Origin of the sequence: Neobacillus sp. PS2-9, assembly GCF_030915525.1 — a bacterium.
Classification (GTDB): domain Bacteria; phylum Bacillota; class Bacilli; order Bacillales; family Cytobacillaceae; genus Neobacillus.
The window spans coordinates 4230172-4691544 of record NZ_CP133269.1 but is presented as its reverse complement, the minus strand read 5'-3'; the positions used below and the strand labels follow the sequence as shown (position 1 = coordinate 4691544).

Below are 461373 nucleotides of genomic sequence, written 5' to 3'. Positions count from 1 at the left end.
ACTCTGCTAACCAACACCTCGCCCAGGTTTAAGAAGAACTAGCAAAAATTAATAAACAGGCTATGTTAAAGATAATTGTTGATTTTGAAACTATGTTGATTGGAGCGGAAGGCGCGAGACTCCTGCAGGAGAAGCGTGTCACGGGAGACCCCGCAGGAGCGTAGCGACGAGGAGGCTCTCCCGGGCCGACCGCGGAAAGCGAAGCGCCTGGAGAGAAAATAAACAGGCAAATTTAACAGAGCTAATAAAAATGAAAAGGAATGAAAAGAAATGAAAAAAACCTGGTGGAAAGAATCGGTGGTTTATCAGGTATATTGGAGAAGTTTTTACGATACGGATGGGGACGGTTATGGGGACTTAGAAGGTGTGATCCAGAAGCTAGATTATATTCAACATTTGGGTGTAGACGTGATTTGGCTAAATCCTTGTTATGATTCCCCGGATGTTGATAACGGGTATGATATATCTGATTATCAGTCTGTCATGCCGAAAGCTGGATCGATGGATACCTTTGATCGACTTCTTCAGGAAGTGCATAACAGAGGGATGAAACTAATCATGGATCTAGTCGTGAATCATACTTCAGATCAACATCCATGGTTTAAAGAATCACGGTCGTCCATAGATAATCCAAAAAGAGATTACTATATTTGGCGAAAGGAACCAAATAATTGGCGTTCTTACTTTACCCCGTCAACATGGGAATTAGACGAAAAGACGGGAGAGTATTATTTTCACTCTTTTGCTGTTCAGCAGCCAGATTTGAATTGGGAGAACCCAATGGTTCGTAAAGAAGTGTATTCATTCATGAAGTTTTGGCTGGATAAAGGTATTGATGGATTCCGAATGGATGTTATTAACCTTCTTGCCAAACAAACAGGATTCCCTAATGCGGAAAACCCGGAGGATATTTCTTACTTAGGCAATAACCCTGGCATTCATGAATATCTTAAGGAAATGCATGAGGTGTTATTGCAACATTATGATATTTTTACGGTTGGTGAAATCCCTTTTGTTACACCTGAGGATGGTCTTTTGTATGTAGGCGAAGATCGACGGGAACTTCACACCTTATTCCATTTTGAAGTCTGCGATTATATGTCTCATTGGGATATGCAGCGGTTTAAAGAAATCCAAAGACGTTGGTATATGGGAATGTGGGGCAAAGGATGGAACTCACAATTTTTAAATAATCATGACCACACACGCTTAGTAACACGGTTTGGTAATGACAATATCTATAGAGTAGAGTCAGCTAAGTGTTTTGCTGTCCTGTTACACATGCTGCCGGGAATGCCCTACATTTACCAGGGAGAAGAAATTGGTATGACTGGGGTCCGATTTAACTCCATAGAAGATTATCATGACATTGCCATGAAGAATAAATATAAAGAAGAAGTGGGGAAAGGGCGGGACCCGGAGGAAGTGTTTGAGAGTTTGCTTCATCTCTCACGTGATAATTCGCGTACACCTGTCCAATGGGATGATTCAGTAAATGGCGGTTTTACTGAAGGTACACCATGGATAAAAGTAAATCCGAATTATAAGGAAATAAACGTAGCTCAAGCACTTGCTGACCCTGATTCTGTTTTTTATTTTTACAAAAAGCTGATCCAGCTTAGAAAAGAAAATGAAGTAATAGTATATGGTAATTTTCAAGAAATCGTAGAGGACCACGAGCAAATCTATTCTTTCATTCGTGAATGGGATAATGAGAGATGGCTGGTAGTATTAAATATCTCGGAACAGCAAGTAGAAGTGAAACTGCCGGAATTCGTTTCTGTCTTAGAAAAGAAAATTATTATCACCAATTATAAGGATCAATCAGATTCTTCTGAAGAACTGATTATGAGACCATATCAGGCAATAGTATATAAAATTTTATAATTGAGTCAATTTACCGTGTACAAGATAACTTGAGACTGGGATTCTTGAGCAGTGTTAGTTCGTATAAGTTAAAAGTCCACCAAAAGGTTATTTTAGGTGGACTTTTTCACATTTCTCTCTAAAATTACAGCTATAACATCTTTTTGTTTGGTGCATCTCAAACTGCTCTATATCAAGCGGTTTATTCTTCACAGGATCCTCTAAGTAGTTCAACATATGATAGATGCTATCATTCATCAGTTGTTGCTCCGAGTCGATTTCGAACGGAGTCAGTTGATACTCCTGGCTCTTACCCGATAACAAATATTCATTACGCAATACAATATCTTCGATTGGTATGTTGTGTTCCCTAGAAAGAAAGAGTGCATAAAACGCAAGCTGTTTCCGGTCATCTTCTGACTCTTTCCCGGTTTTCCAATCGACCACAATCCATTTCTCCTGACTCACATCTTTGTACACAAAGTCCAACACCACGAATACATCCACACCATTAACTTCAAACGTTTGAAAATCCTCGGAATGTAATACGTGCATTTCTACCTTTGTCAGGATATCCTGATAGGTTTTACTTGTGAAAAAATTTTCCAAGCACAACTCTAGCTTGATTTTTGCAGCACTAACTTCCTCTGAGCTAAGCCCATCCCCGTAATAGATTTCATGCAGCATTTGATGCCTCTTTGGCTTTTGAAACCAATGCTGACGAAACTTAGTGGAATCAAGATAGGCTTTATTAAGATTCTGCGTAACCAACCCCATCATCTCGTTTGCACTCAATAAACTTTTACCATTAAGGAAATTCTTGAGCTGCCTGTCTATGACTTTATGGATTTCATCCCCCAAGAGGATCGGGATATTTTTAATATTTTTCAAACGGTACGCTGCCTTGTTTTCTTCTGGGGACTCATACAGCCAGCCATTATGAGATTCATAGTATTGATGATAATACTTTCGCGCACATTCTAAAAAGGTCTTATGCCTTGAATTCGACCACGAAAAATCGGGGTAATCACGGTGAACGTACATGGAATGCTCCTCTCAATACAAATATATCTGAATAGAGTCAGATAAAGGGTTGAATAATATGGTAAAAAAGGACACGAATAAATGCAGAATAAGTTAAGATTTATATCCATTGTATACGTTATTTTACTTTCTGTGGGCCTTTTTGCACATGTTGAAATTATTCCCTTTCTTTTATCCACAGCAAAAAGAGGCTCTTGGATCACCATTTTATTAACAATCGTCATTCTTTTGGAAAGTCTTTATTGGAACATCGATTAGATAAGACGCTTAAATCGTTAGATACAAATTTTAATATACGCCAAACGGGTTTGGTCTATGGTACGGAGGAAGAGGTGGAAGAGATTTTCACCACGAAGGTTCCGTTTAATTATGCTTACTCAAATTCCAGGATAAATCAGCCGGAGTACATGCAACAGCAAGATTCGACCGTTCCTGCTATTTCACTGCAAGAACTGATTTATCAATTCAATGAAAAAACAAAAACAATATTGCTTCCAAGCATATCTATTAAAGATGAAGTTGTGAAGCAGAATCTAGAAAAATTGCCTGTCACCATGGTTAATGGTGCATATATCATGAAGGATGAAAAAATGAAGGGATTCTTAACGCAAAACGATCTTGAAGGTTTTATTCGTGTGAATAACAAGGCAGTTCGCTCTCCTGTTATTGTAAGCGAGGAGAAAGATGGGAAAAAGGATCTCGTTCAAATAGAAATATTGAAACCAAGGGTAAAAAGGGTTATTGATAAAGACCAAAATGAAATGAGGATCGGATTAGATATTAAAATATCAGCCATTATCAGAGAATCTTCACAAAAGGTGGTTCTCTCTCCGAGAATTAAAAGAAGATTAAAGAAAAAAATAAGAAACGAAGTGTACGCAGCCTATTTAAAAAGTCATCAAATCGGTGGAGATATTTATCAATTCGAGGATTTTATGTATCGATTCATGTACGAGGACTGGAAGACAACTAAGAAAAAAGATGATTTTCCTGTTCTAAAAAAAGAAAATATCCATGTAAAAGTAAGACCATTAAAAAGCATCAATAAAATCAATTCAGGGATTAAATTGCCTTTAGAATAGCGAAACTAAGGCACCTACCCTAAAAAGGGAAGGTGCCTTAGTCTTGTCGTTGAGAGCTATCTGCTAAATCGATAAATTTTCGTATACCATGGCGAATTTGTTGTTCGTTTGCATAAGAAAAGCTTAAGCGCACCCATGAGGATGGCTGATTTAATGGATCACAAACACGACCAGGAACAAACGAAATGGATTGTTGAAGGCACTTAACTAATAGTTCATCTGTCGAAAAGTGATGAGGGAGCCGTACCCATAGGTTCAAGCCCCCACCAGGGCTGGTCCAGTGCCAATCCGTTCCAGCTAGTTCTTCCTCCATGATTTCCTTTCTTATTTGTAAAGCAATTCGTAGTTTTTCCACGTGTTGCTGCAGCCTTGGTGACGAAAAATAATGAAGGAATATCTTTTGATTCAATAGTGGCGATCCGTTATCCGCTAATGATTTTGCACCAACAAGTACATTCATAAGCGGTGATTGTGCAAAGACCACTGCAATTCGTAGGCCAGGTGAAATATATTTGCAAAAACTCCTAACATAAATCACGATTCCAGTTGTGTCATACGTGTAAAAGGGAGGAGGCGGCTCCTGGTCAAAATAAATATCGTGATAGGCGTTATCTTCGATTAAGAGACATCGATATTGTTCGGCTAATTGAACTAATTGCTTCCTTTGTGCAGCTGAGACTGTGTATCCAGTTGGATTATGAAAGGTTGGATTCAAATAAAAGAGACGAGGCTTGTATGTTTTCATTAACAATTCTACCTGCTCTAAATCATACCCATCTGGATGGATGTCAACTGGTACAATATTTGCTCCTCGTGCTCTAAACGTATCAATGGCTGCACTATAGCTCGGCTTTTCGATTAATATGGTATCTCTTGGTTTAACAAAGGCTTGAGCAATGAGATAAATCGCTTGTTGAGACCCTGTGGTGATTAACAGGTTATCCGCTGTAATAAACGTTTTATACTGCTCAATAAAGTAGGCGCAGAGTGCTTCGCGCAGTTCCTGATCTCCTTGAACGGTTGAGTAGGTTGCTAGCACTTTGGGGTAGAGATCAAACACCCGTTTCACATAATCGGATAAAAAGAGATTAGGCAAAAGGTTGGGGTCGATTAACGCCTGGGAAAAATTATAGGAAACCGGAACTTTATGAATCTCAGCTAATTGATTTTTTTGTAAGTTTGCTGAAAAAAGAGGGGAATCTGGGTTATCGAGTTTTTCTCGGCCACTTAATTGAACATAATAACCCGATTTATCTTTGACATATACTTTATTTTGTTTCTTAAGTAACTGATAGGCTTTTAATACAGTTAAGCGATGAACCTTCATTTCGTCAGCTAATTTTCTTACTGAGGGAAGCTTTTCATCTTCCTGCCACTCATTGCTTTCTATCCTATTTAATACATAATCATAAACTTGTTTAAAGAGATATTCCCCATTTGCCATGCCGGTCCCCCTTTTCTCTCCTTGATTGTATCACGATTTCTTTTGAATCTGTTCTAGTGATATTCATCTGTTCTATTCTCCTCCTCCTATAATGGATAAAAAAGGAGGAATTATTTATGGTGATATTTGGATATTTGGTCATGTGTTTGATTTTTGGTACGACCTTTTTAGCAATAAAAATAGGGATTGATGCAGGAATTCCCCCCTTTTTCTCGGCTGGAATTCGATTCTTTATTGCTGGTTTGATTCTTTTTGGGCTCATGGTCTTACGTAGAAAAACCACGATTGGTTTGTTGTTTCGTAAGGAAATGCTGATTACAGGGATTGGCTTAACCTTTGGTACATTTGCAACTTTATATTGGGCAGAGCAATATGTGACGTCAGGTGCAGCGGCTGTATTGTCCGCCACTGGTCCGATGATGATTTTATTAATTCAAACTCTTATCTTAAAGAAAAAAGTAAGCCGAATTTCCTTTATAGGATGCCTTGTAGGTATAGTAGGTGTGGCTCTACTCATTCTACCAAGCTTTACTCTTCAGGGAGGAAGGTTCTGGTTGATGGGTTGTCTCTTAATTGTCATTGGGGAGGTATTCTATGCTTCAGGGGCCATTTATTCGAAACATGTCATTGAAAAATTTGAAACAACTTCTCCCATCGCATTAAATGCAGCTCAAATGATGCACGGGGGAATTTTACTCATTCTTTTGTCTCTATTTACTGAGAATATACAGTTTACGAGCATGACTAGTACAGCCTCCATTGGTTCGTTTCTCTACTTAATCATTTTTGGTTCTATGATAGGCCATACTCTCTTTTACTGGCTAGTATCGAAAACTAATCCTGTTTTTCCTGCTACGTGGCTTTTCATTTCTCCTCTCATTGCGCTGGTACTAGGAGTGGTGTTTTATCATGAATATCTTTCCTGGGAAGCTGGTATAGGTGCTTTAACGGTTACTTTGGGGACTGTTCTTGTGCAGAGTGGCAACCGTCATCGACCGGTGCCTGTCACCGCACATGAGTATGTCGAGGTGAATAGAGATTGAAAAAAGATTCATAGTTTTGTAGGATTTTTTAAATTAAATGGAGAACTAGTCATATAGAAATACACAAGTACTGGTGATGAGACAATGAGAATTGGTCAGTTCGGAAAAGTGAATGAAATAAGTCATGATACCATTAGACACTATATGGATTTGGGGTTGATCGTGCCTGAAAAGCAAGGCGGACATTATTTTTTTGATACGAGCTGTCAAAAAGATTTAGAGCTTATTCTAGAGTTAAAAGGAATGGGCTTTCATTTAAATGAAATTAAGATGATTTTTCACTATAAGAACCTTGGACAATTGACCGAATATGAAAGAGATGCCTTTTATCAATCCCTGTTCTTGGATAAATATGAAAAGCTAGAACAGGAAATAACGAATTTAATAGAAATGAAAGACAGGCTTAAACGAAAAGTAGACCAGCTATCAACTTCATCTTCTGGCTCAAGTAATACGTTAGGTATTGATTTAAGCGTACTAGATATTCTCAAATGTAATAAATGTGCTGAATCTCTCACTCTTCAAGACGGAATAATCAAGAAAAATCAAATTGTTGAAGGCAAATTGACCTGTCACTGTGACCAAGTGTACCTTATTGAATCAGGCATACTAAAAGTAGGCGGCGCAATGCGGCCAGACAGTCAAATTTTTCTTTTAAATAATATTCCAGAGTATATTCAGGAAACGGATCCGCTTTATTTGGAAAATATGAACAAAGGGCTGCACTGGTCAAAAAGGAAACTGGGTCAAATTGATTTGCACAAAAAAGTAATCCTCGAATTAGGGTCTGGAGTCGGTTTTTTTCTACGGAATATGTATCAAGATTTACCGGATGATTGCCTGTACATTGCAGTTGATCATAATCTAGAGAGACATCAGTTTCTAAAAAGCCTACTTGAGAGAACCGGTTCTAAGCGAAACATACTTTTTATTTGTGCAGACTTTCTAGACATACCAATATCCAAACAAACGGTTGATTTAGTGATTGATCATTCAGGCACTAGCAATTATAGCTTTGAACATGAAACGTTTTTACTCCGAGAAGTGGATTCTCTAATTAAATTAGATGGATATTTATTGGGGTCCTATTTAGCTTTTAAAAATTTCAGCCATAAAGGCAAAATCGAAGTCAAATATCGAGATAATTTTACAGTCAGTAAAATTAAGAAAAACATTAGGGAGTTAAAGTATATTACCCTCGAGGAACGGGTTTCTGAATCAATCGATAAAGGCGGAAAGTACGAAGATTTTTTTGTTCAGGGAGAAGAAATATTTAGTTATTTATTTTTTGGCAAAAGGTAGGGTTAACCCTACCTTTTTATGTTTTTTCATTAAAAATCATTTCATTAATGCCATTGATATAGGGTTCACTCAACCACTTACACTTTAATTATTAAAGTGAAGTGGAGTGGATGATTTATGACTACATTACAAGTGAGTGTTAATGAAGGGAAAAACAGAACTGAAATAAAAAACTTATTTCTCTTTTCAACTGGGAAGACGGTTTCTATATTTGGTACAGCGATTTATCAATTTGCGTTAGGTCTGTACGTTTTAAAGTTGACGGGATCGGCGATAAGCTTTGCTGCTACCCTTATATTAGGGATCATTCCGATGATTGTGATCAATCCGTTTGCGGGAGTCATTGCCGATAAATTCAACAAGAAGAGATTAATCGTTTCAATGGATTTGTTAAACGGAGTGCTGTTAGTTGCGGTTTATGTGCTAAGTAATATTATAGGATTTAAGCTTTGGATTATTTATGTTACGACCATCCTAATGACAGTGTTTAGCACCTTTTTTGGAGTAGCGCTGGAATCAGCAAAGCCAAACATCGTCTCTAAGACCATGTTAATGAACATCAATTCCATTAGTAAAATTATTGATTCAATTTCCTCCATTATGGGACCGATGCTAGGAGGGATTGTTTTTGCGATCTTTGACATTAGAACGTTTATTATGATTAACGGAATCTCCTTCATCTTTTCAGGTATTTCAATGATGTTAATTAATTTCAAACAGTTCCAGCAACAATCCAATGAAGAACTGCCAAAAGAGAAAATTCATTTTCTTAGAGACATCAAGGACGGTTTTCATTATATAACGGCAAGAAAGAAAATACTGAATTTGTTTATCCTATTGATTTCATTAAATTTCTTTCTTGGCTTTACTGTGACGGTTCCAATCCCCTATATCATGAATACGGTCCTGGGGCTTGGTTCAAAGAACTTTGGTATTATTCAGGGCTCGTTTCCAGTAGGAATGATTATGGGAGCGCTAATGGTAAAAAAACTTACAAAGAAGATTCCTTATTCCTCTTTTTTACGATATTTAAGTGTTTCATTATCCACTTTAATGATTATTACTGGTCTACCAGTCCTTCTTGAAAAATATCAGTTCGCTCCAGTCTTTTACGTCATTTTTTACAGTATAGTCATGTTTCTTATTGGTGCGATTGTTGCTCTAATTGACATCCCTTTATCATATATCATGCAAAATGAGATTCCAGAAGAATTTAGAGGACGGGTTTTAAGCATTGGTATAAGTATTGGAAAGGCCATGCTCCCATTGGCTCTGGTGACCTCAGGGATTCTATTAACTCTTATACCATCGTATATGATTCAAATGATAGGTGGGGGATTGTTTCTTCTTTTTATTTTACAATCTACAACAAAAATGAAGGTGGAACTAAAAACCGTATCAATAGATACGTAAAATTCAGGATACTTTGCTATTTAACCAACCTCTATCCTAAATATTTACTCAGATTTTGGAAAACATATCATAGAACGGAGAGTGGATGGGATGATAAGTCAAAAGATTACGGTCTTGCAGTTATTTTTCATTATTATGATTAGCACCGGACTAATGAATCATGTGATGGTCATCCCGGTTCTCCTAGATAAGTCTGGGCGGGATGCTTGGATTACAGTTCTTGTAGCAGGAGCCCCCTTTCTAGCCTGGTCTGCAATCATCTTTTACATATACAAAAAATTAGCTGGTAAACACCTATTCCTATGGTTGAAAGAAAGAGTGGGGACCCTATTTGCCTATGTCCTGATTGTACCTTTATGTATTTACGTATTTGTACTAGCCGTCGTTACTTTACTTGATACGTTTAGTTTTATTAATACATTCTACTTAGAATTAACACCGAAAATCGTGGTCATCACAACCATCTTATTAGTCTGCTTTTATAACAGCTACAAAGGGATAAGATCAATAGGATTAATATCAGGCATTTTATTGCCGGCCATTGTAATCTTCGGCTTTTTTGTTATGACTGCAAATATGGAAAACAAGGATTATTCCCTGTTAAAGCCCTACTTAGAAAATGGATATACCCCCATCTGGAAAGGGGTGGTCAGCGTTCTTGCAGGGTTAACAGAAATAGTCACCATTCTGTTCGTACAGCAACATTTAAATCAGAAGCTACGCTTTAAATACTTACTTATTTTATGCATTGCATTAATGGGACTAATTATTGGTCCATTAACAGGAGCCATTGCAGAATTCGGTCCGTTTAATTCGAAGAGTCAACGGTTTCCTGCCTTTGAAGAATGGCGCTTAGTTTCCTTAGGGGTATATATTGAACATTTGGACTTTCTTGCCTTTTATCAATGGTTATCTGGCGCCTACATACGGATTTCTTTTTTCATTTTCTTAGTTCCTAATCTCTTAAATGTTGAAAAGGAAAAAAGGAGAGTCTTTTTTCTAATTGGTCTATATGCAGTCCTTGCACTTATTGTACTTATGCCAATAAGTGATATTGTCTACTTTCAATTACTTAAGGATTGGGTTTTGCCAGTATCATTCTGGTTAATTTTTGGAGTTTCAATTTTTCTTTTCACCATCTCCTTATTTAAACGAAAAAGAGGTGAAATGGTCATTGATGAAGCGTAAGAAATTAGTATTAAAACCAAAAAATCACTCTAGTTCAATTGAAAGGAAGGATCCGCCTGATAAGACGATGGATACCCTTCGTAAGCTGTTTGAACAGTGCAGCGACGTTCACATTCTCAAGAAACATATTGTGGGGGAAAATGATTTTCATTTAAACATCATCTATTGCGAGGAATTATGTAATTATCAAAAAGCAGTGGAAACCATTATTCCTCACATAACATTTGTTTTAAAGAATAATCCAGTCACTTCGGATTCATTAGAAGAGGTATTAGAATTTCCGATTAAAAAAATGGATTCTACCAATATTGAAAGCAGTATTATGTTTGAGGTTTTTAGTGGGAACCTTATTTTCTTCATTAAAGAATTAGACGCATTTTATCTTTTTAATTTTTGTAACATACCAAAAAGGTCTATTGAAGAGCCAAATACGGAGGTATCCATTAAAGGGCCAAAAGAAGGGTTCATCGAGACATTATCTATAAATATTGCATTGATTAGAAAACGATTGAAGTCAAACACCTTTAAATATGAGCAGATTGTGGTCGGAGAACGCTCGAATACAAGAATAGGTATACTCTATATATCGGATATTGCTGACCCCAATTTAATATCGAACATTAAAGAGAAAATCAAGAAGATAAATTACGATGGGATCATTTCAACAGATCAACTAACTGAACTGATAAATGGAAATAAAAAATTGTTTCCGATGTTTATGTATACGGGAAGACCAGACTTTGTTGTAGACGCGCTGTTACATGGAAGATTTACCGTTCTCATTGATGGCTTACCCACTGCGATTATTGGACCAACCACCTTGTCGTTTTTATTAAAATCACCAGAGGATGCCCACAGTCCATTCCTTTTAGGTTCGTTCGGTCTAGCTATCCGATATTTATCTTTAATTATCTCATTATTCTTGCCAGGATTCTGGTTAGCGCTCATGTCCTATCATACTGATCAATTACCCTATAGTTTATTGGCAACCATCCTGCTTAGTCGTCAAGGTGTTCCCTTACCTGTTCCAGTAGAAGTGATGATCATGGCGTTACTCTTTGAACTTTTTAAAGAAGCGGGTCTACGAATGCCTACCCCATTTGGACAAACCTTATCAGTAGTCGGGGGATTAATCATTGGTCAAGCAGCAATCAGTGCAGGATTAACTGCACCCACCGTATTAGTGGTAATTGCAATATCAATGGTAGCCACCTATACCATTGGTAATCAGGAGTTAAACGGGATTATATCCATCATACGAATATTCATTATATTAACCTCATCGATTCTGGGTTTATTAGGCTATTTGCTTTCCGTGTTTTTCTTTTTAACGTATCTGGTTAATTTAAATTCCTTTGGAGTTCCCTATCTAACACCATTTTCTCCTATTCGATTTAAGGAAGTATTGTCAGGATTTATTCAATTACCTTGGAATTTCATTAAAAGAAGACCGGGTTCTCTCAATCCGACTGATCCAACAAGGCAAGGAGATTCCTAAATGAGATATGTATGTTTAATCATCTTTACGGTTGTAATCCTTTCAGGCTGTTGGGATATAAAAGAAGTGGAACAACAGCTTTATATCCATGCGCTTGCTGTTGATTATAAAAGTGGGAAATTCGTGTTATATGGACAGGTGATTAGTTTTAATAACCTTGCGAAACAAGAGGGGGGGGCTAACAGACAGCCACAAACGATTGCAACAGTGAAAGGTACAGGTGAAACCATCAATGACGCAGCTTTTGATTTATATACTACTGCACAACAGCGCTTCTCATGGGAACATATAACCGCAATCGTTTATACCGAAAACACTTTGAAGAGTGGAAAAATCCTTCATGTGAATGATTTTTTACAGCGATATTATCAAATTAGAAATATCATTTGGACCTTTGGAACGAAAGAGCCGGTTGAAGAAGTTTTTGCTGCTAAACCGATTCTGAATATTACCGTTTTATATTCACAACTTAGTAATCCGGATGACATTTATAAACAAAGCTCTAGTATTAAACCAATTCAACTTTTTGAATTAAATAGAAAGTTGTCCGAGCCAGCCTATACAACTCATATCCCATACTTAAGCACTTCTAAAAATACGTGGAAAGAAAATAAGAAAGAACATCTGGTTGCATACATTGGTGGGAGTGAATATTTAAGAGGAAAAAGATTTGTAGGGTATGTAGCGCGTGATCATTTATTGGGAGATAGATGGCTGACAAGGGAAGTAGATAGAACGAAGTTAAGTATTAAAGAGGACAATAAAACGATTGTGGTAGGACCAACGATCAATATTAAATCTAAAATTACTCCCGTCATGCTGAATAACAAAGTAAAGTTCACGATTGATGTTAAAGCGGATTTTAAAACAACGGAAATTTTGAAATTTAAAACGCATAAAGAATTAAAGGAATTGGCTGAAAATGAAATACGAAAGCAAATAGAAGAAACCTATAAAAAAGGACTAAATAATAAAATCGATATATATGAGCTATCTGATGTCCTCTACAAACAGAAGAATAAAGAGTGGAAAAAAATAGCGCAAAATGGAGTAATCCCACTCGAACCGGATACAATTAATAAAATCAATGTGAATGTAACGATATTGAATACGGAGCAGTTAAAAAATAGATAGCAAATTACATTTTCACATTAAACTATACTTTTAATAAACCAAAAATGCCCTGCTTTTTCTGTTCAGGGCATTTTGTTATGTTATGCAAATAAATTATTGTAAACCTGACGTGATTAGGAGTCTAGCAAATGTACTATTAGTGAAGCTCTATTATATCTGGGTCTTCCTACAGGAGAAAAAGTATCAGCCATGTATATTCCAACTTGATCGCCTACGTTTAGGAAGGCTTGGACGGTTTTTCCTGTCATTGTGCTCATGTTGATGGCATCAAAATAGGAACCTGTCAGTGGAAGAGACCCATTTTCACAGAGGTTAATATTGAACAAAACAGATTGTCCATCATCTAATAAAACGGATACATCTGCCGTAATTTGATAAACGCCGGATTTGAATACATTAATTCGATTCGTAGCCACATCGGGTCTTGTATTTTGGAACGGTCCTGCAATATCAAAATCCACAAGGTCTCCGGAAACAACAGGAAAAATGACCCCATCCTGTTTATATAATGATCCATAAGCATATCGTTTTACGTTTCTAGTTCTCATACCTCATCCACCTTGATAAATATATTGAATGGACAAGTCCATTACTGTTTCAATCCAAATACAGAACTTCTTTCTTAAAGATTGTATGCAAGACCGAGTTCTTATTGGTGTTTATGACTGCCTTACTTTTTCCTGTTAACATGGCGTAAGGGAAGTAGGCCATTTCCTTTAGCTGAGATGGTAACGTTTGGTGCGGTACTTCCACGCGATTTCCTGACCAAGTGAGGGGTTTGGGCGATCCAATATGAAATCCCCAATCTCCAAAAGACGGGACAATTGTGTGATAACTGAGTGTCCGGAATCCCGCAGCTTCAATTGTTTTTCCTATACTCCAATAAACAATAGGGGTATCCTCGGGCGAGTTGGACTGACAAACGAACACTCCATCAGTAGTTAAAGAACGTTTTACCGTCGAATAGAATTCAGCGGTGTAAAGATTGCTGATGATTTGGTCTGTTGGATCAGGAAAATCGACAATAATAATATTGTAGGGTGTTTGGTTGTCAGCTAGAAACTTAACAGCGTCCATCGGGTGAAGCTTTACACGTGGGTCGTGGAGAGAAGACTCGTTAATAGCTACTAAACTTGAATTATGTTTGGCAGCCTTAAGGACCTCAGGATCTAAATCCACAAGATCAATATGTTTGACATCCTTATATTTTAGAACTTCCCTTACTGCTAGCCCATCACCGCCGCCTACAATAAGGACGCGTTTCCTCGAACGAGTAAGACTAAAGACCGGATGAACCAATGCTTCATGGTAAATTCGTTCATCTAATGTGCTGAATTGCAACTGATTGTTTAAATACATTCTAATATCACGGGCTTCGACAATTTGAATGTCTTGAAAGTCACTTTTTACCTTTAATAGATTTTTGTGTTTCCCTTGTTGTAACGTTTTTAATGCAATGTGGTCCCATAAATCAGCAATTTCATTTGAAGTATCTTTCTGTTGTTGTTGTTGTTGCTGGATGGGCCTGTTTGTGTGGGTAAATGCTGGAGATAACCAGGCGTTAGTCGGTCGATACATTCTTGTTCTCTCCTTTGGAATTATCAGTAGTAGTGATTTCATTACAGTAGATTAATTGAGGTTGAGTCACGCCCCGGTCAATGGAGTAGACCATGGCTTTTTGGGCAGACAATTCTTTTAAAAGTAAATTGACAGGGGCAGTAAGGTCAGAATCTCCACAGGTATAAAAATCAAGTGACGCATACCTCTCTTCAGGCCAGGTATGAACGGATAAATGAGAAGTGGATAAAACAAGTACACCAGTTACCCCTTGTGGCTGAAATTGATGAAAATAAGAGTACAAAATCTCCATTCCAGCATCTAACGCTGCCTTTTTGCAGAGGTTTTCTAAAAAGGCAATGTTATTCAAATGTAAAGAATCACACTCAAATCCATCAATGATTATGTGCTTTCCTTCAATGGTCAAAGCTAATCATTCCCTCCATGTTCCTTTCATTATGGTATGGGATTTTGAATGAAAATCCTGTGTGCTTGTCTTAGTTTTTAGGAATTTGGACAAATTTAAGCCTTGTGCGGAAGGGTGGAATCAAGGTGGAGGTGTCAATGCTCATTGGTTCTTTGGGGTTATTTGATTGGAAAATAATTTCCGGTTTTTGTAGAATACCTCGCTCGAATATTGGCAAAAAAAATATATCTTTCCAAGTAGTGGAAGACAATAGTTAAAATAACTACGGCTGGGCTTATAATATTGATACAAAGAAGCTTTCCCGAATTATTTCGGCAGCGGACCCAGGAGAAGTAACAGGTATACAGATGGTTGAAAATCTCAACAGATTTAGCTACCTTATGGCCGGTTCACAAAATCCAGGCAACTCTGGCTATCTATCAGGTCTGCCTTTTGTAGGGGATCGTCATAAAAAATAACCTAATAAACATGTAAACTGGTTTGATGCTCTATAAGAGTGTTAAACCTTTTTTTGTATTGAATTCCGTACGTTGCAAAATGAAACTTTTTCCATTTTTTAACGTAAATGATACAAAAACAAATTTGGGGGAATTCTCGTGTTCACAGAGATAAATGCAAAGTTAGTTGCGATCCAAGGGGAATTACGGAAGAAGGAGAAATATGAAGGGCAGCTTGCGGATTATGAGAGAGAAATAGAAACGATCGAGGAGAAGCTGAATCTGCTTCAATATCAGTTTTATACAGAGCAGGAGGATGTGGAGAGGCTAGAACGCTTCGGTTTAACGAAGTTAATAGCCACTTTATCTGGTAAAAAGGAAGAAAAACTATCAAAGGAAAAGCAAGAAATGATCGCGGCACAGCACAAGCTCGAAGAAGCAATAAAGACAAAAAAGGAAATCGATCAAGCGATGCGTGTGCTTGAGAACAATCTAAAAAACTTGGGCCCTGTTGAGGTGGAGTATCAACAACTTCTTTTGCAAAAAGAAGATATGATCAAGGTAAGTAGCTCACCTTTCGCAGCAAAAGTGTTTGAGTTGAGTGAGCAGGAAGGGGTGCTGAAAGCGTATTTAATGGAACTAGAAGAAGCGAAGCAGGCCGGATTTCGGGTTGAGGATGCACTAAGTGATGCTGTGAGTTTGCTTGATAAAGCGGAAGGATGGGGGACATGGGATTTGTTTGGTGGTGGAACGATTGCAGGTATGATCAAACATCAAAAGATTGATGAGGCGGAAGCACATCTTCATCGAGCACAAAGATGTATGCGCGAGTTCCAAAAAGAATTATTGGATGTTCAAGATACAGTATTTGTTGATATCAATATCTCCGGAATGTTAAAGTTTGCTGATTTCTTCTTTGATGGGTTCATCGCGGATTATATGGTCCAGGGAAAAATTAAACGCTCGTTGGAACAAGCTAGAGGTCACTTAGCGAAAGTGAGGGATATTTTGACGCGGTTAGATTCACAAATTGAGGAGAAGAAAGTAGAGTTAGCTGAAATTCAGAAAGAAAAGCAGGGGATTGTGGAGAGATTATAGGAACACATACTATAGAAGTGAATGTCTGTCACGTACGGACTTAGTTTGTGGGTGGGCAAGAGCAAAAGTTTGCCTGAATCCGGGGGTCATTTGGACAGAGATGGTGATAAGAGCAAAGGCATGTCCAAATCAGAGGGTCATTCGGACAAAGTTGGTGGGAAAAAGCAAGGGCGTGTCCGAATCGGAGCGTCATTCGGACAGAGTGGATGTGAAAGAGAAAAGGCGTGTCCGAATGGGAGCGTCATTCGGACAGAGTGGATGTGAAAGAGAAAGGCGTGTCCGAATCGGAGCGTCATTCGGACAGAGTGGATGTGAAAGAGAAAGGCGTGTCCGAATCGGAGCGTCATTCGGACTGAGTAGATGTGAAAGAGAAAGGCGTGTCCGAATCGGAGCGTCATTCGGACAGAGTGGATGGGAAAGAGCAACGGCGTGTCCAAATCGGAGCGTCATTCGGACAGAGTGGATGGAAAAAAGCAAGGGCGTGTCCGAATCCGAGCGTCATTCGGTCAGAGTGGATGGAAAAAGCAAGGGCGTGTCCGAATCGGAGCGTCATTCGGACAGAGTGGATGGGAAAGAGCAAAGGCGTGTCCGAATCGGAGCGTCATTCGGACAGAGTGGATGGGAAAAAAGCAAGAGCGTGTCCGAATCGGAGCGTCATTCGGACAAGATAAGCTAAAAAAATCAAAGTCCAGTCTGAATCCAAAGTACATTCAGACAGGACAAGGAGAAAAAAAAAGCTGTCTGTATGCAGTCTTATTCAAACAGCAAAAGGTGATAAAGGCATATGCCTCAAACAAAGAGGTGCACATCAATCCTTAACTACCCAAATAAATATTATATATAATAAGTATTCTTTGTATTACCAAATGTGGTATAGTGTCTCTTTAAAATTCTGCAAAGTGTCCTCTTACTTAAACCCGGATTGCACCACTCAAAGATGGCTATGGTAGTAATCTTTCGGTCAGGAAATAGTAGCTTGAATTCCTCCACATGACGAGCAATTGCTAGTTCAACCTTCTCATGTTCCCCACAGTCTCTGCATACAAGTTCATGATTTTCCACAGAAACCTGAAAGGAATTACAATATTTACAATAAGGTCCCTTTGACAGTTGATCATAATTGTACTCTGGTATTACCGAAAAAGTATTCTTAGTTTGATGTAACGAGAGTAATTGCTGGGCTAGTTTCTTGTGCCCATCATTCAACTTTGACGGTGTGTTATCTAGAATTTATCCACTTGGGTTGGAAAGATAGCAGGCAGGTCCATGGGAGCTTGGTATAAGGTGAATTCAGGGTTGATGAAGATAACGAGAGGTTCAACAAGGTAGTTTAGCTTGAGGTTTTGAAGCAGTTGGCGGAATAGAAGCGAACTCCTTTTTAATTGGTCGAAAGGATTCTTCCATTCTCGATCAGTTTTTACTGCAATAAATTTATTATCATTTATGTAAAAATCCCCTTGAAAATTTTTAATATCTAATAGATGGATACCTCCTTGTGAAATAATCAATTTATCAAGTTGAAAATGGGAGTTATTTACTTTAAGAAGCAAGCTATTGATAATATATCTTTCTTCTTTAAGGAGTTCTGTCATTTGGTCAAACTTTTTTTCCCCTTCAAAACCTTTTTCAAGGTTTAAATAGCGTAACTTGTCTTGATTAGTTAACTCCATTCGCGTGTTTAAGGACCGCATAGCCAATAATTCATCCGATTCATATAGATTTTTAAGTATCATATGACACTTCCTTTCATATTCTCAATAATAATTTTACAAAAAATTATAGAGATACGATTTAAGAAACATGAATATTCTGTTAACATTTTAACAAGTTAGATAAATAGAGGAGGAATATATGAAACTATATCTAATTATCAGCCAAATCCTATTTGCACTTTCTCTGATTCCTTGGTTTATCATATGGGGATTGTCATTTATGAGTTTTGACAGTGGAGTGAATTTGGCTAATGGTTCTTTTGTTATAGCCATTACTTTATATCCTGTTGCTGTGATCACCTGTTCCATCTTAGCCTGGGTATTCCGTGTGAAAAGGAAAAAATTTTCAACCATCATTAATTTACTTCCAATGCTATGGATCGTTGCTTTCATCGGTTTCATGGGATTAAACAATTAAAATTACGCCAAAAATCAACCTGTCTCTCAATTAAGAGACGGGTTATTTGTATGAGTGTAGTGATTACTATTAATATGAATAAAGGTGCAGTATTATATAATATGATTCATAGATTAGCAGGAAAGGATAATGAAATGAAAGCTTATAAGAAACTAGTTGCATGTGCCTTGGTAGAAATGGCCATGCTAATGTATGGAAAAGCTCCTGTAAAGGCATCAACCGTATTAGGAACCGATGTAACCAATTATATTTCTTCAAGAAGTGGCACCGTTTCTGTTGGCGTTTACGATGCAAACACAGGAAAAACATATACATACAATCCGTCAATAACCTACTATACTCAAAGTGTTGTGAAAATTTCAATTATGGCTGACGTACTGTATAAAAAAATCCCTATTACTAGTAATGTAAATTCATTATTAACTAGAATGATAGAAAATAGTGATAACAGTGCGGCAAGTACGCTGTGGCGACAGCTGGGCAGCGAAACAAATGTACAGACCTTTTTTCAAAAAGTAGGGATGACAAGTACCAGTGCAGGTACTGGCGGTTGGTGGGGGCGTACCACTACAACTGTTTCGGACCAACTTACCATAATGAAATATTTTGCCTATCCCAATGCCTTATTAGCGGATTCCCAAAGAACATATGGTCTAAATCTTATGCGGAACGTAGTGTCAGACCAACGCTGGGGGACAAGCTATGGAATTCCATTAGGGGTTAGTGTGGCGTTAAAAAATGGCTGGGTCACTACTGGAAAAAATGTAAATAGTGTTGGATATATTAATGGGCAAGGGAAGAATTATGTTATTGCTGTTCTGACAGCGAATAATCCATCCCTATCCTATGGAATCGATACTATTAGTAAAATATCAAGTATGGTTTGGAATGAATTTCAACCACAGGGTTGGGTATTAGCGAATGGAAAATGGTTTTATTACACAACAAATGGAAAAGTTACTGGCTGGGTTCCATATAAGGGGCAATGGTATTACCTTGATTCAGCAGGTGTAATGAAAACGGGCTGGTTAAAGACAGGGAACACATGGTACTACTTAAATAAAGATGGCTCCATGAAGACTGGCTGGCTATATAATGGCAAGGCCTGGTATTTCCTTGATCAATCCGGAGCGATGAAAACCGGCTGGCTCCAAACGAATAATAAAAGGTATTACCTTCAATCAACAGGTGAAATGAAGACTGGCTGGTTGCTATCAGGCGGTGAGTGGTATTACCACCAGTCTAACGGTGAAATGCGTACAGGTTGGGCTTTAATTAATAATAAATGGTATTACTTTAACAATTCTGGAGTAATGGAAACAGGCTGGCTCGAAGCATCAGGGAAAAAGTATTACCTTTCAGAAAGTGGAGCGATGGTGACCAGCTGGAAGGAAATCGAAGGAAAATGGTATTACTTCCAGCAAGCGGGTCAAATGGCTGTCGATACAGTCATCCATGGCTATAAACTAGGTTCAGATGGGGCCTGGATTCAAATCAATTATCTTGCTTTAGGGGATTCGTTAGCAGCAGGAATGACTCCACAAGGGCAAGACAGACCTGTGGTAAATGGAGTAGACCCAGACTGGGGTTATCCAAATTACATTGCCAAGGATTTTACAAAATCATATCAACTGCTCAAATTTGTAAACCTAGGTGTTTCCGGATATAAAACGGATAATATCATAACAGATTTAGAGAAGGATGCTGTTCAACAAGAAATTAAAAGCGCCACTCATCTTACCATTGATATTGGGGCAAATGATTTGCTTCCGGTGATACAAAAGGATCCACTGGCAGCACTAAATGAAATTCCGGTCATTGCTGGAAAAATCAGCACCATTCTAGGAACCATTGATCAACTTAATCCCAATGTAAAGGTATATGTTATGGGCTATTACAACCCATTCCCATATATAACTGACCCACAACAAAAAGAGCTGGTAAATCAATTAGTTCAGGGTTTTAATGCTCAAATTCAAGCCCAGGCGGTTCAACATGGGGATGCATTTATTCCAACCGTTCAAGCGATAAATGGTAGTCATTTTGCAGATTATATTCCAAATCCGCAAAACATCCATCTAAGCTTACCAGGTTATGAGGTAGTAGCCGGGGAATTTTGGAAGGTCATGCAGTAACAGAGGTAGTTTTTACTAAAATGAATATTAATTAATGAAAAAACAGCGGTGCTTTAAAAGGCACCGCTGTCTTTTTTCATCAAACTCTTTAAGCCAGTTTCTTCTGCTGTTGGTCCAAGCGATGACTGAGGAAAGTGAGCAAACTCGCAAAAATCGCAACCACCCCTCCGACTAGTGTCACATTGATTAAAGTTCCTTCATGGTAGACAATTCCGCCTAATGCCGAACCCAAAGCAATACCAACATTGCTTGCGACAGGCATTAATGAAGCAGCAAGTCCTGTTGCATTTGGTTGATAAATACCTGCAAGGTCGATTAAATAAAGCTGCGTAGATGTGGTTAAAAGAATGGCCATTAATGACATCAAGCCGATGTTTACCAAACCAAAGATAAAGTTATCGGTCGTCCAGTATAGAGCAATCAGGACAAATGCTTGTACGAGAAAAACAAACCGCAGGCGTCCGATCGGATTGTGGCTGGCGATTTTTCCAGCAAGGATGTTGCTAAAAATAGAGATAAATCCGTAGCCAAACAGAATTAAACTGATGGAACTACTTGGTGCATCCATCTGCTTTAGAATCGGAACAAGATACGTAAATACCGCGTACGTTCCTCCGAACCCAAGAGATGGGATAAAGAAAGCCATTAAGATTCGTGGGTGTGTCAACAAAGAGAATTGATCCCGCATGGAACAACGGTATTGGCTGAGTTTACTTGGTAAGTTGAAGAAGGAGGCCACAAATGCCACCCCACCGAGAACTGTTGTTAATATAAAAGTGGCATGCCAGGTATACCATTCAGCTATGACCGTACCAATTGGAACTCCAACCACATTTGCTAGTGTAAACCCACCGAAAACGAAGGAGATAGCAATGCCCCGTTTTGCAACTGGGATGGTTTCACTGGCAACAATCATGGCAAGTGAGATTAATACCCCTGTTACAATCGCTGTCACCATCCGAATGGCAAGGAGCATAAGGTAACTTGTCGAAATGATGCTCAAAGCATTTAAGACTATAAATGTTCCGATTAAAAACAACATCCATTTCCGCTTTGGAACATGGCTTGTTGCTGACATCACGATGGGAGTAGCAATGGCAAACGTTATGGCAAACGCAGAAACAAGTGTGCCTGCCTTTGCATTTGTTATATGAAGGTTCGAGGAAATATCCGTTAAGATCCCAACGATCACAAACTCGCTTGTCCCGAGAACAAATGTTAATAAGGTAAGTGTGAAAATAAGAAACCAATGTTGCTTAGATAATGCTGTGACTTGCATAAATACCTCTTTTCTTGATGAATGAAAATGTAATAGGATAGGTAAACAATTTACTCATCATACCATAAAACAATTTTACGAAGGAACCCTTGTATTTAAAATAAATGCTTGAATTATATGGGAGAAAAAGCGGTTTTTGGGTGTACTTAGGATACTGTGGGATGATTTCTCACTTTTTTACTAAGTTTAAATAGTTTATAATTATTAGATAATAGTAGATAATTGAATCTATAAATAATTATAATAGACTAATGAGTGTTTATTAATGAGTCAGATAAGGTGTGTTCTTAGATGGCACCCTTATTTTTATGAAATCTAAGCTAGAACGACTACTTTTTTTGCAAATATACGGAGTAAGGATGGTTGTCATGAGCAACGTACAGAAAACAGCAGACGTTATCTTAATTGGTGCCGGGGTCATGAGCGCAACTTTGGGTTCATTACTGAAAGAGTTAGCACCTGAATGGGAAATCAAAGTGTTCGAGAAACTTGAAAATGCTGGAGAAGAAAGCTCAAACGAATGGAATAATGCGGGGACGGGTCATGCTGCACTGTGTGAGCTTAACTATACTTCCGAAAAACCGGACGGATCTATAGATATTAGCAAAGCAATAAATATTAATGAACAGTTTCAGCTTTCTAGACAGTTTTGGTCTTATCTTGTAAACAAAGATCTCATTCGTGATCCACAGGATTTTATTATGCCAATACCTCATATGAGTTTAGTGCTAGGGGAACAAAATATATCGTTTTTGAAGAAAAGATTTAAAGCGCTATCAAACAATCCTCTGTTTCAAGGGATGGAATTTTCCGATGACCCTGAAAAACTGAAAGAATGGATTCCGCTTATCATGGAAGGCCGTACATCGAATGAACCAATAGCGGCTACAAAAATCGACTCTGGAACAGACGTTAACTTTGGTGCGTTAACACGCATGTTGTTTGACCACTTAAAGACTCAAAACGTTGAAATCAAATACAATCATCAAGTGGACGATATTAAACGGACTAGTGACGGCTTATGGGAATTGAAAGTGTGGAATATGGCTACCGGTAACATCGAACGCCATACAGCCAAATTCATCTTTATCGGAGGTGGGGGTGGAAGTCTGCCTCTATTACAAAAAACCGGTATTCCTGAGTCAAAGCATATCGGAGGGTTCCCTGTAAGCGGACTATTTATGGTATGTAACAATCCGGATGTTGTGGAGCAACATCATGCAAAAGTATACGGTAAAGCCAAGGTTGGCGCTCCTCCAATGTCAGTTCCACATTTAGATACAAGATTTATCGATAACAAAAAATCATTACTGTTTGGACCGTTTGCCGGTTTCTCACCAAAGTTCTTAAAAACTGGTTCGAATTTGGATTTGTTAGGTTCTGTCAAACCAGATAATCTTCTCACAATGTTAGCAGCAGGTGCAAAAGAGATGTCTCTGACAAAATATCTGATCCAGCAAGTTTTGTTATCGAATGAAAAGCGTATGGAAGAATTACGCGAGTTTATTCCGAATGCCAAAATGGAGGATTGGGATATAGTGGTTGCGGGCCAACGTGTGCAGGTAATCAAGGATACTGAGGCTGGTAAAGGAACACTTCAATTTGGTACAGAAGTTATTAGTGCCGCTGATGGATCGGTTGCTGCTTTGCTCGGCGCTTCTCCGGGTGCATCTACTGCCGTTCACGTAATGCTTGAGGTATTAGAAAAATGCTTTCCACAACATTTTGAACAGTGGGAATCAAAAATAGTAGAAATGATCCCTTCTTATGGCATGTCACTAATGGACAATCCAGAGATGTTCAAAAAAATTGATACATCCACAGCGCAGACGTTGGGTCTGAGCGTGAAAGAAATGGTTCATAGTTAATTCTTTAGATGTATCATTCAAAATAAAACATAGAATCCTTAATCTAGCTGTAGATTGAAGGTACTTAATGGGTTATTACAAAGAACAAAAAAATCAGGAAATCATTAACGATTTCCTGATTTTTTTATTGAGATTGAGATTTCTTAATAGATAACAACCGGCTCGTAGGTACTGAGGTTTTCATACACGATTTTCATGACATTTGGCGGTGTATTGACGCAGCCATGCGATCCTGCATTTAGATAGGCACTGCTTGACCAGTTTGATCGCCAGCTGGCATCGTGGAACCCTTGTCCGTCGTTTGTAAAAGGAGCCCAATAATTAACTTTTACAGAATAACTTTCATCTCCACCCAGCTCTCTGCCTGTTAGTGTGGAAGGTGATCGTTTATAGAGGACATACCACACGCCTTTTGATGTATCATTACCAGTGTTGTGTTTGCCGGTCACAACATTTGTTGTGACTACTAATTTACCTTTTTTGTAAATCCAAATCCGCTGTTCAGCAATGGACACTTCAGCATATGTATCGCCAATGCCACCGTTCGTAGTCGTTTCATAGCCGTAACCTTCATTTTTCCAACCATGCCCGATAATATTAGAAGCAGCAATGGATTTATCTCCGTTTTCAAACGCTGCCTGAATCTGTGCAGTTTCTTTTTCCACATCTAATGCCCAGCCATATCCTTGTCCTTTTACCGGGACAACTGAACCTGAATGGGTTTTAAAACTGAAATTTTTATTTAAAGTGGATTGAGTATGATTAATTTCAGCAATCTTATTCTTAATATCACCCGCGTCAATCGTTACCTTCATGTCTTTTGAAACAGAGGCATTTTTAATTAATTCGCTGGCATTTAGTGAATAAACTTTATCCTGTACCTTATAATCTACAGTTTGCTGAAGGAGTTCCTGCAGCTTTTTCTCTTCATTTTTTACAATTTCACTGTCTTCCTTAATTGGTTGTATGAAAGCAAAATTCAGACGGATTTCACTTGTATATTTATGATTCTCATAGTCTTTTAATAGATTAGCCACATCATATTGTTCTCCGCTAATGCTTTTAGAGACGGCAATTTTACCTTGTTCTAAAGTAACCGCTGCATCTTTAGGCACTTTTAATTTCTTATTAAGGGCGACCAACTTTTCTTCCAATTGTTTTTTCAGAGTCTGGCTTCGATACTGATCCGTTTGGTCAGGCTGTATTGAAAAGTTCTTTGCTTTTGATGATGGGAAAAATGTCCGTTGGTTGCTTAATAGTTTTTTTACAGCAGGCAAATCTTTATCTGAAAATACCATCTTCGTATCTTGTCCATCTAAGATTTGTTGATCACCGACATAAACAATGTTTTTTAAATCAGATGTTTTTAATTTTTTCAAAGCTTGATCAGCAGTTAGGCCCTTAACTTTTATACCATTTATCTTGATCTGAGCATTAAAGTGGGTTGCCTGATAATAGCTGATTGCACCCAATATGACTGCAATAATAATGATTATGCTGGTTGTGATAACCTTCCAGTTCGAAAACCGCTTAGCAGATTGTCTCCGTGTTATATTACTTTCTTCCGTATTTAATGAACTTTCCATATAAAATTCCCCCCGCAAAATGGTGGACTTGTTTCAATGTTCACCAACTTTAAACTGCATCCTAAGATTACAATTATATTACATTATTATAACTTTTGATTACTATTGTACAAGATGTTTTAGTCGAAGTTTGTCATTATTTGTTTGGTTGGAAAAATTTAATATTTATTTGTTATTAATTCATTCCTATTAGCAAAAGATTCGGAGATTTATAACACGTATTTAAGTTGTTCATTTTCAATTCATATCTTAGGCAATTCCAGTATTTTTTTACTATTTAAAGGTTGAAAGTTTGTATGGGAAAATAATGAAATTTTCCTATTAAAACGTAAACCGGGATACCTGTTCATCGTGGATAATTAAACCGTCTATCTCTTGGAAACCTGCTTTTTCATATACGCGTTTTGCGTGTTCATTAGTCGGGACATAAGATAGCGTGATGGTTTGATGGCGATCCTCTTTTATATTCCGAATATCGTCTATCACGAGTTTAATCGCCTTAATACCATAGCCTTTGCCTTGATGCTTTTGATCAATCATCATGCGATAAATCCAGTACTCATGGTCGTCTTCGTCCATTCCATAAAGTGTGAAGCCAATCATTTCCTCGCCATGATAGATTCCTTTTGCATAGAAATTTTCGAGAAAATTTAACTGGGCAAGGGATACCGCATTGGATGCCACAAACTTTACTTGATCCTCCCGAACGCGTAGTGAAATTGCCTTCCACCAATTGTCTTTTGTAATCGTCTTTAAATGCAGCATACTTTTCTTTCCTTTCTAAAATAAAAATTTCAAATGAAAAGGAGCCTGGCTAGGTACAAACATGCCACGGCTCCTTTTTAAGTCATTCTTATTCTTCTTTATAAAAGCGCTCTCCGGTCTCCGCGTTGAAGTATACTACTAATCTTTTATTTGTAGTTGGATCGATGGATACCTCATTTGTTCGGACGAAGCCTTTAGGAACTTGTTGACCCTGCTTTGATTTGAAGCGGCGGTCCCAAATGAGCCACGATCCGATGATTAGAATAATCAGAACTAACAGTTGGATACCGTAAAAGCTAATAACCCATTTCATTGGTTAAGCCTTTTCCGCAATAACAGCTGTTCCATAAGCTACAATTTCACTCATATTCTGGCCAATTTCACCAGAGTCAAAGCGCATCATAATGATCGCGTTTGCCCCCATTGACGCAGCGTTTTTTACCATACGGTCGATTGCTTGTTTTCTAGCATCTTCAAGCATTTCTGTATACTGACTGATTTCTCCGCCAATCAGTCCCTTAAAAGAAGCAACGATATCTTTGCCAATTCCTCTTGCCCTAACGGTTAATCCGAATACTGGACCTAACACTTCTGTGACTTTATGATTAGCAATATTTTCAGTTGTTACAATAATCATATGAATCCGCCCCCTAACAAAAATAAATACTACACATTTATTTTACTTGTCTTTGGATATAAATACCATTATTTATTATATCAACACTTAGTTAAGCCTAAATTATGGTATCTTTAAAGATTCTTTTAGAGTTACTTGGTCTTTTCCATTCAACAAAAAGAAGATTTAAAGCAATAGCAAGGTAAACGGCTATCGGAAAACTGATGGATGCATCCCAAAAAAGGGAAAAAGGGATGACAATAATTCGAAAGGAAACAAAAACCCATGTGATGGCATAACTTCTGAGAATCCACGTTTTATGTGAGGTTATTCTTTTTTGGAATCCTCGAAGGACGCCCATAGCTGTTGTTCCAAGCCAAAAGGCATTCAACACGAGGAAGGCAATCATAGTTGACCGGCCACCTGTAGAAAAGAGAGAAATGTAAGGAACCAATAATACATTAATAAAAATGGTAAACCCATAAATTTTCCCTAAATTCCGATGTAGCTTTGGGTTTTTACTGCTCATTTTTGTTAATTGAAATGGACCGATGGCCAGTGCAATCGTACCGAGAATAATATGAGGATAGAAAAAGGCTTCCCAAATGGGCAAATTAAAGTTTGCGTCTTCCATTTTTCCTTTTACCATTGGTGCGTTTTCGGTCCCAATTATAAAAAACATCACGATTATATAAGCGCTGAATAGTAGAACAGTAAAATAAAGTCCCATTACTGCCAGATTTAACTTTTTGCTTTTTTTCACAAACATATCCTCCAATTAATATATGATTTTTTCAAAACATAAGTACGGTACTTTTCTTAATGGAAACCGGACAGACCCTCTTATTTCATAACCAGCTCTTTCATACATCCCAATGGCAGCTGGGTTTTGGGAGTACACATCCATACGAATGCTGGAATGTCCTTTTTCCAAGGCGTATTCTTCAGCGAAGTTTAGTAGTTTTTTTCCTATACCCTTACCTTGATAGAAGGGATGGACAGCTAATCGATGAATGATTAATGGCCTGCCTGTTTGATCTTCCCACTGAAGTTTCAAATACTGTTTACTTTCGTTTGTATCGAGAACAATGGCACCAATAAGGTGATTTTCCTCTTTGATTCCAAAGAGGGTTCCCTTTTTCAAATCGTTTTTGATAACAAACCGGTTCGGATAAAAACGGTCCCATTGATCGATACCCTTTTTTCTTAAATCAGAAGTGATTGCAGCGTAAAACTGCTTCACTTCGGGTAATTCTTGTAATTCTATTGTTACGAATTCCATGCTAATCACCTCTGGCTCCGAATAGTAAACCGACGGCCGGTATGTTTTTGGGGGTGGGAGAATCCTTATACGGATTTGCCCAAAATAGTTCTTCCTTTTAATAGAATACTCTACGACAATGTCTGAATGAGTAATTTAAAAATATCACTAGTTGCTACTTGTTCCTCTTCTGAAGAGGAAAGGATTTGCGTTACCCTAAGGCCATATGAAAAAGTCATAAATAAGGTGGCCATTTTCTCAGCATCGATAGTTGGGGGGATCACACCATTTTGTTGCCCCAGCTCAATCCATTGAACACCAGTTGCCTTACTATATTGGTATACACTTTTTAAAATACTTTTAACCTTTTCATCATCCTGGCTTAACAGATAAACAAATATTAGATTCCCTACATCATTTGGAGTTTGTCTACTATGGAAAAATTGAGTGGCCATCCCAAACCGTCCAGCGTCAGGGGCAGCCCCCATCGAATGGCTGATCAACTGATTAAATTTTTCATTCACTTGTTCTATTTTGGTTTTTAAAATAAGCCCAAACAATTCATCTTTGCTAGCAACGTAATGATAAATGGCCCCTTTAGAAAGCCCTGTTCTTTCAATAATGTCTTTGAGTGTCGTATTCCTGCAGCCTTTTTCCAAAATAAGTTCCTCTGTTGCTAATAAGATATTCTGAAAGCTTGGGTTATCATGAGAAGTTGGATTAGACATTTTTTGTACCTTCCTTATACAATTTCTGGATGCATCATTTTACATTCATTATTAAATCTAAGCGAGTTTTTGCGTATCGGCGATAGATGACCGTCCATAAAATCGTTATCCCGAGCACACTGTAGAAGATGATTTGTGAAACAGCTAAGAAAGCAGAAATCGAGAGTTCATACACAAGAATTGTCTTGATAACTGCTTCTGCTAAGAGGGCAATGCCCCACACAGCAGTCATTAATCGGATGACAAAGCGGAAATAGGAGTACTCCCAGTTGTTCGCAAATTTGCCCTTCTGTTCTGACTCATCATTTGAACTGAATCTAATGGCAAAATGATAAATGAGCGGTTTTGAATAGAAGAGGGAACCTATAAAGATTAGTCCTAATATTCCCGTTACTAGTGATTCTCTCATTAAAATCAATTTCTCATTACCGCCTAGTAGAAACGCCAATAAGCTAAGAACGAAAGCTGTCAGCATAAACAGTCCAAATGCATCAGCTTTCCTATGTTTCATAATGTGATAAAGATTATCCAGCAATGGAACCATCGTTGCAAGTAGCAATGAAACAAAACTTGAGAAATGATCCAAGAGTAAATTATATACGACAACAGGTACGAGTCCATTAATTAAGATACTGACGATAACAGATTGAATAACCTTCCTTTTAGAGCTTATGTTCATTTTATCTCTCCTTACTTTCCTGTATTTATATTCCAATTATACAAACCGACCGTCGGTTTGTCAAATTATTTTTTATAAAAATTACATAAGGTGATTCTTGTGGCACCTTAATGAAATCTGTAAAGAGAGGGATGGTCTATTGAAACGAACGGCAGAAACTCTTGTTTATTTTTAAACAAGAGCACCGTTCCTCCAGAACAGCCATCAGGAGTGGAAACCAATTATGTTGATTCTGGAGCAAATGCTGTAGATTATCGGATTATGAAGTTAGCAGAAACAGGAGATATTATTGTTACGCAAGATTATGGTCTTGCTTTGCTAGGATTAGCAAAAGGAAATATAGTCCTCCACCATAAAGGGTTTAGTTACAAATGAAAACATTGACCAATTATTACAAACACGTTATTTAAGTGCAATGGCTCGAAAAAGCGGAAAGTGAACAAAGGACCCAAGGCTTTTACAGCAGAAGAGAAGATCGGGAGCAATTTAGGAGGTTTTTTAAACAAGTTATTTCTCGTTATGAATAACCAAGGTTTAGTCTCCTTATTTAAATGTTTTAAGGGACACTAGGACGGGGGATTATAACTAGCTATTAGATTACATACCTTACTTTGAAAATGAGGTTTGGAGGATTTTTATAAAAATTACTTATGATTCGGATCAGTTAAAAGGGCCTGTGATTATTGTTTAAAGTACATCCATTATTACCAGCCGGCAATTTCTAAGCAATAGAACCGTCCCTTTGTTTTAAAGATTTTTTAAAATAAAGTTTATTAATGCTATACTTGGGGAACGGATTGGGTTTTGAAAGGAGATAAATATTTTGAAGTATTTGAAATCGCAAATGCAACAGCTAATCAAGGATAATAAAGAATTGCATGCACGCTTTAAAGAGATGAAGGCAGAACACGGCCTTGAAAAAAACAATGCCCTCAAGGCTTTGTACCATTCAGAAGTTGCTGACGGAGGAAAGTACCAGTTAGCCTACCAAGAACTTGACCACCCCAAAAAGTAGACTCAATTATTTATTAATAGTTGTTATAGTGATTCTTATTTTACCCACTGGCTTTTAGTCAGTGGGTTTGTCATCAATCTGATCTTCACAAAAGTGAAGGTCGTTTACTTATACTATCATTTATTAACAGTAGTCACATAATACTAATCTTTGCTCCCTTTGTTTTTGTTGGAAAATAAAATTCAATACATAGAATATCTAAGTATATAATATTTTTAACTACATAGAATTTTGCTGAAACGCCAATTCTTAATGAACGGGCCTGCATGCTATTTTTCGTTAATGTTTTTCCAGTCTCAACTTATACTTAGGGTGAGATCTGCACTCCTAAATTGCATGAAATTATCCAATATATTTTTTAGAATAGCCCCTTCCTCTCGGTTGGGGCATTTAAAATGTTCATATGATTGTAACAGTGGATTAGAGTAGCTATAGAACAATTCCTATATAATAGAAAAGTAAGAAAAGAAAGCGTTTTCATCTTTTGATTACGTTGGCTGGGTAGGCTTCTCTATTTTAAAAAAGTAGTATTAAGAATGATTAAAGGAGGAATGTATATGTCAAACACAAACATAACCAAAAAGTTAACTTTAATCTCCCTAGTATTAATGATTTTTACGTCTGTTTATGGATTCAACAACATTCCAAGATCGTTTTATAAGATGGGATATGCCGCTATTCCATGGTACATATTTGCTGCTATAACCTTTTTTGTTCCTTTTGCATTAATGGTGGCTGAATTTGGTGCCGCCTTTAAAGAGGAAAAGGGTGGAATCTACTCATGGATGGAAAAATCCATAGGTCCCAAATTTGCCTTTATAGGAACTTTCATGTGGTATTTTTCTTATGTAACTTGGATGGTTAATGTCGCATCCGGTATGTGGGTTCCGGTGTCAAATGCTATCTTTGGAGAAGATACAACACAAAGCTGGACTTTATTTAATCTTCAAGGTCCTCAGGTACTGGGGGTTTTAGGAATTCTATGGATTCTTATCGTAACCTATATATCAACAAAGGGTCTGGATAAGATTAAGAAAGTAACTTCAGTAGGTGGGACTGCAGTCTTGTTAGTGAATGTATTTCTTTGGATTGGTGCAATTGCGGTCTTTATAGGAAATCATGGACAATTAGCACAGCCGATTACAGGATGGGAATCATTCACTCAAACACCAAATCCTATATATGCAGGAGATATTATCGCTTCGCTAGCATTTGTTGTCTATGCCATCTTCGCTTATGGCGGGCTTGAAGCAGTAGGCGGTTTAGTGGATGTAACAGAAAAACCAGAAAAAACGTTTCCAAAAGGAATTCTTATATCTGCAATCATTATCTCAGTAGGATATTCTTTAGGAATCCTATTAATTGGAATATTCACAAACTGGTCATCTGTAATGGGTATTGAGAATGTGAACCTTGGAAATGCAAGTTATATCGTTATGTCCAATTTAGGCTACTCACTAGGTACCGCTTTTGGAGCAAGCCATGCTACAGCTACGGCTTTAGGATTATGGGTTGCAAGATACATTGGACTTTCCATGTTCCTAGCACTGTCGGGTGCGTTCTTTACCTTGATGTTTTCACCTTTAAAGCAGATGATTGAAGGAACGCCTAAGATATTATGGCCGGGAAAAATCGGAGAAACGAAAAATGGGCTACCTGTTAATGCTATGTGGATTCAAGCTGCTATAGTTTGTGTCATGATCGCACTTATCGCGTTCGGTGGAAGCACAATGGCCGCATTCTTTAACATTCTCGTTTCAATGACAAACGTCGCTATGACATTACCCTATGTATTTATAGCACTTGCATTCCCGTACTTTAAGAAAAAAGTGGAAATCAATAAGCCTTTTATCGTTTATAAATCCCAATGGAGTGCAAATATATGGGCTTGGATTGTTATTTTGACAGTTGGACTAGCAAATTTCTTTAGTATCATACAGCCAGCTATAGAAGGAGATATTCAAACAACTATCTGGAGTGTAGCTGGACCTGTTATTTTCTCAGTTATTGCATGGTTAATGTATAGAAAATATGAAAAATTAGAGGGTACTGAAAAGCAGAAACTAAAGAAAATTAGTTAGTTATAAATTAAAGTGGAGCATATTAATACGGCTTCACTTTTTTCTTGTCTAAAGCACCTCATTTAGATCTGTTATGGTGAACCACACCACAATAAAAAGCATGCAACTGGCACAATTTATGCGCTAGTCTGCATGCTTCGCTTGATGATTAGGAAATTATAAAAAGGTCCGATTGTGGATAACAAAAATAGTAGTCTGAATCTAGCTCCAGCGCCTAGCCCCTCGGGTCAAATAACCTTCGGCAAGAAAAGTCAAAAGGCGGACTTTTCCCGCCGAAGAACATTTGCCTGTCGGGGCTGGACGAGGCGCTTCCACCTTTTGTTCATGATGCCAACACTATTAACTTATTTATCTACCAAGCCATCCACCATCGACAGCTAATAAATGCCCATGTACATAATTCGATGCATCTGACGCAAGGTATACAACAGTCCCTTTAAAATCTTCAGGATTTCCCCAACGGCCAGAGGGGATTCGCTCGAGAATTTGTCGATTACGTGTGTCATCATTTATAAGTGCCGTATTCATGTCTGTGGCAATATATCCAGGGACAATCGCATTGACATTCACATTATACTTGGCCCATTCATTCGATAAGGCTTTCGTTAACTGAGCCACTCCACCTTTGGCTGCAGCATAAGCAGGAACCGTCAATCCGCCTTGATAGGAAAGTAAGGATGCCATATTTATGATTTTCCCTTTTCCATTAGGAACCATATAGCGGCCGGCCTGCTGACAAAGGAGCCAGACTGTCTTTAAATTAACATTAATCACATCATCCCAGTCTTGTTCTGAGAAATCTACTGAAGGTGAACGGCGTTGGATACCTGCATTATTGACTAAAATATCAATTTTGCCAAAATGTGAAACCACATTAGGAATGGCTGCCTTTACTTGATCGATATCTTCCAAATCACAAGGAACAATCAAGCATTTTCTACCTAATGATTCAATTTCTTCCTTAACGTCAGATTGTTCAGGTGAACGTTGAAGAAGGGCAATATCAGCTCCCGCTTCCGCTAAAGAGAGAGCAATTGAACGTCCAATTCCTCTAGTAGCACCCGTTACTGCTGCAACTTTTCCATCTAATTTAAATAATTCGAGTACCATCTTTGCTCCCCCTCAATCATTTAGGTTGAAATAATATTTTTAAAGAAACATCAGGATTTTCCATTAACTTAAACCCTTCCGCAATTTGCTCTAGCGGTAACTCATGCGAAATAAATGGAGAAACATCAATCTTTCCACTTGCCATTAGTTCAATAGCTGTTTTAAAATCACTTCCACTGTAGCATCTTGTAGTTGCCATCGATATTTCTTTAAAGTGCATTCCTGCTAAATTTACAGCTGGTGCTTGTTTGTATACGCTAACGACCATGATTTGTCCTTGTATTCTGCAGACTTCCACCATTTGCTGAGCCGTAATTTGTGTACCGGCCACTTCAAAAACAATATCTGCCCCAATTCCATTTGTTAGCGATAAAACTTCTTTCGTTACATCTACTTCTTTAGCATCTAATGCGGTAAAACCAAGTTCTCTAGCTTTTTCCAATCGGTAAGGACTAATATCGGAAACGATGATTTGATTCGCCCCCGCCTGTCTTGCCATTAGGCCAATGAGCAAACCAATTGGTCCTGCACCTAAAATGACTACATTATCGCCTACCTTAAGATTGGAGCGTCTTACAGTATGAACAGCCACTGCCACTGGTTCTGCCAAAGCCGCATGGGCATCGGATAATCCCTCGGGAATCACATGAAGTCGATGGAGGGGAACTGCCGCGTATTCTGCAAATCCCCCATGCATATCGATCCCAATGAGCTTTAATGTTTTACAAACATGAGATTGTCCAGACCTACAGGCTTCACACGTTCCGCAGCTAAGAGTGGGTTCAATAACTACTCGGTCTCCAACGGAAAAAGTGGACTCCCCGTTTAGTTCTTCAATGACGCCGCTAAACTCATGCCCCATTGCTAGAGGTGCTTTTGCACGAGGGTGTTTTCCTGAATAAATCATCATATCGGTTCCACAAATTCCAGCATAGGATACTCGAACAAGAGCTTCTCCTTGTTTTAATGTTGGTTTATCAAGTTCACCAACCATTACCTTTTTTTCGGAAATATACAAACCCGCCTTCATAACTTCCATTTTCATAACCTCCAATTATTTATGTTGTCTACTTGTCGACAAGTTAATTAATAAAGAAACATCTCTTTTTTAAAAAAGGCTTTGTTAAACATGTCTGTTGATTTGCGCTCCAGACGCGAGCGGTTCGTGGGTGTTTCGGCGAGCCTCCTCGGCGCTAGCGCCTGCGGGGTCTCCCCTGAACCATACTCCCACAGGAGTCTTCGCGTCTTCCGCTCCAATCAACAGGGTATAAAAATTAACAATGTTCTTTAACACAGCCTTATTAAAAAAAGATGTTAACTTCTTTGTCTACTTGTCGACAAGTTAATTAATAAAAGAAACATCTCATTATTAAAAAAAGATGTTAACCTTCAATTAATCCTGGTTCATTTTTAACAGGGTTTCACTAACAGTTTTACGAGTATCTTTAAAATGTTCTTGAATAATTTCTTCAATCAGATGAAAATCTTTTGAAACTAGAGCATTCACGATTGATCGGTGTTTTTCAATAAGAGGTTCTATTTCATCCGTTTTTCCTACAAATCGTTTTCCAGTTGCCACTAGAAGGGCGGTTAGGACGATTTCCCGAATACTATTCCATAAATGCGAAATCCTTGTATGGTTAATCCCCAAAATCATTTCTTCATGGAAACATAGGTCCTGATAGGAAAATTCAATAAAGTCTTGGTGCTTTCCTGCCAATTCCATCTTGTCGATGATTTTATTAAGGGTCTCCACTAATGCCTCATGGTCAATCTGAGAAAGACGTTGCAATACAAAGCTTTCAATCATAAAACGAACATCATTTAGTTCATCGATATCCTTTGACGTCAAGCCTAATACCACAGCACCCATCCTTTCTAAACGGATTAACCCTTCCACAGAAAGCGTTCTCAAAGCCTCTCTAACTGGTGAGCGACTCGTCCCAAATTCAGTTGCAATCTGATTTTCAGATAATAATGAGCCTGGATGAATACTGCCGCTAATAATTCGTAATCTTAATTCACTTACGATCTTTTCCCCAAGTGAAGCCCTTTGTAGCCATGATGATGGATACTGCATACTTTTCAACTCTCCCTATAAGTCTTCGCGAAAAGATTTCTTTCTTATAAGGTAAATATAGAGGAAAAAATCCAGAATGGAAATAAAACCTCAAAACACATAAGAATAGGGCATTTCGCCGTGTACTTGTATACAAGGTAAAGTTTACGGAATATTGATAATCCTGTCAACAAAAAATGTAAGCGTTCTTATTTCACCATAAGCAGACGGGAGGTAAAATCCAAATAAAATAAAAGCGCTTGCATTTTGAAAAATCTGTTTTATAATACTTGTATACATGTATAACTGTTCAACAAGGAGGTGAGATCTTGAACGAAACGAAGGAATTTCTATATCCCACAAAATGGCTTTCAAAAGCTTCCACTGGTGAGCGTGTAACATGTGAGCTTAGAATGCAAATTATTTCTGGTTTAATTGAAAGCGGTACCATCCTATCGGAAAATAAATTAGCAGAAGAATATAATGTAAGTCGTTCACCCATTCGTGAAGCTTTAAAAATGCTAGCCTCTGAAAATATGATCCGATTAGAAAGAATGGGCGCAGTTGTCATTGGTTTAACAAGGAAAGAGATAGAAGAAATCTATGATGTACGTATCCTAATAGAAACGTTTGTTTTTGAACGGCTTGTAAAAATAGATACGAATGGCTTAGTGAGAGAACTTAGTAAAATACTTGAAATGATGAAAATTGCCATAAAATACAAAGATGCCGATGAGTTTTCATTTCAAGATGTCTTATTTCATGAAACGATTATTCGTTCAATTGGTCATTCATACATTTTGCTGATATGGAATAATGCAAAACCTGTTATGGAAAGTTTAATTCTATTATCGATGCGAGCGCGTCTCGAAGAAAAATATGATGATTTTGAACGGATTGTGGAAAATCATCAGCTTTATATCGATGCCATAAATACAAAAAATAGAGATCTTATGATTAAGTCATTACATCAAAACTTTGATGATGTTCAAGGTAAAGTTGAAGACCTTTGGATGTCACAACAAATGCATTCTAGTGAGCAAAAAAACTAAGAAATAGTTGTATCAATGATCAAAGAGGTTTAACTAATAAAAATATATAAATATATATGGGGGAAATAGCATGCCATTAGTAATAGTAGCAATAGGGATTTTAGCTTTACTTGTATTAATCATGGGTTTAAAATTAAACACCTTCGTTTCACTTATCGTGGTCTCATTCGGTGTGGCCATCGCACTTGGAATGAAATTAGATGAAATCATCGCAACAATTGAGGCCGGATTAGGCGGAACTCTTGGACATATAGCACTAATCTTCGGACTAGGTGCCATGCTGGGTAAATTAATTGCAGATTCAGGAGGCGCGCAGCGAATTGCGATGACTCTCGTTAATAAATTTGGCGAAAAAAATATTCAATGGGCTGTAGTGGCTGCTTCATTCATTATCGGTATTGCTTTATTCTTTGAAGTAGGATTAGTTTTATTGATTCCAATCGTATTTGCCATTTCAAAACAATTGAAAGTTTCTATTCTATACCTTGGTATTCCAATGGGAGCAGCTTTATCTGTCACACACGGATTTTTACCTCCGCATCCAGGACCAACCACCATTGCAGGTGAATTTGGTGCCGATCTTGGCCAAGTATTACTTTACGGTTTTATTATTGCTGTTCCAACTGTCATTATCGCTGGTCCTTTATTTACAAAGCTAGCTAAAAAATTGGTTCCTGCATCATTTACAAAAACGGGTGATATCGCCTCTTTAGGTGAACTAAAAACATTTAAACTTGAAGAAACACCTGGATTTGGTATCAGTGTATTTACCGCAATGCTTCCTGTTATTTTAATGTCGATTGCTACTATTATTACGTTACTTCAAAAAACAATGGGATTTGCAGATAATAGTTTACTAGCCATTATCCGTTTTGTTGGCGGTGCATCTCCTGCCATGGTGATCTCTTTATTAGTAGCTATTTACACAATGGGATTAGCGAGAAAGATACCGATTAAAAACGTAATGGATTCTTGTACAGAGGCGATTTCACACATTGGCATGATGCTCTTAATCATTGGGGGCGGCGGTGCTTTCAAACAAGTATTAATTAATGGTCATGTAGGTGACTATGTAGCTGAATTATTTAAAGGAACTAATATTTCACCGATTCTACTGGCTTGGATTATTGCAGCAATCTTACGTATTTCATTAGGTTCTGCTACAGTGGCAGCCTTAACCACAGCTGGGTTAGTTATTCCAATGCTTGGTCAAACCGATGTAAACCTAGCTTTAGTTGTTCTTGCAACTGGTGCTGGAAGCCTTATCGCTTCACACGTGAACGACGCTGGTTTCTGGATGTTCAAAGAGTATTTTGGTTTAAGTATGAAGGAAACATTTGCAACATGGACACTACTTGAGACCATTATCTCTGTGTGTGGATTAGGATTTGTTCTACTACTAAGTTTATTTGTATAAATTTAAACTTGAAGCCTTTACGGTCAAAAACCCTCACTTCGTTTGAAGTGGGGGGTTTTTCTTTTATATGAGTTTATTAACCTCTATTTTCCAACTAATGTGTTTGGGGTAGAATAGAAGTGTGAAAGGATTTCGAAAGGTAGGAACAAGTAACATGCCAGAAAATAATCAGTCTCGTATAGAGCGAAAAAAAATACAACAAAGAAATTCAAATCAGAAAAAAAGCAAGAAGACACAAAAAAGATCGTGGAGAAAATTTCTCTATATTTGTCTCACGCTAGGAGTAGTTATGCTTCTAGCTGGAGTAGGCGCTTTCTTATGGATCATCAAGGATGCTCCTAAATTCGACGAAACACTATTAAAAGACCCTTTATCATCCCAACTATATGCTAGTGATGAGAAAACCGTCATTGCTGAGGTGGGTAAAGAAAAACGGGATGACATTCAAATTAATCAAATACCGGATGTCCTAAAAAATGCTGTTTTAGCAACAGAGGATGCTCGTTTTTATCAGCATCATGGAATTGATGTTAAACGTACACTTGTTGCCATTTGGACGAATATCACGACAGGTTCTTCGCAAGGTGGTAGTACAATCACACAGCAAATTGTGAAAAATTCCTTCCTGACCATCGATAAGACGCCAAAAAGGAAGATTCAAGAATGGTATTTAGCTATTCAATTTGAAAGAAAGTATAGTAAAGATCAAATTCTAGAAATGTATTTTAATAAAAATTTATATGGCAGTGACGTCTATGGAGTAGCAAAAGCAGCGGAACGATTCTTCGGATTAGGACCAGATGAGTTAGATAAATTAACACTTGAACAAGCTGCATTACTTGCAGGTATACCACAAAGTCCAAATAACTATATTCCTACTGTTGAAGAGAATCTTCAGGCTGCAGAAAAACGCAGAAATATGGTTCTTTACTATATGAATAGACATGACTATATTTCTAAAACGGATATGGAAAGAGCACAAAAGACACCCATAGAAGAAACTTTACATATTCAACAAAAATCAACAAATAAATACCAGGCATTTGTTGATACTGTGATAAAAGAAGTTCAAGCAAAAACAAATAGGAATATTTTCGAAGATGGACTGAAAATCTATACTACCCTTGATCCAGAGATTCAACAAATAACAGAGGATGTCCTTTCAACAAATAACTATATTGACTATCCAAATAATAATAAATTGCAGTCAGCGGTTGTCATTTTAGATACACAAACGGGTGCCATCAAAGCCATTGGCGGCGGAAGAAATTATCAAACGGGTGGATATAACTATGCAACATCAATTAAACGCCATCCGGGTTCTACGATTAAACCAATACTTGACTATGGTCCAGCTATTGAAAAATTCAAATGGTCTACAGGTCATATTTTAAAAGACGAAAAGTATCAATACTCAAATGGCACCGCCATTCGAAATGCAAACCGTTCCTATGCAGGGAATAAAACCATAAGAGAGCACCTGGCTTGGTCACGAAATATACCAGCATTAAAAGCCTATCAAGAAGTTGGGGCAGATTATGCGACAGATTTTGCTAATAGCCTGGGGTTTCCTATTACAGATACACAAAAAGCCAATGAATCCAATGCGATTGGGGCCATTGATGCTGCGTCGCCACTGATTATGGCGGGCGCATATGCGGCATTTGGAAATGGCGGTTATTATACTGAACCCTATACTGTCACAAAGATAGTATCTTCTGATGGAATAGAAAAAGAATTAGCTTCTAGTAAAAAGAAAGTAATGGAGGATTACACGGCGTTTTTAATCACAGATATGTTACGTACTGTGGTGGACTCAGGAACAGGTGTCAAGGCTAATCTATCGAACATTGATTTAGCTGGAAAAACAGGAACAACAAGCTTTGATCAGTCTGCCATCAAGAAATATGGCCTGCCGGAAAATGCGACAAGAGATGCTTGGTTTGTAGGCTATACACCGCAATATACGGGGGCGGTTTGGACAGGTTACCCGGAAACTAAATCGTCAGATGACTATTTAGGAAGTAAAAGTGCGGATATTTCTAAGTTAGTGTTTAAAGCCATCTTGTCACGATCAGCTACAAGCACTGAGAAATTTAAACAACCAAGCAGTGTTGCAAAATCGGGCAAGGAATACTATGTGAAAAGTGGGGAAAAGCCAACACCACCTAAGCCTAATAGCCCGACCAATGTTCAAGCAAACTATGATGAAGCTTCAGATAGTATTCAATTATCATGGGACTATTCTAACGAAAGTAGTTCAGAAACCACATTCGAAGTTTCATATACAGTAGATGGGAAAACAACTAATTTACCAGCTGCGACTGACATGCAAGCCATTCTTCAAAGCCCTGAGAAAGGGAAAGCTTATACATTTACTATCGTTGCGATCACGGATGGGGCTAAAAGTGATGCAGCTACTACTTCAATAACCGTTAAGGAAACAAAAGAGATGCCAAGCAGTCCAAGTGATTTAAAAGCTCGATATGATAAAAAATCTAATAGCATTGAGATTAGTTGGAAAAAATCCAAGAGTCAAAATGTTAATTATACAATCACATATACGGTGAATGGTAGTACACAAACACTAACAACCCTATCTGAATCAAAGGCCACGTTGAGCAACCCTCAACCAGGTCAAACCTATGTCATTACTGTAGTCGCATTTAACGAAGTGGGTAGTAGCGAACCAGCATCAGTTTCTGTTACGGTTGATACTGCTGACCCTGGTGACGACAATCGGGATGACCATGATGGAGCAAAGGATACGAATAAAGGAAAACCTTAGGTTGTGAGTATTGATAATAATATATTAAGTTGATTTACTTTAAGCAGTCTTTATGGCTGCTTTTTTGTGTTCAAATTGGAACATAAAACAATACGAAAACTCAATCAGGAGTGACTGCCACATCCGTTTTTAAACAAGTAAATGAGGTTTCGGATGCTAAAAAAGTCAATATGTCTCTTTAGGATTGAAATGGCCAATACCCTTTAATTCATAGTCAAAAAATTTAAGAATAAGGTCATTTTCCGTTTCAATACAGTAATATGGATCAATGTTAGCTTTTCCACCTTGCAGCATATTTGCGAGAATAGGTGAGAAAAGCGGTAAATCGGTCAGGCTTAAATGTTTCGCACCTTTAAAATGAGTAGTATAAGCGTCTTTGAATTGTTCATTGTTGAGTTGGTTCGCTACATAAATCGGCGTGCTATCAAGCTGCCCCCACACATCATCAGAATATATGTTAAAAATCGGGGTTGTGTAAGCTTTGCTATTTGCTACAAAACTATCGTTTTCTTTTTTATAAACCAGCTCACTAAAGAATGGAGCATCAATATTAACGACTGCATCTATATCATCACGTTCTCTGCCCAGCCACACACTTGCGGCGCCGCCCATGGAGTGCCCGAACACACCAATTTTGTCTGAATTGATACGTTGGTAAACGGGGGTAGTATCACTTTTTTCTTTTTCAAGGATTGTATCAATAACAAAATTCATATCGTCTGTTCGTAGCTTCATCCATTTTTGGATAAGTTCATTGAGTTCTTCATTCGTATATACGCCTTCAGTGTTGAGATTGGTGATTTCACGGTTATAGTCCGAATTAATTGTCGCTACTGTTCCATCATCTGATTTCGTATAAAAAGAGTGGTACGGATGGTCGATCGAAACCACTACGTATCCGTGGCTTGCAAGCTCTGTATAGGTAGAAGCATTACTTACTTTAATGCCAGATGCCCCATGTGAAAACACCAATAGAGGGTATTTTTCATCAGCATTCTTGGGATACCAAAATTCCACATTCACAAAACGGTTGTCTCCTTTGTCAGAAAATTCCTCTACGCGATTTTTATCAACGTAAGTGTAAGTAGCGGTCGCGACACTATATTTGCCTGTCACTTTTGGTGAAGGATGCTGCGGAAAAACACTGGCAGGTACAAAGGCAATGACTGTTGCGACGACCATAAAAATGGTTTTCCAGACGACTTTAGAAGTTTTGTATTTTTTAGGAGTTGTATTTTTACGGATCAGAGAAACCGTTCCCTTTACTGCTAAAAGGAAAAGTAGGATAGCGGGTAAGACCCAGCGTAAGCTCCACACAATCACCGATGAAAGCGTGAGAATGACAAAGCCCAAAAATATAGCAATCCTAATCCCATTCTTTAGTTTTTTATGGTTTTGTTTCGTTACGATCGAGTAGATGGCAAAAGAAAATTCAAACATCAATGCAATCAATAAAAATAAAGTTCCCATAGTGGTAACCCCTCCACTTTCTAATAATTTTCATGAACTCATCATAAAAAAATCCTGAAAGGAAGTATATAGAAAAACAGTAAGTTGTATCCACAGGCCAATAAGATGCAAAAAAGCGGTAAGCTTTTTTGCTTACCGCATAATTATGTGTTGCAGATTTGATTATTGAGGAACGTCTTTCTTCCATGCGTTTAGTTTTTCGTTGATTTTTTGTGCCTCTTTTTGATCCTTTTTCCAGGACAGGAAACGAACGATGAAATAGATGACGGAAATTTGCACGGCCAAAATGATTCCATCTGATGGACTTTCCACAATTCCAAAAACACTGCTAAGGGCAATCAATAGAACCTCCAACGTGAAAAAATGAAGGATCATTCTAATACGCATATTTTTTTCGCTTAAGTCATTAGGAGAATACAAGATAAATCCTATTAATGCACTTAAAAAGGCAAAGGCCATAATGATATAAATGGACTGCAAATCGAAGGCTTCATCAGGGTAATACATTTGTCGCAAAATAGTAATGATAATAATGATGAGTGCGAAGATAAGTAAGAAATCCTTAATGATCTTTTTTACAAATTCGGACAGCTTCATATGTATCCCTCCGTTATAATCCAAGCATCTTTTTAAGGACGGGCACATATTGTCTTGATACAACCGCGCGCTCCCCGTTATCAAGCACCGCTTCGAGACGGCCGCTAATGGACGGATGGATAGAAGAGATTTTAGCTATGTTCAGAATCGTCGATTTGGATGCACGAAAGCAGTTCCTACCGTTGCATAGTTCCTCTAATTCATAAAGCTTTTGTTTGACCTCATAAACGTTGTCCTTGCAGTAGCTAAAAACCTTTCCGTCAACAGCTTCGAAATAATAAATCTCACTCAGCTTAATACGGTGAACTTTATCATTGTGGTATCCGAGTAGGTTGAAATCTTCCGTCTTCAGCTTGTTTACAATTTCATAGACTTCGTCATCCACCTCATGGCACCTAATGAGGATTTCTTCTGCCAGTTCTTTGTTTATTTCTTCGATTGAAATTTTCATATTTTCACCCACAAAAATTCAAATTGTTCGTGCTTCTACTAGCACAATTTGATTTGGATATTTTTACATCTTTCAGACAATTCCATTATAACACATCCATATACAATCCTTTTTGCAGTACTCAACCTTTAAAAAAATTACACTTGATACATAGAAAAACTATGTATATAATATTTGTAACTACATAGAATTATGATGTATATAAATATAGGTGGATGGGTGAGACCAAAATGTTAATGACAGAACGATGTGAGTTAATGGCTGTTTCTGAAAAGGACTATGAATCGATATTGATGTTGTATATGGATGAAGATGTACGCAGGTACCTGGATGGAACAGTTGATGAGATATCGTTTGCTATAAGATTTCAAATGATGTTGGAATCCAATCATTATTGGACAGTTAGACTGAAAGAAACAAATGAATTCATTGGGTTAGTGTGCTTGGATACAGGGCATGACAGAATCAACACAGAGATTGGCTATCAGTTTTTACCTGTTTTCTGGGGAAAGGGGTATGCGAAAGAAGTCATCGAGAAGGTAATTGAATATGGCTTTCATTCCCTAGAGTTAACAACCATCATCGCTGAAACCCCAACTCTAAATGAACGGGCCTGCAGGCTGTTAAAAAGAGTGGGGATGAAATTTGAAAAAACAATGAAGAGGTTTGGCAGTGATCAGTCTATGTTTAGTATTCAGAAGGGGGCTTGGCACCGGGTGAACAGACTTGTATATAAGTAATATTACTTTTCGGATCAATCGGAGTGAACCGTATCATAAGTAAATGAGGTTTTTATTCTATACAAAGAAATAAATGACACCTAGACTGCACTATGTCTAGGTGTCATTTATTTTGTCATGAGATGTATCCGAGGTCTAAAGAAACGGTGTTAGGAAATTTTGTCCTGGCAAAGAGCTTCACTCAAGTTAGTTTCATTGTTTTGGTCACTTGATTCGGATTTATAAAAATCTTGTTTATCCAAGAATACAGTGGCCAAGGTACCCCCAACTAGACCCCAGAATGGAGCTCCGATATGGAGAATAGAGATCCCAGAGATTGTGATTATAAATGAAAAGAGGGCGCCTGATTTGAATGGACCAGAGAAACTCATTTTCAAAGAGTCAACCAGTACACTAATCATGGCGACGCCACCTAGTAATTGAATTAATGAGGCAGGAATGACATGTGGAATTTGCGAAGCTATTGGAGAGAATAGAGCTAATAGACAGGATAATACTCCTAATACAATAGCAGCGACATACCTATGTTCATGTTTGCCTGATTCTTTATTAACAAGTAAGCCGGTCATGGGACCTGCAATACAGGCTGGGTGGCCCCCAAAAAAAGCATTTATAATGGTACCGATTCCGCTCCAATTGGTCATGGCATTGATCGGTGGACGATAGCCATGGGTCTCTAACATAGCAATCCCTTGGGCATTTTGAATGGCAATAACCGTTAAGACTAATGGAATGACAAGTTCCCCTACAACGGAAAAACTAAATGATGGGATGATAAAATGGGGAATGCCCATTGTTATATGGAGAGGCTGTACAGAAACGTTCGGCAAAAATTTAAGACAAAGAATTGCTGCAATGATCGCCCCTAATATAGGCGGAAACTTTTTTGAAAATCGTAAGAAAAAAGAAAGAGCAAGAAAGACAAGTAACGGGATTCCGTTGAGTAAAGGGTTTTTTACAACCGAGCCGATCATTTCAGTTCCGAAAGGGAGTAAGACGCCTGACACCATCCCCATCATAACTGGCATAGGCAAAACCTTCATCAATTTTGTAACAAGGCCAGATAATCCTAAAAGAAAAATAAGGATCCCGGTTATAATATAGGCACCAACCACTTGGTTGAAAGAATAATGGGTTAAGCTTGAGCCGACAAGAATGGCTCCAGGTATTGAAAAGGCATAGCCTATGGGTTGCCCATAATATAAGGAAACGATGAGCGTTAGGAGTCCCCCCATTCCATAAATGGCGAAAATCCATGAGCTGGTTATGCTACCAGACAAATGACCTTTTGCAGCAGCTTGTAAAACAATTAATAATGGTCCTGCTGAACCAAAAAGCCAGGCCACAAATCCATTCGATATATTCCCAACCGATAAAAGCTTTGGAAATTGTATGGTATTTTTTTTGAACAACAAAGTCACTCTCCTTCAACTTATGAATTACACTACATCTTAGTGTATACTTAATTTATCGATACTTAAAATATCTGTTTTATCTTTTTACTATATCTTTTGGGTATGATGGGGGTTTCATCTTGGATATTCGACAGTTAAAATACTTTGTCACTATAGCAGAAGAAGGTAAGATCACGACCGCTGCAAAGAAATTAAATATTGCTCAACCCCCTTTGAGCAGACAACTCAAACAAATGGAAGAAGAGCTAGGCGTCACTTTATTTGATCGAGATAACAAAAGTCTTAATTTAACCTTGGAGGGGGAAAGATTACTTCTTCGAGCAAAAGAACTTTTAAATAAACTTGATGAAACAATGGTTGAAGTTCAAGAATTGAGGAAAGACGCCAGTGGGATTTTATCTGTTGGATCCAATCTTTATTGTGCATCTTTAATTCTTTCTAAGGTGGTAGATATTCGTGAGAAAAATCCTGGTCTTACTTTCAAAGTATGGGAAGGTGAAACGATTCATCTCATAAAAATGTTATCTAAACGTCAGATTGAGATTGCGATAACAAATAGTCCAATAACAGAAAATAGTATCTCACAAATAACATTGGAAAGTGACCCATATGTGCTTGTTTTGCCTGAAAAATGGACGTGGAGTGGATCAGAACAATGCAGGTTAGAGGAAATCATCAATTTGCCATTGATTCTTCTGCGACCAAACTATGGTTTAGGTGCGTATGGACAAATTGTCAATGAATTTCAACGGTTAGATTTAGAACCAAATATACTGTGCGAATGTCAGGATTTAATTATGTTACTTGGTCTCGTTTCATCGGGGTTTGGTGCAACGATCTTACCGCTCTCGTTATTATCCCTCCATTCATTGGGAGGATTGAGAGTCATTCAGCTAAAGGATCAGACCTTAATATCTGAACCCAAAGTAATTTGGAGGAAGAATAGTTACTTATCAAAAGCAGCAAAAGAATTTTTAAAACTTTTTTAGACACAAAAAATTATTTACTCAAAAGTAAAAAACTTAAACGTTGAAAAATGGAAAATAAAATGAAACAGGTATTAGTTTTGACTGTGTTAAAGTAGATCTTTAAATGGAAAATAAAATATATTCATGGTTTTATAACCTCATTTAGATTCGTTACGGAGAGCCTTATCATAAATAGAGGTAGTTTTTGGAAAGTAGTGCCTGCCTCCACCATTTTTTTGTCGATAACTTCGACATTATTTGGGGGTGACCGGCACTGTTTTTTTATTTTGCGTGCTAAGGTTTCAAGAACTAATACCAAATATCATCCTTAGAAACAGCTTCTTACTATACAAAAATTATAAATGATGTAAGCCTGCTTTAAATTCCGGTTCACTGGTATTTGGTAGAAACCAAAGTGTTTTCATTTCAATATCTTTTTCTAAAAACATATCCTTCAGTTCTTCAATAAAGATCCCGCGTGTCGGGTCACATGATGGGCTGCTTTGAATGCCAAGCAATCCAACAATTTCATAGCCGTTTTTGAGATATTCTTCCGCTTGCTGTAAAACGGGCCGTAAAATTACCCGGCAATGTTTCCGATATTCGGGGGTATTATATTCCTCATAGGTCATCGAAGGACGATTTAATCCATGAAATGTAAATTCTGGGCATGGCAATTGTAAAAAACCATAGCCTTCCCTCATGGCCCAATCCACAGCGGAAAGGACAGCACCCGCTGCCCTTGCCTCATCATCTATAACCGTATTTTGATTTAAAATACAATGGGAAACTAGTAAAATCTTTTTACTACGCTGCATGGTTTTTTTCCCTCTTAATAATCCTTGATAAGAATGGCATACGACCAATCATAAACAGGACAAGGAAGCAGGTAATAATTTTATCCACCAAGTTTCCTGTTATGCGTGATATGAATGTCGACGCAAATACACTTTCACCTGAAGATCTTAACCATAAAACAACTAAATCCATCCCGCTGCCGTTTAAACCACCATAAACGGCAACGGCAATCGGAGTACCGATTAACGGCGCAACAATTGAAATAATGAGTCCTGTGATTAGGGCAACATACCATTTGGTAAAATCGAACTTCCTTGCGATGAAACCTGCAACCAAAGCAATGGCAATATTGACAAGTCCAAAGAATATGGCCGAAGCACCCGTCGTCGCACCGAGGACAACATTTGTAAGTCCTCCTGTCAAAACACCCCACCATGGGCCAAACAATACTGAAATTAATACTGTTCCAATCGTATCAAGGAACAAAAGGGGAATTTTCATTGTCGATACAACAGTACCCAAAACCACATTTAGAGCAATCCCCATTGCAGAATAAGTTAATATCATTGTTTTGCCTGTTTTCATTTTTTCTCCTCCGACCTTAAAGATAAATAATGTCTAAACTAACATTACAACCGTCCCCATGGTTCCCAATCAAGGTAATGTAATTACTTCATATTTTGCAGCTAATTCAATAAAACGGGCCATCCCGCTAATTTTTCCCGCTGCAAGCTTATCGTTTAGCTCATAAAAGTCTACGCATGTTTTACAAGCAAGAACGTCAACACCCTTTTCTTCCAATTCCCTTAATTGGAGAGAAACAAGCGAGCTTTCCGTTAGTGCGAACACACCACGGTTCAGGCAAAAAACAGCCGCAGGCAGTTCTTCCTTTTGCTTAAGAATAGTAAAAAAAGTTTCCAAAATGCCTTCACCCAGTTCTGTTTCTCCTTTTCCAAGCTGATCTGAAGCAAGTAAAATTACCTTGTTTTTCAATTTCTCCACCTCACTGAATTAATAATACTAACAAATGCCCGGAGAGACCCAGGGAATCTATGGACTGTATTTATTCACTAATATAATGGTTAATTTATCCATAATGCAATTCTAATTATCGATTAGATAGATTAATATGAATCGTAATATTGGATGCGTGGACGCGTGTTACATAATAGTATTTTTTCATATTCAATACTCAATATAGAGGATATTTGATAGAATAAGTATTTTCATATAAAAATATTCAATTGAGGTGAATTGCTTGAATAAATTAACCAGTAAAGAAATCCTGTTTATTGGCTTAATGTTATTTTCAATGTTATTCGGTGCAGGAAATTTAATTTTTCCAGCCTATTTGGGACAGGCTGCTGGAGAAAATGTATGGCATGCAGTTATTGGGTTTATTATTTCTGATGTGGGTCTTACAGTATTAGCTTTTATAGCGATTGCAAAATCAGGAACATTCGTTGCGTTAACTAATAGAGTTCATCCTATTTTTGCTTTACTATTCCCCATGGCGATTTATTTATCAATAGGACCTGGACTTGCCATTCCGCGTGCAGGCAGTCTTGCCTATGAAATGGGAGTGAAACCCTTTTTACCAAATGCAATCGAGTCTTCACCGATCGCACTTTTGGTTTATACTACTGTATTTTTTAGTATTGTCTTTTGGTTTGCAAAATCGCCATCTAAATTAGTAGACAGATTTGGAAAGATTTTAACACCTTCTTTATTAGTTTTAATCATGATCGTTTTTATCAAGGCTTTATTTACTGATTTATCCAGCTTTAAAGAAGCAACATTATCTTATAAAGAGAATCCCATCTCTCAAGGATTTTTAGATGGATATCAAACCATGGATGCCATTGGTGCGTTAATTTACGGAATTATATTTACCAATATTTTTAAAAGTAGAAAAATAACCAAGCAATCATTACAAGTAAAATATTTAGCGATATTTGGACTTATTTGCGGCCTGCTTTTATCTATTTGTTATTTTATTATTGGATACTTAGGAGCTTCCGCTTCAATACCAGGAAAAGTTGATAATGGAGCGATTGTTTTAAGTACGGTATTACAGCAATTGTTCGGACAGAGTGGAACAATTGTTTTAGGATTAATTTTTACACTTGCTTGTTTATGTGTTTGTATAGGATTAATCACATCATGTGCTCAATACTTTTCAAATATTTTTCCTAAATTATCTTATATAAAATGGGCAATCTTTTTATGTGTGATTAGTGGTTTTGTAGCAAATCTTGGTCTCTCTCAAATATTAAAAGTATCTGTCCCAGTGCTCGGCTTAGTGTATCCAATGGCAATTACACTAATCATTTTAGGTCTATTACATGAGAGATTACCTTTTAATAATCGCCCCGTATATTTCATGACAATCGGCCTTGTTGGTCTATTTAGCTTAATTGAAATCATCAATTCGACATTTTTAAATGGTTCATTTTCAGATTTATTATCAAATGTCCCTTTGCAGATTGAGGGCTACGGCTGGGTGATTCCTGGTTTACTGGGTTTAATAATAGGAAGCATTTTTGAAAAATTAATGGATAATGAGGAACCCACTGTTAAGAAAGCAGCATAAATACGAAATAAATAAAAGCTAGGTTAGTCTAGAGACCTACCTAGCTTTTTAAACAAATCTACTTTCACTATTTCTCTCTATAAGAACCTACCAGTAGCTTCCTATGGTTAATTCGTAGGACCACTGTCAACATTGGCTTCGATGGTACTTTGAATGTTTGTTGATACCGAGGAAAGGAAGTTATAACCAGTCAAAGACTCAATCGTATCCACACTTACTCTATAGTAGCCCCAAGGTTGACTGGAAACTGTTTGGTCATTCGGCAACAACACAGCTATTACTCTAGTAGAAGTTGTTACACGGCTAACATCATTATTCCCATTAGGCAATACGACGATCACCTTCCATGTTTTAGCTGGCACGACAACTCCATTCCCAACAGTCGTCATATATCCATTTGACCCGGTACCCCCACTTCCGTAACCTCCGGAAATAGTATATAATTCGTTTCCGGCTGAAACCAGTTTACGGGAATAGGATTCTAGACTTGCCCAAGTTACCTCGTTATTTTTTGGAGCTTGAGGAATCATATTGGTCATCAGAAATGTTGCGGAATTGTCATCAACAGAAGCTGTTCGATCTTCTGATGGACACATGTGTCCCCTGTCGAATCCGCTGCCTGAAAATTCAGTGGATGTAACCCGATACCATCCTGTCGGAAGTAATGTATCCGCACGAAAATTATCTTGACGCGGTGTGCTTCCAAGATCAGATGAACCTAAATGCCAGCTTACCCAGTTGGGCTCGTGTTTGCTATTATTGTAAGAAAGAGTATATTGTAGCTTGGTCATTAAATAATTATTGGAATTGGATACATCAGCTGTAGCCCCACTTGGATTCCCTAATCCCAAATTATCATTATCAACGCCTAATGCTGGTTCAGCAGGAGAAGATGAATTTTGAGGGTCCAAGCTGCTTGTGATCACCAAGTCGTTAGCATTATTGTTTGTGTCCCAACCATTCCCTTGACCTTGTACTGTGCCGCTGTTATTGTCTTTACGTTCTGCACTTGTCGTATTGGAAAGAGTCCCAACTGGAGTAGTTTCTGAATCATTGGCAGAACCAAAGCCTACAAAATCCACAACATTTGAATCAGTTGAACCTGAAACCGAGGTAGTGACCTTAGCCAAAGCAACTTTTCCACTACTTGCACTTAAGTTGATGGTACCTGTTACATCAGCAGTAGGTAAATCAACCGTTCCTCCACCGCCGCTTGCTTCTTTAATTAAATAGTACTGATGTGCACCAATGCTTCCTGTTAAATTTGTAATGCTACTGAATGTACTCGTTCCAGAGGCATATTGGACCGTCCACCCGGTTAAGGTAACACTGGAATTAGTAGGGTTGTAGAGTTCAATATAATCATTTTTGTAGGAAGCACCACTATTTCCGCCTCCACCATAAATTTCACTGATGACAATATTCGTTCCTACAGCTGCTTGTGAATGTGGAATAAATACATTCCCTATAGCAGCTACAAACACCAAGCACATACTTACAAGGTAGGCTAACTTTCTCTTTCCTCTTTTAGTTAAAATGGCTTTTTGTACCGATTCACTTTCAAACATATAGCAATAACCTCCTACTGAATTTTAGGAAACATATTGGTAGAAAAATTTGTAAGTCAAGACATGGATAATAAAATAATCGTGATACTCAGAAGAGAAATCTTGCTGAAAAGGTATATTGCACAAGGTAAGAGTAAAAAGATAATAGCCAGTGTACATTTTATGAATATGAGCAAAAAAAATATAATTACATTCATTTAAAATAAAATGGATTTACACGAAGGTTTTCAACTAGAGGTCTATCTTAAGTGTAAAAAGCCTTACAAGAATTCTGAGCACCTCCTACAATTATTTTTAAATTTGAATCCGTTCGCTGAAAGAACATAAACCATCCTCTCGACAATACGAAGGAGTCCAAAGGTCATTCAATCAGCTATTACCCTTCCCTTTTTTCACGCCACACTCCACATGGTTTGGATACGAGCCACAGGTATGTATTGTGTTCACCTTGCTTAATTTGACAATAGCATAAATTGCGTCTAAATAGATTTAATTTTTAGCAAATTAAATCTATTTCTAATAGTAAATGTAAAACTATGTAATAATTGTGAGATTCTAATTCTGCAATTGCATGACATATTTCTTTTTTATTCATATAGAAAAGCATAAAAAGCAAAGAGACACTTCGTAAAAAAGAATGAAGTGTCTCTTTGCTTTATATTTAATCAAAATAATGAGTTACTGTTAAAGTTGGCATTTAATGAATGGTAAAATTTTATTAATCAAAAAGGTTCTTTTTGGAGTGAAATGGCCAATGCCCTTTCATTCATAGTTAATACACATCACGTTGATAACGTCCTTGCTTCTGCATATCTTTAAGATACGCTTCGGCTGCTTCACGATCCATTGTACCTTCCTGTTCAATAATGGTAATAAGCGTGTCGTTGACGTCTTTCGCCATATGTTCCTTATCCCCACAAACGTAGAATATAGCTCCTTTTTCAATCCATGCAAATAATTCTTTGCTATGTTCGATCAATTTATGCTGGACATAAACTTTTTGAACCGCATCGCGGGAAAATGCCGTATCAAGTCTTGTTAATACCCCATCTTGTTGGTATTGTTCCAACTCGTTTTGATAAAGAAAATCCGAGGCAGCATGCTGATCCCCAAAAAACAGCCATGAACGGCCGGTTGCTTTATTAACTGCACGTTCCTGGATAAAAGAACGGAATGGTGCAATGCCCGTCCCAGGACCAACCATGATAATATCTGTATCTTGGGAATCTGGCAAATTGAAGTGTTTATTAGCTTGAACAAAGACTGGAAGCGTATCCCCTTCCTGAAGACGTTCAGCACATAAAACAGAACAAACGCCTTTTCGGTCACGTCCATGCGCCGTGTAGCGTACTGCACCTATCGTTAGATGAACTTCATCAGGATTTGCTGTAAGGCTGCTTGCAATTGAATAGAGACGCGGCGTCATTTTTCTTAATATAGAAACAATGTCCTGGGCAGAAGCCTTCCATGGACCAAAATCACGTAACATATCAAGCAAATCACGCCCATAGCAATATTCCTTTAGTTGGGTTGAATTCTCAACTAACACAAGGTTTTGAAGCAATTCATTTTCAGTAAATGCTGCTGCTTGTTGTAAGATTTTCTTAGTCAGAAGTGTAATTTCAAAGTAAGAAGTCAGTGCTTCCTTTAACGGGAGGGTCTCACCTAGCTTACTAACAGTTACAACCGATTCTTCATCCCAGCCCATTACCTCAAGAAGAGAAGCGACAAGTTCCGGATCATTTGCCGGCACAACGCCAAGTGCATCACCCGGGTTGTAAGAAAGACCTGAATCTTTTAATGATAACTCAATGTGTCTGGTTTCCTTGCTAGAGCCAGTTCCATTTAAATTACTATTTTTTAGAACTTTTGCTCGAAATGGATTAGTCCGTGAAAATGGTTTTTCACTTTTGGTGCTTTTCGGATTTTCCAATGTAAGTTGCATATCATAACCTCCAAAAGTAGTCTATAACTAGAATACCACAGAGTTGGGAAATCAGATGTGGAGTTTGACACACAATGGACAATCATTTTTAATCCGGCTTTAAATAATAGGCTCTGTTAAATTTGCCTGTTGATTTCCGCTCCAGGCACTTCGCTTTCCGTGGGTGTTTCGGCGAGCCTCCTCGGCGCTTGCGCCTGCGGGGTCTCCCCTGAACCATACTCCCACAGGAGTCTTCGTGCCTTCCGCTCCAATCAACAGGGTGTATAAATCAACACTGTTCTTTAACACAGCCAAATAATAAGAATCATTAGGGTGCCTGGCACGGGGTGAACAGTATCGTATATAGGTAATGGTTTACCAAATGCTTTTTTGTAAATAATAGGATGGTTAAACAATAAATAAAGGAGGCCTTGTATGCCACAGGATCGAAAAGAAGAAGTTCAAAACGATGCATACGAAGGAAAAGGGGGCATGCCAGATAAGCAACAATGTCTACCGCGTCATGTGCAAAGGGAGCTGCCTCACGAATTTTCTGTTAATCCTCTGTTTGCCCGTGAAGGCGAATTAGCCGTTCCGCGCTTTAACATGCCTGATGAAGGCATGTTACCCGAAACAGCGTATCAAATCGTCCACGATGAAATTGCTCTTGATGGCAATGCACGCCTGAATCTGGCAACATTCGTTAGCACATGGATGGAGCCTGCTGCAAAAGACTTATATGCCAAATCATTCGACAAGAACATGATTGACAAGGACGAATATCCGCAGACAGCCGCAATAGAGGAGCGCTGTGTCCGAATTCTCGCCAACCTCTGGCATTCGCCCAACCCCCTTACGACGATGGGCGTTTCAACCACTGGTTCTTCAGAGGCATGTATGCTCGGGGGGCTTGCGTTAAAGAGACGATGGCAAAATGCACGAAAAAGAGAAGGGAAGCCGGCGGATCGGCCCAATATCGTATTCAGTTCCGCTGTTCAAGTTGTTTGGGAAAAATTCGCCAACTATTGGGAGGTCGAACCACGGTATGTGAAGATTAGCCCAGAGCATCCACATTTGGATCCCCAGGGGGTCCTAGCTGCAGTGGATGAAAATACGATAGGTGTGGTACCGATTCTTGGTGAGACTTATACCGGGCTTTATGAACCGGTTGCCACGATTGCGAAAGCGTTGGATGATTTACAGGAGAGGACGGGCCTCGACATTCCTATGCATGTGGATGCGGCTTCGGGAGGATTTATAGCACCGTTTCTTCAACCAGACTTGGTCTGGGATTTTCAATTACCCAGGGTGAAGTCCATCAATGTATCTGGACATAAATATGGACTAGTGTATCCTGGGTTGGGATGGATTATTTGGCGGGAAGCGGAAGATCTTCCTGATGACCTCATCTTCCGCGTCTCCTATTTGGGCGGGAATATGCCGACTATTGCCCTGAATTTCTCTCGTCCTGGGGCGCAAGTGCTCCTGCAATATTACAATTACCTGCGTTTAGGAAAAAGTGGGTACCATGATGTGCAAAGGGCATCTCAGAAAGTCGCTCTTTTTCTTAGCAAGGCTATTCAGGAGATGGCACCGTTCGAACTTTTGTCTGATGGTTCGGATATTCCGGTTTTCGCTTGGCGAATGAAAGAAGGGTACACATTAAACTGGAATCTTTATGATTTGTCTCGGCAATTGCGTGTGTTCGGTTGGCAAGTGCCTGCCTATCCATTACCGCCAGATATGGAAGAGGTGACGATTATGCGCGTGGTGGTTCGAAATGGATTTTCCATGGACCTCGCGCATTTGTTTTTGATGAACCTCAAACAGGCCGTCGCCTTTCTGGATTCCCTGGACGGGCCAATGCCACATGATACGAAATGTGATAACGGGTTTCATCACTAAGTGGAGCAAAAGAGGAGGTCTCAGTAGAGGCTTCCTTTCATTTATTGACCACCGTATAATGTGTTGGTGGGTGAATCGTAACATAAGGAACCACCTCCAATTGTTAGTTTTGTGTCTAACGATTGAAGTGCATTTCAAAAGTAAATGAGGTTTTTGTAAAAGTTTAGATAAAAAGTGATTTATAGATCAGAGATGGGTTTTGTAAATAATACTCCCGATGTGTAGGTTTTCCTAAAAAAGCGGCTCTGTTATAACTAATGTTGATTCACTGTGTTTGAAAAATAAGAGGTAAAATTCCGCTTAAATTGGGAAATACCCATATTTCCTTAAAAATAAAGGAAGTTTTTCCGTTTATATTATTTAAATCTTAGGATTTTGACTTATTTAAAGCAGTTAATCGGAATTTTTCCGCTTATATCTGCTTCTTAAGCTTTCTTTTTAAACATTAGCCGGAAATTCTCCGCCTATGAATTAGCAAACACATAAATAAAAATCAATAATGAATAATAACAGAGCCTAAAAATTAATAGAATTTTGATTCATACAATGATTCCTAAACTGAATTATTAATTAAATAAGAAACAGATCGTATATCAGTTCGCTGACTTCCAAGAATACTTTACCACCTATTACAATCTTCAAATGGGCATTTCTTTCTAAACAGGATTGGTAATAGAAATGGCAATTATAGAAAATTTCTTGTTTTTAACTAAATCCTATAAGTTCGTGTGTCGTAAAAAAACAGTAGATTTAATTACCTTTTATAAAAAAGTGGCCAAGTTATTGTCGAAATATAAAGAAAATAAATTGACAAAATTAAGAATTCTATTAAACTAAAAATAGTTCTATCCTCAAATTTTCTTTTTATGTTAGCTACTCTGCAAGTCTTTATTTGCCTTTAAATTTCTCCAATATAAGACACATTAAACTTCTTTTTTCACTCGCATTATTACTCATTAATTTTAAAAAACTTTCCGAAGTTCAAGTAAATAAATAATGGAGATGATTCATTCGTTGCATCGAGAATATGTATGCATTAAATGCCCATGTTGTGGATCTTGGTTTCCAAATTAGTTAAGCCATTTAGGCTAACTGTATAATTTTTGTAGTTTGTCCACTATATTTGTTTAAATGATTTATTGGCAATAGTTTTATTAAGGGTTCTGTAAAAGAGATGACCATTGGATAGGAGGAGGGATTCTATGGGATTTGAAGAAGAATACAAGGCCTTTTTGAACACTCACTTGCAGGCAAGAACCGGTGAACGGTTGCGGCGTTTACGAGAAGGTCACAACCAGGCCGAAATGTTGTTTTTGAAGCAAGTGTGGTGGCCCTTATTTCACCATTTTCGGCATTTGCATCCAGAATATGAAGTCAATGATTTCAAGGATGGCAAAAGGTATTTGGATTTTGCTTATATTCGTCCCGCCATCCGGATTTGTCTTGAGATCGACGGGTACGGTCCTCACTTAAAGAACATAAGCAGATGGAAATTTGCTGACAGCCTGGAACGCCAAAACCAGTTGGTGATTGACGGATGGACCGTGATCCGATTTTCTTATGATCAAGTTAAAGAGAAGCCTCGTCGCTGCCAACAAATTGTTCAGCAAGTGATTGGCCAATGGCTGGGGGATGAACTGGATCAGACCACTCTGTCCTTAGTCGAAAAGGAAGTGCTTCGGCTAGCGATCCGAAAAGGAGAAGCCATATCCCCTATAGAAGTCGAGAAGTATTTGAAGCTAAGTGACAAGACGGTAAAAAAAGTACTTTCTCAACTAGTCGATAAAAAGATGCTTATTCCCGCTTCTGGGATCGTGAGGGTCCGCTCGTATCGGTTGGGGGATCAGGTTAAGCACCCAATCTGATAAATAGACGGAGAAATTTCTCTTAATTAGTAAATAGGATTAATAATAGCTTAAATAGACGGAGAGATTACGCCTATTGACTCTAAAAACGTGAAAATGGGTAATTTTGCTTTGCATAATCGGAAAACCTCCCCTTATATACCCCGAAACGAGCTCTATTTTGCATCTAACCGAAAAATCTCCGCTTATTCTACTATCGCTGTTTATTCAATTAAGGATAAGACTTCTTATTTAAAAGAAGTGAGATGAGACGTGTTTTTTAATAAAGGGTGATTTGATTAAACTTTTTTTTGTTATTTTAAAAAAATACAAGAGAGCCTCATTAGATGCGTTACGGAGAACCTTATCATAATAGAGGCGGTTTTATAGTAGCTATAAATTGAGGTGATACAAATTTTTGTATCACCTTTTAGGTTGATTAATTTCGAAGGAGAAAAAAATGTATGCCAGGAGACTCTTTCTAATTTAGTGATACATGAATTGTTTGAATAAATTAACCAGTAAAGAAATCCTGTTTATTGGCTTAATGTTATTTTCAATGTTATTCGGTGCAGGGAATTTAATTTTTCCAGCCTATTTGGGACAGGCTGCTGGAGAGAATGTATGGCAAGCAGTTATTGGGTTTATTATTTCTGATGTGGGTCTTACAGTATTAGCTTTTATAGCGATTGCAAAATCAGGAACATTCGATGCGTTAACTAATAGAGTTCATCCTATTTTTGCTTCCTATTCCCCATGGCAATTTAAAGAAAAAGTAGCGTTTAGAAAATAGAAAAATTAAACGTTACACAAAAACCTTCCAGATTAATGACACAATCAGGAAGGTTTTTTAATAAACACTATTAATGTTGTGTGCTTCTTTTATTGCCTCTATGTAATTCAGCTTCATTTTTTAAGCCTGTTAGCAATGAGTAGCACATGGCGAGCATGATAATGGCAAATGGGAGTGCGGCGGCAATGGAAGCGGTCTGCAATACCTCCAAACCACCGGCGATCAGCAGAACAGCCGATAAAGCAGATTGGATGACACCCCATGTCATTTTTATTTTGTTAGAAGGATTAAGCGTTCCGCCTTCACTTAGCATCCCTAATACAAAGGTTGCGGTATCGGCGACAGTTATATAATAAATAGCGACCACGGCAAAACCTAAAATGCTTAATAGGGTGCTTAATGGAAGGTGGTCAAAGAAAATAAATATAGACAAGTTTATATTTTCGGCGATCTGTTTTGCCAAATCGCGGTTTCCGGGATCTTGAACAAGTTCAAGTGCTGAACCTCCAAATACGGACATCCAAAGACAGGTTCCAAGTGTGGGAACAATCAATACACCAACCACAAACTCCTTAATTGTCCTCCCTCTTGAAACCCGGGCAATGAACATGCCGACGAATGGCGCCCATGCAATCCACCAAGCCCAGTAAAATAAGGTCCAGGAAGCAATCCATTTCTCACCCTTTCCAAAAGGGCTTAACCGTAAACTCATTTGTAAAAAGTCACTTAGATACAGTCCTGTTGTATTGAAAAACACTTTAATAACGGTTAATGCTGGACCGACAATCATAATCAGTACAAGGATTGCCACTGAAAAGATGATAGCTGCGTTGGATAAGTACTTTATTCCTCTTTCCAAGCCTGTATTAATGGAAATAATAAAAAGAACTGTTGTGACCACAATGACAATAAGTTGGATAAATAACGTATTAGGAATGCCGAATATGTCATGCATACCTGCCGTGACCTGCATGGCCCCAAGCCCTAAAGAGGTGGCAATACCGAAAACTGTTGCAAAGATGGACAAGATATCGATTGTTTTGCCAATCGGCCCGTAAATCCTGTCGCCCAAAATGGGATGGAACGCTGAGCTGATAGCTGCAGGAAGCCGTTTATTATACTGAAAAAAAGCAAGGGCTAACCCTATTACAGTGTAGATTGCCCAAGGGTGCAAGCCCCAATGGAAAAATGTGTATTTCATTGCGGTGTTAGCTGCGTCAACAGTATAACCTTTCCCGTACGGAGGGGCTGTATAATGGGTTACTGGTTCGGCGACGCTCCAATATACAATCCCGACACCCATACCAGCACCAAACAGCATTGCCAGCCAGGAAGCGGTAGAGAAATCAGGTTTATCATTTCTCCTGCCGAGTCGGATATTACCGTACTTTGAGAATAACAAGTAGATAGAAAAAATAACGAAGAATAGAGTAGTACCGAGATAAACCCAACCAAGGTAATCAATTGAGCCATTATAAATGGCGTTGGTGACCTTGGTAAGATTATCTGTAAAAAAAACTCCCCAGAGAATAAAAATGAGGGTCAGCAGTAATGAGATAATAAAAACACTATTTTCTTTAAACTTATCCATAGAATCCTCCTGGCACTTAAAGAATACTTAAAATTACGATTTATTACTGTCAGTTATTAAAGGGATTGTATTGAAATTCCCACTTATCCGTATCCATTAACTCTTCATGGGGTACCTCTATACCGCCTCCAAGATAAATCGTTTGCCCTTTAATCGCAACCACCATAGCTTCGATTAACATATCACTATCCTTCTTTTTATATATGTCTCCCAACTGTGTGGATAGCTCGCCGTATGGATGAGTAATTTGTGGGCCAGCGTCATCGAAGTTTTCTTCAATATTTACCATATCTTTATAATCGATAGGATGACTGTCAGTAGCACGGCCAGGTACCATTAATAAATATTCGGTATGCTTGATCCCATCCAAATCGCTTGTAATGACCCCTTTGTTATCAACCGTTTCAACCACTTCAATTTCATTTAAGGAATAGTGATCCAGAGTATCAGGGGCCGGATTGTTAATTAAAATCAAATCCTCCGCTACAGGCTTTTGATTATTCCTAAGCGTATATACCTTATGATTATAAATAAAGCTGTCATTTTCCCTTGGAATGTATCTTTCCACACTTGCAGCATTGGTAATATGCTGTGTTAAATCCCTCAGCTTAATAAGATGAACGGATAGTTTATACATTGGTTTTACTCCATATACCTTGTGTAACTCATTGTTATAGTAAACAAATTGCCCTTTTCTTACTTGATACAGTTTCACGACTAAATCTCCCTTCAATCCATAGGTGGAGTAAATTTCAAAACAACATGGTATCTGGATGAATCGCATTCTTCTTTAGGATGCCTTTTTTCTAGAAAAACATGAAATTTGGTTATTAATAGTATTAAAGCTTTATTTCTTTGCGAAAAAAAAAACAGCACCCTCTAATTGATGGAGAGTTGCTGCTTGTTATTTCCTTGACGATTATTGGGGTGTTTTAAGATGTCGAGTGTTTTCTGAGATTTTCTATTTGTCAAAGAATTAATTCAACTGCTTAGGTCATGTAATGATCAATATAATAGTAAAAAAATTTCATTTTCTGTATTATAATAATCACTAGATAGTAAGACACAAACACTATTCACAAAAAAGACAATTGCAAAATGACTTCGGATTAGCGGTGAATGTTTTAGATAACATTTTGACTTCTATAAAGTCTAAATTTGAATGGAATGATTTTTAAATGAAAGTTAATATTGATGTGTTTATAAGTTATAGTTCAAGTGAATTTAATAATGTAAATGCGATAAAAAATATATTAGAAAAAAACAATATTAGCTGTTGGATGGCACCGCATAGTATTCCTGTCGGTTGCAGTTATGCCAATGAAATTCCTGCAGCAATAAGGAATTGTGGGATGTTTTTATTAATGTTGTCAAGCAGTTCCCAAAAATCTCAATGGGTTCAAAAAGAAGTAAGTTTGGCTCTCAGTTACGGCAAAACAGTATTACCTTTTATGTTGGAAAATTGCGAGTTGACTGAAAGTTTTAACTTCTACTTAACTGATGTACAACGTTATAATGCTTATGAATCTCAATCAGAAGTACTTAAGGAGTTAATAGCCAGAATTTCGAGGCAACCTACTCAACGAATAGATGTCAAGAATGATTCTATTGTTATCGGAAATCAACAGACCGTTACTAAGGCTGATGATATTTTGCTGAATAATGAAGACCGTGATATAAATGCATTGGGAGCATGGTTGTCAAAAAAAGAGCCTTTTGATGTAGATAGAATTTTAGCAGGCATTCTTACTAAAATTAGACGTGAGTATCAAAACAACCCGAATGCCCAATTTATCAAAAGCTGGTTGGAACAGCATTACGTGGACTCATTTAAGCTCGAAACCTTCTTATACACGTTATTTAAGATAGGCATCTATTCTAACAATGCAGCTGAAATTGATATACAAGTAGCTGTCATTTATATTCACTCCGGTGAGCGAGTATACACTAAACAGGCAAGAAAATACTTAGAACGTGCAGTTGCTATTTTATCCAAATCTCCATCATATGATGATTTAAAATTCAAGAAAATAGTATATGCAAAATGGCTTTTAGCCGTTACTTATAAACAAGAGAGAAACTATGGTTATGCAAGTGATATCTGCGAAGAACTGATTAACTTCATTAATGATGAGAATAAAATATTTGAAGTTCCCTTTGTGGATGCTCTTCTATTACCGCAGCGTGAACTTGCAGTTATAAATAAGGAAAGGGTTCTGTTTGATTATTTAATGGTACAGACTGATGAAATTCGTTATAATGTTAAAGAATTATTTCATACTCAACGTCGGATGTTGGAATTTTATATTCTCAACAACGACTTTGAGAAAGCCCAAAAACTTCTACCTAATCTACTTGATTCATTTTCAAAATGCGGAAATCATATTGACGCTATATATCAGATTGCTTTATATCAGAACCTTTTTGAATACTACATTTATATTGGCGAGAAAGAAAAATCCCAGCATTATTATAAATTGGCTTATGACAGTGCAAAAAGGAACTTTTGGAAGGGCAAACAACAAAAATTGGATGATATCAAGACTATTTATGAATAGTCACCTAATTTAATTTATTGAAATATTAGGGGGAGAATTGATATGTATGATTTTAACGCTGATGCAAAACTGTTGTGGGAATATCACCACTTAAATAATAAACTGAGTAAAAAAGATTGCATTTTGGCATTTGGGAGTCACGATACGCATGTTGCAGAAAGAGCAGCTGATTTATATAATCAAGGCTTTGCCCAATTTGTAATTTTTACAGGTGGTTTAGGTAAAATAACCAAAAACATATGGAAACAAACCGAAGCTGAGAAGTTTTCAGAAATTGCTATTTCACTAGGTGTTCCAAGAGATAAGATATTTATTGAAACAGAATCAACAAATACCGGACAAAATATTGACTTCTCTAAGAAATTAATAGAAAAAGAAAAGCTTATGTTTTCAGATTATATTGTGGTGGATAAACCATTTAAAGAGAGAAGAATATATGCGACCTTAAAAATGCAGTGGCCTACTCTTAATTTCATCGTAACCTCACCTCAATATTCTTATGAATCGTATTGCAGTTACTATAATGAATCTGTTGAATTGGATATTTCAGATTTCATAAATATTATGGTTGGTGACCTTCAAAGAATTGATTTATATGGAAAAAACGGCTTTCAGATTCCACAGGATATTCCTGAAAATGTTATGGAAGCTTATAAACGATTAGTTGGTAATGGGTTTGATAGACAACTTATTAAGGCATAATCATTTTAAATGACTTGCTAAATTATCTTGAAATCAAATTTACCGCGTGTAATATACCGCGTTTTTTTCGAAAAAAATTGCCTTCACCCCCGTCACGGTGAACATCTCATAAGTAAATGATCCTTTTGAAAAACAACAGCACCCTCAAATTTGCTAGAGAGGTGCTGTTTTGCTTACGTTAATATTCTCCTTTAATGACAAAATACGAGCCCCGAATGGTTCCAGCTAGTTTAGACTTCTGCCTAGCAAACTTAAACTTCGCTTCTAACTCCTTAGGTACTTCCATCCCTTCAGAAAGCTTAAAACCAACGGCCCGCTTCGGCTTAGGACCATCAATCGTATACAAGACGTTGACTGATAGACCATCCTCATAAAAGACGTAGGTCCAATTGATATTTTCTACTTGAAAACGCGAGGTTTCTAAAGGTTTAGCAGCAAACTCAATATCACGTTCTTCTTTCAAAATTCGGTTCACATAATCAAGTGTCTCCTGACTTTCGCTAGCTGGAACAACCGTAAATTCATGCTTGTATTTGTTCATAAAGTAACGGGCTTCATTCGCACGTAGACCAGCAATCGCTTCTGCTACAGGTGAAGGCTCTAAACCAACCGTAGACACATTTTTAAAATCAACGATATAGGACAATTCCATCGCTCCTTTTATTTCCTAACAACAGGAATCCACATTTCACCAAATACTAAGCCGTTTCGTTGCCCCATTATAACTGCTGTATTTGGCCCGCCAACATAGGCAAAATTCTTTGCTTCCGGCAGGACTTGACCAAAGGCAATGCCAGTAACCATATTGCTCAAATCTTCGGCTGTCGCTGCCTCTCCTTTTACAACCAGGTATTCTCCCTTTGGAAACTGGATCATTCTAGTTGCTTCTGGTATTGATTCTTCTGTCATGACGCCAGCATAATGCATCATCTTGTTATTCACCGCTTCATTTACGACAAAAATGTAATCATTTGTGGCTAAGGCTTTTAACTTATCAAGCGTACCATCTTCATTGACGGCCGACCAAAAGTCTGCCTTTTCCTTGTTTATGCCAGCATAGTCTGTGTAGTGGCTCTTCAGCTCTGTTCCAATACCTAAAACGGTGAAGCTATCTTTTTCTTCTAGGGTATAATCTGCCATATTCAAAACCTTCCTTTTTTTTAAATGAATCAAATGATTGTTTTTTCATCTGATGAGATTATAATAGTCTTTAATCATGTCAAAAAATGATACTGTTTAGGAGTTCCCAATGAAAAAAGTTGAACGAATTAATACTATTATGCGGTATATCAACAACCGCGCCAACTTTACCATTTCTGAAATCATGCGAGAATTTAACATCTCTCGTTCAACTGCTATTCGAGATATCAGAGAAATTGAAAGCATGGGGATGCCACTTGTCACTGAAGTTGGAAGGGATGGGGGTTATTTTGTCATGAACAACTCTGTCCTGCCCACTGTCCGCTTTACCGATAATGAGATTAAAGCTCTTTTTATTGCCTTTATGGCCACAAGAAATCAACAACTTCCTTATCTAAAGAGTCGTCAGTCTTTAGCTGAAAAATTACTAGGTCTCATATCAGAAAATCAGCAAGAGGACCTTGTTCATTTAAACCAAATCTTGCTTTTTGAAGGGACTAACCCCAATAATCCCGACCTACTTGAACTTTCAGACCTGCCCCAACCTATGTTAGAAAAACTCATTCAAATCCTTCTTCTAGACAGCTTTTTATTGATCACCATCAAAGAAGAGGAGAGAATAAAGTCTTATCCCATTTATCTCTTGCACCTTTATCATGACAAAGGCATTTGGATGATTGACGGCTTTGACTTAAAGGATGATAAGAGGAGAATTGTCCCTGTCGACAATCTCACCGATGTCAAATCATACTCTACGAAAAATAGATTAAGTAAGAAAAAGATTTTAGAAAAACTAAGTAAGCAAGAAGAAGAGATTAATCTTGTCCTTGAACTTGGTCCAAAGGCAATTGCCCAGTTCAAAAAATACCATCCTTTGAAAGTTGCAATTTCCTATACGAATCCATACCAAACCACAGCCATTCTAAAGACTTTTATCAATGTTACTAATCCCGAAGAATTAAACGAAATAACAAATTGGCTACTTTTCCTAGGTGGGGATATCAAAGTCAAGGAAGTGCCCGTAGAACTTTTAGATTGTTTACAAGAGAGATTATCCTTATTCTTCCCATAGGAAGTGCTAGTTAAAACACCTTGAGTATCTTGTAACAATCTTGGCTTGATAAAGCGATGATTGTTACAGTTTGGGTCAAATAACATTCGGCAATAATAGTCAAAAGGCGGAATTTTCTTGCCGAAGAACAATTGCCTGTCTGGGCTGTTCAAGACCCTTGCGGTTTAAAAGTTAGGAAAGTATATAATCTTACCTACCACAGTCTCTGATATTGAGGCATTTTATGTCTCAATCCTAATGAAAAGATGCGTGACCGGTAAATAGAGGGAAGGTTCTAATGCCCGAGGTAAAGGAAAAAGTACCCGACTGGTAAATAGGGGAAGGTTCTAATGCCCGAGGTAAGAGAAAAAGTAAGTGACCGGTAAATAGGGGAAGGTTCTAATGCCCGTGGTAAGTGTTAAAGTGCCCGACCAGTAAATAGGGGAAGGTTCTAATGCCCGTGGTAAGTGTTAAAGTGCCGGACCGGTAAAGAGGGAAAGGTTCTAATGCCCGGGGAAAGAGAAAAAGTGCGTGACCGGTAAATAGAGGAAGGTTCTAATGCCCGAGGAAAGAGAAAAAGTGCGTGACCGGTAAATAGAGGAAGGTTCTAATGCCCGAGGAAAGAGAAAAAGTGCGTGACCGGTAAATAGAGGAGGGTTCTAATGCCCGAGGAAAGAGAAAAAGTGCGTGACCGGTAAATGGGGAAGGTTCTAATGCCCGAGGAAAGAGAAAAAGTGCGTGACCAGTAAATAGAAGAAGGTTTTAATGCCCGTGGAAAGTTCGACTGACTACTATAGGATACGCTATGTACGACTAGGTCTCTGTCGGCAATCCGCAAGCAACTTTCGGATGTACTCTAAACAAAAAAGGATCGGGCGTGTTTTGCTCGGTTCTTTTTATTGGGCATGAGCTACAATGTCCCCCTACTAAAATTAAAAATTATAAAAGTTTAAATAGTCTGAAATGTGATTAAACTGTTAGAGAAAATGAATTTATTTTTGAGGTGGTATTTTGAAAAGATTAGTTAGTTTTAGTGTCCTGGGGGTTGTTTTGGTAGCGGGACTTGGTTTGGCTGTGTTTTGGGAGAAGCAAGATAAGGGGAATGATGGTGGGAACAAACAGGATTCCTTTCAGCAGGATGCAAATGAGGTAATGAAAAAGGCGGTAGAGGTAACACTCTCGGATGATGGCAGTGTGAATGCAAGTCATTTGTCTATTCCGTGGACTATTAACAAGAGCAACAGTCTGTTTTTCCTGAGTCAGCGGGAAGGCTCCGTTATTCAAATTGACGGTAATCTTGGTTTAGTAGAAGTGCAGAAAGTAAAGGTTTCACAGGATATTGTCAATGAAGGTGAAGGTGGTTTTCTTGGATTTACTTTAGCACCTGATTTTACTACGACAAAGAAAGCATTTGCTTATCACACCTATCAGAAAGATGGAAAGACCCTAAACCGAATTATTTCACTCAAACTTGAAGATAACACGTGGAAGGAAGATAAAGTACTTTTAGATAAGATACCTGGAGGAACGGTAAGTAACGGCGGCCGGTTAAAAATTGGGCCGGATGGGATGTTATATGCCACTACAGGTGATGTCGGCGTAAAGGAAAACGCTCAGAATCTTGATAGTTTAGCGGGTAAAATTTTAAGAATGAAGCTAAGCGGCGATATTCCGACTGATAATCCATTTAAAAATTCGTATATTTATTCCTATGGACATCGGAATCCTCAGGGATTAGCCTGGGATGGGGACGGCAACCTCTATAGCTCAGAGCATGGGGAGTCAGGCCATGATGAAATTAATCTGATTCAAGCAGGGAAAAACTATGGCTGGCCTGTGGTTCAAGGAGATGAAGGTGCAAAAGGCATGATGAAGCCAATTCTTCAATCCGGTGATAAAACCTGGGCGCCGTCAGGTATGGCTTTTAAGGATGGAAAACTTTTTGTTGCTTCTTTAGCTGGGAAGCAAATCTTTACCTATGACCTAGCCAGTAAGAACTTTCAGGAGTTTTTCGGAAATGCAGGCAGATTAAGGGATGTATTAGTCGATAATAATGAGTTGTACACAATTACCAGTAACCGTGATAACCGTGGAAATCCGACAGACAAGGATGATCAGTTAATTCATCTTTCTTTAACAGAAAAGGCTTCTACTAACTAAAAGGCTCTGTTATCATTCATTGTTGATTTTCGTGTAGGTATGAGAATTCATAAGCGGAGAATTTCCGGCTATTGTATATATTGGGCGCTTAAGAAGCAGAAATAAACGGAGATATTCCGGTTAACTGCTCTAAATAAGATAAAATCCAACGATTTGGATTAAATAAACGGAAAAAATACCCTTATTTTTAAGGAAATAATGGTATTTCCCAATTTAAGCGGAATTTTTCCGTTTATTTTTCAAACACGGTGAAATCAACATTCAGTTAATACAGAGCCAACTAAAAAGGTAATCGTCCGATTAATAGGACGATTACCTTTTCTTTTTCAAGCTCGTTATTAACCGCCGCCAAGACTCTTTACATAATCTGCAACGGCCTGTATTTCTTCCTTAGATAACGTATCTTTAAATGGAGGCATTTGGCCTTTTCCATTTTCCACCTGTTTGATGATGGCAGCCCGGTCCATTTTCGTGTTTGTTAAGTTTGGACCATTATGCCCACCTGCACCACCTGCACCGTGGCAGGCCATGCAATTGTTTTTATATACTGTTTCGCCTGCTTCCGTGCTGGTTTTTTCTTTTTTGGTTTTATTATTGGTTTCCTGCTTCTTTTCTTCTGCTGCACCTTGTTTTACAGGAGATGTATTGATTTTATCCTTAGGTATATCCTTTACAGATCCATATTTACCCTCTAAAGAGAAGGTGTAGATTTTATCCCCATGTTTTGTTCCAGCCAGTGTATTTCCGGCGGCGAAGATAGAGATATACTGCTTTCCATCGATTTCATAAGTGATAGGCGGGGCATTTGCACCTGCATCCATTTTGAAATCCCATAATTGATTTCCGTTGGTTGCATCGTAGGAAATGATCCTTCCATCATTATGACCGGTAAAAACCAGGTTTCCTTTTGTTGTTAAGAGGCCGCTGTAGGCGATGGCATCCCATTTCTTTTGCCAAACGATTTTATTCGTTTTAATATCGAGTGCGGTAACGGTGCCGCGGCTAGGGGAGTTTTCCACCGGCTGCCATACACTGCCGATATACTCTTTCCCTTGTTCAAACCTCGCCTTTTCTTCTTCCCCGTAATGCGCATAGGCAAAATAATTGTCATTTCCTAATACGTAAAAATACTCTGTGTTTGGGTTGTAAGCCGAGGGCGGCCAGTTTGCTCCACCTTGAGGTGATGGTTTAAGGGTAACCGGCTTATCCCAAAAAGGTGTAAATATACTTCCAATTGTCCCCTTAAAATCTTTTGGTAAATCTCGTTTAACATCTTCCTCGGTAACCTTTTGTGGTACAAATGCATCTCCAATAGGAACGGGCTGTGTTGGAGAAGTTTTTTGGTTTGTATTTTGTGGTACTGGCTTTTCCTCAATGCCAATGAGCGGCTTGCCGTTTGTTCGATCCAAAAGATAAAGCCATCCTGTTTTCCCAGCTTGGGCAATTCCTTTTCTCATTTGGCCATTCATTTTCACATCATATAGAACGACAGGATTGGCCGGATCCAAATCCCAAATATCATGATGTACTTCTTGGAAGTGCCATTTGTATTCTCCTGTATTGGCATCAAGTGCAAGAATTGAGTTGGCGAATAAATTATCTCCTTCCCTCTTGCTGCCATCCAGGTCTGGCGATGTATTCCCGGTTGAGAAATAAATGAATCCAAGTTCTGGGTCAATGGCCGGAGTCTGCCAAACTGGCGCTCCGCCTGTAAGCCAATTTCTGCTGCCCTTTGGCCAGGTTTCACTTCCTTTAGCACCTGGTGCTGGCAGTGTATAGGTTCTCCAAATTTGTCTGCCAAGTTCAGAGTCATAAGCGGCTACATATCCTCTAATACCATACTCGCCGCCGGCAATTCCTGTGTAGACTTTTCCATCATAATAGAGTGGGGCACTGGTAATGGTAAAACCTTTTTCCCAATTATCCACTCTGGTTTCCCATACTACCTTACCGGTTTTTTGATCTAAAGCAACTAGCCTGGCATCTAATAATCCGACAAAGACTTTCCCGTCTCCTAACGCTACACCACGACTTGTCCACCCGCAGCAGACGGTATTCAGCCCATTCATGAGATTGGGTCTATATTCCCAAATCATTTTACCAGTTTTTGCATCGAGGGCCTGGACTTGATTCGCCCCCGTGATGGTGAACATGACTCCATCATAGACAAGTGGGGTCGCCTCACCAGAATATTTAAACTCAAAACCTGAACCTAGGCTGGTAACCCATTCTACTTTTAAGTTCTTAACATTTGAGGCAGTGATTTGGTTAAGGGGTGAGTACATGCTATTATGGATATCTCCGCCATGCGTTGCCCAATTTCCTGCAGGGGGCTTGGCCAACTCATTAGGTGCAAACCTCGGTGCAATCTTCCTTTTATAATCCAAATGCTGATAGGAATGATAGTTAGTGTTAGACAATTGCTCCTTCGTTTTATTTTCAGTGGCGCCTTGCTTACTGTCCTCGCCCTTGTCTGCTTTTTTTACTTCAGACTTTGCCTCATCGTTTCTATTTTTCTCAGCCTTGTGTGTAGTGGTACAACCTGCAGTTAGCAAAAGGAATAATAAAATAATAATCCAACCAGACTTCTTCATCTTTTCACACACTCCTTTCAATCTTTTTACAGTAATTTGCCCGTATATAAGAAGTTTTTATTCATTTAGATTCGCTGCAGGGAAGTTTTTAGATAGGGTGCTTAATAACTTCTAAAGAACTTTCTTATTGAAAGAATTTTTATCCTTTTTGAAGAGGTAATAAAGTTAGCATAAAAGTGAAAAGTAAATAAGTGTTAGTTAATGAGCTATGTTTGGAAATTGGAATCCACACTTCTTTGGTAAAACAAGAAGCATTCATATACATTTGTAGTGGATGACAAGCGACCAATTTAAAAAGTGACTGTCATCAAAACCCAAAAGGGTACCTGTAACCGGCTGAATATGTTTCAGGGTAATATAAAGGGGAGGTTCTCATCTATTATGAGGACCTCTCCTTTGTTTTATTTCTAATAGAAGTATTGGCAATATTCAGAGGGAAACCGGAGTTATATAACAATGGCATAGTTTTTATAAAAGAACTGATGCTCAGTAAAATTCCGGTAAATCACAACCATTTCTTTTCCAAATCTATAAATTTGATATACTAATATTAAGTAATTTATACGAAACGGAGTCTTCTAACATGAATGTGGTTATTACGGAACCTTCTGCAGCACCAGTGATTCAAGCGTTAAGATCAATAGGTTACAATACTAACACCGCAATTGCTGATTTAGTAGACAATAGCCTTGATGCGAAAGCATCCGTTATTAAAATTAACTTTGATTATGATGAATCAAATGCAATGATCACAATTTCTGACAATGGAACTGGTATGAATGAAGAAATGCTTCAGATTGCAATGAATATCGGTTCCAAAGACCCTAGGGCGAAAAGAGAGACGAGTGAACTAGGGCGATTTGGTATGGGCTTAAAAACAGCTTCTTTCTCATTAGGTAAGCGGTTAAGCGTACTTACAAAAAGGGACGGAATTTATTATGAAAGATGCTGGGACTTAGACCATGTTTCGGAATGTAATGAGTGGCAGTTATTTACATCTATTCCAGATGAGGTAAAATCAAAGATAGGTTTAATTGAAGGTGAGAGTGGCACTATTGTCTGCATAGATAAACTTGATCGGTTTATGGGATATGGAGGCAAACGGACTTTAAAGGAAACAAGTTTTTTCAATAAGGTTTCCCGTGTTAACAAACATTTGGAGTTTGTTTTTCATTCCATTATAGAAAATAATGATATTTCTATGATTATTAACGGAAAGGTAATTGTTCCCTGGGATCCCTTCATGAGATATCACGAGCATACAATCGAAGGGGAAATGCAAGTACTCAGAATTAACGATAATAGAATAAGGGTTCAATATTTCATTCTTCCCCATGCCTCCCACTTAACTGAACCGGAATATAATAAAGCTGGTGGCTATAAAGGATGGAGAGACCATCAGGGATTATATATATATAGGGAAAACAGGTTACTATACTTTGGAGATTGGATGGGGTTATTTCCAAAAGACGCAGCCTCCCAGCTTGCTAGAGTTAGAATTGATCTTCCGAATGCAGCGGATTCTGATTGGCAAGTCGATATTAAAAAGTCAGGAATTAATTTACCTGAAGATGCCAAAAGAAGACTAGAAGCAATTTCAGGTATAGCTAGGAAAGTATCCAAGGAGATATTTTACTTTAGGACGCAATCTCATAACCCTGGACAAACTTTTAAAGGAAGTCTAAATACTTGGGAACAGTCAGGTAGAGAAGATGGACCGCAGTTTATTTTAAATAGAAATCATCCAATTTTGGGAGAACTGTTAAATAAAATTGATGATGATTCAGCCAAGCTATTAAATTTGTATTTGAGATTGGTTCAACTTGGTTCCCCAAGTAACATTATAGATTCACCGAAAGTTCCTGAAGAAGAGATTCAAGATGTATCGAAGGCTCAAAAGGAATTAGTTATTCAACTTGCATCAACCATGTTAAGTCTAAATGTTGCTAATGACACAGAACAACTACTTAATTTATTGATTACCCAGCCTGCTGTTGATGGCTTAAATAGAGTTACCATTAAAAAGATAGTAACGGAGGCAGATTTAATTGACTGAAATGGATAAAAAAGGTCTATTTGAACAATCGTTTTCTACTAACTACTATATGTTTAAACCAATTTCTAAAAATCAGCAAGAGGCAGCTGAAAAAGCGCTAATTATGGCAAAAATGGCTGTTTCCGGCTTCTTTAACATAGATGATAAGACATTTAAAAAGTGGTCCCTAGAGATGTTCATGAAATATAAAATTGGAGTAGATATACCTAAACCTCCAAGTGTAATCGGTATTGAAAATGAAGATAAATGGTTCAAACCTCAGCTGGTCTCTGGAACCTTCTTTTGGACAAGATACCGCCAATATTTATCAAATATAAAAAACTGGCCATCAGAGTCAGTTGAAGCAATTGATGATACCACGAATGAAATACTTAAGGCATTAGGAAATCCAAAATCTATTACGCCATTTGATAAGCGCGGTCTAGTATTGGGTTACGTTCAATCTGGTAAAACAGCCAATTTTACTGGTTTAATAAATAAAGCTTTCGACGTAGGTTATAAATTAATTATTGTATTATCAGGTATTCATAATGACTTAAGAGCTCAAACTCAAATCAGGTTAAATGAAGAGGTTATAGGGAACCGCACTGATAAAGAAGGAAAGGCAATGGGTGTGGCACAGGTCTATGCTAACACTCCGGATCATATTATTTCATCTTGGACAACTGAAGAAAGAGATATAAGCTCAGGGCACGGCGGTACAAGTAATCTAAATTCGCCAACACTAATGGTCGTAAAGAAAAATAAAACGGTTTTGGAATCACTTCGTGACCAGTTAATTAATCATCGGGATCTATATCATCTGGATATTCCAGTTCTAATTGTTGATGATGAGGCAGATCAGGCATCTGTCGATACATCAGATCCCAATAAAAGTGAAGATCCTAAAACGATTAATAAATTGATTCGACAAATACTTGAGGTATTTAATAGAAAAGCCTATGTAGGGTATACGGCAACTCCTTTTGCAAACCTTTTAATAAGTAAGGAAGCAAAAACAGACGATGAAGGACAGGACTTGTATCCAAAGGATTTTTTAGTGGGATTGCCTAAGCCGAAGGATTATTGCGGTCCAGAGGAATTTTTTAATGTAGATGAAGATCCTGAAGATATGAGACCAAGCTTAATCAGACCTTTAAAAGAGGAAGACACTGAAGTATTTACTACAATTAAGAAAAAGACCGATGCAGATAAATTTGAGGAAGTCCCCCCTCAAATGAGAGAAGCGATATTGGCATTTATGCTGACAATTGCCATTAGAAATTTAAGGGAACAACGGAACAAGCATAATTCAATGCTTATTCATACTTCTCGTTTCAAGGATGTTCAATCCAATGTAAAAGATGAGGTAGCAAGAACATTTGAAATGATCTCACAGCAGCTTCAATATAATGTAAAAAGCAATGTAATATTAGAGGCAAAAGCACTCTATGAATTGGATTTTCTTCCTACTACAAAGGAATGGCCTGAAGATCTTCCAGATATTAGCTGGGAAGCAGTTTATGAGGAATTGAAGATTATTGCTGATAAAATCAGGGTTTTTGAAATCAATGGAAACAGTAAGGATGCTTTAGATTATCATCAATATAAAGAAGATGGGCTAAATGTAATAGCCGTTGGTGGAGATAAACTATCTAGGGGTCTAACTTTAGAAGGCTTGAGTATCACCTATTATTTCAGAAATACTCTAATGTACGATACATTAATGCAAATGGGCCGATGGTTTGGCTATAGAAAAGGATATATGGATTTATGCAGAATTTATACTTCTGAGGACATTGCTTCGAATTTTGAACATCTTGCTATAGCGATGATTGAACTACGGAAGGAATTCGACAGACTTGCGAAATTGGGTAAAACACCATCTGAGTATGCTGTAAAAATGCTAAGCCATCCCTCTATGACATTAACTAGCCCGTTAAAAATGAGGAATGCTGTTTCGTCTACTGTCATTTACGGGGGAACTTTACAACAGACAAGAATGTTGGATACAGATGAACAGTTTTATAAAAATAATATGGCTGCAACTGAAAAACTGGTTGGTAAACTTCCATTGGTTAAAAGGAATTTTGGTAAAGGAAAAACTAATTACTATGTTTCAGATAACGTTGATTCCACACTTGTGAAGGAATATTTAGCGGAATATAAGACAAGTTCTAGAGTAGAAAAAGTCGACTCTCTTAAAATCTTGAATTATATTGACCTTGTGAATAAACAAGGTGAGCTGACAAGTTGGACTGTTGCGTTTGTAGAAGGAGATCCAGCTGATAGGACTGGTGTGGGTCAATACCCTGTTAATATAGGTGAACTATCCCTAAATTCTGCTGTAGTCCGTGGTGTTAGGGTACCATCTCCAACTAGTAACGCAACCACACTTGATATAAAAGCAATTGTTGCACCTAACCAGGAGTATATTGATATAGATCCTGAAAAGATAAAGGACATAAAAGACAGAGACGAGAAACGCAGAGTGCGACCTAAGGAAAAGGGGTTATTATTAATTTATCCGTTAAATCCCAATGTTACTGTCTTTAATAGTTTGCCTGTACAATTTTCTGATAGACTTGTTCCAATTGGTATTGCTTTCTCCTTCCCTGAAACTACAATTGATGAGACAGTAATCTATCAGACCAACAAAACGGTTTAGTAACTTTATTTAAAGGAGAAAAAGATGTGATAAACCTAAAAATAGAGTTTGAAGAGATGATTAGTGAGCTTAAACAGCAATCTGACGACGAGTTTTATAAGCTTAAAGTTTTAAATTATGAAGATCCTGTTTTGTTTGCCGGGATAGATGCAGGAAATTATCATAGGCAGCTGTATATAGACTTAGGAGAAAACCCATGGGAGGAGGAACAATTATTGTCCCTCCCCAAATGGCGGGGACTATCTATTAAGCAAGAGTTTTTCAAAAAACTTTTCTTGCTGGATGGTCATTATTTTCTTGTTATTAAACAGGAAGATGAGCAGAGTAATGAAATTTTTGAGGCTGTTCTACAAAATCTTGTAGATCATTTAATAATAAACCAAAAAGATTCCATATTTTCAACAACATATAGTGTGCTTGATAGATGGAGGGCTTTTTTTCAGCGGGGCGGCTTTAGAAACTTGTCAGAGGAACAGCAAAGAGGCTTATTTGGCGAACTATGGTTTATTAACGAATGGCTGGATAAGTTCCCTGGTCAGCCACCACTTGTTGTGGAACAGTGGGAAGGCCCTACCAAAGGAAGGATAGATTTTAAAGGCAGTAAATGCGGTTTAGAGATAAAAACAGTAAATGAAAAATTAACTAAATCTATTAAGATATCTAATGAGAACCAATTGAAATTAAGTGAAGCTGTTTCTTCTATTTACTTGTATGTATGTTATTTAGAGCAAAGTAAAACCCACGGGACTTCTCTTCAAGATTTAGTAGTAAAAGTGAGAGAAAAGATAGCTTCCAGGTCCGAGAGAATAGCTCTTATTTTTAATGATCTATTAACGGATCTAGGATTTAGGGAAGAGGAATATGCTGATACTTATTATTTTGTTGAAAAGGTAGAGGTCTATGAAGCAGGTGAGAACTTCCCGAGATTAATAAAAGAGAATTTACCAAAAGGGATTTCACATGTTACTTATAATATAGACCTTACACATTGTTCGGATTTTGAAAGAGATTCAGAGGAAATATATCAATATTTTAGAGTGGATGGGAATCATGATTGAAACAAAACAAAGAAAAGAATTTCTTGTAGATTTCATTGAAGAATTGGAAGAAAAGGCGATTAAAACAGGTAGTTATCAAATTTCGTTTTTAGAGAAAATGCTGTCTTTTATGGATCGTCCAGATGAACCAGAAATACTTATTCCGCCATATTTAGATACAGGTAAAAATATTCAAGTTAATGCCTATTCTTTTGATGAAGATAATAATGCATTAGATTTATACGTCGTAGACTATAATTTTGAGCAAAATGAAGAAGATCTGCTCAATATTAGCATGACTGCGGTTACCGATATTGCGAATAAAGTGAAAAGGTTTATTACAAATGCTCAGGCGTTGCTTCAAACAATTGACCATTCATTACAATCCTATGATCTAGCTAAATTAATTTCTGAAAGTATGGACTCAATTAGTGAGGTCAATATTTTTGTTATAACAAATATGTACTACACGTCAAATAAACCTATTGATGTATCAATTCCAGGAGTGGAGACAGTCAATATTCAAGTTTGGGATATTGATCGGGTTCAACAACTTATTACTGCAGAGCAAGGTATTGAAACAGATTACATCAATTTAGAAAAAGATTATAATGAAACATTTGATATGATGCTTGTCCCAGATCCTTTAAATGGCGTAAAAAACTTTGACTGCTATGTAGGTTATATTTCAGCAGAGCTGCTCGCAAAGGCCTATGATGAATGGGGTCAAAAGCTTGTTGAACGAAATGTTAGATCCTTTCTGCAAGCTAGAGGCGGAACAAACAAAGGTATACGTGATACATTAAAAGATCCTTTTCAACGTAAAATGTTTGTAGCCTATAATAACGGGATTTCAACCGTTGCACGTGCTGCAGAGATTGAAAAAGTAGAGGATAAAGCTAACCTGTATAGATTTAAAGGACTGAGCGGGTGGCAAATTGTTAACGGTGGACAGACTACTGCATCAATCCATCAGGCATATAAGGAAGGAATAAGCTTGAAGGATGTCTATGTACAAGCAAAGCTGACTATTCTTCAGGTAAATGAATTTACAACAACTGATCAGCATTTACTAGAAGATGAAATGGTATCTCGTATCTCACAATATGCTAATACGCAAAATAAGATTAATAAGTCTGATTTACTTGCAAATACGAGATTTATGTCTGATTTAGAGAAATTCTCCCGTAATATTTGGATTCCAGTTTTTGATGGACGCAAACCTGAAAGCAAATGGTATTTTGAGCGTGCACGTGGTCAATACATGGTGGATATTAATAGGAGAAAAAGAGGTAAAGAACAGACCGAGTTTAAAAAGCAGTATCCAAAAGATAAAGTGTTAGCGAAAATAGATATTGCCAAGCATTTTATGTCTTGGGAAGGATATCCGCATGTTTCCAGTAAGGGTGGCGAGGAAGCTTTTAATAAGTTTATGGATTTAAACAAGAGCTTTTGGAAAACAGAAGGAAACAGTCAAGAAAAGCTGACATTGTCTGTTTACCAAAAATTGATAGCAAGATCTATAATAAATAAACGCGTTAAGGAATTAGTAGATGAGATGAAATTAAAAGGTTATAAAGCCAACGTTAATTACTATACAGTTGCCATGCTTAACCACTTATATGGGAATAAAATAGATTTAGTAGGGATTTGGGAAGCTCAAGCTTTATCTGATAAATGGGACGAAGTCATCCGAATCATTGCTGATAAAGCACTAGCATTCCTTAAGGATTCTGCTGGTGAAAGAAACGTAACTCAGTGGGCAAAGCAAGAGGCGTGTTGGGTACAATTTAAGGAAAGCTGCTCGAAGGAATTGAGTAATCTTATTTAGTGAATTTAACAATACCCTTGGTCTTGGTTCTTGAGACTGAGGGTGTTTCCATTTATATTGTGTTAAAAAATGTAGTATTACCTCTATGAAATTTTGATGATATAATTGATAGGTTATTGGCTTTAAATTTGAACAGAACATACGTTTGTATTAAAATAGGAATTGAAGAATCCTTTTTGATTTCTGAAAGGTTTTTTAATAAATTCAAGAAGACATCTTCTTGTAGGGGTGAAGGTATTGAAAGATGGAAAACTACAAGTAATGGATCTTTTTGCAGGTGCCGGTGGTCTCAGCAATGGATTTGAACAAACAAATCAATTTCAAGTTAAAATTGCAGTGGAGATTAATGAGAATGCTAGAAAAACATATTTAGAAAACCATCCGTATTTAAATGAGGAATTATTCCATAAAGATATTACAAAATTAGTCTATAAAGATGAAGACAGTATTCTAAAAGATGAATATCAAGACATAGATGTTATCATTGGCGGACCGCCCTGCCAGGGTTTTTCAAATGCAAATAGACAAAAGAATACACTTATATCTTCAAATAACCAGCTTGTAAAAGAGTATCTTCGAGCAATAGAGGAAATAAAACCAAAAGCGTTTATAATGGAAAATGTAAGAACGTTGGAATCGGAAAAGCATAAATTTTTTATAAGTAAAGATGATGAAAAAGAACTAGCTGAATTAGGATTAGAGCCGGATGGCGAAATCATTAAGATTGGTAATGTGACAAATAATTTTGAAAGCCTTAGATGCTTTTTAATGAATAAATATAATAACGGCGATAGCTTATCTAAATATATAATAGATAAGGATGTATTCTCGAAACTGAATTCTCTGTTAAGGCATGCAAAGAATCAGACAGTGAGTGAATTGAAAAACTTCTTAAATAAACAAAATAATAAGAAGTATTTTTCAAAAATTGTAAACAGTAAATGGAAGGGAATCCATGATAAGTTTTGGGAGGAATCTTATAAAACTTCTTGGAATCTCTTAGGAGAAAACTTAAAAAAAATACTTGAAGATGAAGAAATTTGTGTTAAAGAATTCTCAGATATACTTGAGGAAATTATAGAAACACAAAAAGTAATCAACAAAATTTCTGAAATAATTCAGAACAAAATTAAATTGTTTACCGATATCGATATTAGTGGAGACAGTTTTGTAATCCATATTAAATCATATAATGTTTTTAGCTATATAAAGGCTAAAATCTCTAGTTTGGGTTATAAATTTAATGAAGAAAATTATATCTTTAATTCTGCCATGTTCGGTGTCCCCCAGGAGAGAAGAAGGCTTATCTTAATTGGAGTTTTAGAAGAAATTCGAGAAGGCGAGCCAGTAAAAATACCGGAAGCAATCTTTAAGAATAACAAAAGAAAAGAATATTATAAAATTCACGATGCAATTAAGGATCTTGAAAAGTTGCTACCAAGTACAGATGTAAAGGATGATGAAATATATAGGGGAGACACCAAGCCTCTTAGTGATAGCCCATTAAATATGTACTTGAATAATAATGAAAATAATCTAATCTATAATCATGTAAGAACAGACTCAAGAGAAATTGCACAACAAAGATTTGAAGCTTTAACAGCTGGCCAAAACTTTCATAATTTAAAGGACTCTTTAAAGACAACATATAGTGATCACAGTAGAACACAGAATACTATTTATAAGAGACTTGATTATAATGAACCTTCAGATACAGTTCTCAATGTTAGAAAGTCAATGTGGATCCACCCTACTATTGATAGGGCTATCAGTATAAGAGAAGCAGCAAGATTACAATCGTTCCAAGATAATTATAAATTCTTAGGTCCAAAGGATTCTCAGTATCAGCAGGTAGGTAATGCAGTACCTCCATTAATGGCAAGATTTGTGGCTGAAAGTTTGCTAGAGTCACTTGGGATAGTAGTAGAAAATAAAATTATTGATATAATACAACCTGCAAAAAAAATCTTAAACTAGTCCGGTTATTTAAACATAATTATAAAGTAAGGAGAGAGAGTCCAAATTATTTTTTGGACTCTTTTTTTTTATAGTTAAATACCTTATAATTACAACTTTTTTAATTTAACTAATAGGTTTAATCATTATAAACCACTGAGAAGTTTATCTGTTAACGCGATTTATTGTGACTTGTTTTAACTATATATCAAATATATATAAATATTTTAAAAATATTTATATATTATTGTATTTTTTGTAAATAATTGTTAGATTGGAATTAACAAGAAAAAGGAGTTTGATAGCATGACTGAAAATCAAGAGAAACTTTTAAAATTTGAAAGAATTGCTGAGAAAAGAGTAAGTGATACATTAAAGAAAATTCAATTGATTGGTAACTTAGCAAATAAAAATAATTATGATTACACTGATAAGCATGTGAAACAAATCATTGATTCTCTGGAATATGAGCTAAAGGTACTTAAAAACAAATTTGCTGAAGAGAGTACAGAAAGAAATCTAGAATTTAAATTTAAAAAGTAAGGAGATATGACAATGGACCAAATTGGGTGGGAATTTCCTTCAACCAATGGAGGAAAAGAAGATGGTTTAAATGATTCTGGAATTTCCTATTTTCAAGCAAATCCTATTAAGTCCTTAACAAGAGAAGTTATTCAGGATTCGTTAGATGCTAGGGTGAGTGTGGAGAAGCCTGCAATAGTTAAGTTCGTCAACAAACACTTATATAAGCAAGAAATACCAGGAATTGATGGATTGAATAAAATTTTTGAATTAGCTACTAAATCCTATGAAGGAGTCTCGAATGAAACATATGACTTTTTTAAAAAGGGATATAAAGCTCTTCAAAAAGAGACAATTTCAGTATTAGCAATTCGTGATTATAATACTACAGGTTTAACTAAAGTAGGTAAAACCAAAAATAGCCATTTTCATAGACTTACAAAAACTACAGGCGATACTGCTAAAACAGGAACATCTAATGGATCTTATGGTATTGGAAAACATGCTCCTTTTGCAGCATCCATTTTTCGTACAATGTTATATGCGACTCTTAATAGCGAAAGTGAAAATAATAAAGGTTTTCAAGGAGTTATTAAAATTGCAAGCTTTGATCGCGGGGAGGAGTACCCTACACAAGGAACTGGTTTTTATGGCATTAAAGGTGGATTTCGTCCGTTAACTGACCTCTCTGGGTTACATCCTTTTTTTACAAGAGAGAGTGGTGATTATGGTACTGATAAATTTATTCTTGGGTTTGAAGGTAATAATAACTGGATGAATACTGTTATAGAGGAAACTGTTTCCAACTATATGTGGGCAATTATTAATGGTTCTCTTGAGGTACTTGTTGAAAAAACTATTATCAATAAAGAAACTCTGGAGAAAGTAGTGGAACAAATTAAAGAGTTTAATCCAAAGAGTAGTTGTTTAGAGTTTTATTTAACATTAACTTCTCAAGAAGCCACAATTAAGCTTTTTGATTATCCTACGGAAGACGGTCAGATTGAAACTATGAAACTATTTTTGTTATCCGGGGGAGATTTTAATAACCGGGTCTCTTTTATTAGAGGCACAGGGATGAAAATTTATGAGAAAGGCCATTTTAGAACACCAATTACTTTTGCAGGATCGTTAATAGTGGAGGGGAAGAATCTTAATGAAGTAGTTCGAAAAATGGAGCCACCTACACATGATGATTGGGAACCTGGTCTATATAAAAAGAATCCGAAATATGCTAAAGATTTAAAGAAATCATTATATAAATGGTTAAATGAAAAAGTTAGAGAAATTACACCTAAAGTCGAACAAGATTCATTAGAAATACCTGGTTTAGCAAATATTTTACCGAGTTTGAATCAAGAAGAAGAACCTACTCAGGAGATTGATACTAATTTTAATGATGAAAAGATTGAGTCAATAGTCATTGTAACCAACTCAATGATTAAGAGAGAACGAAAGCAACGACCGAAACTTTTAAGAGAGCCACGTCCGACACGTCCACCCAATCCTAAACCAGAGCCAAAGGACAAAACTACTAAGGCGAAAATTAGCACATTGCGTGCATTTTGTTTAGATGGAGAACAAGGGCAATATAGGTTAGTTATTAATCCTGTAAGATCAGGTGAGGCATTAATTGAGGTAAATTTAGTAGGAGAAAGTGTTACGGAGAACGCAAAAATATACGGAGCCATTCTAGATCAAACGGGAGAGTATATTGGCGTAAACGGAAATGTCCTAGGTCCTGTAAACTTATCTAGTGATGTAAAAACGACAATCACACTTACTTTAGACAATGTGACGCGTTATTCTTTGGAGGTGGTTTCAATATGAAACTAAAAGCAAGGAATTTTCCACATCCAGTTTTGAATCCTGTGAGTGATGATTTTCGAAAAGGGTTTTTTAAGGGTAAGATAGTGTCTCAAAGTGAAGAAAATGGGCTATTAGTATTTATTGTGGAATTTATTTTAGAGAATTCTAAGTTAAAAGAGTTAGTTGAAACGGGAAAAGCTATTTACAATGTTCATTTTGAATGTGTTTCTACAATGCAACGTAGAACATTTTCCCTTTCTAATCCTACAAATAAAATTAGTATACCTAAAAATCTTATGAATAAAAAAATAGATGTTAATTTTTTTGTCTTGGCAAAAGAGGAAATAAGAAATTATTCTAATGTTGATGCTCACATAGATTTCATGGGGGTAAATTTCAATATCCAAAAAGGTGATATCTTAGCATTTTGTGATTCACAAACTATTCACATTGAAAAAAAACCTATGTCTAATACTAATAGTATATTTAAAGTAAGTAAAGATACTTCTCCACAAGCACCTGCTATTAAAATTGCATTTAATGATCACCAGATAAATATCGCCCTTCCTGAGGTTTCTTTTGACAAAGTTAGTCATTTGAAAGCTTTTGGTGATGATTGTAATAAGATTTTAGTTTCTTTGTTATATTTGCCTGCTTTAATTGAAACGTTATTTAGCATTCAATCTATTGCACAGGATGAGTATTCATTGGAAGAAATAGAAAACTTAGATTGGTATCGTACATTGGAAAAGAAATTACAAACTATGGGCTATAACATAATAGATTTAAAACTAGAAGATATCACAGGTATTTCTTATGAACTGCTTAACTCTTCTAAAGAAGCAGCTTTGGTATCATTAGAGAACATTGTCTACTTAGAGGGAGCTGATAATGAATGAATGCTTATAAATTAATGAAAGAGGCAACGTTAATTGATTTGAAAGAGAATATTTCAAAAAACATGCCATTTTATGAATTAAATAGTAATGATGAATTTTTAAAAATATTACAGATTCCTAATATAGACCAGAATTTAATCTTAGAGGTGAGTGATCCTTCTAATAGAAGTAAGGAAGATTTGATAAATGCAATTAATTTATATGAATACTATAATGAACTTCCATTGACCTTAGCTTCAGATGAGAGGTTTTGGTCATATTTAACGCATACTTCTTTCTGGGCCTATATGTGTAAAAGATGGCCTGTTCAAGCAGCAGAGGGAGACGAAGTTGAATTTATCAAAACACGCTACTTTTTCAGTTCGAAAAGTAAGACATTTTATCGTAATGGACTCTCAAGATTATGGTGGTATGTGAATATGACATATGACAAGACAAAGGATGATCCTTACTTCTATACCCGTATAATTCTAGGTTACCAAGATGTAGCAAATTTATTAATAGAAACTACTAATTTATCTCGAAATAATGTTGCATTAAAGGCTATTTTAGAAATAATTTCAAACATTGATGAACTTGAAAAAAGTGGAGATATCCAAAAAATTAAGAACAAGAGGCAGTTAGTAAGAGACTTAATTAAGTATATTAATCTTGTTGGGGGAGTTACAATTTGGGACATGCTTAATGAAAAAGAAGCATATGACAAAGCTTGGCGTTTTATAGAAGGTCAGGTTAAATATACTAAAGTTGAACAGTTAACTTGAATACATATCTATAGTAAGAGCTTTAAGTGCCCATTTACAAAGGTGAGTGGATAAAATATTAATGCCAAACTTCAAGGGGAAATTTGAGAGAAAAACAATTTTGTCAGAATATGAAATACATACTGTTCCGCAAAATAAAAGTATAAAGTTGGTTTTTTGTCGTTATTAAGGATAAACACCTCCTAGTAAAAGGTTATAACTAATTCACCTATTTTAAAAATTTCTACGGATAGAATGATAACATATAAGAATTTCAAATTTATTTACCAGTTTTATCACCGATGGTCACAGGAAGATACTTGTAGTTGCAATGAAGCTGATAAGACAAAATACTGCCTACATTTTCGCTTTAAATGCTGAAGCCTTTAAGGAAGAATGGAGTCTATCAGCGCTATAACAATCTATTAAAAGGATTGTTGTGACTAAACGGCAAGGAATTCTTAATGGATTTTAAAAAATATTTAAGGCCAACTGATACTCATGATATAAGGGTGGTGCATATATGAACCAAAATGAAGCTATCATTTGGGCTTTGATTGATTTAGGTGGCGAGGGAACTATACAAGAGGTTCGGGAATGGCTAGATGAAAAGTATCCAAATATGTGGAAAGATGTTGGAACGGCTTTAGCCGATATGGTTCCTGAACAATTGGGTGGTAATTCTTCGTCTACTGTAAGTGATGAATTCCGGGTTCTTGAGAGAGTGGCGCGGGGTAAATATCGGTTATTATCAAGCACTCTTGTACATAAAAAATAATTTAAAAACTTTTCGGGCAGTGGAAGCAAGATCCACTGTTTTTTCTTTGAAATCAACCTGTCCAGTTTCCTCAATTCTCTTTATATAAACAGTGAAGGTGCAATGACCTTATGGAAGGACCATACTAGCTTGTTGGACGAATCGAGTACCTTTAAAAAAATTGAATGAAATCGGAGGCGTGGGTAAGATAAGTAAATTGTTAGTCAATGAGATTCCGGTGATGGTGATTCCGTCTGTAGCGATGAAGCTAGGTTTGAATCAGGCTGTGGTTTTGCAGCAGATTCATTATTGGGTTGAGGCAAGTTTGTATGTGGTTGAGGGGAGGAAGTGGGTTTACAAAACCTATAAGGAGTGGCAAAGGCACCTGCCGTTTTGGTCGGAGAGTACAATTAAGCGGGCGATTCGGTCATTAGAGAGTCAAGGTTATTTACTTTCTGCGAATTGGAATAGGTTGAAGTTGGATAAGACGAAGTGGTATACGATTGATTACGAGCGGCTGATAGAATTGGAGAATGAGGAGGAAGTGTTTTTCCAGGGTCGGTTTGAGCAGTTGGAGTGGAAGGTTGAGGATGGTTGTTTGATAGAGGTAATCCCAGAGATACATAAGGTTAAAAATGAAGTCCCTTTTTCGGATATCGACAGCTAAATAAACTAATCAAACGTTTGATTAAAATGCTGGAATCCTTGGTACGTAAGGGCTGGCGAAACTAATCAAACGTTTGATTAAAAATTGGAACCCCAGGTGCATAGGACCGAAAAAACTAATCAAACGTTTGATTAAAACGCTGAACCCTTGGTACGCAAGGGCTGGCGATACTAATCAAACGTTTAATTAAAAATTGGAACCCCAGGTACATAGGTCCGAAAAAACTAATCAAACGTTTAATTAAAACGCTGGAACCCTTGGAACGTAAGAGGCGGCGAAACTAATCAAACGTTTGATTAAAGGCTAAAACCCTTGGTGCGTAAGAGCATTAAGAGCAGAAAAAGTTTCTTATCTGTGAATAGTTATAGCGAGCTTTCTGACTACGTCCGCTTTTCCATGTATACCCTGAGACGCTATTTTGTCTAATCTCTGTCGGAAAAAACCAAATGTCTCTTCCAAAAGGACTTTGGAATCTTAGTCCCCATAGGCTCCTTCTTCCTAAACACTGACACATAGTTGAGCGGATTTGATTAGGCTGTAAAAGGGAAGAAAAGAAGGTCTGAGGAACTTGTTGCATAAACTGTTGAGGCGGAGGAAAGGTTGGACCTTGTCTGGTATACCCTTATTGAACATTACAATAAATAAAAATCACCTTTAACAAGGGGTTTTCATGAAAAAGTAGATAGACGGAATTTGGTGATTGGACGACTTCTTTAAAAAGAAACTTTTACTATGATTATTTCTAATAGTAGCTTTATTAAAGAACTTTATTCAAAGTAAACATCTTTTTTGTAGTAAAGATTTTTTTTTTCTGTGGAACAGAAGGTGTCATAACTTAGCGTCATGAATGATGACAAATATCCTTTTAAATCTTTATAAACATAAAAATAACCTTAGGATAGCAAGGATCACCCTAAGGTTATTTTTAATTATTGGATTATTTTAAATGAGAAACCTCATTATAAATTAACGCTGCTCATATCCGGATAACGTTCTCCTGCTGCCACACCTTTTGGAGCTACTTCATTAATGCGGCGAAGGTCTTCTTTGGATAATTGAATTTTAAGGGCTCCAATATTTTCTTCTAGATATTGAATTCGTTTTGTTCCTGGAATCGGGACAATATCATCACCTTGAGACAGAATCCAAGCAAGTGCCAGCTGTGAAGGCTGACAATCTTTTTCTCTTGCTAATTCTTTAATTTGATTCACAAGATCAAAATTTTTTGTAAAGTTTTCTCCTTGAAAGCGAGGAGAAAAGCGGCGATAATCATCTTTTGCCAAGTCTTCAAATGTTTGAATTTGCCCTGTTAAAAAGCCTCTTCCTAAAGGACTGTAAGCTACAAATCCAATTCCAAGCTCACGGATAACAGGTAAAATTTCGTCTTCGACATCTCGGCTCCATAGTGAATATTCCGTCTGAATGGCTGTTATTTCATGTACCGTATGAGCACGGCGGATCGTTTGAGGAGCTGCCTCCGACATGCCAAGGTAGCGTACTTTTCCCTCTTGAACTAATTCAGACATCGCACCAATTGTTTCTTCAATTGGAACATTAGGATCTACTCTATGCTGATAATAAAGATCAATATAATCTACACCTAAGCGGGATAAACTTGCATCACAAGCTTGTTTTACATAGTCTGGATGTCCATTAACTCCTAAAAATGATCCATCTTCCCCTCTTACATTTCCAAACTTTGTTGCAACAATAACTTGATCACGTCGACCTTTAATAGCTTGACCAACTAATTTTTCATTTTGGCCAACGCCGTACATATCTGCTGTATCAAGGAAATTGATGCCCAGTTCGATGGCACGATGAATGGTTTTTACTGATTGATCATCATTTCGTCCGCTGTAAAAATCAGACATGCACATACAGCCTAAACCAAGAGATGAAACCTCTAAGCCAGATTTTCCAAGCGTTCTTTTCTTCATATTAAACATCCTCTCTGCTTAAATTAAGGTATAAAATAGTTAATTTTTCTAAATATCACCTTGCTGTAATATTTTTTAATTATTTTTTATCATTTCATGTTCTAATCTTGCAATTTTTTGTTGAATTTTTTTTAGATTTTCTTCAGTATCACGAATTTGTTGTAAAACAGTGATTTCGTGTTGTTTCATCATTTTTAGTCGTTGTGGGAGGGTATCACTCCCATTCATTGACCTTTCAATAAATTGTTTAATCTCTTTTATTGGCATTCCAGTATTTTTTAAACATAAGATCATTTCTAGAAATTTAAGTGCATCCTCGTCAAAAACTCGATTTCCATTTTCAGTTCTTTTGAGAAAAGGTAACAGTCCTTGATTATCATAGTAACGTAATTGAGAAATGGATAAATGATTCATTTTTGCAACTTGTCCAATAGTATAGTTCATAGTATTTTAGATTACCAAGGAATAATCCCGTTTTTATCAAGGATTTTACCATTATAGTTTGTATCGCTTAAAGCATATTTAACAATGATTTGTGCACCTTCAGCAGTTGTTTTACCACCTGGAGCATTATTATTAAGATCCGTAGTTGTAAAACCAGGTGTAACACCTAAAATTTCAGGTCCATCCGTACCAAATTCTGTACCAAATGCTAATGTTAATGAATTAACGGCCGTTTTTGATGAATTATAGCCCAATATATTGAGTTGAGGAATTTCGCCATTCGCGAACATTGTTTGTGAAGCCATATCTGTCGTTAAGTTAACAATCTTCCCACCCTGAGATTTTTTCACTAAAGGTGAGAAGGCTTGAATCATTTGGAATGTTCCAAAAAAGTTAACATCAAATTCTTGCCGTAGTGTTTCTAGTTTTAATTCACTGGGTAAAACACCAAAATCAAGTGCAATTCCAGCGTTATTAATCAATAAATCTAAATGGTCCGTTACTTCAAGGATTTTATTTTTGGAATTTTGAATGGATTGTGTGTCTGAAATATCAACTGGAACAAACGAAACATTTGACATGCCCAAGGATTGCACGGCTTTTTGTCCAAGTTCAGCATTGCGTGCTCCTAAAAATACATGATAATTTTTTTCAGCTAATTTACGCACAATTTTATATCCAATACCTTTATTAGCACCTGTTACAAAAGCAAATTTTGTCATATTGTGTTCCTCCAAATTTTATATAAACAAGATACAATTAAAAGGATACGGCCTAAACCTAAGTTGAGGTCAAGGTTTTTTTAAAATTATTATAGGAAACTGATTTTTACATAATATTAAATATTATCGTTTATAAATCAATATTATTATCTTGCCATGCCGGTAATTTATTCGCTAGTGTTGAGTGGTCAGTATTTGTGTGTTCAACTTGGATATGCTTATCCTTAATGAAGCCTGTGAAGAAACATAATGGCTGGAAACTTGTTTCTGAAATCTAGTAACCCCAATACCGTTGATATGGGGTAGCGGGAGTACTTGGCTGGTATGGAAGAATAGTAGGAATCTGGTGTTGGTTCTGTTGATAGCGAGGTGGGATTTCTGTTGCTTTATGGCAGTCCTTGGAGGGAACTATATACGTTGTTGGCTGAACTGATGCAATGGTTTGTTCCCACTGATTTGCATCAAGACAATAGGTATGTGCCATAATCGGAGCAGGAGTAAATTTTAAAATGTCAGATCCTAAAATCACTTCTGGGGTTGAGGCATTAAAAATGGCTAAAAGATGAGAATGATCGACAGTATATAAAAGAATTCGATTTAGTGCCGAAAAATAAGCAACCTTAAATTAGCCAATCATTAAGGCTGTTTAAGGTTGCTTTTATTAATCATTCGTACGGTTTGGGCTGATAGAAATAGTTGGGTTTTACAATCTCATTATTATAGTGACCATGGAAAATATGGGTGGCAGCAGGTGCTAATGGTGGGATGAGCCAAGTCCAATCCCCGGTAACTGGCCGACCGTTTTCCATTTCCTTTTCTTCGAATAGTTTAAACTGCTGTGCAGCGGTATGATGGTCAACGATGCTAACCCCATCCTCCTTAAAGGAATGTAATACGGCAGTATTCAACTCTAATAGTGCCCGGTCCTTCCATAATGAGATATTGCTTTTAATATCTAGTCCCATTAACGACCCGATCTGAGGCAGCAGGTTATACCGGAATTCATCCGCTAAGTTTCGTGCACCTATCTCCGTGCCCATGTACCATCCGTTAAAAGGAGCAGCGGTATATATGATGCCGCCGATTTCAAGGCACATCTCAGAAATCATAGGGACGGCATACCATTTTATTTGTAAGTCCTCGAACCACTCGTATTGCGGATGACGAATCGGAACTTCTAGTAGTAGGTGTTCGGGTATTTCAAATAGTTGTGGAGTGTCATCGTTCACTTGAATGACTAAGGGTAGGACATCAAATTTTCCATATTTCGGTTCCCACCCTAGGTTCAGACAAGTCTCTGTAAAGTCTATGGAAACCGGGTCACCAATAACTCCTTGTTCGGTCTTATAACCTGCGTATCGAATTAATTGGTGATTCCAGATCCGAATCTTTTTATTTGGGAGTGCTTGTGGAAAGATTGTAATGGTTGGTCGAATACGACCTTCATTCGTTGCGTATTCCATATGTTCAAATAGGGCATCCCGTATTTCTACTTCTGTATGTAAATTTCTCTTATCGATGACGGTTAACTGATTCCAAAATAATCTACCTATACAACGGTTACTATTGCGCCAAGCCACTTTTGCACCGTATTCTAGTTCTTCTGTAGTGTGTTCATAAAATCCATGGCCTTGTATCTGTTGAGAGATTTCAATTAGCCGATCTTCTAAGTCCTGGGCTGATTTATTTGTTTCTTTATAAAAAGAACAAATAAATTCCTTTGCTTCCGTAAGTAAATCCTTGTTCAACGTGAATCCTCCTAAGATGATAATTTCCTAATCCTATCATAATGTCTTTCCGTAGTTGCGAACAGTTACTATTTGAAAAAACTAATCAAACGTTTGATTAAAAACACTGGAGCCCTTGGTACATAAGGGCTGAAAAAGTTAATCAAACGTTTAATTAAAAATTGGATCCCTGATACGTAGGATTGAAAAAACTAATCAAACGTTTGATTAAAAACACTGGAGCCCTTGGTACATAAGGGCTGAAAAAACTAATCAAACGTTTGATTAAAAACACTGGAGCCCTTGGTACATAAGGGCTGAAAAAACTAATCAAACGTTTAATTAAAATATTGGGCCCTCTGGTACGTAAGGTAAAAAACTAATCAAACGTTTGATTAAAAACATTGAAACCCTTGGTACGTAAGGCCTGAAGAAACTAATCAAACGTTTAGTTGGTTAAATTTATGTAAAAGTTTATGAATCTTCCAAATTGTGATGTAATAGTCCGTAGGTAATGGTATAATTTTCCTAGTTTTACAAATTAGTAATTTGGAGGTTAATTATGACATGGTTTACCAAATGGGCATTGAGGAATAGAGCGGCTCTCGTTTTTTCCGTCATTGCCTCCATTATCTTCGGTATTTTCAATTATACCAATATCCCAATGGAACTCATGCCGGCTGCAGACCAGCCATATGTTACGATTTCGGTAGTAGGTAACGGCATGGACGCGGTCAGTATGGACGAACAGGTCACACAGCCCATTGAAAAGGCATTAACCGGCATCAAAGGGAAACGAAATGTAGTGGCTGAAACAGGCAATAACTTTTCTCAGATGACGGTGACGTTTGAATCCGACACAAATCTGAAGGAAGCCAAGCAGCAGATTCAAGAAAACATCTCCATGGTCAATTTACCAAATGGAGTCATGAAACCGTATGTGGTGCTCCTTAATACATCGCAGATTCCAGTTGTCTACTTAGGGCTAACATTCGATAAAGAAATCGGAAATAAAGAACTGAACCTCGTCGACAATGACATCCTTCCTCTTTTTAAAGACATTAAAGGGGTCGGAAACGTCATGACCTACGGCGGAAAAAATCAGCAGGTTTCGATCAAGGTGGACCCAGCTAAACTTGCTGCTGCCCAATTTCCTCTTGAAAAGCTATATACGATCCTAAGAGGAAAGAATGCATCCGTTGCGGTAGGCGAACAAACCCTTAATAACCAAGAAACCAGCATCATCGTGACAGGGAAATTAGAAAGTCTTGAAGACATTCAGAACCTTCAATTAAACAGTAGCACCAAATTGAAAGATGTTGCTGACGTGGCGATGGAGAAGAATACCGCCAGTATTACGCATATGAATGGAAAGAATTTTATTGAAATTGTAGTACAGAAAGATTCAACGAGCAATGCTGTCACCCTCGGTAAGCAAGTGGCAGAGTTAGCAAAGAAAATTAACGATGACTATAAAGGAACGTTAACTGCAACCGTATTTATTAACTTAGCCGATACAGTTCTCGATTCCATTAATTCCATGACAAGAGAAGTGCTGACAGGAGCCTTATTTGCCACCTTGATTATCTGGCTGTTCCTGAAAAGCTTCCGCATGACCTTAATTACAATCGTCAGCATTCCGCTTTCTCTTTGTATTACCATGATTCTATTATCCTTCTTTGGAGTTACGCTAAACATTCTGACACTCGGCGGGATTGCCGTATCCGTCGGACGACTCGTGGATGACAGTATCGTGGTGGTGGAAAACATTTTCCGAAGAAAACAAGGAAATGAACTGACACCGTCCTTTATCGTGGAATCGGTAAGAGAAGTGGCGGCAGCCATTACGTCATCTACCCTTACGACGGTAGCGGTGTTTCTTCCGATGCTACTTGCTTCTGGTAGTTTAAAAGATTTAATCGCGCCGTTTGCGATTACCATTACTTGTTCGCTGATGTCGTCACTTCTTGTGGCATTAACCGTCGTACCTGCACTCAGTGGACGATTAATGAAAAATGTAAAAACTAAAGACCACAAACCAGGAACCTTTTATCCTTCCATACTTCGTTGGTCTTTGAACCATAAATGGCTTCCGATTGTCTTATCGGTTGTCGTGGTGATCGGAGCGGTCGGATTATTCACCATGATTCCGAAGGGCTCGGTAGACCAAAAGGATAGTGCCTATCTTTCCGTTCTATTAAAGTACGAAAACGGGGCGAAATTTGATGATATTCAAAATGGTCTTTCCAAGATGGAAACCCTTCTTTCTAATCAAAAAGGTGTGAAAAATAACATTGTTCAGGTCGGCAACAATGCCGATGCGGCGCAGTTTGGGGAACTTCAGGACGCCAATCAAGTCCAGTTCATGGTGTTTTTGAAGGAAGGGGCCGATTCCGCTAAAATTGTACAAGAATTGCGGAAAGCAAAAGATCAGTTCCCTAAGGCAGAGTTAACAGCGAATACAGCGGGGCTAATGGGTGAAAACAAAACCACTGTTTCCGTGGATGTGTTAGGTAAAGACGATTCTGATATTAAAAAAGCAGCTGATATCATCACCAAAAAATTAAACACCATTAAAGGTGTTCAAAAAGTGGCAACCAATGATGATAACAAAAAACCAACGGTGAAAATTACGGTGGATGCGAAAATCGCTAACGCTGAGGAGATTTCCGGATCACTTCAAGCGATGCTGCAACCGGCTGTTATCGGAAGCATGAAGATCGACGGCCGTACCACTACGGTGAAACTCGGTGCCATGAAGGAAATCAGCACAGCGAAAGACTTGGAAAACGTAGAAATCATGTCACATGAAGGTCCGGTATTGTTATCAAAAGTGGCCAAGGTAGAACAAATCCAACAACCGGGCACGCTTTATTCCAAAGACGGACATCACTATCTTCAGGTGAGCGCAACAATCGATCCAAAGAAAATGGTCGACGTTACTGGAGAAATCAATAAACAATTAGTAGCCTGGGAAAAAGATAAGGCTTTTGGTGATGGAACAAGCGCAGAAATCACAGGGTCTTCCATGCAGTCATCTGATGATTTGATGGAACTAGCAAAACTAGCCGTGTTCTCGATAGGAATAGTATTCATGATTCTTTTGGTCACCCTTAAATCATTCCGTGCAAGCTTTGCCATCTTGCTTTCCCTTCCGCTTGCTGCGATCGGTTCATTATTAGGACTAGTCGTATCAAAATCAAGCATCGACATCTCGTCTGGAATTGGCATGCTGATGCTAGTGGGTATCGTTGTGACGAACGCGATCGTCTTAGTGGACCGAATCCGTCATAACGAAAAAAGCATGACCATTCGGGAAGCCATTATGGAAGCAGGAAGCGTCCGTCTTCGTCCTATCTTAATGACGGCTCTCGCCACTGTATTTGCCATGGTTCCGCTATTATTTGGACACGAATCTGCTATGAGCATGAATCTTGTTTCCAAAGGGCTTGCTGTCGTGGTTATTTTCGGACTGATTGTGTCTACTTTACTGACACTGATTGTCATCCCAACGTTCTATGAACTGTTCCATTTCCGAAAGGCAAAGAAACAAAGACTAGATGGGATAAAGAAAAGGACCGCAGAAAATCTTGACGGGTTCACGATTTAAAGGAAAATCAATATTTAAATAACAAGAAAAAACAGCAAATCCTGGTTTGCTGTTTTTTTGTGTTTTATAATCGTTTACATTTTGTTAAGTTGCTGAAACCCTTGGTACATAAGGGATGGGGGAAACTAATTAAACGTTTGATTAAAAAATGTCGCCCCCGGTAGATGCAGATTGGAAAAAAATGTGTGTTTGTGTATTGAATTATACAGTTGAACTGTATAAAATAAAACTATATAGTTCGACTGTATAAAGAAGAACTGAATAACACACACAGGAGGAAGTTATGAAAAGGAATAAACATTTGCCATTAACTGAAACCGTTTATTATATTCTTTTATCTTTGATGGAGCCGGCCCATGGTTATCTGATTTTGCAAAAGGTGGAAGAACTTAGTGACGGTCAAGTAAAGATGGCTGCAGGAACACTTTATGGAGCAATTGAAAATTTACTAAAGTTAAAATTCATTCAACCGGTGGGTAGCCAAGACGGTAGACGGAAAGTGTACTTGATTACAGACTTGGGAAAAGAAATGTTGCGAATTGATTTAGTAAGAATGCAGCACATGATGAAAGTTACCGAAGGGATTTTAAAGAATGGGGGGGGATACAATGAGAAAGTTTAAGTTCTTTTTAGATTTTGAAAAAGAAGAGAAATGGCTAAATGATATGGCAACTGAAGGGTATGAACTCGTAGGAAGGTCCATGGGTTATCGCTTTCGTTCAGTGAGACCGGAGAAAGTGAATATTAAAATCGATTATCGGACATTTAAAAAACAAACAGATTTCGCCGATTACGAAGCATTATTTGAAGATTGTGGTTGGAAGCATCTTGCTGGGACCAAAAGTTCCGGAGTTCAGTATTTTAAAATGGTAAGAGAAGATGCAAGTGAAGATATCTTTTCAGATGGTGATTCTAAGGCAGGAAGATATAAAAGATTTTCTGAGCTGTATTTATCGTTGGCTACACTATATTTACCAATTTTTACGGTATTAATCGCGACGGATTCGATTGATATAGACAGTTTATTTAATCCGAAATTGCTGTATTATACACCAGGGTTATGGGGAAAAACAGGTGCTGCTTTTTGGGAAGCATTTCTCTTTGAAACCCCCTTTGCCTTTATGAGAGGTATATCATGGTCGATCCTACCGGTAATGATATCTATTTTTCTAATCTTTTCTATTAGAGCCAATTGGCACTATCATAAGGTGAAAAAGTAAGCGAATGTGAAGGACGCCCCTTTTAATATGTAAGAAGTGATCAACTATTTACGAGTTGCAGGGCAGCCATTTAGGATGTTGGCTGCCCTGTTTCATCTATTCAGTCCTCTAATGCCAAAAGTAACGTCGAACGGCATTCATCTACCAAGTCTTGATCCTGCAAATCTTCCCCATATAAAAGAAGCACAAGGATCGAGTAAATGGCTTTAAACCGTGCCACCTTTTTTACTTCGTGTGGAACGTCACCATATAAGGTGAAAAATTGCTCCCTGCCTTCAGCAGGTAAAAAACTATAAGCAATCGATAAATCTACAGCTGGATGTCCAATATGGGTATCGCCCCAATCAATCACCGCAGAGATCCGACCGTCCTCATCCACCAGCATATTGCGGATATGTAAATCACCATGAACGAGTGTCTTCGTGTCGTCCTCTAATGGCTTTCCAATGGTTGAAAGAAAGGATTTCAACAAATCCAAAGCGTTTTGTTCTATTAGTCCTTTTAGCTTTGCCTTTTCAATATTGGAGGTAAGCATGGGCATTCTTTTTATAATATTCATTCTTTCAAGCTGGTCATAAGGAACCTGTAACTCTTGCGCCTCGGTTACAGGAAAATCATGAAGCATTCGCAAAAAAAGAGCTAATGGTCCAACTGACTGCAAACGCTGTTCCTTTGTCAGCCTGGCAGGTGTTTTACCAGGTAAGATTTCGTAACCTCCAAATGGCCAGGGGTAAACTTCCACTGGTATCCCTTGAAACTTAGGGTTTGGAATGGCGATGGGCAGCAATGGCTCAATTACAGGAAGAAGACGATTCTCGGTTTGAATCAAGTTGGCCGCGATTTCTCTTCGAGGAAAGCGAAACACGTATTGATTGTTCACGAGAAACACGGAATTATCGAAGCCCTCTCCTAATACCTTCACATGAGCTGGTTGAAGCTGCGGGAACTGTTTTTCAATCATCGGACCAGCTTTTTTTTCAGAAATGACCCGCTCAGGTGCCCACGGTTGACTCATTTAACTCAACTCCAGTATGTACATTTTTATTCATTATACAGTAGTGGTACACGGCCACAAAAAGAAAAATTGAACTATTAAAATTATAGTTGATAATGAATGGATAGAATATTGTTAAGATACATAATAACTTTTGAAGGTGTGGAATCAATGGATTTTCCAACTATACATACAAATTTTTGGGATGCTGTCATTGCAGTTCCCTTAGTTATGTTGCTCACTCAACTAATTAAACTATTTCTAAAGGTACCTAGAAAATTTATTCCAACGGCAGCTCAACTATTAGGATTAGGTATCTCCATATTTATTAGTCACCGACATCACTTATTTGCAGGCATTTTTATGGGCTGGTTTTATGGAGCTGCTGCAATTGGTTCCTATGCTTCATTAAAAACAACCATTATGGCAATCAGAGGAAAAACTAACCAGGAGTAATTTTTAAAGAATGATTAAACCAGGCAATAAGAATGGGATTGCAACTTGTGCAATCCCAAACCAATCGTTCACCCAATTGAGGATGTCAAGCTTCTTGATAGGCAGACGACTCTTTTAATAGCTCTTCCCAATGTTCATAAAGGTCAATGGCAGTTTGATAGTCATCCTGGTCCGCATTATTATCTGATTGTAATTTCACTGTTAATTGACGGCAGGAATTTTCCCATTCCTCTAAGCTTTCGAGATCAAAGAGTTTTGAAAACCGTGGTTTCATATTTTCCCAATTTGCATAAAGGTTCATGCACCAATTTAACAGTTCATCACGGTAGCGGTGTGGCTCCTCAATATCCATTTCATGATAGGATTCGAATTCCATCTCCTCTGGAAAAGCACTTGTTTCCATAAAGTCCTTATGGGAGTGTGGTTCCTCTGATTCAACCTCCATCATTTCATGGAATGCCGGTGCCTCAAGGTCCATATGGGTTTCAGGCTCCACTTCAATCATCTCAAGAATAGGATCTGATTCGTAAAGTTCTTCACGTTGGTCCAACTCCATAGGAAAATCCATATCGACTTCCATCTCTTGGCGTGCATCCGTTTCACTTAGCAGCATTTCCCACTGTTCATATAAACGTAACGCAGTTTGATATTCACTGTAGTCCGATAGTGAATCCACCTGTAATTTCTCTGTTAGTTGAAGGCAGGAACCTTCCCACTGTTCTAGGCTTTCCATGTCAAAGATTTGAGAAAACCTCGGTTTCATTAGATTCCAATTCGCATACATGTTATGACACCAATCCAACAAATCTTCGCGGTACTGTCTTTGCTCTTCTGTCATTCGAAACATTCTCCTTACCCATCTTAGTTGAATTTTTTTTAAAAAGCATCTTCATATTCACATTTATAACGAACACAATTTCATACTATGTACCATGATTGTCCTAGGATTAGACATTTACCTAGATGCCCTTTACAAAAATGAGAAAGAAAAGGAGTTACGGTTGATGACCGGCAAAAAAAGAAGTGGTTAGACCCACTGTAGTAATGGCCAGGCACGAGTAGAAGAAGCTGTCTAATGAAAGTACAGTAAAACCTGCTAAAACAATAAGTCCATCAATAACGATAATGACAAGTGCAATGTTCATGGAAAAGGTACCTGAAATGATTTTCGCGAGTAAGTCGGTTCCTCCAGTGCTCGTCTCATATCGGAGCATTAAACCCACTCCCGTTCCGATAATCACGCCCCCTATTAATGCACCTGCAAGGTGGGAAACAGAGAATTGGTGTCGAAGGGGAGCGAGTATATCAATGAACAAAGAAGAGAGTAACAGTCCTTGTAAACTGCTAAAAAAATATCCTCTTTCATTCATTGATGCAAAAATACAGATTGGAAGGCTTAAAGCTACCATTGTAATGCCTGTCTGAAAATCAAAGAAGTAATGAAGGATTAATGCGATTCCAAGGATTCCTCCATCAATTAAATAATTAGGAACGAGAAATCCATTTACCCCAATTCCTACTAACAAACTGCCAATAATAGTAGCCATTAATTTCTGAAGAATAACAATCACCTTGTCCTATCTTTTTACTCTATAAATATGTCGCATCCTTGAAAATAAGAAGTATGTACAAATGCCTAAATAAACATAATGCTTTTCATATCGGAAATAATAAGGGGTGGCAGAAAGAAAGTAACAGGAATAGAGGGCAGAAAAATGGAAAGAAACTATGCGATCGACTTCATTAAATTTTTTGCGATAGTGGCAGTTGTCATCATCCATACATTCCCTAGCGATGACAAGATAGGATTCTTTTTACTGGATAACTTTTCAAGGTTTGCTGTACCCTTTTTCTTTGTTGCTTCAGGGTACTTGTTCGGTCTCAAAGTGATAAATATTTCTCGATTTGCAAGCTATTTTAAAAGATATGTAATAAAAATACTAAAAATATATGTTTGCTGGCTTTTATTTTATATCGGTTATGATGTGTTACGGATTTCTTTAAGTGGAGGGAATATTAAGCACGAGTTATCTAAGTATTTGGAGGTATTGACCCCTTTAAATCTCTTTTATTATGGGCATGGAACAAGTGGTTATCAATTATGGTTTGTGATTTCTCTGGCATGGAGCATTTCTGTTGTCTATCTATTCTTTAGGTTGAAGAATATAACGCTCCTATTAATCCTTAGCCTATGTTTAAATATAGCCGGTCTTTTTGGGCAGTCGTATTCTATCTTCTATGAAGTATCTCTAGTCACACGAGATGCCTTATTCATTGGGTTATTTTATACTACCTTAGGATTCTGGTTTGCCAGCAGGTTGCCTTTCATACAGTCCTTTAGAATTGAAAAAGGGACGTATTTATCTCTGATAGGTTTCTTCTTAATTCTACAGGCTACGGAAGGTTATTTGCTGACAAAGGTGTTATCTGCTAAGCATGGAGAATACTTTTTATCGACTATATTGCTTACTGTCAGTTTGTTTTTCTTTACTTGTAATAATCCGCAACTTGGAAAGGGAGTATGGATCACAAAAATAGGCGGCAATGCTTTGGGGATCTATGCTGTCCATGTTTTATTGATTGATATGGTAGATATTTTGTTCAAATCTTTCGGTTTAGGGCATTTTTCTCATCATTTAATATGGAACCTGCTGGATGCAACGCTTGTTTTTACTTTATCGTATATAATTTATTACTTGCTGCAAAAAATAAAGCCCCGCCAGCCTTTTTGGAGGTGAATGGGGGACGGTCTTTGTTTGTTTTTAAAAGAATTCTACACAAATTTAATGGAATTCTACACGAAATGGAAGGAATCTACACAAATTCAATGGAATTCTACACAAAATGGAAGGAATTCTACACAAATTTAAAAGAATTCTACATAAAATCAAAGGAATTCTACAAAATCTCAAGTTATTCTACAAAATCGAAGAACAATTCTACAAGTGTTGTAATTTATTTTCCATATCCAACTTCTAAAAAGGCTAACGGACACGTCCCGCAGCCTTTTTACTATATTATTGATTATGGCGAAGTAGTAGGAGTCTGACTATTTTTCGCGAATTTTACCTCTAGCCTTTCACTTACAAAAGTAGAGCCAAGGATCAGAACGCCACCAAGCATTTGCACCCAGTTCATGCTTTCGCCTAAGAAAATCGCTGCGATAATGAAGGCGGAAATCGGATCAATATAGCTGAGAACGGCAATAGTCTGTCCTTTTAATTCCTGAAGAGACGTAAAGTATAAGAAATAAGCTAAGCCGGTATGCACAATCCCGAGGATCAGGATAAAAATGAGCGACGTTGAATCTAAACTAGAAAAATTAAGGTCTCCCTGCCACAGGATATAGGGAAACAAGACCACTGCCCCAGCCATTAATTGAACTAATGTGAGTTCAAACCCAGATAGATTTTTAATAAATTTGTTCATTAAAATGACGCTGGCATATAACGCTGCCGCCAGTAGGCCATACAAAATACCAACCGCATGATTCTGAGAGCCGCTTGTGCCACCAGCCCCCGTATAAACCACTAAAAATAGCCCAATCATCGCTGTTACGATGCAAGCAACCTTGATACTTGTCAGTTTTTCCTTCAAGATCCATGGAGCCAAAATCATAACAAAGATTGGCGCGAAGTAATAGCTGATGGTCGCATTGGAAACGGTCGTATACCGATAGGATTCAAATAGAAAGATCCAATTCAGGCCAATCGCTGCCCCTGAAAGCAGGAGTAGAAGGGCATTTTGTTTTAACGCTTTAAGCGATGGTTTATGCTTGAATAGAAAACTAACAATAAGTAGGAATAGACTCCCGATGATTCCTCTTAAAAAGGCAATTTCGCTTGAAGCTAGATGATCAATCTTTTTGACAAATACCCCGATGCTTCCAAAAATGAGCATGGTGATGATGAGTCTCATTTTTCCGTTCATGTAGAACCCCTCCTAATTATTCTTAATCGAATCACAAATTGAGGCATTTTTCAAACTATTTTTATTAAGAGAGGAGGATCGAATAAATAGTAGTGATAATTTTTTCGGAATATTATAAAATTGTTAGTAATGTGTAGGAAAAAAGGGGAGTGTGTGATGAAGAAGGTATATCAGGATTTCTTTTTGCATTTTGACATTTTAACGATGTTCTTGTTGGTCCTATCTGGAGTGATTTATGTGGTTAGTGTGGGAGTAGAAACTGCATTTGTTTTTTATTTCTTACTCGGTCTATTGACCTTTGCCTTCAGTGAATATTTGACACACCGCTTTTTATTTCATTTAAAAACCCCTAAGAATCCGCACTTTTTGAAATTTCTCAAGAGAATTCATTACGACCACCATATCTATCCCGATGATTTAAAGCTTTTGTTTCTACCGTTATGGTACAGCCTGCCAAACTTCCTGGTTATATGTTCGATTTTCTATTTCAGCACGGGTGATTTTACAGGAACAGTCACGTTTGGAATAGGGTTGATGACGATGTTGTTAACCTATGAATGGAAGCATTACGTAGCCCACCGTCCGTTGAAGCCGAAAACGAAATTCGGTAGATGGGTGAAGAAAGTTCATATTCTTCATCACTATAAAAATGAAAATTACTGGTACGGTGTGAGTACTCCTTTTGCCGATTACTTATTTGGTACGTTTAGAGAGGAAAAAGAGGTTGAAACGAGCAAGACGGCTAGGAATTTGGAGATGAGATAGTTTTACAAGGAAAATTAAAATCAGATTAAATTTGACATACCTTCACATTGTAGAAGGTATTTTTTTATCGATATGAAATATATAAAGTAACACAGCCTTAGAAATTTTCATCCTTCAAACCATTCAAGTAAAGGGAGAGCGATTCGTATGTTCATCGATAGTATTTGTCCGAAATGTGGGGAGATCAATCAAGTAGAACATAAAGGGGAAAAAATTCTTCTAGTCACGTGCAAGAATAAGCATATGTATGACCATGTAGTGATCCCGTATTCACGAAACCAAGCGATTAAGGATGAAAAACGGGCGAAGTTAGAGGAAATGATTGTAGAGAAAAAATTTCATCGAATGAGTGATAAATCCACTATTTGTCTATTAATATTTAATAATGGATACGAAATAGAAGGACGTTCGACGGTTCGAGATGTCGCAGATTTTCGTAACATCATTGGCAAGGATAAGGCCTATGAACAAGCATTGAAGAAGGCTATGGTGGCGTTAGGGGCATTTCTAGTATAAATAAATGAGACGATCCTTTGTTATGGGGATCGTCTCATTTATTTATCTAGTATGAAACTTTTTCCAATTTGAATACGTAGTACACTATTATGAGGAAGGATGGTGATTCATTTGGTAATTGGAGTTGTAACGGGGGCACTTGTGCTAGCTGGAGTGGTGACAGGAGTAGTGGTGTTAGCGACAAAGGATCGAGCTAAATTAGCGAAAGAAAATATTCCTGAGCATTTGGGTGTGCTGACCGATGTTCCAGTGACACCATTGCTTGAAAAATTAGATTCCTCTTTGAATGCCGATTATATGGAACAAGTAAAATATCGTTTTCTTCAGGAACATCCGAAACGGACCGAAGATGAATTCGAATGGCGTCTTTTTGAATTAAAGCGGTATTTCTTGCTTTCAAATATGTTAAAGGAAACGCCTATGTTTAGTGCAGAAGTGGATGAAGTCTGGCATACGATGCTACTTTTTACGCAAAAATATCACACTTTCTCCGATCGATTTGTTGGAAAAATGCTGCATCACACTCCTAATACAAGTCCAACGCCTGCACCGCAAGAACGAGCGTTTTTCGATTGGGTGTTCTCGCATTTGTTTACGATTACCGAGTATAGCTGGAAGTCCTGGGGCAGCTTTTTTAGATACCCTTTAGATAAAAAGATTTTACAAGAGTTCAAGGAAGAAAGTAATGAATGGTTGATTAATAGATATTTTAAAGTGAATGAGGCTAACAGGGGGACGGTTGAATACCTTGTTATGCAGATGAAGCAGCAAGTCATTCATGCGGAAGAAACGTATCATGTGGATTCAAAAGGTCAATTTACGAAGCAGCGACATTATGGTGAAATGACGAACCTGTCTCTTGCTATGGTATTTTTCTCTAGTTTTTACTTTGATGATTATTGGAAGTATGCGAGTGAGTATACGTATGCGAAAGCGGCGAATTATACAAGCGGCTGCTCCACGGCGATTTTCTGCGGGACGGCTTCTCATGGGCAAGGTCATCAGGACGGTGGGCATGGCGACGGTCACGGTGGTGGGGGTCATGACGGCGGTGGCTCAAGCTGCTCAAGTTGCTCCGGCGGCTCCAGTTGTTCAAGCTGTGGAAGTGGATGTTCCTCTTAGCGGAGGAACTGTTTTTTTTGGTAAAAAACTAATCAAACGTTTGATTAGTTTTAAGGAATTAGGAAGTGGAGCCAATAGAACCTCATCTTATAGCATTACAGTAATCTCTTACTAATGTGGAACAAGGGCTTTGTACACCATTCAGAATTCCTATACAAGCTCATTTACGGGGCAGACGGGCACAGTGGGCAGGTGACAGTGCCCAAGCAAGCTCTTTTTTAAGGTGCAAGGTCCTTGTGAACCATTCACAATTCCCATACAAGTTCATTTACGGGGCAGACGGGTACTGTGGGCAGGTGACAGTGCCCAAGCAAGCTCTTTTTTAAGGTGTTAGGTCCTTGTGAACCATTCACAATTCCCATACAAGTTCATTTACGGGGCAGACGGGCACTGTGGGCAGGTGACAGTGCCCAAGCAACCTCTTTTTTAAGGTGCAGGGTCCTTGTGAACCATTCACAATTCCCATCCAAGTTCATTTTCGAAGCAGACGGGCACTATGGGAAAAGGTAACAGTGACAGGTAAGGAATTTTTTTAAGGACAACGGGCATCGTGGATCTCACAGAGTTTACTATTAATTGTGGAAGATTTTGGTTGATGCATAACTGAAAAAACCTTATGATTAATCTAACTAATTATCGGGAGGATGAGGCTATTGCGTACGATTAACAGGTTTTATAAGGGTAAAGAGGTGAAAAATACAATATATTAAGGAGATTAAAATGACCATTATTAATTCTAAACTTTTTTACGGTGATCGGGTAAAGCTATCTGCAGCAAGGGAAGAAGATGTGGACATCATGATGAAGTGGGGCGAGGACGATGAATATCTACGCAATGTGGATACAGACATAGCCCTTCCTAAAACAAAAGAACAATGGAGCGAAGAGGGGAGCTCAGGACATAATAGTTCTTACTTCCGACTTAGAACCATTGAACATGATGAACTGATTGGCTTTGCTGTTATTCATAGCATCGAGTGGAATAATCGCGCGGGAATGTTGGCTATTGGGATTGGCCAGGCCGCACATCGTAACAAAGGTTATGGGTCAGATGCCTTAAAGCTGATTCTTCGCTATGCCTTCCATGAACTAAATCTAGACCGAGTTGGTTTAGAAGTAATTGAATATAACAGAGGTGGAATCAGGGCATACGAAAAGGTTGGTTTTCAATTAGAAGGCCGCAAGCGCTCGATGGTCTATCGGGACGGAAAACGATATGACGTTCTTGTGATGGGCGTTTTACGGCATGAATGGGAAAACCTTCAAACAGTATAAGAAGGAAAAAGGAAAGAGCTGCGCCGTTGCAGCTCTTTTTAATGTAAATCTAAGAAATCACAGACTTTCCTTACATGTTCATTTTTCGGATAGGTTTGGTACAAAGTACTAGAGAGCCGTATCGGATCTCCAAAAAAGTATCTTTCATAGTGTGTTTGTCTCGTTCCAAATGAGCTCATGGTCAAATCCCAAGCTAAACGAAATATTTTCACGCGCTCCTCAGCCGTCTTACTCGCCCCTTGAAGATATTGGTCAAGTTCCGTGCGAATTTCAGATTCAAATGCCTTTTCAGTCGGTAATGATACCATTCCACTTGCACCAATTAATTGAATAATTTCGCTGAAACGAGGATAAATTCGTGGAAAGACGTTTGTGGCAACTTGGAGGGGAAGAAGGCTAGGGCGCATGTATCCCCATTTATCAAGCTGTGCATCATGTTCAGACTTTTCCACAAGTGCTTTCATAGTTTCAAGACCGATGATGATTTCAGATAGTTTTTCCTCAATATGCTGGTATTCACCCACATTAATCGTCTCTACTAAGAGTTCAGCAATACCTAAGACAAACTCGGTTTTTACAATTTGCCTCGTAACCGCTTGATGCGTGGCAAAATGGTGGAAAGAGCTGTGAAGCATGAAATCATAAGCTGCATCGACATTGTCATAAAAGAATACTCGGTCCCACGGAACTAACACGTTATCAAAAACGACGATGGAATCCATCTCTTCATAACGAGAGCTTAAGGGGTGATTAATGGGGGATTCACCACCTACAAATGATTCCCTACAAATAAATTTTAAGCCTTTTGTATCAGAAGGAATGGAGAAAGCAAATGCTTCAGCAGGGTCCATGAATCTCTTTGGAGCTGTATAGACTAATACTTCATCCGTTAATCCACCTTGTGTAGCAAGGAGCCGAGCACCTTTAATGATGATTCCTTTTTCGTTTCGATCAATTACTTTTGCGGAAATGGGGTCCTTAGGACAGTCAAAATTGTATTGGGAACGATTGATTTGAGGAGTAATGAATGTATGTGTAAAGCAAAGGTCGTTTTCTTTTGCATTTTCAAAGACTGCTAGAATGTTTTCAGGAAAGCAGTTTTCTTTTCCCTTCAAGAGGGCAGCCGAAGAGGAGGCAAAGCTCATCACGATTGTGTTCATATAATCTGGACTTCTGCCCATCAATCCATGAGTGTGCTTTGCCCAGATTTCGAACATTTCTCGTTTTTTCTTTAAATCTTCTTTTGTTTTCGGCTGTAGGAAGGAAAGTCCTATTAAGCTATTAGTTTGTGGTGATAGGTAAGTCATTTTCTTGATATACTCACTATCACACTGCAAATCATAAAGCGATGCTTTTGTTTGCAGGATGCCTTTAAAGGCAGGATGTTCAGAAAGCATTCCCTTTATTTTTTCACCGTCATACCAAATTTCAGTTTTCATGTTATTTAATCGGTCTAAAAAATGATTCCCCGTAATGATTCCCATATGCACACTCCCAATTTTTGTACATGTTAGCTAGTTCTATTTTATTGGATAACCTGTTGGCATGTTCCAATAGGATAAGCCTTGTTTTAAATTGGGAAGAGTAAGGGTACGTTTTATGAAATAAAGGGAATGTTTTCTTTTCTAAATCAGTACTGGCTCCGCCTTCGCCATATACCATGATAGCCACACGCGCTATCCCCACTATTCCATACTATACCCACAATTTATTAATAAACTATGTCATTTTTGTTAGGAACATATTAATCATTTGTTACAACGACAACTTAACACCGAAAAGTAGGAATTCTTAGGGTGTTTCTAGAAAAAGTAAAGTAATGCTAAAGAAGCAACCTTTAATGGCTGCTTCTTTAGTCGTTTTGGGGCTGTTTTTTTGTGGACGGTTCGATGAACTCAGCCAATTCTTCTTTCATCTGGTCGAGATTTTCCTCTGTTTTGGTATCCCAAATACTGTATTTTATTTCGTTAGGTTGATTTTCCTTTTTTATCATGTTGGGGATTCACCTCAATTATTAGCGTATCTATTAATAGTAGAACTATACGTTTTTGTTTATACTAGATGCTTAAGAATTATGGACGAAAGGGTGGCAATGATGGCAAGAGAGATTGTTTTATTTATAGCAGCAAGTTTAGATGGATTCATCGCGAAAGAAGGGGACGATTTAGATTGGTTACACGAAACCGAGGGTGAGGGGGATAATGGTTTTTCTGAAATGTATGAATCGATTGATACCATCATTATGGGGAAGAAAACATACGATTACGTAGTAAGAGTAACTGATTCGTTTCCGCACTCCGATCGGAAGTGTTATGTGTTCTCGAGGTCTGAGCAGGGGTCGGATGGGGACGTGGAATTTGTAAATGAAGATGTTATTGAGTTTACTAAGAAATTGAAGCAACGTGAGGGTTCTAAAATCTGGATGGTTGGTGGGGCCCATCTGCTCGATGCGTTTATGAAAGAGAAGCTGATCGATGAAATCATTATAACGATTACGCCTCATATACTAGGTTCAGGTATTCCGTTATTTAAAGCTCCAAATCCGGAGTTATCGTTAACGCTGCTTGAGGTAAAGCGCTATAACCAATTTGCGCAGATGCATTATAAAGTGAAACATTAGACCTTTTCATTTTTTTGAGAAGGTCTTTTTTATTGGGGTGATTTTGAGAGTGATTTTCAGATTCGCTGATAAATCTCGGAAATTCGCTGATAAATTTTGATATTCGCTGATAAAATTCTAGATTCGCTGATAAATGCTAATAATTCGCTGATAAGATTCCTGTTTTTCTTAATTTAAGTGTAATATTACACTTTACTTAACCTTCTACGAGCCCGAAAGCTCGATTCAGAGGTTGATTAGGTCGCGTAGACTGCTTCTACGAGCCTGAAAGCTCGATTCAGAGGTTGATTAGGTCGCGTAGACTGCTTCTACGAGCCCGAAAGCTCGATTCAGCGGTTGATTAGGTAGGGAGACTGCTTCTACGAGCCCGAAAGCTCGATTTAGAAGTTGATTAGGTCGCGTAGACTGCTTCTACGAGCCCGAAAGCTCGATTCAGAGGTTGATTAGGTCGCGTAGACTGCTTCTACGAGCCCGAAAGCTCGATTCAGAGGTTGATTAGGTCGCGTAGACTGCTTCTACGAGCCCGAAAGCTCGATTCAGAGATTAAGTCCATATAATTGTGTAAAAAGAAAATGAGTCAAATTAATTCCTCATGGCTACAATGTTATCAGCGACGAAAACAATGTGGAGGAATTAATTATGACTCAAATACAGTTTAACCTAAATATTGATGATTTAAAAGATTCTGTTATGAACTCTGATATAGACGCTGTCATCAAAGCTTCTATTGTCCTTGTATTAAACTCTGTTATGGAAAAAGAACGCGATGAGTTCTTACAAGCCGGTTCTTACGAACGTTCAAGCTTACGTCGTGACTACCGCAATGGATATTATGATCGTGATTTATTATTTAGCATTGGAAAAATTACGCTTAGAGTACCTCGTACTCGTAGTGGAGAGTTTTCAACTACAGTGTTTGAACAATATGCCCGGTGTGACCAATCATTTGTATTAGCTATGCTTGAAATGGTGGTGAATGGGGTTTCCACAAGAAAGGTTTCCAATATTGTGGAACAACTCTGTGGGAATAAGGTCTCTAAATCATTTGTATCCACTCTTACAGAAAAGCTAGATCCTGTAGTGAATCAATGGGCAAGTCGGCCCCTGAACACAATGTACTACCCATATATCTTTGCAGATGCCATGTATATCAAAGTAAGAGAACATAACCGTGTCGTATCTAAAGCTGTTTATATCGCAACGGCTGTTGACGAGAACAATAGGCGTGAAATTCTTGGTTTGAGAGTAGATCATAAAGAGAGTACTGAAGCTTGGCAGCGTTTCTTCCAATACTTACAGTCTAGAGGTCTACAATCACCTAAGCTAATCATTTCTGATGCACACAAAGGGTTAAAAGCTGCCATCGGAACGGAGTTTGTAGGATCTGCCTGGCAAAGATGTACGGTACACTTCAAAAAGAATATCATAACCCATATGCCTAAAAAGGGTATGGATGAAGTCAAAATCGGGTTAAAGAGAATATTTGAAGTAGCGACCGTAGAGGAAGCCAGAAAATATAAGAAAGAGTTCATTGAGCAATTTAGTGGCAATTCAAAATTAGACAAGGCCATAGAAATATTAGAGGAAGGCTTCGAAGATGCCATTCAATACTTGAATGAGAAACCGAAATATCATAAGCATATTCGAAGTACAAACTCGTTAGAAAGAATCAATGAGGAAGTCCGGAGAAGAGAGAGGGTAATTAGAATATTTCCTAATACACAGTCAGCTTTCAGATTAATTGGAGCGGTCTTAATGGACTATGCCGAGGAAGTAGGAAGAAGAATAATTCAGGACAAAGAAGAGAAAAAATAGCGACCCGAAGCGCGAATTTTTGGTGTACTGGAAGGGGGTACCCCCTTCCAGTACACCAAAAATAAATCATCTGCTTAACATTGCTTTTCATGAGGAATGAATTTACACATAATAATGGGCTTGACTGATTCAGAAGTTGATTAGGTCGCGTAGACTGCTTCTACGAGCCCGAAAGCTCGATTCAGAGGTTGATTAGGTCGCGTAGACTGCTTCTACGAGCCCGAATCCTCCATCTAGCAGTCAATTGGGTCACATAAACCGCCTCTATGTGACCGAACCCATCAACTAGAACCCAATGAATCACATAAACTTCTTTCTTTTTAAAAAATACAAATCCTTTCACAAAAATAAATTACCTTTTTTTACAATTAGGACATATGTCCTTCCCTAGACACCTCAAAATACATTTTAATTAAGATAAATCAACGATGGAGAGTGAACACGATGAAAGGAATCTTTTTTGCTTTTTTAGCCGGGGCGTTTATTACCCTGCAAGGAGTCGCAAACACTGAAATTAGTAATGATATAGGCACGTGGCAAGCTGCAACCATTACGCAGTTAACAGGATTTATAGTTGCTTTTCTTATACTCATGCTCACCCGTGAAAAAAAATTCCAAGGCTTCACGCAGGTCAAACCGTTATATTTAGTCGGCGGTACCTTCGGCGCGGTTGTCGTGTTTAGCAACGTCACCGCGATTCAGCATATAGGTGTTACCTTTACAGTTGCTGTTATCCTGATTGCTCAGCTTTGTCTAACCTTTATAATAGACAGTAACGGTTGGTTCGGCCTAACAAAGCAAAAAATGAAGTTGCCACAGTTTATTGGTATTGGAATGATGATTGCTGGGGTATTGATTCTTAGGTTCTAAACCTAGTGGGTGGAAGGTGGATCTTAGCAAATGAAAGAGATAAAAGATCGGTCGCAATTACAATCATATATAGATACTTTTCAGCTGGACCCCATATTTAATCAACAGCTGCATCCGTATTTGTCTCTGTACAGCTTTGAAGAAGGGGAACTTATCTGTTCCCAGGGAGAACCTTCCGAATATTTGTACGTCCTTGTGAAGGGAAAGGTTAAAATCTATACCAACTCGGCGGAAGGGAAAACGCTCATCTTATCGTTTAAGACACCGCTTGAAGTAATAGGGGATCTGGAATACGTGCAGGGGATAGATTTTGTTAATACAGTGGAGGCTGTTTCGTCAGTTAGTATGATCGGTATTCATCATCGCTGGTTGAAAAAATATGCAAAAGATCATGCACCGTTCCTCCAATTTTTATTAGAAATTATCACGAAAAAATTCCATGTCAAATCAAAATCTATGAGTCTTACCATCATGTATCCTGTCGAGGTGCGGTTGGCCAGTTATCTCATGTCGGTCTCGTTGGATGAATCGGTCTCACTGAATAAAAGCCAAATAAGCATTAGTATCAGGGATACGGCCAATTTGATTGGAACAAGTTATCGGCATTTAAATCGAGTAATCGGCCAATTGTGTGAAGATGGTTTAATCGAGCGGAAAAAGGGAGTCATCCTCATCAAAGATCGGGAAGCATTGAGGATGTTGGCTGGAGATAATATTTACGAATAGATTTGAAATTGAACAAACAGGGGGAGAAGTATGATTCTAGGTCTATTATTCTCATTGATCGCTGGGGCGTTACTCAGCGTGCAAAATATATTCAACAGTAAGGTAAACGAACGAGCGGGATCCTGGGCCACGACCACATTAGTATTAGGTCTAGGATTCCTTGCTTCCATGATTTTTGGGTTGATGTTTGAAGGAAAAGAATTATTTCATCTACAAAATATGAAGCTTTGGTATTGGTTCAGTGGCTTACTTGGGATAGGAGTGGTCACATTTATCGTTCAGGGCATGAAACACCTTGGACCAAGCTATGCTATTTCGATCGTCTTTGCCTCACAGCTTGCATTTGCTTTATTGTGGGACTCTCTCGGGTTATTAGGTTTAGAAAAAGTTCCATTTACTTTTAAGCAGTTAATTGGTGTGCTGGTTATCGTCGGTGGGGTTGTTGTTTTTAAATTTGGGGGTAGACGAGAAAGCCAAGTACATGCTAAAAAAATGGTAGAGTTAACGAATGAAGTTTGAATCCAAGTACCTTCCCTTCACAAGTGCATAGGATAATTTTATAAACTGTGAAGGGATTGAGAAAAATGTACAATGTACCCTATCCTTATCAATATCCTTATTATGCTAATGTTCCAATGTATAACTATGGAAGACAGTATGTTTATTCAACTTATCCTAATGGGGTAGTGCACGCTAACAGATTTGATTCATTGCGATCTTCCAACGGTAATGGAAGTGTTCTTTTAACAGATTATGGACCAAACCCATTTGTCGTTAACATCAATGAAGCATCGAAGCAAAACAATACGTATCGGACAGCCTTATGGACAGGGGCACATTATCAAGTTACTTTGATGAGCCTCAATGTTGGTGAAGATATCGGTTTGGAAATCCATCCAAATGTTGATCAATTCTTACGGATTGAACAAGGCCAGGGTATTGTTCAAATGGGCAAGAGTAAAGAGAATTTAAACTTTGAAAGACATGTCTCTGATGATTCGGCGATAATGATACCTGCTGGAACATGGCATAATCTAACCAATACAGGTAATACTCCGTTAAAACTTTATTCGATATATGCTCCTCCTAACCATCCATTTGGTACTGTGCATGCTACCAAAGCAGCTGCAATGGCTGCGGAAGAAGGCAACGGTCATGGTAATGGAAATACAGCAGTTTTTGGAAAAACTCCAGATGAATGGATACAGCACACGGAATTTTTGGTAAAAGAAGGGTTAGAGGATGTTAAAAGAGGAATAAATGCTACACATATTCTTCAAGAATTTATTCTAATGGGCGTTCTTGTAGGGAAAGGGTATTCTCCTGAAAAAGCATATGAAACAGTAGAAGAATGGGAACGCTCAGGAAAATCCAAACTTCTTGTGCAAAGCAAAAATATGTAGTAGTAAAGTAAAACCATATTCGAAGTGAAAATTAAAATTGCAAATAATGTTAAGCAATTGGTACCTCAAAAAAAGAACGGCTTACTAATTGGTAAGCCGTTCTCTTTTGAGGTACCCGCACATATAAAAGCAACTATAATAGCAGAGCAATTCGCATATGAATTTGCTCCCCCTTTTATTTCATTTAATATGGTTTATTAAGGAAATTAGGGTTAAAATCGCACCTTAAATCACATACCCATTAGCATACACCATAATAAAAATTATGGTCTTGCGTTTTCCTGTGCGATTTCATACGCCAATAGCATTTACATCAAAATCAAAAAATTAGGGAACTTCAAATGAAGTTCCCACTTTTATGTCACTTTGCTCTTCTGCTAAAGCCCCCATTAGTTTAAGTGAATTTTTTCACAAAATACTTCATTTAAATATCAGTGTTAATATGAGTAAATAAACCAAATGATGATTGCAATAACTGGGATGGCAAAACTAATTTTGAAGCTAATCCAATAAATTTTATTAAGTTTATTATATTTCTCCGTGTATTTCGAATATGCTGCTTTAACCTTTTCATAAACTTCTGCTTCCGTATCATCATAACTATTCTCTTGGCTATCATTAATAAACTGCTCAAGTTTGGGAAAGAGCACTTTGTTTATCTTTCGAGAGTTAGAAAATTGCCAAATTCCTTTGTAGAGCCCAAATCCAACATTCCACGCGAAGAACAAATTGATTAAAGCACCAATAAAATCCGAATATAGTTGTCTTCCGAAACCGTTAACCGCACTAATAATTATGATAAAAGTGAATGCGGTTAAAATTAAAATTATTACAGGTTTTTTTATCTCTTCTAATATTTCTTTTTTACTCCTCGTCATTTCTGCAACATCCAGCTTCATCAAAAATCACACCCAGTATATTTTATACCTAATAATTCTATAGTTGTCTTTAATTATCCTTCTTCAATTAAACTGCCCGTTACTTCAATAAGAAAGGGCATTACCGTTCTTTCAGTAATGCCCCTGTTACTTTAAGTACATTATTCCTCGTACTGGTTATTACTTCTTTGGTCGTTTTTTCATTAATTTAAATAGATATCGTATCAAGTAGGTACCCAATAAAGCAATCCCTAACGCATAGGAATGGCTTTTCGTTCCTTCTTGAAACCAATCGCTATGGAATAAACGAGGAACGTAAAAAAGACTGAGTAATAGAACTAAACCAAAGCTAAGTTCAATTAAGAATTGTTGGAACTTCTTCAAAATCAAAACCCCTTAATCGTAATAAGTCTTACATTTTTTACAAAAAGAGATGAAAAACAACAATGTTTGCAAAACAGCCTTTTATTTTGATTCGAAACATAGTCTACAAACTGTGTTCAAACTCATAATGGAAACAAATCCAGTACATATTTTCAAATACATCATATCTATAACTATTAATTTTTATAGTCAGTTAACAGCGAACACCAGTAGGATATGTCATTATGTAGCAGCCTTCTTCCATTGAGCTTTTACCAGCATATTCATTAAATAACTAATTCTATTACTCCCTAATATTTTCCTTCTTCAACTAACCTGCCACATAAGTAAAAAGAACCGTAGCTATACTAAACCGTTCTCTTTTGAAGTACCCGCAACTTTAATAACAATGAAAGTCAGATATGAATTCGTATTGCTACTTAAATATGAAAACAAGGTTTCGGTAAATTGGAAGTATAAACAGCATGTAAACTCCCATAATGATTTTCCATTTAACAATTTTATTGACTTTGGATAAATCTATAGAAAAAAAGAATAACTAGTTGGACAATCGATATTACAGCAAATGCCGCCATGCTCATACCAAGGATACCAATAAAGGCAAGTCCATCCTCAAGCGACAAAAGAAGCCAGTAACTCATCCCTACTATGACTACAAGACTTAGGTACCCCGAATATACAAACGAATCGAATATCTTTTTTTTCCTCGAATAAATAATAAACTCTATTATCAAACCTACCACTAACAAAAGGGGCATGGTCGTAACATAAATTAATTCCCTAGATTTTTTTGCTTCAAAGAACGAATGAGCAAATCCTTCTAATATCGCTCTTCCATCAAAAGCAGAAATGCCGAAAATTGAAAACCAAATTGATAGTAGCAGAAGTCCTTTAAATACTGTAGAGACGGATCCCTTCATGAGACACCTCCTAAAAAGGGTGTAATTTTACACTAATTATACCATATTTTAACTTTTGTTAATAAAGAATTTAAGTATATTTCAGGAAATGTAGGTGAATGTAGTCAACTACATTTCTTATAAAAATGCTAAAAGCAGTGTTATTTCATTTACGAAATTCCACTGCTTTTATACTTGTTTTTATATTTATGTTTTTTCCTATGTGGGTACTCCAAAAGAGCACGACAAAAGCTATTATAATCCTTCTTAAAATTTTGCCCCTGTTAGCTGAAAAAGGTTAAATCAAATAATGCGTTTCTTGAACAGAAATCACTTCAACTTCCGTACAGTAAAAATGGATTGTGCCATTTTCATAATCTGTTACTTCATAATTCTTATTTTCCCAACCTAAATCTCTAATATCGTATATATCAAGGTGAATTTGGTGAAATTGACCACCACTCTCAAAGTCTATACTCTCAGGATAATAAAAGCGAAATCTCGTAATATATTATTTTTCCGCAGCCTCAATAATAAAATCAATATCCAGTGAAGAAGTACCTTCTAATAATTCACTTTTAAAACTTAAAAAGAATCCAACAATAAACTTTATATTTTGAAGCGTAAATTCTTGGGCTACTTCCGTTATTAGTTCAATATTTTTAATCAATTTAACCACCTCAAACAACCAATTACTTTATACTTCCATGAAAAAAATCCGTTTTCTTTCTTCTACTAACCTGCCCCGTTAGTGCAATAAGTTTCTTTACTAATTTTACAATACATCACCTCTTACTAATGCTAAAAGAAGTGCGAATTCGGGTGTGAAATCCACTGCTTTTATACTTGTTATTATATATACTTTTTCCTATGTGGGTACTCCAAAAGAGAACGGCTTAACTAATTGGTAAGCCGCTTTTTCTTTAAGCGGGTGTCTTTGCCCAAGGAAGGTAATTTATTGGTCAGTAAGTAAAAATATAGAATGATTCCCATCCCAGAAGGGAAAAGTAAGCTGAAAAGGGGGAAATGTGTTTATGCCTATGATCATTAGGATTCTTCAGCTTACGTTACCGTGGATTTCCATTATATTTCTCCCAAAGAGGTCATTTAAACACTATTTACCCGTTTCTATTTTCGCTTCGGTCCTTGTGTGCGGAATGTGTTTATTGGCGGGTCCATTAAAATGGTGGAATAGTTCGGGTGGTTGGAAAGCAAGACTGCTAAACGATTGCAGTTTTATTTTTGGGCCTTTTTTTGTAGGAACGTTATGGATTTTTCACTTTACCTTCGGGAATTTAAAACGATATTTTCTCGCTAATCTACTAATGGATTCACTTTTTTCCTTTCCATTAACGTATCTTTATCAAAAGGGAAAACTGTTTAAATTAATTAAATTTAAGCCATTACACATATTTCTAACCTTCATTAGCTATTCTTTCATTATTTATGGATTTCAGATATTGATACAGAAGAAAGTGGGAAAATGGAGATGACGCTACCTGTTCAGGTGGCGTTTTTTATTTGTCGAAACTATTAAGTGAAAAGATCGTCTATTTTTATAGAAAACAGAAGGAGTTGGTAAGGTTGAAGGAGAATAAATGTCTGAAGTGTAATAGTGAAGAGGTAGCAGAAGGCACGGATTTTATGCCAGTAAAACCGTTAAATAAGAAATTTTCAATGGGTTCAAATAAGATTTATACTTTTTGTTTGAATTGCGGAGAGGTACTTTCGATACGAATTGAAAACCCTATGAAGTTTAAAGAGTAGATTTTGAACTTAGGGATAACAAGAAAGTGGGTTGGAGTTAGTGAAGGTCATAACGTTATGCGGTTCTACTAAATTTAAAGAGCAATTTGAAAAAGCAAATGCCTATCTGACACTGAAAGGGAACGTTGTGATTAGTCTAGGCTTCTTTGAGCAGAGTGAAGGCATAGAAATAACAAAGGAACAAGAAGAACTATTTGCTACAATTCATTTTCGAAAAATTGATTTGGCGGATGAAATTTTTATTATTGATGTTAATGGTTATATTGGAAGTAGTACCAGGAAAGAAATTGAATATGCGAATCATGCAGGCAAACCTGTTCGTTATTATTCTCAAAGTGAGTTGGTATCAGAAAGCCAGAAAAACTAATCAAACGTTTGATTAAAATCCTGGAGCCCCTGATATGTAAGGGTTCGCGAAACTAATCAAACGTTTGATTGGAAAATAAACCCCCTTGATCTATCTGATCAAAGGGTTTTTTTTAGCTGGTTAAGAACCAATGGAATAAAATCAGCATAGCTGTCTATATGAAAATCAGCTTCAATATCTTGGTTTTGAAAGGCTACGGTTTTAATGTTTAACTTTCTAGCCGGAATCAAATCTAAGTCACGGTCGCCCACAACTAAATCGATACGGTGACTTTTTAGTACATACTCATATGAAGCACTATGGGGTTTTCTCGTAAATCCTTGCTCTTCAACCGAAACCACTTCTGTAAAATACTTTTTCAAATTGTATTTTTCAAGAAGAAAGATCGTCGACTCCTTATCCCGATGAGTAACAATAATATTATTTTCAACAGATGAAAGGACCTCTTCTAATTGCTCAAAGGGTGTGCTTTCATTTTTTGAATAATAGTTATGTAATCGTGTGTATTCCTCTCGTTGGCTCTCATCGATTCCATAATGTTTAAATGCCGTTTTGGAGTCTTTTTTTAGCCATTTCAACACTTCTGTGCGGTCTAAATCTTGTTTACTTAAGCTGATGAAACCCTCCACCAATGCTGGATAGGTATCAAAAAGAGTCCCGTCGAAATCCCAAAGTATGTTCATAAATATCCCTCTTTGTAAAAATGTTTTGTTTTTTAAAGACAGTAACATAGAATGAAAGAAAAAGGAATTATTTAGTGTGCTGAAAAACAAGGGGTGGATTGCGATGAAAGCGAGAAATACCTTTCCATACATCTATTTTTTCGAAGAGCCGAATGTTGTGTATGTTTATAAAATTCAAGGAGATGACTATATAACTACTGCGGAGTTGTCTCACCAAGGAGAATGGGAAACATACGAAATTACAGATAGTTTTGAGGGATTTAATCATGAAGAAAATAGTCCTCTTGAAGGTCGGGGATATTTTATAAGCCAAAGTCACGTTAACTTCATGGTAGGAAAAATAAATGAACTCATTCGTAAACAAAGAAAAGGTGCCTATTCCCTTGAGAAAGATGGCCCGGTACATCTGGTTTCTTCCGCATCCACTGCGGGGGCTTTAAAGGTGGGGCTAGAGCGGCCAAAAACGGTGATACCATTTCAAGATTATTTTTCAATCGGACCGGTATGGAAGCTGGATAAAAAGAGTGGACAAGCTTATCGCCATGAATGGATGAATGACAATATTAACTTAGAACAGGATGAGTATGAACTAGAAAATAATTTTACTAAGGCGCTGCTAGAAATAGAGGATATACCCGAGGGTGTTCCTATTTACATTTGGACAGCCAACAATGGAAACGAACAAACAGGCCTCCGTTTTTTCCTTCATTTAATGAGAAACAAAACCAATCAGGTCTTTGTTCTAAATACAACAGAACTTTTTGAACAATGGATGGGCGCCAAAGATGAGAGGTTATATTCGAGTATACTAAACCCAAATGTGTTAAGATTCTTATTTGAAAAGACTCAAGCCGCCAACCCATTAATTCGGGAGGAACGGATGATTTTAAAGAAAGAATGGGAAATACTTGTGCAAACAAAAGAAGTACTTCGTCTATGGAAAAATGGGAAGGTAACTAGCGTGCCAGATGACTACTTTGATGCACTCATCATAGAAGTAATTAATGAATTACATAAAAAGCAAAAAAAGAAAGATTTTATTCGTACGGGGAGAGTAATAGGTGAAGCACTTCACCGGATGGAAGAAATCGTGGGTGACTTTTATTTAGAATATAGAATTAGACATCTAATCTATAATGGAGTTCTTGAAATAAAAGGGGTACCAAGATCCATGAGGCATTATAGCGTGAAATTACCAGATTGAGTGAAAATAGAGGTCAAAGGCGGGAGCGCGGATGAAAAAAGAGGGGAAATTTAAAGGTGCCAACGGAGCGGAATTATTTTATCAAGTTCTGTATCCAAAGGTTGCAGCTCCAAAAGCGGCTGTTATTTTAGTACATGGTCATGGGGATCATAGTGGCGGTTTGCAAAACCTTAGTAACAGCCTAGCGAGTCAGGATTATTTAGTGTATGGATTTGATTTGCGTGGACATGGGAAAAGTACGGGTAAAAGGGGATATATTAAAGAGTGGGCGGAATATAGGAATGATTTACATGAATTTCGAAAGCTGGTAGCCCCTGAGATGCCTGCCCTGCCACTATTCATTGTGGGGCATAGCATTGGTGGAGTGATTGTCCTTGATTATACATTGGATTATGGTGAAGGACTGGCAGGAATGGTTGCCATTTCTCCAGCTATTTCGTATGAGGTTACGCCTTCAGAGAGAATTCTTATAACGTTAATGGGGAAACTTAAACCGGATTATAGTATCGTCAAGACGGGTAACCCGCAAATATTAACGAAGGATCCTGAGGAACTTGATAGACTAGCCGCGGATGAGTTACGCCATGATGTGGTCACACCTGGGTTGGGGCGTGGTCTAATGCGAACAGTGGCTCGGTTAGCGAATGAGGCAAAATCTATTAAACTGCCTATTTTATTACAGTTTGGACTGGAAGATGAGCTAACGCCTCCTGAGAAGCTTCACCATTTCTTTGATACCGTTTCTTCTCCAAACAAACAGAAATATGAATACCCTCATATGAGGCACCGGCCGTTTGATGATTTAGAGCGGGAACATTTTTTTGAGGATATGATTCATTGGTTAGATAAGCAGGTTGAAAATCTATAACGAGTGGTTGACACAAACTTTTGTAAAAATATAGCCTATAATTTTCATATTTTCACAGGTATAGTGACAGTATTGAAACTGTAAGGAGTGGGCTAAGATGTTTTTTAAACTAACAAAAGAGCAGCAACAGGTAATGATCTCTGACATTCAATCTTTCTTTTCTGATGAGAGGGACGAAGAACTTTCTGAATTTGCAGCAGAAAGAGTGTTAGATTTTGTGAAGGAGACACTTGCGCCACATTTTTATAATGCGGCAGTTTTTGATGTGAAACGTGTGGTAGAGGAGCGATATGCGTCTCTTGAGGATGAGATTTTAACACTGGAGAGACCATTAAAGAGATAATATTGTTTATCTAAGCAGGGCGTGTAGCTCTGCTTTTTATTTTTATAGGTGATTTTCAATAGATTGGAAGGTGATTTCCATCTTTTGTAGAATTCCCTCTTGAATTTGTAGAATAAGTTGAAATTTTGTAGAATTCGCTCTCGACTTTGTAGAATAACTCTGGGAATCAGTCATTTTGAGGTGAAATTGGGAATTGATTTCCAAACTTTGTAGAATCCAACCCCGATTTTGTAGAATAAATTAAAATTTTGTAGAATTCCTCCCCAATTTTGTAGAATTTTCTCTCAATATATTAAATTTCCTTCTACATCTTACTCTAAAATAAAAAAACTGTCCTCTATTACTCTCTATTTGTGGGAGAACTACTTTTTTCCAAAACGAATAGATGAAGTCTACCCTTGATATGGATACCCATTGGCACTTTTTTATATATTTTTTCAAAAAGATGCAACCTAAATGGCGTCACGGTCGCCTAAAAGGTAATAACAATGAAATAAAGAAGGAGGTGCTTCTATCATGGATCAGAAAAAGCTGATCGATCGGATCCAAAATGGAGAGGACTCAGCGTTTGCTGAACTCATTCATCCGTTGATTGAAAAAGGATATCGTACCAGTTATTCGATTCTGCGCTCGAAGGAACAGGCGGAAGAAGTCGTACAAAACGCAATGATTGAAGCCTACCGAAACATTATGAGCGGGAAGGAAATCACTTATTTTACCACATGGTTTTACAAGCTGGTCTCACACCGGTCGATTGATGTTTTGAGGAAGAATGGAAGATTGAGAGAAGCTTCGCTTGAAATAGAATACCTGAGGGATGAGCAGGGTGTGGTGGATAGCGTGATAAAAGAGGAAACGGAAAATGAGATTAAAAAGGGCATATCGTCTCTAGAGAACAGGGATTACCGAAATGTTCTTCTTCTTTATTATTATCAAGAACTTACCATTCAGGAAGTGTCTGATCTACTTGGAATCAATAGTTCCACAGTAAAATCCCAACTGCGAAGGGCACGGAACGCCTTGAAAAAAAGATTACTAGAAAATCAGATGATAGGGGTGAATTCATAATGATGGATGAGTTATTGAAGAAAGAAATTGAGGAAGATATGGAAAAAATTCAGGTTCCTTCTTCCCTTTATGATTTTGCTAAGAATATCAAGGAGGAATCGAAGGTGACAAACGTTCAAGAAATCCCAGTTGTGAAAAAAAGGCGCAATAGGAAATTCCATTTTGCTGCAGCAGCAGTCGTGGGTCTAGGTATCTTGACAGGTTCTGCCTTCCTAAATCCATCGATAGCGGAAATGGCTTCGAAGATTCCGTATTTGGGGCAGGTGTTCCAAACAAAACCGGCTTACGAGCTCATCCATGATGCTTTGGAGAAGGAGGGATATAAGAATCTATCTCTTGGCATGACCCCGGGTGAAAAGGTATTGTTTGAGATTCGGTTGGAAGGTTCCGAAAAGGATGCGGATCGGGAAAGGGGAAAAATCACAGGGATTGTTGAGGATATTCTGAAAAGTAAAGGATACGATTCGTACGAAATAAATGTGACTTCGTTTATTCCAGGAGTTGTAAAAGAGACGGAAGAAGAGAAACAAATGACGCAGCTTGGATCGAAGATTGAAGAAGGGCTGAGAGCTTCTGGTTATGACATTATCAGTGTAAATCCGTATAACCCGAAAATTGAAGTGAGTATTCCTTTGACAGAGAAGCGTGTTGATGAAATCCAGAAGGCCACGATTGAACTTGCAAAAGTGAATGGTTCAGATAAAGAGGTTCAAATGGATGTGGTAGATGTAGAGAACAACAAGCGTGAGGGTATGTGGATGGAATATTTGAGAAGCATCCACGAAGGGCTTGCCTTGAAGAAGGAGTACAAAGTCTCTGGATATGCTTATTCGTATAAGCCTGAAAAGGTAAAGATTGTAATTAAAACTAGTATGACTGCTTCGGATGAAGGGGCGAAAGAGACGGTTGGGAAAATTCGTTACGAGATAAAGGCGTTTCTCGACAGTGAAGACGTGAAGGCAAAGGTAGGAAAACAGCCGTATGTGGTCATTGTCCGCGATAAGAGTGGGAAGGATTTTCCGTACTAGGGTGTAAATTTTTCTGTTATACAGTAGAACCCCCTTCCAACTGAAGGGGGCTGTTTAGTCTCTTAGAGAAAGTCTAGTTAACCACTCTTTATCCCACTGAAAATACAATTCAGCATTCCCTGCTTGTGAAAATAAATGCTTTGGGTAAGGCAGGGCCAGTTCAGGCATATCGTCTGGGTGAAAATAGCGGAGTTCAGCTGTTTCGTTATCGATTGGATTTAGCTCCCCACTCTGAATCTCACATTCAAACATAAAGATGTTATATTCGACCTGATGACCGTTAGGATATTGATAACGGTATTCTTTTCCGCCAAAAACGCCTAGTAGTTTTCTCGGGACAACAAGTAATCCTGTCTCTTCCCATACTTCACGGACTACCGCTTCAGCTGGTGCTTCTCCAAGCTCAATGGCCCCTGCAGGAAGACTCCATTTTTCGCCATTCCCTTTATTCTGTAACAGAATTTCTCCAACCGTATTCCGAACGATTCCGGCAATACTTGGCATAAAAATTAACTCATTCCCTACTTTTTCACGTAGTTTTTGATAATACTCAGACATCCCCATAAACCGAACCACCTTGCAAAATTATGATATCGTCTTATATTCTTTATGGATAAGAAAGAAACCTGCATGAAAAAACTAATCAAACGTTTGATTAAATTCATTTTGTGTTTCAAAATAAGCCTTATGACAGTAATGATGGCTTATCTGACAGTAATTTGGGTATATCCGCCAGTAAAACATGATCATACGACAGTAAAACATAATCAAGCGACAGTAAATCATGTTCACACGACAGTATCACGTTCCACTCTTCAAGAAATAAGTCATCTGCAGTTACTCCTAGTCTATTTTTCTTAGAATATAGCAGGTGCCATCTTCAGTAAAATATAAATATTCACCCTGGTCGATATTAAAATCTACTTTCTTTTTGTCATAAATCAATTGGGCGACTTTTTCATATTGTTCCATAAGTTCGTGGGGAGGATTAAAAATAATAGCCTGACTATTATTTGTGGTAACAAAGCCTTTGGGGTTATATTTTCTCTCAGGTTTCAATTCAGCTTTCCACTGGCCATCCAGAAGTAAGGAACTCGCTATAGTCTTAGTCTTTCGGTTTTGAATCGACCAAACCTTTCTGCAATTACACCGATGTATTTTGTACTTCATTGGCAGATACCTACTTTCATAGTTCATTAGATAAAATAAGGGTCATAGGCATTTTATTCAATGATTGAAAGAATTATTTATGGACAACCAACAGAATCGCCCCATTCACACGGTAACCTAAAACTTATAAATTTTGGCTTTTTTGAAAAAAATTGAATAAAAACGCGGCAAATGTTCGTCTAAATAATCAGGACAGTAAGTATAGAAACGGGGGGACCCAATGAAGATAAATAAACCGAAGCAGCCCGCTCCTATTGATGTATCGAGCATTAATAACGAAGCCATGCTGGAGGAACTAGTGGAAACATTGGGAAGCAAGATCCTAAAGCTTGCGTTTACATATGTTAAGGATCAAAAAATAGCAGAGGACCTCACACAGGAAGCATTTTTAAAGTGCTTTAAAAACTGGGATCATTTTCGAGGAGAATCCTCATTAAAAACATGGGTGTATTCCATAACCATCAACCTTTGTAAGGATTATTTGAAGAGCTGGTCCTTTAGGAACTTGCTTTATTTAGATTTTGCTCCTAAGCAAACAACGGTGAAGGACAGTGTGTTAGATCAAGTTTTAGAAAGATCGCAAAAAAAGGAATTAGCTGCAGCTGTGCTCAATTTGCCAGTTAAGTACAGGGAAGTTATCATTCTCTTTTATTATGAAAATTATCGGGTAGATGAAATCTCCTCTCTATTACAATTAAATGAAAACACAATCCGGACACGCTTAAGAAGGGCAAAAGAGCTTTTACAAAAGAAGGTTCGAACAGAAGCGAGGGATGAAGATGGAAGATGAGCTTCGTTCATTAAAGGAATGTCTCGATGATACCTATTTTAACGATCTAGAGCTTTCCAAGAGCATAAAAAAGAAAATAATTAAGGAATCTAAAAAATCTTCCCGAGCATCTCAACACATCCAAAGATTTAAATATGCAGTTAGTTTGGTCCTAGCGGTGGGCTGCCTTTTACTTCTTGTACAAAGTTTTGTTCAAGTACCAAAAAACAAGCAAGCCAGCATTTCGACTGTTAGGCAACAGCAGGTAGCATTAATCCATTTTCAAAATGATATTATCAAGCTCGTTAGTAAACAGAAGCAATCTGAAACGGCCTTTATAACAGCGATAGCGGAAGGAAAATCCAAAGAAGAAATTGAACCGAATCGGGTGGAAAGTATGAAGCAAGGGGAGGAGATTGTTGCAGGTCTTAAAAGTATGGTAATCCCTTCGGAGCTTTCTCCCTATCAAGAAATCATTAGAAAAAGCCTGCAGGAGTTAGAAACAGGGTATGAACTGAAGAATGCATATTTTAAAGACTTGACCCATGATACCTACCAAGGATTTTCGGTGGATTATGAGTATGTGGATAAATTATTTCAGTTTGACCAGATGATGATACCCGTATACAAAGCAGTAGAATTTAGACCAGTAACCTATGTTGGTTATTTTAACTTAAGAGATTACAGAGAAGAGTAGTGATAAGGGGACAGTCCCCCGGCGCTTTAGCGCAGCGGGGGACTGTCCCCTTATCTTGTTTGTTTGTGTTACAATCGTACTATTGAATCTGAACCTCATGAGGAGGGGAAAGCACGTGAATATACCTTTAAATCATAAACTCATCAAGGAAATGTGTGGCACTGTCTCCTTCAAACGAGGGGATTATTTTTATCGTACGGACAAAGTGACCTTTGAGGTCTATGAACCTGAACGTTGCCAAGCGACGGTAATGGCTGATGAAGCTTTTCATGTGGTAATTGAAACGGGGACGGACGGGAAGCTAAAGACGGAATGCAGTTGCCCAAAGCTTGCGTCTTTTAATAAGGATTGCCAGCATATTGCCGCTGTTTTATTGGCGATTTCCGAGCATCAGCGTCAAGGAACGAACCCGAATATAAATAGCACAAACGGTCTAACAGAAGGCTTATTCACCCTTTTCTCAGATCGACCTGTGCGCTCAAGTGGTCACCAGAACCATTTTGAAACGAGAGAGGTTGTTGAGGTGGAGTTTACCTGCCTGCCAGTCGATCTTGGTGGTGGGCAATACCTCTTTGGAATCGAATTGGGGGTCGAGTTGACTAGCGTTATGGATATTCGTGCCTTTCTAGAACAAGTAGGAACAGGCAGATCAGCCTCCCTTTCTCATCACTTTACGTATGACCCTAGTCAGCATTGTTTTTCAAAAGAATCCGATGCCGTCATTCAGCAACTCATACAAGTACATCGTGATGAAAAGATTTATACGAACAGGGTGCCTGACACCAGCGAGAAACGAATATTACCAATCCCTTCTTCGTCTTGGGAACAGTTGCTGCCGTTACTTTTAAAGGTACCTCAGGTAAAGCTTGTGCATGGCGGGCAGACCTTTGAAGGACTTCATGTAACGCATGAATTGCCGCCATTGCAGTTTCAGTTTACAGAAACAAATGCAAATGGATTTCAATTATATGTTAAAGGCTTTGAGCAGGTACTTGTCTTAGATGCCTATCATTCCGTTTTATATGAAGGGAAAATCAAACAGTTAGAAATGCAAGACTGCAAGCGTCTCTCCGAGCTAAAACAAATGCTTGGTACCACAGGAATGGAGCAAATTCCTATTCCGCAAGGCAAGATTTCGTTTTTCCTTGAAAAGGTAGCCCCAGGCCTAAAAAAGCTAGGACAAGTGACAATCGCTGAGTCGATTAGGAAGCAGGTCATGAGTACCCCATTGGTGGCTAAACTCTACTTGGACCGAGTAAGTAATCGCCTTCTTGCAGGCCTTGAGTTTCATTATGATCATATGATGATTAACCCATTGGAAAAGAGAGAGCTGCCAGCTGACAACCTGATCGTAAGAGAGGTAGAGATGGAAGAAGAGATTCTGCAGCTCATGAGAGATAGTGAATTCGCTACGACGGATGGGGGTTACTTTTTGCATAATGAGGAGCTGGAGTATGAGTTTCTTGTTCATATGCTTCCAAAACTTCAAAAGCTGGTTCGAATTTATGCAACGACAGCTGTTAGAAATCGGATTTTCAGAGGGGCAACCCATCCGCAAATAAGGGTGAAGGTCAAAAAAGAACGGACGAACTGGCTGGAATTCAAATTTGAAATGGACGGTGTATCCGAACATCAAATTCGCGAGGTGTTAGCCGCGCTGGAGGAAAAACGGAAATATTACCGTTTGCCGAATGGATCTCTTTTTTCATTAGAATCAAGAGAAATGAATGAGATCCAACGATTTATTCAGTCCCCTCAAATGAAGGATAAAGACTTGGCTGCAGGATTGGAGTTACCGGTCGAGCAGAGTCTTCAGCTTCTTGATGTGGTGGAGGTTAGTGATGCGTTTAAGCTGGAAAAATCCTTCCGCCAGTTCCTTGACCACCTCATGAACCCGGGACAGCTTGAGTTTGAAGTACCAACCAGTTTAGCGCACATTTTGAAAGAGTATCAAAAGCTTGGATATAAATGGATGAAAACACTGGCGCACTATGGCTTCGGTGGGATTTTAGCAGATGATATGGGACTTGGAAAAACCATTCAAAGTTTGGCGTATATTGTGTCCGAGCTGCCTGAGATTCGTAAGAGCAAGGAACCTGTTCTGATTGTCTGTCCTGCATCCTTAACCTATAACTGGTTGAGCGAGATCCGAAAATTTGCTCCCAAGTTAATGGCGATTGTCATTGATGGTGATAAAACGGAAAGGGCAAAACGGCTAAAAAAAGTGACGGAAGTGGATGTGATGATCATCTCCTACCCGTTATTGCGCCGTGAGATTAGCTGGTTAGAGAAACAGACTTTTCACGCCTTATTTTTTGATGAGGCTCAGGCCTTTAAAAATCCATTAACACAAACAGCCCGAGCAGCTAAGAAGCTGATGTCACGTCATCGCTTTGCACTAACAGGTACTCCGGTTGAAAACTCACTTGAAGAGCTGTGGTCCATTTTCCATGTGGTTTTTCCAGAACTGTTCCTAGGATTAAAGGAATATAGTAAGCTTTCTAGAAAAATGATCGCCCGAAGAATCCGGCCATTTCTCTTGAGGCGCTTGAAGGAGGATGTTCTTGCAGAGCTTCCTGAAAAAATGGAGTCGCGGGAATCTGTGGAGTTGTATCCTGAACAAAAGAGGCTGTATGCTGCTTATCTAGCGAAATTAAGGCACGATACGTTGAAGCATCTCGATAGGGACACGATTAGGAAAAATCGTATTAAAATATTGGCCGGTTTAACTCGACTTCGACAGCTATGTTGTCATCCTGGACTGTTTGTAGATGGCTATAAAGGTGGGGCGGCAAAGCTGGATCAGCTGATGCGGATTGTGGACGAGTCCAAGTTGTCTGGTAGAAGGGTGCTCATCTTTTCGCAGTTTACCAAAATGCTTGATCTGATTGGCAGAAGGTTGCAAGCGAAGGGAATGCCGTTCTTTTATCTGGACGGTCAAACGCCGCCGGAGGAACGTGTAGAAATCTGCGACCGATTTAATCAGGGGGAGCGGGATTTATTTTTGATTTCCTTGAAGGCTGGAGGGACAGGCCTTAACCTTATGAGTGCCGATACGGTGATTCTATATGACACATGGTGGAATCCTGCTGTCGAGGAGCAAGCGGCGGACCGTGCCCATCGGATGGGCCAGAAAAATGTCGTCCAGGTTATTAAACTCGTGGCACGAGGCACCATCGAGGAAAAAATGAACGAGCTGCAGGATAAGAAAAGAGACTTAATTGATGAAGTGATTGATTCGGATGAAAAAGTGATGGCCACGCTTACGGAAGAGGACATTAGGGAGATCTTGATGATATAAAATATGGGTAACTGTCGGATAGGTACCGATAACTGTCGGATAACAGGGGTTTTCTGTCGGATAGGTGAAGATAACTGTCGGATAAGAGGGATTTACTGTCGTATAAGTTGGTTACTGTCAGATAAGTGAAGTTTACTGTCGTATGAGCAAACTGCACCGCCCGCAGGCACCCCCATATCAATCAGCCCCACAAAAAAGAACCTTGCCCCCAAGGTTCTTTTTTTCTAAGCATGTTTCCTAAGCGACTCTTCTAAAAACGAAGTTAAATAGTCAACGCTTGTAATTTTCTTATTACATTCAATGCTGTCCAGGCAGATATAGTTCCCAATAGCTTTGTAGTAGTCGGGATTATTAGACTTTTTAGCTTTAGTGATGGTGGAAATAAAGGCCACTTTCCCAAAGCGATTACAGAACGAGCAGATATTGTCCTTATTTAAAATCGAGTATTTACATTCAATCCCCAGTAATTTCTCATCGTGCTCATAGATAATAAACTTTTTGTTGGTGCTGATATCCGTCCAGCTAAGGTAGGTAATTTTCTCGAAATCGATTGCCGATAAATTGGGTACCTTTAATTTCTTCGCTTTTGGAAACATCTTTTTGACTTGCTGCTCGGTCAGATTCGGAAATGGGATTAAATAGTTTGCTAGCTCTTTAACGTATTGGTCAAATTCAGCATCCGTTTTCAAGCTCGAAAGATCCAGTCTTTCTAATTGTTCCGTTGTAGCTAGTGGAACAAATTCAAGAATTTGAGCATTTGCCAGTTCCCTGACTGCCTTAATAACACTTGGGTCAGAGTTCTTCCTGTAACTATCCTTGATCAAAGTTACTTGACGTTTAATAAAATTATATTGGTTATTCTTTATGAATTTTTCTTTCATTGTTTGTCACCTCATTCAACTTTATTTTATAAAAAATATTTCATAAATAAAATGTAGAAGATGAATTAGAAACAAACTATACATACGAAAAACACTGATGGAGCAAGCCATCAGTGTTTTTTATTGGAATAAACTATTTTTTTAATCGTTTCAACGGATAAGAAATACTCATCCGCTAACTGATCAATGCTTTTTCCATTGGTAAAAGCATGTTTAATTGAGGCATTCCGTTCATCAATGGACTTTCTTGCCCCAGAACAACTTCCCCATTTCCGGTAGCTTTTCTCCGGTTTGGGTATATAAAGGGTTTCCCCTTGAACGTATTTTTGAATTTCTGCAATCAGCTTTTCAGGTAAAATGTTGCTTGCGTTTACATATTTCAACGGTGCCAGCCCCTTATTTGTTTTAGAGAAATAAGGTGCAAAGCCGTATATTAAAAAGTTACCTGGGCGATTTGTTAAATAAATGTTCGCCCCATGCAAAGTATCGCCTTTCCAATACTTGGCTTTGCATGAGTTGTTGGAGTCCCTGGTAATCTATAGTGATTTCCCAAGACTCATCACCTCCTAAAACATATAAGGTTTTGCTCCCTACCTTATTTTGGTAAGGGAATACATATTATTATAAATGAATTTTAACCTATGTGACTAGGTTGAATTCTTACCAGAGCAAATTTTTGTGATAGTTACCATTATAATCGAGTCCCTTACAGCAAATACTATCCTCGTTTGTATGATTTTTGCAAGGGAGGCTTCTTGATTGGTTAAAACAATTAACATCTTTCTAGTTTCAATGCTTGTCATCATTGGACAGTTGCTGCCAAATCGTGCTTTTGCGCAAAAGCCAGACAGTACTGTTCAGCTGCGCTTGCTTGGAACGACCGATCTTCATGTTTTTTTAGCTAATTATGATTATTATCAGACAAAGCAAGACGACAAAGTAGGTTTGGTGAAAACCGCTACTCTCATCAAACAGGCACGAAATGAAGTGAAGAATTCGATGCTGTTTGATAATGGGGACGAGATTCAAGGAAATCCCTTAGGCGATTATGTGGCAAAAGTAAAAGGGTTAAAGAAGGGGGAGGTGCATCCAGTTTATCGGTTGTTTAACCTTTTAGGCTACGATGCTACAACAGTAGGCAACCATGAATTTAATTATGGTTTGGACTACCTCAATGAAACCCTGAACGATGCTAAAATGTCGCTTGTAAACGCCAATGTGGTGAAGGCAGGCACGAATGAACCCTATTTTGAACCATACGTTATTATTAATAAAACGCTTGTAGATGAAAAAGGGAAAAAGCAAACAATAAAGGTAGGGGTAATTGGATTTGTTCCACCACAGATTATGGAATGGGATAAAGCTAATTTAGAAGGAAAAGTCGAGGTAAAATCCATTGTGGAAACTGCGAAGAAATATGTTCCGATGATGAAAAAGAAGGGTGCAGACGTTATTGTCGCTCTTGCTCATACGGGAATAAGCGGTGAGCCATATCAGGCAGGCATGGAGAACGCAGCTTACTATTTAACCGACATCAAGGACATTGATGTGATTTTTACCGGACATCAGCATAATGTTTTCCCCGGACCTCTGTATAAGGATCTTCAGAATGTGAATTTGGAAAAAGGAACGATCAATAGGAAGCCGGTTGTGATGCCTGGGGCTTTCGGCAGTCATCTTGGGGTGATTGACCTCCAACTGGAAAAGAGTCGGGGCAAGTGGAACGTGGTTGACAGTAAAGCTAGTGTGAGGCCGATTGTGGATGCAACGGGTAAATCGATTGTTGAAACAGACGAGGAGTTAATGAAGGCAATTTTACCTGAACACGAGGGCACGATTAAGTATGTGAATCAGCCTGTTGGAGAAACAACCGCTCCGATTTATAGTTATTTTGCACTGGTCCAGGATGATCCTTCTGTACAAATCGTGAATAATGCACAAACAGAATATTTGACAGAAAAACTAAAAGATCCAGCGTATAGTAAGTATGCGGGTATACCTGTTCTTTCTGCGGCAGCGCCGTTTAAAGCAGGCGGACGTAACGGCCCGCAATATTACACAGATATTCCTGCGGGTACATTGGCCATAAAAAATGTCGCTGATTTGTATTTGTATCCGAATACGCTTCAAGCGAAATTAGTAACTGGCTCTCAGCTCAAAGAATGGTTGGAAATGAGTGCAGGTCAATTTAACCAGATTGACCCTTCAAAGACCGGTGAGCAGCCATTGATTAATCCGAATTTCCAATCCTTCAATTTTAATGTAATTGATGGTGTGCAGTATCAAATTGATGTGACCAAGCCGGCTAAATATGACCCTAATGGGAATGTCGTTAATCCGGGTATAGGCCGAGTGGTTAATCTAGCCTATCTAGGGAAGCCTGTTGCAGCAGACCAGAAGTTTATTGTTGCAACGAATAACTACCGGGCATCCAGCGCGACCTTCCCTGGAGCCAGTCAGGGGGAGATTGTGTTAAAAGCGCCTGATGAAAATCGTCAAATTATCACGAACTATATTCAAGAAAAGAAAACCATAAATCCAACGGCAGACCAAAACTGGTCCTTTGCTAAGTTCAAAGGTACAGTGGTTCCGGTGTTTGATTCTTCACCAAATGCACAAAAATACCTTGGCCAGTTCCCGACGATTAAGTATATCGGACCATCGGCTGGTGGATTTGCGATGTATTCTATAGATTTAACTGAATAAGTGGGGTCTGTTGGCCTCGTAAGGAAAGCTGTCCCAAGAAGATTGGGCAGCTTTTTTTGTTTGGGGTTCGATGAAGGACAAAATACAAGGAGGAGGGCCAGTTTTTGTCCTTCATAGCTTGGATGAAGGACAAAAAGCAAGAGGCAGTGCTAGTTTTTGTCCTTCATAGCTTGGATGAAGGACAAAAAGCAAGAGGCAGTGCTAGTTTTTGTCCTTCATAGCTTGGATGAAGGACAAAAAGCAAGAGGCAGTGCTAGTTTTTGTCCTTCATAGCTTGGATGAAGGACAAAAAGCAAGAAGGAGGGCTAGGATTTGTCCTTCATAGCTTGGATGAAGGACAAAAAGCAAGAGGCAGTGCCAGGTTTTGTCCTTCATAGCTTGGATGAAGGACAAAAAGCAAGAAGGAGGGCTAGGTTTTGTCCTTCATAGCTTGGATGAAGGACAAAAGGCAAGGAGGAGAGCCAGGATTTGTCCTTCATAGCTTGGATGAAGGACAAAAAGCAAGAGGCAGTGCTAGGATTTGTCCTTCATAGCTTGGATGAAGGACAAAAGGCAAGGAGGAGAGATAGGATTTGTCCTTCATAGATTGGATGAAGGACAAAAAGCAAGAGGCAGTGCTAGGTTTTGTCCTTCATAGCTTGGATGAAGGACAAAAAGCAAGAGGCAGTGCTAGGTTTTGTCCTTCATAGCTTGGATGAAGGACAAAAAGCAAGAGGCAGTGCTAGGTTTTGTCCTTCACTTAGGCAGGGATTCGCCTTGCATATGTCGAACTTCAGATAAAATTGGATAGATTTAGAAAAGGGGTACAAAGAATGCGTAATCTCGTGCTTTTGAGCAATATTTCAGATGATATGAATCTACATTTAGAGGAAAGAATTAAAGGGTCGATAGGCGAAGGCCAGTTTAAACTAGCATACATTCCCTCCCAATCGGACCCACAAAGAAGATACTTCAATTATATTAAAGAATATTTCCAGTCCTTAGGTGTTAGCGACTTTTTATATTTTGACGCTGATCAAGAATATGATGAGACAATTATAGAAGAATTGAAAGCCTGTGATGGCGTCTTCTTTTCAGGGGGAAACACCTTCTATTTTTTGAAAAATCTCCAGGAAAGAAATCTAATCCCGACAATCCAAGCCATGGTGGAAAAAGGCAAACTACTTATCGGCCTTAGTGCCGGAAGCATCATGATGTCTAAAACCATTAAGATTGCAGACTACATAGACGAAAATATTGTTGATTTGCAGACTGTAGATGCGTTGGACCTTATAGACTTTGAGTTTATGCCACATTGGGATGTACAGCAGCCTCGTCTAGAGGAACTATTAGAGTATTCTTTCATCAACCAAAACACGATTTACACCTGTTACGACGGAGATGGCATTGTTATCCAAGGGGATTCTATCGAATTTTTTGGAAAGGTAAATGAAATCCGTAATGGTAAATTGATAGAAATGAATTGGAGTGGGGAAAATGAGTAATTGGGAAAAGGCATTATCACCAATCTGTGAGATCATTTTTCAAAAAGAAAGATCACTAGAGTGGATCTTGGTTGGCTCAGCTGGTTCTGTGCTTCAAGGCTGTGAAATGACTCCTGGTGACATTGATATCTATGTAAAAGACCAAGAGAGTGTAGGTCAATTTGCCGATATGTTACAATCATATTCCCTCCCGTCAAAAGTTGGAGATAAACATGATGAAAATTGGCTTTCATCCGTTGAAGAACCAACATTTACCCACACCTTTCCGTCCGGTTTTACCTGGACAAAAGGCCGGTGGAAAATAGAAGGCGTGGACGTTGAAGTCGTGAATATCTCCAATTCAGCAGGCATTCCCGATTCGCAAACAGGGGATGGCATTTGGGAAGGCGGAAAATACATTTGGGACTTATATAAAAATGTATCATATGGACCATACACTATCCGCACCGTCCCATTGGAAATACAGTTAGAATCCAATTATAGAAGACAAAGGAAAGAAAGAATTGATGCCATCATAAAGGCGATGCAAACCTATGGTTATAATGAAGAACTATTGAAGAAAGCTCTTTCTAGCAAAAATCTTCTAGAGTTTTACACAGTGATGGGTGTTGAGAGTCCTATTTCGTGAAAAGAGGTGTGAAAGGCTATGAGTAAAAAAGCTTTATGGCTGGGTTTAATCACGATCGTGTTTGTTCTTTTATCGGCTTGTCAAAGAGAAGAGCAAACTACTTCTAAACCTCATAAACCAACTGCTAATGAAGTGGTAGAAGTCCATGGAAGACTTGAAAATATTAAAAGATTAGACCTTTATGTTAAAAATATGAACAGTGGGAAGAAGGATAAAGTTCGACTCATCCGTTATACAATAGAAGGTGATCCAATTTATTATGATTTAGCGTATGACGGCTCCAAATTCACGATTAAAAGAGATACTACAGAAGACAAGTACGGAGGCGGAGAAGTAATTACTTACAGCTGCAAAAGTATTCAAACGCTAGAATCTAATACTAGCACGAAATATATGGTGGAAGAATGTCCTGACTTTGGAGAGGAATTACTGACCATTTCACATGATGTCGACCAAGAGGACCAGTTTGATTTTGAGTTAAAATATGGTGTTGATTTGAAAAATAAAATAAACACAAAAGACCAAGAGTTGATCAAGGATTTGCAAAATGGGGAAACAGTTGGTGTTAGTGATTTCCAGTTTTCAAAGGATGAATTGAACCAAATCTATAAACTCATGATTTTTTCAAACTATCTTGAGGATAAAAAGCTATCGACTAAATGCAATAAGAAGCCATTTGTCGTTTATGAGCTAAATGTTTGGATTAATGATGCTAAAAGAAATTTTGCCTGGTCAGAATGTGATAAAAGTAAGGATGGGCTACAAATGTCGGCACTAGTTTCTGATATTCTAGCCATCTTAAAAAACAACCCTGTCTACCAATCGCTCCCAGAGGTAAAAGGAGCCTATGAATAATCAAAAGGTGGTTCAACTGGAAAATGATAGATGAGCAAGGAGTTATTTCGATTATACAAAATGATCCATGGATGATTGAGATACTAAAATCAGTAAAATCACTGAACTTACCTGATTGGTGGATTTGTGCGGGCTTTGTTCGTTCGAAAATATGGGATCACCTTCACTATTTTAGTGAAAGGACACCTATTCCAGATATTGATGTTATTTATTTCGACCCAACGTCAATTGATGAGTTAGAGGAAAAGAAGCTTGAAAGAAAACTGGAATCTCTTATGCCAGACATTCCATGGTCGGTGAAAAATGAAGCAAGAATGCATATTCGAAATAATATGCCACCTTATACCTCCTCAGAGGATGCAATATTGAAATTCCCAGAAACCGCGACAGCTTTAGGAGTTAAAGTAGATGAATTTAACAATGTCATTTTGACTGCTCCTTGGGGGATAAGCGATGTAATCCAATTCGAGGTTAGGCCAACTCCATTTTTTACAGAAACTGAAGAGCGGATGAAATTGTATGAAGAACGTGTTGCAAAAAAGAATTGGAAGGATACTTGGAACAAGATAATAGTTTATAGTATTTGTGCCTTGTAATATATTTACGAAGACTTCTTGCCTCTATTTTAAAAAGAAGGTAAGCTGTAGAAAAACAGAAAAGAGTGATTTATATGCCATTTGATACATCAACTTTAGGGTTACCATATTACAGTCTGGATGCGGCAGCAGTCGATAAAAGTCCAAGTGAGATGGTTATTACAGATAATAACGGAGAAACCTATTACATAGTAACCAGAGATGTATATGAGGACGGTCCGCAACAAGAGGGGTACCAAATTGTCGTAAACGAAGGAGAGTAAGAATGCTCTCCTTTTATTAATGCTTCATAACTAAACTTTGTACAGGAGTCATTGAAATGAAAAAGCTAATAGCCTTCATTCTACGAGTTCTAGGATTTATTGGTATCATCGTATTATCTATAGGGATTTTTGTTTTCCTCGCATTCATTCAAGAGGCATTATATGTACCGAAAGAATATATCATCTGGATGTTCCGATCACCTTATTCACGGTTGGTCTTTATCTTTGAGGTCTATCTTTTTGTGGGGTATTTTTATCTTTTTAATAAAGAATTTAGAGACGCATGGCGATATGGTGAATTTTTTAAAAAGTATAAAAAGATCATTCTGACTGCTGTCGCAGCAGTTACTATTGTAATGCTATATACAGTTATAACCCCCGTCACTGTAGTTAAGGCTGATAAGATTATCAATTATTCTTTTTTCTCTCCTCAAGGAAAGGAATATAGCTACAATGATATTGTGAAAATCCAAACTGGAGTGTATGGGAAGGGTCGGTCTTCTCTGTTCGGACACTCAAAGGGCGACTTCTTTTACATTATTGAACTAAATGACGGGACACGGATTGATTTAGCCGAGGTAGGTGGAACTAAGAAGGATGAAGATGAGCGGTTTGTCATAGAAAGGCTCGATAGGAAATTTGTAGATATGGATATTCCGAAAGAAGCCAGTATGAAAAACTTTGAGTTCACAAAAAAGAGCTTAGCTAAAATTTATACCGATAAGATTCGGAAGATTTTAGAAAATACGAAATAGGTAACGTAGAAAGGATCTACGTGCCCGGAACGGGTAGAAAAACCTAAACGGGTAACGTAGAAAGGATCTACGTGCCCGAAACCGGTAGAAAAAACCTAAACGGGTAACGTAGAAAGGATCTACGTGCCCGAAACCAGTAGAAAAACCTGAAACGGGTAACGTAGAAGGGATCTACGTGCCCGAAACCAGTAGAAAAACCTGAAACGGGTAACGTAGAAAGGATCTACGTGCCCGGAACCAGTAGAAAAACCTAAACGGGTAACGTAGAAAGGATCTACGTGCCCGGAACCGGTAGAAAAACCTAAACAGGTAACGTAGAAAGGATCTACGTGCCCGGAACGGGTTGAGCAAAGCGAAAAACGGTCGCGTAGAACTATTACGCGACCAAATACCACATTATCTTCAAACTCCCTTGAAAGCTAACATAACTCAGGCTGGTACTCTTATCTTCATAATACCAAAACCCGATACAAATAACTAAAACGGATAAACCAAATAAGTTAAATACCCCACAATAATCCCAGTAATAGCACCGAAAAACACTTCCGCCGGCTGGTGGCCGAGCAATTCCTTTAGCTTATCGCGGGACTCTGTTTTCTTTAGACTTGGATTCTTTAAGGTCTCGATGAGAAGATTGAAATCAGCTAATAATGTATTTAACACTTCTGCGTGGTAGCCAGCATGTCTTCTAACACCCATCGCATCGTGCATCACAATAAGAGAGACGATTACAGCTATGGCGAACTCATTTGACTGCACCCCAGAGGTGATTCCAATCGCTGTAGTCAAAGAAATAATGGTTGCTGTATGGGAGCTTGGCATTCCACCTGTACTAAACATCAGGCTCCATTTTAGTTCTCTTGAGGTTAAAAAGTGTATCGGGATTTTTACAAATTGAGCAATTAACATTCCTAAAAGGGCAGCGCAAATGGGAAAGGATAAGAACATGTGGATCCTCCTAAATTTTGGCTTCGATTATGCTTATTATTATCTTATCAGAAAAAGAATTCAAAGTAATATCTTGGAGACTTTGGCCGTAGGAATGAATAGATTTAATATGGGGTAATTCATAAATAGGTCTCCCACTGGGAGATTTTTTCCTAAATAGGAGGGTATCCATTGAAATTCTCAAGTCAAAATAGAAATACAATATTGAAGGAAATGGCTTTGGAAGAGCTTGATGTCCTCGTCATTGGTGGCGGAATTACAGGCAGTGGGATTGCGTTGGATTCTGTCACAAGGGGCTTGACTACCGCTTTGGTGGAAATGCAGGATTTTGCTGCCGGCACATCCAGCCGTTCTACTAAACTCGTCCATGGCGGCTTGCGCTATTTAAAGCAATTTGAGGTAAAAATGGTTGCGGAAGTAGGGAAGGAACGCGCCATTGTGTACGAGAATGGCCCGCACGTGACCACGCCAGAGTGGATGCTTTTACCGATTCACAAAGGCGGAACGTTTGGCAGATTTAGTACCTCAATTGGTCTTCGAGTCTATGATTTTTTAGCAGGTGTAAAAAAGGCAGAATGGCGATCGATGCTGTCAATTGAACAAACTATTGAGAAAGAACCGCTTATCAAACGAGATGCTTTAAAAGGCGGAGGGCTTTACGTAGAGTACCGTACTGATGATGCCCGTTTGACGATTGAAGTGTTGAAGGAAGCGGTGGCTAGAGGTGTGAAGGCAGTTAACTACACAAAAGCAAACGAGCTGCTTTACCGGGACGGAAAAGCAGTAGGTGTGAGAGTGATTAATCAGGTAAATGGCGATGCGTATGATATTTTTGCGAAGAAAATCATTAACGCCACCGGGCCTTGGGTAGATACACTTCGCACAAAGGACCATTCCATGTCCGGGAAAAAACTGAGGCTGACAAAAGGGGTTCATTTAGTCATTGATCAGTCCAAGTTTCCTCTGAAACAGGCAGTCTATTTTGATACGTCTGATGGCAGAATGGTGTTTGCCATTCCTAGGGATGGAAAAACGTATGTAGGTACGACAGATACCTTTTTCGATAAGGAACTGACCCATCCAAAAATGACATCGGAAGATCGGACCTATCTGATTGAGACCATTCATTACATGTTTCCAACCGTTCATATTAAAGAAGAGGATATTGAATCCAGCTGGGCTGGGGTAAGGCCGTTAATTTACGAGGAAGGCAAAGATCCTTCGGAAATTTCCCGTAAGGATGAAATCTGGATATCTGATTCAGGTTTGATCACGATTGCAGGTGGGAAACTGACCGGTTACCGAAAAATGGCGGAAACAGTGGTTGATTTGTTGGTGAATCAGTTGGAGGAGGAAAAGGGGCTCTCGCTTAAAGCATGCCAAACAAAGCATATGCCTATTTCCGGCGGTCATTTTGGAGGATCAAGTAAGTTTCATGCCTTTATTGAAAAAAATTTAGAGGACGCAATTGCGGTAGGGTTTACGAAGGAACAGTACTTACAGCTGGTCCTTCGATATGGCTCCAATATTCATCGATTTTTTGAAATTGCCAAGGATTACGATTCCAATAACAAATTCGGTTTACCATTGGATATATTTGTGCAGCTAAGATACAGCATGGAAGAAGAGATGGCGGTAACCCCTGTGGATTTTTTCATCCGCCGAACTGGGGCATTATATTTTAATATTCAGTGGGTAAAGCAGTGGAAACAAGCGGTAATGGACATGATGGCGGAGTATCTCGAATGGACAGGAGAAGAAAAAGCAAATTATCAGAATAAGTTAGAAATCCAGTTGAACGATGCGGTGAATCCGATAGGAACTATATAAATGTGCCGTTTTTTTAAAATAAAATGGGAGTTCGGGTAGATGGCCCTATTAAGGGTAAAATAATTCATTCTCAGTGTGATTTACAAAAGGTCTATGAGCGAATTTTGGGTCTATATGAGCGAATTTCAAAATTTTATGAGCGAATCTAACTAGCTAATGAGCGGATTTCAAATTATATAAGCGAATACAAAAGAATAGTGATCTAAAAGAACGCTACAAAAAAACGGCAGCCAAAAAAGGGTGCCGTTCACTCCATTTATTTCAAAGGAATCCAAATCTCAGAGTCCCCACATATCGCCGTCAAAATATACCTCTAACTCTGGTGTACCTGCATGCCCATATTAACTGGACAGAAACCATATTTCTGCTTTCATATAGCAGGTTTTATCTATACTTATATTCCTTTTTAAATTCCTTCCATGTCTATATAAAAAAAGCCCATTTTCGTTACATGTTACTTCTTCCATTTCCAACCATACAACAGTTAAAATGAGGATAACTCATATACTTAAAATGAAGGGGTGAATAAAATGTCACTTAACGAAAGGAACGAGAATCAGGAGATATCGTCAGATGGCGCATTTAAACGCCAGAAGAATAGGTTTACGACGTCATTTGGAAAGAAGGATGGCGAACTTCCAGTTGAGGCAGGAAGGTACCGGCTGTTATGGTCTGCCGTTTGTCCTTGGGCACATCGGTCAGTAATTGTCCGAAGAATACTTGGATTAGAAGAAGCTATTAGTCTAGGGACGGCAAGCCCAATGCGGCCTAAGCTCCCCCATGTGGACTGGGAATTCTCATTAGATCCAGACGGGGTGGACCCTGTATTAGGTGTGCGCTATATGAGTGAATTGTACCTTAAGACAGCTCCTGACTACCAAGGACGTCCCACAGTTCCAGTCATGGTCGATATTAAGGAACAGAAGGTAGTTAATAATGATTATTTTAAACTAACAAACTATCTAGAAACGGTTTGGGAGCCGTTTCATAAGGAAAATGCCCCTGATTTATACCCAGAGCATTTACGGGATGAAATTGATTCATTGAATGATGTAATCTTTCATGAGGTAAACAACGGGGTATATAAGTGTGGTTTTGCTCAGTCACAAGAAACTTATGAAGAGGCCTATGACAAATTGTTTCATAGATTAGATGAATTGGAACAGCAACTTTCTGAAAAGCGGTTCTTATTTGGAGATTATATTACGGATGCTGATGTACGGCTATATGCCACGTTAGTCCGATTTGATGTAGCTTATTATTCTGCATTTAAAACTAATCGGAATCGGATTGTTGATTTTCCTAATTTATGGGGATATTTAAGAGATCTCTATCAAACCCCTGGGTTTGGTGATACAACCGATTTTGATGCCATTAAAAGGCATTATCATTTATCTCACCATATTGCCAGTAATGATCAGAAAGGGCAAAATATCCTTCCGAAGGGTCCGGATCTTTCGGGTCTCCACTCGGGGCATGGTCGAGAGTTATTAAATAATAAAATGGAAAAATTTCTCATTTACTGAAGGCTAAACAAGATGGAAGCAGGTGGAACAATGAAGATCCGGGATGCGAAACAGGATGAAGGTGGATTCATCCGAGAACAAAGAGTTAACTCTTATAAAGAACATGCTGAGCATATTCCCGAAGGGCACTGGGAAGCACTTAAGCAATCGATATCTTCAGAAGCTGATATGAGCCCAGGAGTTGAAAGAATCGTAGCTGAATTAGATGGGGAAATCTTAGGTAGTGTGGCTCTGTTCCCAGCTAAAACGGATGCATACAACGGGTATATAGATGCTCTAGACTATCCTGAAATTCGTATGCTCGCTGTTACACCGGAAGCAAGAGGAAAAGGTGTGGCAACCGTGTTAATTTCAGAATGCATTCGTAGGACTAAGGAGAAAGGATATGCATCTATTGGGTTACATACCGGAGAATTTATGGATAGTGCTCAGAGACTATATGAAAGACTTGGTTTTGAGCGTTTACCACAATTCGACTTTGAACCTGCAGGCGACGGAATTATTGTGAAGGCTTATCGGCTTACATTCAAATAATTTCAAAGACCCTTTTAAAGACCCCAGTTAACAGATCCTCTTTAAGATATTTTAGGTAAAATTTATATTATTTTACAGAAAATCTCTTTTATTGTATGATGTCTATCGGACTACCGAATGTACTATGCAACGGGGTAAGTGAAAGGGGATTGTCTATGAGAAAAATAACTTTATCTAACGGAAACACAGTAGAGGTGGAATGCTTGAGCTGTGCCTTAACGAGCGGAATGATTGAGCCTGATGGGGGAGTCGTTGTGGAAACGGAACATTTCCATGCACATCAGGATGTCGCTTACCCGATCAAAGGCCTAATTATACTAGCGTCTAAGCGGCATATCAAATGTTTTGATGAATTAACGGAAGAAGAAAAGCTTGATTACATAAACCTCCTTACAAAAATTAGAAAAGCACAGCGAGAAGTGTTAGGCATCGAATATGTTTACTATTTTTATAATGAGGATACTACCCACCATTTCCACACATGGATGGTCCCCCGCTATGAATGGATGTATGAGTTTGGTCGCTCCGTAGAATCGGTTCGCCCCGTCCTGCTTCATGCTAGAAATAACATGAATGATGAAGAAAATGTAAAAAGTGTAATGGAAACTATTAAACTGCTAACCGTAGAGTTGAATAAATAGATGCAAACTGAGGCCGCTAATCGTATAGATTCGCGGCCTGGTTTTTGGAGAAAACAGGAGATTTTTGGTCTAAAGCAGAATACTAGTAATGATAAATAGGGGGAGTTCCAGTGTGAAAAAATTACTATTGCTGTCATTGCTGCTAGTAAGTGTGTTTTTTACATTATTAGGTTGTAATGGGGACCACGCGGTGAAAGGAAAGGTCGATCTAAAGGGTGTCATTACAGAAGTGGATTATGATAATAAGAGGATTTTAATGGCAGACAAAAAAGTGGGACTCGTCTGGGTCACATTGCATGAAAATGGAGATATTTCTAAATATGAGAAAGGACAAGAGATCGTCGTTTGGATTAAGGGCGGAACCAAAGAATCCTCGCCAGCTCAAGCAGATGCACGAAATATTGAGTTTACAGCACCAAAAAATGAATAGAGAGAAGGAAAACGTGTGGATGTTATTGAAATAGCACTAAAAACGGCTGCAAAGGCACATGAAAAACAGTATAGGAAAGGCACCGACATTCCTTATATCACTCATCCAGTAGCAGTAGGAATGATTCTAATGAAGGCGGGCTATAGTGAAGAGTTGGTTGCAGCAGGAATCTTACATGATACCGTTGAGGACACCGAGCTTTCCTTACAAGATATCGAACCATTATTTGGCAGGAATATTGCTCAAATGGTAGAGGGATGTTCAGAGCCTGATAAATCTCTTTCTTGGGAGGAACGAAAGAAGCATACGATTGAGTACCTAGGGGCCGCTCCCGAAGAAATACGTGTCGTTGCCTGTGCGGATAAATTGCATAATATCAGATCAATTGCCAGCGATCTAGAACAATTCGGTGAACAGGTTTGGGGGAGATTTAAACGGGGGAAAGAGCAGCAAGAGTGGTACTATACCCGTGTAATAGAAAGCCTTGGCCTACAGTCTAATTTTCAATTGCTTGATGAATTAAAAATCGAGGTAGAACGGCTTTTTAAGAGATAGTAAAGAAACCTAATTAGCCTAATCTCGTCTAGTCTATTATATGAACTCCATATAGAGGTGAACCGAAATGAAAATTGAAGAACTAACGTTAATTGAAGAACATCTTGATGAGCTTTCAGAGCTTTTAATAAAAGTAGTAGATGATGGAGCCTCAATAGGCTTTCTGCCACCAATGAGGAAACAAGATGCAGCAATCTATTGGAAAACCGTCCTTAGCCCGGATGTAATTTTGTTTGTAGCTAAATTAAACAATCATATTGTTGGAAGTATTCAGTTACACCTATCGACGAAACAGAATGGAAGCCATAGGGCAGAAATTGCGAAATTAATGACACACCCTGAATACCGTCGTAACGGTATCGGTCGTTTACTGATGCAAAAGGCCGAAGAAACTGCAAAACAAATGGAGCGATCATTAATTGTTCTCGATACAAGAGAAGGGGATCCTTCGAATAAACTCTATAGTTCGTTAGGATATATTCAAGCGGGGCGAATTCCGAACTATGCGAAATCAGCTAATGGTGAATTAGCTGCAACGATCTTTTACTATAAAAATTGTTAATCAAGAAATAGGCGGAATTACAGAGTAAGAATTCAGAGATGGGGAGGAAGAGTTGATGGAAGCAAACTTTCCAATTGGAAAATTTCGGTTTGAAGGTCAGATAACGAAGAGCATCATAGAAAATTGGATTAATGATATTGAAAAGTTACCAGAGATACTGCGCGATGCAGTAATTGATTTAAACGTTGGTCAGCTAGATACACCTTATCGATTGGGAGGCTGGACTGTCCGTCAAGTAGTCCATCATGTGGCGGACAGTCATCTGAATGCATATGGACGCTTTAAATTAGCTCTCACAGAGGACCAACCGATTATCAAACCTTATGACCAAGAGAGATGGGCAGAGCTTCCTGATTCTGAATTGCCGGTTACTATTTCATTATCGTTGCTCGATGCTCTGCATAAACGCTGGGTGACCCTCCTTCGAACCTTAACCCCTAGTGATTTTGAAAAAACATTCATTCATCCAGAATCAGGAGAAGTGTCTGTGGGGAAAAATATTGGCATTTACGCTTGGCATGGGCAACATCATCTTGCACATATTACTTCGTTACGGAGTAGAAAAGGCTGGTAAGTATTAGACTGGGTGGCTATTGTTTAAAATTAGCCAATCCAATCGTGGGTTTCAGGATTATTCAAATCCATATGACGTGGAATTGTACCTTCGGGGACCTCGCCATATTGGTCAAGATAGTAGTGTCTGATTGGATGCAAATCGTCGTCTAACTCATAGATAAGAGGAATGCTATTTGGAATATTGAGACTCACGACCCCATCGTTGGGAATGTTGTCGAGATATTTTACTAGGGCCCTTAATGTATTTCCATGTGCAGAAATAATGACTCGTTGATTGTTTTGCAAATTTGGAACAATGTTACTATGCCAATACACTAAGGTTCGTTCTTCTGTATCTAGAAGACTTTCTGTGAGAGGAATATTTTCTGGATTAATTTGCGCAAATTTAGGATCTTTTTGATCTAAAGCATGACCCTCAGGTGTTATGAGTGGAGGCCGGATGCTGGCTGAACGTCTCCATTCATTGACTTGTGTTTCCCCATAATGCGCGATAACTTCATCTTTATTCATCCCCTGTAAAGCGCCATAATGTCTTTCGTTTAATCTCCAGGATTTATACACAGGAATCCACATGAGATCCATCTCATGAAGTAGAATCCATAACGTTCTAATGGCTCTTTTTAAAACGGAAGTATGAGCTACGTCAAAGATAAATCCATGTTTCTTTAAAATAGCTCCAGCTTCTCTCGCCTCGCTGTAGCCATTATCAGTAAGGTCAACGTCTGTCCAGCCAGTAAAGCGGTTTTCTAGATTATAAAGACTTTGCCCATGTCTTATAAAAACGATTTGTTTCAATGCTTTCACCTCTAAGTCAAACTAGCTTCCTGTAGTTTGTCCATTTCTAACATAATTTGTGCAGGAATGTTGAATACCATTAGGGAATTTATATGTTTTAGGTTTATTTTTCGAGGAGATCATAGCGAGGTGCTTTTATGAACATAAGAAAAGCTGTTATGTCCGATGCAAAGGGAATAGCGAAAGTGCATGTGGATTCATGGCGGACTACGTATGCAAATATTATTGCTGAGGACTTTTTAAAGCAGTTGTCCTATGAAAGTCGTGAGCAATTGTGGATTAGCGCCATTCCAAACGGAGGAGTTTATGTGGCGGAAAACGATGAAGGTACAATCGTTGGTTTTTCATCTGGAGGAAATGAAAGATCAGGAGAATACCCTGGTTTTTCGGGTGAATTATATGCGATTTATATTTTAAAAGAGTATCAGGGCAGAGGGTTGGGTAAAGCGTTAGTAAAACCAATTATCAAAGAACTTCAAGACCAACAGATTAATTCCATGCTTGTATGTGTGCTCGAAGATAATAACTCCCGGCTTTTCTATGAGGCTCTAGGGGGCAAAAGGATAGATTCCATCAAGATAGAAATGGGTGGCGAGGAGTTTAATGAACTTATTTATGGGTGGGAACAGATTGGTAGTCTACATTCCTGATGAAAGGAGCAGTCATGGATATTGAAGGTATCATTGGAGATTTAATTAGTAAAAATATCATTCCCACAAATATTTTTAATTGTGAACCGCTAAAGGGCGGGACGGTTAGCCAACTGTACTTGATTAGTAACAGTAATGGAGAAAGAATTGTAGTTAAAGGTAATGAACCCCGAATTCTTCAAGCAGAGGCCAGCTTTCTAGATTTCTATAAAAAAGAAAATCTGTTGCCTAAACTTTTGTATGTTGAAGATTCCTATCAATACATCGTCTATGAATTTATATCAGGTTTTACCAATTACAATATAAATAATAAAAAGAAGCTACTTATATCACTCGTAAAACTACTGTTGAATCATTATAAGCGGGTTCCTAATCCGATTGGTTGGGGATGGGCAGATGAACCAACTGAATCATGGCAGATGTTTCTTTTTGAGAGAGTAAAGGAAGCCACGAATATAGTAGGTTCATATTTAGAAAAAGAGGACATAAATCTGGTGGTTAAATTAGTAAATAGTCCAAACAGAAAGAGTGTAACAAGTTCTCCTTTCTTATTGCATGGTGATTTAGGTGTACATAATTTTGTGTGGGATGGAGAACAATTGACGGGTGTTATTGACCCAGCTCCTGTATATGGTGAGCCTCTCTATGATTTAATTTATGCCTACTGTTCCTCACCGGAAGACTTAACCGCTGAGGTTATTGAATCAGCAGTGAGTCATTTAAGTAATAAAGAGAAGATATCCACTCATATTTTATATGAAGAGGTCCTTATAGGCTTATACCTCAGGATAGCTTCATGTGTAAAACATCATCCACAAGATATAGATGGCTATTTAAATGCATGGAACTATTGGAAAAATTTAATAGAATAACAACTTTCCAGCAGTATTCTATTAGGTTCGAGTTTTTTTCTTTTTGATTAGGATTTTTAGAAAGGGGTTAAAAATGCAAACACTATTCCGATACAATTGGCAGGTTAGAGAAGAGTGGTTTTCTTGGTGTGAAGAGGTTCCGTTGGAGGAATTGCTTCGAGTGCGTACTGGAGGAATAGGGGGCATCTTGCACACTCTTTTTCACATTGTTGATGTGGAGTGGAGCTGGATTCGCTTATTACAGGGACAGCCAGATTTCCAGGAAAGCTTTGAAGAGTATCAAAGCCTAGAACAGGTCCGCAAACTGGATGCATTATTTCGGGCCGAAGTGGAGAAATTTGTACTCTCGTGGGATGAGAGTATGGAGGATTTGATTTTATATGATCCCCAACCGGATGGAAGTATTGCCATCGACACCTGGGGAGAGGTTATGCGTCATATTATAGCCCATGAAATCCACCATGTTGGACAATTATCGATTTGGGCGAGAGAAATTGGGAAAAAACCTGTTTCGGCAAACCTCATTGGACGAGGACTTGCGCAAAAGGATTAAGGATAAACTTGTTACTATTGCTTGACCTTTCAATATCCATATTTTACTATTAATTTAATATACAAAAGCGTGGATGAAGAAGAGTAGACCTTATAAACGTTTCAGAGAGCTGATGGTTGGTGGAAATCAGTACAGGACTATGGTTGAATGGGCTTCGGAGCTTCTAGATTGAATGAGCAGTAGGTCTAGCGGAGGGTCTTACCGTTAAAATTGACTAAGTATCGAAACGACTTTACTGTTTCTGTACGGATTAAGTGCGTTTACATATGTAAACGAATAAAGGTGGCACCACGGGTTACTCGTCCTTTTTTGGATGGGTAGCCCTTTTTGTGTTTTCAAAAATGGGAGGAAATATCGTGAAAAAAATGATTGTAACTGGAATTAAACCGACAGGACAAATACATTTAGGAAATTATATTGGCGCGATTAAGCCAGCTCTAGAACTGGCAAAGATATCTGGCTACCAATCTGCTTACTTTGTGGCAGATTTCCATGGATTAACCAAAATCCATCATGCTGAAGAATTTAGACAACTATCCTATGGAATTGCAGCCACATGGTTAGCATTAGGAATTGATCCTGATCAAGTCATTTTTTACAGGCAATCCGATGTCCCTGAGATTTTTGAGTTAAACTGGATCTTATCTTGTTTTGCATCAAAAGGATTACTGAACCGCGCTCATGCGTATAAAGCGATGGTTGAAACAAATAAGGAATTCAATAGAGATGTAGATTTTGGCGTGAACATGGGAATTTTCACGTATCCAATCCTAATGGCAGCAGACATTTTGTTGTTTAAAGCCAATACAGTACCGGTAGGAAAAGACCAAACACAACATGTAGAAATCGCAAGGGACATTGCGGAGAGTTTTAACCATGTCTATGGTGATACATTTTTACTCCCTGATTATAAAGTTCAAGAAGGAACAGCTGTATTACCAGGTTTAGATGGCAGGAAGATGAGTAAAAGTTATAACAATACGATTCCCCTATTTGAAGAGCCTAAGAAATTACAAAAACTTATTAATCGGATTAAAACCGATTCCTTACCACCAGAAGCACCAAAAGATCCTAAAACCTCTATTTTATTTACCTTATATAAAGAATTTGCTTCTCCAATTGAAGTAGAACGGATGCACGAGCAATATTTACGTGGAATTGGGTGGGGGGAAGCGAAAAAAGAGTTGTTCCATGTGATGAACCGGTATTTAGAAGAACCCCGTGAGAAGTACAATGAATTAATGGCGTCTCCCGAAAAGTTAGATAAGATTTTACTAAAAGGAGCAGAAAAAGCAAGAGCATTGAGTATTCCATTTTTAAAAGAAGTGAAACGTAAGATTGGGTTTAATGTATAGCATCAGCGGACAAAGGGTGTAGGAACATGATAAAGAATGACGAATTACTTATTAGAGTGATGACTCATGACGACCTTGGTATGATGGTTTCATGGTTAAATGATCCGATGGTAGTAGAATTTTATGAGGAGCGCCTGTTAAACCAAGATGAAGTTTTAAAAAAATATGTGCCTAGAATTGAAGGAAAACATTATGTTAGTCCTTGTATTATAGAATACAACAACAGATCAATAGGATATATCCAATACTACGAAGTTCAAGAAGCAGAATTGAAGACATACGGGTACCCTTTAAATCAACATATCTTTGGAATAGATCAATTTATTGCTGAGACGGAGTTATGGGGGAAAGGGCTGGGTACTTCAATGATTTTATTGATGTTAAGATATCTTAGTAAAACTAAAGGTGTCTCTAGGGTTGTGCTAGAGGTTAAGTCTAATAATAGTCGAGCAATCTCTTGCTATGAGAAGTGTGGTTTTAGAAAAATAAAAGAGCTTAATGATGGACTAGACTTAATGGAGTGGATAAAGGAGAAATTATGGGGTTAATTTATCGAGTGAAGGAATTTATTGATAGTTAGTATAGCAAGCCTCGAGGGCTAATTGGATCCTATTTCGGTGAAAAAATGGTGCGGCAGCATAAACCTGAGACTCTATGTACACTTGAATTATTAAAAGTTGCCCAGAGGGAATGCGTATTAGAACTAGGCTGTGGTGCAGGTTATGCAATGAAATTGATTCTCGAACAAACATTAGCTGCCCAAGTAGTGGGATTGGATCTTTCATCCACGGTCATTCGGTCTGCTACCATTAGAAACAAAAAAGCTATAAATGAAGAAAGAGCTAAATTGGTTCAAGCTAATGTAAAGAAACTACCTTTTCCAAATGAACACTTTGACAAGGTGTTTAGCATACATACTATTTACTTTTGGGACGAGATCGCTGAGACGATATCAAAAATATACCGTGTATTAAAACCAGGAAGATTTTTGTTCTTACCCTATGTGATGGCAAAGATGGTGAGGTATGGGATGGGGTAAAAAATATGATTGAAGACCAATTAATTCCTAGTGCAAACAAAAGGATTTCAAGAGGTAACTTTAATAGAGGGGCCAAATTCTAGCGTACAGTTGCAGTTATAGGGCATAAGAAATTCTAAAATGAAGTAAAATAGGTAGTTGTTTTTATTGTCTACAAATATTTAGTCCCACTGAAATTAATGATTGGCTTGATAATGAATACACAGCGATGTGTCCGTATTGTAATAGGAGGGAACTCTGGATTTCCTATTACCAAACATTTTTTACAAGGAATGCACAAAGCTTGGTATTAACCTCCCTACAATGGCAAAAATGGTAGGGAGGTGATTTTAAATGAAATTCATATTAATTTTGGGAAGTGTGCTGACACCCTTATTCTTGGCTTTTCTGCAAAAAGTCCAGCCTAAATTACGTTTACTATTTAATATAGTTGCCATCGTATCTTCCCTTGTTTTCGGTAATATTTCTTCTATTGCTATTTACGAAATCATAAAGGATAACACGGTATTCATGACTAATATCCATAGCATATTTCTTAATCCACTTTTCCTACTAACTGGAGCCTATTTAGGTACCTATATTATTTACCGAATCTTACTCTTGACATTGGAGGAAATTGAATAACAATTAATTCACTAAATCAATATGAGATGATTTTCCTCTTTTTGTAGGATAAATTTCAAAGGATTCAGGTATGATCTGTGTCGAGTGGTAAAGCAATTCAGATACCGTTACACATTTATATCCATTCTTAGCTAAAAAGTCCAAAATAGTATTTAATGCAGGAACTGTTTGACATGATTTAGTGAATTCACTCCCGTGCCAGTCGTGAAATATAATGATATTCCCTGGTTTTACTCCCCTTATTACATAGCTGCAAATTTGACTTACAGGAGGATTTGCCCAGTCACGAGTATCTTGATTCCACGACCACAGCACGACTTCTTTTCCTTTTTTTATAGCTGTATTGATAATTAAGTCATTATAATGACCTCCAACAGGACGGTAGAGTGATGGTTTAACACCAGTGACCTTCTGAATAATTTGATCAGTCATGTCTAATTCTGATGATAGTTTTTCGGATGAAATATTTCCATAGATATGATGATAAGTATGATTTGCAATTTCGTGGCCTTCTTTAACTTCTCTTTTTAAAAGTTCAGGAAATCTGATCACTTTATTACCAGCTACAAAGAAGGTAGCTTTAGCGTCATATTTAGCTAAGATATCAAGTATTTTTGGGGTGAATATAGGATGTGGTCCATCATCAAATGTAATCGCGACTAATTTTTCCTTTGTGTTTACATCCCATATAACATGCCCTGTTTTTTCATATTCCTCACGACTTTTAGTGGATGCAGATACATTTAGTTGCTCAGTAAATAAAGCAATTATTAAAAGGAAGGTAAATAAAAAAGTTTTTTTCAATAGAAAAACACCCCTAAACTATACAATCAATTAGATATAGTTTACCGAGTGTTTCATAAAAATATTTAATGTGAAAAAATTAAGTGAGTTTTTCTTGTGAGATATGAAGGATCGTATAAATGACCCCACTCATTTCTTTTAAGTTGCCTAAATCGTTGGTAAAGTAAAACACATCATACTGCCATTTTTCAGGATTGTAAATCAAAATATATTCTGTATCATCAATTGTCGGAATTTGTTCTGCTATTTTATCCTTTAAGTTATTTAGCCTTTCTTGTGGCTGGATTTCTCGTGTGATTTGGAAAAGATATTTAGTCTCGTTGATTTTAGAAGTTGTGGTATCAATAAGTGGAATTCCGACATTTATGCGTTGCCATCCAAATGAATTTAATATGTTGTCATAAAATCCATTAAATAAAAACTTATTTAGACCGTTGTGCCCTTTCCAAAGATATAGAGGGCAATAACTATTTTGTAGATTATTATTGATTCCTTTTTCAGTGACTAAATATAATTTGAATTTTAGATCATCAAATCTGTCTGTTTTATGACCGTTATTTCTTACTCTCTCTTTGATAATATTCATATCATAATCACTTGGTAACGTAATCTTGTATTGTGTGGCAATCATTTCATTTCATCCCCCTTATGAAAAATTAATGTTATTTGTTGGTACCGCCAAAAGCAAGACAATAGTTATCAGGGTCAACGATGGCGAATTCTTTCCACGGTCCTGCTTGAGGGTCAACCCAGGGCTCAATAACCACTTTAGCTCCTTTTGTTTTAAACTCCTCATATAGTTCATCTAAGGCTGACCAATCCTCTATATAACAATAAATATCGGCTACGGGTAGTTGGTCTCCCTTTGCCGGCCTGTTAGGGTGGACATCTTCAGGCCCATTTGCTTGAAGTAATTTTAGCCCTAATCCTGTAAAACCATCGCGTATAGCCCACCAATCTGTGACCTCACAGCCTATGACATCTGCGTAAAATTTCTTAGATTTTTCCAAATCTGAAACTAGTAATACCTTTAACGAACTATGTATTAGTTTTTTCATAGGTTCCCTTCTTTCATTGGTCTGTTTTTTCTTCTATTATACATAAATGCTAAAATATACCTTGATATTAAGGTGTCATTCTAGATAAATCTAATAACTTTTAGTTATGAACCTATTACTTTCATGTATTACCAATCCATCTCTTTCTCCAATATGCTTAAATAAAATAATGTTGGGGGAGTGTTGAGTGAAGAATAATTATTCTTTGTTTAAAAATAAATCCTTTCTTTTCTTTTTCTTTGCTGCTTTGTTTGGGGTGTTGGGGGAAGGGATCTATGGATTAACCGCTATCGTTATGGTACTTGAAAAGACGGAATCGATTGTTGAGATTGGAAAACTGCTTGTACTGACTTTATTGCCTTCTGTAGTCCTTGCACCAATTCTAGGCGTGTTCATCGACCGTTTTAATAAAATTAAACTGGCACTCCTATGTAATTTTTTGCGGTTTGCTGCCATTGCCATTATCCCGGCTAGCGTTGCTTTCGGGTTTTTTTATGTCACTATTTTCTATGTTTCCATTCTTTTAAGCTATATGATCTGGTTCGTTATAGAACCTCTCAAAGAAAGTATCTTGAAGGAAATCCTGAGTCCAGAAGAATACAAACAAGGAATTTCCCTTGTACAGGGAGCTTGGCAGTTGGGGCTGTTGGCATCTGCTATCATTGCTGGGATGTTAATGGATAGACTAGGCACGACCGAAGCAATATTTGCAGCTAGTTTAGTTTATATTTTGGCAGGATTTTTATTTTTTGGGATCAACATCAAGGTGAATAAAGAGGCAAGGAAACATAAGGGGAAATCTACCCTCAAGCAATATAGAGGAGAACTGGTACAGGGCTGGATCTATTTTTTTCAAAACAAAACAGTCCTATATTTTGCCTTGGCCACCAGCATGGTGTTGCCATTCTTCTATTCTATTAATACACTGATTGCTCCTTTTAATTATCAAACCCTCAAAGGTGATGGAATTTCACTGGGAATCATTGATGGTGGAGCCGGAATTGGTAGTCTTATATCTGCAATTCTATGTACTCTTTGGGTAAGAAATCATGCCATTTTACGGGTGGTCCTAGTAGCTATTTCCTTATCAGCTTTATCAACCGTTCTATTTAGTTTAACAACCAGTGTGCCCTTTGCCTTCATCATGTATCTGATAATGGGAATGTTCATTGGGATGGTAAAGGTACTCACAAGACTATTGCTGTTTGAACAGGTTGAAGAGAAGTTGATCGGCAGGGTGATGACATCTGTTTCGTTTGTTAGTTTAACTGTATCGATTATGATGTCACTTTTGATTGCCTTTATTGGTGAAGTGGGCCTTACTTACGGCTATCTTGCTATCAGTATGGGGTTGATCATTCCCTTTGTTCTTACTTGGAAAGGGTCTAAATCCAGGAGTTTAACAAACTTTTTTGTAAAAAAGGAGAAATGTTCTGACAAGGAGGAGGGGGTTTATGATGCGAACTAATCTCAATTTACAGGATATCAAAGAGGCTCGCGAACGCATTCACCCCTACATCCGTCATACCCCATTGGAATACAATTGGGAATTAAGCAGGCTATTTGCTACGAACATTTTTTTGAAGTTAGAAAATCGGCAGGTAACTGGAAGCTTTAAGGCTCGTGGATCTTTTAATAAGCTATTAACCTTAAATCAAGAGCAACGTGAACGGGGAGTGATTGCTCCTTCTGCCGGAAATCATGGGATTGGTTTGGCCTATGCGGCTCATCAACTAAACATTCACGCACTAGTGTATTTACCAAAGGACGCAGATTCTAGTAAAGTAAAGGCATTGGAACAATTTGGTGCCTTAATTACATTTTTTGATACGATTGAAGAGGCGAGGCTGGCAGCATTAGAGGCTTCGGAGAACAAGGACTATACTTTTCTTTCTGCTTATAATAATTCATCCATGATAGCAGCCGGGGGGACAATTGGATTAGAAATTTTAGAAGATCTAACTGATGTAGATATCGTAATCAGTTGTTTAGGTGGCGGAGGACTAACAGCTGGTTTGTGTTTGGCACTAAAAGCAATTAATCCGAGAATAGAGGTTTGGGGAGTCCAAACAGAAAATAGTCCGACATTTGCGATTTGGAATGAAGCGGGCAAGGCTATTTCGGTGGATTTAGAGCCGTCGATCGCAGAAGGGCTGAGTGGACCAATTGAGCCAGAGACAATCACGTTTCCAATTATTCATAGACATATTGATCGTATTCTAACAGTCTCTGAGAAAGAACTCATTGCTGCCATGAAATTGATGCTCAACTCCCAGTACATGGTTGAACCCTCTGGAGCAGCAGGAGTCGCGTGTTTACCACAAGTAGGAAGTGAATTAAAGGGCCGAAAGGTGGCAATCATCATCACCGGACGGAATATATCTTGGTCGAGGTTTAGGTCGTTGGTAAGTGAGACGGAACCTGTTATTGATTTTTGATAAAAGGATACTAAAAAAAGTCTATTAGCCATAAAAGGTTATGGGACGGAGAAGAAGGTCGCATAGGAGCAGTCTACGAGCCCAAACTGAATACGAGAAGGAGAAGAAGGTCGCATAGGAGCAGTCTACGAGCCCAAACTGAATACGAGAAGGAGAAGAAGGTCGCGTAGAAGGAGTCTACGAGCCCAAACAGGCAGAAAGAAAGAGAAGAAGGTCGCGTAGAAGGAGTCTACGAGCCCAAACAGGCAGAAAGAAAGAGAAGAAGGTCGCGTAGAAGGAGTCTACGAGCCCAAACAGGTAGAAAGAAAGAGAAGAAGATCGCATAGAAGGAGTCTACGAGCCCAAACTGGCTGTGAGAAGGAAAAAACGGTCGTATAGGAGAATTTACAATGAAAATAAGCAAACACAATGCGGAGCATTACACATGGGGGAGTCAGTGTGATGGCTGGCATCTGGTCAATCAGCAGGAACTCAGTGTTATCCATGAACGGATGCCGAGCCAAACAGCAGAAGTAAGACATTATCATCAGCAATCACGACAATTTTTCTTTGTTTTATCAGGAAATCCTACGTTAGAGGTGGATGGGGAACGTTTCACCCTAACACCACAGGAGGGGATCGAAGTACCCCCACACATCCCACACCAAATGTTTAATCAATCCAGCAGCGACGTGGAATTCTTAGTCATATCCCAGCCGACTAGTAAAGGTGATCGAATTTTAGCTGAATGAGGTGCAAAAATGTATATTCCTAAACATTTCAAAATAGACGATCTTGAATCCATCTATAAAATTATTGAAAAAAATAGCTTTGCCACACTTTTTTCACAGCATAATGGCAGGCCGTATGCGACACATTTACCATTATTGTTAGAAAAAGAAGAAGGAGTCTTATATGGGCATTTCGCTCGTCCAAATGAACAATGGAAGGACATCGAAAATCAGAAAGTACTCGTTACGTTTCAGGGGCCACACGCATATATTTCCCCTAGTTGGTACGAATCCACCCAAGCCGTTCCAACGTGGAATTATGCAGCGGTTCATGTCTATGGACAAGTGGAGATTTTAAACGATGACCAAGAAATCCATGATGCCCTTTCTAGCATGGTAGATAAGTACGAAAAGCCAGGTAGCTCTTATCGTTTCAAAGAGATTGATAGAAACTTTATTGCTGGGATGAGTAAAGGAATTGTAGCTTTTAGAATCAAGATTACTGAAATAGAAGGAAAAGCAAAATTAAGTCAAAACCATTCGGTCGAACGACAGGATTTGGTGATTAAGCAGCTAGAGCTTTCTCAAGAATCCGACCAGCTGCAAATTGCAAAGTTGATGAAGAAAAATCATTAAAGGAGTGATAAAGATGGCTTTGGAAATGAGAAAAATATGTGAGAAATGTAATAACCCCCTACAAAAGGATGGGGAGGCCTATATTTGTGTATATGAATGCACTTTCTGTCATGACTGTACGGAAGAGATGGACGCTGTTTGCCCTAATTGTGGGGGAGAACTCGTCAAAAGACCACGTCCGACGAAAAAGTGATATTTTAGGAGAAAGTGAATGAGATAAGAAGTTGAAGTTAAAATGAATGAAGGCATCCTAGCAAAGGATGCCTTCCGGTTTTATATACTTGTTGCTTGGGAGTTTAATTCTGAAGCCGTGTTTACAATTTGTTCAAACGCTTTATTGAATGCTTCCATCTTTATTGCTTGTTCATGAGAGTCTGAAGAAATTTGTTGAATGTTGGTGATGATTTTTTCTAGATTAGCTACCATCCCTTTTAATTGTGGCTCTACACCTTCAACGGTTTCTCTATTATTTTCAGCCATTTTCTCTATTTCTTTAGCTACCACTGCAAAGCCCTTTCCATGTTCTCCGGAACGGACAGCTTCTATAGATGCATTTAGACCCAAAATCCGGGATCTAGCTGCTGTTTTCTTTAAAATACCCAAAATTTCCTCTATCTTTTTAATCTCATCTCTTAGAAAAGTAGTTTCTTCATCAAGTTCTTTTAGCTCAGTTGCGATCTGTTCAGTTACTTTAGTTACCTCTTCTGATGTTGTAGCCAATTCACCACTAACACCAGTTAGTTTTTGTGCTCCTTTTCGCAATACATCCACTTTATTGTTTGAAACAATAGTAGAAATAACGCCTATTATTTCATTGTTTTCTATAATAGGTGTTGCTGTTGAAATATAGGCAACACCAAAAATTCCCGAATCTCGTTCTTCCTTTTGTGGTTCACCAGTGATTAAAGCATTGTGAGTCACAGTCCCTTTAAAATTATCAGCAGAAGCGCCAATAGGAACCTTAAGATCAATCTTTTTGCCAGGAATATATCCTATGACCTTTTCTGTGTCAGCTAAAACGATACACGCATCTTCTGCATGTGTGGATTGAATAATTTCCAAATTATTTAGCAATTGTTGTAACCGCTCCAAAGTAATTCCTCCGATAGAAAAAGTGGTATTAGTATAATAAATATAACATTATTTACATAAGATAACAGACTAGTTAAAAAATATATTTTATTTAATAGACTAATATAAAGGCATGATTATGGATGCGATTTATTAAACGATAAGCTATTTATATTTTTGAGTAATTTTCCAGATGTTATTGAAATTGGAAAAAAATTCTGTATAATAAAAATGACAGTGATGTCAGTGTTATTTTAACCAAATGGAGGAACCTACCTTGTCACCTAAAATTTCTGACAGTGAAAAAGAAAAACGTAAAATGCATATTATCCAATCAGCTACGGAAGTGTTTAAACGCAAAGGATATGTAAACTCCACCATGCAGGACATCGTAGACGAAACAGAGATGAGCCGTGGCTGGGTGTATCTATATTTTTCAAACAAAGAAGACATTATGCTAGCAATCCTTGCAGAAAATGATCAACAAACAGAAGCACAGATCAATAATCTTTTAACGAGCGGACTTTCCGTGTGGCAAGGACTGAGCGGAATAATTGACATGATGGACCAGCAATTAAACCATGCATCTGACGATCTGCCAATCGTGATATATGAATATTTCATTAGCGGGTGGAAGCAGCCAGAACGACGTGAATACCTGGAAGCCCACTACAAAAAGCAGCATGACTATCTAATGATTTACTTGCAGAGGGGAATAGCAAAAGGAGAGTTTAAGCCAAGTGTTGACTTGGAAGTCATCATAAAAATGATTACCTCCTATTTTGAAGGTCTTTTACTTCACTCAAAAGCAGCTGGCAGCAGCAACGTTCGAGTAAGCGAGCAGCTAAACCTCTTCAAGTCCATGTTAAAGTCAGCCTTACAAGTCGATGATCAGAATGGTGGTTTGTCATGACAATTTTTAAAAATAAGGTCTTCACCAAATTATTTTTAGCGGCATTTGCTTCCCAGCTTGGAACGACGATTGGTAATGTTGCGTTTGCCTTTTATTTATTAGATCACTTTAGCAAACAGCCATTTTATGCAACCATTGCTGAATTAATGTACTCATTGCCTATATTGCTTGTTTTCTTCTTAGTGGGGGTGGCTGCAGACAGATTCGACCGAAAGAAAATTGCGGTTAACTCCGACTGGATTCGGGCCATCTTAACAGGATTTTTATTAGTAGCGATTTATTTCAACATCCTTTGGTTAGTATTTGTGATTCTGTTTATTCGGAGTGGCGTTGCAAAGTTTTTTGCTCCAGCAGAAATGAGTATCTTACAGGGCGTACTTAATAAAGAGCAATATATGCAAGCCTCTGGATTAAATCAAACCGTTCTTGGGTTATTTATGTTGTTTGGTATGGGAATGGGAGCTATTTCCTATCACTATATTGGGCTGACGGGGACTGTAATGATTGACGGAGTCAGCTTTATTATTTCAGGGATTCTCATCAGCACGTGTTCTATTCCTTTAGAGGCACGGCTGCCTAATGGTAAAACACATATGAAGGATATTAATCTTACGACCGTTCTTACTGACTTCAAAGAGGGCTTAAAATATATCCTTCATTTTAGACTGCTAAAATCTATTGTATCTGGTTTTCTAGTGTTTGGTCTCATTAATGGAGCGTTTGCTGTGCTTCCACTTTTTACAATGAAATACAAACTAGCACCAGAGCAATTTACGCAGTATGCTTCTATGTTTTCCATCTTTTTAGGAATCGGTTTTGTGCTTGGCAGCGGAATTGGTAGTCCACTCATTAAGTTGTTAAAAGTTCATCGAGTTATCATAGGTGGAGTCATATTAAGTGGTGTGTTCACATTAATTATGGGGGCAGTGGAAAATGTTTGGCTCTATCTTTCCATTGTATTTGTTATGGGCGTAATCATCGCACCAGTAAATGTGGCATTGTCTGGTTGGATGACGGAGCTTGTGGCTCCCAAATTTATGGGGAGAGTGTCCGGCTGGGTGGATCCATTAATGATGCTGGCTCATTCTATATCATTGGGAATCATCGCAGTTGTCTTCCCGGCATTCGTAAAAGTAGACACCATTTATTGGGCGGTGGGTATTCTATTAATGGTTGTGGGGTGCTATTATCTATTGGTGTTGCCAAAGTTGGTTACAAAAGAAGTGAAAGTAGCAGACATCCAGTCGGTTCCTACTTCAGCAGAATAAACAGGAAGCTTTTGCGAAAAAGTTTCATAAAAGTGAAACTATTTTACATGGAGCATCGACTAACTTAATAACCCCCCCTAGGGTTGTGTGTATAGGGCTCGGCACGAATGCCGGGCTTAATTTATTTTATAAGAGTACTTTCTAGAACCTTGCTGTTTTTTTAGCAGGGTTCTTTTGCATTTTTAAGGGGATATCCTCCTTTTTTACCTTTAAAAATTCATGTTATTTAGTGAGACGAAATGGGTATTACATTGAATAATTATAAAAACACTTATATCTATAGAGAGAAAGCAGGTGCACGGTTGGTAACTAGAAAAAATGGGTTAATTATTGCTGGGTTTACAGGAATGTTTGTCATTGTCGTCCTCTTTTACTTTTTTCTAACCTCTGTTGGGGAAAAGGAGCAGGTTGATGGAAAGCATGCAGATAGCGAAAAGCCACCTGCAGCAAAAGTGGAAGTAAAGGACCCTGCTCCTCCAGCGTTTACAAGCAAGCAACTGACATCGTTGCCAAAGAACAACTGGATTACTAATGGAGGGAGTACATCTAATCAACGTTACTCTACCCTGGATAAAATTAATACATCCAATATTAAAAAATTAAAAGGGAAATGGGTTACGCATCTGGGGTCAGGAAAAGAGTTTAAATATTCTGGCGAGGCGTCACCCGTCGTTTATAACGGTGTAATGTATATCATTACCGGTGCAGACCAAGTATCTGCTATTGATGTGAAAAAAGGTGAGACTTTATGGACTTTTAAACCGAACATAAGCGAATTAACAACCGTTTGTTGCGGTTGGACAAGTCGTGGTGTCGCAATTGGTGATGGACTAGTATATGTTGGTCTGCTAGATGCCAGATTAGTTGCTCTCGACCAAAAAACGGGTAAAGAGGTATGGTCCACAACGGTCGATGATTGGAAAAAGGGCTATACGATTACAAGCGCACCGCTTTACTATAACGGAAAAATTTATACAGGTATTTCTGGTGGTGAATATGGAATTCGAGGCAGGGTTACAGCCTTTAATGCAAAAAATGGGAAGGAGCTTTGGCGCTTCTACACCATTCCAGGCCCTGGAGAAAGTGGTCACGAAACCTGGCCAAGTGACAATGATTCATGGAAACGAGGCGGTGCACCGGTTTGGCAAACACCTGCTGTTGATCCTGAATTAGGGTTACTCTATTTTTCAACCGGTAATGCAGCTCCGGATTTAGACGGAAGTGTAAGAAAAGGGAATAACTTATTTTCTTCTTCCATAGTAGCAATTGATGCTGAAACAGGAAAATATAAGTGGCACTTTCAAGAAGTTCATCACGATATTTGGGATTTAGACGCACCGAATCCAGTTGTACTATTTGATGTTAAAAAGGATGGAAAAAAGCGAAAAGCACTAGCCCAAGCTGGTAAAACAGGATGGCTTTATATCCTAGACCGAACGAACGGGAAGCCGTTGGTAGGTATTGAAGAGCAGCCAGTGCCGCAGGAGAATCGTCAAAAAGCATCGCCTACCCAGCCGATTCCAAAGGGGGATGCTTTTGTTCCACAGGTTGTCACTAAAGAGGATTTCAAGAAAGATGTGAAAGGGTATAAAGGACATATAGGTAAGATTTTCGATCCATACTGGGAAGAACCAATGCTTGTGAAACCATCGACGTTCGGAGGAGCTAACTGGCCACCTTCAGCATATAACCCGGACACAGAATATTTTTATGTATTAGGAACGGATCAGTATTCTACTTTTACAAGAAGTGAAGAAGAGTATAAGGAAGGTAGTATCTATTTAGGTAGTATTATCCAACCCGTACAGGATGCACCTGTAAGAGGAACCATCACGGCTATTGATGTAAAAACAAATAAAATAGCCTGGCAGCAAAAGTGGGATGCCAGTGCGTATAGCGGTGTATTAACCACAAAAGGCGGCCTCGTCTTTGTAGGACATAATGATGGAAGGCTGATTGCTTTTGATGCTAAAACTGGTGATCAGGTATGGGAATTTAAGACAGATGCAGGTGTTAATGCGGCGCCTATTGCCTATGAAGTGGATGGAAAGGAATATATTTCTGTTTTAGCAGCAGGTAACGCATTAGCTGGTTCGAAGCACGGCGACTCTTTATGGACCTTCTCCTTAGATGGGACCATTGAATCAGGTACCGCTCCTGAAAGCACTAATAAACCCGAAGACAGGGAGAATGGAGATACTACGGCAAATGTGAACGATGGTCAAAAGGTTTTTGAAGGAAATTGCTTGGCTTGCCATGGAAGAGAAGGAACAGGCGGACATAATGGACCAGACCTGCAACTTAGTCAGGTAGCGAAAGACCCGGAAAAAGTAATGGGAAGGGTCAAAAAAGGCGGGAATACCATGCCAGCCTTTGGTGAACTTTTAACTGAAAAGCAAATTAGAGATGTAACAAAATATATTACTGAGATTGTGGCCAAAAAACAAGAATAAGGAAATAGAGGGCTGACCAGTGCCATTCTGGTTAGCCTTTTTTTAGAGGGAATAAAATCATGGTCGAAAGTTCCTATTTATCTTTTTTAACAGACATGTTATGCTAAAAAAATGAGTATACTAACAAAGAGTTTAATTAATCAGACAATAAGTGCTGGTAATTAACGGTTTCTTTAGCAGGGTTGTTGATAACTTTATTCTATAAAGTTATTCTAATTACTGTGGTTTTTAATTTAATAAAAAAGGGAATTAAAGTAGTTGATTATGGTAAGTAATCAACTTTTTATATATATAAAAGGGGAGATGAAGATGAAAAAGATTAGCTTAGCATGGCAAATCTTTATTGGACTAGCTTTAGGTATTATTTTGGGTGCTATTTTTTATGGTAACCCGCATGTGGAAACGTACTTACAGCCAATTGGTACAATATTTATTCGATTAATCAAAATGATTGTCGTTCCAATTGTTGTTGCTAGTCTTATTGTTGGTGTTGCAGGCGTTGGTGATATGAAGTCACTGGGTAAACTTGGTGGAAAAACCCTATTATATTTTGAAATCATTACAACTATTGCTATCTTTGTAGGACTACTTGCAGCAAACGTGTTTCAACCTGGAGCTGGTGTGGACCGAACACACTTAACGAAAACAGATATTAACTCCTATGTGGATACAGCTGCACAAACCGAGTCACACTCTATGGCTGATACGTTTATTAATATCGTACCTACCAATATCATACAGTCATTAGCAAATGGCGATATGTTAGCAATTATCTTCTTTTCTGTCATGTTTGGACTTGGTGTAGCAGCGATTGGTGAAAAAGGCCAACCGATTATTAACTTCTTTAGAGGCACGGCGGATGCCATGTTCTATGTAACCAACCAAATCATGAAATTGGCTCCACTTGGTGTATTTGCTCTAATCGGTGTAACGGTATCAAAATTTGGAATTACGTCATTAATCCCATTAGGAAAATTAGTTTTAGTCGTTTACGGATCAATGATTTTCTTCATTTTAGTCGTTCTTGGATTAACAGCAAAGATTGCAGGGGTTAATATCTTTAATTTATTAAGATATTTGAAAGATGAATTAATTCTAGGTTATACAACGGCAAGTTCGGAAACAGTTCTTCCGAAGTTAATGGAAAAGATGGAGAAGATCGGATGTCCGAAGGCTATTACTTCATTTGTTATACCAACAGGATATTCATTTAACCTTGATGGTTCAACCTTGTATCAAGCGATTGCAGCACTGTTCATCGCACAAATGTATGGAATTCATATGAGTATTACACATCAAATTACCTTAGTTCTTGTATTGATGCTTACCTCTAAAGGGATTGCCGGTGTTCCAGGCGTATCGTTTGTCGTGTTGCTTGCGACGCTAGGAAGTGTAGGGATCCCAGTTGAAGGACTTGCATTTATCGCTGGTATTGACCGTATTCTAGATATGGCGCGTACATGTGTAAATATTGTTGGTAACTCATTAGCTGCCATTGTCATTACAAAGTGGGAAGGCCACAAGCTTGATGAGGATGCAGTAGAAAAAGCAGCTTAAATTATCTGAATATAGACCAAAAAAGGCATCGACTAAGCTCGATGCCTTTTATTCGTTCTTATTGGATATTACCAGGTCCATCCCCACCGCCAGTAATAAAAATATACTCGCTCATAGCTAAGTTCGTGTCCGCCCGATATTTTTCAATGTCTACTTTGGGATCACTTGCCCCTTTTTTTGAATCGAAATACATTGCTATGGGAGCTAGTATAATGATTGGAGACAGAATAAATAACCAAATCATATAATACCCTCCTTTTAAGAAAGTCTATATTTATTAGACTATGTACAATTAGAGGGAAAGGTTCAAGAAATACATAATAAGCCCCATCATAAAATAGTAAGAAGGATGTTAAGTAAATTTGGCGAATTTATCTAGGATACTTTTATCGATGAGATGAGGAGGCTCGATGTATGTTTATTAGACTTGAAACGAATGATGAGTTATTGGGGGATGGAGGTTCTTTTCTCACTGATGAAGTACAATATAATCTGATACATCGAATCACTGAGGTTAGTGATGCTTTAAGCATAAAGACGACAGATAATAGGATGGTCTTTGCACAAACGCAGGGACAAAAGGCATGGTTGTGGGTATCCAAGGAGACACAATTAGAGGAACAGAAGGAAATATTTCAAAATCTAGTAAGCTATTTAAACAGTAATCAGCTTCCTGGGGTATCAGGGGATCCTCAGACTGCAGAAATGTTTGCGGAGGTTTTTTCAAAAAAGAGGGGAATTGGCTATGAAACGGTAATGACCATGGAATCTTATCATTGTCCAAAGGTGATAAAGCCAGTCAATGTACCAGGGGAGATTCGAAAAGCCGCTTTAGAAGACATAGATACTGTGGCTACCTATCTTGCAGGTTTTGTAGAGGATGCATTTGGTACGTCAGTGGAAGCTAGTACTCAGCGATCTAAGGCACAAACAATGATAGAGGCTGGAAACTTGTACCTTTGGCTTGTGGATGAAAAGCCGGTGTCCATGGCGAATATTTCACATCGTTCACCTAGACATGCCCGGATTAATGCGGTTTATACTCCTGTCATGCATCGGAAGAATGGCTATGCAAGTGCGCTAGTAGCGGAATTATGTGTAATTATTCATGCGGAGGGACTTGTACCAATGTTGTATGCGGATATCAGTAACCCCGATTCCAATAAGGTATATCAAAATATCGGTTTTATTGAAAGTGGTAAAATAGCTGAAATCAAATTTGTAGGATAGATACTTAATCTTTTTACAATAGGAGGAAGTCCCTAAATGAATTCAGCAGAAAACAAAGCAAATTTCAGACAAATGCATTGGATTGGTCTGGACGATCCGTGCATCAACCAAATTAAATTTGATACATGTCATCACATGGTCTTAGGGCGATATGGTGGAAATCAACAAGCAGGAGCTAATAAAAATGAAGATGGGGCCCTGGTTATGGCGGGGCTAGACTGGGAATTTGCCATGGTATTGGATGGACACAACAGTGCAGAAAGTGTGGAATTAGTTATCCATACTATTTTACAAGAATCGGAAAAGCTAGGTTCCATTTTAGGAGAGTCTTTGGAAACGGTCTTCGTATCATTGGAAAAGCATATTCTAACCATTTTCCAATCCGAGTATTTTCTAGAAGCTTGTAAACAAGTTCAGGGTGAAACGGCATGCCTGTTGTGTGTAAGAAAAGATAAATATATATGGTGGTTTTCCGTCGGAGATTGTGTCCTCTATCTCCTGCATGAGGACTTACATAGGTTAGGACAATATGGACTTAATCAACGACAATTTTATGAATGGATAGGCCAAGTAAATACCTTTGCCCAACCTGTTCCGTGTTATTCTTCCGGGGTCAGGGAACTCAGAACAGGCTATAATCGAATGGTTTTGGTGACAGATGGGGTTTTGGAATGTGGTAATCGATACTATGAGACTCCTAAGAATCTTTACCAAGATTTCTATGGGCAGCCCTCTCCTCCTAATATAGAAAACAGTGTAAAACATGTTTTAGAACATGTTAATGAAAGTTATGGACGCGATAGTGCGACCATTATTTGCTGGGATTACCATCATGTTCTTCCCACCACCTATCCTAGTAATCAACCAAAGAGGTGAATGAAATGTACCAATTTTTCGAAAATGAAGTAGTTAGAAATGAATATTCTACTATACCGTATACATGGATACGTAGTGAAAAGCGAAATATAAGTATTTGTATTATGCTCCCAGGACTGGGTTATACCACTCAGCGACCGTTGTTTCATTATGCGACGGGCGTGTGTTTGAATAACAACATTGATGTTCTTCATATCAATTATAACTTTGTGAAAAATGAACAGTTTAGAAAGCTTACTAATCCGGAACAGGACCAGTGGATGTTTGATGATGTGAAGGCTGTGGTCGATGCGGTGTTAAAAGAATCTTCCTATGAGCAGTGCTTGTTAGTAAGTAAATCAATTGGAACGGTACCAATGGCGATGGAGTGGACTCAAAGAGACTTCCTTCGAAATACAGTAGGAATCTGGTTAACTCCTCTAATAAAAGAAGATCGGGTTTACGAGGCACTGTTGAAAACGGACCTGCCTTCTCTTTGTGTCATTGGAGATGAGGACCATCATTTTATTGAAGAGAGGTTAGAAGCCTTTAAGAACAATCATTTAGTGAGTACGGTTGTTATACCTAAGGCTGATCATAGCTTAGAAATTAGCAAGGATACCTTGGCATCCATTGAGGCAATGAAAGAAATAATGGAACAAGTTGAAGTGTTTATTAAGAAGAATAAAGTAGGATAGGGCTGCTATTGCTGGCAGTCTTTTTTAACAGTGTTTATATTGGTAATAGGAATAGAAAATACTATTACTTAAAAGTTTATAGGATGTGGTTGTTATTATTAAAGCTATGGTTTTATTTATTCTTGCCGGACTAGCGGAAATAGGTGGAGGGTATCTGATTTGGTTATGGCTAAGAGAAGGAAAACCTCTTTCTTTGGGGATTTTTGGAGGAATTACTCTTGTTTTGTACGGGATTATAGCCACTTTTCAGGCATTTCCTTCGTTTGGTAGAGTTTATGCTGCCTATGGAGGAGTCTTTATCGTTCTGTCGGTGTTATGGGGATGGTTAGTCGATAAAAAAACTCCAGACATGTACGATTGGCTTGGAGCGGTGATTTGCTTACTCGGTGCATCGATTATCCTTTGGGCTCCACGACATTAAATAGGATATATATCATTATTAGGAAGAGGGATTTCTATGTTTGTTAGAGAAGTAGAAGAATCCGATGCAGAAAATCTGGTTGCGCTTATAAAGCAGGTTGAGAAAGAATCTGATTTTATGCTGATGGAACCGGGTGAACGACAAATTACACCTGAACAACAACAGCAAAGAATCCACTCGATTCAAAAAAGCGAGAACTCCACCATTTTTGTAGCGGAAAACGAAGAACAATTGGTTGGCTACATGTTTGCAATGGGCGGTACGGCAAAAAGAAATCAGCACTCTGTATATGTAGTTATTGGTATTTTAAAAGATTATAGAGGGCAGGGCATTGGAACCACGATATTTGAGAAACTGGAAGAATGGGCAGTTGATAGAAAAGTCCGCCGTCTCGAACTAACGACCGTCACGCAAAATGTTGCAGGTGTCGCTTTGTATAAGAAAATGGGATTTGAAGTGGAAGGAACCAAAAAGGATTCCCTATTAATAGACGGTGAGTTTGTGGATGAATACTATATGGCGAAGCTTGTATGAAGGGAGATCTAGTATGAACATTAGACTATTGACTCCTGCTGATGCAGAAAAGTATTGGGAATTGAGACTAGAAGCATTAAAGGAAAATCCAGAAGCTTTTTTAACGAGTTATGAAGAGGCCGTCAAACGGGAGAATCCCGTTGAACAGGTAGCTCGTAATTTCACCGCAGAAGGAAACTATACCTTCGGAGCGTTCGATGGGGAAGAACTTATTGGCGTTGTCACGTTACTTTTGGAAAAAGCAGAAAAGATTCAGCACAGGGCCAATATCTTCGCGATGTATGTCACGCCAAGAAAACAAGGTTCTGGAATCGGGGAGGCCCTGCTTACAGCGGCAGTTAATAAAGCGAAAACAATCGATGTTATTGAAAAAATAAACCTATCTGTCACTGCAAGTAATGAAAAAGCGAAAAAACTCTATTCTAAATTAGGGTTTCAGACGTTTGGTCTAGAGGAAAAAGCTTTGAGAATAAATGGTGTATATTACAACGATGAACATATGGTGCTGCATATAAAATAGTCAGTGGGAGGAGTGATTCAATAACATGTTCAAGAGTGAATCGATTTATATAAGACCGTTTAATCCCAATGATGCTGCCGCATTGCTCGAACTACAGCTTGAAAATTGTGATTTTTTTCAACAATTTTCTATGGAGCGAAGTGAAGACTTCTATACATTGAAAACACAGCTTTATAGAATAAAGCTCTATCAAGAGGATAGTCAAAACGATCAGTCTTATAATTTTGGCATTTTTACATATGATGATAATTTAATAGGAACAATTAATCTATTCCATGTCATGAGGGGCTCGCTCCAAAGCGCATTTATTGGTTATTTTTTAGATAAAAAGCATAATGGCAAAGGGTACACAACAGAAGCGGCTAAGCTAATGGTTGAATATGCTTTCAATGAATTGAATTTACATAGGATTGAAGCAGGGGTTATGCCGCACAATTTTGGATCAATTCGCGTGTTAGAGAAGGCTGGCTTTCATAAGGAAGGTATTGCTGTGAAAAATGTAAGGATCAACGGTAAATGGGAAGACCATCAAGTGTTGGCGATAGTCAACCCGCGTGATTAACATACTTTTCTACATTATTGTTTCATCTCCCCTGATTTAGGGTAAACAGAGATAAGTCGACAATGAGTTCGATTAAAAAGGAATCAGGGAGAGGAGCAGAAGGATGAAGGCTAAAGCACTTGTTTCTGAAGAAATGCCGTTTACTGAAATCCATTCAATCATGACAGAGCAAGGTTTTTCAATGATGGGTATAGGTGAATCGGTAAAATATAGAGTAGCATTGCGGGATTCTTCTACTGAATCCATCTATTGGTTAGAGATTCCGGTTGAACGAAATTTAGAAGATCCTGATCAGGCGAAACTAGGAAAGCCATTCTTGTATGGGGAAGAAAGGATTCCCATTCCAGTTAGAGATGCCGCAGATAGTAAATTAAATGAGATGGCTGATTACTTGAAAAACAATGTAGTAAATATAGATGATTACCGCTCTATCCAGCCTCAGCCAAATGGTTCAATGGCAGCCGATGAGGATGAGGTGAAACAACTTGGGAAGGAAATGGAATCATTAAAAACCAATAAAGAATTATCGGAGGAAGGCGAGGTTCCAGACCCCGTACAATTTGAGTCGGAACAAAATAATCGCTAACTACCACATGCAAACTGAATAAACTTCAAACCGGCAAACCAATTATGGTCTTGCCGGTTTTTCTCATGTGAGAGATAACCCCTGAATTCAATCATTAACCACTTTAAAATGTGATAAATCGTTGACAACTCCAAGTAAAAACTATGCCAAATCGTAATATATAAGATTGAAGAAGAGTAGTTTATGGTAAAATGGGAGCATGCAGGAAATGGGAGGTTGAGCACCAGTGGTTTCTCTATACAAAGTAATTGTGTTCATTCATATTTTTTCAGCTATTTTGGGAATGGGACCTGGGTTTATTTTAACAACTGTTGTTAAATCGGGCAAAAACATGACCGAATTAAGGCATTCATATAAGATTAGGCATAAACTTCATATATTTGTTATGGTAGGAGGAACCCTTTTACTGATTACTGGAATAGCGATGGGACTCTTAAATCCAAGCTTGTTCAAGATGGGATGGTATGTTATAAGCCTTACTCTCTTCTTAGCAGCTCTTGCGATTGGCCCGCTTGTTCTGTCTCCAAGGTCAAAACCAGTCAAAGCTTTACTCGAATCGCATAATGGCGAAGAAATTCCTGAAGAATATTGGCGGCTAGCTAAAGTTCTTTTCCGATATGAACACCTAGAAAATCTAATCTTTTTAATTATTATTGCTCTAATGATCTTAAAACCATTTTAAAAAGAACTGTGTGGCGAATCAAAAGCCATACCGTTCTTTTGTGTCACAAGTATCTGATTATAAATCTGAAAATAAATAAGAAAGGATAGTAGGAATTCTTTTTCTAAAGAAAGTATAACTATGCTGTGCATCTTCGATTAATTGAAAGCTGATGTCCTCCACCTTATCTTTTAAAATCTCATATACACTATTGGTAAGATCAAGGAAAACTCGATTCATTTCTGCATCATCGCCCACTTCTTTTTTCCCTAAGTCCATGTAGAATCTCTCGATGGCTGACAAGTCTGATTTCCTTAACAAATTTTCAATTTCCTCCTGGTTTCGATAAAAGCCAGGGGATATGGCAGCTATTCTTTTAAAAATATGTGGGTACTTGCAGGCTGCATAAGTGGATAGGATAGCTCCTAACGAAATCCCCGCCATCGAAGTATGGTCCACTAGTGTTCGGTAATTACTGTCTATCAAGGGCTTAAGTTCCTTGACGATGAAATCAAGATAGTCGTCCCCTCTACCGCCGGATGGATCAGCATAACCTAATATTTTTCTGCTTGTTTCACCATTCACCCATGGGCAGTACTCGTTAATCCGTCCTTTTACTTCGGTATTTAAGTCAATTCCTACAACGATAATCTGTAATCCACTTGCATCTAAGTAATCCTTCATTCCTAAGGATACCCCTTTAATAGCACTTTCATCTTCAAAAACATACTGACCATCGTGCATGTATAACACAGGATACTGTTTAGTTTCTGTTTCATAGTTTTTCGGAAGGTATACTCTAACCATTCTTTCTTGCTGAAACGCTGACATGTGAACAAGGAATTTTTCTAACATGTTTGTCACCAACCATTTCTTTAAATCTTATAAACTTAAATTTACCATAAATTTCAATTCCTGCATTATTTTTATATGATTAATTGTATTTAAGCTGTATAATATTTTTGGGATATAATGGATATGTCAGAGTAAATTAGTTTAATAACCCTTGGAGGGGTCAAGATGTTTACACGAAAAACGAAAAAAATTGTTAGTGATTTTGAATCCATTGCAGAAATAGAGGAAGTTGTGATTGGCGGAGTCAAGCAAACGATTTTGCTAAGAGGAGAAAATATTGCCAATCCTATTATGCTTTTTTTACATGGAGGACCAGGATCGGCCCAAATTGGTTTTGCCCCTAAGTTTCAACGGGAGCTTGAAAAAGAATTTATTGTCGTCAACTGGGATCAACGAGGCTCGGGATTATCGTTTTCTTCTGATACAAAAAAAGAAGAGTTGACTGTTGAGAATATCCTCAATGATACGATTGAGCTAATGGAGTATTTATTAAATCGCTTCCAGCAATCGAAGTTATTTTTAGTTGGGCATTCATGGGGCTCGGTCTTGGGGACATTAGCTGCGCAAAAAAAACCGGACTATATTCATAGTTACATAGGAATTGGGCAGGTAGTGGATTTCCAAGAGGGTGAAAAGCTCTCATATGAGTTTACATTGAAAAAGGCTATTGAACAGAGAAAAACAAAGGCGCTAAAGGATTTAGAAGGAATTGCGTTTAATCCTGCTGATATGAAATTTCTCGATGTAAAAGGGAAATGGCTGTCGGCATTCGGAGGTTCGATAGTGGGTGTGGGTCTGTATAATCTTGTTTATTCCAATATGTTATTTGGAACAGAGTATACACTTAAAGATTGGTTTACCTACATGAAAGCAGGAAAATTATCCTTAGAAACCATTTGGCCTCAATTGCTGAAGATTGATTTTCGAACATCGGTCCCTAGCTTAGAAGTACCTGTTTTTATCTTTGCGGGCAAACATGATTATCAAGTGCCTTCTTCATTGGCAAAGCAATATTTTGAGCTGTTGGAAGCACCGTATAAAGAATTTATTTGGTTTGAAAACTCTGCGCACCTTTTGAATTTTGAAGAGCCTGATAAATTTTTCAAAGAGTGTTTAAAAATAAAAGAAAAAGATGCATAATTCTTGACTGGCCCATAAAGAGTCAGCCTTATTTTTGTTAAAAATGGCAAGGGTTATTCGAACGATAATAATATCTCTTTATCTGACAAAATGGACAAAAATACTACAATCATAGGTCAATAAAGCTATATAATAATGACTAATAATCGTATAGAATAGTTGTATAGAATGAGCATTTTTCGAAAAAATTCTCCGTTTTTTTGCGAGTTATGGCTGGACTAATCAAAAGGATTAGTTGGGGAGATGAAATCCGATGTCAAAACAATATGAATCACTTGGTGATCTTAAGAGAAGTGTATATCTGTGGGTGATCCCATGTATTCTGATTGCCCTCATATTGAATACTATTATTCAAAATGTCGATGCATCGGACAAACTTAGTTTTATTATCAATAACACAATGACTATATGGTTTGCAGTCAGCTGGGTCTTAGTGTATAAAAAAAGGTTTGTGCGATTTAGCGAGTTATCTAATTTAGCGTTAGTAAGTGTCTATCATGTAACAACTTTTTTTGATACCATTTACAATTACATGTTGAAAATTAATGGTTCTTTAGGCGATTTTATTGTCTGGATGCCTATTATTATCATGTTTATTTTTTTAACACTAGGGATTAGAAGAGGACTGTACTACTCTATAGGGATTTTCCTGATTACCTTATTGGGTGGAGTGGTGGTAATAAACAAACTTTCCGCAGAATCCATTGATTCATTAATGCAATTCTATTTTGCTAATGTGGTCTATATTATTGTCCTTTTTTACGCACAACATATGTTTAGGGCCTATGCAAAAATGGAATTGTTTAAAAAACATGCCTATTTAGACTCATTAACTGGAATTGCTAACCGTCATCAGATTGATGAATGGCTGGAGCAAAAATTGAGTGATTCTAGGGAAATGCACATGAGTTTTTCTATTATTTTCTTTGATATTGACTATTTTAAGAAGGTCAATGATCTGTTTGGTCATAAAATTGGTGACTCTGTTTTAGTTGAGTTAGCTGAACTGATAAAAGAAAATCTTTCCCCACGTGACCTTTTGGGTCGTTGGGGAGGAGAAGAATTTATTGTGATCTCCGATGTTTTAGGACATAATGCTGTAGCCCTTGCAGACTACTTAAGAGAAAAAGTGGAAGAGCACGAGTTTCAAGGTGTCGGCCGGTTAACTGCAAGCTTTGGGGTGGCCGAGTCAGAGCTTGAGGATAACATCGATTCGTTATTAAACAGAGCAGATGAAGGTTTGTATCAATCTAAGAATACTGGTAAAAATAAAGTAAGTATATGTAACTATGTATAGAAGCCTCTATTCAAAAAAATAGGGGCTTTTCATTTTATATGGATTTATTATTGATGGAGAGTCTTTGGTACGGGCTTTTGCTAGCTCACTTTTTTTTAATACCCCCATATACTATTTGTATATTGATATAGTTTTAGTTGGATAAACACATGAAGTGTTTGGGGGTGAGTGTTTTGCAAAATAGAAGAAGTAGTGGACCGTTTTCATTTTGTCTATTTAAGGAATATAGATGGTGTGGGCCCGGATGTAGTGGACCAGGTGAACCGATAAATGATGTTGATGCGTGTTGCATGCGCCATGATCGCTGCCTTAGTAGGGGAAGAGACAGCTGTCAATGTGATCGTGAATTTATGGATTGTCTTTATGATAAAAGAAATAGACAGACGGATAAGGGAAGAAAAGCAGCACTTATGTACGACTTTATGAAGGTTAGGAGCTCCTTTACGTGCGGTCCGCAGCGTAGAAACTGGATATAGTTGTAAAAGGTGAACAGCTGTCATAGATAGCTGTTTTTTTACATTTATTTTTTGTAGAATCATAAATTTTCCATCTATTGTGGATACTAATGGAAAATGAAACTGAGGGTATTAACATGGAAGATAAAACTAGGATACATTTGACGGCTGCGGAAATGTCTGGACTGTGGGCGCAATATTTAAACGATACGATTACTGTCTGCATAAATAAATATTTTTTAGAAAAAGTCGAAGATGAAGAAGTCCGTCCAATTATTGAATTTGTCCTGAACTCAGCGGAAGGAAATATTGCTATTATGGAGGGTATCTTTATTAAAGAGTCTTTCCCTATCCCCGTTGGTTTTACAGATCAAGATGTCGATCCCAAAGCGCCAAGGCTCTTTTCAGATACCTTTGTGTTAATGTTTTTAAGACATATGTCTATACTTGCAATGGCAGCAAGCAGTGCAGCGTTGGGTGTTGCAACACGTCCGGATATGGTTGAGCTGCATAAAAGGGTCCTAAAGATTGGAGTCAAGCTTCAGGACCTTACAAGAGACTTAATGCTTAAACAAGGTACCTATATAAGACCACCATACATATCAGTTCCCGATAGAGTGGACTTTATAAAAAAACAGCATTTTTTAGCAGGATTTTTGGGTCATAAGAGACCCTTAACGTCTGTGGAAATTACTCATTTATTTATAAATGTCCAAACGAATGCTATTGGGAAAACACTAATAACAGGGTATGCACAGATTGCACAAAGAAAAGAAGTAAAGCAATATTTAATGAGGGGAATGGAGGTTGCCCAAAAGCATGTCGACATCTTTAGTGATTTTTTAAGAAAAGAGGATTTGCCGATTCCAATGAGTTGGGATTCGGCTTTAACAGATTCGACTATTCCTGCCTTTTCGGATAAATTGATCATGTTTAATGTCGCTGGAATGATTGCTGCTGGGGTAGGAAATTACGGGATGGCCATGGCCGCAAGTCCAAGACGAGATGTTGGTATGAAATATGCCTCCTTAATTCCTGAAATAGCTTTATATGCAGAAGATGGGGCAAATATTTTGATAAAACATGGCTGGATGGAGGAACCTCCACAGGCAGATGACCGAGGGAAAATAATAAAGGGGAAGTAGGCAGATAAAGGACAATTTTCTTGTATACAACTAAATTTTGTCCTTCATAACCCGGATGGGTGCAAATATGCCAATCGAATTAAATTCAATAAAAATTGACTTGAGATAAGCGCAAAATACATGTTTCAAACATACTTTGGTATGGGTGGATCATGTTTAGATCAGGGGCTGTCATTTTGACAGTCCTTTGTTAATGGAGTTGCGGGTGACTAGTGCCCGTTGAACTGAATTTTCGGTGGTTACGGGGCTTAGATACGCGGATAATTAGCAAAATGGTAAATACTAGTAATATAATGTTATAATAAGTGAAACGAAACGTACGCCTACCTTAAAGTAAAAGGAGTGTTGGACAATGAACAACTCTTCCAATGATCTATCTAAAAATGAATCCCGCCAATGTGAAAAAAATGAGGCCAAGCAGGTTTTACTAGATGAAAGAGCCCCTTTTAATGATGCAATCAAACATGGCGATATTGTCCAAGGTTTCCAATCTCCTAAACAAATCACACAATTGCCAAAATGGTACCGGAAGCCTAAAAGAATCTTTGCATCCATCTCTGTGCTTGTTATCATCGGGCTGTTAATCTACCAGATTATCCAATTTATTCTTAATATTGTAGCCTAGTAACTCTCTTTTTTCAGGGCCTTTCCACCTATTTTTAACGGGGTGAGTAATAGACTTCAAAAATATAAACATAATTTTTCCCAATGCCATAAATGAAACAGGTGTTGGGATTTTTACTGTGTAGATGTAATTAACTATTGGTGCCTGACACCGAATCCGCCGCTTTTTTCCCAATTTTGCATTCGTTTTCTCCGTGATATGATAATTTTGAAAATTCTAAACAAATAAAATTATTAGGAGGCTGGGATTATGAAGAAACGTACATCACTTGTTTTGGCATTGGGATTAACTATGGGGACTGTGGTACCTATTACTGCCGCAGCGCAGTCGGTTCCGTACAATGTTACAGTAACGAAGGATGCAAGCCAATTTGGTAAAGATGCTAAAGTAAACTGGAAAAAGGGACAAGCTGTTCCATCCTTCGTTCATGGAAAATTATCTACTAAAGCGTATAAAGACAAAGCTGCAGTAAAGCAATTTTTAAAAGAAAATAAAAGTTTATATAAATTAGATTCCGATAAAGATTTGACATTACTAGATGTTCAGAAGGACGAGCTGGGCAGCACGCATTACAATTTTGTTCAATCAGTACAAGGAGTTCCGGTTGACGGGGCAAAGTTTAAAGTGCATACAGATAAAAATGGAATTGTAACTGCGGTGAATGGAGACGTGTTCCCGGAGGCTTCTTCCTATTTCAAGGGTGCACTGAAAGCTCAGCTTTCTAAGGACGCAGCACTTAACCAGGCTTGGAAATCTATTAAGTTAACTAAAGAAGATACACTAACAAACGCAGAAGCAGGTCCAATGGGTAAGAAATTTGAAGATACAGTTGAAAAAACGGAATTAGTTGTTTATAAAAAAGCAAATGACTTTTATCTTGCCTATAAAACCAATCTTCAATTCATTCAGCCTTACCCTGCAAACTGGGTAGTTTATGTAGATGCTGTGAATGGAAATGTACTAGATTCCTATAATGCTGTTAATGATGCAGGTACAGGGGTTGGCGTTCTTGGTGATACAAAAACACTGAATACCTATTATTCTAGTGGTACTTACTATTTATACGATGTAACTAAACCAATGTCAGGTGTCATTGAAACATATACTGCGAAGAATTTAACACGTTTACCTGGTAGTTATTCTGTTGATGCAGATAATAATTTTAACGCAACATCACAACGTGCAGACGTGGATGCGCACTATTATGCAGGTGTTGTTTACGATTATTATAAAAATACGTTTAATCGTAACAGCTTTGATAACAATGGGGCAACCATTCGTTCAAGTGTTCACTACAGCAGAAATTATAATAATGCCTTCTGGAATGGAGCACAAATGGTTTATGGTGACGGTGATGGGACAACCTTTAGATCATTGTCAGGTGCACTAGATGTCGTAGGACATGAGTTAACACATGCGGTAACAGAAAGAACCGCAGGTCTAGAATATCAATATCAATCTGGAGCATTGAATGAGTCCATTTCCGATACATTTGGAGTATTCATGGACAAAGGTGATTATTTAATCGGTGAGGATGTATACACACCAAATAAAGCAGGCGATGCCCTTCGAAGCCTATCGAATCCTAGCCTTTATGGACAGCCTGAGAATATGAGCGGTTACGTTAACACTACTTCTGATAACGGAGGAGTTCATACAAACAGTGGTATTCCAAACAAAGCGGCTTACTTAACAATTTCAAGCCTTGGTACTTCTGTTGCAGAAAAAATTTATTACCGCGCACTTACTGTGTATCTCACTCCAACGAGTAACTTTAGCAGTGCCCGTGCTGCACTTCTTGCAGCAGCAGCAGATTTATATGGTACAGGCAGTTCACAATATAATGCCGTTGCCTCTGCTTGGTCACAAGTAGGCGTTTACTAGAAATATATTTTAATAGGAGGCTGACTTGCTCGTTGTAGTCAGCCTCCTATTTTTTGCAAAAAAATAGATTGGTGTCAGGCACCAATCCAAAATGGGAAGTTTTAAGAAATGAGTTTCTCGAACTTATTTCCTAATTAAGTTACTTTTATCATAAAGAAAACTTGTGTAGAACTTAGGGGGAAGTTATGTGGAAGTTGTGGAGATTTCTACCGGAAAACGTAAGGCCAACTGATTAAATCTTAGCGAGAGGTTTTTTGCAAAAAAAATAGATTGGTGTCAGGCACCAATCAAATTATGGGAAGTTTTAAGAAATGAGCTCTTCGAACCATTTCCTAATTAAGATACTCTTATCATAAAGAAAACTTGTGTAGAACTTATAGTAAAGTTATGTGGATGTTGTGAAGATTTCAGGAAGGGATTTTACCCTTCAAAACGATTTCCGCCATAAAGGGGGAGTGGGTCTTCAGGATTTGGGATGATTCTTCTGCTAATACTCCGCCAAGGTAATGATGTAATCGTTTCTTAATGTATGTGCTTGAGTCAATAAATTGAGCCATCTCCATATATTTATCCTCTACTGCAAAAACAACGTTACGGATATTTACAAGCACTATAGTGGATAAACACATGATACAAGGTTCCACGGTTGTATATAAAATACATTCACGGGCATGTTTTCGTAAATAGGAAGCACATGCATTCATGGCATTAATTTCTGCATGCTCTAGCTCACTATCCTTGGTATTAATTCTATTTGATCCTCTAGAAATGATAGTGCCATTGTGAACAATAACGGCGCCAATGGGCCGATCTCCGCGTTTCCCCGCTTCTTCTGCTTCCTTTAGGGCTTCCTGCATAAAAAAATGATGGTCGTATTCATGGAAATTAGTAATCAATTAGCTCCCCTGCCTTATTTTATTTCTATAGTTCTAAAATACCAAATACTGAGAAAAAAGTAGAGAGAATTTGAAGGATGTATATAAATTGGATTATTGTGGAACCTAAGTGGAATATATCGTCTAAGGTTGGAGGTACAGCACGTGGATTACAAGCAGCATTGGGAGCGAATAGTTGAAAAAAAGGTGGAGTTACATTCAGCGTATTCTTCTTACTGGAATCAATATTCCGACTTTGGAAACTGGCAGTTCTGGCTGGTACTTGTTTTACTTCTCTTTCCCTTAATCCTGCTGGTATTTACAGTTGATAGGAAGAGGATATTTGAAATATTTTTCTTTGGATACACCGTACATATCCTATGGGCGTATGCGGATATTGCACTTGGACATAGTGGGTTCTTTGTTCATAAATATTTTTTACTTCCAGCTTTACCGAATGCGACAAATGTGACTGCATCAGTATTACCTGTTGGCTTCTTGTTACTTTATCAGTATTGTAACAATCATAAGAAAAACTTCTTTTTTTATACAATTTTATTAAGTGCAGTGTTTGCTTTTGGCTTTGCATCCCTTGAGAGATATCTTGGGTTAGTGGAATTTAAAAAGGGAATGAACCAATTTTATCTTTTCCTCATAGACCTTGTGATCGTGTTTATTGCTTTCTGGGTTACAAAGCTATTGTTAAAAGTAAGGGACCAGGCTAGATTGTAAAAAGAACAGGGTACATGCGGGATTATGGTTTAGCTTTTCCAAAATAAATATGGATAAAAAGGGCAAGCATCTAAGCCTCTCTGTCATTGGAGACATACAATATTCCAATGACAAGCAAGGAGGCGTTCAAAAATGGAAAGACAATATCCACAACAAGGTTACCAGCATGGCCAAGGCGGTTATAATCCAGGCCAAGGCAATCATCATGGCCATGGCACCTATTATCCAGGACAGGGTTATCACCATGGGCACGGTGGATACTATCCAGGACAAGGCTATCATCATGGGCACGGTGGTTACTATCCAGGACATGGCTATCACCATGGGCACGGCACTTACATTCCAGGGCATGGTTATCACCATGGGCATAGCGGCTACTATCCTGGCCACAGAAAATCTTAGAACAAGAATTCTAATCATCAATTGCGGCTCGCCATTTGGCGAGTTTTTTTATGGATTCTTAGTGGATTGGAAGAGGATTTCCAATTTTTGTAGAATTCTCTCCTGAATTTGTAGAATAAGTTGAAATTTTGTAGAATTACTCCTTGATTTTGTAGAATTAATTAAAATTTTGTAGAATTACTTCCCTCTTTTGTAGAATTCCACTCCTTTTTCACTTTTTTTACTAAAATAAAAACTTTTTTCCTCCTCCTTAGTCTAATATTTAAATGTATCAGAACGTGAGGGGGCAAGAGCTTGAGTGCAGATGAACAATTAGTTAAGGCTGCTATTAAAGGGGATGATACAGCTTTTTTAAAGCTGATTCAGACTTATAAGATAGATTTATATAAAACGGCACTTTCATTCTTAAAAAATGAAGATGAGGCGCTAGAGGCCATTCAGGAAGTTACATATCGAGCCTATAAAAGCATGAGCTCAGTCAGAGATATAGCTTATTTCAAAACATGGCTTATTCGGATTATGATTAACTATTGTAATGATCAGGTAAAAAAGAACAAACGGGTAATTTTAGGGGATGATGCATTTATCCATCAAGGGAAAACAGAGAGCCATACTGGAATGGAATTAAAGGATGCCATGTTGGATTTAGATGAGCGTTCTCGAGAAGTACTGACACTAAAATATTTTAATGACATGAAAATAAAGGACATAGCCCATACCATGAAATGTCCAGAAGGAACGGTTAAGACCTGGCTTAATAAAGCCTTAAAGGCACTTCGCAATAAATTAGAAGACAAGGGCGGTGATTTGCATGTATGAAAAGGAAGAAAGCCAACTGACAAACTATAAAAATTCATACGACAATATTGAATCTCCATTGGAGTTGTTAGATGAAGCCATCCTAAATGGATTTATGAAAGCGAAGGCTGAGAAACATAGGAAACCGCTCAAGAAAAGATGGGTCTTTAGCATGGGTTTGGCTGCTATTATTCTCTTAGTTTTTTTCTCCTCTATTCGCCTATCGCCTGCTTTCGCCAATTATATTACTGTGATCCCCGGGATGGAAAAATTGGTCGAGTTGATCCGTAATGACAAAGGGAAGATGCTGGCAGTTGAAAATGACTATTATGAAAAATTAGGCGTTTCGAAAGAAATAAATGGATTAACGGTTACAATTGATGGAGCTATTACAGATGAAAATGGTCTGTTATTATTTTATTCCATAGAATCCGATAACGACACGGAGTTCTACATGGAGGGACCACGGTTACACTATGGAGACGGGAAATCAGTGGATTGGGGTTCAATATCAAGCTCTGCAGGAGAGATCCATACTGATGGTAACGGTAAATCGATTTCTACTGGTACCTTTGAAATTGATTTGAAGCACCCCCTTGAGTCCAAAGAGCTGGTACTAGCAGTGAAAATAAAAAAGGATTCAAAGACTAAAGAGTTTATTCTTCCTTTTCAGCTAAAAAAAGAAATAAAAGAGAAGATAACCTATCAGCTAAACAAAACAGTTACCGTTGAGGGACAAAAAATTACTTTCTTAGATGCAACCATTTATCCACTAAGGGTAGCCGTTCACATCAAAATGGATCCTTCCAACACAAAAAAGATATTAAATTTTGATGATTTACGGTTGGTTGATGAAAATGGGGAAGTATGGAATAAAATTGCCAATGGAGTGTCAGCGAGTAAAATTTCTGATGATGAATCCATCATTTACTTGCAGAGTAATTACTTCCGAGAGCCAAAAGAATTGTATCTAGCTTTGAATAAAATTCAGGCAGTTAATAAAGAAGAGGCCATGGTTGTGATTGATACGCAGACGAAACAAATTCTCAAACAGCCAAAAGAGAATATTTTCAGCGATTTAATAGTAGATGGCGACCAAGTCGTGATAACTATGCAAACAAAGAATGAGTTTCACTATACTCCGTTCGGTGAAGCAAAAGACAGGAAGGGAAATGTAGTCGAGGTCCCTGAAACATCGATGTCATCTAGAGGAGGAGATGAACGAGTAATCGAGTTTGGGCTCCGAATTCCTGAGTTACAAAAAGTTATAAATCCAATCTCCCTTGAACTTAGCTTCTTCCCTTCATGGATTAAGGGAGAATCGAAAATACAAATAAAATAGGCTTCAACACAAAAAGAGCATATACGCTCTTTTTTTTGCTGAAAGGAAAAAGGAATATTATGTTAATACAAGAAGAGCGATCGACTGAATAAAAAGGGGTGTCATCATGTTCCAGGAGAGTGTAACACTAAGTAATGAATAGTTAGAAAGAATGGATGACAGGCCCAAGAGTCTTACTAGTAATGGAAGGAATTACTGGACTCGTTCTATTAGGACTTGCTATAAACCTTACATTTGCTACACATTGAAACTTTTTTTAATTTTTTACGTTTAACACTAGAGAGGTGATTGCTAATGAAAGCAGTAGTATTTGATTTTGATGGATTGATTGTTGATACGGAGACAGTTTGGTACGAGACTTTTAAAGAGGTTTTAAATAACCATGGGTTAGAATTATCGGTCGAACAGTTTGCAAGAGTGATAGGAACCGATGATGCGGACTTATATTCTTATATTGAGAAAAACCTTCCTTCACCAGTAGAATCCGTTGTCATAAAAGATGAAGCCCATGAGCTTTTTACTGTAAAAATGGGTGAGCCTGCTTTGAGGGACGGAGTAGTGGATTATTTAATGGAGGCCAAGGAATTAGGTTTGAAAATTGGCTTAGCATCAAGCTCGAGCCGAGAGTGGGTTGAGAGCTACTTAAAAAAGCTGACTATTTTTCCGTATTTTGATGTGATTCGAACGAGGGATGATGTGTCTAGGGTTAAACCGGATCCTGAATTATATGTAAAAGCGGTTGAAGCATTAGGTGTTGCTGTGACGGATGCGTTTGCTTTTGAAGATTCTTTAAATGGACTAAAAGCGGCTAGAGCGGCTGGATTAAACTGCGTAGTTGTCCCTAATTCTGTTACAGCCCATTTAGAGTTCACAGGTTATTGCCTAAAATTATCTTCAATGGGAGACTTACGCTTAAAGCACGTATTGAATCTGATTAATCAAAAAGAAGTAGAAAAGGGGGATGCACTTGAACGAATATCAAATTAGACCTGGCGTAAAAGAAGATGAAGAATTCCTTTGGGAAATGTTATACCAAGCCATTTTTATTCCCGAAGGAGAACCTCGACCTTCGAGAGATATTTTGAGGGAACCACATATCGCTCAAGCCATGGAAGGCTGGGGACGTGAGGGGGACTCCGCATTGATTGCGATGGATTCCGACCATACTCCCATTGGTGCAGTATGGGTTCGCTTATTTAATGACACGAATAAGACCTATGGCTATGTGGATGAAAAAACTCCTTTATTAGGAATGGCCCTTCTTCCTGAGCACAGAGGAAAAGGAATCGGCAAAGCGCTTCTCGGAGAGATGCTAAAAGTAACTAGAGAATCAGGATTTAGCGCGGTCTCTTTAAGCGTAGACCCCAACAATCCGGCTCTTCACCTCTATCAAAAGTTTGGCTTTAAACAGATAGGTGTAGACGGAACATCATGGGATATGGTAGTAAAGTTTTAAAATAATCGGTGTCAGGAACCATGTGAAATTTTCACATGGTTCCTGACACCTTTTTATTTTTATATTGGGCTTTTGAATGTTAGAAATATGCAATATAATGGGAGTAAGGATGTTCACGGAATTGTCAAAAATACATAGTGGTTTGTATTCCAATAGAGGAAAACTAATTTTAAGGAGGAAACAAATGTGATTAGAGCGGCAGTAGCGGGAGTAATTGGTTTTGTTTTAATTTTTATTGAGTCGATGATCGTGATGAAGTTAAAAGGGTATGAAACCATTGAATTTGGCGGCTTAGCCCCTTTTATTAACGTTTGGGCAATGAATTTCTTTTTTGTCTTTGCTATCCTTACACAAGTAACGAACTGGTACGAGAACAAAGTAAATGTTGAAAGTGAAGAACAGCAATATTAATACAAAAAGCGTCTCATTCAGGAATATCGTGAACGAGGCGCTTTTATTTTTTTTTAGCTGTTTCAAATAATTAATTTAATAGTTTCTGAGCTTTCAATTTTACCTATTCCCTTTTATGGTCCATTTTTATTAAAATGAAAATAAAGAATTTTCAGTAAAGGGATGGTTTTATGAAGCAGAGTGATGGTTTGGATTCATTTCCATATCCATTTAAAGAAGATGTATATCGCTATTCTAATAACTCAGTACCAATGAATCATCCGATTAGTATTGAGATTACCCAAAGTTATCCAGAGGAAATCGAGCTTAAGCGTGAACTTCTTACAGCCCACCCTGAACGTTGTTTTCAATCCCTGCGGCATACGATAAAAGGTCAGTGGGAAATCCTAGATTTAGTGATGGAGCATCTAGGAACCCATTATCCAGACAAATTTGGATTAGATAAAAAAGGTGATAACTGGACGTTTACTAATCACCTTTTACAAGAAAAGCAAAGCTTCATTTTTGGAGATGAGTCCACTTTACCATGTGAGCCGCTTAACTATATTGGCAGACATGTCCAAGAAGACTTGATCTTTATGATGCAGCGAGATAACGATTTATTTCTAGATGCTGGCCAGCTCTGTTTCCCTGCCAATTGGTCTTTGGCCTTCGATTTGGGAATGAACTTTAAAGAGATTCATCAGCCGATCCCGGGCTTTAAAGACGAAGAACTTGATGAACGGATTCTTCAATTCTTACTGAAGCTGGAACCAGGGAATCCATGGTGGCGTAAAAACTGGTCCTTAATGGCTGGGAACCGACTAGATACCTCCCTTGAAACCTTTGATGTTTGGGGAAAGGGGAGAAAACAAGTTACAAAGGAAAATGCAGGGGAGTTTGTTCATCTCCGTGTGGAGGTCCAGAAATTATTCCGTTTGCCTCGAACAGGAGGAATTCTTTTTACCATCCATACCCACCTACTTCCTTTGGAAAAATTAGAAGCTAAACCTGAATGGCTAAATCAGTTCTATCAAATCCTTCAGGAATTGCCGCCTTATATAGTCGAGTATAAAGGGCTCTCCCTATTCAGGGGTGCAGTCCTAGAGTATTTAAGAGAACAGGTGGAAAGTAGGAAAGCTTTGTGAGCGGGAATATAACACTTGTACCTGGAAAGCGCCACTATTTATTTTGTGCGGATGAAGAGGGCATAAAGTTGTTACAGCCATTGATAGATGTTGTTAAAGATGGAAATATAAGCTACGAGATTCAGATAGTTAAAGATAATTGGAATCCCATCCTTTCTTCAGAATGGCTCAGAGTGCAGAAAATGGGGAGCTTCCTCTATGCCACAGCAGAGTGGAATGTTTTAAAAAAATTGAAACAGCTGGCTGAGGATGCGGGATTTTCGGAAGAGGAGGCACAGTATATAGGCTATGGAAAAGAGCAGATTAAGGTTTTTTGCTGCAGGTGTCATGGAATCTCTGTTTTGGAAAAGGGCCAGCCTGAACGAAACTGTGATCATTGTGGGTTATTACTGGAGGTTTCTGATCATTACTCTCAACTTCGCGATGCCTTTCTTGGGTATGTCGCGAAACTATGAAAGAAGAGGCTGTTATGCTTAAAGAAAAAACAATTCCTGTCTATGTGAAATCCATCATTCAAGAAACCCCACAGGTGAAACGTTTTACACTGGCCCCAGTGGAAGAGACTTCGTTACCAGCCTTTAGTGCAGGTTCACATATAACTACATATATCGATGGAAAGGAAAGAAATTATTCGTTAACAAATCATCCAGATACAATGGACAGCTATCAGATTGCCATCCGCTTAAGTGAAACCTCCACTGGAGGCTCACTTTATTGGCATCACGAGGTAAAAGTAGGGGATACGGTTAGGGTCAGTTATCCTAGGAACCATTTTCCATTAAGCTTTAAGGCAAAGCATCATGTGTTTTATGCAGCAGGAATTGGTGTAACGCCCTTTATTTCTATGATGCTGGAGCTAAAGGATCAAGGGTCTTCGTTTGAACTGCACTATGCAGCAAGATCAAAAGAGCTTTGCGCCTTTTATGATTTTTTACAGGCTAATTTCCCACATCAATCTCATTTTTATTTTTCAAAAGGAAATGAGGCGAAGCGACTGCAGGAAACCACACTTTTGGAGCATCGAATTGGAACACATGTCTATTTCTGTGGGCCGGATTCATTTATGACAGACTTAACAGAAGCAGCGGTTCGATTTGATTATCCGAGGTCGAGCATCCATCATGAACGGTTTGCACCACCCCGACCTAAGAATGCCGCATCCTTTCAAGCTCAACTCACTCGTGGAGAAGTGATTCATGTTGAAAAAGACCAGACATTTTTGGATGCCTTGTTAGAAGCAGGAATTCAAGCACCCTTTTCTTGTCGGGTGGGACGCTGCGGAACCTGCGAATTGAAAGTTTTTGATGGTATAGTCGATCATTATGATTCTTTTTTAAGTGAAGAACAAAAGAGTGCCCAAAATGTGATATTGACCTGTGTATCAAGAGCTAAATCAGGAAAATTAGTGATAGATTTTTAAATGAAGACTGTGTAAAAGAAGAGTGTAGATTTTTACACCCTGTTGATTGGAGCGGAAGGCACGAAGACTCCTGTGGGAGTATGGTTCAGGGGAGACCCCGCAGGCGCAAGCGCCGAGGAGGCTCGCCGAAACACCCACGGAAAGCGAAGTGCCTGGAGCGGAAATCAACAGGCAATTTTAACAAAGCCTAAATGGAAATACACAAAAAGGACACTTTCGTTCATAGTGTCCTTTTTGTGTATTTAGAAATATAATTTGTTAAACCGTTGCTTTAACAGTTTTATTACCTTTAAAAACAGTTTTGCGAATAAATGGAATTACCCAGCGGTCAAGACCGATGCGGCCTGCATTGTAACCAGAAAATAAGATGATCGCTCCAATGAAAAGGTCTGTTGGAATATGAGATACAGTTCCAGCTAAGAAGAAAGAGAAATTCATCACAAGACCAAAGAACATAGCAGCAGTTGTTAAGCATCCAAGAAGAAGTCCAAGACCTATTAAAAATTCACCGAGTGGAACAATTGTATTAAAGATATCAACGTTTGGAAGAGCAAAATGTTTTAAGAAGTCCACATACCATCCATAAACCAAAGCGCCATCTGGTCCTTTTACCGGATTAGCAATCGCTCCCTTTAAATAACCAGAAGCATCAAAACCGTCGGCTAACTTGTGGAAACCAGCTGTTATCCAAGAGTAACCGATATATAAGCGAAGAACTGTCAAAATTCCTGCAGCAACTTTGTTTTCTCTTAACCAATTTACTAGCATGTGAAACACTCCTTGTTAATAAGTTTTATATATTAAGTACATTGTTAATATATCATATTTGTTTCGAATTAAGGGTAATTTGTTCAGTCTTTCACATATTTGTAATAAAGTTTTGAACACTTTTTTAACAACTTTATAGATGAAATATTTTTTCCAAAAAAATGAAAAACCTATTGATAAAACTAATAATATTAGTTAAAATAAAACTAATGATATTAGTTAAAAGGGGATGGCGAAATGAGAATTATTAAAAACGGATACCTGTATCAAGTTACGTTTATGGCCAATTTTTTTCCAGTCAATTGCTATTTAGTGGAGGAAGAGGAAGGATTAACGTTGATTGATGCGGCACTTGGTTTCTGTGCAAAGGGGATTCTTCAGGCTGCTGAGAAAATCGGGAAACCCATTACAAAGATTATATTGACGCATGCACATGAGGACCATGTCGGAGCATTGGATGCAATTAAAGAAAGGCTGGCTGAGGTACCGGTTTATATCTCCATACGCGATCATCGATTAATGAATGGCGACCGCACGCTTGATTCACACGAAGAAGCCACACCGATAAAAGGTGGAGTTCCAAAGAAGTTGAAGACAAGAGCAAATGTATTATTGAAGGAAGGGGACCTGATTGGGTCACTTACAGCAATCGAAACTCCAGGCCATACACCGGGATCTTTATCTTTTTTAGACTTACGGACTAAGGCAGTAATTGCAGGGGATGCTTTCCAAACAAGAGGTGGAGTGGCAGTGGCAGGAGATATAAAACCATTGTTCCCATTCCCTGCCTTTGGTACATGGAGTAAGCGGACGGCACTTGCCAGTGCAAAGAAATTAGTGAGTTACGAACCAACTCTTCTTGCAGTTGGGCACGGAGAAATGGTAGAAAATCCTGTACCAGTTATGGAACGGGCCATTCAACATTTAGAGCAGAAGATCGGATAGGAGAGCAGATACGATGTCACCAAGACCAAAAGTAGCACTGGACTTAACAACGATACTTGAAGCAGCAGGGAAGCTGGCGGATCAACAGGGAATGCAAGAGGTTACACTTGCAAACCTGGCTAAAAAGCTAAATATCCGCCCTCCTTCCTTATATAATCACTTTGAGGGTTTACCGGGCCTTAGGAAGCAATTAGCCATTTATGGCATTGACCGGCTGTATGCGGAAATGGCTCATGCGGCGATTGGGGTGTCAGGCACCGAAGCGGTACTAGCCATGAGCCAGGCATATGTAAATTTTGCGCGGATGCACCCTGGCGTTTATGAGGCAACCCTACTCGCACCTGATCCAGAAGATGTGGAGGTGCAGCAAGCAGGAGCAAAAATAGTGGAGCTTTCAGTAAGGGTATTAAGTGCCTATCGTTTAGAGGAAGATCGGGCTTTGCATGCCGTAAGAGGATTGCGCAGTATTTTACATGGTTTTTCTTCCCTAGAGCAAAAAGGTGGATTTAAACTTTCTTTGGATTTGGATGAAAGCTTGTTAATGATTATTCAAGCATTTCTTGCCGGAATGGAAAAAGGTTCCTAAATGGATAGTGATAGGACAGCCCAGTATCCTCTGTTATAATAGGATTAACATTAGAATGGAAAAAGGATGATCATTTTGCATAGTTTAGAAAAGCTTGGGTTGCTTGTGGACGTTGAAACAACAGGTTTAGGTCCTACCAAGGATGAGGTTATTGAATTAGCCTTGAAGCTGTTTTCTTATCGAACGGATTCAGGGGAGATTATCGATATTATTGAAGAGGACTCTTTTTTACGTGAACCGCTTTCTCGTTCTGCAAGGAATAATTATGATACTGCGTATCGTGTTCACGGAATTCCTTATGAGTTAGTAAAAGGAAAAACCTTTCTTGATGGGAAAATAAAAACGTACTTTCATCGTGCAGACTCTGTATTTGCCCATAATGCTTCTTTTGACCGGAGCTTTCTTTATCATATGTATCCAGAGGTTAATGATCTGAAGTGGTATTGTACGATGAGAGGGGTACCATGGAAAAATTATGGTTTTTCAAACGGCAAACTTCTGACTTTATTGCAAGCACATGACATTACAGAGTATCAAACACATAGGGCACTAGATGATATTACATACTTGATGGATTTGCTAAAGAAAACAAGTCCGAAAGGGAACCTCTATCTCCAAGAAGTGCTTGAAAAGGGACCGATGAAAAAATATCAACCAGCTGCTACACGAACTAAATTAGGCTAAAAAAACTAATCAAACGTTTGATTAGTTTTTTTGTAGCCTATTTGTCATAGATTAACTTGAAACTCCCGGGTATTAGTGTAAAATTACACTAAAAAGTAAAGTGGTGAATTAAATTACGGGAGGTTGTTGGTTTATGAAACGCTTTGCAATGGGTATCATTCTTGTCTGTATATATGGTTTTCCTTATGCATTTTTCTCGATGTATCAAGATTACACCAAGGGATCAATGGTTGGATAAGGTTTCATGATAATAATGATTCTTTTGTTAGGTTTTTGTGCAAGGTTTTCTAATCGACCTGCTGTCCTTATTGCTGGGAATCTCCTATCATTTGCCGTTTCCTATTATTATACTAAAACCCTAATCGGAACCGGAGAGGGATACTTCAAGCCGCTTTCGCCAGACACCCTGCTACTCATAGTAAGTATTTTAAACCTTATTCCTCAAGGAATCGGACTGAGACTCTTTCGGAATCATACAAAAGAGTGAAAAACGGTTGGAAGATTTCCAGTCTATTTTATTTGAGTGCTCCGACATAGTTTGATTGAGGGCGGTAGATAGTATTGTTTTCTGCCTGTTCTAGGATATGAGCTGTCCATCCCACCATTCTGCTTGCGGTAAAGGTTGGGGTGAAAAGCTCTGCTTCCATGTTTATGGCTTTCATGATGGCGGCAGCGTAAAACTCCACGTTTGTATAAACGGAACGCCCCGGTTTGATTTCAGCCAATACCTTCACCGCGGTTTCTTCTACCTTCATCGCTAGGTCCAACCAGTCATCTTTACCAACAAGCTCTAAGAGTTTACTCTTTAAGGAAATAGCTCGCGGATCATGAGTTTTATAAACTCTGTGTCCGAACCCCATCAATTTTTCTCCTTTAGTTAACTTCTCCTTTAACACACTTTCAGGATCACCAACTAAAGCTATTTCATTTAGAAGCTCAATGACTCCTGACGGGGCACCACCATGAAGCGGTCCTTTCATCGTACCTATTGCAGAAGTGACGGCTGATACGATATCTGATTCCGTTGAAGCTGTCACTCTCGCTGAAAAAGTAGAAGCATTCATACCATGTTCAAGAGTTAAAATCATATAGGTCTCAAGAGATTCCACATGTGCAGCTAGTGGAAGGTGTCCAGAAAGCATATAAAGATAATTTTCCACATGATCTAAATCCATCCGCGGAGGAACAAACGTGTTACCTTCGAGCTTTCGTTTCCGGTAGGCAATAATTGTCGGAACAAGAGAGGTTAATCTTATTGCCTGTGGTAGAGTGGGCTTCCAGGTATAATCAGAATTACCGCCTTCTGCTGAAATTGCCGTCCGAATGACACTCATCATATCCATGGAAGGTGGCAGCAGATCAATTATTTGCCTAATATTGTCTTGGAGAACCCGTTCATTTCTCATCCTATCTTTCAAAATTCCTAGCTGTTCGGCATTGGGGAATTCCCCGTACCAAAGGAGGTAGGCCGTTTCCTCGAAGGAGTATTTTTGTGTAAGACTCCTGATTTCATATCCCCTATAAATGAGTTGACCATTTTCTCCATCTATATGACTAATGGCTGTATCCGCAGCAACAATTCCTTTCAAACCTTTGTGCAACATCCAATCACTCCTTCTTCCCTTTGATTACTATATTCTATAAAATAAACATAATTAAGAATATTGAATAATTTTAAAGTAATTGATTACTATTTTTAATAAGGAGCAGTGGGTATGGAGTTTCAGTGGCTTAATACATTTGTTACGGCAGCAGATTGTGGGAATTTTAGAAGAACGGCAGAACTATTATTCATTTCACAACCTTCTGTAACGGTTCATATAAAACAGCTGGAAAAAGAGCTGGGTATTCTTTTATTTCATCGAGAGGGAAGAAAAATTAAACTGACCGAGGAAGGTAAACGATATTTGATTCACGCGAAGAGATTGCTGGAGGTTTATCAGCATGGTCTCGAGGATTTGAATACCTTTACTCAAGGATACACAAGGAAGTTAACACTTGGTATATCACCTCTAATCGCTGATACGATTTTACCTTACGTATTAAAAAGCTATACAAAGCAGTATCCAGAAGTGGAGATTTCTGTCAAAATTATTGAATCTGTTGAAATTGAACAGGCTGTCTTAAAGGAAGAAGTAGATTTGGGGCTGTCTTGTTTGAACAGTACAAATCAGAGTTTGATTTGTAAGCTTTTAGCTAAAGATAACGTAATATTAGTTGCCCCACACGATGGGAGAGACTCAGAATCAGCACCTCCCTTAGATGAAGAAGAAGTGTTAACAACCAATTATCTGTTAACTCACAATCATCCAGGTTATTGGGATCTTCTTTCAAGAGTGGTAAAAAGTAAGTATCCAAGTGTTCGAATGATGAAGGTGTCACAGGTGCACATTACCAAAAGGTTTATTATTGAGGGGTTAGGAGTGTCCTTCCTGCCAACCTCTACTGTGAGAAGAGAGTTATTAGAAGGCAGATTGATTGAAGTACATTGTGAATCTATCAAATTGCCTGAAGCTAACACCCACGCGATTATGAAATATGAACATTCAAAACAAATAGAGTTTCTCAAGTTTATTTCCAACTTTAGATGGTAGTGATAAAATATTTTAAAAAAACATCGAGGTAATACATAAATGAGACTTTTAACTTTAAATTGCCATTCATGGCATGAGGAAAATCAATTAGAAAAGATAAAATACTTGGCACAAACCATTAAGGAAAAATCATATGATGTCATTGCATTGCAAGAGGTAAGTCAAGGACTTGAAGCGGAGTATGTGGACGGGAAAGTTAAGAAAAACAATTATGTATATGTTTTGTTACAAGAGTTAGAAAAGCTGGATGTCGCTGAATATTTCTTAGTGTGGGATGTATCCCACTATATTAAAAATGGCACCTATGAGGAAGGCGTTGCCATTCTAACGAAGCATCCAATCGTTAAGGAGCACTCATTCTTCGTTTCCGACAGTGTAGATTACGCTACTAACTGGAAAACACGTAGAATTGTTGGAGCAACCATTTCCTACAATAACAAATTACTAACCTTTTATTCCTGTCATATGGGGTGGTGGCACGATGAAGAGGAACCCTTTAAAGGGCAAGTGGACAAGCTGCTGCAGCAAATAAATTTGGATCAGACCGTTTATCTCATGGGTGATTTTAATAACGATGCTTCTCTAAAGGAAGAGGGTTATGAGTATTTGATCAACCATTGTCTTTATGATACATACCAAATGACGGATGATAAAGATGAAGGAATTACCGTCAAAGGGAAAATTGCAGGTTGGAGCAACAACAAGCAAGATTTACGAATTGATTTAATTTTAGCTAATAAGCCTGTTCAGGTAGACTATTCAAAGGTAATCTTTAATAATGTCAATAGAATGGTTGTATCTGACCATTTTGGTGTAGAAGTTAACTTATCCGAAGAATTCTAAACAAACAAATGAAAAAAAGGCAGTTTTCGCGAAGTTTGGCGTTATTAATATTAGAATTCATCAACCCTGTCAGAAGTTGGCTCATGTTCTGACAGAGTTGACCAAAAATTTATCAACCTTGTCAGAAGTTACTTTTAAATTAGGAACAAAAATTGACAGAGAGCAACAACGTATAAGAAAAGAGCTAAAAAAAAGACTCCAACTGTATCTTATCGATGCAAGTTGAGTCTTTTTTTGTTAAAGCATAAAAAGATCTAATGTCTGCCTTCAGTGAAAATTTGGAAGGTAACACCGAACTTGTCTGTTACAATCCCGTAGGCTGGGCTGAAGAAGGTTTCTTGTAATGGCATACCCACTTGACCATCTTCCGTCAATGCTTCAAAAAACTTCTTGGCTTTTTCTGCATCGTTCGTGCTAATGCAGATAGTGACTTGTGTTCCAATTTGATGGGGCTGACCTGGGAACGTATCAGACAGCATTACTTCCGTTTCCCCTACTTTGATCGTTGCATGGCTAATACGATCCTTTGCTTCAGAAGGCAGAGGGAATTCAGGATTTTCAGGCATTTCACCGAAACTTTGACTAAAAAGAACCTGTGCATCTAAAGCCTTTTCGTAAAACTGAATGGCTTCTTTCGCATTTCCGTCCATGACTAAATAGGGAATTAATCTTACTGTCATTTAACACCAGCTCCTTGGGTTATTATGTATGGTCAAATATATAAACATAGCTTCTATTATTGCCCATAATTAAATTACAAGACAAAGAACATTTGTTCGCAAATGAAAATTTCAAATATATTATTATTTATCTTGCCTCCTATACGCCCCGGGAGCTATTCCATACCTTTTTTGAAATACTCTATGAAAATATGGGTAGGATCCGAAACCGCAATCCTCGGCAATTTGCTCAAGTGTCATCGTGGTGTATTTCATTCGCTCCATCGCAGCAGACAAACGGACTTCGAGGGCGTACTCAATCATTGTTTTTCCAACACTGCTTTTAAACAAATGAACTGAGCGAGAAACGCTAAGACCAGCGTGCTTCGCCACTTCTTCTACTTTAAAGGAGGTTGTTGCATGCTCTTCAATAAAGCGCATCATTCGTGTAACTGTATAGGGCCTATTAAAGGAGGGAGCCGTTTCATTAACTGCTCGTTCTAAGGATAAACAAAGTGCTCTGAGTAGGTATTCAGAAAGCTCCTTATTTTCCTCAGATGACGGCCGGCGTTCCTCCACACTTAGATGACGCCAGAGAGCCATTGTTTTTTCGTCCAAATCTATTTTAGAGATCGTAAGCTTTGCCGAACGTTCCCACCATTCATCCACCCAGTCCCCTTTGCATGATAAATGGTAATCCGCGCTGCTTTGGCCGGCCTCAACTAATAACTCATAATAATCACCTGGTTGAATAATCAAAAGGTCACCCTTTTCAAGAGTCCTTCGTTTTCCTTTTACGACTACTTCACAGAAACCTTCCGTTTGTAGTCGAAAAAGGTATCCAGGAAATCCCGATTTATGCTGAGAATAATACCCTTGTGTATGGTAGGAATATCCGCAGAAATAGATCTTCAAGCTCATCGTTCCACTCCTTAAAAAAACAAATAGCAAAATAGTAGATGTTTTGATTATATCGTTAATGTTTATTTTAAGGTACATCATATATGATGGTATCAAATAAGTAATATAATAGCTGGCAGAAATGAGGGATAAGATTGACAATAACTATACCAATTGCTGTCCAAATGTACACCTTAAGGGAAGAATCTGAAGTGGATTTTGTTGGTACTTTAAGGAAAGTGGCAGAGCTTGGATTCAACGGGGTGGAATTTGCTGGATACGGTGGATTACCAGTTCGAGAAGTAAAAAAGGTCTTGGATGAATTGGGGCTTCAAGCTGCAGCAAGCCATGTGCCTCTTGAGGACTTAGAGTCGAATTTGGAACAAGTAATAGAAGACCAAAAACTACTAGGTAGCAAATATGTTGTCTGTCCTTACCTCCTACCCGAACGTCGGACAGAAAAAGATTATCATGCATTAATTCTTCTTTTAGAGCAAGCGGGTGAAAAGTGTCGTCAAGAAGGCATTACTCTTTGCTATCATAACCACGATTTTGAATTAGAACGACTCTCTGACGGAAGGACAGCGTTAGAATCCATATTTGAAGATACTAATGCCGCAAACGTGAAGGCAGAACTAGATGTTTATTGGCTGACCAAAGCTGGTGAAAAGCCAGTGGCGTGGATGAACCGATACAGAAATCGTACTCCTCTCATCCATTTAAAAGATATGACAACAGATGAGGAACAATATTTTTCTGAACTTGGAACAGGTGGGGTTGATATTGAAAGCGCACTCAATTTAGGAGTGGACGCTGGTGTAGACTGGTGGATCATCGAGCAGGATTTCAGCCGCCGGACCCCGTTTGAAAGCATTGAAATAAGTCTAAATTACTTAAAAGAAAAGCTGACGTCTAAATAATTTATTTTTATAAAAGTAAAAAGGAGTCGTTATAGATGTTAAACGTAACAGTATGGAATGAAAACCGACATGAACAGAAAAACCCTGTGGTTAGAGATATTTACCCAAATGGAATTCACGGTGCAATTGCCGCATTTCTTGAAGCGGAAGGTTTCAACACTAGAACAGCTACATTAGATGAACCTGAGCATGGCTTAACAGATGAAGTACTGGCAAATACAGATGTGTTAGTTTGGTGGGGACATCTCGCACACGGCGAAGTAAAAGATGAAATTGTGCAAAAGGTGCAGCATCGCGTCCTTGATGGCATGGGACTCATTGTTCTCCACTCTGGCCATTTTTCAAAAATCTTTAAAACATTAATGGGAACAAGCTGCGATCTGAAATGGAGGGAAGCAGATGAAAAGGAACGGCTCTGGGTTGTAAGTCCAAGCCATCCTATCACAGAAGGAATCTCAGAATATATCGAACTTGAAAAAGAAGAAATGTACGGAGAGCACTTTGATATCCCGCAGCCAGATGAGCTGATTTTTACCAGTTGGTTTGAAGGTGGAGAAGTATTCCGCAGCGGCTGTACGTATAAGCGCGGAAACGGTAAGGTTTTCTACTTCCGTCCAGGACATGAAACCTATCCGACTTATCATAACAAAGAAATTCAGCGTGTCATTAGCAATGCGGTTAAATGGGCTAAGCCAGTGAAACGCGAACGTCCAGTTTACGGAAATGCCAAGCCATTAGAAGTGATTAAAGGAGGAAAATAATCATGGGAAAATTACGTGTAGCTGTCATCGGATGCGGCAGTATTGCCCAGCATCGTCATTTACCTGAATATAAAGCAAATAAAAACGTAGAACTTGTTGCGGTATGTGATATCAATGAAGAGCGTGCGATAGAAGTGGCGGAGAAATTTGGAGCTAAAGCTTATACGAGTTATGAAGAGTTATTGAATGCCGGCGGAGTAGACGCTGTTAGTGTTTGTACACCAAACTACCTTCATGCGTCAATCTCCATTGCTGCTTTAAAGGCCGGGGTTCATGTCCTTTGTGAAAAGCCTATGGCTACTTCAAAACAAGAAGCAGAAGCTATGATTGCCGCTGCTAAGGAAAGCGGCAATAAGCTAATGATTGCTCATAATCAACGCTTTGTACCGTCACATCAAAAAGCACGTAAGCTCATTGAAAGTGGAGAAATCGGGCGTATTTATAGCTTCCGTACAGCATTTGGACACGGTGGTCCTGAAGGTTGGAGTGTGGACGGAAAAGAAAGCTGGTTTTTCCAAAAGGAAAAAGCATTTGTTGGAGCGATGGGCGATCTAGGTGTGCATAAAACGGATTTACTGCGTTATCTACTAGGGGAAGAGATTATTGAAGTGGGTTCTTTCGTAGAAACAAGTGCGAAGGAATTTGCGGATGTGGATGACAATGCGGTTTGTATTTTAAAAACGGAAAGCGGGATCATCGGAACGCTTGCTGCCAGTTGGGCTTATGTAAGCAAAGAAGATAATTCGACGATTATTTATGGTGAAAAAGCGATTCTTCGTTTAGAGGATGACCCGGTTAACTCGCTAGTTGTTCAATATAAGAATGGTGAGGTGGTCAATTACCAGTTGGGTAGGATCCAGTCAAATGAAGATGGCGGTCAAAACAACTCGCGTGTAATTGATCTATTTGTTAATGCTGTTGTGAACAATCAAGAGCCTCCTGTACCTGGTGAGGAAGGCATGAAGTCTTTAAATGTCATCTTGGCTGCGCTCGAGTCAAATGAAACGAAACAGATTGTAAGAGTGAGAGAACGATGAAAAAACTACGAATTGGCATTATAGGGGTTGGCGGTATAGCACAGGGCCGTCATATCCCTGCTTTTTTACAGCTTAGTGACGTATGTGAAATAACAGCTCTCAGTGATGTAAATGTGGACCGTGCAAAAGAAACCGCTGAAAAACATCAATTTCCTCATGTGTGTGAGAACTATCAGGACCTTTTTTCAGAAGTAGATGCCGTTTGTATTTGTACACCAAATAAATTTCATGCGGAGATTTCCATTGCTGCATTCGAAGCAGGTGTTCATGTTCTATGTGAAAAGCCGATGGCACTAAGTGCGGAGGAATGTGAAGCAATGAATTCTGCTTCAAAAAAAGCGGATAAGGTTCTAGCGATCGCTTATCATTATCGTTTCATGAAGGAAGCTCAGGCAGCAAAGAAGGCCATGCTAGAGGTAGGTACACCACTTGTAGTCAGAGTTCAGGCTTTAAGACGCAGGAAAGTGCCGGGCTGGGGTGTGTTTACGAATAAAGATCTTCAAGGAGGCGGAAGTCTGATTGACTATGGCTGTCACCTCCTCGATCTCGCTTTATGGCTAATGGGAAATCCCAAACAAACAATGGTGTCAGGCACCACATATAACACGTTAAGTAAAATGCCGAATCAAGTGAATCAATGGGGCGAGTTTAATCATGAAACGTTTGATGTCGATGACCATGTCACAGCGTATGCTCAGTTTGAAAATGGTGCTTCGATGCTATTTGAAACTTCATGGGCGGCAAACATCAATGACGACAAGGAACATCTAAGCATCTCTGGAGTGGATGGCGGATTAAGTGTGTTTCCATTTGAGCTTTATACCACTAAAAATGGCATGCTGCTAAATAGCCAAGCTGCTTGGATTCCAGGTGAAGAGAATCTTGGACTGCCACAGGCAAAAAACTTTATCCAAGCATGTCTGGGATTGGAAGAATTGGTTGTCAAGCCAGAGGAGGCGCTTCAAGTTTCTCAAATTATTGATCGAATCTATGAAAGTAGTGAATCTTTTAGAGAGGGGATTTCCCAATGAAACTAGGTGTATTTACCGTATTATTTGCTGAAAAATCGTTCGAGGATATGCTTGATACCGTAAAAAAGGCAGGCCTTCATGCCGTTGAAATAGGAACTGGGTGCTACCCAGGAAACAGCCATTGCGATTTAGACCCGTTATTAGAAAGTGAAGAAGCACGGAAGGCATATATCGGAAAAGTCGAAGAGCGAGGGTTAACGATAAGTGCCTTTAGCTGTCACGGAAACCCTATCTCTCCTGAGAAAGAATTCGCGAAGCAGTCTCACGAGACACTTTTAAAAACAATTAAACTAGCATCCTTGTTAGGAGTTCCAGTGGTAAACTGTTTCTCTGGTACTGCAGGCGACCATGAAGAAGCCAAGTTTCCTAATTGGCCGGTGACTCCTTGGCCTAACGAATATGGAGACGTGTTAAAGTGGCAATGGGAAGAAAAGTTGATTCCATACTGGAAGGAAGTAGGCCAGTATGCGAAGGAACATCAGGTGAAAATTGGCCTCGAGCTTCATGGCGGCTTTTTAGTTCATACTCCATACACGCTGTTGAAGTTGCGCGAAGAAACCTGTGATGCGATTGGGGCCAACTTGGATCCAAGTCATTTATGGTGGCAGGGAATCGATCCTGTGGCTGCGATTAAAATTTTAGCAAAAGAAAATGCCATCCATCATTTCCATGCGAAAGATACGTATATTGACCAAGAAAATGTAAATATGTATGGTTTAACAGATATGCAGCCATATGGGGAAGTGCGTTCACGTGCATGGAGTTTTCGTTCCGTAGGATGTGGCCATAGTTTGAAGGAATGGTCTGACATGATGAGTGCACTCCGCACCTATGGCTACGATTATGTGGTCAGCATTGAACATGAGGATCCTATCATGTCCATTGAAGAAGGCTTTAAGCGAGCAGTTGTGAATTTAAAATCTGTTCTAATTGAAGAGCCTGTTTCACAAATGTGGTGGGTATAAGTATATGAGTAATAGAAAAAGCAGTCGGGCAATACTCCGACTGCTTATTTCATGTTACCTATTTTTTTGATGTAAGGTATCTCTCGTTAATAATTTTTTTATGATGAATGGCATGACCTGCAATTATGTAGCCGATGGCACGGGTAGTCACTTCCGTATTGTTGGCATTGCCTTTGTTGCCCCAGGCTTCAGCAGGCATGTTTTTAATTAAAGTAATCGTAGCCTTGCGTGTCGCTATAAAATCCTCAAGTATATCTTTGATAGATTGCTTGTTAATTTGAGAGCCTTCTACAAAATCATTTTCATTAAACCCCGCTAAAGCCGTTTGGTCACCGCGGCCAATACGAAGCAGGCGATAACTCATAATTCTTTCGGTATCTGTCATATGGCCGAGAACTTCTTTGATACTCCATTTAGTTGGGGCATAACGAAAATGCCCATCTTCATCCGAAATACCGTCAAAAAGTTCAATCGTACTTTTTAGATCCTCACTTAAAATCGCTAATAGGTCTCCTTCGGGAACCAGATTCACATAGGGTACATAATATTCAGGATACTCACTAGTTAAAGGACGTTGTAACATTTTTATCTCTCCCTCCAAATTGCGATCATCTACTACTACTTTATGCCTTTTTGCAAAGAAATACCAAATAAAAGCAACTCGAATTGGATTATTTTAGAAAATAAACACTTGTGCATAGAACTACTATGTATTATGATTTAAATATACATAGAGTTTCTATGCTTCTGAGGGGGAATAATTGTGAGTAAGAGTATAGTAATAATTATTGTGTTTATCCTTTTTATAAGTTCAATATTTTTATTGTCAAAACCACATTTTCCTCGTTCCTTTCATCATCAGTTTACGGAACATACCGACCTACATAATGAGAATATTAATGGATTCTATCTATTTGATGATATTCATTCAGATCGGTTTATTAGTTTTTATGGAGAACAGAAGCATAAAAGTAGAGACACAGAGACTTTTAGATATTACAAAATTCAGGATGGACTAGAGATTGCTACGAATGAACAGGGCGGTATTTTTCGCTTTATCGTAGAAAGCTCAGGGATACCTACCGCAAAAGGAATTGAAGTTGGGGATTCAATATCAAAAGCGAAAAAGGCTTATGGAGAGAATTTTTATGAACGTACTGAGCAAGGGGCAGATATACTAGGTTACGTAGATCAGAAGAACCATCAATCGATTGAATTTTGGTACGGGCAGAATGGTATTCTTTTTTACAGATTAGATGATAATTCTATGAATTAATTCAAAAAAGAGTCACTGCGTTTGCAGCAACTCTTTTTTTGTTTAGACGATTTTATCAAATCGAACACGCTTATTAATTACATACATCACTGGCATACCCACAGCCATAACCACAAATTCACCAACTGCGGTTGTTAACCAAGTGAACATAAATGGTAGGTCAAATGCTAAATGCAGCTCAAGAGCAATCAAAAACATCGTTAACGTGAAGACAAGTGTATTCACGATCATACGTGTCCATAAGCCTTTGATATATTTTGCAGAGGCAATCGTGATTAACAAGGCAATTACGGATTGACCGACACCGAAAATAAGGTCATAGGCCTTCATCGGTGAAAAGAACAAATTTGTTAAAAACACACCAAGAACAATTCCATAGATATATTTTTTGTTAAAAACAACTAGATGATTGAACATCTCGGAAACACGAAACTGAACTTGGGTAAATCCAAACGGCTGGATTAAAGCAGAGACTGCAATGTACAATGCTGCTACAATACCGTTTACGACAATTGTATTAATTTTCATATATAATTAGCTCCTTAGTTTTTTTGTGTGGGAGGTTCTCGAACCACATAACTTACAGGCAAATTAATATATTAATATAAATTGAATTACTCGTCAATTCCACGTGAAGTCCAAGGCTAATCTGTACATAAATTAAAAGGCCCATTTTTTGTGCCACGCTATTCAAAAATAATTACAGGAAATTTTTACATAAATATTAAAAATCCGTGCATGATAAAAAGAAAAAAAGGAATGGCGTATTATTATGAAACAAAATAAAATGTTTTTACTTGCAATGATGCTAATACCCTGGTTATCACTGCCACTCCTAGGAAAGCGGTCCTTCAAGAGATTTTACCCGGGTGCTTTGTTTATCTTCGTTTGGGTCATTTTTGAGAGTTATTTTTCGAAAAAGCGGCTATGGTGGAGATTTTATGAAAAACTCATTCCAAAAACAATGGGCGAACTTCCCTTTATGATAGGGCCATTTTTTGTGGGATCATTATGGATATTAAAATTCACATTCGGAAACTTTTTCCGATACTTACTATTGAACCTTATTCTTGACACCCTTTTTGCCTTTCCGGGGATGATTGCGTTAAGAAGAATGGGGATTGTTTCACTTGTTAGCATGAAGCACTATCAAATGGGGCTTTTATTTTTCATTAAATCAGTCATCATGTATGGATTCCAAAGTATAATTGAAAAATTGAGAAAGAAACCAAAATCGCTTATTCAGAAAATATTCACTAAATAAGCTGACTATTAAGTCGGCTTTTTCTGTGTTCGCAAATAAACTGGCTTTTTTCGCAAATAAACTGCTACTTTAAGAAAATAAACCATTCGTTATCGCAAATAAACTCATCAAAATCGCAAATAATAAATGATAAAATAATAGAATAAATGTTTTTCTACAGTAAGAGGCCCTAAAATATCAGAAAATAAAGGGGGAAAACATCATTCTGCACCATTTAGAGATCTATGTTTCGAATCTATCAAAAACAACTGAATTTTGGGGATGGTTTTTAACTGAATTAGGATATGAAAAGTATCAGAAATGGGATTCAGGTATTAGTTGGAAATACGGAGATACCTATCTTGTATTTGTGCAAGTGGAAAAGAGATTCATGGATGTCCCTTACCACCGTTCAAGGGTTGGTTTAAATCATCTTGCATTTCATGCAGAATCCAAAGAGCAAGTAGACTGGATGACTGATCAATTGAAGGAAAAAGGTATACCTATTTTGTATCAGGATCGACACCCGTTCGCAGGGGGAGATTCACATTATGCAGTATTCTTTGAAGACCCTGATCGAATAAAAGTGGAATTAGTTGCGCCTAAAGTGGACAAAGACTCTTCTGGAAATTGATGTAATTTTATCTATTCCGTGATGTAAATCACAAAATACCATTCAAGAAAGCTTTATAATTATCTGAAATAGGGGAAAAATAAAGGATGGATGGTGAAGGAATTGGATTATAACTTTAAATCTCTATATAGTGAAATTGGTGGACAAGAGACCATTGACAAACTAGTTAATGCCTTTTATCCACGAGTATATGCAGACCCGGAATTAAGACCTTTATTTGAAGGGGACATGGAAGAAATTAAGCGAAAGCAGAGAATGTTTCTTCCACAATTTTTAGGAGGTCCTGCTTTATACAGCCAGGAATTTGGACCACCTGCCATGAGAGAACGGCATTTACCATTTGAAGTAACCCCAAGAAGAGCAGTCTGTTGGCTACGCTGTATGAGAGAAGCCTTTCAGGAAATTGGACTCGATCAAAACCCAGCAGGACTAGCCTTTTATGATCGTTTAACGCAGGTTGCTGGCATAATGGTAAACAGTCCTGACCGCGACTAATTAATTTGCGAATTAACAAAAATCCTTACCTGTACTTAACCAGGGTGAGGATTTTTTATATTATTGGCTATGTTAAAGAACATTGTTGATTTTTACACCCTGTTGATTGGAGCGGAAGGCACGAAGACTCCTATGGGAGTATGGTTCAGGGGAGACCCCGCAGGCGCTTGCGCCGAAACACCCACGAACCGCTCGTGCCTGGAGCGGAAATTAACAGGCAAGTTCAATGAAGAGTAATAGTAAAAATTAACCCCTTTCATTTTTTATGGTATAGTGTGGTTGTTTATAGTGAGGAGGATTCCAATTGAAAACAAATGACCAATGGTGGAAGAAAAGCGTTGTTTATCAAATATACCCAAGAAGCTTTATGGATTCGAATGGAGATGGAATCGGCGACATCCAAGGGATTATTCAAAAACTGGATTACTTGAAGTTGCTTGGTGTGGATGTCATCTGGTTAAGCCCTGTGTACGATTCACCGAATGATGATAATGGCTATGATATCCGTGATTATCAAAAAATCATGGAAGAGTTCGGCACCATGGCCGATTTTGACCAGATGCTTGAAGAAGTACATAAACGTGACATGAAATTAGTCATGGACCTCGTTGTTAACCACACATCTGATGAGCATGAATGGTTTGTTCAATCGAAACAATCGAAAGACAATCCATACCGCGACTATTATATCTGGCGTGAGGGTAAAGACGGGAAAGAACCGAACAATTGGGGATCATTTTTCAGCGGTCCTGCATGGGATTATGATGAAGCCACCAAGGAATATTACTTGCATTTATTTGCGAAAAAACAACCTGATCTTAACTGGGAACATCCAGCCTTACGTGAGGAAGTTTACCGCATGATGAGATTTTGGCTTGATAAAGGAATCGATGGCTTCCGAATGGACGTAATCAATATGATTTCAAAACAGCCAGGTTTACCTGATGGTGTGCAAGGGGAAGGTCAATTCTATGGTGATGGCAGCCCTTTTTACATGAATGGTCCTAGAATTCATGAATTTCTAAAGGAAATGAATCAGGAAGTTTTAACGCATTATCCGATTATGACGGTGGGGGAAATGCCTGGAACCACACCAGAAGATGCCATTCTTTATACCAATCCTGAACGAAATGAAGTTAATATGATCTTTACGTTCGAGCATATGGATTTAGATAGTGCCCCCGGTGGTAAGTGGAACTTAAAACCGCTCAATCTCGTGGACTTAAAGGAAAACTTAGCAAAGTGGCAAGTAGGACTTCATAACAAAGGTTGGAACAGTTTATATTGGAATAACCATGATCAGCCAAGGATTGTCTCTCGTTTTGGTAATGACCAGGAATACCGCGTGGAGTCAGCAAAAATGTTAGCAGCCTGTCTTCATTTCATGCAAGGGACCCCATATATTTATCAAGGTGAAGAAATCGGTATGACGAATGTGAAGTTTGATTCCTTAGATGATTACCGTGATATTGAGACCCTAAATATGTACAAGGAACGTTCAGCTTTAGGCTATACGCATGATGATATTATGACTTCCATCTACGCGAAAGGAAGAGACAATGCAAGAACACCTGTACAATGGGATGCATCAGAGCACGGAGGGTTTACAACAGGAACGCCATGGATTAAATCCAATCCAAGATACAAAGAAATCAATGTGAAAAGTACGATAGAAGATCCAAAGTCTATCTTCTATTTTTATCAAAAGCTTATTTCCCTTCGTAAGGAAATGGATATTATCGTAGAAGGCGATTTTCAATTGTTACTCAAAGATCACCCATCAATCTTTGCATATGAAAGAAACTTGAATGATGAACGCCTCTTGGTTTTAAGTAATTTTAGTGGGGAAGAGGTAGAGATTAACGAGGAAAAGTTAGTCAATAGCATAACAAATTCCCAAATGATTCTCTCCAACTATGAAGCGGGAACATCAGATACACTTCGTCCATATGAGGTAAGAGTTCTAACAAATTAAAGGGACAGTCCCCCGCTGCTTTAAAGCGGCGGGGGACTGTCCCCATAAAAAAAATTAAAAAATGATTGCGCATACATTTTAAAAGTGCTACTATGAATCTATCGATTAGTGCAAACGTTTTCGCTAACGATATACAAAATGTATAGGGGGTATTAGTAGATATTAACTGTAAAGTAAGTAGAATTTTTATTGAGGAATAACGATTTTTTTACAGTTTTTCTGCTATAATGTGCAAACGTTTTCTTAGATAGCAAAGTTTTACTACATTTCGAATGCTAACTTAGATACTTAAACCAACATACTAAAATAGTTTTTTATTTAAAAGTAAGTGCAAACGATTGCACGCTTAAACTATTACTAGTATGATATCAAATATATTTAAGTCATCTAGAATAGAATGTTCGAAATAGAACAAAATACATGCATCTATGTTTTCTTACTTTGCACAGAAACAACACGCTTTACAAAATTTTTCAGTATGGGGGTAAATCATGAATAAGAAAAAATTATTTTCTGGAATTGGAGCTGGGCTTCTTTCATTAAGTCTCCTTTTAACAGGCTGTGGTAACGCTGATAAAGATGGCGGAGCTAAAGAAGAGTCAAAAGGTGGAAATGTAACACTTGATGTATTCCAATTTAAAGTAGAATTCAAAAAGCAATTTGAAGATGCTGCAAAGAAATATGAAGCAGCACACAAAGGAGTAAATATCAACATCACAACTGTTGGTGGCGGTGAAGATTATGGTGCTGCTTTAAAATCTAAATTTGCTTCAGGTAAAGAGCCGGCAATCTACAACATCGGTGGACCACAAGATGTGGAAGATTGGCAAAAGAAATTAGCTGACCTTTCTGATACAGAAGCTTCTAAAAAGGCATTAAAAGGAACCCTTGATGGGGTAACTAAAGATGGCAAAGTTTTAGGATTACCATACAACCAAGAAGGTTACGGCTTCATCTATAACAAAGCAATATTTGAAAAGGCTGGCATTGATCCAACATCAATCAAGAGCTATGCAGACCTTGAAAAGGCTGTAAAAACTTTAGATTCTAAAAAGGGTGACCTTGGTCTAAAAGCAGTATTTGCCCTTCCTGGTAAAGAAACTTGGGTAACTGGCTTACACTTATCCAATGCATTCTTAGCTCCAGAATTTGATAACAACGTTCTAAATGCATTCAGTGCAAAGAAAGTTGACTTCAAATATGGTGATGCGTTCAAGAAGGTCCTTGATCTTCAAAACAACTACTCTGTTCAACCAACTGTAAGCCTTGACTATGCTCAACAAGTTGAAGAATTATTCTCTCTTCAAAAAGTAGCCATGATTCAACAAGGTAACTGGGCATATGGTTCAATCGCTGGTATCGACAAAGATTTCGCTGATAAGAACATTGGTTTATTACCAATCCCTGTTGAAGGCTACAAAGAAGATGCCATTCCTGTTGGTATCCCAATGTACTGGGGCGTAAACAGCAACAAAGACAAAGCTACACAAGCTGAAGCTAAGAAATTTTTAGACTGGTTATATACATCTGACGAAGGTAAAGAAATCGTTATCAACGACTTCAAATTTATCCCTGCTTATGATGGCTTTGATGCATCAAAAATCAGTGATCCACTTTCAAAAGAAATTTATCAATATGCTCAAGATGGCAAGACAATCGGCTGGACATTCATGGGCTACCCAACTGGCTGGGGACAAGATACACTTGGTGTTCAAATCCAAAAATATTTGAGCAAAGAAGCTAAATGGGATGACGTAGTGAAAACTTCAAAAGAAGCTTGGGAAAAAGCACGTAATAAATAATCCCTTATGAACAAAGATAATGGGTCCTACTTGATAAAAGCAGGACCCATTATAAATTAGCAGAGAGACAAGCGGCTGGTTCATAAGGGGTAACTTTAGTAGTTAGGCTTTACTTATCGATCAGCCCCTTTTCTTTCAATCATTACTAACTTAGAAAAAATACAAAACACATTGGAGGTTTTTTTACCATGATGCGTACGCGGGAATTATCATATTGGTTATTTTTAGCCCCAGTTCTATTAGCATTATCTATGGTTGTTATCATTCCATTGCTCTTTGGAGTCTACTATTCATTTACAGACTGGAATGGTATTGAAGTGGGCGGCTTTATAGGCTTCGAGAATTATATTAATGTCTTTAAAGACAAGGAATTCTTAGATTCATTATGGTTTACAGTAAAGTTTACTGTCGTTTCCATTATTTTAATTAACTTCTTTGGTTTAGCCTTAGCACTTATCGTGACATCAAAAATTAAAACAAGTAAGTTCCTACGTACAATCTTCTTCATGCCAAACCTAATTGGTGGTCTGATTCTAGGTTTTATCTGGCAGTTTATTTTTATTAAGGTATTTGCCGGTGTTGGAGAATTGTTTGGAATCGAAAACTTACAAGGATGGCTTTCTACTACAAACACTGGTTTTTGGGGCTTAGTGATCCTAATGAGCTGGCAGATGGCCGGATATATCATGGTAATCTATATTTCTTACTTAGAAGGTGTACCGACAGAGCTGATTGAAGCTGCTGAAATAGATGGCGCTAGTTCACTCCAGCGTCTACGCTTTATCGTATTCCCGTTAGTTGCTCCTGCATTTACAGTTAGTTTGTTCTTAACATTATCGAATACTTTCAAGCTTTACGACCAAAACTTATCATTAACAGGCGGTGGGCCTTACAATTCCACGCAAATGGTCGCAATGGAGATTTTTAAAACGGCATTTGGTGAAAGTGAAATGGCTTATGCTCAGGCAAAAGCAGTTATCTTCTTTATCATCGTTGCTGCTATTTCCTTAACACAAGTGTACATCAACAAGAAAAGGGAGGTAGAAATGTAATGGGAAGAAAATATAAATTGCCGCTCGAAATCCTTGGTTTGTTATTAGGTCTGTTATGGCTTTCTCCTTTTTACTTAATGATTGTCAACTCCTTTAAAACAAAGAGGGAGATCTTCTCAGACACATTAAAATTACCAGAAGTATTTACTTTTGATAACTATGTTGAAGCATTTAATGAACTTACCTTCCTAAAAACATTTATGAATTCACTGATTATTACGGTAGTTAGTGTAGGTATCATCATTATTTTCTCGTCTATGGCTGCCTACGCTCTTTCAAGAAATAAAAGCAAAATAAGTACCATTATATTCTTCATGTTTGTTGCAGCGATGTTAATTCCTTTCCAATCCGTTATGATTCCATTAGTGACGATTTTTGGAAAAATAGAACTGCTTAATCGTTCTGGAATTATCTTTATGTATTTAGGCTTTGGTGCGAGTCTTTCCATCTTCCTGTACCATGGTACATTGAGCGGAATCCCAAAATCCTTGGATGAAGCTGCAACCATTGATGGGGCTAATCGTTTCCAAATTTTTTGGCACATTATTTTCCCTATGTTAAAGCCAATTACTGTTACAGTTGCCATATTGAATACCATTTGGATTTGGAATGACTACTTACTTCCATCTCTTGTTATTAACCAAGAAGGAATGGAAACTATTCCATTGAAAATGTTCTTCTTCTTCGGTGAGTATACAAAGCAATGGCATTTAGCACTTGCTGGATTAACGATTGCTATTATTCCAGTAATTATTGCGTACTTCTTTGCACAAAGGGAAATTATCAAAGGTATTTCTGAAGGCGCGGTTAAATAATTTCTACCTTATAATATAGTAGAGAAACGAGCAATTTATTGGTATTAGGGGGAAGTAATGGTGGTTACAATTAAGGATGTGGCAAGGGAAGCAAATGTGGCGCCTTCGACGGTTTCAAGGGTAATTGCCAATAACCCGCGAATAAGCGAACAAACAAAGAGACGTGTAAAAGAAGTGATGGAACAATTAGGGTACTATCCTAATTTGCAAGCGCGTAGCTTGGTTGCTAAAAGCACTCAAACCATTGGCGTCATAATGCCGAATTCGGCCTACCATGCCTTTCGAAACCCATTCTTCCCTGAAGTATTAAGAGGAATCAGTATGCATGCCCATGAAAGTAAATACGGTATTTATCTTTCAACGGGGTCCACTGAGGAAGAAATTCACGAAGAAGTCCTGTCCATGGTTATGGGTAGACGTGTCGATGGAATCCTTCTGTTATACTCTCGTGTCAATGACCGGACCATGAACTACCTGGAGGAAATCGGCTTTCCTTTTGCGGTAGTGGGTCGGCCAAGCGTGAATGAAGAGAGAATTACGTATGTTGATAATGACAATATTTTTATTAGCAAACAGGTAACCAACTACTTAATTGAACACGGTCATACGAATATTGCTTACGTTGGAATAAATCCGGATTTTGTGGTTACTATTGACCGGATTAATGGATATAAGTTGGCTCTTAAGGAAGCTGGACTTACAGTAAATGAGGCTTATCTCGTTAATGAAGAGTTAGTCAATGAACAAGGAATAGATGCCATTTGTTCTTTGATGAAGCTTGATGCTCCTCCTACAGCATTGGTAACACAGGATGATTTAATGGCGTATGAAATCATCAGTCATTTAGAAAAATTAAACATCAGAGTGCCTGAAGATATTTCAATCGTAGGCTTTAATAATCTCTCGCTATCTGAACATTCTAAGCCTCCACTAACTTCGGTGGATATTGGCACATTTCAATTAGGTCATTTGGCAACAGAATGTTTAATAGAAAAAATCGAGAATCCTGATACGTTGCCAAAGAGAATCACGATTCCAACAAAGCTAATTGAACGTAAGTCGTGCGCGGTGAAAAAATAGCTTTGGATTGAATGTGAAATGACAAACATAAAAAGAGTCAGTGAGGATTTTACATGAATAAATTATGGTGGAAAGAAGCTGTTGCCTATCAGATTTATCCTCGAAGCTTCATGGATTCCAATGGAGACGGGATTGGGGATATCAAGGGCATCATCTCTAAATTAGATTATTTAAAAGAACTAGGGATTGATGTGATCTGGGTTAGTCCAATGTATCAATCGCCTAATGACGATAATGGTTACGATATCAGTGACTACCAAGAGATTATGGAAGAGTTTGGAACGATGGCTGATTTTAATCTTCTTTTAGAGGAAACACATCGCCGTGGGATGAAACTTATCCTTGATCTAGTCATTAACCATACGAGTGATGAACATCCTTGGTTTATCGAATCCCGTGCGTCTGAAGAAAATCCAAAGCGTGATTGGTATATCTGGCGTGATGGAAAAGGCGGGAAAGAACCGAATAACTGGGAAAGCATTTTTGGTGGTTCAGCCTGGAAATATGATGAACAAACTGATCAGTATTTCATGCATATTTTTTCAAAAAAGCAGCCAGACCTTAACTGGGAAAATGAAGAGGTACGGAAGGCGCTGTATGAAATGGTAAACTGGTGGCTCGATAAGGGAATCGATGGTTTCCGTGTCGATGCGATTAGCCACATTAAAAAGGAAGAGGGCCTAGAGGATATGCCAAATCCTGAAGGGCTCCAATATGTCTCTTGCTTCGATAAAATGATGAATGTGGACGGAATTCATACGTTTTTGGAGGAATTAAAGGAAGAGACGTTTGCTAAATATGACATTATGACTGTCGGTGAGGCGAACGGAGTAACGGTTGATGACGTGGAAGATGTGGAGCGTTGGGTTGGTGAAAAGACAGGGAAGTTCAATATGGTATTCCAATTTGAGCATCTAGCATTATGGGATGCCGAAGCGAAAAAACAGTTGGATATTGTAGAGCTTAAGGATGTATTGTCTCGATGGCAAAAAGGATTAGAAAATAAAGGATGGAACGCTTTGTTCATCGAGAACCACGACAAGCCGCGTGTAGTCTCGACTTGGGGAAATGATAAGGAATATTGGCGTGAGAGTGCAACAGCGTTCGGAGCCATGTATTTTCTCATGCAGGGTACTCCGTTCATCTATCAGGGGCAAGAGATTGGCATGACTAATGTCCAATTTGATTCCATAGAGGATTATGACGATGTGTCGGCAAAGAATATGTACCGTATCAAGCGGGCAGAGGGTGTTCCGCACGAGGAGATCATGGAGATTATTTGGGCCTCTGGCCGTGATAACTCACGAACTCCGATGCAATGGTCAACGGCAGAGAATGCTGGTTTCAGCACAGGGAATCCATGGTTGAAGGTTAATCCGAATTTTAAAGACATCAATGTCGTGTCGCAACAAAACGACGAACATTCTGTTTTAAACTTCTATAAGAAGATGATTGATCTAAAGAAAGCCAACGAAGTATTTACCTATGGTACGTATGAATTGCTTTTGAAGGATGATCCTCAAATTTTTGCTTATACAAGGACGTTAAATGAGGAAAAGATTATAGTTATAACTAATCTTTCTACACAGCCTGCAGAGATGCAGGGCGTTTCCCTCGACTACCATAACTTGCTGCTAAACAATTATGAAGTATCACCACATGAACCACATCAAAAATTTACATTAAAGCCTTATGAGGCAAGAGTGTACCGAATGAAATAAAACGATGTAAAAAAGACGATTCGAATACCGAATCGTCTTTTTTATTCAGTTAGACTGTAGCTTTTGATTTTTCAGTAGCGGCTGTTTTGTTACTCATTTTTCTAAAGAAAGGTACAACCCAACGGTCTAAACCGATTTTACCAGCGTTGTAGCCAGCTGTTAAGATAATGAAGCCAAGGAAGATGTCTCTAGGGTTGTGAGATACAGTGCCAGCTAAGAAGAAGCTGAAGTTCATGACGAGACCAAAGAACATAGCGGCAGTTGTTAAGCATCCAAGGATTAAGCCTAAACCAATTAATGTTTCGCCCCAAGGAACAAGAACGTTGAAGACATCGACGTTTGGAAGAGCAAAGTGTTTCAAGAAGTCAACGTACCAGCCAAAAACGACTGCGCCATCTGGACCTTTTACCGGGTTAGCAATGGCTCCTTTTAAGAATCCAGCAGCGTCAAATCCGCCAGTTAATTTATGGAATCCTGCAGTAAACCAAGAGTAACCGAGGTATAAACGTAAGACTGTTAAGATAACAGATGCAATTTTGTTTTCTCTTAAAAATTTGTTAAACATAAATGATTCCTTCTTTCATTTTTTGTTTTGTTCTTTATAGTTACAATATATTACATTTTTATTTAAATAACATGGCTATAGTGATAAGTTCACAGTTTGTTAGAAATGTTATGACAAACAGTTGAACAGCCCTAACCAGCAAGTTTAAGAGGAAATATTTCCATATCGAGCTTTTTTTATATACAAAAAATGTAAACGCTTCCAGTTTTATTTGATATTTCATTGTTAAATAAGTCGATTTTTGTTATTTTATAGATAAAGGCTAAATTTATTGTCATGTGGCTCCGACCCATCGCATGGTATAAGGGAGAGAACAAACTTGGGGACAAGGAAATTAAATGATCCAACTTATTGGAAACTCATTTTTAGTTTGATCGTTTTTTCAGAGCTGCTTGACATTGCAGTTTCTTTTTTCTATCCATCTATTAAATTCCTAAAGATTATTTCTATTATTATCCTCATCGGAGCACTGCCGATTTTTCTCCTTTCATTAAAAGGAATAGAGAAAAAGGACGAAGAGCTTCGACAAAATAAACTTAAATTAAAAAATATCTTTGATACACTTGATGTTGCTATTTGGTCGCATGATTTAAAATCAGACACGCTACTAATCACTCCAGGTATTGAAAAATTGTATGGATATTCATATATTGATTTTTATAAAGATTTAAATCTGTGGAGAAAGGTCATTTATCCCGAAGATTTAGAGGTAATTGAAGACAGAGGAAAGAAACTGGCCTTAGGAGAAACGGTTACAAGTGTGTATCGGATTATTCGCCCAGATGGAGAAGTCCGCTGGATTCAGGACAGAGGGTTTCCGACAATGGATAGTAAAGGTGAGTTTGTTGACTTTACGAGTGTTTTATTTGATATAACAGATCGAAAAGAAAGTGAAGACCGTTATCGTAGTTTAGTTGAAATGTCTCCAGATATTATTGCTGTCGTTAACCATGAAAAAATTGAATATATTAATGAAGCGGGTTGGAAGTTAGTGGGTGCCCAGCATCCTGAGGATTTAGTTGGTCATTCCCCATTAAAGTTTGTCCCTCCACAAATTGTGGAAGCTTTTAAAGTACGAGGCAATCCACACGAACAGCAAAAGGTTAGACTCGAGTTTAAAGTAAAAAAACTGAATGGAGAGACCATTGATGTAGAAATGGCGTCGACTCCGATTTCCTATGAAGGTAGGTTTGCTGTTCAAGTAGTTGGTAGAGATATTACGGAGCGTAAGAGAGCGGAGGCAACGATCCAAAATATGGCCTTTTATGATACGCTAACAGGGCTGCCAAATCGAAATAGGTTTAGACATCATCTTAACGATGCATTAAACAAGCAGGAAGAAAATAAGATGCTAGCCGTTTTGTTTTTAGATTTAGATCGATTTAAGATTATTAATGACACAAAGGGACATAACACCGGAGATATTGTGCTGCAAAGAGTAGCGGACCGGTTAGAGATGACGGTTAAACAAGAAGGAATGGTCTCTAGGCAAGGTGGAGATGAATTTATTATCCTACTTGAAGATATTGATAAAGAGCGGGCTGCACTAGTGGCGCAACGGATTCTTTATGAGTTTTCTAAGCCTATCGAGGTAAATAACCAGGAGTTTTTTGTTACTCCTAGTATCGGAATCAGTCTTTACCCTTCCGATGGTTTAGATGAGGAAACATTAATTAAAAATGCCGATACAGCCATGTATCAAGCAAAAGAACGTGGAAAAAATAATTTCCGTTTCTATTCCTCCAATTTGAATGGGAATTCCATTCGAAAAATGGAGTTAGAAAATGGGTTACGAAAAGCTTTGGAGAAGAACCAATTAACACTTCATTATCAACCGCAAGTGTCTTTAGCAACTGGAGAAATTGTAGGGATTGAAGCATTAGTACGTTGGAATCATCCTGAGCATGGATTTATTGCGCCTTCAGAATTTATTCCATTAGCAGAGGAAACTGGGTTGATTGTTCCAATTGGAAAGTGGGTATTATGGGAGGCCTGTAAACAAAGGAAAGCCTGGGAAAATGCGGGCTTTAAAGAATTCCCTATTGCGGTAAATGTTTCCGTCCGACAGTTTGAGGATGACCATTTTATTGAATACATCTCAACAATCCTAGTAGAAGTGGGACTTCAAGCGAACCATTTAGAATTAGAAATCACCGAAAGTATCATGCAAAATTTAGAGAACTCTACGATTATTTTAAATCAATTAAAAGAGCTAGGGGTTCTTTTATCGATGGATGACTTTGGAACAGGTTATTCGTCACTAAGTTATTTAAAGCATCTTCCAATCGATAAGATTAAAATCGATAAATCGTTTGTCGATGACATCATTTATCATTCAAATCAAGGAATGATGGTAAAAACGATTATTGATATGGGAATGAATTTAAATTTTATCGTCATTGCTGAGGGCATTGAAACGGAAGAACAGCTTTCGTTTTTAAAGAACAATGCATGTGAAATTGGACAAGGATATTTATTCAGCAGGCCGGTACCAGCTGACAATTTGGAGCAATATTTAATCATAGGCAATAAAAAAAGTGGCATCACGATTTAATCGGATGCCACTTTTTTAGCTTTGAACAGGAACTCTTCTCATTAGCTTATGCTCCCACGGTTTCATGAGCCATCGCCTTAAAGCAAAACAACCGCGCAGCCATTCGTCTGTTCCTTGAGCAAGCCAAATGCCTAAGAGACCTAAACCATAATGAACTCCAAACAGGTAGCTAAGTGAAACGGCAATTCCCCACATAGAAAGCATTCCGATGATGACAGGAAATCGGACATCCCCAGCAGATTTTAATGAACTCATCAAGACTATATTCATCGCTCTTCCTGGTTCAACAAACACAATGGCCCATAAAACAGGCAGACCTACCGCTATGATGCTTGAATCTTTTGTAAAAGACTCTAATATAGGGGATCCAATTAAGGCAATTACTAATGATGTAACGAGTGAGGCGACCATGGCAATTTTTAATGTCCGAATGCCGCGCTGGAGTGCACGGTTAAACTGCTTACCGCCAATGTAGCGTGCCACTAGAAGCTGTGTGCCTTGAGCAATCGCTAACGTAAATAAAAAACAAACCATATTAATATTTAAAATATAGACACGTGCGGCCAAAGAGGAAGTTCCCATTGAAACTACAAAACTAGTAATGATCAGCTGGGATAATTGATAGGACAAGTTCTCACCAGCTGAGGGAATACCAATGGATAGGAGTCCTTTTATGTCCTCTTTTTTCGCATGAAAAATATCTCGTATTTCTAGCTTTAAAGAAAGTCGGTTATAGACAAGATATATCAGTGCACAAACAGCATAAAATCTTGCTGCAACGATGGCCCAAGACACACCGGTTACACCCGTGATTGGTAAACCGAAAATCCCCGAAAGGGCCGCAATATTCCCCCCGATACTTATCAGATCCATGGCGACAGTGACAAACATGGATTCTTTTGTATAGCCGTGACTACGTAAAACGGCACTTAATGCGAGTGAAATAGATTCAAAAAAGAGGGAGATCCCGCAAATCCGAACAAAAGTATGACCATAATCGAAAACTTTCCCGTGAATATCGAATAAGAGTAAAAGATGTTCTCCAAAAAGAAAGACGATGATAGAAATGGTAATCCCAAACCAAAAATTGAGTCCAAATACAGAACGAGATAATTGTCTTGCATTCTTAAGCCGGCCTGCACCGAGGTTCTGACTGATTAAGACGGTAGCTCCAATGGAGGTCACGGTAAAGACTAGGATAAAGATGTTTAATAGTTGGTTCGCTACTCCTACCCCTGCCGCCGCTGTATCCGAATAGTGGCTTAACATAAATGTTGCGATAATTCCCATACCCATATGAAGAGCCAGCTCAATAAAAAGTGGCCACGAAATACTAAACAGTGATTGTTCCTGAAACTTATTTGTGTGTTCTTTCAATGGTGCAATACTCCTTTATCCTATTAACTTAATAAAATATAATCTCCATTGTACACCTATTTGAGATTGAAGCCTAGGATAAATTCCATCTTATGTAATTGTGGGTGAAATTAGAATACCTACCGAATATTTAAACGGTTTACTTGAAAGTGCAAATAAGGAAATCGTGAATATAAACGCATTAACCTAGATGAAAAATGTGTAAATGTGGGTTATGAAGAACAAACTTGGTTGTGCATCAAGATAAATGCCCTTCATCTGGGGGTTATGAAGGACTACGGTCGCATAGATAGACTCTATGAGCCCGAATTACTTGAAGTAGAAGGATTACGGTCGCATAGACAGACTCTATGAGCCCTAATTACTTGAAGTAGAAGGATTACGGTCGCATAGAAGGGTTCTATGAGCCCGAATTGCTTGATGTAGAAGGATTAAGGTCGCATAGAAGGGTTCTTTGAGCCCGAATTGCTTGATGTAGAAGGGTTACGGTCGCATAGAAGGGTTCTACGAGCCAAACTGCCTAATGGAGGAACAAAAACACCTTTCTTGCCCTCCACCTCTAGGCAATTATGTGAGCCTCTCAATGTAAACTCAAAATAAATGTAATTCACCTTACTTAATTTTTTTATTAGTCGAAACCATTGTTGACACTTTTACACAATTAAATGGACTTGATTGTTATGAAGGACAAAATTCAGTTGGATAACAAGGAAAATGTCCTTCATCCGGGTTATGAAGGACAAAATTCAGTTAGATAACAAGGAAAATGTCCTTCATTCAGGTTATGAAGGACAAAATTCAGTTAGATAACAAGGAAAATGTCCTTCATCCAGGTTATAAAGGACAAATCCTAATGTGGTTTTTCCTATGAATTAATTGACGAGAAAGTTTGTAAGTAAACCTATTACGATTATTTGCGGTAGGTATCATTTGTAGTGGCTGTATTACATAACACCTAAATATGCTACCTTCCCCATTTCATAGCTACCGATAATGTACAGCAACTCATTGGGTTATTTTGATCTGCTTGGGTAGTGAGGATGAAGTTAATTCCTGACGGTGTAAACTTCGTGATGACAGGAACTTTTAATCCGATAGACTTAATCATCGCGTCCACTTCACTATGTTTCCCTTGTTGGGCGGCACTCATTATTTTATGGGCAAAGCCTGGATCGCTCAATCTATCTAGTAAAATACTTCCTTGTTCCATTAGTAAACGGAACGATTTGACGGACTTGACAAATATTTTTGTATCTACTGGTGGATAGCTCCGAGGATATGAAGAATTCACTGAATAGGTGTAATAAGCAGGAATGGGAGGATAAACAGGATAATGAAAAGGGTTGTAATACATCTTAATTCTCCTTCCATGAGTAAAAACACAAGGCAATAGTACCCTATGATAAATTGTTGGATTTGGTTACCCACTATTTTTAGGTTTTCGTGATACATATCACCGAAAGGCTTGTATAATTCTGTTAAATTATTAATTGATTCAAAATATTCATAAAAAATCAAGGGGGTTGAATGGTGAGGAATAAACACTTGGCACTTGTTGGAGTATTACTGACCTATTTTTTAATTGTTTTTGGGGGATATGTAGCCTCCTCTAATTCTGGCATGGGGTGTGGACCTGAATGGCCAATGTGTAACGGTGAAGTTATTCCCACGTTAAAGGGGGCTACATTAATTGAATATCTGCATCGAGTCATTGGAGCAACCCTTGGTTTACTCTCTGCCGTGTTATTTTTTACTCTTATGAGGAAGAGAAATGGGCGTAAAGTACATCAGGTGGCATTTGCCATGTTAGTCCTCCTAGTGATTCAAGTCCTCCTTGGGGCAGTTGTTGTTGTCCTTGATTTGCCTTCTATTGTGATTTCCGTCCATTTAATCATCGCCATGCTCTTTCTTTTCTGTTTGATTTGGATTTGGAGACATCTGGAGGTTGAGGATAGAAAATACAAAGCATATTTAACGAAAGGGAATCAAAGGTCGGTCATTCGCCATTTAAATATGGTACTCATTCTCCTCTTGTGTACAATGGCTTTTGGTGCATATATTAAGCATCAGATTTATGGATTGGCTTGTGGATGGTTAGGGTGTAGACAAACCTTCTATCCAACGACTATTCCAGAACTTCTCCAAACCATTCATCGTGGACTTGCCGTTGTTTCTACTCTGTATATTCTCATACTTACGCTCTGGTCTTTTACAAAAGGATGGGGTAGGAGCATTCAAAGGAGACTTGTCCTATGTATGTTGGCAGTTCTTTTTCAATTAATTATTGGGGCCGTGGTAGTCATGACATTCCTGGATCTTTCATCGGCGGTTTTTCACCTGGCTATCGGAACCGGATTATTCGCTTTGGTTAGCGAAACAAGAGTATATACGGGGAATGCCTTGATGAAATCTAATAAGAGTGTTGCTCCAAGCCGAAGCTGGCATAGTGGTCGAAGAAGTCTGGAGAAATAAACAACGAAAGCGGCTGTCTAATCAAATGACAGCCGCTTTTTGCTTTAATGAATTCTTATATTTCCACTAGAGACATCAAGGTTGATAGGGAATTTCCCTGACCCATGCTTCCCTTGGATACTGTGTTTACTTTGGTCTTTGGAAGTCAAAGGGAAGGTACTAGAAATATTCCCGCTGCTTACATCACCATCAATCGAAAAATCAGCATTATCAGGTAAATCAAGGCTGACATCACCAGAACTAACATCAATAGTAATCGCATCTAACAGTTGATCGACTTGAATGCTGAGTCTTCCGGATGATACATCTGCCTCGATTGGTCCTGTATAGTGCTTAATTTCCAGGTTACCAGAACTAATATCAAAGGAACCTGTTTCCGCCTTTAGTGAATCTATATTCACGTTCCCTGAAGAAACGTCCTGGACAAAATGTTTGACTACCAGATTAGTAAGGTTTAGGTTTCCAGAGCCAATATCAACGGTTAACTCATCTAATTTCAAAGGCTTATTTTTGGATATGCCGGAGAAGTGTAAATTACCTGAGCCTAAATCGATACTCATATTGCGGTCATAATTTTCTGGTATATAGATTTTCAGTTCCTTCTTTTTGGAGAAAGGTGCCCAGTTAAACCAATCAAACCATTTGTTTTTAATCGAAACTTCAACCTTATCCCCTGAGTCGTTCACCGTTAGTTTTTCTTTTCCATTATAAACGGCTTCTAAATCGTCCCGATCTTCCGGAATAATAGTGGTACTTACACTAGAAACATTGATTTCAATTAAGTCTGTATCACTTGTTATGGTGGCTTGAGTATTCTTGGTTTCTGCTTGAGACCAATCCATTTGTAACCCTTGATTGAAGATAATATATAATCCAGTAATAACTAATAGTAGAATTAAAATTCTTTTCATTTTTTTCCATCCCCTTTTTTCATAACTTCTATATAAAGCATAATAATTCCTCTAGTTTTCTTCAATGAACTTGGGATTTATTTCTATCTAAGACCTAAGACGTAATTATTTTTTTCGTTTACCGAAGGATTTTTTTCATCCAGGAAAAGAATTTATGGTATTCTTTGTAAAGGAGGTGCACACAATGACAATCAAAAAATTGACACCGAAAGAACTGCATGAAAAGCTGCTTGGAGAGGACAAGACAGTCGTTCTCGATGTACGTGCAGAAGAAAAATACAATGAATTTCATATAGAGGAAAGCCGGAATATCCCAAAGACGATTATTTTTGGTATGGAAGAAAAGGAAGGAAATCCGCCATTATCATTACCACGAGACAGAGAAGTCATCGTAACCTGTACCACGGGGAATTCCGCAGCTAAATGTGCGAAGATTCTTGATGCTCACAATTACAACGTAGCAGTTTTAGATGGTGGGCTTACAGCCTGGAAGGCCTATTTACATTCGCTGGAAGACAAATAGGAGAGAGTTATGCTGCATAAATTAAATAGACAACTAGAAAAAATTATGCCCTTAATTACTCCTGTGGGCGTTGTAACTGGGGTGATTTTTAGTGTCCATCTAACGGACTTTTCCTATCTGATTCCTTGGATCTTTGCCTTTATGACCTTCGCAGGAAGTTTAAGCTCTAATTTTCGTTCATTAAAAGAGGTAATGGCTCATCCCTTTCCCATTTTTATGGCGATGTTGATATTACATGTTCTCATGCCAGCTTGGGCATGGGGAGTAGGCCATGTCGCCTTTTCTGGTGATGTATACACCATTACTGGTCTCATTTTAGGTATGGTCATCCCAACAGGAGTGACGAGTTTTATTTGGGTTTCAATCTACAAAGGGAACATTCCCTTGGTTTTATCTCTTATCTTAATAGATACCTTGCTTTCCCCCATTATTGTTCCGCTTTCACTTTCCTTATTTATCGGTCAAAAAGTGGAAATGGACTTCTTGAATATAATGAAAGGGCTCCTAGGGATGGTTGTCATTCCATCCTTAATCGGAATGTTCCTGAATCAAGTAACAAAGGGTAAAATTAAAGAAAAATTAGGTTCACGTCTTGCTCCATTTTCAAAAATATGCATCGGCATTGTGGTGATGCTAAACGGGGCAATTGTTGCTCCTTATTTAAAAGACATTAATTTTAAGCTTGTAGGTATAACAGTAACTGTCTTTTGCATTGCCTTCTCTGGATATTTATTTTCCTTCCTTTTGGGTAGATTGATGAAGAGGGATCGGAATACTGTTATTACTCTCACATTTACCGGTGGAATGAGGAATATCAGTGCTGGCGCAGTATTAGCTGTTTCCTTTTTCCCAGCTGCGGTGGCAGTTCCTGTAGTTGTTGGGATGCTTTTCCAACAAGTTCTAGCTTCAACCAATGGTTATTTTCTCGACCGGTATTATACTAGAAAGGTCGATAAACAAGAGTCATTAGTTTTATAAATGAGTAGGTGTTTCTAAAAGATGAACGACATATTGAAAAAAGAAAGCAGTCTTTTATCAGGAGTGCAAGGCATCCAGTGGGCTGTCTTTATGTTAACGAATATCATTGCTGTTCCTGTTGTAGTAGGTGCAGCCTTTCACATGTCCCCTGCAGAAATTTCCACTTTCATGCAAAGGATGCTATTGGTTTCGGGGGCAGCAACATTGATCCAAGTGTTTATTGGGCACCGCCTTCCTGTAGTTGAAGGAGCTGCTGGAATGTGGTGGGCAATCTTTATTTTGCTGGGGACCATGAGTGCGCCTGGAGGCCAGGGGCTTTTACTACAACAGCTTGAAATGGGTCTTATTATTGCTGGTTTATTTTTAGCAATCGTAAGCTTCTTGCCTATTATTGAAAAAATACGGTTATTATTCACTCCAATCGTCACAGGGGTTTATTTAATTCTTCTTGTAAGCCAGTTGAGTGGTTCGTTTTTTAAAAGTATCCTTGGAATGACAGCGACCGGTCAACTTAATGGAAAAATCACACTGATTTGTTTAATTGAAATTATCATTATCCTTCTGTTTTCATTAAAAGCAAAAGGGATTTGGAAAAGCATGGGGCCGCTCGTTGGGATTATGGTCGGTTGGAGCCTCTTTCATTTCTTTGGTTTACTCCATACTGGTCAAGTCTATGAACCTAGTAGCTGGTTTGCTTTGCCGCAAGTATTCAGCTGGGGAGCTCCAAAGTTTGATGTAGGGATCGTACTAACATCCGTGATTACTTCGATTGTGTTAATCTCGAATGTGATTGCCAGTATTTTAGTAGTAGGAATAGCTCTTGAAAAAGAGATCCAGCCTAAGCAGTATCAAAAGGGAATCTTCGGTAATGGAGTAAACTTGCTTGTTTCGGGAATATTTTCAGTTGTTGGAGTGGTACCTTTGTCTGTTTCAGCTGGGTTTATTACTACAACAGGGATTAAAGCAAAACGCCCGCTGGTGATTGGGGCATTAGTTATTATGGGTATTGGATTTTTCCCCTATATTGGCGAATTTTTATCTACTCTACCGTTAGAGGTTGCTTACGCTTCCTTGTTCATTCCATTCTCTCAGATGATGGGGTTTGGAATCCGTGACTTAATGGGTCAGAAGCCATCTTCACGAAATTTATTAGTGATTGGACTTTCCTTGATGGTTGGAATTGGGATGATGTTCATGCCGCCTGCTGCCTTCGAAAGTGTAGCGCCATGGCTTCGAAACATCATCGCGAACGGTTTGCTCGTTGGATTGATATTTTGTTTATTGCTTGAACATGTAGTATTTCGGGAGAAGAAGGTTCATAACCTCAATGAAAAAGCCAGTCGATAAGACTGGCTTTTTACATGGATGCATCGATGGGAATATGCTTAAAAGTAGAAACCTGAAACAACCCTTGGTCTGTCATTTTGAGTTCAGGTATGACGGGAAGAGCCAGGAAAGATAGAGTCAAAAATGGATTAAATTCACCGCATGCCCCTAATTTTTTAAGCGCAAGATTGATCTCATTTAGGTTAGAATAAACCTCCTGATAGGGACGATCAGACATTAACCCAGCGATTGGAAGCTCCAAAAAGGCAAGAACTTCCCCTTGATTAACAACAATCATACCGCCTTGCATTTCCTTAAGAGTATTAGCTGCGACAACCATATCAAGATTATTGGTACCTGCGATAATAAGATTGTGCGAATCATGGGCGATGGTTGTAGCGATTGCCCCGTCCTTTAGGCCTAATCCTTTCACGATACCTAAGCCAATCTCTTTGGTCAGATTATGACGTTCAATCACAGCTAATTTTAAGTGGTCATTAGGAATAGAAGTTTGGAAAGTGCCTCGTTCGCAGGTTTCCACTTCCTCAATTACATGTCTTGTTACGAGACTATTGGGGATAATCTCAATAACATGGGCTTTTTTGCTTAATAAAGGGATATCAAAGCTTTTTTCAGTAATGTCATGAAAACGGACTGAATTCCTTAGCAGCTCCGTTCCTGTTCCACTCTTATTTTCTGCCTTATTTAAAAATACTCCATTTTCAATGACTGGATTCCCATCCTTATATACATCAACAATCTTAATTTTCTCAAGGTCATCCATAAGAATAAAATCTGCTTTGTATCCGGGAGCAATGGCCCCTTTTTCAGCAAGCCCAAAGCACTCGGCGGCATTGATCGTCGCCATTTGAATAGCGGTAATGGGGGAGAGACCTGAGGAAATGGCCAGACGCACATTGTGATCAATACTGCCCTCACAAATCAAGTCATCTAAATGCTTATCATCTGTCACAAATAAACAGCGACGAGCATTCCGTTCATTCACGACGGGAATCAACTGCTGTAAATCCTTCGCCACGGTGCCTTCCCGAATCATTAGGTACATTCCTCTTGTTAGACGCTCTTTTGCTTCCGCCGCGGTAGTGCTCTCGTGATCTGTACGTATGCCAGCAGACATATACACATTCAGATCATTAGCCGTTAATCCGGCAGCATGACCGTCGATTTTTTTCCCGACTTGCTTACTATCACAGATTTTTGTAAGCATGTCAGGATCTGCATGTAATACGGCGGGGAAATTCATTACTTCTGCTAAACCGAGCACACGGGGATGATGATAAAAAGGTTTTAAATCGTCCGCTTTTAAAATGGCTCCTGCATGCTCGAATGCAGTGGCTGGCACACACGAAGGCAGCATAAAGTAAAAATCAAAAGGGAGGTTTTCGGAGGAATCTAGCATATATTGTATTCCTGCTGCACCGCACACATTGGCGATTTCATGAGGGTCGGCAATTACGGTGGTTACCCCGTGCTGAAGGAGAACTTTGGCAAATTCACTGGCAGTTACCATAGATGACTCTATATGAACATGGCCTTCGATGAAAGCAGGTGAAATATAACAGTCTTTAGCATCGATTGTATGGTTCCCTTCGTATTGTCCGATCCCTGCAAAATAGCCATCTACAATGGCGATATCTGCTTGGATAATTTCACCATTGAAAACATCTATTATTTTCCCATTTTTAATGACCGTATCTGCAGGCTCTTTCCCAGATGCAACAGAGATTCTCCTTGCTAACTGATTTCTCTCCATCATCAACATCCTTTTTTGAAAATAGGTTTTTGTTTGAAGTATAATAGGAATAATGAACGATTATGCCTATTTTGAGGAGGATTCTTATGAGCAAGCTTTTCGTCGATAAAGCGATTGAAATAACTACCCCTGCAGCAAAAGTATGGGAAGTCCTAACGATCAGTGATAAAAATGCTGAGTGGGCGAAAGAATTCTCAAGTGGCGGCCCAGAGTTTCACCTTGAATCGACTTGGGAACTGGGTAGTCCGGTCCTTTGGAAAGGCCAAGATGGGACTGTTATTGTGGAAGGTAATGTAACAGCTTTGGAGCCAAACAAGCTGCTCCGCTTTACGGTATTTGACGTTCGAAGTCCTGAGCGGCCTGCAGTGACAGAGGAAAACGGGATTACTTTTCGACTGATGGAGGAGGCAGGTAAGACAACCCTTCATATTTTACAAGGGGATTTCTCTGTGATGACGGATGGGGAAAAATATCGAGATTTAAGTGCGGATATTTGGGACAAGGTACTGCCAAAGGTAAAAGAGATGGCGGAGCAAACTAACTAAGCTCCTATTAAAAATTAAAATTTATTTGAGCTAGGACATTTTCCACCTAGCTCTTTTTGATATGATAAAATCTTAGTAAAAGCACGTACGAGGAGACTATTCTAAATGAATATTATAGATTTACACTGTGACGCATTAATGAAACTTCAAGAAGCCAAAGGGGCCCTTCGATTTGCAGATGCACCGGAATTACAAACCAATAAAGCCCGATTACAGCAAGGACAAATAAAGGTTCAGTGCTTTGCTATTTTTATAGAACCCGAAATTAAAGGAGACCAGAAATTTCAGGTGGCACTTGAACAAATTGATTATTTTTACAAAGAAGTGCTGGGAAGAAACCCGGACATGGTACATATCAAGGAATGGTCTGATTTTGACCGCTTAAAAATTGGCCAAATTGGAGCCATGCTGACACTCGAAGGGGTAGACGCCATTGGCAACGATTTAGCCAAACTGCATATTCTTTACAGGTTAGGGGTCCGGTCAGTAGGGCTGACCTGGAATCAGGCAAACCTAGCAGCAGATGGAGCAGGAGAACCGCGCGGAGCGGGACTGACTCTTTTTGGAAAAGAAATCGTTGAGTTTAATAACGAGCATCAGATCCTTACAGATGTTTCCCATTTAAGTGATAAGGGGATATGGGAGGTCATTGAGCTGGCCAAGTATCCAATTGCGAGCCATTCTAATGCAAGAGCACTTTGCCATCACCCACGTAACTTAACAGATGAACAGGCGAAAGCGATGTTTACCAAGGGCGGACTAATCCATGTTGTGTACCATCCACCGTTTGTAAAAGAATCTGGTGAGGTAAAAATAACTGACCTAGTAAAGCATATTGATCATTTTTGCTCGTTGGGCGGGGTGAAACAGATTGGTTTAGGCTCCGATTTTGATGGAATCTCTACGTTTATTACCAACCTAGAAGATGCCTCTAAGAGCCAAAATCTGATTAATGAACTATTAAAGCATTATACAGAGGACGAAGTGAAAGGCTTTGCTTATGAAAACTTCCTTAACCACCGCCCAGGGATTAAGTGATGAAGGTAAGGGAGGCTGGCATGACTGTTGGGAAACTGCCAACGGGTGTAAAAAACTGCATTACTGATGTAGAAGGAGTCCTAGTTGGTCATGTGACGTTGGATTACCCGCTTGAAGAGAGTGGAGCCGAATATGCCTGTACGGGAGTAACAGCTATTTTACCGCATAACGGAAATTTGTTTAAGGAAAAGGTAACGGCAGCAAGTTACGTCATTAATGGTTTTGGGAAAACGACTGGACTTGTGCAGGTGAATGAATTAGGTGTCCTCGAATCGCCCATTATGTTAACGAATACCTTTTCAGTACCTGCTGTAACGCAGGGAGTGCTGGAGTACATGCTTAGTGAGAATCCTGAAATTGGCGACACCACAGGGACCATAAACATTGTGGTTGGTGAATGCAATGATAGCTACCTGAATTCTATAAGGCGTTTTCCAGTGAAACCGGAGCATGCGGTCAATGCCATCAAGAATGCAACTATCAATCAGGCAGTAGAAGGAGCAGTTGGAGCAGGGAAGGGCATGGTGTGCTTTGGCTACAAAGGAGGAATTGGTTCGTCCTCCCGTATCGTTGAAGAGTACACGGTCGGATGCCTTGTTTTAAGTAACTTTGGAAAAAAAGAAGAGCTACAGAGTTATCGCTATGCTGGCGGAGAAGGAGTATCTGAAACTTCGGATGGTTCCATTATCATTATATTGGCCACAGATGCTCCGCTAAGTGACCGGCAATTACAACGGCTAGCCAAACGCTGCGGGATTGGTCTTGGTCGTACAGGCAGTCATTTTAGTCATGGCAGTGGTGATATTGTCATTGCTTTTTCAACGGCTCAAAAAATAGCTCACTTTTCAGAGAATGTTCTTGAAACCCGAGTCCAGCTTCGTGAGGAACATCCGATTATGAATCAACTATTTATGGCTGTTGCCGAGGCTGCAGAGGAAGCCATTCTAAATTCACTGTCTCAAGCTGTCACTACAAAAGGGAGATTGGGACGAATGGTCAATCAGGTTAATTTTTCAATAGAGGAGTAGTAACTTTGTATCTTACTATAAAGGAAACAGCAGAATATCTAGAGATGCCAGAGGCCAACGTTAAAGGTCTCATTCAACAAAAGAAAATACGTGCCGTTTTTGATGGGGAGCAGTACCTGATCAACAAAGACCAGTTCAGCACCCATCTAAAACAATTGGAAAAATACAGGGAGCTAATCGAAGAAATCCTAAACGAACCCATCCCAGAAAGCATCGACGTCAAAGACGAGGATTAGGTGTCAGGCACCATCCATGGACACTGTCCGTCTTGAGAGGACAATTTTGTTATTAATGAGGTGGTAGGTTGAGTAATATTTTTCTTAAGAGAGTTTATGAACCGTATGATGATATGGATGGCTGTCGGATATTAATTGACCGGTTGTGGCCTAGGGGGATATCTAAAGAGAGTGCGAGATTGTCGTTTTGGTTTAAGGATATCGCTCCAAGCAATGAGCTGCGGAAATGGTTCTGTCATAAGCCAGAACTGTTTGATGAGTTTCGAAAGCAATACCTAAATGAACTGCGTAGCGATGAACAAAAGCTGCAGATGATTGAGCAAATCATTGATTTGAGTACGAAAGATAGGGTTACACTTCTGTATGGTGCAAAGGATCCTGTTTATAATCATGGAGTAGTTTTGTACGAAGAATTAATGAGGATTGCAGACCAGAAAAATTGAAAGAATAAACCAAATGGAGCTGACACATATAAAATGGTCAGCCCTTTTAATTTTTTATTATATGACGTACAAAAACACAGAGAAGAAATGTGCCAGGCTTCCTAGTAAAATGAAAATATGAAAGATCTCATGAAATCCTAGGTATTTTGTTTCTAAGAACTTCGGTTTTGCCCCGTATATGACCCCACCGATTGTATAAAAAATCCCCCCGAGAATTAGTAATAATAACCCCATTGGGTTTAAGCTACCTGTTAGCGGAGAAAAAACAAAAACAATCATCCAGCCCATGGCAATATACAATGCAGTAGAAATCCAGCGCGGGCAAGTAAACCACACCATTTTAAAAACAACCCCACTAATCGCAACACTCGAGATAATCGAAAATAGAATGGCGCCAGTTTTTCCGTTCAAACTGATAAAACAGAAAGGGGTATATGTTCCAGCAATCAGTACAAATATCATTGAGTGGTCGAGCCGTCTCAAAAAAGCAATTACTTTGTCATGAGCAATAACCATATGATAGGTGGCCGAAGCGGAATAAAGCAGGATCATGCTAACCCCAAAGATAATGACTGCTGTAATAGCCAGTGGGGAGGGATTCGTCATTGCGGTTTTGATGACCATTGCGAGGAGCCCAACAAAGGCTAAAACTGCTCCAGCTAAGTGAGTCAGTCCATTAATGGGTTCACGAATATAATTGTTCATATATTAATTCCTCCTAACATAACATGTAGTTTTAATAACTACTTATAATGATACTTATGTAACTACACCTAGTCAACAACTATTTGTTTATGTATAATGAAAATATAATGAAGATGAGCGGGGTTTTTGGAATGGAACATATTAACCAAATTATTAACCAACTTGGCTTAGAGACGAACTTAACTTTGGATGAGATTCCAAAGATTGATTTATATATGGACCAGGTCATTCAATTATTTGAAAGTAAATTTAACGAAACAAAACGGAATGAGGACGAAAAGGTTCTCACCAAAACAATGATCAATAACTATGCAAAAGGGAAGTTAATTTTTCCAATTCAAAATAAGAAATATTCCAAAGAGCATCTGATTCTAATTAGTTTGATTTACCAGTTAAAAGGGGCACTTTCAATCAATGATATTAAGGTAACCCTTGACGGGATTAATAAGATGATTGTAAAAGAAGAGTTGGATGTTGAATCTTTTTATACAAGCTATCTTCATTTAACCAGCCAGAACGCAGTTGATTTTAAAGAGGACATCGAGCAAAGGGTAATGGAAGTAAAAGGAGAAATTACGTCGTTACAGAGTGAGGATTCTCCTTATCTGGAACAAGTGTTGATGATTTCTTCGCTAGTTCACATGAGTAATTTATACCGGAGAGTGGCAGAAAAGCTTGTCGATGAATTAGAGGTTGAAAAAAGGCATAAGAAATGACGTGTACAATGGGTACACGTCATTTTATTTATTTAATCTCTTTCACTCATAAATAGATTATTCCTTGTTATTGGTCATAGTACTTTCACCATTAACTGGGTGCGGCTGGCCGTAGCCTTCAACATTACCCGCATGCTCTCTGTGATATTCTGATCCGGAGCCTTGACGATTATTTTTAGCCTGTTGCTTCTCATTTGCATTCGATTGATGTGACAAAATTTTCACCTCCTAAACACATCTTAGAATGCTTATTATTTGTTTATTTATTCAAAGGCTGTAAAACTTTGATATTTTCCAGCTTGATAGAATTAGCAGGATTCTCGCCACCATAAACTTTTATATTTGATCCAGCATGAGTAAAATCCTTAAACGAAATGTTATTTAGAAGCACATTTCGAGCACGGTATTGAACAGCTATTACCGGATTTCCTTGATAGTCGTAATTAGCTTCTCCGATTAAAGTAAAATGGTTAATCACCACATTTTTATAAGCAGAAATCACCATGCCGCGGGGTGTGGAATCTTCGTATAACGTTGAAAAAACAGGTGCAATGGCAGCAAGATTCAATGCCAAAATGTTAAAAGCAGTCAGTGATTCAGCATCGGAAGCTTTATGGTGACCGATATGACGGAAGTTAAAGGAACGGTTATCATTGACAGAGATATGACCCGCGATTACCACATTTGAGGCTGCTGAGGAATTTTGATGGGCTTTAATTTCTACACCGCCAAAGCATCTAGCAGATGAATTATTCACTAACAGCACATTTCTTGATCCGTCATCCACTTCAATTCCATTTGAATTGGAATAGCCTTTTTGGTGGGCTCGTCCACTCGGGTCGCACATATGCGAATGAGAAATCCAAATATAATCACTATGATGAGTGGTGATTCCGTCATCACCAAAGCCATAGCCAGTAACATTGTCTAGCCAAACGTACTTACTGCCGCCACGTGCACGGTATCCATCACCGGCGTAATTGTAAAGGGTGGAGGAGATATCAAAGCAATGAAGTCCAGGATTGATTCCTTCTACATCCTTTACCCAACCATAGGTCACATTTGCGTATGTTAAGCAGCTCGAATGGTTCCCCCATGTACTTGTTTTTGTTGCTTCCCCGAGCCTTTCAACATTCCAGTCTAAGCTTAAGCCCTTAATGAAAAGATGATGGTTGCCCCGCCAATGGTTAGCGTTGGTTACTAGTCTTGTACCTTTTGAAGCCTGTTGATTGAGCTTAATCGTAGTAACTCCTTTACCGGAACCCTCAAGCCATGTCCATGAGGGCAGTTTGAGCCCTTTTGTCAGAAAAACTCCAGGTGGGACAATGACTTTTACCCGTCCATTACCAATTGCTTTTTGAAAAGCAGCACTGCAATCTGTGATACCGTCCCCAACTGCACCAAAATCCATGACATTTACTTCACGGGTTATCTGCTTTTTCAATCGCATGTATTCTGTATCAAGCGTATCCTTCCAATCTGGGAATACCATTCCTTCATCATCAACTAAGATTCTCGTTGGTTTTAAAAGACGTGAAGGTTTTGCTAGTAGACGAAATAAGCCTTCTGTTACATTTTTAAAAAAGGGTGACGGTTGGAAAGGTTTCTTAGTAGCTATAGGGGCAACCGCTTCGTTTAAAAGCTGATCAAATAATTCTTCTGTTTCGCTGACCGCCTGCTTAATATCCAGTTGTATTCCTGTGATTTGTGCAAGCATCTCACCATTATTTCGAGGGTCGTGCGATTTGTCTAGGGAAATCATTCCTCTCACTCCTAAAGAAATCCATATTCATTAGTATACCCTCTGAGAAAAAAATCAAATGTATATATTGTTCTTCAGGTCAAAGAGAGAATCTGAATTTTTTGTGAACTAGGGGGTTCGGCATAGGGAAATCACGCTAATTGGTTTAGGATGGGTATTGAGGAGAATCATCTTCTTGAGAAGAGAAAGGAGGTCTCAAAATGAAAAAGCGTGAAATGATATATCATCGCCCCATTAGCATTCTGGTCCTCATTATCATCATTTTTTCAATTATAGCAACATCTTACGCAATCTTTTCAAGTCAAGGCCCTGGTACGTACGAATACAAGTCCATATTTGGAGAAACTATCAATATTTATGGAAAGGGACTATATCAGCATGATTCCGCGGCCATGGCAATTCAAGCGATTGCACAGGACATCGTTACCTTGATTGTAGGGGTTCCTTTATTGTTCATTTCCATTTTCTTGGCTTGGAAAGGGCTCTTTAGAGGCAAATTACTCCTGTCAGGAACCCTAGGGTATTTTTTATACACCTATGCTTCCTATTCCTTTCTATCCATGTATAACTCGATGTTTCTCATTTATGTGATGATTATGTCAGCAAGTTTTTTTGCCTTTATCCTATCGTTGATGTCGTTTGACATTTTAACCGTCCCTCTATATTTTCATGATAAACTTCCAGTAAAATTTATTGGTAGCATCTTGATTGCTATTGCTTGTATGTTTGGGTTTATGTGGGTCGGAAAAATAGTTCCACCACTATTCAGCCAGACTCCTCCAAAAGGAATTGACCAATATACAACTCTTGTCATTCAGGCATTAGACTTAGGATTAGTTGTTCCAACAGGCATATTGGCGGGCGTTCTATTAATCAAACGAAAACCGTTTGGCTACCTATTAGCTTCTATCATAACAATCAAGGAACTTACCCTACTTACAGCTCTTTCAGCAATGATCATCCTACAAAGGTACAACGGAATAGAAGTCAGCCCAGTGGAGTTGGAACTGATTCTACTACTCAATATCATCATCATCTATATCATGTTTCTCATTTTGAAAAATGTTAAAGAGGTGTCAGGTACCAATCGTGGACAAATGTCCGTCTAAAGTGGACGTTAATTTTAATTGAAAGCCCTTCCATTTTTGATTATGGAGGGCTTTTGTTTTTGAAATTATGGTGGCTTAAATTTTTTGTTCAATCATTCACAAAATTATTCACTTCAGATGATCAGTCCAGCGACTAGTAGAGAAATCGGAAACAAACTGACGAATACGATCCGTGCGAAACTTACTTTGCCGTATAAAACGACTGTACCTATCTGATTGTCCCATGTGGACCTTCCATTTTTTCTAAGATCGAAATAGGAAAAATAAAAGCAAATGAAATTTATTAAGGGGATTCCAAACCCCATTCCGGCTGCTGTTACAAAGATACTTCGCTTAAGAGCCGTAAAAAAGTCAATATGTTCGCCATTGACCATTCGCAGCCTTGCATGAAGTATGGTCTTACCTAAGGTATTTCCAAAAATAGAGAGAATGGAGGCCTCTACTAAAATATAGAGAACCAGACTGAACATAAAAATGGCGATGCCTGAAGATTCAACGATAAATCTTGGAGAAAAGACGGATACCAATGTAATGAGAAACAATGAAAACAAGGAAAGATCAAAAAATCGTGCCAGGTAACGGACAATCGGTCTTCCATTGGGATACGTGTCTTTTTTGACTTCCTCCCAGTCACCGGCTAAGGTACTACGTGGAGTTTCTTCCTTCATTCTTGAATTCACCATAGAGTCAGGAAATAGGTTAAGGCTTTTCACCATTTGCCAACCTTCTAATTCCTTTGTCCATATAAACGATTCTGCTGTTAAAATACCTTGTTCCAACAATTTTTTTAATTCAAATGTACCTACAGGTCCCTGTTGTTGATGATCTCGAATGTAAAACCATGCATTTCCTTCTGACGGTTCCATTTTATCACCTCAATTAGGTAAATTATACCACGTGAGGTTTGAGGTGGAATTTATTAGGGGAATACAAGTATGAACAGTTTTTGACAATTTCAGGTCGAGGGATAATTTTTTATAAAGGAAAAATACTAACAAATGTTCGGAGGTGGAATCAATGGAACAACAGGATTTTGAAAAGATTTATCAAGAATATAAGCAGCAAAGTGAACAAGAAGCCATGCTCGAGGCAAATCTGAGTAATTCTGATGGTAAGGAAGCGTTTGTTGCCGTTAGAAAAAATGAGGATGGAGATATTATTGCTTTTAAAACAAATACTGGTCGAGAATTGGACTATGTAACAGCCTTGGATGAAGCGAAGGCTGGAAAAGTGGCGCACGTTGATGTCTTTCATAAATATGGTAGAGATATTATCCGAAGTGAACCTGATGGTATCAAGGAAAACAATCTCGATCAGTTACCTGAATTTTAGAGTAAGTGAAAGAATGAAAGGGGAATCCCATGCATTGGTATGAAAAGTTGAATCAATATTTTCCTCTCGAAGAGATGAAATCACGAGAGCACATGGAGACCCTGCTGAAAGAACGTTCCGAAATCTATCATAAAGATGAAGGGCCTAATCATGTCTTGATGTATGTTGAACTAGATAATTTTATTTTTATCGATTATTTATTTGTATCCAAAAATGCCCGCGGTGAGGGACTAGGACATAAACTATTGGAAAAGTTGAAACAGAAAAGAAAGCCAATCATCCTTGAAGTAGAACCAGTTAATTATGGGGATACCGATACTGAAAAAAGGCTCCATTTTTATAAGCGGGAAAAATTCGAGCATGCTGTGTCGATTGGTTATGAGAGAAGGTCTTTGGCAACAAATGAAATTAACAGGATGGAAATCCTGTACTGGGCACCAAATGATGAGTCAGAAGAAATGATTTTTGAAGCGATGAAAAAAACATATGACATGATCCACACCTATAAGGATAAGCATTTCTATGGTGAGTCGTACCAGCCGGTGGAGGATGTACTTTCCTTTGATGAGGAATCGGATAATAAAAATATTTTAGATAAGCTTTGAGATTAGTGCTTTGCTCCAGAATGGAGTGAAGCTTTTTTTAAATGTAATAAAAGATAAAATTTTGCAGCCATAGTCCTGTGTAGTTTGGTATTTTATGTCTCGATCCAATGGAAAGAAGCCTGACCGGTAAATAGAAGAAGGTTCTAATGCCCGAGCTAAGAAAAAAAGAGCGCGACCGGTAAATAGGGGAAGGTTCTAATGCCCGAGCAAAGGGAAAAAGAGCACGATCGGTAAATAGGGGAAGGTTCTAATGCCCGAGCTAAGAAAAAAAGTGCGCTAGCGGTAAATTGAAGGAGTTTCTAATGCCCGTGGTAAAGGAAAAAGAGCGCGACAGGTAAATAGGGGAAGTTTCTAATGCCCGTGGTAAAGGAAAGGAGCGCGATCGGTAAATAGAAGAAGTTTCTAATGCCCGTGGTAAAGGAAAAGAGAGCGACCGGTAAATAGAAGGAGTTTCTAATGCCCGTGGTAAAGGAAAAGAGAGCGACCGGTAAATAGAAGAAGGTTCTAATGCCCGTGGTAAAGGAAAAAGAGAGCGACTGGTAAATAGGGGAAGGTTCTTATGCCCATGGTAGTGGAAAAAGCTCTCGACCGGTAAATAGAAGGAGTTTCTAATGCCCGAGCAAAGAGAAAAAGAGCACGACCAGTAAATGGAGTCAGATTAATGCCCATTACAAGGTTGACTGGCTACTAAAGGATAAGGACTTTTGTACTCTTAAGTGCGACAAGGTCTTTCTATGCTCCGCTAAATCAACCCGTCTTTTTAATTGGATGACCAAGGAGCTTGTGCTTTTCTTAGTGGAGTAAAGAAAAATGAGCTTGTTTTCCAAGCTCATTTCAACTTATCTTTCTAATTCATATTGCTTGATTTTATCCTCATAGGTTAAAGTAACCCCAATCTCATCCCAACCGTTAAGAAGCATTTGTTTAGGATACGGAGCGATATCAAAAGTCATCTCGAATCCCGAGTTGTCAAACACTCTTTGTTCCTCAAGATTGACTGTTAGCTTGTAGCCCTCGGCTTCAGCGTTTTTCATAATGGTTTGTACCTGTGATTCACTTGCTTGAACGGCTAGAATTCCATTTTTTACACAGTTATTTTTAAAAATATCGGCGTAGCTTGGTGCGATGATTACCTTAAAGCCAAAATCCTGCACGGCCCATGGTGCATGCTCACGGGATGAGCCGCAACCGAAGTTCTCACCAGCAACCAAGATGGAGGCACCCTGATATTTTGGCAGATTCAAAGGGAAATCAGGCCGTAAATTGCCCGCATCATCAAAGCGCCAATGATAAAAGAGGTATTGACCAAAGCCACTGCGTTCAATTCGCTTCAAAAATTGCTTCGGAATAATTTGATCTGTATCTACATTAGGCCTGTTTAATGGGCAAACAAGTCCTTGGTGAATGCGTAGTGGTTCCATATGCTACATAACCTCCTGAGCAGTGAATTGACGGACATCAACAAAATGACCTGCAACTGCAGCAGCTGCAGCCATTTCTGGACTGACCAAATGGGTCCGTGCGCCATTTCCTTGTCGCCCTTCAAAGTTTCGGTTAGAAGTGGAGGCACAGCGCTCGCCTGCCGGAACGATATCATCATTCATTGCTAAACACATACTGCAGCCGGCCTCTCGCCATTCAAAGCCTGCCTCTTTAAAGATGACATCCAAGCCTTCCTTCTCTGCAGCCAGTTTTATACTAAACGAACCGGGTACCACGATAGCGGTAACAGAAGGGCTAACCTTTCTGCCGCGCAAGACTTCAGCTGCTTTTCGTAAGTCGCTTAACCTGGAGTTTGTACACGAACCAATGAAAACATGGTCAATTTTAACGTTGGAGATAGGTTCTCCAGCCGTAAGTCCCATATATTCAAGAGCCCGGTTAATTTCGTCCTGCTCGCTTGGTCTATCAACATCATCTGGGCTTGGAACGTTAGCTGTAACAGGAATGCACATGCCAGGGTTTGTTCCCCACGTCACCTGTGGCTCGACTTCCGCTGCATCAATTTCAACCACAGCATCATAAGCTGCGCCTTCGTCTGTCGCAAGTGATTGCCACTTAGCAACAGCTTCTTCAAATGCTTCTCCTTGTGGCACATGGCGGCGTCCGCGTAAATACTCAAACGTAGTTTCATCAGGAGTGATCAGACCCGCTCTCGCACCAGCCTCAATTGACATATTGCAGACAGTCATTCGCTCTTCCATGGATAAGGAGCGAATCGCTTCACCTGTGTATTCCATCACATAACCCGTTCCAAATTGGACGCCGAACTTGCCGATGATGGCTAGAATGAGGTCCTTTGCTGTTACACCAATCCCAAGTTTGCCGTTTACTTTTACATTAAGAGTTTTTGGCGGTGCCTGCCAAAGCGTTTGAGTGGCAAGTACATGTTCTACTTCACTTGTACCAATTCCAAAGGCAAGGGCTCCAAATGCACCATGTGTAGAGGTGTGACTATCCCCGCAAACAATCGTTTTTCCAGGCTGGGTGAGGCCAAGCTCAGGACCAATGACATGGACAATACCATTATCGGGATGATGAATATCAGCAAGTGTAATACCGAATTCCTGACAGTTTTCCTGTAAGGTATCGATTTGCTTTTTAGAGATTGGGTCATTAATGACAAGACGTTGTCGGGTAGGAACATTATGGTCCATCGTTGCGTAAGTAAGATCCGGACGGCGGACTTTACGTCCATTTATTCGTAAGCCCTCAAATGCTTGAGGAGAGGTCACTTCATGTACGAGGTGTAAATCGATATATAATAAATCCGGTTTTCCTTCCTCTTGATGGACTACATGCTGTTCCCAAATTTTTTGGATAATATTTTTTGGTGTTTGCATAGCTTCCTTCCTCACGTTCATAGATTTTTGCTATTGAAAAATTTGCAGGAAATCCGCCAGGCAATTGTTAAAGAACAAGCCTGACGGATTCTGATTCACCTATTAAAAATAACAGCTGGCGATACACTTGGATGCGTTTTGCGATTTAATGTAATCTACAATCAGTTTTGTCATTTCTACTGTTCCTACAAGGCGCCCATCTGTCACTTGGAGATCCCCCGTATGGAAGCCAGCATCAAGTACAGACTGAACCGCGTCTTCAATGACCTTCGCTTCATCATCCAATTGGAAGGAATAACGTAGCATGAGAGCAGCTGATAAAATCATCGCAACTGGATTAGCCACTCCTTTTCCAGCGATATCAGGTGCGGAGCCATGAACAGGTTCATAAAGGCCCACCCCATCTTCACGTAAGCTGGCAGATGGAAGCATGCCGAGCGAACCGGTTAGGACGGATGCTTCATCACTTAAGATGTCTCCGAATAGATTCTCAGTAACGATGACGTCAAAGTGAGTCGGGCTTGTAATCAATTTCATTGCAGCTGCATCAACTAACACATGTTCAACTGCAACATCCGGATATTGAGCCTTTTTCTCCTCGACCACTTCGCGCCATAACTTACTTGATTCAAGGACATTTGCCTTGTCAACAGAAGTTAAGTGACCGCGCCGCTGCTGGGCAGCTTGGAAGCCTTTATCTACAATTCTTTCAATCTCTTTACGTGTGTAAGCAAGTGTGTCTACTACTGCGTTTCCGTTGTCACGGCGTTCACTTGGTGTCCCGAAGTAAAGGCCGCCAGTTAATTCACGTACAATAAGGAGGTCGCTGCCAGATACTACTTCTTCCTTTAATGGTGATGCATGGAGGAGATTTTTAAATCCCTTGATTGGCCGTAAGTTTGCATATAAATCAAGGGCCTTTCGAATGCCAAGCAAGCCACGTTCTGGTCGTAGATGGGAAGGGTTCTGATCCCATTTAGGCCCACCTACTGCTCCAAGTAGTACAGCATCTGCCTGTTTACAGGCATCAACAGTTGATTCTGGAAGGGGAGTGCCGTAAAGATCAATGGCTGCTCCTCCGATTTCATGAGTCTCAAAGCTGAATGAATGATTATATTCTTCTGCTAAGGCACTTAATACTTCTCTTGCTGAATGAATGACTTCCTTACCGATTCCATCACCAGGAAGTAAGACAATATGTTTTTTCATTAGAGCAACCTCCTCAATTTTTGTAAGATAAGGGCATTGAAATACACCCTAGCTTTTAAGAAAAAGCTTTGTTAAAATGGCCTGTTGATTTCCGCTCCAGGCACTTCGCTTTCCGTGGGTGTTTCGGCGAGCCTCCTCGGCGCTTGCGCCTGCGGGGTCTCCCCTGAACCATACTCCCACAGGAGTCTTCGTGCCTTCCACTCCTATCAACAGGGTTTAAAAGTCAACATTGTTCCTTAACATAGCTTAAGAAATAGCTGTTTCTTTCACTAATGCTTTGTGGGTATAAAATACACGGTTGACTGCGTTTAAGAATGACTTGGCTGATGCTTCTAAGACGTCCTGTGCTGAGCCGCGGCCGCTGACTTTGGTACCGTTAACGGTCATTTTCACGTGAACTTCTGCTAGGGCATCGCGGCCTTGGCCAACTGAACTCAATCTAAAATCAGTAAGATGAATTTCTTCTTTAATGAGGGCTTCTAATGTGTTCATTAGCGCCTCAACACTTCCTGACCCTGTACGCGCGGTTTCTACACGGATTCCTTCTGGAGTAGTTAACGCTACCGTCGCAGTAGGGAGATTGGCTGAACCGTATTGTACTTGGAAAGCAACAAGCTCGTATTTTTTCACATCTACTGATGTTGTTTGGATATCAGTTAAAATTGTAAATAAATCCTCGTCCGTTACTTCTTTTTTTCGGTCGGTTAATTGTTTAAAAGCAGTGAAGGCTTCACCTAGTTTTTCAGGAGAAAGGGTATAGCCCATTTGCTCAATTTTGTCTTTAAATGCATGTCTGCCGGAGTGTTTTCCAAGGACTAAATCATTGGATTTAACCCCAACTAATTCAGGTGTAATAATTTCATAGGTTAAGGTGTTTTTTAACACGCCATCCTGGTGAATTCCTGACTCATGGGCGAAGGCATTTTTTCCAACAACCGCTTTGTTAGGAGGAACCAACATGCCTGTAAAGCGGCTGACAAGATCGCTCGTACGTTTGATTTCTTTTAATACTAGATTCGTTGTGTAAGGATACTTATCTTTTCGGATGTTTAAGGCTACAGCAATCTCCTCTAGAGAAGCGTTACCAGCCCGTTCACCAATTCCGTTAATCGTGCCCTCTACTTGGGTCACTCCATTCTCTATGGCAGCAAGGCTATTAGCTACCGCCATACCTAGGTCATCGTGACAGTGACAGGATAGGGCTACTTTATGAATATTAGGTACGTTTTCTCTAATGTAGCGGAACATGCGACCATATTCTTCCGGTGTGGTATAACCAACTGTATCTGGAAGGTTGATGACGGTTGCTCCTGCATCGATAACCTTAGTAATAATCTGAACGAGAAAATCAAGGTCAGAGCGGGAAGCATCCTCTGCAGACCATTCTATCTGCGGGAATCTTTGGCGTGCATATGCGACCATATCGACCGCCGTTTGTGTCACTTGTTCCGGTGTCTTCATTAATTTATATTTCATATGGATAGGGGAGGTAGCAAGAAACACATGCAATCTTGGCTCAGCTGCATCTTTTAAGGCATCCCACGCAATGTCAATGTCTGATTTTGTCGCGCGTGCCAAGCCTGTGACGGATGCGTTTTTAATTGTTTGGGCAATCGCTCGTACTGCTTCAAAATCTCCTTGTGAGGAAGCCGGGAAGCCGGCCTCCATAATATCTACACCAAATCGTTCAAGCTGTCTCGCAATTTCTAACTTTTCGAGCTGGTTTAAATTCACACCTGGGGACTGCTCACCATCGCGTAAGGTTGTATCAAAGATGTTAACGTGAACCATTTACCACCACTTCTTTCTTTGCATTTACTGGCTTTTTAATGAAAGGCATTAATGCACGAAGCTCTCTGCCAACAGTCTCGATTTGGTGATTGTTTTCAGCGCGGTTGATGGCGTTGAATTGTGGGCGATTTGCTTGGTTTTCAAGGATCCAGCCTTTTGCAAACACACCAGTTTGGATATCTTTTAATACTTCCTTCATACGGGCTTTTGTATCTTCATTTACCACACGTGGTCCTGAAACGAAATCTCCCCATTGTGCTGTGTCAGAAATCGAGTAACGCATGTTTTCAAATCCACCTTCGTATAAAAGGTCCACGATTAATTTCAATTCATGTAAACACTCGAAGTACGCAACTTCAGGCTGGTATCCAGCTTCTACTAGAGTTTCAAAGCCTGCTTTAATTAGGGCAGTTGTACCACCGCAAAGGACAGCCTGTTCTCCGAATAAATCTGTTTCTGTTTCTTCTTGGAAAGTCGTTTCTAACACGCCTGCACGAGCAGAACCAATTCCTTTGGCGTAAGCAAGAGCTACTTCACGCGCTTGACCAGTGTAGTCTTGGTAAACCGCATAAAGGGCAGGAACACCAGCGCCTTCTGTATATGTGCGTCGTACTAAATGTCCTGGACCTTTAGGTGCTACTAGGAATACGTCCACATCTTCTGGAGGAACGATTTGGCTAAAGTGAACGTTAAAGCCGTGGGCAAAAACAAGAGCGTTTCCTGCTTCTAGATTTGGTTTGATACTTTCTTCGTACACTTTAGGTTGCATTTCGTCTGGAAGAAGAACCATGACCACATCTGCAACAGCTGTTGCCTCTGCAACTGAACGAACATCAACTCCATCTTCAACTGCCTTATCCCATGATTTACCGCCTCTTAGACCAACCACTACATCAAAGCCGCTTTCTTTTAAGTTCAGGGCATGTGCATGACCTTGTGAACCATATCCGATTACTGCAATCTTTTTCCCTTGTAAAACTGCCTCTTGAATATCTCCGTTATAAAGTACTTTTACCATTATGAATCATCCTTTCAGGAATAGTTTTTATTTTAATAGTGAGTAAGTAGCTAGTTCGTTTACTTGTGGCTGATGACCTCGTTGGAGGGCGGTCAGTCCAGTTCTAGCAATTTCTTTAATGCCGTATGGACGGAGCAGCTCTATCAAGGCATCGATTTTATCAGGACGGCCAGTGATCTGGACGGCTAGACTATCTTTGCTAACATCAATAATTAAGGCACGGAACGGATCAATAATTCCGTTGATCTCGCTGCGGAGCTGACTGCTGCTGGCTACTTTAATGAGAGCGAGCTCTCTAGCAACAATCGCTTTTTCCGTAATATCAGAGACTTTCAATACATCAATTTGCTTGTTTAATTGTTTCGTCACTTGTTCAAGACGTTGGTCGTCTTCGACTTCGACAACTAAGGTCATTTTGGAGACGCCTTCTGTTTCAGTCGGCCCAACAGAGATGCTTGAAATATTGAATTGACGTCTTTGAAGGAGGCCAGTGACCCGGTTTAGTACACCGCTTCGGTCTTGAACAGTGGCTGTTATGATCCGTTTCATGGTTTCACCCCAATCATTTCATGGATTCCTTTGCCTGGTGCAATCATTGGAAACACTTTTTCCTGTTGAAGCACGCGGCAATCAACAAGAACTGGGCCATTGTGTGCAAAAACTTCTGGTAAGACAGTAATGAGTTCTTCCTGAGTGTTCACCTTAACACCGCGAATCGAGTAGCTTTCAGCCAGCTTGACGAAATCAGGCTGGGTATGAAGGATAGATTCAGAAATACGGTTTCCATGGAGTAGTTCTTGCCATTGGCGAACCATTCCGAGTGCCCCGTTATTAACGATGATGATTTTTACAGGAAGGTTTCTTTCATAAATGACCGATAATTCCTGAAGGGTCATTTGGAAACCGCCGTCTCCTACAATTGCAACAACTGTACTTTCTGGTGAGGCAATTTGTGCTCCAATGGCTGCAGGGAAGCCAAATCCCATGGTTCCAAGTCCACCTGATGTAATCCAGCGATGCGGTTGCTTAAAGGTGTAATACTGTGCAGCCCACATTTGATGCTGACCTACGTCGGTTGCAACAATGGCGTTTCCATTTGTTACCTTATGCACGGCTTCAATGACCCACTGTGGACACATTCCGTTTGGATCATGCTTATACCAAAGCGGATATTCCTGTTTATACTGTTGGAGGGTTGCAAGCCATGATTGGTGTTCCGGTTGTTCGACTTCATGCTGTGCTAATTCCATTAACGCCTCGCGTGTATCAGAAACAATTGGAATTTGAGTTGGTATGTTTTTTCCAATTTCGGCAGGATCAATGTCGATATGAGCTACCTTTGCATGTGGTGCAAAGTGTTTCAGATTGCCTGTTAAGCGATCATCAAACCGTGCGCCAAAATTGATAAGTAAATCACAATCATGCAAAGCCATGTTTGCCGCATACGTTCCGTGCATTCCACCCATTCCTAAAGAGAGAGGGCTGTCAGCAGGGAAGGCACCTAATCCTAGTAGTGTGGTGACCACCGGAAGATCGTATTTTTCAGCAAATGCAGTCAGTTCAGCTGAAGCCTTTCCGTGAAGAACTCCAGCTCCAGCAAGTACAACAGGTTTCTTTGCTTTAGAAATAGAGTCGGCCAGTTTTTTAATCTGCAAAGGATTTGGTTTGGTAGTTGGCTGGTAGCCTGGTAAATGAATACTCGCTTCTTTTGGTTCTTCTGTTAATACTCCTGCTGAGATATCTTTTGGAATATCGACTAAGACTGGACCTGGTCGGCCGGTAGAAGCAATATGGAAAGCTTCCTTCACGATTCTTGGCAAATCGGCTATGGATTGCACTTGGTAGTTATGTTTGGTGATTGGTGTTGTAATAGCCATCACATCAGCTTCCTGGAAGGCATCTGTTCCGATGACACTTCGTGCAACCTGCCCGGTAAATACCACGAGTGGCAGGGAATCCATCATAGCATCTGTAATTCCAGTAACCAGGTTAGTAGCTCCTGGTCCTGAAGTGGCAATGACTACTCCAGGTCTTCCAGTAATCCGGGCATATCCTTCAGCAGCATGAATCATACCTTGCTCGTGCCGGAAAAGGATGTGGTTGATGGTTCCTTTTGCCCGATAGATGGCATCATAGATCGGAAGGACTGCACCTCCCGGATACCCAAATAACGTATCAACACCTTCCTGCTTCAATAAATCGATTAGAAGGTCGGCACCAGTTTTGGGTTCAGTACTGGTTTGGAATTCCAGCTTTTTTGCTTCTACTTTCACGTCGTAATCCCTCCTTGTGGATATTTGAATATTAGAAAAACTCAGCGTATGGCTGTGGTTTTGTAAAATAAAGTAGGTCGAGTTTCTCAACTCTTTGGAAGATTTGTAGATAAATTGCAAAAATGTGTAGATAAAGATTAAATGTTCTCAAAAATAGTAAAAAAGGCCCTGTTTTCCCCGAATAGACTGCAATGAAGAACATCAATAGCAGAATAATCGGGGAGAAAAGGCCTTCTTTTTCTCGGTACCACCCGGTTTTACAGCATTCTCACGAATACCGCCTTATGAAGCGACAACAAATAGAATAACGCTTCTTTTGGTAACAGGTGTTAAGAAACAACACCTGATTGAGCCTACTAAGTGTAACCGTTCAGCCCAATACTCAGGGATGATGTCGGAATAAGGTGCATTACTGGGCTTCCAGCAACCCCAGCTCTCTGAAAATGCATATTCTTATTCCTTTTTTCCCGTCATCGATTTATCGTATTTGGTTGTCAAGGATTGAACGAATGGTTTAGTACCTTTACTTCTCTGTGGAAGGGGAGGGGTACTAGAGAATCCCTTTTATCTATAGAACTTTTGCGAAATCTTATATTTTCATAACCCCGCCAGTATTAGCAGAGGTAACAAGCTTTGCATATTTTGCTAGATAGCCAGATTTAATTTTTGGTTCTGGCTTCACCCATGCAGCAAGTCTAGCTGTTAACACTTCTTCATCAACAAGTAGTTCAATTGAACGCGCTTCTAAATCAATTAAGATTTTGTCACCATTTTCAACAAGGCCAATCGGTCCGCCTTCTGCTGCTTCAGGCGAGATATGACCGATAGAAATTCCGCGGCTCGCACCTGAGAAACGACCGTCTGTGATGAGGGCAACTTCTTTTCCTAAGCCTCGGCCCATAATAGCGGAGGTAGGAGCTAACATTTCCGGCATTCCTGGACCACCTTTTGGACCTTCGTAGCGGATGACCACTACATGGCCGGCTTTAACCGTTCCGTTATGAATGCTTTCTAATGCTTCATCCTGGGATTCAAATACGATTGCTTCTCCTAGGAATGTTTTAATCGAAGGATCAACAGCACCAACCTTAATGACGCCACCATCTGGAGCAATGTTTCCATATAGGATGGAAAGGCCCCCTACAGGACTATATGGATTATCTTTCGTACGAATAACCATTTCATTGGTGATTGTTGCATCTTTCACATTTTCTTCAAGCGTTTTTCCGGTAATGGTTAAGCAGTCTTTATGTAGCGCACCTTCGACTTTATAAAGCTCGTTGATAATCGCGCTAACCCCGCCGGCCCGGTGAACATCATCCATCGAATAATCGGATGCTGGCATAATCTTAGAAAGATAAGGAACTCTTTCAGCAATTTTATTAATCTCGCGAAGATCGTAATCGATACCGGCTTCATGGGCAATAGCTAATGTGTGTAATACAGTGTTCGTTGAGCCACCCATTGCCATATCTAAAGCAAAAGCATTATCAATGGCTTCTCTCGTTATAATGTCACGTGGACGAATATCATTTTTCACCAGGTCAATTAAATGTCTAGCTGCCTGACGAATCAATTCGTGTCTTTCTTCAGAAGTAGCCACGATCGTTCCGTTTCCAGGTACCGTCATTCCTAACACTTCCATGAGGCAGTTCATGGAGTTAGCTGTAAACATTCCAGAACAAGAACCACAAGTTGGGCAGGCTTCAGTTTCAATTTCAAGAAGCTGCTGCTGACTAATGGTGCCGTTATGGTAGGCACCAACACCCTCAAATACAGAAGTCAGGGAAAGGTTTTTCCCTGTGGAAGGAGAGACGCCAGCTTCCATTGGACCACCTGAAACAAAAACAGATGGGACATTCGTTCTTGCTGCAGCCATCAGCATTCCTGGTGTGATCTTGTCACAGTTTGGAATGTAAAACACACCATCGAACCAGTGGGCATTAATCACTGTTTCGGCACTATCGGCAATAATTTCACGGCTTGGGAGGGAATAGCGCATGCCGATATGTCCCATCGCTATTCCGTCATCAACGCCAATCGTATTAAATTCAAAAGGAATTCCACCAGCTTCACGGATGGCCTCTTTTACAATCTCACCGAAATGATTAAGGTGTTTATGTCCGGGAATAATTTCAATAAACGAGTTGCAAACTCCGATAAACGGTTTTTCTAAATCACTCGTTTTTACCCCAGTTGCATATAAAAGGCTGCGGTGGGGGGCACGGTCAATTCCCTTTTTAATCATATCGCTTCGCATGTATCTATCTCCTAACTGACAATGGCATGGTTTGCACCTTCAGGGTAACAAGCCACTCCGTCTGTTGTGACAATTCGTCTAAATTCTTTTAATAGTTCATTTGTAACTTCACCAGGTATCCCATTTTTGATGACCCGTTGATCGACTTCAATAACGGCAATGACTTCTACTGCTGTTCCCGTTAAGAACACCTCATCGGCCACATACACATCATGTCTGGTAAACGGTAATTCTCTCACCTCGTACCCTTTGGCTCTTGCCACATCAATGATGGCGTTACGGGTAATTCCTTCTAAAGCTCCTAAATAGACAGGAGGGGTGTAAATGACACCATTCTTTACAATGAAGATATTGTCAGCAGATCCTTCAGTTACATAACCTTGGTCATTCAACATGAGGGCTTCCTGAACCCCTACTTGATTGGCTTCTAATTTAACAAGGATATTATTTAAGTAATTAAGCGATTTAATTTGTGGACTTAGTACATCTGGGCGATTCCTTCTGCTCGCTACGGAGGCTATTTTAATTCCATTTTCGTAAAATTCCTTTGGATACATGGTTAGTTCCTCAGCAATAATGATTACGTTTGGATTGGAGCAGGATGAAGGGTCCAGGCCTAAATTTCCTCTACCACGTGAAACAACGACACGAATATAGGCGCTGTCCAACTGATTTTTTCTAACGGTCTCAACAACTAATTGCGTCATTTCCTCCTGTGTATATGGAATATTCAGCATAATGGATTGAGCTGATTCGTACAGTCTTTTAAGGTGGGCGTCGAGTCTAAAGACGTTTCCGCTGTATACGCGAATACCTTCAAATACTCCGTCTCCATATAAAAAACCATGATCATATACTGAAATAACAGCATCCTCTTTCTTGACGAACTCGCCGCCAAGGAATATCCATTGACTTCCCAACCTAACCACTCCTCTTTAGTGATAACGTGAAACTTCAATCATTGGGGGCTTTTTCCCAATGATTGTTAGTTGAACCAATCGGGCATTTACGGGCAGTTATTTCATCTATGCTTCTTGGTTTTATTATTATAATGAAAATTTACTGCCCGTTAATGCGGGATAAACCGCTTTAAATGATTAAATATTTTTTTAAAAAGAATTCCCTTGCCCATCGTTGAAAACGTGATGTGCAAAGGCTGTGTAAATGTTTAGATGATTATTTTCGATAATCATACAACCAAAAGATAACATGGTCAACATTAAAATCTGACAATTCAAAACAGTCAAAATAATTGGTAGCGTTTTCATTCTTGTTCTTATAGGAAAAAGGAGGGAAAAAAATTTTGAAAAAATTTTTTAAATAGAGAGGAGGGGCGAAAAAATATAGGAGGGTCGCGATTGAAATGATTAAAAATATTAATGATAATGATAGAAGAAAACACTTTTAGGATAGTGTTTTCTATTAACCTATTTTAGCGAGGTATTCATAAACCTCCTGTAAATTACGAAATCCTTTTATTTGGGCCTGCTGCAAAAAATAACCCCAAATTTGTGCCGTCATCATCGCATCCCCGAGGGCGTGATGCCGATTTCTTACTTCAATTCCACATTGAGTACAAACCTCTTCAAGGGGTAAAGACTTGATAGAAGGGTTAAAAAGTCGAATTAAGAACGAGGTATCTATAATTCGGTGATTAAATTTTGTTCGTAATAGGTCCCAAGTCATTTTTTGCATAAAGGATTGTTCATGATTTGCATGGTGTGCGATCAAAATATCACTATTAATAAATTGGATAAATTGGATTAAGACATCTGATGCAGGCGGTGCTACTCGCAACTCCGATTCTTGGATATTAGTAAGTGTAGAAATTTCCTCTGAAAGCGGAAGGTCCGATTGAACTAAGGAATAGAATGTGTTTTTCTCTTTGATTTGGCAACCCACCATCTTCACAGCCCCAATTGAAATCACTTGATCCCCCTTTTCGGGATAAAATCCAGTCGTTTCTAAATCAAACACGACTACTTTCAATTCGTTAAGAGGGGAGTCTAAGGTGCTTTTTTGTTTCATTTCTCTTTGTAACTGTCTAAGAAAAGCGATTTGCTGTGGGGTCGATTGCCCTTGTACCCCTGCATAAATAGTAGGACTCAGCTTACCCGATATTTGTTTGAAAAATTGGATCATCTCATTCATCCCCATAATCATCTTCCTTCTCTAGTAACTTTCTAACGGTATGATAGAGGGTGGCTCCACTCTTTATGATTTCTTTTATCTCTTTCGTTTGATCCTTCGATAAACGGTTGATGGGCAAGTAGTGACCGGAATCATAATCGCTTGAATGACAAAATAAAAGCCGGTAGTTAAGCAACTGTGAAAATTGATTGATATAGTACTCTCTTTCTTTATTAGATATCCATATCGCATGTATTTTTTCTAATCGCGCTAGAGTGGATGTTTCCAACACCTTCTCTTTAATAGCTGCCAACCGTACGGCATTTACATAGGGTAGAAAGCCGAGTTCTTTCAGGTTTAATGAACCTGTATGGGGGCCATGTGTCTCTACTAAAAGCTGCCCTAACACATTTATTCCTTTTTTCAGATGCGATGTATTGTTGAGTAATTTTGTATGAAGATGATTTTTGTTAATCGTTTGATAGATTTGGCTTTTTAACACTCTCACATACTCACCTTCACCATAAACAGACCGAGCATCAAGAAAAATCAGCAAATATCTGATGGACTCCCAGGAGGCTTCCAATGTCCAGTTCGCAAGTTGTTCCTGCCATTCGAATATGGATTTACACCAAAAGGGATTACCTGCCATGATTCCCCCGTCACAATAAGGATAGCCAGCTTGATAAAGCCCTTTTGAGATTTCTTTTCCAAGTGTCAAAAAGTAGGACCTTCCCTCCTCACTTAGATCCTGATAAACGATTCCATGATCCTGGTCGCTCCAAATCGATTGCTCTTGGCGGCCAGCACTGCCCATGACAAAGAAAGAGAAGGGAGAGGGCGGTGGGCCATAGCGAATAGAAACTTGGTTGATGGCTGTTTCTAAAACTTTAGTCAAAATTTGATGGTGTAGTTTGTTTAATTGAAAATGATCATGTGAGACTTGTAGTATATGAGACTTTCTATAATTTCCTATGTTTTCGTATGATGTAGAATCCATTCTTACCACCTCCTTTCAAAAATGAAAAAGGCAGAGGCTGACCCACAAGAAGGGGATCAGTCTCGCCAACTGAAGTAATTAAAAACAAAAGTTTAAAATTCTACTTCGAGAATTGTCTAGCTCCAGCGCCTAGCCCCTCGGGTCAAATAACCTTCGGCAAGTAAAGTCAAAGAACGACTTTTCTTGCCGAAGAACATTTGCCTGTCGGGGCTGATCAAGGCGCTTCCGCTTTTCTTATTGAGCTTTTACCTTTTGCTCAGTTGTTAGCAATTCTGGGTATCCATAGCTGCCATGCTCGCTCATATCGAGGCCGATGATCTCCTCTTCCTCTGTTACACGCAATCCATTCATAAACTTTTTCATTAGGGCGAGTAAGATAAACGAAACAATGAAGGCGAAGGCTGCACAAGTGAATACGCCAAGTGCTTGAACGCCCAGCTGGTGGAATCCTCCTCCGTAAAATAACCCTGGCTTTCCAACAGTAGCTAATTCTTTTGTTGCAAAGAACCCAGTGGATAGGGTCCCCCATACACCAGCCGTTCCGTGCACAGACAAGGCTGCTATCGGATCATCAATTCCTCTGCTTTCAAAGAATCGAATGCTATAAAAAACTAGAATGCCGGAAATAAAGCCGATAAGAACAGCAGCCCATGTATCAACAAATGCACAAGAGGCTGTAATAGCAACTAAACCGGCTAACGCGCCGTTTAACATCATAGGTACATCAGCTTTACCCAATACTATCCAAGAAATAATCATGGCAGCAACCGTTCCAGCTGCAGCTGCTAGATTTGTATTAATGGCTACGAATCCGAAAAATCCTTTGTCAACCGATAGGGTACTACCTGCATTAAATCCAAACCAGCCTACCCATAAAAGTAATACGCTTAACGCAGTGAAGACTTGGTTATGACCAGAAAGGTTATTGGCTGAACCATCTTTATTAAACTTCCCAATCCGAGGTTTTAAGAGAATAGTAGCCGCAAGAGCTGCCATTGCTCCTGTTAAGTGAACAACCGTTGAACCTGCAAAATCCTGCTTTCCATGTTCAGCTAACCAGCCGCCTCCCCAAATCCAGTGAGCGATTGGAGGGTAGACGATAACCGAGAAAAGTACGGCGAAGACCAGGTAGGCACTCAATTTAGCACGTTCAGCAAATCCGCCAAATGCGATGGTTAATGAAATTCCTGCAAAAGCTAATTGGAATAAAAAGAAAACCGAGCCAGATAATGATAAGCCTTTGATATCATACCCAGAATATAAGAAGTCGGAAAAACCAATGATGGGATTCCCTTTCCCAAAAATCAATCCATACCCTACTGCCCAAAACACAATGGAGCTTATTCCAAAGGTAAGGATGGTTTTCCCAGCAATATGTCCTGCATTCTTCATTCTTGTTGATCCGGTTTCAAGAAGGATGAACCCTCCGATCATTAAAATAACGAGTACAGCACTAACCATTACCCATAAACTGTTCATTAAAAATAAAGTATCCATTTTTCTCCCCCTTTAGAATAATGTTAATTTTTATAACATTTAGTGTAGTTGTATTTTTACATGAATAAGTGGTTGAATCTATAAGTTTGTAAGGTTATCTAACATAGTTTTTGAAGGATGAGCTATTCTTGTAGGTTGATAGGGGAATCTAAGCATAAAAAAACCTTGCTCCTAACAAGGAGTCAAGGCAATAAATAGGGATTTAATTTTTCCGAATACCAAATTGAGCATTCAACTGTCCTTGGATCATCTTCCGACGAATCGCATCCTGGTTGATTTTCTTTTGATCGCGAAGCATTTCTTTTCTAATTTCATGAGTTTGAATACCGTCTTCGATTTTATTGGCGATTTCCATTAACAATTCAACATCGGAAAAAGAGAATTTTCGGCTGCCTCCTGCTGATCTTTCAGGAAAAATAAGTTTCCGCTCTTCGTAATATCTTATTTGTCTTTCTGAAAGACCAGTAAGATCTCTAACAATTCCAATGGTGATTACCTTCTTATCTTTATAAGACAAATCTTTTCCCATTTTAGCCTCTCACCACACCCGTTCGTTTTATAGTTGGAAAATTCGATATACACTACATTATATGTTAGATTTTCTCACATCGGACTGGACTTTGGTACTATAATGCATAATTTATTTTGAAAAGGTAATATGAGTAGAAGTGATACTACTTATTAGTGGGGTATGTTTTTTTATAAAGATTTGAGAGTTCTCTGATGGTAAGGGAATGAAGCTCCTTGGCGGGTGTGCCGCTTTGTTGTTCCGACTCCATTAATTTTTTTATATAAAAATGTTTTAGCCGTTCGAGACCTTTTCGTAAATGAGTGGCCAATTTTTCCCCTCCTCATGATTCTAATAATTTTGTAGTTTTCTTAATAGGTCGTTTGCTTGGGAGCCCATGACCTTCATTAGTTCTTCGTACAATTCATCTCGTAACCTATCTAACTGAAGAATCTTTTCAGCTAATTGAATCTCTTGTCTTTGATACATATAGGATCTTCCTCTCTGTGTTTATATTGAAAAACTTATCTGAATTTGTACCCTTTGTCAGTAACTGTGTAAGGAAAGGTAACAGGATTTCTCAAATGGGTGATAATCAATGGGAGAAACGCTTATAACTATGTAAGATTTATATTAAAAAAGAACCAGGCTTAACGTACGCCTAGTTCTCCTTTAATATCTTTAATACTCTCCATCAAATGGAGTGAATGGGATGTTAAATCTTCTTTCGAGAATGCGAACACGTTGATTCACTCGTTGTAGACGGCGTTGAAGCTGATTAACATCTCGTTGAAGCTGGTTAATCTCTCTTTCCTGACGCTCATTTTGTCTTTCAAGCTGATTGACTCGACGCTCAAGCTGTTGAGGCTGGCGATTGGGGTCATATTGAATTTGCGTTGCATAAGGGTCGTGTGTTACATAAGGATCGTGTGATACATAAGAAGTCATTTGCTCAGCTGGAACATAGCTATGATACTCAATCGGCATTTGTGGGTGTTGATAATAACTATAAGGGTTCATTGGGCATCTCTCCTAACATGATATATACCCTATAAATTATGCCGGGACTTTCGGGCTGTAACGGCGAATGCCTAATTTCAAGAAGACTTTATTACGGTAGTTCATTAGTGTATTACTATAGTAAGAAAATTATAACGATTGAATATATACACAAAAAAAGTTATAATCATTTATATTCAAAATATTATTATTATTTGGTAAAATTGTTTTTATAAAAAAATAATGGAGGTCTAGAAATGAAGAAATTAAAATTAGTTTCAACAGTTTTCATGGTGGCATTTCTCTTGATTCTATCAGCCTGTGGGACAAGTAAAACAGGAGGCGAGGGAGAAAAGACATTAAGAGTCGTTACCGATGCAGCTTATGCACCTTTTGAATACCAGGATAAGGGAGAAGTTGTAGGATTTGATATTGATTTTATTAACGCAGTGGCTAAGGAAGCGGGTCTTAAGATCAAGGTGGAACATGTAGGCTGGGATCCATTATTTGTGGAGCTAGACAAGAAGACTGCTGATCTTGGTATCTCTGCCATCACAATTAACGATGAGCGGAAGCAATCCTATGACTTTACTGTGCCGTACTTCTTATCTACCAATAAGATCCTCGTTCCAGAAGGCAGCGATATTAAGAGTGCAGCAGATTTAAAGAATGGTAAGACAATTGCTGTTCAAAACGCAACGACTGGACAAGAAGCAGTTGAAGGGCTTCTAGGTAAAAATAATGAGAAAATTAAAAAGTTTGAAAATAATAATCTAGCGATTCTTGAATTAAAGAGTGGCGGGGCAGACGCCGTTGTTGCTGATAATACCGTTGTTGAACAATATGTGAAAAATAATCCGAAAGATAAGTTCGTTGTTATCGAAGATTCTAATGCATTTGCAAAAGAATTTTACGGGTTAATGATGCCAAAGGGAAGCAAGCTTAAGGCAGACCTTGATAAAGCAATTAAGGAAGTTATTGATAACGGAACATACGCGAAAATTTACAAGAAATGGTTTAAGGTAGATCCAGATACTCAAATTTTAAAAGACCAACAATAATAAGAACTGATAAAATTGCGTAACTCTTCAAAACTAGCAGTTACGCAATTTTTGGTTATTTTTGCAACACTGTCTAACAACCGCACTCGATGCATAGGGAGCATCATGTCTGTATAGGGGGATCAAATGATGGATTTTCGTTGGGATATTTTAGCTGAGTACGCTCCTTTTTTTCTAAAGGGGACGTTACTAACTATTGGTCTTTCAATCGCCAGTATAATAATTGGAACGGTCCTGGGGCTATTAATCGGTCTAGGAAAAATGATGAGGAACAAGCTTTTAGCCTTACCTTTTAGTATTTATATCACCTTTTTTCGTGGTACTCCATTACTCGTGCAAATTCTATTAATTCATTTTGCAGTCGTACCTTTATTCACTGGGAGTACAAACGCTATTGCTGCAGCCATTGTCACTCTTTCATTAAATGCTGCAGCCTATATTTCGGAGATTTTCCGTGCTGGCATTCAGTCTATTGATCGAGGGCAGATGGAAGCTGCTCGATCATTAGGGATGACTCACGCCCAATCCATGTGGAATATCATCCTGCCCCAAGCGTTTAAACGAATGATTCCACCTTTAGGAAATGAATTTATTGTACTCATTAAGGAATCGTCACTGGCCGCTTTAATTGCCGCCCCAGAATTAATGTATTGGGGAAGAGCTATGCAAGGACAGTATTTCCGGGTTTGGGAGCCATATATAACGGCTGCTGTTATTTATCTCGTGTTAACTCTCTCTTTAAGCTTCCTGTTATCACGTCTTGAAAGGAGGTTGGCAACAGAATGATTGAAGTAAGAAATTTGAAAAAGTCATTTGGTAGTAATGAAGTACTGAAGGACATCAATGTTACTGTTAAGCCGCAAGAAGTTGTAGTTGTCATTGGACCTTCAGGCTCAGGGAAATCCACTTTCCTTCGTTGTCTAAATATGCTTGAGACCATCACTGGCGGCCATGTATGTATTGAAGGTGTTGACTTAACGGACAAGCAAACGGATATCAACAAAGTCCGAACCGAAGTGGGAATGGTGTTTCAGCAATTCAATCTATTTCCGCATAAAAAGGTGATTGAAAATATTATGCTTGCCCCTATGAAGGTAAGGAATGTACCAGCAGAAAAGGCAAGGGCAAAAGGATTAGAGCTTTTACGGAAAGTAGGATTAGAGGACAAGGCCGAGGCCTACCCTGATTCTTTATCCGGCGGGCAAAAGCAACGGGTAGCGATTGCAAGGGCGCTCGCAATGGAACCGAAAATCATGCTGTTTGATGAACCAACGTCTGCCCTCGACCCGGAAATGGTCGGTGAGGTACTCGAAGTCATGAAGCAGCTTGCTAAAGAAGGGATGACAATGGTCGTGGTCACCCATGAAATGGGCTTTGCTAAAGAAGTGGGCGATCGCGTAATCTTCATGGACGGCGGCTTAATTGTTGAAGAAAATGTCCCAATTGAATTATTCGAACATCCAAAGGAAGAACGGACGAAAGCATTCTTAAGTAAAGTATTATAATTATCACAAAAAGGAGGCCAAGACGGTCTCCTTTTCTGCTTATTTATTAGTATTCCATCTTTCCAACTTATGTATATTTCTCGTAAACATACCCGCTATAAATTTAGGCATTCCAAATTCAACAATCTTCTGTTTTACTCGTTCTTTCATTTCTTCGACAGTGATATTCGGTAAAGTGAACTCTCCATCGATATAGCAATGGCTGCAATACTTGGTGCTTTTGGCTCCATTTATTTCGGTTCCCCCTCCAAGTTCATCTTTTGCAAGAGGCATTCCACAGCTTTGACAGTTTTTATAGGTAGTCATTTTTTTCATTCCTTTTCTAATTTTTCAACGTCAAATACGTCAACAATCTTGTCGGCTTTAATCCGGTTTTGACAGAGCTTAAACAATTGGTTCAAAAAGTCATCCACCTCATGCGGAGAGGAAGGAAGTTTGATTTGAACCGTTGTTGATCCAAACATTTGTTTAAAAAAGGCTTTTCTTTGGTCGTTTTTCCCGTCACGTTTAAACGGCTTATACATCCAGACAAAATGTGGTGCTCCATCAATTTCTTGAATGTGCCGAATCTCGGCACAGGTGGTGGACTTATCATGTGCATAAATCACTAAATAGTAGTTTTCATTGCGATGCCAATCTATGAATAAAAAATAATAGCCTGTATCACTATCAAGGCGGTTTACTTCATATCCAGCTAATGTATTTTTTCCATTTGTCCATTGATGGAATCGCGGTAAGACTCCGCCTACTGTTTCAAGCTTCTTTATTTCAAAAATAAAGTGATTTGCATTTTCAATACAATCGGATAAAACTATCGCTTGTTCCTTTTCCAAAGTGAACTTCTCCTTCTATTCTTTGGTTTTATTATACGTTGCTCGTGGTATAAAAGGGAAGAAGGTCCCATCTGTCTTATTAATCCATTCTTCTTATGTTCAGTTACATTTGACTCCAAATTGACATACAACTGACATCTTTTTAAAAAATACCTCTGATAGAATCTTAATAATTAGGACTTAAATTCTGAACTTACATCGAATACTGTATGGAATAATTGTGCCTCTTTTTCATATGAATGACATAGAGTGGTTGCAATTGGAGGGAAATATAATGACGTTAGAAAAGCAATTAAAAGAAAAGACTTATTATAAAATGTTCATTAATGAACATGAGGATATTCACCCGATTCAGGTGCTGGGTGAAGCATTTCAAGAGGAAGCGCAAAAGGATGTTCCTGATTTATCATCGATTCGCTTTGCCCAGGGTGAAGTGTATTTTCAACATAAAGATTACGAAGCAGCCATTTTTAAATGGGAAAATATCACCGATGAACTTGAACCATGGGCTAAGAAAAATACAGCAGATGCATACAATGAGCTTGGTCTAATATCTACAGCAGAAGATATATATACAGCCATAAAATCCGATAATCTTACTTTAAATACAGAGGTTGCTTTACATTTATTTTCACTCTATATCGAACGAGGTAAATTAGAGGCAGCAGTGTCTACCATTAAAAAGACGGTTAATGCCAATCCTGATTATCCAAATGTGACCGAAATTGCCCGCGCCTTTTTTGAGGAACAGCAGGATTGGACCAATGCGATTGAATTAGCAGTAAATGAAGCGAAACGCACAGAATCGGTAGAATGGTTTGATGTGCTAAATACGTATGTCGATAAAGGTGTAACAAAACATCAACAACCAAGTTATTTTTCACAAGCGTTAATTCTCTTGTTTAACCTCGATCAGAAAAGGTTTGAACAGCTTATCACCTCACTGTGGAAAAGTTATCAGAATGAAGAATCTTATTTTAAATGGATTACAGAAATCAATCACTTGTTATTAAATCTCGATATTGATCGAGGTAGTAACTGGTCTGTCCTTTCTCAACTTCATAAGGAAACCTATTTAAGCTTAATTGAGGGAAGATACTTCATTAAAATGCTACAAGGTTTTATTCCAGATCTATTAACGAATTGGCTCAGACTTGCTGACCCCTCAACTGTGGTAATTTCATCTGCAGCAGTTCTTTCGTGGAATGAACTTTTTCCGGAAAGCATCAGTAGGTCGATTGTGAGTGAGGCAGAAAATTTAATAAGTACAACCGAATTACATTTTGATGAGCAAGATGAGTGTCTATCGCTACTTAACAGCATCTTGAGTTGGGCTGAGACACATGATATGGGTGAAAATAATCGAGTGAAATGGATCGTTGAACAGTTAAGTGATTTTGATACTCAGCATATATTCATCGCCGGATTAAGTGGTAGCGGAAAATCGGCTTTTATTAACATGGTGTTAGGAGAAGAGTTACAGGATGGTCCAACATCCTCTATGGTTATGTTTACTGATGCAGAGGAAGAAGAAATTCTGGAAATTACCGATAATACGTTCACAATCTTACCTGGTTTTACAGATTTCCAAGAACGCATGGATCGACGCAGAAATGCCTTAGAATCTATTATTGAATTTAGGCACCCAAATCAATTTTTACAGGAAAATAGAATTGCATTCATCGATACCCCTGGATTAAAAGGGAACCAGTATGAACAGTTTGAGGTATTAAGAAATCTTCATGTAGCAGACAGAATTCTATTTGTACTTGATGCTAATTCTCCGTTTTCGGAGAAGGAACGGACAGTCCTTACCCAAATACAAGAGTTAGCACCTGACATACCGGTTCATTTTCTGTTGAGTAAGATGGATACGATCGACAATGAGCAGGAAGCTATTCAAATTTTTGATGAAACCAGGTCGTTGATCCATTCATATCTACCGGATGCAAACGTTTTTGCTTTTTCATCTCAATATGATCGAAAACAACAGCTACAGGATTTAACGAAATTTATTCAGTCTATTAAATATACTAGAAATATAGAAGATAAGCGTTTGGCGAAGCTGTTGTATTTTATTCGGACAACGATTTCAAGTCTTTTACAAAAACGGATTGAAGTTGAGAATCAACTAGTTGAATCCATCCGCTGGAATGAAGAAATGTTAATAAAGTTAAATGGAGCCGTAAATCAGCTGAGGGATACTGAAGTTCAGAAAACGAAGGCTATTGTGAGTTCCTATCGTGCGATTAAGGAAACCATTCAGCAGGATATTTCAGCAACTGTTCCGAAAATGCTCCAGGAATGTTCTTCTTTGATTAAGGAAGATAGTAATTTTAGTAAAATTCACCTTGAGCTTAATGAAGAAATGAATCGACGGATTCAAGAGTATTTAGAACAAACGGTGATGCCGAATTTTTATCTCTCCTTCCAAGAGTGGATTGAGGCATGCCATGAGGAATTCAATCAAAGTCAGGAATATTTAAATGAGATGGGTGAAGGGTTTAATCAAATGTATGGGGAAGAGAGACTCAAGTTGGAGTGTGATTTTAAGGTACTGGATGATTGGCGTCGCGATACGGATCGTATGACAAGTCGATTCCAGCTGGAAACCGTCAATATTCTCCTCCGTCGGACTCCGTCGCAATTTCTTTTAAAAAGTGCTGGAAAGCTACTAGGAGCCATCTCTCAAAACAAAGCATTACTTTACAATAAGTATAAATCCTTTGTAGAAAATGAGGATTATTCAGAAGCAATCACGGCGATTAATCAGCAGTTCTTCCAATCCTTTGAGTTGTTTGAAAAATCCTTGGAACGGGATGTCACGTTATTCTTCAAAAGTCCGGCCATCATTTTAAATGGTTCTGTGGATGAAACACGTAACGAGATTCACGCAAACCAAGAAATGCTGAACAAATTAAATACCAATCCTGAAATGTTCCGCGATCCATTGACGTTATTCGAAGCAAGACTACGTCAATTCGAATGGATGACCGTGGCTGGAAAAGGGATGCAAACGATTTACTAATCATTCAAGGAGATGTCTACGGGCATCTCCTTTTTAGCATGTTCATATATTTATCTATTTGGGAGATATTATTCCTTAATGGATAAATGTAGGAGGGTATTCGATGAGCGCAAATCACGAACATATTAAGTTAACGGCAGCAGAATTGTCCTATTTGTGGACTTCATATCTTGCGGATAGTATGTCCATTTGCATGATCAAGTATTTTTTACAACACATAGATGATGAGGATATAAAAAAAGTTGCCGTGCACTCTTTGGATTTGTCGCAACAACATGTAGAACATATTCGGGACATTTTTACAAAAGAGGATATAAAAGTTCCACAAGGCTTTACTGACCATGATGTAAACTTAAAGGCCAAGCGGTTATTTTCAGATATTTTTTACTTAAAATATATTAGAAATATGGCTAAAGGCGGTCTGATTACATATGGCAGGATATTACAGAATGTCTATCGCCATGATATTCGTTCATTCTATGCCAAGTGCTTAACATCAACCCTTGAGCTAGACACCGAAACCGTAAGGATCCTACTAGAAAAAGGGTTAGTTGTTCGTCCACCAATGATTCCCTATCCCCAAAAGGTAGAGTTTGTTCATAAACAATCCTTTATTTTAGAAGGGCTTGGCAGACGGGAACCGCTGACTGGAACAGAGGTAACCAATTTATACGCGAATATCCAGTCTAACCATATTGGTACGAGTATCACTACTGGCTTTAGTCAGGTGGCGGAATCGAAAAAGGTCCGTAATTATTTCCTAAGAGGAAAAGAGATTGCCATGAAACACATTAAAGTGTTTACCAGTTATTTGGAGATGGATTCCCTTCCTGCTCCTATGTCTTATGACCATGAGGTAACGGAATCTACTGAATCACCTTTCTCTGATAAATTAATGATGTTTCATTTTAACCTGATGATTTATGCAGGTATAGGAAACTATGGAGTCGCTATTGCTGAGAGTCAGAGAAGTGACATGGTCATTGATTATTCACGTTTAAATGCCGAGATTCTAAAGTATTCGGAGGATGGAGCAATTATTATGATCGCAAATGGATGGTTAGAGCAACCTCCACTAGCTGCCAATCGAAGAGAGTTGGCAAAGGATAAAAGGAAATAGAATAGGTTTTATGGAATATATATAAGAGAGAATAGGGAGGAATTTTTAGGAGGATACAAGGTGGAGTATATTTTTAAAGTGGTAAAAGATAATGTATATGTGCTAGCAGTTTGGGATGAGAGCTGGCGCTCGTATAATAACTGTTATTTTATAGTAGAAGGACAATCGGTTACGTTGATTGATTCGGGGAAACAACAGCACGCTGTGTTCATAGAGCAGGCATTACACAGTATTGGAAAGTCAGTCGATGATGTGATTCTTTGCTTGGCTACACATGGGCATGAGGATCATGTACAAGCAGCCTCAATTTTTAAACATGCAAAAAAAGTGATTCATCTAAATGAGAAAGAAACAATAGAATGTCTTGAACCTGATCAATTTTTATATGAATTGCCAAGTGATGGACATTATGGAGAGTTTGATTGTCAGTTGGTTGGCTATCATACCCCAGGTTCAGTTATTTTTTATCATAAACCGTCTAAGATTTTGTTTACGGGAGATTTTCTATGCTTCTTTGGAGACCCCTTATCACCAGATGGTTTAGTCTCTGCGGGACCTGAGCTTCGAGAGGAATGGCTGATGTATTTACGAAATGGCGGGGTGCTAGACAAACATCTTCCTCCGTTTCTTAGTGGGTTAGAAATCTTGTCTAGATTTAATCCTGAGGCAATGTGTTCTGGTCACGGAGGAGTCCTGACAGGTGAGATAAATGAGTTTATTCTAGCGTTATTGAAAGCGGGAGAAAAATTATTGGAGACCGCTCAATTAACTGAATAAACAAGAGGAAAAGGTTCACTCTAAGTACATAAACGATTGACAAAAAGGAGCTAACTGTGAAGCCATTTGAAATTAGTAATATGATTATTGATGATGACTTTTATAATGAAGAATTTGTAACAGCGGACTTTTCCTATCAAAATCATGACTACAGTATTACGTTTAAAAAGGCAGATCTGGAAGTAGTGAATGCCTGGGTATTTAAAGAGGGTTCGTCGCTTCCGGCCGACCTACCAGAGAATATAATTGAATCAATAAGAAAAGATGTTGAAAAACGGATCTAGTCTTAGACTAGATCTATTTTATTTGTTTTTATTATTCATATGAAGGAATTTCGACATAAAATATGGAAATAAACCATATGGAATGAACGGGTGGGGATAAAATGAAACACAAAATATTGTTAGTGGAAGACGATACATCCATCAGTGATATGGTAAAAGGCCAATTTATAAAAGAAGGCTATGAGGTGGTACCTGCATTTGACGGGGAAGAAGCCCTTGAGGTATTTTCACGCAACACATTTGATTTGATTATGCTGGACTTAATGTTGCCTAAGCTTGATGGAATGGAATTTTTAAAAATTATCAGGGAGAAGAGCATGATCCCTGTATTAATCATGTCGGCAAAGGATGGGGATTTAGACAAAGCATTAGGATTAGGCTTTGGGGCCGATGATTATATTGCTAAGCCGTTTTCGATGATTGAGCTGACGGCAAGAGTGAAGGCGGCGATCAGAAGAGCGACACACTATTCGCGTACCGAACGGGAGCAACAGAAAAAGGTATTGACGGCTGGCGATTTAACTCTTGATTTAGATAATTTCTCCTTACATAAGAATGGCACCGAAATTAAACTAACATCAAAGGAATTTCATATTCTAAAACTATTTATCTCACACCCTAGCCGTGTGTACACAAAAGCACAAATTTATAGCTTAGTTTGGGATGATGAGTACTACGGGGATGAAAATGTAATCAACGTCCATATGAGAAGATTACGTGAAAAAATTGAGGATGATCCTTCTTCACCTAATTACATCAAAACCTTATGGGGAATTGGTTACAAGCTCGGGGAATTTTAAATAATGGTCATATTTTTAGTCATTATCATAATAGGATTAGCTTCACTAAACTTTTTACAATATCGGTCGAAAAAAAATGACCAGTCTAATTTAACGTATCTCCACAAAAAGCTGCAGCGAATCATCCATGAACAAACGGATGAAAAATTGCTACTACATACAGATCGTGAAGATATGAAACAGTTATTAATCCAAATTAATCGTCTTTTGGAACATAATCAGAAAATCATGGCAAACTACAATAAGACGGAAATATCTATGAGGAAAATGCTTTCTAACATCTCACATGATTTGAAAACACCACTGACAGTTGTGCTTGGCTACATTGAGATTATGTTAAATGACTATAATAGAAGCCAGGAAGAAACGGCTGAACTTTTGCAAAAAGTCCATGGGAAGACGGTGGAAGTTTTAGAACTTATTAAGAAGTTCTTTGATTTGTCTAAGCTTGAATCTGGGGATAAAGACATTCCACTCACAAGAGTGAACATGAATGAGATTTGCCGGAAAAATATATTAAACTTTTATGAGGCCCTCACATCAAAGGGGTTTGAGGTAGCAATCGAAATCCCAGAAGAAAATCTGTATGCTCTTGGAAACGAAGAGGAGTTAGACCGAATCTTAAATAATTTGATTTCTAATGCAATTCAATATGGTAGTGAGGGGAAAGTGCTTGGTCTGACACTTAGAACGGATGAAAAATCTGTGTATGTAGATGTATGGGATAAAGGAAAGGGCATTAGTTCACTCCATAAGGATTTGGTATTTGAAAGAATGTACACCTTGGAAGATTCCCGAAACAAATCGTATCAAGGAAGCGGGCTTGGTCTAACGATTACAAAGAGACTAGTAGAGAAAATGGACGGACAAATTTTTCTAAACAGTAAACCTTACGAAAAGACTACATTTACTATAAAACTCAATCGAATCATGTACTAAACATCAAAGGGTGCCTCGAATTCCGGGACATCCTTTTCTTTCTTAAGAATTTCGTAAGATTTGATTAATAAAAAAGAAAACTCTACTGACTAGAATAAAAGTAGTTAAAGACGAAGGGGAGCTGATGAAATGAGCTACATCATCAAAACGAATCAACTAACAAAAACATATAAAGACAAGGACGTTGTATCAAATGTCAATATGAAGGTGAAAAAAGGAGAAATCTACGGATTCCTCGGACCAAATGGTGCCGGTAAAACCACGATTATGAAAATGCTCACCAATCTAGTGAAGCCGACAAGCGGTGAGATTGAAATCTTTGGTGAGAAACTTACCAATACGTCCTATGAAGTACTAAAGCGGTTGGGCAGCATTATTGAATATCCTGTTTTCTACGATCGACTAACAGCAAGAGAGAACCTGGAGCTTCATTGCGAATATATGGGCTACTACGACAAAAAGGCAATTGATCAAGCGTTGGACTTAGTGAAATTAGCTAATATTGAGGATAAGCCAGTTAAAGACTTCTCACTTGGTATGAAGCAGCGTCTCGGAATCGCACGTGCCATTATTACCAAACCGGAATTGTTAATCTTAGATGAACCCATTAACGGAATGGATCCAGTCGGCATAAAAGAACTACGTAATCTTTTTCAAATGCTATGCCGTGAATATGGCATGACTCTATTGATCTCTTCTCATATCCTCGGTGAAATTGAACAGATTGCCGATACCATCGGGGTAATTAGTGACGGTAAGTTAATTAAAGAGGTTCCAATGTCCGAAATTCAAGAGCAAAATACAGAATATCTTGAGCTTGCCGTTCATGATGTGAAAAAAGCCCTTTATGTATTGGAGGAAGTCCTTAAGTTTACTAATTTTAAAGTAGTAGAAGAGGGACGTTTCCGCATCTATGAAACAGGAATCTCTCAAGCAGAAATTTCTAAAACGCTTATTTTAAATGGAGTTATGATTGAAGAACTTAGTAAGAAGAACCATTCACTAGAAGATTATTTCTTAACAATTATTAATGGGGGCGGTATTAGTGCGTAAATTAATCAGTCTTGAAATAAAAAAGTTTAAGTTAATTTCTTATATAAAAAATGTGTTGATTGCTAATGTGGTTGTTATGGGCGTACTTTGTATGTTGTATTTTGCTGAAAAAAGTGATGGGAATATCGCATTTCCTAGCTATGACATGGCCTTCGGGGCATTTGGTAGTATTATTAGAAGCATCTTTATTATTTTTGCAGCCGTGCTGATTTCTAGGCTCATTATTGATGAATATAAGAGTAATTCTATTTCCTTGATGTTTATGTATCCGATTAATCGAAAGAAAATCATCATTTCTAAGTTGATTATTGTTGCGTGCTTCACATTCCTAACGATTTTCTTATCAAACCTCTTAGTTGGCAGCATGTTTTATTTAGCCGATTCCTATTTTCATTTTGTACCTAAGGCGTTAACAACAGATGTCTTAGTGAATGGATTTCTTAGCATGACCCTTGGCGCGGTTGCCTCAACAGGAATGGCATTAATTCCATTGTATTTTGGAATGAAGAAAAAGTCAGTTCCAGCCACGATAGTATCAGCGATTGTTTTGGTTTCAATCTCGAGCTCTTATACTGATAATATAAATCTTTTTTCGTTCATTGTCGTACCAATCGCCCTTGCTCTTGCTGGCTGCGTAATCGCTTATTTATCCTTTAGAAATATTGAAAAGGTGGATATTAATTAAACTATAAAAGGGCTGCCCATAGTGGTGCAGCCCTTAACCTTATTATTCAGCAAGTAATTGTAAAAGTAAATCCGGACGATTGGTTAAGATTCCATCTGCACCTGCATCTAAGAGTTTCTTCATTTCTATTGGATCATCGATGGTCCAATAGCTTATGTCTTGTCCGCGTCGGTGTGCCCCGTTAATTAACTTCTGATCGGTCAAATCAAAGCCGCTATCTGCGGTGGGAATTTGAAAGGAATCGGTTTTTGGCTGATAAAGGTTCCTTAGGAAGAATTTATGGAAGACAACGAATTTCTTTACCTCTTGTTTTCCACCGCAAGTGGCTACCCTGTCCTTCGCATACTTGTTAAAAGTATCAAGAATAACTTGGTCAAAAGAAGCCACCAGAATTTTATCCTGCATGTGATATTTCTCGATAAGTGCCCATAGTTTTGCAGCCATTTCTTCCATTCGTTCAGGCGGATTGTCGTCCTTAATCTCCATTTCAATTCTCATATCACCAAACGTCTGAAACATTTCTTCAGCAGTAGGGATATAGACGCCTTTGCCACGGTAGCTATAGTTGCCTTCAAGGTCTTTAAAATGGTAACCAGCATCAAGCTTCTGGATTTCCTTCAATGTCATGTCTGCCACCGATCCATGACCGTTCGTTGTCCGATCGACTGTCGGATCGTGGATAGCAACCAAATATCCATCTTTTGTAATATGGAGATCGGTCTCAATTACATCCACACCCATATTTGCTGCGTTCGTAAACGCCGCCATCGTATTAGATGGAGCGAGTAACTCACCGCCTTGATGGGCAATCACTAACGGCCGGTTATTTTTGAAAAAGCTCTTTTGGCTTATTTGCTTAACCGGTATGAAATTAACGGCTAAAAGGAAAATAAGGATGGCTGGAATTAAATATTTTAAGACTTTTACACTGCGTTTTTTCTTTTTCGTTGTTTTTTCAATTACAACTTGCTGCATGCTGTTGCTCCTTTGTTAATATCCTTTTGTAAAATCAACCCGGTTAATTGGCGGGATGTTTCCTGCTAGATATTCCTTTAAGTTAGGGATAAGGATATTTTCAATGACCCGCTTATTATAATGCTCAGTAGAACCGGAAGTGTGCGGGGTAATGATGACGTTCTCCATTTCCCATAATGGGCTCTCTGTTGTGAGAGGTTCTTTTTCAAATACATCTAATCCAGCACCGGCAATAATTCCATCCTTCAATGCCTGAATGAGCTCATCTTCCACCACAATTTCACCTCGACCAATATTAATGAAAAAGGCAGAAGACTTCATTTGCTTAAATTGTTCTGCACTAAATAACCGATGAGTTTCGTTCGTAAGAGGTAACGTCACCACCACATAATCACACTTAGGGAGCAATACGTCTAATTGGTCTGGTGTATACATTTCATCAACATAGTCTGCTGGCTGTCCTGAGTGCCTGACACCAAGGACGTTCATTCCAAAGGCCTTGGCAATCTTGGCTGTTTCTTTGCCAATCTCACCAACGCCAATAATCCCCACTGTTTTTTCGTGCATTTCTAGTCCCATATGGGCATGGTGCCAAGTTTTTGTTTGCTGGTTTTTGACATATGTATGCAGCTTACGTGTTAGGCCTAGCATCAGGGCGAAAATCGTTTCGGAAATAGGATACGCATGAACACCATTGGCACTGGTAACTGTTATGTTTCTATTGTTTAATTCATCTAGTGGCAAGTTATTCACACCAGCACTCCAGGTTTGCAGCCATTTAAGCTTGGATTGCGGGGCAAGAATCTCTTCTTCCAATCCTTTTTTCCAGCCAGCGATAATTTCGGCCTCTTGCAAATGTTCCTGCCAAACTTCTTTGTCCTTACCGATGAGTAACTCCCAGTCAGGTAAGATATTTTCCAGTAGATTGATATGGTCTTGATCTAAATTATGGGTGATTACTAGCTTCCTTTTTTGCATATGAATCCTCCGTTCGTATGATGTATATCTGATTTAATGATAACGTAAATAGGTAGAAATATTAACTTCTTTTGAATAATCTTTCTGGTTTCCTTTTTCCAGCTTCTGTGCTATTATTTAGCGATACGAAATAAAATGAATGAATGTGAATCTTCTCGGAGAAGGTTCTTTTTTGATGGAAGGAAGTGGTAGGATGAAGGAGCGTTTGTGGACGAAGTCATTTATTATGCTCATGGTAGGGAACTTGTTTGTGTTTATGTCATTCCAAATGCTTATTCCGACTCTACCGCCATATATAAAGTCAATTGGAGCATCTGGATTAGAGATTGGGTTAGTAACGGCATTGTTTTCAATTGGTGCAGTCATTAGCCGGCCCTTTATCGGTTTTATGCTTGAATATTAACCGAGAAAAGCACTGGTAATATCTGGCGCAATTATGCTCTTACTCATTACCATTCTTTACCCTATTTCACAAGTAGTTCTGATTTTTCTATTATTCCGCTTGGTCCACGGATTAGCTTGGGGCTGGTCAACTACGGTGAACGGGACGGCAGCAGTCGATGTCATTCCTAATTCACGGCTAGGTGAGGGGATGGGCTATTACGGCCTGTCGATTACGATTGGGATGATTATTGCGCCAAGTCTAGGAATCTTTTTATATAAAATTACTACATTTACTAATCTCATATATATTTCTGCGCTATTAGGGCTTATTGCAATTGTCTTGCTTATGATTGTTCGGTATCAAACTCCTGAAGCTGTCCTACATACGAAAAAGGAAGACTTAAAGTTTTCCTATGTAGGGTCATTAGTTGAAAAGTCAAGCTGGTTTCCTGCGTTTATTACTATTATTATCAATCTTGGCTACGGATAAATCGTGACGTTTATTGTCATCTTTGGTCAAGAAAGAGGCATCGATCAAATCTTTTTATTTTATATTTTTAATGCGTTGATGGCTACAGTTGCAAGGCCGATTGCGGGAAAATGGTTTGATGAAAAGGGACCTATCGGACTGGTTCTTTTCTGTACCATCCTTACTTTTGTAGGCATGTGGGTACTCTCCTATGCTCATTCAAGCCTCTTGATTGCTGTTGCAGGCGTACTTTTTGGCTTGGGCTTTGGCTGTTTAATCCCTACGCTTCAGTCTTGGGCATTATTAATGACACCAACAAATCGTCGTGGTGTAGCTAATGGAATGATTTTTTCATCCATTGATTTAGGGATCGGGCTGAGCGGCGTTATTTTTGGGGCCCTTGCACAGTTTGTAGATACGGCGTCGATCTTCCGGATTGCGAGTCTTTTTCTACTAGTTGCTATTGCCTTAGTTCTTATTATGGAAAAAAAGAAACGGGTTGCGTCACAGGAAAATATCGTTTCTAAGAAAAAGGTCAGAGCCTCCTATTAATGGGGCCTGACCTTTTTTATAACTGTACGATTTTCGGTCATATTCTTGTGAAAACTGTCCAAACGATATACATATAAAAAAATGAATATAAGACAACTGCTTTACCAACCTTAAGATATCCAACTGGCACAATTCTTGCAATTTAACAAAATAGAATTCTTTTAAGGGGGTTATTAGGATGGATATGCAAGCTTGTCGTGCCATAGTTACAGGCGGGGCTTCAGGACTTGGAGAAGCGACTGTGCGGAACATTGTAGGCAAAGGCGGAAAAGCGGTTATTTTTGACCAGTCTGAAGAAAATGGGAAGCGGCTCAAAAATGAGTTAGGGGAAGCAGTTTTATTTTTGAAGGCAGATGTCACGAAGGAAGAGGACATCCAGGAAGCGGTTAATAAAGCGGCTGACTTTTTAGGAGAAGTAAATACGGTTGTAAACTGTGCGGGAATTGGGATTGCTGAGAAAGTCATCGGCAGAAATGGAGCTCATAACCTAGCTCTTTTTTCAAAGGTCATCAATGTCAATTTGATTGGGACCTTCAATGTGATTAGGATTGCTACTGAGAAAATGTCGAGCAACGAAGTGAATGAGTCTAACGAAAGAGGCGTGATTATCAATACTGCCTCTGTGGCTGCCTTTGACGGTCAAATCGGGCAGGCTGCCTATAGTGCATCAAAAGGTGGGATTGTCGGTATGACCTTACCAATTGCAAGAGAGCTAGCACGATACGGAATTCGTGTGATGACGATTGCACCGGGGCTTTTCCACACACCAATGTTTGATACTCTTCCTCAAGAAGCGAGAGATTCACTTGGAAAAATGGTGCCGTTCCCACCAAGGCTTGGCTATCCAACCGAGTATGCCCAGCTCGTCCAAAGTATCATTGAAAACCCAATGCTAAACGGTGAAACCATCAGACTAGATGGAGCGATTAGGATGCAGCCGAAATAATAAAGTGATGTTTCTCATTAAAAATATAAAGAAAAATGACTATCAAATTTAAACTGCTTGATAGTCATTTTTTATTCAGAGATTGGCAAGATTAAGACAAGAATTATAGGTTTAAGTTAAAATGATGATAGTTCTCCAATCGATCTCCACTGTCTATAGAAGGATAAGGAAATTGACCAGGAGATAGGGAATTCAACGCTCTTGCAAGAAGAGAAACATTCCTACCGATACCGTCATATGGATAGGCAATTGTTTTGGTAAACCAAAATTGTAGTATCTCGTGCAAGGGCTTTATCATTTCTTCGTCTCCCGTTGATTTAACTAGGTCAATTAGTTCGTGTGTGATTTTTCCTTCCTTCGTCCATACACTAAGAGTTCCACTTTTATCTTCTTTTACCCTTTTTACCCTTTCCTCTTTTGGTAAAGAGGCGAACTCATGGTTTAATTCCTCACTTTTCCCGTACGTCTGAAGTAATGATAATAATTTGGGTGAAATGTCTTTCCCAAAACTTTTAATAATATTTATAACATCATACTTATTCCGTCGGCACGCCTTTAAATAGTTGACTTTCTCACCCTCTGTATCGGTTGAAAAGTCCTCATATGCAGATATCCAATAATTCATTTGTTCCTCCTTGCTCATTTGGTGAAGGTTGAATTGCAGCTGTTCGAACCTCGCAATTTCCGGAAAGGAAGCATACAATTTTTCCAACGGGACTGTTTCTTTCATAAGGTTGATCTGTTCATCATAATCCATATCGTGAATGATGTTAAAAGCAATAAAATCCTCTGTCAGGTTCAATAAGTTGAATTGTTCATCCAATTGAATGCATACATTGATAGCGCCTTTGATTAGGGGGTCCCATCCTTCCAACTCATCCAATTCTTGAGTTGCATGGCGGGATGCGAATTCTTCTATATCTTTGGAGAACTTAAAAGGAAATCCAAAGTCATTCATGCTGTATTTTAGATTTCTAAGCCCGTAGAATGGATCTTCAATAGTGTAATAGGCGCCACTACTTCTTTTTTTATTAAAAGAATCCAAAGTGTTGATAAATAGGACAATATTGCCGTGGTCTAATTGTGTGTAAATACAGAAGGAATAGACGTCTCTGTTGTGTTCAGTACTTGAAAATTCTTCAATCATTCTACAGCAATCCCGAAACAGTAATTCTTCAAACCGCTTGTAATCCAACTTTTTCATAATTGGTCCCCCATTTGAGCCTTACGTGAATCTATGGAAGGCTCCTCATTTGTTTATATTATAAAGATTTCTAGTATTTAGGATATAACCTATTATCTAAAAATTCGACAATAGTTGAGGTATTCCTTGCTTTACCGCTAATGAAAAAGAATTATAATGGATTTCTTCATCTTTGGTTACCTGTTTAAAGATTCAATGAAAGAATGTCTATTGTAAAAATAGTCAAAAAAATCACTCTTTTTTGGTACAATAAAGCTATGTAAAGAGGGTGGTGACGAAATGCCTGAATTTAAAGATATCATTACGCCAGTGGATTGTAGGGTAACAGAAGTAACGACACTTAAAGAAGCCCTTGATCTTATGCAAGAAAAGAAGTGGAACCTGTTGCCAGTAACTGACTCAAACAGAGCGCTTCTCGGTGTTTTTACTCGTAGCAGTTTATATCAAATGGTCATAGCTGAATGTCCCCTTAACACTCCCATCAAAAAATACATAATAAAACAGGTTGAAACATTAGATATCAATACCCCGTATGAACAGATTGAGAGAATTGTAAAAACCAGTCAGGTTGGAACAGGTGTGATTATCGATGAACAAGACCAAGTGGTTGGTATTTTAACAAAGACAGATATGGTCATGTCACTTTTACAAACCTCACAGGAATTACAAACGATTAAAACATTAAAAAGGACATTGGAAACAGCCATTGACCATGCATTTGACGGGATTGTCATGACGGATGAAAGGAAAAAGATTCAGATGGTCAGTCCTCCTCTTTTAGAATTATTCAATCTTCAAATCGAAGCGGTGCTACACGAACCAGCTGAGAAAGCACTGCCACAGCTTCACTTAGAAAAGGTTTATGAATCCGAAACCGCTGAAGTAAGCGGGTTTTTAGAGATTAATGGCATTAAATATATCGTTCATCGCATCCCGATTGTAGAGGATGGAAGGGTGATTGGGGCAATAGGCAAAGTGGTATTCCGGCAATTAAACGAGGTAAGCGAGCTATTCAAAAAGCTGCAGAAGGCAGAGAATAAGGCAAGCTTTTATCATCAACAATTTCAGAAGTCGGAATCAGCGAGATTCACATGGGACCATCTATTAACCGTTGACCCCTATATGGAAAAATTGAAGAAAAGTGCGGCAAAAGCAGCAAAAGGCCGTTCGACCATTCTGATTCGCGGAGAAAGTGGTACGGGCAAAGAACTATTTGCACACGCCATTCATAAAAGTAGTGCGAGAAGTACGGGAAAGTTCATTGTTGTCAATTGCGCAGCCATTCCTGAGGATTTGCTAGAATCGGAGTTTTTTGGCTATGAAGAAGGGGCTTTTACAGGAGCGAGACAAAAAGGGAAGCTGGGTAAGTTCGATTTGGCCAATGGAGGGACTCTTTTTCTCGATGAGATTGGAGATATGTCGTTAGCGCTCCAGGCAAAGCTATTGCGTGTCCTTCAAGAGAGAGAATTTTATCGGGTGGGTGGAACGGTAAGAATTCAAGTGGATGTTAGAATTATCGCCGCTACTAACCGTAACCTTGAAGAAATGGTCAAAGAAGGGACGTTTAGAGAGGATTTATACTACCGCCTCAATGTGATTTCATTAAACGTTCCTCCTCTAAGGGAACGCCTCTATGATGTCGACCATTTAATTGGACAATTCATGATTGAATTTAATCAAATTTTGGGCACAAGCATAATGGGTATAGAGGAAAGGGCAAGAGAAACATTGCTAGGTTACGATTGGCCTGGGAATGTCCGTGAGCTAAGAAACGTGATGGAACGGGCCATGACCTTTGCTGAAAGTGGAAAAATTAAATATGAGGACCTACCTGATTATGTAACAAAGAAGGTGACCATTTTCGAACCATTGGTGAATGTTTCCTTAGTTGAAAATGCTGAGCTTGAAGCGATTAAAAAGGCACTTGTCCAAGTTCAAGGAAATAAAGTAAAGGCTGCTAGGTTACTAGGGATTAGCCGGTCTGGTTTATATGAAAAAATAAAAAAATATAAATTGCCGACTTAGGAACAACAAGTGGTGAGGGGAGACGTGAATACATTACTTCGTCTCCCTCATTTGATGGTGTCCAGTTTTTGGACATTAGATTGTCGTCTGTGTATGGTTGAAATACAACTAATAGTCGAAGAATCCTGTATTGGCCTCTGATTCTACTTTTCTGAATATTGGCACAAAAATTGCATATATAACGGTTGAGTCTTTTTATTAAAGGAGGATCCCAATAATGAATATCGGCAGCCTATTAACGCAAAATGCACGCAAATATCCTGAATTACTGGCCATTGAATGTGAAGGTAGAAGCTATACGTATCGTCAATTTAATGAGGAAGTTAATCAACTGGCACACGGTTTAATGGAACAAGGTGTAAAAAAAGGTGACAAGCTTGCATTAATGATGAAGAATTCGGATCACTTTGTGTTTACTTTTTTTGCGGCTGCCAAAATTGGTGCGGTTGCTGTTCCAGTTAACTTCCGACTGACGGCTTCAGAGGTTCAATATATTTTACAGCAGTCAGACGCTGCGGTTGTTGTTTGTGACCAGGAATTTGAGTCAATCATTGCAGAAGCGAAGCAAGGTGCGGGTGTTCGGTTGGTGATTACCGTTGGTGGTGAACCAGAAACAACAGGCTACTATTCGTATGAAACAATTCTATCCGCTAACATAGAGGAACCAAATGTGGAAGTATCTCAGCAGGACGACTTAGAAATCCTCTATACCTCAGGGACAACGGGGCGGCCAAAGGGAGCATTATTTACACATGACCAAATTTTTAAAGTTGGCATTTCTGTTATCATCAATATGGGAATCCGGCCACATGAGCATATTCTGCATTTAGCACCACTGTTCCACTCAGCACAGCTGAACCTATTCTTGATTTCCGGTGTGGCACTTGGTGCGACCCATATTATCCATCGAGATTTCCATCCAGTAAAAACACTTCAAGCTATTCAAGAGCATAAAATTACCCATCTTTTCGCTGTCCCAGCTATGTATAACTTCCTTCTTCAAGTACCAAATGCAGCAGATTATGATCTATCTTCCATAAAGAGAGTCGGGTATGGTGCCGCACCAATGGCACCTGAGTTGGTCAAAAAAAGCATGCAGCTATTTAAAACAGACCAGTTTTACAACCTGTGCGGTTTAACTGAAGCCGGACCTGGAGGCATTCTTCTCGATCCTGAGGGACATAAGAATCATCTAGGAAAAGGTGGAAAGCCTATCTTCTTAACGGAAACACGGGTGGTGAATGAAGAAGGAATTGATGTGTTGCCCGGCGTGATTGGGGAATTTATTGTTCGCAGTCCGATGGTCATGAAGGAATATTATAAAAAGCCGGAGGAGACAAAGAGCACGCTGAAGGATGGCTGGCTTTATACAGGGGATTTAGCAACGATGGACGAGGAAGGCTATATTACGCTTGTGGACCGGAAGAAAGATATGATCATCTCCGGCGGGGAAAATGTGTATTCGGTTGAAGTTGAAAGCGTTCTCTTTGAGCATCCGGGTATTCTTGATGCCGCGATTATCGGGTTGCCGGATGAAGTCTGGGGTGAGGCAGTCTGCGCCATCGTTGTACCGAAAGAGGGGGCTGTGATTGACGAGCAGGAACTGCGAAGCTTCTGTCGTCAAAAGCTTGCAGGCTATAAGGTGCCAAGACGGATTTTTATCGAGGAGCAACTGCCGAGAAATGCTTCTGGAAAAGTATTAAAATATCAGCTGCGACAGAAGATGCGGACGGGGAGTAATGTGAAGTAGTGTTGGCTGGCGGAAAATTGTAGATAAGTAATGAATTTGTGTAGATAAATGATAAAAGTGTGTAGAAAAGTTATAAAAGTGTGTAGAAAAGTTATAAAAGTGTGTAGATAAACTTCAAAAACGTGTAGATAAATTGAAAAAGTGTGTAGATATAATCAAGAAACGTGTAGAAAAACGATGAACCCTCGCTATTAAACGTAGGCGTTCTCATAATGAAAGAGAGGTTTTTTAAATGAAACATCCATATTTAACTGATGACCATGAAATATTTCGCCAATCATTAAGAAAGTTTTTAGAAAAAGAAGCATATCCCTTTTATGAGCAGTGGGAAGAAGACAGGATGATTCCTCGATCTTTTTGGAAGAAGATGGGAGGGCAGGGCTTCCTATGTCCAGATATCGATGAGAAATATGGTGGCAGTGAGGTCGACTGGGGCTTTGCGGTTGTTATTAATGAAGAATTGGAACGAGTAGGCTCCGGTTTAATTGGAATTGGCCTTCACAATGATATTGTTGTTCCCTACATCACAGCCTATGGAACAGAGGAGCAAAAGCAGCGCTGGCTGCCTAAATGTGTCACCGGTGAAATCATTACCGCTATTGCGATGACCGAGCCAGGTACGGGTTCAGACCTAGCCAATATTAAAACAACTGCCAAGCTGGACGGCGACCACTATATTGTGAATGGTCAAAAGACGTTCATTACAAATGGTATCCAGTCAGACCTCGTCGTTGTTGCTGTGAAGACCGACACACAAGCCGTTCCTAAGCATAAAGGTGTCAGCCTGCTTGTTATCGAACGAGATACTCCTGGTTTTTCAAGAGGAAGAAAGTTAAACAAAGTCGGGCTCCATTGCCAGGATACTGCGGAATTAATCTTTGAGGATTGTCGTGTACCAAAGGAAAACCTGCTTGGTGAGGAAGGCAAAGGCTTTCTTTATTTAATGGAAAAGCTTCAGCAGGAACGACTTCTTGTAGCAATTGGGGCGCAAACAGCATCGGAAGTAATGCTAAAAATGACTATGGATTATGTGAAAAGTAGAGAAGCTTTCGGCAGACCCGTCAGCCAGTTTCAAAATACGCAGTTTAAAATTGTCGAGATGGCCACGGAAATTGAAATGGGCAGAGCTTTCCTTGATCAGTTAATTGCTGAACATATTGAAGGGAAAAACGTGGTGACAAAGGTCTCGATGGCGAAATGGAAGTTAACTGATATTGCTAAAAGGATCGCTGCGGAATGTATGCAGCTCCACGGTGGCTATGGATATATGGAAGAGTATGAGATTGCGAGACGATTCCGTGATATCCCGGTTTCCAGCATTTATGCCGGTACGAATGAAATTATGAAAACCATTATTGCGAAAAACTTAGGATTATAGAAAGAGGGGACGAGAACGATGCGTGAAGTTGTTATTGTGGAAGGCGTACGTACGCCAGTTGGAAGAAGAAATGGAATGTTAAAGGATATTCGTCCAGACGACCTAGCGGGTTTAACATTGAAGGAGCTTGTGAACCGGGCGGGAATTGACCCTGCGATTGTTGATGATGTGATTTTAGGCTGTGTCACTCAAGCGGGGGAACAGGCGGGAGATATTGCTAGAGTTGCGGCGTTAATTGCTGGTTTCCCAATCGAAGTTCCAGGGACAACGATTGACCGTCAATGCGGTTCTAGTCAGCAAGCTGTCCACTTTGCAGCACAGGCGATTCTCGCTGGTGATATGGATGTGGTGATTGCTGGTGGGGTGGAAAGCATGTCGCGTGTTCCGATGGGCTCCAACTACAAAGGGGCGGAAGAACCTTTTAGTCCTACTTTAAAAACTAAATACGAAATGATTCATCAGGGGCTGTCCGCTGAGAGGATCGCTGAAAATTATGGATTTACTCGTGAGGAGCTCGACCAATTCTCGCTTGATAGCCATCAGAAAGCATTAAAGGCACAAGAGGAAGGGTACTTCGCAAGAGAAATCTTCCCACTTGAAGTGACACTTCCAGATGGCACAACTACGGTGGTTAAGGATGATTCTGGTCCGAGAAAAGGGACCTCTTTGGAAGCTTTAGCAGGACTGCGGACTTCTTTTAAGGAAGATGGCGTCATTCATGCGGGGAACTCAAGTCAAATTAGTGATGGGGCAGCTGCCTTGTTGTTGATGTCCCGTGAAAAAGCAGAAGAGTTAGGGTTAAAGCCTCGCTTCCGCGTTCATACACGTGTGGTTGTGGGATCTGATCCAACATTAATGCTGACAGGGCCGATTCCAGCTACAGAAAAGGCGTTAGAAAAATCGGGCTTAACGATTAATGATATCGATGTATTTGAAGTCAATGAAGCGTTCGCTCCAGTTCCACTCGCTTGGTTGCGAGAGACGGGTGCAGATCCTGCGAAGCTCAATCCAAATGGTGGTGCGATTGCACTCGGCCATCCACTAGGCGGCAGCGGTGCCCGTTTGATGGTGACGATGATGCACGAATTGGAGCGGAGCGGCGGCCGTTATGGTTTACAGACAATGTGCGAAGGTCATGGCATGGCTAATGCTACGATTATTGAGAGATTAGAGTAAGTTTTAGGTTGGGAATCTTGGATTCGCTCATATTAACTTGAAATTCGCTCATATAATCATCAGGGAGCTAGATTCGCGAATAAATGGGCTATATTCGCGAATAAAAACCAAACATTCGCGAATAAAAACTCAAAATTCGCGAATAAAAGCCTAAGATTCGCGAATAAGCATCAATCAGACATATACATTCCTGCAAAAAACATAAAAAGGCAATCGGCAACACCGATTGCCTACCAAACTATTAAACGGAGGCGGTTAAATGAGTACAACAATCGGAAAAATCTTTGATTTGACGGTAAAAAAGTTCCCAAACAAGGAAGCCATATATGATGTCAGGAAAAATACCCGCTACACCTACAAAGAATGGAACGAACAGGTTAACCGACTAGCTCATGCACTAGTCAACGAAGGGGTACAAAAAGGCGACCGGGTTTCCACCTTCCTCTTTAATACCGAAGAACTCGCAACCACCTTTATCGCCTGTGCCAAAATTGGTGCTGTATTCAATCCGATTAATTTCCGTTTAATGCCGGAGGAAGTCGCCTATATTTTATCTGATGCGAGCCCAAAAGTAGTTCTTTTTGAACATGCACTAGAGCCTGTCATTGCTGCTATTGAAAACCGATTCCCTCAAAGTGCCTTCTGGTTTATTGATGAAGACACACCTGCCTATGCAACCAACTACCAAGAAAAGCTAACCACTAGCTCAACTCAAGAGATCCATGCAGAAGTAACTGAAAATGACCTATATGCCATTATGTATACAAGTGGGACAACCGGTCGGCCAAAGGGAGTCCTCCACCGCCACCGGAACATGGTCGAACAAAGCTTACTAGTTATCGGGGCGACTAAATACGAAGCGATAGATGTTGGACTTGTAACCGCACCCATGTTCCACTGCGCAGAACTCCATTGTGCCATCCTACCGAGAATTCATGTAGGTGCACGAAATGTGGTGCTTCACCAATTCAATCCAAAGAAAGTATTAGAGTTAATCGAACAGGAGAAGATTACAAAGTTCTTCGCGGCACCGACCATGTGGAACATGCTTTTACAAGAAGACCTTAATCAATATGATATTTCAAGTTTAAAGCTAGGTTTATATGGTGCTGCACCAATGGCTCCGTCCCTTGTACATGCCTGCCATGATCGCTTAGGCATTGCACTTGTCCAAGCCTATGGAATGACAGAAATGGGCCCAGCTATTACTTTTCTATCAGCAGCGGATCAGCTGACAAAAGCAGGCTCTGCCGGCCAGGCATGCCTAAATCATGATATCCGTATTGTCCGTACCAAAGAGGATGGTCCATCCGATCCGGACGATGTGGTTCCTGCAGGGGAAACGGGAGAAATCATTGTCCAAGGCCCGTGTATGATGTCAGGGTATTTCAATCGGGAGGAAGCAACAGAGAAAGCCCTGTATAAAGGCTGGTACCATTCTGGAGATATCGGCTATTTAGATGAGGATGGCTATCTATGGGTGAATGATCGTGTAGACGATATGATTATCAGCGGTGGGGAGAATATCTATCCACGGGAAGTAGAGGATCTTCTGCATGCCCATGCCGGTGTCCTTGATGTGGCGATTGTTGGCCAGCCTGATGACCGTTGGGGTGAAACGGTTACAGCGTTCGTTGTAAAAAAGGACCCTAATGTGACAGAACAAGAGCTGGATGAATACTGCAAGAACAGTGATAAACTTGCGAATTATAAGCGGCCTCGAAAATACGTTTTTTGTGAAGCACTCCCACGAAATGCAAGTGGAAAAATCCAAAAATTTGTGCTTCGAAAGCAGTTGGAGGAGCTATTTGCCACAGGCTCGAAAAATTTGTAAAAGGAAAGGGTCCTAATCATGCTGGAAGGTATAAAAGTAATAGATTTCACCAACTACTTACCAGGACCATATGCGACATTACGATTGGCCGAATTAGGTGCGGAAATCATTAAGGTGGAACCGCCTGAAGGAGACCCTGCGCGAAATACAGGAATATCGAAACAGGGTTCAGGGCTTGTTTTTCTGGCGAATAACCGGCAAAAGAAAAGCATCACCTTGAATTTGAAGGAGAAGGACGGAGTAGAAACGGCACTAAAATTAATTGCCCATGCGGATGTCCTTATTGAGAGTTTTAGACCTGGTGTGATGGAAAGACTTGGGCTTGGGTTTAAGGCGGTTCAAAAGGTGAAGCCTGAAATAGTGTATTGCTCCATTTCGGGCTATGGACAAAAAGGTCTGCTGAGTAAGCTTGGAAACCACGATCTCAATTATATGGCGTTAAGCGGTGTATTGGCTCAATTGAAGGATAAACAGGGCAAGCCTGTTCACCCATCGATTACAATTGCTGATTATCTAGGTGGATTTGCAGCAAATGAACGAATCCTTGCAGGACTAGTCTCACGGTTTTTAACTGGAAAAGGAAGCTATCATTCTATTTCAATCACTGATCAGCTTGTATCGTTACTGGGTAATCATGTAATGGTAGAAAAAGAAACTGGTGAGGCGAACGGTATTAGTGTGCTAAACGGTAGCATCATTTCATATGCCTTATACGAAACGCAGGACGGAAGGTATATGAGTATCGGGGCATTGGAGCCAAAGTTTTGGCGAAATTTTTGTATAGCCCACGGACGTGAAGATTGGATTGCAGCACACTTTTCTAAAACGGAAGACTCAAACCCGATTTTTCAAGAAATCACCACCCTTTTTAAAAAGAAAACCTTCTATGAGTGGATTGAGTTTGCTCAAAAGGTAGATTGCTGTTTGACGCCCGTGTTGGAAGTGGGGGAACTGAACGATCATCCTTATTTTAAAGAAAAAGAATTAATTTTCACCTCCTCCTGGGGGGACTGCCAAGTGAAGATGCATAGTGATTTAAAACAGGAAGTAATCTCACAGCCTCCTAAAAAAGGCGAGCACAAAGACCAAATCTTAACTAATCTATTTGTATAAAAAGATCTAGACTGTCGAGATGTAATCGGCAGTCTTTTTAATTAAGAAAAAAATTCCAAATTAATGTTGACTTAGAGCTAACTCTAAGTTGTAGCATGTATATAGGAGGTGTTGGAGAATGATGTACAGTATATCTGAAGTTGCCGAGCAAACAGGGTTTTCGGCACATACGTTACGATACTATGAAAAAATTGGCCTTTTGTCTTCACCAACAAGGCTTGGCGGAAAGAGGCTGTATACAGCAGGGGAAATACGTCTGCTGCAATTCATGAAGGTTCTTAAAAATACAGGAATGTCTTTAGAAGATATACAAGAGTTCTTGGTAGATGGATGTCTTCTAGAAAATAAGGATGCTGAGCAAGACAGAAGTAAGAAAGTACAAAAACGAAAGAATATTTTAGAAAAGCATTTGCTGACATTGGAGCAACAAAAAAGAGAATTGGAAATGGTCATTCAGCTAACGGAAGAGAAGCTAGCAACTTATCAAGACATGATGGAGGAGGATCAGAATGATAAACAGTAAAGTGGTAGGCATGTTAATTGGTTTTGTGTTAGTGACGGGTGCCACCTTCAACCTTGCCAAGTACGCCGTTCAATATTTTTCTGCAGCAAGTGCAGCAGGATGGAGATTTGGCATTGCGGCACTTGTTATGTTTGCTCTTCTAATCATTCAAAAGAAAGTAAGATGGGAAACCATTCGCAGGCACGGAATCACTTATACCATACTTGGGGTAGTGGGGATTTTTGGATTTAATGCCTTTTTCTTTTTCGGAATGAACCATACTTCGCCATTAAATGGAGCCTTAATTATGGGAACGAATCCACTAGTGACTACCATATTGGCATATTTAATTTTAAAGGCACCAATCAACAAAAAACAAACCGTAGGAATTCTTTTTGCCCTAGTAGGAGTAACCCTGGTATTGACAAAAGGATCTTGGGAAGTGATTCAAACTCTTTCATTTTCAAAGGGTGACTTGTTCATCTTAGCGGGGAATGTGTGCTGGGCCTTGTATGGGGTATTAGGGAGAAAGTATTTAAAAACGAGTTCTTCCTTAGAGACTACTACCTACACGATGATCGTCGGTGCTTTGTGCCTTATCGGATTAGCTGCCTTTTCACCAAGTGTGAATCCAGTCACCACCAATGTACCAATCGCAGCTTGGGGAGCCATTTTATTTATGGCCATCTTCACCAGTGTCTTTGGCTATCTATGGTGGAACAAAGCAATGGAGATGATAGGAGCGGCAAATACGGCCGTATTCTTTAATTTAGTGCCAGTTGTTACCATGCTTATCTCAATCGCAACAGGTACCCCCGTTACCATGGTTCAAATAATAGGAACCATCATGGTGATTTCAGGCGTTCTATTATCCTCCGGTTTTTTAAACTTTGGAAAAGTGTATAAAGTGTTAGCGAGGTCTCTTGAATAAGAGATCTTTTTTGCATGGACAACTAGGAAAGTTCACAAATTTTTTTTCAAAAAGCAGTATAATAGAATCATGACGATTTTCAGCTAAGAGACACAATCCAAATTGAGAGGAGGACCCCCTTTGTTTGAAAACGCATTGCCGTTACTAGAAACGCATTTTGGTTACAGCTCCTTCCGTACGGGACAAGAGCAGGCTATTCAATCCGTGTTAAACGGACAAAATACCATTTGCGTCATGCCCACGGGCGGTGGTAAATCGATTTGCTATCAAATCCCTGCGCTAGTCCTACCAGGAACCACGCTTGTCATTTCCCCATTAATCTCTTTAATGAAGGACCAGGTAGATGCCCTCATTCAAGTCGGTATTTCAGCCACATTTATTAATAGCTCATTAAGTTTTAGTGAAGCAAGTGAACGGATTCGTGAAGCTAAACAAGGGAAATACAAACTGCTATACATTGCACCAGAAAGATTAGAATCACAAGAATTTATCGAGGACATAAGAGAAATGGACATCCCGCTTGTAGCTGTGGACGAAGCCCACTGTATTTCACAATGGGGACATGATTTTCGTCCCAGCTACCGCCATATTCAACAAATGCTGAATACCCTACCGCAAAGACCGAATGTTCTTGCACTAACGGCGACAGCAACACCAAGAGTGCGTGAGGATATTTGCCGTCTCTTAAGCATTGATGAAAGAAATACGATTATTACAGGATTCGAACGGGAAAATCTGTCTTTCGCCGTTATCAAAGGTCAAGATAGACAAAAGTATCTCTTCGACTATTTGAGAAAGAACGATAAAGAAGCCGGGATTATTTATGCGGCGACACGGAAAAATGTAGATCAACTTTATGAAAGACTTACTAAAGAAAATATCAATGTTGCTCGCTACCATGCAGGGATGGGAGATGTGGAGCGAAACCATGAGCAGGAACGGTTTTTAGAGGATAAGGCAACGGTAATGGTTGCCACTTCTGCCTTTGGGATGGGGATAGATAAATCCAATATTCGATATGTTGTTCACTATCAAATGCCGAAGAATATGGAGAGCTATTACCAGGAAGCAGGTCGTGCTGGACGTGATGGACTGGAGAGTGAATGTGTTCTGTTATATTCGCCACAGGATGTGCAGGTCCAACGATTTCTTATCGATCAATCTAGTGATAGAACCCGCATGACACAAGAGTTGGACAAGCTTCAGCAAATGGTGGACTATTGCCACACGGAAGATTGTCTGCAGGAATTTATTTTAAAATATTTTGGTGAAACGGAGACTGAATCCTGTGGTCGATGTGGGAATTGCCTGGATACTAGAACAAGTATAGATGTAACCAGAGAAGCACAAATGGTCATGTCCTGTGTCATTCGGATGGGGCAACGCTTTGGTAAAACCATCACAGCCCAGGTTTTAACAGGATCGAAAAATCAAAAGGTGGTGGAAATGGGTTTTAACAGGCTGCCTACTTACGGAATTATGAAGGAAAAGAGTGCAAAAGATGTAAGTGATTTTATTGAATTCTTGATTTCACAAGAGTTAATTGCCATTGAGCAAGGACAATTTCCTACTCTTTTTGTTTCTCCTAAGGGAAAAGAGGTTCTATTAGGAAAGCAACAGGTATACAGGAGAGAAACGGTTCAGGTTAAGCAAGTGTCTAAGAACGATCCGTTATTTGAAGTGTTACGTGAGGTACGAAAACAAATTGCTGAATCGGAAAAAGTACCACCATTTGTTATATTCTCTGATGCTGCCTTAAAGGATATGTGTGTCAAACTTCCTATCACGAACGAGGAGTTTTTACAGGTAAGCGGTGTGGGTGAACTGAAGCTTCAAAAATATGGATTTCGGTTTATTGAGGCAATACTCACATTCGTTGAAGACAATCCGGATTATCAGAGTGAACATGGATCTGTAGAGAATGCGCCGAAGAAGCAGGCAAAAAGGACGGTCACTGATTCGCATTTGGAAACATTGACATTGCATCAAGGTGATTATTCAATAATGGAAATTGCTGAGAAGCGTGATTTAGCGGTTAGTACGGTGGAGAATCACTTAATTCAATGTGCACAGCAGGGGTTAGAGGTCGATTTTTCAAAACATATCCCAGCCGAATACATACCGCTTTTAGAAAAAGCAGTGGGAGAAGCTGGGCGTGATCGACTAAAACCCATTAAGGAACTCCTTCCAGAAGAGGTTAGCTACTTTATGATTAAAGGCTATCTATATTTTCTAAGTAAAAATAAATAGGTCAATAAATATTACAAATATTACTGTTGTTAGAATATTTTAAATAGTTGTCGATATCTTGCTGAATTTGTTGTTATTTCCCCGGGAATTTGTCGATATTCCCTAATTATTGGATAAGGTGATAGCATTCGACAATGTTACTACAAAAATGGCTGACTCTAGAAAGGAGTCAGCCTTATTTTTATTCCTGATATTCATCTAAAAACGGTTTATTTACGTAATAATACATCATTGCCATAAATACAGCTCCGCCAATCAGATTGCCGATTGTAACAGGAACAAGGTTGTGAATCACGCCACCCCATGAAATCGTTCCTGGGTGATTTAGTACTAAGGCAATAGCGAATGTACACATATTAGCAATACTGTGCTCATATCCGGAAATAAAGAAACAGAAGACAAACAGCATCATGGCAAACATCTTTGGTCCATCCCCTTTTAACCCCATTGGCAGGAAAAAGGCCATACAAACAAGCCAGTTACAAAGAATTGCTCTGAAAAACAACTCTGTTGTTGGGACTTGCATTTTTACTTCCACGACATGAAGGAGAAACCCATTAACTGAAGAGCTCGCATAAAGTCCTGTTGTGAAAATAATAAAAGCAAAGACAGCGGCACCTAGGATATTTCCTGTATAACTGCAAACCCATAGTTTTAGTACTTCTATCCAAGTCATTTTCTTACGGAGTGCAGCGTAGGTGTAATAAAACGTATTTCCTGTAAATAGATCACCACCACCATAGGCAATTAATATAATCGCTGCTCCGAAAGTAAGAGCGGCCATTGGGTAGGCAAACGGGGAGTCTACTACATAAAAGAAATTACCGGTTTTAAACGCAACAATGACCCCAAAACCAATAAACATACTGGCAAGCATCGAGCGTAAAATATATCGGAGGATGCTTTGTCGAAATATCTTAATCTTTTTTAAGGCTAATTTTTCTGCTTCATGCAAAGGCTGCATTTCCATTTCTACTACCACCATTCACAATTCGTTTACTATCAATTTATTTTTCAATAATCATGGAACAAATATGTATTATACGGGAATTACTTCAATTACCCAACGGAAAATAGGGAAATGCCATAGAATATTCTCAATTTATATTCATATGCTTTTGTAACTAATATAAATAGCTACTTGGCCTCGTGATGCGCTATAATAAGGTTTTTCCTACTACAAAAATAAAGGAGTTTGTATGAAGACATTAAATAAAATTACCCCCCAGTTCGATCCTTGGGAAGCGTATTTAGATGTAACACAATACGGAAAACCTCTGCTTACCAATATCGAATTAACGACTACCACTCTTTGTAATATGCGTTGCGAGCATTGTGCTGTAGGATACACCCTCCAAACAAAGGACCCGTTAGCACTTCCAATTGAGCTTATATTACATAGGTTAGAGGAAATTCCACAACTACGTTCGTTAAGTATTACAGGGGGAGAACCTATGCTTTCGCATAGCTCTGTCAGTAATTATGTAATGCCCATTTTAAAGTATGCCCATGAGCGCGGAGTTCGAACACAGATGAATTCGAACCTAACCCTTGATTTAAATCGGTATGAAGAAATTATTCCGTATTTGGATGTATTACATATTTCACATAATTGGGGAACGGTGGACGATTTTGTAGAAGGCGGCTTTGCAAGGATGGAGCGGAAGCCTGATTATAGCCAGCGAGAAAAATATTTTACGAGAATGATAGAAAATAGCAGGGAACTGGTAAAAGCGGGTGTCATGGTTTCAGCGGAAACCATGTTAAATAAACGGACACTGCCTCATTTGGAAAAGATTCACCGGCAAATTGTAGATGAAATGCTTTGTCAACGCCATGAAGTGCATCCTATGTATCCGAGTGATTTCGCCAGTAATCTTGAAACATTATCATTAAGTGAAATTAGGGACGCAATTCATCATTTATTAGACATAAGGGATGAAAATGTATGGATGCTCTTTGGAACACTGCCATTTTATGCTTGCAGCAGTAAACAGGAGGATTTGGACCTTTTAAAACGACTTTATCAGAGTGAAAATGTAACCGTCAGAAATGATCCAGATGGTCGTTCCCGTTTGAATGTGAATATATTTAACGGTGAAATTATTGTAACGGATTTCGGAGATACTCCTCCTTTAGGAAATATCCAAACAACCACACTTGAAGAGGCCTATCAAGCTTGGCAAAACACAGGCATAGCGAAGGAGTTAAGCTGTCATTGCCCAGCTGTTTCATGCTTAGGTCCAAATATCTTGGTCAAAAACAGCTATTATCAGGATCTTGATTTTACCAAGTTGGAAGCCAATATTGCAAAAAAATAATCTTTGTTAAACTGGGATGTTGATGTCCGCTCAAGGCGCGAGCGGTTCGCGGGCGGTAAAACATGAGAGGCTAAAAGGACACTCTTTATTGTCTTCTTGCAAATACTTAAGTGAAATGTTATACTAAAGAAGAATTATTTTTGTTCGGTGTAAAGGATAGTATAAGTTAACTTTTCGTCTTGATGATCACTGAGTGCAAGGATAGTACCATAATGTGTGCAAAAGCACACAGCAGGAGGAAACACACATGGAACAAGGTAAAGTAAAATGGTTTAACGCAGAAAAAGGTTTTGGATTCATCGAACGCGAAGCTGGAGACGATGTATTCGTTCACTTCTCAGCAATCCAAAGCGAAGGTTTCAAATCATTAGACGAAGGTCAAGCTGTTACTTTTGAAGTAGAACAAGGTCAACGTGGACCACAAGCTACTAACGTTCGTAAAGCTTAATACCATTTCGGATAAGACAGGCTCTATTTTATAGAGTCTGTTTTTTTTATTCAAAAGGCTGTGTTAAAGAACAGTGTTGATTTTTATACCCTGTTGATTGGAGCGGAAGACTCGAAGATCCTCGAAAATGCTATCGCATTTCCTTCGTGCGGTGTAGATTCAAGGAAGCTTATTCAATGTCCTGTGGGAGTACGGTTCAGGGGAGACCCCGCAGGCGCAAGCGCCGAGGAGGCTCGCCGAAACGCCCACGGAAAGCGAAGAGCCTGGAGCGGAAATCAATAGGCAATTTTAACAAAGCCATTCAAAAAAAACCAAAACAAAAACCCCACTCATGAATGAGTAGGGCACACAAATGAAACAGTAATTCAAATGGTAGAGTTATTGTATCATATATTTCCGGAATAACCTAATTTATTTCAATAAAGTTACTGGTAACTTTTGTATACTGAATGAGTTATTACGCTGTATGTTTAACAAGCTTAGGATGTCGGAGCAATGATACGAGCAAAATCAGTCCGCTCATAATCAATAAAGCACTGGTACTTATGAAAACGGCGGAAAAGCCAAAGTAGCCAGAAAGAAAGCCCCCCAGCATGGGCCCAATGATGTTACCGAGAAATCTTAGACTATTGTTATACCCGAGGACCTCACCTTGCATGGTAATCGGAGCCTCCTGGCGAATATAAGCAATCCTGACAGGAATGATTCCGCCAATGGTCACACCTAAGGCAATCCGGATGATGACAAGCTGCCAAAGACCAGTCACGATCGCTCCTGGTAAGTACACTATTCCAGCTGAAAATAGAAGTATGACTAAAATTTTGATATAACCATATTTATCTGCAATCTTTCCCCAGTTCCGTGACATGAGTAAGTTGCCTATTCCCGCTGCGGAAAAGGCAATCCCTGAATAAAAAGCAACATTGTTTGGCCCATGCAAATCACTTACAAATAACGACAGGATTGGTTGGATGCTGAAATGGGCGATTTGTACAAGAGATGAAATAAGCAATACAGTTAATAGTACAGGATTTCGTAGGATGTGTTTGATAACCTCTTTACTAGAATAATGTGATTTAGTACCCTTCGTTGGTTCTATGAGAAATTCCTTCGTAGTGATGACAAGCATGGCTGAGATGAATATGGAAATCGAAGTCCATTTAAAGGTGGTCGCATAGCCGAGTGTATCGGCTAAAATTCCTCCGAGCATGGGGCCTAACAGTGAACCCGTTATACTTCCTGTTTGTAATGTCCCAAGGACACGACCAGCAATCTCTTTTGGTGTTTGTGTGGAGATGAATGCCTGTGACATCGGGATAAACCCTGAGAAAAAGCCCATGAAAAACCGTAGAAAGAGCAGCTGCCAGACTGAATGAACAAATCCCATTAAAAAGATAGATACAGCCATCCCTAATCCAGAAATGATAAGTATCTTTTTCCGACCATAGCGATCTCCAATTTTTCCCCAAACCGGTGAAAAAAGAAAGGCAGAAACAAAGGTAATCCCAAAGGTAATACCCGACCAATGCTGGACATATTTCTCAGAAAAGTCCCCAAACGTTTCAATATACAGAGAAATAAACGGCATGACCATCGTCATACTACCGGCAACGAAGAAGTTGGCAAACCACATAATTAGTAAATTACGCTTTGCACTTTCCTGCTTATTCATGGATGGTAACACTTCTTTCTGCAATTTATTTCGGTTTACTAAATATAATCATACCGAAATTTCTTAGGAGAATAAAGCAATAACTGGGTTTAGGTTTAATAATAGTTTTCCCAACTCCGTTCAATATGATTAAAAAGAGTTATTACTTTATTAAAAATATTTAAAATACTATTGACAACTTGTTAATGTGAGTTTAAATTTAGTTTATTACTTTAAATCAATAATACGTTCTCTTATCAAGAGTGGCAGAGGGACTGGCCCGATGACGCCCAGCAACCGTTCCGAAAAGGAATTGGTGCTAAATCCTGCAAAACATCTAATGTTTTGAGAGATAAGAGAGGAGTAGTCCAACATTTGTGATGAAACCTCTCTTTTCTGGAGAGGTTTTTTATTTTTACTTAAAAGAAAACTTCTCCAATGGGAATAGTTTATTTTGATAAGAAAGACAAAAAGGGGGAGCTTTTATCATGAAAAGAAATTTATTAAAAAGTGTGCTTGTATCAACATTGGCTGCAAGCCTGCTACTCACGGGGTGTGCTTCTGGGGGAGAAACGAAGAAAGCTAGTGGAAATAAAAATGTATCACTTGAAGGAGTACCAGAAAAATTTAAAAGTGACAAGTTGAAAATTAAGGTCATTCGTAAAATTGGCGGTGACGACCACACAGCTCAATTCTTAGCAGGAGCAAAAGAAGAGGGAGAAGCCTTAGGATTACAAGTGGATGTGTTTACTGCAAACGGAGATACAGCAAAATTCCATGATGCTATAAATCAGGCGTTAGATCAGGACTATGATGGATTCATTATTTCACATGGTGATGATGATGCGACGGTGAACGATGTAAAGAAAATCGTCGAAAAAGGAAAAAGCGTGGTTACATTTGACTCTAATCCAAAGTTGGCTGAAGTGGAGGGAGTAACACTTACATCACAGGATGACGAAGCATTGGCAACTTTAGCATTGGATCAGCTTGTAAAGGATACGAAGGGCAAAGCCAATATTGCGTACCTTTGGGTTGACGGTTTTCCACCAATGGTTAGACGAAACAAAGTATATCAAGATGTACTTTCAAAAAATCCTGGAATTAAAGAAGTGGAACGGTTCGGTGTAGCCGCTGCAGATACCAGTGTTCAAACACAAAACGCCGTAGCTGCCATGTTAAATAAATATCCAAAAGGAAAGTTGGATGCCATCTTTGCTACTTGGGATGCCTTTGCTATTGGTGCCGCACGAGCTCTAAAAGAGGCGGGCCGTGAAGAAGTAAAAATTTATGGTATTGATGTTTCGAATGCGGACCTTCAAGAGATTCAAAGAAAAGGTAGTGCTTGGAAATACACAGCTGCCGTGGATCCTAAACTAATTGGTGCGGTGGATTTGAGATTGCTTGCTAAAAAACTAGCAGGTGAAGAAACACCAAAAACCTATGATTTAGAGGCTTCTCTAGTTTCACAAGACAATCTTCAAAAGTCTAAAGATCCTGTTAACATGGTTAATCTATCAAAAATTATTTCTGGATGGGGCCAATCAGATGCATTCGAAGAAGATTGGATGAAAACATTAAAAAAATATTATAAATAATTAATGGTTACTATAAGCACTCTCTTTTTCACTTGATTAAGAGAGTGTTTGCTTGATAGGGGGGCGATTTCATGCAGTCAACATTGGAAATGAAAAATATAACTATTGAATTTCCAGGAGTGAAAGCTTTAAATCAGGTTCATTTTTCAACAAAGACGGGAAAGATTCAGGCATTGATTGGAGCAAATGGTGCAGGGAAATCAACTCTAATGAAAGTCCTGTCAGGGGCTTATAATCACTATACCGGTGAAATTGTGCTGGACGGGGAATCTTTGAACATTCGATCACCAAAAGATGCCCAGGATGCGGGCATACAGATTGTCTATCAAGAAGTCGATACGGCACTGATTCCTAATTTAACGGTTGCCGAGAATATTATGTTGATGGACACGGTTCATCATATGGGAAAAAAGCAGTGGATGAACTGGAAGACTCTTCATCAAAAAGCAGCACAAATCCTGGGTGAAATGAATATTACACTTTCTACGAAAAAGCTTGTGAGTGAGCTTTCTCTAGCAGAAAAGCAAATGATTCTCATTGCAAGAGCTGTCTCGAATCGGTGTAAGTATCTGATTCTAGATGAACCAACTGCACCCTTAAGTCATACGGAAACGACCGAGCTTTTTCGAATTGCCCGCGAATTAAAGAGGCAAAATGTCGGGATTATCTTTATTTCGCACCGCCTGCCAGAGATTTTTGAAATCTGTGATGAAATTACAGTAATGAGAAATGGAGAATTTGTTGTAAAAGAGAACATCTCAGAGACAACACAGAATCAAGTGGTGGAGCACATGCTTGGCCAAAAGCTGGAGGAACAGTTCCCGAAAAAGAATACGAGAATTGGAAACACAGTTCTTGAGGTGAAGGGACTTTCAGATAGAAGTAAAATTAAAGATTTCCATTTACATGTGAAATCTGGAGAAATCGTTGGAGTGGCTGGGCTAGTCGGTGCTGGAAAAACTGAGCTGTGCAAGGCGCTTTTTGGTTCTGAAAAATTAACTGGAGGAGAAGTCCTTCTTAATGGAAATAAACTAACTTTGAATAGCCCATATGATGCGGTGAAAAATGGCATGGCATTAGTGCCTGAAGAACGCAGGAAGGAAGGAATTCTTGTCCTTGAATCAGTGGAATCCAATTTGACAGCGGCTAATTTGGGTAGTTTTACAAACGTATTTAGCTTTTTAAATAGAAAGAAAGAAAAGGAAACAGCCAAGCAGTTGATTAGCCGGCTTGGAATTAAAACACCTTCTGAAGAAACAAAGGTTCAAAATCTATCAGGTGGAAATCAGCAGAAGGTCGCAATAGGAAAGTGGCTGGTAGCTGAGGCCGATGTCTATATTTTTGATGAACCAACCAAAGGCGTGGATGTTGGTGCCAAAAAAGACATCTTTGAGCTTATCACGGAATTGGCAAGCAGAGGGAAATCGATTATTTACGCTTCTTCCGAACTATCAGAGATTATGGGAATTACGGATCGAGTCTACATTCTATATGATGGACAATCAATAAAAGAGTTAGAAACGAACCGAACAAACGAGGAAGAACTTTTATTTTATTCCACAGGGGGCAGGTAAAATGGAGACAAATATTTCAGCAAAGAATCAGACCCCAACCAAAAAAACATTTGAATTGTTTCAATTTTTATATAAGTACGGGACCATTATCACGATTCTTGCACTTATCCTTATTTTTTCAGCGGCAAATCCTACCTTTATCCAGGGCAGTAATATTGTCAATATCCTCCGGTCGATTTCGATTGTGACGATTATTGCTATAGGTATTACCATTTCATTATCTGTAGATGGATTCGATTTATCAGTAGGCTCGGTAGCTTCGTTATCGAATGCCATCGTGATTTCTATGTTTGTCTGGTTTTCCCAAAATACCCTCATTGCGATTATCTCTGCGATTGGTGCCTCATTAATTGTAGGTGCTTTGAATTCGTTTATGATCGTTAAGTTACGAATCCCAGACATGCTAATGACTTTAGCGACAATGTTTATCATTCAAGGGACCGCACTTACCTATACAAAAGGCGCGACAGTTTCTCAAAATATGGTGATGCCTGATGGGTCCATGGCAACGGGATTAATCAGTCCATTTTTTGCAAAAATTGGTGAGGTGCCATGGATTATTATCATCATGGCAATAACCGTCATTCTTGTGCATATCTTTCTGACTTATACCAAGCATGGTCGTTACATGTATGTGATTGGCGGAAACAAAGAAGCTGCAAGACTTTCAGGGATCGCTGTTAATAAATATAAAGTGGCGGCATATTTACTCTCTGCTTTGTTTGCATCAATCGGCGGAATTGTCCTGGCATCAAGGGTTATGACTTCAGAAATTAACTCTGGGGCACCCTACCTCATGGATTCGGTTGCTGCAGCCTTTATCGGATTTTCAGTTCTAGGTGCCGGTAAACCAAATGCGTTTGGTACCTTTATCGGTGCGGTATTAATTGGTATTCTGCAAAATGGCCTTGTCATGATGTCTGTACCGTATTATGCCATGGATATTGTAAAAGGGACGGTACTAGCTTTTGCATTAGCGATTACTTATTATAAACAGAAATAATATAATAGACACCTATTCACATTGTGGATAGGTTATTTTTTTATGATCAAGGATATCAACAAATAATGTAGTTTTTATTAACAATATCCACAAGAAAATCACTTATTCACAGGCAGGTAATTATTTAATGGAAGCGAATACATCTTAAGTGAGGAAAATAATGTGATGGAGGGAAGAGTATGACCAGCAAATATCCAATTTTAGAAGGCGCAGAACCGTTTTACTTTGAGGGAAGCAATGTTGGAATTTTAGCATCACATGGGTTTACAGGTAGCACCCAAAGTATGTGGCCACTAGGAGAGGCATACGCGAAAGCGGGCTACACAGTATGTGGACCGCGGCTCAAAGGTCATGGAACTCACTATGAAGAAATGGAACAAACTACCTATCAGGATTGGGTTTCTTCTATTGAAGAAGGATTCCAATGGTTAAAAGACCGCTGCGATACGATTTTTGTCACCGGGCTTTCGATGGGGGGAACATTGACTCTTTATCTGGCTGAAAAGTACCCTGAGATTCGAGCGATTATCCCAATAAACGCCGCTTTGGATATTCCAGAAATGGCTCCTGTCCGGCAGTTAGAAGGGGTAAGGTTTTTAGATGCAATTGGGTCTGATATTAAAAAAGCAGATGTGACGGAATTAGCGTATGAAAAGACCCCTGTTCAATCAATTAAGGAAATCCTAACGTTTATGGAGCAGGTAAAAGCAGACCTTCATAAAATTACCTGTCCAGCATTGATTTTTGTATCGGAAGAGGATCATGTCGTGCCGCCTAATAATTCACAAATCATTTATGATGCTATTCGTTCTTCGGTAAAAGTGCTTCATCATATGAAGGAGAGTTATCATGTTGCGACACTTGATAACGACCAAGCGTTTATTATAGAAGAAACATTAAACTTCATTAAAAAAATCAGTGAAAAGTAGACGTAGGGGCCTTCTACATCGACTTTCTTGTTTATTTATTAGTGAAAAGTAGACGTAGGGGCCTTCTACATGGACGTTCTCGGTAATTTTTAAGAGAAAAGTAGACGTAGGAGCACTCTACATGGACTTTTTCGCTTAATTTTAAGAGAAAAGTAGACGTAGCAACCTTTTCCATCGACTTTCTCGGTAATTTTTAAGAGAAAAGTAGACGTAGGAGCACTCTACATGGACGTTCTCGCTTATTTAATAGTGAAAATTAGACGTAGCATCATTAGCTGGATAATGATTTAGATTCAAGGTACATAAATGTGAATCATCCTTACGCGGTCTTAATTTCAGAGGAAGAAGGGCAAATCTTCCTTAGAGGTAATGCTAGTTTTGATAGAATGGGGAGGAAATTTTTAGCTTTACCTCGTTGAGAGAACTGCAGGAGGGTTTGAAAACAATATTGGAGAATGAGGTAAAAACGATGGTAAATTACCATCGTTTTTTTTATTGTTAGATGCATGAAGTTTGGATGTCAAACTGTTGGCGACTAATGCCGATAAAGGGTTAGTAGATTCAACCCAAGTGCACTTTTTAAACAAATTGAAAAAATATCCAATTTAAATATTGACATTATTAATATGAACAATGATAATATAAACATAAATAATATGAGGTGATGAAAAATGAACATACAAGACGTAATCCTAGGCTTTTTATATGACGAGCCAATGAGCGGCTATGATATTAAGCAAATGATGGAGAACTCCGTTTCTTACTTTTTCGATGCTTCCTTTGGGGCAATCTATCCAGCGCTGAGAAAAATGGAAAAAGAAGGGCTAGTGGAAAAACAAATCATCCAGCAGGACGGCAAGCCGAACAAAAATTTATTTGTAATCACAGAAAGTGGAAGGGAACAATTTCAAACGTACCTAAACAGCCCAATCAATCCCACTGTGACAAGATCAGATATCCTGATCCGCATCTTTTTCGGACGATTTACCACAATAGAAAAGGTAAAGGAATGGCTGCTAGAAGAAAGAGGAAAGAACCAAGCGATGTACGATAATTTAACTAGAATTGCTAATTTGTACCCAAACATGGAACCACATAAAAGATTCACCTTAGAATTTGGGATTCGCCAGGCAGAAATGATTTTGGGAATGGTAGATGAAGAACTAATAAAATTAAATAATAACAAAGGGGATTAACATAATGAAGGGTACGGGTGGAATGAAGGTCGTATTGCTTATGTGTTTAGGGATTTTCGTTTGTATGCTAGATTCAACGATTATGAATATTACGCTTCCGGCAATTCAGGATAGTCTGCATACCTCATTGGAAACAAGTTCGTGGATGCTGAATGTTTACACCATGACCATTGCTGTTTTAGCGATTCCGATGGCACGGTTTGCCGAAATGTTTGGCAGGAATAAATTTTATATAGTAGGATTATTTGTTTTTGGATTAGGTTCTGCACTTTGTGGTTTAGCAACCAATGGTGACTACTTAATCGCAGCACGGTTTATTCAAAGCTTTGGGGCGGCGATCTTAATTCCATGCAGCATGGTAATAGGTATCGCTGCCATGCCGTTGGAAAAAAGAACGCTGCCGTTAACCTTGCTAGGTGCCACACAGGGGTTAGCTACGGCACTTGGGCCAACGGTTGGAGGAATTATTACAGAAAAGCTTAACTGGCATTGGGTTTTTTATGTAAATGTTCCTATTTGTCTGCTGGCCATTGGTGGTGCGTTCCTCATCCTAACAATTAAAAATGAAAGTCGTGTCAAATCAAAGATTGACTGGTGTGGATTACTTTTCTCGGTTACATCCATTTTCCCTTTGAACCTTGTACTGATTAAGGGGAATACATGGGGATGGGACAGCACACAAGCAATTGGTTGTTATGTAATAACACTCGTTTCTATCGTCCTTTTCATCATTGTGGAGAAAAGGTCTAAAGCCCCAATGGTTAACTTAAATCTTTTTAAAGATCGGTTGTTTACCGGTTCAGTTATAACTGTGACAACGGGTTTTGTCTTCCTCATCGGAGTAATGGTCCTTCTACCTCAATTCTTAACAAACTTCCAGCATAAGACAGAGCTTCAAGCTGCATTACTTGTCACTCCTGTATCTGCCGCCATCTTTGTGTTTTCTCAAATTGCAGGCTTACTAACGAAAAAAATTGGATTCACGATCCCGGTCATGTTTGGATTTGGCATGATGGGCATCGCTTACTACTTGTTACACAATTTAAATATTCATAGTACATCAGGCCAAATAATTTTACTGTGCAGTTTGCTAGGATTTGGTTTTAGCTTTGTCATTTCCTCAGCTACGATTGCGAGCACATCCTCTTTTGAAGGCGAAATGCTGACAGCTTCGCAAAGTGTATTTTCGATGTTAAGACAGGTCGGAGTGGTTTTAGCAGTGGCGATCTTTGTTGCAGGTCTTACTACGACTATTCATGATAAGAAACAGGATGTTGTTCATTTTGCTGCCCAAAAACTAGAACAACTAGATGTGCCTCAATCAGCAAAAGAGAAAATTTTTAACGAAACAAAAAAATCAATTACTGCTGAAAAGCAAAATCAAAAAGCGAACCAAACAATAATCTCTAAAGCTGAACGTCAACAGTTAATCAATTCAATTGTAGAAAAGGCACTTTCCTCCATACCAGAAGAGCAGAGAGCGGTAGCCAAAGAAATGGTTTATAAGCAAGTGGAAAAGCAGGTAGACGAGGAAATTGACCATAAAGGAAAAATAGTTAAGACATATGGGGTACAGGTTGGTGACTATGCTCTCAAAACTATCTCATCGAGCTTTGCTGATCTATATAAAAAAAGCATTCCTTTCGTTCTCATTTGTTGTTTAACAGGATTTATTTTTAGGGAAAAAAGGAGAAAGAATTTGGTTAATGCCGTTAAGCTCCAATCAATTGAATAGGTATAAAGCACCGCGAAACCTGTGTTTAGATTTAACGCAGGTTTTGTTTATAAATGTCGAAATACATTAAATTGTATAATTTTTCAGTAAAATATAGTGGTTTTTGTGGTAATATATAATTCAAGCAACTATAATGACTGTGAGTACAATTTCCTATAGTAAACTCATAAAGTGGAGGGGAACTCATGTTAAAAAAGGTATTCGCCATGTTGATTTCTTTTCTATTCATGGCATCATTTGGAACAAGCACATTTGCAGCAGAAACCAAAAGTACTGATTATGACAAAGTAATGGCTTCCATCGAAAAAACGAATTATGAAATCGAGCAAAAAATTGCAAAAGCAGTCAGCGACGCAGATAAACTTGAAGCAAAGTACATAACTGATATCCAAAAGATTGATGAAGGCGACAAACGATATAATGAAAGAACAGAAAAATATAATAACGATCTCGATAAATTAATAACCGATTTATATACTACAACATTGAAAATGTCTACTGATGCAATCAATAAGGCAGCAGAATGGGGCATCCAAGCAGAAGCGTACTGGACACTTGTGGAAATTGGGGGCAGGTGGGTTTGGATTGACCCAATTCGAGTTTGTCATTAAGAAACTGGGGGTTTTTTAATGAAGGGTCTATTCCTTGGATCGAAAGAAAAATTTTTAGAAAAAGTTATTGATTCAACTTCAGAATTTAGTTTGATTGCCAAAGGTGATGGATCGGAGGTAATAATACAAACTATTAGTGGAGGAAAAACCTTTTATGTCTTTCCAGGTGATGAGCCTGAAACAATGGAATTTTTTTTTATACTAGATGGGGAATGTGTTTATGAAGAAAATGATACTGAAATTCACTTAAAAACAGGTGATTATTTTTATATCCATCATCTTGAAGAAGCTACTTATTTTAAAGCTCTAACAAATATGAAGCTTATTTGGTTTACCACTCAGCCAGCCTTTCACTTCATAAGCAGAAGCATTTATGAACTAACAAAAATCGTTAAACAAATAGAACATAAAGACAAATATACCTATCAACATAGCGCAAGGGTTCAAACCTATTCAATTAGACTTGCTAAACAATTACAACTTTCTAAAGAAAAATTAGAAAATCTTTACTTTGCTTCCTTGTTTCACGACATAGGAAAAATTAATGTTCCAGAAGAAATACTAAACAAACCTAGAAGACTCACGAATGATGAATATGAAATATTAAAAAAGCATTCAGCGGATGGCTGTGAAATGGTGAAATCCACCTATTATTCTCATATCGGAGAAATTATCTTACAGCATCATGAACGGCTGGATGGTTCGGGATACCCTAATGGACTTAAAGGTGACCAAATACTCCTTGAAGCTCAAATCATAGGAATTACTGATACATATGATGCGATGACATCGGATAGAGTGTATAGAAAAGGAATGACCCCAGCTCTAGCCATAACAGAATTAAAAAAATTGTCAGGTCGTTATTACCAAGCATCTATTGTTGAAGCATTTGAAAAAGTACTAATTATGGACGGGAAACTTAAAGAAGAAGACTTAAAACAAGTTCCAAGCTAATAAGGAACTTGTTTTTTTGGCTTATAATTGATTCATAACCTAATTTTGATTAAACTAAGTAACAAATGTAAAGATAATGTGGTGAGTATTAATGGAGAACCAAGTTGAAGGAACCTATGATATTATGGAGGTCTGCTTACTTGCTGGAAAAATCATGCTCCAAAGCGGTGGAGAGACGTATCGAGTGGAAGATACTATGATGCGCATAGCCGCAGCCTTTGGAATTCATACGACACATAGCTATGTGACCCCAACTGGAATCATATTTTCAGCTGAAGGTACAGAACCAACTAAAACGAAGCTCATTCGAATTTCAGAGCGGTCCACGGATTTAAAAAAGGTGGCCATGGTAAATAGCATTTCTAGAAGTATCAGCAGTGGTGAAATGAATATAAATGAAGCATTAAAGCAATTAAAAGAAATTGACTCCTTAGATGTGACTTTTCCCTTTAAGTATCAGGTGGCAGCTGCTTCATTAGCTAGCGGTTGCTTTATGATTATGTTTAATGGCGGGTGGAATGATTTTCTTCCTTCAATGCTCTCAGGAGGCTTGGGCTATCTAAGTTTTGTATACTTTCATCGTTTTGTTCCAATTAAGTTTTTCTCGGAATTTTTAGCCTCGTTTGTTATTGGCTTACTATCTGTATTACTTGTCAAACTGGGTTTAGGAGATCAATTAGATAAAATTATTATTGGCTCTGTTATGACGTTGGTGCCAGGGCTATTAGTAACCAATGCAATTAGAGATTTAATGGCAGGGCATTTAGTATCTGGTTTATCCAAAGGGGCAGAAGCATTTCTAACAGCATTTGCCATTGGAGCAGGCATTGCCGTTGTGTTATCGTTTTTATAAAGGTGGCTTGAATGAACTTGGAAATTCTAGGTCAATTAATAACAAGTTTTTTAGCAACAGGAGCCTTTGGCATCCTTTTTAATGCACCAAAAGAGACTTTGGTTAAATGTGGGTTGATTGGAATGGGTGGCTGGTTAATTTACTATCTACTCGAGAGATATTCTAATGATGCCATTTTTGCTACATTAGCTGCCACGATTTTTATTGCGGTTCTGAGTCAGGAATTAGCTAAGTTTTACAAAACTCCAGTCATTATCTTTAGTGTGGCAGGGTTAATCCCTTTAGTACCAGGGGGTCTAGCCTATGATGCTATGCGGAACTTTGTGGAGAATAATTACAATGCAGCATTAGGCTCTGCAGCAAAAGTATTGATGCTGGCAGGAGCTATTGCCTTCGGCTTAGTTTTTTCTGAGGTAATTAATCAAGTCATTCGAAAAATTAATCAAAGCAGGATATGAATATTCTTATTTTCCCCCTTAGTTAAAAAAACTGAGGGGATTTTCTTAAGGATAAGTTAAGGTATAATAATTATGATAATTTGGAAAAGTTTTTCCTTTATCCATTTAGTAATGTTTGGTAATGTTATATAGTAGTATTTTACTAGTTTGCTTGTTGCTTACAAAGACTATCATAAGGAATGGTATATTCGTCTATGAAAAAATTGTTATTCGTTATTATTATACTAATCATATCTTTTATAGGAGCAAATACAATTTTTGCAGGTAAATTTAACTGGCAGGATGTCGTTCAATTGAAAGAAGTGGTGCGAACAAAGTCTACGGATGTTGAACCACAAAAGGAGACTGAGCCACTAACAGCAAATAAAGAAGTCCTACAAGAAGAAGCAGAGCCAGTAAATGAAGTGAAATTAACCAATACAGAGCCAAGTATTCCGGATAATATCATGCTGGATGTACCATTGCTTAATCAAATGGACGCACCCAAGCTTTATAATGGGTGTGAGGTTACAAGTTTAGCGATGATTCTAAACTATCATGGGGTTAAAGTGACAAAAAATGATTTAGCTGAAAATATTAAAACAGTTCCGTTAACCTATAATAATGGGAAAAAGGGAAATCCAAATGCTGGCTTCGTGGGAAATATGGCAAAGGGTCCTGGACTGGGTGTTTACAACGGGCCCATATTAGAATTGGCTCAGAAATATGTGGGTGATCGTGCAGTGAACTTAACCAATCACCGATTCGAGGATATATTAAAAAAGGTCGGCCAAGGGCTACCCGTATGGATTATTACTACTTCAACCTTTGCGCCAGTCTCTGTTTTTCAAACGTGGGATACGCCACAGGGAAAAATTGATATTACGTTTAGTGAACATAGTGTTGCCATCACAGGCTATGATGAAACTCATATTTACGTAAATGACCCTTATGGAGTCAAAAATAGAAAATTGAACCGTGAAAACTTCATTAAAGCTTGGGAGCAAATGGGCAAGCAAGCGATTGTTATAGAGAAATAAAAAATCTAAAGATATATTTATATATTTTTAAAAAAAGATTCTCCTGCCACAGTACTTATGCTGTGGTTTTTTTGTTTTTAATAGAGGAGAATCATCTATTGTATAAGACTTTTAGAAAAATCAAATTTTTCCTTTACCAAATCAAAAAATCCAATTATAGTAAAATTAAGATACAATAAAATTACAATAGTAAAAACTAACCTATTGGTCGACAATTTGTGATTCTAAGTAACACTTTTTTCATTATTCGATTTACTTTTGAGATGTCCTTATAGAAGGAACCATAATAGTACCTGTTATAAAAAAGGGGAGCTTATAACATGGAGTTAAAAAAGGGTATGGTATTAAAAGAGGATATTTATTCCTTAACGGGTGTATTGCTTTTAAAGAAGGGAACTGTATTAAAAGATGACCACATGCATTATTTGAGTCGACATAAGATTCAAATACAGGAGTACGACCAACCAAAGGATTTAATAGGAAAAAAATTTGGCGAACTAAATGAAGTAGTTTATAGAAGTGTTTATTCATCCGTCCAGGAGTTACAAAGAAGTATTAGTGGAAAATCAAAACTCGATGACAATGAGATTCAGGAAATGGTTGATACATTTCAAGAATTACATGAGGAGTTTGCCATAAAGGACATTGGGGTTTTAGAGTTAATGGAAAGATTCTCTGAGGATGAGTATTTATTTAAGCATTCCATTAATGTTGGTTTAATAGCTAGTAAAATAGGAAGAATACTAAAATTATCGGAAAAGCATCAACAATTCTTAGCCAGTATGGGTCTGTTTCATGATGTCGGGAAGTTTAAAATTGATCCAATGATTTTAAATAAGCCCTCTAGGTTAACAGATGGAGAATTTAATCTGATTAAACAACATCCAAAGCTCGGATACGATCTACTGTCGAAAACTTCTTTACATCCGCTCATCTTAGAAGGAGTTTTAAAGCACCATGAACGATTAAATGGTACCGGATATCCCAATCGTTTAAATGGAGACAGTATTCCTTTTTTTATCCGGATCCTCTCTGTAGCAGATACTTTTGATGCTATTTGTTCAAATCGGGTATATAGGAGTTCTATGTCAATCTTTTACGCAGTTGATGAATTAATTAAGGAAGTTAAACAGAATCGTCTTGATGAAGCGATTGTTTTACCATTTACTAATTCTTTAATGGAATTGGCCAAAGGAAAGAAAATTACCCTTCGAAATGGTAAAGTTGGTGAGATTCTACATATAGACTTTAAATATCCAAACCAGCCAATATTAGAAATACAAGGTTTCAAGCCTTTAAACCTTCAAAAAGAAAACTTAACATTGAACCAAGTTGCCAATATGTAAAAGTGGTCAAAATTGGACGAAGGCAGAGGAAATGAAATTCCTCTGCCTTCTTAGCTCTGATTCATTTAGAATCCATATTGTAACTTGTGAATGCTAGTCTTATTAAAGACAGTAACTAACTGTCTAGCTAATCGCGCTCTCAGGCGCTTCGCTTTTCTGTTCGCAAGTAAAAACTTATATATAATCATTGTTTGTTATAAACAAATTTGCCGCGGTTATTCTTCCACCTGATGGTTTTGTACCTAAACGACGTAAGCCCTACCTCTCTTACATCCTAACGGCTCCGAAGCCGATCCAGTGTGAATAAGTTTTTATATTAAAACATAAGCAGAATGCCAGAAATAAATTCTTACATTGCGTAATCTTATAATTCCAAGTTACCTGTGTGCGAAGCACAAACACTAATATTACAGGAATTAACATTGTTTGTCAACACCTAAACTAAAGTAGTTTTTGCTAAACGGTACGAATAAGGAATCATTTTATTAGAAGGCTTTGTTAAAGTTGTCTGTTGATTTCCGTTCCAGGCACTTCGCTTTCCGCGGGCGTTCCGGGAGCCTCCTCGTCGTTCCTCCTGCGGGGTCTCCCGAGACCGCTACTCCCGCAGGAGTCTTCGCGCCTTCCACTCCAATCAACAGGGTATAAAAATCAACAATGTTCTTTAACACAGCCTATTAGAAAACGATTAGTAATAATTGATAAAGGAATATAGCAACTATTAATAGAAGTAATAGTAAAAAACAATGAACGGGGATGAGTTGGATGGAGGGTTTTGATTATAAAAGTTATGACGGGTTAGGAATAGCTGACTTGATTAAAAAGAAGGAAATTCAACCAAAAGAAGTGCTGACTGAAGCTATTCATACGATAGAAAAACATAATCCCCAATTAAATGCCGTTATTAATAGGTTTTATGAAAAGGCTGAAAAAGAAGCTGAGAATGTGGATATAAACGGTACATTTGCGGGAGTACCGATGCTTCTTAAAGATATTGCTCAAGAAGTGCAGGGTGAAAAAATAACCTCAGGTTCAAGGGCTTTGCAAACCTATCGAGCTAAAGTAGATTCAGAATATGTTAAACAACTAAGAAAAACAGGTGCGTTGTTTGTGGGGCAAACCAATGTACCAGAATTTGCTTTGATGGGGATTACTGAGCCCGAGTATTACGGCCCCACTCGGAATCCGTGGAATTTGAATCATACACCAGGTGGCTCTAGTGGAGGTTCGGCAGCAGCTGTGGCAAGTGGAATGGTCCCCATTGCAGGGGCTAATGATGGTGGTGGATCCATTCGTATACCAGGAGCCTATTGTGGATTGTTTGGAATAAAACCCACACGTGGGAGGACCCCGGTTGGTCCTACTTATGCAAGGCATTGGCAGGGAGCATCAGTAGACCATATTCTCTCAAGAACGGTGAGAGATAGCGCGGCAATCCTTGATGAGATTCGGATCCATGAGAAATATGCGGCTTTTTACGCTCCCCCATTTGAAGGTAACTATCTGCAACTGGTACAAGAAGCACCAAGTAGTAAATGGACCATCGCCTTTTCTGTAAAATCACCCCTTGGAAATGTGATTGACAATGATTGTAAAGAAGCAGTACTGAAAACAGCCAAGCTTTTAGAGTCGATGGGACATCAGGTGGTCGAAGTCGACGTACCGGTTGATGGTAGAAAAATAGCAAAGAGCTATTTGACCATGTACTTTGGAGAAGTGGCCGCTGGGCTAGCAGCCCTTGAAGACGTTCTTGGCAGGAAAGCGAAAATGGCGGATGTAGAATCGACAACATGGATGCTTGGATTAGTGGGAAAAGCGACATCAGCGGAGGAATTTGTTTTAGGTATTAGAGAATGGGATAAGGCTGCTATTCAAATGGAACATTTTCATGAGACATATGATTTGCTACTCACACCGACAACGGCTTCGCCACCCGCAAAGATTGGTGAACTTGAACCAAGTAAATCGGAAAAGGCGGCACTTCAGTTTGCAGGGAAGCTTTCCTTAGGAAGGTTGATGAAAAAAGCAGGCATCGTTGAACAAGTGGCAGAAAAAAATTTAGAAAGAACACCTTTTACACAACTTGCTAATTTAACTGGCCAGCCTGCTATGACCGTGCCCATTCATCTGACATCTGATGGACTACCGGTTGGGGTGCAATTCATGGCAGCCAAAGGTAGAGAGGATTTCCTTTTTTCACTGGCAGGTCAGTTGGAACTTACGGATGATTGGGTGCCTGTGCAAAGCAATCCATTTTATATGAAAAAAGAGTAGGGGATCACTATGCTATTTTTTAGAAAGCTGTTTATAACTGCGACCAAGTATCGGTACAGAACGCTAATTCTCGTTACTACATTTTATATTTTGATAAATGCAGCAGTTATGAGAATGCTCGAACCCAAAACATTTGAAAACACCTTTCACGCAGTTTGGTGGATTCTGACGACAATGACGACTGTTGGCTACGGAGATGTTTATCCAACGACACAGCTCGGAAGAATATGGGCGATGGTAATCGTATATACGGCTGGAATCGGACTTTTCGGTGTATTAATTGGAGTGATTGTTGATGCTGTTTCCCAGTACAAACAAATGAAGGAGGAAGGAAGAATGACATTTAGAGGAACGAACCATTATGTCATTATTGGCTGGACGGCTAAGAGTAAAAATACCATTAATGAACTTTTTCTCGGCGATTCCAAAACGGAAATCGTTCTAATAGATGAATTAGAAAAAACACCCTATGAACATGAGCGGTTTCTATATATCCAGGGAAGTCCAACCGATGAAGAAACGCTAAGAAGAGCAGGGATTGAAAAATCGAAAGCGGTATTATTGTTTGCAGTTGATGGGATTGATAACCCAGACCTAGCAGATGGAAAAACACTTTTAGTGGCTTCTTCTATTGAGCGTTATGACGAAGGCACAGAAAGTAATATCTATACGATTGCTGAAATATTAAACGAAAAGCATGTCGGTAATTTTAAACATGTGAAAATCGATGAGTTCATTCTTTCTCACGAATCTGTATCTAATCTGATGGCGAAATCGGCACAAACAAAAGGCGCAAGCCATCTCTTTACCCAACTTTTAAGCCGTAAGGACGGGGACGGGGGAAGTGATTTATGGGAAGTGAAAGTAAGAGCGGAATGGTTAACCTACGGAATGGCTTATGATTTTCTAAAAGAAAAAGGGGCACAGTTGATAGCCGACCGTGATGATTTACAAATACTCAAAAAATGGAATGAACCAATTCCTAGGGATGCAAGGTTATTTGTGATCTGTGATAAAGTAACATTTCAAAAACTATAAAAAAAACGCATCCTCGGATTAACGGGTTCCGTTACATGTCACAGAAGTCCAAAATGTATATTAAAATGACCATCAATTTGTATATGAATTTGATGGTCATTTTTTATTGATATAACGCGAAAAATAATAAAGATAGGCGTGAAACTGTTGTTTAATTTGTATTTCAAAAAGTAAGGTTACTGAGATTTCTGTAACCTTGCAAATTAGACTGAAAAATGCGGTGTTTTTTATTTACAAATTCACGTTTTCTATGGCCTTGGATCTGTTGTTACTTATTGTGTTCATTATCGCGTAGGTATGAGAATTAAATAGGCGGAGAATTTCCGGCTAATGACTAAAGAGAAAGCTTAAGGAGCAGAAATAAGCTGAAAAATTCCGGTTAACTGGTCAAAATAAGACAAAATCAAGAGATCTTGGATCATATAAGCGGAAAATCTCCCCTTATTTTTAAGGAAATATGGATATTTCCCAATTTAAGTGGAATTTATCCGTTTATTTTTCAAACACAATGAAATCAACATTCAGTTATAACTAATCCTTGGCCTAAATGGCTCTTTGTAATGTACTTACATTACAAAAAGCCCTGCATTTTGCAGGATAAAATGTATAACAAAATGCAATTTTATAAAATGTGACAGGTATCTGAACCCGTTATCCTCGAATCCGTTTTTTAATAGGTCAAACAGCCTGCGATGACAACTCCGATGGAGACTGACAAAAACATTAGAAACAACCCAACTGCCTGGTTATCTTCTTCGATGCTTTGCATAACGTTAAAACGTGGCGTAAGCCATTCTGCCAAGTAAAAAACAATAATTTGGGCAACAATTCCAATCGCTCCCCATATGGCCATATCCCCTAAAGAGATAGAATTAGCAGCAGTGGAATACAAAACAATGGCTAAACCCAGTAGTCTGCCTCCAAGGACATAACTCGCTGCTTTATTTCCTTTTGCCATCAAGGAAAATTCCTTTACTTTTGTTGTTACTTCCATCAGCACAAGTCCTACTAACAAGAGACCAAGTGAAACTACTAAGTATAATAAAAAATTCTCCATACTCATTCCCCTTTACTTCATTATAAGAAAGTTAAAATTCGACTTCGAGAAATGTCCAGCTCCAGCGCCTAGCCCCTCGGGTCAAATAACCTTCTGCAAAAAAAGTCAAAGAGCGACTTATTTTGCAGAAGAACATTTGCCTGTCGGGGCTGATCAAGGCGCTTGCGCTTTTCTTATTCCAACTGGCAAGAAATACGACTCGTTCCCTGTGATTTTCCCTCCAGCACGGACCCCTATGCTGCTTGCTTTTCCAGCAATAAGGAATGCGCCAAAAACGTAAGATAATTCTTCCACTCCCTTTTCCGTTTCCAATGAAACAGTGGGAAGTGGCACATACGCTTGGTAGACTGGCAGTTCTTCCTTATACGTTTGATAGTCATTCTGAATCGTCAACTGAGATTGTTGATCCCAAATCGTAACGGTGTCTCCTTCTCTGCCAAGGGATGGTTTTTTTACAAAGGAACTTCTTCCTTCAAAAAAGTCTGCTTCAAGATACGTTGGGAGCATATAGTCCTTAATCCACTTCTGCTCGTCGTCTGTATAAAAGGCACCGTTCTCAGCTAATCCCCAAATTAAACTCTGAATGGATTTGGGTTGAAGAAGGAAGGATGAAACAGGATTCAGAATAGAAAGCTTTCCAGCTTTCACGAGCTGCAGTAATTCGATTCCAATTAAATCTCCAGTTTCAGGATCACGGTCCTCCACTAAGTGTTCAAGTGGGTAGGTTTGTCGGTATAAAACATCAATAGGCATACCATCGGGGTCAAGTAAAGCATCGTCAGTAATCTGAAGAGCGGACAATGGAACCATCTTATTTTCAACCTGACAGAGTGCGCTTAAATAGCTTGTGGTCTGCCAATCCTCTATGTGGTCAACATGAGCGGTAAACACAATATTAGGTGAACTTTTTCCCTGTGAAGCTTCTATCACGGCTTTGGTAATACCGGATGACAGGAGGCGTTCTTCTTTTTCATTTGGATTAATCATGCCGAATTCACTGCATGCTTTTCCATTCACATGAAAACATTCAACGATAAAGGTGGGAGTATCGCTGTTGAATTCAAGCAATTTGAGTTCATGATCCGTAACGGCAAAATCAAAGCGGGAGATCACCGATTCTGGAAAAAGGCTTTTTAATCTAAGAAACGGAAGACTTGATCTAGGGTAACCCAATTGAAGTAGTTGCTCGTCTGAAAGGCTCCGAAGCAGGCGTGCGGTTTTGAAAAAAACGGCCCCCATACGTTCAGTTGCCTCCTTTAAGCGACAGACCGTTTGTTCACTAATGGGTAAAACATGATAAAGACTGTATTCGCTTCCGTATATATTGGACCAGAAGGATGGTATTTGTGAATAAAAGGCTTTCCGTTTTTCTGCATAAGATGACATGGTTATCCTCCAAACCCACCCTTGGAGCCACTGCCAAATCCACCTTTAAAGGTCGAAGAGGATCGATAGGATTTATAGGATTTTGATTTTAAGAGAGAAGATTTATTGCTAAAATAACCTCCTCCGTAATAGTAATGATGATAATGACTAGAGTGGGTATCATCACATTGCCAAACCCCTTGGTCATCATCCCATTCCCAATCTTGACAGCTGGGATCATCCGGCTGCGGTGGAAGATCGTCTGAACAACCAGAAAGTGTTCCGGCAATAAGTGAGGAGAGAACTCCAGTTACCAACCATTGGGTTTTCTTCACCTTCTCACGCTCCTTTATTTGTATATAATATTATTATAGAAGGTAATGTCAGGAAAACAATGCGAAAATTTGAAAGTGAAAGAAAGAGGGCTGGATAGATGAGATTAGAGTATCGACTTGACGACGCTTATAAAAAATACCCTGCATTATGGAATTATCTACATTTGTCGACGGCTGAAGCTGTAGCAAGAATGACCTGCGAATTTTTTGTTAAGGAAGGAGAAACCTATTCTGTTACGGCGACTGCTATAGATCCAGACGGTACAATAGTGTTATATGTTCAAAAAGAACTGTTTCCAAAGGACGCAGCTGAACCAGTTTATTCTCACATAGGCCTAGAAATTAGAGAAATCACATTAGTTGGTTCAACCCTAGTTGAAAAAAGAGACATGTGGGAGCATGAAGAGGTTTTGCCGACCCTTCATTCTGATGCAATTTATATCCAAAGGAATGGTAAATTTATGGAGTTTGTTCTGGATTCAAGAGAGATAGATGAAGATCGTAAATCCTATGTGTATTACGGAAAATTTTCGGGGGAAAGCAGATAACTTTTATAGTAAAACTTTCATAGAAAAAAAGGAAAGTGACGATTTTTGTCGTATTGTTAACTTAAATAGAAGGTTATCCATGGAGGAATGACAATGCTGGCAGAAAAACTCCTTTTGAATGTATTAATTACGATCGCACCAGTCCTACTATCCAGTACTCTAATGGATAATAACCGAAAATTTAAATCTCCCTATTTATGTGGTTTCTTACAAAGTATTGCCGCAATAACCTGTATGCTTTTCTCGTATGCAAACTATGGCTTTCATTGGGACCTTCGCTATGTTCCGCTTGTAGTAGCAATACTTTATGGGGGCCCTGTGGCGGGAGGAATCGTATTATCTAGTATTATTGGAACTCGCTTGATTTTGGGCGGCGGTACCATGGTTTTTGGACTTACCAATTCGGTCTTAACGGCTCTAATTCCATTTCTCTTTTATAAACGTTTTTGGAGGTACTCTCCAAATAAGAGAGTGGTACTTACTATGCTTGTGGGTTTTTGGTCATTGACCCTTTGTTTTCTTTCTCTTAGTATATTTCGCTATTTAGAGGGTAATTTTTTTAAACTGGATTTTAATATTCCTGACCTTCTGCTCGTTGGACTAATTCAAACATTAGCACTTGGTCTCGCGGCTAAGCTGAATGAGGGAATAGTCGAAAGGAATAAGATGAAAAAGGAGATTCAGCGGGCCGAAAAGTTAAATACGCTAGGTGAACTGGCGGCTTCTATTGCTCACGAGGTTCGGAATCCTTTAACGGTTGTAAAAGGATTTTTGCAATTAATGCAGCAAGAAGAATCAGGGAAAAATTATCAGTATCTTTCTCTAGTCTTAAATGAGTTAGCACGCGCAGAGTTGATTATTAATGATTATTTAAATTTCGCCAAGCCTCAATTTGAGAAAATAGAAGAGTTTTCGTTAAAAGAAGTGCTAGCAGAAGTGGTGGTTCTCATGGAACCACTTGCCGCAAAGCAAGGAGTGCAGCTTGAAAGTGAATTGGAGTCTATTACTTTCACTCTTGTGACTGATCGAAATCAATTTAAGCAAGCACTAGTTAATCTAATAAAGAACGGGATTGAAGCAACTTCAGAAGGTGGAAAAGTAACGGTTCATTCCAAATCAGACAATCACCATGCAATGGTAAAGATTGCTGATACAGGTAAAGGAATGACGGAAGAGCAACTCGCGAGGATTGGGACCTTGTTTTATACGACAAAGGACAAGGGGACCGGACTTGGTACTTCCGTTTCTTTAAAAATAATTGAAACTATGCACGGAAAAGTCTCCTATCACAGTGTACTGGGAGTAGGCACAGAGGTAACGATGATGCTGCCAATTGGAAAAAAACAACAGTTTTTATCTAAAGAAACCGCTAGCTAGTCTTAAAGACAGCTAGCTTATTTTTTTGGTATAGTAATAGAGTACAAATACCGTTTTCACTTATTGGAAAAGATGAAGGGTGAGATCATATGGTTGAATTATTACCTCTCATGCTGGAACGTGTAGGGATTTTAATTATTGTTGCTTTCGTCCTCTCGAGGATGAAGTCATTTCGTCAAATTATTCATAATGAACATGACATTTCTGCAAAGGTTGTTATGATTATCATATTTGGAACTTTTGGGGTTATTAGTAACTATACGGGTGTAAGAATTGGACATGGGACCATTACATCCCAAGAATGGCTTACTAATATGGATAGTGAAAGTGCCATTGCGAATACAAGAATCATGGGTGTCACGATTGGCGGCTTATTAGGTGGTCCTATCGTTGGGATTGGAGTGGGCTTAATTGCCGGTTTGCATCGGTTAACTTTAGGTGGCTTTACTGCTACCGCTTGTGCCATTTCTACTATTTCCGCAGGAGTTGTTACCGGATTTTTAAGTAAACGCTTTAATGTTCAAGAAGGATTATCACCATGGAAAGCAGTTATGATTGGTATAACCATGGAATTTGCTCAAATGGGGGTCATTCTTCTACTGGCAAAACCTTATGAGGAAGCACTCCATCTTGTGGAGGTTATAGCTTTTCCTATGATTGCTATCAATGGATTTGGAACACTTCTGTTTGTGTTAATTATTCAGGAAATCCTTCAAGAACAGGAGCGTACGCGCGCTCTTCAAACGCACAAGGCATTATACATTGCCAATCAGACGCTTCCGTTTTTTCGGCAAGGTTTAAATGTAGATTCCTGCACTAAAGCGGCAGAAATTATATTAAATTGGACAAACGCTGATGCCATTTCCATTACGGATCAGTCTTATGTACTTGCCCATGTAGGGGCTGCTTCCGATCACCATATCCCATTGGGAAATATGGCGACAGAATTAACGAAAAAGGTACTTGAACAAGGAAACATAAGGATTGCAAAAACTGCTAATGAAATTCAATGCTTTAATCCGAGCTGTCCTTTGGAAGCGGCTATCGTATTACCCCTTCAGGTCCACACGAAAACAGTAGGGACATTAAAGCTGTATTTCACTGATTCGAGGAAGCTTGATCGGGTAGAGCAAGAGCTAGCCGAAGGTCTAGGGAAACTTTTCTCTGTTCAATTAGAAATGGCAGAGTTAGAAGTACAAAGAAGACTATTAAAGGATGCAGAGATTAAAGCTTTACAAGCACAGGTTCATCCTCATTTCCTGTTTAATGCAATCAATACGATTTCTAGTCTTATTCGAACGGACACAGATAAAGCTAGAAGTCTATTAATTAAACTAAGTACCTTTTTCCGTAGCAATCTCCAAGGAGCTCGGCAGATGTTAATTCCACTTGATAAAGAATTGGAGCATGTGGAGGCATATTTATCCATTGAGCAGGCTCGTTTTCCAGATCGCTACAGTGTTGAGCTAGAAATTGATGAAGCCTTAAAAAAAATCCTTATCCCTCCTTTTACACTGCAACCGCTTGTTGAAAACGCCATACGTTATGCGTTTCCAAAAGCAAAAAATGGTACAGTAAAGGTTAGGGCTTTTCAAGAAGGTGACTTGATGGTTCTCTTAACTGAAGATAATGGAAAGGGAATTCCACCTGAAAGGTTAGGGACACTTGGTAACCAAACGATTGATTCAGTAAAAGGCACAGGAACCGCACTTTGGAATATAAAAAAACGAATAGAAGAAATTTATGGGCATACGGCATCTTTTCAAATTGAAAGTAAACTAGACGGTGGGACAAAGGTATGGATTAAGCTGCCATTAACGCAGCAGAAGTGGGGTGAGGATGTTGTTACGAGCGTTTATCGTTGATGATGAACCATTGGCCAGGGATGAGTTAGCCTATCTTTTAAAGCGAAGTAAACAGGTGGAATTAGCTGGTGAGGCGAGCGGAGTGGAAGACGCGATAGATAAAATAGAAAACCTTGATATTGACGTGGTTTTTCTAGATATTCAGCTTGCTGATGAAAGCGGAATGGAGATTGCCAGCCGTATTAATAAACTGGATTACCCTCCTTTGATGGTATTTGCCACTGCATATGATGAGTATGCTTTAAAGGCATTTGAATTAAATGCGGCTGATTATATATTAAAACCTTTTGATGAAAAAAGAGTGCAGCAAACCATTGAGAAGCTGTTGAAACTTTTGGGGAGCAAAGAGCCGAATATTCAAGTACCATCAAAGGCAGGCTTATTTTCAAACACGGAAAAACTGGCTCTAACAGTTGATGAGAAAATTATATTAGTAAACGTTAATGACATCCTGTATATTAGCACGAATGAGGGCAAAACAATCATTGCAACTGGAAAACAAAAGTACGTGGTGAATGAACCTTTAGTTACCTTTGAGAGGAAACTACAAAACTCTCAAATTATTCGTGTCCATCGATCGTTTTTAGTCAGTATTAATTGGATTATAGAGATTGAGCCCTGGTTTAATTCTACCTATAATCTGATCATGTCAGACGGGGAGAAGGTTCCGGTCAGCAGAACGTATACAAAAGAATTGAAACAGCTGCTTGGTTTTTAAGCAGCTGTTTTTTGCATTTCAAGTCTATAAGAAAGTACCCTTTGTGCATTGGATAATCGGATTGGAAGGTGATTTCCATCTTTTGTAGAATTCCTTGTTAAATTTGTAGAATAAATTGAAATTTTGTAGAATGCACTCTCGAATTTGTAGAATAACTCAAGGAATCAGCCTTTTTAAGGTTTAATTGGAAATAATTTCCATCTTATAGAATTCCTCTTGTTTTTTGTAGAATAAATTAAAATTTTGTAGAATTCCTCCCTTATATTGTAGAATTCTTCGTTCAATATATGGCTATTTCTTTCTCAATTTAACTCTAAAATAAAAAACCATGAAATCGACCTCTTTTCCTCTCAAAATGTGGCAAGAGATGAAGTTCTCTCCCAAGCTATAGGTGCCTTTTGGCCTTTATAATTGCATTTCAATCTAGCATTCTTGTTTTTCAAGCCCGTATTTCTACCTTTCATCCTGAAAACCCTATGTTAGCGTTTTCTTAAAGTATGATAATAGCAGAAAGAAACAAATAGGGAGGCTGAAGAAATGAATGCGGTTTCAATTGTAATCGGTTCCATTTGTATTTTAATGATTGCTTATCGCTTATATGGTACTTTCATGACAGCTAAGGTTTTAAAGTTAGATGATTCAAAACCTACACCTGCACATGAGTTAAATGATGGAAAGGACTACGTTCCAACAAATAAATGGGTCACATTTGGTCACCACTTTGCAGCGATCGCAGCTGCTGGACCCCTTGTAGGTCCTATTCTCGCTGCACAATTTGGTTATTTGCCAGGTTTACTTTGGCTATTAATTGGTGCAGTAATTGGTGGAGCGGTCCATGATGCAGTTGTTTTATTTGCATCGATGCAGAAAAAAGGAAAATCTTTATCAGAAGTAGCAAAAGAAGAACTCGGACCAGTTGCTGGTTTTTGTACAGGACTTGCCATGTTGTTTATTATCACGATCACAATGGCTGGACTTTCGATGGTTGTCCTTCATGCCCTTGAAAATAATCCATGGGGTACGTTCTCTGTTGGAATCACGATTCCAATTGCGATGTTCGTTGGGATTGCATATAAGAAAACTGGTAACTTGAAATTAACATCCACAATCGGTTTTATCCTTGTTATGGTTGGCGTTTTTGTAGGTCCATCCATCCAACATACTGTTTTAGGTGATTGGCTGACATTAGATACAAAGACATTAGCTATTATTCTACCAATCTATGCTTTCTTTGCAGCGGCATTGCCAGTATGGTTATTGCTTGCACCGCGTGATTATTTAAGCAGCTTTATGAAAATCGGGGTATTTATTGCTCTAATCATTGGTGTTTTCATTATCAATCCAAGTATTGAAATGCCTGCATTTACGAAATTTACTTCAGGCGGCGGCCCTGTCCTAGGTGGACCTGTTTGGCCATTCATCTCTATCACTATTGCTTGTGGAGCGATTTCAGGATTCCACGCATTTGTTGGCTCAGGAACTACTCCGAAAATGCTAGATCGTTGGTCAGATATTAAGGTCGTAGGTTTTGGAGCGATGTTAGTTGAATGTGTGGTAGGAATTATGGCTCTAATCGCTGCAACTTCTCTTCAACCAGCCGATTATTTTGCTATTAACTCAACACCAGAAGTGTTCAAAACACTTGGAATGAATGTTGTAGAGTTACCGAAGTTAGCGGATGAAATTGGGATTAACCTTGAAGGAAGAACAGGCGGTGCGGTTACACTAGCAGTTGGTATGACATACATCTTCACAGGTATTCCTTGGTTTGCGAAACTATCATCTTACTTTTTCCAATTTGTTATTATGTTTGAAGCAGTATTTATCTTAACTGCTATTGACTCGGGTACTCGTGTAGCGCGTTATTTAATTCAGGACTTTTTCGGAGAGTTTTATAAGCCGTTAAAGAAAACAGACTGGCTTCCAGGATCCATCTTTGCTAGTGCGTTAGCATGCTTCATGTGGGGATACTTATTATTCTCAGGTGACATCGGGTCTGTTTGGGCACTGTTTGGAGTTTCCAATCAGTTGATGGCATCAATCGGTCTGATTGTTGGGGCAACCGTTATTCTGAGAATTGCAGATAAACGACGTTATATGCTTACCTGCCTCATCCCGCTTTCCTATTTATTTGTTACGGTAAATTATGCTGGATATTGGATGGTAAAGAATGTCTACCTTAATTCAGCAGCAGCGGGTTATAGCGTATTAAATGGAATTCTATCCATTATTATGCTGGCGCTTGGAGTCATAATAATGGTAACAGCTATTAAGAAATGGATTAATATGTGGAACTCTCCACGGGTTCAACTTGAAACAAAAGTAGCTTAATAGATTCCTACAAAAAGGATGATATGGAGGGAAATTTCCCCTTGTATCATCCTTTTTTTATTGCATTTTTCGTAAACTTTGTTTCTCTCATTCTCTGATTCATCAGCTAGATCTAAAACAACTCCGGACATAGTAGGAGTAAAAAGCAGCAACATTGTCAGAAGGTAAGGTAACTACGTCTACTTTTCACTTAAGAGAGAGCAAGAAAGTCGAAGTAGACGGATCCTACGTCTACTTTTCACTTAAGAGAAAGCAAGAAAGTCGAAGTAGACGGCTCCTACGTCTACTTTTCACTTAAGAGAGAGCAAGAAAGTCGAAGTAGACGGATCCTACGTCTACTTTTCACTGAAAAGAAAGCGAGAAAGTCGATGTAGAAGGTTTCTACGTCTACTTTTCACTGAAAAGAAGGCGAGAAAGTCGAAGTAGACGGATCCTACGTCTACTTTTCACTGAAAAGAAGGCGAGAAAGTCGAAGTAGACGGCTCCTACGTCTACTTTTCACTTAAGAGAAAGCAAGAAAGTCGATGTAGGCGGCTTCTACGTCTACTACTGACAGAGTAGAAGGAACAAACAGTAACATTGATCGGAAGTCAAAACAACTTCCTAACAACTTGTATGGTTTCAGATGGGGCTAATGTTTTGTTATATAAGTAATAAAGTCAGAGTCTTTAATGGAAAACATAACGATGATTTACATATAAAAAGTATTTTAATCTACTAGAATAATAAATTTTGGCGTTTTAGATATTGATGTAATTAATTTACAAGGAATTACTTTCAAATTATTTTATTTTTCAAAATATATTGCTTTTTGTGTAAAATAAATATATTATTTCGATATAGATTTTTTAAATGTTTTTTCAGAAAATTTAATTAGTTTTTTCAGGGGGATTACCTATGAATTTATTTAGAAAGAAGTCGATTCAGGCTCTTATTCAAGAAGCAGGTCAAAAAGATGTGACCTTAAAAAAGGAATTAGGAGCCTTTGATTTATCTATGCTAGGTATTGGAGCAATTATTGGTACGGGAATCTTTGTTCTAACAGGAGTCGCGGCTGCTGAACATGCGGGGCCTGCATTAATCCTTTCCTTCATATTATCCGGATTGGCATGTGTATTTGCTGCACTTTGTTATGCAGAATTCGCTTCAACTGTTCCTGTATCAGGGAGTGCGTATACGTATAGTTATGCTACCTTTGGAGAACTCATTGCTTGGATTTTAGGGTGGGATTTAATTCTCGAATATGGACTCGCTTCATCCGCAGTTGCCAGTGGCTGGTCCGGTTATTTTCAAGGACTGCTTGCAGGTTTCGGAATTCATTTCCCCAAAGCCTTAACCAGTGCTTACGATCCAGCAAACGGGACGTTTATTGATGTTCCAGCTATTATTATTGTTTTTGTTATTACTCTACTTTTAACACAAGGTGTAAAAAAATCAGCTCGTTTTAACACGATTATGGTAATTATTAAGCTAGCGGTTGTGCTTTTATTTATTGGTGTGGGTGCATGGTATGTGAAGCCAGGAAACTGGACTCCATTTATGCCGTTTGGTTTTTCCGGTGTAACCACGGGTGCGGCAACAGTATTCTTTGCCTATATTGGCTTTGATGCGGTATCTACGGCAGCGGAGGAAGTAAAAAATCCACAGAAAAATATGCCCATTGGAATTATCGCTTCCCTGCTTGTGTGTACTGTTCTTTATATTATTGTTTCTGCGATTTTAACTGGAATTGTGCCTTACCAACTCCTTGACGTGAAAAACCCGGTTTCATTTGCACTTAACTATATCCATCAAGATTGGGTGGCTGGCTTTATTTCTCTTGGAGCCATTGCAGGGATTACTACTGTATTACTTGTTATGCTTTATGGGCAATCACGTTTATTTTATGCCATCAGCCGTGATGGATTATTGCCAAAGGTTTTCTCAAAGGTAGATAAAAAGAAGCAAGCACCTACTGTTAATTCATGGATCACTTGTCTATTAGTTTCTTTCTTTGCTGGTTTAGTGCCGTTAGGAAGACTGGCAGAGTTGGTTAATATGGGTACATTATTTGCCTTTATGACGGTATCAATTGGGATTTTATATCTTCGTAAAAATAAGCAAGCACCAAAAACGGGATTCCGTGTACCATTTGTTCCATATATTCCGATTCTTGCATTCGTTTTCTGTGGATACTTAGCACTTCAGCTACCAGCAGTATCTTGGATCAGCTTTGGCATTTGGCTCGTAATCGGATTGTTTGTATACTTTGGATACGGGCGTCGGCACTCAACCTTGAACATCTCTAGTAACCAAATGAGAAAAGTAAGTTAATTGTTATAAAAAGACAAGGGCCTGCAATTGTTTGCAGGTTTTTTTGTGGTATTTAATCGAAAAATGTCGAATTTCAGTGATTCTTATTAGATTAATCCTAAAATAATTTGGGGGATGATGATAGAATAAAATTAAGTTTAAAAGAAATATATAGAATTTAAGGGAGTCGCACAATGAAAGACTATATCAAGAACCCCCAATTAATTGTGGAAGAGAAGAAAGCAGTAAGATTATTCTTATGGTTATTTTATATTGTTTATTTTTCATTTGATCTTTTTACTTATTACTTATTCCCAAACTCATTAAAAAATAATAAGGTTGGGAATCCAGAAGAAGGATTAGGCTTTTGGATTTATTTGTTTATTATTGCTATTTTACCTATTGCTATATGGATTATGAAAAAGGGCAACATATATCTAGTAAAATACATCTATTTCTATAGTTATGTTTGTTTAGATTTAATTAATTCACTAAAAATTTATTTAGGAAGTACAGAACCATTTGCAAGTGGACATATAGTGGAGGTTTTATTTGTTCTTTTTTGTCCGGTTTTTGTAAGTAAAAAGTATTTTTGGACCGTCACATTGGGGATGATTAGCAAGTATATAATTCTAGGAGTTATTTTACAGGATATTCAGGTAATTGTTCCAACAGTTATTTATGCAATATTAACAGGAATTGCTTACGTTATCTTAGTTCGGTTTTATTCATATATCCAATCTTTAACTAGTGTTCACGATGAACTCCTACAAAAAGAAAGGTTAGCAGTTATTGGGCAAATGGCTGCAACTATCGGGCATGAAATACGTAATCCCCTATCATCACTAAAGGGATTTACACAACTTCAACAGGAACAATATCCAAATACAAATGATTTCTACCCCATTATGATTCAGGAAATTGACCGGATAAATTCTATTGTTAATGATTTAATGTATATTAGTAAACCTAGGACTATCAGTTTTGAAAAGGCTAGTATTGAGGAAATTATATCGTATACTCTATCAATCACCCAGCATCAAGTTGAAAGACAAGGGATTACAGTCGAAACCATCATAGATAGTTCGTTACCTCTGATTGATTGTGATAGTAAACAACTAAAACAGGTATTCTTAAATTTAATTAAAAATGCTATCGAAGCAATGCCTGAAGGAGGTAATATAAACATAAAAGTAAAGGTTGAAAAACAGAAGATGTACATCTGCATCCAGGATGAAGGTTATGGCATTAAGGATGAGAACATTCCTAAACTAGGTGAACCGTTTTTCACAACGAAAAAGGACGGGACAGGGTTAGGGTTATTAGTGACCAATCAAGTAATTAAAGAACATTCAGGTGAATTGAACATACAAAGTGAACCAAAACAGGGCACAAATGTGAATATCATATTGCCAATTCATCAGAATTAAATATATTAATTAGCAAGTTAATTACCGTATAAAATTAATATGAAGAGGACCTGCAATGGATTGCAGGTCCTTTTGTTACATATAATCGAAAAATGTCGAAATTTAGCGCAGTTTTTCGAATTTATTGTCAAATATTTGGAGGAAAGATGATAAAATAGGATTAAGTATGATTGAACTATATTTATAACTCGAGGGAGTAACAAAATGAAAGAGAGCATCAAGAGTCCCCAATTAATATTAGAAGAAAGGAAAGCAGTAAAGCTATTTTTGTGGTCATTTTATATTGTATATCTTTCATTTGACATTCTAGTATACTACATACTACCTAAAACTCTAAAAAGTGAAAAAATGGGAAGTCCTGGAGAAGGATTGGGGTATTGGATTTATGTTTTATTAATCATTCTTTTACCGATAGCGATGTGGATTGCTAAAAAAGGAAATCTATATCTAGTTAAATATATCTATATCTTTAGCTATTTAGGTATAGATTTTATTAATACTCTAATCATTTTCGTAGGTAATCCTAAACATTATACCAGTGGGCATTTAATAGAGGTTTTATTTGTTCTATTTTGTCCGATTTTTGTGAGCAAAAAATATTTTTGGACGGTTTCAATAGGAATGGTTGGGAAATATTTAATCTTAGGATTAATCCTGCATGATTTTCAGGTGTTCATTTCAATAGTAATATATTCAATTCTATCTGCAATTGCTTATGTTATGCTGATACGGTTTTACTCGTATATAAAATCCTTAACAAATGTTCACGAAGAACTACGTAAAAAGGAAAAGTTAGCTGTTATTGGACAAATGGCTGCAGCTATTGGTCATGAAATACGTAATCCCCTATCATCCCTAAAAGGATTTACACAGCTACAGCAAGAAAGATACCCAAATACAAACGATTTCTATCCCATCATGATTCAAGAAATTGATAGGATTAACTCAATTGTTAATGATTTGATGTACATTGGTAAACCTAGAGCAGTCAAATTCGAAAAAGCTAGTATTGAGGAAATTATCGCTTATACACTATCAATCACCCAACAGCAGGCTGAGAGACAAGGGATTAAAGTTGAAACAATCATGGCTGGGCCTTTACCGCCCATTGATTGTGATAGTAATCAACTAAAACAAGTATTCTTGAATTTGATCAAAAATGCTATAGAAGCAATGCCTGATGGGGGATGTATAAAAATAAATGTAAAAGTTGTAGAAAAACAGAAAATGCACATTTCTATTCAAGATGAAGGGTGTGGAATAAAGGATGAAAACATTCTTAATTTAGGAGAACCGTTTTTTACAACAAAAGAAGATGGAACGGGGCTAGGCTTGCTGGTAACCAATCAAATTGTTAAAGAACACTTAGGAAAACTTAAAATTGAAAGTGAACCTGAAAAAGGGACCTCCGTGGAAGTGATATTACCTATTATCCATAGGTAAAGAGATTTAGGTAAATTGGTAATATTATACAACGTTTGATGAAATATTTCTATTTTATACATAAATCTTGTTGATTTACTGGTATTTAAATGAATACAAATGTTTTATAATGTAGGAAAGTGTCAAAAAGTATATATATTTAGTGTAGATTTGTGCTATTAAAACTATGACTACCCTAACGAGAGGTTTACTAATGAAAAAATTGATAGATCCTAACATAAGAAATGAAGAAGCTCAGACGTTAAAATGGTTTTTAATTTTATTTTATATTATTACTTTATCCTTTGATTTAGTGTTTAACATCATCACTCCAAAAGATAATACATCAGGGAAAATTGTATACTGGGTATATTTAATCATGTTTGCATTAATCCCAATAGCGAAATACCTCATTAAAAAGCAAAAATCAAATTATGTAAAATATATATATTTTATTAGTTATATTTTCATCACATTTATTAACGAAGCTATTACTTATAGTGGTCACGCAAATGACTATAGAGGTGGTAGTGCAGGAGAAATTTACTGGCTATTACTATCTCCTATTTTTGTAAGTAAGCCTTTTATGATAGTTGCGTCAGTTGGATTACTTTTGAAATATGTTGTTATTGGATTAGTTATTAAACCCCCAATTGTTTATGTAGGAATATTATTAGTTTGTACATTATCTGTATTTTCATTTGTTTTATTATCACGTTTCCAAGCTTATGTAAATGCAATAAAAACATCGTATGATCAACAACTTACTGGTATTGTAAAGGGAGTTATTGCTACACTTGAGCTTAAAGACCCTTATACAAGGGGCCATAGTGAACGTGTGGCGAGCTATGCTCTCGAACTAGCAAGAGCCACTGAAAGATATTCGGAAGAAGAGTTAAAGTCGTTTGAATTTGCTTGTCTACTTCATGATATTGGGAAGATTCATATTCCAGATCAAATCTTGATGAAACCTACGAAACTTACAAATGAAGAATATGAAATTATTAAATCTCATACAAATGTTGGAGCAGAAGCAGTTTCAAAAGTTATTCAATTAAATAGTAGTATCGAAGTTATTCGCTCACATCATGAACGTTGGGATGGTAAGGGGTATCCAGACCAATTAAAAGGTGAGAATATTCCATTTCTTGCCCGAGTTGCAGCAGTAGCAGATGCATTTGATGCAATGACATCCAATCGATCTTATAGATACGCATTATCCATTGAAGAAGCGTACAAACGGATAGTAGATGGTAGGGGTACCCAGTTTGATCCTGAATTGGTGGATTTATTTCAACAGACTTATCCATCATGGGAAAAACTCCATGATAAATCTGTTAAAGAGATAAATGAAGAAATTTCATTAGTCAAGTAAGATTTTAGTTTAAGGAGGTGATTTTCTTTGAAAATCCGTAAATTAAAAAAGATTAGGGTGACAGGTTGTTGGATTTGTTTTTGGGCACCATAAGTTATTAACAGGATGCTTTGCAAATCTAGCATCCTGTTTTTTATTATAGAATACTAGTTAGGAACGGTGTTTAAATGGATGTAACACTTAGTTCAATACTTACATTAGTCCCCATTGAAATTAGGGAAGAGAAAAAACACTATATAGTAGAAGATATTAATTCCGGCGAGTACTACGAAATGCCAAAGATTTGTATTGATGCAATAACATTAATTAATAATAGAGAATCATTAGGGGATATCGAGAAACACCTTAAAGAAAAATATCCTAACGAAGAAGTAGACCTCATCGATTTTGCTGAACAGCTGCTACAGCTTCAACTCATTGCTGAAATTGATGGAGTAAAAGTCACTTTACCAGAAAAGATAAAGGAACATTTAGGTTTTCAGTGGATTTCACCTAAATTGGGGGAATTCTTTTTTAATAAGCTGACTTTAGGTTTTTACGTTGGATTATTCATAATAAATATAGTTTTATTAGTTTCCCATCCAAGTCTTTTCCCGCATTACAAAGATATCTTCATTTTTAATTACATGGTATTAAACATCTTAACGTGGCTTGTGGTGACATTTTGTACCGTGCTTATCCATGAATTCGGTCATATTCTAGCAATGAGGGCAAATAATCTCCCTACTAGATTAGAGCTTGGCCACAGGTTAATATTGGTGGTCCTTGAGACAGATATGTCTGCAGTTTGGAAGCTGCCTTCTAAGGACAGAAATGTTTTATATCTAGCTGGACTTTGTTTTGATATGGTTATACTTTTCTTTGCCTTGGTTAGTCAGGTGATTTTTACAAATGGATCAGGGATTTTCCTGAGTATCATGTCGCTCATAGTATTAGATACCTTTATTCGTCTCGTATACCAATTCTGTATTTACATGAAAACAGATCTATACTACGTCTTTGAAAATGTAACTGGCTGTTATAACCTGATGGAAAATGCCCAACAGATGATTAAAAGATGGTTTCCTTTTCTTAAATCCCAGAAAACTGAAGAAGTTGTTTTCGAAGGGGAAAGAAGGATGATCTTCACCTACTCCATTTTTTATTTCATTGGCGTAGTTCTAACGCTCAGCTTATATGTTGTTTTTTATGTTCCACAATTATTGTTTGCCGTGAAAAGGGTTATGCCAGGCTACTTGGAAGGGCCGACATCTCTTCCTTTTTGGGATGCAACTTTATTCACAGTGCAAATGTTAATTGGATTGATTTTGTTAATTTATTCTTGGAGGAAAAAATATCTTCTTCGAGAGCGATAATGCTTCTTTGTGACAGACTTTTGTCTAAAATTGAATAACTAGGGGTTTTTTCCCCCCATGATAGGGGAGTTCCCCTATATAGATAACACTGCTGTTTTCCTTACAATTAGAGTAAGAAAACGGAAGTGTTATTTTTTTTATAGGAGGAACTCCAAATGCAAGCGAATATCTCAACGACTAAAAATCAAGGACGTTCGGTCAATGATGCATTTGCATCACATTTTGCTAAATCAATGTTTTTAACGGTTGTCGGACTTGTGATTTTAACCTTTATCGGCACAAGAATGTTTACACATGTCGACTTAAATCTATATGGATATATGATTGGAACAATCGTATTCATCGGCGGTTTCTTCTACCGATTTATTGCTTGGGGCGAAAGACCACCAACTAAAATTTTTATTAAAAAGGGCTTGAAGCTCATTTTTAGAAAAAGCACACCTAAAACAGCTGTAAGCCACTTAGCGATTTACGATTTCATTCGCAATCGGGGAATTTACCGCTGGGTACAACATATATTAATAGGCTGGGGCTGTGTGCTTGCTTGCCTTGTCACTTTCCCACTCGTCTTTAGCTGGATGTACTTCACAATGGAAGACAATGGCTACTATACAATTGTGTTATTCGGAATGAATATTATGCAGGTTAAGGCAGATGGAATCATCGGCTGGTTATCCTATAATGCGTTAAATATTGCAGCGATTATGGTTACGGCCGGTGTTTGTATGGCCCTTTACCGCCGTATGAGAAATATGCAAGCAAGAGCGGAACAAAAGTTTATGTATGATTTCTTGCCCCTGTATCTATTATTGTTTATTTCCATTACTGGACTTTTATTAACTGTCCAAAACGTATTTCTACATGGCTGGATGCAGCCACAGATGTCACTCATTCACCAATTCTCAGTCATTGTTACTTTAATCTACCTGCCATTTGGAAAGCTTGCTCATATTCCTTTCCGTCCAATGAGCGTGTTTGCAAGAAACTACCGTGAACATTATGGAGAACAACATATGAAAGAATGTAAGGTATGCGGAGAGAAATTTGTATCAGTTGAACAATCAAACGATGTGATCCAAGTATTGGGAGTCAATGAGATGGAATTCGATATGAAGGATGGCTTCAATCTTGCAGAATTATGTCTTCCATGTCGTAGAAAATATCGTATTTCAAGATTCTCAGGATTCGCAACGCACCAAGTGAAAGTCAAGGAGGCAAATCAGAATGCAAAGGGATAAGTTTTTTAAAGAAATAGAGAATGTACGTCATCCAAATGAAACACTCGTAAAAACACACTGCAGCTACTGTGGAATGCAATGTGGGATGAACTTACGTGTAAATACAAAAACAAACAAGATTATTGGGGTTGAACCACGTTATGATTGGCCGGTAACGGTTGGAAAGATGTGTCCTAAAGGGGTAACGGCTTACCAACAAACAAATCATGATGATCGGATCTTAAAACCATTAATAAGAGATGATGCTTCCTTAAAAGGGACAAAAGAGGGCTTCCGGGAAGCAACTTGGGATGAAGCTTATGATTTAATTGCGAAAAAGTTCGGCGAGCTACAAGAAAACTACGGGAAAGATACATTATCTGTTTTTAGTGGTGTATCCATGACCAATGAAAAATGTTATTTAACCGGAAAATTCGCTCGTGTTGCTATGCAAACACGTTACATTGACTACAATGGCCGATTCTGTATGTCTAGTGCGGCAGGTGGCTTCCTTCGTTCTTTCGGAGTGGATCGTGGTTCGACACTACCATGGACAGATATCCACGAAACAGATTGCTTGTTTATTGCGGGAAGTAACACGGCTGAATGCCATCCGACTTCGATGTTCCGTGTTTGGCATGTACAAGAGAGAGGTGGTTACTTAATTGTAGCTGATCCTCGTGAAACACCAATTGCGAGAAGAGCAGATGTTCATTTGGACTTAAGACCAGGAACAGACTTAGCACTTGCGAACGGAATTTTAAATTTATTGATTCAAAATGGTTATGCAGATGAAGAATTCGTTAACAACCATACAAATGGTTTTGAAGAAACAAAAGAATTAGTGAAAGAATTCACTCCAGAATATACAAGTCAAATTACTGGTGTTGCTCCAGAGAAGATTATACGTGCTGCTGAAATTTACGGAAAAGCACCAAATGCTGTTGTCATGTTTGCTCGTGGAATTGAACAACAGCATAAGGGTGTGGATAATGTTTCAGCCTACACAAACATGGCGCTTGTCACTGGGAAAATTGGCCGTCCAAAATCAGGTGTCGCGACCTTTACTGGTCAGGGAAATGGTCAAGGTGGCCGTGAGCATGGACAGAAGTCAGATTTACTTCCTGGCTATCGCAAACTGACGAATCCAAAACACGTTGAAGAAGTATGCCAGGTTTGGGGTATTACTCCTGAAGAAATGCCACAGCCAGGTGTTTCAGCTTATGAAATGTTTGAATTAATGGAGCAAAAAACAATTCGCGGTTTGTATCTGCTTTGTTCAAATCCAGCAGTTTCTGCACCAAACCTAAACTTTGTTCGTAAAGCGATGAAAGGCTTGGACTTTATGGTTTGTGCAGATTTCTACCTTTCAGAATCAGCTGAATTCGCCGATGTTATTCTCCCAAGTGTGACTTGGTCTGAGGACGAAGGGACAGTAACAAATATTGAAGGCCGTATTATCAAGATTAATAAAGCACAAGAGCCAATTGGCGAATCAAAGCCAGACTGGCAGATGCAAGTAGAACTTGCTGAGCGCCTTGGAAGAGGAAAGTATTTCTCTCATTTAAAAACAGCAAGAGATGTAGCGGATGAGTTCCGCTTAGCATCAAAAGGTGGCTATGCAGATTATTATGGTGCCACATGGGATAAGATCGAAAAGCAAGATGGTGTATTCTGGCCTTGTAAAGATGAAAATGACAAAGGAACACCACATATGTTCTTAGATAAGAAATTCTATCATCCAGATGGTAAAGCTAAAATATGTGCCTTACCATACCGACCGCCTGCTGAAGAGCCATGTGAAGAATATCCATTACGCTTAACAACAGGACGTGTGGTCTATCACTATCTATCTGGAAACCAAACACGCCGAATTCAATTCTTACGTGATATGTGTCCAGAGCCATATGTAGAAGTACATCCAGAAACAGCAGCTAAATACAAGATCGAGCATGAAGAATATGTTCTTCTTTTTACTCGTAGAGGCAAAGCAGAATATAAAGTGAAAATTACGGAAGCCATTAGAAAAGATACGGTATTTGTTCCATACCATTTCGGTCACGATAAATCTATTAATCTCTTAACAATTGCGGCTCTTGATCCAATTTCTCGGATGCCGGAATTCAAAGCGTGTGCCGCACAGATTGAAAAACTAGAAATGAAGAAGGTGCAGTAAATGAAAAAGAGGCTATATTTAGAACTTGAAAACTGTATAGGATGCCGCTCCTGTTTGGCGGCTTGTACACAGTGCGGAGGACATGAGGAACGTAACCGTAACTATGTTTACGATGTGAACCCGCTTGTTAACCGTCAAACGATGCCTCTTATGTGCCTTCACTGTGTGAATCCAGCATGTGCAAGAAGCTGCCCGGCACAAGCCATTCAAATTCACGAAACAGGTGCCGTACTATCGGCTCTTGTGGAAAAATGTATTGGCTGTCAAAACTGTACAATTGCCTGCCCATACGGTATACCGAAGTTTGATACCGAGCAGAATTTAATGTATAAGTGCGATCTATGTATTGACCGTACAAAGGATGGCATCCCGCCAATGTGTGCGAGTGTGTGTCCATCTAATACTCTTCAATGGTTAACCGATGAAGAAATTGAAGCAAAACAAAAGCAGTTTAATTTGGATAATGGTAAGTGGGTAACAAGCATGCCTTATTTAGAAGGCGAAACAAACGTAAAAGTGAATCTTCCTGGTATATTACAGGGCGTCACTAAATTGTTTTAGGAGGGATTAACATGACAGATAAGAATAATAAAATCCCGTTCGAAGAAGATAACTATACTCATAATATAAACCGCAATAACGAAAGAAAATTAGACCGTCGTGGATTTATGAAAACATTGGTTGGAGCTGCAGGAGTATTTGCCGTTTCCTCTCTTCCATGGGGAGTGTTAGCAGCAAAAGAACTGAATGGGCTGGGAGACAAAAAATATCCAAAGCAGAAAATTGTTGATGTAAAGGCATTACCAATTGGAGATGCGGTTGACTTTGCATTCCCAGGTGAACATGACAGCGCGATTTTAATCAGACTGTCTGAAAAAAAATACGTTGCCTACCAAAATGCCTGTACACATCTACGTTGTCCTGTGTTTTGGAAAAAGGATGAAGGCGAAATGCTATGCCCGTGCCACCATGGTAAATTTGACGTAGAAACGGGTGCACCAATTGCCGGTCCGCCTAGACGTCCACTTCCTGAAATTTATGTAAAAGAAGAAAACGGTGCCGTTTATGCCGTGGGGGTGAAGCGTTATGAAGCGTAGTTATATCCCTGTGGCATTTCTACTAGCCGTATTGATGCTCAATATTATTTTTACACAATATATGGTTCATCAATATTTCTATGAAAATTATACAAATACGATTATTGCCGCTGTTATTAACGTAATTTTATTTCCAGTCGCAATCCTCATTTATAAAAAAGGTGTGAAGGTCAATGACTAGTGAAACATATATAGATTTTTGTTTCGTCCGTCCGGAAGCAGGCGATTTTAGTACAGAAATTGATGAGTTATTGAAGAGTACCTTTGCAAAAAAACGGTTGAATTGGTTTTTGGAAGAAAAAAAGATAGATGGAGCAGAAATGGTTGTGGCTGAAATTAAGGGGATGAGTGATTGGTCATCCGAGGAGGAAACCATTCAGTACATCGAGGAAAATGCTGGCGAGAAATTTTGGGAGTATCTTCAGGGCTATAAGATGTTCATCTATCCTGTATTGAGAGGATGTAATAGCTGTGGAACTCATTAAGTTAGAGGATGTAGGACGATTTGTGGGTGTACCTGTTGAAATTGCCATTCAAGACTCCGAGGGTGGAGATCAAGCTCCAACGGTCAAAAAAACAGTAAAAAAAGTGCAATACTGTCCAGATGGCACTCATATTCGTTACTATTTTGACGATTTCTATTTTCTCGCGGTGCTGTTAGCAAGTGAGGTAAGTCAGTCAGAGAATCACTGGTCTGCATTTGACCAGGAAAGCGGCTTAACATATACAGTAAAAAAGGTTCAGGTCTTTTAAAAAGAACCTGCCTTTTTTTATATTTTCTCTTACTCTAAAAAGTTGTGATTTCTGAATCGCTGATAAATCATTGGGATTCATTCGTAAGATGTAAATTTTACACTTGGATTTGATTCCTAAGTATTGATATAAGTAAAAAAGCAAAAATTTTTACGAAAACACTCTATTTATTTATGAATAATGGAAGTAGGAGGTGCAAAATGGATCAATTGAGATCAAAACAGCAGCAGATCAGCTCATATATTATTCAGTCACAAGAAGAAGAAATTAAACGAATCGCATTGGAACTGCACGAAGGCGTCGGACAAAATCTGTATAGTATATTTACAGGGTTACAGTTTATTGAAACAGGTGCAAACGAACCGTTCATGAAAAATTATGTCCGCGAAATGTCGCAGTTGATAGAGAAGACAATTCAGGAAATAAGGCTGCTGTCTGTGGAATTGCATCCGCCTACCCTAACCACTCTCGGTTTACTTTCCGCAATGAAGAGCTATATTAAGTTATATACTTCCACCTTTGGAATTCTTGTAGACCTAGAATCCACAGGTGAAGAGAAAGATATTCCAGAGAAAACGAGTATTACAGTATTCCGTGTATGCCAAGAGGCGCTTGCGAATATTGCCAAATATGCAGATACCTGCAATGTGAAAATGAATTTTATTTGGTTTGAAAATATGCTAAAAATCACCATTAATGATTATGGCAAAGGATTTCGACCTGAGGAGCATGACCAAAATCATCCATCATCAGGACTTGAAGCTATGAAAGAAAGAATGCTTCTAACTGGCGGACAGTGTAACATTTCCTCTAAAATAGGAGAAGGAACATGTATAGAACTATCTCTTCCGTTATTAAATAGGGCATAAAGGGGAGCTAAGAGTGATAAGAATCCTGCTGGTTGATGACCATGCTGTAGTTCGAATGGGCTTAAAAATGTTACTAAACACAAATCCAGAAATGGAAGTGATTGGTGAAGCATCGGAAGGCAATGAAGGGATCAAAAAAGCCCTGAAGCTTAATCCAGATGTTGTTGTCATGGATTTGAGTATGCCTCATGGAAAAGATGGGCTCTCAGCAACGACAGAATTAAAAAAGCAAAAGCCTGAGATCAATATTTTAATCTTAACGATGCACGATGATGAAGAGTACCTATTTCGTGCCATACAAGGGGGAGCATCGGGCTGTATTCTAAAAAGCGCCCCACATGATGAGCTCATGTCGGCCATCGAATCTGTTGCAAAAGGGGATGCGTACCTTCATCCGTCCGCAACAAAGCGTTTAATGGAAGAATATCTAAGCAGTATGAAACAAGATGGTAATGACACGTATAATCTTTTATCTGAGCGTGAGAAAGAAGTCTTAACCTTGACAGCAAAAGGGTACGCCAATAAAGAAATTGCGGAACAACTTGTCATCAGCGTGAAAACAGTGGAGACCCATAAAGGAAAATTAATGGAAAAACTTCAGATGAAAACGAGACCTGAACTGGTGGAATATGCAGTTAGAAAAGGGTTGTTAGGCTATGGCATATAAGGAGAATTACGTGAGATGAATGAGATAAAAGAAATTCCCGCGGTGATTGAGGTATGTAATCAGCTATTGACTGCGGTTAATTGCGATTTTGTTGCCCTGGCCTTACAAAATGAGGTGGGGCCTGATGTAAGGTGGCATTATGCATCAGGCAATCTAAATGAGAAATACAAAAGAATAACCGTTCGTTTTGGAAAGGGTATCGCTGGAAAAATTATCTCAAGTGGCAGTCCAATGATGATGACTGATTTTCCAAACGGCATACTTGGAAAAGTGACCGACCATCCCATTATGCTTGCTGAAAAACTTGTATCCGCCTACGCAGTCCCTTTATTTTTTAATTCTGTTCCAAAAGGGGTATTGCTCATCGGAAATAGAGAATCAACCGTTTTTACTGAAGCTGAGCAGCAAGAGGTATATGATTCCGCAATAACCTTGGAACAGATATTAAAGGACCAGATCCTATTATAGATGCAGGAGGTAGCTATGGAAAAAGAAATAGACCAGCCTGCAGACAAGCTAGCAGACCTTGAGTTAGAATTAAAACGATCCATGCAGGAATTGGTAGATATAAAGTTTGCTCTTGATGAATCCTCAATCGTTGCCATCACGGATTCACGTGGGACTATTACATATGTAAACGATAAATTCTGCCATATCTCTAAATACTCTAGAGAAGAGTTAATGGGCAATGATCATCGAATCCTAAATTCTGGGTATCATTCTAAGGGATTTTTCAGAGAGATGTGGAGGACCATCGGAAACGGAAACGTTTGGAAGGGTGAAATCTATAATAAGGCGAAAAATGGCGAGTATTATTGGGTAGATACGACCATCGTTCCTTTTTTAAACGAGCAGGGGAAGCCTTATCAATATTTAGCTATTCGCTATGAAGTAACGGCAAGGAAAAGGGTAGAACAGGAACTTCAAAAAATGATGACAACGATTATTGATGTGCAGGAGGAGGAGAGAAAGCGGTTCTCCAGAAACTTGCACGATGGCATCGGACAAAACCTTTACAGTCATCTAATTACGATTAATCGTTTAATGGCTGAACTCGACCATCCATTGCTTCAGCAAATGCAAAAAGAAGCGACTCAATTAATTGAAGAGATTCGCGAAATCTCGTGGGAGCTTCGGCCATCAGTCCTTGATGACCTTGGATTAGTGCCAGCGATTCGTTCTTTCCTTTCCCGTTTTTCTGATCATTACAATATCGATGTGTATTTTGATTGTGTCTTAAATCGTCGCCTCAATATTAATATTGAGCTGACGATTTATCGAATCATTCAGGAGGCATTAACAAATATCAGAAAGTATGCTGAGGTTTCAGAGGCAATAGTGACAATTAGAGAAATGGATGACCATATCAGGGTGATGATTGAAGATCAAGGTGTAGGCTTTGATAGGAATAACCAGTCCTCTGGTGTGGGACATTTTAGTATGGATGAGCGCGCCCGGTCGGTAAACGGTGAGCTAACCATTATCTCAGCTCCTGGTAAGGGAACGAAGATTATTTTAGAAGCTCCAATTTTAATAAGCAAATAGAAAAGGCTGACTCCGTACATCTTGGAGTCAGCCTTTATATTATATTTTAAATGAACTCTTCAACGAAACAATTCGGTTAAACACAAGCTTATCTACTGTGGTATGTTTCGGATCCACGTTAAAGTAACCATGTCTAAAGAATTGGAACTTTTCCTGTGGTCGGCTTTCCTTCATGTTTGGCTCAACGAAGCCTTGTAACACCTCAAGCGAATTTGGATTGACATGATCAAGGAAAGTTTTTCCTTCATCACTGTCATCCTTATCTGCATCTAAAATGAGTGGCTCATACAGGCGGAATTCAGCAGGAACAGCATGAGTAGATTCTACCCAATGAATCGTTCCTTTTACCTTCCTTCCAGTAAATCCTGTTCCACTCTTTGTTTCAGGATCGTACGTGCATCGAAGCTCGACTACTTCACCATTCTCATCCTTAATGACTTCCTGACAGGTAATAAAATATGCATTTTTGAGACGGACCTCATTGCCAGGGAACAGACGGAAGTATTTCTTTGGAGGCTCCTCCATAAAATCGTCTTTTTCAATATAAATTTCACGAGAGAATGGGATTTTCCGCATACCCATTTCAGGATTCTCAGGGTTAATTTCCGCATCCAGCAATTCAATTTGACCTTCTGGATAATTGGTGATAACCACCTTCAACGGATTAATCACACCCATCGTACGTGGTACCTTTAATTTTAAATCCTCACGAACAAAATGCTCGAGCATTTGCGAATCAACCGCACCAGAACCCTTATGAACGCCAGTTTCACGAACAAACGCACGAATCGATTCAGGTGTGAAACCTTTGCGTCTCATCCCAGAAATAGTCGGCATACGTGGGTCATCCCAGCCATCCACAAACCCTTCCTCGACCAATTGCTTCAGTTTACGTTTACTCATAACTGTATTCGTTACATTCAAACGGCCAAACTCAATTTGCTGTGGTGTGCTTTCCATTTCGCATTGTTCAACCACCCAGTTATAAAGAGGACGTTGATCCTCAAATTCAATCGTACAAATGGAGTGAGTAACCCCTTCAATCGCATCTTCAAGTGGGTGAGCAAATGCGTACATAGGGTAAATACACCACTTATCACCTGTGTTATGATGGGTCGCATGCGCAATACGGTAGATGACCGGGTCACGTAAATTGATATTTGGTGAAGACATATCAATTTTCGCACGAAGAACCTTTTGACCATTATCATATTCACCTGCACGCATCTTTTCAAATAACTCCAGGTTTTCTTCAATAGAACGAGTACGGTAAGGACTGTCTTTCCCTGGCTCTGTTAATGTTCCACGGTATTCACGAATTTCATCTGCAGACAAGTCATCCACATAGGCTAGTCCTTTTTTAATTAAAAGAACGGCACGATTATACATCTCTTCGAAATAATTGGATGCAAATAATATGTTATCCCATTCGAATCCAAGCCATTTCACATCTTCCTTAATCGAGTTTACATATTCGATATCCTCTTTTAACGGATTGGTATCGTCAAAGCGTAAATTAGTCAACCCGTTAAACTCATCTGCCAAGCTAAAGTTAATAAATATGGACTTAGCATGGCCAATATGTAAATAACCGTTCGGTTCTGGCGGGAAACGAGTGACGATTTTATTGTGCTTTCCGGATTCTAAATCTTTTATCATAATATCCTTAATAAAATTTGATGTGTGATTGTCCACCCTTTTCAACCTCTTTCATCTTATCTATTATCTATAAATACCATAAATACTGATATTTTTCCATTGTTCCCAACTATTCTTGCACAAAACTAATTGGTAATAAAAAATATTTTCTTAAAATTAGTAAGCAGGTCTTTAATGCGTTAAAATGATAAGTTGAAAAGTACATAATTGAAAGAGGTAATAAGATGATTAACTTTGCTACAGTTGGTACAGGATGGATCACGGACTCTTTTATCCAAGCAGCAAAACTCAGTGGGGAGTTCCTGTTAGTAGGGGTTCATTCACGAACAGAAGAGAAAGCGAAGCAGATGGCCGACAAGCATCAGGCTGCTCATTTTTATACAAATCTAGAGGAGATGGCCAAAAGTGAAGAAATTCAAGCAGTATATATTGCCTCTCCTAATTCTCTTCACTTCGAACAAGCACTAACTTTCTTAAAAAATAAGAAGCATGTTATCTGTGAAAAACCTATTTTTTCAAATTCGGCTGAATTGGAAATGGCGTACAAGACGGCAGAGGAAAATGGCGTTTATTTAGTAGAAGCTATCCGTAATATCCATACACCTAATTTCCATATCCTTAAGGAAAAATTGGCAATGGCGGGGCCACTGCGAAGTGCGATGTTACCATATATCAGTTATTCATCTCGTTATGATTTACTCTTACAAGGAGAAGAACCGAATATTTTCTCAGCTGTCTATTCTGGAGGAGCACTTGTTGATTTAGGTGTGTACCCACTTTATTTAGCAGTCTGTTTATTTGGTGAGCCTAAGAAGGTAACCTATCATGCCGTGCTACTCAGAACGGGAGTAGATGGCAGCGGGACACTTGTATTAGAGTATGAAGGTTTTGTATGCACCATCCTTTGCTCTAAAATATCCCATTCAGAGCTTCCATGTGAAATTCATGGCGAAAAGGGAAGCTTCTTACTCGAAGATGCGGCACCGATTTCAGAAATAAAATTTATTGACAGCCATTCGAAAGACAGTCAAATTTTGAGTGTAGAACAAGAAGAGCAAAACATGATCTATGAATGTTTAAGTTTTGCCAATATCATTGAAACGAAGAATAATGAAGAATATAGTCGTTTGAAAAATTGGAGTCAAATCGTCCTTCGTATCACTGAGGAAGCACGTAAACAGAATAATATTATTTTTTCTATAGAAAAGTAAAAAAAGCCAGTGGATCTGTTATGTAAAGGCTCCGTTTTGAGGTGCATATTATATAATTGACAACAAAAATGGCGTGCGAACTGACAGCAGTTTTGGCACGCCATTTTTACGTTAATTAAGTCACAGTTAACATTGAAACTATCTTAACTATTAGATGGGTTACTTAATTAAACTTGTGTCTATTTATTGAGTGTCTTTATCGCTTTTGTACTCCAAAATATCACCTGGCTGACAATCCAAAGCCTTACATATCGCTTCTAATGTTGAAAAACGAACCGCTTTTGCTTTCCCATTTTTCAGAATGGAAAGATTCGCCATAGTTATTCCAACCTTCTCCGAAAGTTCTGTTACGCTCATTTTTCTTTTTGCTAACATCACATCAATATTAATAATAATTGCCATATCCTCCACCTCAGACCGTCAAATCATTTTCTGATTTTATGTTAATCGCTTCCTGCAAAAGCCTTTGGAGAACAGCAGCAAAAACTGCGATAACAAACGAAGCAAAAGGAATGACCATTCCAACAAATATGAGACCTGGGGCATCGTCTTTATCTGCCACGAGATAATAAAGCGGCAAACCTAAGACATGCAAACTACAGATGGAAATGGCGCAGTATTTGATTCTCATTAAAGCTTGAACAGACAATTCAGAGAAAGCAATGTTCTTGTCTATATAACTTAACAGTTTAAAAGCTTGATAAAGGGCGAAGTAAAAAGGTAGTGCCCCTCCATATAAAAGGATGAAAATGATATATTTTATGGAATGAACCCCTAAGAAATCGGCTACCGCATTTGCCAGTTCAGGAACCAGAAATATGCACAAAGCGAGAATAGGAATTCCAAGGATAATAACAGCTAGCTTCAAGAACAATGTGGTTGCTATCTTCATAAAAAACACCTCTCATATATCAAAATGTTAATTGTTTTTTGGCTGTGAATCCAAGACTTTCTTTATAGGCTTTTGAAGTACGTCCACAATGGCTGCGATGATACTTGTTGCCAAAATCCCCATTAGACCTAGAGATATGGGACCTGCTGCATCATCACCTGTGAATTGAACACGCACCCTTAAATAAACTATTGCTAAAAAAATGAAGGAAATGACAGTAAAAGTGCATTTTTTAATTATCTTTAAAGATTGAAGAGATAACTCAGAGAAAGCATTATTCTTCTCAATATAGGTTAAGAGTTTAAATATTTGATACAAAGCCACAGAAAACGTAATACATATTCCATATGCACATACCAAAAGTGGATATAGCGAATAATCACCTGGGCGCTCTATCGCATCTCTTCTGGCTGCTTCAGGCAAAAAATATATACACACGGCAAGCACTGCAATTCCAACCAGAAAAATAATGACCTTTAAGAAAGTAGTAGAACCTCGCTTAACATTCATTTAAAACACCTCACATATTTAATGATAATACGAATTTAACATAAAATTTATCGTTTTACAATAAATTAGTATCGTTTTTTATTGTATTATTATTGTTTTTGAAATATCCCTTTAACTTTTAAAAAATGGCTTTGTTGTTAAACTTGCCTGTTGATTTCCGCTCCAGGCACTTCGCTTTCCGTGGGTGTTTCGGCGAGCCTCCTCGGCGCATGCGCCTGCGGGGTCTCCCCTGAACCATACTACCACAGGAGTCTTCGTGCCTTCCGCTCCAATCAACAGGGTGTAAAAATCAACATTGTTCTTTAACACAGCCAAAAAAATAAAAAGCATTTCTCATTACAAAGAAATGCTCTTACTTTAAAATGTTAAATTACAACTACGGAACGGTTTATCTGTTATGTCCACTGGCTTTTTATTTATTATGCAACTTTTCTTAAATCACGTGATTCGCTGGGTGATGAAGTGGGATGAATTTTTTCCCAAACCAATCCAGCTAAGACGCCGACGAGCGCAGGAACCACCCAGCTTAAGCCCACAGAAGCAAATGGTAAACTGCTCATAAATGTTTCTAAGTAACTCATCTTTACTCCAAACATTTTTAAACCATCATACAAACTAACCAATCCAGTTAAAAGCATGGACAGGGCATACACCTTTTGTGAACCACCGAAGAAGCGATGGAAAAAGGCAAGTGTAACGAGAACAATGGTTAACGGATAAGCCATAACCAAAAATGGAACTGAAATCGTAATGATTTGGTTTAATCCAAGATTGGCAATTAAAAAGCTTGCTACTGTAACTAAGGTAACCACTAATCGATAACTTAGCTTCGGTGCCACCTTTGAAAAATACTGACCACATGCAATAGTTAAGCCGACGCAGGTCGTAAAACAAGCAAGTGTAAAAATGACTCCAAGGAGGACTTTTCCACTATTGCCTAACAAAAGGGTGGATGCGGAAGAAAGAATAGCCGTTCCATTATCAAATGTACCGTAGCCAGCCATTTTTGCACCCAATAAACCAATGGCGACATAAACAAGAGCAAGAGCTGTACCGGCAACCAAACCAGCCTTGATTGTATATGTGGTTAAGTCTTTTTTTTCAGTAACTCCTTTTTGTTTAAGCGTGGTTAATACAACAATTCCAAAGGCAAGGGCGGCTAAGGCATCCATTGTTGAGTAGCCATCGATAAAGCCTTTGAAAAGGGACGCAGATTGATAATTTTCTACCGGTGCTTGCAATGGTTGATCTAACTTTAGGAAACCGGTGACACACAGGACAACAATGGATAATAACAAGGTTGGTGTAATAAATCGGCCCATGTAATCAACGACTTTAGATGGATTTAAGCTTAGTAAGTAAACAAGCAAGAAGAAAACAGCTGTAAATCCTACTAATAGCAGGGATTGACTAGCAGATACATGACCGAGAAAGGGTTTGAATCCCATTTCAAATGCAACATTCGCATTTCTAGGTACACCGAAGAATGGTCCGATTGATAAATAAACGACAACGGTAAAAATAGGACCAAACCACGGATGAACCCGGCTGCCGAGTGTGTTTACACCGTCTTTCACAAGTGCAATAGCCATTAGAACTAACAGTGGAAGGCCCACAGCGGTAATAATAAATCCAATGATGGCCGGCCAAAAAGAAGTTCCTGACCCCATTCCTAAAAAGGGTGGGAAAATTAAATTCCCCGCTCCAAAAAACATTGAAAATAGCATTAATCCAACAAATAACGTATCCTTCTTCTTCATCTTTCTCTCTCCTTTTTCTATCTTTCTTGCTTAGAGAATTATCCAGCTCCAGCTCCCAGCGACTAGTGGCCATCCCAATCCTCCCTACGATAAGTCAACAATCGCTAACGCTCTTCGTGTTTCCTTTATCTCAGTCGGATTGGGCCCCTGTCCATACGTCGCTAAACGGTCGCTTCCGCTTTCAATATAAAAAGCCCGCCCCTATTGGATAGGGACGAGCTAGCTCGCGTTACCACCCTACTTCCGCAATTAAATAATGCAATTGCGGCTCTCGATCAACGTACCATCATACGTGTCCCATGTTAACGGCGGGCAGGTCGGCAAAGGCTTACTAAACAATTTCAGCCTTGCATCTCGGAGATGATTTTCACTTAGTTCCTGACACCGGCTTCCACCAACCGCCGGCTCTCTGAGGTACAAGAAATATAAGCTACTCTTCTCGTCATCGATTTTGATAATTTTAAAAGATTCTAATAAATATGAATAAAGCAATTATATTATTTTTAAATAATTTTGCAACCCCTTTTTTAAAAAAAATAGAGGTAACCGTTTACATATTGGAAATCATTTTTGACAGAATTAAGTTGCTAATGTGACATCTTTATGAAATGAATTGGATCGATGATTAATATCACATACCCTGTTTTTACCGTTCTTTATAGTAAAAGTAATGGAAGAATGGAGGAAATGTGATGAAATCAAAAGCATGGTATAAAAAACAGTTGAAGCGAAAGCCCATTACCATCACAAGATATGTGGTTCAGTCTGCTTTTTTATTGTTTTTACTATATGTAGGTGTGCAGTTCTACCGCTTTTATATGCACTTTGAAACGCTTGGAGAAACTACCTTTGTCGAAAGGCCTTCTGCAGTTGAAGGCTTTCTGCCAATCAGTGCACTAGTTGCATTAAAGGTTTGGATTAATAGTGGGGAATTCGATCAGATTCACCCGGCAGGTCTAGTCCTATTTACCTTTTTTGTAGGAGCAGGAATCATCTTCCGTAAATCCTTTTGCAGCTGGTTCTGTCCTGTTGGTACAGTTAGTGAGTGGACGGCAAGACTAGGAAAAAAGATTTTTAAAAGGAATTTTGAGGTTCCCACGTGGCTGGCATGGCTTTTATCACCGATCAAATATTTATTGCTCTTGTTCTTCTTGAGTATGGTCATACAAATGTCCACCTATAGTGCAAAAGCGTTCCTAGAGTTGGATTATAATAAAGTTTCTGATGTAAAGATGTTGCAATTCTTTTTAACTATTGGCGGAACAGGTTTAACCGTTATTGCAGTGATTTTTATTCTGTCGTTATTCTTTAAAAACTTCTGGTGTCGTTTCCTTTGCCCGTATGGAGCATTAATTGGTCTTGGTTCCATATTTAGAATTACAAAGATTCGTAGAAATGAAGAGACCTGCACGAATTGTGAAATGTGTACTAAGGTATGCCCGCAGAGGTTAAAGGTCCACAAGGTGGAAGCAGTTAATTCACTTAACTGCACGGCGTGTATGTCCTGCGTGGAAGCTTGTCCTGTTAAGGATACGTTGAATATGACGGTTGTAAATAAAAAGGTCAACAAATGGTTTATTCCTGTCGCTTTCCTAGTGATGTTCATTTTAGTCGTAGGTATTGCAAAACTTACCGGTCACTGGGATACCATTATTTCTTATGAAGAGTGGAAGCAACTGATTCCAGATGCTAATTATGTAGGCCATTAATCTTAAAGAAATGAGCAACCTGTTATGGGTTGCTTATTTTTATGGTTAATAAGTCTGAAAATTTAGAAATAAAGATTGCGGAATGGAAGTAGCTACCATTATTATGAAACTATATTTGAAAATTAAGGAGGGGCTTAAACAAACTATGGCCAAAGCAATTGAGGGGTATTTTTTGTCTGAATTAATGAAGCTGATTGAATCAGTGTTAAATGAAAATCCGACTCCGATTGAGGGCGTCTCAGCAAGCTATCAATTTACGATTGAAGGGGAAGAAGAGGGAGTTTATCAGTTGCGGATCGATTCTGGAAAGGCACTTGTAAAAGAACAGAGCGAACCACCAGCTGATTGCACCTTAGTGATGTCATTAGCTGATTTTCGGAAATTTTTATTAGGGAAATTAAATGGTACCATGGCTTTCATGACGGGAAAATTAAAAATCAAAGGGGATCTTAGTAAGGCAATCAAAATCGAGAGCCTTCTCAGACAATATAACCTAAAAGAGCGTTTATAAAAGTCACTTAGATAAACACCCAGTTTACTTTTTTCATATACATATAGAAAAGTAAACTGGGTGTGTTGTTATGTTTGAAAGTAATCTTCAACTAGTGAAATGGATTCAATCCTGCATTCCTGCAGGGGCAGAATTACAAGATGTCCTTCGATATAATGATTTGGATGGTGATGGAATAAATGAAGTGTTTGGAATGTACCGTTACCATCAACAGCTTTTTTTATATGTATTAAAAAACTATGCGGGCCAGTATTGGTTCTATTATCCGCTATCAAATGAGATAGTTACTAAAGCCATCCGGGCACTCTCTAATCATCAAGAAGAAAGAGCTGTCTACCTCTTTCCTGCGCCAATTAAAGAGGTTGGAGGCACAAAGTGGGGCTATATTAATGCGAAAGGGAAATTCGTTCTTCCTCCGGCTTATGAAGAGGCCCAGGATTTTCATGACAATGGTTTAGCCATCATGAGGTTATTGGACAAAGCAGGGGTTATCGATTCAAAGGGATATTTTATCGTAAAACCAAAATACGATACGATTCAGCCGTTTTCAGAAGGCCGAGCCATTGGTAATGACCGTCAAGGAACTAAGGTCATTGATGAGAGCGGCAAGGAAATTACAGAAAGAGCCTATTCCGTAATTATGCCCGAGTATAAGGAAGGGCGCGTTGCAGCGGCGATAGAGGATGAACATGGTCAGTATGTTTATGGGTACTTGAACAAAAGAGGTAAGGAAGTCATTCCCCTAATCTATGTTTCTACAAGTGAATTTAAGGATGGAAAAGCAATTGTAAAAACGAAGGAAGGGACCTTTCAGTTAATTGATTTAACTGGAAAGGTGCTGAAATCTTTTCCATATGCATTTGTCGGTAACTATGGTCAAGGTTTACTATCGTTCAAGAAAACGGAAGATGGCAAATTTGGATTTATTGATGAAGAAGGTAGGATCGTCATAGAACCCCGTTTCACTGATGCAGAACCATTTATAGAAGGGCGTGCCATCGTTGCTTTGTCTGAGGGTAACGAAGCACGCTATGGATTAATCGATCAAAAAGGGCACTTTGTCATAAAACCAAACTACAATAATCTAATCAATCTAGGGGAAAATCGATTTGCGGTTGGTAAGGAAAGGCAGCCAGAACAGCCCTGTATCAAGTCTATTTATGCGTTGGGGGATTCTGATGGACATATTTTAACCGGTTTTATTTTTAATGAAATCACTACTTTTGAAGAAGGGGTGGCTTCTGTATCTGATGACCAACATACATTCTTTATTGATAAAAGTGGAAGGCGAGTGAAGCACCTGCCATTGGTTAACGGGAGTGGAACATTGCAAGTTGAGAAAACAATGATTAAGAGTGAAGTCGATATGCGGTTACAATATTTTAGTCTTAATGGTGATTTAATATGGAAGCAAAACACTATGATCCCCCTCACCAAGCAGTACTTTATTTTAGAACAAAAATATCGGCCCAATAAAGATTATTTAGTTTACTATCCACAACTAAGAGGGATTCCTAATGAGGCAGCCGTGAATGGAGCCTTAGCAAAGCTTTCTGGTGTAAAGCCAGTACCTTCCCATACACAGTTGGAATCCAGCTATGATGGTGATTTTGAGCTTCCTTTTTATCAAAAAGATTTACTAGTAATAGAAATTACCGGGTATGATTATGTATCTTGTGCGGCGCACGGTATGCCCATTTCTAAATATGCTCATATCAATCTTAAAACCGGTACTATGTATCAGTTAAAAGATTTGTTCAAGAAGGGGAGCCCGTTCGTAAAAATTATTGGTGACTTCATTGGGAACAAAATCAAAACTGATGATCAATATTCCTACATCACACCTGAAGATTATCATGGGATAAAAGAAGACCAGCCCTTTTTTATAAATGAGGAAGGATTAAATATTTATTTTAAACCTTACGAAATCGCCGCTTTTGCTGCGGGATTCCCAACATTTACGATTCCTTTTGAGGAATTAAGTGGCATCATTAATCAGAATGGAAGCTTTTGGAGGTCATTTCATTAATGGGAGGCAGGAGGATATTCCTGCCTTTTTGCTAGGTGGAATTTTAAAAATAACAATAGAAAAAGGTAAGGGGAATATGAAATAATGTGAATATCTACCAAATGAAAATAGAAGGAGTGAATTGAATGAGGATTTACGATATTTCTAGGAAGTTGGAAAATGGAATGCCGGTTTGGCCAGGGGATACCTCTTTTCAATATGAAGTTTCGTGGCCAATGGAGGAAAGCGGGTCGGTTAATGTAGGCAGACTAGAATTGAGCACCCATACTGGTACACATGTCGATGCTCCGTTTCATTTTGATAACCATGGAAAAAGAATTATAGAGTTAGATCTACAATTATACATAGGGCCTGCAAGAGTTGTTGATATGGTAGGAAAAGATAGTATTGGACCAGCGGATGTAAAAGACATCAATCTTGAGGGAGTCACGAGAATCATATTTAAGACCCTTGCCTGGAAGAATTCCGATCTATTTCCGGAGAAGATTCCCCACATTGAGCCAGAGTTAGCTCTATATTTGGCGGAGAAAGAGATTAGGCTTATCGGTTTGGATGTTCCGTCAGTCGATCCAATTGATAGTAAAGAACTGCTTGCTCATCATAGTTTAAATCAACACGGAATTCATATCCTGGAATCACTCCTCCTCGATGAAATTGAACCAGGAGATTATGAACTGATTGCGTTGCCGCTGCCTTTAGTGGAAGGAGACGGAAGTCCAGTTCGTGCCATCCTTCGTAAAAAGTAGATAATAAAAAAGAAGAAGTATGCTCATGCTAACGGATTCCGTTCCCTATCGCAAACATTAAAAATGTAATGCAAAATGACCTTCAAATTGTATGGTGATTTGGAGGTCTATTTTTGTTGATATAAAGGAGTTTTTATAATTACTTTGGCAGAATTTGTAGTGCAATTTGTATATTAAAAAGTAGGGGGTACAATAGCCAGTGTACCGCAGCAAAATACACTACATTTTTACCTGCAAATTGATATACAGAAAAATATTTAAGGTTAGGTTCTGTTATAACTGAATATTAATTTCACTGTGTATGAATAATAAACGGAAAAATTCCGGCTAAATTGGGAAATACCCATATTTCCTTAAAAATAAAGGGAGTTTTTCCGTTTATATTATCCAAATCTTTGGATTGTGTCTTATTTTGAGCAGTTAATCGGAATAACTCCGCTTATATCTGCTTCTTAAGCTACCTCTATATACATTAGCAGGAATTTCTCCGCCTATGAATTCTCATACCTACTCGAAATCGATAAAGATAAGGCGGAAATGATTTTAAAATTCGTAATTCGCAATCCGAAGAATTAGCAATTAAAAGCAAAATAGCAAGGGTATAAACCCTTGCTATTTCTAATGTTTTCTAGTGCAAAAAGGATTACATTTTGGTTTGCATTTTCCTGTGCAAATTACCATAGTGCGATAGGAAACCGAACCCGTTATACTCATTCTTCTTCTTTTTATCTGGCTATGTTTAAGTTCATTGTTTATTTTATACTTAACATCATTGCTACATAGGCCGTGAAAATAAATAAGACGCTCATCAAAATGGTTAAACTCTTTTGAGCTCTTTTTACAAAAATAATGATCGTTAAAATGAGAAAAAAGATGGCAATAAGTAACAAGCTTACGGCTCCAATACCAGGTGTTACGTGTAACGGAAAAACAACCTCACTTGAATGAAAAAAGCTAAAAAGCGACGAGACACCCTCTGTTTTGAGTGTAAGAGATATATCATGCGGTGGTGATTGCTGTCCTAGTGCCCCAGTAACAGCAAAAAGGAGTAACACAATTACACTCTCAAGCTTGGCCCATGATAGTGGGTTAAAGGTTGGTTCACTGACCAGCTTTTTCCGTACCAGTACACTGTTAATAAAAGCAAATACGAGTAACGGTACGATCGTTAAATGTTTAACTAAGAGGGCTTGCCCGTATGATAATGGCCATGTATTAGCATAGTCCTTTACATCCATCACAAAGGTCATTAAAGAAATCCCAGTAATGATTGAAATAAGGAAACAAATCATGGCAAGCGGTGTAAACCAGGTTAAAAACTTCAGCCAATTGTCATGATTTTTAGAAAACCAACTGACAATCATCAAAACGCCAATCCAGGTACTAACAGCTAGTAAGTGAGCGGTGTGAGTAAAAAAACCTGGCCATTTAGATAGTGAACTGGCGTGACTGGACAAGCCGATGGTTCCAATCAATGCAAGTGTCAGGATTAAACCAGTAATAGATACGTAAGGTTTCCGCTCCACCTTAATAGGGAGAAGAAATATAAACAATATGATCGAAAGGATTCCTGTTTTAATCCAGGCTTTACCTGATTCAAAGTTTGTTAACACCGATTGCAGTGTGCTGCCTATTCCCAAACCGCCCTCAGATAAATAAAGAATAATTCGTAAAACAGGCATAAAGGAAAAAAGGGCAATTCCTAGAACTGCCCCCAGGATAACCGCTTTTGAGATCTTTATCTCAGGACGGTAGTTTTCGGGTACAAGATTGATAATAAAACTTCCGAGCAACAAGGAAAAACATAAATAAAGCAAAGCTTCGCTTAGTACATTCAAAATTAACATTTAGGCATGCTTCCTTCTAAAAATTAACCAATAGCTTCCTAAGCCAACAATAATAATGAAGGCAACAGAAACGGGGATGACATAATCCTTGAAAGATGGCGCAGAAGGACTAGCTGTTGTAGGTACAGAAGCAGCCTGTTCTTTCCCGTCAGTCGAATTGGACGAGGATACTGTGTCTGTAGTTTTAGTCTCTTCAGTTAATGTTTGCTCATCTTTTTTAGTTGCTGAATCCGCACTACTAACTTGGACTGTTGAGCTATTTGTCTCAGGCAATTGTACTGTAAAAGAAAGGTCTCCTTCAAGTGGGTGTCCATCTGTCCCAATAATCTTCCAGTGGATAGAATAAGATCCGTTTGCAAGATCCTCAGGCAAAACACCAACTAACTGGTTGCCTTTAATTTCAACTGGTAGGGCAATAGATGCACGGTTTGCATCAGCCAATGTAAATGTACTTGTTGGTTCCAGGTTTGTTTCAAACGTAAGTGTAATATCTTTCAATGATTCAGTAAGCACTGCGCCATCTTTAGGAGATGAATCTTCTAAATGGGAATGGGCAAACACATTCGTTCCTAATAGAAAAAACAACAGAGCAGTGATTAAAGATATCTTATTAAACATCATTTTCAACTCCGTTATATTGTTATTTAACTGTTGTCATTCTATCACCATTTTCATCTTCTTATATCAATTTGCATGTAAAGTTCACAAACCTGTCGAAATTAAGATCTATTTTACTTGATATAAATCAATTTTTTTCAAAAATGAAGGTGATAAACTGAACCTAACTTTTAATAAAGGGAGCGGAAAAGTATGTTTCAAATCGTAGATAAAAAAGCAGTCATGGATGTTCGGGAAAGAATTGCAAAGGGGGAGCACCCACGACGAGAAATATTAAATTTTATTAAATCAGCACCTGTTGGTACGATCTTTGAAATTCATTTGCCACATCGAGGCGAGCCGTTAATTGTGAGCATTCAATCGTTAGGAATGAATGTGATCGTTAATGAACTTGAACCCATGCATTTCCGGCTCATGGCGGTAAAATTATCTGAGCTTTAGTCCATTCGAGTAATCATTTTTAGTTGGTCCAACTCTAGAATCTGTATTTGTCTGCGTCCATTCATATTGATCCATTTTTTTGACTCGAACGCTAAAAGCTTTCTGCTTACGGATTCTGGAGTTGTTCCTATATAGCTTGCTAGATCTTTTTTTGAAATGGGCAGGGTAAAGGCATCATGACCTGCATTCATTTTTTTATGAAAAAGGATAAGAACCCTTGCGAGCCGTTGCTCTACTTCCATCAAGCTTAAAAATCCAACTGACTCGTCTGCTTGATACAAACGATCACTTAAAGCTAATAAAAATCGATAGGTTAAATCAGCGTTCGTCTCCATCGTCTTTAAAAAATCCTTCTTCTCAATTGAGCATATAACCGTATTCCCTACCGTTTCAGCATTTACATTATGTCTATCTTTTCTGAGTAAGGAAGATAAACCAAAGAAGTCTCCAGGAAACAACAACCTGACAATTTGCTCCTTTCCTTCAGCAGACATTTTGGTTAGTTTAATTAACCCTGAATTTATGACAAATAATGTTTCAGAGATCTCACCGTCATGAAAGATAAACTCTCCTTTTACAAAATGACGGCTCCTGGTGACTTTTTGTAATAGTTTGAGATCCACTTCCTTCAATCCCTTAAAAACAGGAACAGTTGTTAGACACGAAGAATCATGAGTGCAGCAATGTTCACAGCCCATCCTTCATTCAACTCCTATATGACCGTTTTCATTCTATAGGTTCATCATAGCTCCTTTTTAGATAAGGTGTAGTGATTTGTATCAATCAATTTTACTAAGAACTTCACCCAATTTTTTCAAAACGGCTGTTTCTTGATTTAGGTCAATGTTATTGAGAATTATTATCAATATAATGAAAGAAAAACAAGAGGTGAGTAGGTCATGCAAGCTTGTTTAATGGTCTATGCCAGTATGACAGGGAATACAGAAGAGTTAGCGGAATGGATTGCGGAGGGCATTCGAAAGGCCGGAGGGTCAGTAGAAATAAAGGATATTTTAGAGGCAGATGTGACAGATCTTCACAACTACGACGGTATCCTTTTAGGTGCATATACTTGGGGGGATGGGGAGTTACCAGACGAATTTCTTAGTTTTTATGATGAAATGGATCTAATAAATATAGCAGGAAAAAAAGCCGCTGCATTCGGTTCCTGTGACTCCTCTTATGAGCATCGAGGTGGGGCTGTAGATTTGTTAATTGCTAAGCTAAAGGAACTCGGCGCAGACGTCGTGCAGGATGGATTGAAAATTGATTTAGCTCCAAATGACTCAGAAAAACAACAATGTATTATGTTTGGTCAGTCGTTTATGGAACATATATCACAAAAGAAAGGGGCTTAAAAAATGAGTATGATTGAATTAGCTCTAAATGATGTTGCGTGTACAGGGTGTATGGGGAAAATAAAAAGGAGAATCGAAAAAACCACTGGTGTGGAACAAGTAAAGATATTGTCAGGAACCGGAAAAGTCCAAATAAAATTTAATGAAAATCATATCCAAATAGATGAAATTAACAAGACCATTCATAAATTAACCTTACGTTCATTTGATTAAAGGAACTGTTCATTTGAAAGCAGTTTCTTTTTTTTATGAAAATTATAATTTATTAAGAACATAAGTGTACGTTATAATATATAATTGAAAGGGAATGACATTAAAAAAATAGATACTGTAATAATTTTTCCTCCCAGATTAATACTAGGCAAAAAGGGAGGAATCCATTTGGAAATCGAAAAAGATAGCAAATTTGAGAAAACGTTTCTACCGATGTCATCCATTGGCAATGGCGTTGGTATAGCTGTTCTCCCAGATGTCTTTAGTTATACGGACCAGATTGTCAATCTGATCTTGGTGGGAAACCCTAATGAGACAAATGAATTTGTACTGGTTGATGCCGGTATGCCTAATTCAGCAGATGAAATAAAGGAAATGGTCCAAGAAAGATTTGGTGAGCATGCGATTCCCAAGGCGATTATTTTAACACATGGCCATTTTGATCATGTTGGTTCGATTGCTACCTTATTAGAAGACTGGAATGTCCCTGTTTATGCCCACGAAGAGGAACTTCCGTATTTAACTGGACAGAAGGATTATCCTCCGGGTGATCCAAGTGTGGACAGTGGTTTGGTAGCCAAGTTATCACCCATGTTCCCTAATCATGGGATCAATATTAGTTCACTCGTAAACGCACTTCCATCGGATGGCTCTGTGCCATTTATGCCTAATTGGCAATGGATACATACACCTGGCCATACACCTGGCCATGTTTCACTATTCCGTGAACAAGATCGGACGCTAATTGCCGGTGATGCGTTTGTTACGGTCAAACAGGAGTCACTTTATAAGGTAATGACACAGACAAAAGAAATTAGTGGACCGCCCAAATACTATACGACCGATTGGGATGCTGCTTATGAATCCGTAAAAAAGCTTGAAGCGCTAAAGCCTCAGGTTGCTGTAACCGGACATGGTTTGCCAATGAGTGGTGAAGAATTGGAAGAAAGTCTTCATTACTTAGTTGAACATTTTAGTGAGATTGGCAGGCCTGAAAGTGGACGATATGTTAATTGATTTTAATTCTCAAGATTGGGGTTGCTATAGGATGCAGCCCTATTATTACGTTTGATTGTTCGTTAATAAGAACATTTGATTATGAATGTATCAGCATAAGTATAAGTAGGTAAACTGTTTACTAATCTAATTTTGATTTAAAGGGGGAGCCAATGAGATTTTGTATATTCCTGCTGGTTGCTGGGTTGCTAGATGCTGTTTTAACTCATTTTGGGATTGTTTCTGGATTTGTTACGGAAGGAAATCCAGTGATGAAGGTTGTTATTAGTAAAAGCTGGTCTTATTTTTATTTAATTAAAATATCTCTTCCACTTCTATTGCTCGGTTTGTTCTATTTACGGCCATTAAAGGGATGGACAAAAGCTCTTTTACTATCCACCTGTGTTTTATATTTTTCCGTCCTTGTGATTCATGCTGCATGGATGATCCTCTATTTTAATTCTTCATTTTAATCTATATCTTTGAATCTAGACACTCCACGGTAATTACGATAGTATCAATACGATATACAAATACTAATAATAAGAAAAATGATTTTTTTATAAAGGAGTACAATATGTTAAATACGTTAAAGCCTTTTTTACAGGAAGCATGGGAAAAGTCAGGGTTTCAAACTCCGACTTCGATCCAAGAGTCGGCAATCCCACTGATTTTGGAAGGCAAAGATCTAATCGCTGAGTCACCAACAGGAACAGGTAAAACACTTGCTTATTTACTTCCACTGTTAGATAAAATTGATACGGACGTGCAAGGTTTACAAGCTGTTGTACTAGCCTCTTCACAAGAACTAGTCATGCAGGTATATCAGGAATTTCAAAAATGGTCAGAGGGAAGCGGAGTCAGAGGCACATCCATTATTGGCGGGGCAAACGTGAAACGCCAGCTTGAAAAATTAAAAAAGCGTCCCCAAGTCATTTTTGCTACACCAGGCCGTCTGTTTGAATTAATTAAACAAAAAAAGGTGAAAATGCACGAAGTGAAATTGGTTGTCCTTGACGAAGGCGATCAGCTGCTCATTCCAGAGCATTTAAACACAGTCCAAAACATTGTTAAATCAACAATGAATGACCGTCAAGTGGTTCTATTCTCTGCGACAATGAAAGCAGCAACAGAAAAGTTGGCAAAGGAGCTTACAAAGGATCAAGAGGTTCTACGCATTGAAAAGGATGAAATGGCTTCTTCTGGAGAAGTTGAACATATTTATTTTTCATGTGAACCACGAGACAAAATCAAGCTTCTTGAAAAAATTGTCCGCTTGGAAAACAGCAAATCCCTTGCGTTTATTAATGATATTGGTGAGATTCAAGTGTTTAAAGAAAAATTACTTTTTAAAGACCTTTCCATCGGCATTCTTCATAGTGACATGAAGAAACTGGAGCGTCAGGCGGCTTTAAAATCGTTCCGTGATGGTAAAATGAAGATGCTTATTGCGACGGATGTGGCAGCAAGAGGACTTGATATTCAGGGAGTAACCCATGTTGTTCAGATTGATTCACCAAAGGACATTGCTCAATATGTCCATAGGGCAGGTAGAACAGGTAGAATGGGTGCAAATGGAACGATAATTTCTCTTGTTACAGAAAGAGAAGAAAGAGAACTAAAACGCTATTGTCGTGAGCTAAATGTTCCGCTTCAAAAGAGAGTATTTTATCAAGGTCAAATTTCTGAAGAAAATCAACGAGTTCAAAAACAAAAAAGATAAACATAAAATGGGGACAGTCCCCCACTGCGCTAAAGCGCCGGGGGACTGTCCCCAAAAAAGCGGTGGAGGATTCCACTGCTTTTTTTGCCTCGAAAAAAGGATTTAGGCCGTTTATCTTGAATTGTAAAAGAATTGGAGGGAAGACAATGGAAAACATAAAATTAAAACAAATGCATGATGAGTGGCTTGAGGAAGTAACCATCACTGAAATCCAAGAGAAATTGGATAGCGGTGAGCTTACATCAAAAGAACTGGTTCTCATGTACTTACATAGAATTTCGCTTTATGATCAAAAGTTGCATTCTATCCTTGAAATTAATCCGGATGCTTTGCATATTGCAGAAGCATTAGATGCGGAGAGAAGGGAAAAAGGCCCACGCAGCCAATTGCATGGAATCCCCATTTTAATTAAAGATAATATTGATACTCACGACAAAATGCATACAAGTGCTGGATCTCTAGCCTTAAAGGATTCGATTGCTTTAAAGGATTCTTTTGTCGCAGAACAGTTACGAAAAGCAGGAGCAGTCATTCTTGGAAAAACTAATATGACCGAGTGGGCTAATTTCATGGCAAATGGAATGACAAGCGGCTATAGTTCTCGAGGCGGTCAGGTACTCAATCCATATGGACTAGGGACCTTTGATGTCGGTGGCTCGAGTGCTGGATCAGGAGCGGCAATAGCGGCCAATTTTGCAGCTGCTGCAGTAGGTACAGAGACCTCCGGTTCAATCTTGAACCCATCCTGTCAAAACTCTCTTGTAGGAATCAAGCCAACGGTGGGATTAATTAGCAGAAGAGGGATTATTCCGATTGCGCATACACAGGACACCGCTGGACCGATGGCTAGGACGGTGCAAGATGCAGCCATTCTGCTAAATGCTTTGTGTGGAAAGGATGAGCAGGATCCCATTACGAAAACAAATCCGTTTAATCACTTTGACTTTACCGAGTTTCTTTTAAAAGAAGGACTTAAAGGTAAAAGAATCGGTATTGCACTCGATGGATTCATGGAGCTTTTAAGTAAAGAGAAGCAAGCAATTGTGGCTTCAGCTGTAGAAGCGTTGAAAGCATCAGGAGCAGACATTGTTGATAATATTGAAATTCCTTCTGCAAAAGCGAAGTGGAAATATGATGTGTTAACCTATGAATTTAAGCCAGATTTAAATGCCTATTTGAATCAGTTGCACCCTTCTGTAGGTATTCGATCGCTAGCCGATCTGATTGAATTTAATCAGAAGGATGAGGAAAAAATGCTTAAGTTTGGGCAAGCGGTATTGCTTGAATCGGAAGGCACGAGTGGAACACTGACAGAGGCTGCCTACTTCGAAGCTTTGGAATTTGATCTTTATCATTCGACAAAGCAGGGGATTGATTATGCTTTAGAAAAATATGAGTTGGATGTCATCATTTTCCCTGGTGAAGAAGGGTCACATATTAGTGCAAAAGCGGGATACCCATCTATCGCTGTTCCTGCAGGATTTACAGCTGCAGGAGAACCTGTAGGTATTACGTTTGCAGGAACGGCGTATAGTGAGCCACTGTTAATTGAAGTAGCTTATGCTTATGAACAGATGACAAAATGTAGAAAAGCCCCTGTCCTTAAATAAGAATAAGCTGATTTGTTTTCACCCATACTATCAATGTATTTCTTATTTCTCGAAAAGGAGCTGGTAAGTGTGGGTAGACAGAAACTGGGAAATCAGAATGCACAACGGAATAACAATCGTAAAAAGCCAATGGTCATGAGCGAGGAGCTGGTGGAGTTTACAACCGGCGAAGCGATCAAACACAACCGTCCGAATAGTAAATAAAAGAATTTAATCATGCACACGTGATTTCATCATTCGTGAAATCATGTGTGCATTTTTTGTTTTACTCCCTTAAGGGCCTGGGGAGGAGCCATGGATATGAAGGACAAAACCAGGCACGGACACATGAAAATTGTCTTTCATCAAGGGGATGAAGGACAAAACGAAGCGGTGGCACATGGAAAATGTCCTTCATCAAGGGAATGAAGGACAAAACTAAGCACGAGCATATGAAAAATGTTCTTCATCAAGGGGATGAAGAACAAAACGAAGCGGTGGCACATGGAAAATGTCTTTCATCAAGGGGATGAAGGACAAAACAAAGCGCGGACACATGAAAAATGTCCTTCATCAAGGGGATGAAGGACAAAACCAGGCTCGGACACATGAAAAATGTCTTTCATCAAGGGGATGAAGGACAAAATCAAGCCTAAATACATGAAAAATGTCCTTCATCAAGGGGATGAAGGACAAAACCAGGCTCGGACACATGTAAAATGTCCTTCATCAAGCTCATGAAGGACAAAATCAAGCACAAACACATGGAAAATGTCCTTCATCAAGCTCATGAAGGACAAAACCAAGCGCGAGCACAATGATAATGTCCTTCATCCAAACAAATAGCAACATACTCCACTTTATGGAGCCAACAAATCATCCTTTCTCAAGCAGATCCAGTGGTTTTCGTGCTGGGCCTTCAATTACATCGCCTGCATACGAGAAACGTGAACCATGGCATGGGCAATCCCATGATTTTTCAGCATGATTCCATTCACATTCACACCCTAAATGAGTACAAGTGGTATCCACAATATAAAGCTTACCGTTCTTATCCTTATAGGCACCTGCTCTTTTTCCTTTATACATAACAACTGCGCCTTCACCATCTTGAAGATCATCCGTAACTTTCTCAACAATTTCAAGCTTACCCTTCAAGAGATGCTTGGCAACATCAGCATTGGTTGTGAGGGCATTCGATAAATCTGGATCCGCCTGAAAGCGGGAAGGGGAGTACAGCTCTTGGTAAGGATTGCCTCGTTGCATGACATAATTAGTTAATAAATGACCGGCAAGAATTCCCGTCGTCATACCCCACTTTTTATAACCAGTAGCTACTAATATATGTTCACGTCCAGATGTGATTTCCCCGATATATGGCAGTTTATCAAGCGTCACTAAATCCTGAGCAGACCACCGATATTCATACTCCTTAATCCCAAATACCTCTTCAGCGAAGGCTTCAAGTGCTTCATAATGCTTTAATGTATCGACACCCTGCCCCGTTTTGTGGTTTTCACCACCGATGATTAGTAATTTCTCCCCGTTATAAGGTGTATACCGAATCGAACGGGTTGGACTGTCTGCACTGATATACATCCCACCTGGATACTCTTTGTCCGTCTTCAGGCCAATGGCATAAGAACGGTCTGCATACATCCTAGCAAAATAAAGCCCAGGCTTATCATAAAAAGGAAAATGGGAGGCCACGATTACGTGCTTACAGCTTACTCTTTGCCCATCCTTCGTTACCACCTTTGGTTCGGAATAATCGTCCTCGATATCCTCGGCCGTTGTGTTCTCATAAACCATGCAGCCTGCCTTTACCGCTTCTTCTAGCAGAGCTTTAAGGAATTTGAGTGGGTGATACTGGGCTTGATTACTCATCATTAAGGCTGCTGTTGTTTGAATATTAAAGGGAATAGAGTCTTTCAAAGCACCATCGATGCCAAGACTTTTATATGCTTCCCATTCAGTTTGCAGCTTTTCTGAGTACTCATCTGTCACTGCATACATATAGGCATCTTCTTTACTGAAATCACAATCAATTCCATTGTCCTTCACCATTCTTTCAACAAAATGAATGGCATCCATCTGAGAATCAAAATAAAGTCTAGCCTTTTCTTTACCAAAATGATTGATTAATTCATCATAAATCAGACCATGCTGTGCTGTTAATTTAGCGGTAGTGTGGCCGGTTGTTCCATTTAAGACACTACCTGCCTCGATAAGGGCGACCTTTAATCCTTCTTTGGATAATAAATAGGCTGCGGTAACACCGGTAATTCCGGCACCGACAATCGCTACATCTACAGAGAAGTCTTCAGTTAATTTAGGATAAGAGGGAAAATCTATTTCGCGCCAAAAGGTTTTCGGAAACTTTGTTGTATTTTCAGATGAACTCATATGTATTCCTCCAGCTCGTAATAATCACATGTATAATTTTTCCTAAACTAAAAAAATCATGTGGTAAACGCAAAATTTATTTTTCTAGAACGTAAAAAGAACTCTGAGTTACTCAGAGTTCGAAAGAAAGGTATGATTCCAATTATTTAAACAGAATTACTTAAAATTAAAGGGGCTCCTTATCGGAGTTAATTTTATCGATTCGGGAAGAATCCTCTGAATCGAGCGCTCCTCGTAGGAAATGAAAGAGTGTACCACCTACAAAACCAAGACAAAGGACTAAACCGATGGTTGTGATCCACCAAATAGCCATTAAAAATCCCCCTTTATATTGAGGCTGAATTACATGCAAAAATTATAAGTCAGCCACTTTTCTAAAATATATGCTAAGGGGGGATTAATTTTACCAATGTTTCAAAGCTTTTATTTAGTCCTTGTCCTTTAAGTGTGAATAGTAATCAACCTTTTTAATATTAACACCGACGAAAGTTTCAATAATAGACTGACCGCCGGCAATAGAAAAGATTAAAATAATCACAAAGGCCACTCTTGGAAAAAGCAAATAGGCTCCGGCAAGTAAAATGGCACTCCAAACGCCCGCACACCAATAACATTTCAATAGATAACCAAACATAGAAGTGGGAACTTCCTTTGTTTCCGTACCATCCTGCGTTTCTACCTTCACCTTTTTGACAAAAGGTCTGCGAATAAATTCGGTAATCTTATCAAAGACAATTAAATGTGTTAAGCGGTAGCTCGCTAAAATTAACATAATATAGGTCATCCATGAAATTTCCCTCAAATCTCCATCCTCCAAAAATCAATTTGTAACAGGCAAAAAGATATTTTTTCAGTTCCTTGTATATTTTGAGCCTGAAATCAAAAATATATATTCGGAGGAGGCGAAAAAATGAAAAAATCTTTTTGGATTAGTTTGTTGTTCTTACTATCTCTTTTCTGTATTCCTAGCGTTTCATTTGCACAGCAATATTACACTGTTCAGCCAGGAGACTCGCTTTGGAAAATCGCTGTTAGGTATCAGGTTGGAATCTCAGAGTTAATTGCGGCTAACCCTCAGTTTAAAAATCCTAACCTGATCTATCCTGGTCAGAAGGTGACCATCCCTAACTTTGATGCGATTAAGAGTATAGAAAATCAAGTCATTCAATTAACCAATCAAGAGCGTGCCAAAAATGGAAAGCCGGCAATGACAGCAGATTGGGAGCTATCAAGGGTTGCTCGCTATAAGGCAAATGATATGCGAGATAAAAACTATTTCAGCCATACGAGCCCAACCTATGGAAGCCCATTTGATATGATGAAGAACTTTGGTATTTCCTATCGTTCGGCTGCTGAAAATATTGCTGCCGGTCAAACGACACCTGCATCAGTGGTACAGTCTTGGATGAACAGTTCAGGACACCGTGCCAACATCCTGAGCTCAAACACCCGTATCGGCGTGGGCTATGCTAAAGGCGGCTCCTACGGCTACTATTGGGTGCAAATGTTTATCTCAAAATAAGTTTCAAAATATCGAAAAAAGGGTCAGTTTTTTAAGCATTTTGCTTAAGGGGCTGACCCTTTCTACGTCTTGAGACCGATATAAAAATCAAGCTCAGGCGCAATTATGAGAACAAAAGAAAAAAGGTAAGATGAAATCAAGAAAAGAAAAGGAGTGAAACAAAATGAAGAAATTCGGTTTACTGGTAGCTGGAGGGATAGCAGCTATCATCTTACTTTCAACAATCGGTCCAATGGTGGGGTTACTTGTTAGCTTGGTGCTTCTCTACTTCATATTCAAACAATTTTTAAAGGCTGAATCCACTGGAGGGAAAATTGGACTTGGAATCATCGGTCTCATCGTCCTAGTGGCTTCCCTTCACAACGCACCAGCCATTATTGGAGTAGGCGCAGCCTATGTGCTGTACCTCGTTTATAAAAAATGGAATCAGAACAAGCACAGCATTAAAAAAGAAGAAGCAGATCCATTCGCCAATTTCGAAAAACAGTGGAATGAATTAAAAAATTATTAAACATTAGGACATTGGTGATTTTTTTCACCCTGTTGATTGGAGCGGAAGACGCGAAGACTCCTGTGGGAGTACGGGTCAGGGGAGACCCCGCAGGCGCAAGCGCCGAGGAGGCTCGCCGAAACGCCCACGGAAAGCGAAGCGTCTGGAGCGGAAATCAACAGGCTAGTTTAACAAAGATAAACTTAAAGGAGAGAATAAAAATGACAAACTTATTCACAAGAATTAAAAACACGATTACTGCGGATTTACACGAGGCTTTAGACAAAAAGGAAAATCAAAACCCAATTGCCTTACTGAATCAATACCTTCGCCAATCCGAGCAAGAAACAGAAAAGGTAAGAAAGCTTTTAGAACGCCAAAATACACTTAAGGATGAATTTACAAGAGAATATCATCAAGCGATGGAATTAGCAGAAAAAAGAAAGCACCAAGCAGAAGTTGCTTCAAAAGCGGGAGAATCGGAGCTGTGTCAATTCGCTGCTGCAGAACATCAACAATATGCTGATCGGGCCAGCCGTCTAAGCGCCTCACTCGAACAGGTGAATGGCCAGCTTGGGGAGTTAGAAAGAAAGTATGAAGAAATGAAGCACAAGCTTAAAGATATGCACCTTCGCAGAATGGAATTAATGGGACGTGAAAACGTCACTCGCGCCAATCTCCAAATCAACAAAGTGCTTGATTCAAATACGTATTCCGATGCGGCCTATTCAAAATTCAAAGACATCGAGAACTATCTTGATCGTTTAGAGCATCAAGTCAACAGCTCTTACTACCGCAATACCATTGATGCAAGGATCGCTCAACTAGAAAAAGAAATGAAATTAGAAGAAAGCAAGTCCATATAATAACAAATATGGTATTCTAAAGAAGGCGTAGGTTTCTACGCCTTTTATCCCATGAAAAATTAATAAATACATAAGGTAAAAAGGGAGGGTGAGCCGATGATTAAAAATAAAAAAAATGATTACTTAGGATGGCTTGTATTCATCGGTATAGTCATTTTGCTATTGGAGATTTTATTTTTCAATAAAGGGCTTATTTTCTCCCTTATTATCGCAGGTGGACTGATTTATATTAGCAGGAAAAAGGCTGGCCGTAAGTCTGGTAAGATCCTTTTCATTGCTGGAATTATTATCTTTGTTATAAGTGTCTTTAACATGATGACCTTTCGCTTCTTATTATTAGCGATATTACTACACTTTTTTATCCAATACTTACAATCAAAGAAGAATCCAAAAAAGATTCCATTAGATATTCAGACTCAAGAAACAACTGCCCCGGAAGAGACGGTTATTAAAGTTGAGCCGTTGTTTGAAAATGTGTTGTTGGGTCAGCAAAAGACACCAGTAGGCGTGTACGAATGGAAGGATGTTAACATCCAGACCGGAATAGGGGATACCGTTATTGACCTCAGTTACACGATGCTACCAAAAGGGGAAACAGTAATTTTCATCCGAAACCTGATCGGTAATATTCACATCCATGTTCCATATGAAATAGATGTATGCATTAACCATTCCTGTGTGGTGGGCTCAACAACTGTGTTTGGAAACCACGAACCGAGGATATTTAATCAAGTTTTTCAATTGAAAACTCCAGGTTATGAGGAGTCAGAGCAAAAGGTGAAAATCTTTACCTCACTTATTGTTGGGAATTTAGAGGTGAGCCGGATATGAGTACAACCCAGCGCCAGATCGTCTGGAGTGTCGCTTGCTCGTTCCTCATGGCCCTTATTGTTGCAGCAATTTTCACCATTGTGTTTCCATTAAACAGCTGGTCTGAATTGTGGAAACGGCATTTCATGGATATTCCATTTGTTATTTTTATTCCTGCTTTCAGCATTGTCATTGGGATTCTCTTGGGTGGGGTTTCTGGTTTATTTTGGCGGAAACAGTTTCTTGCTATTGATCATTCCCTTCATCAATTAGAGCAGGGAAGAGCTGCGGAGGCAGAAGGTAAGCCTGCCATTGTAGAAATGCAAACCATTGCCGAGCGGATTGATAAAATTGGTAAACAAATGTCAGAGCAAGTGAAGTTGTCCCAACGTTTAGCTACTGAAAAAGTAGAAGATCAGGAAGCAAGGATTCAAGAAATTATTGAGCAGGAACGAAACCGTCTTGCACGTGAATTACATGATTCAGTCAGTCAGCAACTTTTTGCCGCATCAATGATGATGTCCGCCATTAATGAAACAAAACAAGAGTCTGAAAATGAGCGCGAAGCAAAGCAGTTGAAATTGGTGGAAGAGATGATTCATCAATCCCAGCTTGAAATGCGTGCGCTCCTTCTTCATTTGCGTCCCGTTGCCTTAAAGAATAAAACGCTGCAGGAAGGAATGGAAGAGCTGTTAGTCGAATTATCTCAAAAGGTAACAATGGATATTAATTGGAAAGTAGAAGATTTTCCATTAGATAAAGGTGTCGAAGATCATCTCTTCCGGATTCTGCAGGAATCAATCTCAAACACATTGAGACACTCGAAAGCAAGCAGCTTAGAGGTGCTGATGGTCAAACGAGATGATTTTGCTATTCTTAGGATTGTTGATGATGGAATTGGTTTTGAAGTAAACGAGATGAAAGCCGGTTCTTACGGGATGCAAAATATGCATGAACGGGCACTAGAGGTTGGAGGTACCTTAAAAGTCATTAGTGTCAAAAATAAAGGAACAAGGCTGGAAGTGAAAATTCCGGTGATGATAAATGGAGATGGTGCGAATGATTAGAGTCGTGTTTGTTGATGATCATGAAATGGTGAGAATCGGGGTTTCCTCTTATTTATCCGCGCAACCTGACATTGAAGTGGTAGGTGAAGCAGATGATGGGAAAAAAGGGGTCGAGCTTGCTCTCGAACTGCGCCCTGATATCATTTTAATGGATTTGGTTATGAAGGAAATGGACGGGATTGAGGCAACAAGGCAAATCGTTGAACAATGGCCGGAAGCAAAGGTTATTATTGTTACAAGCTTCTTAGATGATGAGAAGGTGTACCCAGCCCTGGAGGCAGGAGCAACCAGCTATATGCTGAAGACTTCTAAAGCTGGTGAAATTGCCAATGCTGTTCGTGCTACATACCATGGTCAATCCGTACTTGAGCCGGAAGTGACGGGAAAAATGATGGTGAAGATGCGCCAAAAACATACTCATCTGCCCCACGAAGATCTGACCAGCCGGGAGTTAGAGATTCTGCTACTAATGGCAGAGGGAAAAGCCAATCAGGATATTGCCGATGAACTCTTCATCGCACTAAAGACCGTCAAAACCCATGTCAGCAACATCCTAAGTAAGCTAAATGTACAAGACCGAACCCAAGCAGTGATCTATGCGTTTAAGCATTCTTTAATCAAATAAAACCGAGAAACTATCCATAAAACAGGATAGTTTTTTTTATTTAATTGACTGTGTTACAGAACAGTGTTGATATTTTACACCCTGTTGATTGGAGCGGAAATCAACAGGCAAGTTAACAGCGCCAAATTAATTAAAAAAGTAATTGAAAATTCTTCTCAATTACTGTTATTATATTAATAATGAAAATCATTATCATTTACCAGGAGGGTTTTTACATATGAAACTACTAAAAATATCAGGAACGTTATTATTATCTAGCAGTCTTCTATTCGGATGCTCAAATACAGAGAAGACTTCTACAACGGAAAAAGTCAAAGAAACAAAGACTCAAGCTTCAGCTGCTCTTGAAGGGGTATCAAAAGAGTACCGCGAATACGCAATCGGTGAAATTGAGGAATTTGTTAAGGCAACGGAGGCCTTTACTACTGCTGTAAAAAACGGTGATGTGGAGAAAGCGAAACAACTTTATGCACCAGCGCGGATGCACTACGAACGGGCAGAGCCAATTGCAGAGGTATTCGGTGATCTCGATCCTAAAATTGATGCACGTGAAGGGGACGTACCGGAAGCTGAATGGGGCGGCTACCATAAACTTGAAAAAGGTCTATGGATCGACAAAACAACAAAAGGGTATGAGCAAATCGCCGATCAACTAATGAAAGACGTTAATCTATTACGTGCGAAGGTAGATACCGTAGAGGTGACACCTGACCTGTTAATTACCGGAGCAGTCGATCTTTTAAACGAGGTCTCGACTTCAAAAGTAACTGGAGAAGAAGACCGTTACTCTCATACGGATCTTTATGATTTTGCTGCTAACGTAGAGGGTGCAGAAAAAATTTACAAGCTTCTTCAACCAGCCTTAAAGGAAAAAAATGAGGAAGTCTCTAAAGAAATTCAAGCTCGATTTGATGATGTATATGCTTTACTGAGTCAGCATAAAAACGGTGAAGACTATAAACTTTATACGGAATTAACTGAAGCGCAAGTGAAGGAACTGAGCCAAGCAATCGATGCGCTTGCAGAACCGCTTTCTCAAATAGGAATGGTAACGGAGGCGTCTTAATTGACAACGAATACTACTAACAGCTTAGAGACATTAAATGAAAAAAAGGTTTCGAGACGCGATATTCTTAAAACAGCAGGTATCGGTGGGGTAGGAGTGATTCTCGGTGCATCTGGTCTTGGCGGAATCCTTTCCATCCAAGAAAGCAAGGCGGCAAGTACGAGGACAAATAAGGACGTTGTTCCGTTTTATGGAAAGCATCAAAGTGGAATAACTACAAAAACACAAAACCATGTTTATTTTGTTTCCTTAGATGTGACCACTACGAAAAGAGAAGAGTTAGTGAAAATGTTTAAGGACTGGACAAAAGCGGCGGCTTTGATGACAGAAGGAAAGGCCATCGGCGAACTCACTGGGAATGAATTTCTCCCCCCACAAGATACGGGTGAGGCAGCTGGGTTATCTGCCTCAAACTTAACCATTACCTTCGGCGTCGGTCCCTCACTTTTTCAAAATGATAATCAAGACCGGTTTGGGTTGAAACATAAGCAGCCGAAAGAATTAGTCGATCTTCCAAAATTTCCGCTTGATGCCTTGGAAGAGGAATGGACTGGCGGGGATTTGTGTATCCAAGCTTGTGCGGATGATTTGCAGGTAGCATTCCATGCGGTAAGAAACCTCATTCGGATTGCAAGAGGAAAAGCAACATTACGTTGGGCGCAATCGGGGTTCCAACGGACGAAACAAGCAGATGCCAAAAATGAAACACCTAGAAATTTATTTGGCTTTAAAGATGGTACCATCAATCCTGATGTAAATGATGAGAAGATCATGAACGAGCAGTTATGGGTACAGCCAGGTGATGGCCCTAATTGGCTTGTTGATGGAAGCTATCTAGTTGTCAGAAGAATTCAGATGTTCATCGAGGTTTGGGACCGAACCAACTTAAAGGAACAGGAAAATACATTTGGAAGACATCGTGTGAGTGGCGCCCCATTTGGTAAAAAAGATGAATTCGATAAAGTGGATCTGAAAGACATCCCAGCAGATTCACATGTCCGATTATCTCGAGGTGATGGGTCACAGCAAATTCTTCGCAGAGCCTATTCGTATTCAGATGGAATGGATAAGAAAACAGGAAGTTTTGATGCAGGATTGTTGTTCCTAGGTTTTCAGCGGAAGCCAAGTAAGCAATTTATTCCAATCCAAGAGAGACTAGCCAAAATGGATAAATTAAACGAATATACATCCCACCGAGGCAGTGCGATTTTTGCCTGTTTGCCAGGAGTCAAAAAGGGAAGTTTCATTGGAGAAACACTATTTAACTAGTGTTTTTCCTTTTAAGGGAGAGAGAGGCTTATGCAAAGATTTACAATATTACTTACGGTACTTTTCATCTTATTTCAAACCTTCCAACCTGTATCAGCAGAAGAAAACCATGATGAGCTTTTTGTGCTGATTGGAGACAGTTTAATGAAGGCAAAGGATGGGGAGTTAGCGGTTGTTTCTAGTAATATGGAACAATTTGCAGTTGATTGGAAGGAAATGAAGAAAGCAGATAGTAAGCAGGCTAAAAAGGTGGACCAGGAATTAAAAGAGGTTCAAAGCTTACTAACCAAAGGCAATGTAGAAAATGAGACACTTGCCAAAAGCCTTTCTTCTCTATCGAGTGCCGTTGTTTTGTATGACCAAGAACAAAATCCACAGGATAAAGAAAAAGCAAAAGAGCAGGTCAAACAATTACTCCCACTCATTAGCACTATGGAGAGTTCAATTAAAAATGGAGAGACTGCTAGTTTAAAAGGTCAATATCAAAAAATATTGAACCAATGGACGGCTTCGGAAAAACTTGTTCATGATGAGAGTATTGCCGCATACGGAAATATCGAAAAATACATGGCTCTCATACGAATTGCGATTAAACAAGAGCCAGCTGACCTGGAAAAAGCAAAGGCAAATCTTGCACAGTTAACGAAAGAAGTGAATAACTTTTTAGCTGGAAAGGTTTCAAAACAACTCGAGGGTGAAGCTTCGCTTTCAGATGTAGCCGCTTTGTTGGAAAAAGCTGAAAAGCAGATTTCTCAAAAAGAGTACAAAGGTGCGAGCTCCCAACTGAATGAGATTCTAAGCATTTGGCCAATGGTAGAAGGCGATGTTCAGACAAGGGACAGTGGGTTGTACAGTGATATCGAAACGAAAATCCCTACGGCTATCAGTCTGTTAAATTCGGAAAAGGTGAAGGCTGAGAAAGCTTCTGACATGATTAAGGAAATCAGTGATCGCCTTGCCCCTTTATTAAGCAAAACGAATTACACAATATGGGATGCAGCCCTGATTCTTTTACGAGAAGGTTTAGAAGGGTTACTCGTTGTCGCGACGTTAATTGCCTTTTTGAAAAAGATGGGACAGTCTTCAAAACAGAAATGGATTTGGTCCGGGGTTGTTGCAGGGATTTTAGCTAGTGCGGTTTTAGCGATTATCATCAACATCGTCTTTTCACAAATTGTTGCTGCATCAAGCAGGGAGTATATTGAGGGATTAACCGGTGTGGTTGCCGTAGTGATGATGCTGACAGTGGGGGCATGGCTCCACAACAAATCGAGTATTGGAAATTGGAACAAGTACATCAATCAACAAATGCATCAGGCAATCGCCAAAGGAAGTCTTCTCTCGTTTTCTTTCATAAGTTTTCTATCCGTCTTTCGTGAAGGCGCAGAGACGATTATCTTCTATACAGGAATTACCCCTTATATTAGCTTAATGCAGCTCGTAAGCGGGGTCTTGTTAGCGATAGTTATTTTAGTCATTGTCGGCTTTGTGATTATCAAGTACAGTGTGAAGATTCCTATTCGACTTTTCTTTAAAACAGCCACGATTCTAATATACTTTTTGGCATTTAAAATTCTTGGGATCAGTATTCATGCATTGCAAATATCTAATGTGATCCCGACCAGTACGGTTGAAGGATTTCCATTTGTGGATTGGATTGGACTTTATCCAACTTGGGAAACCACCTTATCTCAAGTGCTTTTACTTATAGTCATTATGTTTATTGTGTTTTTTATGAAAAAAAGAGAAGGAAAACAGATGGTTTCTGCAGAAGTTTAAAAGGGCGCTCATACGCCCTTTTTTTCGTCATTCGAAAAAAATTCCCCTACTAATCTTACAACTTGTCTCATAGGTTATTAAAAGTAAGATTGGGTCAAAGGGGAGTCGATGTATGGCTATTTACTATAGAGGAATCTTATTTTTGGCAGCTTCCGCTTTTTTAGGGGAAGGGATTGAAGTGCTGGTGAATATGATTCTTGCACGAGAGCTGGGATCACACGGATTAGGGCTTTATATGTCCATCCTGCCTTCTATCTTTTTAATCGTTTTACTATCAAGTTTTGAACTTCAGGTATCCATTTCTAAGTTTATTGCAGAAAGAGAAGAGCGCTACCATCGGAATATTTTGCATCATGCGATTACCATAACAGTTGTATTTACCAGTATTCTTTTTTTGTTAACAGCGGCTGTTCTTCCATTTATTCCAGTCTTTAATGCCTATCATCCTTATATTCGATGGCTGGTGATGATTCTTATTCCTGTTATTGCGTTTACTAGCGTTGCCAGAGGATATTTTATGGGTAAACAGCAGATGGGGAGAATCGCCATCTCTAACTTTATAAGAAAAATCATCCAGCTTGGTGGATTGTTTATCCTCTTCCGTTTGTTTGAGTTTGATTCACAGGAATCACTGTTAATTGCTATTGGAACTTTGATTGGCAGTGAAATTGTCGTCTTTCTTTACTTAGTCTACTTGTTTATTATTCAATTCCAACAATTGAAGCGCCAGCCTTTTTCAAACATCAATCGCAAAGTGGTACGGAAGAATCTAATGGCCGTTTCCGTCCCTACCACAGGACTTCGGTTGTTTTCTGCTTTCACTGGTGCGATTCAACCATTTATCATCAAAGCCGCATTGGTACACTCAGGAATGTCTGATGTACTGGCAACCGAACAATTTGGGATGTTAATGGGCGTAGCTGTATCGATCGGATTTTTTCCGGCCTTTATTGCCCATTCTTTAATGATCGTCCTGATTCCGGCCGTGTCAAAAACCCATTCGCAAAAGGATTATCCTACTCTACAAAAAATGCTGCAACAGGTGATGAAGCTTACTTTTATCTATGGAGTCGCAGCAGTAACCATTTTTTATTTTTTTGCTCCTGAATTAACATCGCTATTCTTTAAATCAGATACTTCGGCTGTATTTTTACAATTACTGTGGCCGTATTTCTTATTTCACTTTTTTATCATGCCAATGCAGGCCTTTATGATCGGTCTTGATTTGATTAAGGATGCCTTTATACACATCGTTTGGTCAATTGTCATCTCCTTTGGGCTCGTCTTATGGCTTGGTTCCTCGCCGGATTGGCGAATGAACGGAGTGATTATAGGAATGAATACAGGCTCCATTCTACTAGCGCTGATGCATTATTTAACTATCTGTAAAAAAATTGGCGTGTCTGTCTTTATGAAGGGCGTGAAAATCGGGGACAATCCCCCGTTGCGCTAAAGCGCCGGGGGACTGTACCCAAAAAAGAAAGTGTAGGGGTTCGGTCTGTCCATTCCGTCTATTAATATAGAAAGTTTTTTGTTTGGAGGGAATGGTAGAAATGAAACAGCAATTAGTGAATTCGTTTGAGGAATTAGTCAATGAATATGGGACAACCATCTATAAATATATTTTTTCGTTAGTCAAACATAAGGAACTTGCGGAGGATCTATATCAGGAGGTATTACTCTCTGCTTATTTAGCATATCCTTCAATTAAGGAGCAGGGTAAATACAAAAGCTGGTTATATACGATCGCCATCAATAAATGCCGTGATTATTGGCGGAAGGAAAATAAATCAAAGCATTTTTGGAAGGAAGAGGTGTATTCGTATTCTGTCTCAGTCGAATCTCCCTACATTCCAGAAGAAGAAGTCCTACATAATTTTTCTGCTCAGCAAATGGCGGAAAAGATAAACCTATTACCCGAAATTTATCGTTATCCTATTTATCTTTATTACTATCAAGATCTATCTCTACTAGAAATTGCGAAAAAAAGTAATCTTCCGATGTCTACTGTTAAAACAAGAATGAAAAGGGCGAAGGAACGGCTCCGGCCAAAAATGCTATCACTAGCCTAAATGCTCCATATGTAATTATTCTTTGAAAAGGGGAAGTTTAAGATGACTGGAAAAAGAATAAAAAATATTCCTGCCAATTTACTGCCATATATTTCAAAGCAACATTACCACCGTTATACGCCAATTGAGCATGCAGTTTGGCGTTTTGTTATGAAGCAAAATCATTATTTCCTAAAGGAAATTGCCCATCCTGCTTATGTGAATGGATTAAGAGATTCAGGGATCAAGACGGAATCCATTCCAAAAGTCGAAGATATGAATACGAGTCTTTCGAAGGTTGGCTGGGGGGCGGTGACCATCGATGGACTTATTCCAGGCTCTGCTTTTTATGGCTTTTTAGCTAACCGCCTCTTACCGATTGCAACAGAGATTCGGAACGTACAAAATATTGCTTATACGCCGGCACCGGATATGCTTCATGAAGCGGCAGGGCATGCGCCTATCCTTTTAGATGAAGCCTACCGCGAATTTGTAAGGAAAATCGGGGAAATGGGTGCAAAGGCTCTTTCGAGTAAAGAAAAAGCACAGGTATTTATGGCTGTTCGTCATTTAACGATTGTGGCAGAAGACCCCAATTCGACTCCAGAGCAAGTAAAAGAGGCCGAGATGCAGGTTGCTGAAGCGCGCAGCAAGTTGAAAGGTTTATCAGAAGCTGATAAGGTATCACGACTGTTTTGGTGGACGGTGGAATACGGATTAATTGGTGAGCTCGATCACCCAATCATATACGGGGCTGGCTTGCTATCTTCGGTGGGAGAGAGCCAAAGCTGTTTGAAGGATGATATCCGTAAAATTCCATTTTCCGTTGAAGCCTGCATAAGTACCCCTTATGATGTTACGAAACCGCAGCCACAGTTATTTGTTTGTAAAAGCTTTGAGGACTTAGTCGCGGCTATTGATGACTTTGCTTCGACAATGGCCTTCCGGAAAGGAGGAACGGAGAGTCTCGTTCAAGCACTGCAGACAGAAAACACGGCAACGATTTGCTTTTCCTCAGGCCTGCAAGTTACAGGAACTCTAGCTGATGTTTTAATAAATGAAAAAAAGGAAGCCGTTTATCTCAAGACGAAGGGTCCAACAGCATTGGCCTACAACAATCAACAATTGGATGGACATGGAAAAGAAACACATCGTAAAGGCTTTGGTACACCTATTGGTCGTTTAGAAGGAGATATTGTCTTAGAGCAATGTACGGTTGCGCAGCTAAAGGACTTAGGTATTTTTCAGGATCATAAGGTCCAATTAAAATTTGAGAGTGGAGTGTTGGTTGAGGGAACGGTGAAAGGAATTCTTTTTTCAGACTCCAAACCTGTTATTATCTCCTTTAAAGATTGCCAAGTAGCTTATAAGGATCAGGTACTATTTGAACCAGCATGGGGGACATTCGATATGGCCGTGGGTGCAAGCATTGATTCGGTCTTTGCTGGTGCTGCAGATCCTGATGCTTATTTTGAATGGACAGAGATAGAAGATACAGAGGAAGTTGTTGATAAACCAGAATGGAATGAGCTGGAAAATTTATATGAAGAGATTCGCCACATACGTGAAGGTTTGGTTTGGGATGAACAAAGTGCGGCCCATGTAGGAGAAGTTTTAGCCATCTTAGATGACCGGTATCCAAAAGAGTGGTTACTGCGCTTAGAGATTCTCGAACTTTATAAAATGCACGATGATGGTCATCAAAATGTAAACGCTATCATGAATAAGCTGCAAAATACTGACTGGGACTCATCAGTTAAACAAATGATTAATCGGGGATTAACTTTAATTAATTCCTTTGAAAAATAACATGGTTTAAATAAAGAAAATCGTGTTTTTTTGTAGGGATTAGTTGGTCTACGTGCCCGAGATGTGATTGATAAAAGGGAACTGGGTAACGTAGAAGCAGTCTACGTGCCCGAATTGGGTATGGAAAAGGGAACTGGGTAACATAGAATCGGTCTACGTGCCCGAGATGTGATTGAAAAAGGGAACTGGGTAACGTAGAAGCAGTCTACGTGCCCGAAATGGGTATGGAAAAGAGAACTGGGTAACGTAGAAGCAGTCTACGTGCCCGAATTGGGTATGGAAAAGGGAACTGGGTAACATAGAATCGGTCTACGTGCCCGAGATGTGATTGAAAAAGGAACTGGGTAACGTAGAAGCAGTCTACGTGCCCGAAATGGGTATGGAAAAGAGAACTGGGTAACGTAGAAGCAGTCTACGTGCCCGAGATGTGATTGAAAAAGGGAACTGGGTAACGTAGAAGCAGTCTACGTGCCCGAGATGTGATTGAAAAAGGGAACTGGGTAACGTAGAAGCAGTCTACGTGCCCGAGATGTGATTGAAAAAGGGAACTGGGTAACATAGAATCGATCTACGTGCCCGAAATGGATCCAGAAAAGAGAACCGGGTAACATAAAACCAGTCTACCTAATAAACTAGGTACTAATAAAGTAAAAGGAGCTTGGAATGTGATCCAAGCTCCTTTTACTATTAATCTTTACTTGATAGAATCCCCAAGATACGAAGAATGCTAATGAATAGGTTAATAAAATCAAGGTATAGGTTTAAGGCCATCAATGGAACTTCTTCTGCTCTTACACCGTAATGCTTCATTCGGCTGATATCAAAAAGTACATACCCGCTAAATACGACTACACCAATAAAGGAGTAAGCAAGCATTCCTGTTGAGCTTAACGGGAAGAAAATATTAAAGATGGAGATGGCTACTAAAGCAAGCAGTGCAGCCAGCAAAAATCCACCTAAAAACGAGAAATTACGTTTTGATTTTGCCGCATAAATAGAAATACCTGTAAAGACAACGGTAGTACTTGCAAAGGCCATAACTACTACGTTTGCTCCTGATGTCGCTAAGTAGTGAGCGACAATTGGGTATAGTGTGATACCAGAAAGAAAGGTAAAGACATAAAGGAATGAGTACGAGATGGCTTTTTTTCGTCTTAAAAAGAACGCAGATATAAGCATGACAAATTCTAAAATATACAATGGAATCATAAGCCAAGACGGTACAATAAACGCACCAGCCATTGTGCCTAAGAAAGCGATAGCAAGTGATAGAGCAAATGTCCGTAATACGGATGGCATAAACTCAGTAGATGTTTGAGTATACAAGTTTTTCACCTCTAAATTTATTTGTTACTAGAATATACGTACAAGAGGTCAAGATGTTTCATTTTTTCTTAAAATATCTCGATCTTCCTTTAATAAGTCGCGAATTTCAGCTAAGAGTTCTTCTTGGCGGTCAATTTTTGCTACAACCACAGCGGGTTCCTCTTTCTTTTTAAAGCGATTAATGAATTTTACAAATAGGAAAATAGAGAAGGCGATGATAAAGAAATCAACAACAGTTTGAATAAATTGTCCGTATTTTAAATCATGATAAGCAAGTTTAGAAAACGAGTCTGTTTTTCCAATCAATAATCCAATTAATGGCATAATGATATCTGAGACCAGAGACGAGACTATTTTTCCAAATGCCCCCCCAATAATAACCCCAACTGCTAAATCAATGACATTGCCCTTCATGGCAAATTTCTTGAATTCGTTCCACATGACATACTGCCCCCTTTCTTATACTTAGTATTATTGTACCTTTATACCCTATCCTTCTCAAGGCTTCCCATAAAATGCTGATTGACAGTGGACGCAAAATTCACTATAGTTACTATGAAATTAATTACATGGATACCCGAATACTGGGGAGAGGTTCATAGCAGACACCCTCTATAAAAAACTATGGAAATGGAGAATTCAACCATATCCTTAGGATATGGTTTTTTATTTCTTTCTTATAGTTATAACCGGGTTATATAAGGAGGACTAACAATGGCAGAAGGAAGAACAGATGCTGAATTAGAAGGTGTAACATTATTAGGAAATCAAGGAACAAAGTATTTATTTGAATACACGCCAGAGGTTCTAGAGGCGTTTGATAATAAACACCCGAACCGTGATTACTTCGTAAAATTCAATTTTCCTGAGTTTACAAGTCTTTGTCCAAAAACAGGACAGCCTGACTTTGCTACAATTTATATCAGCTATATTCCGGATCAAAAGATGGTGGAAAGCAAATCGCTTAAGCTTTATCTTTTCAGCTTCCGTAATCATGGAGATTTCCATGAAGACTGCATGAATATAATCATGAATGATTTAATTAAGTTAATGGATCCTCGCTATATTGAAGTATGGGGCAAATTCACGCCAAGAGGCGGAATCTCCATTGACCCTTACTGCAACTACGGCAGACCAGGTACGAAATACGAGCAAATGGCTGATCATCGTATGATGAACCATGATTTATACCCTGAAAAAATCGATAACCGCTAAATTTGGGGACAGTCCCCCGGTGCGTTAATGCGTAAAAGGAGCAGCTGCTAGCAGTTGCTCCTTTTTATGATATGAGTTTCATTTTTATGGCCTTTACAGCGGCATCCGTCCGATTTTTAGCTTCTAGTTTCTGAATGATAACGGATATATAATCTCGTACGGTATAGCTGCTCAGATGGAGTTTTTCAGCTGCTTCATTGATAGAGGCACCCCCTGCGATCAATTGTAATACCTCTTTTTCACGCATGGTTAAGACAGAGTGCGTCCCACCGAACTGGTGTAAGGCTTCATCCCATATAGAATACAACAATTCCCCGGCATAATGCCCAAATTTGATGAGCGTCGATAGGGTTTGCATGCTGATATCAAAATGTGAATTTTCGCCTTGATCTAATAGAGCAATCCCAAGCAGTTTGCTTTTAGTGGGAACGAAGATGGGTAACACCACTAATGAGCGAAGTTGAAATTCATTTACATATTTTTTGGGTAACACATCTAAGGCATTAGAAAAGTAAAGCGGCTGCGAATGGGTTAACGAGCTTAAATATTTTTCTATTAAAGAGAGCCCTAATATTTCTTCTTGGATTTGCTGCACAGAAGGAATGCTGACATTATAGCCCGAAACACCAATCCCTTTATCTTCGTAATGATTATACAAAAACAAACCACAGCGGCTAAACGGCATATAGTCGACTAACCCCTTTGTAATCGCCTTTACGGCATCATCCACGCTCCGTGCACGTAACAAATGCTGTAAGAAGAGGAGAGACCCATCCTTCCACTCCATCCTGCTCTCAAGCTGTTGGAGCTTTAACTGTCGAAGATACATACCTCTAATAAAATCACATTGATGTTCTGTAATCGTCGTTCCAGGATCCCGTACACAAACAAGTAACACATCATTCAGACAAGGTACCTGAACAATGTCCGATTCCTCCTCGCCTGTGCCGATTAGTTTATTTATCGCTGATGAAAGATGGCTGATTTGACTGGCTTTCAAATTGGAGCACATGTCGATTAAATGGGTGTCTACAGCATAATCGTCTGAACAGACAATACTTTCAATTTGGTAATTCTCCAGCTCCTTTTTAACCACAGCCGCCCACTTCATGGGAATGATATCAGTGACGATCATATTTTTAATCCACTTTTTATTTTGTTCTTCCCAGCTTTGTGTTAACAATGCCTGATCCATCATTCGTGAAAAAAACGATTGTATGGCCTGGTGGTCAAGAAAAGTAGCTTCCGATTTTTCTGCTAGAAGCTTATGAAATATATTTTCAATCGTTGAGACGAGAGAAATGGAATCGGATTCATTGTATTCGGTCGAAAATCGATTTTGCCATTCTGTGAGAATCGAATGGATGAAGGTATCTGCATTTGTAGCTTTTCCGGCTGAAACCTTCTTTAATGCTATTTGAATCATCGTATCTATTTCATCTACTAAATGATCATTTTGAATCTTTAATGTAGGTTGAAGTTTCCTCCATTCCATCAAGAAGGGCTCTTTCAGTTCAAGTAAGAGGGTCATCCCTTTTTGTACAAGCTGTTCGATTTTATGCTTCATTGTCATCCACCTCCGTAACGAATGCTTCTGCTTTTTCTAAATAATACGAAGAAAAAATTTCCAATATGTCCGTAGTGAAAAAACTGTACCCGTCATTTGTCGGGGGTCTCTTTTTTTTACGATATTTTCCGTGATTGTAGGAGGATACCTTAGGTTGTATTGTAAAGGAAAGGTTGTATATTGAAAATTGGGAAAATAGGAGGGGTTTCATGGAAAGCACGATTCAGCTTGTTGAGGGTACCACAAGTAAAAAAGTTTTTTGGTCAGCGTTAGGAACAGGAATCATAGCTCTAGCCCTACTTTTAGTGTCATTTGGAATATCTGGGGTAGCCTATGCGGTACCTATTGCCGGTGTAGGGGACTTTTATGTAGAGTTTGATAAATTAGAAGGAAATGGCTATGTCTTCTACCCGAAAATGGGAGAAACAAGCTCTTCTGATTCAGCACCACAAGGGACTAATTTAATCGACACCTTAACGATCGACAATCTACAGCTATACAAGGACTTCCAAGTTGGTGGCGAATGGATCCGGGTTAAAATTACTGCCTCCAAACCGGTACAGATTACTGGTTTGCAGCATGATGCCGGACTTATTGAAGCCAACGCCAAATTTCAGAATTTAGTACTCCAGGAAAAGCATAGCGATGACTGGCAAAAACAATTCCAGCAAACCTCTTCTAAAATTACCCTAGAGCACGCAAAATTAAAGACTCATTACCTATTTCAAAAGACGATAAATATGAACGGGATGAGATTAACAGTTGAGAAGATTAATAAGAAATAAAGAGGAGGGACTTTGATGGCATTTAAAAAGTGGCGAAAAAAACGGCCGCTAGGGGGAGCAGTAACTACCATTCTTAGTGGTCTGATGATCTCGTGGGTCCCATTAAACCTTTACCTCAGTACATTTCTTCCTGGCTCCATAGCCATCATCGGTTTATTGTTTGGCGGAGTCATTACTTTGTTAGGTATCGTTGCCCTATTTTTTCCGAATGCATCTAAAATACTAGGAATCTTTACTATTTTTCTATCCATTCTCTCGGTGATTGGGGCATTGGGAGGCTTCCTGTTTGGAACCCTTTTTGGAATTATCGGAGGGGCGTTATTAATGGCATGGCGCCTTGCTCCCGTTCAAGTGAAGGCAGCACCTCCAAACAGAGTTGATAAGACGGTTCATACTGTCTAAAGGGGAGCGAACTATGTGGTGGAAAAGCAAGTACTTCGTTATAAACATTTGTATCCAGCTATTGTTTTTATCATTCTTCCCTTTCAGCTCTGCTGTAAAGGCCGAAAGTACAGCAAATGAAGGCTTTGTTATTGAAGCGGACCGTGTTGTTGGGTCAGGTATGACGGCGTCCATTGTGAAGCGGGAAACATCTGAAAGTGATCAGAAGCCCATGCTGCGATTCCACTATAAATCTGCAGTCATCTATGGAATGAGATTAACCAAGCAATTAGAATCTTCCAATGGCCCAGTTACGATATCCTTAAAAGCAAAAGGTCCCGTTACTGTAAAAGATATGACAGTGGATACATCGGCCATTTCCTTTAAGGGTGCTTGTGTCAAAGCATCAGAGACGATTCCGGAGCTGGGGATGGAAAATGTGGTTATGAATGCACATTATATGGAATCTAAAAACAGCATAATTAACCAATTAGTCCTCGACACATTGGCTGGTAAGCGGGGGGCTCCTCATCCTGATCAGAGTAAACTTTTACAAGATTTAAGTAGGTTACCTATCAATCAGATAGATAAAGAAATTGAAAAAATATCAAATGGACATTTGCCGCTAACGTGTGAGGATGGTGGAAAGGGAGATGAGTCTCCTGGTAGCATCGGAGTTGTGACCGACCCACTTCCGGATATGGTTGGCGTAGTGACAAAGCCACTGGAGCCGGTGTTGGAGCCACTGGAGCCGGTATTAGAGCCACTAGAACCTGTGTTGAAACCGCTAGAACCTGTGTTGAAACCACTAGAGCCTGTGTTGAAACCACTAGAGCCAGTCCTAAAACCACTAGAACCTGTGTTAAAACCATTAGATCCTGTTATGAAACCGCTTGAACCAGTCTTAAAACCAGTGGAGCCAATCGTAACAGGTACAAAAGAAAAGGTTGATCAAGTCGTTCAAACGACGTGCGAGCAGTTAAAGAATGCCAATGGAGTCATCACAAAGGAATTGGCATTGAATCTGATTGATGAAGCCATTTCGAAAAAGGTACCTTTGAATTCAATCTGTCAGAATGACACGACACTAACAAAAGAACTTCAAAGCTGGGAAAAGAGTCTACTAAGCTCACTAGGACTACTAGATTTATTAGGAAAGGTATTAAATGAGGACCCGGTTCAGCAACTTAAGAAAATGCGTGAAAAAATAGCTAAAGAAAAGGACGGAGCAGTTGTGTATTCTCAATAAAAAGGAGGATGACCATTATGGTCATCCTCTCTCTGTGTTATCTTAGAAAGCCCAGTTTCCTGCTCTGAAGATTGGCTCAGTCTTTCCATCGGCTGTGATACCATCGATGTCCATTTCAGGAGATCCAATCATAAAATCTACGTGTGTAAGACTTTCGTTAAGTCCATTCTCAGCTAATTCCTCAGATGACATTTTCTTACCACCCTCGATACAGAATGCGTAGGCACTTCCGATCGCTAAATGGTTCGACGCATTCTCATCGAATAATGTATTAAAGAAAAGAACATTAGATTGGGAGATTGGTGAATTATAAGGGACCAGCGCCACCTCGCCAAGATAATGTGAACCTTCGTCCGTTTCTACAAGACGCTTCAAAATTTCTTCGCCTTGTTCTGCTTGATAACCAACAATTCGTCCGTTCTCAAATGTAATCGAGAAACGGTCAATGATGTTTCCAGCATAGCTTAATGGCTTTGTGCTTGCAACCGTACCATTGACACCCGTTCTTAATGGAACAGTGAAAACTTCTTCAGTCGGCATGTTGGCCATGAATTCGAAGCCTTTTTCATTGATGCTTCCGGCACCAACCCAAATATGTTTCTCAGGAAGTTCGACCGTTAAATCTGTACCTGGAGCTGTGTAGTGAAGCTTTTGGTAGCGTTTGTCATTTAGGTATTTTACCTTTTCATGAAGCGTTTCGTCATGCTTTTTCCAAGCTTCTACTGGATTTTCTACATCCACGCGTGTAGCTTTGAAAATCGCATCCCAAAGCTTGTTTACTTGGTTTTCAGCTGGCTCGTCAGGGAAAACCATAGCTGCCCAAGCTGGCGATGGAGCAGCAATAACAGTCCAACTCACCTTATCTGATTGTGCAGCTTTCCGATAATTTGCTAAAGCTTTTCCAGCCGCTTTGTTGAAGTTGGAAATACGTTCTGGATTAACGCCGCTTAGCAAGTCTGGGCTTTGGGAAACAACAGACATAAAGGCAGCACCTTTTTCTGCAAGTTCATCCATTTCCTTTGCACGCCAAACAGGGTACTCAAGAAAAGCCTCATCCGGAGCTAAATCGTATTTTGTTCTTGTAACCGTATCATCGTTCCAGTTCACAATGACATTGTGGGCACCTGTTTCGTAGGCTTTTTTCACAACTAACCGAATAAATTCTGCCGCATCAAGAGTGGCATTGACGACCAACGTTTGGCCAGGCTGAATATTTACACCGACTTTAACAGCAAGCTCAGCATATTTCTCAAGATTTTTTTGAAAATCACTCATATGTATGTCTCCTTTTTTCAGAATCTTCCTATATTGTATCGTTTTTCTTTAGAAAAAGAAACCGATAACAAAATGTAACTGGAATCTATTTACAACAAAAAAACAGTAGAGACATTTCATCTCTACTGCAGCTTGCTACCGTATACTTTTATATTAAAATAAACACCTGCTGAAAATAACACTAGAAAAGTAATGATTCCTGATACTGAGGTTGGAGACATGAATTGTGACAATTCCATACATTCCACCGTCCTTATATATTAACCGTTTACAAGTTAATTATAATATTAAAAGAGGTAGATGTGAACATTTTAGTACAATTTTTCGAAATTTATTTGAACTTAAATACAAAAAATGGGACCGTGTTTACGATCCCGTAATGGTAGCTTTTTTTTCAAAATGAACAAACATAATCCAATACAGTACAGCACTTGCGAGGGCAAGAATGCAAAGGACGAAAAAGGTCCAGTCATAGCCAATCCACACGGTCAATGGAATAGCAAGCGGAGCAATAGTCCGGCTGATTGTAAACCGCAAGCTGGCTGCCGCAAAATACTGACCCCTCATATGCTCAGGTGCTAGCTTTGAAACGAAGCTCTGCTGCAGTCCTGCCCCCATTAATTCAGCAAACGTGAATACCGCCATTGCCAAGATTAATCCCCATATCCAATGTGTTTGACTGAAAATAACAATGGAGATGGCGTACACAATAGAGGAGAGAACAAATACATTTCTTTCATAATATTGATTCATCCACTTTGTCACAAACACCGTTAATAAGGCAACGAGCAAGCCATTTTCAGCGAGGACGATTCCAAATACCTGTTCAGCCTTAATCGTAAACGACCAATCACCGACAGAAAAGAGTGTTTGATTTTTCACGAAATCCTTTATATAAACAGGGATTAGCAGATCCAGCTGCATAAACGTCTGCCCAGCCAAAACTCCTGCGAGGATAAATAAAAGGAAGGTCTTATCCTTAATGATGAGGGAATAATCCCTCAGTTGATTGAGTAAAAAGTAATACCACTTTCCATCGCTAGAAAGAGCAGTATTCTGTTGGAGTGGTGCCGTTTCTCTGATCATTTTGGCAAGAATCAATCCAAATAAAATACAAACAAATCCAGCTACAAGTAACAGCTGAAAGCGGTAGTGAACATAAAAAATGGATCCTAATATAGGCCCGACCACAACTGCAATATTAATAGATGTATAAAAAATGGCAAATACACTACTTCTATGTTTTTCTTCCACGACATCTGCAATCATCGCCTGACTAGCAGGCCAGTAAAAGGAACCAAAAACCCCTGCAACCGCGAACGAAATAAATCCAATCCAAGGGGAATGGAGCCAGGGAGAGCTGGCTACAGCAAAAGCTAAGAAGGAAAGCCCTTGACCAATGGCGGAAAGAACCATCATTCTTTTTCGTCCGAAGCGATCTGCGCAATATCCGCCCATCAGGTTTGCAGCGACAGAGAAAACCTGAGAAAAAACTAATAATAATCCTGCTTTATTTTTACCGAACTCGTCTGCAAAATAGATGGTTAAGAACGGGAAAAACATCCAAAAGGTAATATTCATCATGGCTTCACTATATAAGCGAACCTTTAAGTTTGGGTCCCAATCTCTAATTCTCATGTTGAATCCCCATTTCTCTATTTCATGTCAATCCATCATACTATTCTCATGGAAGGAATTTCAAGAAAAATGTAGGTAAACAAATGTGTATCTACAAAGAACCTGAGAAAAACTTAAGCGGGAGAGTGGACAGTGACTGTTGGCCACAGTAAAAAAGCTTATATGTAACTACGCACACAATTCCCATAGCTCCACCAAAAAGGCTTGATGGGAATTGTGAGGAGCGCACAGTGCCCGATGCTCCACTTAAAATGCTTGCTTGGGAATTGTGAAGAGTTCACAACTCCCTATGCTCCACTAAAAAGGGTTGCATGGGAATTGTGAGGAGCGCACAGTGCCCGAGGCTCCACTAAAGATGCTTGCATGGGAATTGTGAAGAGTTCACAATGCCCGAGACCCCACTAAAAATGCTTGCATGGGAATTGTGAGGAGCGCACAGTGCCCGATGCTCCACTAAAAATGCTTGCATGGGAATTGTGAAGAGTTCACAATGCCCGAGACCCCACTAAAAATGCTTGCATGGGAACTGTGAAGGGTTCACAACTCCCGAGACCCCACCAAAAATGCCTGCATGGGAATTGTGAAGAGTTCACAATCCCCGAGGCCCCACTAATAAGGCTTGCATGGGAATTGTGAAGAGTTCACAACTCCCGAGACCTCACCAAAATGCTTGCATGGGAACTGTGAAGGGTTCACAACTCCCGAGACCCCACTAATAAGGCTTCCATGGGAATTGTGAAGAGTTCACAATCCCCGAGGCCCCACTAATAAGGCTTGCATGGGAATTGTGAAGAGTTCACAACTCCCGAGACCCCACCAAAAATGCTTGCATGGGAACTGTGAGGAGTGGACAGTGCCAGTATCCCTTAAAAAGAGTTAGAGTGGGAACTGTGAGATAAGACTATCAACTCTATTAATAGAGGTTGAATTACTGAATCCAGTTGGGACGTATGCTATAGTTAACATACGAAAACTTGAAAGGATGTTTTAAATTTGGTTAAAAGTGTTGTAATTGCTGAAAAACCTTCTGTCGCACGTGATATTGCACGTGTGCTTAATTGTCATAAAAAAGGAAATGGGTTTCTTGAAGGAGATAAATATATCGTTACATGGGCGCTTGGGCATCTAGTCACACTTGCTGATCCAGAAAATTACGATGTGAAGTATAAATCATGGAAATTGGAAGATTTGCCTATGCTACCTGAGCGTTTGAAATTGACAGTCATTAAGCAAACTGGAAAACAGTTTCAAGCAGTTAAAAGTCAACTGACTAGAAGTGATGTTAATGGAATAATTGTAGCTACAGACGCAGGCAGAGAGGGAGAATTAGTTGCACGTTGGATTATTGATAAAGTAAAAGTCAATAAACCAATTAAACGCCTCTGGATCTCATCTGTTACGGATAAAGCGATTAAAGACGGCTTTGCCAACCTAAAGCCTGGAAAAGCCTATGACAATTTATATGCTTCAGCGGTAGCACGTTCAGAAGCAGACTGGTATATCGGTCTAAATGCAACACGTGCATTAACCACCAGGTTCAATGCCCAACTAAACTGTGGTCGTGTACAAACCCCAACTGTTGCTATCATTGCAGCACGTGAGGAAGAAATTAAAAACTTCAAAGCGCAAACCTATTACGGCATTGAAGCCCAAACTACAGCCCAATTAAAGCTGACTTGGCAAGATGCAAAAGGGAATAGCCGTAGTTTTAATAAGGAAAGCATTGATACGATTGTGAAAAAACTGGGCAACCAAAATGCCAAAGTAACCGAAATTGAAAAAAAGCCGAAGAAGTTATTCTCTCCTGGCCTTTATGACCTAACAGAACTACAGCGGGATGCCAATAAAATATTCGGTTACTCAGCTAAAGAGACACTAAATATTATGCAAAAGTTGTACGAGCAGCATAAAGTTTTAACGTATCCCCGTACAGATTCACGCTTTATTTCGTCAGATATCGTTCCAACGATTCCAGAACGTCTGAAAGCATGTGGAATAGGAGAATATCGTTCACTAACAACCAAAATCTTAAAAAATCCAATAAAGCCTTCAAAGTCGTTTGTAGATGATAGCAAGGTATCCGATCACCATGCAATTATTCCAACCGAAGGATACGTTAATTTTTCAGCATTTACGGATAAAGAACGCAAAATTTATGACTTAGTGGTTAAACGCTTTTTAGCGGTATTATTCCCAGCATTTGAGTACGAGCAATTAACTCTTCGTGCGAAAATTGGTGATGAAAACTTCGTTGCTAGAGGAAAAACTATTTTATCTCTTGGCTGGAAAGAAGTTTACAATAATCGACTTGAAGACGACGATAATACAGATGATCTGAAAGAGCAAATATTACCTCGGATCGAAAAAGGTGATACATTAAACGTAAAATTAATCGCACAAACATCTGGTCAAACTAAGCCGCCGGCAAGATTTACTGAGGCGACATTACTATCGGCAATGGAAAATCCTACGAAGTATATGGATACACAAAATAAACAACTTGCAGACACCTTAAAATCGACGGGTGGACTAGGTACTGTTGCGACACGTGCTGATATTATTGATAAGCTATTCAATTCATTTTTAATTGAAAAGCGTGGTAATGACATTCATATTACTTCTAAAGGTCGTCAATTGCTGGATTTGGTTCCAGAAGAGCTAAAATCGCCTACCTTAACAGCAGAATGGGAACAAAAGCTTGACCAAATTGCGCATGGCAAGTTGAAAAAAGAAGTGTTTATCAGTGAAATGAAAAACTACACAAAAGAAATCGTTGCTGAAATTAAAGCAACTGATAAGAAATATAAGCACGATAATATTTCCACCAAATCTTGTCCAGACTGTGGGAAACCAATGCTTGAAGTGAATGGTAAAAAAGGTAAAATGCTCGTGTGCCAGGATCGTGAATGTGGACATCGTAAAAATGTCGCACGCGTCACCAATGCACGTTGCCCACAATGCCATAAAAAGCTAGAGCTACGTGGCGAAGGTGCTGGCCAAATCTTCGCATGTAAATGTGGATACCGTGAAAAGCTATCTGCTTTCGAAGCACGCCGTAAAAAAGAATCTGGTGGTAAAGTAGATAAACGTACGGTACAAAATTATTTGAAAAACCAGCAGAAAGAAGAAGAACCAATAAATAATGCGTTGGCAGAGGCACTAAAAGGATTAAAGTTTGATTAATACGATATTTATTAAGGCGCTATTCTGTAAAAAGGAATAGCGCTTTTCGTATTTATAAGGAACCATAAAGCCATTTCGTTCATTATTCTGCTAAAGTGTTATCGTGCTAAAATTCAGAAAATTTAGTTGACAGATTAAGTTTTCCTCTCATACAATAGTTATAATCATAATAATAAAATTGAATGGAATGATTTTCATGAGCCATTATCAAAAAACAATTCCATATTTAATAACAATTATAAAAGAGGCTGAACTCCAAATCTAAAGTGATAAGGAGTCCAGCCTCTTTCTTTATTATACTAAAGTGGTAGAGGAGCGAGAAAAATGATTACATTAACAGGTGAAAGTTTAACGCTAGAACAAATGAAGGAAGTATTATACCGAGGTCAAAAGGTTCGAGCTTCAGAGAAGAGTATGGAAGCAGTTAAAAAGAGCAGAGAAGCTGTCGATCGAATTGTTTCAGAATCGAGAGTAGTATATGGGATTACGACTGGGTTTGGAAAGTTCAGCGATGTGTTAATTGATAAAAATCATGTTCAGGACCTTCAACTAAATTTAATTCGCTCACATGCATGTGGTGTGGGAGAACCATTTCCTGAAATTGTTTCAAAAGCAATGGTCCTTCTTCGTGCCAATGCACTCCTTAAAGGCTTTTCTGGAGTTAGACCGATTATTATTGAAAAACTCTTAGAGCTGGTTAATCTGGAGATTATTCCTGTTATTCCACAGCAGGGCTCTTTAGGTGCAAGTGGTGACTTAGCGCCGCTGTCCCACCTTGCTTTAGTTTTAATTGGGGAAGGGGAAGTTTTTTATAAAGGAAATCAGATGGAAGCAATAAGTGCGCTTCAACAAGAGGGAATCCTTCCAGTCACATTAGAGGCGAAGGAAGGTCTGGCACTTATTAATGGGACACAAGCAATGACAGCCATGGGTGTGGTTGGTTATCTAGAAGCAGAGCAGCTGGCGTTTGAAAGCGAACTGATCGCCTCTATGACTATAGAAGGATTAAATGGCATTATTGATGCCTTTGCGGAAGAAGTTCATGTAGCAAGGGGCTATAAACAGCAAATTGATACAGCGCGAAGGATTCGTGGTTATTTAAGTGATAGTTTATTAACAACGCAGCAAGGTGAATTAAGGGTACAGGATGCCTATTCCTTACGCTGTATTCCACAAGTCCATGGTGCTTCATGGCAGGTCTTGGATTATGTAAAAGAAAAATTAGAAATAGAAATGAATGCTGCAACCGATAACCCGTTAATTTTTGATGATGGGGAAAAGGTCATTTCGGGAGGAAACTTCCATGGGCAGCCTATTGCGTTCGCGATGGATTTTATGAAAATTGCGGTTGCGGAATTGGCCAATATTTCAGAGCGAAGAATTGAACGGTTAGTGAATCCACAATTAAATGATTTGCCAGCATTCCTAAGCCCTCAGCCAGGTTTACAATCTGGCGCCATGATTATGCAGTATGCAGCGGCGGCACTAGTATCAGAAAATAAAACACTAGCACATCCAGCGAGTGTGGATTCGATTCCATCCTCAGCAAACCAAGAGGACCATGTGAGTATGGGAACGATTGCCTCTAGGCATGCGTATCAAATCATTCAAAACGTTAGAAGAGTTTTAGCAATTGAATTAATTTGTGCCATGCAGGCGGTTGAGATTCGCGGTGTTGAAAAAATGGCGACTCAAACGAAAAGGTTCTTTGAAAAGGGACGCGAGCAAGTAGCTTCCCTTAAACAGGACCGGGTGTTCTCAAAGGATATCGAAAAAGCGGCCAAATGGTTAAAAGAAATTGAGATTTCTCATTTTATAAAAGAATTTACTGTGGAAAAAGAACAATATTAATGGGCAACGAAAAAGGCGTGAAAACTCACGCCTTTTACTCTGTCTGATCCTGTTCTGAAAGCAAGCGGGCAGTATCGCCGCGATATTCTTCTTCATTCTCGACTCTATTTTTAAATGCTTCTCTTACTACCAGGAATTCTTCATCCCCAACTGCTTCTTTTCCTTTTTTCTCCGTTAAGCTATCTTGTGGAAAATTACCAGGATGACTCTTGTTCTTATGGTTAAAATGTTCTCCGCGTGACAAAATCAACACTCCTTTCATCTACGCATGTAGCATTCCCAAAACTTCGAAAAATAATTACGGATGGGACGGGGTTGCCATTTTAATTATCAGATGTGACTTGATATACTTAACATAGGGAAAATGGTAATAATAAGGAGGTCTAAAGCATGGATCTGTTTCACATTGTCTCAGAAGATCGCATCAAAAAAGCTTATCAAGATGGTGAATTCGACAATCTACCAGGATTGGGTAAACCATTGCAGTTAGAAGATTTATCGGGAATTCCTGAGGAGCTCCGTATGGCTTATAAATTGCTGAAAAATGCAGGATATACTCAGGAGGAAGGTCAGCTGCGGCAAGAAATGATGACAATCGAGGGATTATTGAAGAAATGTGATGACTCCACTGAGAAGGAAAGCCTCCAAAAGAAATTGAATGAAAAACTCCTTCGGTTTAACCAACTAATGTCCAAACGAGGAGTAAAGACAAATTCAGCCATTTTTAAAAATTATGAGCAAAAAGTGCAGAAGAAAATAAAATATTAACATAATAGGTCTTTACGAGCCCCAAGTGGGTATGGAGAAGGCAATACGGTCGCATAGACCTCGTCTAAGCGACCAAAATCCATCTCCAGAAGGCAATACGGTCGCATAGACCCCGTCTAAGCGACCAAAATCCATCTCCAGAAGGCAATTAGGTCGCATAGACCCCGTCTAAGCGACCAAAATCATTCTCCAGAAGGCAATACGGTCGCATAGACCCCGTCTAAGCGACCAAAATCCTTCTCTAGAAGGCAATACGGTCGCATAGACCCCGTCTAAGCGACCAAACCCCTTCTCCATCAAGCAGTACGGTCGCATAGACCTCGTTTAAGCGACCAAAATCATTCTCCAGAAGGCAGTAAGGTCGCATAGACCCCGTCTAAGCGACCAAAATCATTCTCCAGAAGGCAATATGGTCGCATAGACCCCGTCTAAGCGACCAAAATCCTTCTCTAGAAGGCAATACGGTCGCATAGACCCCGTCTAAGCGACCAAAATCCTTCTCTAGAAGGCAATACGGTCACATAGACCCCGTCTAAGCGACCAAAATCCTTCTCTAGAAGGCAATACGGTCGCATAGACCCCGTCTAAGCGACCAAACCCCTTCTCCATCAAGCAGTACGGTCGCATAGACCTCGTTTAAGCGACCTAATTCATTTCCACCAGGCAATTAAGCCTCGTAGAAAAGGAAAACCGGTCGCGTAGAAGAGGTACGAGCCCCAAAGAGGTATGGAAAGGGCGAACCGATAACGTAGAAGTGTTCTACCAGCCCCAAGAGAGTATGGAAAAGGAAAACCGGTAACGTAGGGTCGTTCTCGTTCAATACAAATTAATAAAGCTAACAAAAAAAGCTGGTGGAAGTGAGCATCATACACTTTTCACCAGCTTTATTTTATTTCTCCCCCTGGAGACTCTCCAGTCGAGGCATCTTCTTGTTTGTCCGGTTTGCACATACGGTCGAGTAGAAAACCAGCAAACACCATAAACGCAATCGGAATTGAGTAATTTAAAACATGAATCACAGTCATAGCATTAAACACCACCTTTTATTTTGAATATTAATAATATTTAGTATATTTATACGTTGTTTATATTATATGTTAACTGTCACATTTTAGACAAATTTTATTAACATAAATCACTGTTGTTTAGCAGTGTACTCAAATAGCAAAATGTTTTTCTATTTTTTAACAGGATTTTCAAGATTCGTATCGTAATAGTTATATGAGTAGGGAATATTATGAAATTTTGACTTGCTTAACAAAGGATCTTAAGGAGTGGATGCTAACAATGAACAAACAGGAAGCAATCATTTTTGATATTCTCTGTATTGGTGGAGCGAATGTAGACCGTAAAATTCAGGCGCTTAAACAGTTGGAGTATGGAACATCAAACCCAGCCATAAGCTCAATGTCACGGGGCGGAGTCGCAAGAAATATAGCAGAAAACTCAGGCCGGATAGGTCTAAAAACATCTCTGTTTGCTTATGTTGGCTCAGATCCTGAAGGAGAATGGCTACTAGAGAACACTAAAAATTTTGTGGAAGTAAGTCCTACACAAATCATACAAGGAAAATCTACCGGCACTTATACTGCCGTAATTGATCCATTAGGTGAAATGGAAATCGCACTAGCTGACATGGCTATATATGATGAAGTGAAAGAATCCATTTTTGAAGATATATGGACCTATATCGAAAAATCAAAAATGATTTTATTAGACACAAACTTTCCAAAAACAATCATTCAACAAGTAATTACTGACTGTAAAAACTTCATGAAGCCTATTTGTATTGCTACAGTTTCCGCTCCGAAATCAGAAAAGCTCCCAGCATCCCTTGAAGGTGTAACCTGGCTGGTGGCCAACCATAAAGAGGCAGAGGCGTTATCTAACCTAGAAATCAAATCAGAAGGAGACTTCTACCAAGCAGCTGAAGTCATTTTGAAAAAAGGTGTGGAGAAAGTAGTTATTACTCGAGGTGAGAAGGGATTAATTTATTATACAAAGGCTGGCGAAGCTGGGGCGTTACTACCTCCGACTGTTCCGATTGTAGATGTAACGGGGGCAGGAGACTCTCTTATTGCCGGAATTTTATTTGGCTATCTTAAGGGGCTGAATACCGAAGATTCATGTAAAATTGGTCTTTCCTGTTCATTGATTACCATAAATTCAAATGAAACGGTAAATCCCAAATTAAACCAGAAAACCTTACTTGAAACGTATCAGAAATACTTCAGTAAAGGGGTCACCAAGCGATGAACCAAGAATATCTGTCCTTTTCTGAGGAAGTACTTAAAGCCAAAAGAGAAGGTAAGCCCATTGTTGCACTTGAATCGACGATTATTTCACATGGGATGCCGTACCCTCAGAATGTAGAGACTGCAAGGGAAGTAGAAGAAATTATCCGTCAGAATGGGGCTGTACCAGCAACCATTGCTATCATTAATGGGAAAATCAAGATTGGTTTATCTGAAGAGGATTTAGAATTTTTAGCCACTAGTAAGGAGATCATGAAAGCAAGCCGGCGGGACCTCCCCTACTTAATCGCAGCACAAAAACATGGAGCCACAACGGTAGCAGCGACCATGATTTGTGCACAAATGGGTGGAATTGACGTGTTTGTGACAGGTGGTATTGGCGGTGTTCACCGCGGAGCAGAAGTAACAATGGATATTTCAGCTGACTTGCAGGAATTAGCAAAAACAAATGTAGCAGTCGTTTGTGCAGGAGCAAAATCAATTCTTGATTTAGGCTTAACGTTGGAATATTTAGAAACCAACGGAGTGCCCGTCATTGGTTATCAAACAGAGATTCTGCCAGCTTTTTATACGAGAACAAGTCCATATAAAGTAAATTTCCGAGTGGATTCCCCTGAAGAAGCTTCGGCGTTAATGAAGGCTAAATGGGATTTAGGGTTACAAGGTGGGATCGTCATCGCCAATCCTATACCAGAACCCTATGCTATGGATGAAGCTGTAATCAATAAGGTTATAGAGGTTGCTTTAAACGAGGCCAAAAGTAAGGACATTCATGGTAAAGATGTCACACCTTTTCTCTTAAGCAGGGTAAAAGAGCTAACAGAAGGATCAAGTTTAGAAGCAAATATTGCACTAGTAAAACACAATGCTAAAATAGGTGCGCTTATTGCAGCAGTAAAAGGCGACAAATAATCATACATTTTAAAGGGAGGATTTGACCTAATTTCCTTCCTTTTTTAATTTCCTCTCTCGAAAATGGTAGTAAAAGGAATTTTTTGTAGAAAAATAAGATAATTTGTGTATAAAAGTAGTTCGAAAATTATAAAAAAAAGACAAAAAACAACAACCTATTATAAAAGGACTAGATATAATGAACATATCATTTAGTATTAAGTATTTTTACCTAAACAAATAGTGGATAAATGGAAGAATGTAATACTTAAGTTGTAGGACGAACAGAAAAGGGCAAACCTGTTGAAAAGTAGGGACGCAAAACCGAGGATCTAAGGTAGGCATGGTGCTTGCTATGATGGCCGGGTTACCTGGAATACGATAAGTATTTTAGGGGTGAGAATAATGTTGATTACAGAGAGAGACGTGGATGTAATTGATCAGGAATGGATGGCGCTCATATTAGAAGCAAAGGAACTTGGCTTATCTATTACAGATGTTCGGGAATTCCTTCACCAAGATGGTCAAAAGAACTAACTTGGTACATATTAAAAAAAGCATTCTACAGAAGAGGTTTCTTTTGTAGAATGCTTTTCTTCTTTATAGACAAAATTATTCGTTACTACTATTTTGATTTATTCTCCACTTATTAAATTCCAAGAAGTCACGAAATTGTTCTTTTGAAACGCCAGATCCCATTGCTTCTTTAACTAAGTTCATCCATTCACTGTCTAACTCATCCTTATTAATTTGCTCATGGATAAAATGTTCAACGGGTAAATTTAATACGGCTGCAATTTTTTCAAGAAATTGTATAGATGGATTTTTTTGCAGGTTTCTTTCAAGAGAGCTTAAATAAGACTTAGCGACACCAGCTTGCTCTGCAAGTTCGGAAAGAGACATCTTCTTTTCTAAGCGAAATTTTTTAACGCGGTCTCCAATCATTTCATTCACACACCTATTAAACATATTTATACGTTAATTCTACCAAAAAGAATGAAAAAGTACCATATTAAGAACGAAGGAATATGACAAAATAGTGAATATTATAAAATGGTCCTCTTGAAAAGCCCAAGGGTAAGAAGTTCTTTTGAAAAATTGGCGGATTCGAGTTACTATTAATAGTGTTTCCAAAAGAGAATATAGTTTAATGCGAACCGTAAAGCATACTATACATAAAAATATTCAAAAAGGCAGGGAAAAGAATGATTGTCCTGAAATCACAACGTGAAATTGAAGCGATGAAAAAGGCTGGAGAAATCCTTGCGGCCTGTCATAAGGAAATTGCTAAATTAATTAAGCCAGGTGTAACTACTTGGGAAATTGACCAGTTTGTTAATAAATTCTTAAGCGAACACAAGGCCACACCCGAGCAAAAGGGATATAAAGGCTATGAATATGCAACATGTGCAAGTATCAATGATGAAATTTGCCATGGCTTTCCAAGAAAAGAGCCATTAAATGAAGGAGATATTGTTACCATTGATATGGTCGTCAATTATAATGGTGCCTTAGCTGATTCTGCATGGTCTTATGCGGTAGGAAATATTTCTAAAGAAACAGAGCATTTATTAAAAGTGACAAAGGAAGCATTATATAAAGGTATTGAGCAAGCGGTTGTAGGCAATCGAATCGGTGATATTGGTCATGCGATCCAAACCTATGTGGAAAGTGAAGGTTTATCGGTTGTAAGAGACTTTATTGGTCACGGCATAGGAGCTGTGATTCATGAGAAACCGGATGTTCCTCATTATGGGCTGCCAGGAAAAGGGGCAAGAATTAAAGAGGGAATGGTCTTTACGATTGAGCCGATGGTAAATATCGGTCAATATCAAACGAAGATGGATACAAATGGCTGGACCGCCAGAACTGTAGATGGGAAATTTTCCGCACAATATGAGCACACACTTGCCGTTACTAAGGAAGGTCCTATCATCTTAACAGAGCAAAAATAAATGAGGTTGACTCCAAGGAGTCAACCTCTATTTATTATTTTTTTCGCAGACTTCCTAATTCTTCTACTAAAGCCTGCATTTCATTCGGACTGAAGGAGTTCTTTTTTTGTACCATTTCATAAATCTCTTTTAATTCTTCGTACATTTCTTCATCAAAGTGAGAAGGTTTAATAGCCCCTAGGTTTAATACCCTAAGTTTTTCTTTTATTTGTTCAATCATATATTCCACGTTTTCAATCGATTTTTCTGATAGATTCATTTCGGTCACCCTTTCCGAATTCATATATCTCATCTTTTCATGTTAAAAATGATCTGTCAATATAATCTTCTCTTTAATTCACACGATTAATCTCGTAAAAGAATGGGTATAAAAGAGTACGCGGACTTGCATAGGAAACAGAGATAACGCAAAATAAACGTAGGGAATCTTTGGCATTATTTTTTGAAAAAGATGAATGATAATAACTAGGATTAAGGAGAGTTTAAGATGACAAAGAAGAATCAATTTTGGAGGGGCATGCTGATCGGTGCAATCGCCGGTGGTGCCATCAGTTTATTAGATAAACAAACCCGTCAGGCGATGACGGAAAATGTCCTAAAAACGTCTAGAAAGGTATCCTATATTGCGAGAAACCCAGGTGAAATTGCCGATAAGGTGAAGGGAACGGCATCCAAGCTTAAGGAAACCTTTGAACAAGTGAGTGAGGATATTGCCTATATTACGGACAAAGTGGACGAGTTACGTGAACTAACACCTCACGTGACGGACATCATTAAAGAAACGAAAGAGACGTTCTCTAAGAGCGAGGAAGATGATTTATTAGAGGATGTTCTAGGAGAAGAGAAAACGAACAAATAGAGGGAGGAAGGAAATGGATAAAGCAGCGAATTTACGCTCATCTTTGCTACGATTACTTTGGCACAGGATTGAAGAAGACGATCTTCCTGGATTAAGTGCGCAATTGGCCTATTTTTTACTACTTTCTTTGTTTCCGCTCCTCATCGTACTATTTACACTATTGCCATACATACCGTTTCCACATGAAGATATGCTGGGGATGATCAGAGACTTTGCACCGGCAGAAGCTATCAATCTGATTGATAAAAATGTGAATGAAATCATGAACCATCGTAATGGTGGACTTTTATCCTTTGGGATTATAGGGACTATTTGGTCCGCATCGAATGGAATTAATGCAATTGTGAGAGCATTTAACAAAGCGTATAACGTTAAGGAAAGCCGTTCCTTTATCGTGGCAAGAGGAACAGCTATATTCTTAACCTTCGGGATGATTTTTGTTTTTATCCTTGCACTTATCATACCCGTATTTGGTAGAGAAATAGGTCTGTTTCTTTTTTCGCAATTAGGTTATACAACAGAATTTATTAAGCTTTGGAACGCCTTAAGCTGGCTAGTGAGTGCAATCATCCTGTTTCTCATTTTCACTGGTCTGTACTGGATTGCACCAAATGTAAAACTAAAATGCCGCAGTGCTTTTCCAGGTGCAGCTTTTGCCACTGTTGGCTGGATCATCTCTTCCATTGGCTTATCCTTTTATGTTGGAAATATTACTAACTATTCTCTAACTTATGGCAGTATTGGGGCTATTATTGTGTTAATGATTTGGTTATATATCTCTGCTTTCATTATTATTTTGGGCGGGGAAATCAATGCTTTTTATAGTGAAAAAAATAAAAGAAATTGCTAATACTTTCCCTTCATGAAATTACTCCTTCTGTTCAAACTATGATGGAAGGACAACCCCATAGTAAGGGAGGGTAAAAGCGATGACCAAACATACGAAAAAAGATGGCGGCACAAAGCAAAAAGGCAAGGGCAGTAAAGGAAATAAAACATCTGGATCAGCCAATGGTTCGAATGGCTACCACTAATGAAAGAAAGGAGGCTGACTTTGAGTCAACCTCCTTTTCCTATGCTATCTAAGATTTTAACAATCTTAAGCTGTTCAATATAACAAGTATGGTACTTCCTTCGTGACCGATGACACCAAATGGTAGGTCGAGAACCTGGAAAAAATTCGATGAAATCAGGAGCATGATAACGGAAATCGAGAACACAACGTTTTGTTTAATAATTCTGTTCATCCGCTGAGAAAGATTGACGGCTTCGGCTATTCGTGTCAGATCACTTTTCATCAACACAATATCTGATGTTTCTAGGGCCACATCCGTACCTTCCCCCATGGCAATACCAACATTGGCAATGGCTAGGGCAGGGGCATCATTGATACCATCTCCAACCATTGCTACTGTAGTATACTTCTTTTTTAACTTTTTAAGATGTTCCACTTTTTCCTCTGGGAGGCATTCTGCAAATACCTCATCGACATGACTTTCAGCCGCAATCGCTTGAGCTGTTTTTTCACTGTCCCCCGTAAGCATGACCGTACGGATACCTTGTTTCTTTAGATGGTCAATTGCAATCTTCGTTTCTTCACGTACAACGTCCTTTAAGGCAATCATCGCACTAAGCTCACCGTTAATTTCGATAAACACAAGTGTATTTCCTTGGCTTGCAAGGTCTTTTGCTTTTCCGCCTGAGAACCTGTCGACCGCTTCTTTCCCGACAAATGCAGCCTTACCAATCTTCCATTGTTCACCGTTGATTTCTGCCTTCACGCCCCAGCCGGGAATATCTTCAAGACTGTCTGGATGGAACAGTTCTTTCTTAATGTTAGGTTTCACGTATTTCACGATCGCTTGTGCCAAAGGATGATTAGAGTGGCTTTCGATGGAGGCAGCCTTCCAAATCAGATTTTCTTTATCTAATCCATCTTTTACGATGACCTCTGTTACTTCTGGTGTCCCTTTAGTAAGTGTTCCTGTTTTATCAAACGCGATCGCTCCTAAATGACCTAGATTTTCAAGATGGACACCGCCTTTAACTAAAATTCCGTGTTTGGCTCCATTTGAAATAGCAGAGAGGGTAGCAGGCATAATAGATGCTACCAACGCACAAGGCGAAGCGACAACCAATAGGATCATGGCTCGATAAAACGATTCATGCCAGCTCCAGCCTAGTAAAAAATGCGGAATAAAAAACATGGCCAGAACAACAAGTAAAACAACCTTTACATAGGTACCTTCAAATCGCTCAATAAAAAGCTGTGAAGGAGATTTTTCACTTTGGGCTGATTGAACAAGCTGTATTATTTTTTGAAACAAAGTATCATTACTTGATTTTGTTACTTCAACAGTAATTGAGCCTGTCATGTTTACTGTTCCGGCAAAAACTTCTGTTTGTTCGCCCTTGGATACGGGCATCGATTCACCTGTGATTGCCGCTTCATCAATATTGGTTTGACCTTTGATAATCATTCCGTCAGAAGGGACACGCTCTCCGGGCTTGATTAAAATGTGATCGCCAACAACTAGCTCAGATACAGGGACTCGTTTTTCATAGCCCTTTGATATCAATAGCGCCTCTTCTGGCTGAAGCTCCATTAAAGAAGAAATTTCTTTATGGCTCTTATTCATGGTGTAGGTCTCCAGGGCACCACTTACTGCAAAAATAAAGATGAGGATGGCCCCTTCTGTCCAATAGCCGATGATAGCTGATCCAACAGCAGCAAAAATCATTAGCATTTCTACATTTAATTCTTTATCCTCAAAGGTTGCCTCGATCCCTTCTTTGGCTTTTGCGAAGCCGCCTATGACAAATGCCAACAGATAGGCTACGATGGAATCGGCCCCTTGCCCGTAATGATCAAGAAGCCATCCAGCTGCAATCAATACCCCGCTTAGACCAGCCGCAATTAGTTCTGCATGTGGTTTGATTTTTTCTAAAAAGCTCGGTTCCTGAATTCCCTTGCTAAGTGACTTTGCTTCTGAACTCATGTTTTTCCCCTCCCTATTCATTTTACTTTGCGTAATTTTCCATTCATTCTTGCATTCTAATTGAGAAGTAGAATCAAACTCATTACCCCTAAAAAACACGAAAGCTGTCATCAATGGATGACAGCGAAAATTCTTTCTTTTATTTATTTTAATCTTACCATACATTCTATTCATTGAATATCAACTTGCTTCATAAAAACCTTATGAATTTTGCTGTTCAACCAGTAGATAGGATTTTTTACCAAAAGAAAAGATGATGACTGATAATACTAAAAGCATTGTACTAATAATGTAAAAGAAACTTACATCTTGCAGGTACTTAATAAATAAACCGCCGATGATGGGCCCCATTAAGCTGCCTAGACTGAAGAAAATGCCGCATAATAAGTTTCCTGTAGGTAAAAGTTTTTTTGGTACCAAGTCGGTCATATAACTTATGCCAAGAGAGAAGGTCGACCCAACAACCATTCCTGAAATGAAAAACGTAACAAACAGTCCGATAACTGAATGCTCCATGAAGCTTGCAGCAGTAAAACTGAAAAAACCAAGGAAGAGAACCGTCATTAAAATATTTCTCCGGCCGTATTGATCACTTAACATCCCTAACGGAAGCTGGGTAATAATACTTCCAATGGCAAAGGCAGATAAAACAATCGAGACACTCGATACATCCATGTCCATTCGTAAAGCATAAACAGGAAAACTCCCATTTAATGATGATTCCAGAAATCCATAAGAAAAGGGAGGTAAGAAGGCCACCCAACCATACTTTAAGGCTTTTCTAAACTGCTTGATTGTTCCTAGAAAAGAGTTGATCGACACTTCTTGTTCAGGTAGTTCATTTTTTAAAAGAAAGACAAATGCCCAGCCAATCAAACATAAAATGGAAGAGGCAATAAAGGGCAAGGCTTCATTTACATTTACTAACGGTGTCATCAAAGGCCCTGTGGCAAATCCAATTCCAAAAAATAAGCCGTATAATGAGATATTTCGTCCCCGTCTTTCCGGTGGTGAAAACGAAGTAATCCAGGTTTGAGTTGCGAAATGGAGGGAGTGGTCCCCTATACCAATCAGTAATCTTAATATAAACCAAAACCAAAAGGTCTTCCATAAAGGAAATAAGGCTAAGGATAGAAAGACAAGTGCGCCACCGAAAATAATAACCGGTTTATACCCAAATTTTCTTAAGGGCCATTCCATAAACGGAGAGACAAGCAGGATTCCAATATAAAGTGCTGTAGCATTTAATCCATTTAATGAAGGAGAAACCCCACTTTTTTCAAAAATAACAGCAATCAGCGGCAAAAGCATTCCTTGGGAAAAACCAGAAATGGCCACAATACTGACCAAGATCCAAAACCGTAAATACATTTTATTCATGTTACTTTCTCCACTCTCCGAATTTCAAATAGTTTAAATTGTTCCTAAATGATGGTAACGAGAAAATGGAACATTTGCAAGAGAAAAAGGATTTGAATTTTTTTATGTTTTAAAGGAAAATTTAGGGGAAAATAGAAAAAACATATATAATAGGTGAAAAAGAATTCGGAGGGAATGTAGTGACGAACAAAATCTTTATGCTGATGACATTCATTGGTGTTCCACTATCCATTATAGGAACGCTGATGCATTGGTCATATATTGTCTTATTTATTGTGTACTGTTTAACCATAATTGCTCTTGCAAGTTATATGGGAAGAGCAACAGAAAGTCTGGCTATAGTGGCTGGACCTCGAATCGGCGGTTTGTTAAATGCTACCTTTGGAAATGCCGTTGAGCTGATTATTTCAATATTCGCCTTGAAGGCGGGACTAGTGGGAGTGGTTCTAGCCTCCTTGACTGGTTCAGTGTTAGGGAATTTACTACTTGTCGCAGGATTGTCCTTTTTTATTGGCGGCATAAAATTCAAACGCCAGCAATTTAATGTGTATGATGCCCGCCATAATTCTGGTCTGCTAATGTTTGCAGTGATTATTGCCTTTGTTATTCCTGAGGTTTTCGCCATGAACATGAATGAAACAAAAACTCTTTCATTAAGTATTGGAATATCCGTTATTTTGATTCTTCTCTATTTGGCTGCCTTATTCTTTAAACTGGTAACGCACCGTGGCGTGTATCAGTCAAATAATGAGAATACTGCACATGAAGAAGAAGAGCCGGAATGGAGTAAAGGGAAAGCGATTGCTATACTAGCGATTGCCACAGTTGCGGTTGGATATATATCCGAACATCTTGTACATACCTTTGAATATGTAGGCGATACATTCGGCTGGTCTGAGTTGTTTATTGGGGTAATTATCGTAGCAATAGTAGGGAATGCAGCAGAACACGCTTCTGCGATTGTTATGGCCTTTAAAAATAAAATGGACATTGCAGTGGAAATTGCGATTGGTTCCACTCTGCAAGTGGCCATGTTTGTTTTACCAGTACTAGTTTTGATCTCATTGTTCTTTGATTCCACCATGCCGCTTTTATTTAGCTGGCAGGAATTAATCGCTATGGTTTCTTCGGTCCTTCTAATGGTCGTCATCTCCAACGACGGAGAATCGAATTGGTTTGAAGGATTAACATTGCTAGCAGCCTATGTGATCATGGGCATTGGGTTTTATCTACTCTAACAAAACTGAAAGAGACTCTAAGCCAACTGGCCTAGAGTCTCTTTTTTTTCACTTTTTTAAATGTACGGAGTAATTTTAATTTTTGCTATGCTATAATATAACAGCATGATTTTTAGGGTTCAAAAATCAATCGTATTTCTGGGACCATCAACCACCAACCTTCATGTTTAGTTATTGACAATAAAAACACGAGTGTTGAATTTCATATAAGACGGGAATCCCAACCTCCTTAGTAAATTAAATATAAGTAGTCGATTGATTGCTGCCCTCCTTTTTTAAAAGGTTAAGTTTATTATAAATCTAAGTTTGAATTTTGTAAATAATCAGATTATTACATTTACATTACTTTTTTACCAACTTTAAAGGAGAAACATATGAAATTTTTTATTAGGCTATTATTTTTTATTTTTGGCTTAGTCATTATGACTTTTGGCGTATGTATGACTATTAAGGTAGCGGATATTGGAGTGGGTGCCTGGGATGCACTGAATTATGCTCTTACCAAAAAGGTGGGCTTATCGATTGGTAAATGGGTCATGATTGATGGGGCTATTTTAGTTATCGTCAATTCCTTACTATTAAAAAGAAGGCCGGCAATTCTTTCACTTTTTACAATTATAGTGATTGGGTCTTTAGTTGATTTTTGGCTGATGACTTTCTTTGAATTATTTGAAGTACATGGGTTTATTGCAAAAATAGCGATGCTCTTGGTAGGGATTTTAATTATCGGATTTGGTGCGGCGATTTATATTCAGGCGAAGTTTCCGCAAAGTCCTATTGATAACTTTATGTTAGCCATCAAGGAGCGTTTTCGTGTGAATTTAATGATGGCAAAAACGATCGGTGAGATTACGGCTTTAATTCCCGCGTTCCTTTTACACGGGCCGATTTCGTATGGAACGATTATTATTACATTTACAGTCGGTCCGGCCATTCAGCTGTTTTTTCCTTTTTTTGAAAAATTAATGGGACGACTGCAGGCGAAATATTGAAATTAAGTTGCTTGAATGGATAATATTAATGAACTCCGAAAAAACTAATAGCAGACATGGTAATGCTATTAGTGAAGGGAGTTTAACCTCGTGAAGAGAAATGTATCGATCCTGATGACACTGCTATTAATGCTAACCTTTATTCCATCTGCTTTCGCTCAAAAAGCAAAAGACCAGGTAAAGTATCAAGTCCCAGCCTCGGTTCGAAATATTACGAAGGAAAATACGTATCCAAATTCAACACAAGACTTACCTTTATTGCAGCCGAGTGATTTAACAAAAAAACTAATCAACTCTTCTAAAGTGAAGATTCAAAATCCTGATTTAATTCGTATGCTCAATGAGTCAAGTATCAACAGTACTCCGTTTGCACTTGGCTACCGTGCGATTATTTATCTCGGACAATGGCCATTAAATTATGAGTCAACGGAGACCTCTCCAAATTGGGAGTACCAAAAAATTAACACTAATTATTTTGATAACCGTGGCGGGAAAGTGCCATATCAAATTAAGTATGTGCAAGAGGCTCAGAAAATCGTTAGAGGTGGCCTGACTGCGAAAATTGCCAATCCTGAAGATGTGAAAAAGATGATGCTATTAAAAGCGATGGAAAAAACTCGTCTTCCTTTGTCGTTTGAAACCATTATTGGTGCAGGAACGAAAAATGATCACATTTACAATATCCCGCCAAACCGCTTAGGGTACCTTTATGCATATGCACCTGGGGTAAATGAAAAAGGCAAAGTGACTTACGGTGAAGTGTACTTGATGCTTAAGGGCAGTAAAAAATTTATTGTTGTTAAGAACGTGACATCACAAGGAATTGGTGCTTGGATTCCGGTCCAGGATTATGTATCATTTGGTTTTGCTGCTTCCGAGCGTCCGCGATGATTGTGAGAAAGGACTCCTGCTGATTGTCTGCAGGGGTCTTTTTTTGCAGGTGGCTCGCGTTTTCTTTTCTAAAAGTTGGGTAAAATAAGGATAACTATTGCCAACAGCCGTCTTTTTACGATAGGATGAAAACGGAACATGAAAGGAGCGAGCAGCTTGGGCAGTCCATTACAAGACAAAAACACACAAGTTACTTTTTTAAAACAGCGTTTAAATATGTTTATCGATGTGCTTGATGCAATTGATCCGGAAGATACGGATCTTGAGGATATTGATCGCTTAATCTCTATGTTGGATGATATGGAGTCTAAATGTAAGGAATTTAATAATCGTGATATTCCAGAGTCTGTTTAACACAACAGGCTCTTTTTATTTGGGGTATTATGGAATGAATTCGCTTGCAATCAAATCCTTTAATTCATGTGCGTATAGGAGTATAATGGAAACGTGAAAAAGTTATAAAATTGAAAATAGATACATTTGAGGAACAAAGGGAGAGGGGTACTCGAATTGAATATCGAAAAATTTCAAGAAAGCATGTACAAGCTAATTGTTGAAACGTCTACTAAGCTTCCTAAGGACGTCCGTCGGGCTGTGAAAAAAGCCAAGGAACTTGAAAACGCTGGTACAAGTGCGGCAATGAGCCTTGCTACCATCACGAACAACATCAAAATGGCAGACGATCAAGTATCACCCATTTGCCAGGATACAGGTTTACCAACGTTCAAAATTAAAACTCCTGTTGGTGTAAACCAATTGGTTATGAAAGAAGCCATTAAAAATGCAATTGTCCAAGCGACAAAAGAAGGAAAGCTACGCCCTAACTCTGTTGACTCACTAACAGGTGAAAACAGTGGGGATAACCTTGGTGCTGGACTTCCGGTCATGAAATTTGACCAATGGGAAAAAGATTACATCGATGTCCGCTTGATTTTAAAGGGCGGCGGATGTGAAAATAAAAATATTCAATATAGCCTTCCTTGTGAATTAGATGGGCTTGGCCGCGCAGGCCGCGACCTTGATGGTATTCGTAAATGTGTTATGCATTCCGTTTACCAGGCGCAAGGACAGGGCTGTAGCGCAGGTTTTATCGGCGTTGGTATCGGTGGTGACCGTTCATCTGGCTATGATTTAGCAAAAGAACAATTATTCCGTTCTGTGGATGACGTGAATCCAAATGAAGATCTTCGTAAGCTTGAAGAATATGTAATGGAAAATGCGAACAAGCTTGGAATCGGAACAATGGGCTTTGGCGGGGAAGCTACCTTACTAGGCTGTAAAGTTGGCGTAATGAACCGTATTCCGGCTAGCTTCTATGTTTCCGTTGCTTATAACTGCTGGGCATTCCGCCGCTTAGGTGTAAGTGTGGATCCTGTGTCAGGTGAAATCACAGAATGGGCATACCAAGATGGTGAGTTCATTGATTTCGCAGAGGGTGAGGCAGCGAAGGAAACGGCAGCTGCTTCGGCTGACGAGTCTGAGGAATTCATCACGTTGCAGGCACCAATTACAGAGGAACAAATCCGTGAGCTTAAAGTCGGCGATGTGGTCAAAATTAACGGATTAATGTACACAGGACGTGACGCGATCCACAAATATTTAAGCGATCACGAAGCACCTGTTGACTTAAATGGCCAAGTTATTTACCACTGCGGTCCGGTTATGTTGAAGGACGAAGCTGGTCAGTGGCACGTTAAGGCGGCTGGACCAACAACGAGTATTCGTGAGGAGCCATACCAAGGTGATATCATGAAGAAGTTCGGTATCCGCGCCGTAATCGGTAAAGGCGGTATGGGACCGAAGACATTGGCTGCGTTGAAGGAGCACGGCGGGGTGTACTTGAACGCAATCGGCGGTGCAGCTCAGTATTATGCGGACTGTATCAAGGGTGTCGAAGGTGTGGATTTAATGCAATTCGGTATTCCAGAAGCTATGTGGCATCTTCGCGTAGAAGGCTTTACAGCCGTTGTAACGATGGATTCTCACGGCAACAGCTTGCACGCTGATGTGGATAAGTCTTCATTGGAAAAATTGGCGTTGTTTAAGGAGCCGGTTTTTAAATAGGATTGTGGGATTTTTTTGGGGGCTGGGCACTTGTGTGCTTGGTCCTTTTTTGTTTGCTTTGGGCGTTGGGGGCTGCGGCTATCTATTTGTTAGTGGGCTTTGTGTGGTTGACGATCCTATCTTGGGGCCTTAGCCTTCGGTTTTGCTCACGTAATTGTTAGTTGGAAATTGATTTCCATGTTTTGTAGAATACAATCTTAATTTTGTAGAATAAATCAATTTTTTGTAGAATTCCTCTCCCAATTTGTAGAATAATCCTCAACCTTGATCTGAAACGTTAACAATTGGAAGTTGATTACCAAATTTTGTAGAATTCACCTCCGATTTTGTAGAATTACTCGAAATTTTGTAGAATTCGTCCTTCAATTTGTAGAATTCCTCTTCAGGCACACCCAAATTCCACCCAAACTTCTCTCAAATTAAAAAAGTCACAAAAAGTCCATATAGAAAACAAAGGAAAAATCGGTTCATTAGCCGAAATTCTACCTAAAATACAAAGGAGGTATCATAAATTGTTTGATAAAGATCTTAAAGTACCCATTAATCTAATAAAAGCAGAAGCATTAGAGAGAAGAACAGCAGAAAACCATCCGTGTAGGGGGGATTTAAAGTCATACATAAAGAATTTAAGGTCCGGTTATAACGGTGAAAAGACAATCAACTATTTTTTAAGTCAAATTCCACCCCAAAGGTTTCGCATTTTCCACGATTTACGTCTCCCATATGGTGATACTTACTTTCAAATTGATACTCTCCTATTATCTACTAAGTTTATTCTCATGCTTGATGGGAAAAATCATTCCGGAAAACTTTATATTGATAAAGAACAAATGGTTCAAGAGTATTTGGGCACTCGCAATGTATTTGAAAATCCAATTATACAAGCCAATCGCCATAACATTTTGTTAAAGTACTTTTTAGAAAAACACAAAATCCCGTCCATCCCAATCGAATCCCTTGTTGTAATAAGTAAATCATCAACCGAGGTGACTATTGAAGCAGGTTACACAGAGGCACATAAAATAATTTGTCGTGCAAGTGATTTAGTTAATAAAATGGAGGGAAAATATCGTTATTACAGAAAGGAACATATTGATAATAAGACAGTAGAAAAGATTAAAAAGCTGTTACTAAAAAAACACACGCCATTGAACACAAACATTATGGAGAAGTTCAACGTGACGATACTAGATATAATAACAGGAGTTCAATGCCCAAAGTGCTTCTATATACCAATGAACTACAAAAGAAACAATTGGATTTGCCCAACCTGCCACTTCCTTTCACCAGATGCCTTTATAAATGCGGTGGCTGATTATTTCCTGCTCATAAATCCCTCATTTACTAATGCGGAAATTCGAAAGTTTCTACATCTTCCAACCTCCAGGTCAGCAACCTACTTTATATTCTTATTAGATTTCCCTTCAACAGGCACCACAAAAGGTCGCATCTACCACCAACCCAAAGATTTCCTATAATCTTTTCCCCAATAAAACAAACACTAAAAAAAACAAACTAGGGGGAACATGGATGAAAAGAATAATGAGCCTGCTGATTGCGGGGCTACTACTCATTCCGCAAATGACCTATGCAGCCGTCTCCAATCAACCCATTCATTGGGGCTTTAAAAAATCTGTCAATGAGCAGCCGCCAGAAGCAGGTACCGCCTACGATCAGATCTTGGCTAAATACGGGGCGTTTTACAAAGGAAACCCGAACTCCAAAATCTTATATCTTACTTTTGATAGCGGGTATGAGAACGGACAAATGCCGAAAATTCTTGATGTGTTAAAAAAAGAAAAAGTACCAGCTGCTTTTTTTGTCACTGGGCACTTTTTAGAGTCCCAGCAAGAACTGTCCAAACGCATAGTAAAAGAAGGCCATATCATTGGCAATCATTCTTGGCATCATCCCGATTTTACAGCCGTCAGTGACGAACGAATTCGTGAAGAACTGGCAAAAGTAAAGAAACGCACAACAGAAATCACTGGTCAAAAAAAGATGAAATACCTTCGTCCGCCACGTGGAGTTTTCAGTGAAAGAACTTTGCAGATTGCGAAAGAAGAAGGGTACACACATGTCTTTTGGTCGATGGCGTTCGTTGATTGGAATGTCAATCAGCAAAAAGGCTGGCAATATGCCTATGACAACATCATGAGACAGGCTCACCCCGGCTGTGTGATGCTGCTGCATTCGATATCACAGGATAACGCCGATGCGCTAGAAAAGGCAATTATTGATTTGAAAAAGAGAGGCTATAAATTCAAGAGCCTTGATAAGTTTAAAGAATAATCGACTAACCGAATTTCACAGAGAAATTCGGTTTTTCCCTTTTCAAGATTTTTCGTGCTATAATACGGGGAAAATACTAAAGGATGGAATCGGCCCGTGTGGAGAGAAGAGATTCATTTCGAAGGTCCTTATCATTTTGTCAGTGTATTGCAGAGGCATAAACCAGATCCATTGAAACAGGTAGATATAGAAGCTCGGTCCATCAGAGTACCTGTTGTTATTGACAACCACTCACAGGTTATAGATGTGACGGCAATTGGTACGGTCGATCAGCCTGCATTTACCGTAAAAGGACAAACGGATTAGGATGCTGTCATACAACATATATCCGAACTTTTTCAATGGAATATATCTTTAAAACCAATCCATAATCACTTTCAACAAACCGACCTTAAGGACATCTTCGACACATTCATTGGCACACCGCTCGTCCTTGATTTCGGTCTATTTGATAGCCTCATCAAGTGTATTATCCACCAGCAGATAAATATGACGTTTGCCTATCGGTTAACGGAGCGTTTTGTAAAAACATTTGGCTATGAAATCGACGGTGTTTGGTTCTTTCCTCCGCCTGAAAAAGTAGCTAGCCTAACAGTAGAGCAATTGCGTGAGCTACAATTTAGCGGTAGGAAAGCGGAATACATGATTCAAATTGCGAAGGAAATCGTTGAAAAAGGTCTGGACTTACAGGCTCTCAAAATGCTAACAAACGAAGAAATTTTTCAAAAATTAACGTTGATACGTGGGGTTGGCAAATGGACGGTTGAGAACTTCCTATTGTTTGGCATGGGGAGGCCTAACCTGTTTCCGATGGCCGATATTGGCATTCAAAATGCACTGAAAAAATTGTACAAGTTGGAGACAAAGCCAACTTTTGAAGAAATGGAACACTATAAACAAGGCTGGGAGCCTTATCAAAGCTACGTTTCTTTGTATTTATGGAGAAGCCTTGAATAATGGAGTGAACATATGAAAACCGAGCAAAGTATTAAAATTCAACTGAAGCAGACTTTTCCGTTAACGATCAAAAGACTAGGGATTAATGGGGAAGGCGTCGGCTATTTTAAAAAGCAAGTCGTGTTTGTACCGGGTGCGCTTCCTGGTGAAGAGGTAGTGGTTGAGGCGACGAAAATCAATCCTAAATTCGCTGAGGCAAAAATTAAGAAAATCCGTATCCAATCACCGCATCGTGTACAAGCGCCATGTCCGGTTTATGAGCAATGTGGTGGCTGTCAGCTGCAGCATTTACAGTACGGACAGCAATTAAAAGAAAAACGCGATATCATCATTCAATCGCTTGAGCGGCATACAAAACTAGCAGTCAACAAGCTGGATATCCGTGAAACGATTGGAATGGAAAATCCGTGGGGCTACCGGAATAAAAGCAGTTTCCAAGTGGCTCAGAAAAATGGTAAGGTGTTAGCCGGATTATATGGAATGAATTCGCACCAGCTCATTGATATTGAACATTGTGCGGTCCAGCATTCACAAACAAACGAAGCGGTCACAAAGGTAAAATCAGTCTTAGAGGACCTGCAAATTCCAATTTATAATGAAAAAAGGAGTAAAGGTATTGTTAGAACAATCGTTGCCCGCGTAGGAGTGGAAACGGGAGAGCTTCAGGTCGTCCTTATTACTACACAAAAAGAGTTACCTAAAGAGGACTTAATTATAGAAGAAATTCAAAAACGACTTCCTAAGGTAAAATCAATTGTTCAAAACATCAACGGTGAAAAAACGTCGCTGATTTTTGGGGAGGAAACCCTTGCGCTAGCTGGCGAAGAGTTTATCCAAGAGACACTAGGGGACCTGCAGTTTGAGCTGTCAGCAAGAACGTTCTTTCAACTAAATCCAATCCAAACCGTCAAGCTTTACGACGAGGTGAAAAAAGCGGCCGCTCTGACAGGTAAAGAGAAAATTGTTGATGCTTATTGTGGGGTGGGAACGATTGGATTGTGGCTGGCGGATCAGGCAGCAGAAGTGCGCGGCATGGACATAATTCCAGAATCCATTGATGACGCGAAGAAGAATGCCAAACGTCACGGATTCACCAATACGAAATACGTCCCAGGTAAAGCGGAAGAAGTTTTGCCTAAGTGGGTGAAAAAAGGCTGGAAGCCGGATGTCATCGTGGTCGACCCACCGAGAACCGGACTGGACAACCAGCTGCTTCAAACCATTTTGCAAGTGAAGCCTGAAAAATTGATCTATGTTTCTTGCAACCCGTCCACTTTGGCGAAAGATATTCAGACGTTAAGTTCAAAGTATGAGGTTAAGTATATTCAACCTGTGGATATGTTTCCGCATACGGCGCACGTCGAGTGTATCTCGCAACTCATTTTAAAGAAAGGCAACTAACCCTCGTGGTTGTTGCCTATTTTTGTTCTTCGAAAGGATTTACGAAGTTGTAATGAATACGTAGATTACCTTTTATGCTACAGGTTATTTTATTCACCAACGAGTGCAAGACTTGAGGAGTTAAATCATCTAGTAATGAAACGTCTTTAAGCTTCTTACTTAAATCAATTGCATAGTTCTCACTTTCGCATTCCTCAAGTTTTTCTTGATATTCAATCTTGGCTGTTTCGAGCTCTGCTACTTCCTGGTCTATCTGCTTTCTATATTCAACCAGTTCTTCTCGAGATATAATTTGGTCAGCGTACAAATCAAGGTAATCTTTCTTTCTAGAACGTAATTTAGTTGCTTTATGTTCAATTTTCTTTAGTTCGTTTGTAATCGAAACCTTCTTTTGATCCAATCTTTTGTGTAAACTCTTTATAAATTCACCATCTTGAATGGATTGGAATAGTTGCTGTAAATCCTCTAGGATAATTTGTTTTAGTTCTTTTTCTCTAATAACAACTTTATTTAGACAGAACGTATCACCGTACTTAATATTGCCTCCGCATCTATACCCTTTTTGATTTGTTTTGTACCACATTCCTTTTTGGCAATCTTCACAGAAAAAAACGTTCGTAAACAGATGCTTTTTTGGAGCGGTAGTTGTGCGTGTTCTTGTTTGGAGCATTTTTTTCACTGCCTGAAATGTTTCTCTTGAGATGATAGCATCGTGTTTACCTTCTATAAATGTAACTTGGTCTTCTTCAATAGTTCTTCTTTTTGTTGTTGTTACTGAGATTGTTTCAGTTCTGTTTTGAACAAGATCACCACAATAATGTCGATTATTTAAGATGTTTTTTATTGTGGAGGCGTGCCATAAAGGTGATTGATTAGTCTTATTAGCAATTTGCGATGGGGTAGGGATTTTTTCTGCTGTGAAACTTTTTGCTATTGAATCCATTCCTTTTCCATCCAAGTATTCGTTAAAAATTCGTCTAACGATTTCCGGAGTGTTGTCTTCACGAATTTTTAGCTTACCTTTGTCCGAATAATATCCATAAGGTGGGTTAGAACCTACAAATAATCCTCTTTTAGCTTTTGTACGTTTGGCAGCCTTATTTCTCCGGCTGCTAGTGGCTGACTCATTTTCATACAGCCAAGCAAAAAGACCAAAGTTTTGTACGTCTCCGGTAATCGTATTAATTGAATTATCAAGGCAGACAATATGAATATTATTTTGTAAGCAGATATCCCTTAATTCATAAGATAATCTACCGTTACGAGCTAATCTGGAAAGTTCCTTAGCTAAAATCACATCATATAAACCAGCCTTACCGTCTTCAATTAGTTTTTTTAAACCAGGTCTATTCTCTTTTGTTCCAGATTTCTTGTCTTCATAGAAATTTACAATTTCCCAATTGTGTTGGGAAGCGTAATTCCTAAATAAATCCTTTTGATTATCTATAGATGTTTTTTGTGAATCCATCTCAGTGGAGACACGAGCATATACTGCACATCTCAAAACACGATCACCACCATAAGTAGTAAAGTATTGAGATGTTGGTGGGTTTATGACTATAGCATTACCAATAGTTGCTGAGCTTATCTGAGTTGAGTTTAAGTACATTTTGATATCTCCTTTTTATTTTACTTATGTATAAATTTCGGTAGTTCGTCCATACTTATAATAATTTTTCGATACTTTGTCCGTAATGGTATACCAATCTGGACAAAGTACCGAACAAGCCTCAAATGAAACCCCTTGCTATAGGGGTTCTGGGTATAGTCTAAGTTGGCGATATCTCCAACAGCTAAATGTTCGGTTATTTGCCCAATAATCAACTATTACATTTCGATAATTCATCCAATAGGTTTATCAATTAGATTGGAGAAGATATTTGATTTGAAATGTAATTGTGGTTCCTGGTCAGTAGAGAGAACAAGGTAGTCTACAAAATACAGGATGATGAGTCTTATCTCATCTGCCCCTAATCGATGATCCAGTATCTCATTAAATCTGGAAAAGAATTGGTCCTTTTCTACAAGTTGATAAGTTGTCTTTAAATTTTCTTGGCAAATCGTGTATTCTTTTAAAGAATTTTTGTGTTCTTGAATAAATTCCAAAATTTTCAGCTCAAGTTCTCGATCTTTAAGATCTCTTGCAATTTTTAATTTTTCCTCGAGTTTCTTTAAGAGTTGATCTTTAGAGTTGATACTGTTTTCAACCTCATCAATCATTTGATTGATAAATGATAAGGTTTGAGGTTCTATCTGGTGTCTAGATAATAGCTCCATTACACGCTTTAAAATCAAAGGGATAAACCTGTCGTGAACCTCTTGGATGTTTACTTTATAACCGCAATTTTTACATACGTAGTAATAATAAGGATACTTGATACCATTTCGTCTGGTCGAAGCATTTTGAGTACTTAACAATTGATTGCAATGTCTGCATTTCACCTTGTTTAAAAAAAGAAATGGTGTATCTATTCTGCCGAAAGTTTTTTGAAGTTGGTTATTTAACTTTATTAACTGTGGTTGGAATTTGTTTATAATTGCGGGATGTGAATCTTCAAAAACAAATTGCTTTTTTCCACCATCTGTCCGTTTAGGTATATCCCAGGTTAATTTTCCTGTATATACTGGATTTTTAAGGATATTTTCAACTGTGCTGGACCGCCAAGTACCTCCCTTCGGTGAGGGAATATTTGCTTCATTTAAAATTATGGCGATTTTTTGTAAAGATTTTCCCCAGCTTGACAGGAAAAAAATAAATGCTACAATGTCCGCATTTTCATTCGGTTCCAATTGTTGTTGGTGTTTTTGTTTTTTTATCTGATTATATCCATAAGGAGTTTTTGATCCAGGTCTGAATGTTTCATTATTTTCTAAAAAGGTTGTTAAATTTCCTACTGCACGCTCAGATTTTACTTCTGATTCGTGCTGGAATAACAAGAAATTCATTTTTATACTAGTATCTTCCGGATCAAGTGGTTTATTTGAATCCGTGGTGTAAACCTCAAGTTCCGGCAGTTTTTCTAGCATAGGTCTGTAAAAATCAATCGTGAATGAATAACCGGTACGATCCATCCGAGAAATATCGTGGAAAATAACGGTCGGTATATTCATTTCAACCATTTTTTCGGACATTTTCATTAATTGTTTTCGTTGGGCTGCACGTTTGGAATAAGCACTAGTAACATCTTCGATGAAAATTAGTTCAACAGGGACAAAAAGGTTATTCCGTTTAGCGAATTCTTGAATATGCTGTTTCTGGATTTCAACACTGTTATTTTTTTGTTGTTTATACGAAGAACGACGGATATAAGCAAATGCTAATTTCAAAGTAAATCATCTCCGTTAAAAATATATTGGGACTGAAAATCTTGTAGATAGTCAAATTTGCTAACCTCAATGTTTACCTCGTTTGGATAAACAAATAAGCTCCGGATAAGCACCGATGTAAGGAAAAAAGGATTTGCCTGTCTGCTTTTATGTAAATAATCTTTTATTAGTCCCACCAAGCTCTCGTTTTCTAATAAAAGGTCTTTTTTTTCTTCTATTTGGTTAAGGAACTCCTTTTGTTCATTCTCTAATTTATTTAAATCAACGTAGTGGGTGTTCTCTCTCCAATTGCTAAAATCATCAGTCTCTAAAATGATTTTTTCCATCAAGTAATGTTTTTTTATCTCCAATGCTTTTAGTTCTATTTCAATGCTTTTGCGGAGTAAATGGAAAAAATGCCTAGAATCTTTAAGTAGATCTTCTGTATCTAGGTGCTCAATGATTTTCTCCAAAGACTTATTAATAATAGGAGATAAATCTTCTGTTGCTATTAAAGATTTTGGATGTTTACTTGAACAGGAGTACCAGGCTTTTTGATCAAGGACATTAAAGTGAAATTTCATTGGCTTTCTACAAATACCGCAGTACACATCATAGATATCTTGATTTTTTAGTGACTGTTCAATCTCTTGATAGGATATAATTACGGCATTTTTAGCTTGCAATTTTTGGAATTCTTCATAGCTAAGGTAAGGATCAACGTGTGAAAGTTTGTTCTTTCCTGTGGTCAGATCATAACCGGCATAAAAAGGATCGTTCACAATTTTTAATAACTGATTTGGAGTGGTTTTGAGAATTTTTTTAAATTGCTTTAAAGCTTTTTCCAAATCTTTATGTGTTGTAACTTCCTTGATTGCCGAAAAATATAAGAATAAATTATCCTTTTTCGCAGGATCCATACTATACTGTTTGGTTTCTTTTTGCTTTATATATCCAAGTTTGCGAGGTGGATATCTTTTTCTAGCTTCTTCAGTTCGCCTAGCAATGTTTTTTCCCTCAACATCACTTACAATGTTCATTACGCCTTCAAGAAGTGTACTATCTGTTGCCTGCTGACCGTTCCCCGACGATGTAAAGAAAATCTTCACTTTATGTTTTTTACACAGAGAAACGAAGTAATTTGACTCATAAAAGTCCCGGAACAATCTTGAACGATCAAAGGCGTAGATAATATCAACTTGATCATTAATTATCATTTGAATGAGTTTCTTCATTTGCGGCCGTTTCTCAATATCGAGTTTGTTAGCAGAAACTCCATCCTCATTCATAATTAATACCTCATCAGGGATGTAATTCTCTCGGTACATAGCATCAGCAGATTCCTGCATAGCTAAATCTTGGTTGATGGTGCTCACTCTCCGAAAAAAGACTTTATACTTGTTTTTATTTTTTATTGTTTGAACCATTGTTGCTTCTTTCCTTTACGATGTCTTGATAAAGTAACTTCGCCTGAAGCCGATGAGGTACATCTAATTGCTCAACAATTATTCGCTGGATTAAATGTTGAAACCAAATATCAGCTACAGGATTCATCTCAGATTCCATTTGTATATTAATTTTCTTCCGCATAAACAACACACCTCCGTATTTCATCTTTGACGGAAATAGGTGTGTTTTATACGGTTAAGGAAACTTAACTAACTATTCTTAGGGCACGAATCGTCGAATTCCAAATCAAATCTTAGCTGAACAGACTCTTCTACATCTGTTTGTTTAATTAGTATTTGGATAATTCCCTTCTCTTGGCCTGGAAAAGACTTGATGTTATTTTCTTTCATTGTTTATCCTCCCATATTTATAAGTTAGAAATTGCTGTAGTAGGAATGGTGATATGTAGCCATCCTCCTGTAGACGTACCAATTTTTCTGCAAAGTTATTGTGGGCTAATCTTGTTAATGAAAAATCTTGTTCTGTAGTTCTCAAGAACAATCACTTCCAAACTGTCTATTTTTATCGAGTAGGTTATTATCTTTTGCTGATTGGTCTATCATTCTTTCTAATTCAGAAACTAATAACTCTTGGATAATTGTTTTTACATTTAGTGCATTTTCTTGTGAAGCATAGCAGCGGAAAACTTTCAAAGAATATCTCTCCTTATTCTTGTGATGATATGTCTGAAAAATGGATGTAACTAAAGCTCAATACTCTATCTTTTATGTAAGTGTTTAATTATTGGTTGAATTACTTCCAAATCTCTTGTTTTAAATTTTTCATACGGATTATATTCTTTAATTTTTTCAAAAACCAAGGTTTCTAGAAAAAAATAAAATATTTTTTCATCATCAAATTAGGATACAAACAATTCTTCTATGAGGATAAACTCTGTAAAAACCTTTCTAAAATTATTATTAATATCATTTTTTGCATCACATTTAATTATTTAGTTTGTAAAAATATGTATATATATGTAGAATTGGGCTTGTAGGTAAGTTACGGGGGGATTTTAGTGAGTTATATTTTAACTGAAGATATATCTGTTACTCACGAATTTATTAAGAAGCATATAAACTTTGTATTGGATGATAAAGATACTTATAATAGATTTTTTGAAGAATTTCAAAGGTATTTTCTTAGAGCCATATTATCGCCAATTCCATTCGAAAATTTCCTATTGATTCTTGATGGTGTTGAAATAGATCTTAAAGACTTAAGACATTTGAAAAATAGTTTAAGAAGAATCTTTGCTAATGATCAACACTTTAAGGGCATTGTTGGTGAGCACTTATTTGCCTTTTATTATCATAAAATGGTGGTTGACTTATTATGGGCACACGGGCCAAAAGGTAGGTCTTCAGCTGAACCTGGTATTGACTTTATAACTTTTACCGGTAATAAAGAAGTCAAAGAAACTATAAAGATTACAGTTTGGGAAACAAAAACCACAAAAAATTCAGTTACAACCAGAGCAAGTCAAATATATGACTTTTTTAGTGAAGATGGGAGTTTTGAAGAAAACATTGATACAGAGATTACGGCTATGCAGCAATTGTTTAATAATGAAGCGGAAAGTGGTCTAAAGGAAGTTGTGTGGGATCTGTATAATATTGTTATTAACCGTGATGAGAGATTTTGTATAGGTGCATCAGGGATATCCCCCGTTGATAACACTACCGAAGACACTTTTAAAAAATTCGCAGAATGTTTCTTAGGCGAAATTTCTAAAGAACAACGTCTTGTAAAATTTTTATTTGTTGAACTTCTTGATAATCTACTGACTGATTTGAGGGATAATATATGGAACAGGTTACAAGCGATGTAAATCTGGAGAGTCTTTTAAAAGAATTAAAGAACACTAAGGAAGTCACTGAATTTGGAAGAATACTTCAAAATATCTTTATTCTTTGTATTAATTTGGATGTTAATCAGATAAATATTAGTGAAGAAAGTATAGAAAGAAGTATTAAGTTTATAAGAATACTTGATAAAATTTCAATTTATCTATTTTCTGAATACAATAATACATATAAAAATTATGATAATGAAACTAAAAATAAAGCAATGGAATTAACTGCACTTGTTTCAGATAAGGTTGGAGATTATTTAAAACACGTTAATGAAACAGAATTAACATCACTAAATATTGAGAAAATATTATTTAAACAACTAAAATCTTATTGGAAGTCTTCAGTTGCTTATACTTTAGGTGATAATGCCCCGAACAGCATAGTAATTGCTAAAAAGTTGCGTAATGTTTTATTAGAATTACAGGAAAACCATACAATTATTAAAGATAAAAAGGATATATTCACCTTTTCCTATTATCTATTAAGCCGGCAAACAATTAGTAACATTGAAGATTATATAGAAGATCCGGCATTAATTGATATTTTTCATAATTTGCGAAAATTTATCCAATCTGGAGAAGTAAGATTTATTAATGTTCTTTATTCTATATTGGATGAGCAAATTAAGTTGTCCCTAGAATTATTTGATACCAATTATTATTGGCATTTACGATACGTAAAGCTTTGTTTAGGGAAAATTATTAATAATTGTGTTTGGAATAATTTGGAAGGTATTTTTTCAAGAAACTATATACAACAGTTAATTAAATCTAGACCACCAGTGATAGAATTATGGCCTAATCAACTAGAAGTTATTAATAATAAAGACAGTTTTCTAAAGAATGATTCTATAAAAAGGACACTAGTTAATTTTCCTACTAGTGGGGGGAAAAGTTTACTTGCTGAGTTTGCAATTGTTAAAGAATTAGAAACTGATATTACTAAAAAATGTTTCTATATTGTACCAACTAATGCATTAGTATATGAAGTAACTAAACGTCTTCGTGAAAGATTTAGGAGATTAGGATATAACGTGTCGAGTTCAATTAATGGTTACGAACCTGATCTAGTTTATGGGAATTACTTTGAAGAACATATAATAGTAACAACACCGGAAAAGCTAGATATGATAATTAAAAATAATTTATCGGAAGACATACTTAGTGAAACTTCATTAATAATATTTGATGAATTTCAAAAGATTCAGGATAGAAGTAGAGGATGGATAATAGAAGGTAGTATTGTTTTTTTAATAAATCACCTCAAATTTAAAAATATCAAGCTTATGTTTCTATCTGCAATTATTGATAATGGTCCAATAATTATTAATTGGGTTGATGATGAAAACGGTTCAAGTTCAGACTATATTCCTAATTCGTGGAGACCAACGAATAAAATAAGAGGGCTTGCAAAATACGAATATAAAACAACAAGTAGAAATAGATGGATATCAGTTCCCGAGAAACATAAGTATTATAAGGAACAGTACAATGCATTTTTTGCGCAATCAAAAATAAGGTATTTAATTGGTCAGAGGGAAATTGATATTAATATCTTTGATTTTCCTAGATATCATTATAAGACTAATAATACGCTAGTTAAGAATCAAAACCTTAAGTATGAAAATTTCATTATGGGTGTAGCACAAAAACTTAAAAATATGGGTGGAAGTTTAATTTTCTTTCATACTAGGGAAGAATGTGAAAACTTTGTAAGAAATTACGAACCCTACTTTCCTGAAAAGCTTCACCTAAGTCAAGAGGTAAAGCATCTAATAGTTTATATTGAAAAAAGACTTGGTATAAATCATTTATTAGTTGTAGGTTTAAAAAAAGGCCTTGTGTATCACCACGGAAGTTTACCAATGGATATAAGAGAAGCACTTGAAGATTACTATGCTAAAGGCTACATACAAATAATGGTTTGTACTACCACTCTAGTAGAGGGGGTTAATTTCCCAATTCAAAATTTTATTCATACTGGAAAAAAGTACGAAGGACTGAGAACTCTTTCCCCCGGAGATTTCAAAAATATTGTAGGTAGAGCCGGAAGAGCATACCAAAGTACATTTGGGCAAATTATATATATTGATTTTTATAGAAATAATGGAAATATAATTGAAGAGCACTTAAATTATGAAGTTTATACTAATAATGTTGAGAGTTCTATTTTAAACGATGAAGAACTTTTTAAATCCATAGAAGAATTAGAATCGATAGATAGTGAACAAAGAGAAAATTTTATTACTAAAATAACGGAGAAAAACTTTATTAAGTCTTTATTACTCTACTATAATTCGTTATCTGATGAAGTAAAGGATGTTGAAGTTCTATTAGGAAACACTCTTTTTGCAAGGCAAATAGGAGATGAAAAATTCAAGAAACTTACAAATCTATCGAAAAGTGTTTATTCATTTTATGATACTAGACCAAGGGAAGAATTATTAAGAGTTCAAGAAAGTGGTTTATCTTTTATATCATTTAAATTATTAACAAATATTGCAGAAGAGGTAGTAGAAAATTATAAAACAGATGGTCCATTATTTTTTCTAAAAGATATTTTGACTAAAGAATCATATATTAAAATATTAAGTCTGCCGGAAAGTGCAAAATTCAAAGTTAAAAAAAGTACTTCTACCTCAGGAACAATAGAAATTGATGATTATAATCTTTTAATTGATTGGGTAGAAAGCAATCTGACTCTTCAAGAACTTTCAATTAAGTATTTTAGTTCAGTTGACCCTAATTACCAAATGAGCAGAATTGTAGAGTATGTAAAAGATATGTTTGAGTTTAAACTTCCTTGGGTGTTTGGAACCCTTTCAAGTTTGATTTTAGAGAAACTAGGATTTGTTAATTATTTTGCATATCTTCCGATTTTTATCAAATATGGTATTGATAATAGTGTTGATGCTGATTTATTTAAATTAGGATTTAATTCTAGGGAAACTGTAAAAGATCTATCCGTTCATATACAAACCAATACAACATATGAGAGCTTGGAGGAATTAAAAGAGTATTTAAAATCTATTGATCCTATCGAATTCTTGGATGAAAAAGAAAAACTTTCACCATTTGAGGTGAGAAAACTTGTAAATCTAACTAACAACTATAAAGATATTACATCTTTGCTAGATGATGGGAAAACCGTAGAAACTTATTTGGCAGGTACTAAATATTACTTATGCAAACTACCAAATAGGGATGCCGTGTTAATTGAATTAACTAATGGAGCGGGGCTTAAGTTAAAAAGAGAAGTCAATAATTTCTACGATGAATACGCAATTGAAGTTTATTTTAAAGACCAGAAGATTGGTTACATACCGAGAAAGATTAATGAGGAAGTCTCATATTATCTAGATTTAAATACAGATTACTCATTAACAATTAAAAGTATGGATATAGTAAATGAGGAAACATTTATTGATATAAAGTTAGTCCTTTCATTTAATTTAATTTATTGAAAGTTTAAAAGCCTTGAATATTTTCAAGGCTTTTTTGTAGGAAAAAAGGTGGTTTATAACTATATCTCGACAGCTTCTTTTGCTAGACTATCATAGTGAAGTTCAGTTAATTGAGATTGAAGGTAGTCATCATTTAGTAATTTTAAAAATAATCTTTTTGATTTTTTTGTTGTTAGTTTAATCCTTGAATTATCTTCATTAAATTCAAATTTACCTTTTAACGTTGGATAAGTGTTAACGAATTCAATGATAGTATCCGCAGGAATTCTATTAAGAACTGGAGAATGTGAGCCAATCTTAGTTAGTTTACGAGCAAAAGTAATGTCATCTATCATTTCTTCAAGTGAATCAATATCCTCGATTAAATTTGCAGATTCAATTTCACTTAATGCTCTAACCGCAGTTGATTTTATAATCTCGTGAAAACTAAAAAATTTCTCTAGAATATTAATATTCCTTATAAAAAGTTCATCATTTAATCGAAAGAAATCAAAATCTGGATATATTCTTAAAATGTCGTCCGGCATTTCTTTAAATCGAGTTTCGTTTCCCCATTTTATTAAAGGAATACCATTTCTATCTCTTTTATATAAATTTATTGGATAGTTTCTTTTATAGGATATTAATGTATTGTCGTTATAATGAATGAGAAATATTATCCCAGTAATATCATCTAGACGATCATTACTAAACGAGAAAAGAGGGAAATCTTCTGTTCTTTGGAGTTCTTCTAAGATATTCAATCCTACTGGAATTTGATCTAAATCATATTCAAATAAAACATTTTTTCTTTCGTCAAAATTTGAAATAGGTAAGATACTAAGTTCTTCATTTTTGATTATTCTTTCATTTAGATTTACAATAAATTCATTTTTTAAATTAGTTTGGGCAGCACTTTCTAAGTCAGCTCTCTTTAAAATATCTCCTGCTGAATTCTTTAAAACAAAAAATATTTCTGCTACAAATCCATTTTGATTATCTATAAAGGTTTTAATAACAGTTACTAACTCTGATTTATTCATCTGATAACCCTCACATAATAAATATTTTCATCAATTTTTCTGTAACTTACTCTTTGATTAACTTCAAGATCTTCCCTAGATATTAAAATTATATTAGATCGATTTTCGATCCTAAATTTTGCATCAGCTTTGTAAATGCGGTAACCAAGTATAGCTAATGTTGGATTAGAATAAAATAGATTTGTTTTTAAATAAATAATACCGATAGCGAGAAGTAAGACTAACAAAACAACTAAATATCTTGGCTTTGTTAAATCAAATGCAATTAAAGGAATAATATAAGTTGACAAAAACGTTAAATGCTCATAGTTTTTATTTTCAATATTATTAATTGTAATCGGAGTTTGCTCACTACCAGAAATTTTATATTTGAATCTAAATACACAGATAATCCCAAAAATCAAAAAGCATAGTGCTAAAATGGGAACCCAATTTAAAGCAATAATTTTTTTAATCCCTATAAAACTACAATTATCTCCAAAACAAATTGGTATTTTGATAGTAACAATAAGTATTAATAAAAAAAGTAACCACAGTGATATTATATAAAGCTCTATTTTATCCCAGTTGTTTTTGAGCAAAATTATCACCTCAAATTTTATATAACTGATTTAAGTATATCAAATAATGATTGTAATTATGGAATTTTAAGAAATATTTAGTAATTGGGGTTTTTAGATTGAAATGCGGGTTCTTTAATTCAAAAAAACAAAAAAAGCATTGAATTTGTTAAAAATTCAATGTTTTTTCCCTATCCTTTGCAACTTAAAGGCGAATAAATGCTACCAGTCTATTCTTTATTCTTCTTTAGCTAAATCATTATAAATTTTTAGGAGTTAAAAGCAACAATATCCAATTCGACTTGCCATTAATAAATGAGAAATTAATTAACTCCAAGTCGTATAGGTGACCGTTGTGTTTGTTTTCACGAATTCAATATAAAAGCAAAGGGTAACTACCGGTCGTAGCTGACTTTGATACAAACGGAACTCAAGAATATAAAGTATGTAATAAGACATACCGAAATTACCATTTTTGCATTTATTGTTTTGGACTAACTCTTATATTAGCGATTTGGAAGAAATACGAAGAGTAATAACTTATTTCTTATTTACAGAAATGTGCAAAATATTTAAATTACTATGTTGTACTCTTTCAACAAAATCACTCCGTGTATCCCCATCAAATGTTGTTAATACCCTCTTTGTAAAATAGTCAGCAAGTTTATCTTTACTGAACTTTTTGCCCTCAATGATTTTATTCCCACTACAAATATAGGGATCTCTCGTATTACCTTTGGAGTTTAATATCATTACTTTAGGTGATTTAGTTAATTTCTTCATCTTTTTTATTTGATCAGCCAAATCTGTACTATTTAAATCGTTCTCTTCTTTTTTCGCTTGTACTAAAATGGCTTTATTAATTGTTTTTGTTCTATCTGAAATTTTAGCTGTAATTGCAAAATCTGCACCCCACTTACTTTCTGCTGAGTTCCTTCCTCTATCATCGAAAACGGTTGTTGTTATTTCGATATGACAATCAGTATCACTATAGACCACGCCTTCTAATTTGGACAATAAGGCGGTTGTATAAGTTGGCTCTTGATTAAAACGTTCAGGATTTGTCGCTTTAATTTTGGAATTTATATAATCTTTCACTGAAGTCCGAATATGTTCCGGAAAATTAAAAGAATGTCTCATCTAATCTTTACTCCTTCCTCTTTGATTACTAGAAGATATTACCACATTTAAACGTTATTAATATATAATATAAAAATACAAATATTAAAAAAATATATCGAAATTTTAATGTAAACAAAAAAACATAATAGAAAATGCAAAGTTTTTTAGATATTAATGTAAATGTAAAATTTAATAATACATTATTCATTAATAAAATCGAAGGAAAATTGATTTTTAAACTTTGAAGGAATTAATAGTTAATTATTATGACAAGGGGCTGTTTTATTTGGAAAATCAAAAAAGGGCTTATGAGTTAGTGAAACGTAATATATTGTCTCATATCGAAGAGAACAATATAAAACTATTTGATTTATGGTATAGAGGTGAATCAAAGATATATGATAGTATGCCATCAACATTGTATCGACAGATGAATTTTAATGGTGAGCTAGATGAACGAAAATTAAGTTATTTAACCACTTTTGATAATATTCATCGATATGAAAAGTGGATTTATGATAAATTTACGGATGAACTAAAAGAGAAAAATATGGATTTATACCAAAGTATAACAAAAAATGGGTGGGATATAGTATTTTTTATGCAACATTATGGTATTCCAACTCGATTTATAGATTGGTCAGAAGATTTGAATACATCTTTGTTTTTTGCAACAGAAAAAGCTCATTTGAGCGAAGAAGATGCTGTACTATGGTTATTTGAACCTAAAAAAATGAACGAAATACTACGTGGAAGCTATCAACTGCAACATCCTGAGCCAGATAACACGTATGGGAATTTTGTTAATGCATATATATTGGGGATAAATCAAGATTTGGGAGCGGCAATAAGCTCTATTAGTGATAGTGTTGGTGTCTATGCTTCAAATGATATCGAACGGATGTATAGCCAATATGGTCATTTTGTTTTTATTCCAAAAGAATTCAGAGATATGCGGCAATATATCCAAGAAATTGTTTCAGGTGATAATAAACTTCAAGAGAGAATTCTAAAAAAATTAATTATACCTAATAATGAAGCTAGATTAATTAATCAATATTTAGAAAGTATTGGCTGTAACAGTAGTAAATATAAGCTAAACGAAACACCTTTAATAAATAACCAAGGATATACTTTTACAGAATTTATTAATCATTTTCAGACGCGATCTTAATAGAAGTTTAGTTAAAAATAAATGTAATAAAGTGATTAAACAATGAGGTGGAATGTATTATTATGATCTTAAATTTAGGATATGTTTTTCAGTTTACTACAGTTCCTAGTGATAAAAACTCAATCAACATTTTACTTGAATTGTTCTAAAGGAATGTTGATAAAGCCTCCATCATCCCGTGTGTTGTCAATTACCTCCACACAATACGCTGATAATTTTAAAATAAAGTGTTAGTGAATTAAATTATACGAATAGAGATATAATAATAGTAGAAAATCCATTGGTGTTCACCAATGCTCCCACCCTAATTTAAACACTTAAGGGTGGGTTTTTATGTGTCTAAACTTATCATTCCTTTTATCAGGTTCAATTAGGTTTTAATTATAGTAGGTGGTTTAATTGTCAGCTATTATCATCTTGGCAATAGAATATCAATGTATCTTAAGTAAATGTATTTCAAAAAAAGCCCCTTTCGGAGAAAGGGTTGCTATCTAAATAAATTCCGGTATCAATTTTTTTATTTCTTCTTCAACATTCACCAACCCATTAATCCATAGTTCAACGAGTTTAACTCCATCAATTAATTCAATATTCAATCCATCAGTATATTCCCTCGCAGCTGGAGTAAAAGATCCGGTAGTAATTACATACCCGCCAACAGCACCTTTTTTAATCATATTTGAATGTATTAATGCTATTGGGTCAAAGGGTAAATCACCCTGGTAACATTTTACTTGACCTAAGAACATCCCTTTGTCAGTTGTATGTTCAAAATCTACACCAAAATCTCCTGATGGTGGTGATACCCATATGGATCCACCTCTTATTTTCTGAATTACATCAGCTACAAACAATTCAAACACTAGTGGATCTTCCTTAATATAAATTGAGGAATAGTTAGGAGGATTATCTTGATTTTCTTTTTTGAATCGTAGATATAATCCCATCGCTAAGGTTTTTTTCATTTCTTCGCTTGAATCTATATGTTGAATTAACATAGATGTTTGATAAGTATTTTTCCTTTTTGTTAATTGAAAATGGACAAAAGCTAATGCTAATAAAATAGCAATTAAAATTTCTGATATAAGCATTTTTCCGCCTCCTTAATACTAAAGGTATTGGCAAAAAGTTGAAAACATATTCAAAAAACGAATAATAAAGCGGCTCTATTTGAGTTACTGTTAAAATCTATTTTCTTGTTACATTAATGAACCAGTAAGTAGTTGAACAGGGAGCATAGTTTTAAAAAGCTATATCCGTAGTTATATTATTTTGTTATAATATGGAAGAGTTTTGAATTTTGAGATAAGAGGAAGCAATATGGACCAACTGGAAAAGATTTTAGAACTGTGGAAAGATGGTATAAATGGACCTACCCAGATAGTATTTTTTATCATTTCTTTACTTCTTACTATTTATCCATTACTAAATAAACTCTATACGATAAAATCATATAATGAATTTGACCGATTGCTTATATCTAAAAACGAAAAAAGTATACAGCAAAAAATAGTAACAATTATTGATTACTTTTTATTTTGTTTTTTATATTTTCTACCCGGATTCTTTCTTTCTATAATTATTTCTCATATTAATAATTCAATTATAGGTCTCTTATTTATAAACTTGTTTCAGTGGATTTTTCTTCTTACTTTTATTCCTATCATTTTAAAGGTTATCTTTCTCCAGATACTAGGGGAGAAAACTACAAAAAAAATAAATTTATTTAAAAAAATATTTCATATTAGATTTATTAGATACTTTTTTAATTTAAATGTGTATATGAGTTTTATTGTATATGCTTCCCTTTTGGAAACCTTTCTTTTCAAATCTATTGGTAAAGCTCAAAGTGGCATTATCTTCTTGCTATTTTTTCCGATGTTATTGTTGTATCTTTACCGTACCTTTCACAAAAGAATTGATTACAAATACATTTGCAAGATAATAAGTGAAAAAGAATTTAATGACTCTATTCTAATTGTTAACTACTCATTGGATAAAGAAAGAATAATTTTTACAAAAGCTACCGAGCTAGAATCTAGTGAAATATTTATGTTTGATCGATCTTCAGGAAAGTATTTTAAATTTACACGAGTTAATGTAATTTAATTTCTTCAGATTTCCGTATCTTAATTGCTTGAAAAGTTATTATTATAAAAGAAAATAATGGATTATAGTGTACAGGCCATTTCTAGAGATAGAATTATCAGGATAGCTCAGGTTAATAGGGAGTTAAAATGGTGCTCTAGAGGAAAAGATTTAAACAATAGAAGGGATTAATTTAGGGATGATTAAGGAAAATGAATTTTTTGTGTGTGTAAATATTGAGAGTGTATATCCCGTGCAATGAGAATGGGGATACTGCCTACATTGGTCAAAATGTGATAAGAAAATTGAAGATGGATTTCATTACTATGATGAACAAGACGATTTTTCCTAATAAGAGAGCTTAGTTTAAGTTCAGCTAGAATAAAGGTTTCACTCGATCAAACATAAGGCATCATTTTCTTAATAAGAAATAAGATGCAAAAAATTATTTGCATCTTATTAAATCTTATAATTTGATGTTAAATGAATAAGGGCTTTAAGGTTTCTATTGAAGGAAGTAAATAATCATCTTTGATTAATGTATAGTAGGATATTGCTTCTGATAGTTCATAATTATCATTAGCGATTTTACTAAAGTTTTCAATTGAATGTTGATTAAAACTGGGAAACCACTTTGATATTTCCTCATTGCTAATAGAATTAATTAGTGCGAGGCATATTGAAATTTCGTTCTTATATGTATTTGGATTTGCATATATAGTTCTTAATTGAGCAGTTAGGGCTATATCTAGCTTATTTGAAGCTATTATAAATTCAGAATGCTCTGTTTGGACTTTTTGTAGTTGTTCTATCCTGCTCTTCTGATCTGATTCAATTGGTAAATGGTTACTCCAGTAATCAATCGGTTGTTTTGAAATAACCTCAAGGGTATCTAAGACATTCATAGGTAAAAAAAGTTCAGCTTTATCTTGTATCTTTATGACCTTGGGTAATCTTAATGAGGTGGCAAGGTTCCTGGAAAAAACACTTATTTCCCGTTCGCTTTGGATTTTTAACTCAGTTTCTTCAAAATTTTTTTGAAACCTCCAAAGAATGTAACCAACAATTAAACCTACAATAATACTGTATATAGTACCTGAAAAAAGCCCTGCCCAAAAAGAATCCCAAAAAGCTTTGTAGTCTGAAATCCACATTTGAATACCTCCCAACTCATTCTTTTTAATTATAAGGGGGTATTTTTTAAAATTACAAGTTTTAGCACTTATCTAACGAATTCTTTAAAAGACTAATAGTATTTTTTCCTGCTCTATAAATGTGTGAGTTAGTTTGACAATTGTAATATTCTAAGCAGGAAAGCCTCAAGAATGTTGATAAACCCACCAACATCCCATTGTGTTTTCAATTACAGTCCACACATGTTGAGTGTGTATCGCAGTTAATCTTGAAATAAGTCTGCGACCATCACTCAAGCCATGTTGAATGTGTGTGTCAGCTAGTTTTAAAATAATTCCCCTACCGGTTATCATAACTTGTGGAGACTTTAGTACTGATGAAGAAGATTGTGGTAGAGGGATTGTTTGAACGTTTTGCAGTAAGCATATGATCCAGTTGCATCAAAAATATAATAAATTCGTAGAAAGATACGGAAATCGTCGCGATTGGACCTGAAGAAGATACACTGTAAATGTTTCCTTGTCTGCCCCCAGAAAAAAGATAAGACATTAGCCATAGTAACTACGAAAAGTAAAACTATGTTAATGTCTTTTTTAATTTCCAAAATAAACTCCATCAAATCTGTAATTCCTTTAATTACTTTCAGTTGAATCTAATTCCACTTTAACCCAAGCCTGAGACCAGTTTTCAATTGTTCTTAAAATGGGTTCCATGGAATGCCCTTTATCCGTTAAAGAATATTCAATGATGACTGGTGTTTCTGGTATAACCTCCCGTTTTACCACCCCTTGGTACTCTAAATCCTTTAAACGATCTGATAATACCTTTCCACTTATACCAATAGAAGATTGAATTTCGTTAAATCTTTGTGGTCCCGATAATAATTGATAGATAACTAATGCTGTCCATCTCTGACTTAATAATGAAATTGCCTTTTCAAATTTTGGGCAAATTGTAGGTTGTTTCATATCTTAAATCCACCTCTCTTAATAACTATTGTACCATACTTAATTATAAATATGAACTTAATTACTTGACATTACTTAATAACATAAATATAATAACTTACATAAAGTAACTTGCCTTAAAAAAGGGAATGCAGATTGATTAAGAACGATATTGGAAAAGTTATATTAAGAGTAGTAGTAGGTCTTATATCTTTTATTCATGGGATTTCAAAGTTCCAGGGTGGCATGTCAAATACAGTTGGTTTTTGGATATGAACTTGAACTCGTTTAATTAGCCATATCAATATATTTCGTATTTGCAGTTAAAGCTCAACTATCATTGGATCAAAAGTTTTTCAAGTCATAAAAAGAATACTAGGAGGGTAATTATGGGATTTCATTCAAAGCCCACTACATTCGTGGGAAATGTCAAAATTAAAGTAGAAAAACTAGACCGTTCAATTCAATTTTATAAGGATATACTTGGTTTCAATATTTTGGAGCAAACAACTTCAACAGCAAAACTAACTACTGATGGGAAAACAAGTATTTTATCACTGGAGCAACCTGAAAATGTTATCCCAAAACAGGGAAGAACAACTGGTTTATACCATTTTGCCATTCTATTACCAACTGAGATAGATTTAGCTAATATTGTTATTCATTTGGTGAACAAAGGAATTCGCTTTGGGTCTTCTGATCACCTTGTCAGTGAAGCATTGTACCTGCATGATCCAGATGGAAATGAGATTGAAATTTACCGTGATCGAGCTCCTTTTGAATGGAAATGGAATAACGCTGAAGTGGCAATGGCTGTTGATCCATTAAATTTTGAGAACTTGCTCAAGTCTTCCACACCGGATAGACCCTGGCAGGGAATGCCTGCTGAAACGGTAATGGGACACATTCATTTACACGTGTCAGAACTACCTAAGACAGAAGAATTTTATGTGAAGGGACTCGGTATGGATGTTGTTAATCGGTTTGGATCGCAGGCCTTATTCCTCTCTTACGGAAAATATCACCATCATGTAGGGGTTAATACTTGGAATGGCGTAGGGGCAAAAGCTCCCGCTAAAAATAGTGTGGGTCTCCAATCGTTTACGCTTATTTTTGATAATGAAGAGGCTCGTAAACAAGCAGTGACGAATTTGAAGCAGATCGGTGCGGAGGTAGTAGAAGAAAATAATCATGTTATCACCATTGATCCTTCTGGAAACACAATAGAGTTAGCCGTATAGAAGGGAGGAATACGATTGGCTGCAAAAGAAAGTGCCGGTATTGAAATTGGTATTTATACACTTGCTGATATTGGTCCGGACCCCCTGACTGGAAAGACCATAGGGGTTAAGGAAAGAGTAAATGAAATTGTTCAAGCCGCAAAACTTGCTGATGAGGCAGGACTAGATGTATTTGGAGTAGGAGAACATCATCGACTGGATTATGCTTCTTCTTCTCCAGCGGTTCTATTGGCTGCTATTGCGCAAGTAACAAAACAAATTAGATTAACAAGTACAACAAGTGTTCTTAGTACACTTGACCCTGTTCGTCTCTTTGAAGATTTTGCTACATTGGATTTACTTTCGGATGGTCGGGCAGAAATACTGGCAGGAAGGGGAGCATTTATAGAATCATTTCCTCTTTTTGGTTATAGTACAAACGATTACGATGAATTGTTTGAAGAACATATGGACCTCCTATTACGACTGACCCAGAATGAGACCGTCACATGGTCGGGGAAGTTCCGTTCTTCCTTAAGGAATGCTGAAATTGCACCAAGACCGGTACAAGAAAATTTACCAATTTGGATTGGCGTTGGTGGGACCCCAAAAAGTGCTGTTCGTGCTGGGAGATTTGGGGTGGGGATGGCTTTAGCTATTTTGGGTGGTCATCCAAGCCGTTTTAAACCCCTTGTCGATCTTTATCGTCAAGCTGGAATAGATGCTGGACATTCACCAGAAATGTTGAAAATTGGTGTAACAGGTCATGCTTATATAGCTAAGACAACACAGCAAGCCAAGGACGAGTTTTATCCTTATTACTCCAATTACTGGGAATATGTAAACCGTCAACGTGGTATGGGGACAAGGATGTCAAGGAACGATTTCGAACATATGGCTAGTCCGGAAACTGCATTGTTCGTGGGGAGTCCACAGCAAATCATCGAGAAAATCCTTCAACAATACGAACTCTTTGGGCACCATCGATTTCTTGCACAGTTAGATATAGGTGGTCAACCTTTTAAAAATGTAGCAAAAGGTATTGAAATGTTAGCAACTGAAATTGCCCCAATCGTTCGAAGAGAAACAAGTAAATAACTGTTTATAGGCGGTGTTAAAAAATGGGTTTATTAGAAAAAATATTTGGGAAACAAACTAAGGAGGACGTTACAATGACAACAGAAAAATTATACATTGGAATTATCTTAGGAAGCACTCGTCAAGGACGTGTGAGCCCTCAAGTGGGAGAATGGGTGAAAGGAATTGCTGACGAGCGTGGAGATGCCAATTATGAAATTGTAGATATTGCTGACTTTAATCTTCCGTTTTTAGGAACAACAGATGGAACGGAGCCTGGAATTGCAGCATGGAATGAAAAACTTGCAAGCCTGGATGGATTTGTATTCATCGTTCAAGAGTACAATCACAGTATTACAGGTGCATTAAAGAACGCTATCGATTTTGCACGTGAAGCGTGGTACAACAAGGCAGCTGGTATCGTAAGTTATGGTTCAACTGGCGGAGCTCGTGCAGCTGAACATTTACGTGGAATTCTTGCCGAACAGAAAGTAGCAGATGTTCGTACACACCCAACTTTAAGTCTATTTACCGATTTTGTTAATGGGTCAGAGTTTAAACCACAAGAGTTACATCTAAATAATGTAAATGCGATGCTAGATGAAGTTGTTGCTTGGAGCGGAGCATTAAAAACACTGCGATAAATTTTTTCGTCTTTTCGGGGAGAGGTAAAATCAATACTACATCAGTATATCCGTGATGACCATTCAAGCCACGTTGAGTCCTGTTCACTTTTAGTTTTAAGCGAATAAAGATGAGGTTGTGTGTGTAAAAAAGTCTCTCTGCTTGTAAAGTGGAGAGACTTTTTTGTATGGAAATTAAAGGCTAAGAGGGGGAGTGATGGACCAACTAAATATATGGAAAAAAATATGCGGACTGAATATGGGCATCAACCATAAGTATTATTTTAGCAACAGTTTAATATACTTCAACGCGAAATAGGCTCTTAGTTTAGTAACAGACACCTAAATGAAAACATAATTTGTTGAAGAGAGTATACATCGTAACTAATGATTTCGTTTACACAGACCTGGTATTGACTTTTTTACTCTTTAGTCAAGATTAACTTAGATCATTAAATATAATGGGGAGGAAAGAATACAATATGTTTCAAAATGAGCTACAGGGGTTGGGAATCGACCCTTACCAAGTTGGTCAGTTAGTTCCTATGGATACTCAGAGCCAGGACCTGCAAATGATGGCTAGACGTTGCGGTGGCTGTGGACATTGCGGTGGCTGTGGAGGCTTTCGTTGCGGCGGTTGTGGAGGATTTCGATGTGGAGGCTGTGGCGGCTGTGGCGGCTTCCGTTGTGGTGGTTTTGGCTGTTTTGGCTGCTTCGGTTTCAGCTGTTTCGGCTTTGGCATCGGTTTTAGCTGTTTCGGTTTCATTTAATTGCTTTGGCAGTTTGAGCCGTTATATACCGATAACATTTCCTAAAGAAAAAATTAATAATGTAAATCAAAAGTGTCCTTGCGTAATTTTCCCGCAGGGGCACTTTTTAAATTTAAGGCTGTTTTAAAGCTCATTGTTGATTTTTTAGCGTAGTTGATTGGAGCTTTTGCATTTCTTATCATATTGGACAAAAAATCGTACATAAACTGATAGTGCATAATTAGTACGAATATGAATAAGGAGGGGCTGAATGACAAAACTTGACTCGTCCTCACGTCTTAAGGTCAAAAGGGATACTTTCTTTCTTCCAGATCCACATCCACATGGCGGTGTGTATTTAAGAAACAACTTAAGCTCATTCAGAATAGAAGGTAATACAATCTATCAGTGGATTGAAAAATTGCTTCCAATGTTTAATGGGGAGCATACAATGGGAGAGTTAACAATGGGATTAACTGCCCCTTATCGGGACAGGGTATACGAAATAGGAGAAACGTTGCACAACAACGGTTTTGTACGCGATCTAAGCAAGGATAAACCCCACCAATTGAATCAAAACCTTCTTGAAAAGTATGCATCACAAATCGAATTTATTGAGAATATTAAGGGGTCTGGTGCTTACCATTTTCAAGAATATCGTCAGGCGAAAGTTCTGGTTGTCGGCTCTGGCCCCTTTATGGGTTCATTGGTTTCCTCGTTAATCGAATCGGGTCTTCCCAAATTAAATGTCTTGGTCACAGATTCCGTTCCTACCAATTGGCAGAGGCAAAATGAACTGGTGCAAAATGCCCGTAAGACCGATTCTGAAGTCGAGATAAAGAATGTGCCCTTTCATAAAGACGCAGGAAGCAGTTTCTGGAGAGAAGCAGTTCAGCCCTATGATTGGATTCTATATGTCTCTCAGGATGGCAATATAAATGAGCTAAGGGATCTTAATCTGGTTTGCAAAGAAGAAAAGAAGGCATTTATGCCAGCGATCTATTTAGACCAGGTGGGGCTTTCTGGTCCATTCAATCAACCGGATACAGATGAATGCTGGGAGTCCGCATGGCGCAGAATCCATCAATCAGCACTAAAAAAAGATCGGCCGTCTCAATCCTTCTCTTCAACAGCGGGATCGATTCTGGCAAATGTTTCAGTATTCGAATTTTTCAAAAGGGCTACAGGGATTACAGATTCCAATGAGAGTCATCAAATTTACATGCTTGATCTTGAAACCCTTGAAGGAGACTGGCTTTACTTCATCCCACATCCATTGGGTACGTCTAAATGTCATACTCCAAGACTGGTGGAAGATTTTGATTTACGCCTCAAAGAGGAAACGGACAGAAATGAACCAACGAGTAACCTCTTAGAGTATTTCAGTCGATTAACGTCAGAAGAAATAGGAATTTTCCATACTTGGGAGGAACGAAATTTACCCCAACTTCCACTTGCACAGTGCTATGTTCAAGCAGTTAACTCTTTTTCAGAGGGACCGGCAGAGCTGCTTCCTGAAGTTGTCTGTGCAGGACTTACACATGAGGAAGCAAAAAAAGAGGCAGGGCTAACAGGCATTGAAATGTATGTTTCACAAATGATAAATTTGCCCGTATTGGGAGACAAACATCAGAAAAATAAGGTAGGTGCGAAAATACCTGAGGGATTTATTGGCATCGGTTCTGGAGAAACAATGGCAGAGGCTGTTTGTAGAGGCCTTCAAGTCTATTTAGGTGAAGAATTGAAAAAGAGAAAGGTCGATCAGCAGAGTAGGGTTTATCGTATTAAGGTGGGGGCCCTAGAAGATAAGAGATGCAGATTTTATTTTAATGCCTTGACTACCTTAAATGGTGCTCCAACAGTTGGTCTAAAAGGGGATGTACTAGGATTCCCTGTGATAGGGGTAAGGTCGAAGGGCCGTTGGTACACAAGTGTAAGTCTAAATACCACACTGTCATTACGTAATGCATTGGAACAAGCGCTTTTGGATGCTCAAAACCAAGTATATTCCACAGACATGCAAGAGACGGAGTCTTTTGTTTTTCTGGAAAAAAATGAAAGCAAACTGGATATCCCATCTTGTGATGAAATTACGTCTCGGGAGCTATTACAATCGTCTATTCAGATATTGAACCGGAACCGCCAGCGGCTAGTAATCTATGACCTTACCTTTGAGCCTTTTTTAAAACAAGAGCTGGCAGGGGTGTTTGGTGTTCAGGTAAAAGAGGGGGGATCCTAATGGCTGCTCATATACTTATAGATGGTGAGGGGGTATTAGCGGATTATATCTATGATCAATTGTCCCCAAACTATCTAGTTAGGCGCCAAAGCATTCTTGAAGAGGTTCCCGAAAATACAGAATTAGTTCTTGTGCTGCATGATACCTGGAAACCATCCGTTCATCAAAAAGCGGAAGAGAGGTTAAGGGCTTTAGCTATTCCTTGGTTTCGAGGTTTCGTTTTGTTGGGTGAGGGGATCATTGGTCCATTTGTACGCCCTGGTGTACCGGGATGTTCTCAATGTGCTGACATACGACTTATGTTAGCTGGGCTTGACCGTCAAGAAATGTGGGGGCTTCGGGTGAAAGTGGCAACAGGAGAAGGTTTACTGCGTGATGCATGGGCATCACGAACCGGATTATCGCAAATGGCGATCTTGATTAGCAACGAAGTGAAAAAGATTCTTCAAGGAGAAGAAAGCAGCTTAGAAGAACGGGTGTTCATTACAAATCTGAAATCGTTAACGATCTCGAGCCACTTTTTCTTGCCAAATTCGTTATGCCCTATGTGCAGTCAAATACCTAAAGACACATCTGAATTGGCGCACATAAAGTTAGAACCTAGTCCTAAATTGAACCCCACTGGTTACAGATGTCGTTCGATGGATGAATTAAAAAACGTGCTAGTCAAAGATTATCTGGATTATCGAACGGGAATCATGAATGGGAAAATGCAGGATATCAAGCTGCCGTTCGCCGATGTTTTAGTGAACATGCCGTTGTTTGATGGGGACGAGGGAGTAGCAGGCAGGACCAATTCTTATGAAATGAGTGAGCTAACTGCCATTTTAGAGGGTTTGGAGAGATATTGCGGAATCGAACCTCGCGGCAAAAAGAAGGTAGTTCGTGATAGTTATTACAATTTAGCGGAAAAAGCACTAGATCCTGCAAAAGTAGGTTTGCATGAGAAGGAACAGTATGCAAGACCCCATTTTCCATTTAAACCCTTCCATCCTGATAAACCAATGAATTGGGTTTGGGGTTATTCATTTTTACAAGAACGCCCTATTCTGGTTCCGGAGTTACTGGCCTATTACAGTTTGGGATATGGAGAAGGCTTTGTTTATGAGACCTCCAACGGTTGTGCATTAGGAGGAAGTTTAGAGGAGGCCATTTTCCATGGCATTATGGAAGTAGTCGAGCGAGACTCATTCTTATTAACCTGGTATGCACAACTTCCCCTTCCCCGTCTTGACCTTAGTTCTGCGAATGACAAAGATTTGCAGCTGATGGTGAGCCGGATTCGTGAGGTGGCTGGTTATGACCTGCATTTTTACAATTCGACGATGGAACATGAGATTCCAAGCGTTTGGGCAGTGGCCAAAAACAGAACATCCAAGGGAGCAAACCTCATTTGTGCAGCCGCAGCGAATCCTGATCCTGTAAAGGCAGTAAAAAGTGCGATTTACGAGCTTGCAGGAATGATGTTTAGGCATGACGAAATCTTGGAGAAAAATCGACCGAAATATGAAGCGATGTTACAGGATCCGTTTGCAGTACGTACTATGGAGGACCATGGCATGCTTTACGGACTAAGAGAAGCAGAGGAGAACTTAAGTTTTCTATTAGATGAAAATCGCCCTTTACGTACATTTGCTGAGGAATTTAAATGCCCACCTGTGAATGCTAATTTGAAGGATGATGTTGAGGATATTCTAGATAGGTTTCGAATGCTAGACTTGGAAGTCATTGTGGTTGACCAAACAACACCAATAACCAAACGGAACGGTTTATTTTGTGTGAAAGTATTGATTCCTGGCATGCTGCCAATGACATTTGGACATCACCTTACACGTATACAAGGTCTTGAACGGGTACTCAACGTACCTGTGAAACTCGGATTTAAAAAGCATCCGTTAACATATGAACAGTTGAATCCATATCCCCATCCTTTTCCATAACTGCAAGAGTAGGAGGGTTACAGGTTGGAACTAGATACATTCCTATACAATCTGCATTTTGACACTGATAAACTTCTTCCGCCGGATTGGCAACCGGATTGGGAAGACGCACCACTTCCCTATAAACTGTACCGTGGCTTACCAGAGATTCCACTTACCGCAGATGTACCGTTAACTCTCAAAGGAAGAGAAGCTAATTCAATACCCAGCTTGGAGGAGTTTGGTCATTACTTATGGTATGTATATGGTCTTACTCGATACTCTCAAGCTGCTTTCATTGAAGGCACCGAGGAAAAAGCTACTGTAAGCTACGCCCAGTTGTTTCGCAGATTTGTTCCCTCTGGCGGAGCATTGTATCCCAATGAATTATATGTGTACTTAAAGTTGGAGGATGTACCTGAGGGAGTATACCACTACGATGTTGCACACCATCGCCTTATATTCCTGCGTGAAGGCAACTATGATTCCTATCTATCAAGAAGTCTTGGAAATCGTTATAATCTCTCAGATTGTTTTTGTACTGTTTTTGTATCGACGGTTTTTGGAAAAAATTTTTATAAATACAATAATTTCTCTTACAGGTTACAAGGGTTAGATACAGGCGTAGTAATTGGGCAATCGTTAGAAGTGGCGGATAGGATGGGGTTCTCAACACGGGTATGTTACCAATTTCTAGATCGTTCTATCAATCATTTGCTTGGGCTATCTGAACAAGATGAAAGTGTATATGCTGTGATCCCATTATCTATTTATAATGTTGACCAATTTAATATAGAAAAAAATATTTCTATTTCTGCAACGGAATTGTCCCGGGAAGTTCCAATGCTGAAGCATGTAACATATAACCGTTCAAAGAGAGTCATTGATTACCCAGAGCTGAAAGAGATCAATAAAGCCTCGATGTTTGAAACAACACATTCATTTGTGAACATAAAACAAGATATTCCTCTTAACAATGCATTAGGTACAGAGTTAACCATACTGCCATTTCCGGAGGTCATTTCATACGATCTAGCATCCGTTTGCAGAGAGCGGCACTCTCCAGATATTGATTTTATGCTAGGGAAAATCAGTCAAACAAAAGTATCCACTTTGTTACATGAGACTTTTTCATTTTCATATCAAAAAGACCTTTACAATACACAAGGGAAGCTTGGGACTGGTTTAAATATGTATGGCACTTTTTATAACGTGGAAGGTGTTCAAGATGGTGCTTACGTCTATGACAAAAGTACTCATGCACTTCGGAGAATATCTAAGGGGGATTTACGGGAGTATATGCAAAATTCTTTAACAGTGCCTAATGTAAATCTGTTTCAGGTTCCGCTAGTCCTGCATGTTGTTGGAGACAAGGACCACCTCAAAAAGGAACTGGGCTATAGAGGATACAGAATTCAACAGATGGAAGCTGGTATACTCGTGCAAAGGCTGCTCTTGACAGCCTGTGCCCTAGAGATGGGAGGACACCCACTATTAGGATTCGACTCTAACCAAAGTGATGAGCTTTACGGAGTCAATTCGAAAGAAAAAACGTGCCTTATACAAATCCCTGTAGGTCCATACCGTCCCCGCGTCTGGTTAAAAGGAAGCTTGAATAGCTAGGATAGACAGGAGAATTAACAATTTTTTATAGAAGTGATTTTTAAAAATATTAATAAAAGGGGTACCCAAGTGATTCATTGGGTACCCCTTAATCATTATTTAAAACACTTTCGTAGTCCAATCCTCACAGTTCCAAATATCAGTCGCAATTTCACGATAGAAATCAGGTTCGTGGGATACCATCAAGATACTTCCGCGATAGGCCTTTAAAGCACGCTTCAATTCTTCTTTTGCGTCAACATCCAAGTGATTGGTAGGTTCATCTAGAATTAATACATTCGTTTCTGTGTTTAAAATTTTACATAATCGAACTTTGGCTTTTTCGCCACCAGAAAGGACTTCGATTTTACTTTCAATATGTTTCGTCGTTAATCCACATTTTGCAAGAGCAGCACGGACTTCAGCCTGATTCATACTTGGGAACTCGCTCCAAATTTCTTCAATACAAGTGTTGTAGTTAGACTGTTTAACTTCCTGCTCGAAGTAACCAATATGTTGATACTCACCACGTTCCACTTTACCCGAAATCGGATTAATCAGCCCAAGAATACTTTTTAAAAGAGTAGACTTCCCAATACCGTTTGCACCCACGAATGCAATTTTTTGTCCGCGTTCCATTTTCAAATTCAGCGGGCGAGAAAGTGGTTCGTTGTAACCAATAACAAGATCTTCAGCCGTGAAAATATAACGACTAGTTGCACGAGCTTCTTTGAAGTTAAACTCTGGTTTCGGCTTCTCTTTCCCCAATTCAATAACATCCATTTTGTCGAGCTTCTTTTGACGAGACATCGCCATATTACGAGTCGCCACACTTGCCTTGTTACGAGCAACGAAATCCTTCAAATTAGCAATTTCTTGTTGTTGACGCTTGTAAGCAGACTCTAGCTGTTGCTTCTTCATTTCATAAATATTTAAGAAGTTATCATAGTCACCAACATAGCGATTTAACTCTTGGTTTTCCATGTGATAGATTAAGTTAACAACATTGTTCAAGAATGGAATATCATGTGAAATCAAGATAAATGCATTCTCATATTCCTGTAAATAGCGCTTCAACCATTCGATATGCTGTTCATCTAAATAGTTCGTAGGCTCGTCTAGTAATAGGATTTCAGGTTTTTCTAGCAAAAGCTTAGCAAGCAAAACTTTGGTACGTTGCCCACCGCTAAGATCATCTACATCTCGATCAAGTCCAACATCGTCTAATCCTAGACCACGAGCAACTTCCTCAACTTTTGAATTAATTTGATAGAAATCATTGCTATCTAAAGTTTCTTGTAGTTCTCCAACTTCTGCTAGTAATGCATCGATATCAGCACCTTCATCACCCATTTTTGCATAAAGGTCATTGATTTCTGCTTCAGCATCAAATAGATATTGAAAAGCAGTACTCAAAGCTTCACGCATCGTAGTACCTTTTTGAAGTACAGCATGCTGATCTAAATAACCTACACGAACTTTTCGTGACCACTCCACTTTCCCCTCGTCGGGGTGCAACTTCCCAGTAACAATATTCATGAAAGTAGACTTACCCTCACCATTTGCCCCAACTAGTCCAACGTGCTCTCCTTTTAAAAGTCGGAAAGACACATCATTAAAAATCGCACGATCACCGAAACCGTGGCTTAAATTTTTTACGTTTAATACGCTCATTTTTTTAACCCCTTATCTAATGTCACATGTGAATATCTTACTAGAATTTAGCTACTTTTTCTATCTGAAAGTTATTTTTGTGAAAAATGTAATTCGATTTTTGGGCTAAATTGAAGTCTGCCCCTTTTTAATTAAATGCAATTATTGAATTATATTTACTTGGGCAAATCAAAATAGGATAAAAGTATATTATACAACCGAACTAGGATGTATGATATGAGGTTTTCCTATGTGGGAATAGTTCAATAAAAAATGAAAAAATTGGTTGTGTCTTGTTCGGTAACAAAGGAAGCCCTGCTTGCGATTTCCTAGCAGTAGTGGCTATTGTTAAATTAATCATTAAAGGCATAAGGAAAATCATTTAGGAATAGAATGAGTGATGGTAAACTTAATAAAAAGGAGGTTTTCCCCACAATGAACCAAAACTATAAAAATCACAGAAAAGTTGACCCGCTTTATCATTTTGGGACAGCTTTGCTTGGACTTATTATGCTCATTTTATCGATTGTGTTTTTCTTTCAACATGTAAGAAGTCAGCTGTTGCTAAGTGGAATTGTGTTAGGCTTCGCGTTGTTGTTTTTCTTTGTGACAGTTAAATTAAGAGGATATGCCCTGCAGTTACAGGATCGAATCATTCGTACGGAGGAAAATTTTCGCTACTATCGTTTAACTGGGAAGCTATTAGACTCGAAGCTATCGTTGAAGCAAGTGATTGCACTAAGATTTACGGCTGACGAAGAATTCGTAGATTTAGTTGAGAGAACTGTTCAAGAGAACCTTTCACCAGATGACATTAAAAAGGCTGTTCGGAATTGGCGTGCAGACCATCATCGCGTATAATTGAGAAAGAAACAGCTTCAAATGGCTGTTTCTTTTTTTGAATTCTTAAATTCCAATATATATAAGGATTACATAAATGTCCTAAGGAGGCTTGCTATGCTTAAAAACATAATGGTAGACGTAAAAAGTCTATTAAAACGATACGGCTCTCACACAGCGGTTAACGGGGTATCCTTTCAGGTGGAAAAAGGAGAGGTTTTTGGTCTCCTTGGACCTAATGGTGCTGGAAAAACAACCACGATTGAAATGTTAGTAGGACTTAGAAAGCCAGATGAAGGAACCGCTGCACTCGCAGGCTTTGATGTGAAAAAGGAAGTGAACAAAGTCAAAGAGGTCATCGGAGTTCAACTTCAATCCACTTCTTTATTTGAATTATTGAAAGTAAAAGAAATTCTACAAATGTACGGAAGTTTCTATCCGAGCCACGTAAACATCGATGAATTAATTGATGAAATGCTTTTAACAGAGAAGAAAAACGCCCGTATTAAAGGACTTTCCGGCGGACAAAAGCAGCGGCTTGCTATTGCCTTAGCTCTTATACATGACCCGCAAATTGTGTTTCTCGATGAACCAACGACTGGGCTCGATCCACAGGCAAGAAGAACCTTGTGGGACATTGTACTACGTTTAAAAGATCGCGGAAAAACAGTTATCCTCTCCACACATTATATGGATGAAGCTCATGTGCTCTGTGACCGCATCGGAATTATGGATCAAGGAGAATTGATTGCTCTTGATACGCCAGACAATTTAGTGAAGAAACTTCAATCAACGAGCACCATAGAGTTTCATTTAAGCAATCCGCCTGAAAAAGAGTTACTTTTGAATTTAAATGGTGTTAAAGAAGTGTCTATAAAAGATACCTTTATCCAGTTATATACAGATGATTTACAAACAGCTTTAACATCCTTAATTCAGGCCTCTACGGAACATCTATTTAAAATTGAGGATTTACAAACACGTTTAGCAACATTAGAGGATGTTTTTATTCATATGACAGGAAGGAGTATCAGAGAGTCATGAGAGCTTACTGGCAGTTAACTCTTGCACAATTAAGAATCTTTGCTCGCAATAAACAGGTTTTATTCTTTACCTTACTCTTTCCGATTATCTTAATGCTAGCTCTTGGTTCCTTTGCAGGTAAGGAGGATAATCTATCGTTAACCGTAGGGGTAATCGACTTGGAACAAACAAGTTCCTCGGAGGATCTAAAGAAACTGTTTGACAAGTACGAGGGACTAAAAACCATAAGTTATGGGAAAGTTCAAAATGGAAAACAAGCCTTGAGAAATGGAGAAATCCAGCTTCTTATTGAAATTCCAAAAGGGTATGAAGCAAACTTGAAGGAAAAGGAACACGCCTTTTCCCTTCCGGTTTATTATAATGAGAAAAATCTCACCACCTCGGAACTCGGCCTGACCGTTGTAAATGGCATCATTGATCAATATAGTAAAGCACTTGTTGGCTACAAACCTTTAGTGACGGTTGAAAAAATAGGCATAGAAGCCCGAAATATTCGTTATGTCGATTTCCTCGTCCCAGGAATCGTTGCTATGATGATTATGAGTAATAACATGAATGGTGTTGCTGGACAAATTGCTGCCTGGCGGGAAAGAGGGATCTTGCGGAGAATGCAAGGAACGAGACTCAAAGCCTCCACCTTCATCGCTGCTCAAATCACAGCTCGTTTATTACTTAATGGAACTCAAGCTCTATTGGTCGTCCTAATTGCTAATTTAGTATTCGGTATTAGTGTCGTAGGCTCTTGGTTTTCTTTGATCTTCTTCATTGTCCTTGGCACCCTTGCATTTATGTCACTTGGTTTTATTATTGCAGGGATTGCGAAAAATCCTGAAAGTGCTGGGCCAATCGCAGGATTTGTTACGTTTCCCATGCTGTTTCTTGGAGGTGTGTTCTTTCCGATTAGTAATATGCCAGATATTATTCAACCCATTGTTAAGGTACTGCCTATTGCTCATTTAAGTTCTGCCTTGAGGGAGACGATGAATCTTGGAACCCCTTTTCTTCAATTGGGAACGGACACTCTTGTATTAGGATGTTGGTTATTAGGTGGGTTTGTGTTAGCCAGTTTAGTGTTTAAATGGGAATAGGAAAAAGGCTAATAACAAATTCCAATTCCAGCCGATTTTGTAAAGTATAGATGCACACCTTACAATTTGTATTTAAATAATTCAGAGAGACTATTTCGGAAAGAAATAGTCTTTTTTTGGGCTGTTTTCGTAAAGAATGTTGTTATTAAACACATTTGAACTCCGATTCACAAACTAATAAGGTGCAAAACGATACCTTATTAGTTTGTGAATCTGTTTTATCAGCGATTTTTTCAAGTTTATCAGCGAATTCACAAGTTTATCAGCGAATTCACAAGTTTATCAGCGGATTCACAAATTTATCAGCGAATTGAACCACTTTAACGGCGAATTACTTTGGCAGTGGCAACAGTATTGGTGAAAAAATCTTGTTTCAACCAATTTTGAAGGGGGTATTAAAAAAGAAAACCTTTAGAGGGGGTGGCAGAATATGAAATTGGATGTGAAATGTAATGTTAAAAACTGCAAGTATTGGGCTGATGGCGACCAATGTGTAGCTGACTCCATTTATGTAATAGGTTCACACGGCAGCAGAAAGGCCGATACCGTGGAAGAAACAGCTTGCAAAACTTTCGAGCTTCATGAATGAAAACATGAGGACTGCTCTTCTGTTTCTAAAGCAGAAGAGCAGTCTTTTTCATCAATGCTGGGAAAGCCGCGGTTTAGCTTGAACGAGAGAGGAGAAAATCAAGCATGGAAAAACGATACATAATTATTCTATCGTGCTTATTTCTGATGGGGATGCTGACTGGCTGTATCCAAAAGGACAAGCTGGCAGATGGAACAAAGCTGATAGATAAGCAGAAATTTATTTTTGCAGCTTCAGGAGAATTTAAGCCCTTTAGCTATGTTAGGAATGAAGATTTATCGATGACTGGTTTCGATATTGAGGTAGGAAACGCAGTAGGAAAAGAGCTAGGCCTTGAACCAGTCCAGAAGAGGATGAAATTCAAAGGACTCATTGAGGGGATTAAAACGGGACGGGCAGACGCAGCTGTTGCCAGCCACACCATTAACCCCCAACGCGCCAAACAAGTTGATTTTTCCACCCCCTACTATTACTCAGGTCCACAGATCTTCACAAGACCTGACAGCAAGATTAAAACAGTAGATGACTTAAAAGGAAAAGAAGTTGCCGTAGCAAAGGGCTCCACCTATGCGGATACAGCCAAAAAGTATACCAACAATATTAAAATGTATGACAGTGATATTACGGCATTAAAAGCACTAAGTATTGGCCGGCATGACGCCGTTATTACTGATTTTGTCACTGGTAAAAGTGCAAAAAAGGAAGGCTTCAAAATTCAGGGGCAGCAGTTAATTGAGCGAAGCGAGCAGGCCATTGTTGTTCCGAAGGATAATCCAATCCTGCTCAAGCGGATTAATGACGCACTTCAAAGACTTCGTAACGATGGAACACTATCCCGAATCAGTCAAAAGTATTTTGGTGAGGATATTACGAAAAAACCAGAATAATAGATTGATTATTAGAAAGAAAGGATGTTATTATTTTGCCTAGTTTTTCTCACTTTTTACATACGTTGATTAGTAGTAAAAACCTTTTCATAGATGCGGCGTTGTTGACGTTAAAGCTTACAGTCGTCTCCATTTTAATTGGGATTTTATTCGGATTATTTTTTGCTCTTTTAAAAATATCTAGGATTAAAGTATTGGGCTATATTTCAAATGCCTATGTATTCCTTGTAAGGGGAACTCCACTCATTGTCCAGATTTTCATTCTGTATTTTGGCTTCAGCGGAATTTTCCTCATTCCTGATTTTTGGGCAGCGGCTCTTGCACTTGCATTTCATAACGGTGCCTATATTGCAGAAATTTTTCGGGGGACGATTCAGTCCATTGATAAAGGGCAAATGGAAGCGGCCCGCTCTCTCGGCATGACCAGAACACTAGCCATGCGCCGTATCATTCTTCCACAGGCTTTCAAGAGGGCACTGCCTCCCCTTGGAAACCAATTTATTATTGGGCTTAAGGATTCATCTCTGGCAGCCTTTATTTCCATGAATGAACTGTTCAATGTTTCGACGACACTGGGTTCCAATAATTTTGATGAAATGACCTACTTATTAATAGTAGCCGTTTATTATCTATTACTTGTTGCAGTATTAACAATGCTGGTGAGCCTGTTCGAAAAGAGATTAGCAGTTAGTGATCGATAGGAGGACGATAAAGTGAATGATCGAGAAATGATAAAAATAGAAAACTTACATAAATCTTATGGCAGTTTACATGTATTAAAAGATATAAACATGTCCGTGTATGAAAGTGAAGTTGTCTGCTTGGTCGGAGCATCTGGCTCTGGTAAAAGTACTCTACTACGATGCCTTAACTTTTTAGAAAAAAGGGGAGGTGGGAAAATTTCAATCCGCGGGGAAGAGATTAGCCCGGAAACCCACAATATTAACAATGTCCGCCAAACGGTGGGGATGGTTTTCCAGCACTTTAATCTATTTCCACATAAAACCGTCCTTGAAAATGTCATTGAAGCACCCATTATGGTAAAGAAAATCCCAAAAGACCAGGCCGTTGCTGAAGCAAACGAGTTGCTACAAAAGGTGGGGCTTGAGGATAAGGCCAATGTTTACCCTAGCAAATTGTCAGGCGGTCAAAAGCAGCGTGTGGCAATTGCCAGGTCGCTGGCCATGAAGCCGGATATTATGCTTTTTGATGAACCGACATCTGCCCTTGATCCACTGCTTGTTGGTGAGGTATTGGCAACCATGAAGGAGTTAGCCGATGAAGGAATGACCATGGTAGTGGTTACCCATGAAATGGGCTTTGCTCGTGAGGTTGCTGATTGGATTGTCCTCATGGACGATGGTAGAATTATTGAAAGAAATCGGCCAAATGAATTCTTTGATCAACCAAAGGAGCAACGTACAAAAGAATTCCTTCAGGCAACCATGTTAAAATGATTTGTAATAAGCAGAAGCCTACTCAGGTTTCTGCTTATTTTTTTGAACTTAGGATTTTATTTCCATGTTATGCTTTTCCTTAGAAAAATAAAAACTTTAACTTTTTGAAACTTTTCTTGAGTATAGATTCCACTAATTAGTAAAGGGGGGGCAAATAAGATGGAAATAGAAAGCCACCGGCTAGTTAAGAAAGCAATCAAAGGTAATAAAAGCGCCTTTGAAAAGTTAATTCAACAACATTATGAACGAATCTACCGTACTGCCTATCTTTATGTACATAACGAAGAAGATGCGTTGGATGTTGTCCAAGAAGCAACTTATCAGGCCTTTACATCAATCCATTCGTTAAAAAATCCAGAGTATTTTATGACCTGGCTCACCAGGATTGTCATACGATGTTCGGGACAGGTCCTAAAGAGAAAAAGCAATGTTGTTCCGTTGAGTGATGAGATAGTGTCGAACCTGCCGGGCCAGGCAGATTCAAACATTGAAGAATCTATACAGCTCTTAAATGCAATTCAGCAGCTGAGAGAGAATTACCGTACTGTGATTATCTTATTTTACTATTACGATTACTCGATAAAAATGATTAGCAGTGTCATGGAAATTCCAGAGAGTACTGTAAAAACATATTTAAGTAGAGGGAAAGCAGAGTTAAAAAAGTCCTATAAAAATGAGGAGGACCAATGCCATGGATAAAAAGGAATTCCAAACAGCCATAGAGCAAATACCTGTGCCCAAAGAAAAAGTATTTAGTGCCATTTCCAAAGGGATCAACATGGAAGGCAATAGGGGAAAGGCAAAGAATAAGAAGGTTCTTGTAGGTGTGGCGACGGCTGCTGCTCTTCTTGGAATCACTGTTACCTCAGGGTTTGTTAATCCTACAATGAATAGAGTATTAGCTAAAACTCCTTTACTAGGCGGGATATTTCAAGAATTTAATGATGCAACAGGTTTAGAATTAGCTAACCAGGATGCAGTTACAGAATTAAACCAAACACTTACCAAAAGTGGGGTAACGGTAAAGCTGACCAGCGCTTACTTTGATGGCAGTGTGGTATCCATTACAGGATTTGTAGATGAAGATGTTGAAAAGGGGCATAACGAAAAAGGTGAAGTAAGCTTTGATGTAAACTTCGAACACAATAAAGGGGATCATGACCCTTGGCTAAATGGAAAGTCAAATGATATTAAGAAAGTAGAGAATGGATATAATTTTCAATGGAAAATGAATTATCCCTATACATCATTCAAGGAGAATTCTACTCTTCCTATAACGATTCATAATATCAACGGGATAAAAGGTGAATGGAATTTTGATATTCCAATTAAACAAGAAAAAAATAGTACACTTGCTATTAACCAGGAGCAAGGATATCCGGAGGACGAGGTAAAAATCCGTATTAAAGAGATACTCACTGCAAAAGCATCCTCATCGCTTATTTATGAGACCGTGGAGAAATACAAGGGTGATGAACTTTATATAGAAAAAGCTGTTGATAATAGAGGGAAAGTGTATAGGTTTGAAAACCCAACCTATCTCGAGGAATCGAAACAAGAAGATGGATATCATAGCACCATGAGAAGAGAAATGACTAAGCTCAATTCAGATATTACTTCACTTACCTTCTATCCTCGGTTATCTGTAGCAGATCCAAAAGTGCAACAGCTTTTGGACAAAAAAACATTTACATTAAAAAGCACAAGGTTCAATTTAGGTCTGCAGGTAAATGCTGTTACTCAAAAAGGTGGGGAATTGGTCATAGATTATCAACTGACAGGGCTTCCGAAGAATTTGAGTAAAGGTAAACTTGAAACGATTAACCATAATCTGGAGTATCTTTTCTGGTTGGTTGATAAGGACTATTTATCCAAGATTGACCCGGATAATGCATGGCCACCTAAAAACCACGGTATTCCGTTTAATAAAGTAAAAATGATTGATAAGGCAACAGCACATTTCCAATCTACTTTTGACTTAAACGGAGAAGAAAGGATTGAGAATTTTAAGCTGGAAAAAACCATGTTGCTATTTGATTTTTCAAGCTTTGTCCCATCTAAGGATTTAAAACCCTTTACTGTTGAACTTCCAGTGGAGAATAAATAAACCCACCAGCATCTCGTGTGTTGTCTATTACAGTCCATACATTGCGAATATAATTTTTAAATAAACAGAAACCGAACCAGGTTTCTGTTTATTTTTTTGGAAGTGCCACAGGGACGGTTCTGCTGGCTTTTTGAAGATAGAGACAGTTCTCGCAAAAAGCCAAGAGAACCGTCCCCATGGTACCTGGCCAAGAGAACCGTCCCCGTGGTACCAAAAGTTCCGTTAGTTTGATAAAAAGTACTTAAACATGGTATAAGTGTAAAGGAAGCAGGGACATTCTGCTCTTTAATTTTGGGACAAGGTTTTGGCCAAATATCCCATAATGAGAGGATTTGAATTTGAATATGAAAGATAATTTTTGGCGTGATTTACCACGACCTTTTTTTATACTGGCACCCATGGAAGAAGTGACGGATGTTGTTTTTCGTCATGTAGTGAGTGAGGCAGCCAGACCTGATGTGTTTTTTACAGAGTTTACAAACAGTGAGAGTTATTGTCACCCAGATGGGATCAAAAGTGTGCGCGGGCGTTTGACTTTTACAGAGGATGAACAGCCAATTGTCGCTCATATATGGGGGGACAAGCCTGAAAACTTTCGGCAAATGAGTATTGGTATGGCGGAACTGGGCTTTAAGGGTTTGGATATCAATATGGGTTGTCCCGTACCCAATGTGGTACAGAACGGGAAGGGGAGTGGCCTGATCTGCCGCCCGGAAGTTGCAGCAGAATTAATACAAGCAGCAAAAGCGGGAGGATTGCCCGTAAGTGTAAAAACAAGGCTTGGTTTCTCAGATGTAGACGAATGGAAGGTCTGGCTAAAACACATACTGGAACAAGACATTGTCAATCTTTCCATTCATCTGCGTACACGGGATGAAATGAGCAAAGTAGATGCTCATTGGGAGCTGATTCCGGAGATTAAGAAACTTCGTGACGAGGTAGCACCAGATACCCTTTTGACGATCAATGGGGATATTCCTGACCGTCAAACTGGCTTGAAGCTCGCCCATCAATATGGTATCGATGGGGTTATGATTGGCCGTGGTATTTTCCATAATCCATTTGCCTTTGAAAAGGAGCCGAAAGCTCATAGCAGCCAAGAATTGCTTGATCTCTTAAGACTGCATATGGATCTTCATGATAAGTATTCGCATTTAGAGCTACGACGGTTCACAGCTCTTCATCGCTTTTTTAAGATCTATGTTAAAGGATTCCCTGGGGCTGGTGAATTAAGAAATCAATTGATGAACACGAAATCAACAGATGAAGTGCGTGCATTGCTTGATAACTTTGGTGCGTTCTAGTAGAACTAACCCCAATTTCGTTAATATTCATTTCTAAGAGAAATGAAATGATTAATAAATATTGAATTGACAGACCAAATAACAAAATTTTGGTCTGTCTTTTTTATTGCGAGATAGATAAAGGTATCTCTTGGTAAATGTTGTATAATTTAAAAGACTTTAATTTAAATCAACTTACTAGAGTAGGTGTAGAAGTGGTTAAGTCAGATGAAAGCTAAAAAGAATGTTAAAGGGGGGAACACATAGATGATCCCAGCAAGAATAGAATCCATTGTAGATTGGTTCGATCAACATTTACAATCGTTCTATGTACTTGGTTGGTCCTATCTTAGAAGTCAAAAGCTAATGGAAGAGCTTTTTTACCGGACCATTATAAAAGTCCATAAGGAGATGCGTCAAAATAAAAATGAAACATCTTTCGAAATGTCGGTTACATCCATTTTCATACATACCTGCCGGGAGCTTTCTGATAATAGTAGTTTACTAACTTCAGAGGAAAGTGAACCACGTCAGGATTTATTTAAAGCACTTGATCAATTGAAAGAGTACGAGAAAGATGCGATGGTACTTACATATATAAAAGGAATCTCCAAAGAGGACGCGGCACATCTTCTCCAAGTATCAGAAGAAAAGATGAAAGAGCATTTGTTTTCCGGAATCCGGTCACTTAGAAAAGTAATGGGGTACGGGACATCCTTTAATGGCTGTAAAGAATATCATATGAGTTACTTGGATTACCTAGAAAGAACTATGGATCGATCGAAAAAGATTGATTTAGAGAAACATATTTATCATTGTCAAAATTGCCAGGAGGATTTGGCTGCCTTTCAGGATGTCATGTTAACCATGTTAAATCTTACAGAACGGATGGAGGCTTACCATGTGCCATCGGGTTTCATGGAGAACGTCAAAGATAGGCTGGCAGAAGTGGAGAAGCACAGACAACAGAAGAATAAGAAACGTAAAAGAATGGGACTTGTTTTTGCAAGTGTTTTTGCATTGTTAATGGGGATAGAATATTTTACAGGGGCGTTTGCCAGCCATTATTATTCATGGAAAGAAAAAGATCCGGAATTGCACGCGTATCTTCAACAGGGCCTGGGTGAAAGGCTGAACTTGAAAGCGGAACGCAATGGCGTGAAAATTAAGATTATGGGTGCGATTGCTGATGATGTTCAAACGATTGTTTTTTATGAAATAGAAGATACGGATGAAGACCATCAATATGTAATGAATAATCAAGATGGGGTTCTGGTGGAGAATGAATATGAAATCATGAGCCATGAAGCAAATCTAAGGGAATATCCTCCTAATCTTGAATCCAATGTAAAAAACGAAAAAAAGAACGTGTATCACGGGAAGATTAGTCTGCTTCCACTCTCAAAGGAAAACGGGACAATCAAACTGAAAATCACAAAGCTTCTGAAATTGAATCCAAATTCCTCTGAACAGAATGGTTATAGTGCTTCCGGGGATATGGAATATGAAACAGGGGAGTGGAACTTCGAGATCCCTGTAACAAAACAACCTTCCGTAGAATATGCATTGGATGAAAAAATAGAAGTCAATGAAATTCCAGTTCGATTAGAAAAACTGACCATTGCTCCAACAGCGACACTTCTGCAATATAGTATTCCTAATGACCAGTCAGAAAAATGGATAGATGCTCTCAATTTTGACTATCTAGAAGTGAACAATAAGAAAGCGAAAGCTGATTTGTATGGAGGCTCTTATTTAGATACATCACAAGACATGAACTGGAGTACTTTTCAAACAAACTTTGACCCTCTTTTTAGAGAAAAGCCAAAAAAGGTTAACGTTAAATTCGGCGCTATTTATATAACTGTTGAAGATAAAAAAACCATTGAGCTGGATGCCACTAAGGAATATCCTCAAACTTTTGAATATGCAGGAAGTACAATTTCCATCGACATGGTGGAAGTGGAACAGCAAACTAAAGTTGTCATAAGTAATCATGAAATAGAGAATCGAGCATTTGAGTCGCTTCAAATTAGTGTTGTGGGTGAGGATGAAAATGAACCGATTTCAATGGAGATGAATTCTGAAGCAGTGCTCGTTGACAAAAATGGAGTAGAATACAATGAAGATATGGCTGTCCCGTATGATGACATCGAGCAGCCCCATTATTTCGTTACAGTTCAAAACATTAAGGTAGAGAGTAACACTGGAGAAAAATTGATTCCCAAAAGGCTTGAGATTTACGGATATAATATAACAAAATATTTGGATGATGTTGTGAAGATTTCATTGGAATAACAAAGAAGGCAGCTGCCCTCAAATTGGGCTGTTGCCTCTTACTTTGCAACGAGAATTTTGTCGAATTGTTGGCGATTGACAAGTTTCAAGGAACATGAAATTATTATATTGAAAACCTCACTTTGCCCCTAGCGCTTACACCCATTTTAAACCCTTATATATATGAAAACTCTAAAAATGAAAATAACTAGTGAATTATACCTACGTATCTGAACAACCTCCTAATTGTATCTTCACATTTTCTACCAATATACCTTTTCTTATTCCATCCTGTTTCAGCATAAAATGCTATTAAAAAAACTGAAAGGAGTGATAAACAAAGTAACTACTTATTATATTTTTAAAGATTCCAATGTCACTACACTTTCTGGTATTTTTTAATTTTGAAGGAGGATAAATAATGGGTCACGATATTTATGGAGTCAATAAGGCAGGAAAAGAAATTGCTTATGCACGTTTTAGCATGAGGAATTATAATGCTACGATATTGTACAGCCTACTTGAGGCAAATAAATACTATGCAGGAGTTAGTGGGTCTGGAGACTGGTCTACCTTCTCCATACAACAAATTGAAAAAGCATTGAATAAGTACAAGCAATTATATAAAAATGGTGATTCTCAAAATTGGGATCTAAAACAAATCCTAGATTTTATACAAAACTGTTTAGAAACAGCAAAAAAAGAAGAGAGTGTAAAAGTGTATTTTGGTTAAATTGATATTTTCGTAATTTAGATTCCATTCTAGAAACCTGCAATCTTCCCCTTTGATTTTCACCATTTTAAATCCACAATCATGCCGTCCTATATTAATTTCCTAATTAAAGTGATGAAAAAAATATTCATTTAATAACTAGAATAAATGGGAAAGTTGCCGTTAAATCCGAATGAAAAAAGGAGCGGTAGTATGAATGCAGTTCTGAGTAAAATTGCTCAAGGAGTCACAGTTTGTTATTCAGAGATTTTCCCTAATCAAGACAACGATTTTTTTCCCTTAGATTGTATGGGGAAGCTATTTTTGGTCGCTGACTCATATTGTATGAATCCTGATTGTACATGCCAAGAGGCAGTTCTTCATTTTCTACAAGTTTATCCGAGAGAAGAAAGGAAAGCTGACAGTTTTATGATCAGGTTTAAGCTTAATGGCAGAGGATTTAAAATTCATGAACGTGGCAAATTCAATAAACGTGAGATACAGACCATCGTCATGCATTTTACGGCCGACGGCACGATTCTAAACCTATTAAATAAACGTTTTAATGAAATGAAGGAAAAGGCAAAAGAAATACTAAACTAATAAAATTGTAAATAAATAATCCACCAACCCAGTCTAGTGATACGGGTTTACTTACAGGGCGCAAAACTGTAAAAGTAGGTTCAATCTCTGATTTATTCTCACTTTTTCTAGCCATTTCATTCACATGAAAAATCACATTAGGATTTGTCCTTCATAACCCGGATGAAGGACATTTTTCTTGTAGCACAACCAATTTTTGTCCATCATAACCTGGATGAAGGACATTTTTCATAGTATCCAACCGATTTTTGTCCATCATAACCCGGATGAAGGACATTTTTCATAGTATCCAACCGATTTTTGTCCTTCATAACCCGAATGAAGGACATTTTTCTTGTAGCACAACCAAGTTTTGTCCATCATAACCCGGATGAAGGACATTTTTCTTGTAGCACAACCAATTTTTGTCCATCATAACCTGGATGAAGGACATTTTTCATAGTATCCAACCGATTTTTGTCCATCATAACCTGGATGAAGGACATTTTCATAGTATCCAACCGATTTTTGTCCATCATAACCTGGATGAAGGACATTTTTCTTGTAGCTCAACCGATTTTTGTCCTTCATAACCCGGATGAAGGACATTTTTCATAGTATCCAACCGATTTTTGTCCATCATAACCCGGATGAAGGACATTTTTCAATGACATACCTTTTAATTGACAAATAAGATATAAAATTTTACGATAGATAGCACACGATGTATCTTATGGGATACATCGTGTGCTATTTTTTTTGAAAGGTGGTTAGTAAATGGTGGAAAAGGCCATTTTTATTCGGGAATCTATAGATCTATTACAAAGTTATATTATGAAAAGTCTTCAGAAACATTCCGAAGAGCGGGGTGTCACGATTCCTCAAGCAAGAGTAATAGGAGAAGTGTTTGCTCATAAAAAAATCAGTATTAAACATCTTTCTCAAAATCTAAAAATGACCCAAAGTACGGTTTCAGATATCGTTGAACGACTTACTTCAAAAGGGCTTCTAGTGAAAACGCCAAATCCTAATGATAAACGTTCTGTGGAGATTTCACTTTCCAACGAATTATCAAAAGGAATCAATGAGGACATATCGGAGATCGCAAATAAGTCACTACTAGATGTATTAAATCTATTAAATCCAACTGAACAAGAAATTGTCGAGAAGGGCATGAAATTATTGGTTTCGGCTGTGAAGGAAAAAATGGCGGCAGAAGGAATGGATAATCGTGAATTCTTTGATGTTTTATACTTTCCTGAAAAAACAAAATAAATATCTAAACTAACGGAGGATTCAAGGTGAGACAGATTATTAAAGGCCGCTGGGCCATATTTACCATATGGTTGGTTGCGACAATCGTGCTTACAGTCATACAACCAGACATCAATGCCATATTACGGCAAAAAGGGCAGCAGGGAACGAGTAATGATAGCCCTTCCGTAATGGCAGATCGTATCTTAAAAAAAATGGATACAACGAAAGGAACAAACAACCTCATCGTTTTTTACGATAAAAATAAAATTTCAGATGATGAAATGGAGAAAATCGGTGATGCTGTAGAAAACATACGCGATAGCAGGTCAGAGCTTGGTATTGCTAACATCATGGATCCTTTCAGCATCCCCGAAGCCAAAAGCTCTTTAGTATCTAAAGATGGTACAACACTTATAGTGAGCTATAAGCTTGATAAAAGAGGGCGAGAAATAGATGATATCAAAAAACAAATTGAAAGCAAATTGGATCATGTACCTGTTGACTACTATCTTAGTGGGGAAGACTTTATCAATAATGATTATCTGAAGGCATCCCAGGCAGGTGTCGAAAAGAGTGCGGCATTAACCGTTATTTTTATTTTAGTAGTCCTTATCATTGCATTTAGGTCAGTCGTTACACCTATGATTTCCTTAGTGGCTGTAGCTTTTTCCTACCTTGTTTCCATGGGAATTGCAGCCCAATTAATTGATAAGGCAGGATTTCCAATAACTAGTCTTACCCAAATGCTCCTGATCCTTATCCTATTTGGGATTGGTACAGATTATAACATCCTTCTGTTTAATCGATTTAAGGAAGAATTATCCCATGGACATTCTATTGATGAATCAATCGTAAACACTTATAAAACGGCAGGTAAAACAATTGCATACAGCATACTCACTGTATTTATTGCTTTCCTTGCTCTCATTTTTGCCGAATCTCCAATTTATCGATCAGGTGTTGTGGTTGTAATCGGAGTAACCATATTGTTACTGCAAATATTGACTTTAACGCCATTTGTCATGAAGGTATTAGGTAAAAAACTTTTCTGGCCATCTAAGAATGTAATGGGCCATAAGGAAAATAAGTTTTGGGGTAAAACATCCTCCTATGCTGTTAAGCACCCTATTATATCGACTGTCATCATTCTTTTGATACTCGGACCAATGGTGTATTTTCATCAGGAAAAGCTTAACTTTGATACGGTCGGAGAACTTGGAGATAAATACCCTTCTTCTAAAGCGATAAATTTGGTATCGAAGCACTTTGGAAAAGGCCAGGCTATGCCTGCGACTGTTGTCATCGAAACTGGTAAAGCACTTGATAATAATGACTCTCTTGCAGTCATTGATAATATAACTGAAAGATTGAAAAGTATTAAGGGTGTGAAGCAGGTTTCTTCCATCACACAACCTCAAGGTAAGCCAATTGATGATTTTTACGTCGACAGTCAAATGGGGGCTGTTACGGATGGCTTGTCACAAACGCAAGGTGGTGTGGATCAAATTCATGATGGATTGAAAGAAGCACAAGAAGGGTTCGGTTCAGCGGACTTTTCCAAAGTCAGTCAAATGGTTGACGGTACGGCAAAGCTTCAAGATGGTATGGCTGCCTTAACTGATGGATTGAAGCAAATCCAAACGGGTATAGACGATGGATCAAGTAATTCAAAGACGATCAATAACGGTATAGTTACCATTGAAACAAATATCTTTAAGATGAGCAGCGGTGTTGCCTTGTTAGCTGAAAATTATGGGAAGATGCAGACTGGATATGTAGAGATGGGTACCCACTATCAAGATGCAGCCCAGGCTCTACTTGGGGTGAAAAGTGCCTTATCACAAATGCAGTCCATGGTTACGGCTTTAGGGAGCAGTTATGAAGATTCTCAAAGTGATGAAAATTATTTAGCTTTGAAGCAAACAATCGAACAGTTAAACTCTTCATTAAGTCAAATCACACCTGAAGGAATCCAAGCCTTAAATGCTAATTATAATGCAGTAACTACCGGTTTTGGGACAGCAAATAAAAATCTTGGCGCCATGAGTAGCGGATTAGCACAAATGGCAGATGGGTTGAAAAAGCTTGAATCTGGACTTGGTCAGGCATCCTCAGGAATTGGCACCATCGTAACCAATATGAACAGTGTCACGAATGGATTGGGCCAGATGAAGTCAGGTCAGCAGCAGCTGGCAGACGGCCTCAACGGTTTCAGTATCTTTGGCGAAAAGCTGTCAGATGTCAACAACGGTTTACAGCAAATCTCTGATGGACTGGGACAAACGAATGGTTACTTAACGCAGCTGAATACGAATAAAACTTTCTTTATTCCAAAGGAAGCGTTGACTAATAAGGACTTTAAAAGATCGTTTGACACATTCATGTCTGAAGATAGAAAAATCACCAAATTCATGGTAGTTCTGAATGATGATCCATATTCAGAGAGTGCATTAAAAACCGTAGACAAAATCAATCAAACGGTTACAGATGGACTTAAAGGCACCGCTCTATCTGATGCAAAGAGTGGAACATCCGGACCCAGTGCGACAACAAACGATATGAATAATGTATTGACCAGAGATCTAAATAAAACAACGACAATCGTCATTATCGGAGTATTGCTTGTACTGTTTTTTGTTATACGATCTTTCTGGACACCGGTTTTCATCACCGCATCCCTTGTTGGGGCATACTATGCGGCGATGTTCCTTATAAATTATATTTTCATAGATTTGAAGGGGCTTGAAGGTATTTCTTCCTTCGTACCATTCTTCTCCTTTATCATCATTGTCGCTTTGGGAGTAGACTATAGTATATTTTTAATGATGCGGTTTAAGGAATATCCACATATGCCGGCTAAAGAGGCAATCGTATTGGCTTCAAAGCAAATAGGCGGTGTGATTATAGCAGCAGTAATTATTCTTGGCGGCACCTTTGCCACACTGATGCCTTCGGGTATCATCCTTTTATCAGAACTGGCCATAGCTGTTATTGCCGGTCTGGTCATCCTTTGCTTTATTCTGCTTCCAATCTTTGTTCCAGCCTTGATGGCTCTTCCGGAAGCTCTAGTAAATGTATTTTCTAGAAAGAAGGATACGGACGTAAGTTATGAGAAAAAAATAGTGTAAAACGCAAAAAGGCAGTCCCTCTTCAAAGGGGAAACTGCCTTTTTTAAAAAGAAAGTATATAATTCTGTCCCACCACAATCTTTGATAATTGTGGTGTTTTTTGGGAAGAGTGGGTGTAGTTTAGTAGTTGGCGAGTAAAATGGGGTTATTGACGAGTAAAGTGTGAAGTTTGACGAGTAAAATGGAAAATAGACGAGTAAATCATATTTTGACGAGTAAATAATCGAAAGTGACGAGAAAGAAAGTAAATCATATAGAAAAGGAAATTATTAAGGTACTTCAAGAGTTGAACAACACAGAATTTTATTGGTAGATACTTGAGCCAGGCTAAATGCCTGGCTTTTTATAGGATATAGAGATTCGAGAAGGTTTCTAATGTTCGTGGAAAGTGATTTTTTTGATGAACCGGTAACGAAGAAGAAGGGGGTTACATGCCCGAACCGGGTGAGAAGGAGAGCAACAGGTAACGGAGCAAAGTTTTACAAACGTGTCCATGAAGCAATTACGGCTTCCACTGATATTTTTCCAAATCAACCGTCCCACCTAGCCGAATTACCAGGCCTTCTGCTTCCAGTGACAGCAGCTACTCGTTATAGGCTTCGTCTTCTTGGAGAGCATCTGGTGGTTTGCATTGATGACGTGATGCCAGGGGAGGAGGTGCTTCTTGTCCTGTATTAAGTTAAAAAACATTGTTGATTTTTATACCCAGTTAATTGTAGAGGAAATCGACTGATAAATTTTTACAACGCTTTTTTATGGGGTGAAAATAGGATATAAGTAGCTATTTTTTACAAATGTTCACTATTTTTCCCTGAATTTTCAAAATTTTTTATTGTTGACGGAATTTATTACCACAAAATATCCTATAATAGAAAAGTGTCAAAGACTCTACTAAAGTAGAAAAGCAACCTAGAAATAGTTCATTCTTGTAAAAATAGGAGGCCATTATGGGAAGATTAGTTCATTTCGAAATTCATGTGAGTGACATGGAACGGGCAAAGAAGTTTTATGGAGAGGTATTCGGATGGTCATTTCAGGATTGGAGTGAGTATGCAGGCATGCCTTACTTTGGTGCTGTGACTGGCGATGAAAATGAACCTGGAATCAATGGTGCCTTGATGCAGCGTCAAAGTGCTCCACCGGAAACAAATCAAGCATTAAATGGGTATGCTTGTACAATGGGAGTAGAAAGTTACGATGTAACGGAAGCGAAAATTCTGGAGAATGGCGGAAAGGTCGCCATGCCTAAATATGCCCTGCCTGGAATGGCATGGCAAGGCTATTATATTGATACCGAAGGCAATATTTTCGGAATTCATCAACCTGATGCGAACGCAAAATAGAATGGTCGATAGGTGAATGAAAATATGAAAACACATGACACGGCAGGCATGCTTGAAAAAGTGCGCAGCATTTGTCTTGCACTTCCTGAATCTACTGAAATTATCGACGGTTTCGGTCACAATACTTTTAAAATCAATGGGAAATCCTTCGTGATATCAGGTGAAAGCGAGAAAGGTTTCAGCCTGTCGTTTAAATCAGACAGGGAAACACAGGAATTATTGCTGCAGAAAGAATGTTTTTTCAAAACCCCTTACATAGGACATCATGGCTGGGTGTCTATTCAAAATCCAGAGGGACAAGACTGGGATGAGTTGGCTGATCTCATTCAAGAAGCCTATTTGCGTGCAGCGCCGAAGCGCTTGGTTAAGAAATGGAATGAGTTACATACAAAGTGAAAAAAAGGTGGATATTCCGCCTTTTTTTCTATTTATATCTATATCTACAAAAAACTAAAAAGTCGCTATTAAATATAGCGGCTTATTTTTTATGGTGCTAAGAAATATTTATCATCAGATGTCGACAATTTTGTCAGATTATTCTACATAAAATTACAATTGTATTACATTACTGCCAATTGCATTGTTATTAGTCCATTTGGAGTATAAACTAGTAATATATTAGGAAATTGGAATTAATGATAGGTTACAAGAGGAGATAATGTAATGATAAAAAAATTCTTAAAATATACAGTTACAGCTACCATTCTTGCCGCTACAATCCAAGTAACACCTACTTTTGCGAGTCCGGAAACGTCAGTAATCCAGGGGCAAATTAATGCAACGGAAGACCAAATTGATAATTTTGAAACCAGAATTCAACAATTAGATGACCGAATCAGTCAATCAATGGAGAAAAGTGAAAAACTAAATAGTGAAATCAAGACGCAACAAGGAAAAATTGCACAAACAGAGGCTGAAATTGAAGAAGCTAAAGCGTCCCTTGAAGCACACAAAGAGGTCTATTCAGAACGACTTAAGAGTATTCAGTTAGAGGGAAAACAATCAATCGTTACATACGCAGAACTTTTGCTTTCATCTGAAAACCTTTCTGAATTTTTTACCCGTTTTTCTGCTATTTCAAACATCATGGAAAGTGATACATCTTTACTAAACGGCTTAAATGAAAAAGAGCAAGCATTAACAGAAGCAGAGAAAAAATTACACGAAGAGTACAATCAATTAAAAAATAGCCAAAATGAATTAGCATCTGAACAAAAAAAGGTCCAAGAAGATAAAGCAGAAATTCAAAAAGAATTAGCTACTGCGCAGAGTACATTACAAAATCAACATAATCAACTGGCTCAACAGCAGGCTCAAGAAGAGGCTCAAAGACAGGCACAGGAAGAGGCACGTCGCCAAGCTCAATTAGCTCAGCAACAGCTTACTCAAAGACATTCTGGAGGAACCAAAACTTCAAAATCTGCACCTTCTGTAGATTTATCTAATGAATCTACCTCTGCTACGGCAAGTAATGTTATTGCTATAGCGAAAAGATATATGGGTGTTCCTTACGTTTGGGGAGGAACAACGCCAAACGGATTTGATTGTTCAGGATTTACAAGCTATGTATTCCGTCAAGTTGGCATCAATCTTCCAAGGGTGTCACGTGACCAACAAAGGGTTGGAACAAGAATTTCTCCAAGTCAAGTACAACCTGGAGACCTAGTATTCAGAGGTTCACCTGCTTATCATGTGGGTATTTATATTGGAGGCGGACAATACATCCATGCACCACAAACAGGTGATGTGGTAAAGATCGCTACTTATAACCCTGCAAAATTCACAAGTGCTGCTAGAGTCCTACAACCTTAAATACAGAGAAAAAAATTAAGATGTAAACTAATATAGTTTATAATAATAGTGTCTGTTCCTTTTGAGGGACAGGCACTATTTTTTTACATAATAAGAATGTATAAAATTCGACTTCGAGAATTGTCCAGCTCCAGCGCCTAGCCCCTCGGGTCAAATAACCTTCGGCAATAAAAGTCAAAAGGCGGACTTTTATTGCCGAAGAACATTTGCCTGTCTGGGCTGAACAAGGCGCTTGCGCTTTTCTTAATTGATGTTAAAAAAGGTGATGAAATGATACACACATACTTAGATAAGACGATACATTTTGAAATTAAGTACAAAAATCGTTCCTCAATGGGGATCACGATTGATAGCTATGGGAATGTGGAAGTCCAGGCACCGAAAGGAACACCAGATGAAAAGGTAATCCAACTATTAGAGAAAAATTGGGACCCCATTCAGCAAAAATTAAAAGAAATGAAGGATCGGCTCCAAGGACCGCAGGAAAAGGTATATGATCATGGTGAGACCTTTCTTTACTTAGGAAATACCTTTCCCATACAGATTTTTCAAGACAGTACCATTGCCCAAGATTACGTAAGATTTGAGGAAGATAAATTACATATATATGTGAAGTACCCAGAAGATGAGAAAATAAAACATGCTTTAAAACGCTTCTATTATCAGCAATGTAAAGCAATAGTTGAAAAGAGCATCTCCTCATATCAAAGTTACTTTAAAACAAAACCACGTTCAATTCGAATCACAGATAGCCAAACTACATGGGGAACCTGTGATTCAAGACTTCAATTAACCTTTAATTGGAGACTGGCGATGGCGCCGCAAAGTGTGATTGATTATGTAGTTGTTCACGAAATGTGTCATATGGTGCATTTAAATCATGACCGCTCTTTTTGGAGGCTGGTTGGAAAAATCATGCCTGATTATAAGGAAAAAGAAAACTGGCTGGCATTATCAAACTGGAAAATGACGGTATAGCTGTACAAAAGGTATTTTATTAAAACGGTGTAAAAAAAATTGTGATCTGACATGGAAAAGGGTTATGTATTTAAGAGGATGAGCAATGAGAACCGATAACTTACATCAATATTAGTTTGTTTTTGAAGGAAAGGAACCACCAAACTTTGGTAGGTTCCTTTTCTTTTTCAAATAAAATTCTAAGATTACTAAGATAAACTGTTGTGGAATGGTGATTGAGATGTTACAGGAGGGATTCTTTATGAAAAAAACAGACAAAAAATGGATCATCCTTTGTTCCACGGCAGTTGCAGCTGTATACTCAGCTGGTTATTTAACAACGGAAAATCAAGTGAGCATTGAACAGCCTATTCATCAAGTGGCGAAAAACATACAAACAAATAATAAAGCAGTAAATGATGGTTCGGTTAGCAATGCTCAAAAAAATAAACTATATAAAGATGGTACGTTCACTGGTACAGGGATGAATAGACGGGGTTCTATTGATGTTATGGTAACCATTCAGAACGATAAGATTACGAATGTTGAAATAAGCGATTTTGCTATGCATTATTCGGAAAGCGACATTGTGGGCCTACCTGATGAAGTCCTGAAGAATCAGGGTGCAAGGGTGATAAATGTTTCAGGTGCAACGTATAGTACGGAAGCATTTGAGGATGCCGTTCAAGATGCCCTTAATCAAGCATTTAATACAGTGGGGTAAGTTATGAGAATAACAAAATTATATATGGATACCGTGGTCGATATACAGGTTGTTACTCGGAAAGAAGTAAAAGAGGTTGAAGAGAAAATAAATCGTGCATTTCTTGCTTTTCAACGAGTGGAAGAAGCGTGTAGCCGCTTTAGTCCTTCAAGTGAATTAATGAAAGCTTGTCAAGATGTCGGCAGGCCAGTTGAAATTAGCCCGTATCTGTTCGAACCGCTTTACTTTGCCCTTCAAATAGCTCAAATGACGAATGGGTTATTTGATCCTACTATAGGGAAGGTAATGGAGGAATACGGATTTAATCGTCATTATTTAACAGGCTCGATGATCAATAGTCCTTATGCTGAAACAGTTACTTATCAGGAAATTTTATTAAACCAAGCAACAAGGACCTTAACAATAATGAAACCTTTAGTCATAGATTTAGGTGCAGTAGCAAAAGGATTTGCGATTGATTTAGCTGCTCGTGAACTAATAGACTTTGAAGGGTTTGTCATCAACGCTGGCGGTGATATATTTGCTGGTGGACTAAATGAAATGGGGAGCCCGTGGGAAATTGGAATCCAGCATCCGTATCAAAGGGATCTTCTGGTTGAAACGATTAAACTTTCCAATGAAGCAATCTGTACATCTGGAAGTTATGAGCGAAAGAATCAAACGAATCCAAGTTTACATCACATAGTTAATCCAAACACTAAGTCTTCACCCAATCATTTGGTAAGCAGTAGCATTGTTGCTCCTTTTGCGATGATGGCTGATGCTTTTTCAACTGTAGCCTTTCTACTAGGTGAAGAGAAGGGGAAAGAGGTTATTGAAGAACTAAATCTTAAGGGGTTGCTGATCACACCTGAGTTAAAGATTATCAGGGCTGGGGGAATATAAATGAGAACAGTTAAATGGATGAAAACACCAAAAGGATATGTCACAATTAGTTTAATAACATATTTAATTATCGCATCAATTGGATACAAAACATTAAATGGGATTCGCAATGCTCTTATTGCCGTTGTTGCAGCATTTGTTATAGAGTTCTTCTATAGTAGGATAATCAATCGCAAAAGCAGCAAGGATGGAGTTGTTATTACTGGCTTAATTATTTCGTTGGTTTTGAGTATAACAACTTCATGGCCGTATGTGGTAGGAACAGCCGCTATCTCTATCTTGTCTAAACATCTTTTGGTATTCAAAAAGAAACCTATTTTTAACCCAGCAGCTATAGGACTATTTGTATCTGTTTTTATTTTTCATATAGGTCATAGCTGGTGGGGAGCGTTTGGGGACTTACCGTGGTGGCTAATGATGTTCCTTTTGATTGGAGGTTACATTGTTACTGATCGTGTGAATAAATTCCCTCAAGTGTTTGCCTTTTTGGGGACCTTTTTTGTATTGCTATTTTTTATGGGATATTTTCAAGTGGGTGATGCGGCAGATGCTCTTCGCCCACCCTTTATCAATGCCACTATATTTTTTGGACTTTTTATGCTTACTGATCCTCCTACTTCGCCTGCTAAATATAAGAATCAGATCTTGTTTGGTGTTATTTCAGCCGTTTCAGGTATTGTTGTTTATGGAATGTTTGGAGGCTTAACTTATTTATTTTTCGGCTTATTTATGGGGAATCTATATAATTATTGGAATAAACGATCAGTGATGAAGTCTGCTGAACTTAAGCAACAGCGCATGAAAAATTCACAGAGAGCTCTATATAAATGAAAATCTTCATTCATTAATTTGAGGCTAAAGGTTCGAGAATACTAAACTGAGTTAAAAGGAAGTTGGCGAATAAAAATGCGTGTGCTGGTCGTTGAGGATGATTTACCGTTAAGAAGAATCATTACTACCATACTAGAAGAAGAACAATACGAGGTCGATCAGGCGGAAGATGGGGAAGAAGGTTATCTTATGGCCTCATCCTATGAGTATGATTTACTCACACTTGATATTATGCTTCCAAAGATGGATGGTTTTACATTAATCAAAAAGTTAAAACGTGAAGGATGCCAAATCCCCACTTTATTCCTGACGGCAAAAGATCGGGTTGAGGATCGAGTGAAGGGGCTAGACTTTGGAGCGGACGATTATATTGTTAAACCCTTTGCTACTGAGGAATTTTTAGCAAGGATTAGGTCGTTACTTCGCAGGTCAGGGAAAATAGGAATTGAAGGGAAAATATCTTATGGTCCCATTCTTCTTGATACCAACCAACACGAAGGTTTTATAAAAGAAGAAAGTTTAAAGTTAACAATTAAAGAATATGAATTGCTCTATTATTTAATTCAAAATAAAGAACAAATTTTAACGAGAGACCAGATTTTTGAAAGAGTTTGGGGAATAGAATCAGAAACAACAGAAGCCATCGTGGATCTCTACATCCATTATTTGCGGAAAAAGTTAGCTCCTTTTGATTATGAAAAGCTAATTCGGACTATTCGTGGTGTTGGTTATATGGTAAGGGAGTAATCAGTCATGTTTACCAAAACAAAACGCCGGCTTGTTATTACTAACTCTCTAGTTTTCTTTATTCTCCAGAATTCCTTTGGAGCCATGATTTATTTATATACGTATTATAGTTTGTATCATCAAGTAGATAACAATCTTTTAGAAAAGAAAAATCATTTACTTCACGAGAGGGAAAGAATTGGGACGGAATTGAACCAAGAGCGTGAGGAAAATCATCGTCTTGTCTATTTATTATGGGAGAAAGGTCAAAAACTTAATAAAGTGATACCTTCAAACACTTTTACAAAGCAAGACACTGCAAGATTTGCTGAATTATTAAATAAAATAGAGCTGCAATCTACTTCCATTGGGGATAATTCTTATCGATTAATTACGATACCTATTTCAAAAAATAAAAACTATGTGCCTGTACAAAAAATTCAGGTGATCTATAACCTAAAACGCGAAAAAGAAATGTTATCCCATTTGCTTATGGTGATTGGTTTCGGGTCTATATTAAGTGTTTTTATTGCTATTTTTGCAGGAATCTACTTAGCTAATAAAGCTTTAATACCTATCAAACTGTCTTGGGAAAAGCAGCAGCAATTTGTTGCAGATGCTTCGCATGAATTACGTACCCCGCTTTCTGTTATGAAACTAAATCTTGAACGCTTATTTCGCCATCCAGACAATACGATTGAACAGGAAAGTGAGACTATTCATCAGGCAATACAAGAAATTAACTACTTATCCAAAATGTCTTCAGATTTACTCACATTAGCCCGATCTAATTCCAATCAGCTCCAGTTGATTCATGAAACCATTCAGTTAGATGAAATTATCCATCAAGTCACTAAAGGGTTTAATGCCTTAGCAATTTTAAAAGGGGTGAACCTAAAAGCTGATATTGCTCCTATTCAGATGATTGGAGATAAAGAGAGACTAAAACAACTGTTTGTTATTCTAATTGATAATGCCATTAAATACACAAAGGGAAATGGCTCTGTATCTATTAAAGGAAGTATTAAAAACTCACGTGCAGTAATCGAAATAGTGGATACTGGGATTGGGATATCGAAGGAAGATTTGCCTCATATTTTTAACCGATACTATCGTGGTGATAAATCACGGAGCCGTCATTTAGAGGGATCAGGCTTAGGGCTCTCGATAGCAGAATGGATTGTTCAATCTCATTCGGGGAAAATTAGGGTTAAAAGCAATATAGGGGAAGGGACACATGTTTTTGTCACATTGCCACTAAGTAAATAATCGGTTTTAGGAAATTGAAAAAATGCTTCCCCCAAGCCACAATGTGCAAGGATGGGTATAATAAAATGACAAAGGTATTATGTATTAGAAAGACAGAAGAAATAAAGGAGACCCAATGACAAAAGAAATAAAAGACCCAGGCTGGAACTTCGACAATAGTTATACTAAACTGCCGGAAGCATTTTATAAAAGCACCAATCCGACACCCGTAGACTCACCGCAGTTGGTCATTCTAAACGGCGCACTAGCAAAATCTCTAGGGGTGAATGTCCAGGCATTACAAGGGGAGGAGGGTATTGCCGTTTTTGCAGGCAATAAGATTCCCGAAGGCGGTTCACCTCTTGCACAAGCCTATGCAGGACATCAATTTGGTCATTTTACCATGCTAGGTGATGGGCGGGCTGTACTGCTAGGTGAACAGATTACTCCACAAAATGGACGAGTGGATATTCAGCTCAAGGGGCCTGGAAGAACGCCATTTTCTCGAGGCGGTGATGGTCGAGCCGCGCTCGGACCAATGCTACGAGAATATATCATTAGCGAAGCCATGCATGCGCTTGGTATTCCGACAACCCGCAGTCTCGCTGTCGTAACAACAGGGGAACCAGTATACCGTGAAACAGCTCTGCCAGGTGCCATACTAACCCGTGTAGCTGCCAGCCATATTCGTGTCGGTACGTTTCAATATGCAGCAAGATTTGGTACTGTGGAGGATTTACGAGCTTTAGCCGACTATACTATTAGCCGTCATTATCCTGATATTAAAGATGATGAGAATAAGTATCTTTCATTTTTAAAGGAAGTGATTAAGCGTCAGGCTGCACTTATTGCAAAATGGCAGCTGGTAGGCTTTATTCATGGGGTAATGAACACCGATAACATGGCCATTAGCGGCGAAACGATTGATTATGGTCCATGCGCTTTTATGGATGAATATAGTCCGGCTACCGTATTCAGTTCCATTGATCGGGAAGGAAGATACGCTTATGGCAATCAACCGTATATTGCTGTATGGAATCTGGCACGATTGGCTGAGTCGCTATTGGCGCTTATAAATGAAAACCAAGATGAGGCTGTGAGGCTCGCTGAAGAAGCTCTTTCAGGTTATGGTGCATTGTTCGAAGAAAGATGGCTTGAAGGAATGAGAACAAAGCTAGGTATCTTCAATGAAGAGGAACAAGATGAGTCACTAGTGAAAGAACTACTTCAGTTGATGGAAAAGCACCGGGCAGACTACACCAACACCTTCCTTTCATTAACCTTTGGTACACTGAAGGATGCAGCACTGTTTGTGGATCCGGAATTTGCTCAATGGCATGAGAAGTGGCAGGCGAGATTAGGCAGGCAGCAGGAATCGAAAGAATCATCACATGAGTTAATGCGAATAAGCAATCCATCGGTCATTCCTCGAAATCACCGGGTAGAAGAGGCTTTAGAAGCTGCGGTGGAACAGGGGGATTTCAGTGTATTGGATAGGCTTCTCCAAGTGCTATCAAAACCCTACGCTCATTCTCCTGAGCAGGAAGAATACTGCACTCTGCCTGTACCGTCAGGTCGTTCGTATCAAACGTTTTGCGGCACCTGATAGCAGTCATATTTTGTTTGTTAATAAAGTACAAAAAATGCTACTTCGCGAGTTCAGAAGTAGCATTTTTTATGTCTTATACTCCATTTTATTGAAGTTTAGCAGAAAGGGATTTTAAAAAGCTGATACCCGATAATTTAAGTGTGAGTTTTTCCTTGTTACAGATAATTTTATGTACATAGATGGATAGATAATCGACCTTTAATTCCGTAAACTGATCAGTTGTTTTGGGCTTTCCTGGAACTGCCACTACTTCCTGAACAACAGGAGCACAACAAGTTTTTGTTTCTAGAATTTTTACAGTTAGTTGATTTTCTTTTGCTTCTATCCATTTTTTTGATTCATTATCTATTTCAACATACATACAATAATCCTCCCCAGGAACAGTATATTTTTATTATACTTGTAAACCGAACACATTGTACAAGTTCTGCATATAATGTCAAAAAAAGGAGTTAATGGCATGACAATTCTTTCTTTTATTCTTACTGTTATTGTTGCGATGGTAATTGGTGTTGTGGGAAGCAAGTTATCACCTTTCGATATGCCGGGGGGATGGGCTGGAGCTATTGTTGCAGGTTTCGTGGGAGCATGGGTTGGTCCATATTTATTAGGTGCATGGGGACCTATGATTCTTGGTTTCTCGTTAGTCCCATCGATAATAGGGGCTATAATTGTAGTTATTGTAGCTGGTATTATTGCTAAACTATTTGATTAACTTATTGCGATAAGCCTATATCTAAGAAAATAGGGTTCCCTTCTATGGGTAACCCTATTTTTTATTTCCCTTTTATGTACTTGATAGTAAATTTTACTTCAATAGAGCTAATGACAGACTGAATCATTCCACAATTTTTAATGACTAAGTCAGCAATTTTTTCTGCAAGCTGAGGGCTAAGTGGCTCATCGGATTGAACGTAGGCAGTAAAGGAAAGCTGTTCAATTCGATTCGCATGATCTGTAGAAATTCTTCGTGACTCTTAAGTGGTCCATCATGAAGGGGAATTTCATAATGGATTATCACATGTTATTCAGTTTGTGGGGCAGAAACTGTGAAAAAAGTTTGACAGGATATTGTGTTACATACTTCATGAGTAACGTTTTGGATAGTTTTATATGGAAAATAAAGGTATAATTAAATTGAGGACTTTGTTAATTATGTAACTAACGTATTCAAGAAACGGTAGAGGTTAGGAGAGGGGGAATAAAGGATGGAATCTGTACTTGAAAAAAAAGTAGAGGTCTTTTTTTCCAATCAAGAATATCTCATTTCATTGTTTAAGTCTGTCAAAGAAATGATCCATTCAATCGCTCCAGAAACCATTGAAGTGAATAAATCCCAAATCTCATTCGGAACCAAAACTAAATTTGCTTGGGTATGGCAGCACAAGCCGTGGCTCAATAATCGACCAGAAAATGCGATTGTTCTAACCTTTTGCGTGGGCCGATATATTGAACACGACCAAATTGTTGAAGCAATAGAACCATTTCCAGGCCGCTGGATTCACCATGTCATGATTCGGAATGAGTCCGAGTTAACTAGCGAAGTGAATAAGTGGCTAGAAGAAGCCTATCATTTTTCGAAAACTAGGTAGAATTAGACTACGGGAAAGTTTCAGCACGATGGATATCTGGGTATGGAATAGAGAAGGATAATGGTAAAAAAGGAGGTCTTCTCATGGTTCAAAACTCAGATAACCGAAAGAATAAGGAAGAGAAGGACAAATTAGAACAGGTTCTTGAACATTCCATTGAGGTGGAAGAAGATTTGATGAGGACGTATCTTATTACAGCAGAGCGGATTCACGATGATGATGAACTAAAGGAGCGCCTCGAGAACTTTGCTGAAGGAAATGCCAAAAGGACAAAACAATTAATAGATGAATTAAATGAAACAAAAGAAACATAGAAAGAAACCCGCCGAGTAGTGACGTTTTTTAGTCTTCTGCGGGTTTTGTTTTTTTGATGTTCTCTTTCATTCTGTTATATGTTTCATGGGCAAAATCCTTAAATGGTGTGGGTGGAAGAGGTTCGAAATGATCCACTGCCTGTTTTGCGGCATGATGGGCTTCATCATTATGGCCTAATTCAAACAGGCAGAGGGCCTTGTAGCAATCCTTTACATATAGAAGTGATAAATCAAAAGGATGATGCACCCAAGAAGGAATGGTCATTTTTTCAAGAAACGGTATAGCTTCTAGAAACCGGCTAAGGCTATATAGGGCCTTTCCCTTTTCAAGAAGAAACCATACTTCATAAAAATCCGTTGTTTTTGGATTGGACAAGTAGTGGTCAATTATTTCAAGCGAATTATTATAGTCCTGTTTTTCCATTAGAGACATGACCCTGAACAAATCATAGAAAAGGATGGAGGGTGCATGATCTGCAAAGTCCCCATATTGTTTTAATTTCTTAAGATAATGCATCTTATTTTCTTCATCTTGAGTCATCATCGCATGGGCCACGGCAAGCCTGTACAAATCATCAATTCGATAAAAAATCCGATGCTCTTTTGAGAACTGAATGGCCTTTTCCATCACCTGCTTAGCGGCTGCAGAATCGCCAACTGCAAAGTAAAGAATGGCTTCTTGATAATCAAGGTCAGCACGAGTAATTGGGTCAACATACGCATGCGTTGCTTCGATTGCAGCACGTTCAGCTAAGAAAATCGTTAATGATTCGGTATACTCGTGTTTAACAAATTTCTCCGTCGAGTACAAAATCCCAATCCCTGCTCGTTTAGCAGTTAGATTCATCTCATCATACATTTTCGCTGCACGATTACAATAGATCTGCCAGTCATCTAGTTGTTCATGATAAAGGCAGCGGCCATAAAGGTCTAATAATCGAGCAGCTTCATACCCACCATTTAATTTATCCATATAAGGATCGAGCGAGCTAATAAGCTGTTTATATTTGTCGGGACATTGTTCAACCTGGGAATTGTATAATTTCTCTGCAGTTTCTAAAAGTCCTCGTAGCTCGTGTCCGCTGATTTCTTCTAACAGCTCAGTTACCTCCACACCTAAACGCTTAGCAATATATGTCAGACTTTCCATGGAAGGTTTAGCTTTGTTGTTCTCAATAAGGCTAAGCATTCCTTTGGTTAGTTCTTCCCCCGCCAGTCCTTCAAGTGTCATTTTTTTCATTTTCCGAATTTCGCGGATCCGTTCTCCTAACATGTATAAAACACACCCTATTTAGTTGGTAGTTTAATTATATTAAACTTTTTCTTGAAATGGAAGTATTTGGTGTGATATGATTTGTTTAATTAAATTAAACTTTTTTTGGAGTGTGAATCGTGTGAATGATGGCTTAAAGCTAAAAAAAGCAACCTATCATCTATGGACCTTCACAATAAGTAAACTTATTTCCTCCTTTGGTGCACAAGTATATTCTTTTGCTATAAGTTTTTATATTTTACAAGCAACTGGTTCGGCCACGAGTTTTGCTGCTAATCTTATCTGCAATATATTACCACGTACCCTCGCTGCCCCGTTCGCTGGATACCTTGCTGACCAATATTCAAGAAAAATAATTGTAGTTATATCACAAGTTGCAACAACCATTGCAGTTGGGGGATTACTGTTGGTTAGTTTCATCACCGACCTATCGTTAACGGCAATCTATATTACCTCCTGTATTTTATCCATCACTTCCATGTTTTCCGGGGTGACCTTTACTTCCTCCATATCTGGTCTTGTGGATGAAGCGAGAGTTCAAAGAGCAATGTCTTTAAACCAAATGTCCATTTCCTTTGCAGCCATTGCCAGCCCGGCAGTAGGCGGACTATTGTATGGTGCTGTATCGATGCAGACTTTTCTCATTATGTATATGATTGCTTCGTGTATTGCCGTTATACTTGAATCGACAATGGATTTTAAGCTGTTCGCTAACCGAAAGGAAAAGGAAATCCCGGGGCAGAAGGAATCCATGTGGGTGAGTATTAAGGCAGGAATTAGCTATTTAAAACTTCAGCCAATTTTGGTTACGATTGTCTGGATTTCTTTAATGATCAACTTCCTTTTTGGAGCATTTGAGGTGGGCTATTCGTTCATTCTTATTGAAAAAATGAAAATGGTTTCCCAGCGTTTTGGATTTACCCAAGGAGCATTTGCCGTTGGTATGCTGCTTCTATCCATTTATTTTTCTTTTAGAAAAGAAGTAAGGTACCCGCTGCTTGTTTCAAAGTGGGCCATTGTTGGTATGGGGGGTGTGATGGCGGCAGTTTCCTTTCCGTTATTAGTGGGCCTTTCGTCAACTTCCGTTTTTGGTTTTTACCTGGTCATCATGTTCTTCCTTGGAGCATTAATCATTATCGTCAATACACCGCTGCAGGTGATGCTGCAGAAAAAAATTGAAGATGATTTTAAAGGTCGTGTATTTTCTCTGCTTGAAACGATGGCGATGGCATTAATGCCATTAGGAATGGTATTGTACGGCTTTCTTTATGATATCTTTCCTGCACAATGGATCTTGCTTCTATCTGCTTTGTTATTCATTGGTGTGGTTTTGGTGCTTGCAAGACCATCTGTTATTAGGAAGGCACATCCGGAGATTGTTGAAACCAACTCCGAAAAGGGTCGAAAAGTTCCAACGACTGTCAGGATGTAATTGTACGGAATTTGTAATGATTCATCCTTCCGTTTAAAGAATCGTATGATATGGTGAAGGTAAGAAGTTTGCTTTAGTAAATCTAGAAAAGGGAGGTTTACTAACATGAAGGCAAGATTAATCGAGCCGAATAATGGTCCAGTTATTCAAAAGGAAAAAGAGATTGTTAAGGAGATGATTGAGCTTTATTGTAGAAAAAAGCATCATCGGGAGGCTTTATGTAAGGACTGTCAGGAACTAAAAAACTATGCCATGTTAAGACTCTCATTCTGCCGCTTTGGTGAAGATAAAACCGCCTGTTCTAACTGTAAAATACACTGTTATAAGTTAAGATACCGCGAAAAAATGAAGGCAGTCATGCGGTACTCGGGTAAGTGGATGATGCTTTACCATCCTATATATTCTGTGAAGCATCTATTGAATAAATAAAAAAGCGGCTGAGTGATCAGCCGCTTTCATTATTATTTAACGCCTTTCATGTACCCCTGAATTTTTGGAGATAACACTAAAAGGATGATACCAAGTAGGATAGATGCTCCACCGATGATTCCGAAGTAAGCCATTTCAGTATCTTCAGAGTAGAATTTAACCACTTGTGCATTGAGTGCTTGTGCAGCTGCACTAGATAAGAACCATAAGCTCATTGTTTGTGCAGAGAAAGCAGCAGGAGCTAGTTTAGTTGTAGCAGATAGTCCTACTGGTGAAAGCAATAATTCACCGATTACACAGATTAAATAACTAAGAACAAGCCATAATGGGTTTACTAAAGAATCTGTACCGCCAAGGTATGATGGTAATAGAATCACTAGGAACGAAACCCCAGAGAAAAGTAATGATAATGAGAATTTTTGCGGAATTGTTGGTTGACGGTCTCCCATTTTAACCCAAATCCAAGCAAATAAAGGTGCTAAAGTGATAATAAATAATGGGTTTAATGATTGGAACCATGCTGGTTTAATATCAATTCCTGCAAAATGTAATTGTGTACGTGTATCAGCATAGCTTGCAAGGATCGTAGAACCCTGCTCTTGAATTGCCCAGAACATTACAGATGCAATGAACAATGGAATATATGCAATAACTCGTGAACGTTCTACAGCCGTTGTTTTCGGGCTACGATACATAACAATGAAATACATTGTTGGAATTAACACACCAAGAATAGTAACTAAATTGATAAATCCTGCAAATGTTAGGATGCCTTTAGGAATTAAAATAGCAAAAATAACTGCAAGAACAACGACACCTAAACCAATATAAGTAAAAACTTTTTTCTTTTCAGATGGTGACAATGGATTTGAAACCATTGTTCCAGCAAGGCCGAGATTTTTTTTCTTAGTAACAGTAAACATGATAAGTCCAAAGAACATACCAACTGCAGCAATACTAAAACCTAAGTGGAAGTTGCCAACAGAACCGACGATTAATGGGGATAAGAAAGCACCCGCGTTGATACCCATGTAGAAAATGGTGAATCCTGCGTCACGACGTTGGTCTTTCTCACTGTACAATTCACCAACAACAGTTGAAACGTTTGGTTTTAATAATCCGGTACCAAGTACGATTAATACCATGGATACAAAGAACATGGAGACACTGCCAGGAATAGCAAGTGCAATATGACCAAACATGATTAATATTCCACCGTAGAATACTGCTTTTGAAGTACCAAATATGCGGTCAGCTAGCCATCCGCCAATAACACCAGACATGTAAACTAGTGATCCATAAATGGACATGATAGAAAGTGCGAGTGTTTTATCAATGCCCAATCCACCTTTGGAAACTGAATAATACATATAGAAAACAAGGATGGCCCTCATTCCATAGTAAGAGAAACGCTCCCAAAACTCCGTGAAGAAAAGGGTGAATAGACCTTTAGGATGTCCAACGAATCCAGTCTGAGGTACACTATCCACAATTTTCTGCCTATTTAAGTTTGACATGTTTTTACCTCCTTTATTATTATTTTATAATACTTTTTAGGGTTTTGAATTGTCAAAAACTTTTTTTGGAAATTAGAATGTATACGTTTTAAAAAGCTTGATAATACTGAATTACTGCAATTTTTAAGAATAAAAGAAAGTTTTTTTGAAATAGTATATAAATTTTGATTAGATATACTTTTCTAACTAATAGTTTCGCAGTAGCGTCCGATTTAGGAGGAAGTTGGTAATTCGTAAGGCTGGATAACAAAAAAAAGCCCCGGTTTAAAAACCGAGGATAATAAATGAAATCAATTTAATTTAGCAGTGTATTTCTTATAGAAGAATCTATACTTTTTTGGTTTTCAAATTTTAACCATTTTTCGTCAATAACGACATATTTGCACGAACTGCTGTGTAAATAACTATAAATAATTTGCGCTTCATCGATTTCGTCTTTAGTAATTTCAATGGATGAATGATTTGAAAGACTCTTAAAATACGTAAAAATATTCGCTTTAATCTTCTCAACCAACTGCTCTGAATTCTCTTCCTCTATTTGATATTTTTCTCTAAAAATAACATTATTTCCTTTGATCAGAAAGAGTTTTAAGGCGGCATCTTCTATATTTTCAATGAGAGCGATATTTTTATTCGCTTCTGTAAATTCAATCACTTTTTCTTTATAGATGAGTGATTGAATCGCATCTAGTGTATCTCGGTATTTTGCTGCTGTTTCAAAATCAAAATTGTTTGAGGCATCTATCATTTTTTGCTTCAATTTTTGAAGGACTTCGGTATTCGTCCCGTGAAGAAAATCCACCATTTTTTTCAACCGTTCATTATATTGTTTACGTGAATCTTCATTAAAACATATACCGATACAAAGACCTAAGGAGTAGTTCAAGCAGGGCGTGCCCTTGTTTGGATTGCAACAGTCTATTTTTAGAAATTCTTTCATTCCTTGGAGTGCTTTTTCAACTACATGTTTACTTGGATAGGGACCGAAATAAAGGCTGCCATCCTTCTCAATTGTGTTTGATAAATCAATAGTCCAATGGGTGTTTCTTTTGTGAAACCGAATATAAGTGTAGGAAGTGGGATTTTTCATTTTTTTATTAAATATGGGCTTGATTTCTTTAATCAGTTTACATTCCAAAATAAATGCTTCGAATTCAGTATCGGTCAGGATCAAATGAAAATCATTGATGTTAGCCTTCAACTTCTTTATTTTCTGAGAGTGTGCCTTATTGTTTTGAAAGTATGATCTTACTCGATTCTTAAGGTTTTTGGCTTTCCCCACATAAATGACCCTATCAGAGGAATCCTTCATTAGATAAACCCCAGGGGAGGAGGGGAGATCCTTTACCTTTTTTTTAAGCACCACAGGAATCGCCTCTTTGAAAGACTTTTCTCTCATTCTACCATACAAATAAGTGGGGATCAGTAACCAGTCGGGCGACTAGTATCCGTGAAAGAACAAAAAAGGGTGTCATAGTTAATGCGGATATCGTTTATAGAGAATGATCAGCAGGGCAAGCATCACAATATCTAACCGTGCATGAAATGCAAATGTTAAAAAGCCAGTGTGCAAGAGTGGAAATTTAGTTAATAATAGTGCAGCAATCATGATTGCTATTAAGGGGATTACGGCATGGTTAACTGCCTTATTTACCAATAGTAATACTCCGCACCCAATCTCAAGTAGGATAACGACTTTTAACAGGATGTGTGAATATGGTAAACCTAAGTTAAGAAACCCATTGGCTAGTTCAGTGTTAACTAATTTCATAACTCCTGAGATTATAAATACATATGCAACAGAATAGCGGATTAGCTTCATCGTTGATAAAGAAGTGTTCATGTCCATCCTCCTTTACTAAAACTGTATGATTAAAGGAGGACAAACATCACAAAAGAATCAGATAAGTCGCGAAAAAAGGTCCCTTTGAGGGTAACAGGTTCAGATACCTGTCACATTTTATAAAGATGCATTTAAAAATGTCCTTATATTTGTTATACATTTTGTCCTGCAAAATGCAGGGCTTTTTGTTTTGGAAGAACATTACAAAGTGCCATTTAGGCCAAAGATCAGTTAAAACTGAATGTTGATTTCACTGTGTTTGAAAAATAAACGGATAAATTCCGCTTAAATTGGGAAATACACATATTTCCTTAAAAATAAGGGGAGATTTTCCGCTTATATTATCTAAATCTCATAATTTTGTCTTATTTTGAGCATTTAACCGGAATATTTCCGCTTATTTCTGCTCCTTAAGCTTTCTCTTTAGTCATTAGCCGGAAATTCTCCGCCTATGAATTCTCATACCTACGCTATAATGAATAATAAATAACAACAGAGCCAAGGCCATAGAAAACGTGAATTTGCAAAAAAATAACACCGCATTTTGCAGTCCAATTTGCAAGGTTACAGAAATCTCTGTAACCTTGCAAATTGGACTAGTTTCACGCCTATTTTAATAATTTTTCGCGTTATATCAATAAAAAATGACCATCAAATTCACATACAAATT

General features: G+C 38.4%; 441 protein-coding genes, 5 pseudogenes, 1 CRISPR repeat array, 4 riboswitches and 2 other annotated features (1 of these 453 only partly in view). Of the genes and pseudogenes, 305 read left to right on the top strand and 141 right to left on the bottom strand.

What is annotated here, in order from left to right:
- Both RCG25_RS23450 and RCG25_RS23445 read left to right on the top strand, forming a co-directional pair.
- A protein-coding gene (locus tag RCG25_RS23450; protein WP_308081228.1) for an amylo-alpha-1,6-glucosidase crosses the window boundary here: on the top strand, positions 1-32 show its end. The gene continues 2065 nt to the left of window position 1, outside the view; 32 of the gene's 2097 nt are visible here — the last part of the coding sequence; its start codon lies off the left edge, out of view; the stop codon is at positions 30-32.
- Between the two features lie 238 nt (positions 33-270).
- Positions 271-1887, top strand: a complete 1617-nt coding sequence (locus RCG25_RS23445; protein WP_308081227.1) for a glycoside hydrolase family 13 protein — start codon at positions 271-273, stop codon at positions 1885-1887.
- An 87-nt stretch (positions 1888-1974) separates the two neighbouring features.
- On the opposite strand, the gene RCG25_RS23440 is transcribed toward RCG25_RS23445, so the two are convergent.
- On the bottom strand, positions 1975-2910 hold the full coding sequence (locus RCG25_RS23440; RefSeq protein WP_308081226.1) for a PD-(D/E)XK nuclease family protein: 936 nt from the start codon (positions 2908-2910) through the stop codon (positions 1975-1977).
- 81 nt (positions 2911-2991) lie between these two features.
- On the opposite strand from RCG25_RS23440, the gene RCG25_RS23435 reads away from it, so the two are divergent.
- The gene (locus tag RCG25_RS23435; protein WP_308081225.1) at positions 2992-3168 is read left to right on the top strand and encodes a hypothetical protein; all 177 of its coding nucleotides are present in this window, start codon (positions 2992-2994) and stop codon (positions 3166-3168) included.
- The gene (locus RCG25_RS23430; RefSeq protein WP_308081224.1) at positions 3153-3992 is read left to right on the top strand and encodes a Ger(x)C family spore germination C-terminal domain-containing protein; all 840 of its coding nucleotides are present in this window, start codon (positions 3153-3155) and stop codon (positions 3990-3992) included. Before RCG25_RS23435 ends, RCG25_RS23430 begins: the two co-directional genes overlap by 16 nt.
- Positions 3993-4029: 37 nt before the next feature.
- On the opposite strand, the gene RCG25_RS23425 is transcribed toward RCG25_RS23430, so the two are convergent.
- On the bottom strand, positions 4030-5436 hold the full coding sequence (locus RCG25_RS23425; protein WP_308081223.1) for an aminotransferase-like domain-containing protein: 1407 nt from the start codon (positions 5434-5436) through the stop codon (positions 4030-4032).
- 95 nt (positions 5437-5531) lie between these two features.
- Between RCG25_RS23425 and RCG25_RS23420 the strand changes: the two genes are divergently transcribed.
- The 6 genes from RCG25_RS23420 (at position 5532) to RCG25_RS23395 (ending at position 13014) form a co-directional block, all read left to right on the top strand.
- A complete protein-coding gene (locus RCG25_RS23420; RefSeq protein ID WP_308084260.1) occupies positions 5532-6479 on the top strand; it encodes a DMT family transporter in 948 nt (315 codons plus the stop codon).
- Positions 6480-6563: 84 nt separating this feature from the next.
- Positions 6564-7781, top strand: a complete 1218-nt coding sequence (locus RCG25_RS23415) for a MerR family transcriptional regulator (protein WP_308081222.1) — start codon at positions 6564-6566, stop codon at positions 7779-7781.
- A gap of 117 nt (positions 7782-7898) precedes the next feature.
- Positions 7899-9194 (top strand): MFS transporter, encoded by a 1296-nt coding sequence (locus RCG25_RS23410; RefSeq protein ID WP_308081221.1) that lies wholly within the window; start codon positions 7899-7901, stop codon positions 9192-9194.
- Between the two features lie 90 nt (positions 9195-9284).
- Positions 9285-10382, top strand: coding sequence for a GerAB/ArcD/ProY family transporter (locus RCG25_RS23405; protein ID WP_308081220.1), 1098 nt, complete (start codon positions 9285-9287; stop codon positions 10380-10382).
- A complete protein-coding gene (locus RCG25_RS23400) occupies positions 10372-11880 on the top strand; it encodes a spore germination protein (RefSeq protein ID WP_308084259.1) in 1509 nt (502 codons plus the stop codon). Before RCG25_RS23405 ends, RCG25_RS23400 begins: the two co-directional genes overlap by 11 nt.
- Positions 11881-13014 (top strand): Ger(x)C family spore germination protein, encoded by a 1134-nt coding sequence (locus tag RCG25_RS23395; protein WP_308081219.1) that lies wholly within the window; start codon positions 11881-11883, stop codon positions 13012-13014.
- A gap of 113 nt (positions 13015-13127) precedes the next feature.
- On the opposite strand, the gene RCG25_RS23390 is transcribed toward RCG25_RS23395, so the two are convergent.
- The 3 genes from RCG25_RS23390 to speD are packed head-to-tail and all read right to left on the bottom strand — an operon-like array spanning position 13128 to position 14998.
- On the bottom strand, positions 13128-13562 hold the full coding sequence (locus RCG25_RS23390) for a hypothetical protein (RefSeq protein ID WP_308081218.1): 435 nt from the start codon (positions 13560-13562) through the stop codon (positions 13128-13130).
- Between the two features lie 49 nt (positions 13563-13611).
- Positions 13612-14592, bottom strand: a complete 981-nt coding sequence (locus RCG25_RS23385) for a spermine/spermidine synthase domain-containing protein (protein ID WP_308081217.1) — start codon at positions 14590-14592, stop codon at positions 13612-13614.
- Positions 14576-14998: an adenosylmethionine decarboxylase gene (gene speD, locus RCG25_RS23380; protein WP_308081216.1), complete on the bottom strand. Its 423-nt coding sequence runs from the start codon at positions 14996-14998 to the stop codon at positions 14576-14578. Before speD ends, RCG25_RS23385 begins: the two co-directional genes overlap by 17 nt.
- Positions 14999-15594: 596 nt before the next feature.
- Here speD and RCG25_RS23375 point away from each other — a divergent pair.
- Together RCG25_RS23375 and RCG25_RS23370 are read left to right on the top strand one after the other, a co-directional pair.
- Positions 15595-16533 (top strand): BRCT domain-containing protein, encoded by a 939-nt coding sequence (locus RCG25_RS23375; RefSeq protein ID WP_308081215.1) that lies wholly within the window; start codon positions 15595-15597, stop codon positions 16531-16533.
- A gap of 411 nt (positions 16534-16944) precedes the next feature.
- Positions 16945-17352, top strand: coding sequence for a hypothetical protein (locus tag RCG25_RS23370; RefSeq protein WP_308081214.1), 408 nt, complete (start codon positions 16945-16947; stop codon positions 17350-17352).
- A gap of 404 nt (positions 17353-17756) precedes the next feature.
- Here RCG25_RS23370 and RCG25_RS23365 read toward each other — a convergent pair whose 3' ends face one another.
- Positions 17757-18266 carry a nuclease-related domain-containing protein gene (locus tag RCG25_RS23365; protein ID WP_308081213.1) on the bottom strand — a complete coding sequence of 170 codons (510 nt, stop codon included), beginning with the start codon at positions 18264-18266 and terminating at the stop codon, positions 17757-17759.
- Between the two features lie 118 nt (positions 18267-18384).
- Between RCG25_RS23365 and RCG25_RS23360 the strand changes: the two genes are divergently transcribed.
- Together RCG25_RS23360 and RCG25_RS23355 are read left to right on the top strand one after the other, a co-directional pair.
- Positions 18385-18663: a hypothetical protein gene (locus RCG25_RS23360; RefSeq protein ID WP_308081212.1), complete on the top strand. Its 279-nt coding sequence runs from the start codon at positions 18385-18387 to the stop codon at positions 18661-18663.
- 50 nt (positions 18664-18713) lie between these two features.
- Positions 18714-20798: a serine hydrolase gene (locus RCG25_RS23355; RefSeq protein ID WP_308081211.1), complete on the top strand. Its 2085-nt coding sequence runs from the start codon at positions 18714-18716 to the stop codon at positions 20796-20798.
- An 88-nt stretch (positions 20799-20886) separates the two neighbouring features.
- Here the strand turns inward: RCG25_RS23355 and RCG25_RS23350 are convergent, their stop codons facing one another.
- On the bottom strand, positions 20887-22077 hold the full coding sequence (locus RCG25_RS23350; protein WP_308081210.1) for an MFS transporter: 1191 nt from the start codon (positions 22075-22077) through the stop codon (positions 20887-20889).
- Positions 22078-22385: 308 nt separating this feature from the next.
- On the opposite strand from RCG25_RS23350, the gene RCG25_RS23345 reads away from it, so the two are divergent.
- A complete protein-coding gene (locus RCG25_RS23345) occupies positions 22386-23945 on the top strand; it encodes a malate:quinone oxidoreductase (protein ID WP_308081209.1) in 1560 nt (519 codons plus the stop codon).
- A gap of 143 nt (positions 23946-24088) precedes the next feature.
- Here the strand turns inward: RCG25_RS23345 and RCG25_RS23340 are convergent, their stop codons facing one another.
- From RCG25_RS23340 to RCG25_RS23305, 8 genes are all read right to left on the bottom strand, one after another.
- On the bottom strand, positions 24089-25531 hold the full coding sequence (locus RCG25_RS23340; protein ID WP_308081208.1) for a L,D-transpeptidase family protein: 1443 nt from the start codon (positions 25529-25531) through the stop codon (positions 24089-24091).
- A gap of 321 nt (positions 25532-25852) precedes the next feature.
- The gene (locus RCG25_RS23335; RefSeq protein ID WP_308081207.1) at positions 25853-26296 is read right to left on the bottom strand and encodes a GNAT family N-acetyltransferase; all 444 of its coding nucleotides are present in this window, start codon (positions 26294-26296) and stop codon (positions 25853-25855) included.
- Between the two features lie 88 nt (positions 26297-26384).
- Positions 26385-26609: a hypothetical protein gene (locus tag RCG25_RS23330; protein ID WP_308081206.1), complete on the bottom strand. Its 225-nt coding sequence runs from the start codon at positions 26607-26609 to the stop codon at positions 26385-26387.
- A gap of 3 nt (positions 26610-26612) precedes the next feature.
- Positions 26613-26933, bottom strand: coding sequence for a YbjQ family protein (locus tag RCG25_RS23325; protein WP_308081205.1), 321 nt, complete (start codon positions 26931-26933; stop codon positions 26613-26615).
- A gap of 97 nt (positions 26934-27030) precedes the next feature.
- Positions 27031-27675 (bottom strand): DUF2306 domain-containing protein, encoded by a 645-nt coding sequence (locus RCG25_RS23320; protein ID WP_308081204.1) that lies wholly within the window; start codon positions 27673-27675, stop codon positions 27031-27033.
- Positions 27676-27690: 15 nt separating this feature from the next.
- On the bottom strand, positions 27691-28194 hold the full coding sequence (locus RCG25_RS23315) for a GNAT family N-acetyltransferase (protein WP_308081203.1): 504 nt from the start codon (positions 28192-28194) through the stop codon (positions 27691-27693).
- Positions 28195-28304: 110 nt separating this feature from the next.
- Entirely contained in the window at positions 28305-28901 is a 597-nt protein-coding gene (locus tag RCG25_RS23310) for a TetR/AcrR family transcriptional regulator (RefSeq protein WP_308081202.1), read from the bottom strand.
- Positions 28902-28935: 34 nt separating this feature from the next.
- Positions 28936-29580 carry a VC0807 family protein gene (locus RCG25_RS23305; RefSeq protein WP_308081201.1) on the bottom strand — a complete coding sequence of 215 codons (645 nt, stop codon included), beginning with the start codon at positions 29578-29580 and terminating at the stop codon, positions 28936-28938.
- Between the two features lie 195 nt (positions 29581-29775).
- On the opposite strand from RCG25_RS23305, the pseudogene RCG25_RS23300 reads away from it, so the two are divergent.
- The 3 genes and pseudogenes from RCG25_RS23300 to yjeM form a co-directional block, all read left to right on the top strand.
- Positions 29776-30107: pseudogene (locus tag RCG25_RS23300) on the top strand (DUF188 domain-containing protein); the annotation flags it as partial.
- Positions 30108-30403: 296 nt separating this feature from the next.
- Positions 30404-30595, top strand: coding sequence for a hypothetical protein (locus RCG25_RS23295; RefSeq protein ID WP_308081200.1), 192 nt, complete (start codon positions 30404-30406; stop codon positions 30593-30595).
- A 557-nt stretch (positions 30596-31152) separates the two neighbouring features.
- A complete protein-coding gene (gene yjeM / locus RCG25_RS23290; protein WP_308081199.1) occupies positions 31153-32676 on the top strand; it encodes a glutamate/gamma-aminobutyrate family transporter YjeM in 1524 nt (507 codons plus the stop codon).
- A gap of 348 nt (positions 32677-33024) precedes the next feature.
- Here yjeM and RCG25_RS23285 read toward each other — a convergent pair whose 3' ends face one another.
- The 3 genes from RCG25_RS23285 to RCG25_RS23275 form a co-directional block, all read right to left on the bottom strand.
- Positions 33025-33786 (bottom strand): SDR family oxidoreductase, encoded by a 762-nt coding sequence (locus RCG25_RS23285; RefSeq protein WP_308081198.1) that lies wholly within the window; start codon positions 33784-33786, stop codon positions 33025-33027.
- Between the two features lie 16 nt (positions 33787-33802).
- Entirely contained in the window at positions 33803-34825 is a 1023-nt protein-coding gene (locus tag RCG25_RS23280) for a zinc-dependent alcohol dehydrogenase (RefSeq protein WP_308081197.1), read from the bottom strand.
- Between the two features lie 354 nt (positions 34826-35179).
- Positions 35180-35866: a GntR family transcriptional regulator gene (locus tag RCG25_RS23275; protein ID WP_308081196.1), complete on the bottom strand. Its 687-nt coding sequence runs from the start codon at positions 35864-35866 to the stop codon at positions 35180-35182.
- 308 nt (positions 35867-36174) lie between these two features.
- Between RCG25_RS23275 and RCG25_RS23270 the strand changes: the two genes are divergently transcribed.
- The 3 genes from RCG25_RS23270 (at position 36175) to RCG25_RS23260 (ending at position 41102) form a co-directional block, all read left to right on the top strand.
- On the top strand, positions 36175-36897 hold the full coding sequence (locus RCG25_RS23270; RefSeq protein WP_308081195.1) for a GntR family transcriptional regulator: 723 nt from the start codon (positions 36175-36177) through the stop codon (positions 36895-36897).
- Positions 36898-36967: 70 nt separating this feature from the next.
- Entirely contained in the window at positions 36968-38314 is a 1347-nt protein-coding gene (locus RCG25_RS23265) for a GntP family permease (RefSeq protein ID WP_308081194.1), read from the top strand.
- 289 nt (positions 38315-38603) lie between these two features.
- On the top strand, positions 38604-41102 hold the full coding sequence (locus RCG25_RS23260) for a PBP1A family penicillin-binding protein (protein WP_308081193.1): 2499 nt from the start codon (positions 38604-38606) through the stop codon (positions 41100-41102).
- 165 nt (positions 41103-41267) lie between these two features.
- Here RCG25_RS23260 and RCG25_RS23255 read toward each other — a convergent pair whose 3' ends face one another.
- The 3 genes from RCG25_RS23255 to RCG25_RS23245 form a co-directional block, all read right to left on the bottom strand.
- The gene (locus RCG25_RS23255; RefSeq protein ID WP_308081192.1) at positions 41268-42572 is read right to left on the bottom strand and encodes an alpha/beta hydrolase; all 1305 of its coding nucleotides are present in this window, start codon (positions 42570-42572) and stop codon (positions 41268-41270) included.
- Positions 42573-42734: 162 nt separating this feature from the next.
- The gene (locus tag RCG25_RS23250) at positions 42735-43169 is read right to left on the bottom strand and encodes a DUF3021 family protein (RefSeq protein WP_308081191.1); all 435 of its coding nucleotides are present in this window, start codon (positions 43167-43169) and stop codon (positions 42735-42737) included.
- A 13-nt stretch (positions 43170-43182) separates the two neighbouring features.
- The gene (locus RCG25_RS23245; protein WP_308081190.1) at positions 43183-43620 is read right to left on the bottom strand and encodes a LytTR family DNA-binding domain-containing protein; all 438 of its coding nucleotides are present in this window, start codon (positions 43618-43620) and stop codon (positions 43183-43185) included.
- 215 nt (positions 43621-43835) lie between these two features.
- Here RCG25_RS23245 and RCG25_RS23240 point away from each other — a divergent pair, with 215 nt between their 5' ends.
- Positions 43836-44360, top strand: a complete 525-nt coding sequence (locus tag RCG25_RS23240) for a GNAT family N-acetyltransferase (RefSeq protein ID WP_308081189.1) — start codon at positions 43836-43838, stop codon at positions 44358-44360.
- A 149-nt stretch (positions 44361-44509) separates the two neighbouring features.
- Here the strand turns inward: RCG25_RS23240 and RCG25_RS23235 are convergent, their stop codons facing one another.
- Positions 44510-45772, bottom strand: coding sequence for a benzoate/H(+) symporter BenE family transporter (locus RCG25_RS23235; protein WP_308081188.1), 1263 nt, complete (start codon positions 45770-45772; stop codon positions 44510-44512).
- Positions 45773-45894: 122 nt separating this feature from the next.
- On the opposite strand from RCG25_RS23235, the gene RCG25_RS23230 reads away from it, so the two are divergent.
- Positions 45895-46764, top strand: coding sequence for a LysR family transcriptional regulator (locus RCG25_RS23230; protein WP_308081187.1), 870 nt, complete (start codon positions 45895-45897; stop codon positions 46762-46764).
- Between the two features lie 335 nt (positions 46765-47099).
- Here the strand turns inward: RCG25_RS23230 and RCG25_RS23225 are convergent, their stop codons facing one another.
- From RCG25_RS23225 to RCG25_RS23215, 3 genes are all read right to left on the bottom strand, one after another.
- A complete protein-coding gene (locus RCG25_RS23225) occupies positions 47100-47561 on the bottom strand; it encodes a CD3072 family TudS-related putative desulfidase (RefSeq protein WP_308081186.1) in 462 nt (153 codons plus the stop codon).
- A complete protein-coding gene (locus RCG25_RS23220; RefSeq protein WP_308081185.1) occupies positions 47551-48126 on the bottom strand; it encodes a CD3073 family putative ECF transporter S component in 576 nt (191 codons plus the stop codon). The genes RCG25_RS23225 and RCG25_RS23220 overlap by 11 nt, the downstream gene beginning before the upstream one ends.
- A gap of 69 nt (positions 48127-48195) precedes the next feature.
- The gene (locus RCG25_RS23215; protein ID WP_308081184.1) at positions 48196-48534 is read right to left on the bottom strand and encodes a DsrE family protein; all 339 of its coding nucleotides are present in this window, start codon (positions 48532-48534) and stop codon (positions 48196-48198) included.
- A gap of 265 nt (positions 48535-48799) precedes the next feature.
- On the opposite strand from RCG25_RS23215, the gene brnQ (RCG25_RS23210) reads away from it, so the two are divergent.
- A complete protein-coding gene (gene brnQ, locus RCG25_RS23210; protein ID WP_308081183.1) occupies positions 48800-50134 on the top strand; it encodes a branched-chain amino acid transport system II carrier protein in 1335 nt (444 codons plus the stop codon).
- 107 nt (positions 50135-50241) lie between these two features.
- Here the strand turns inward: brnQ (RCG25_RS23210) and RCG25_RS23205 are convergent, their stop codons facing one another.
- Positions 50242-51702: a DNA/RNA non-specific endonuclease gene (locus tag RCG25_RS23205; RefSeq protein ID WP_308081182.1), complete on the bottom strand. Its 1461-nt coding sequence runs from the start codon at positions 51700-51702 to the stop codon at positions 50242-50244.
- 772 nt (positions 51703-52474) lie between these two features.
- Positions 52475-53647: a sulfite reductase subunit alpha gene (locus RCG25_RS23200; protein ID WP_308081181.1), complete on the bottom strand. Its 1173-nt coding sequence runs from the start codon at positions 53645-53647 to the stop codon at positions 52475-52477.
- Positions 53648-54061: 414 nt separating this feature from the next.
- Here RCG25_RS23200 and RCG25_RS23195 point away from each other — a divergent pair, with 414 nt between their 5' ends.
- From RCG25_RS23195 to RCG25_RS23185, 3 genes and pseudogenes are all read left to right on the top strand, one after another.
- Positions 54062-55531 (top strand): glutamate decarboxylase, encoded by a 1470-nt coding sequence (locus tag RCG25_RS23195; RefSeq protein ID WP_308081180.1) that lies wholly within the window; start codon positions 54062-54064, stop codon positions 55529-55531.
- A 1202-nt stretch (positions 55532-56733) separates the two neighbouring features.
- On the top strand, positions 56734-57396 hold the full coding sequence (locus RCG25_RS23190) for a DNA-binding response regulator (RefSeq protein WP_308081179.1): 663 nt from the start codon (positions 56734-56736) through the stop codon (positions 57394-57396).
- 475 nt (positions 57397-57871) lie between these two features.
- A pseudogene (locus RCG25_RS23185) lies at positions 57872-58132 on the top strand (branched-chain amino acid transport system II carrier protein); the annotation flags it as partial.
- A gap of 106 nt (positions 58133-58238) precedes the next feature.
- Here the strand turns inward: RCG25_RS23185 and RCG25_RS23180 are convergent.
- Positions 58239-59759 (bottom strand): glycine betaine uptake BCCT transporter, encoded by a 1521-nt coding sequence (locus RCG25_RS23180; RefSeq protein ID WP_308081178.1) that lies wholly within the window; start codon positions 59757-59759, stop codon positions 58239-58241.
- 49 nt (positions 59760-59808) lie between these two features.
- Positions 59809-60474 carry a hypothetical protein gene (locus tag RCG25_RS23175; protein WP_308081177.1) on the bottom strand — a complete coding sequence of 222 codons (666 nt, stop codon included), beginning with the start codon at positions 60472-60474 and terminating at the stop codon, positions 59809-59811.
- Positions 60475-60937: 463 nt separating this feature from the next.
- Between RCG25_RS23175 and RCG25_RS23170 the strand changes: the two genes are divergently transcribed.
- On the top strand, positions 60938-62317 hold the full coding sequence (locus RCG25_RS23170) for a toll/interleukin-1 receptor domain-containing protein (RefSeq protein WP_308081176.1): 1380 nt from the start codon (positions 60938-60940) through the stop codon (positions 62315-62317).
- Positions 62318-62359: 42 nt separating this feature from the next.
- Positions 62360-63019: a YdcF family protein gene (locus tag RCG25_RS23165; protein ID WP_308081175.1), complete on the top strand. Its 660-nt coding sequence runs from the start codon at positions 62360-62362 to the stop codon at positions 63017-63019.
- Between the two features lie 178 nt (positions 63020-63197).
- Here the strand turns inward: RCG25_RS23165 and RCG25_RS23160 are convergent, their stop codons facing one another.
- Both RCG25_RS23160 and RCG25_RS23155 read right to left on the bottom strand, forming a co-directional pair.
- Positions 63198-63665, bottom strand: a complete 468-nt coding sequence (locus RCG25_RS23160) for a DUF8821 family protein (protein WP_308081174.1) — start codon at positions 63663-63665, stop codon at positions 63198-63200.
- Positions 63666-63679: 14 nt separating this feature from the next.
- On the bottom strand, positions 63680-64159 hold the full coding sequence (locus RCG25_RS23155) for a GyrI-like domain-containing protein (protein ID WP_308081173.1): 480 nt from the start codon (positions 64157-64159) through the stop codon (positions 63680-63682).
- Positions 64160-64268: 109 nt separating this feature from the next.
- Between RCG25_RS23155 and RCG25_RS23150 the strand changes: the two genes are divergently transcribed.
- Together RCG25_RS23150 and RCG25_RS23145 are read left to right on the top strand one after the other, a co-directional pair.
- Positions 64269-65231, top strand: a complete 963-nt coding sequence (locus RCG25_RS23150) for a helix-turn-helix transcriptional regulator (RefSeq protein ID WP_308081172.1) — start codon at positions 64269-64271, stop codon at positions 65229-65231.
- 990 nt (positions 65232-66221) lie between these two features.
- Entirely contained in the window at positions 66222-67370 is a 1149-nt protein-coding gene (locus RCG25_RS23145; protein WP_308081171.1) for a PQQ-dependent sugar dehydrogenase, read from the top strand.
- A gap of 338 nt (positions 67371-67708) precedes the next feature.
- On the opposite strand, the gene RCG25_RS23140 is transcribed toward RCG25_RS23145, so the two are convergent.
- On the bottom strand, positions 67709-69964 hold the full coding sequence (locus RCG25_RS23140; protein WP_308081170.1) for an outer membrane protein assembly factor BamB family protein: 2256 nt from the start codon (positions 69962-69964) through the stop codon (positions 67709-67711).
- A gap of 583 nt (positions 69965-70547) precedes the next feature.
- Between RCG25_RS23140 and RCG25_RS23135 the strand changes: the two genes are divergently transcribed.
- The 11 genes from RCG25_RS23135 (at position 70548) to RCG25_RS23085 (ending at position 84888) form a co-directional block, all read left to right on the top strand.
- On the top strand, positions 70548-72020 hold the full coding sequence (locus RCG25_RS23135) for an ATP-binding protein (protein WP_308081169.1): 1473 nt from the start codon (positions 70548-70550) through the stop codon (positions 72018-72020).
- Complete coding sequence (locus RCG25_RS23130) at positions 72013-74667, top strand: Z1 domain-containing protein (RefSeq protein ID WP_374121014.1); 2655 nt, start codon at positions 72013-72015, stop codon at positions 74665-74667. The genes RCG25_RS23135 and RCG25_RS23130 overlap by 8 nt, the downstream gene beginning before the upstream one ends.
- A 26-nt stretch (positions 74668-74693) precedes the next feature.
- Complete coding sequence (locus RCG25_RS23125; RefSeq protein WP_308081168.1) at positions 74694-75725, top strand: PD-(D/E)XK motif protein; 1032 nt, start codon at positions 74694-74696, stop codon at positions 75723-75725.
- Positions 75718-77535 carry an AIPR family protein gene (locus RCG25_RS23120; protein WP_308081167.1) on the top strand — a complete coding sequence of 606 codons (1818 nt, stop codon included), beginning with the start codon at positions 75718-75720 and terminating at the stop codon, positions 77533-77535. The genes RCG25_RS23125 and RCG25_RS23120 overlap by 8 nt, the downstream gene beginning before the upstream one ends.
- A gap of 237 nt (positions 77536-77772) precedes the next feature.
- On the top strand, positions 77773-79512 hold the full coding sequence (locus RCG25_RS23115) for a DNA cytosine methyltransferase (RefSeq protein WP_308081166.1): 1740 nt from the start codon (positions 77773-77775) through the stop codon (positions 79510-79512).
- Between the two features lie 285 nt (positions 79513-79797).
- Positions 79798-80034: a hypothetical protein gene (locus tag RCG25_RS23110; RefSeq protein ID WP_308081165.1), complete on the top strand. Its 237-nt coding sequence runs from the start codon at positions 79798-79800 to the stop codon at positions 80032-80034.
- Positions 80035-80046: 12 nt separating this feature from the next.
- On the top strand, positions 80047-81843 hold the full coding sequence (locus RCG25_RS23105) for a hypothetical protein (RefSeq protein ID WP_308081164.1): 1797 nt from the start codon (positions 80047-80049) through the stop codon (positions 81841-81843).
- Entirely contained in the window at positions 81840-82721 is an 882-nt protein-coding gene (locus RCG25_RS23100) for a hypothetical protein (RefSeq protein ID WP_308081163.1), read from the top strand. Before RCG25_RS23105 ends, RCG25_RS23100 begins: the two co-directional genes overlap by 4 nt.
- Positions 82718-83485, top strand: a complete 768-nt coding sequence (locus RCG25_RS23095) for a DUF6339 family protein (RefSeq protein WP_308081162.1) — start codon at positions 82718-82720, stop codon at positions 83483-83485. The genes RCG25_RS23100 and RCG25_RS23095 overlap by 4 nt, the downstream gene beginning before the upstream one ends.
- A 502-nt stretch (positions 83486-83987) precedes the next feature.
- A complete protein-coding gene (locus RCG25_RS23090) occupies positions 83988-84242 on the top strand; it encodes a hypothetical protein (RefSeq protein ID WP_308081161.1) in 255 nt (84 codons plus the stop codon).
- A 178-nt stretch (positions 84243-84420) separates the two neighbouring features.
- The gene (locus tag RCG25_RS23085) at positions 84421-84888 is read left to right on the top strand and encodes a hypothetical protein (RefSeq protein ID WP_308081160.1); all 468 of its coding nucleotides are present in this window, start codon (positions 84421-84423) and stop codon (positions 84886-84888) included.
- A 2-nt stretch (positions 84889-84890) separates the two neighbouring features.
- A CRISPR array of direct repeats spans positions 84891-85190; the repeat unit is 25 nt; unit sequence AAACTAATCAAACGTTTGATTAAAA.
- Positions 85191-85847: 657 nt separating this feature from the next.
- On the opposite strand, the gene RCG25_RS23080 is transcribed toward RCG25_RS23085, so the two are convergent.
- The 4 genes from RCG25_RS23080 to RCG25_RS23060 all read right to left on the bottom strand — a co-directional run bounded on the left by RCG25_RS23080 (position 85848) and on the right by RCG25_RS23060 (position 89742).
- Positions 85848-86828 carry an aldo/keto reductase gene (locus RCG25_RS23080; protein WP_308081159.1) on the bottom strand — a complete coding sequence of 327 codons (981 nt, stop codon included), beginning with the start codon at positions 86826-86828 and terminating at the stop codon, positions 85848-85850.
- A gap of 75 nt (positions 86829-86903) precedes the next feature.
- Positions 86904-87272, bottom strand: a complete 369-nt coding sequence (locus RCG25_RS23075) for a MerR family transcriptional regulator (protein WP_308081158.1) — start codon at positions 87270-87272, stop codon at positions 86904-86906.
- 11 nt (positions 87273-87283) lie between these two features.
- Entirely contained in the window at positions 87284-87994 is a 711-nt protein-coding gene (locus RCG25_RS23070; protein WP_308081157.1) for an SDR family NAD(P)-dependent oxidoreductase, read from the bottom strand.
- A 665-nt stretch (positions 87995-88659) separates the two neighbouring features.
- The gene (locus RCG25_RS23060) at positions 88660-89742 is read right to left on the bottom strand and encodes a nitric oxide synthase oxygenase (protein WP_308081156.1); all 1083 of its coding nucleotides are present in this window, start codon (positions 89740-89742) and stop codon (positions 88660-88662) included.
- 541 nt (positions 89743-90283) lie between these two features.
- On the opposite strand from RCG25_RS23060, the gene RCG25_RS23055 reads away from it, so the two are divergent.
- The 3 genes from RCG25_RS23055 to RCG25_RS23045 all read left to right on the top strand — a co-directional run bounded on the left by RCG25_RS23055 (position 90284) and on the right by RCG25_RS23045 (position 94551).
- Positions 90284-93331 carry an efflux RND transporter permease subunit gene (locus RCG25_RS23055; RefSeq protein WP_308081155.1) on the top strand — a complete coding sequence of 1016 codons (3048 nt, stop codon included), beginning with the start codon at positions 90284-90286 and terminating at the stop codon, positions 93329-93331.
- 283 nt (positions 93332-93614) lie between these two features.
- Complete coding sequence (locus tag RCG25_RS23050) at positions 93615-93953, top strand: PadR family transcriptional regulator (protein WP_308081154.1); 339 nt, start codon at positions 93615-93617, stop codon at positions 93951-93953.
- Positions 93940-94551, top strand: coding sequence for a DUF2812 domain-containing protein (locus RCG25_RS23045; protein ID WP_308081153.1), 612 nt, complete (start codon positions 93940-93942; stop codon positions 94549-94551). Before RCG25_RS23050 ends, RCG25_RS23045 begins: the two co-directional genes overlap by 14 nt.
- Before the next feature lie 100 nt (positions 94552-94651).
- Here RCG25_RS23045 and RCG25_RS23040 read toward each other — a convergent pair whose 3' ends face one another.
- Positions 94652-95566 (bottom strand): phosphotransferase, encoded by a 915-nt coding sequence (locus tag RCG25_RS23040; protein ID WP_308081152.1) that lies wholly within the window; start codon positions 95564-95566, stop codon positions 94652-94654.
- 150 nt (positions 95567-95716) lie between these two features.
- Between RCG25_RS23040 and RCG25_RS23035 the strand changes: the two genes are divergently transcribed.
- A complete protein-coding gene (locus RCG25_RS23035; RefSeq protein WP_308081151.1) occupies positions 95717-96001 on the top strand; it encodes a hypothetical protein in 285 nt (94 codons plus the stop codon).
- An 85-nt stretch (positions 96002-96086) separates the two neighbouring features.
- On the opposite strand, the gene RCG25_RS23030 is transcribed toward RCG25_RS23035, so the two are convergent.
- On the bottom strand, positions 96087-96839 hold the full coding sequence (locus tag RCG25_RS23030) for a hypothetical protein (RefSeq protein ID WP_308081150.1): 753 nt from the start codon (positions 96837-96839) through the stop codon (positions 96087-96089).
- Between the two features lie 157 nt (positions 96840-96996).
- Positions 96997-97572 carry a YitT family protein gene (locus RCG25_RS23025; protein WP_308081149.1) on the bottom strand — a complete coding sequence of 192 codons (576 nt, stop codon included), beginning with the start codon at positions 97570-97572 and terminating at the stop codon, positions 96997-96999.
- Between the two features lie 144 nt (positions 97573-97716).
- Here RCG25_RS23025 and RCG25_RS23020 point away from each other — a divergent pair, with 144 nt between their 5' ends.
- Positions 97717-98739 carry an acyltransferase gene (locus tag RCG25_RS23020; protein WP_308081148.1) on the top strand — a complete coding sequence of 341 codons (1023 nt, stop codon included), beginning with the start codon at positions 97717-97719 and terminating at the stop codon, positions 98737-98739.
- Positions 98740-99025: 286 nt separating this feature from the next.
- On the opposite strand, the gene RCG25_RS23015 is transcribed toward RCG25_RS23020, so the two are convergent.
- Positions 99026-99931 (bottom strand): DMT family transporter, encoded by a 906-nt coding sequence (locus RCG25_RS23015; RefSeq protein WP_308081147.1) that lies wholly within the window; start codon positions 99929-99931, stop codon positions 99026-99028.
- Positions 99932-100087: 156 nt separating this feature from the next.
- Here RCG25_RS23015 and RCG25_RS23010 point away from each other — a divergent pair, with 156 nt between their 5' ends.
- The 4 genes from RCG25_RS23010 (at position 100088) to RCG25_RS22995 (ending at position 103609) form a co-directional block, all read left to right on the top strand.
- Positions 100088-100696 (top strand): sterol desaturase family protein, encoded by a 609-nt coding sequence (locus RCG25_RS23010; protein WP_308081146.1) that lies wholly within the window; start codon positions 100088-100090, stop codon positions 100694-100696.
- 147 nt (positions 100697-100843) lie between these two features.
- Positions 100844-101212, top strand: a complete 369-nt coding sequence (locus tag RCG25_RS23005; RefSeq protein ID WP_308081145.1) for a Gp49 family protein — start codon at positions 100844-100846, stop codon at positions 101210-101212.
- A 99-nt stretch (positions 101213-101311) separates the two neighbouring features.
- Positions 101312-102334, top strand: a complete 1023-nt coding sequence (locus RCG25_RS23000; RefSeq protein WP_308081144.1) for a glycine-rich domain-containing protein — start codon at positions 101312-101314, stop codon at positions 102332-102334.
- A 720-nt stretch (positions 102335-103054) separates the two neighbouring features.
- The gene (locus tag RCG25_RS22995) at positions 103055-103609 is read left to right on the top strand and encodes a GNAT family N-acetyltransferase (RefSeq protein ID WP_308081143.1); all 555 of its coding nucleotides are present in this window, start codon (positions 103055-103057) and stop codon (positions 103607-103609) included.
- A 38-nt stretch (positions 103610-103647) separates the two neighbouring features.
- Here RCG25_RS22995 and hpaB read toward each other — a convergent pair whose 3' ends face one another.
- Complete coding sequence (hpaB, locus tag RCG25_RS22990) at positions 103648-105093, bottom strand: 4-hydroxyphenylacetate 3-monooxygenase, oxygenase component (protein ID WP_308081142.1); 1446 nt, start codon at positions 105091-105093, stop codon at positions 103648-103650.
- 368 nt (positions 105094-105461) lie between these two features.
- Positions 105462-105602: a hypothetical protein gene (locus RCG25_RS22985; RefSeq protein ID WP_308081141.1), complete on the bottom strand. Its 141-nt coding sequence runs from the start codon at positions 105600-105602 to the stop codon at positions 105462-105464.
- Between the two features lie 102 nt (positions 105603-105704).
- Here RCG25_RS22985 and RCG25_RS22980 point away from each other — a divergent pair, with 102 nt between their 5' ends.
- The 6 genes from RCG25_RS22980 (at position 105705) to RCG25_RS22955 (ending at position 111043) form a co-directional block, all read left to right on the top strand.
- Complete coding sequence (locus RCG25_RS22980) at positions 105705-106229, top strand: dihydrofolate reductase family protein (RefSeq protein WP_308084257.1); 525 nt, start codon at positions 105705-105707, stop codon at positions 106227-106229.
- A 639-nt stretch (positions 106230-106868) separates the two neighbouring features.
- The gene (locus tag RCG25_RS22975; protein WP_308079908.1) at positions 106869-108044 is read left to right on the top strand and encodes an IS256 family transposase; all 1176 of its coding nucleotides are present in this window, start codon (positions 106869-106871) and stop codon (positions 108042-108044) included.
- 444 nt (positions 108045-108488) lie between these two features.
- Positions 108489-108914 (top strand): DMT family transporter, encoded by a 426-nt coding sequence (locus RCG25_RS22970; protein WP_308081140.1) that lies wholly within the window; start codon positions 108489-108491, stop codon positions 108912-108914.
- Between the two features lie 30 nt (positions 108915-108944).
- Positions 108945-109640: a Crp/Fnr family transcriptional regulator gene (locus RCG25_RS22965; protein WP_308081139.1), complete on the top strand. Its 696-nt coding sequence runs from the start codon at positions 108945-108947 to the stop codon at positions 109638-109640.
- 30 nt (positions 109641-109670) lie between these two features.
- Positions 109671-110159, top strand: a complete 489-nt coding sequence (locus RCG25_RS22960) for a DMT family transporter (protein WP_308081138.1) — start codon at positions 109671-109673, stop codon at positions 110157-110159.
- Positions 110160-110224: 65 nt separating this feature from the next.
- Positions 110225-111043 carry a cupin domain-containing protein gene (locus RCG25_RS22955; protein ID WP_308081137.1) on the top strand — a complete coding sequence of 273 codons (819 nt, stop codon included), beginning with the start codon at positions 110225-110227 and terminating at the stop codon, positions 111041-111043.
- 437 nt (positions 111044-111480) lie between these two features.
- Here the strand turns inward: RCG25_RS22955 and RCG25_RS22950 are convergent, their stop codons facing one another.
- From RCG25_RS22950 to RCG25_RS22935, 4 genes are all read right to left on the bottom strand, one after another.
- On the bottom strand, positions 111481-111942 hold the full coding sequence (locus RCG25_RS22950; protein WP_308081136.1) for a hypothetical protein: 462 nt from the start codon (positions 111940-111942) through the stop codon (positions 111481-111483).
- A 159-nt stretch (positions 111943-112101) separates the two neighbouring features.
- Complete coding sequence (locus tag RCG25_RS22945; protein ID WP_308081135.1) at positions 112102-112305, bottom strand: hypothetical protein; 204 nt, start codon at positions 112303-112305, stop codon at positions 112102-112104.
- Between the two features lie 500 nt (positions 112306-112805).
- Positions 112806-113225 carry a hypothetical protein gene (locus RCG25_RS22940; protein WP_308081134.1) on the bottom strand — a complete coding sequence of 140 codons (420 nt, stop codon included), beginning with the start codon at positions 113223-113225 and terminating at the stop codon, positions 112806-112808.
- A 490-nt stretch (positions 113226-113715) separates the two neighbouring features.
- Complete coding sequence (locus tag RCG25_RS22935; RefSeq protein WP_308081133.1) at positions 113716-113874, bottom strand: hypothetical protein; 159 nt, start codon at positions 113872-113874, stop codon at positions 113716-113718.
- 851 nt (positions 113875-114725) lie between these two features.
- Here RCG25_RS22935 and RCG25_RS22930 point away from each other — a divergent pair.
- Together RCG25_RS22930 and RCG25_RS22925 are read left to right on the top strand one after the other, a co-directional pair.
- Positions 114726-114971 carry a hypothetical protein gene (locus RCG25_RS22930; RefSeq protein WP_308081132.1) on the top strand — a complete coding sequence of 82 codons (246 nt, stop codon included), beginning with the start codon at positions 114726-114728 and terminating at the stop codon, positions 114969-114971.
- Positions 114972-115011: 40 nt separating this feature from the next.
- On the top strand, positions 115012-115338 hold the full coding sequence (locus RCG25_RS22925) for a hypothetical protein (protein WP_308081131.1): 327 nt from the start codon (positions 115012-115014) through the stop codon (positions 115336-115338).
- Between the two features lie 98 nt (positions 115339-115436).
- Here RCG25_RS22925 and RCG25_RS22920 read toward each other — a convergent pair whose 3' ends face one another.
- Positions 115437-116021, bottom strand: a complete 585-nt coding sequence (locus tag RCG25_RS22920) for an HAD-IA family hydrolase (RefSeq protein ID WP_308081130.1) — start codon at positions 116019-116021, stop codon at positions 115437-115439.
- 103 nt (positions 116022-116124) lie between these two features.
- Here RCG25_RS22920 and RCG25_RS22915 point away from each other — a divergent pair, with 103 nt between their 5' ends.
- The 5 genes from RCG25_RS22915 (at position 116125) to RCG25_RS22895 (ending at position 120532) form a co-directional block, all read left to right on the top strand.
- Positions 116125-117225 carry a DUF1835 domain-containing protein gene (locus tag RCG25_RS22915; protein ID WP_308081128.1) on the top strand — a complete coding sequence of 367 codons (1101 nt, stop codon included), beginning with the start codon at positions 116125-116127 and terminating at the stop codon, positions 117223-117225.
- 31 nt (positions 117226-117256) lie between these two features.
- Positions 117257-118093, top strand: coding sequence for an alpha/beta hydrolase (locus tag RCG25_RS22910; protein ID WP_308081127.1), 837 nt, complete (start codon positions 117257-117259; stop codon positions 118091-118093).
- Between the two features lie 97 nt (positions 118094-118190).
- Positions 118191-118436 carry a DUF2164 domain-containing protein gene (locus RCG25_RS22905; RefSeq protein WP_308081126.1) on the top strand — a complete coding sequence of 82 codons (246 nt, stop codon included), beginning with the start codon at positions 118191-118193 and terminating at the stop codon, positions 118434-118436.
- 516 nt (positions 118437-118952) lie between these two features.
- Positions 118953-119504 (top strand): RNA polymerase sigma factor, encoded by a 552-nt coding sequence (locus tag RCG25_RS22900; protein WP_308081125.1) that lies wholly within the window; start codon positions 118953-118955, stop codon positions 119502-119504.
- Complete coding sequence (locus tag RCG25_RS22895; RefSeq protein WP_308081124.1) at positions 119504-120532, top strand: DUF4179 domain-containing protein; 1029 nt, start codon at positions 119504-119506, stop codon at positions 120530-120532. Before RCG25_RS22900 ends, RCG25_RS22895 begins: the two co-directional genes overlap by 1 nt.
- Before the next feature lie 54 nt (positions 120533-120586).
- Here RCG25_RS22895 and RCG25_RS22890 read toward each other — a convergent pair whose 3' ends face one another.
- Positions 120587-121096 (bottom strand): NUDIX hydrolase, encoded by a 510-nt coding sequence (locus tag RCG25_RS22890; RefSeq protein ID WP_308081123.1) that lies wholly within the window; start codon positions 121094-121096, stop codon positions 120587-120589.
- Positions 121097-121375: 279 nt separating this feature from the next.
- On the bottom strand, positions 121376-121702 hold the full coding sequence (locus RCG25_RS22885) for a hypothetical protein (protein WP_308081122.1): 327 nt from the start codon (positions 121700-121702) through the stop codon (positions 121376-121378).
- Positions 121703-121922: 220 nt separating this feature from the next.
- On the opposite strand from RCG25_RS22885, the gene RCG25_RS22880 reads away from it, so the two are divergent.
- From RCG25_RS22880 to RCG25_RS22870, 3 genes are all read left to right on the top strand, one after another.
- Positions 121923-122492 (top strand): sigma-70 family RNA polymerase sigma factor, encoded by a 570-nt coding sequence (locus RCG25_RS22880; RefSeq protein ID WP_308081121.1) that lies wholly within the window; start codon positions 121923-121925, stop codon positions 122490-122492.
- Positions 122476-123168: a hypothetical protein gene (locus RCG25_RS22875; RefSeq protein ID WP_308081120.1), complete on the top strand. Its 693-nt coding sequence runs from the start codon at positions 122476-122478 to the stop codon at positions 123166-123168. The genes RCG25_RS22880 and RCG25_RS22875 overlap by 17 nt, the downstream gene beginning before the upstream one ends.
- Positions 123169-123283: 115 nt before the next feature.
- Complete coding sequence (locus RCG25_RS22870) at positions 123284-126469, top strand: DEAD/DEAH box helicase (protein WP_308081119.1); 3186 nt, start codon at positions 123284-123286, stop codon at positions 126467-126469.
- Positions 126470-126693: 224 nt separating this feature from the next.
- Here RCG25_RS22870 and RCG25_RS22865 read toward each other — a convergent pair whose 3' ends face one another.
- Positions 126694-127350, bottom strand: a complete 657-nt coding sequence (locus tag RCG25_RS22865) for a FusB/FusC family EF-G-binding protein (RefSeq protein WP_308081118.1) — start codon at positions 127348-127350, stop codon at positions 126694-126696.
- A gap of 110 nt (positions 127351-127460) precedes the next feature.
- On the bottom strand, positions 127461-127733 hold the full coding sequence (locus RCG25_RS22860) for a CD3324 family protein (RefSeq protein ID WP_308081117.1): 273 nt from the start codon (positions 127731-127733) through the stop codon (positions 127461-127463).
- Between the two features lie 409 nt (positions 127734-128142).
- Between RCG25_RS22860 and RCG25_RS22855 the strand changes: the two are divergent.
- The 7 genes and pseudogenes from RCG25_RS22855 to RCG25_RS22825 form a co-directional block, all read left to right on the top strand.
- Positions 128143-130053 (top strand): annotated as a pseudogene (locus RCG25_RS22855) (bifunctional 2',3'-cyclic-nucleotide 2'-phosphodiesterase/3'-nucleotidase); the annotation flags it as partial.
- 815 nt (positions 130054-130868) lie between these two features.
- On the top strand, positions 130869-131540 hold the full coding sequence (locus RCG25_RS22850; protein WP_308081116.1) for a Type 1 glutamine amidotransferase-like domain-containing protein: 672 nt from the start codon (positions 130869-130871) through the stop codon (positions 131538-131540).
- Positions 131533-132168 carry a hypothetical protein gene (locus RCG25_RS22845; RefSeq protein WP_308081115.1) on the top strand — a complete coding sequence of 212 codons (636 nt, stop codon included), beginning with the start codon at positions 131533-131535 and terminating at the stop codon, positions 132166-132168. The genes RCG25_RS22850 and RCG25_RS22845 overlap by 8 nt, the downstream gene beginning before the upstream one ends.
- Positions 132169-132186: 18 nt before the next feature.
- Complete coding sequence (locus RCG25_RS22840) at positions 132187-133023, top strand: DUF4362 domain-containing protein (protein WP_308081114.1); 837 nt, start codon at positions 132187-132189, stop codon at positions 133021-133023.
- Positions 133024-133046: 23 nt separating this feature from the next.
- Positions 133047-133619, top strand: a complete 573-nt coding sequence (locus tag RCG25_RS22835; RefSeq protein WP_308081113.1) for a nucleotidyltransferase family protein — start codon at positions 133047-133049, stop codon at positions 133617-133619.
- Positions 133620-133693: 74 nt separating this feature from the next.
- Positions 133694-133882 (top strand): hypothetical protein, encoded by a 189-nt coding sequence (locus RCG25_RS22830; RefSeq protein WP_308081112.1) that lies wholly within the window; start codon positions 133694-133696, stop codon positions 133880-133882.
- A 56-nt stretch (positions 133883-133938) separates the two neighbouring features.
- Positions 133939-134637 (top strand): hypothetical protein, encoded by a 699-nt coding sequence (locus RCG25_RS22825; RefSeq protein WP_308081111.1) that lies wholly within the window; start codon positions 133939-133941, stop codon positions 134635-134637.
- Positions 134638-135114: 477 nt separating this feature from the next.
- Here RCG25_RS22825 and RCG25_RS22820 read toward each other — a convergent pair whose 3' ends face one another.
- Complete coding sequence (locus tag RCG25_RS22820) at positions 135115-135585, bottom strand: divergent PAP2 family protein (protein ID WP_308081110.1); 471 nt, start codon at positions 135583-135585, stop codon at positions 135115-135117.
- A gap of 171 nt (positions 135586-135756) precedes the next feature.
- Between RCG25_RS22820 and RCG25_RS22815 the strand changes: the two genes are divergently transcribed.
- The 8 genes from RCG25_RS22815 (at position 135757) to RCG25_RS22780 (ending at position 142237) form a co-directional block, all read left to right on the top strand.
- Positions 135757-137415 carry a glycerol-3-phosphate dehydrogenase/oxidase gene (locus RCG25_RS22815; protein WP_308081109.1) on the top strand — a complete coding sequence of 553 codons (1659 nt, stop codon included), beginning with the start codon at positions 135757-135759 and terminating at the stop codon, positions 137413-137415.
- A gap of 530 nt (positions 137416-137945) precedes the next feature.
- Positions 137946-138941, top strand: coding sequence for a glutathione S-transferase family protein (locus RCG25_RS22810; RefSeq protein ID WP_308081108.1), 996 nt, complete (start codon positions 137946-137948; stop codon positions 138939-138941).
- A 30-nt stretch (positions 138942-138971) separates the two neighbouring features.
- On the top strand, positions 138972-139475 hold the full coding sequence (locus RCG25_RS22805; RefSeq protein WP_308081106.1) for a GNAT family N-acetyltransferase: 504 nt from the start codon (positions 138972-138974) through the stop codon (positions 139473-139475).
- A 155-nt stretch (positions 139476-139630) separates the two neighbouring features.
- On the top strand, positions 139631-140116 hold the full coding sequence (locus RCG25_RS22800) for an HIT family protein (protein WP_308081105.1): 486 nt from the start codon (positions 139631-139633) through the stop codon (positions 140114-140116).
- Positions 140117-140228: 112 nt separating this feature from the next.
- Positions 140229-140546, top strand: a complete 318-nt coding sequence (locus RCG25_RS22795; protein WP_308081104.1) for a DUF3221 domain-containing protein — start codon at positions 140229-140231, stop codon at positions 140544-140546.
- Positions 140547-140561: 15 nt separating this feature from the next.
- Positions 140562-141101 carry an HD domain-containing protein gene (locus RCG25_RS22790; protein ID WP_308081103.1) on the top strand — a complete coding sequence of 180 codons (540 nt, stop codon included), beginning with the start codon at positions 140562-140564 and terminating at the stop codon, positions 141099-141101.
- Positions 141102-141168: 67 nt separating this feature from the next.
- Positions 141169-141663, top strand: coding sequence for a GNAT family N-acetyltransferase (locus RCG25_RS22785; RefSeq protein ID WP_308081101.1), 495 nt, complete (start codon positions 141169-141171; stop codon positions 141661-141663).
- Positions 141664-141718: 55 nt separating this feature from the next.
- Positions 141719-142237: a YfiT family bacillithiol transferase gene (locus RCG25_RS22780; protein WP_308081100.1), complete on the top strand. Its 519-nt coding sequence runs from the start codon at positions 141719-141721 to the stop codon at positions 142235-142237.
- A gap of 29 nt (positions 142238-142266) precedes the next feature.
- Here RCG25_RS22780 and gpmA read toward each other — a convergent pair whose 3' ends face one another.
- Positions 142267-143034, bottom strand: coding sequence for a 2,3-diphosphoglycerate-dependent phosphoglycerate mutase (gene gpmA, locus RCG25_RS22775; protein WP_308081099.1), 768 nt, complete (start codon positions 143032-143034; stop codon positions 142267-142269).
- Positions 143035-143171: 137 nt separating this feature from the next.
- On the opposite strand from gpmA, the gene RCG25_RS22770 reads away from it, so the two are divergent.
- From RCG25_RS22770 to RCG25_RS22740, 7 genes are all read left to right on the top strand, one after another.
- A complete protein-coding gene (locus RCG25_RS22770) occupies positions 143172-143684 on the top strand; it encodes a GNAT family N-acetyltransferase (RefSeq protein WP_308081098.1) in 513 nt (170 codons plus the stop codon).
- A 14-nt stretch (positions 143685-143698) separates the two neighbouring features.
- A complete protein-coding gene (locus tag RCG25_RS22765) occupies positions 143699-144556 on the top strand; it encodes a phosphotransferase (RefSeq protein WP_308081097.1) in 858 nt (285 codons plus the stop codon).
- Between the two features lie 73 nt (positions 144557-144629).
- Positions 144630-145109 (top strand): DinB family protein, encoded by a 480-nt coding sequence (locus RCG25_RS22760; protein WP_308081096.1) that lies wholly within the window; start codon positions 144630-144632, stop codon positions 145107-145109.
- Between the two features lie 61 nt (positions 145110-145170).
- Positions 145171-145419, top strand: a binding site (T-box leader).
- Between the two features lie 55 nt (positions 145420-145474).
- Complete coding sequence (locus RCG25_RS22755; protein WP_374121095.1) at positions 145475-146464, top strand: tryptophan--tRNA ligase; 990 nt, start codon at positions 145475-145477, stop codon at positions 146462-146464.
- 26 nt (positions 146465-146490) lie between these two features.
- On the top strand, positions 146491-147012 hold the full coding sequence (locus RCG25_RS22750; RefSeq protein ID WP_308081094.1) for a GNAT family N-acetyltransferase: 522 nt from the start codon (positions 146491-146493) through the stop codon (positions 147010-147012).
- A gap of 77 nt (positions 147013-147089) precedes the next feature.
- The gene (locus RCG25_RS22745) at positions 147090-147503 is read left to right on the top strand and encodes a class I SAM-dependent methyltransferase (protein WP_308081093.1); all 414 of its coding nucleotides are present in this window, start codon (positions 147090-147092) and stop codon (positions 147501-147503) included.
- Between the two features lie 333 nt (positions 147504-147836).
- Complete coding sequence (locus tag RCG25_RS22740) at positions 147837-148127, top strand: transposase (protein ID WP_308081092.1); 291 nt, start codon at positions 147837-147839, stop codon at positions 148125-148127.
- Between the two features lie 3 nt (positions 148128-148130).
- Here the strand turns inward: RCG25_RS22740 and RCG25_RS22735 are convergent, their stop codons facing one another.
- The 3 genes from RCG25_RS22735 to RCG25_RS22725 form a co-directional block, all read right to left on the bottom strand.
- Complete coding sequence (locus RCG25_RS22735) at positions 148131-148931, bottom strand: polysaccharide deacetylase family protein (protein ID WP_308081091.1); 801 nt, start codon at positions 148929-148931, stop codon at positions 148131-148133.
- A gap of 79 nt (positions 148932-149010) precedes the next feature.
- On the bottom strand, positions 149011-149562 hold the full coding sequence (locus RCG25_RS22730; protein WP_308081090.1) for a DUF4865 family protein: 552 nt from the start codon (positions 149560-149562) through the stop codon (positions 149011-149013).
- A gap of 31 nt (positions 149563-149593) precedes the next feature.
- Positions 149594-149989, bottom strand: coding sequence for a VOC family protein (locus tag RCG25_RS22725; RefSeq protein ID WP_308081088.1), 396 nt, complete (start codon positions 149987-149989; stop codon positions 149594-149596).
- Positions 149990-150176: 187 nt separating this feature from the next.
- On the opposite strand from RCG25_RS22725, the gene RCG25_RS22720 reads away from it, so the two are divergent.
- The 5 genes from RCG25_RS22720 (at position 150177) to RCG25_RS22700 (ending at position 153966) form a co-directional block, all read left to right on the top strand.
- Positions 150177-151457, top strand: coding sequence for an MFS transporter (locus tag RCG25_RS22720; protein WP_308081087.1), 1281 nt, complete (start codon positions 150177-150179; stop codon positions 151455-151457).
- Positions 151444-152427 (top strand): threonine ammonia-lyase, encoded by a 984-nt coding sequence (locus RCG25_RS22715; RefSeq protein WP_308081086.1) that lies wholly within the window; start codon positions 151444-151446, stop codon positions 152425-152427. Before RCG25_RS22720 ends, RCG25_RS22715 begins: the two co-directional genes overlap by 14 nt.
- Before the next feature lie 389 nt (positions 152428-152816).
- Entirely contained in the window at positions 152817-153158 is a 342-nt protein-coding gene (locus RCG25_RS22710; protein ID WP_308081085.1) for a cupin domain-containing protein, read from the top strand.
- Between the two features lie 9 nt (positions 153159-153167).
- On the top strand, positions 153168-153773 hold the full coding sequence (locus RCG25_RS22705; protein ID WP_308081084.1) for an FMN-binding negative transcriptional regulator: 606 nt from the start codon (positions 153168-153170) through the stop codon (positions 153771-153773).
- A 13-nt stretch (positions 153774-153786) separates the two neighbouring features.
- Positions 153787-153966: a DUF1272 domain-containing protein gene (locus RCG25_RS22700; protein WP_308081083.1), complete on the top strand. Its 180-nt coding sequence runs from the start codon at positions 153787-153789 to the stop codon at positions 153964-153966.
- Positions 153967-154046: 80 nt separating this feature from the next.
- Here RCG25_RS22700 and RCG25_RS22695 read toward each other — a convergent pair whose 3' ends face one another.
- Positions 154047-154865 (bottom strand): methyl-accepting chemotaxis protein, encoded by an 819-nt coding sequence (locus RCG25_RS22695; RefSeq protein WP_308081082.1) that lies wholly within the window; start codon positions 154863-154865, stop codon positions 154047-154049.
- 256 nt (positions 154866-155121) lie between these two features.
- Here RCG25_RS22695 and RCG25_RS22690 point away from each other — a divergent pair, with 256 nt between their 5' ends.
- The 4 genes from RCG25_RS22690 (at position 155122) to RCG25_RS22675 (ending at position 161035) form a co-directional block, all read left to right on the top strand.
- Positions 155122-155757, top strand: a complete 636-nt coding sequence (locus tag RCG25_RS22690) for a TetR/AcrR family transcriptional regulator (protein WP_308081081.1) — start codon at positions 155122-155124, stop codon at positions 155755-155757.
- Positions 155754-157025, top strand: coding sequence for an MFS transporter (locus tag RCG25_RS22685; protein WP_308081080.1), 1272 nt, complete (start codon positions 155754-155756; stop codon positions 157023-157025). Before RCG25_RS22690 ends, RCG25_RS22685 begins: the two co-directional genes overlap by 4 nt.
- A gap of 251 nt (positions 157026-157276) precedes the next feature.
- On the top strand, positions 157277-159478 hold the full coding sequence (locus RCG25_RS22680; protein ID WP_308081079.1) for a PQQ-dependent dehydrogenase, methanol/ethanol family: 2202 nt from the start codon (positions 157277-157279) through the stop codon (positions 159476-159478).
- A 309-nt stretch (positions 159479-159787) separates the two neighbouring features.
- Complete coding sequence (locus RCG25_RS22675; protein WP_308081078.1) at positions 159788-161035, top strand: cation:dicarboxylate symporter family transporter; 1248 nt, start codon at positions 159788-159790, stop codon at positions 161033-161035.
- A 58-nt stretch (positions 161036-161093) separates the two neighbouring features.
- Here RCG25_RS22675 and RCG25_RS22670 read toward each other — a convergent pair whose 3' ends face one another.
- Entirely contained in the window at positions 161094-161279 is a 186-nt protein-coding gene (locus RCG25_RS22670; protein WP_308081077.1) for a hypothetical protein, read from the bottom strand.
- Between the two features lie 170 nt (positions 161280-161449).
- On the opposite strand from RCG25_RS22670, the gene RCG25_RS22665 reads away from it, so the two are divergent.
- From RCG25_RS22665 to RCG25_RS22625, 9 genes are all read left to right on the top strand, one after another.
- Positions 161450-162265, top strand: a complete 816-nt coding sequence (locus tag RCG25_RS22665; RefSeq protein WP_308081076.1) for a GNAT family N-acetyltransferase — start codon at positions 161450-161452, stop codon at positions 162263-162265.
- Between the two features lie 36 nt (positions 162266-162301).
- Positions 162302-163141, top strand: coding sequence for a PP2C family serine/threonine-protein phosphatase (locus tag RCG25_RS22660; protein ID WP_308081075.1), 840 nt, complete (start codon positions 162302-162304; stop codon positions 163139-163141).
- Between the two features lie 5 nt (positions 163142-163146).
- Positions 163147-163818, top strand: coding sequence for an alpha/beta family hydrolase (locus RCG25_RS22655; protein WP_308081074.1), 672 nt, complete (start codon positions 163147-163149; stop codon positions 163816-163818).
- 106 nt (positions 163819-163924) lie between these two features.
- The gene (locus RCG25_RS22650; RefSeq protein WP_374121094.1) at positions 163925-164239 is read left to right on the top strand and encodes a YnfA family protein; all 315 of its coding nucleotides are present in this window, start codon (positions 163925-163927) and stop codon (positions 164237-164239) included.
- 36 nt (positions 164240-164275) lie between these two features.
- Positions 164276-164773: a GNAT family N-acetyltransferase gene (locus RCG25_RS22645; RefSeq protein WP_308081073.1), complete on the top strand. Its 498-nt coding sequence runs from the start codon at positions 164276-164278 to the stop codon at positions 164771-164773.
- A 13-nt stretch (positions 164774-164786) separates the two neighbouring features.
- A complete protein-coding gene (locus tag RCG25_RS22640) occupies positions 164787-165293 on the top strand; it encodes a GNAT family N-acetyltransferase (protein WP_308081072.1) in 507 nt (168 codons plus the stop codon).
- A 25-nt stretch (positions 165294-165318) separates the two neighbouring features.
- Positions 165319-165855, top strand: coding sequence for a GNAT family N-acetyltransferase (locus RCG25_RS22635; RefSeq protein WP_308081071.1), 537 nt, complete (start codon positions 165319-165321; stop codon positions 165853-165855).
- Positions 165856-165958: 103 nt separating this feature from the next.
- Positions 165959-166441, top strand: coding sequence for a hypothetical protein (locus RCG25_RS22630; RefSeq protein WP_308081070.1), 483 nt, complete (start codon positions 165959-165961; stop codon positions 166439-166441).
- 226 nt (positions 166442-166667) lie between these two features.
- On the top strand, positions 166668-167123 hold the full coding sequence (locus RCG25_RS22625) for a DUF2269 family protein (protein WP_308081069.1): 456 nt from the start codon (positions 166668-166670) through the stop codon (positions 167121-167123).
- 57 nt (positions 167124-167180) lie between these two features.
- On the opposite strand, the gene RCG25_RS22620 is transcribed toward RCG25_RS22625, so the two are convergent.
- A complete protein-coding gene (locus RCG25_RS22620) occupies positions 167181-167957 on the bottom strand; it encodes an alpha/beta hydrolase (RefSeq protein WP_308081068.1) in 777 nt (258 codons plus the stop codon).
- Positions 167958-168122: 165 nt separating this feature from the next.
- Between RCG25_RS22620 and RCG25_RS22615 the strand changes: the two genes are divergently transcribed.
- From RCG25_RS22615 to RCG25_RS22590, 6 genes are all read left to right on the top strand, one after another.
- The gene (locus RCG25_RS22615; RefSeq protein WP_308081067.1) at positions 168123-169097 is read left to right on the top strand and encodes an alpha/beta fold hydrolase; all 975 of its coding nucleotides are present in this window, start codon (positions 168123-168125) and stop codon (positions 169095-169097) included.
- 253 nt (positions 169098-169350) lie between these two features.
- Positions 169351-170394 (top strand): GGDEF domain-containing protein, encoded by a 1044-nt coding sequence (locus RCG25_RS22610; protein ID WP_308081066.1) that lies wholly within the window; start codon positions 169351-169353, stop codon positions 170392-170394.
- A gap of 270 nt (positions 170395-170664) precedes the next feature.
- Complete coding sequence (locus RCG25_RS22605) at positions 170665-170820, top strand: hypothetical protein (protein WP_308081065.1); 156 nt, start codon at positions 170665-170667, stop codon at positions 170818-170820.
- A gap of 166 nt (positions 170821-170986) precedes the next feature.
- Positions 170987-171994, top strand: coding sequence for a DUF3231 family protein (locus RCG25_RS22600; RefSeq protein ID WP_308081064.1), 1008 nt, complete (start codon positions 170987-170989; stop codon positions 171992-171994).
- Positions 171995-172346: 352 nt separating this feature from the next.
- Positions 172347-172619, top strand: a complete 273-nt coding sequence (locus RCG25_RS22595) for a hypothetical protein (RefSeq protein ID WP_308081063.1) — start codon at positions 172347-172349, stop codon at positions 172617-172619.
- A gap of 249 nt (positions 172620-172868) precedes the next feature.
- Complete coding sequence (locus RCG25_RS22590; protein ID WP_308081062.1) at positions 172869-174503, top strand: M4 family metallopeptidase; 1635 nt, start codon at positions 172869-172871, stop codon at positions 174501-174503.
- Between the two features lie 407 nt (positions 174504-174910).
- Here the strand turns inward: RCG25_RS22590 and RCG25_RS22585 are convergent, their stop codons facing one another.
- Complete coding sequence (locus tag RCG25_RS22585; protein WP_308081061.1) at positions 174911-175399, bottom strand: nucleoside deaminase; 489 nt, start codon at positions 175397-175399, stop codon at positions 174911-174913.
- 144 nt (positions 175400-175543) lie between these two features.
- Here RCG25_RS22585 and RCG25_RS22580 point away from each other — a divergent pair, with 144 nt between their 5' ends.
- The 10 genes from RCG25_RS22580 to RCG25_RS22535 all read left to right on the top strand — a co-directional run bounded on the left by RCG25_RS22580 (position 175544) and on the right by RCG25_RS22535 (position 183066).
- Positions 175544-176110 (top strand): hypothetical protein, encoded by a 567-nt coding sequence (locus tag RCG25_RS22580; RefSeq protein WP_308081060.1) that lies wholly within the window; start codon positions 175544-175546, stop codon positions 176108-176110.
- A 132-nt stretch (positions 176111-176242) separates the two neighbouring features.
- Complete coding sequence (locus tag RCG25_RS22575) at positions 176243-176512, top strand: hypothetical protein (RefSeq protein ID WP_308081059.1); 270 nt, start codon at positions 176243-176245, stop codon at positions 176510-176512.
- Positions 176513-176806: 294 nt separating this feature from the next.
- A complete protein-coding gene (locus RCG25_RS22570) occupies positions 176807-177331 on the top strand; it encodes a sigma-70 family RNA polymerase sigma factor (protein WP_308081058.1) in 525 nt (174 codons plus the stop codon).
- Positions 177324-178652, top strand: a complete 1329-nt coding sequence (locus tag RCG25_RS22565; RefSeq protein ID WP_308081057.1) for a DUF4179 domain-containing protein — start codon at positions 177324-177326, stop codon at positions 178650-178652. Before RCG25_RS22570 ends, RCG25_RS22565 begins: the two co-directional genes overlap by 8 nt.
- Positions 178653-178946: 294 nt before the next feature.
- Positions 178947-179639 carry an HAD family hydrolase gene (locus tag RCG25_RS22560; protein WP_308081056.1) on the top strand — a complete coding sequence of 231 codons (693 nt, stop codon included), beginning with the start codon at positions 178947-178949 and terminating at the stop codon, positions 179637-179639.
- Positions 179620-180108, top strand: coding sequence for a GNAT family N-acetyltransferase (locus RCG25_RS22555; protein ID WP_308081055.1), 489 nt, complete (start codon positions 179620-179622; stop codon positions 180106-180108). Before RCG25_RS22560 ends, RCG25_RS22555 begins: the two co-directional genes overlap by 20 nt.
- 186 nt (positions 180109-180294) lie before the next feature.
- Positions 180295-180519, top strand: a complete 225-nt coding sequence (locus RCG25_RS22550) for a hypothetical protein (RefSeq protein WP_308081054.1) — start codon at positions 180295-180297, stop codon at positions 180517-180519.
- 170 nt (positions 180520-180689) lie between these two features.
- The gene (locus RCG25_RS22545) at positions 180690-181646 is read left to right on the top strand and encodes a heme-dependent oxidative N-demethylase family protein (protein WP_308081053.1); all 957 of its coding nucleotides are present in this window, start codon (positions 180690-180692) and stop codon (positions 181644-181646) included.
- Entirely contained in the window at positions 181643-182101 is a 459-nt protein-coding gene (locus tag RCG25_RS22540) for a hypothetical protein (RefSeq protein ID WP_308081052.1), read from the top strand. The genes RCG25_RS22545 and RCG25_RS22540 overlap by 4 nt, the downstream gene beginning before the upstream one ends.
- 14 nt (positions 182102-182115) lie before the next feature.
- Positions 182116-183066 (top strand): PDR/VanB family oxidoreductase, encoded by a 951-nt coding sequence (locus RCG25_RS22535; RefSeq protein ID WP_308081051.1) that lies wholly within the window; start codon positions 182116-182118, stop codon positions 183064-183066.
- A gap of 258 nt (positions 183067-183324) precedes the next feature.
- Here RCG25_RS22535 and RCG25_RS22530 read toward each other — a convergent pair whose 3' ends face one another.
- Positions 183325-183834, bottom strand: coding sequence for a DoxX family membrane protein (locus tag RCG25_RS22530; RefSeq protein WP_308081050.1), 510 nt, complete (start codon positions 183832-183834; stop codon positions 183325-183327).
- Between the two features lie 237 nt (positions 183835-184071).
- Here RCG25_RS22530 and RCG25_RS22525 point away from each other — a divergent pair, with 237 nt between their 5' ends.
- The 3 genes from RCG25_RS22525 to RCG25_RS22515 all read left to right on the top strand — a co-directional run bounded on the left by RCG25_RS22525 (position 184072) and on the right by RCG25_RS22515 (position 186049).
- Positions 184072-184779, top strand: a complete 708-nt coding sequence (locus RCG25_RS22525; protein ID WP_308081048.1) for an MBL fold metallo-hydrolase — start codon at positions 184072-184074, stop codon at positions 184777-184779.
- 13 nt (positions 184780-184792) lie between these two features.
- Positions 184793-185365 carry a TetR/AcrR family transcriptional regulator gene (locus RCG25_RS22520; protein ID WP_308081047.1) on the top strand — a complete coding sequence of 191 codons (573 nt, stop codon included), beginning with the start codon at positions 184793-184795 and terminating at the stop codon, positions 185363-185365.
- A 66-nt stretch (positions 185366-185431) separates the two neighbouring features.
- Positions 185432-186049 (top strand): exonuclease domain-containing protein, encoded by a 618-nt coding sequence (locus RCG25_RS22515; RefSeq protein ID WP_308081046.1) that lies wholly within the window; start codon positions 185432-185434, stop codon positions 186047-186049.
- Between the two features lie 515 nt (positions 186050-186564).
- Here the strand turns inward: RCG25_RS22515 and RCG25_RS22510 are convergent.
- Positions 186565-187653, bottom strand: a complete 1089-nt coding sequence (locus RCG25_RS22510) for a citrate/2-methylcitrate synthase (RefSeq protein WP_308081045.1) — start codon at positions 187651-187653, stop codon at positions 186565-186567.
- Between the two features lie 111 nt (positions 187654-187764).
- Here RCG25_RS22510 and RCG25_RS22505 point away from each other — a divergent pair, with 111 nt between their 5' ends.
- Positions 187765-188643 carry a LysR family transcriptional regulator gene (locus RCG25_RS22505; RefSeq protein WP_308081044.1) on the top strand — a complete coding sequence of 293 codons (879 nt, stop codon included), beginning with the start codon at positions 187765-187767 and terminating at the stop codon, positions 188641-188643.
- Positions 188644-188682: 39 nt separating this feature from the next.
- Entirely contained in the window at positions 188683-189486 is an 804-nt protein-coding gene (locus RCG25_RS22500; protein ID WP_308081043.1) for an endonuclease/exonuclease/phosphatase family protein, read from the top strand.
- Between the two features lie 254 nt (positions 189487-189740).
- Here the strand turns inward: RCG25_RS22500 and RCG25_RS22495 are convergent, their stop codons facing one another.
- Positions 189741-190166, bottom strand: coding sequence for a VOC family protein (locus RCG25_RS22495; protein WP_308081042.1), 426 nt, complete (start codon positions 190164-190166; stop codon positions 189741-189743).
- A gap of 123 nt (positions 190167-190289) precedes the next feature.
- Positions 190290-191066, bottom strand: coding sequence for a helix-turn-helix domain-containing protein (locus tag RCG25_RS22490; RefSeq protein WP_308081041.1), 777 nt, complete (start codon positions 191064-191066; stop codon positions 190290-190292).
- A gap of 164 nt (positions 191067-191230) precedes the next feature.
- On the opposite strand from RCG25_RS22490, the gene RCG25_RS22485 reads away from it, so the two are divergent.
- The 5 genes from RCG25_RS22485 to RCG25_RS22465 are packed head-to-tail and all read left to right on the top strand — an operon-like array spanning position 191231 to position 195759.
- On the top strand, positions 191231-191965 hold the full coding sequence (locus tag RCG25_RS22485; protein WP_308084255.1) for a sugar phosphate isomerase/epimerase family protein: 735 nt from the start codon (positions 191231-191233) through the stop codon (positions 191963-191965).
- Positions 191966-192000: 35 nt separating this feature from the next.
- Entirely contained in the window at positions 192001-192726 is a 726-nt protein-coding gene (locus RCG25_RS22480; protein WP_308081040.1) for a ThuA domain-containing protein, read from the top strand.
- A 2-nt stretch (positions 192727-192728) separates the two neighbouring features.
- Entirely contained in the window at positions 192729-193763 is a 1035-nt protein-coding gene (locus RCG25_RS22475; RefSeq protein WP_308081039.1) for a Gfo/Idh/MocA family protein, read from the top strand.
- Positions 193760-194794, top strand: a complete 1035-nt coding sequence (locus tag RCG25_RS22470; RefSeq protein WP_308081038.1) for a Gfo/Idh/MocA family protein — start codon at positions 193760-193762, stop codon at positions 194792-194794. The genes RCG25_RS22475 and RCG25_RS22470 overlap by 4 nt, the downstream gene beginning before the upstream one ends.
- Positions 194791-195759: a sugar phosphate isomerase/epimerase family protein gene (locus RCG25_RS22465; RefSeq protein WP_308081037.1), complete on the top strand. Its 969-nt coding sequence runs from the start codon at positions 194791-194793 to the stop codon at positions 195757-195759. Before RCG25_RS22470 ends, RCG25_RS22465 begins: the two co-directional genes overlap by 4 nt.
- Positions 195760-195817: 58 nt before the next feature.
- Here RCG25_RS22465 and RCG25_RS22460 read toward each other — a convergent pair whose 3' ends face one another.
- Positions 195818-196342: a DinB family protein gene (locus tag RCG25_RS22460; RefSeq protein ID WP_308081036.1), complete on the bottom strand. Its 525-nt coding sequence runs from the start codon at positions 196340-196342 to the stop codon at positions 195818-195820.
- A gap of 180 nt (positions 196343-196522) precedes the next feature.
- Here RCG25_RS22460 and RCG25_RS22455 point away from each other — a divergent pair, with 180 nt between their 5' ends.
- On the top strand, positions 196523-197035 hold the full coding sequence (locus RCG25_RS22455) for a hypothetical protein (protein ID WP_308081035.1): 513 nt from the start codon (positions 196523-196525) through the stop codon (positions 197033-197035).
- Positions 197036-197077: 42 nt separating this feature from the next.
- On the opposite strand, the gene RCG25_RS22450 is transcribed toward RCG25_RS22455, so the two are convergent.
- On the bottom strand, positions 197078-197563 hold the full coding sequence (locus RCG25_RS22450) for a QueT transporter family protein (RefSeq protein WP_308081034.1): 486 nt from the start codon (positions 197561-197563) through the stop codon (positions 197078-197080).
- A gap of 8 nt (positions 197564-197571) precedes the next feature.
- Positions 197572-197616, bottom strand: a riboswitch (PreQ1 riboswitch).
- 191 nt (positions 197617-197807) lie between these two features.
- Between RCG25_RS22450 and RCG25_RS22445 the strand changes: the two genes are divergently transcribed.
- From RCG25_RS22445 to RCG25_RS22405, 9 genes are all read left to right on the top strand, one after another.
- Complete coding sequence (locus RCG25_RS22445) at positions 197808-198299, top strand: hypothetical protein (RefSeq protein WP_308081033.1); 492 nt, start codon at positions 197808-197810, stop codon at positions 198297-198299.
- A 202-nt stretch (positions 198300-198501) separates the two neighbouring features.
- Positions 198502-198912, top strand: a complete 411-nt coding sequence (locus RCG25_RS22440) for a VOC family protein (RefSeq protein WP_374121093.1) — start codon at positions 198502-198504, stop codon at positions 198910-198912.
- Positions 198913-199002: 90 nt separating this feature from the next.
- On the top strand, positions 199003-199407 hold the full coding sequence (locus RCG25_RS22435; protein WP_308081031.1) for a globin domain-containing protein: 405 nt from the start codon (positions 199003-199005) through the stop codon (positions 199405-199407).
- 304 nt (positions 199408-199711) lie between these two features.
- Positions 199712-201382, top strand: a complete 1671-nt coding sequence (locus tag RCG25_RS22430) for a glycoside hydrolase family 13 protein (RefSeq protein WP_308081030.1) — start codon at positions 199712-199714, stop codon at positions 201380-201382.
- A gap of 491 nt (positions 201383-201873) precedes the next feature.
- Complete coding sequence (locus RCG25_RS22425; RefSeq protein WP_308081029.1) at positions 201874-203184, top strand: ABC transporter substrate-binding protein; 1311 nt, start codon at positions 201874-201876, stop codon at positions 203182-203184.
- A gap of 191 nt (positions 203185-203375) precedes the next feature.
- Positions 203376-204236, top strand: coding sequence for a carbohydrate ABC transporter permease (locus tag RCG25_RS22420; protein ID WP_308084253.1), 861 nt, complete (start codon positions 203376-203378; stop codon positions 204234-204236).
- Complete coding sequence (locus RCG25_RS22415; protein WP_308081028.1) at positions 204236-205051, top strand: carbohydrate ABC transporter permease; 816 nt, start codon at positions 204236-204238, stop codon at positions 205049-205051. Before RCG25_RS22420 ends, RCG25_RS22415 begins: the two co-directional genes overlap by 1 nt.
- Positions 205052-205108: 57 nt before the next feature.
- Positions 205109-206131 (top strand): LacI family DNA-binding transcriptional regulator, encoded by a 1023-nt coding sequence (locus RCG25_RS22410; protein WP_308081027.1) that lies wholly within the window; start codon positions 205109-205111, stop codon positions 206129-206131.
- Between the two features lie 53 nt (positions 206132-206184).
- The gene (locus RCG25_RS22405) at positions 206185-207852 is read left to right on the top strand and encodes a glycoside hydrolase family 13 protein (protein ID WP_308081026.1); all 1668 of its coding nucleotides are present in this window, start codon (positions 206185-206187) and stop codon (positions 207850-207852) included.
- Between the two features lie 49 nt (positions 207853-207901).
- Here RCG25_RS22405 and RCG25_RS22400 read toward each other — a convergent pair whose 3' ends face one another.
- A complete protein-coding gene (locus RCG25_RS22400) occupies positions 207902-208417 on the bottom strand; it encodes a DoxX family protein (protein ID WP_308081025.1) in 516 nt (171 codons plus the stop codon).
- A gap of 319 nt (positions 208418-208736) precedes the next feature.
- On the opposite strand from RCG25_RS22400, the gene RCG25_RS22395 reads away from it, so the two are divergent.
- Positions 208737-210971 (top strand): sensor domain-containing protein, encoded by a 2235-nt coding sequence (locus tag RCG25_RS22395; protein ID WP_308081024.1) that lies wholly within the window; start codon positions 208737-208739, stop codon positions 210969-210971.
- A gap of 15 nt (positions 210972-210986) precedes the next feature.
- Here the strand turns inward: RCG25_RS22395 and RCG25_RS22390 are convergent, their stop codons facing one another.
- On the bottom strand, positions 210987-212348 hold the full coding sequence (locus RCG25_RS22390) for an MATE family efflux transporter (protein WP_308081023.1): 1362 nt from the start codon (positions 212346-212348) through the stop codon (positions 210987-210989).
- Positions 212349-213312: 964 nt separating this feature from the next.
- Entirely contained in the window at positions 213313-213702 is a 390-nt protein-coding gene (locus tag RCG25_RS22385; RefSeq protein ID WP_308081022.1) for a YuzC family spore coat inner layer protein, read from the bottom strand.
- 173 nt (positions 213703-213875) lie between these two features.
- On the opposite strand from RCG25_RS22385, the gene RCG25_RS22380 reads away from it, so the two are divergent.
- Positions 213876-214820: a COX15/CtaA family protein gene (locus tag RCG25_RS22380; protein ID WP_308081021.1), complete on the top strand. Its 945-nt coding sequence runs from the start codon at positions 213876-213878 to the stop codon at positions 214818-214820.
- Between the two features lie 44 nt (positions 214821-214864).
- On the opposite strand, the gene RCG25_RS22375 is transcribed toward RCG25_RS22380, so the two are convergent.
- A complete protein-coding gene (locus tag RCG25_RS22375; RefSeq protein WP_308081020.1) occupies positions 214865-215731 on the bottom strand; it encodes a LiaG family protein in 867 nt (288 codons plus the stop codon).
- Between the two features lie 184 nt (positions 215732-215915).
- Here RCG25_RS22375 and RCG25_RS22370 point away from each other — a divergent pair, with 184 nt between their 5' ends.
- The 3 genes from RCG25_RS22370 to RCG25_RS22360 are packed head-to-tail and all read left to right on the top strand — an operon-like array spanning position 215916 to position 218579.
- Entirely contained in the window at positions 215916-216254 is a 339-nt protein-coding gene (locus RCG25_RS22370) for a rhodanese-like domain-containing protein (RefSeq protein ID WP_308081019.1), read from the top strand.
- Positions 216255-216263: 9 nt separating this feature from the next.
- Entirely contained in the window at positions 216264-217232 is a 969-nt protein-coding gene (locus RCG25_RS22365; protein WP_308081018.1) for a bile acid:sodium symporter family protein, read from the top strand.
- A gap of 21 nt (positions 217233-217253) precedes the next feature.
- Entirely contained in the window at positions 217254-218579 is a 1326-nt protein-coding gene (locus RCG25_RS22360; protein ID WP_308081017.1) for a purine/pyrimidine permease, read from the top strand.
- Positions 218580-218589: 10 nt separating this feature from the next.
- Here the strand turns inward: RCG25_RS22360 and ade are convergent, their stop codons facing one another.
- Complete coding sequence (ade, locus tag RCG25_RS22355; protein WP_374121092.1) at positions 218590-220338, bottom strand: adenine deaminase; 1749 nt, start codon at positions 220336-220338, stop codon at positions 218590-218592.
- Between the two features lie 80 nt (positions 220339-220418).
- Here ade and RCG25_RS22350 point away from each other — a divergent pair, with 80 nt between their 5' ends.
- From RCG25_RS22350 to RCG25_RS22330, 5 genes are all read left to right on the top strand, one after another.
- Positions 220419-220877, top strand: a complete 459-nt coding sequence (locus RCG25_RS22350) for an SRPBCC family protein (protein WP_308081016.1) — start codon at positions 220419-220421, stop codon at positions 220875-220877.
- Between the two features lie 105 nt (positions 220878-220982).
- Positions 220983-221915, top strand: a complete 933-nt coding sequence (locus RCG25_RS22345) for a dipeptidase (protein WP_308081015.1) — start codon at positions 220983-220985, stop codon at positions 221913-221915.
- Positions 221915-222943, top strand: coding sequence for a DmpA family aminopeptidase (locus RCG25_RS22340; protein WP_308081014.1), 1029 nt, complete (start codon positions 221915-221917; stop codon positions 222941-222943). The genes RCG25_RS22345 and RCG25_RS22340 overlap by 1 nt, the downstream gene beginning before the upstream one ends.
- Before the next feature lie 5 nt (positions 222944-222948).
- Positions 222949-223179 carry an excisionase family DNA-binding protein gene (locus RCG25_RS22335; protein ID WP_308081013.1) on the top strand — a complete coding sequence of 77 codons (231 nt, stop codon included), beginning with the start codon at positions 222949-222951 and terminating at the stop codon, positions 223177-223179.
- Between the two features lie 68 nt (positions 223180-223247).
- The gene (locus tag RCG25_RS22330) at positions 223248-223622 is read left to right on the top strand and encodes a DUF488 domain-containing protein (protein WP_308081012.1); all 375 of its coding nucleotides are present in this window, start codon (positions 223248-223250) and stop codon (positions 223620-223622) included.
- Positions 223623-223679: 57 nt separating this feature from the next.
- Here the strand turns inward: RCG25_RS22330 and RCG25_RS22325 are convergent, their stop codons facing one another.
- On the bottom strand, positions 223680-224327 hold the full coding sequence (locus tag RCG25_RS22325; protein WP_308081011.1) for a PAQR family membrane homeostasis protein TrhA: 648 nt from the start codon (positions 224325-224327) through the stop codon (positions 223680-223682).
- A gap of 131 nt (positions 224328-224458) precedes the next feature.
- On the opposite strand from RCG25_RS22325, the gene RCG25_RS22320 reads away from it, so the two are divergent.
- Positions 224459-225043: a DUF1836 domain-containing protein gene (locus RCG25_RS22320; RefSeq protein ID WP_308081010.1), complete on the top strand. Its 585-nt coding sequence runs from the start codon at positions 224459-224461 to the stop codon at positions 225041-225043.
- Positions 225044-225100: 57 nt separating this feature from the next.
- Here RCG25_RS22320 and RCG25_RS22315 read toward each other — a convergent pair whose 3' ends face one another.
- Together RCG25_RS22315 and RCG25_RS22310 are read right to left on the bottom strand one after the other, a co-directional pair.
- The gene (locus tag RCG25_RS22315) at positions 225101-225259 is read right to left on the bottom strand and encodes a hypothetical protein (protein WP_308081009.1); all 159 of its coding nucleotides are present in this window, start codon (positions 225257-225259) and stop codon (positions 225101-225103) included.
- Between the two features lie 43 nt (positions 225260-225302).
- Positions 225303-226805, bottom strand: a complete 1503-nt coding sequence (locus RCG25_RS22310) for a glycosyl hydrolase family 28-related protein (protein ID WP_308081008.1) — start codon at positions 226803-226805, stop codon at positions 225303-225305.
- Between the two features lie 200 nt (positions 226806-227005).
- On the opposite strand from RCG25_RS22310, the gene RCG25_RS22305 reads away from it, so the two are divergent.
- A complete protein-coding gene (locus RCG25_RS22305; RefSeq protein WP_308081007.1) occupies positions 227006-227914 on the top strand; it encodes a hypothetical protein in 909 nt (302 codons plus the stop codon).
- Positions 227915-228027: 113 nt separating this feature from the next.
- Here the strand turns inward: RCG25_RS22305 and RCG25_RS22300 are convergent, their stop codons facing one another.
- Complete coding sequence (locus tag RCG25_RS22300; RefSeq protein ID WP_308081006.1) at positions 228028-228780, bottom strand: RDD family protein; 753 nt, start codon at positions 228778-228780, stop codon at positions 228028-228030.
- 151 nt (positions 228781-228931) lie between these two features.
- Here RCG25_RS22300 and RCG25_RS22295 point away from each other — a divergent pair, with 151 nt between their 5' ends.
- On the top strand, positions 228932-229246 hold the full coding sequence (locus tag RCG25_RS22295; RefSeq protein WP_308081005.1) for a DUF3892 domain-containing protein: 315 nt from the start codon (positions 228932-228934) through the stop codon (positions 229244-229246).
- 29 nt (positions 229247-229275) lie between these two features.
- Entirely contained in the window at positions 229276-229851 is a 576-nt protein-coding gene (locus tag RCG25_RS22290; RefSeq protein WP_308081004.1) for a GNAT family N-acetyltransferase, read from the top strand.
- An 839-nt stretch (positions 229852-230690) separates the two neighbouring features.
- Here RCG25_RS22290 and leuD read toward each other — a convergent pair.
- The 15 genes from leuD to RCG25_RS22215 form a co-directional block, all read right to left on the bottom strand.
- The gene (gene leuD / locus RCG25_RS22285; RefSeq protein ID WP_308081003.1) at positions 230691-231272 is read right to left on the bottom strand and encodes a 3-isopropylmalate dehydratase small subunit; all 582 of its coding nucleotides are present in this window, start codon (positions 231270-231272) and stop codon (positions 230691-230693) included.
- A gap of 3 nt (positions 231273-231275) precedes the next feature.
- Positions 231276-232694, bottom strand: a complete 1419-nt coding sequence (leuC, locus tag RCG25_RS22280) for a 3-isopropylmalate dehydratase large subunit (RefSeq protein ID WP_308081002.1) — start codon at positions 232692-232694, stop codon at positions 231276-231278.
- Positions 232695-232796: 102 nt separating this feature from the next.
- Positions 232797-233903, bottom strand: a complete 1107-nt coding sequence (gene leuB / locus RCG25_RS22275) for a 3-isopropylmalate dehydrogenase (RefSeq protein ID WP_308081001.1) — start codon at positions 233901-233903, stop codon at positions 232797-232799.
- A 246-nt stretch (positions 233904-234149) separates the two neighbouring features.
- Positions 234150-235694 (bottom strand): 2-isopropylmalate synthase, encoded by a 1545-nt coding sequence (locus tag RCG25_RS22270; protein WP_308081000.1) that lies wholly within the window; start codon positions 235692-235694, stop codon positions 234150-234152.
- The gene (gene ilvC, locus RCG25_RS22265) at positions 235681-236712 is read right to left on the bottom strand and encodes a ketol-acid reductoisomerase (RefSeq protein ID WP_308080999.1); all 1032 of its coding nucleotides are present in this window, start codon (positions 236710-236712) and stop codon (positions 235681-235683) included. The genes RCG25_RS22270 and ilvC overlap by 14 nt, the downstream gene beginning before the upstream one ends.
- A gap of 27 nt (positions 236713-236739) precedes the next feature.
- The gene (gene ilvN / locus RCG25_RS22260) at positions 236740-237261 is read right to left on the bottom strand and encodes an acetolactate synthase small subunit (protein ID WP_308080998.1); all 522 of its coding nucleotides are present in this window, start codon (positions 237259-237261) and stop codon (positions 236740-236742) included.
- Entirely contained in the window at positions 237258-238985 is a 1728-nt protein-coding gene (ilvB, locus tag RCG25_RS22255) for an acetolactate synthase large subunit (RefSeq protein WP_308080997.1), read from the bottom strand. Before ilvB ends, ilvN begins: the two co-directional genes overlap by 4 nt.
- Before the next feature lie 589 nt (positions 238986-239574).
- Positions 239575-241245, bottom strand: coding sequence for a dihydroxy-acid dehydratase (gene ilvD, locus RCG25_RS22250; RefSeq protein ID WP_308080996.1), 1671 nt, complete (start codon positions 241243-241245; stop codon positions 239575-239577).
- Between the two features lie 11 nt (positions 241246-241256).
- Positions 241257-242165 (bottom strand): branched-chain-amino-acid transaminase, encoded by a 909-nt coding sequence (ilvE, locus tag RCG25_RS22245; RefSeq protein ID WP_308080995.1) that lies wholly within the window; start codon positions 242163-242165, stop codon positions 241257-241259.
- 502 nt (positions 242166-242667) lie between these two features.
- A complete protein-coding gene (locus RCG25_RS22240; protein ID WP_308080994.1) occupies positions 242668-243402 on the bottom strand; it encodes an exonuclease domain-containing protein in 735 nt (244 codons plus the stop codon).
- Positions 243389-244375, bottom strand: coding sequence for a DUF294 nucleotidyltransferase-like domain-containing protein (locus tag RCG25_RS22235; RefSeq protein ID WP_308080993.1), 987 nt, complete (start codon positions 244373-244375; stop codon positions 243389-243391). Before RCG25_RS22235 ends, RCG25_RS22240 begins: the two co-directional genes overlap by 14 nt.
- Before the next feature lie 234 nt (positions 244376-244609).
- Positions 244610-245872, bottom strand: a complete 1263-nt coding sequence (locus RCG25_RS22230) for an ammonium transporter (protein ID WP_308080992.1) — start codon at positions 245870-245872, stop codon at positions 244610-244612.
- Positions 245873-246074: 202 nt separating this feature from the next.
- Entirely contained in the window at positions 246075-246401 is a 327-nt protein-coding gene (locus tag RCG25_RS22225) for a MerR family transcriptional regulator (protein ID WP_308080991.1), read from the bottom strand.
- A gap of 330 nt (positions 246402-246731) precedes the next feature.
- A complete protein-coding gene (locus tag RCG25_RS22220) occupies positions 246732-246869 on the bottom strand; it encodes a hypothetical protein (RefSeq protein WP_308080990.1) in 138 nt (45 codons plus the stop codon).
- A 192-nt stretch (positions 246870-247061) separates the two neighbouring features.
- The gene (locus RCG25_RS22215) at positions 247062-247400 is read right to left on the bottom strand and encodes a hypothetical protein (protein ID WP_308080989.1); all 339 of its coding nucleotides are present in this window, start codon (positions 247398-247400) and stop codon (positions 247062-247064) included.
- A gap of 236 nt (positions 247401-247636) precedes the next feature.
- Between RCG25_RS22215 and RCG25_RS22210 the strand changes: the two genes are divergently transcribed.
- The 3 genes from RCG25_RS22210 to RCG25_RS22200 all read left to right on the top strand — a co-directional run bounded on the left by RCG25_RS22210 (position 247637) and on the right by RCG25_RS22200 (position 249945).
- Positions 247637-248440, top strand: a complete 804-nt coding sequence (locus RCG25_RS22210; protein ID WP_308080988.1) for a basic amino acid ABC transporter substrate-binding protein — start codon at positions 247637-247639, stop codon at positions 248438-248440.
- Between the two features lie 129 nt (positions 248441-248569).
- Positions 248570-249226 carry an amino acid ABC transporter permease gene (locus RCG25_RS22205; RefSeq protein WP_308084251.1) on the top strand — a complete coding sequence of 219 codons (657 nt, stop codon included), beginning with the start codon at positions 248570-248572 and terminating at the stop codon, positions 249224-249226.
- A complete protein-coding gene (locus tag RCG25_RS22200) occupies positions 249223-249945 on the top strand; it encodes an amino acid ABC transporter ATP-binding protein (RefSeq protein WP_308080987.1) in 723 nt (240 codons plus the stop codon). The genes RCG25_RS22205 and RCG25_RS22200 overlap by 4 nt, the downstream gene beginning before the upstream one ends.
- A gap of 39 nt (positions 249946-249984) precedes the next feature.
- Here the strand turns inward: RCG25_RS22200 and RCG25_RS22195 are convergent, their stop codons facing one another.
- On the bottom strand, positions 249985-250251 hold the full coding sequence (locus RCG25_RS22195; protein WP_308080986.1) for a zinc ribbon domain-containing protein: 267 nt from the start codon (positions 250249-250251) through the stop codon (positions 249985-249987).
- 5 nt (positions 250252-250256) lie between these two features.
- The gene (locus tag RCG25_RS22190) at positions 250257-250778 is read right to left on the bottom strand and encodes a hypothetical protein (RefSeq protein WP_308080985.1); all 522 of its coding nucleotides are present in this window, start codon (positions 250776-250778) and stop codon (positions 250257-250259) included.
- A 274-nt stretch (positions 250779-251052) separates the two neighbouring features.
- On the opposite strand from RCG25_RS22190, the gene RCG25_RS22185 reads away from it, so the two are divergent.
- The 8 genes from RCG25_RS22185 (at position 251053) to RCG25_RS22150 (ending at position 259464) form a co-directional block, all read left to right on the top strand.
- Entirely contained in the window at positions 251053-253806 is a 2754-nt protein-coding gene (locus RCG25_RS22185; protein WP_308080984.1) for a dynamin family protein, read from the top strand.
- Between the two features lie 103 nt (positions 253807-253909).
- Positions 253910-254926 carry a DUF3231 family protein gene (locus RCG25_RS22180; protein WP_308080983.1) on the top strand — a complete coding sequence of 339 codons (1017 nt, stop codon included), beginning with the start codon at positions 253910-253912 and terminating at the stop codon, positions 254924-254926.
- A gap of 60 nt (positions 254927-254986) precedes the next feature.
- Positions 254987-255703 (top strand): MBL fold metallo-hydrolase, encoded by a 717-nt coding sequence (locus tag RCG25_RS22175; protein WP_308080982.1) that lies wholly within the window; start codon positions 254987-254989, stop codon positions 255701-255703.
- A 56-nt stretch (positions 255704-255759) separates the two neighbouring features.
- Positions 255760-255987 (top strand): hypothetical protein, encoded by a 228-nt coding sequence (locus RCG25_RS22170; RefSeq protein WP_308080981.1) that lies wholly within the window; start codon positions 255760-255762, stop codon positions 255985-255987.
- Positions 255988-256088: 101 nt separating this feature from the next.
- Positions 256089-256787, top strand: coding sequence for a response regulator transcription factor (locus RCG25_RS22165; protein WP_308080980.1), 699 nt, complete (start codon positions 256089-256091; stop codon positions 256785-256787).
- Between the two features lie 3 nt (positions 256788-256790).
- The gene (locus RCG25_RS22160) at positions 256791-257726 is read left to right on the top strand and encodes a sensor histidine kinase (protein ID WP_308080979.1); all 936 of its coding nucleotides are present in this window, start codon (positions 256791-256793) and stop codon (positions 257724-257726) included.
- A 129-nt stretch (positions 257727-257855) separates the two neighbouring features.
- Positions 257856-258779 (top strand): ABC transporter ATP-binding protein, encoded by a 924-nt coding sequence (locus tag RCG25_RS22155; protein ID WP_308080978.1) that lies wholly within the window; start codon positions 257856-257858, stop codon positions 258777-258779.
- On the top strand, positions 258772-259464 hold the full coding sequence (locus RCG25_RS22150) for an ABC transporter permease (protein ID WP_308080977.1): 693 nt from the start codon (positions 258772-258774) through the stop codon (positions 259462-259464). Before RCG25_RS22155 ends, RCG25_RS22150 begins: the two co-directional genes overlap by 8 nt.
- A gap of 42 nt (positions 259465-259506) precedes the next feature.
- Here the strand turns inward: RCG25_RS22150 and RCG25_RS22145 are convergent, their stop codons facing one another.
- Positions 259507-260439 (bottom strand): glycerophosphodiester phosphodiesterase family protein, encoded by a 933-nt coding sequence (locus RCG25_RS22145; protein WP_308080976.1) that lies wholly within the window; start codon positions 260437-260439, stop codon positions 259507-259509.
- A gap of 15 nt (positions 260440-260454) precedes the next feature.
- A complete protein-coding gene (locus tag RCG25_RS22140; protein WP_308080975.1) occupies positions 260455-261417 on the bottom strand; it encodes a D-2-hydroxyacid dehydrogenase in 963 nt (320 codons plus the stop codon).
- A gap of 193 nt (positions 261418-261610) precedes the next feature.
- Here RCG25_RS22140 and RCG25_RS22135 point away from each other — a divergent pair.
- Both RCG25_RS22135 and RCG25_RS22130 read left to right on the top strand, forming a co-directional pair.
- Positions 261611-262822: pseudogene (locus RCG25_RS22135) on the top strand (MFS transporter).
- A gap of 178 nt (positions 262823-263000) precedes the next feature.
- Positions 263001-263768 (top strand): 3-hydroxyacyl-CoA dehydrogenase, encoded by a 768-nt coding sequence (locus tag RCG25_RS22130; RefSeq protein WP_308080974.1) that lies wholly within the window; start codon positions 263001-263003, stop codon positions 263766-263768.
- Between the two features lie 103 nt (positions 263769-263871).
- Here the strand turns inward: RCG25_RS22130 and RCG25_RS22125 are convergent, their stop codons facing one another.
- Complete coding sequence (locus tag RCG25_RS22125; RefSeq protein ID WP_308080973.1) at positions 263872-264972, bottom strand: DUF4303 domain-containing protein; 1101 nt, start codon at positions 264970-264972, stop codon at positions 263872-263874.
- Positions 264973-265251: 279 nt separating this feature from the next.
- Here RCG25_RS22125 and RCG25_RS22120 point away from each other — a divergent pair, with 279 nt between their 5' ends.
- From RCG25_RS22120 to recQ, 9 genes are all read left to right on the top strand, one after another.
- Complete coding sequence (locus tag RCG25_RS22120) at positions 265252-266997, top strand: sigma 54-interacting transcriptional regulator (protein WP_308080972.1); 1746 nt, start codon at positions 265252-265254, stop codon at positions 266995-266997.
- Between the two features lie 217 nt (positions 266998-267214).
- Positions 267215-268747 carry an acyl-CoA synthetase gene (locus tag RCG25_RS22115; RefSeq protein WP_308080971.1) on the top strand — a complete coding sequence of 511 codons (1533 nt, stop codon included), beginning with the start codon at positions 267215-267217 and terminating at the stop codon, positions 268745-268747.
- A 232-nt stretch (positions 268748-268979) separates the two neighbouring features.
- Positions 268980-270125, top strand: coding sequence for an acyl-CoA dehydrogenase family protein (locus RCG25_RS22110; protein WP_308080970.1), 1146 nt, complete (start codon positions 268980-268982; stop codon positions 270123-270125).
- Between the two features lie 18 nt (positions 270126-270143).
- Positions 270144-271301: a thiolase family protein gene (locus RCG25_RS22105; RefSeq protein ID WP_308080969.1), complete on the top strand. Its 1158-nt coding sequence runs from the start codon at positions 270144-270146 to the stop codon at positions 271299-271301.
- Between the two features lie 259 nt (positions 271302-271560).
- Positions 271561-273135 carry a fatty acid--CoA ligase gene (locus RCG25_RS22100; protein ID WP_308080968.1) on the top strand — a complete coding sequence of 525 codons (1575 nt, stop codon included), beginning with the start codon at positions 271561-271563 and terminating at the stop codon, positions 273133-273135.
- A gap of 18 nt (positions 273136-273153) precedes the next feature.
- Positions 273154-274248: a CaiB/BaiF CoA transferase family protein gene (locus RCG25_RS22095; protein WP_308080967.1), complete on the top strand. Its 1095-nt coding sequence runs from the start codon at positions 273154-273156 to the stop codon at positions 274246-274248.
- A gap of 121 nt (positions 274249-274369) precedes the next feature.
- Positions 274370-274771, top strand: a complete 402-nt coding sequence (locus tag RCG25_RS22090; RefSeq protein ID WP_308084250.1) for a MerR family transcriptional regulator — start codon at positions 274370-274372, stop codon at positions 274769-274771.
- Complete coding sequence (locus RCG25_RS22085) at positions 274761-275681, top strand: DMT family transporter (protein ID WP_308084249.1); 921 nt, start codon at positions 274761-274763, stop codon at positions 275679-275681. Before RCG25_RS22090 ends, RCG25_RS22085 begins: the two co-directional genes overlap by 11 nt.
- Positions 275682-275801: 120 nt before the next feature.
- Positions 275802-277931 carry a DNA helicase RecQ gene (gene recQ, locus RCG25_RS22080; protein ID WP_308080966.1) on the top strand — a complete coding sequence of 710 codons (2130 nt, stop codon included), beginning with the start codon at positions 275802-275804 and terminating at the stop codon, positions 277929-277931.
- A 181-nt stretch (positions 277932-278112) separates the two neighbouring features.
- Here recQ and RCG25_RS22075 read toward each other — a convergent pair whose 3' ends face one another.
- The gene (locus RCG25_RS22075) at positions 278113-278901 is read right to left on the bottom strand and encodes a formate/nitrite transporter family protein (protein WP_308080965.1); all 789 of its coding nucleotides are present in this window, start codon (positions 278899-278901) and stop codon (positions 278113-278115) included.
- Between the two features lie 229 nt (positions 278902-279130).
- Here RCG25_RS22075 and yfkAB point away from each other — a divergent pair, with 229 nt between their 5' ends.
- The gene (gene yfkAB, locus RCG25_RS22070) at positions 279131-280252 is read left to right on the top strand and encodes a radical SAM/CxCxxxxC motif protein YfkAB (protein ID WP_308080964.1); all 1122 of its coding nucleotides are present in this window, start codon (positions 279131-279133) and stop codon (positions 280250-280252) included.
- 247 nt (positions 280253-280499) lie between these two features.
- Positions 280500-280700, top strand: a complete 201-nt coding sequence (locus tag RCG25_RS22065; protein ID WP_007083691.1) for a cold-shock protein — start codon at positions 280500-280502, stop codon at positions 280698-280700.
- Positions 280701-281157: 457 nt separating this feature from the next.
- Here RCG25_RS22065 and RCG25_RS22060 read toward each other — a convergent pair whose 3' ends face one another.
- Positions 281158-282372, bottom strand: coding sequence for an MFS transporter (locus RCG25_RS22060; RefSeq protein WP_308080962.1), 1215 nt, complete (start codon positions 282370-282372; stop codon positions 281158-281160).
- A 230-nt stretch (positions 282373-282602) separates the two neighbouring features.
- Positions 282603-282710, top strand: a riboswitch (SAM riboswitch).
- A 129-nt stretch (positions 282711-282839) separates the two neighbouring features.
- Here RCG25_RS22060 and RCG25_RS22055 point away from each other — a divergent pair.
- The 14 genes from RCG25_RS22055 to RCG25_RS21990 all read left to right on the top strand — a co-directional run bounded on the left by RCG25_RS22055 (position 282840) and on the right by RCG25_RS21990 (position 298936).
- Entirely contained in the window at positions 282840-283949 is a 1110-nt protein-coding gene (locus RCG25_RS22055; protein ID WP_308080961.1) for a sugar ABC transporter substrate-binding protein, read from the top strand.
- A gap of 71 nt (positions 283950-284020) precedes the next feature.
- Positions 284021-285523 (top strand): sugar ABC transporter ATP-binding protein, encoded by a 1503-nt coding sequence (locus RCG25_RS22050; protein WP_308080960.1) that lies wholly within the window; start codon positions 284021-284023, stop codon positions 285521-285523.
- 1 nt (position 285524) lies between these two features.
- Positions 285525-286526 carry an ABC transporter permease gene (locus RCG25_RS22045; protein ID WP_308080958.1) on the top strand — a complete coding sequence of 334 codons (1002 nt, stop codon included), beginning with the start codon at positions 285525-285527 and terminating at the stop codon, positions 286524-286526.
- Between the two features lie 179 nt (positions 286527-286705).
- On the top strand, positions 286706-287455 hold the full coding sequence (locus RCG25_RS22040) for an alpha/beta hydrolase (protein WP_308080957.1): 750 nt from the start codon (positions 286706-286708) through the stop codon (positions 287453-287455).
- Positions 287456-288126: 671 nt separating this feature from the next.
- On the top strand, positions 288127-288651 hold the full coding sequence (locus RCG25_RS22035; RefSeq protein ID WP_308080956.1) for a PadR family transcriptional regulator: 525 nt from the start codon (positions 288127-288129) through the stop codon (positions 288649-288651).
- A gap of 4 nt (positions 288652-288655) precedes the next feature.
- Positions 288656-290386 (top strand): MFS transporter, encoded by a 1731-nt coding sequence (locus RCG25_RS22030; protein ID WP_308080955.1) that lies wholly within the window; start codon positions 288656-288658, stop codon positions 290384-290386.
- Between the two features lie 185 nt (positions 290387-290571).
- Positions 290572-290997: a hypothetical protein gene (locus tag RCG25_RS22025; protein WP_308080954.1), complete on the top strand. Its 426-nt coding sequence runs from the start codon at positions 290572-290574 to the stop codon at positions 290995-290997.
- A gap of 18 nt (positions 290998-291015) precedes the next feature.
- On the top strand, positions 291016-291951 hold the full coding sequence (locus RCG25_RS22020; protein WP_308080953.1) for an HD-GYP domain-containing protein: 936 nt from the start codon (positions 291016-291018) through the stop codon (positions 291949-291951).
- 91 nt (positions 291952-292042) lie between these two features.
- Entirely contained in the window at positions 292043-292804 is a 762-nt protein-coding gene (locus RCG25_RS22015; protein WP_308080952.1) for a threonine/serine exporter family protein, read from the top strand.
- A 17-nt stretch (positions 292805-292821) separates the two neighbouring features.
- Positions 292822-293262 carry a threonine/serine exporter family protein gene (locus tag RCG25_RS22010; RefSeq protein ID WP_308084248.1) on the top strand — a complete coding sequence of 147 codons (441 nt, stop codon included), beginning with the start codon at positions 292822-292824 and terminating at the stop codon, positions 293260-293262.
- A gap of 194 nt (positions 293263-293456) precedes the next feature.
- On the top strand, positions 293457-294281 hold the full coding sequence (locus tag RCG25_RS22005) for a C39 family peptidase (RefSeq protein ID WP_308080951.1): 825 nt from the start codon (positions 293457-293459) through the stop codon (positions 294279-294281).
- Positions 294282-294601: 320 nt separating this feature from the next.
- Complete coding sequence (locus RCG25_RS22000; protein ID WP_308080950.1) at positions 294602-295627, top strand: HD-GYP domain-containing protein; 1026 nt, start codon at positions 294602-294604, stop codon at positions 295625-295627.
- Between the two features lie 762 nt (positions 295628-296389).
- Positions 296390-297898, top strand: coding sequence for an amidase family protein (locus RCG25_RS21995; RefSeq protein WP_308080949.1), 1509 nt, complete (start codon positions 296390-296392; stop codon positions 297896-297898).
- Positions 297899-297907: 9 nt separating this feature from the next.
- Positions 297908-298936: an ion channel gene (locus RCG25_RS21990; protein WP_308080948.1), complete on the top strand. Its 1029-nt coding sequence runs from the start codon at positions 297908-297910 to the stop codon at positions 298934-298936.
- Between the two features lie 670 nt (positions 298937-299606).
- On the opposite strand, the gene RCG25_RS21985 is transcribed toward RCG25_RS21990, so the two are convergent.
- From RCG25_RS21985 to RCG25_RS21975, 3 genes are all read right to left on the bottom strand, one after another.
- On the bottom strand, positions 299607-299993 hold the full coding sequence (locus RCG25_RS21985; RefSeq protein ID WP_308080947.1) for a DUF350 domain-containing protein: 387 nt from the start codon (positions 299991-299993) through the stop codon (positions 299607-299609).
- Between the two features lie 153 nt (positions 299994-300146).
- Positions 300147-301379: a glutathionylspermidine synthase family protein gene (locus tag RCG25_RS21980; RefSeq protein WP_308080946.1), complete on the bottom strand. Its 1233-nt coding sequence runs from the start codon at positions 301377-301379 to the stop codon at positions 300147-300149.
- A 2-nt stretch (positions 301380-301381) separates the two neighbouring features.
- The gene (locus RCG25_RS21975) at positions 301382-301693 is read right to left on the bottom strand and encodes a hypothetical protein (protein WP_308080945.1); all 312 of its coding nucleotides are present in this window, start codon (positions 301691-301693) and stop codon (positions 301382-301384) included.
- A gap of 98 nt (positions 301694-301791) precedes the next feature.
- Here RCG25_RS21975 and RCG25_RS21970 point away from each other — a divergent pair, with 98 nt between their 5' ends.
- The 21 genes from RCG25_RS21970 (at position 301792) to RCG25_RS21870 (ending at position 324730) form a co-directional block, all read left to right on the top strand.
- Positions 301792-302241, top strand: a complete 450-nt coding sequence (locus RCG25_RS21970) for a hypothetical protein (RefSeq protein WP_308080944.1) — start codon at positions 301792-301794, stop codon at positions 302239-302241.
- A gap of 93 nt (positions 302242-302334) precedes the next feature.
- Positions 302335-303618 carry an ATP-binding protein gene (locus RCG25_RS21965; RefSeq protein ID WP_308080943.1) on the top strand — a complete coding sequence of 428 codons (1284 nt, stop codon included), beginning with the start codon at positions 302335-302337 and terminating at the stop codon, positions 303616-303618.
- A gap of 89 nt (positions 303619-303707) precedes the next feature.
- The gene (locus RCG25_RS21960; RefSeq protein ID WP_308080942.1) at positions 303708-305483 is read left to right on the top strand and encodes a LytS/YhcK type 5TM receptor domain-containing protein; all 1776 of its coding nucleotides are present in this window, start codon (positions 303708-303710) and stop codon (positions 305481-305483) included.
- Complete coding sequence (locus RCG25_RS21955) at positions 305461-306201, top strand: LytR/AlgR family response regulator transcription factor (protein WP_308084247.1); 741 nt, start codon at positions 305461-305463, stop codon at positions 306199-306201. The genes RCG25_RS21960 and RCG25_RS21955 overlap by 23 nt, the downstream gene beginning before the upstream one ends.
- A 537-nt stretch (positions 306202-306738) precedes the next feature.
- Entirely contained in the window at positions 306739-308532 is a 1794-nt protein-coding gene (gene cstA, locus RCG25_RS21950; protein ID WP_308080941.1) for a carbon starvation protein CstA, read from the top strand.
- 897 nt (positions 308533-309429) lie between these two features.
- Positions 309430-310845: a branched-chain amino acid transporter BcaP gene (locus RCG25_RS21945; RefSeq protein ID WP_308080940.1), complete on the top strand. Its 1416-nt coding sequence runs from the start codon at positions 309430-309432 to the stop codon at positions 310843-310845.
- Positions 310846-311018: 173 nt separating this feature from the next.
- The gene (locus RCG25_RS21940) at positions 311019-312254 is read left to right on the top strand and encodes an ATP-binding protein (protein WP_308080939.1); all 1236 of its coding nucleotides are present in this window, start codon (positions 311019-311021) and stop codon (positions 312252-312254) included.
- A 204-nt stretch (positions 312255-312458) separates the two neighbouring features.
- Positions 312459-313697 carry an ATP-binding protein gene (locus RCG25_RS21935; protein ID WP_308080938.1) on the top strand — a complete coding sequence of 413 codons (1239 nt, stop codon included), beginning with the start codon at positions 312459-312461 and terminating at the stop codon, positions 313695-313697.
- 193 nt (positions 313698-313890) lie between these two features.
- Positions 313891-315051, top strand: a complete 1161-nt coding sequence (locus RCG25_RS21930; RefSeq protein ID WP_308080937.1) for an HD-GYP domain-containing protein — start codon at positions 313891-313893, stop codon at positions 315049-315051.
- 167 nt (positions 315052-315218) lie between these two features.
- Positions 315219-316406, top strand: a complete 1188-nt coding sequence (locus tag RCG25_RS21925; RefSeq protein WP_308080936.1) for a zinc metalloprotease — start codon at positions 315219-315221, stop codon at positions 316404-316406.
- A gap of 155 nt (positions 316407-316561) precedes the next feature.
- Entirely contained in the window at positions 316562-317644 is a 1083-nt protein-coding gene (locus RCG25_RS21920; RefSeq protein ID WP_308080935.1) for a hypothetical protein, read from the top strand.
- Entirely contained in the window at positions 317631-319799 is a 2169-nt protein-coding gene (locus tag RCG25_RS21915) for a molybdopterin oxidoreductase family protein (protein WP_308080934.1), read from the top strand. Before RCG25_RS21920 ends, RCG25_RS21915 begins: the two co-directional genes overlap by 14 nt.
- Entirely contained in the window at positions 319800-320360 is a 561-nt protein-coding gene (locus tag RCG25_RS21910) for a 4Fe-4S dicluster domain-containing protein (protein WP_007086371.1), read from the top strand.
- 11 nt (positions 320361-320371) lie between these two features.
- The gene (locus RCG25_RS21905; protein ID WP_308080933.1) at positions 320372-320896 is read left to right on the top strand and encodes a Rieske 2Fe-2S domain-containing protein; all 525 of its coding nucleotides are present in this window, start codon (positions 320372-320374) and stop codon (positions 320894-320896) included.
- On the top strand, positions 320886-321077 hold the full coding sequence (locus RCG25_RS21900) for a hypothetical protein (protein WP_308080932.1): 192 nt from the start codon (positions 320886-320888) through the stop codon (positions 321075-321077). Before RCG25_RS21905 ends, RCG25_RS21900 begins: the two co-directional genes overlap by 11 nt.
- Positions 321070-321381, top strand: a complete 312-nt coding sequence (locus RCG25_RS21895) for a hypothetical protein (RefSeq protein WP_308080931.1) — start codon at positions 321070-321072, stop codon at positions 321379-321381. The genes RCG25_RS21900 and RCG25_RS21895 overlap by 8 nt, the downstream gene beginning before the upstream one ends.
- Complete coding sequence (locus RCG25_RS21890) at positions 321368-321649, top strand: hypothetical protein (protein WP_308080930.1); 282 nt, start codon at positions 321368-321370, stop codon at positions 321647-321649. The genes RCG25_RS21895 and RCG25_RS21890 overlap by 14 nt, the downstream gene beginning before the upstream one ends.
- A 200-nt stretch (positions 321650-321849) precedes the next feature.
- Positions 321850-322518: a sensor histidine kinase gene (locus RCG25_RS21885; RefSeq protein ID WP_308080929.1), complete on the top strand. Its 669-nt coding sequence runs from the start codon at positions 321850-321852 to the stop codon at positions 322516-322518.
- Between the two features lie 13 nt (positions 322519-322531).
- On the top strand, positions 322532-323185 hold the full coding sequence (locus RCG25_RS21880; RefSeq protein ID WP_308080928.1) for a response regulator: 654 nt from the start codon (positions 322532-322534) through the stop codon (positions 323183-323185).
- 15 nt (positions 323186-323200) lie between these two features.
- Positions 323201-323653: a GAF domain-containing protein gene (locus RCG25_RS21875; protein WP_308080927.1), complete on the top strand. Its 453-nt coding sequence runs from the start codon at positions 323201-323203 to the stop codon at positions 323651-323653.
- Positions 323654-323668: 15 nt separating this feature from the next.
- On the top strand, positions 323669-324730 hold the full coding sequence (locus tag RCG25_RS21870) for a PAS domain-containing sensor histidine kinase (protein WP_308080926.1): 1062 nt from the start codon (positions 323669-323671) through the stop codon (positions 324728-324730).
- Between the two features lie 39 nt (positions 324731-324769).
- Here RCG25_RS21870 and RCG25_RS21865 read toward each other — a convergent pair whose 3' ends face one another.
- Positions 324770-326425, bottom strand: a complete 1656-nt coding sequence (locus RCG25_RS21865; protein WP_308080925.1) for a glutamine--tRNA ligase/YqeY domain fusion protein — start codon at positions 326423-326425, stop codon at positions 324770-324772.
- A gap of 191 nt (positions 326426-326616) precedes the next feature.
- Here RCG25_RS21865 and RCG25_RS21860 point away from each other — a divergent pair, with 191 nt between their 5' ends.
- Positions 326617-327600: a Gfo/Idh/MocA family protein gene (locus RCG25_RS21860; protein WP_374121091.1), complete on the top strand. Its 984-nt coding sequence runs from the start codon at positions 326617-326619 to the stop codon at positions 327598-327600.
- Positions 327601-327783: 183 nt separating this feature from the next.
- On the opposite strand, the gene RCG25_RS21855 is transcribed toward RCG25_RS21860, so the two are convergent.
- From RCG25_RS21855 to brnQ (RCG25_RS21840), 4 genes are all read right to left on the bottom strand, one after another.
- On the bottom strand, positions 327784-328002 hold the full coding sequence (locus tag RCG25_RS21855) for a helix-turn-helix domain-containing protein (protein WP_308080923.1): 219 nt from the start codon (positions 328000-328002) through the stop codon (positions 327784-327786).
- 10 nt (positions 328003-328012) lie between these two features.
- The gene (locus RCG25_RS21850) at positions 328013-328492 is read right to left on the bottom strand and encodes a DUF2975 domain-containing protein (protein ID WP_308080922.1); all 480 of its coding nucleotides are present in this window, start codon (positions 328490-328492) and stop codon (positions 328013-328015) included.
- Between the two features lie 27 nt (positions 328493-328519).
- Positions 328520-329002: a DUF2975 domain-containing protein gene (locus tag RCG25_RS21845; protein WP_308080921.1), complete on the bottom strand. Its 483-nt coding sequence runs from the start codon at positions 329000-329002 to the stop codon at positions 328520-328522.
- A gap of 419 nt (positions 329003-329421) precedes the next feature.
- Positions 329422-330762 carry a branched-chain amino acid transport system II carrier protein gene (brnQ, locus tag RCG25_RS21840; RefSeq protein ID WP_308080920.1) on the bottom strand — a complete coding sequence of 447 codons (1341 nt, stop codon included), beginning with the start codon at positions 330760-330762 and terminating at the stop codon, positions 329422-329424.
- Between the two features lie 207 nt (positions 330763-330969).
- Positions 330970-331217 (bottom strand) — a binding site (T-box leader).
- Positions 331218-331454: 237 nt separating this feature from the next.
- Here brnQ (RCG25_RS21840) and RCG25_RS21835 point away from each other — a divergent pair.
- From RCG25_RS21835 to kynB, 4 genes are all read left to right on the top strand, one after another.
- The gene (locus tag RCG25_RS21835) at positions 331455-332471 is read left to right on the top strand and encodes a 4Fe-4S binding protein (RefSeq protein WP_308080919.1); all 1017 of its coding nucleotides are present in this window, start codon (positions 331455-331457) and stop codon (positions 332469-332471) included.
- Positions 332472-332616: 145 nt separating this feature from the next.
- Positions 332617-332982, top strand: a complete 366-nt coding sequence (locus tag RCG25_RS21830; protein WP_308080918.1) for an SCP2 sterol-binding domain-containing protein — start codon at positions 332617-332619, stop codon at positions 332980-332982.
- A 70-nt stretch (positions 332983-333052) separates the two neighbouring features.
- Complete coding sequence (locus tag RCG25_RS21825; protein ID WP_308080917.1) at positions 333053-335011, top strand: WG repeat-containing protein; 1959 nt, start codon at positions 333053-333055, stop codon at positions 335009-335011.
- Between the two features lie 125 nt (positions 335012-335136).
- On the top strand, positions 335137-335757 hold the full coding sequence (gene kynB / locus RCG25_RS21820) for an arylformamidase (protein ID WP_308080916.1): 621 nt from the start codon (positions 335137-335139) through the stop codon (positions 335755-335757).
- 752 nt (positions 335758-336509) lie between these two features.
- Here kynB and RCG25_RS21815 read toward each other — a convergent pair.
- Together RCG25_RS21815 and RCG25_RS21810 are read right to left on the bottom strand one after the other, a co-directional pair.
- Positions 336510-337604 carry a copper resistance D family protein gene (locus tag RCG25_RS21815; protein WP_308080915.1) on the bottom strand — a complete coding sequence of 365 codons (1095 nt, stop codon included), beginning with the start codon at positions 337602-337604 and terminating at the stop codon, positions 336510-336512.
- Positions 337605-338225: a copper resistance CopC family protein gene (locus tag RCG25_RS21810; protein WP_308080914.1), complete on the bottom strand. Its 621-nt coding sequence runs from the start codon at positions 338223-338225 to the stop codon at positions 337605-337607.
- Positions 338226-338414: 189 nt separating this feature from the next.
- On the opposite strand from RCG25_RS21810, the gene RCG25_RS21805 reads away from it, so the two are divergent.
- Complete coding sequence (locus RCG25_RS21805; protein WP_308080913.1) at positions 338415-338663, top strand: amino acid decarboxylase; 249 nt, start codon at positions 338415-338417, stop codon at positions 338661-338663.
- Here the strand turns inward: RCG25_RS21805 and RCG25_RS21800 are convergent.
- Complete coding sequence (locus RCG25_RS21800) at positions 338660-339361, bottom strand: Crp/Fnr family transcriptional regulator (protein ID WP_308080912.1); 702 nt, start codon at positions 339359-339361, stop codon at positions 338660-338662. The two genes, RCG25_RS21805 and RCG25_RS21800, sit on opposite strands and share 4 nt — an antisense overlap.
- A gap of 201 nt (positions 339362-339562) precedes the next feature.
- Between RCG25_RS21800 and RCG25_RS21795 the strand changes: the two genes are divergently transcribed.
- The 7 genes from RCG25_RS21795 (at position 339563) to RCG25_RS21765 (ending at position 345075) form a co-directional block, all read left to right on the top strand.
- Positions 339563-340021: a flavodoxin gene (locus tag RCG25_RS21795; protein WP_308080911.1), complete on the top strand. Its 459-nt coding sequence runs from the start codon at positions 339563-339565 to the stop codon at positions 340019-340021.
- 3 nt (positions 340022-340024) lie between these two features.
- Positions 340025-340234, top strand: coding sequence for a heavy-metal-associated domain-containing protein (locus tag RCG25_RS21790; RefSeq protein ID WP_308080910.1), 210 nt, complete (start codon positions 340025-340027; stop codon positions 340232-340234).
- 213 nt (positions 340235-340447) lie between these two features.
- The gene (locus tag RCG25_RS21785) at positions 340448-341251 is read left to right on the top strand and encodes an MBL fold metallo-hydrolase (protein ID WP_308084246.1); all 804 of its coding nucleotides are present in this window, start codon (positions 340448-340450) and stop codon (positions 341249-341251) included.
- Between the two features lie 152 nt (positions 341252-341403).
- Positions 341404-341703: a DUF5658 family protein gene (locus RCG25_RS21780; protein ID WP_308080909.1), complete on the top strand. Its 300-nt coding sequence runs from the start codon at positions 341404-341406 to the stop codon at positions 341701-341703.
- A gap of 104 nt (positions 341704-341807) precedes the next feature.
- The gene (locus RCG25_RS21775) at positions 341808-342953 is read left to right on the top strand and encodes a DEAD/DEAH box helicase (RefSeq protein ID WP_308080908.1); all 1146 of its coding nucleotides are present in this window, start codon (positions 341808-341810) and stop codon (positions 342951-342953) included.
- Between the two features lie 146 nt (positions 342954-343099).
- On the top strand, positions 343100-344563 hold the full coding sequence (locus RCG25_RS21770; RefSeq protein WP_308080907.1) for an amidase family protein: 1464 nt from the start codon (positions 343100-343102) through the stop codon (positions 344561-344563).
- A 386-nt stretch (positions 344564-344949) separates the two neighbouring features.
- Entirely contained in the window at positions 344950-345075 is a 126-nt protein-coding gene (locus RCG25_RS21765) for a hypothetical protein (RefSeq protein ID WP_308080906.1), read from the top strand.
- A gap of 343 nt (positions 345076-345418) precedes the next feature.
- On the opposite strand, the gene RCG25_RS21760 is transcribed toward RCG25_RS21765, so the two are convergent.
- The 3 genes from RCG25_RS21760 to RCG25_RS21750 all read right to left on the bottom strand — a co-directional run bounded on the left by RCG25_RS21760 (position 345419) and on the right by RCG25_RS21750 (position 347750).
- Positions 345419-346948 carry an FAD-dependent oxidoreductase gene (locus RCG25_RS21760; protein ID WP_308080905.1) on the bottom strand — a complete coding sequence of 510 codons (1530 nt, stop codon included), beginning with the start codon at positions 346946-346948 and terminating at the stop codon, positions 345419-345421.
- Positions 346949-347114: 166 nt separating this feature from the next.
- Positions 347115-347261, bottom strand: coding sequence for a hypothetical protein (locus tag RCG25_RS21755; protein ID WP_308080904.1), 147 nt, complete (start codon positions 347259-347261; stop codon positions 347115-347117).
- Positions 347262-347375: 114 nt separating this feature from the next.
- A complete protein-coding gene (locus RCG25_RS21750; protein ID WP_308080903.1) occupies positions 347376-347750 on the bottom strand; it encodes a DUF1360 domain-containing protein in 375 nt (124 codons plus the stop codon).
- 108 nt (positions 347751-347858) lie between these two features.
- Here RCG25_RS21750 and safA point away from each other — a divergent pair, with 108 nt between their 5' ends.
- The 12 genes from safA to RCG25_RS21690 all read left to right on the top strand — a co-directional run bounded on the left by safA (position 347859) and on the right by RCG25_RS21690 (position 360302).
- Complete coding sequence (safA, locus tag RCG25_RS21745; RefSeq protein ID WP_308080902.1) at positions 347859-348470, top strand: SafA/ExsA family spore coat assembly protein; 612 nt, start codon at positions 347859-347861, stop codon at positions 348468-348470.
- A 163-nt stretch (positions 348471-348633) separates the two neighbouring features.
- Positions 348634-348981 (top strand): lmo0954 family membrane protein, encoded by a 348-nt coding sequence (locus tag RCG25_RS21740; RefSeq protein ID WP_308080901.1) that lies wholly within the window; start codon positions 348634-348636, stop codon positions 348979-348981.
- A gap of 200 nt (positions 348982-349181) precedes the next feature.
- The gene (locus RCG25_RS21735; RefSeq protein WP_308080900.1) at positions 349182-349826 is read left to right on the top strand and encodes a PspA/IM30 family protein; all 645 of its coding nucleotides are present in this window, start codon (positions 349182-349184) and stop codon (positions 349824-349826) included.
- Positions 349827-349922: 96 nt separating this feature from the next.
- Complete coding sequence (liaF, locus tag RCG25_RS21730; protein ID WP_308080899.1) at positions 349923-350657, top strand: cell wall-active antibiotics response protein LiaF; 735 nt, start codon at positions 349923-349925, stop codon at positions 350655-350657.
- Positions 350654-351703, top strand: a complete 1050-nt coding sequence (locus tag RCG25_RS21725) for a sensor histidine kinase (RefSeq protein ID WP_308080897.1) — start codon at positions 350654-350656, stop codon at positions 351701-351703. The genes liaF and RCG25_RS21725 overlap by 4 nt, the downstream gene beginning before the upstream one ends.
- On the top strand, positions 351696-352328 hold the full coding sequence (locus tag RCG25_RS21720) for a response regulator transcription factor (protein WP_308080896.1): 633 nt from the start codon (positions 351696-351698) through the stop codon (positions 352326-352328). The genes RCG25_RS21725 and RCG25_RS21720 overlap by 8 nt, the downstream gene beginning before the upstream one ends.
- 217 nt (positions 352329-352545) lie before the next feature.
- Complete coding sequence (efeO, locus tag RCG25_RS21715) at positions 352546-353394, top strand: iron uptake system protein EfeO (protein ID WP_308080895.1); 849 nt, start codon at positions 352546-352548, stop codon at positions 353392-353394.
- The gene (gene efeB, locus RCG25_RS21710; RefSeq protein ID WP_308080894.1) at positions 353395-354663 is read left to right on the top strand and encodes an iron uptake transporter deferrochelatase/peroxidase subunit; all 1269 of its coding nucleotides are present in this window, start codon (positions 353395-353397) and stop codon (positions 354661-354663) included. It begins immediately after the preceding gene.
- Between the two features lie 30 nt (positions 354664-354693).
- Positions 354694-356442 carry an FTR1 family iron permease gene (locus tag RCG25_RS21705; RefSeq protein ID WP_308080893.1) on the top strand — a complete coding sequence of 583 codons (1749 nt, stop codon included), beginning with the start codon at positions 354694-354696 and terminating at the stop codon, positions 356440-356442.
- Between the two features lie 112 nt (positions 356443-356554).
- On the top strand, positions 356555-357895 hold the full coding sequence (locus RCG25_RS21700; protein ID WP_308080892.1) for a polysaccharide biosynthesis protein: 1341 nt from the start codon (positions 356555-356557) through the stop codon (positions 357893-357895).
- A gap of 100 nt (positions 357896-357995) precedes the next feature.
- Positions 357996-358514: an RNA polymerase sigma factor gene (locus tag RCG25_RS21695; protein WP_308080891.1), complete on the top strand. Its 519-nt coding sequence runs from the start codon at positions 357996-357998 to the stop codon at positions 358512-358514.
- A gap of 42 nt (positions 358515-358556) precedes the next feature.
- Positions 358557-360302, top strand: coding sequence for an aromatic amino acid hydroxylase (locus RCG25_RS21690; RefSeq protein ID WP_308080890.1), 1746 nt, complete (start codon positions 358557-358559; stop codon positions 360300-360302).
- A 687-nt stretch (positions 360303-360989) separates the two neighbouring features.
- Here the strand turns inward: RCG25_RS21690 and RCG25_RS21685 are convergent.
- Together RCG25_RS21685 and mscL are read right to left on the bottom strand one after the other, a co-directional pair.
- Positions 360990-361628 (bottom strand): Bax inhibitor-1/YccA family protein, encoded by a 639-nt coding sequence (locus RCG25_RS21685; RefSeq protein ID WP_308080889.1) that lies wholly within the window; start codon positions 361626-361628, stop codon positions 360990-360992.
- A 48-nt stretch (positions 361629-361676) separates the two neighbouring features.
- The gene (gene mscL, locus RCG25_RS21680; RefSeq protein ID WP_308080888.1) at positions 361677-362069 is read right to left on the bottom strand and encodes a large-conductance mechanosensitive channel protein MscL; all 393 of its coding nucleotides are present in this window, start codon (positions 362067-362069) and stop codon (positions 361677-361679) included.
- A 144-nt stretch (positions 362070-362213) separates the two neighbouring features.
- A riboswitch (PreQ1 riboswitch) is annotated at positions 362214-362260 on the top strand.
- Between the two features lie 82 nt (positions 362261-362342).
- On the opposite strand from mscL, the gene queF reads away from it, so the two are divergent.
- Positions 362343-362843, top strand: a complete 501-nt coding sequence (gene queF, locus RCG25_RS21675; RefSeq protein WP_308080887.1) for a preQ(1) synthase — start codon at positions 362343-362345, stop codon at positions 362841-362843.
- A 64-nt stretch (positions 362844-362907) separates the two neighbouring features.
- On the opposite strand, the gene RCG25_RS21670 is transcribed toward queF, so the two are convergent.
- Positions 362908-364410, bottom strand: coding sequence for a LuxR C-terminal-related transcriptional regulator (locus tag RCG25_RS21670; protein ID WP_308080886.1), 1503 nt, complete (start codon positions 364408-364410; stop codon positions 362908-362910).
- 209 nt (positions 364411-364619) lie between these two features.
- On the opposite strand from RCG25_RS21670, the gene RCG25_RS21665 reads away from it, so the two are divergent.
- The 3 genes from RCG25_RS21665 to RCG25_RS21655 are packed head-to-tail and all read left to right on the top strand — an operon-like array spanning position 364620 to position 366825.
- The gene (locus tag RCG25_RS21665; RefSeq protein ID WP_308080885.1) at positions 364620-365195 is read left to right on the top strand and encodes a DUF6230 family protein; all 576 of its coding nucleotides are present in this window, start codon (positions 364620-364622) and stop codon (positions 365193-365195) included.
- 15 nt (positions 365196-365210) lie between these two features.
- On the top strand, positions 365211-365597 hold the full coding sequence (locus RCG25_RS21660; RefSeq protein WP_308080884.1) for a DUF6114 domain-containing protein: 387 nt from the start codon (positions 365211-365213) through the stop codon (positions 365595-365597).
- A gap of 13 nt (positions 365598-365610) precedes the next feature.
- Entirely contained in the window at positions 365611-366825 is a 1215-nt protein-coding gene (locus tag RCG25_RS21655) for a hypothetical protein (RefSeq protein WP_308080883.1), read from the top strand.
- A gap of 42 nt (positions 366826-366867) precedes the next feature.
- Here RCG25_RS21655 and RCG25_RS21650 read toward each other — a convergent pair whose 3' ends face one another.
- Positions 366868-368100 (bottom strand): aminopeptidase, encoded by a 1233-nt coding sequence (locus tag RCG25_RS21650; RefSeq protein ID WP_308080882.1) that lies wholly within the window; start codon positions 368098-368100, stop codon positions 366868-366870.
- Positions 368101-368466: 366 nt separating this feature from the next.
- Positions 368467-369738 carry an MDR family MFS transporter gene (locus tag RCG25_RS21645; RefSeq protein WP_308080881.1) on the bottom strand — a complete coding sequence of 424 codons (1272 nt, stop codon included), beginning with the start codon at positions 369736-369738 and terminating at the stop codon, positions 368467-368469.
- 993 nt (positions 369739-370731) lie between these two features.
- Between RCG25_RS21645 and RCG25_RS21640 the strand changes: the two genes are divergently transcribed.
- Together RCG25_RS21640 and hutH are read left to right on the top strand one after the other, a co-directional pair.
- Complete coding sequence (locus RCG25_RS21640) at positions 370732-372921, top strand: DNA topoisomerase III (protein ID WP_308080880.1); 2190 nt, start codon at positions 370732-370734, stop codon at positions 372919-372921.
- Between the two features lie 324 nt (positions 372922-373245).
- Positions 373246-374772 carry a histidine ammonia-lyase gene (hutH, locus tag RCG25_RS21635; protein WP_308080879.1) on the top strand — a complete coding sequence of 509 codons (1527 nt, stop codon included), beginning with the start codon at positions 373246-373248 and terminating at the stop codon, positions 374770-374772.
- Between the two features lie 34 nt (positions 374773-374806).
- Here the strand turns inward: hutH and RCG25_RS21630 are convergent, their stop codons facing one another.
- The gene (locus tag RCG25_RS21630) at positions 374807-375016 is read right to left on the bottom strand and encodes a hypothetical protein (RefSeq protein WP_308080878.1); all 210 of its coding nucleotides are present in this window, start codon (positions 375014-375016) and stop codon (positions 374807-374809) included.
- A gap of 146 nt (positions 375017-375162) precedes the next feature.
- Between RCG25_RS21630 and RCG25_RS21625 the strand changes: the two genes are divergently transcribed.
- Positions 375163-375540: a DnaJ family domain-containing protein gene (locus RCG25_RS21625; RefSeq protein ID WP_308080877.1), complete on the top strand. Its 378-nt coding sequence runs from the start codon at positions 375163-375165 to the stop codon at positions 375538-375540.
- A gap of 884 nt (positions 375541-376424) precedes the next feature.
- Here RCG25_RS21625 and RCG25_RS21620 read toward each other — a convergent pair.
- Positions 376425-376565, bottom strand: coding sequence for a hypothetical protein (locus tag RCG25_RS21620; RefSeq protein ID WP_308080876.1), 141 nt, complete (start codon positions 376563-376565; stop codon positions 376425-376427).
- A gap of 262 nt (positions 376566-376827) precedes the next feature.
- Here RCG25_RS21620 and RCG25_RS21615 point away from each other — a divergent pair, with 262 nt between their 5' ends.
- From RCG25_RS21615 to RCG25_RS21605, 3 genes are all read left to right on the top strand, one after another.
- Positions 376828-377796 (top strand): carbohydrate kinase family protein, encoded by a 969-nt coding sequence (locus RCG25_RS21615; protein WP_308080875.1) that lies wholly within the window; start codon positions 376828-376830, stop codon positions 377794-377796.
- Positions 377793-378707, top strand: coding sequence for a pseudouridine-5'-phosphate glycosidase (locus RCG25_RS21610; protein ID WP_308080874.1), 915 nt, complete (start codon positions 377793-377795; stop codon positions 378705-378707). The genes RCG25_RS21615 and RCG25_RS21610 overlap by 4 nt, the downstream gene beginning before the upstream one ends.
- 262 nt (positions 378708-378969) lie before the next feature.
- Positions 378970-379061: riboswitch (cyclic di-GMP riboswitch) on the top strand.
- A 30-nt stretch (positions 379062-379091) separates the two neighbouring features.
- On the top strand, positions 379092-379223 hold the full coding sequence (locus RCG25_RS21605) for an anti-repressor SinI family protein (RefSeq protein ID WP_308080873.1): 132 nt from the start codon (positions 379092-379094) through the stop codon (positions 379221-379223).
- 75 nt (positions 379224-379298) lie between these two features.
- Here the strand turns inward: RCG25_RS21605 and RCG25_RS21600 are convergent, their stop codons facing one another.
- Complete coding sequence (locus RCG25_RS21600) at positions 379299-379631, bottom strand: helix-turn-helix domain-containing protein (RefSeq protein ID WP_308084245.1); 333 nt, start codon at positions 379629-379631, stop codon at positions 379299-379301.
- 260 nt (positions 379632-379891) lie between these two features.
- On the opposite strand from RCG25_RS21600, the gene map reads away from it, so the two are divergent.
- Entirely contained in the window at positions 379892-380641 is a 750-nt protein-coding gene (gene map, locus RCG25_RS21595) for a type I methionyl aminopeptidase (protein ID WP_308080872.1), read from the top strand.
- Positions 380642-380675: 34 nt separating this feature from the next.
- On the opposite strand, the gene RCG25_RS21590 is transcribed toward map, so the two are convergent.
- Positions 380676-380900, bottom strand: coding sequence for a DUF1128 domain-containing protein (locus RCG25_RS21590; protein ID WP_308080871.1), 225 nt, complete (start codon positions 380898-380900; stop codon positions 380676-380678).
- Positions 380901-381128: 228 nt separating this feature from the next.
- On the opposite strand from RCG25_RS21590, the gene RCG25_RS21585 reads away from it, so the two are divergent.
- Positions 381129-381500, top strand: a complete 372-nt coding sequence (locus RCG25_RS21585; RefSeq protein ID WP_308080870.1) for a YtxH domain-containing protein — start codon at positions 381129-381131, stop codon at positions 381498-381500.
- A 13-nt stretch (positions 381501-381513) separates the two neighbouring features.
- Positions 381514-382350, top strand: coding sequence for a YihY/virulence factor BrkB family protein (locus RCG25_RS21580; RefSeq protein ID WP_308080869.1), 837 nt, complete (start codon positions 381514-381516; stop codon positions 382348-382350).
- 232 nt (positions 382351-382582) lie between these two features.
- Here the strand turns inward: RCG25_RS21580 and RCG25_RS21575 are convergent, their stop codons facing one another.
- Positions 382583-384499, bottom strand: a complete 1917-nt coding sequence (locus RCG25_RS21575) for a heavy metal translocating P-type ATPase (protein WP_308080868.1) — start codon at positions 384497-384499, stop codon at positions 382583-382585.
- Positions 384500-384700: 201 nt separating this feature from the next.
- Positions 384701-385879 carry an MFS transporter gene (locus RCG25_RS21570; protein WP_308080867.1) on the bottom strand — a complete coding sequence of 393 codons (1179 nt, stop codon included), beginning with the start codon at positions 385877-385879 and terminating at the stop codon, positions 384701-384703.
- Between the two features lie 179 nt (positions 385880-386058).
- On the opposite strand from RCG25_RS21570, the gene cax reads away from it, so the two are divergent.
- From cax to rlmD, 9 genes and pseudogenes are all read left to right on the top strand, one after another.
- Positions 386059-387117, top strand: coding sequence for a calcium/proton exchanger (cax, locus tag RCG25_RS21565; RefSeq protein WP_308080866.1), 1059 nt, complete (start codon positions 386059-386061; stop codon positions 387115-387117).
- Positions 387118-387491: 374 nt separating this feature from the next.
- Positions 387492-388109: a YczE/YyaS/YitT family protein gene (locus RCG25_RS21560; protein WP_308080865.1), complete on the top strand. Its 618-nt coding sequence runs from the start codon at positions 387492-387494 to the stop codon at positions 388107-388109.
- A gap of 129 nt (positions 388110-388238) precedes the next feature.
- Complete coding sequence (locus RCG25_RS21555) at positions 388239-389000, top strand: YfkD famly protein (protein ID WP_374121090.1); 762 nt, start codon at positions 388239-388241, stop codon at positions 388998-389000.
- A gap of 156 nt (positions 389001-389156) precedes the next feature.
- The gene (locus tag RCG25_RS21550; RefSeq protein ID WP_308080863.1) at positions 389157-389354 is read left to right on the top strand and encodes an SE1561 family protein; all 198 of its coding nucleotides are present in this window, start codon (positions 389157-389159) and stop codon (positions 389352-389354) included.
- 156 nt (positions 389355-389510) lie between these two features.
- Positions 389511-391064, top strand: coding sequence for a fumarate hydratase (locus RCG25_RS21545; RefSeq protein WP_308080862.1), 1554 nt, complete (start codon positions 389511-389513; stop codon positions 391062-391064).
- A gap of 512 nt (positions 391065-391576) precedes the next feature.
- Positions 391577-392542, top strand: a complete 966-nt coding sequence (locus RCG25_RS21540; protein WP_308080861.1) for an NERD domain-containing protein — start codon at positions 391577-391579, stop codon at positions 392540-392542.
- A 64-nt stretch (positions 392543-392606) separates the two neighbouring features.
- Complete coding sequence (gene pdaA, locus RCG25_RS21535) at positions 392607-393356, top strand: delta-lactam-biosynthetic de-N-acetylase (protein ID WP_374121089.1); 750 nt, start codon at positions 392607-392609, stop codon at positions 393354-393356.
- 96 nt (positions 393357-393452) lie between these two features.
- Positions 393453-394313, top strand: a pseudogene (locus RCG25_RS21530) (DNA-3-methyladenine glycosylase).
- Between the two features lie 12 nt (positions 394314-394325).
- Positions 394326-395714 carry a 23S rRNA (uracil(1939)-C(5))-methyltransferase RlmD gene (rlmD, locus tag RCG25_RS21525; RefSeq protein WP_308080859.1) on the top strand — a complete coding sequence of 463 codons (1389 nt, stop codon included), beginning with the start codon at positions 394326-394328 and terminating at the stop codon, positions 395712-395714.
- 16 nt (positions 395715-395730) lie between these two features.
- Here rlmD and RCG25_RS21520 read toward each other — a convergent pair whose 3' ends face one another.
- From RCG25_RS21520 to RCG25_RS21495, 6 genes are all read right to left on the bottom strand, one after another.
- Complete coding sequence (locus RCG25_RS21520; RefSeq protein ID WP_308080857.1) at positions 395731-397323, bottom strand: recombinase family protein; 1593 nt, start codon at positions 397321-397323, stop codon at positions 395731-395733.
- 233 nt (positions 397324-397556) lie between these two features.
- On the bottom strand, positions 397557-399041 hold the full coding sequence (locus RCG25_RS21515) for a recombinase family protein (RefSeq protein WP_308080856.1): 1485 nt from the start codon (positions 399039-399041) through the stop codon (positions 397557-397559).
- Entirely contained in the window at positions 399038-400447 is a 1410-nt protein-coding gene (locus RCG25_RS21510; protein WP_308080855.1) for a recombinase family protein, read from the bottom strand. Before RCG25_RS21510 ends, RCG25_RS21515 begins: the two co-directional genes overlap by 4 nt.
- Positions 400425-400610 carry a hypothetical protein gene (locus RCG25_RS21505; protein ID WP_308080854.1) on the bottom strand — a complete coding sequence of 62 codons (186 nt, stop codon included), beginning with the start codon at positions 400608-400610 and terminating at the stop codon, positions 400425-400427. Before RCG25_RS21505 ends, RCG25_RS21510 begins: the two co-directional genes overlap by 23 nt.
- Before the next feature lie 68 nt (positions 400611-400678).
- Positions 400679-400819, bottom strand: a complete 141-nt coding sequence (locus RCG25_RS21500; RefSeq protein WP_308080853.1) for a hypothetical protein — start codon at positions 400817-400819, stop codon at positions 400679-400681.
- A 141-nt stretch (positions 400820-400960) separates the two neighbouring features.
- Positions 400961-401122 carry a hypothetical protein gene (locus RCG25_RS21495; RefSeq protein ID WP_308080852.1) on the bottom strand — a complete coding sequence of 54 codons (162 nt, stop codon included), beginning with the start codon at positions 401120-401122 and terminating at the stop codon, positions 400961-400963.
- Between the two features lie 365 nt (positions 401123-401487).
- Between RCG25_RS21495 and RCG25_RS21490 the strand changes: the two genes are divergently transcribed.
- The gene (locus tag RCG25_RS21490; RefSeq protein WP_308080851.1) at positions 401488-402300 is read left to right on the top strand and encodes a hypothetical protein; all 813 of its coding nucleotides are present in this window, start codon (positions 401488-401490) and stop codon (positions 402298-402300) included.
- Positions 402276-405788, top strand: coding sequence for a DEAD/DEAH box helicase (locus tag RCG25_RS21485; RefSeq protein WP_308080850.1), 3513 nt, complete (start codon positions 402276-402278; stop codon positions 405786-405788). Before RCG25_RS21490 ends, RCG25_RS21485 begins: the two co-directional genes overlap by 25 nt.
- Positions 405789-405847: 59 nt before the next feature.
- Here RCG25_RS21485 and kwaB read toward each other — a convergent pair whose 3' ends face one another.
- From kwaB to RCG25_RS21470, 3 genes are all read right to left on the bottom strand, one after another.
- A complete protein-coding gene (kwaB, locus tag RCG25_RS21480) occupies positions 405848-406810 on the bottom strand; it encodes an anti-phage protein KwaB (protein WP_308080849.1) in 963 nt (320 codons plus the stop codon).
- A complete protein-coding gene (kwaA, locus tag RCG25_RS21475; protein ID WP_308080848.1) occupies positions 406807-407400 on the bottom strand; it encodes an anti-phage protein KwaA in 594 nt (197 codons plus the stop codon). The genes kwaB and kwaA overlap by 4 nt, the downstream gene beginning before the upstream one ends.
- A gap of 510 nt (positions 407401-407910) precedes the next feature.
- Positions 407911-408510 carry a hypothetical protein gene (locus tag RCG25_RS21470; RefSeq protein ID WP_308080847.1) on the bottom strand — a complete coding sequence of 200 codons (600 nt, stop codon included), beginning with the start codon at positions 408508-408510 and terminating at the stop codon, positions 407911-407913.
- Positions 408511-408778: 268 nt separating this feature from the next.
- On the opposite strand from RCG25_RS21470, the gene RCG25_RS21465 reads away from it, so the two are divergent.
- Complete coding sequence (locus RCG25_RS21465) at positions 408779-409666, top strand: FRG domain-containing protein (protein ID WP_308080846.1); 888 nt, start codon at positions 408779-408781, stop codon at positions 409664-409666.
- A gap of 491 nt (positions 409667-410157) precedes the next feature.
- Here the strand turns inward: RCG25_RS21465 and RCG25_RS21460 are convergent, their stop codons facing one another.
- Positions 410158-410757, bottom strand: coding sequence for a restriction endonuclease (locus tag RCG25_RS21460; RefSeq protein WP_308080845.1), 600 nt, complete (start codon positions 410755-410757; stop codon positions 410158-410160).
- A 229-nt stretch (positions 410758-410986) separates the two neighbouring features.
- On the opposite strand from RCG25_RS21460, the gene RCG25_RS21455 reads away from it, so the two are divergent.
- Entirely contained in the window at positions 410987-411775 is a 789-nt protein-coding gene (locus RCG25_RS21455; protein WP_308080844.1) for a hypothetical protein, read from the top strand.
- A 458-nt stretch (positions 411776-412233) separates the two neighbouring features.
- Here the strand turns inward: RCG25_RS21455 and RCG25_RS21450 are convergent, their stop codons facing one another.
- Both RCG25_RS21450 and RCG25_RS21445 read right to left on the bottom strand, forming a co-directional pair.
- Positions 412234-412908, bottom strand: coding sequence for a hypothetical protein (locus RCG25_RS21450; protein WP_308080843.1), 675 nt, complete (start codon positions 412906-412908; stop codon positions 412234-412236).
- Between the two features lie 612 nt (positions 412909-413520).
- A complete protein-coding gene (locus RCG25_RS21445) occupies positions 413521-413856 on the bottom strand; it encodes a winged helix-turn-helix transcriptional regulator (RefSeq protein WP_308080842.1) in 336 nt (111 codons plus the stop codon).
- 368 nt (positions 413857-414224) lie between these two features.
- Here RCG25_RS21445 and RCG25_RS21440 point away from each other — a divergent pair, with 368 nt between their 5' ends.
- The 7 genes from RCG25_RS21440 (at position 414225) to RCG25_RS21410 (ending at position 423285) form a co-directional block, all read left to right on the top strand.
- Entirely contained in the window at positions 414225-415076 is an 852-nt protein-coding gene (locus tag RCG25_RS21440) for a VOC family protein (RefSeq protein ID WP_308080841.1), read from the top strand.
- Between the two features lie 15 nt (positions 415077-415091).
- The gene (locus tag RCG25_RS21435) at positions 415092-416153 is read left to right on the top strand and encodes an LLM class flavin-dependent oxidoreductase (protein WP_308080840.1); all 1062 of its coding nucleotides are present in this window, start codon (positions 415092-415094) and stop codon (positions 416151-416153) included.
- Between the two features lie 23 nt (positions 416154-416176).
- Positions 416177-416776, top strand: a complete 600-nt coding sequence (locus RCG25_RS21430; protein ID WP_308080839.1) for an NADPH-dependent FMN reductase — start codon at positions 416177-416179, stop codon at positions 416774-416776.
- Positions 416777-417216: 440 nt separating this feature from the next.
- On the top strand, positions 417217-417525 hold the full coding sequence (locus tag RCG25_RS26125; protein WP_374121013.1) for a heterocycloanthracin/sonorensin family bacteriocin: 309 nt from the start codon (positions 417217-417219) through the stop codon (positions 417523-417525).
- Positions 417526-417775: 250 nt separating this feature from the next.
- On the top strand, positions 417776-419743 hold the full coding sequence (locus RCG25_RS21420; RefSeq protein WP_308080837.1) for a putative thiazole-containing bacteriocin maturation protein: 1968 nt from the start codon (positions 417776-417778) through the stop codon (positions 419741-419743).
- Positions 419743-421683 (top strand): TOMM precursor leader peptide-binding protein, encoded by a 1941-nt coding sequence (locus RCG25_RS21415; RefSeq protein WP_308080836.1) that lies wholly within the window; start codon positions 419743-419745, stop codon positions 421681-421683. Before RCG25_RS21420 ends, RCG25_RS21415 begins: the two co-directional genes overlap by 1 nt.
- Positions 421684-421707: 24 nt before the next feature.
- On the top strand, positions 421708-423285 hold the full coding sequence (locus tag RCG25_RS21410; protein ID WP_308080835.1) for a SagB family peptide dehydrogenase: 1578 nt from the start codon (positions 421708-421710) through the stop codon (positions 423283-423285).
- A 99-nt stretch (positions 423286-423384) separates the two neighbouring features.
- Here RCG25_RS21410 and RCG25_RS21405 read toward each other — a convergent pair whose 3' ends face one another.
- On the bottom strand, positions 423385-424938 hold the full coding sequence (locus RCG25_RS21405) for an ABC-F family ATP-binding cassette domain-containing protein (protein WP_308080834.1): 1554 nt from the start codon (positions 424936-424938) through the stop codon (positions 423385-423387).
- A gap of 414 nt (positions 424939-425352) precedes the next feature.
- Here RCG25_RS21405 and RCG25_RS21400 point away from each other — a divergent pair, with 414 nt between their 5' ends.
- The 13 genes from RCG25_RS21400 to RCG25_RS21340 all read left to right on the top strand — a co-directional run bounded on the left by RCG25_RS21400 (position 425353) and on the right by RCG25_RS21340 (position 437804).
- Positions 425353-425778 carry a DUF6526 family protein gene (locus RCG25_RS21400; RefSeq protein ID WP_308080833.1) on the top strand — a complete coding sequence of 142 codons (426 nt, stop codon included), beginning with the start codon at positions 425353-425355 and terminating at the stop codon, positions 425776-425778.
- A 96-nt stretch (positions 425779-425874) separates the two neighbouring features.
- Complete coding sequence (locus RCG25_RS21395) at positions 425875-426801, top strand: ABC transporter ATP-binding protein (protein ID WP_308080832.1); 927 nt, start codon at positions 425875-425877, stop codon at positions 426799-426801.
- Entirely contained in the window at positions 426798-427889 is a 1092-nt protein-coding gene (locus RCG25_RS21390; RefSeq protein ID WP_308080831.1) for an ABC transporter permease, read from the top strand. The genes RCG25_RS21395 and RCG25_RS21390 overlap by 4 nt, the downstream gene beginning before the upstream one ends.
- Positions 427890-428319: 430 nt before the next feature.
- Positions 428320-428478, top strand: a complete 159-nt coding sequence (locus RCG25_RS21385; protein ID WP_308080830.1) for a DUF1540 domain-containing protein — start codon at positions 428320-428322, stop codon at positions 428476-428478.
- A gap of 104 nt (positions 428479-428582) precedes the next feature.
- Positions 428583-429365 (top strand): transporter substrate-binding domain-containing protein, encoded by a 783-nt coding sequence (locus tag RCG25_RS21380; protein WP_308080829.1) that lies wholly within the window; start codon positions 428583-428585, stop codon positions 429363-429365.
- A gap of 35 nt (positions 429366-429400) precedes the next feature.
- Positions 429401-430066 (top strand): amino acid ABC transporter permease, encoded by a 666-nt coding sequence (locus tag RCG25_RS21375; RefSeq protein ID WP_308080828.1) that lies wholly within the window; start codon positions 429401-429403, stop codon positions 430064-430066.
- Positions 430067-430078: 12 nt separating this feature from the next.
- On the top strand, positions 430079-430822 hold the full coding sequence (locus RCG25_RS21370; RefSeq protein WP_308080827.1) for an amino acid ABC transporter ATP-binding protein: 744 nt from the start codon (positions 430079-430081) through the stop codon (positions 430820-430822).
- Between the two features lie 159 nt (positions 430823-430981).
- A complete protein-coding gene (locus tag RCG25_RS21365; RefSeq protein WP_374121012.1) occupies positions 430982-431521 on the top strand; it encodes a sigma-70 family RNA polymerase sigma factor in 540 nt (179 codons plus the stop codon).
- Entirely contained in the window at positions 431514-432929 is a 1416-nt protein-coding gene (locus RCG25_RS21360) for a DUF4179 domain-containing protein (protein WP_308080826.1), read from the top strand. Before RCG25_RS21365 ends, RCG25_RS21360 begins: the two co-directional genes overlap by 8 nt.
- A 344-nt stretch (positions 432930-433273) precedes the next feature.
- Complete coding sequence (locus RCG25_RS21355) at positions 433274-434233, top strand: tRNA dihydrouridine synthase (RefSeq protein WP_308084243.1); 960 nt, start codon at positions 433274-433276, stop codon at positions 434231-434233.
- Positions 434234-434479: 246 nt separating this feature from the next.
- Positions 434480-436510 carry a DUF4179 domain-containing protein gene (locus RCG25_RS21350; protein WP_308080825.1) on the top strand — a complete coding sequence of 677 codons (2031 nt, stop codon included), beginning with the start codon at positions 434480-434482 and terminating at the stop codon, positions 436508-436510.
- Between the two features lie 400 nt (positions 436511-436910).
- Complete coding sequence (locus RCG25_RS21345; protein WP_308080824.1) at positions 436911-437222, top strand: hypothetical protein; 312 nt, start codon at positions 436911-436913, stop codon at positions 437220-437222.
- 192 nt (positions 437223-437414) lie between these two features.
- Positions 437415-437804, top strand: coding sequence for an adenine nucleotide alpha hydrolase family protein (locus RCG25_RS21340; protein ID WP_308080823.1), 390 nt, complete (start codon positions 437415-437417; stop codon positions 437802-437804).
- A gap of 411 nt (positions 437805-438215) precedes the next feature.
- Here RCG25_RS21340 and RCG25_RS21335 read toward each other — a convergent pair whose 3' ends face one another.
- Positions 438216-438356 (bottom strand): hypothetical protein, encoded by a 141-nt coding sequence (locus RCG25_RS21335; protein WP_308080822.1) that lies wholly within the window; start codon positions 438354-438356, stop codon positions 438216-438218.
- A gap of 204 nt (positions 438357-438560) precedes the next feature.
- On the opposite strand from RCG25_RS21335, the gene RCG25_RS21330 reads away from it, so the two are divergent.
- The 13 genes from RCG25_RS21330 (at position 438561) to RCG25_RS21270 (ending at position 452300) form a co-directional block, all read left to right on the top strand.
- On the top strand, positions 438561-439058 hold the full coding sequence (locus tag RCG25_RS21330; protein WP_308080821.1) for a MarR family winged helix-turn-helix transcriptional regulator: 498 nt from the start codon (positions 438561-438563) through the stop codon (positions 439056-439058).
- A 26-nt stretch (positions 439059-439084) separates the two neighbouring features.
- Positions 439085-442168: an MMPL family transporter gene (locus RCG25_RS21325; protein WP_308080820.1), complete on the top strand. Its 3084-nt coding sequence runs from the start codon at positions 439085-439087 to the stop codon at positions 442166-442168.
- Between the two features lie 375 nt (positions 442169-442543).
- Positions 442544-442846: a hypothetical protein gene (locus tag RCG25_RS21320; protein ID WP_308080818.1), complete on the top strand. Its 303-nt coding sequence runs from the start codon at positions 442544-442546 to the stop codon at positions 442844-442846.
- A gap of 269 nt (positions 442847-443115) precedes the next feature.
- Positions 443116-443511 (top strand): VOC family protein, encoded by a 396-nt coding sequence (locus RCG25_RS21315; RefSeq protein ID WP_308080817.1) that lies wholly within the window; start codon positions 443116-443118, stop codon positions 443509-443511.
- Between the two features lie 24 nt (positions 443512-443535).
- Entirely contained in the window at positions 443536-443907 is a 372-nt protein-coding gene (locus tag RCG25_RS21310; RefSeq protein ID WP_308080816.1) for an MmcQ/YjbR family DNA-binding protein, read from the top strand.
- Between the two features lie 267 nt (positions 443908-444174).
- On the top strand, positions 444175-445323 hold the full coding sequence (locus tag RCG25_RS21305) for a C40 family peptidase (RefSeq protein ID WP_308080815.1): 1149 nt from the start codon (positions 444175-444177) through the stop codon (positions 445321-445323).
- Between the two features lie 270 nt (positions 445324-445593).
- Complete coding sequence (locus tag RCG25_RS21300; protein WP_308084242.1) at positions 445594-446301, top strand: M48 family metallopeptidase; 708 nt, start codon at positions 445594-445596, stop codon at positions 446299-446301.
- A 241-nt stretch (positions 446302-446542) separates the two neighbouring features.
- Positions 446543-447004 carry an FMN-binding protein gene (locus RCG25_RS21295; protein WP_308080814.1) on the top strand — a complete coding sequence of 154 codons (462 nt, stop codon included), beginning with the start codon at positions 446543-446545 and terminating at the stop codon, positions 447002-447004.
- 3 nt (positions 447005-447007) lie between these two features.
- Complete coding sequence (locus RCG25_RS21290; protein WP_308080813.1) at positions 447008-447889, top strand: FAD:protein FMN transferase; 882 nt, start codon at positions 447008-447010, stop codon at positions 447887-447889.
- On the top strand, positions 447890-448720 hold the full coding sequence (locus RCG25_RS21285) for an RnfABCDGE type electron transport complex subunit D (RefSeq protein WP_308080812.1): 831 nt from the start codon (positions 447890-447892) through the stop codon (positions 448718-448720).
- Between the two features lie 75 nt (positions 448721-448795).
- A complete protein-coding gene (locus RCG25_RS21280; RefSeq protein ID WP_308080811.1) occupies positions 448796-449467 on the top strand; it encodes a response regulator transcription factor in 672 nt (223 codons plus the stop codon).
- Between the two features lie 6 nt (positions 449468-449473).
- Positions 449474-450715, top strand: a complete 1242-nt coding sequence (locus tag RCG25_RS21275; RefSeq protein ID WP_308080810.1) for a sensor histidine kinase — start codon at positions 449474-449476, stop codon at positions 450713-450715.
- Between the two features lie 115 nt (positions 450716-450830).
- Positions 450831-452300, top strand: a complete 1470-nt coding sequence (locus tag RCG25_RS21270) for a protein adenylyltransferase SelO (RefSeq protein WP_308080809.1) — start codon at positions 450831-450833, stop codon at positions 452298-452300.
- Between the two features lie 88 nt (positions 452301-452388).
- Here RCG25_RS21270 and RCG25_RS21265 read toward each other — a convergent pair whose 3' ends face one another.
- A complete protein-coding gene (locus RCG25_RS21265) occupies positions 452389-452664 on the bottom strand; it encodes a CC/Se motif family (seleno)protein (protein WP_308080808.1) in 276 nt (91 codons plus the stop codon).
- A 99-nt stretch (positions 452665-452763) separates the two neighbouring features.
- Here RCG25_RS21265 and RCG25_RS21260 point away from each other — a divergent pair, with 99 nt between their 5' ends.
- The 3 genes from RCG25_RS21260 to RCG25_RS21250 all read left to right on the top strand — a co-directional run bounded on the left by RCG25_RS21260 (position 452764) and on the right by RCG25_RS21250 (position 454209).
- Complete coding sequence (locus RCG25_RS21260; protein WP_308080807.1) at positions 452764-453018, top strand: GlsB/YeaQ/YmgE family stress response membrane protein; 255 nt, start codon at positions 452764-452766, stop codon at positions 453016-453018.
- 493 nt (positions 453019-453511) lie between these two features.
- The gene (locus RCG25_RS21255; protein ID WP_308080806.1) at positions 453512-453895 is read left to right on the top strand and encodes a DUF5655 domain-containing protein; all 384 of its coding nucleotides are present in this window, start codon (positions 453512-453514) and stop codon (positions 453893-453895) included.
- Positions 453896-453978: 83 nt separating this feature from the next.
- Positions 453979-454209 carry a hypothetical protein gene (locus RCG25_RS21250; protein ID WP_308080805.1) on the top strand — a complete coding sequence of 77 codons (231 nt, stop codon included), beginning with the start codon at positions 453979-453981 and terminating at the stop codon, positions 454207-454209.
- Positions 454210-454237: 28 nt separating this feature from the next.
- Here RCG25_RS21250 and RCG25_RS21245 read toward each other — a convergent pair whose 3' ends face one another.
- The gene (locus RCG25_RS21245) at positions 454238-455482 is read right to left on the bottom strand and encodes a helix-turn-helix domain-containing protein (RefSeq protein WP_308080804.1); all 1245 of its coding nucleotides are present in this window, start codon (positions 455480-455482) and stop codon (positions 454238-454240) included.
- Between the two features lie 121 nt (positions 455483-455603).
- Here RCG25_RS21245 and RCG25_RS21240 point away from each other — a divergent pair, with 121 nt between their 5' ends.
- Entirely contained in the window at positions 455604-456914 is a 1311-nt protein-coding gene (locus RCG25_RS21240; protein ID WP_308080803.1) for an MFS transporter, read from the top strand.
- A 105-nt stretch (positions 456915-457019) separates the two neighbouring features.
- On the top strand, positions 457020-457343 hold the full coding sequence (locus tag RCG25_RS21235; protein ID WP_308080802.1) for a nitrous oxide-stimulated promoter family protein: 324 nt from the start codon (positions 457020-457022) through the stop codon (positions 457341-457343).
- 32 nt (positions 457344-457375) lie between these two features.
- Here RCG25_RS21235 and RCG25_RS21230 read toward each other — a convergent pair whose 3' ends face one another.
- From RCG25_RS21230 to RCG25_RS21220, 3 genes are all read right to left on the bottom strand, one after another.
- Complete coding sequence (locus RCG25_RS21230; protein WP_308080801.1) at positions 457376-458860, bottom strand: peptide MFS transporter; 1485 nt, start codon at positions 458858-458860, stop codon at positions 457376-457378.
- 295 nt (positions 458861-459155) lie between these two features.
- Entirely contained in the window at positions 459156-460226 is a 1071-nt protein-coding gene (locus RCG25_RS21225) for a UvrB/UvrC motif-containing protein (protein ID WP_308080800.1), read from the bottom strand.
- A gap of 111 nt (positions 460227-460337) precedes the next feature.
- Positions 460338-460703, bottom strand: a complete 366-nt coding sequence (locus tag RCG25_RS21220; protein WP_308080799.1) for a DoxX family protein — start codon at positions 460701-460703, stop codon at positions 460338-460340.
- Between the last annotated feature and the right edge of the window lie 670 nt (positions 460704-461373).

Coding starts and splice junctions, on each gene's coding strand:
- RCG25_RS21320 (WP_308080818.1), top strand. CDS start 442,544: ATGTTCGTGGAAAGTGATTTTTTTGATGAACCGGTAACGAAGAAGAAG.
- RCG25_RS21315 (WP_308080817.1), top strand. CDS start 443,116: ATGGGAAGATTAGTTCATTTCGAAATTCATGTGAGTGACATGGAACGG.
- RCG25_RS21965 (WP_308080943.1), top strand. CDS start 302,335: ATGCTGGCAGAAAAACTCCTTTTGAATGTATTAATTACGATCGCACCA.
- RCG25_RS21485 (WP_308080850.1), top strand. CDS start 402,276: ATGGAACAGGTTACAAGCGATGTAAATCTGGAGAGTCTTTTAAAAGAA.
- RCG25_RS21305 (WP_308080815.1), top strand. CDS start 444,175: ATGATAAAAAAATTCTTAAAATATACAGTTACAGCTACCATTCTTGCC.
- RCG25_RS22115 (WP_308080971.1), top strand. CDS start 267,215: ATGAATATCGGCAGCCTATTAACGCAAAATGCACGCAAATATCCTGAA.
- ilvN (WP_308080998.1), bottom strand. CDS start 237,261: ATGAAACGGATCATAACAGCCACTGTTCAAGACCGAAGCGGTGTACTA.
- RCG25_RS22320 (WP_308081010.1), top strand. CDS start 224,459: ATGGAACATATTAACCAAATTATTAACCAACTTGGCTTAGAGACGAAC.
- RCG25_RS22180 (WP_308080983.1), top strand. CDS start 253,910: ATGAGCGCAAATCACGAACATATTAAGTTAACGGCAGCAGAATTGTCC.
- RCG25_RS22495 (WP_308081042.1), bottom strand. CDS start 190,166: ATGACAGTAAGATTAATTCCCTATTTAGTCATGGACGGAAATGCGAAA.
- RCG25_RS21295 (WP_308080814.1), top strand. CDS start 446,543: ATGAAAAAAACAGACAAAAAATGGATCATCCTTTGTTCCACGGCAGTT.
- RCG25_RS21430 (WP_308080839.1), top strand. CDS start 416,177: ATGGGTTTATTAGAAAAAATATTTGGGAAACAAACTAAGGAGGACGTT.
- RCG25_RS23000 (WP_308081144.1), top strand. CDS start 101,312: ATGGTGATTCATTTGGTAATTGGAGTTGTAACGGGGGCACTTGTGCTA.
- RCG25_RS22985 (WP_308081141.1), bottom strand. CDS start 105,602: ATGATAAAAAAGGAAAATCAACCTAACGAAATAAAATACAGTATTTGG.
- RCG25_RS22765 (WP_308081097.1), top strand. CDS start 143,699: ATGGATATTGAAGGTATCATTGGAGATTTAATTAGTAAAAATATCATT.
- RCG25_RS21990 (WP_308080948.1), top strand. CDS start 297,908: ATGCTATTTTTTAGAAAGCTGTTTATAACTGCGACCAAGTATCGGTAC.
- RCG25_RS22710 (WP_308081085.1), top strand. CDS start 152,817: ATGAAAATAAGCAAACACAATGCGGAGCATTACACATGGGGGAGTCAG.
- RCG25_RS21460 (WP_308080845.1), bottom strand. CDS start 410,757: ATGCTTATATCAGAAATTTTAATTGCTATTTTATTAGCATTAGCTTTT.
- RCG25_RS22660 (WP_308081075.1), top strand. CDS start 162,302: ATGAATTCAGCAGAAAACAAAGCAAATTTCAGACAAATGCATTGGATT.
- RCG25_RS23150 (WP_308081172.1), top strand. CDS start 64,269: ATGAAAAAAGTTGAACGAATTAATACTATTATGCGGTATATCAACAAC.
- RCG25_RS21400 (WP_308080833.1), top strand. CDS start 425,353: ATGAACCAAAACTATAAAAATCACAGAAAAGTTGACCCGCTTTATCAT.
- RCG25_RS23095 (WP_308081162.1), top strand. CDS start 82,718: ATGAATGCTTATAAATTAATGAAAGAGGCAACGTTAATTGATTTGAAA.
- RCG25_RS23315 (WP_308081203.1), bottom strand. CDS start 28,194: ATGGAATTCGTAACAATAGAATTACAAGAATTACCCGAAGTGAAGCAG.
- RCG25_RS23195 (WP_308081180.1), top strand. CDS start 54,062: ATGCCACAGGATCGAAAAGAAGAAGTTCAAAACGATGCATACGAAGGA.
- RCG25_RS23275 (WP_308081196.1), bottom strand. CDS start 35,866: ATGCAGTATCCATCATCATGGCTACAAAGGGCTTCACTTGGGGAAAAG.
- RCG25_RS22160 (WP_308080979.1), top strand. CDS start 256,791: ATGGTCATATTTTTAGTCATTATCATAATAGGATTAGCTTCACTAAAC.
- RCG25_RS21875 (WP_308080927.1), top strand. CDS start 323,201: ATGAATGAGATAAAAGAAATTCCCGCGGTGATTGAGGTATGTAATCAG.
- RCG25_RS22920 (WP_308081130.1), bottom strand. CDS start 116,021: ATGAACATACTTTGGGATTTCGACGGGACTCTTTTTGATACCTATCCA.
- RCG25_RS22385 (WP_308081022.1), bottom strand. CDS start 213,702: ATGTATTACAACCCTTTTCATTATCCTGTTTATCCTCCCATTCCTGCT.
- RCG25_RS23225 (WP_308081186.1), bottom strand. CDS start 47,561: ATGCAGCGTAGTAAAAAGATTTTACTAGTTTCCCATTGTATTTTAAAT.
- RCG25_RS23335 (WP_308081207.1), bottom strand. CDS start 26,296: ATGCTGCATTTAAAGACGATTACAAAAGACAATTGGTGGAAGGCAATT.
- ilvC (WP_308080999.1), bottom strand. CDS start 236,712: ATGGTAAAAGTACTTTATAACGGAGATATTCAAGAGGCAGTTTTACAA.
- RCG25_RS22035 (WP_308080956.1), top strand. CDS start 288,127: ATGAACATACAAGACGTAATCCTAGGCTTTTTATATGACGAGCCAATG.
- RCG25_RS22340 (WP_308081014.1), top strand. CDS start 221,915: ATGAAGGTAAGGGAGGCTGGCATGACTGTTGGGAAACTGCCAACGGGT.
- RCG25_RS22890 (WP_308081123.1), bottom strand. CDS start 121,096: ATGGGGATGTCTGAGTATTATCAAAAACTACGTGAAAAAGTAGGGAAT.
- RCG25_RS21650 (WP_308080882.1), bottom strand. CDS start 368,100: ATGAGTGATTTTCAAAAAAATCTTGAGAAATATGCTGAGCTTGCTGTT.
- RCG25_RS23180 (WP_308081178.1), bottom strand. CDS start 59,759: ATGGATAAGTTTAAAGAAAATAGTGTTTTTATTATCTCATTACTGCTG.
- RCG25_RS21345 (WP_308080824.1), top strand. CDS start 436,911: ATGGGTCACGATATTTATGGAGTCAATAAGGCAGGAAAAGAAATTGCT.
- RCG25_RS22000 (WP_308080950.1), top strand. CDS start 294,602: ATGGAGTTAAAAAAGGGTATGGTATTAAAAGAGGATATTTATTCCTTA.
- RCG25_RS22445 (WP_308081033.1), top strand. CDS start 197,808: ATGAAACAAAATAAAATGTTTTTACTTGCAATGATGCTAATACCCTGG.
- pdaA (WP_374121089.1), top strand. CDS start 392,607: ATGAGCCTGCTGATTGCGGGGCTACTACTCATTCCGCAAATGACCTAT.
- RCG25_RS22475 (WP_308081039.1), top strand. CDS start 192,729: ATGGGAAAATTACGTGTAGCTGTCATCGGATGCGGCAGTATTGCCCAG.
- RCG25_RS21700 (WP_308080892.1), top strand. CDS start 356,555: ATGGCTATTTACTATAGAGGAATCTTATTTTTGGCAGCTTCCGCTTTT.
- RCG25_RS21560 (WP_308080865.1), top strand. CDS start 387,492: ATGAAATTTTTTATTAGGCTATTATTTTTTATTTTTGGCTTAGTCATT.
- RCG25_RS22810 (WP_308081108.1), top strand. CDS start 137,946: ATGTCACTTAACGAAAGGAACGAGAATCAGGAGATATCGTCAGATGGC.
- RCG25_RS22045 (WP_308080958.1), top strand. CDS start 285,525: ATGGAGACAAATATTTCAGCAAAGAATCAGACCCCAACCAAAAAAACA.
- RCG25_RS22825 (WP_308081111.1), top strand. CDS start 133,939: ATGAAAAAGCTAATAGCCTTCATTCTACGAGTTCTAGGATTTATTGGT.
- RCG25_RS22760 (WP_308081096.1), top strand. CDS start 144,630: ATGCAAACACTATTCCGATACAATTGGCAGGTTAGAGAAGAGTGGTTT.
- RCG25_RS22090 (WP_308084250.1), top strand. CDS start 274,370: ATGTACAGTATATCTGAAGTTGCCGAGCAAACAGGGTTTTCGGCACAT.
- RCG25_RS21805 (WP_308080913.1), top strand. CDS start 338,415: ATGTTTCAAATCGTAGATAAAAAAGCAGTCATGGATGTTCGGGAAAGA.
- RCG25_RS22520 (WP_308081047.1), top strand. CDS start 184,793: ATGTCACCAAGACCAAAAGTAGCACTGGACTTAACAACGATACTTGAA.
- RCG25_RS22155 (WP_308080978.1), top strand. CDS start 257,856: ATGAGCTACATCATCAAAACGAATCAACTAACAAAAACATATAAAGAC.
- RCG25_RS23405 (WP_308081220.1), top strand. CDS start 9,285: ATGATAAGTCAAAAGATTACGGTCTTGCAGTTATTTTTCATTATTATG.
- RCG25_RS23135 (WP_308081169.1), top strand. CDS start 70,548: ATGAATGTGGTTATTACGGAACCTTCTGCAGCACCAGTGATTCAAGCG.
- RCG25_RS23340 (WP_308081208.1), bottom strand. CDS start 25,531: ATGGAAAGTTCATTAAATACGGAAGAAAGTAATATAACACGGAGACAA.
- RCG25_RS22050 (WP_308080960.1), top strand. CDS start 284,021: ATGCAGTCAACATTGGAAATGAAAAATATAACTATTGAATTTCCAGGA.
- RCG25_RS22005 (WP_308080951.1), top strand. CDS start 293,457: ATGAAAAAATTGTTATTCGTTATTATTATACTAATCATATCTTTTATA.
- RCG25_RS21690 (WP_308080890.1), top strand. CDS start 358,557: ATGACTGGAAAAAGAATAAAAAATATTCCTGCCAATTTACTGCCATAT.
- hpaB (WP_308081142.1), bottom strand. CDS start 105,093: ATGGGAATCATTACGGGGAATCATTTTTTAGACCGATTAAATAACATG.
- RCG25_RS22145 (WP_308080976.1), bottom strand. CDS start 260,439: ATGCAGCAAGTTGTAATTGAAAAAACAACGAAAAAGAAAAAACGCAGT.
- queF (WP_308080887.1), top strand. CDS start 362,343: ATGGCAGAAGGAAGAACAGATGCTGAATTAGAAGGTGTAACATTATTA.
- RCG25_RS21845 (WP_308080921.1), bottom strand. CDS start 329,002: ATGAATGTTAAGCGAGGTTCTACTACTTTCTTAAAGGTCATTATTTTT.
- RCG25_RS21760 (WP_308080905.1), bottom strand. CDS start 346,948: ATGAGTTCATCTGAAAATACAACAAAGTTTCCGAAAACCTTTTGGCGC.
- RCG25_RS21500 (WP_308080853.1), bottom strand. CDS start 400,819: ATGAAAGAAAATAACATCAAGTCTTTTCCAGGCCAAGAGAAGGGAATT.
- RCG25_RS23055 (WP_308081155.1), top strand. CDS start 90,284: ATGACATGGTTTACCAAATGGGCATTGAGGAATAGAGCGGCTCTCGTT.
- RCG25_RS21420 (WP_308080837.1), top strand. CDS start 417,776: ATGACAAAACTTGACTCGTCCTCACGTCTTAAGGTCAAAAGGGATACT.
- RCG25_RS21800 (WP_308080912.1), bottom strand. CDS start 339,361: ATGGGCTGTGAACATTGCTGCACTCATGATTCTTCGTGTCTAACAACT.
- RCG25_RS23390 (WP_308081218.1), bottom strand. CDS start 13,562: ATGAGAACTAGAAACGTAAAACGATATGCTTATGGATCATTATATAAA.
- RCG25_RS21925 (WP_308080936.1), top strand. CDS start 315,219: ATGGATGTAACACTTAGTTCAATACTTACATTAGTCCCCATTGAAATT.
- RCG25_RS23105 (WP_308081164.1), top strand. CDS start 80,047: ATGGACCAAATTGGGTGGGAATTTCCTTCAACCAATGGAGGAAAAGAA.
- RCG25_RS22310 (WP_308081008.1), bottom strand. CDS start 226,805: ATGATTTCCCTAGACAAATCGCACGACCCTCGAAATAATGGTGAGATG.
- RCG25_RS22670 (WP_308081077.1), bottom strand. CDS start 161,279: ATGATTTGGTTATTTATTCTGTCTCCAATCATTATACTAGCTCCCATA.
- RCG25_RS23110 (WP_308081165.1), top strand. CDS start 79,798: ATGACTGAAAATCAAGAGAAACTTTTAAAATTTGAAAGAATTGCTGAG.
- RCG25_RS21290 (WP_308080813.1), top strand. CDS start 447,008: ATGAGAATAACAAAATTATATATGGATACCGTGGTCGATATACAGGTT.
- RCG25_RS21735 (WP_308080900.1), top strand. CDS start 349,182: ATGACAAACTTATTCACAAGAATTAAAAACACGATTACTGCGGATTTA.
- RCG25_RS22095 (WP_308080967.1), top strand. CDS start 273,154: ATGCTGGAAGGTATAAAAGTAATAGATTTCACCAACTACTTACCAGGA.
- RCG25_RS22575 (WP_308081059.1), top strand. CDS start 176,243: ATGGAAAGACAATATCCACAACAAGGTTACCAGCATGGCCAAGGCGGT.
- RCG25_RS22425 (WP_308081029.1), top strand. CDS start 201,874: ATGAATAAGAAAAAATTATTTTCTGGAATTGGAGCTGGGCTTCTTTCA.
- RCG25_RS22850 (WP_308081116.1), top strand. CDS start 130,869: ATGCGTAATCTCGTGCTTTTGAGCAATATTTCAGATGATATGAATCTA.
- RCG25_RS23385 (WP_308081217.1), bottom strand. CDS start 14,592: ATGTATCGACCGACTAACGCCTGGTTATCTCCAGCATTTACCCACACA.
- RCG25_RS21360 (WP_308080826.1), top strand. CDS start 431,514: ATGGATAAAAAGGAATTCCAAACAGCCATAGAGCAAATACCTGTGCCC.
- RCG25_RS22645 (WP_308081073.1), top strand. CDS start 164,276: ATGTTTGTTAGAGAAGTAGAAGAATCCGATGCAGAAAATCTGGTTGCG.
- RCG25_RS21350 (WP_308080825.1), top strand. CDS start 434,480: ATGATCCCAGCAAGAATAGAATCCATTGTAGATTGGTTCGATCAACAT.
- RCG25_RS21775 (WP_308080908.1), top strand. CDS start 341,808: ATGTTAAATACGTTAAAGCCTTTTTTACAGGAAGCATGGGAAAAGTCA.
- RCG25_RS21870 (WP_308080926.1), top strand. CDS start 323,669: ATGGAAAAAGAAATAGACCAGCCTGCAGACAAGCTAGCAGACCTTGAG.
- RCG25_RS22895 (WP_308081124.1), top strand. CDS start 119,504: ATGATGGATGAGTTATTGAAGAAAGAAATTGAGGAAGATATGGAAAAA.
- RCG25_RS21670 (WP_308080886.1), bottom strand. CDS start 364,410: ATGAAGCATAAAATCGAACAGCTTGTACAAAAAGGGATGACCCTCTTA.
- RCG25_RS22040 (WP_308080957.1), top strand. CDS start 286,706: ATGACCAGCAAATATCCAATTTTAGAAGGCGCAGAACCGTTTTACTTT.
- RCG25_RS22235 (WP_308080993.1), bottom strand. CDS start 244,375: ATGGATTCTACATCATACGAAAACATAGGAAATTATAGAAAGTCTCAT.
- RCG25_RS22955 (WP_308081137.1), top strand. CDS start 110,225: ATGTACAATGTACCCTATCCTTATCAATATCCTTATTATGCTAATGTT.
- RCG25_RS21995 (WP_308080949.1), top strand. CDS start 296,390: ATGGAGGGTTTTGATTATAAAAGTTATGACGGGTTAGGAATAGCTGAC.
- RCG25_RS22210 (WP_308080988.1), top strand. CDS start 247,637: ATGAAGAAATTAAAATTAGTTTCAACAGTTTTCATGGTGGCATTTCTC.
- RCG25_RS22840 (WP_308081114.1), top strand. CDS start 132,187: ATGAGTAAAAAAGCTTTATGGCTGGGTTTAATCACGATCGTGTTTGTT.
- RCG25_RS22225 (WP_308080991.1), bottom strand. CDS start 246,401: ATGGGAAAAGATTTGTCTTATAAAGATAAGAAGGTAATCACCATTGGA.
- RCG25_RS21780 (WP_308080909.1), top strand. CDS start 341,404: ATGAGATTTTGTATATTCCTGCTGGTTGCTGGGTTGCTAGATGCTGTT.
- RCG25_RS23030 (WP_308081150.1), bottom strand. CDS start 96,839: ATGACAGAAGAGCAAAGACAGTACCGCGAAGATTTGTTGGATTGGTGT.
- RCG25_RS23020 (WP_308081148.1), top strand. CDS start 97,717: ATGGAAAGAAACTATGCGATCGACTTCATTAAATTTTTTGCGATAGTG.
- RCG25_RS23245 (WP_308081190.1), bottom strand. CDS start 43,620: ATGAAAATTTCAATCGAAGAAATAAACAAAGAACTGGCAGAAGAAATC.
- RCG25_RS23100 (WP_308081163.1), top strand. CDS start 81,840: ATGAAACTAAAAGCAAGGAATTTTCCACATCCAGTTTTGAATCCTGTG.
- RCG25_RS21260 (WP_308080807.1), top strand. CDS start 452,764: ATGACAATTCTTTCTTTTATTCTTACTGTTATTGTTGCGATGGTAATT.
- RCG25_RS22460 (WP_308081036.1), bottom strand. CDS start 196,342: ATGTTACAACGTCCTTTAACTAGTGAGTATCCTGAATATTATGTACCC.
- RCG25_RS22730 (WP_308081090.1), bottom strand. CDS start 149,562: ATGATTGCCACACAATACAAGATTACGTTACCAAGTGATTATGATATG.
- RCG25_RS22480 (WP_308081040.1), top strand. CDS start 192,001: ATGTTAAACGTAACAGTATGGAATGAAAACCGACATGAACAGAAAAAC.
- RCG25_RS21280 (WP_308080811.1), top strand. CDS start 448,796: ATGCGTGTGCTGGTCGTTGAGGATGATTTACCGTTAAGAAGAATCATT.
- RCG25_RS22685 (WP_308081080.1), top strand. CDS start 155,754: ATGACAATTTTTAAAAATAAGGTCTTCACCAAATTATTTTTAGCGGCA.
- RCG25_RS22885 (WP_308081122.1), bottom strand. CDS start 121,702: ATGAAGTACAAAATACATCGGTGTAATTGCAGAAAGGTTTGGTCGATT.
- RCG25_RS21770 (WP_308080907.1), top strand. CDS start 343,100: ATGGAAAACATAAAATTAAAACAAATGCATGATGAGTGGCTTGAGGAA.
- RCG25_RS22970 (WP_308081140.1), top strand. CDS start 108,489: ATGAAAGGAATCTTTTTTGCTTTTTTAGCCGGGGCGTTTATTACCCTG.
- RCG25_RS23200 (WP_308081181.1), bottom strand. CDS start 53,647: ATGCAACTTACATTGGAAAATCCGAAAAGCACCAAAAGTGAAAAACCA.
- RCG25_RS22370 (WP_308081019.1), top strand. CDS start 215,916: ATGACAATCAAAAAATTGACACCGAAAGAACTGCATGAAAAGCTGCTT.
- RCG25_RS21415 (WP_308080836.1), top strand. CDS start 419,743: ATGGCTGCTCATATACTTATAGATGGTGAGGGGGTATTAGCGGATTAT.
- RCG25_RS22435 (WP_308081031.1), top strand. CDS start 199,003: ATGGTGAAGGAATTGGATTATAACTTTAAATCTCTATATAGTGAAATT.
- RCG25_RS22420 (WP_308084253.1), top strand. CDS start 203,376: ATGCGTACGCGGGAATTATCATATTGGTTATTTTTAGCCCCAGTTCTA.
- RCG25_RS22105 (WP_308080969.1), top strand. CDS start 270,144: ATGCGTGAAGTTGTTATTGTGGAAGGCGTACGTACGCCAGTTGGAAGA.
- RCG25_RS21300 (WP_308084242.1), top strand. CDS start 445,594: ATGATACACACATACTTAGATAAGACGATACATTTTGAAATTAAGTAC.
- RCG25_RS21390 (WP_308080831.1), top strand. CDS start 426,798: ATGAGAGCTTACTGGCAGTTAACTCTTGCACAATTAAGAATCTTTGCT.
- RCG25_RS23360 (WP_308081212.1), top strand. CDS start 18,385: ATGAAACTATATCTAATTATCAGCCAAATCCTATTTGCACTTTCTCTG.
- RCG25_RS22240 (WP_308080994.1), bottom strand. CDS start 243,402: ATGGGGATGAATGAGATGATCCAATTTTTCAAACAAATATCGGGTAAG.
- RCG25_RS23345 (WP_308081209.1), top strand. CDS start 22,386: ATGAAATCTAAGCTAGAACGACTACTTTTTTTGCAAATATACGGAGTA.
- cstA (WP_308080941.1), top strand. CDS start 306,739: ATGAATGCGGTTTCAATTGTAATCGGTTCCATTTGTATTTTAATGATT.
- RCG25_RS22675 (WP_308081078.1), top strand. CDS start 159,788: ATGAAAAAGATTAGCTTAGCATGGCAAATCTTTATTGGACTAGCTTTA.
- RCG25_RS21615 (WP_308080875.1), top strand. CDS start 376,828: ATGAACAAACAGGAAGCAATCATTTTTGATATTCTCTGTATTGGTGGA.
- RCG25_RS22770 (WP_308081098.1), top strand. CDS start 143,172: ATGAACATAAGAAAAGCTGTTATGTCCGATGCAAAGGGAATAGCGAAA.
- RCG25_RS23170 (WP_308081176.1), top strand. CDS start 60,938: ATGAAAGTTAATATTGATGTGTTTATAAGTTATAGTTCAAGTGAATTT.
- yfkAB (WP_308080964.1), top strand. CDS start 279,131: ATGAAGACATTAAATAAAATTACCCCCCAGTTCGATCCTTGGGAAGCG.
- RCG25_RS23155 (WP_308081173.1), bottom strand. CDS start 64,159: ATGGCAGATTATACCCTAGAAGAAAAAGATAGCTTCACCGTTTTAGGT.
- RCG25_RS21910 (WP_007086371.1), top strand. CDS start 319,800: ATGAAAAAGAGGCTATATTTAGAACTTGAAAACTGTATAGGATGCCGC.
- RCG25_RS23140 (WP_308081170.1), bottom strand. CDS start 69,964: ATGAAGAAGTCTGGTTGGATTATTATTTTATTATTCCTTTTGCTAACT.
- RCG25_RS23435 (WP_308081225.1), top strand. CDS start 2,992: ATGCAGAATAAGTTAAGATTTATATCCATTGTATACGTTATTTTACTT.
- liaF (WP_308080899.1), top strand. CDS start 349,923: ATGATTAAAAATAAAAAAAATGATTACTTAGGATGGCTTGTATTCATC.
- RCG25_RS22820 (WP_308081110.1), bottom strand. CDS start 135,585: ATGTTCTTATCCTTTCCCATTTGCGCTGCCCTTTTAGGAATGTTAATT.
- RCG25_RS21895 (WP_308080931.1), top strand. CDS start 321,070: ATGACTAGTGAAACATATATAGATTTTTGTTTCGTCCGTCCGGAAGCA.
- RCG25_RS22630 (WP_308081070.1), top strand. CDS start 165,959: ATGAAGGCTAAAGCACTTGTTTCTGAAGAAATGCCGTTTACTGAAATC.
- RCG25_RS22185 (WP_308080984.1), top strand. CDS start 251,053: ATGACGTTAGAAAAGCAATTAAAAGAAAAGACTTATTATAAAATGTTC.
- RCG25_RS21935 (WP_308080938.1), top strand. CDS start 312,459: ATGAAAGAGAGCATCAAGAGTCCCCAATTAATATTAGAAGAAAGGAAA.
- RCG25_RS21245 (WP_308080804.1), bottom strand. CDS start 455,482: ATGTTAGGAGAACGGATCCGCGAAATTCGGAAAATGAAAAAAATGACA.
- RCG25_RS22165 (WP_308080980.1), top strand. CDS start 256,089: ATGAAACACAAAATATTGTTAGTGGAAGACGATACATCCATCAGTGAT.
- RCG25_RS23090 (WP_308081161.1), top strand. CDS start 83,988: ATGAACCAAAATGAAGCTATCATTTGGGCTTTGATTGATTTAGGTGGC.
- RCG25_RS21520 (WP_308080857.1), bottom strand. CDS start 397,323: ATGTACTTAAACTCAACTCAGATAAGCTCAGCAACTATTGGTAATGCT.
- RCG25_RS21985 (WP_308080947.1), bottom strand. CDS start 299,993: ATGGAGAATTTTTTATTATACTTAGTAGTTTCACTTGGTCTCTTGTTA.
- RCG25_RS22360 (WP_308081017.1), top strand. CDS start 217,254: ATGAACGACATATTGAAAAAAGAAAGCAGTCTTTTATCAGGAGTGCAA.
- RCG25_RS21705 (WP_308080893.1), top strand. CDS start 354,694: ATGCAAAGATTTACAATATTACTTACGGTACTTTTCATCTTATTTCAA.
- kwaB (WP_308080849.1), bottom strand. CDS start 406,810: ATGAATAAATCAGAGTTAGTAACTGTTATTAAAACCTTTATAGATAAT.
- RCG25_RS21590 (WP_308080871.1), bottom strand. CDS start 380,900: ATGAATCTATCAGAAAAATCGATTGAAAACGTGGAATATATGATTGAA.
- RCG25_RS21470 (WP_308080847.1), bottom strand. CDS start 408,510: ATGAGACATTCTTTTAATTTTCCGGAACATATTCGGACTTCAGTGAAA.
- RCG25_RS21365 (WP_374121012.1), top strand. CDS start 430,982: ATGGAAATAGAAAGCCACCGGCTAGTTAAGAAAGCAATCAAAGGTAAT.
- RCG25_RS21445 (WP_308080842.1), bottom strand. CDS start 413,856: ATGAAACAACCTACAATTTGCCCAAAATTTGAAAAGGCAATTTCATTA.
- RCG25_RS23400 (WP_308084259.1), top strand. CDS start 10,372: ATGAAGCGTAAGAAATTAGTATTAAAACCAAAAAATCACTCTAGTTCA.
- RCG25_RS21610 (WP_308080874.1), top strand. CDS start 377,793: ATGAACCAAGAATATCTGTCCTTTTCTGAGGAAGTACTTAAAGCCAAA.
- RCG25_RS22940 (WP_308081134.1), bottom strand. CDS start 113,225: ATGAAGGGATCCGTCTCTACAGTATTTAAAGGACTTCTGCTACTATCA.
- RCG25_RS22980 (WP_308084257.1), top strand. CDS start 105,705: ATGGCAAGAGAGATTGTTTTATTTATAGCAGCAAGTTTAGATGGATTC.
- rlmD (WP_308080859.1), top strand. CDS start 394,326: ATGAAAACCGAGCAAAGTATTAAAATTCAACTGAAGCAGACTTTTCCG.
- RCG25_RS21785 (WP_308084246.1), top strand. CDS start 340,448: ATGTCATCCATTGGCAATGGCGTTGGTATAGCTGTTCTCCCAGATGTC.
- RCG25_RS21905 (WP_308080933.1), top strand. CDS start 320,372: ATGACAGATAAGAATAATAAAATCCCGTTCGAAGAAGATAACTATACT.
- RCG25_RS21255 (WP_308080806.1), top strand. CDS start 453,512: ATGGAATCTGTACTTGAAAAAAAAGTAGAGGTCTTTTTTTCCAATCAA.
- RCG25_RS23395 (WP_308081219.1), top strand. CDS start 11,881: ATGAGATATGTATGTTTAATCATCTTTACGGTTGTAATCCTTTCAGGC.
- RCG25_RS22785 (WP_308081101.1), top strand. CDS start 141,169: ATGAAAATTGAAGAACTAACGTTAATTGAAGAACATCTTGATGAGCTT.
- RCG25_RS21455 (WP_308080844.1), top strand. CDS start 410,987: ATGGACCAACTGGAAAAGATTTTAGAACTGTGGAAAGATGGTATAAAT.
- RCG25_RS22835 (WP_308081113.1), top strand. CDS start 133,047: ATGATAGATGAGCAAGGAGTTATTTCGATTATACAAAATGATCCATGG.
- RCG25_RS22640 (WP_308081072.1), top strand. CDS start 164,787: ATGAACATTAGACTATTGACTCCTGCTGATGCAGAAAAGTATTGGGAA.
- RCG25_RS22600 (WP_308081064.1), top strand. CDS start 170,987: ATGGAAGATAAAACTAGGATACATTTGACGGCTGCGGAAATGTCTGGA.
- RCG25_RS22060 (WP_308080962.1), bottom strand. CDS start 282,372: ATGAATAAGCAGGAAAGTGCAAAGCGTAATTTACTAATTATGTGGTTT.
- RCG25_RS22865 (WP_308081118.1), bottom strand. CDS start 127,350: ATGAAAGAAAAATTCATAAAGAATAACCAATATAATTTTATTAAACGT.
- RCG25_RS21665 (WP_308080885.1), top strand. CDS start 364,620: ATGGAAAGCACGATTCAGCTTGTTGAGGGTACCACAAGTAAAAAAGTT.
- RCG25_RS21940 (WP_308080939.1), top strand. CDS start 311,019: ATGAAAGACTATATCAAGAACCCCCAATTAATTGTGGAAGAGAAGAAA.
- RCG25_RS22595 (WP_308081063.1), top strand. CDS start 172,347: ATGAACAACTCTTCCAATGATCTATCTAAAAATGAATCCCGCCAATGT.
- RCG25_RS23120 (WP_308081167.1), top strand. CDS start 75,718: ATGATTGAAACAAAACAAAGAAAAGAATTTCTTGTAGATTTCATTGAA.
- RCG25_RS22875 (WP_308081120.1), top strand. CDS start 122,476: ATGAAGATGGAAGATGAGCTTCGTTCATTAAAGGAATGTCTCGATGAT.
- RCG25_RS22530 (WP_308081050.1), bottom strand. CDS start 183,834: ATGCTAGTAAATTGGTTAAGAGAAAACAAAGTTGCTGCAGGAATTTTG.
- RCG25_RS23310 (WP_308081202.1), bottom strand. CDS start 28,901: ATGTCTAATCCAACTTCTCATGATAACCCAAGCTTTCAGAATATCTTA.
- RCG25_RS22665 (WP_308081076.1), top strand. CDS start 161,450: ATGTTTATTAGACTTGAAACGAATGATGAGTTATTGGGGGATGGAGGT.
- RCG25_RS22400 (WP_308081025.1), bottom strand. CDS start 208,417: ATGTTTAACAAATTTTTAAGAGAAAACAAAATTGCATCTGTTATCTTA.
- RCG25_RS21310 (WP_308080816.1), top strand. CDS start 443,536: ATGAAAACACATGACACGGCAGGCATGCTTGAAAAAGTGCGCAGCATT.
- RCG25_RS21585 (WP_308080870.1), top strand. CDS start 381,129: ATGACAAAGAAGAATCAATTTTGGAGGGGCATGCTGATCGGTGCAATC.
- RCG25_RS22605 (WP_308081065.1), top strand. CDS start 170,665: ATGATGTTGATGCGTGTTGCATGCGCCATGATCGCTGCCTTAGTAGGG.
- RCG25_RS22110 (WP_308080970.1), top strand. CDS start 268,980: ATGAAACATCCATATTTAACTGATGACCATGAAATATTTCGCCAATCA.
- RCG25_RS22125 (WP_308080973.1), bottom strand. CDS start 264,972: ATGAAAAAGTTGGATTACAAGCGGTTTGAAGAATTACTGTTTCGGGAT.
- RCG25_RS22205 (WP_308084251.1), top strand. CDS start 248,570: ATGGATTTTCGTTGGGATATTTTAGCTGAGTACGCTCCTTTTTTTCTA.
- RCG25_RS22325 (WP_308081011.1), bottom strand. CDS start 224,327: ATGAACAATTATATTCGTGAACCCATTAATGGACTGACTCACTTAGCT.
- RCG25_RS22365 (WP_308081018.1), top strand. CDS start 216,264: ATGCTGCATAAATTAAATAGACAACTAGAAAAAATTATGCCCTTAATT.
- RCG25_RS21960 (WP_308080942.1), top strand. CDS start 303,708: ATGGTTGAATTATTACCTCTCATGCTGGAACGTGTAGGGATTTTAATT.
- RCG25_RS22415 (WP_308081028.1), top strand. CDS start 204,236: ATGGGAAGAAAATATAAATTGCCGCTCGAAATCCTTGGTTTGTTATTA.
- RCG25_RS22490 (WP_308081041.1), bottom strand. CDS start 191,066: ATGAGCTTGAAGATCTATTTCTGCGGATATTCCTACCATACACAAGGG.
- RCG25_RS22620 (WP_308081068.1), bottom strand. CDS start 167,957: ATGTTAGAAAAATTCCTTGTTCACATGTCAGCGTTTCAGCAAGAAAGA.
- RCG25_RS21915 (WP_308080934.1), top strand. CDS start 317,631: ATGCAAAGGGATAAGTTTTTTAAAGAAATAGAGAATGTACGTCATCCA.
- RCG25_RS21220 (WP_308080799.1), bottom strand. CDS start 460,703: ATGAACACTTCTTTATCAACGATGAAGCTAATCCGCTATTCTGTTGCA.
- RCG25_RS22960 (WP_308081138.1), top strand. CDS start 109,671: ATGATTCTAGGTCTATTATTCTCATTGATCGCTGGGGCGTTACTCAGC.
- RCG25_RS23050 (WP_308081154.1), top strand. CDS start 93,615: ATGAAAAGGAATAAACATTTGCCATTAACTGAAACCGTTTATTATATT.
- RCG25_RS23075 (WP_308081158.1), bottom strand. CDS start 87,272: ATGAACTATACTATTGGACAAGTTGCAAAAATGAATCATTTATCCATT.
- RCG25_RS23365 (WP_308081213.1), bottom strand. CDS start 18,266: ATGATACTTAAAAATCTATATGAATCGGATGAATTATTGGCTATGCGG.
- RCG25_RS23265 (WP_308081194.1), top strand. CDS start 36,968: ATGCCATTAGTAATAGTAGCAATAGGGATTTTAGCTTTACTTGTATTA.
- RCG25_RS21330 (WP_308080821.1), top strand. CDS start 438,561: ATGGTGGAAAAGGCCATTTTTATTCGGGAATCTATAGATCTATTACAA.
- RCG25_RS22030 (WP_308080955.1), top strand. CDS start 288,656: ATGAAGGGTACGGGTGGAATGAAGGTCGTATTGCTTATGTGTTTAGGG.
- RCG25_RS22910 (WP_308081127.1), top strand. CDS start 117,257: ATGAAAAAAGAGGGGAAATTTAAAGGTGCCAACGGAGCGGAATTATTT.
- RCG25_RS23045 (WP_308081153.1), top strand. CDS start 93,940: ATGAGAAAGTTTAAGTTCTTTTTAGATTTTGAAAAAGAAGAGAAATGG.
- RCG25_RS22975 (WP_308079908.1), top strand. CDS start 106,869: ATGACTCAAATACAGTTTAACCTAAATATTGATGATTTAAAAGATTCT.
- RCG25_RS23080 (WP_308081159.1), bottom strand. CDS start 86,828: ATGAAGAAAAGAACGCTTGGAAAATCTGGCTTAGAGGTTTCATCTCTT.
- RCG25_RS22410 (WP_308081027.1), top strand. CDS start 205,109: ATGGTGGTTACAATTAAGGATGTGGCAAGGGAAGCAAATGTGGCGCCT.
- RCG25_RS22020 (WP_308080953.1), top strand. CDS start 291,016: ATGAAGGGTCTATTCCTTGGATCGAAAGAAAAATTTTTAGAAAAAGTT.
- RCG25_RS21340 (WP_308080823.1), top strand. CDS start 437,415: ATGAATGCAGTTCTGAGTAAAATTGCTCAAGGAGTCACAGTTTGTTAT.
- RCG25_RS23240 (WP_308081189.1), top strand. CDS start 43,836: ATGGGTGAGACCAAAATGTTAATGACAGAACGATGTGAGTTAATGGCT.
- RCG25_RS23415 (WP_308081222.1), top strand. CDS start 6,564: ATGAGAATTGGTCAGTTCGGAAAAGTGAATGAAATAAGTCATGATACC.
- RCG25_RS21740 (WP_308080901.1), top strand. CDS start 348,634: ATGAAGAAATTCGGTTTACTGGTAGCTGGAGGGATAGCAGCTATCATC.
- RCG25_RS21270 (WP_308080809.1), top strand. CDS start 450,831: ATGACAAAAGAAATAAAAGACCCAGGCTGGAACTTCGACAATAGTTAT.
- RCG25_RS22405 (WP_308081026.1), top strand. CDS start 206,185: ATGAATAAATTATGGTGGAAAGAAGCTGTTGCCTATCAGATTTATCCT.
- RCG25_RS22300 (WP_308081006.1), bottom strand. CDS start 228,780: ATGGAACCGTCAGAAGGAAATGCATGGTTTTACATTCGAGATCATCAA.
- RCG25_RS22565 (WP_308081057.1), top strand. CDS start 177,324: ATGTATGAAAAGGAAGAAAGCCAACTGACAAACTATAAAAATTCATAC.
- RCG25_RS23445 (WP_308081227.1), top strand. CDS start 271: ATGAAAAAAACCTGGTGGAAAGAATCGGTGGTTTATCAGGTATATTGG.
- RCG25_RS21855 (WP_308080923.1), bottom strand. CDS start 328,002: ATGGCAATTATTATTAATATTGATGTGATGTTAGCAAAAAGAAAAATG.
- RCG25_RS22450 (WP_308081034.1), bottom strand. CDS start 197,563: ATGAAAATTAATACAATTGTCGTAAACGGTATTGTAGCAGCATTGTAC.
- RCG25_RS22345 (WP_308081015.1), top strand. CDS start 220,983: ATGAATATTATAGATTTACACTGTGACGCATTAATGAAACTTCAAGAA.
- RCG25_RS23165 (WP_308081175.1), top strand. CDS start 62,360: ATGTATGATTTTAACGCTGATGCAAAACTGTTGTGGGAATATCACCAC.
- RCG25_RS22220 (WP_308080990.1), bottom strand. CDS start 246,869: ATGTATCAAAGACAAGAGATTCAATTAGCTGAAAAGATTCTTCAGTTA.
- RCG25_RS22995 (WP_308081143.1), top strand. CDS start 103,055: ATGACCATTATTAATTCTAAACTTTTTTACGGTGATCGGGTAAAGCTA.
- RCG25_RS22745 (WP_308081093.1), top strand. CDS start 147,090: ATGGTGCGGCAGCATAAACCTGAGACTCTATGTACACTTGAATTATTA.
- RCG25_RS22055 (WP_308080961.1), top strand. CDS start 282,840: ATGAAAAGAAATTTATTAAAAAGTGTGCTTGTATCAACATTGGCTGCA.
- RCG25_RS22900 (WP_308081125.1), top strand. CDS start 118,953: ATGGATCAGAAAAAGCTGATCGATCGGATCCAAAATGGAGAGGACTCA.
- RCG25_RS21555 (WP_374121090.1), top strand. CDS start 388,239: ATGCTAACCTTTATTCCATCTGCTTTCGCTCAAAAAGCAAAAGACCAG.
- RCG25_RS22655 (WP_308081074.1), top strand. CDS start 163,147: ATGTACCAATTTTTCGAAAATGAAGTAGTTAGAAATGAATATTCTACT.
- RCG25_RS21230 (WP_308080801.1), bottom strand. CDS start 458,860: ATGTCAAACTTAAATAGGCAGAAAATTGTGGATAGTGTACCTCAGACT.
- RCG25_RS21810 (WP_308080914.1), bottom strand. CDS start 338,225: ATGATGTTTAATAAGATATCTTTAATCACTGCTCTGTTGTTTTTTCTA.
- RCG25_RS22610 (WP_308081066.1), top strand. CDS start 169,351: ATGTCAAAACAATATGAATCACTTGGTGATCTTAAGAGAAGTGTATAT.
- RCG25_RS23285 (WP_308081198.1), bottom strand. CDS start 33,786: ATGGTACTCGAATTATTTAAATTAGATGGAAAAGTTGCAGCAGTAACG.
- RCG25_RS21600 (WP_308084245.1), bottom strand. CDS start 379,631: ATGATTGGAGACCGCGTTAAAAAATTTCGCTTAGAAAAGAAGATGTCT.
- RCG25_RS23425 (WP_308081223.1), bottom strand. CDS start 5,436: ATGGCAAATGGGGAATATCTCTTTAAACAAGTTTATGATTATGTATTA.
- RCG25_RS22880 (WP_308081121.1), top strand. CDS start 121,923: ATGAAGATAAATAAACCGAAGCAGCCCGCTCCTATTGATGTATCGAGC.
- RCG25_RS22505 (WP_308081044.1), top strand. CDS start 187,765: ATGGAGTTTCAGTGGCTTAATACATTTGTTACGGCAGCAGATTGTGGG.
- RCG25_RS21250 (WP_308080805.1), top strand. CDS start 453,979: ATGGTTCAAAACTCAGATAACCGAAAGAATAAGGAAGAGAAGGACAAA.
- RCG25_RS23280 (WP_308081197.1), bottom strand. CDS start 34,825: ATGGAAGTTATGAAGGCGGGTTTGTATATTTCCGAAAAAAAGGTAATG.
- RCG25_RS21815 (WP_308080915.1), bottom strand. CDS start 337,604: ATGTTAATTTTGAATGTACTAAGCGAAGCTTTGCTTTATTTATGTTTT.
- mscL (WP_308080888.1), bottom strand. CDS start 362,069: ATGTGGAACGAATTCAAGAAATTTGCCATGAAGGGCAATGTCATTGAT.
- RCG25_RS21570 (WP_308080867.1), bottom strand. CDS start 385,879: ATGAATAAAATGTATTTACGGTTTTGGATCTTGGTCAGTATTGTGGCC.
- RCG25_RS21625 (WP_308080877.1), top strand. CDS start 375,163: ATGGATCTGTTTCACATTGTCTCAGAAGATCGCATCAAAAAAGCTTAT.
- hutH (WP_308080879.1), top strand. CDS start 373,246: ATGATTACATTAACAGGTGAAAGTTTAACGCTAGAACAAATGAAGGAA.
- RCG25_RS22715 (WP_308081086.1), top strand. CDS start 151,444: ATGATGCGAACTAATCTCAATTTACAGGATATCAAAGAGGCTCGCGAA.
- RCG25_RS22725 (WP_308081088.1), bottom strand. CDS start 149,989: ATGAAAAAACTAATACATAGTTCGTTAAAGGTATTACTAGTTTCAGAT.
- RCG25_RS22560 (WP_308081056.1), top strand. CDS start 178,947: ATGAAAGCAGTAGTATTTGATTTTGATGGATTGATTGTTGATACGGAG.
- RCG25_RS21380 (WP_308080829.1), top strand. CDS start 428,583: ATGGAAAAACGATACATAATTATTCTATCGTGCTTATTTCTGATGGGG.
- RCG25_RS21980 (WP_308080946.1), bottom strand. CDS start 301,379: ATGTCATCTTATGCAGAAAAACGGAAAGCCTTTTATTCACAAATACCA.
- RCG25_RS22650 (WP_374121094.1), top strand. CDS start 163,925: ATGGTTTTATTTATTCTTGCCGGACTAGCGGAAATAGGTGGAGGGTAT.
- brnQ (WP_308080920.1), bottom strand. CDS start 330,762: ATGAAGAAGAAGGATACGTTATTTGTTGGATTAATGCTATTTTCAATG.
- RCG25_RS23440 (WP_308081226.1), bottom strand. CDS start 2,910: ATGTACGTTCACCGTGATTACCCCGATTTTTCGTGGTCGAATTCAAGG.
- RCG25_RS21930 (WP_308080937.1), top strand. CDS start 313,891: ATGAAAAAATTGATAGATCCTAACATAAGAAATGAAGAAGCTCAGACG.
- RCG25_RS22740 (WP_308081092.1), top strand. CDS start 147,837: ATGAAATTCATATTAATTTTGGGAAGTGTGCTGACACCCTTATTCTTG.
- RCG25_RS23190 (WP_308081179.1), top strand. CDS start 56,734: ATGGGATTTGAAGAAGAATACAAGGCCTTTTTGAACACTCACTTGCAG.
- RCG25_RS22485 (WP_308084255.1), top strand. CDS start 191,231: ATGTACACCTTAAGGGAAGAATCTGAAGTGGATTTTGTTGGTACTTTA.
- RCG25_RS22905 (WP_308081126.1), top strand. CDS start 118,191: ATGTTTTTTAAACTAACAAAAGAGCAGCAACAGGTAATGATCTCTGAC.
- ilvD (WP_308080996.1), bottom strand. CDS start 241,245: ATGCGAAGCGATATGATTAAAAAGGGAATTGACCGTGCCCCCCACCGC.
- RCG25_RS22270 (WP_308081000.1), bottom strand. CDS start 235,694: ATGGTTCACGTTAACATCTTTGATACAACCTTACGCGATGGTGAGCAG.
- RCG25_RS22470 (WP_308081038.1), top strand. CDS start 193,760: ATGAAAAAACTACGAATTGGCATTATAGGGGTTGGCGGTATAGCACAG.
- RCG25_RS21885 (WP_308080929.1), top strand. CDS start 321,850: ATGGATCAATTGAGATCAAAACAGCAGCAGATCAGCTCATATATTATT.
- RCG25_RS22465 (WP_308081037.1), top strand. CDS start 194,791: ATGAAACTAGGTGTATTTACCGTATTATTTGCTGAAAAATCGTTCGAG.
- RCG25_RS22230 (WP_308080992.1), bottom strand. CDS start 245,872: ATGGATACTTTATTTTTAATGAACAGTTTATGGGTAATGGTTAGTGCT.
- RCG25_RS22075 (WP_308080965.1), bottom strand. CDS start 278,901: ATGGAAATGCAGCCTTTGCATGAAGCAGAAAAATTAGCCTTAAAAAAG.
- RCG25_RS21235 (WP_308080802.1), top strand. CDS start 457,020: ATGAAGGCAAGATTAATCGAGCCGAATAATGGTCCAGTTATTCAAAAG.
- RCG25_RS21405 (WP_308080834.1), bottom strand. CDS start 424,938: ATGAGCGTATTAAACGTAAAAAATTTAAGCCACGGTTTCGGTGATCGT.
- map (WP_308080872.1), top strand. CDS start 379,892: ATGATTGTCCTGAAATCACAACGTGAAATTGAAGCGATGAAAAAGGCT.
- RCG25_RS21755 (WP_308080904.1), bottom strand. CDS start 347,261: ATGGCTATTTGGTGGATCACAACCATCGGTTTAGTCCTTTGTCTTGGT.
- leuB (WP_308081001.1), bottom strand. CDS start 233,903: ATGAAAAAACATATTGTCTTACTTCCTGGTGATGGAATCGGTAAGGAA.
- RCG25_RS21655 (WP_308080883.1), top strand. CDS start 365,611: ATGTGGTGGAAAAGCAAGTACTTCGTTATAAACATTTGTATCCAGCTA.
- RCG25_RS21725 (WP_308080897.1), top strand. CDS start 350,654: ATGAGTACAACCCAGCGCCAGATCGTCTGGAGTGTCGCTTGCTCGTTC.
- leuD (WP_308081003.1), bottom strand. CDS start 231,272: ATGGAACCACTACGCATTCACCAAGGACTTGTTTGCCCATTAAACAGG.
- RCG25_RS22800 (WP_308081105.1), top strand. CDS start 139,631: ATGAGAAAAATAACTTTATCTAACGGAAACACAGTAGAGGTGGAATGC.
- RCG25_RS21620 (WP_308080876.1), bottom strand. CDS start 376,565: ATGACTGTGATTCATGTTTTAAATTACTCAATTCCGATTGCGTTTATG.
- RCG25_RS22015 (WP_308080952.1), top strand. CDS start 292,043: ATGGAGAACCAAGTTGAAGGAACCTATGATATTATGGAGGTCTGCTTA.
- RCG25_RS21275 (WP_308080810.1), top strand. CDS start 449,474: ATGTTTACCAAAACAAAACGCCGGCTTGTTATTACTAACTCTCTAGTT.
- RCG25_RS23070 (WP_308081157.1), bottom strand. CDS start 87,994: ATGACAAAATTTGCTTTTGTAACAGGTGCTAATAAAGGTATTGGATAT.
- RCG25_RS22805 (WP_308081106.1), top strand. CDS start 138,972: ATGAAGATCCGGGATGCGAAACAGGATGAAGGTGGATTCATCCGAGAA.
- RCG25_RS22215 (WP_308080989.1), bottom strand. CDS start 247,400: ATGAACCCTTATAGTTATTATCAACACCCACAAATGCCGATTGAGTAT.
- RCG25_RS22510 (WP_308081045.1), bottom strand. CDS start 187,653: ATGTTGCACAAAGGTTTGAAAGGAATTGTTGCTGCGGATACAGCCATT.
- RCG25_RS21450 (WP_308080843.1), bottom strand. CDS start 412,908: ATGTGGATTTCAGACTACAAAGCTTTTTGGGATTCTTTTTGGGCAGGG.
- safA (WP_308080902.1), top strand. CDS start 347,859: ATGAAAAAATCTTTTTGGATTAGTTTGTTGTTCTTACTATCTCTTTTC.
- RCG25_RS22195 (WP_308080986.1), bottom strand. CDS start 250,251: ATGACTACCTATAAAAACTGTCAAAGCTGTGGAATGCCTCTTGCAAAA.
- RCG25_RS21440 (WP_308080841.1), top strand. CDS start 414,225: ATGGGATTTCATTCAAAGCCCACTACATTCGTGGGAAATGTCAAAATT.
- RCG25_RS22380 (WP_308081021.1), top strand. CDS start 213,876: ATGGTGAGGAATAAACACTTGGCACTTGTTGGAGTATTACTGACCTAT.
- RCG25_RS21505 (WP_308080854.1), bottom strand. CDS start 400,610: ATGCGGAAGAAAATTAATATACAAATGGAATCTGAGATGAATCCTGTA.
- RCG25_RS22700 (WP_308081083.1), top strand. CDS start 153,787: ATGGCTTTGGAAATGAGAAAAATATGTGAGAAATGTAATAACCCCCTA.
- RCG25_RS23205 (WP_308081182.1), bottom strand. CDS start 51,702: ATGTTTGAAAGTGAATCGGTACAAAAAGCCATTTTAACTAAAAGAGGA.
- RCG25_RS22200 (WP_308080987.1), top strand. CDS start 249,223: ATGATTGAAGTAAGAAATTTGAAAAAGTCATTTGGTAGTAATGAAGTA.
- RCG25_RS22965 (WP_308081139.1), top strand. CDS start 108,945: ATGAAAGAGATAAAAGATCGGTCGCAATTACAATCATATATAGATACT.
- RCG25_RS22130 (WP_308080974.1), top strand. CDS start 263,001: ATGGATATGCAAGCTTGTCGTGCCATAGTTACAGGCGGGGCTTCAGGA.
- RCG25_RS21355 (WP_308084243.1), top strand. CDS start 433,274: ATGAAAGATAATTTTTGGCGTGATTTACCACGACCTTTTTTTATACTG.
- RCG25_RS22545 (WP_308081053.1), top strand. CDS start 180,690: ATGAAGCAGAGTGATGGTTTGGATTCATTTCCATATCCATTTAAAGAA.
- RCG25_RS21580 (WP_308080869.1), top strand. CDS start 381,514: ATGGATAAAGCAGCGAATTTACGCTCATCTTTGCTACGATTACTTTGG.
- RCG25_RS22305 (WP_308081007.1), top strand. CDS start 227,006: ATGAAAAAGCGTGAAATGATATATCATCGCCCCATTAGCATTCTGGTC.
- RCG25_RS22350 (WP_308081016.1), top strand. CDS start 220,419: ATGAGCAAGCTTTTCGTCGATAAAGCGATTGAAATAACTACCCCTGCA.
- RCG25_RS22120 (WP_308080972.1), top strand. CDS start 265,252: ATGCCTGAATTTAAAGATATCATTACGCCAGTGGATTGTAGGGTAACA.
- RCG25_RS21850 (WP_308080922.1), bottom strand. CDS start 328,492: ATGAAGATAGCAACCACATTGTTCTTGAAGCTAGCTGTTATTATCCTT.
- RCG25_RS23005 (WP_308081145.1), top strand. CDS start 100,844: ATGTTCATCGATAGTATTTGTCCGAAATGTGGGGAGATCAATCAAGTA.
- RCG25_RS22525 (WP_308081048.1), top strand. CDS start 184,072: ATGAGAATTATTAAAAACGGATACCTGTATCAAGTTACGTTTATGGCC.
- RCG25_RS21575 (WP_308080868.1), bottom strand. CDS start 384,499: ATGAGTTCAGAAGCAAAGTCACTTAGCAAGGGAATTCAGGAACCGAGC.
- RCG25_RS23325 (WP_308081205.1), bottom strand. CDS start 26,933: ATGATTATTGTAACAACTGAAAATATTGCTAATCATAAAGTCACAGAA.
- RCG25_RS22635 (WP_308081071.1), top strand. CDS start 165,319: ATGTTCAAGAGTGAATCGATTTATATAAGACCGTTTAATCCCAATGAT.
- RCG25_RS22535 (WP_308081051.1), top strand. CDS start 182,116: ATGCTTAAAGAAAAAACAATTCCTGTCTATGTGAAATCCATCATTCAA.
- RCG25_RS22780 (WP_308081100.1), top strand. CDS start 141,719: ATGGAAGCAAACTTTCCAATTGGAAAATTTCGGTTTGAAGGTCAGATA.
- RCG25_RS21790 (WP_308080910.1), top strand. CDS start 340,025: ATGAGTATGATTGAATTAGCTCTAAATGATGTTGCGTGTACAGGGTGT.
- RCG25_RS22500 (WP_308081043.1), top strand. CDS start 188,683: ATGAGACTTTTAACTTTAAATTGCCATTCATGGCATGAGGAAAATCAA.
- RCG25_RS21395 (WP_308080832.1), top strand. CDS start 425,875: ATGCTTAAAAACATAATGGTAGACGTAAAAAGTCTATTAAAACGATAC.
- RCG25_RS22375 (WP_308081020.1), bottom strand. CDS start 215,731: ATGAAAAGAATTTTAATTCTACTATTAGTTATTACTGGATTATATATT.
- RCG25_RS23035 (WP_308081151.1), top strand. CDS start 95,717: ATGGATTTTCCAACTATACATACAAATTTTTGGGATGCTGTCATTGCA.
- RCG25_RS23220 (WP_308081185.1), bottom strand. CDS start 48,126: ATGAAAACAGGCAAAACAATGATATTAACTTATTCTGCAATGGGGATT.
- RCG25_RS22705 (WP_308081084.1), top strand. CDS start 153,168: ATGTATATTCCTAAACATTTCAAAATAGACGATCTTGAATCCATCTAT.
- RCG25_RS21920 (WP_308080935.1), top strand. CDS start 316,562: ATGCAAGCGAATATCTCAACGACTAAAAATCAAGGACGTTCGGTCAAT.
- RCG25_RS22915 (WP_308081128.1), top strand. CDS start 116,125: ATGAAAGCGAGAAATACCTTTCCATACATCTATTTTTTCGAAGAGCCG.
- RCG25_RS23255 (WP_308081192.1), bottom strand. CDS start 42,572: ATGGGAACTTTATTTTTATTGATTGCATTGATGTTTGAATTTTCTTTT.
- RCG25_RS23350 (WP_308081210.1), bottom strand. CDS start 22,077: ATGCAAGTCACAGCATTATCTAAGCAACATTGGTTTCTTATTTTCACA.
- RCG25_RS22830 (WP_308081112.1), top strand. CDS start 133,694: ATGCCATTTGATACATCAACTTTAGGGTTACCATATTACAGTCTGGAT.
- RCG25_RS23015 (WP_308081147.1), bottom strand. CDS start 99,931: ATGAACGGAAAAATGAGACTCATCATCACCATGCTCATTTTTGGAAGC.
- RCG25_RS22845 (WP_308081115.1), top strand. CDS start 131,533: ATGAGTAATTGGGAAAAGGCATTATCACCAATCTGTGAGATCATTTTT.
- RCG25_RS22065 (WP_007083691.1), top strand. CDS start 280,500: ATGGAACAAGGTAAAGTAAAATGGTTTAACGCAGAAAAAGGTTTTGGA.
- RCG25_RS22290 (WP_308081004.1), top strand. CDS start 229,276: ATGCATTGGTATGAAAAGTTGAATCAATATTTTCCTCTCGAAGAGATG.
- RCG25_RS23330 (WP_308081206.1), bottom strand. CDS start 26,609: ATGAAATGGGTTATTAGCTTTTACGGTATCCAACTGTTAGTTCTGATT.
- RCG25_RS21385 (WP_308080830.1), top strand. CDS start 428,320: ATGAAATTGGATGTGAAATGTAATGTTAAAAACTGCAAGTATTGGGCT.
- RCG25_RS22295 (WP_308081005.1), top strand. CDS start 228,932: ATGGAACAACAGGATTTTGAAAAGATTTATCAAGAATATAAGCAGCAA.
- yjeM (WP_308081199.1), top strand. CDS start 31,153: ATGTCAAACACAAACATAACCAAAAAGTTAACTTTAATCTCCCTAGTA.
- RCG25_RS22750 (WP_308081094.1), top strand. CDS start 146,491: ATGATAAAGAATGACGAATTACTTATTAGAGTGATGACTCATGACGAC.
- kynB (WP_308080916.1), top strand. CDS start 335,137: ATGAGGATTTACGATATTTCTAGGAAGTTGGAAAATGGAATGCCGGTT.
- RCG25_RS22100 (WP_308080968.1), top strand. CDS start 271,561: ATGAGTACAACAATCGGAAAAATCTTTGATTTGACGGTAAAAAAGTTC.
- RCG25_RS22515 (WP_308081046.1), top strand. CDS start 185,432: ATGATCATTTTGCATAGTTTAGAAAAGCTTGGGTTGCTTGTGGACGTT.
- RCG25_RS22615 (WP_308081067.1), top strand. CDS start 168,123: ATGTTTACACGAAAAACGAAAAAAATTGTTAGTGATTTTGAATCCATT.
- RCG25_RS21900 (WP_308080932.1), top strand. CDS start 320,886: ATGAAGCGTAGTTATATCCCTGTGGCATTTCTACTAGCCGTATTGATG.
- RCG25_RS23040 (WP_308081152.1), bottom strand. CDS start 95,566: ATGAGTCAACCGTGGGCACCTGAGCGGGTCATTTCTGAAAAAAAAGCT.
- RCG25_RS21970 (WP_308080944.1), top strand. CDS start 301,792: ATGAGATTAGAGTATCGACTTGACGACGCTTATAAAAAATACCCTGCA.
- RCG25_RS26125 (WP_374121013.1), top strand. CDS start 417,217: ATGGGGAGGAAAGAATACAATATGTTTCAAAATGAGCTACAGGGGTTG.
- RCG25_RS23305 (WP_308081201.1), bottom strand. CDS start 29,580: ATGAACATAAGCTCTAAAAGGAAGGTTATTCAATCTGTTATCGTCAGT.
- RCG25_RS21660 (WP_308080884.1), top strand. CDS start 365,211: ATGGCATTTAAAAAGTGGCGAAAAAAACGGCCGCTAGGGGGAGCAGTA.
- RCG25_RS22025 (WP_308080954.1), top strand. CDS start 290,572: ATGTTAAAAAAGGTATTCGCCATGTTGATTTCTTTTCTATTCATGGCA.
- RCG25_RS23355 (WP_308081211.1), top strand. CDS start 18,714: ATGAGTGTAGTGATTACTATTAATATGAATAAAGGTGCAGTATTATAT.
- RCG25_RS22950 (WP_308081136.1), bottom strand. CDS start 111,942: ATGAAGCTGGATGTTGCAGAAATGACGAGGAGTAAAAAAGAAATATTA.
- RCG25_RS23260 (WP_308081193.1), top strand. CDS start 38,604: ATGCTTCTAGCTGGAGTAGGCGCTTTCTTATGGATCATCAAGGATGCT.
- RCG25_RS21695 (WP_308080891.1), top strand. CDS start 357,996: ATGAAACAGCAATTAGTGAATTCGTTTGAGGAATTAGTCAATGAATAT.
- RCG25_RS21945 (WP_308080940.1), top strand. CDS start 309,430: ATGAATTTATTTAGAAAGAAGTCGATTCAGGCTCTTATTCAAGAAGCA.
- RCG25_RS21720 (WP_308080896.1), top strand. CDS start 351,696: ATGATTAGAGTCGTGTTTGTTGATGATCATGAAATGGTGAGAATCGGG.
- RCG25_RS21825 (WP_308080917.1), top strand. CDS start 333,053: ATGTTTGAAAGTAATCTTCAACTAGTGAAATGGATTCAATCCTGCATT.
- RCG25_RS21510 (WP_308080855.1), bottom strand. CDS start 400,447: ATGGTTCAAACAATAAAAAATAAAAACAAGTATAAAGTCTTTTTTCGG.
- RCG25_RS21835 (WP_308080919.1), top strand. CDS start 331,455: ATGAAATCAAAAGCATGGTATAAAAAACAGTTGAAGCGAAAGCCCATT.
- RCG25_RS21830 (WP_308080918.1), top strand. CDS start 332,617: ATGGCCAAAGCAATTGAGGGGTATTTTTTGTCTGAATTAATGAAGCTG.
- RCG25_RS22590 (WP_308081062.1), top strand. CDS start 172,869: ATGAAGAAACGTACATCACTTGTTTTGGCATTGGGATTAACTATGGGG.
- RCG25_RS21285 (WP_308080812.1), top strand. CDS start 447,890: ATGAGAACAGTTAAATGGATGAAAACACCAAAAGGATATGTCACAATT.
- RCG25_RS21765 (WP_308080906.1), top strand. CDS start 344,950: ATGTCCTTCATCAAGGGAATGAAGGACAAAACTAAGCACGAGCATATG.
- RCG25_RS21605 (WP_308080873.1), top strand. CDS start 379,092: ATGTTGATTACAGAGAGAGACGTGGATGTAATTGATCAGGAATGGATG.
- RCG25_RS23410 (WP_308081221.1), top strand. CDS start 7,899: ATGACTACATTACAAGTGAGTGTTAATGAAGGGAAAAACAGAACTGAA.
- RCG25_RS23370 (WP_308081214.1), top strand. CDS start 16,945: ATGGGAAAGAGCAACGGCGTGTCCAAATCGGAGCGTCATTCGGACAGA.
- RCG25_RS22755 (WP_374121095.1), top strand. CDS start 145,475: ATGATTGTAACTGGAATTAAACCGACAGGACAAATACATTTAGGAAAT.
- RCG25_RS22140 (WP_308080975.1), bottom strand. CDS start 261,417: ATGCAAAAAAGGAAGCTAGTAATCACCCATAATTTAGATCAAGACCAT.
- leuC (WP_308081002.1), bottom strand. CDS start 232,694: ATGCAAACACCAAAAAATATTATCCAAAAAATTTGGGAACAGCATGTA.
- RCG25_RS21265 (WP_308080808.1), bottom strand. CDS start 452,664: ATGTATGTTGAAATAGATAATGAATCAAAAAAATGGATAGAAGCAAAA.
- efeO (WP_308080895.1), top strand. CDS start 352,546: ATGAAACTACTAAAAATATCAGGAACGTTATTATTATCTAGCAGTCTT.
- RCG25_RS21645 (WP_308080881.1), bottom strand. CDS start 369,738: ATGAGAATTAGAGATTGGGACCCAAACTTAAAGGTTCGCTTATATAGT.
- RCG25_RS21795 (WP_308080911.1), top strand. CDS start 339,563: ATGCAAGCTTGTTTAATGGTCTATGCCAGTATGACAGGGAATACAGAA.
- RCG25_RS23250 (WP_308081191.1), bottom strand. CDS start 43,169: ATGAAGCTGTCCGAATTTGTAAAAAAGATCATTAAGGATTTCTTACTT.
- RCG25_RS23010 (WP_308081146.1), top strand. CDS start 100,088: ATGAAGAAGGTATATCAGGATTTCTTTTTGCATTTTGACATTTTAACG.